The sequence below is a fragment of the Hazenella coriacea genome (assembly GCF_004341825.1).
GTDB lineage: Bacteria > Bacillota > Bacilli > Thermoactinomycetales > Thermoactinomycetaceae > Hazenella > Hazenella coriacea.
The window spans coordinates 115,343-576,715 of sequence record NZ_SMAG01000002.1; the positions used below are offsets into that span (position 1 = coordinate 115,343).

General features: G+C 39.7%; 445 protein-coding genes, 3 tRNA genes, 1 rRNA gene, 1 other RNA gene, 3 pseudogenes, 5 riboswitches and 1 other annotated feature (2 of these 459 only partly in view). Of the genes and pseudogenes, 345 read left to right on the top strand and 108 right to left on the bottom strand.

Annotation, left to right across the window (positions count from 1 at the left end):
- From kamB to kamE, 4 genes are all read left to right on the top strand, one after another.
- Nucleotides 1-953: the 3' portion of a lysine 5,6-aminomutase reactivase subunit KamB gene (gene kamB / locus EDD58_RS03875; RefSeq protein ID WP_131923536.1), read on the top strand. 88 nt of this gene lie to the left of the window's left edge; 953 of the gene's 1,041 nt are visible here — the last part of the coding sequence; its start codon lies beyond the left edge, outside the window; its stop codon occupies nucleotides 951-953.
- A 172-nt stretch (nucleotides 954-1,125) separates the two neighbouring features.
- Nucleotides 1,126-2,754, top strand: a complete 1,629-nt coding sequence (kamC, locus tag EDD58_RS03880; protein WP_131923537.1) for a lysine 5,6-aminomutase reactivase ATPase KamC — start codon at nucleotides 1,126-1,128, stop codon at nucleotides 2,752-2,754.
- 4 nt (nucleotides 2,755-2,758) lie between these two features.
- Nucleotides 2,759-4,360, top strand: a complete 1,602-nt coding sequence (kamD, locus tag EDD58_RS03885) for a lysine 5,6-aminomutase subunit alpha (protein WP_207903246.1) — start codon at nucleotides 2,759-2,761, stop codon at nucleotides 4,358-4,360.
- Complete coding sequence (gene kamE / locus EDD58_RS03890; RefSeq protein WP_131923539.1) at nucleotides 4,335-5,081, top strand: lysine 5,6-aminomutase subunit beta; 747 nt, start codon at nucleotides 4,335-4,337, stop codon at nucleotides 5,079-5,081. The genes kamD and kamE overlap by 26 nt, the downstream gene beginning before the upstream one ends.
- 162 nt (nucleotides 5,082-5,243) lie before the next feature.
- Here kamE and EDD58_RS03895 read toward each other — a convergent pair whose 3' ends face one another.
- From EDD58_RS03895 to EDD58_RS03905, 3 genes are all read right to left on the bottom strand, one after another.
- Nucleotides 5,244-5,600: a hypothetical protein gene (locus tag EDD58_RS03895; protein ID WP_131923540.1), complete on the bottom strand. Its 357-nt coding sequence runs from the start codon at nucleotides 5,598-5,600 to the stop codon at nucleotides 5,244-5,246.
- A gap of 140 nt (nucleotides 5,601-5,740) precedes the next feature.
- Complete coding sequence (locus EDD58_RS03900) at nucleotides 5,741-6,022, bottom strand: hypothetical protein (RefSeq protein ID WP_131923541.1); 282 nt, start codon at nucleotides 6,020-6,022, stop codon at nucleotides 5,741-5,743.
- Nucleotides 6,019-6,813: a ParM/StbA family protein gene (locus EDD58_RS03905; RefSeq protein WP_131923542.1), complete on the bottom strand. Its 795-nt coding sequence runs from the start codon at nucleotides 6,811-6,813 to the stop codon at nucleotides 6,019-6,021. The genes EDD58_RS03900 and EDD58_RS03905 overlap by 4 nt, the downstream gene beginning before the upstream one ends.
- 754 nt (nucleotides 6,814-7,567) lie before the next feature.
- On the opposite strand from EDD58_RS03905, the gene EDD58_RS03910 reads away from it, so the two are divergent.
- From EDD58_RS03910 to EDD58_RS03960, 11 genes are all read left to right on the top strand, one after another.
- A complete protein-coding gene (locus EDD58_RS03910; RefSeq protein ID WP_131923543.1) occupies nucleotides 7,568-9,661 on the top strand; it encodes a (Fe-S)-binding protein in 2,094 nt (697 codons plus the stop codon).
- A 430-nt stretch (nucleotides 9,662-10,091) separates the two neighbouring features.
- A complete protein-coding gene (gene bacA / locus EDD58_RS03915; protein ID WP_131923544.1) occupies nucleotides 10,092-10,919 on the top strand; it encodes an undecaprenyl-diphosphate phosphatase in 828 nt (275 codons plus the stop codon).
- 258 nt (nucleotides 10,920-11,177) lie between these two features.
- Nucleotides 11,178-12,356: an acetyl-CoA C-acetyltransferase gene (locus tag EDD58_RS03920; RefSeq protein WP_131923545.1), complete on the top strand. Its 1,179-nt coding sequence runs from the start codon at nucleotides 11,178-11,180 to the stop codon at nucleotides 12,354-12,356.
- A 29-nt stretch (nucleotides 12,357-12,385) separates the two neighbouring features.
- On the top strand, nucleotides 12,386-13,240 hold the full coding sequence (locus EDD58_RS03925) for a 3-hydroxybutyryl-CoA dehydrogenase (protein WP_131923546.1): 855 nt from the start codon (nucleotides 12,386-12,388) through the stop codon (nucleotides 13,238-13,240).
- Between the two features lie 18 nt (nucleotides 13,241-13,258).
- On the top strand, nucleotides 13,259-14,401 hold the full coding sequence (locus EDD58_RS03930; protein ID WP_131923547.1) for an acyl-CoA dehydrogenase: 1,143 nt from the start codon (nucleotides 13,259-13,261) through the stop codon (nucleotides 14,399-14,401).
- A 50-nt stretch (nucleotides 14,402-14,451) separates the two neighbouring features.
- Nucleotides 14,452-15,594: an acyl-CoA dehydrogenase gene (locus EDD58_RS03935; RefSeq protein WP_131923548.1), complete on the top strand. Its 1,143-nt coding sequence runs from the start codon at nucleotides 14,452-14,454 to the stop codon at nucleotides 15,592-15,594.
- A gap of 29 nt (nucleotides 15,595-15,623) precedes the next feature.
- On the top strand, nucleotides 15,624-16,583 hold the full coding sequence (gene meaB, locus EDD58_RS03940; protein WP_131923549.1) for a methylmalonyl Co-A mutase-associated GTPase MeaB: 960 nt from the start codon (nucleotides 15,624-15,626) through the stop codon (nucleotides 16,581-16,583).
- Nucleotides 16,580-17,242, top strand: coding sequence for a TetR/AcrR family transcriptional regulator (locus tag EDD58_RS03945; protein WP_131923550.1), 663 nt, complete (start codon nucleotides 16,580-16,582; stop codon nucleotides 17,240-17,242). Before meaB ends, EDD58_RS03945 begins: the two co-directional genes overlap by 4 nt.
- Nucleotides 17,217-20,474, top strand: coding sequence for a fused isobutyryl-CoA mutase/GTPase IcmF (icmF, locus tag EDD58_RS03950; protein ID WP_131923551.1), 3,258 nt, complete (start codon nucleotides 17,217-17,219; stop codon nucleotides 20,472-20,474). Before EDD58_RS03945 ends, icmF begins: the two co-directional genes overlap by 26 nt.
- 261 nt (nucleotides 20,475-20,735) lie before the next feature.
- Entirely contained in the window at nucleotides 20,736-21,212 is a 477-nt protein-coding gene (gene rpoE / locus EDD58_RS03955; RefSeq protein WP_131923552.1) for a DNA-directed RNA polymerase subunit delta, read from the top strand.
- Between the two features lie 209 nt (nucleotides 21,213-21,421).
- Nucleotides 21,422-23,044, top strand: coding sequence for a CTP synthase (locus EDD58_RS03960; protein ID WP_131923553.1), 1,623 nt, complete (start codon nucleotides 21,422-21,424; stop codon nucleotides 23,042-23,044).
- 117 nt (nucleotides 23,045-23,161) lie between these two features.
- Here the strand turns inward: EDD58_RS03960 and EDD58_RS03965 are convergent, their stop codons facing one another.
- The 3 genes from EDD58_RS03965 to EDD58_RS03975 all read right to left on the bottom strand — a co-directional run bounded on the left by EDD58_RS03965 (nucleotide 23,162) and on the right by EDD58_RS03975 (nucleotide 25,614).
- Nucleotides 23,162-23,638, bottom strand: a complete 477-nt coding sequence (locus tag EDD58_RS03965; protein ID WP_131923554.1) for a DinB family protein — start codon at nucleotides 23,636-23,638, stop codon at nucleotides 23,162-23,164.
- Between the two features lie 258 nt (nucleotides 23,639-23,896).
- Nucleotides 23,897-24,475, bottom strand: a complete 579-nt coding sequence (locus EDD58_RS03970; RefSeq protein WP_131923555.1) for an ECF transporter S component — start codon at nucleotides 24,473-24,475, stop codon at nucleotides 23,897-23,899.
- Between the two features lie 240 nt (nucleotides 24,476-24,715).
- A riboswitch (FMN riboswitch) is annotated at nucleotides 24,716-24,870 on the bottom strand.
- A gap of 474 nt (nucleotides 24,871-25,344) precedes the next feature.
- Nucleotides 25,345-25,614, bottom strand: coding sequence for a PQ-loop domain-containing transporter (locus EDD58_RS03975; RefSeq protein ID WP_243648647.1), 270 nt, complete (start codon nucleotides 25,612-25,614; stop codon nucleotides 25,345-25,347).
- A gap of 407 nt (nucleotides 25,615-26,021) precedes the next feature.
- Here EDD58_RS03975 and EDD58_RS03980 point away from each other — a divergent pair, with 407 nt between their 5' ends.
- The 14 genes from EDD58_RS03980 to EDD58_RS04045 all read left to right on the top strand — a co-directional run bounded on the left by EDD58_RS03980 (nucleotide 26,022) and on the right by EDD58_RS04045 (nucleotide 38,432).
- Nucleotides 26,022-26,336, top strand: a complete 315-nt coding sequence (locus EDD58_RS03980) for a cytochrome C oxidase subunit IV family protein (protein WP_131923557.1) — start codon at nucleotides 26,022-26,024, stop codon at nucleotides 26,334-26,336.
- A gap of 551 nt (nucleotides 26,337-26,887) precedes the next feature.
- The gene (locus EDD58_RS03985; RefSeq protein ID WP_165875784.1) at nucleotides 26,888-27,391 is read left to right on the top strand and encodes a GNAT family N-acetyltransferase; all 504 of its coding nucleotides are present in this window, start codon (nucleotides 26,888-26,890) and stop codon (nucleotides 27,389-27,391) included.
- Nucleotides 27,392-27,842: 451 nt separating this feature from the next.
- Nucleotides 27,843-28,460, top strand: a complete 618-nt coding sequence (kapD, locus tag EDD58_RS03990; protein WP_131923559.1) for a 3'-5' exonuclease KapD — start codon at nucleotides 27,843-27,845, stop codon at nucleotides 28,458-28,460.
- Between the two features lie 253 nt (nucleotides 28,461-28,713).
- Nucleotides 28,714-29,079 carry a response regulator gene (locus EDD58_RS03995; RefSeq protein WP_131923955.1) on the top strand — a complete coding sequence of 122 codons (366 nt, stop codon included), beginning with the start codon at nucleotides 28,714-28,716 and terminating at the stop codon, nucleotides 29,077-29,079.
- A gap of 336 nt (nucleotides 29,080-29,415) precedes the next feature.
- Entirely contained in the window at nucleotides 29,416-29,781 is a 366-nt protein-coding gene (gene kal / locus EDD58_RS04000) for a 3-aminobutyryl-CoA ammonia lyase (RefSeq protein ID WP_131923956.1), read from the top strand.
- Nucleotides 29,782-29,814: 33 nt separating this feature from the next.
- The gene (kce, locus tag EDD58_RS04005) at nucleotides 29,815-30,639 is read left to right on the top strand and encodes a 3-keto-5-aminohexanoate cleavage enzyme (RefSeq protein ID WP_131923560.1); all 825 of its coding nucleotides are present in this window, start codon (nucleotides 29,815-29,817) and stop codon (nucleotides 30,637-30,639) included.
- A gap of 250 nt (nucleotides 30,640-30,889) precedes the next feature.
- Nucleotides 30,890-31,744, top strand: a complete 855-nt coding sequence (gene fba / locus EDD58_RS04010) for a class II fructose-1,6-bisphosphate aldolase (RefSeq protein ID WP_131923561.1) — start codon at nucleotides 30,890-30,892, stop codon at nucleotides 31,742-31,744.
- Nucleotides 31,745-31,784: 40 nt separating this feature from the next.
- Entirely contained in the window at nucleotides 31,785-32,432 is a 648-nt protein-coding gene (gene fsa / locus EDD58_RS04015) for a fructose-6-phosphate aldolase (protein ID WP_131923562.1), read from the top strand.
- 213 nt (nucleotides 32,433-32,645) lie between these two features.
- Nucleotides 32,646-33,893, top strand: coding sequence for a UDP-N-acetylglucosamine 1-carboxyvinyltransferase (locus tag EDD58_RS04020; RefSeq protein ID WP_131923563.1), 1,248 nt, complete (start codon nucleotides 32,646-32,648; stop codon nucleotides 33,891-33,893).
- A gap of 125 nt (nucleotides 33,894-34,018) precedes the next feature.
- Nucleotides 34,019-34,981 carry a class II fructose-bisphosphatase gene (glpX, locus tag EDD58_RS04025; RefSeq protein ID WP_131923564.1) on the top strand — a complete coding sequence of 321 codons (963 nt, stop codon included), beginning with the start codon at nucleotides 34,019-34,021 and terminating at the stop codon, nucleotides 34,979-34,981.
- Between the two features lie 68 nt (nucleotides 34,982-35,049).
- Entirely contained in the window at nucleotides 35,050-36,315 is a 1,266-nt protein-coding gene (gene rho / locus EDD58_RS04030; protein WP_131923957.1) for a transcription termination factor Rho, read from the top strand.
- A 90-nt stretch (nucleotides 36,316-36,405) separates the two neighbouring features.
- Nucleotides 36,406-37,410 (top strand): LysM peptidoglycan-binding domain-containing M23 family metallopeptidase, encoded by a 1,005-nt coding sequence (locus EDD58_RS04035; RefSeq protein ID WP_131923565.1) that lies wholly within the window; start codon nucleotides 36,406-36,408, stop codon nucleotides 37,408-37,410.
- Nucleotides 37,411-37,555: 145 nt separating this feature from the next.
- Nucleotides 37,556-37,756, top strand: a complete 201-nt coding sequence (gene rpmE / locus EDD58_RS04040) for a 50S ribosomal protein L31 (RefSeq protein ID WP_131923566.1) — start codon at nucleotides 37,556-37,558, stop codon at nucleotides 37,754-37,756.
- A 79-nt stretch (nucleotides 37,757-37,835) separates the two neighbouring features.
- A complete protein-coding gene (locus EDD58_RS04045) occupies nucleotides 37,836-38,432 on the top strand; it encodes a thymidine kinase (protein WP_131923567.1) in 597 nt (198 codons plus the stop codon).
- Nucleotides 38,433-38,550: 118 nt separating this feature from the next.
- Here EDD58_RS04045 and EDD58_RS04050 read toward each other — a convergent pair whose 3' ends face one another.
- Complete coding sequence (locus EDD58_RS04050; protein WP_165875785.1) at nucleotides 38,551-39,594, bottom strand: CPBP family intramembrane glutamic endopeptidase; 1,044 nt, start codon at nucleotides 39,592-39,594, stop codon at nucleotides 38,551-38,553.
- A gap of 328 nt (nucleotides 39,595-39,922) precedes the next feature.
- Here EDD58_RS04050 and prfA point away from each other — a divergent pair, with 328 nt between their 5' ends.
- The 5 genes from prfA (at nucleotide 39,923) to EDD58_RS04075 (ending at nucleotide 44,617) form a co-directional block, all read left to right on the top strand.
- Nucleotides 39,923-40,990, top strand: coding sequence for a peptide chain release factor 1 (prfA, locus tag EDD58_RS04055; protein WP_131923569.1), 1,068 nt, complete (start codon nucleotides 39,923-39,925; stop codon nucleotides 40,988-40,990).
- 23 nt (nucleotides 40,991-41,013) lie between these two features.
- Nucleotides 41,014-41,901 carry a peptide chain release factor N(5)-glutamine methyltransferase gene (gene prmC, locus EDD58_RS04060; protein ID WP_165875786.1) on the top strand — a complete coding sequence of 296 codons (888 nt, stop codon included), beginning with the start codon at nucleotides 41,014-41,016 and terminating at the stop codon, nucleotides 41,899-41,901.
- A 252-nt stretch (nucleotides 41,902-42,153) separates the two neighbouring features.
- Complete coding sequence (gene spoIIR / locus EDD58_RS04065; protein ID WP_131923571.1) at nucleotides 42,154-42,840, top strand: stage II sporulation protein R; 687 nt, start codon at nucleotides 42,154-42,156, stop codon at nucleotides 42,838-42,840.
- Nucleotides 42,841-42,966: 126 nt separating this feature from the next.
- On the top strand, nucleotides 42,967-43,440 hold the full coding sequence (locus EDD58_RS04070) for a GNAT family N-acetyltransferase (protein WP_131923572.1): 474 nt from the start codon (nucleotides 42,967-42,969) through the stop codon (nucleotides 43,438-43,440).
- 109 nt (nucleotides 43,441-43,549) lie between these two features.
- The gene (locus tag EDD58_RS04075; protein ID WP_243648649.1) at nucleotides 43,550-44,617 is read left to right on the top strand and encodes an L-threonylcarbamoyladenylate synthase; all 1,068 of its coding nucleotides are present in this window, start codon (nucleotides 43,550-43,552) and stop codon (nucleotides 44,615-44,617) included.
- A gap of 93 nt (nucleotides 44,618-44,710) precedes the next feature.
- On the opposite strand, the gene EDD58_RS04080 is transcribed toward EDD58_RS04075, so the two are convergent.
- Nucleotides 44,711-45,532 carry a DUF2785 domain-containing protein gene (locus tag EDD58_RS04080; RefSeq protein ID WP_131923574.1) on the bottom strand — a complete coding sequence of 274 codons (822 nt, stop codon included), beginning with the start codon at nucleotides 45,530-45,532 and terminating at the stop codon, nucleotides 44,711-44,713.
- 144 nt (nucleotides 45,533-45,676) lie between these two features.
- On the opposite strand from EDD58_RS04080, the gene EDD58_RS04085 reads away from it, so the two are divergent.
- The 34 genes from EDD58_RS04085 to EDD58_RS04245 all read left to right on the top strand — a co-directional run bounded on the left by EDD58_RS04085 (nucleotide 45,677) and on the right by EDD58_RS04245 (nucleotide 74,400).
- Nucleotides 45,677-46,243, top strand: coding sequence for a manganese efflux pump MntP (locus EDD58_RS04085; RefSeq protein ID WP_131923575.1), 567 nt, complete (start codon nucleotides 45,677-45,679; stop codon nucleotides 46,241-46,243).
- The gene (locus tag EDD58_RS04090; protein ID WP_131923576.1) at nucleotides 46,237-46,962 is read left to right on the top strand and encodes a ZIP family metal transporter; all 726 of its coding nucleotides are present in this window, start codon (nucleotides 46,237-46,239) and stop codon (nucleotides 46,960-46,962) included. The genes EDD58_RS04085 and EDD58_RS04090 overlap by 7 nt, the downstream gene beginning before the upstream one ends.
- A gap of 30 nt (nucleotides 46,963-46,992) precedes the next feature.
- Entirely contained in the window at nucleotides 46,993-47,667 is a 675-nt protein-coding gene (locus EDD58_RS04095; protein WP_131923577.1) for a low molecular weight protein arginine phosphatase, read from the top strand.
- A gap of 146 nt (nucleotides 47,668-47,813) precedes the next feature.
- The gene (gene rpiB / locus EDD58_RS04100; RefSeq protein WP_131923578.1) at nucleotides 47,814-48,257 is read left to right on the top strand and encodes a ribose 5-phosphate isomerase B; all 444 of its coding nucleotides are present in this window, start codon (nucleotides 47,814-47,816) and stop codon (nucleotides 48,255-48,257) included.
- 2 nt (nucleotides 48,258-48,259) lie between these two features.
- Nucleotides 48,260-48,823: a TIGR01440 family protein gene (locus EDD58_RS04105; protein WP_131923579.1), complete on the top strand. Its 564-nt coding sequence runs from the start codon at nucleotides 48,260-48,262 to the stop codon at nucleotides 48,821-48,823.
- Between the two features lie 352 nt (nucleotides 48,824-49,175).
- The gene (locus tag EDD58_RS04110) at nucleotides 49,176-50,420 is read left to right on the top strand and encodes a serine hydroxymethyltransferase (RefSeq protein WP_131923580.1); all 1,245 of its coding nucleotides are present in this window, start codon (nucleotides 49,176-49,178) and stop codon (nucleotides 50,418-50,420) included.
- 163 nt (nucleotides 50,421-50,583) lie between these two features.
- Entirely contained in the window at nucleotides 50,584-51,213 is a 630-nt protein-coding gene (gene upp, locus EDD58_RS04115) for a uracil phosphoribosyltransferase (RefSeq protein WP_131923581.1), read from the top strand.
- A 344-nt stretch (nucleotides 51,214-51,557) separates the two neighbouring features.
- Nucleotides 51,558-51,773, top strand: coding sequence for an AtpZ/AtpI family protein (locus EDD58_RS04120; RefSeq protein ID WP_131923582.1), 216 nt, complete (start codon nucleotides 51,558-51,560; stop codon nucleotides 51,771-51,773).
- Nucleotides 51,774-51,780: 7 nt separating this feature from the next.
- A complete protein-coding gene (locus EDD58_RS04125; RefSeq protein WP_131923583.1) occupies nucleotides 51,781-52,164 on the top strand; it encodes an ATP synthase subunit I in 384 nt (127 codons plus the stop codon).
- 18 nt (nucleotides 52,165-52,182) lie between these two features.
- Nucleotides 52,183-52,905, top strand: a complete 723-nt coding sequence (gene atpB, locus EDD58_RS04130; protein ID WP_131923584.1) for a F0F1 ATP synthase subunit A — start codon at nucleotides 52,183-52,185, stop codon at nucleotides 52,903-52,905.
- Nucleotides 52,906-52,940: 35 nt separating this feature from the next.
- Nucleotides 52,941-53,189: a F0F1 ATP synthase subunit C gene (atpE, locus tag EDD58_RS04135; protein WP_243648650.1), complete on the top strand. Its 249-nt coding sequence runs from the start codon at nucleotides 52,941-52,943 to the stop codon at nucleotides 53,187-53,189.
- Between the two features lie 69 nt (nucleotides 53,190-53,258).
- A complete protein-coding gene (atpF, locus tag EDD58_RS04140) occupies nucleotides 53,259-53,747 on the top strand; it encodes a F0F1 ATP synthase subunit B (protein ID WP_243648651.1) in 489 nt (162 codons plus the stop codon).
- Complete coding sequence (locus tag EDD58_RS04145; protein WP_131923585.1) at nucleotides 53,744-54,289, top strand: F0F1 ATP synthase subunit delta; 546 nt, start codon at nucleotides 53,744-53,746, stop codon at nucleotides 54,287-54,289. Before atpF ends, EDD58_RS04145 begins: the two co-directional genes overlap by 4 nt.
- 34 nt (nucleotides 54,290-54,323) lie before the next feature.
- Complete coding sequence (gene atpA / locus EDD58_RS04150) at nucleotides 54,324-55,838, top strand: F0F1 ATP synthase subunit alpha (RefSeq protein WP_131923586.1); 1,515 nt, start codon at nucleotides 54,324-54,326, stop codon at nucleotides 55,836-55,838.
- A 96-nt stretch (nucleotides 55,839-55,934) separates the two neighbouring features.
- Nucleotides 55,935-56,804: an ATP synthase F1 subunit gamma gene (gene atpG, locus EDD58_RS04155; protein WP_131923587.1), complete on the top strand. Its 870-nt coding sequence runs from the start codon at nucleotides 55,935-55,937 to the stop codon at nucleotides 56,802-56,804.
- An 82-nt stretch (nucleotides 56,805-56,886) separates the two neighbouring features.
- Complete coding sequence (atpD, locus tag EDD58_RS04160; protein ID WP_131923588.1) at nucleotides 56,887-58,281, top strand: F0F1 ATP synthase subunit beta; 1,395 nt, start codon at nucleotides 56,887-56,889, stop codon at nucleotides 58,279-58,281.
- 133 nt (nucleotides 58,282-58,414) lie between these two features.
- Nucleotides 58,415-58,810, top strand: coding sequence for a F0F1 ATP synthase subunit epsilon (locus tag EDD58_RS04165; RefSeq protein WP_279389092.1), 396 nt, complete (start codon nucleotides 58,415-58,417; stop codon nucleotides 58,808-58,810).
- Between the two features lie 599 nt (nucleotides 58,811-59,409).
- Entirely contained in the window at nucleotides 59,410-59,781 is a 372-nt protein-coding gene (locus tag EDD58_RS04170) for an NADH-quinone oxidoreductase subunit A (RefSeq protein ID WP_131923590.1), read from the top strand.
- The gene (locus EDD58_RS04175) at nucleotides 59,772-60,290 is read left to right on the top strand and encodes a NuoB/complex I 20 kDa subunit family protein (RefSeq protein ID WP_131923591.1); all 519 of its coding nucleotides are present in this window, start codon (nucleotides 59,772-59,774) and stop codon (nucleotides 60,288-60,290) included. The genes EDD58_RS04170 and EDD58_RS04175 overlap by 10 nt, the downstream gene beginning before the upstream one ends.
- Nucleotides 60,287-61,081: an NADH-quinone oxidoreductase subunit C gene (locus tag EDD58_RS15225; RefSeq protein WP_131923592.1), complete on the top strand. Its 795-nt coding sequence runs from the start codon at nucleotides 60,287-60,289 to the stop codon at nucleotides 61,079-61,081. The genes EDD58_RS04175 and EDD58_RS15225 overlap by 4 nt, the downstream gene beginning before the upstream one ends.
- A 3-nt stretch (nucleotides 61,082-61,084) precedes the next feature.
- Nucleotides 61,085-62,185, top strand: coding sequence for an NADH-quinone oxidoreductase subunit D (locus EDD58_RS04185; protein ID WP_131923593.1), 1,101 nt, complete (start codon nucleotides 61,085-61,087; stop codon nucleotides 62,183-62,185).
- The gene (gene nuoH / locus EDD58_RS04190) at nucleotides 62,185-63,159 is read left to right on the top strand and encodes an NADH-quinone oxidoreductase subunit NuoH (RefSeq protein WP_131923594.1); all 975 of its coding nucleotides are present in this window, start codon (nucleotides 62,185-62,187) and stop codon (nucleotides 63,157-63,159) included. Before EDD58_RS04185 ends, nuoH begins: the two co-directional genes overlap by 1 nt.
- A 72-nt stretch (nucleotides 63,160-63,231) precedes the next feature.
- Complete coding sequence (nuoI, locus tag EDD58_RS04195; RefSeq protein WP_131923595.1) at nucleotides 63,232-63,684, top strand: NADH-quinone oxidoreductase subunit NuoI; 453 nt, start codon at nucleotides 63,232-63,234, stop codon at nucleotides 63,682-63,684.
- Entirely contained in the window at nucleotides 63,681-64,184 is a 504-nt protein-coding gene (locus EDD58_RS04200) for an NADH-quinone oxidoreductase subunit J (protein WP_131923596.1), read from the top strand. Before nuoI ends, EDD58_RS04200 begins: the two co-directional genes overlap by 4 nt.
- Before the next feature lie 3 nt (nucleotides 64,185-64,187).
- Nucleotides 64,188-64,493, top strand: coding sequence for an NADH-quinone oxidoreductase subunit NuoK (gene nuoK / locus EDD58_RS04205; RefSeq protein WP_131923597.1), 306 nt, complete (start codon nucleotides 64,188-64,190; stop codon nucleotides 64,491-64,493).
- A gap of 39 nt (nucleotides 64,494-64,532) precedes the next feature.
- The gene (gene nuoL / locus EDD58_RS04210) at nucleotides 64,533-66,392 is read left to right on the top strand and encodes an NADH-quinone oxidoreductase subunit L (RefSeq protein ID WP_131923598.1); all 1,860 of its coding nucleotides are present in this window, start codon (nucleotides 64,533-64,535) and stop codon (nucleotides 66,390-66,392) included.
- Nucleotides 66,389-67,912 carry a complex I subunit 4 family protein gene (locus tag EDD58_RS04215; protein WP_131923599.1) on the top strand — a complete coding sequence of 508 codons (1,524 nt, stop codon included), beginning with the start codon at nucleotides 66,389-66,391 and terminating at the stop codon, nucleotides 67,910-67,912. The genes nuoL and EDD58_RS04215 overlap by 4 nt, the downstream gene beginning before the upstream one ends.
- 3 nt (nucleotides 67,913-67,915) lie before the next feature.
- A complete protein-coding gene (locus EDD58_RS04220; RefSeq protein ID WP_131923600.1) occupies nucleotides 67,916-69,439 on the top strand; it encodes an NADH-quinone oxidoreductase subunit N in 1,524 nt (507 codons plus the stop codon).
- Between the two features lie 468 nt (nucleotides 69,440-69,907).
- The gene (locus tag EDD58_RS04225; protein ID WP_165875787.1) at nucleotides 69,908-70,150 is read left to right on the top strand and encodes a DUF1146 family protein; all 243 of its coding nucleotides are present in this window, start codon (nucleotides 69,908-69,910) and stop codon (nucleotides 70,148-70,150) included.
- A gap of 163 nt (nucleotides 70,151-70,313) precedes the next feature.
- Complete coding sequence (locus tag EDD58_RS04230) at nucleotides 70,314-71,042, top strand: YwmB family TATA-box binding protein (protein ID WP_165875788.1); 729 nt, start codon at nucleotides 70,314-70,316, stop codon at nucleotides 71,040-71,042.
- Nucleotides 71,043-71,062: 20 nt separating this feature from the next.
- Nucleotides 71,063-72,370, top strand: coding sequence for a UDP-N-acetylglucosamine 1-carboxyvinyltransferase (gene murA / locus EDD58_RS04235; RefSeq protein WP_131923603.1), 1,308 nt, complete (start codon nucleotides 71,063-71,065; stop codon nucleotides 72,368-72,370).
- 192 nt (nucleotides 72,371-72,562) lie between these two features.
- Nucleotides 72,563-73,624 carry a stage II sporulation protein D gene (gene spoIID, locus EDD58_RS04240; RefSeq protein ID WP_131923604.1) on the top strand — a complete coding sequence of 354 codons (1,062 nt, stop codon included), beginning with the start codon at nucleotides 72,563-72,565 and terminating at the stop codon, nucleotides 73,622-73,624.
- An 88-nt stretch (nucleotides 73,625-73,712) separates the two neighbouring features.
- On the top strand, nucleotides 73,713-73,868 hold the full coding sequence (locus EDD58_RS14750) for a hypothetical protein (protein WP_165875789.1): 156 nt from the start codon (nucleotides 73,713-73,715) through the stop codon (nucleotides 73,866-73,868).
- A 1-nt stretch (nucleotide 73,869) separates the two neighbouring features.
- Nucleotides 73,870-74,400 carry a hypothetical protein gene (locus tag EDD58_RS04245; RefSeq protein ID WP_131923605.1) on the top strand — a complete coding sequence of 177 codons (531 nt, stop codon included), beginning with the start codon at nucleotides 73,870-73,872 and terminating at the stop codon, nucleotides 74,398-74,400.
- Between the two features lie 76 nt (nucleotides 74,401-74,476).
- On the opposite strand, the gene splB is transcribed toward EDD58_RS04245, so the two are convergent.
- A complete protein-coding gene (gene splB / locus EDD58_RS04250; RefSeq protein WP_131923606.1) occupies nucleotides 74,477-75,499 on the bottom strand; it encodes a spore photoproduct lyase in 1,023 nt (340 codons plus the stop codon).
- A 303-nt stretch (nucleotides 75,500-75,802) separates the two neighbouring features.
- On the opposite strand from splB, the gene EDD58_RS04255 reads away from it, so the two are divergent.
- From EDD58_RS04255 to fabZ, 6 genes are all read left to right on the top strand, one after another.
- Entirely contained in the window at nucleotides 75,803-76,495 is a 693-nt protein-coding gene (locus EDD58_RS04255) for a M23 family metallopeptidase (RefSeq protein ID WP_131923607.1), read from the top strand.
- 173 nt (nucleotides 76,496-76,668) lie between these two features.
- Nucleotides 76,669-76,962, top strand: a complete 294-nt coding sequence (gene spoIIID, locus EDD58_RS04260) for a sporulation transcriptional regulator SpoIIID (RefSeq protein WP_131923608.1) — start codon at nucleotides 76,669-76,671, stop codon at nucleotides 76,960-76,962.
- A 294-nt stretch (nucleotides 76,963-77,256) separates the two neighbouring features.
- Nucleotides 77,257-77,979, top strand: coding sequence for a DNA-directed RNA polymerase subunit beta (locus EDD58_RS04265; RefSeq protein WP_131923609.1), 723 nt, complete (start codon nucleotides 77,257-77,259; stop codon nucleotides 77,977-77,979).
- Nucleotides 77,980-78,077: 98 nt separating this feature from the next.
- A complete protein-coding gene (locus EDD58_RS04270; protein WP_131923610.1) occupies nucleotides 78,078-78,599 on the top strand; it encodes a CDP-alcohol phosphatidyltransferase family protein in 522 nt (173 codons plus the stop codon).
- A gap of 83 nt (nucleotides 78,600-78,682) precedes the next feature.
- A complete protein-coding gene (locus EDD58_RS04275; RefSeq protein WP_131923611.1) occupies nucleotides 78,683-79,993 on the top strand; it encodes an NAD-dependent malic enzyme in 1,311 nt (436 codons plus the stop codon).
- A gap of 133 nt (nucleotides 79,994-80,126) precedes the next feature.
- A complete protein-coding gene (fabZ, locus tag EDD58_RS04280; RefSeq protein ID WP_131923612.1) occupies nucleotides 80,127-80,552 on the top strand; it encodes a 3-hydroxyacyl-ACP dehydratase FabZ in 426 nt (141 codons plus the stop codon).
- A 51-nt stretch (nucleotides 80,553-80,603) separates the two neighbouring features.
- On the opposite strand, the gene EDD58_RS15230 is transcribed toward fabZ, so the two are convergent.
- Nucleotides 80,604-80,729 carry a hypothetical protein gene (locus EDD58_RS15230; RefSeq protein ID WP_279389093.1) on the bottom strand — a complete coding sequence of 42 codons (126 nt, stop codon included), beginning with the start codon at nucleotides 80,727-80,729 and terminating at the stop codon, nucleotides 80,604-80,606.
- Between the two features lie 283 nt (nucleotides 80,730-81,012).
- Between EDD58_RS15230 and EDD58_RS04285 the strand changes: the two genes are divergently transcribed.
- The 8 genes from EDD58_RS04285 to EDD58_RS04320 all read left to right on the top strand — a co-directional run bounded on the left by EDD58_RS04285 (nucleotide 81,013) and on the right by EDD58_RS04320 (nucleotide 91,073).
- Nucleotides 81,013-82,200 (top strand): glycosyltransferase family 4 protein, encoded by a 1,188-nt coding sequence (locus EDD58_RS04285; RefSeq protein ID WP_131923613.1) that lies wholly within the window; start codon nucleotides 81,013-81,015, stop codon nucleotides 82,198-82,200.
- A 340-nt stretch (nucleotides 82,201-82,540) separates the two neighbouring features.
- A complete protein-coding gene (locus tag EDD58_RS04290; RefSeq protein WP_131923614.1) occupies nucleotides 82,541-83,566 on the top strand; it encodes a Gfo/Idh/MocA family protein in 1,026 nt (341 codons plus the stop codon).
- A 55-nt stretch (nucleotides 83,567-83,621) separates the two neighbouring features.
- Nucleotides 83,622-84,731 carry a DegT/DnrJ/EryC1/StrS family aminotransferase gene (locus tag EDD58_RS04295; RefSeq protein WP_131923615.1) on the top strand — a complete coding sequence of 370 codons (1,110 nt, stop codon included), beginning with the start codon at nucleotides 83,622-83,624 and terminating at the stop codon, nucleotides 84,729-84,731.
- Between the two features lie 15 nt (nucleotides 84,732-84,746).
- The gene (locus EDD58_RS04300) at nucleotides 84,747-86,060 is read left to right on the top strand and encodes a nucleotide sugar dehydrogenase (RefSeq protein ID WP_207903248.1); all 1,314 of its coding nucleotides are present in this window, start codon (nucleotides 84,747-84,749) and stop codon (nucleotides 86,058-86,060) included.
- Nucleotides 86,061-86,072: 12 nt separating this feature from the next.
- Nucleotides 86,073-86,819 carry an acyltransferase gene (locus EDD58_RS04305; protein WP_131923617.1) on the top strand — a complete coding sequence of 249 codons (747 nt, stop codon included), beginning with the start codon at nucleotides 86,073-86,075 and terminating at the stop codon, nucleotides 86,817-86,819.
- Between the two features lie 22 nt (nucleotides 86,820-86,841).
- A complete protein-coding gene (locus tag EDD58_RS04310) occupies nucleotides 86,842-88,302 on the top strand; it encodes a lipopolysaccharide biosynthesis protein (RefSeq protein ID WP_131923618.1) in 1,461 nt (486 codons plus the stop codon).
- Between the two features lie 187 nt (nucleotides 88,303-88,489).
- On the top strand, nucleotides 88,490-89,689 hold the full coding sequence (locus EDD58_RS04315; RefSeq protein WP_165875790.1) for an O-antigen ligase family protein: 1,200 nt from the start codon (nucleotides 88,490-88,492) through the stop codon (nucleotides 89,687-89,689).
- A gap of 256 nt (nucleotides 89,690-89,945) precedes the next feature.
- A complete protein-coding gene (locus tag EDD58_RS04320; protein ID WP_165875791.1) occupies nucleotides 89,946-91,073 on the top strand; it encodes a glycosyltransferase family 4 protein in 1,128 nt (375 codons plus the stop codon).
- Nucleotides 91,074-91,310: 237 nt separating this feature from the next.
- On the opposite strand, the gene EDD58_RS04325 is transcribed toward EDD58_RS04320, so the two are convergent.
- On the bottom strand, nucleotides 91,311-92,183 hold the full coding sequence (locus EDD58_RS04325; RefSeq protein WP_165875792.1) for an LCP family glycopolymer transferase: 873 nt from the start codon (nucleotides 92,181-92,183) through the stop codon (nucleotides 91,311-91,313).
- Nucleotides 92,184-92,447: 264 nt separating this feature from the next.
- Between EDD58_RS04325 and EDD58_RS04330 the strand changes: the two genes are divergently transcribed.
- From EDD58_RS04330 to EDD58_RS04350, 5 genes are all read left to right on the top strand, one after another.
- Nucleotides 92,448-93,380 (top strand): NAD-dependent epimerase/dehydratase family protein, encoded by a 933-nt coding sequence (locus EDD58_RS04330; protein ID WP_131923622.1) that lies wholly within the window; start codon nucleotides 92,448-92,450, stop codon nucleotides 93,378-93,380.
- 204 nt (nucleotides 93,381-93,584) lie between these two features.
- Nucleotides 93,585-94,229, top strand: coding sequence for a sugar transferase (locus tag EDD58_RS04335; RefSeq protein WP_131923623.1), 645 nt, complete (start codon nucleotides 93,585-93,587; stop codon nucleotides 94,227-94,229).
- A 426-nt stretch (nucleotides 94,230-94,655) separates the two neighbouring features.
- Nucleotides 94,656-94,766: riboswitch (SAM riboswitch) on the top strand.
- 92 nt (nucleotides 94,767-94,858) lie between these two features.
- Nucleotides 94,859-95,836, top strand: coding sequence for a methionine ABC transporter ATP-binding protein (locus EDD58_RS04340; RefSeq protein ID WP_131923624.1), 978 nt, complete (start codon nucleotides 94,859-94,861; stop codon nucleotides 95,834-95,836).
- Entirely contained in the window at nucleotides 95,830-96,486 is a 657-nt protein-coding gene (locus EDD58_RS04345; RefSeq protein ID WP_207903249.1) for a methionine ABC transporter permease, read from the top strand. The genes EDD58_RS04340 and EDD58_RS04345 overlap by 7 nt, the downstream gene beginning before the upstream one ends.
- A gap of 230 nt (nucleotides 96,487-96,716) precedes the next feature.
- Nucleotides 96,717-97,511, top strand: coding sequence for a MetQ/NlpA family ABC transporter substrate-binding protein (locus EDD58_RS04350; protein ID WP_131923625.1), 795 nt, complete (start codon nucleotides 96,717-96,719; stop codon nucleotides 97,509-97,511).
- A 23-nt stretch (nucleotides 97,512-97,534) separates the two neighbouring features.
- Here EDD58_RS04350 and EDD58_RS04355 read toward each other — a convergent pair whose 3' ends face one another.
- The 3 genes from EDD58_RS04355 to EDD58_RS04365 form a co-directional block, all read right to left on the bottom strand.
- Nucleotides 97,535-98,182, bottom strand: coding sequence for a YigZ family protein (locus EDD58_RS04355; RefSeq protein WP_131923626.1), 648 nt, complete (start codon nucleotides 98,180-98,182; stop codon nucleotides 97,535-97,537).
- A gap of 145 nt (nucleotides 98,183-98,327) precedes the next feature.
- On the bottom strand, nucleotides 98,328-99,341 hold the full coding sequence (locus EDD58_RS04360) for an LCP family protein (protein WP_131923627.1): 1,014 nt from the start codon (nucleotides 99,339-99,341) through the stop codon (nucleotides 98,328-98,330).
- 153 nt (nucleotides 99,342-99,494) lie between these two features.
- Nucleotides 99,495-100,511 carry an LCP family protein gene (locus EDD58_RS04365; protein WP_165875793.1) on the bottom strand — a complete coding sequence of 339 codons (1,017 nt, stop codon included), beginning with the start codon at nucleotides 100,509-100,511 and terminating at the stop codon, nucleotides 99,495-99,497.
- A 232-nt stretch (nucleotides 100,512-100,743) separates the two neighbouring features.
- On the opposite strand from EDD58_RS04365, the gene EDD58_RS04370 reads away from it, so the two are divergent.
- The 25 genes from EDD58_RS04370 (at nucleotide 100,744) to EDD58_RS04490 (ending at nucleotide 125,955) form a co-directional block, all read left to right on the top strand.
- Nucleotides 100,744-102,708, top strand: coding sequence for a S8 family peptidase (locus EDD58_RS04370; protein ID WP_131923629.1), 1,965 nt, complete (start codon nucleotides 100,744-100,746; stop codon nucleotides 102,706-102,708).
- Between the two features lie 339 nt (nucleotides 102,709-103,047).
- Entirely contained in the window at nucleotides 103,048-104,250 is a 1,203-nt protein-coding gene (gene metK / locus EDD58_RS04375; RefSeq protein WP_131923630.1) for a methionine adenosyltransferase, read from the top strand.
- Between the two features lie 318 nt (nucleotides 104,251-104,568).
- Nucleotides 104,569-105,315 carry a response regulator transcription factor gene (locus tag EDD58_RS04380; protein WP_243648652.1) on the top strand — a complete coding sequence of 249 codons (747 nt, stop codon included), beginning with the start codon at nucleotides 104,569-104,571 and terminating at the stop codon, nucleotides 105,313-105,315.
- A gap of 68 nt (nucleotides 105,316-105,383) precedes the next feature.
- Nucleotides 105,384-105,818 (top strand): glycosyltransferase family protein, encoded by a 435-nt coding sequence (locus tag EDD58_RS04385; RefSeq protein ID WP_131923632.1) that lies wholly within the window; start codon nucleotides 105,384-105,386, stop codon nucleotides 105,816-105,818.
- A gap of 60 nt (nucleotides 105,819-105,878) precedes the next feature.
- Entirely contained in the window at nucleotides 105,879-107,552 is a 1,674-nt protein-coding gene (locus EDD58_RS04390) for an ATP-dependent helicase ComFA (RefSeq protein WP_131923633.1), read from the top strand.
- Complete coding sequence (locus EDD58_RS04395; protein WP_131923634.1) at nucleotides 107,549-108,262, top strand: ComF family protein; 714 nt, start codon at nucleotides 107,549-107,551, stop codon at nucleotides 108,260-108,262. Before EDD58_RS04390 ends, EDD58_RS04395 begins: the two co-directional genes overlap by 4 nt.
- Nucleotides 108,263-108,354: 92 nt before the next feature.
- Nucleotides 108,355-108,630, top strand: coding sequence for an HU family DNA-binding protein (locus tag EDD58_RS04400; protein ID WP_131923635.1), 276 nt, complete (start codon nucleotides 108,355-108,357; stop codon nucleotides 108,628-108,630).
- 432 nt (nucleotides 108,631-109,062) lie between these two features.
- On the top strand, nucleotides 109,063-109,830 hold the full coding sequence (locus EDD58_RS04405; RefSeq protein ID WP_131923636.1) for a basic amino acid ABC transporter substrate-binding protein: 768 nt from the start codon (nucleotides 109,063-109,065) through the stop codon (nucleotides 109,828-109,830).
- Nucleotides 109,831-110,040: 210 nt separating this feature from the next.
- Nucleotides 110,041-110,775, top strand: coding sequence for an amino acid ABC transporter permease (locus tag EDD58_RS04410; protein WP_131923637.1), 735 nt, complete (start codon nucleotides 110,041-110,043; stop codon nucleotides 110,773-110,775).
- A 5-nt stretch (nucleotides 110,776-110,780) separates the two neighbouring features.
- Nucleotides 110,781-111,503, top strand: coding sequence for an amino acid ABC transporter ATP-binding protein (locus tag EDD58_RS04415; RefSeq protein WP_131923638.1), 723 nt, complete (start codon nucleotides 110,781-110,783; stop codon nucleotides 111,501-111,503).
- A 120-nt stretch (nucleotides 111,504-111,623) separates the two neighbouring features.
- Nucleotides 111,624-111,821 carry a cold shock domain-containing protein gene (locus tag EDD58_RS04420; RefSeq protein WP_131923639.1) on the top strand — a complete coding sequence of 66 codons (198 nt, stop codon included), beginning with the start codon at nucleotides 111,624-111,626 and terminating at the stop codon, nucleotides 111,819-111,821.
- A 363-nt stretch (nucleotides 111,822-112,184) separates the two neighbouring features.
- Nucleotides 112,185-112,748 (top strand): ribosome hibernation-promoting factor, HPF/YfiA family, encoded by a 564-nt coding sequence (gene hpf / locus EDD58_RS04425; RefSeq protein WP_131923640.1) that lies wholly within the window; start codon nucleotides 112,185-112,187, stop codon nucleotides 112,746-112,748.
- A 181-nt stretch (nucleotides 112,749-112,929) separates the two neighbouring features.
- Nucleotides 112,930-114,000: a non-hydrolyzing UDP-N-acetylglucosamine 2-epimerase gene (gene wecB, locus EDD58_RS04430; RefSeq protein WP_131923641.1), complete on the top strand. Its 1,071-nt coding sequence runs from the start codon at nucleotides 112,930-112,932 to the stop codon at nucleotides 113,998-114,000.
- 340 nt (nucleotides 114,001-114,340) lie between these two features.
- Nucleotides 114,341-115,558: a glycosyltransferase family 4 protein gene (locus tag EDD58_RS04435; RefSeq protein WP_165875794.1), complete on the top strand. Its 1,218-nt coding sequence runs from the start codon at nucleotides 114,341-114,343 to the stop codon at nucleotides 115,556-115,558.
- Nucleotides 115,559-115,946: 388 nt separating this feature from the next.
- Nucleotides 115,947-118,487 (top strand): preprotein translocase subunit SecA, encoded by a 2,541-nt coding sequence (gene secA / locus EDD58_RS04440; RefSeq protein WP_131923643.1) that lies wholly within the window; start codon nucleotides 115,947-115,949, stop codon nucleotides 118,485-118,487.
- 164 nt (nucleotides 118,488-118,651) lie between these two features.
- A protein-coding gene (gene prfB / locus EDD58_RS04445; RefSeq protein ID WP_131923961.1) for a peptide chain release factor 2 occupies nucleotides 118,652-119,765 on the top strand; the annotation gives its coding sequence in 2 pieces (ribosomal slippage) (nucleotides 118,652-118,723 and nucleotides 118,725-119,765; 1,113 coding nt in all).
- A gap of 195 nt (nucleotides 119,766-119,960) precedes the next feature.
- Nucleotides 119,961-120,749 carry an enoyl-CoA hydratase-related protein gene (locus EDD58_RS04450; RefSeq protein WP_243648653.1) on the top strand — a complete coding sequence of 263 codons (789 nt, stop codon included), beginning with the start codon at nucleotides 119,961-119,963 and terminating at the stop codon, nucleotides 120,747-120,749.
- A gap of 76 nt (nucleotides 120,750-120,825) precedes the next feature.
- Nucleotides 120,826-121,653, top strand: a complete 828-nt coding sequence (locus EDD58_RS04455; protein WP_131923644.1) for a hypothetical protein — start codon at nucleotides 120,826-120,828, stop codon at nucleotides 121,651-121,653.
- A gap of 35 nt (nucleotides 121,654-121,688) precedes the next feature.
- Entirely contained in the window at nucleotides 121,689-122,027 is a 339-nt protein-coding gene (locus EDD58_RS04460) for a c-type cytochrome (protein WP_131923645.1), read from the top strand.
- A 98-nt stretch (nucleotides 122,028-122,125) separates the two neighbouring features.
- A complete protein-coding gene (locus EDD58_RS04465) occupies nucleotides 122,126-122,407 on the top strand; it encodes a hypothetical protein (RefSeq protein ID WP_131923646.1) in 282 nt (93 codons plus the stop codon).
- Between the two features lie 328 nt (nucleotides 122,408-122,735).
- Nucleotides 122,736-123,416 (top strand): TerC family protein, encoded by a 681-nt coding sequence (locus tag EDD58_RS04470; RefSeq protein ID WP_131923647.1) that lies wholly within the window; start codon nucleotides 122,736-122,738, stop codon nucleotides 123,414-123,416.
- Nucleotides 123,417-123,470: 54 nt separating this feature from the next.
- Entirely contained in the window at nucleotides 123,471-123,950 is a 480-nt protein-coding gene (locus tag EDD58_RS04475; protein WP_131923648.1) for a hypothetical protein, read from the top strand.
- Nucleotides 123,943-124,254: a hypothetical protein gene (locus EDD58_RS04480; protein ID WP_131923649.1), complete on the top strand. Its 312-nt coding sequence runs from the start codon at nucleotides 123,943-123,945 to the stop codon at nucleotides 124,252-124,254. Before EDD58_RS04475 ends, EDD58_RS04480 begins: the two co-directional genes overlap by 8 nt.
- Nucleotides 124,255-124,259: 5 nt before the next feature.
- Nucleotides 124,260-125,504, top strand: a complete 1,245-nt coding sequence (locus EDD58_RS04485) for a glutathionylspermidine synthase family protein (protein WP_131923650.1) — start codon at nucleotides 124,260-124,262, stop codon at nucleotides 125,502-125,504.
- A gap of 16 nt (nucleotides 125,505-125,520) precedes the next feature.
- Nucleotides 125,521-125,955: a DUF350 domain-containing protein gene (locus EDD58_RS04490; protein ID WP_243648654.1), complete on the top strand. Its 435-nt coding sequence runs from the start codon at nucleotides 125,521-125,523 to the stop codon at nucleotides 125,953-125,955.
- A gap of 78 nt (nucleotides 125,956-126,033) precedes the next feature.
- Here the strand turns inward: EDD58_RS04490 and EDD58_RS04495 are convergent, their stop codons facing one another.
- A complete protein-coding gene (locus EDD58_RS04495) occupies nucleotides 126,034-126,870 on the bottom strand; it encodes a polysaccharide deacetylase family protein (RefSeq protein WP_207903251.1) in 837 nt (278 codons plus the stop codon).
- Between the two features lie 17 nt (nucleotides 126,871-126,887).
- Complete coding sequence (gene corA / locus EDD58_RS04500) at nucleotides 126,888-127,853, bottom strand: magnesium/cobalt transporter CorA (protein ID WP_131923651.1); 966 nt, start codon at nucleotides 127,851-127,853, stop codon at nucleotides 126,888-126,890.
- 858 nt (nucleotides 127,854-128,711) lie between these two features.
- On the opposite strand from corA, the gene ftsE reads away from it, so the two are divergent.
- The 8 genes from ftsE (at nucleotide 128,712) to EDD58_RS04540 (ending at nucleotide 138,373) form a co-directional block, all read left to right on the top strand.
- The gene (ftsE, locus tag EDD58_RS04505; RefSeq protein WP_131923652.1) at nucleotides 128,712-129,395 is read left to right on the top strand and encodes a cell division ATP-binding protein FtsE; all 684 of its coding nucleotides are present in this window, start codon (nucleotides 128,712-128,714) and stop codon (nucleotides 129,393-129,395) included.
- Entirely contained in the window at nucleotides 129,385-130,290 is a 906-nt protein-coding gene (gene ftsX / locus EDD58_RS04510) for a permease-like cell division protein FtsX (RefSeq protein WP_165875795.1), read from the top strand. The genes ftsE and ftsX overlap by 11 nt, the downstream gene beginning before the upstream one ends.
- 68 nt (nucleotides 130,291-130,358) lie before the next feature.
- Nucleotides 130,359-131,519 (top strand): murein hydrolase activator EnvC family protein, encoded by a 1,161-nt coding sequence (locus EDD58_RS04515; protein WP_131923654.1) that lies wholly within the window; start codon nucleotides 130,359-130,361, stop codon nucleotides 131,517-131,519.
- A 32-nt stretch (nucleotides 131,520-131,551) separates the two neighbouring features.
- A complete protein-coding gene (locus EDD58_RS04520) occupies nucleotides 131,552-132,616 on the top strand; it encodes a murein hydrolase activator EnvC family protein (protein WP_131923655.1) in 1,065 nt (354 codons plus the stop codon).
- A 313-nt stretch (nucleotides 132,617-132,929) separates the two neighbouring features.
- On the top strand, nucleotides 132,930-134,021 hold the full coding sequence (locus tag EDD58_RS04525) for a murein hydrolase activator EnvC family protein (protein WP_131923656.1): 1,092 nt from the start codon (nucleotides 132,930-132,932) through the stop codon (nucleotides 134,019-134,021).
- Nucleotides 134,022-134,188: 167 nt separating this feature from the next.
- Complete coding sequence (locus tag EDD58_RS04530) at nucleotides 134,189-135,274, top strand: peptidoglycan DD-metalloendopeptidase family protein (RefSeq protein WP_131923657.1); 1,086 nt, start codon at nucleotides 134,189-134,191, stop codon at nucleotides 135,272-135,274.
- A gap of 174 nt (nucleotides 135,275-135,448) precedes the next feature.
- Nucleotides 135,449-136,918 carry a S41 family peptidase gene (locus EDD58_RS04535; RefSeq protein WP_131923658.1) on the top strand — a complete coding sequence of 490 codons (1,470 nt, stop codon included), beginning with the start codon at nucleotides 135,449-135,451 and terminating at the stop codon, nucleotides 136,916-136,918.
- A 297-nt stretch (nucleotides 136,919-137,215) separates the two neighbouring features.
- Entirely contained in the window at nucleotides 137,216-138,373 is a 1,158-nt protein-coding gene (locus EDD58_RS04540; RefSeq protein ID WP_131923659.1) for a PDZ domain-containing protein, read from the top strand.
- Nucleotides 138,374-138,549: 176 nt separating this feature from the next.
- Here the strand turns inward: EDD58_RS04540 and EDD58_RS04545 are convergent, their stop codons facing one another.
- Nucleotides 138,550-139,380 carry a hypothetical protein gene (locus tag EDD58_RS04545; protein ID WP_131923660.1) on the bottom strand — a complete coding sequence of 277 codons (831 nt, stop codon included), beginning with the start codon at nucleotides 139,378-139,380 and terminating at the stop codon, nucleotides 138,550-138,552.
- Nucleotides 139,381-139,707: 327 nt separating this feature from the next.
- Here EDD58_RS04545 and uvrB point away from each other — a divergent pair, with 327 nt between their 5' ends.
- From uvrB to EDD58_RS04575, 6 genes are all read left to right on the top strand, one after another.
- The gene (gene uvrB / locus EDD58_RS04550; protein WP_131923661.1) at nucleotides 139,708-141,690 is read left to right on the top strand and encodes an excinuclease ABC subunit UvrB; all 1,983 of its coding nucleotides are present in this window, start codon (nucleotides 139,708-139,710) and stop codon (nucleotides 141,688-141,690) included.
- 7 nt (nucleotides 141,691-141,697) lie between these two features.
- Nucleotides 141,698-144,583 (top strand): excinuclease ABC subunit UvrA, encoded by a 2,886-nt coding sequence (gene uvrA, locus EDD58_RS04555; protein ID WP_131923662.1) that lies wholly within the window; start codon nucleotides 141,698-141,700, stop codon nucleotides 144,581-144,583.
- A 233-nt stretch (nucleotides 144,584-144,816) separates the two neighbouring features.
- Nucleotides 144,817-145,008, top strand: coding sequence for an alpha/beta-type small acid-soluble spore protein (locus EDD58_RS04560; RefSeq protein WP_131923663.1), 192 nt, complete (start codon nucleotides 144,817-144,819; stop codon nucleotides 145,006-145,008).
- Nucleotides 145,009-145,261: 253 nt separating this feature from the next.
- Nucleotides 145,262-146,353: a permease gene (locus tag EDD58_RS04565; protein WP_131923664.1), complete on the top strand. Its 1,092-nt coding sequence runs from the start codon at nucleotides 145,262-145,264 to the stop codon at nucleotides 146,351-146,353.
- 163 nt (nucleotides 146,354-146,516) lie between these two features.
- On the top strand, nucleotides 146,517-147,299 hold the full coding sequence (locus EDD58_RS04570; protein WP_131923665.1) for a TIGR03943 family putative permease subunit: 783 nt from the start codon (nucleotides 146,517-146,519) through the stop codon (nucleotides 147,297-147,299).
- Nucleotides 147,300-147,463: 164 nt separating this feature from the next.
- Nucleotides 147,464-147,799 carry a phage holin family protein gene (locus tag EDD58_RS04575; RefSeq protein ID WP_131923666.1) on the top strand — a complete coding sequence of 112 codons (336 nt, stop codon included), beginning with the start codon at nucleotides 147,464-147,466 and terminating at the stop codon, nucleotides 147,797-147,799.
- Between the two features lie 135 nt (nucleotides 147,800-147,934).
- Here the strand turns inward: EDD58_RS04575 and EDD58_RS04580 are convergent, their stop codons facing one another.
- Complete coding sequence (locus EDD58_RS04580) at nucleotides 147,935-148,543, bottom strand: class D sortase (protein ID WP_131923667.1); 609 nt, start codon at nucleotides 148,541-148,543, stop codon at nucleotides 147,935-147,937.
- A gap of 15 nt (nucleotides 148,544-148,558) precedes the next feature.
- Entirely contained in the window at nucleotides 148,559-149,149 is a 591-nt protein-coding gene (locus EDD58_RS04585; protein WP_131923668.1) for a hypothetical protein, read from the bottom strand.
- A 476-nt stretch (nucleotides 149,150-149,625) separates the two neighbouring features.
- Here EDD58_RS04585 and hprK point away from each other — a divergent pair, with 476 nt between their 5' ends.
- Entirely contained in the window at nucleotides 149,626-150,561 is a 936-nt protein-coding gene (hprK, locus tag EDD58_RS04590; RefSeq protein WP_131923669.1) for an HPr(Ser) kinase/phosphatase, read from the top strand.
- Nucleotides 150,562-150,682: 121 nt separating this feature from the next.
- Here the strand turns inward: hprK and EDD58_RS04595 are convergent, their stop codons facing one another.
- Entirely contained in the window at nucleotides 150,683-150,895 is a 213-nt protein-coding gene (locus tag EDD58_RS04595) for a hypothetical protein (protein ID WP_131923670.1), read from the bottom strand.
- A gap of 146 nt (nucleotides 150,896-151,041) precedes the next feature.
- Here EDD58_RS04595 and lgt point away from each other — a divergent pair, with 146 nt between their 5' ends.
- From lgt to EDD58_RS04615, 4 genes are all read left to right on the top strand, one after another.
- Nucleotides 151,042-151,956, top strand: coding sequence for a prolipoprotein diacylglyceryl transferase (gene lgt, locus EDD58_RS04600; RefSeq protein WP_243648655.1), 915 nt, complete (start codon nucleotides 151,042-151,044; stop codon nucleotides 151,954-151,956).
- A gap of 17 nt (nucleotides 151,957-151,973) precedes the next feature.
- Complete coding sequence (gene ppaX / locus EDD58_RS04605; RefSeq protein WP_131923672.1) at nucleotides 151,974-152,642, top strand: pyrophosphatase PpaX; 669 nt, start codon at nucleotides 151,974-151,976, stop codon at nucleotides 152,640-152,642.
- Nucleotides 152,639-153,136 carry an acyltransferase gene (locus EDD58_RS04610; protein ID WP_131923673.1) on the top strand — a complete coding sequence of 166 codons (498 nt, stop codon included), beginning with the start codon at nucleotides 152,639-152,641 and terminating at the stop codon, nucleotides 153,134-153,136. Before ppaX ends, EDD58_RS04610 begins: the two co-directional genes overlap by 4 nt.
- Nucleotides 153,137-153,644: 508 nt before the next feature.
- Nucleotides 153,645-157,154, top strand: a complete 3,510-nt coding sequence (locus tag EDD58_RS04615; RefSeq protein WP_131923674.1) for an efflux RND transporter permease subunit — start codon at nucleotides 153,645-153,647, stop codon at nucleotides 157,152-157,154.
- 135 nt (nucleotides 157,155-157,289) lie between these two features.
- Here EDD58_RS04615 and EDD58_RS04620 read toward each other — a convergent pair whose 3' ends face one another.
- Nucleotides 157,290-157,619, bottom strand: coding sequence for a YolD-like family protein (locus tag EDD58_RS04620; RefSeq protein ID WP_131923675.1), 330 nt, complete (start codon nucleotides 157,617-157,619; stop codon nucleotides 157,290-157,292).
- Nucleotides 157,620-158,099: 480 nt separating this feature from the next.
- On the opposite strand from EDD58_RS04620, the gene EDD58_RS04625 reads away from it, so the two are divergent.
- Complete coding sequence (locus EDD58_RS04625) at nucleotides 158,100-159,482, top strand: NlpC/P60 family protein (RefSeq protein ID WP_131923676.1); 1,383 nt, start codon at nucleotides 158,100-158,102, stop codon at nucleotides 159,480-159,482.
- Nucleotides 159,483-159,734: 252 nt separating this feature from the next.
- Here the strand turns inward: EDD58_RS04625 and EDD58_RS04630 are convergent, their stop codons facing one another.
- Nucleotides 159,735-160,817: a quinone-dependent dihydroorotate dehydrogenase gene (locus tag EDD58_RS04630; protein ID WP_131923965.1), complete on the bottom strand. Its 1,083-nt coding sequence runs from the start codon at nucleotides 160,815-160,817 to the stop codon at nucleotides 159,735-159,737.
- Nucleotides 160,818-161,131: 314 nt separating this feature from the next.
- On the opposite strand from EDD58_RS04630, the gene EDD58_RS04635 reads away from it, so the two are divergent.
- From EDD58_RS04635 to EDD58_RS04720, 17 genes and pseudogenes are all read left to right on the top strand, one after another.
- Nucleotides 161,132-161,704 (top strand): non-canonical purine NTP pyrophosphatase, encoded by a 573-nt coding sequence (locus EDD58_RS04635; protein WP_165875797.1) that lies wholly within the window; start codon nucleotides 161,132-161,134, stop codon nucleotides 161,702-161,704.
- Between the two features lie 88 nt (nucleotides 161,705-161,792).
- On the top strand, nucleotides 161,793-162,965 hold the full coding sequence (gene hisZ, locus EDD58_RS04640; RefSeq protein ID WP_131923678.1) for an ATP phosphoribosyltransferase regulatory subunit: 1,173 nt from the start codon (nucleotides 161,793-161,795) through the stop codon (nucleotides 162,963-162,965).
- Nucleotides 162,962-163,600, top strand: coding sequence for an ATP phosphoribosyltransferase (gene hisG, locus EDD58_RS04645; protein WP_131923966.1), 639 nt, complete (start codon nucleotides 162,962-162,964; stop codon nucleotides 163,598-163,600). The genes hisZ and hisG overlap by 4 nt, the downstream gene beginning before the upstream one ends.
- The gene (gene hisD, locus EDD58_RS04650; protein ID WP_424321653.1) at nucleotides 163,600-164,868 is read left to right on the top strand and encodes a histidinol dehydrogenase; all 1,269 of its coding nucleotides are present in this window, start codon (nucleotides 163,600-163,602) and stop codon (nucleotides 164,866-164,868) included. The genes hisG and hisD overlap by 1 nt, the downstream gene beginning before the upstream one ends.
- A gap of 11 nt (nucleotides 164,869-164,879) precedes the next feature.
- Complete coding sequence (gene hisB / locus EDD58_RS04655) at nucleotides 164,880-165,485, top strand: imidazoleglycerol-phosphate dehydratase HisB (protein WP_424321654.1); 606 nt, start codon at nucleotides 164,880-164,882, stop codon at nucleotides 165,483-165,485.
- Nucleotides 165,482-166,087 (top strand): imidazole glycerol phosphate synthase subunit HisH, encoded by a 606-nt coding sequence (hisH, locus tag EDD58_RS04660; protein ID WP_131923680.1) that lies wholly within the window; start codon nucleotides 165,482-165,484, stop codon nucleotides 166,085-166,087. The genes hisB and hisH overlap by 4 nt, the downstream gene beginning before the upstream one ends.
- Nucleotides 166,088-166,100: 13 nt before the next feature.
- Nucleotides 166,101-166,835 (top strand): 1-(5-phosphoribosyl)-5-[(5-phosphoribosylamino)methylideneamino]imidazole-4-carboxamide isomerase, encoded by a 735-nt coding sequence (hisA, locus tag EDD58_RS04665; protein ID WP_131923681.1) that lies wholly within the window; start codon nucleotides 166,101-166,103, stop codon nucleotides 166,833-166,835.
- Entirely contained in the window at nucleotides 166,832-167,590 is a 759-nt protein-coding gene (gene hisF, locus EDD58_RS04670; protein ID WP_131923682.1) for an imidazole glycerol phosphate synthase subunit HisF, read from the top strand. The genes hisA and hisF overlap by 4 nt, the downstream gene beginning before the upstream one ends.
- Complete coding sequence (hisIE, locus tag EDD58_RS04675) at nucleotides 167,587-168,201, top strand: bifunctional phosphoribosyl-AMP cyclohydrolase/phosphoribosyl-ATP diphosphatase HisIE (protein WP_131923683.1); 615 nt, start codon at nucleotides 167,587-167,589, stop codon at nucleotides 168,199-168,201. The genes hisF and hisIE overlap by 4 nt, the downstream gene beginning before the upstream one ends.
- Before the next feature lie 694 nt (nucleotides 168,202-168,895).
- Complete coding sequence (locus tag EDD58_RS04680) at nucleotides 168,896-170,608, top strand: tetratricopeptide repeat protein (protein WP_131923684.1); 1,713 nt, start codon at nucleotides 168,896-168,898, stop codon at nucleotides 170,606-170,608.
- Between the two features lie 2 nt (nucleotides 170,609-170,610).
- The gene (locus EDD58_RS04685) at nucleotides 170,611-170,925 is read left to right on the top strand and encodes a thioredoxin family protein (RefSeq protein WP_131923685.1); all 315 of its coding nucleotides are present in this window, start codon (nucleotides 170,611-170,613) and stop codon (nucleotides 170,923-170,925) included.
- 421 nt (nucleotides 170,926-171,346) lie between these two features.
- Nucleotides 171,347-172,242: pseudogene (locus EDD58_RS04695) on the top strand (ROK family protein).
- Nucleotides 172,243-172,275: 33 nt separating this feature from the next.
- Nucleotides 172,276-173,157: an RNase adapter RapZ gene (rapZ, locus tag EDD58_RS04700; protein ID WP_131923688.1), complete on the top strand. Its 882-nt coding sequence runs from the start codon at nucleotides 172,276-172,278 to the stop codon at nucleotides 173,155-173,157.
- Between the two features lie 14 nt (nucleotides 173,158-173,171).
- Nucleotides 173,172-174,167, top strand: coding sequence for a gluconeogenesis factor YvcK family protein (locus EDD58_RS04705; RefSeq protein ID WP_131923968.1), 996 nt, complete (start codon nucleotides 173,172-173,174; stop codon nucleotides 174,165-174,167).
- An 18-nt stretch (nucleotides 174,168-174,185) separates the two neighbouring features.
- Entirely contained in the window at nucleotides 174,186-175,127 is a 942-nt protein-coding gene (gene whiA, locus EDD58_RS04710) for a DNA-binding protein WhiA (protein ID WP_131923689.1), read from the top strand.
- A gap of 26 nt (nucleotides 175,128-175,153) precedes the next feature.
- Nucleotides 175,154-175,411: an HPr family phosphocarrier protein gene (locus EDD58_RS04715; RefSeq protein ID WP_131923690.1), complete on the top strand. Its 258-nt coding sequence runs from the start codon at nucleotides 175,154-175,156 to the stop codon at nucleotides 175,409-175,411.
- Nucleotides 175,412-175,687: 276 nt separating this feature from the next.
- Complete coding sequence (locus EDD58_RS04720; RefSeq protein WP_131923691.1) at nucleotides 175,688-176,359, top strand: hypothetical protein; 672 nt, start codon at nucleotides 175,688-175,690, stop codon at nucleotides 176,357-176,359.
- A 473-nt stretch (nucleotides 176,360-176,832) separates the two neighbouring features.
- Here the strand turns inward: EDD58_RS04720 and EDD58_RS04725 are convergent, their stop codons facing one another.
- Nucleotides 176,833-177,336 (bottom strand): hypothetical protein, encoded by a 504-nt coding sequence (locus tag EDD58_RS04725; protein ID WP_131923692.1) that lies wholly within the window; start codon nucleotides 177,334-177,336, stop codon nucleotides 176,833-176,835.
- Nucleotides 177,337-177,798: 462 nt separating this feature from the next.
- Between EDD58_RS04725 and EDD58_RS04730 the strand changes: the two genes are divergently transcribed.
- Complete coding sequence (locus EDD58_RS04730) at nucleotides 177,799-178,593, top strand: thermonuclease family protein (RefSeq protein WP_131923693.1); 795 nt, start codon at nucleotides 177,799-177,801, stop codon at nucleotides 178,591-178,593.
- Between the two features lie 292 nt (nucleotides 178,594-178,885).
- Here the strand turns inward: EDD58_RS04730 and EDD58_RS04735 are convergent, their stop codons facing one another.
- Complete coding sequence (locus EDD58_RS04735) at nucleotides 178,886-179,533, bottom strand: YqaA family protein (RefSeq protein WP_243648656.1); 648 nt, start codon at nucleotides 179,531-179,533, stop codon at nucleotides 178,886-178,888.
- A 165-nt stretch (nucleotides 179,534-179,698) separates the two neighbouring features.
- Nucleotides 179,699-180,286: an ATP-dependent Clp endopeptidase proteolytic subunit ClpP gene (clpP, locus tag EDD58_RS04740; RefSeq protein ID WP_131923970.1), complete on the bottom strand. Its 588-nt coding sequence runs from the start codon at nucleotides 180,284-180,286 to the stop codon at nucleotides 179,699-179,701.
- A gap of 600 nt (nucleotides 180,287-180,886) precedes the next feature.
- Between clpP and EDD58_RS04745 the strand changes: the two genes are divergently transcribed.
- A complete protein-coding gene (locus EDD58_RS04745) occupies nucleotides 180,887-181,414 on the top strand; it encodes a hypothetical protein (protein WP_207903252.1) in 528 nt (175 codons plus the stop codon).
- Between the two features lie 152 nt (nucleotides 181,415-181,566).
- Complete coding sequence (locus tag EDD58_RS04750) at nucleotides 181,567-182,172, top strand: class I SAM-dependent methyltransferase (RefSeq protein WP_131923695.1); 606 nt, start codon at nucleotides 181,567-181,569, stop codon at nucleotides 182,170-182,172.
- Nucleotides 182,173-182,247: 75 nt separating this feature from the next.
- Here the strand turns inward: EDD58_RS04750 and EDD58_RS04755 are convergent, their stop codons facing one another.
- Nucleotides 182,248-183,186: a hypothetical protein gene (locus EDD58_RS04755; RefSeq protein ID WP_131923696.1), complete on the bottom strand. Its 939-nt coding sequence runs from the start codon at nucleotides 183,184-183,186 to the stop codon at nucleotides 182,248-182,250.
- Between the two features lie 373 nt (nucleotides 183,187-183,559).
- Nucleotides 183,560-183,634 (bottom strand) — tRNA-Arg (locus tag EDD58_RS04760).
- A 322-nt stretch (nucleotides 183,635-183,956) separates the two neighbouring features.
- On the opposite strand from EDD58_RS04760, the gene rpoN reads away from it, so the two are divergent.
- The 9 genes from rpoN to secG all read left to right on the top strand — a co-directional run bounded on the left by rpoN (nucleotide 183,957) and on the right by secG (nucleotide 194,276).
- On the top strand, nucleotides 183,957-185,300 hold the full coding sequence (rpoN, locus tag EDD58_RS04765; RefSeq protein ID WP_131923697.1) for an RNA polymerase factor sigma-54: 1,344 nt from the start codon (nucleotides 183,957-183,959) through the stop codon (nucleotides 185,298-185,300).
- A gap of 163 nt (nucleotides 185,301-185,463) precedes the next feature.
- A complete protein-coding gene (locus EDD58_RS04770; RefSeq protein ID WP_131923698.1) occupies nucleotides 185,464-186,492 on the top strand; it encodes a sugar-binding transcriptional regulator in 1,029 nt (342 codons plus the stop codon).
- A gap of 64 nt (nucleotides 186,493-186,556) precedes the next feature.
- A complete protein-coding gene (gap, locus tag EDD58_RS04775) occupies nucleotides 186,557-187,564 on the top strand; it encodes a type I glyceraldehyde-3-phosphate dehydrogenase (protein WP_131923699.1) in 1,008 nt (335 codons plus the stop codon).
- A gap of 242 nt (nucleotides 187,565-187,806) precedes the next feature.
- Nucleotides 187,807-188,994, top strand: a complete 1,188-nt coding sequence (locus EDD58_RS04780; RefSeq protein WP_131923700.1) for a phosphoglycerate kinase — start codon at nucleotides 187,807-187,809, stop codon at nucleotides 188,992-188,994.
- A gap of 12 nt (nucleotides 188,995-189,006) precedes the next feature.
- Nucleotides 189,007-189,774, top strand: a complete 768-nt coding sequence (gene tpiA / locus EDD58_RS04785) for a triose-phosphate isomerase (RefSeq protein ID WP_131923701.1) — start codon at nucleotides 189,007-189,009, stop codon at nucleotides 189,772-189,774.
- Nucleotides 189,771-191,309 carry a 2,3-bisphosphoglycerate-independent phosphoglycerate mutase gene (gene gpmI / locus EDD58_RS04790; RefSeq protein ID WP_131923702.1) on the top strand — a complete coding sequence of 513 codons (1,539 nt, stop codon included), beginning with the start codon at nucleotides 189,771-189,773 and terminating at the stop codon, nucleotides 191,307-191,309. The genes tpiA and gpmI overlap by 4 nt, the downstream gene beginning before the upstream one ends.
- Before the next feature lie 15 nt (nucleotides 191,310-191,324).
- The gene (gene eno / locus EDD58_RS04795) at nucleotides 191,325-192,611 is read left to right on the top strand and encodes a phosphopyruvate hydratase (RefSeq protein ID WP_131923703.1); all 1,287 of its coding nucleotides are present in this window, start codon (nucleotides 191,325-191,327) and stop codon (nucleotides 192,609-192,611) included.
- A 223-nt stretch (nucleotides 192,612-192,834) separates the two neighbouring features.
- On the top strand, nucleotides 192,835-193,812 hold the full coding sequence (locus EDD58_RS04800) for a glycerophosphodiester phosphodiesterase family protein (protein WP_131923704.1): 978 nt from the start codon (nucleotides 192,835-192,837) through the stop codon (nucleotides 193,810-193,812).
- A gap of 230 nt (nucleotides 193,813-194,042) precedes the next feature.
- Complete coding sequence (gene secG, locus EDD58_RS04805; protein WP_131923705.1) at nucleotides 194,043-194,276, top strand: preprotein translocase subunit SecG; 234 nt, start codon at nucleotides 194,043-194,045, stop codon at nucleotides 194,274-194,276.
- Nucleotides 194,277-194,338: 62 nt separating this feature from the next.
- Here secG and EDD58_RS04810 read toward each other — a convergent pair whose 3' ends face one another.
- Entirely contained in the window at nucleotides 194,339-195,160 is an 822-nt protein-coding gene (locus EDD58_RS04810) for an ion transporter (RefSeq protein ID WP_165875798.1), read from the bottom strand.
- A 118-nt stretch (nucleotides 195,161-195,278) separates the two neighbouring features.
- On the opposite strand from EDD58_RS04810, the gene rrf reads away from it, so the two are divergent.
- From rrf to rnr, 3 genes are all read left to right on the top strand, one after another.
- A 5S ribosomal RNA gene (gene rrf, locus EDD58_RS04815) occupies nucleotides 195,279-195,395 on the top strand.
- A gap of 201 nt (nucleotides 195,396-195,596) precedes the next feature.
- Nucleotides 195,597-196,379 (top strand): alpha/beta hydrolase, encoded by a 783-nt coding sequence (locus EDD58_RS04820; protein ID WP_131923707.1) that lies wholly within the window; start codon nucleotides 195,597-195,599, stop codon nucleotides 196,377-196,379.
- A gap of 54 nt (nucleotides 196,380-196,433) precedes the next feature.
- Complete coding sequence (gene rnr / locus EDD58_RS04825) at nucleotides 196,434-198,761, top strand: ribonuclease R (RefSeq protein ID WP_131923708.1); 2,328 nt, start codon at nucleotides 196,434-196,436, stop codon at nucleotides 198,759-198,761.
- A 79-nt stretch (nucleotides 198,762-198,840) separates the two neighbouring features.
- On the opposite strand, the gene EDD58_RS04830 is transcribed toward rnr, so the two are convergent.
- Nucleotides 198,841-199,314, bottom strand: coding sequence for a hypothetical protein (locus tag EDD58_RS04830; RefSeq protein ID WP_131923709.1), 474 nt, complete (start codon nucleotides 199,312-199,314; stop codon nucleotides 198,841-198,843).
- Between the two features lie 182 nt (nucleotides 199,315-199,496).
- On the opposite strand from EDD58_RS04830, the gene smpB reads away from it, so the two are divergent.
- From smpB to EDD58_RS04865, 7 genes are all read left to right on the top strand, one after another.
- Complete coding sequence (gene smpB / locus EDD58_RS04835; protein ID WP_131923710.1) at nucleotides 199,497-199,961, top strand: SsrA-binding protein SmpB; 465 nt, start codon at nucleotides 199,497-199,499, stop codon at nucleotides 199,959-199,961.
- A gap of 87 nt (nucleotides 199,962-200,048) precedes the next feature.
- Nucleotides 200,049-200,415, top strand: a transfer-messenger RNA (tmRNA) gene (gene ssrA, locus EDD58_RS04840).
- A 126-nt stretch (nucleotides 200,416-200,541) separates the two neighbouring features.
- Nucleotides 200,542-200,617: transfer RNA gene (locus EDD58_RS04845), tRNA-Thr, on the top strand.
- An 811-nt stretch (nucleotides 200,618-201,428) separates the two neighbouring features.
- Nucleotides 201,429-202,838, top strand: coding sequence for a Wadjet anti-phage system protein JetA family protein (locus EDD58_RS04850; RefSeq protein ID WP_131923711.1), 1,410 nt, complete (start codon nucleotides 201,429-201,431; stop codon nucleotides 202,836-202,838).
- A gap of 17 nt (nucleotides 202,839-202,855) precedes the next feature.
- Nucleotides 202,856-203,458 (top strand): DUF4194 domain-containing protein, encoded by a 603-nt coding sequence (locus tag EDD58_RS04855; RefSeq protein ID WP_131923712.1) that lies wholly within the window; start codon nucleotides 202,856-202,858, stop codon nucleotides 203,456-203,458.
- Nucleotides 203,427-206,777, top strand: a complete 3,351-nt coding sequence (locus tag EDD58_RS04860; RefSeq protein ID WP_131923713.1) for an ATP-binding protein — start codon at nucleotides 203,427-203,429, stop codon at nucleotides 206,775-206,777. Before EDD58_RS04855 ends, EDD58_RS04860 begins: the two co-directional genes overlap by 32 nt.
- Nucleotides 206,728-208,047, top strand: coding sequence for a Wadjet anti-phage system protein JetD domain-containing protein (locus EDD58_RS04865; RefSeq protein ID WP_131923714.1), 1,320 nt, complete (start codon nucleotides 206,728-206,730; stop codon nucleotides 208,045-208,047). The genes EDD58_RS04860 and EDD58_RS04865 overlap by 50 nt, the downstream gene beginning before the upstream one ends.
- A gap of 321 nt (nucleotides 208,048-208,368) precedes the next feature.
- Here the strand turns inward: EDD58_RS04865 and EDD58_RS04870 are convergent, their stop codons facing one another.
- Nucleotides 208,369-208,635: a hypothetical protein gene (locus EDD58_RS04870; RefSeq protein ID WP_131923715.1), complete on the bottom strand. Its 267-nt coding sequence runs from the start codon at nucleotides 208,633-208,635 to the stop codon at nucleotides 208,369-208,371.
- A gap of 323 nt (nucleotides 208,636-208,958) precedes the next feature.
- Nucleotides 208,959-209,501 (bottom strand): HXXEE domain-containing protein, encoded by a 543-nt coding sequence (locus EDD58_RS04875; protein ID WP_207903253.1) that lies wholly within the window; start codon nucleotides 209,499-209,501, stop codon nucleotides 208,959-208,961.
- 782 nt (nucleotides 209,502-210,283) lie between these two features.
- Here EDD58_RS04875 and EDD58_RS04880 point away from each other — a divergent pair.
- The 5 genes from EDD58_RS04880 to EDD58_RS04900 all read left to right on the top strand — a co-directional run bounded on the left by EDD58_RS04880 (nucleotide 210,284) and on the right by EDD58_RS04900 (nucleotide 215,836).
- Nucleotides 210,284-211,276 carry a hypothetical protein gene (locus EDD58_RS04880; protein ID WP_131923717.1) on the top strand — a complete coding sequence of 331 codons (993 nt, stop codon included), beginning with the start codon at nucleotides 210,284-210,286 and terminating at the stop codon, nucleotides 211,274-211,276.
- A 361-nt stretch (nucleotides 211,277-211,637) separates the two neighbouring features.
- Entirely contained in the window at nucleotides 211,638-211,880 is a 243-nt protein-coding gene (locus tag EDD58_RS04885; protein WP_131923718.1) for a hypothetical protein, read from the top strand.
- Nucleotides 211,881-212,034: 154 nt separating this feature from the next.
- On the top strand, nucleotides 212,035-212,586 hold the full coding sequence (locus EDD58_RS04890; RefSeq protein WP_131923719.1) for a thermonuclease family protein: 552 nt from the start codon (nucleotides 212,035-212,037) through the stop codon (nucleotides 212,584-212,586).
- Between the two features lie 44 nt (nucleotides 212,587-212,630).
- A complete protein-coding gene (locus EDD58_RS04895; RefSeq protein ID WP_131923720.1) occupies nucleotides 212,631-213,020 on the top strand; it encodes a hypothetical protein in 390 nt (129 codons plus the stop codon).
- Between the two features lie 1,484 nt (nucleotides 213,021-214,504).
- Nucleotides 214,505-215,836 carry a type IV secretory system conjugative DNA transfer family protein gene (locus EDD58_RS04900; protein WP_165875799.1) on the top strand — a complete coding sequence of 444 codons (1,332 nt, stop codon included), beginning with the start codon at nucleotides 214,505-214,507 and terminating at the stop codon, nucleotides 215,834-215,836.
- A gap of 106 nt (nucleotides 215,837-215,942) precedes the next feature.
- Here the strand turns inward: EDD58_RS04900 and EDD58_RS04905 are convergent, their stop codons facing one another.
- The 4 genes from EDD58_RS04905 to EDD58_RS04920 all read right to left on the bottom strand — a co-directional run bounded on the left by EDD58_RS04905 (nucleotide 215,943) and on the right by EDD58_RS04920 (nucleotide 217,752).
- A complete protein-coding gene (locus tag EDD58_RS04905) occupies nucleotides 215,943-216,236 on the bottom strand; it encodes a hypothetical protein (RefSeq protein ID WP_131923722.1) in 294 nt (97 codons plus the stop codon).
- An 81-nt stretch (nucleotides 216,237-216,317) separates the two neighbouring features.
- Nucleotides 216,318-216,623 (bottom strand): hypothetical protein, encoded by a 306-nt coding sequence (locus EDD58_RS04910; RefSeq protein WP_131923723.1) that lies wholly within the window; start codon nucleotides 216,621-216,623, stop codon nucleotides 216,318-216,320.
- A 105-nt stretch (nucleotides 216,624-216,728) separates the two neighbouring features.
- Entirely contained in the window at nucleotides 216,729-217,022 is a 294-nt protein-coding gene (locus tag EDD58_RS04915) for a hypothetical protein (protein ID WP_131923724.1), read from the bottom strand.
- Nucleotides 217,023-217,389: 367 nt separating this feature from the next.
- Nucleotides 217,390-217,752 carry a hypothetical protein gene (locus tag EDD58_RS04920; protein WP_131923725.1) on the bottom strand — a complete coding sequence of 121 codons (363 nt, stop codon included), beginning with the start codon at nucleotides 217,750-217,752 and terminating at the stop codon, nucleotides 217,390-217,392.
- 458 nt (nucleotides 217,753-218,210) lie between these two features.
- On the opposite strand from EDD58_RS04920, the gene EDD58_RS04925 reads away from it, so the two are divergent.
- The 3 genes from EDD58_RS04925 (at nucleotide 218,211) to EDD58_RS04935 (ending at nucleotide 220,187) form a co-directional block, all read left to right on the top strand.
- A complete protein-coding gene (locus EDD58_RS04925; RefSeq protein WP_131923726.1) occupies nucleotides 218,211-218,717 on the top strand; it encodes a hypothetical protein in 507 nt (168 codons plus the stop codon).
- Nucleotides 218,714-219,301, top strand: coding sequence for a hypothetical protein (locus EDD58_RS04930; protein WP_131923727.1), 588 nt, complete (start codon nucleotides 218,714-218,716; stop codon nucleotides 219,299-219,301). The genes EDD58_RS04925 and EDD58_RS04930 overlap by 4 nt, the downstream gene beginning before the upstream one ends.
- A 133-nt stretch (nucleotides 219,302-219,434) precedes the next feature.
- Nucleotides 219,435-220,187: a DUF5412 family protein gene (locus tag EDD58_RS04935; protein WP_131923728.1), complete on the top strand. Its 753-nt coding sequence runs from the start codon at nucleotides 219,435-219,437 to the stop codon at nucleotides 220,185-220,187.
- A 177-nt stretch (nucleotides 220,188-220,364) separates the two neighbouring features.
- On the opposite strand, the gene EDD58_RS15235 is transcribed toward EDD58_RS04935, so the two are convergent.
- The gene (locus EDD58_RS15235; RefSeq protein ID WP_279389095.1) at nucleotides 220,365-220,496 is read right to left on the bottom strand and encodes a hypothetical protein; all 132 of its coding nucleotides are present in this window, start codon (nucleotides 220,494-220,496) and stop codon (nucleotides 220,365-220,367) included.
- A 128-nt stretch (nucleotides 220,497-220,624) separates the two neighbouring features.
- On the opposite strand from EDD58_RS15235, the gene EDD58_RS04940 reads away from it, so the two are divergent.
- The 6 genes from EDD58_RS04940 to EDD58_RS04965 all read left to right on the top strand — a co-directional run bounded on the left by EDD58_RS04940 (nucleotide 220,625) and on the right by EDD58_RS04965 (nucleotide 226,431).
- Entirely contained in the window at nucleotides 220,625-221,539 is a 915-nt protein-coding gene (locus EDD58_RS04940; protein ID WP_165875800.1) for an alpha/beta hydrolase, read from the top strand.
- Nucleotides 221,540-221,723: 184 nt separating this feature from the next.
- Nucleotides 221,724-222,458: a thioesterase II family protein gene (locus EDD58_RS04945; protein WP_165875801.1), complete on the top strand. Its 735-nt coding sequence runs from the start codon at nucleotides 221,724-221,726 to the stop codon at nucleotides 222,456-222,458.
- 399 nt (nucleotides 222,459-222,857) lie between these two features.
- The gene (gene lepB, locus EDD58_RS04950) at nucleotides 222,858-223,304 is read left to right on the top strand and encodes a signal peptidase I (protein ID WP_131923731.1); all 447 of its coding nucleotides are present in this window, start codon (nucleotides 222,858-222,860) and stop codon (nucleotides 223,302-223,304) included.
- 15 nt (nucleotides 223,305-223,319) lie between these two features.
- Entirely contained in the window at nucleotides 223,320-223,922 is a 603-nt protein-coding gene (locus EDD58_RS04955; RefSeq protein ID WP_131923732.1) for a YIP1 family protein, read from the top strand.
- 26 nt (nucleotides 223,923-223,948) lie between these two features.
- Nucleotides 223,949-225,376 carry a Tle-like phospholipase domain-containing protein gene (locus tag EDD58_RS04960; RefSeq protein WP_131923733.1) on the top strand — a complete coding sequence of 476 codons (1,428 nt, stop codon included), beginning with the start codon at nucleotides 223,949-223,951 and terminating at the stop codon, nucleotides 225,374-225,376.
- A 23-nt stretch (nucleotides 225,377-225,399) separates the two neighbouring features.
- On the top strand, nucleotides 225,400-226,431 hold the full coding sequence (locus tag EDD58_RS04965) for a hypothetical protein (RefSeq protein ID WP_131923734.1): 1,032 nt from the start codon (nucleotides 225,400-225,402) through the stop codon (nucleotides 226,429-226,431).
- 74 nt (nucleotides 226,432-226,505) lie between these two features.
- Here EDD58_RS04965 and EDD58_RS14995 read toward each other — a convergent pair whose 3' ends face one another.
- From EDD58_RS14995 to EDD58_RS05020, 12 genes are all read right to left on the bottom strand, one after another.
- Nucleotides 226,506-227,444, bottom strand: a complete 939-nt coding sequence (locus EDD58_RS14995; RefSeq protein ID WP_207903254.1) for a hypothetical protein — start codon at nucleotides 227,442-227,444, stop codon at nucleotides 226,506-226,508.
- 298 nt (nucleotides 227,445-227,742) lie between these two features.
- Nucleotides 227,743-228,102: a ribonuclease G gene (locus EDD58_RS04975; RefSeq protein WP_131923735.1), complete on the bottom strand. Its 360-nt coding sequence runs from the start codon at nucleotides 228,100-228,102 to the stop codon at nucleotides 227,743-227,745.
- A 222-nt stretch (nucleotides 228,103-228,324) separates the two neighbouring features.
- Nucleotides 228,325-229,359 (bottom strand): TolB family protein, encoded by a 1,035-nt coding sequence (locus EDD58_RS04980; protein ID WP_131923736.1) that lies wholly within the window; start codon nucleotides 229,357-229,359, stop codon nucleotides 228,325-228,327.
- Nucleotides 229,360-229,621: 262 nt separating this feature from the next.
- Entirely contained in the window at nucleotides 229,622-229,807 is a 186-nt protein-coding gene (locus EDD58_RS04985) for a FeoB-associated Cys-rich membrane protein (protein WP_131923737.1), read from the bottom strand.
- 23 nt (nucleotides 229,808-229,830) lie between these two features.
- The gene (gene feoB / locus EDD58_RS04990) at nucleotides 229,831-231,846 is read right to left on the bottom strand and encodes a ferrous iron transport protein B (RefSeq protein ID WP_131923738.1); all 2,016 of its coding nucleotides are present in this window, start codon (nucleotides 231,844-231,846) and stop codon (nucleotides 229,831-229,833) included.
- Nucleotides 231,843-232,070, bottom strand: coding sequence for a FeoA family protein (locus tag EDD58_RS04995; RefSeq protein WP_131923739.1), 228 nt, complete (start codon nucleotides 232,068-232,070; stop codon nucleotides 231,843-231,845). Before EDD58_RS04995 ends, feoB begins: the two co-directional genes overlap by 4 nt.
- A gap of 192 nt (nucleotides 232,071-232,262) precedes the next feature.
- Nucleotides 232,263-232,733: a ferritin family protein gene (locus EDD58_RS05000; RefSeq protein WP_131923740.1), complete on the bottom strand. Its 471-nt coding sequence runs from the start codon at nucleotides 232,731-232,733 to the stop codon at nucleotides 232,263-232,265.
- 125 nt (nucleotides 232,734-232,858) lie between these two features.
- Nucleotides 232,859-233,473 carry a LysE family translocator gene (locus EDD58_RS05005; protein WP_131923741.1) on the bottom strand — a complete coding sequence of 205 codons (615 nt, stop codon included), beginning with the start codon at nucleotides 233,471-233,473 and terminating at the stop codon, nucleotides 232,859-232,861.
- 146 nt (nucleotides 233,474-233,619) lie between these two features.
- Nucleotides 233,620-234,246: a YkyA family protein gene (locus tag EDD58_RS05010; protein ID WP_131923742.1), complete on the bottom strand. Its 627-nt coding sequence runs from the start codon at nucleotides 234,244-234,246 to the stop codon at nucleotides 233,620-233,622.
- 302 nt (nucleotides 234,247-234,548) lie between these two features.
- Nucleotides 234,549-235,172, bottom strand: a complete 624-nt coding sequence (locus tag EDD58_RS05015; RefSeq protein WP_131923743.1) for a peptide chain release factor 1 — start codon at nucleotides 235,170-235,172, stop codon at nucleotides 234,549-234,551.
- Nucleotides 235,173-235,245: 73 nt separating this feature from the next.
- Nucleotides 235,246-235,443: a hypothetical protein gene (locus EDD58_RS14755; RefSeq protein WP_165875802.1), complete on the bottom strand. Its 198-nt coding sequence runs from the start codon at nucleotides 235,441-235,443 to the stop codon at nucleotides 235,246-235,248.
- A gap of 43 nt (nucleotides 235,444-235,486) precedes the next feature.
- Nucleotides 235,487-236,764, bottom strand: a complete 1,278-nt coding sequence (locus EDD58_RS05020) for an MDR family MFS transporter (RefSeq protein WP_131923744.1) — start codon at nucleotides 236,762-236,764, stop codon at nucleotides 235,487-235,489.
- 218 nt (nucleotides 236,765-236,982) lie between these two features.
- On the opposite strand from EDD58_RS05020, the gene EDD58_RS05025 reads away from it, so the two are divergent.
- The 9 genes from EDD58_RS05025 to EDD58_RS05065 all read left to right on the top strand — a co-directional run bounded on the left by EDD58_RS05025 (nucleotide 236,983) and on the right by EDD58_RS05065 (nucleotide 251,166).
- Nucleotides 236,983-237,213 carry a hypothetical protein gene (locus tag EDD58_RS05025; protein ID WP_131923745.1) on the top strand — a complete coding sequence of 77 codons (231 nt, stop codon included), beginning with the start codon at nucleotides 236,983-236,985 and terminating at the stop codon, nucleotides 237,211-237,213.
- Between the two features lie 218 nt (nucleotides 237,214-237,431).
- Nucleotides 237,432-237,776, top strand: a complete 345-nt coding sequence (locus EDD58_RS05030; protein ID WP_131923746.1) for a DUF2085 domain-containing protein — start codon at nucleotides 237,432-237,434, stop codon at nucleotides 237,774-237,776.
- 76 nt (nucleotides 237,777-237,852) lie between these two features.
- Nucleotides 237,853-237,928 (top strand) — tRNA-Ala (locus EDD58_RS05035).
- 382 nt (nucleotides 237,929-238,310) lie between these two features.
- Nucleotides 238,311-239,048 (top strand): S8/S53 family peptidase, encoded by a 738-nt coding sequence (locus tag EDD58_RS05040; RefSeq protein WP_131923747.1) that lies wholly within the window; start codon nucleotides 238,311-238,313, stop codon nucleotides 239,046-239,048.
- Nucleotides 239,049-239,087: 39 nt separating this feature from the next.
- Nucleotides 239,088-239,729: a hypothetical protein gene (locus EDD58_RS05045; RefSeq protein ID WP_131923748.1), complete on the top strand. Its 642-nt coding sequence runs from the start codon at nucleotides 239,088-239,090 to the stop codon at nucleotides 239,727-239,729.
- Nucleotides 239,730-239,799: 70 nt separating this feature from the next.
- Nucleotides 239,800-240,036, top strand: a binding site (T-box leader).
- A gap of 205 nt (nucleotides 240,037-240,241) precedes the next feature.
- Entirely contained in the window at nucleotides 240,242-241,933 is a 1,692-nt protein-coding gene (gene metG / locus EDD58_RS05050) for a methionine--tRNA ligase (RefSeq protein ID WP_131923749.1), read from the top strand.
- 942 nt (nucleotides 241,934-242,875) lie between these two features.
- The gene (locus EDD58_RS14760; protein WP_165875803.1) at nucleotides 242,876-245,929 is read left to right on the top strand and encodes a hypothetical protein; all 3,054 of its coding nucleotides are present in this window, start codon (nucleotides 242,876-242,878) and stop codon (nucleotides 245,927-245,929) included.
- 14 nt (nucleotides 245,930-245,943) lie between these two features.
- Nucleotides 245,944-249,636: a helicase-related protein gene (locus EDD58_RS05060; RefSeq protein WP_131923750.1), complete on the top strand. Its 3,693-nt coding sequence runs from the start codon at nucleotides 245,944-245,946 to the stop codon at nucleotides 249,634-249,636.
- A gap of 693 nt (nucleotides 249,637-250,329) precedes the next feature.
- Nucleotides 250,330-251,166, top strand: coding sequence for a DUF2935 domain-containing protein (locus tag EDD58_RS05065; RefSeq protein WP_131923751.1), 837 nt, complete (start codon nucleotides 250,330-250,332; stop codon nucleotides 251,164-251,166).
- 452 nt (nucleotides 251,167-251,618) lie between these two features.
- On the opposite strand, the gene EDD58_RS05070 is transcribed toward EDD58_RS05065, so the two are convergent.
- Complete coding sequence (locus EDD58_RS05070) at nucleotides 251,619-252,167, bottom strand: NUDIX hydrolase (protein WP_131923752.1); 549 nt, start codon at nucleotides 252,165-252,167, stop codon at nucleotides 251,619-251,621.
- 272 nt (nucleotides 252,168-252,439) lie between these two features.
- On the opposite strand from EDD58_RS05070, the gene EDD58_RS05075 reads away from it, so the two are divergent.
- The 6 genes from EDD58_RS05075 to EDD58_RS05095 all read left to right on the top strand — a co-directional run bounded on the left by EDD58_RS05075 (nucleotide 252,440) and on the right by EDD58_RS05095 (nucleotide 257,631).
- Complete coding sequence (locus tag EDD58_RS05075) at nucleotides 252,440-253,120, top strand: hypothetical protein (protein WP_131923753.1); 681 nt, start codon at nucleotides 252,440-252,442, stop codon at nucleotides 253,118-253,120.
- A 978-nt stretch (nucleotides 253,121-254,098) separates the two neighbouring features.
- On the top strand, nucleotides 254,099-256,195 hold the full coding sequence (locus EDD58_RS05080) for a hypothetical protein (protein WP_131923754.1): 2,097 nt from the start codon (nucleotides 254,099-254,101) through the stop codon (nucleotides 256,193-256,195).
- A 122-nt stretch (nucleotides 256,196-256,317) separates the two neighbouring features.
- Nucleotides 256,318-256,458, top strand: a complete 141-nt coding sequence (locus tag EDD58_RS14765) for a hypothetical protein (RefSeq protein ID WP_165875804.1) — start codon at nucleotides 256,318-256,320, stop codon at nucleotides 256,456-256,458.
- Between the two features lie 11 nt (nucleotides 256,459-256,469).
- The gene (locus tag EDD58_RS05085) at nucleotides 256,470-256,673 is read left to right on the top strand and encodes a hypothetical protein (RefSeq protein WP_207903255.1); all 204 of its coding nucleotides are present in this window, start codon (nucleotides 256,470-256,472) and stop codon (nucleotides 256,671-256,673) included.
- 233 nt (nucleotides 256,674-256,906) lie between these two features.
- The gene (locus EDD58_RS05090; RefSeq protein WP_131923755.1) at nucleotides 256,907-257,089 is read left to right on the top strand and encodes a hypothetical protein; all 183 of its coding nucleotides are present in this window, start codon (nucleotides 256,907-256,909) and stop codon (nucleotides 257,087-257,089) included.
- 59 nt (nucleotides 257,090-257,148) lie between these two features.
- Nucleotides 257,149-257,631, top strand: a complete 483-nt coding sequence (locus EDD58_RS05095) for a DUF1572 family protein (RefSeq protein WP_131923756.1) — start codon at nucleotides 257,149-257,151, stop codon at nucleotides 257,629-257,631.
- A 112-nt stretch (nucleotides 257,632-257,743) separates the two neighbouring features.
- Here EDD58_RS05095 and EDD58_RS05100 read toward each other — a convergent pair whose 3' ends face one another.
- Together EDD58_RS05100 and EDD58_RS05105 are read right to left on the bottom strand one after the other, a co-directional pair.
- Nucleotides 257,744-258,232: a macro domain-containing protein gene (locus tag EDD58_RS05100; protein ID WP_131923757.1), complete on the bottom strand. Its 489-nt coding sequence runs from the start codon at nucleotides 258,230-258,232 to the stop codon at nucleotides 257,744-257,746.
- Between the two features lie 146 nt (nucleotides 258,233-258,378).
- Nucleotides 258,379-258,927, bottom strand: coding sequence for a class I SAM-dependent methyltransferase (locus EDD58_RS05105; RefSeq protein WP_131923758.1), 549 nt, complete (start codon nucleotides 258,925-258,927; stop codon nucleotides 258,379-258,381).
- 192 nt (nucleotides 258,928-259,119) lie between these two features.
- On the opposite strand from EDD58_RS05105, the gene EDD58_RS05110 reads away from it, so the two are divergent.
- From EDD58_RS05110 to EDD58_RS05125, 4 genes are all read left to right on the top strand, one after another.
- A complete protein-coding gene (locus EDD58_RS05110) occupies nucleotides 259,120-259,599 on the top strand; it encodes a hypothetical protein (RefSeq protein ID WP_131923759.1) in 480 nt (159 codons plus the stop codon).
- Between the two features lie 148 nt (nucleotides 259,600-259,747).
- Nucleotides 259,748-260,860 carry an ADP-ribosylglycohydrolase family protein gene (locus EDD58_RS05115; protein WP_131923760.1) on the top strand — a complete coding sequence of 371 codons (1,113 nt, stop codon included), beginning with the start codon at nucleotides 259,748-259,750 and terminating at the stop codon, nucleotides 260,858-260,860.
- A gap of 353 nt (nucleotides 260,861-261,213) precedes the next feature.
- Complete coding sequence (locus tag EDD58_RS05120) at nucleotides 261,214-262,026, top strand: HNH endonuclease domain-containing protein (RefSeq protein ID WP_207903256.1); 813 nt, start codon at nucleotides 261,214-261,216, stop codon at nucleotides 262,024-262,026.
- 174 nt (nucleotides 262,027-262,200) lie between these two features.
- Nucleotides 262,201-262,524 (top strand): nucleoside triphosphate pyrophosphohydrolase, encoded by a 324-nt coding sequence (locus EDD58_RS05125; RefSeq protein ID WP_131923761.1) that lies wholly within the window; start codon nucleotides 262,201-262,203, stop codon nucleotides 262,522-262,524.
- A 348-nt stretch (nucleotides 262,525-262,872) separates the two neighbouring features.
- On the opposite strand, the gene EDD58_RS05130 is transcribed toward EDD58_RS05125, so the two are convergent.
- Nucleotides 262,873-264,264: an L-cystine transporter gene (locus EDD58_RS05130; protein ID WP_131923762.1), complete on the bottom strand. Its 1,392-nt coding sequence runs from the start codon at nucleotides 264,262-264,264 to the stop codon at nucleotides 262,873-262,875.
- A gap of 404 nt (nucleotides 264,265-264,668) precedes the next feature.
- On the opposite strand from EDD58_RS05130, the gene EDD58_RS14770 reads away from it, so the two are divergent.
- Complete coding sequence (locus EDD58_RS14770; RefSeq protein WP_165875805.1) at nucleotides 264,669-264,806, top strand: hypothetical protein; 138 nt, start codon at nucleotides 264,669-264,671, stop codon at nucleotides 264,804-264,806.
- Nucleotides 264,796-265,764, top strand: coding sequence for a prohibitin family protein (locus EDD58_RS05135; protein ID WP_165875806.1), 969 nt, complete (start codon nucleotides 264,796-264,798; stop codon nucleotides 265,762-265,764). Before EDD58_RS14770 ends, EDD58_RS05135 begins: the two co-directional genes overlap by 11 nt.
- A 106-nt stretch (nucleotides 265,765-265,870) precedes the next feature.
- On the opposite strand, the gene EDD58_RS05140 is transcribed toward EDD58_RS05135, so the two are convergent.
- Nucleotides 265,871-266,551: a uracil-DNA glycosylase gene (locus tag EDD58_RS05140; protein WP_131923764.1), complete on the bottom strand. Its 681-nt coding sequence runs from the start codon at nucleotides 266,549-266,551 to the stop codon at nucleotides 265,871-265,873.
- Nucleotides 266,552-266,956: 405 nt separating this feature from the next.
- Here EDD58_RS05140 and EDD58_RS05145 point away from each other — a divergent pair, with 405 nt between their 5' ends.
- Nucleotides 266,957-267,550: a lysophospholipid acyltransferase family protein gene (locus EDD58_RS05145; protein ID WP_131923765.1), complete on the top strand. Its 594-nt coding sequence runs from the start codon at nucleotides 266,957-266,959 to the stop codon at nucleotides 267,548-267,550.
- Between the two features lie 97 nt (nucleotides 267,551-267,647).
- Here EDD58_RS05145 and EDD58_RS05150 read toward each other — a convergent pair whose 3' ends face one another.
- Nucleotides 267,648-268,634 (bottom strand): ketoacyl-ACP synthase III, encoded by a 987-nt coding sequence (locus EDD58_RS05150; RefSeq protein WP_131923766.1) that lies wholly within the window; start codon nucleotides 268,632-268,634, stop codon nucleotides 267,648-267,650.
- A gap of 315 nt (nucleotides 268,635-268,949) precedes the next feature.
- Here EDD58_RS05150 and EDD58_RS05155 point away from each other — a divergent pair, with 315 nt between their 5' ends.
- From EDD58_RS05155 to EDD58_RS05180, 6 genes are read left to right on the top strand one after another with little or no spacing between them, the layout of a single operon-like run.
- A complete protein-coding gene (locus EDD58_RS05155; protein WP_131923767.1) occupies nucleotides 268,950-269,210 on the top strand; it encodes an acyl carrier protein in 261 nt (86 codons plus the stop codon).
- The gene (locus EDD58_RS05160) at nucleotides 269,197-270,573 is read left to right on the top strand and encodes an NAD(P)/FAD-dependent oxidoreductase (RefSeq protein WP_165875807.1); all 1,377 of its coding nucleotides are present in this window, start codon (nucleotides 269,197-269,199) and stop codon (nucleotides 270,571-270,573) included. The genes EDD58_RS05155 and EDD58_RS05160 overlap by 14 nt, the downstream gene beginning before the upstream one ends.
- Nucleotides 270,574-270,592: 19 nt before the next feature.
- Nucleotides 270,593-271,327 (top strand): SDR family NAD(P)-dependent oxidoreductase, encoded by a 735-nt coding sequence (locus EDD58_RS05165; RefSeq protein WP_131923769.1) that lies wholly within the window; start codon nucleotides 270,593-270,595, stop codon nucleotides 271,325-271,327.
- A 22-nt stretch (nucleotides 271,328-271,349) separates the two neighbouring features.
- The gene (locus EDD58_RS05170; protein WP_131923770.1) at nucleotides 271,350-272,129 is read left to right on the top strand and encodes an alpha/beta fold hydrolase; all 780 of its coding nucleotides are present in this window, start codon (nucleotides 271,350-271,352) and stop codon (nucleotides 272,127-272,129) included.
- Nucleotides 272,129-273,880 carry an AMP-binding protein gene (locus EDD58_RS05175; RefSeq protein ID WP_131923771.1) on the top strand — a complete coding sequence of 584 codons (1,752 nt, stop codon included), beginning with the start codon at nucleotides 272,129-272,131 and terminating at the stop codon, nucleotides 273,878-273,880. The genes EDD58_RS05170 and EDD58_RS05175 overlap by 1 nt, the downstream gene beginning before the upstream one ends.
- Nucleotides 273,861-274,910 carry a fatty acid desaturase family protein gene (locus EDD58_RS05180; RefSeq protein WP_165875808.1) on the top strand — a complete coding sequence of 350 codons (1,050 nt, stop codon included), beginning with the start codon at nucleotides 273,861-273,863 and terminating at the stop codon, nucleotides 274,908-274,910. Before EDD58_RS05175 ends, EDD58_RS05180 begins: the two co-directional genes overlap by 20 nt.
- A 104-nt stretch (nucleotides 274,911-275,014) precedes the next feature.
- Here EDD58_RS05180 and EDD58_RS05185 read toward each other — a convergent pair whose 3' ends face one another.
- Together EDD58_RS05185 and EDD58_RS05190 are read right to left on the bottom strand one after the other, a co-directional pair.
- Nucleotides 275,015-275,221: a DUF1657 domain-containing protein gene (locus EDD58_RS05185; RefSeq protein ID WP_131923773.1), complete on the bottom strand. Its 207-nt coding sequence runs from the start codon at nucleotides 275,219-275,221 to the stop codon at nucleotides 275,015-275,017.
- Nucleotides 275,222-275,240: 19 nt separating this feature from the next.
- A complete protein-coding gene (locus EDD58_RS05190; RefSeq protein ID WP_165875809.1) occupies nucleotides 275,241-275,837 on the bottom strand; it encodes a class I SAM-dependent methyltransferase in 597 nt (198 codons plus the stop codon).
- A gap of 138 nt (nucleotides 275,838-275,975) precedes the next feature.
- On the opposite strand from EDD58_RS05190, the gene EDD58_RS05195 reads away from it, so the two are divergent.
- From EDD58_RS05195 to spoVAE, 4 genes are read left to right on the top strand one after another with little or no spacing between them, the layout of a single operon-like run.
- Nucleotides 275,976-276,836, top strand: coding sequence for a DUF421 domain-containing protein (locus EDD58_RS05195; RefSeq protein WP_131923775.1), 861 nt, complete (start codon nucleotides 275,976-275,978; stop codon nucleotides 276,834-276,836).
- Nucleotides 276,837-276,848: 12 nt separating this feature from the next.
- Entirely contained in the window at nucleotides 276,849-277,340 is a 492-nt protein-coding gene (gene spoVAC, locus EDD58_RS05200) for a stage V sporulation protein AC (protein WP_131923776.1), read from the top strand.
- Nucleotides 277,340-278,359 carry a stage V sporulation protein AD gene (spoVAD, locus tag EDD58_RS05205; protein ID WP_131923777.1) on the top strand — a complete coding sequence of 340 codons (1,020 nt, stop codon included), beginning with the start codon at nucleotides 277,340-277,342 and terminating at the stop codon, nucleotides 278,357-278,359. The genes spoVAC and spoVAD overlap by 1 nt, the downstream gene beginning before the upstream one ends.
- Entirely contained in the window at nucleotides 278,359-278,709 is a 351-nt protein-coding gene (gene spoVAE / locus EDD58_RS05210; protein WP_131923778.1) for a stage V sporulation protein AE, read from the top strand. The genes spoVAD and spoVAE overlap by 1 nt, the downstream gene beginning before the upstream one ends.
- A gap of 45 nt (nucleotides 278,710-278,754) precedes the next feature.
- On the opposite strand, the gene EDD58_RS05215 is transcribed toward spoVAE, so the two are convergent.
- Both EDD58_RS05215 and EDD58_RS05220 read right to left on the bottom strand, forming a co-directional pair.
- The gene (locus tag EDD58_RS05215; RefSeq protein WP_131923779.1) at nucleotides 278,755-279,564 is read right to left on the bottom strand and encodes a YitT family protein; all 810 of its coding nucleotides are present in this window, start codon (nucleotides 279,562-279,564) and stop codon (nucleotides 278,755-278,757) included.
- A gap of 88 nt (nucleotides 279,565-279,652) precedes the next feature.
- On the bottom strand, nucleotides 279,653-280,780 hold the full coding sequence (locus tag EDD58_RS05220) for an ATP-binding protein (protein ID WP_131923780.1): 1,128 nt from the start codon (nucleotides 280,778-280,780) through the stop codon (nucleotides 279,653-279,655).
- 730 nt (nucleotides 280,781-281,510) lie between these two features.
- Between EDD58_RS05220 and EDD58_RS05225 the strand changes: the two genes are divergently transcribed.
- A complete protein-coding gene (locus tag EDD58_RS05225) occupies nucleotides 281,511-282,716 on the top strand; it encodes an ATP-grasp domain-containing protein (protein ID WP_165875810.1) in 1,206 nt (401 codons plus the stop codon).
- A 10-nt stretch (nucleotides 282,717-282,726) separates the two neighbouring features.
- Here EDD58_RS05225 and EDD58_RS05230 read toward each other — a convergent pair whose 3' ends face one another.
- On the bottom strand, nucleotides 282,727-282,930 hold the full coding sequence (locus tag EDD58_RS05230; RefSeq protein ID WP_131923782.1) for a hypothetical protein: 204 nt from the start codon (nucleotides 282,928-282,930) through the stop codon (nucleotides 282,727-282,729).
- Nucleotides 282,931-283,041: 111 nt separating this feature from the next.
- On the opposite strand from EDD58_RS05230, the gene EDD58_RS05235 reads away from it, so the two are divergent.
- The 11 genes from EDD58_RS05235 (at nucleotide 283,042) to EDD58_RS05280 (ending at nucleotide 296,162) form a co-directional block, all read left to right on the top strand.
- Nucleotides 283,042-283,626 (top strand): hypothetical protein, encoded by a 585-nt coding sequence (locus EDD58_RS05235; RefSeq protein ID WP_131923783.1) that lies wholly within the window; start codon nucleotides 283,042-283,044, stop codon nucleotides 283,624-283,626.
- 2 nt (nucleotides 283,627-283,628) lie between these two features.
- Nucleotides 283,629-284,078 (top strand): protein-export chaperone SecB, encoded by a 450-nt coding sequence (locus EDD58_RS05240; RefSeq protein WP_165875811.1) that lies wholly within the window; start codon nucleotides 283,629-283,631, stop codon nucleotides 284,076-284,078.
- 13 nt (nucleotides 284,079-284,091) lie between these two features.
- On the top strand, nucleotides 284,092-284,793 hold the full coding sequence (locus EDD58_RS05245; RefSeq protein ID WP_131923785.1) for a hypothetical protein: 702 nt from the start codon (nucleotides 284,092-284,094) through the stop codon (nucleotides 284,791-284,793).
- A gap of 93 nt (nucleotides 284,794-284,886) precedes the next feature.
- Complete coding sequence (locus tag EDD58_RS14775) at nucleotides 284,887-285,033, top strand: hypothetical protein (RefSeq protein WP_165875812.1); 147 nt, start codon at nucleotides 284,887-284,889, stop codon at nucleotides 285,031-285,033.
- A gap of 119 nt (nucleotides 285,034-285,152) precedes the next feature.
- Entirely contained in the window at nucleotides 285,153-285,374 is a 222-nt protein-coding gene (locus tag EDD58_RS05250) for a hypothetical protein (protein ID WP_131923786.1), read from the top strand.
- Between the two features lie 331 nt (nucleotides 285,375-285,705).
- A complete protein-coding gene (locus tag EDD58_RS05255) occupies nucleotides 285,706-286,515 on the top strand; it encodes a DUF4397 domain-containing protein (protein WP_131923787.1) in 810 nt (269 codons plus the stop codon).
- A gap of 214 nt (nucleotides 286,516-286,729) precedes the next feature.
- Nucleotides 286,730-288,094 (top strand): helix-turn-helix domain-containing protein, encoded by a 1,365-nt coding sequence (locus EDD58_RS05260; RefSeq protein WP_165875813.1) that lies wholly within the window; start codon nucleotides 286,730-286,732, stop codon nucleotides 288,092-288,094.
- A gap of 210 nt (nucleotides 288,095-288,304) precedes the next feature.
- Nucleotides 288,305-288,417: riboswitch (SAM riboswitch) on the top strand.
- Nucleotides 288,418-288,494: 77 nt separating this feature from the next.
- Nucleotides 288,495-291,950 (top strand): methionine synthase, encoded by a 3,456-nt coding sequence (gene metH, locus EDD58_RS05265; RefSeq protein WP_131923972.1) that lies wholly within the window; start codon nucleotides 288,495-288,497, stop codon nucleotides 291,948-291,950.
- 1 nt (nucleotide 291,951) lies between these two features.
- Nucleotides 291,952-293,805 carry a bifunctional homocysteine S-methyltransferase/methylenetetrahydrofolate reductase gene (locus EDD58_RS05270; RefSeq protein ID WP_131923789.1) on the top strand — a complete coding sequence of 618 codons (1,854 nt, stop codon included), beginning with the start codon at nucleotides 291,952-291,954 and terminating at the stop codon, nucleotides 293,803-293,805.
- Nucleotides 293,806-294,559: 754 nt separating this feature from the next.
- Complete coding sequence (locus EDD58_RS14780) at nucleotides 294,560-294,883, top strand: hypothetical protein (RefSeq protein WP_165875814.1); 324 nt, start codon at nucleotides 294,560-294,562, stop codon at nucleotides 294,881-294,883.
- A gap of 328 nt (nucleotides 294,884-295,211) precedes the next feature.
- The gene (locus EDD58_RS05280; protein WP_131923791.1) at nucleotides 295,212-296,162 is read left to right on the top strand and encodes a 4-hydroxy-3-methylbut-2-enyl diphosphate reductase; all 951 of its coding nucleotides are present in this window, start codon (nucleotides 295,212-295,214) and stop codon (nucleotides 296,160-296,162) included.
- A gap of 280 nt (nucleotides 296,163-296,442) precedes the next feature.
- Here the strand turns inward: EDD58_RS05280 and EDD58_RS05285 are convergent, their stop codons facing one another.
- The gene (locus EDD58_RS05285; protein ID WP_131923792.1) at nucleotides 296,443-296,625 is read right to left on the bottom strand and encodes a hypothetical protein; all 183 of its coding nucleotides are present in this window, start codon (nucleotides 296,623-296,625) and stop codon (nucleotides 296,443-296,445) included.
- 145 nt (nucleotides 296,626-296,770) lie between these two features.
- Nucleotides 296,771-297,121 carry a DUF1811 family protein gene (locus tag EDD58_RS05290; RefSeq protein ID WP_131923793.1) on the bottom strand — a complete coding sequence of 117 codons (351 nt, stop codon included), beginning with the start codon at nucleotides 297,119-297,121 and terminating at the stop codon, nucleotides 296,771-296,773.
- Between the two features lie 349 nt (nucleotides 297,122-297,470).
- On the opposite strand from EDD58_RS05290, the gene EDD58_RS05295 reads away from it, so the two are divergent.
- Together EDD58_RS05295 and EDD58_RS05300 are read left to right on the top strand one after the other, a co-directional pair.
- A complete protein-coding gene (locus EDD58_RS05295) occupies nucleotides 297,471-298,406 on the top strand; it encodes a peptidase (RefSeq protein WP_165875815.1) in 936 nt (311 codons plus the stop codon).
- Between the two features lie 48 nt (nucleotides 298,407-298,454).
- A complete protein-coding gene (locus EDD58_RS05300; RefSeq protein ID WP_131923795.1) occupies nucleotides 298,455-298,841 on the top strand; it encodes a hypothetical protein in 387 nt (128 codons plus the stop codon).
- Between the two features lie 42 nt (nucleotides 298,842-298,883).
- On the opposite strand, the gene EDD58_RS05305 is transcribed toward EDD58_RS05300, so the two are convergent.
- Together EDD58_RS05305 and EDD58_RS05310 are read right to left on the bottom strand one after the other, a co-directional pair.
- Nucleotides 298,884-299,246, bottom strand: coding sequence for a L,D-transpeptidase (locus EDD58_RS05305; RefSeq protein WP_424321649.1), 363 nt, complete (start codon nucleotides 299,244-299,246; stop codon nucleotides 298,884-298,886).
- Between the two features lie 45 nt (nucleotides 299,247-299,291).
- Nucleotides 299,292-299,477, bottom strand: coding sequence for a hypothetical protein (locus EDD58_RS05310; protein ID WP_131923796.1), 186 nt, complete (start codon nucleotides 299,475-299,477; stop codon nucleotides 299,292-299,294).
- A 371-nt stretch (nucleotides 299,478-299,848) separates the two neighbouring features.
- Between EDD58_RS05310 and ablB the strand changes: the two genes are divergently transcribed.
- The 16 genes from ablB to EDD58_RS05390 all read left to right on the top strand — a co-directional run bounded on the left by ablB (nucleotide 299,849) and on the right by EDD58_RS05390 (nucleotide 319,449).
- Complete coding sequence (ablB, locus tag EDD58_RS05315; protein ID WP_165875816.1) at nucleotides 299,849-300,664, top strand: putative beta-lysine N-acetyltransferase; 816 nt, start codon at nucleotides 299,849-299,851, stop codon at nucleotides 300,662-300,664.
- 335 nt (nucleotides 300,665-300,999) lie between these two features.
- A complete protein-coding gene (gene speD / locus EDD58_RS05320; protein ID WP_131923974.1) occupies nucleotides 301,000-301,407 on the top strand; it encodes an adenosylmethionine decarboxylase in 408 nt (135 codons plus the stop codon).
- 106 nt (nucleotides 301,408-301,513) lie between these two features.
- A complete protein-coding gene (locus tag EDD58_RS05325) occupies nucleotides 301,514-303,016 on the top strand; it encodes a carboxypeptidase M32 (RefSeq protein WP_243648657.1) in 1,503 nt (500 codons plus the stop codon).
- A gap of 313 nt (nucleotides 303,017-303,329) precedes the next feature.
- Nucleotides 303,330-304,253 carry a ribbon-helix-helix domain-containing protein gene (locus EDD58_RS05330; RefSeq protein WP_131923799.1) on the top strand — a complete coding sequence of 308 codons (924 nt, stop codon included), beginning with the start codon at nucleotides 303,330-303,332 and terminating at the stop codon, nucleotides 304,251-304,253.
- Nucleotides 304,254-304,707: 454 nt separating this feature from the next.
- The gene (locus EDD58_RS05335) at nucleotides 304,708-305,550 is read left to right on the top strand and encodes a methyltransferase domain-containing protein (RefSeq protein WP_131923800.1); all 843 of its coding nucleotides are present in this window, start codon (nucleotides 304,708-304,710) and stop codon (nucleotides 305,548-305,550) included.
- A 45-nt stretch (nucleotides 305,551-305,595) separates the two neighbouring features.
- A complete protein-coding gene (locus EDD58_RS05340; protein ID WP_131923801.1) occupies nucleotides 305,596-306,372 on the top strand; it encodes a sporulation protein in 777 nt (258 codons plus the stop codon).
- Between the two features lie 703 nt (nucleotides 306,373-307,075).
- Nucleotides 307,076-307,792, top strand: a complete 717-nt coding sequence (locus EDD58_RS05345; protein WP_131923802.1) for a response regulator transcription factor — start codon at nucleotides 307,076-307,078, stop codon at nucleotides 307,790-307,792.
- A complete protein-coding gene (locus EDD58_RS05350; RefSeq protein WP_131923803.1) occupies nucleotides 307,789-309,561 on the top strand; it encodes an ATP-binding response regulator in 1,773 nt (590 codons plus the stop codon). Before EDD58_RS05345 ends, EDD58_RS05350 begins: the two co-directional genes overlap by 4 nt.
- A 244-nt stretch (nucleotides 309,562-309,805) precedes the next feature.
- The gene (locus tag EDD58_RS05355; RefSeq protein ID WP_131923804.1) at nucleotides 309,806-310,720 is read left to right on the top strand and encodes an ABC transporter ATP-binding protein; all 915 of its coding nucleotides are present in this window, start codon (nucleotides 309,806-309,808) and stop codon (nucleotides 310,718-310,720) included.
- Nucleotides 310,717-311,445 carry an ABC transporter permease gene (locus EDD58_RS05360; protein WP_131923805.1) on the top strand — a complete coding sequence of 243 codons (729 nt, stop codon included), beginning with the start codon at nucleotides 310,717-310,719 and terminating at the stop codon, nucleotides 311,443-311,445. The genes EDD58_RS05355 and EDD58_RS05360 overlap by 4 nt, the downstream gene beginning before the upstream one ends.
- A gap of 18 nt (nucleotides 311,446-311,463) precedes the next feature.
- Entirely contained in the window at nucleotides 311,464-312,186 is a 723-nt protein-coding gene (locus tag EDD58_RS05365; protein ID WP_131923806.1) for an ABC transporter permease, read from the top strand.
- Nucleotides 312,187-312,594: 408 nt separating this feature from the next.
- Nucleotides 312,595-312,981 carry a hypothetical protein gene (locus EDD58_RS05370; RefSeq protein ID WP_131923807.1) on the top strand — a complete coding sequence of 129 codons (387 nt, stop codon included), beginning with the start codon at nucleotides 312,595-312,597 and terminating at the stop codon, nucleotides 312,979-312,981.
- 272 nt (nucleotides 312,982-313,253) lie between these two features.
- Nucleotides 313,254-313,517: a hypothetical protein gene (locus EDD58_RS05375; protein ID WP_131923808.1), complete on the top strand. Its 264-nt coding sequence runs from the start codon at nucleotides 313,254-313,256 to the stop codon at nucleotides 313,515-313,517.
- Between the two features lie 475 nt (nucleotides 313,518-313,992).
- Entirely contained in the window at nucleotides 313,993-316,392 is a 2,400-nt protein-coding gene (locus tag EDD58_RS05380; protein WP_131923809.1) for a 3-hydroxyacyl-CoA dehydrogenase/enoyl-CoA hydratase family protein, read from the top strand.
- A gap of 17 nt (nucleotides 316,393-316,409) precedes the next feature.
- Nucleotides 316,410-317,591, top strand: a complete 1,182-nt coding sequence (locus EDD58_RS05385) for an acetyl-CoA C-acetyltransferase (protein WP_131923810.1) — start codon at nucleotides 316,410-316,412, stop codon at nucleotides 317,589-317,591.
- An 82-nt stretch (nucleotides 317,592-317,673) separates the two neighbouring features.
- Entirely contained in the window at nucleotides 317,674-319,449 is a 1,776-nt protein-coding gene (locus EDD58_RS05390; RefSeq protein ID WP_131923811.1) for an acyl-CoA dehydrogenase family protein, read from the top strand.
- A 55-nt stretch (nucleotides 319,450-319,504) separates the two neighbouring features.
- On the opposite strand, the gene EDD58_RS05395 is transcribed toward EDD58_RS05390, so the two are convergent.
- The 4 genes from EDD58_RS05395 to EDD58_RS05410 all read right to left on the bottom strand — a co-directional run bounded on the left by EDD58_RS05395 (nucleotide 319,505) and on the right by EDD58_RS05410 (nucleotide 323,024).
- On the bottom strand, nucleotides 319,505-320,044 hold the full coding sequence (locus EDD58_RS05395; RefSeq protein WP_207903257.1) for a GNAT family N-acetyltransferase: 540 nt from the start codon (nucleotides 320,042-320,044) through the stop codon (nucleotides 319,505-319,507).
- A 297-nt stretch (nucleotides 320,045-320,341) separates the two neighbouring features.
- Nucleotides 320,342-321,082 carry a YheC/YheD family protein gene (locus EDD58_RS05400; RefSeq protein WP_165875817.1) on the bottom strand — a complete coding sequence of 247 codons (741 nt, stop codon included), beginning with the start codon at nucleotides 321,080-321,082 and terminating at the stop codon, nucleotides 320,342-320,344.
- Between the two features lie 168 nt (nucleotides 321,083-321,250).
- Complete coding sequence (locus EDD58_RS05405) at nucleotides 321,251-322,000, bottom strand: SDR family NAD(P)-dependent oxidoreductase (RefSeq protein ID WP_131923814.1); 750 nt, start codon at nucleotides 321,998-322,000, stop codon at nucleotides 321,251-321,253.
- A 103-nt stretch (nucleotides 322,001-322,103) separates the two neighbouring features.
- Nucleotides 322,104-323,024 carry a proline dehydrogenase family protein gene (locus EDD58_RS05410; RefSeq protein WP_131923815.1) on the bottom strand — a complete coding sequence of 307 codons (921 nt, stop codon included), beginning with the start codon at nucleotides 323,022-323,024 and terminating at the stop codon, nucleotides 322,104-322,106.
- A gap of 176 nt (nucleotides 323,025-323,200) precedes the next feature.
- On the opposite strand from EDD58_RS05410, the gene pruA reads away from it, so the two are divergent.
- The 4 genes from pruA to EDD58_RS15240 all read left to right on the top strand — a co-directional run bounded on the left by pruA (nucleotide 323,201) and on the right by EDD58_RS15240 (nucleotide 326,701).
- Nucleotides 323,201-324,745: an L-glutamate gamma-semialdehyde dehydrogenase gene (pruA, locus tag EDD58_RS05415; protein WP_131923816.1), complete on the top strand. Its 1,545-nt coding sequence runs from the start codon at nucleotides 323,201-323,203 to the stop codon at nucleotides 324,743-324,745.
- 167 nt (nucleotides 324,746-324,912) lie between these two features.
- On the top strand, nucleotides 324,913-325,353 hold the full coding sequence (locus EDD58_RS05420; RefSeq protein ID WP_131923817.1) for a Fic family protein: 441 nt from the start codon (nucleotides 324,913-324,915) through the stop codon (nucleotides 325,351-325,353).
- A 165-nt stretch (nucleotides 325,354-325,518) separates the two neighbouring features.
- A complete protein-coding gene (gene uptA / locus EDD58_RS05425; RefSeq protein ID WP_131923975.1) occupies nucleotides 325,519-326,133 on the top strand; it encodes an undecaprenyl phosphate transporter UptA in 615 nt (204 codons plus the stop codon).
- A 133-nt stretch (nucleotides 326,134-326,266) separates the two neighbouring features.
- Nucleotides 326,267-326,701 carry a Sec-independent protein translocase subunit TatA/TatB gene (locus EDD58_RS15240; RefSeq protein ID WP_131923818.1) on the top strand — a complete coding sequence of 145 codons (435 nt, stop codon included), beginning with the start codon at nucleotides 326,267-326,269 and terminating at the stop codon, nucleotides 326,699-326,701.
- 130 nt (nucleotides 326,702-326,831) lie between these two features.
- Here the strand turns inward: EDD58_RS15240 and EDD58_RS05435 are convergent, their stop codons facing one another.
- Nucleotides 326,832-327,626, bottom strand: a complete 795-nt coding sequence (locus EDD58_RS05435) for an N-acetylmuramoyl-L-alanine amidase (RefSeq protein ID WP_131923819.1) — start codon at nucleotides 327,624-327,626, stop codon at nucleotides 326,832-326,834.
- A gap of 565 nt (nucleotides 327,627-328,191) precedes the next feature.
- Between EDD58_RS05435 and EDD58_RS05440 the strand changes: the two genes are divergently transcribed.
- Nucleotides 328,192-328,467, top strand: coding sequence for a hypothetical protein (locus tag EDD58_RS05440; protein WP_131923820.1), 276 nt, complete (start codon nucleotides 328,192-328,194; stop codon nucleotides 328,465-328,467).
- Nucleotides 328,468-328,743: 276 nt separating this feature from the next.
- Here the strand turns inward: EDD58_RS05440 and EDD58_RS05445 are convergent, their stop codons facing one another.
- Together EDD58_RS05445 and EDD58_RS05450 are read right to left on the bottom strand one after the other, a co-directional pair.
- A complete protein-coding gene (locus EDD58_RS05445) occupies nucleotides 328,744-329,118 on the bottom strand; it encodes a G1 family glutamic endopeptidase (RefSeq protein ID WP_131923821.1) in 375 nt (124 codons plus the stop codon).
- Nucleotides 329,119-329,195: 77 nt separating this feature from the next.
- Nucleotides 329,196-329,573, bottom strand: a complete 378-nt coding sequence (locus tag EDD58_RS05450) for a hypothetical protein (protein WP_131923822.1) — start codon at nucleotides 329,571-329,573, stop codon at nucleotides 329,196-329,198.
- A gap of 480 nt (nucleotides 329,574-330,053) precedes the next feature.
- Here EDD58_RS05450 and EDD58_RS05455 point away from each other — a divergent pair, with 480 nt between their 5' ends.
- The 4 genes from EDD58_RS05455 (at nucleotide 330,054) to EDD58_RS15000 (ending at nucleotide 332,201) form a co-directional block, all read left to right on the top strand.
- A complete protein-coding gene (locus tag EDD58_RS05455) occupies nucleotides 330,054-330,734 on the top strand; it encodes a futalosine hydrolase (RefSeq protein ID WP_131923823.1) in 681 nt (226 codons plus the stop codon).
- Complete coding sequence (locus tag EDD58_RS05460; protein WP_131923824.1) at nucleotides 330,731-331,567, top strand: menaquinone biosynthesis family protein; 837 nt, start codon at nucleotides 330,731-330,733, stop codon at nucleotides 331,565-331,567. The genes EDD58_RS05455 and EDD58_RS05460 overlap by 4 nt, the downstream gene beginning before the upstream one ends.
- A gap of 86 nt (nucleotides 331,568-331,653) precedes the next feature.
- Entirely contained in the window at nucleotides 331,654-332,031 is a 378-nt protein-coding gene (locus EDD58_RS14785) for a hypothetical protein (protein ID WP_165875818.1), read from the top strand.
- Between the two features lie 5 nt (nucleotides 332,032-332,036).
- On the top strand, nucleotides 332,037-332,201 hold the full coding sequence (locus EDD58_RS15000) for a hypothetical protein (RefSeq protein ID WP_207903258.1): 165 nt from the start codon (nucleotides 332,037-332,039) through the stop codon (nucleotides 332,199-332,201).
- 219 nt (nucleotides 332,202-332,420) lie between these two features.
- Here the strand turns inward: EDD58_RS15000 and EDD58_RS05470 are convergent, their stop codons facing one another.
- Nucleotides 332,421-333,050, bottom strand: coding sequence for a fumarylacetoacetate hydrolase family protein (locus EDD58_RS05470; protein WP_131923826.1), 630 nt, complete (start codon nucleotides 333,048-333,050; stop codon nucleotides 332,421-332,423).
- Nucleotides 333,051-333,411: 361 nt separating this feature from the next.
- Between EDD58_RS05470 and gatC the strand changes: the two genes are divergently transcribed.
- From gatC to EDD58_RS05545, 15 genes and pseudogenes are all read left to right on the top strand, one after another.
- Nucleotides 333,412-333,717: an Asp-tRNA(Asn)/Glu-tRNA(Gln) amidotransferase subunit GatC gene (gatC, locus tag EDD58_RS05475; RefSeq protein WP_131923976.1), complete on the top strand. Its 306-nt coding sequence runs from the start codon at nucleotides 333,412-333,414 to the stop codon at nucleotides 333,715-333,717.
- 18 nt (nucleotides 333,718-333,735) lie between these two features.
- Entirely contained in the window at nucleotides 333,736-335,199 is a 1,464-nt protein-coding gene (gene gatA, locus EDD58_RS05480; protein WP_131923827.1) for an Asp-tRNA(Asn)/Glu-tRNA(Gln) amidotransferase subunit GatA, read from the top strand.
- Nucleotides 335,196-336,629, top strand: a complete 1,434-nt coding sequence (gene gatB / locus EDD58_RS05485) for an Asp-tRNA(Asn)/Glu-tRNA(Gln) amidotransferase subunit GatB (protein WP_131923828.1) — start codon at nucleotides 335,196-335,198, stop codon at nucleotides 336,627-336,629. The genes gatA and gatB overlap by 4 nt, the downstream gene beginning before the upstream one ends.
- Nucleotides 336,630-336,720: 91 nt before the next feature.
- A complete protein-coding gene (locus EDD58_RS05490) occupies nucleotides 336,721-337,026 on the top strand; it encodes a hypothetical protein (protein ID WP_131923829.1) in 306 nt (101 codons plus the stop codon).
- A 31-nt stretch (nucleotides 337,027-337,057) separates the two neighbouring features.
- Nucleotides 337,058-337,828, top strand: a complete 771-nt coding sequence (locus tag EDD58_RS05495; RefSeq protein ID WP_131923830.1) for a sirohydrochlorin chelatase — start codon at nucleotides 337,058-337,060, stop codon at nucleotides 337,826-337,828.
- A 322-nt stretch (nucleotides 337,829-338,150) separates the two neighbouring features.
- Nucleotides 338,151-339,221, top strand: coding sequence for an RNA-guided endonuclease InsQ/TnpB family protein (locus EDD58_RS05500; RefSeq protein WP_207903259.1), 1,071 nt, complete (start codon nucleotides 338,151-338,153; stop codon nucleotides 339,219-339,221).
- Between the two features lie 372 nt (nucleotides 339,222-339,593).
- The gene (locus EDD58_RS05505; RefSeq protein ID WP_131923832.1) at nucleotides 339,594-340,547 is read left to right on the top strand and encodes a YegS/Rv2252/BmrU family lipid kinase; all 954 of its coding nucleotides are present in this window, start codon (nucleotides 339,594-339,596) and stop codon (nucleotides 340,545-340,547) included.
- 78 nt (nucleotides 340,548-340,625) lie between these two features.
- The gene (rlmD, locus tag EDD58_RS05510) at nucleotides 340,626-342,005 is read left to right on the top strand and encodes a 23S rRNA (uracil(1939)-C(5))-methyltransferase RlmD (RefSeq protein ID WP_131923833.1); all 1,380 of its coding nucleotides are present in this window, start codon (nucleotides 340,626-340,628) and stop codon (nucleotides 342,003-342,005) included.
- A 1,117-nt stretch (nucleotides 342,006-343,122) separates the two neighbouring features.
- The gene (locus EDD58_RS05515) at nucleotides 343,123-344,196 is read left to right on the top strand and encodes an ATP-binding cassette domain-containing protein (protein ID WP_131923834.1); all 1,074 of its coding nucleotides are present in this window, start codon (nucleotides 343,123-343,125) and stop codon (nucleotides 344,194-344,196) included.
- 47 nt (nucleotides 344,197-344,243) lie between these two features.
- Nucleotides 344,244-345,443: an MFS transporter gene (locus tag EDD58_RS05520; RefSeq protein ID WP_131923835.1), complete on the top strand. Its 1,200-nt coding sequence runs from the start codon at nucleotides 344,244-344,246 to the stop codon at nucleotides 345,441-345,443.
- 116 nt (nucleotides 345,444-345,559) lie between these two features.
- A pseudogene (locus tag EDD58_RS05525) lies at nucleotides 345,560-345,904 on the top strand (DinB family protein); the annotation flags it as partial.
- A 198-nt stretch (nucleotides 345,905-346,102) separates the two neighbouring features.
- A complete protein-coding gene (locus tag EDD58_RS05530; RefSeq protein ID WP_131923837.1) occupies nucleotides 346,103-346,900 on the top strand; it encodes an alpha/beta fold hydrolase in 798 nt (265 codons plus the stop codon).
- A gap of 24 nt (nucleotides 346,901-346,924) precedes the next feature.
- Nucleotides 346,925-347,398: a GbsR/MarR family transcriptional regulator gene (locus EDD58_RS05535; RefSeq protein WP_131923838.1), complete on the top strand. Its 474-nt coding sequence runs from the start codon at nucleotides 346,925-346,927 to the stop codon at nucleotides 347,396-347,398.
- 158 nt (nucleotides 347,399-347,556) lie between these two features.
- Nucleotides 347,557-347,727, top strand: a pseudogene (locus EDD58_RS15330) (putative immunity protein); the annotation flags it as partial.
- A gap of 52 nt (nucleotides 347,728-347,779) precedes the next feature.
- Nucleotides 347,780-348,229 (top strand): DUF5946 family protein, encoded by a 450-nt coding sequence (locus tag EDD58_RS05545; RefSeq protein WP_131923839.1) that lies wholly within the window; start codon nucleotides 347,780-347,782, stop codon nucleotides 348,227-348,229.
- A gap of 238 nt (nucleotides 348,230-348,467) precedes the next feature.
- Here EDD58_RS05545 and EDD58_RS05550 read toward each other — a convergent pair whose 3' ends face one another.
- Nucleotides 348,468-349,049, bottom strand: coding sequence for a TetR/AcrR family transcriptional regulator (locus EDD58_RS05550; protein ID WP_131923840.1), 582 nt, complete (start codon nucleotides 349,047-349,049; stop codon nucleotides 348,468-348,470).
- Nucleotides 349,050-349,204: 155 nt separating this feature from the next.
- On the opposite strand from EDD58_RS05550, the gene EDD58_RS05555 reads away from it, so the two are divergent.
- The 4 genes from EDD58_RS05555 to EDD58_RS05570 all read left to right on the top strand — a co-directional run bounded on the left by EDD58_RS05555 (nucleotide 349,205) and on the right by EDD58_RS05570 (nucleotide 352,964).
- Nucleotides 349,205-349,798 carry a carboxymuconolactone decarboxylase family protein gene (locus tag EDD58_RS05555; protein ID WP_131923841.1) on the top strand — a complete coding sequence of 198 codons (594 nt, stop codon included), beginning with the start codon at nucleotides 349,205-349,207 and terminating at the stop codon, nucleotides 349,796-349,798.
- A 301-nt stretch (nucleotides 349,799-350,099) separates the two neighbouring features.
- The gene (locus EDD58_RS05560; RefSeq protein WP_131923842.1) at nucleotides 350,100-350,549 is read left to right on the top strand and encodes a MarR family winged helix-turn-helix transcriptional regulator; all 450 of its coding nucleotides are present in this window, start codon (nucleotides 350,100-350,102) and stop codon (nucleotides 350,547-350,549) included.
- A complete protein-coding gene (locus tag EDD58_RS05565; protein WP_131923843.1) occupies nucleotides 350,546-352,180 on the top strand; it encodes an MDR family MFS transporter in 1,635 nt (544 codons plus the stop codon). The genes EDD58_RS05560 and EDD58_RS05565 overlap by 4 nt, the downstream gene beginning before the upstream one ends.
- Nucleotides 352,181-352,349: 169 nt before the next feature.
- The gene (locus EDD58_RS05570) at nucleotides 352,350-352,964 is read left to right on the top strand and encodes a class I SAM-dependent methyltransferase (RefSeq protein WP_131923844.1); all 615 of its coding nucleotides are present in this window, start codon (nucleotides 352,350-352,352) and stop codon (nucleotides 352,962-352,964) included.
- 83 nt (nucleotides 352,965-353,047) lie between these two features.
- Here the strand turns inward: EDD58_RS05570 and EDD58_RS05575 are convergent, their stop codons facing one another.
- The 3 genes from EDD58_RS05575 to EDD58_RS05585 are packed head-to-tail and all read right to left on the bottom strand — an operon-like array spanning nucleotide 353,048 to nucleotide 355,568.
- Complete coding sequence (locus tag EDD58_RS05575; RefSeq protein WP_131923845.1) at nucleotides 353,048-353,713, bottom strand: P-II family nitrogen regulator; 666 nt, start codon at nucleotides 353,711-353,713, stop codon at nucleotides 353,048-353,050.
- Entirely contained in the window at nucleotides 353,703-355,196 is a 1,494-nt protein-coding gene (locus EDD58_RS05580; protein WP_131923846.1) for a DUF1538 domain-containing protein, read from the bottom strand. The genes EDD58_RS05575 and EDD58_RS05580 overlap by 11 nt, the downstream gene beginning before the upstream one ends.
- Before the next feature lie 33 nt (nucleotides 355,197-355,229).
- Nucleotides 355,230-355,568, bottom strand: a complete 339-nt coding sequence (locus EDD58_RS05585; protein ID WP_131923847.1) for a helix-turn-helix domain-containing protein — start codon at nucleotides 355,566-355,568, stop codon at nucleotides 355,230-355,232.
- A gap of 240 nt (nucleotides 355,569-355,808) precedes the next feature.
- On the opposite strand from EDD58_RS05585, the gene lepB (EDD58_RS05590) reads away from it, so the two are divergent.
- From lepB (EDD58_RS05590) to EDD58_RS05615, 6 genes are all read left to right on the top strand, one after another.
- Entirely contained in the window at nucleotides 355,809-356,306 is a 498-nt protein-coding gene (gene lepB / locus EDD58_RS05590) for a signal peptidase I (protein WP_131923848.1), read from the top strand.
- Nucleotides 356,303-356,917: a YIP1 family protein gene (locus EDD58_RS05595; RefSeq protein ID WP_131923849.1), complete on the top strand. Its 615-nt coding sequence runs from the start codon at nucleotides 356,303-356,305 to the stop codon at nucleotides 356,915-356,917. The genes lepB (EDD58_RS05590) and EDD58_RS05595 overlap by 4 nt, the downstream gene beginning before the upstream one ends.
- Before the next feature lie 23 nt (nucleotides 356,918-356,940).
- Complete coding sequence (locus tag EDD58_RS05600; protein WP_131923850.1) at nucleotides 356,941-358,278, top strand: hypothetical protein; 1,338 nt, start codon at nucleotides 356,941-356,943, stop codon at nucleotides 358,276-358,278.
- A 15-nt stretch (nucleotides 358,279-358,293) separates the two neighbouring features.
- Nucleotides 358,294-358,734 carry a hypothetical protein gene (locus EDD58_RS05605; RefSeq protein ID WP_131923851.1) on the top strand — a complete coding sequence of 147 codons (441 nt, stop codon included), beginning with the start codon at nucleotides 358,294-358,296 and terminating at the stop codon, nucleotides 358,732-358,734.
- Nucleotides 358,735-359,144: 410 nt separating this feature from the next.
- Entirely contained in the window at nucleotides 359,145-359,738 is a 594-nt protein-coding gene (locus tag EDD58_RS05610; RefSeq protein WP_131923852.1) for a hypothetical protein, read from the top strand.
- A 113-nt stretch (nucleotides 359,739-359,851) separates the two neighbouring features.
- A complete protein-coding gene (locus tag EDD58_RS05615; protein WP_131923853.1) occupies nucleotides 359,852-360,511 on the top strand; it encodes a hypothetical protein in 660 nt (219 codons plus the stop codon).
- A gap of 441 nt (nucleotides 360,512-360,952) precedes the next feature.
- Here EDD58_RS05615 and EDD58_RS05620 read toward each other — a convergent pair whose 3' ends face one another.
- The gene (locus tag EDD58_RS05620; RefSeq protein ID WP_131923854.1) at nucleotides 360,953-361,297 is read right to left on the bottom strand and encodes a glycosyltransferase family 2 protein; all 345 of its coding nucleotides are present in this window, start codon (nucleotides 361,295-361,297) and stop codon (nucleotides 360,953-360,955) included.
- A 1,129-nt stretch (nucleotides 361,298-362,426) separates the two neighbouring features.
- Here EDD58_RS05620 and EDD58_RS05625 point away from each other — a divergent pair.
- From EDD58_RS05625 to EDD58_RS05635, 3 genes are all read left to right on the top strand, one after another.
- On the top strand, nucleotides 362,427-363,779 hold the full coding sequence (locus EDD58_RS05625) for a TrkH family potassium uptake protein (protein WP_243648658.1): 1,353 nt from the start codon (nucleotides 362,427-362,429) through the stop codon (nucleotides 363,777-363,779).
- 159 nt (nucleotides 363,780-363,938) lie between these two features.
- On the top strand, nucleotides 363,939-364,565 hold the full coding sequence (locus EDD58_RS05630; RefSeq protein WP_131923855.1) for a nitroreductase family protein: 627 nt from the start codon (nucleotides 363,939-363,941) through the stop codon (nucleotides 364,563-364,565).
- Between the two features lie 271 nt (nucleotides 364,566-364,836).
- Entirely contained in the window at nucleotides 364,837-365,445 is a 609-nt protein-coding gene (locus EDD58_RS05635) for an N-acetylmuramoyl-L-alanine amidase family protein (protein ID WP_131923856.1), read from the top strand.
- 59 nt (nucleotides 365,446-365,504) lie between these two features.
- On the opposite strand, the gene EDD58_RS05640 is transcribed toward EDD58_RS05635, so the two are convergent.
- Genes EDD58_RS05640 through galU form a run of 3 tightly spaced genes read right to left on the bottom strand, consistent with a single transcriptional unit; the run spans nucleotide 365,505 to nucleotide 368,192 of the window.
- Nucleotides 365,505-365,942: a peptidylprolyl isomerase gene (locus EDD58_RS05640; protein ID WP_131923857.1), complete on the bottom strand. Its 438-nt coding sequence runs from the start codon at nucleotides 365,940-365,942 to the stop codon at nucleotides 365,505-365,507.
- A gap of 28 nt (nucleotides 365,943-365,970) precedes the next feature.
- The gene (locus EDD58_RS05645) at nucleotides 365,971-367,299 is read right to left on the bottom strand and encodes a UDP-glucose dehydrogenase family protein (protein WP_131923858.1); all 1,329 of its coding nucleotides are present in this window, start codon (nucleotides 367,297-367,299) and stop codon (nucleotides 365,971-365,973) included.
- Nucleotides 367,296-368,192 (bottom strand): UTP--glucose-1-phosphate uridylyltransferase GalU, encoded by an 897-nt coding sequence (gene galU, locus EDD58_RS05650; RefSeq protein ID WP_131923859.1) that lies wholly within the window; start codon nucleotides 368,190-368,192, stop codon nucleotides 367,296-367,298. Before galU ends, EDD58_RS05645 begins: the two co-directional genes overlap by 4 nt.
- A 180-nt stretch (nucleotides 368,193-368,372) precedes the next feature.
- Between galU and EDD58_RS05655 the strand changes: the two genes are divergently transcribed.
- From EDD58_RS05655 to EDD58_RS05680, 6 genes are all read left to right on the top strand, one after another.
- Nucleotides 368,373-369,356, top strand: a complete 984-nt coding sequence (locus tag EDD58_RS05655) for a DUF3048 domain-containing protein (protein WP_131923860.1) — start codon at nucleotides 368,373-368,375, stop codon at nucleotides 369,354-369,356.
- 279 nt (nucleotides 369,357-369,635) lie between these two features.
- On the top strand, nucleotides 369,636-369,929 hold the full coding sequence (locus EDD58_RS05660) for a YerC/YecD family TrpR-related protein (RefSeq protein WP_131923861.1): 294 nt from the start codon (nucleotides 369,636-369,638) through the stop codon (nucleotides 369,927-369,929).
- A gap of 191 nt (nucleotides 369,930-370,120) precedes the next feature.
- Nucleotides 370,121-370,828, top strand: a complete 708-nt coding sequence (gene pcrB / locus EDD58_RS05665; RefSeq protein ID WP_131923862.1) for a heptaprenylglyceryl phosphate synthase — start codon at nucleotides 370,121-370,123, stop codon at nucleotides 370,826-370,828.
- Nucleotides 370,825-373,041 (top strand): DNA helicase PcrA, encoded by a 2,217-nt coding sequence (gene pcrA / locus EDD58_RS05670; RefSeq protein WP_131923863.1) that lies wholly within the window; start codon nucleotides 370,825-370,827, stop codon nucleotides 373,039-373,041. The genes pcrB and pcrA overlap by 4 nt, the downstream gene beginning before the upstream one ends.
- A gap of 39 nt (nucleotides 373,042-373,080) precedes the next feature.
- Nucleotides 373,081-375,117 carry an NAD-dependent DNA ligase LigA gene (gene ligA / locus EDD58_RS05675; RefSeq protein ID WP_131923864.1) on the top strand — a complete coding sequence of 679 codons (2,037 nt, stop codon included), beginning with the start codon at nucleotides 373,081-373,083 and terminating at the stop codon, nucleotides 375,115-375,117.
- Nucleotides 375,118-375,300: 183 nt separating this feature from the next.
- Nucleotides 375,301-376,986 (top strand): transglutaminase-like domain-containing protein, encoded by a 1,686-nt coding sequence (locus tag EDD58_RS05680; RefSeq protein ID WP_131923865.1) that lies wholly within the window; start codon nucleotides 375,301-375,303, stop codon nucleotides 376,984-376,986.
- A gap of 51 nt (nucleotides 376,987-377,037) precedes the next feature.
- Here the strand turns inward: EDD58_RS05680 and EDD58_RS05685 are convergent, their stop codons facing one another.
- Genes EDD58_RS05685 through EDD58_RS05705 form a run of 5 tightly spaced genes read right to left on the bottom strand, consistent with a single transcriptional unit; the run spans nucleotide 377,038 to nucleotide 380,546 of the window.
- Nucleotides 377,038-377,808 carry a TatD family hydrolase gene (locus EDD58_RS05685; protein ID WP_131923866.1) on the bottom strand — a complete coding sequence of 257 codons (771 nt, stop codon included), beginning with the start codon at nucleotides 377,806-377,808 and terminating at the stop codon, nucleotides 377,038-377,040.
- The gene (locus EDD58_RS05690; RefSeq protein WP_131923867.1) at nucleotides 377,795-378,550 is read right to left on the bottom strand and encodes an ABC transporter ATP-binding protein; all 756 of its coding nucleotides are present in this window, start codon (nucleotides 378,548-378,550) and stop codon (nucleotides 377,795-377,797) included. Before EDD58_RS05690 ends, EDD58_RS05685 begins: the two co-directional genes overlap by 14 nt.
- Nucleotides 378,531-379,313: an ABC transporter permease gene (locus EDD58_RS05695; RefSeq protein ID WP_131923868.1), complete on the bottom strand. Its 783-nt coding sequence runs from the start codon at nucleotides 379,311-379,313 to the stop codon at nucleotides 378,531-378,533. The genes EDD58_RS05690 and EDD58_RS05695 overlap by 20 nt, the downstream gene beginning before the upstream one ends.
- Complete coding sequence (locus EDD58_RS05700; protein WP_131923869.1) at nucleotides 379,306-379,596, bottom strand: thiamine-binding protein; 291 nt, start codon at nucleotides 379,594-379,596, stop codon at nucleotides 379,306-379,308. Before EDD58_RS05700 ends, EDD58_RS05695 begins: the two co-directional genes overlap by 8 nt.
- 5 nt (nucleotides 379,597-379,601) lie before the next feature.
- Nucleotides 379,602-380,546, bottom strand: coding sequence for an ABC transporter substrate-binding protein (locus tag EDD58_RS05705; RefSeq protein WP_131923978.1), 945 nt, complete (start codon nucleotides 380,544-380,546; stop codon nucleotides 379,602-379,604).
- Between the two features lie 147 nt (nucleotides 380,547-380,693).
- Nucleotides 380,694-380,804: riboswitch (TPP riboswitch) on the bottom strand.
- 141 nt (nucleotides 380,805-380,945) lie between these two features.
- Here EDD58_RS05705 and EDD58_RS05710 point away from each other — a divergent pair.
- The 3 genes from EDD58_RS05710 (at nucleotide 380,946) to EDD58_RS05720 (ending at nucleotide 384,699) form a co-directional block, all read left to right on the top strand.
- Nucleotides 380,946-381,860, top strand: coding sequence for an RluA family pseudouridine synthase (locus EDD58_RS05710; protein WP_165875820.1), 915 nt, complete (start codon nucleotides 380,946-380,948; stop codon nucleotides 381,858-381,860).
- A gap of 175 nt (nucleotides 381,861-382,035) precedes the next feature.
- Nucleotides 382,036-383,667, top strand: coding sequence for an esterase/lipase family protein (locus EDD58_RS05715; protein ID WP_131923871.1), 1,632 nt, complete (start codon nucleotides 382,036-382,038; stop codon nucleotides 383,665-383,667).
- A gap of 264 nt (nucleotides 383,668-383,931) precedes the next feature.
- The gene (locus EDD58_RS05720) at nucleotides 383,932-384,699 is read left to right on the top strand and encodes an SDR family oxidoreductase (RefSeq protein ID WP_165875821.1); all 768 of its coding nucleotides are present in this window, start codon (nucleotides 383,932-383,934) and stop codon (nucleotides 384,697-384,699) included.
- A gap of 91 nt (nucleotides 384,700-384,790) precedes the next feature.
- On the opposite strand, the gene EDD58_RS05725 is transcribed toward EDD58_RS05720, so the two are convergent.
- Nucleotides 384,791-384,973, bottom strand: coding sequence for a hypothetical protein (locus EDD58_RS05725; protein WP_131923873.1), 183 nt, complete (start codon nucleotides 384,971-384,973; stop codon nucleotides 384,791-384,793).
- 256 nt (nucleotides 384,974-385,229) lie between these two features.
- On the opposite strand from EDD58_RS05725, the gene EDD58_RS05730 reads away from it, so the two are divergent.
- The 6 genes from EDD58_RS05730 (at nucleotide 385,230) to EDD58_RS05755 (ending at nucleotide 392,733) form a co-directional block, all read left to right on the top strand.
- On the top strand, nucleotides 385,230-387,827 hold the full coding sequence (locus tag EDD58_RS05730) for a transglycosylase domain-containing protein (RefSeq protein ID WP_131923874.1): 2,598 nt from the start codon (nucleotides 385,230-385,232) through the stop codon (nucleotides 387,825-387,827).
- 170 nt (nucleotides 387,828-387,997) lie between these two features.
- Nucleotides 387,998-389,041 carry a YkvI family membrane protein gene (locus tag EDD58_RS05735; protein WP_131923875.1) on the top strand — a complete coding sequence of 348 codons (1,044 nt, stop codon included), beginning with the start codon at nucleotides 387,998-388,000 and terminating at the stop codon, nucleotides 389,039-389,041.
- A 36-nt stretch (nucleotides 389,042-389,077) separates the two neighbouring features.
- Entirely contained in the window at nucleotides 389,078-389,605 is a 528-nt protein-coding gene (locus EDD58_RS05740) for a glycerol-3-phosphate acyltransferase (RefSeq protein WP_165875822.1), read from the top strand.
- Between the two features lie 78 nt (nucleotides 389,606-389,683).
- Nucleotides 389,684-390,475 (top strand): DUF2797 domain-containing protein, encoded by a 792-nt coding sequence (locus tag EDD58_RS05745; RefSeq protein ID WP_131923877.1) that lies wholly within the window; start codon nucleotides 389,684-389,686, stop codon nucleotides 390,473-390,475.
- Nucleotides 390,476-390,973: 498 nt separating this feature from the next.
- Nucleotides 390,974-391,585, top strand: coding sequence for a YIP1 family protein (locus EDD58_RS05750; RefSeq protein WP_131923878.1), 612 nt, complete (start codon nucleotides 390,974-390,976; stop codon nucleotides 391,583-391,585).
- A 371-nt stretch (nucleotides 391,586-391,956) separates the two neighbouring features.
- A complete protein-coding gene (locus EDD58_RS05755; protein WP_131923879.1) occupies nucleotides 391,957-392,733 on the top strand; it encodes an MBL fold metallo-hydrolase in 777 nt (258 codons plus the stop codon).
- 115 nt (nucleotides 392,734-392,848) lie between these two features.
- Here EDD58_RS05755 and EDD58_RS05760 read toward each other — a convergent pair whose 3' ends face one another.
- Nucleotides 392,849-393,688: an alpha/beta hydrolase family protein gene (locus EDD58_RS05760; protein WP_131923880.1), complete on the bottom strand. Its 840-nt coding sequence runs from the start codon at nucleotides 393,686-393,688 to the stop codon at nucleotides 392,849-392,851.
- A gap of 93 nt (nucleotides 393,689-393,781) precedes the next feature.
- Nucleotides 393,782-393,969: riboswitch (cobalamin riboswitch) on the top strand.
- Between the two features lie 140 nt (nucleotides 393,970-394,109).
- Here EDD58_RS05760 and EDD58_RS05765 point away from each other — a divergent pair.
- The 6 genes from EDD58_RS05765 to EDD58_RS05790 all read left to right on the top strand — a co-directional run bounded on the left by EDD58_RS05765 (nucleotide 394,110) and on the right by EDD58_RS05790 (nucleotide 399,009).
- Nucleotides 394,110-395,054 (top strand): ABC transporter substrate-binding protein, encoded by a 945-nt coding sequence (locus EDD58_RS05765; RefSeq protein ID WP_131923881.1) that lies wholly within the window; start codon nucleotides 394,110-394,112, stop codon nucleotides 395,052-395,054.
- A 71-nt stretch (nucleotides 395,055-395,125) separates the two neighbouring features.
- Nucleotides 395,126-396,097 (top strand): FecCD family ABC transporter permease, encoded by a 972-nt coding sequence (locus tag EDD58_RS05770; protein WP_207903260.1) that lies wholly within the window; start codon nucleotides 395,126-395,128, stop codon nucleotides 396,095-396,097.
- An 83-nt stretch (nucleotides 396,098-396,180) separates the two neighbouring features.
- Nucleotides 396,181-396,984 (top strand): heme ABC transporter ATP-binding protein, encoded by an 804-nt coding sequence (locus tag EDD58_RS05775; protein WP_131923882.1) that lies wholly within the window; start codon nucleotides 396,181-396,183, stop codon nucleotides 396,982-396,984.
- A 24-nt stretch (nucleotides 396,985-397,008) separates the two neighbouring features.
- On the top strand, nucleotides 397,009-397,569 hold the full coding sequence (locus tag EDD58_RS05780; protein WP_131923883.1) for a cob(I)yrinic acid a,c-diamide adenosyltransferase: 561 nt from the start codon (nucleotides 397,009-397,011) through the stop codon (nucleotides 397,567-397,569).
- Between the two features lie 172 nt (nucleotides 397,570-397,741).
- Entirely contained in the window at nucleotides 397,742-398,107 is a 366-nt protein-coding gene (locus EDD58_RS05785) for an arsenate reductase family protein (protein ID WP_424321650.1), read from the top strand.
- 128 nt (nucleotides 398,108-398,235) lie between these two features.
- The gene (locus EDD58_RS05790; RefSeq protein ID WP_131923885.1) at nucleotides 398,236-399,009 is read left to right on the top strand and encodes a carboxypeptidase-like regulatory domain-containing protein; all 774 of its coding nucleotides are present in this window, start codon (nucleotides 398,236-398,238) and stop codon (nucleotides 399,007-399,009) included.
- A gap of 191 nt (nucleotides 399,010-399,200) precedes the next feature.
- Here the strand turns inward: EDD58_RS05790 and EDD58_RS05795 are convergent, their stop codons facing one another.
- Entirely contained in the window at nucleotides 399,201-400,256 is a 1,056-nt protein-coding gene (locus EDD58_RS05795) for a MerR family transcriptional regulator (RefSeq protein WP_243648660.1), read from the bottom strand.
- Between the two features lie 125 nt (nucleotides 400,257-400,381).
- On the opposite strand from EDD58_RS05795, the gene EDD58_RS05800 reads away from it, so the two are divergent.
- Nucleotides 400,382-401,995, top strand: a complete 1,614-nt coding sequence (locus EDD58_RS05800; protein WP_131923886.1) for a thiamine pyrophosphate-binding protein — start codon at nucleotides 400,382-400,384, stop codon at nucleotides 401,993-401,995.
- 96 nt (nucleotides 401,996-402,091) lie between these two features.
- Here the strand turns inward: EDD58_RS05800 and EDD58_RS05805 are convergent, their stop codons facing one another.
- On the bottom strand, nucleotides 402,092-402,943 hold the full coding sequence (locus EDD58_RS05805) for an AIM24 family protein (RefSeq protein WP_131923887.1): 852 nt from the start codon (nucleotides 402,941-402,943) through the stop codon (nucleotides 402,092-402,094).
- Between the two features lie 57 nt (nucleotides 402,944-403,000).
- Nucleotides 403,001-404,605: a bifunctional metallophosphatase/5'-nucleotidase gene (locus EDD58_RS05810; RefSeq protein WP_131923888.1), complete on the bottom strand. Its 1,605-nt coding sequence runs from the start codon at nucleotides 404,603-404,605 to the stop codon at nucleotides 403,001-403,003.
- A gap of 509 nt (nucleotides 404,606-405,114) precedes the next feature.
- On the opposite strand from EDD58_RS05810, the gene EDD58_RS05815 reads away from it, so the two are divergent.
- The 5 genes from EDD58_RS05815 to EDD58_RS05835 all read left to right on the top strand — a co-directional run bounded on the left by EDD58_RS05815 (nucleotide 405,115) and on the right by EDD58_RS05835 (nucleotide 407,778).
- Entirely contained in the window at nucleotides 405,115-405,654 is a 540-nt protein-coding gene (locus EDD58_RS05815) for a peroxiredoxin (RefSeq protein WP_131923889.1), read from the top strand.
- Between the two features lie 96 nt (nucleotides 405,655-405,750).
- Complete coding sequence (locus EDD58_RS05820) at nucleotides 405,751-406,197, top strand: TlpA family protein disulfide reductase (RefSeq protein ID WP_131923890.1); 447 nt, start codon at nucleotides 405,751-405,753, stop codon at nucleotides 406,195-406,197.
- Between the two features lie 17 nt (nucleotides 406,198-406,214).
- The gene (gene gcvH / locus EDD58_RS05825; protein WP_131923891.1) at nucleotides 406,215-406,598 is read left to right on the top strand and encodes a glycine cleavage system protein GcvH; all 384 of its coding nucleotides are present in this window, start codon (nucleotides 406,215-406,217) and stop codon (nucleotides 406,596-406,598) included.
- Between the two features lie 86 nt (nucleotides 406,599-406,684).
- The gene (locus EDD58_RS05830; RefSeq protein WP_131923892.1) at nucleotides 406,685-406,924 is read left to right on the top strand and encodes a DUF2553 family protein; all 240 of its coding nucleotides are present in this window, start codon (nucleotides 406,685-406,687) and stop codon (nucleotides 406,922-406,924) included.
- Nucleotides 406,925-407,352: 428 nt separating this feature from the next.
- Nucleotides 407,353-407,778, top strand: coding sequence for a hypothetical protein (locus EDD58_RS05835; protein ID WP_131923893.1), 426 nt, complete (start codon nucleotides 407,353-407,355; stop codon nucleotides 407,776-407,778).
- Between the two features lie 108 nt (nucleotides 407,779-407,886).
- Here EDD58_RS05835 and EDD58_RS05840 read toward each other — a convergent pair whose 3' ends face one another.
- From EDD58_RS05840 to pckA, 3 genes are all read right to left on the bottom strand, one after another.
- On the bottom strand, nucleotides 407,887-408,654 hold the full coding sequence (locus EDD58_RS05840) for a DUF3050 domain-containing protein (protein WP_131923894.1): 768 nt from the start codon (nucleotides 408,652-408,654) through the stop codon (nucleotides 407,887-407,889).
- Nucleotides 408,655-408,729: 75 nt separating this feature from the next.
- The gene (gene udk, locus EDD58_RS05845; RefSeq protein WP_424321651.1) at nucleotides 408,730-409,368 is read right to left on the bottom strand and encodes a uridine kinase; all 639 of its coding nucleotides are present in this window, start codon (nucleotides 409,366-409,368) and stop codon (nucleotides 408,730-408,732) included.
- Nucleotides 409,369-409,564: 196 nt separating this feature from the next.
- Nucleotides 409,565-411,145, bottom strand: a complete 1,581-nt coding sequence (pckA, locus tag EDD58_RS05850; protein ID WP_165875823.1) for a phosphoenolpyruvate carboxykinase (ATP) — start codon at nucleotides 411,143-411,145, stop codon at nucleotides 409,565-409,567.
- A gap of 426 nt (nucleotides 411,146-411,571) precedes the next feature.
- On the opposite strand from pckA, the gene EDD58_RS05855 reads away from it, so the two are divergent.
- A complete protein-coding gene (locus EDD58_RS05855; RefSeq protein WP_131923895.1) occupies nucleotides 411,572-411,961 on the top strand; it encodes a S1 RNA-binding domain-containing protein in 390 nt (129 codons plus the stop codon).
- Nucleotides 411,962-412,057: 96 nt separating this feature from the next.
- Here the strand turns inward: EDD58_RS05855 and EDD58_RS05860 are convergent, their stop codons facing one another.
- The 3 genes from EDD58_RS05860 to mnmL all read right to left on the bottom strand — a co-directional run bounded on the left by EDD58_RS05860 (nucleotide 412,058) and on the right by mnmL (nucleotide 415,024).
- Nucleotides 412,058-413,128 carry an undecaprenyldiphospho-muramoylpentapeptide beta-N-acetylglucosaminyltransferase gene (locus EDD58_RS05860; protein WP_279389096.1) on the bottom strand — a complete coding sequence of 357 codons (1,071 nt, stop codon included), beginning with the start codon at nucleotides 413,126-413,128 and terminating at the stop codon, nucleotides 412,058-412,060.
- Between the two features lie 213 nt (nucleotides 413,129-413,341).
- Nucleotides 413,342-413,911: a tRNA 5-(aminomethyl)-2-thiouridylate-methyltransferase MnmM gene (gene mnmM, locus EDD58_RS05865; RefSeq protein ID WP_131923897.1), complete on the bottom strand. Its 570-nt coding sequence runs from the start codon at nucleotides 413,909-413,911 to the stop codon at nucleotides 413,342-413,344.
- Nucleotides 413,912-414,070: 159 nt separating this feature from the next.
- Nucleotides 414,071-415,024, bottom strand: coding sequence for a tRNA modification radical SAM protein MnmL/YtqA (mnmL, locus tag EDD58_RS05870; protein ID WP_131923898.1), 954 nt, complete (start codon nucleotides 415,022-415,024; stop codon nucleotides 414,071-414,073).
- Between the two features lie 352 nt (nucleotides 415,025-415,376).
- Here mnmL and EDD58_RS05875 point away from each other — a divergent pair, with 352 nt between their 5' ends.
- The 3 genes from EDD58_RS05875 (at nucleotide 415,377) to EDD58_RS05885 (ending at nucleotide 417,908) form a co-directional block, all read left to right on the top strand.
- On the top strand, nucleotides 415,377-416,246 hold the full coding sequence (locus tag EDD58_RS05875) for a DUF6612 family protein (protein ID WP_131923899.1): 870 nt from the start codon (nucleotides 415,377-415,379) through the stop codon (nucleotides 416,244-416,246).
- A gap of 159 nt (nucleotides 416,247-416,405) precedes the next feature.
- Entirely contained in the window at nucleotides 416,406-417,032 is a 627-nt protein-coding gene (locus tag EDD58_RS05880) for a GNAT family N-acetyltransferase (protein ID WP_131923900.1), read from the top strand.
- Between the two features lie 3 nt (nucleotides 417,033-417,035).
- Entirely contained in the window at nucleotides 417,036-417,908 is an 873-nt protein-coding gene (locus tag EDD58_RS05885) for a carbon-nitrogen hydrolase family protein (RefSeq protein WP_131923901.1), read from the top strand.
- Nucleotides 417,909-417,992: 84 nt separating this feature from the next.
- On the opposite strand, the gene EDD58_RS05890 is transcribed toward EDD58_RS05885, so the two are convergent.
- Nucleotides 417,993-418,346, bottom strand: a complete 354-nt coding sequence (locus EDD58_RS05890; protein ID WP_165875824.1) for a hypothetical protein — start codon at nucleotides 418,344-418,346, stop codon at nucleotides 417,993-417,995.
- 711 nt (nucleotides 418,347-419,057) lie between these two features.
- On the opposite strand from EDD58_RS05890, the gene pdhA (EDD58_RS05895) reads away from it, so the two are divergent.
- The 6 genes from pdhA (EDD58_RS05895) (at nucleotide 419,058) to EDD58_RS05920 (ending at nucleotide 425,354) form a co-directional block, all read left to right on the top strand.
- Nucleotides 419,058-420,161 (top strand): pyruvate dehydrogenase (acetyl-transferring) E1 component subunit alpha, encoded by a 1,104-nt coding sequence (pdhA, locus tag EDD58_RS05895; protein ID WP_131923903.1) that lies wholly within the window; start codon nucleotides 419,058-419,060, stop codon nucleotides 420,159-420,161.
- Nucleotides 420,162-420,164: 3 nt separating this feature from the next.
- Complete coding sequence (locus EDD58_RS05900; protein WP_131923904.1) at nucleotides 420,165-421,145, top strand: alpha-ketoacid dehydrogenase subunit beta; 981 nt, start codon at nucleotides 420,165-420,167, stop codon at nucleotides 421,143-421,145.
- A 240-nt stretch (nucleotides 421,146-421,385) separates the two neighbouring features.
- On the top strand, nucleotides 421,386-422,669 hold the full coding sequence (locus EDD58_RS05905; protein ID WP_131923905.1) for a dihydrolipoamide acetyltransferase family protein: 1,284 nt from the start codon (nucleotides 421,386-421,388) through the stop codon (nucleotides 422,667-422,669).
- A gap of 1 nt (nucleotide 422,670) precedes the next feature.
- Nucleotides 422,671-424,089, top strand: coding sequence for a dihydrolipoyl dehydrogenase (gene lpdA / locus EDD58_RS05910; protein WP_131923906.1), 1,419 nt, complete (start codon nucleotides 422,671-422,673; stop codon nucleotides 424,087-424,089).
- Between the two features lie 188 nt (nucleotides 424,090-424,277).
- Nucleotides 424,278-424,775, top strand: coding sequence for a hypothetical protein (locus EDD58_RS05915; RefSeq protein ID WP_165875825.1), 498 nt, complete (start codon nucleotides 424,278-424,280; stop codon nucleotides 424,773-424,775).
- A gap of 189 nt (nucleotides 424,776-424,964) precedes the next feature.
- On the top strand, nucleotides 424,965-425,354 hold the full coding sequence (locus EDD58_RS05920; protein ID WP_131923908.1) for an acyl-CoA thioesterase: 390 nt from the start codon (nucleotides 424,965-424,967) through the stop codon (nucleotides 425,352-425,354).
- A gap of 81 nt (nucleotides 425,355-425,435) precedes the next feature.
- Here the strand turns inward: EDD58_RS05920 and EDD58_RS05925 are convergent, their stop codons facing one another.
- A complete protein-coding gene (locus EDD58_RS05925; RefSeq protein ID WP_165875826.1) occupies nucleotides 425,436-425,666 on the bottom strand; it encodes a DUF1128 domain-containing protein in 231 nt (76 codons plus the stop codon).
- Nucleotides 425,667-425,914: 248 nt separating this feature from the next.
- Here EDD58_RS05925 and EDD58_RS05930 point away from each other — a divergent pair, with 248 nt between their 5' ends.
- On the top strand, nucleotides 425,915-426,319 hold the full coding sequence (locus EDD58_RS05930) for a DUF309 domain-containing protein (RefSeq protein WP_243648661.1): 405 nt from the start codon (nucleotides 425,915-425,917) through the stop codon (nucleotides 426,317-426,319).
- Nucleotides 426,320-426,444: 125 nt separating this feature from the next.
- On the opposite strand, the gene EDD58_RS05935 is transcribed toward EDD58_RS05930, so the two are convergent.
- From EDD58_RS05935 to EDD58_RS05945, 3 genes are read right to left on the bottom strand one after another with little or no spacing between them, the layout of a single operon-like run.
- Nucleotides 426,445-427,017, bottom strand: a complete 573-nt coding sequence (locus EDD58_RS05935; RefSeq protein WP_165875827.1) for a YdcF family protein — start codon at nucleotides 427,015-427,017, stop codon at nucleotides 426,445-426,447.
- A 22-nt stretch (nucleotides 427,018-427,039) separates the two neighbouring features.
- Nucleotides 427,040-427,477, bottom strand: a complete 438-nt coding sequence (locus tag EDD58_RS05940; protein WP_131923911.1) for a helix-turn-helix domain-containing protein — start codon at nucleotides 427,475-427,477, stop codon at nucleotides 427,040-427,042.
- A gap of 7 nt (nucleotides 427,478-427,484) precedes the next feature.
- Nucleotides 427,485-428,021 carry a DUF6932 family protein gene (locus EDD58_RS05945; RefSeq protein WP_207903261.1) on the bottom strand — a complete coding sequence of 179 codons (537 nt, stop codon included), beginning with the start codon at nucleotides 428,019-428,021 and terminating at the stop codon, nucleotides 427,485-427,487.
- A gap of 345 nt (nucleotides 428,022-428,366) precedes the next feature.
- Here EDD58_RS05945 and tpx point away from each other — a divergent pair, with 345 nt between their 5' ends.
- Both tpx and thpR read left to right on the top strand, forming a co-directional pair.
- Complete coding sequence (gene tpx, locus EDD58_RS05950; RefSeq protein WP_131923912.1) at nucleotides 428,367-428,888, top strand: thiol peroxidase; 522 nt, start codon at nucleotides 428,367-428,369, stop codon at nucleotides 428,886-428,888.
- Nucleotides 428,889-428,989: 101 nt separating this feature from the next.
- A complete protein-coding gene (gene thpR, locus EDD58_RS05955; RefSeq protein WP_131923913.1) occupies nucleotides 428,990-429,559 on the top strand; it encodes an RNA 2',3'-cyclic phosphodiesterase in 570 nt (189 codons plus the stop codon).
- On the opposite strand, the gene EDD58_RS05960 is transcribed toward thpR, so the two are convergent.
- The gene (locus EDD58_RS05960; RefSeq protein WP_131923914.1) at nucleotides 429,544-430,794 is read right to left on the bottom strand and encodes a dicarboxylate/amino acid:cation symporter; all 1,251 of its coding nucleotides are present in this window, start codon (nucleotides 430,792-430,794) and stop codon (nucleotides 429,544-429,546) included. The genes thpR and EDD58_RS05960 overlap by 16 nt on opposite strands.
- A gap of 309 nt (nucleotides 430,795-431,103) precedes the next feature.
- Between EDD58_RS05960 and EDD58_RS05965 the strand changes: the two genes are divergently transcribed.
- Both EDD58_RS05965 and EDD58_RS05970 read left to right on the top strand, forming a co-directional pair.
- A complete protein-coding gene (locus EDD58_RS05965) occupies nucleotides 431,104-431,883 on the top strand; it encodes an ATP-binding cassette domain-containing protein (RefSeq protein WP_165875828.1) in 780 nt (259 codons plus the stop codon).
- Between the two features lie 259 nt (nucleotides 431,884-432,142).
- Nucleotides 432,143-433,915 carry an ABC transporter ATP-binding protein gene (locus tag EDD58_RS05970; protein ID WP_131923916.1) on the top strand — a complete coding sequence of 591 codons (1,773 nt, stop codon included), beginning with the start codon at nucleotides 432,143-432,145 and terminating at the stop codon, nucleotides 433,913-433,915.
- A gap of 150 nt (nucleotides 433,916-434,065) precedes the next feature.
- On the opposite strand, the gene EDD58_RS05975 is transcribed toward EDD58_RS05970, so the two are convergent.
- On the bottom strand, nucleotides 434,066-434,431 hold the full coding sequence (locus tag EDD58_RS05975; protein ID WP_131923917.1) for a VOC family protein: 366 nt from the start codon (nucleotides 434,429-434,431) through the stop codon (nucleotides 434,066-434,068).
- Nucleotides 434,432-434,433: 2 nt separating this feature from the next.
- A complete protein-coding gene (gene acnA, locus EDD58_RS05980) occupies nucleotides 434,434-437,136 on the bottom strand; it encodes an aconitate hydratase AcnA (protein ID WP_131923918.1) in 2,703 nt (900 codons plus the stop codon).
- A gap of 561 nt (nucleotides 437,137-437,697) precedes the next feature.
- Here acnA and EDD58_RS05985 point away from each other — a divergent pair.
- Nucleotides 437,698-438,450, top strand: coding sequence for an IclR family transcriptional regulator (locus tag EDD58_RS05985; protein WP_243648662.1), 753 nt, complete (start codon nucleotides 437,698-437,700; stop codon nucleotides 438,448-438,450).
- A gap of 310 nt (nucleotides 438,451-438,760) precedes the next feature.
- On the top strand, nucleotides 438,761-440,263 hold the full coding sequence (locus EDD58_RS05990) for a class I adenylate-forming enzyme family protein (protein ID WP_131923920.1): 1,503 nt from the start codon (nucleotides 438,761-438,763) through the stop codon (nucleotides 440,261-440,263).
- A gap of 65 nt (nucleotides 440,264-440,328) precedes the next feature.
- Here the strand turns inward: EDD58_RS05990 and EDD58_RS05995 are convergent, their stop codons facing one another.
- Nucleotides 440,329-440,517, bottom strand: coding sequence for a hypothetical protein (locus EDD58_RS05995; protein WP_131923921.1), 189 nt, complete (start codon nucleotides 440,515-440,517; stop codon nucleotides 440,329-440,331).
- A gap of 547 nt (nucleotides 440,518-441,064) precedes the next feature.
- On the opposite strand from EDD58_RS05995, the gene EDD58_RS06000 reads away from it, so the two are divergent.
- Entirely contained in the window at nucleotides 441,065-441,427 is a 363-nt protein-coding gene (locus tag EDD58_RS06000) for a VOC family protein (RefSeq protein ID WP_165875829.1), read from the top strand.
- Between the two features lie 125 nt (nucleotides 441,428-441,552).
- Here the strand turns inward: EDD58_RS06000 and EDD58_RS06005 are convergent, their stop codons facing one another.
- From EDD58_RS06005 to EDD58_RS06015, 3 genes are all read right to left on the bottom strand, one after another.
- Complete coding sequence (locus EDD58_RS06005) at nucleotides 441,553-442,188, bottom strand: GAP family protein (RefSeq protein WP_131923923.1); 636 nt, start codon at nucleotides 442,186-442,188, stop codon at nucleotides 441,553-441,555.
- 16 nt (nucleotides 442,189-442,204) lie between these two features.
- Nucleotides 442,205-442,942 carry a MerR family transcriptional regulator gene (locus tag EDD58_RS06010; protein WP_131923924.1) on the bottom strand — a complete coding sequence of 246 codons (738 nt, stop codon included), beginning with the start codon at nucleotides 442,940-442,942 and terminating at the stop codon, nucleotides 442,205-442,207.
- 218 nt (nucleotides 442,943-443,160) lie between these two features.
- Nucleotides 443,161-443,910, bottom strand: a complete 750-nt coding sequence (locus tag EDD58_RS06015; RefSeq protein WP_131923925.1) for a pseudouridine synthase — start codon at nucleotides 443,908-443,910, stop codon at nucleotides 443,161-443,163.
- Nucleotides 443,911-444,153: 243 nt separating this feature from the next.
- Between EDD58_RS06015 and EDD58_RS06020 the strand changes: the two genes are divergently transcribed.
- From EDD58_RS06020 to EDD58_RS06035, 4 genes are all read left to right on the top strand, one after another.
- Nucleotides 444,154-444,375, top strand: coding sequence for a hypothetical protein (locus EDD58_RS06020; protein WP_165875830.1), 222 nt, complete (start codon nucleotides 444,154-444,156; stop codon nucleotides 444,373-444,375).
- Between the two features lie 163 nt (nucleotides 444,376-444,538).
- A complete protein-coding gene (locus tag EDD58_RS06025) occupies nucleotides 444,539-445,966 on the top strand; it encodes an RtcB family protein (RefSeq protein ID WP_131923927.1) in 1,428 nt (475 codons plus the stop codon).
- A gap of 127 nt (nucleotides 445,967-446,093) precedes the next feature.
- Nucleotides 446,094-446,537: a BrxA/BrxB family bacilliredoxin gene (locus EDD58_RS06030; RefSeq protein WP_131923928.1), complete on the top strand. Its 444-nt coding sequence runs from the start codon at nucleotides 446,094-446,096 to the stop codon at nucleotides 446,535-446,537.
- A 174-nt stretch (nucleotides 446,538-446,711) separates the two neighbouring features.
- Nucleotides 446,712-447,749 (top strand): glycine-rich domain-containing protein, encoded by a 1,038-nt coding sequence (locus EDD58_RS06035; RefSeq protein WP_131923929.1) that lies wholly within the window; start codon nucleotides 446,712-446,714, stop codon nucleotides 447,747-447,749.
- 126 nt (nucleotides 447,750-447,875) lie between these two features.
- On the opposite strand, the gene EDD58_RS06040 is transcribed toward EDD58_RS06035, so the two are convergent.
- Nucleotides 447,876-448,589 (bottom strand): alpha/beta hydrolase, encoded by a 714-nt coding sequence (locus EDD58_RS06040; protein ID WP_243648663.1) that lies wholly within the window; start codon nucleotides 448,587-448,589, stop codon nucleotides 447,876-447,878.
- Nucleotides 448,590-448,883: 294 nt separating this feature from the next.
- Here EDD58_RS06040 and EDD58_RS06045 point away from each other — a divergent pair, with 294 nt between their 5' ends.
- The 12 genes from EDD58_RS06045 to EDD58_RS06100 form a co-directional block, all read left to right on the top strand.
- The gene (locus EDD58_RS06045) at nucleotides 448,884-450,833 is read left to right on the top strand and encodes an AMP-binding protein (RefSeq protein WP_131923930.1); all 1,950 of its coding nucleotides are present in this window, start codon (nucleotides 448,884-448,886) and stop codon (nucleotides 450,831-450,833) included.
- A 325-nt stretch (nucleotides 450,834-451,158) separates the two neighbouring features.
- A complete protein-coding gene (locus EDD58_RS06050; RefSeq protein WP_131923931.1) occupies nucleotides 451,159-451,866 on the top strand; it encodes a sigma-70 family RNA polymerase sigma factor in 708 nt (235 codons plus the stop codon).
- Nucleotides 451,867-451,891: 25 nt separating this feature from the next.
- Nucleotides 451,892-452,929, top strand: a complete 1,038-nt coding sequence (locus tag EDD58_RS06055) for an anti-sigma factor domain-containing protein (RefSeq protein ID WP_131923932.1) — start codon at nucleotides 451,892-451,894, stop codon at nucleotides 452,927-452,929.
- 130 nt (nucleotides 452,930-453,059) lie between these two features.
- Complete coding sequence (locus tag EDD58_RS06060; protein ID WP_131923933.1) at nucleotides 453,060-453,326, top strand: AbrB/MazE/SpoVT family DNA-binding domain-containing protein; 267 nt, start codon at nucleotides 453,060-453,062, stop codon at nucleotides 453,324-453,326.
- 181 nt (nucleotides 453,327-453,507) lie between these two features.
- Nucleotides 453,508-454,281, top strand: coding sequence for an enoyl-CoA hydratase-related protein (locus tag EDD58_RS06065; RefSeq protein ID WP_131923934.1), 774 nt, complete (start codon nucleotides 453,508-453,510; stop codon nucleotides 454,279-454,281).
- A 13-nt stretch (nucleotides 454,282-454,294) separates the two neighbouring features.
- A complete protein-coding gene (locus EDD58_RS06070; RefSeq protein WP_131923935.1) occupies nucleotides 454,295-455,092 on the top strand; it encodes an enoyl-CoA hydratase/isomerase family protein in 798 nt (265 codons plus the stop codon).
- Nucleotides 455,093-455,363: 271 nt separating this feature from the next.
- Nucleotides 455,364-456,530, top strand: coding sequence for a Leu/Phe/Val dehydrogenase (locus EDD58_RS06075; protein ID WP_131923936.1), 1,167 nt, complete (start codon nucleotides 455,364-455,366; stop codon nucleotides 456,528-456,530).
- A gap of 7 nt (nucleotides 456,531-456,537) precedes the next feature.
- Nucleotides 456,538-457,611, top strand: a complete 1,074-nt coding sequence (gene pdhA, locus EDD58_RS06080; RefSeq protein WP_131923937.1) for a pyruvate dehydrogenase (acetyl-transferring) E1 component subunit alpha — start codon at nucleotides 456,538-456,540, stop codon at nucleotides 457,609-457,611.
- Nucleotides 457,608-458,585, top strand: a complete 978-nt coding sequence (locus EDD58_RS06085; RefSeq protein ID WP_131923938.1) for an alpha-ketoacid dehydrogenase subunit beta — start codon at nucleotides 457,608-457,610, stop codon at nucleotides 458,583-458,585. The genes pdhA (EDD58_RS06080) and EDD58_RS06085 overlap by 4 nt, the downstream gene beginning before the upstream one ends.
- A gap of 12 nt (nucleotides 458,586-458,597) precedes the next feature.
- Entirely contained in the window at nucleotides 458,598-459,833 is a 1,236-nt protein-coding gene (locus tag EDD58_RS06090) for a dihydrolipoamide acetyltransferase family protein (protein ID WP_131923939.1), read from the top strand.
- Nucleotides 459,834-459,990: 157 nt separating this feature from the next.
- Nucleotides 459,991-460,809, top strand: coding sequence for an MBL fold metallo-hydrolase (locus EDD58_RS06095; RefSeq protein ID WP_165875831.1), 819 nt, complete (start codon nucleotides 459,991-459,993; stop codon nucleotides 460,807-460,809).
- Between the two features lie 380 nt (nucleotides 460,810-461,189).
- On the top strand, nucleotides 461,190-461,373 hold the beginning of the coding sequence (locus EDD58_RS06100) for an SDR family NAD(P)-dependent oxidoreductase (RefSeq protein WP_131923941.1). The gene runs 545 nt beyond the window's last position; only the first 184 of its 729 coding nucleotides appear in the window; its start codon is at nucleotides 461,190-461,192; the stop codon falls past the right edge of the window.

The window sequence follows — 461,373 nt, forward strand, 5'->3', positions numbered from 1 at the left end:
TTCTAAATGTCTTGGTACAAGAAATGTATCGGAAAAGATCAATTGGCTTACTTAGTATCGGTATTGATGGGGAGGAGCGGGACGTCTGGAGTGGGCGTCCCAAACCTCCAGTCTTTGTTCCCGAAGGATGTTGGGTTGCCACTGCTGACAATTTGCTTAATCTACAACCAGAAACTTGGCAAATTGTAGAGTCAACCAGTTTAACAACCGTGATGGGACGGGTGATGATTGCCCGAGCTAGAAGAGATACATCGGTTCAATTGGCAGGGATTCATACCAAAGAGGGGATTCAACAGGTCCTTCATGTACTTAAAAAGCTAGGGGTATCACTTCGTTTTATTGATGGAGCTTATAATCGGAAAACTTCAGCCAGTCCATTGCTTGCACAAGGAGTATTTCTGGTGGTGGGAGCCGCAGCAGCTATTTCTCTTCCACGATTAGAAACCCAAGCACGTGACTGGATGTATCCCTTCACATTAATGGAGTCACAGGTCCCGATCGAGCAGGAAGCATCTCGACGGTCACAGGAAACCAAACGAGTTGTGGGGATCCACCAAGAGGGTTTAGAAGTTTTTCCATTTTCATCTTTATTTCCGCTTCAGGCGATAAAAAAAGTATTTCAACAAAAACAAGAATGGTCTTCGTGGGTGATTCCAGGGGCTTGCTCTGAGCGCTTCGTTCAATACTTATTAGAGCAAAAAAAGTTTCTTACCTTGATTATCCCCGATGCGACTCATTTATTTGTTTCTTATCCTACCATGCGTCAGTATACCCAGCGAGGTGGGGCTTTTTTAGTGGGGAAAAGTGCTCGTCTACTTGGTGTTGCTATAAATCCTGTTTCGCCTGATGGATACTCATTAGATCCTGTACAGATGAAACAACAGATCACTCAGTTAGCGCATCCACTACCTGTGTTTGATGTAGTTAGAGACAACAGTGACGATTATCCATAAGTTGAGAAGCGATATTTCGATCGAAGGATCGAGTGGATTTCATTTCTTCTTCGAAAGTCACAAGCTTATGGAAGGTGAACCTGAACATCAAACTCTAGCACTCTAGGAGTTAGGTAATCATTGCCTCATCGACACGAATGATTAAGAGATCGATGTTAAAGGAGGGTTGTGGATGTGGATCGATGAACAGACTCGTTCTCAACTTCACTTGGAAGAGATTTTGGCAGATTTTGAGCCACTAACCCCTTATGGAAAAAAGGAAAGAAAGAATCTCAAGCCGTTTTTACCTGGTGAAGAAGAGCGTTGGCTATGGATGTTAAATGAACAAGAGAAGCTTCAGTCTGTAGGACGAACTTTCTCAGAGGAGTTTCATAAACTGGAGCGGATTTGTAAACAATTCCCTGATATTACTTCCATACTGGAGCTGTTATCACAATCGCGGACTCCAGCTTTAACGGATTGGTTTCACCTGAAGCGTTTTTTATGGTTGATCCAAGAGTGGATGGAGTTGTTAAGTAAGCATGAACGACTGACCTCCTTTTTATTGTCAAAAGAGGAAATCGAAATAGTGAATCGTCTTTTGTGGAGACTGAACCCTTCACCCTCTTTACAACCTTCTTTTGCTGTTGAAGATGCTTATGATGAAAGATTAAAAAATGCAAGAAAAAGATTACGACAGCTTGAAGTCCAGAAACAGAAAGAACGGGAAGAATCGATTCAACAACTTGAGTCTAAATACAATATTCGTCCGAATCGACTGGGTGAATGGGTGATAGATCGAAAAGCTCCGGTTCACCGTGAGCTTGAAGGCGAATCCCAGATCACACTCATTCGAGAAACGATGTATGAAAAGGTGTATGAACTCTCTCGACCCAATCTAGAGCAAGCCCAAGAGGACGAGTTAAAACAACAGATTGAAGAGCGGGTACAGTTGATTTTACAACAATTAGCTCATCAATTTATGCCGCACCTGTCCGAGATTCAGCAGATTGTGGAGAAATTGACTCACTTTGATCTCTTGTGGGCTCGAGTACGACTGGCTACAACTTGGAATGGTGTCAAACCAGAATGGGATGTAGATCATTTCGTCCTAGATCAAGGAGTTCATCCAGTGGTAGAAAGATATCTTCATCAAAAAGAGCTCTCTTTTACACCCATTGATCTTCATATTTATCAAGGGGTGAGTGTCATCATCGGACCCAATATGGGTGGGAAAACCGTTGCTATAAAAACTGTTGGGATGATTACGGCATTGGCTCAACTGGGGTTTTTTGTGCCTGCAACTCGTTGTCGGATGCCCTTATTTCCATGGATCGCCACAGTGATTGGAGATGATCAACAGGTAGAGAAAGGATTAAGCAGTTTTGGTGCAGAGGTGATCCGACTTGGCACTTGGTTGGAGAAGAAAAAACAGCAAGGATTGCTTTTATTAGATGAAATTGGACGAGGGACGAACCCCATTGAAGGTGCTTCCCTTTCATTTGCGATTACAGATTATTTAAGTCGGTCACAGATCTGGACACTTCATGTGACTCATTACCAAGAGCTGATGTCTTTGAAACATATTCAAGTTTTTCGTGTAGCAGGTCTTCCTGAAGAAGTGTATCTGTATCCCATCGAGAAAGATCCCAAAGCTTGGATTTCACTGTTGCATCAGCGAATGGATTATCGTTTGGTACCTGTCAAGGAGCAAGATCAATTTCCTGAACAAGCGATTTCTATTGCGAAAATGTTAGGATTACATGCTGACATTGTGAAGCAAGCACAGCAGTTAGTTAAAAGTAAGAGAGGGGAGGAATAGAATCATGGCAAAATTGCACTTAGATTCGCAGCAAATTGAACGAGCAAGGCAAGCGGCGCAGAAAATTGCAGGTCAGGTAGATTCTTTTATTTCTAGTAAAACCACAGTTGCTGTAGAGCGAACGGTACTTCGACTCATGGGGATTGATGGCGTAGATTCAGAGTATGTCCCTTTACCAAACGTAGTGGTTGATCATCTTCATCAACAAGGAAAGCTGTCGATGGGAGTATCAACTTGGATTCTCAATGCGATGATTCAATTAGACATCGATGCACAAACAGTTGCTGAACAAATCGCTAAGGGTTCCCTACAGCTTACGTCTTTACCCTTGGTAGACCGTGCTCAATTAATACAAAAAGGGAGAGAATTAGCGCAAGAACGATTGGATGGAATTTTTGCCAATCGGAAACAAAGGGATCACTTGATCGATCGGTTGGGTGAGGGACCGAAGCCTTATCTATATCTCATTGTAGCTACAGGAGATATTTATGAAGACGCTGTTCAAGGGCGTTCCGCAGCCAGACAAGGTGCTGATATCATTGCTGTGATTCGGAGTACAGGACAGAGCTTGATCGACTATGTCCCATACGGGGCTACACGCGAAGGATTTGGAGGAACTTATGCCACGCAAGAAAACTTTAAAATCATGCGTCAGGCTCTAGATGAAGTAGGAGAAGAAGAAGGACGATATATTCGTTTATGTAATTATTGCTCAGGGTTATGTATGCCGGAGATCGCGGCGATGGGTGCAATGGAAAGACTTGATGTGATGTTAAATGATGCATTGTATGGGATCTTGTTTCGGGATATCAATATGCAACGAACCTTGATAGACCAAGCTTTTTCTCGGATGATTAACGGTTTTGCTGGGATCATGATCAATACGGGGGAAGATAACTACTTAACGACTGCGGATGCGGTAGAAGCTGCACATACGGTCCTTGCATCGCAATTTATCAATGAGCAACTCGCTTTATTATCTGGATTACCCGCCGAACAGATGGGCTTAGGACATGCTTTTGAGATGAACCCTGATTTAGAAGATGGATTGTTGTTAGAGATTGCTCAAGCACAAATGTCTAGACAGATTTTCCCTGATGCCCCATTGAAATATATGCCTCCTACCAAGCATATGACTGGTAATATTTTCAAAGGTCATATTCAAGATGCGATGTTCAACCTGGTAAGCATTTTAACAGGTCAAGGGGTACAACTGCTTGGCATGATGACTGAAGCAATGCATACACCTCATATTCAGGATCGTCAGCTAGCTGTGGAAAATGCACAGTATATCTTTAATAATGCCCGACATCTAGGGGATGAAATTATTTTCCGATCAGGGGGAATTATTGAGCAACGAGCCCAGCATGTACTGGCTCAAGCTGTACAGATTTTAGAGGAGATGGAAGAGACAGGATTATTTGCGGCTTTGGAAAAAGGGATGTTTGGGGACGTAAAACGCTCGCTAACTGGAGGAAAAGGGTTACAAGGTGTTGTCGAGCGTGATTTGGAATACTATAACCCCTTTGAAGAAGAGTTGCGTTTTAGACTAGAGTTGCCACAAAGGGAGGGATCAACTTATGAGCGTGGACTTTACACGAATTAAGCCTTATGGAGATACATTCAATGATGGAGCCGTTCAATTAAGTTTTTCCCTTCCAGTTCCCCATGGGGAAGAGGCACGAGAAGCTGCACGACAATTGGCGATCCAGATGGGGTTGCTTGAACCGCAAGTTTATCACATGAAAGATCTTGGAGAGTCCTTTACTTATTTTATTGTTTACGGTAAATGTCAGCATTCGATTGACTTTACCAAGATCCAAGTTCCTAAAGTAGAATCAGAGGTCATGGATTTTTACCAAATTAATTCGTTTATTAAAGAAAAAATAGGTAGAAAGCTGGTTGTGCTTGGGGCATGTACGGGAACCGATGCTCATACGGTGGGTATTGATGCCATTATGAATATGAAAGGGTACAACGGTGAATACGGATTAGAACGATATCCAGAGATTGAAGCCTATAACTTGGGGAGTCAAGTAGCCAATGAAGAACTTGTCAGTAAAGCCATCGAGTTAGATGCAGACGTTCTGCTTGTTTCGCAAATTGTTACCCAGAAGGGTGTTCACATCACCAACTTAACGGAACTGATCGATCTCCTTGAAGCAGAAGGATTACGTGAGCGCTTTATCCTCATCTGTGGAGGACCTCGAATTTCACATGAACTAGCCTTGGAGTTAGGATTTGATGCAGGATTTGGACCTGGCTCCCTCGCACCGCATGTAGCTTCTTACTTTGTTCAGGAGATCAATCAGCGGCAGGGATCATAAAGCCCGAAGATAAAGAAAAACTGTCAAACTCCCATGAAATAACTGACGATTGTAATTGATTTTGGTTGTCAGTAAAGGGGAATTTGACAGTTTTTTTAGTCGTGTTGATTCACTATAAGTGAGGAATCGATATTTCTATCGAAAAGATTTTGTACCACTTCTTTAGAAGTCTAATAAGCTTTTTCTTTTCTTAGGAGATGGAGGCAGCTCTTTTTTTACCTGAATAAGGAAAAAAGTAGGAACTTGGCTACCTGTTTCCAATGGAATCATTTCAATTAGAGAACGATCGGCTAACACATCTAGGGTTACGCCAGTCTTGGAATAAGCCATATCCAAGATTTTGGATAGACGTAAGGTAGACGTAATTAAGGAGCCTTTAGGAATTCGAATCCGAAATTCCTCATTGAGGGTGTTTTGTCTTACTGCTAACCGACATAGTTCGTAATAGACAAACCTCTCTGTAGGAGATAAAGGATCGACAATCTCATAAGGGATGGTAAAACTATTAACTTGTTGCATAACTGTCTCTCCTTAGCAACATGAAGTATAAACAAATAAAGTCGTGTTGATAAGTTGTTTATGGCATCCTCCTAGTCTACCAGGTGAAACGATTTCATGTAGGATACTCCATTGACTTAAACTTTAAGTCTACAACTCTTTTACAAATCAAAAGGCATCCCACTCGCTTTAATCCTTTGTATATTGGCAGTCATGTCCGGTCTAGTAGATCCCAGTGAAGGAGTCATAAGCTGTGGATCAAAGGAATGGGTTGAAGGAGATGAGGGTTGGATTTGCCCCATCCGATACGCAAATAGCAAGTGTTTCACGAGTCCTGAAAAGTTAATATCTTCACGATCTGCAAACTGTAGTAACTCTAACTCAATAGCATCTTCAGTATTAAAAGAGACTTGTCGCCTTTCTCTTTTTTTGTAAGAACTCATAATCCGATCGTCTCCTTCCCTAAGGCATAATAACCTAGGGCATTGGAAAATTGTGGATCATCGGATGCGATTGCAAAACTAAAGCCTTCATGTTTAAAGGGCTCTAGAAGGTCATGTGCTTTTCCGCCAATTAGTTCAACTATATCCGTAGGTTCCCACATTCCTCCAAGATGACCTACAATCATTGCAGCCATTTCCTCAGGATCTGCTTCCCGAACATTTTCCCATCCTTTGGAAATGGTTCCGCTCTCTCGATCAATAAAAACTCCATCTTTAAACGTAGCATAATTCGTAGTACGTGCCCCAGGATCAACGATCCGAACTGTTCCCATACGTTTATGGATCCAATAAGCCGCTCCCCCTTCAATGGTGATGGCAGCTTTTCGAATATGTATCTTACGGAAGGTACCATTTAACAGAACCTCATGCTCTCCTTCCAGCTTTGCACGTAAACGTGTTCGCTCATCCTCTTTATACATATTAATTGGAACACCTGTAACTATATTTACGTCTCCTACTGCACCTGCTTTAAAAAGAGCTGTCAAAATCAACAATAAGGTCTCTGTATTCACCTTACTCTCTGTCATCATTTGTCGTGTAAATGACCCTTCTCGTTCAGCCAATTGTCCAATAAAATATTCCTTCCCCAAATAGCGAAGTTCCATATCCTCAGGTAATGTTTGCACAAATGCACGTTTTCTTGCTTTTGAAACTTTACTAGGAAATACAAATCTCTGGTTCCCTACAATTGTTTTTACATAAGATCTTCCTGCATCTACGGCGATTAACATCAAAAGCACCCTTTCTTGAAAAATGACAATAGTCATGACTATTGGACTTATAAAATATATTTTGTGACTATAGTACTTACAAGTGTCAGCATAACTATTTTGATTGTGTCTAATAGTACTGACTAATGTCAACAACATTAGAAATTATATGATTTTGTACGGACTACAGTCTATTATACATGAAATCACCTAAAAATAAATGAAAACATTATGTATTTATAGAAATATGTATATTAAATTGAATAGAAAGCATAAATAAACAGATTATGATGATAAATAGACATTGACAAAAACATCATTCATACTTCAAAAAACAGGTCTAAAATGTTTGTCAAGTAAGCATAAGTTTTTTTGAATATCAGTCTTCAAATCTTAATTGATGATAATATAAGAAGTAGTTAGATATTATCTTTTAATACCCCACTCATATAGTAAGGACGTTGATTCTCTGGTGGATGACATTTGCTACTCTTGATGGGAATGAGACAGAGAAACAATGATCCGACGGGATTTGGTTTAGATGATAGATGACGATTGAATAGCCTCACATTGGAATCATCATTTGTGTTGCATTTTTGCAATAGGATTTTTTAGATTTATAACGAATCTATGTTTGAAACGACTGATCTCAGAAAAAACAAATGAATGACCACTCAGTTTATGATAATATGAGATCAAACGTTTGAAAACGAATTCATATCTATTTAGTGTATGTTTTCCAAATACACGAAACAGAAGGAGAGGAGAGAAAAAGATGGAAGCCTTGCAGATCGTTAATTTGCTCGTGTTTCTAGGATTGGCGGCTTACGCATTTTATCTTTTTGGTAATGTGATTTATAAGCGTTATATGTTTGTGCGCCTAGGAAAGCCATCTGACTTTCATGTTGACTTTAAAAAAGCGATCAATGAAGTGATGGTTAATGTCTTTGGGCAAAAAAAGCTGCTTAAAGATAAGAAAAGTGGATTTATGCATGCAGTGATGTTTTATGGCTTTATCATCATTCAATTTGGAGCGATTGACTTATTTATCAAAGGATTAGCGCCTGGATCTCATCTACCACTTCCTGCGTATCCTGTCTTCTTGTTTTTACAAGAGATTACGACTTTCTTAGTACTACTAGCTACGATCTATGCCTTTTACCGCCGTTATGTTGAAAAGCTTGCTCGTCTTAAGCGCGGCTTCAAGTCTGGCCTAGTTATCATTTTTCTAACTTCCTTGATGGCTTCAATTCTTTTATCGGCAACTTTTGAAAAGATTTGGGCACAAGAACCATCTAGTTTGTATACCCCGATTTCATCCCTACTTGCTATGCCATTCAGTTGGATGAGTGCTGATGTTGGGGAAATCATGTTTTTTGTGTTCTGGTGGGTACATGCCATCGTTCTCTTTACTTTTATGGTCTATGTTCCTCAGTCCAAGCATTTTCATTTACTTGTAGCGCCACTCAATGTATTTTTAAAAAGACAACAACCCCCTGCCAAACTTTCTCTCATCGACTTTGAAGATGAGTCTGTAGAAGAATATGGGGTTAATAAAATTGAAGATTTTAACCAAAAGCAATTAATTGACTTATACGCTTGTGTAGAATGTGGACGTTGTACCAATATGTGTCCAGCAGCTGGTACAGGGAAACTCTTATCTCCGATGGACTTAATCGTTAAAATGAGAGATCATTTGACAGCCAAAGGGTCTGCGATTACTTCAAAGTCTCCATGGGTTCCCTCCTTTGCCTTTGCTGGAGCGAATCAAGCTGTACAGGAAGTGGCAGTGACTCGAGAAGAAGATGGGTCTGTTCATTACCCCATTCAACTGATTGGTGATGTGATCACAGAACAGGAGCTATGGGCTTGTACCACTTGTCGCAACTGTGAAGACCAATGTCCAGTGATGAACGAGCACGTAGATAAAATTATAGATATGAGACGTTATTTAGTGATGACAGAGGGAAAAATGCATCCCGAAACTTCACGTACCTTTTCTAATATTGAAAGACAAGGAAACCCTTGGGGAATCAGTAAAAAAGATCGGGCAAAGTGGAAAGAGGATGCACCTGTTCCAGTTCCTACAGTCAAAGAGGAAAAAGAATTTGAATATCTATTCTTTGTGGGTTCGATGGGCTCCTATGATCTTCGCAGTCAAAAAATTAGCCGTGCTTTGGTGCAATTGCTTAACGAAGCAGGAGTTAAATTTGCTATTCTCGGTAATAAGGAGAAAAACTCAGGGGATACACCTCGTCGAATGGGGAATGAGTTTTTATTCCAACAACTAGCAGTAGATAATATTTCACTCTTTGAAAAGAATAAAGTAAAGAAAATTATTACGATTGATCCACATGCTTACAATACTTTTAAAAATGAATATCCAGACCTGGGTCTGGAATCGGAAGTATACCATCATACAGAGGTTCTCGCAGATCTAATCCGCGAAGGTAGACTCAAGCCTACTAAAGAAGTGAAAGAGCGGATCACATACCATGACTCTTGCTATCTAGGACGGTATAACCAAGGATATGAAGCACCACGTTATATTTTGAAAAGTATACCAGGTGTTGAGCTTGTCGAGATGGAACGGAATCGAGAGAACGGAATGTGCTGTGGTGCAGGTGGAGGACTGATGTGGTTAGAGGAGACGGAAGGGGTGCGAGTGAATGTGTCTCGTACTGAACAGGCTCTTGAAGTAAATCCAAGTATGATTGGAAGCGCTTGTCCTTACTGCCTTACCATGTTATCTGATGGCACAAAAGCCAAAGAAGTAGAAGATAGTGTGAAAACGATGGATGTAGCTGAAATTCTTGCATTGTCCATTGAACTCTCCAGTGAAGAAGCGATCACAGAAGAAGTGGTATAGAAAAACTTCATCGAGTTGATTAATCATAAGTAAAGAAGGCGGTCTCTTGCGCCTGAAATGACTTTGTCCCACTACTTAGTGGAACCCTTCAATGGCGGAAAGTAGGCAACTTTAAAAACTAAATAAAATTACTCCCATAAAAAAAGGAAATAACTCTTGCGAACATGCATTATTCACAGTAAGATCATGGGTAGTGGTTAAAAAGAAATGGATAAAACCGCCTTTTCTATTCATATGAAGAGGCGGTATTTCCTTTTCATTAGGGATACATAACTAAATGATAGAAAAGCAGTAGTGTCAATAGAAAGATGGAGAGTCGATGTTTCGCATAGGGGATTCTTACCTCATAGACATTACTAAGCGAAGAGGTTTCATTTGAAAAATTGTGTTGGAAATTATTATAAATCTGTGAAAAATGGGGGTCGAGATCATGTCAGGTACACTTTGGGATATCATCGTTGGATTGATCATGGGGATCGTAGAAGGTTTAACTGAATTTGCCCCTGTTTCTTCAACAGGTCATATGATTTTAACTGGACACTTACTTGGATTTGAAGGAGCTCGAGCAGAGACCTTTGAAGTTGTGATTCAGCTGGGATCGATTATGGCTGTTTTATTTGTATTTTGGCAACGGATTTTGAACATTTTAGGGTTGGGTAATAAAGAAGCTGATGAAACTGATGAAGCTGATGAACAAGGACGTTTAAGCATCTGGCATCTAGCCATTGGGATGGCACCATTTGTTATCTTGGGTGCATTATTTCATAGTTATATTAAAGGGTTATTTTCAGCATCCTCCGTCGTCATTGGGTTGATTGCAGGTGGGGTCTTGATGATTATTGCTGAAGGATTTCGCAAACCGCGTCCTGTTGCCAAGACTTTAGATGATGTGACTTATAAACAAGCTCTTTTAGTAGGACTGTTCCAATGTTTTGCTCTCTGGCCTGGTTTTTCTCGCTCTGGATCAACCATTTCAGGTGGGCTCCTTGTCGGGTTGAGTCACCGAGCTGCTTCTGAATTCACTTTTATTATGGCGGTTCCCATTATGATGGCAGCTACTGCTAAAGACTTATATGAAAGCTGGGGATTCCTAACTTTAGCTGACTTACCTTTATTTATAACAGGGTTTATCACGGCTTTTGTAGTGGCAATGGTTGCAATTAAGTATTTCCTACAACTGATTTCAAAAGTTAAATTAGTTCCGTTTGCTATTTATCGCTTTGTTTTAGCGATTGTCTTCTGGTTTTTCATTCTGTAATAGTATAAATAGGGGAATGTGAGTTATGAACTCTGTGTATTTCTCTATCATGCCTTAAATATTGGATTGTCATGCCCACTTCATCAGAGGTGGGCTGTACTTTTTAAGAGGTTTTTCCAAGACTTATATAATATAAAATTTGTTTAGACTATTGCTAACATGAATCCTATTCGATACTCTAGAAGATGAAGACGTTTTCATTTTCTTCGAAACCGAACGAACGCTCGATAGAGTGAGATCTGTTGGAGGTGACCAGTAATGGCAGAAACAGTTATTTTAGGTGGTGCAAGAACTCCTTTTGGTAAGTTTGGTGGGGGATTAAAAGATGTTCCAGCTGCGAAACTGGGAGGCGTTGCGATCCGCGCGGCTTTAGAGCGAGCAGGTGTACCAGATGAATCTGTCGATGAAGTAATCATGGGGATGGTCTTACAAGGAGGCGCGGGTCAAATCCCTTCACGCCAAGCAGCACGGCATGCAGGGCTTCCTTGGGAGGTACAGACAGAAACCATTAACAAAGTGTGTGCTTCAGGAATGAGAAGTGTTACCCTTGGCGATCAAATCATACGTGCAGGGGATGCAGATGTCATTGTAGCTGGTGGGATGGAAAGCATGAGCAATGCTCCTTACTCACTTCCAACAGCTCGGTTTGGTCAACGGATGGGAGATGGACAACTTGTCGATCTGATGGTACATGATGGACTTTGGTGCGCTTTCCACGATGTGCACATGATCATCCATGGGAGCCATACAGCAGCCAAATATGGAGTGACTCGTGAAGAGCAAGATGCATGGTCACTACGTAGCCATGAACGAGCTTTAAAAGCGATTGAAGAAGGAAAGCTCGCAGAGGAGATTGTTCCTGTAACCATCCAGACTAAGAAGAAGGAAATCGTCGTTGATCGGGATGAATCCGTGCGTGCCGATACGAACTTAGATAAATTAGCTTCACTTAAGCCAGCTTATCTTAAAGAGGGTACGGTTACGGCAGGAAATGCTCCTGGGGTGAATGACGGAGCGGCGGCTCTAGTGATTTCTTCAACCAAAAAAGCAGAAGAACTAGGCATTCAACCAATGGCTCGGATTCTAGGGCATGCAGCTGTGGGAATGGAAGCGGAAGATTTCCCAGTGACACCTGCTTATGCTATCAAAAAATTATTGAAAAAACATAATCTTGAAGTAAAAGATATTGATCTGTTTGAAGTAAATGAAGCTTTTGCTGCGGTTGCGTTGGCTAATGGAAGAATTCTTGATTGGGACCCTGAGAAAGTCAATGTGAATGGTGGGGCTGTTGCTCTCGGTCATCCAATCGGCGCAAGTGGAGCAAGAATTATTTTAACATTGGTTCATGAATTAAAGCGGCGTGGTGGCGGCTTAGGCGTTGCGGCGATTTGTAGTGGAGCTGCTCAAGGGGATGCTGTACTCATTCGTGTTGATTAAGAAGTAGGAGCAAAGGAGGAAATACCACAGTGAATATACGTAAAGTAAGTGTGATTGGTGCTGGACAAATGGGGAGTGGGATCGCTCAAGTAGCTGCCCAAGCAGGCTGTGAAGTCACTTTGTTAGATACAAAAGTTGAGTTTGTCGAAAAAGGATTGGCTAATATCCAAAAAAACTTAACTCGTAGTGTAGAAAAAGGAAAATTATCCGAACAAGATAAGCAATCCATTCTTGACAGAATCACTACTACGACTGAAATGAAGCAAGCTTGTGAGGAAGTAGATCTCATGATCGAAGCGGTGATCGAGAACATGGAAGTGAAGACAGAAGTGTTTCGTCAGCTAGATCAGTATTGCCCTGCTCATACGATTCTAGCAAGCAATACCTCTTCACTGCCGATCACTGAGATTGCCGCTGTGACCAAGCGTCCTGAGCAAGTGATTGGGATGCATTTTATGAATCCGGTTCCAGTGATGAAGCTAGTGGAAGTGATTCGTGGCTTAGCTACGTCTGATAAAGTTTATCAAGCAGTGGAACAGTTGGCACGTGAGATGGGGAAAAATCCAGTTGAAGTTAACGATTACCCTGGCTTTGTTGCAAACCGTGTTCTCATGCCGATGATTAATGAAGCGATCTATGCTGTTTATGAAGGAGTCGCTACACCTCAAGCGGTGGATGATGTGATGAAAATGGGCATGAATCATCCGATGGGTCCGCTTACCTTAGCTGACTTTATCGGCTTAGATACTTGTTTGTACATTATGGAAACGCTTTATGAAGGATTTGGCGACAGCAAATACCGTCCTTGTCCATTATTACGTAAATATGTGAAAGCAGGATGGTTAGGCAGAAAGAGTGGTCGTGGATTTTACTCATACGAATAATCGGTGGTGCTGTAGGTTATGAAATTCCAGTTTACAGAAGAACAACTAATGATGCGGAAAATGGTACGAGATTTTGCTCAGGCGGAGATTACGCCCTACCTTGAAGCGATGGATGAAGAGGACCGTTTCCCCCGCGAAGTTGTAAAAAAAATGGCGGACTTAGGCCTCATGGGGATTCCTGTTGATGAGAAATGGGGCGGAGCCGGAGCCGATTTTATTTCATACATTTTAGCGTTGGAGGAAATTTCCCGTGTGAGTGCTACAGTCGGAGTGATCTTAGCTGTTCATACATCGGTGGGAACCATGCCAATTTTGAAGTTTGGTACAGATGAACAGAAGAAGAAATATGTCCCATTGCTTGCACAAGGGGAATACCTAGGCGCTTTTGCTTTAACAGAGCCTCAAGCAGGATCAGATGCTTCCAAGATTGCTACTAGAGCGAGACGTGTAGGAGATCATTATATTCTAACCGGTAGTAAAATCTTCATAACCAATGCTGGAGAAGCAGATACTTATATCACTTTTGCAGTGACGGATCCTGATCTGGGGGCAAAAGGAATCACGGCCTTCATCGTTGATAAGGATACAAAGGGATTCCAGGTAGGTAAGAAAGAGAAAAAGATGGGGCTTAATGGCTCCAACACCTGTGAGTTGATCTTTGAAGAAGCTGAAGTGCCTGTTCAAAATCGCTTGGGTGCAGAGGGACAGGGGTATGAAGTCGCACTTTCTAATTTAGCTGGTGGGCGGATTGGGATTGGCGCCCAAGGATTAGGTATTGCAACGGCTGCGTTTCAATATGCGCTCCAATATGCCAAAGAAAGAAAGCAATTTGGACAGCCGATTGCCAAGCAACAAGCCATTCAGTTCAAGTTGGCTGAAATGGCAACCCAGATTGAAGCTGCTCGACTGCTGATCTACCGAGCAGCAGAAGCTAGACAACTAGGAGCTCCTTGTAAAATAGAGTCCTCCATGGCTAAAATGTTTGCGACAGATGTGGCGATGAAAGTGACCACTGAAGCGATTCAAATCTATGGTGGTTATGGTTATTCCCGTGAATATCCAGTTGAACGGTTATTTCGTGATGCTAAAGTCACACAAATTTATGAGGGAACGAATGAAATTCAGCGTATTGTGATTGGAAACGAACTCATTCGACAATAACATTCAGAATCTAACAGCGATGATATATAGAATAAGAGGAGTGTACATCAATGCAATTTCAACTAAGTGAAGAACATGAAATGATGCGTAAGATGGTTCGTGAATTCGCACTACATGAGGTAGCACCAACAGCAGCTGAACGGGATGAGAAAGAAGTATTTGATCGATCTATTTTTGATAAAATGGGCGAACTAGGTCTCACTGGGATTCCTTGGGGAGAAGACGTTGGCGGTGCGGATGCTGACTTTCTGAGCTATGTGATCGCAGTTGAGGAGCTGTCTCGGGTTTGTGGTTCTACGGGTGTAACTTTGTCAGCTCATATCTCTCTAGCTGGTTGGCCCATCTTTAAATTTGGAACCGATGAACAGAAGCAAAAATTCTTACGCCCTATGGCTGAAGGAAAAAAACTAGGGGCTTATGGATTGACTGAACCTAGCTCAGGGACAGATGCAGCTAGTATGAAAACAACAGCAGTCCGTGATGGTGACGATTATATTCTGAATGGAAGTAAGATTTTCATCACCAATGGTGGAGATGCGGAGGTTTATGTTGTGTTTGCGGTGACAGATGCTTCTCTCAAACACAAAGGAATCACTGCTTTTATTGTTGAGAAAGGAACCCCTGGATTTACATTTGGTAAAAAGGAGAAAAAGCTAGGGATTCGTTCCTCGTCTACGTTGGAGATTATCTTTGAAAACTGTCGGATCCCTGTAAGCCAGCGTTTGGGTGAAGAAGGACAAGGATTTAAAATTGCGATGATGACTTTAGATGGGGGCAGAAATGGGATTGCGGCCCAAGCAGTAGGGATTGCCCAAGGTGCTCTAGATGAAGCCCTTGCTTATGCCAAAGAGCGCAAACAATTTGGGCAACCGATCGCCAAACTACAAGCCATTCAATTTAAACTGGCTGATATGGCCACACAAATCGAGGCAGCACGTCTCCTAACCTATCAAGCTGCTTGGTTAGAGAGTCAGGGGCTTCCTTATGGAAAAGCATCTGCGATGGCTAAGTTGCTTGCGGGGGATGTGGCGATGAAAGTGACCACTGAAGCGGTTCAAGTCTTGGGTGGATACGGTTATACACGTGAATATCCTGTCGAGCGCATGATGCGGGATGCGAAGATTACACAAATCTATGAAGGAACAAATGAAATTCAACGTGTGGTTATTGCGAACTACTTGATGAAAGAATAGGGGCAAGTGTGTAACAGGAGGAGAACACGATGGGGAACTGGCTCCAGTCAATTCAGAACAAGGAAAAACGGCCGATTGCCCGTCTCATTAGTCGCATCGAAAATAACGATCCTAAAAAGACTCAATTTCTTGAAGCTCTTTATCCTTTGACAGGGAAGGCTTACTTGATTGGAGTAACAGGTTCTCCAGGAGCCGGTAAAAGTTCACTCATCGACGGGTTGATCAGTTATCTACGCAGTCTACAACTGACGGTGGGGATCATTGCGGTAGACCCCACCAGCCCATTTACCGGTGGAGCGATCTTGGGTGATCGTGTACGGATGACCCAGCATGCATTAGATCCAGGGGTATTTATCCGAAGTATGGGAAGCCGTGGGAGTCTGGGGGGCTTATCAAGAGCGACCAAAGAGGCGGTTCGAGTTCTCGATGCAGCTGGTTTTGATGTGATTATCATTGAAACAGTGGGTGTTGGGCAAGCAGAGCTGGATATTATGCACATTGCGGACTCAGTGGCATTGGTACTAAATCCGGGTGCCGGAGATGTGGTTCAAGTATTTAAAGCGGGAATCATGGAAATTGCTGATCTGTTTGTTGTCAATAAAGCAGATTTGGCAGGAGCTCCTCGTTTAATCGCAGAGATTGAGGAACTTCTTGATCTAGTGAAGCATTCCAAAGAATGGCTTCCGCCGATTGTGCGGACGATTGGAACTAAGCAAGAAGGTATTCAACAATGGTGGGAGCAACTGCTCCAGCATCAGCAATTTTTAACAAGCACAGGCCAATGGGAACAGAAGAGACAGCAATATTTTCGACAAGAGGTTCGTGAGCTGATCGAGGATTATTTACGACAACAATTAGAAGAAGAATTAAACTCACCTGCATACCAAGAAGAATTAATCCAAGTAGCTGAGCGGAAGAAGCTTCCAACACAAGTAGCTAAAGAATGGATGAATAGAGTGTTAGGTAAAACAGGTGGTGGGTCTGAATGAAAAAAAATACGAAACTGATTCCATCGATGATTAAAGATCAAAAGCTGGTAGAACAGCGACGGGAGCAAATTATCGAGGGTGCGGTTCGACTGTTTATTGAAAAAGGGTTTCATAAAACAACAACTCGGGAGATTGCCCGAGAGTGTGGTTTGTCGATCGGAACGATGTATGAATATATTCAAAGCAAAGAAGATGTACTCTATCTAGTTTGTGAGCATATTCATTCCGAGCTAGAACAAAGGTTGAGAGAATCTCTTTCTCCTGAAGATTCAGGGATTGATTCTATTCGAAAATCGTTAAAACAATTGTTTCATGCGATGGGAGAGATGCATACCTCTGTTCTATTAATTTACCAAGAGACTAAATCTCTCCCCAAAGAACAAATGAGATATGTATTAAACAAAGAAGAAGAGATCACTTCGATATTTGAAGAAATATTACAAAAGGGGATGGAGGATGGTACCATTCAAATCCATCCCGCTTCGATCAAATTAATGGCACATAACATCATTGTGATGGGACAAATGTGGACATTTCGCAGTTGGGTATTAGGGCGGTTTTACAATCTTGAAGAGTATACCGAGAGACAGATGAATCTTTTGTTAGATGAATTGACGTCAGGAGGGCTAAAGAATGGAAACGGAAATCTATCGTCCTAAGCATGCCGTTCGTTTCCTAACGGCTGCCAGTTTATTTGATGGACATGATGCTTCAATCAATTTATTTCGCCGCTTACTACAAGGATCTGGAGTAGAAGTGATTCATCTAGGTCATAACCGATCTGTTGAAGAAATTGTAGAATCTGCGATCCAAGAAGATGTACAAGGGATTGCAGTCTCTTCTTATCAAGGTGGACACGTCGAATTTTTCAAATATATAATCGATTTGTTAAAAGAGAGAGGTGCTTCCCACATCCGTGTATTTGGTGGGGGAGGGGGAGTGATCGTTCCTCGAGAAATCCGTGAATTGGAGAGCTATGGTGTATGTAAGATTTTCTCTCCCCAAGATGGTCGCCAATTAGGGTTGCAAGGCATGGTAAATTATAAGATTCGTGAAGCTGATTTCCCAACGATTGAAAAGGTGACTTGGGAGTTAGAGGCGATCAAACGTAAAGACAAACGTGCGATTGCTCGTTTACTTACCTACGCGGAGCACATTGCGCAAGATGAGGCGATTCGTGAGTCTGCCCCTGCGATTTTAAACGAATGGGTGGAATCTGCTAAAAAACAGAAGGAGATCCCTGTCGTCGGAATTACGGGTACAGGGGGTGCTGGTAAAAGCTCATTGACTGATGAGTTAGTACGCCGTTACCTTCAAGACTTCCCTGATAAAACGATTGCGATCCTGTCGATTGATCCATCTAAACAAAAAACAGGTGGAGCTCTCTTAGGTGATCGGATTCGTATGAATGCAGTACATCATCCACGTGCTTTTATGCGGAGCTTAGCAACTCGTCGCACACGGTCTGAATTAAGTGCATCGATTCGAGAATCGATTGCCATTATGAAACAGGCTGGCTACGATCTAATCATCGTTGAAACCAGTGGGATTGGTCAGGGAGACGCAGACATCATCCAAGTGAGTGACTGCTCGATGTATGTGATGACTTCCGAATTTGGTGCTCCTTCACAATTAGAAAAAATCGAAATGCTAGATTACGCTGATTTAGTAGCTATCAATAAATTTGACCGTAAAGGTTCCGAAGATGCTTTACGTGATGTGAAAAAGCAATACCGTCGGAATCATAATCTTTTCCATGAGCCTGAAGAAACGATTCCTGTTTATGGAACGATGGCAAGTCGTTTTAATGACCCTGGAACTAATATTTTATATCGTGCCCTCATCGACCGTTTGAATGAAAAGTTAAACTTAAACTGGCAGTCTTCGATGGATGTGACGGACCAAAAGATGGAGCGAATCCATATCATTCCACCTGAGCGCACTCATTATCTACGTGATATTTCCAATACGGTGCGTCGATACCATGAGGAGACCAAACAGCAGGCCGCACTAGCCAGTCAATGGTACCAGTTAGAAGGAACCAAAGAGTTGCTCAATAAGGATGAGTCCAATGAGAAACTTGCTCAGCATATGGAGCCATTGATAGAAGAGGCAAAAGAAAAATTAACAGATGAAAATAAGAAAGCGCTAACAAAATGGTCGGATGTCGTCACCGCCTATCAACAAGATGAATTTGTCACCCAAATACGAAATAAAGAGATTCGAACCTCTTTATATACAGAAACTTTATCAGGCAGTCGTATTCCCAAAGTGGCTCTTCCAAAGTATAAAGATTGGGGAGAACTTTTAAGCTGGTTACGGAAAGAGAACGTACCTGGATCATTCCCTTATACAGCAGGTGTTTTTCCATTTAAACGGGGTGACGAAGATCCTAAACGTCAGTTTGCTGGAGAAGGAACACCTGAACGAACCAACAAGCGTTTTCACTATTTATCGAAAAATGATACAGCCAAGCGATTATCTACCGCTTTTGATAGTGTAACCTTGTACGGAGAAGATCCAGCGATTCGCCCAGATATTTATGGGAAAATAGGTGAATCTGGAGTCAGTATTTGTACTTTGGAAGATATGAAAAAGCTGTATGATGGATTTGACCTTTGTGCTCCTAATACAAGTGTTTCGATGACGATCAATGGTCCTGCCCCCATTATCTTAGCGATGTTCTTTAATGCTGCGGTTGAACAGCAATTTGAAAAGTTTCGCTCAGAAAAAGGTAGAGAGCCTTCTCCCGAAGAAACTGAAGAGATCCGTAAGCAGACACTACGGACAGTTCGTGGAACCGTTCAGGCTGATATTCTTAAAGAAGATCAGGGACAAAATACCTGTATTTTCTCCACTGAGTTTGCTTTAAAGATGATGGGAGATATCCAACAATACTTTATTGAAGAGGGTGTTCGTAACTATTACTCTGTCAGTATCAGTGGTTATCATATCGCAGAAGCTGGAGCAAACCCCATTTCTCAACTTGCTTTTACGCTAGCCAATGCGTTTACCTATGTGGAGTATTATCTAAGCCGTGGAATGAATGTGGATGATTTTGCTCATAATCTCTCCTTTTTCTTCAGTAATGGTTTGGATGCTGAGTACTCCGTGATTGGACGTGTAGCACGTCGCATCTGGGCGATTGTGATGAAAAAACTATATGGTTCTAATGAGCGAAGCCAGAAGTTGAAATATCATGTGCAAACATCGGGGCGCTCTTTGCACGCTCAAGAGATAGATTTTAACGATATCCGTACATCTCTACAAGCATTAATGGCGATTTATGATCAATGTAACTCTCTTCATACGAATGCGTATGATGAAGCGATCACCACACCTACGGAAGAGTCTGTCCGACGTGCAATGGCAATCCAATTAATCATTACTAAAGAGTTGGGGTTAGCCAAAAATGAGAATCCGCTTCAGGGTGCATTTATTATCGAAGAGTTAACCGATCTGGTAGAAGAAGCTGTGTTGAAAGAATTTGAACGGATTAGTGATCGTGGCGGCGTATTGGGAGCGATGGAGACCCAATACCAACGTGGAAAAATTCAAGAGGAATCCATGTTATATGAAATGAAAAAACACTCAGGTGAATTACCGATTATCGGAGTAAATACATTTGAAAATCCTAACCCACCTGAGGATTATGAAATTGAACTAACTCGAGCCACTCCCGAAGAGAAAGAGTTGCAGATTACCAATTTAGAAGAGTTTCAATCCAAACACCAGACCCAAGCAGAGATCGCCTTAGCACGACTAAAACAAGTCGCTCAAGCGGATGGAAATATTTTTAAAGAGTTGATGGAAACCGTTCGCTATGCAAGTTTAGGTCAGATTACACGTGCTTTATATGACGTAGGCGGACAATATCGACGAAATATGTAAAAAACAGATGTGATTCATCATAGCCAGCTCAGCCGATGAGTTGGCTTTTTTACTGGTATGGAGAAGGATATGGTGTTTCTCTTAAAATGGATGTATGCTACGAGTGAGTTGATTCGCTAAGTTTAATCAAGAACAGAAATAACTTGTAGATAATTGTTCTAACATAGAAAACTGTTTCTGTTGACTTCAACCGTTTTTTGGATAAAATAGTTGTACGAGAACGGGATAAGGGTCTAGCCCTTACGAGAGGATGTGTCCAATATGAGCGACTACCAAGCGGCTGAGAAAATGGCAGAAACAGCAATGGTTGACCTCACATACGATTTATTGAAAGACAAAGGTGAACCGATGCATTACCGTGATATCATGAATGAAATTGCTAAAATGAAAGGGTTTACTAAGGATGATGTTGAGCAGTACATTGCACAACTTTATACAGAAGTTAACATAGATGGTCGCTTTATCTGTGTAGGAAGAAGTCTGTGGGGGGTTAGAGATTGGTATCCAACTGAACAGGCGACAGATTCGGCAGTTGCTGCCAATGTGAAAGATGATTATCTAGATGAAGAGGTTGAAGATGCACTCTTCGACGAAGATGAAGAAAACTTTGCTGGGGATTTGGAAGAGATAGAGGAAGTAGATGAAGATTTCGAAGAAGACGAGGAACCTCCTTTTGATGGAGAAATGGAGGAAGATAGTGAATTAAGTGATGAGGATGAGGATGAAGAGGAGCTATGAATCAAATTCCCACATCCTGATTTGAATAATTAGAGTGGATCACAAATGCAAGTTGCTTCCGTTCGTTGCTTGACAAAGACAATCGCCTTAGTTAAACTATTTTCTGGGCTCATTAGAACGGATTATATGAAAGAGCGCCCCTATTTAGGGGCGCTCTTTCTATTTTGTTTTTAAGATTGGGGCATCCTGTAACTAGGAGGAAGATAGAGATGACTAAGTTTATATTTGTGACAGGAGGCGTGGTTTCCTCTCTTGGTAAAGGGATCACAGCCTCTGCATTAGGTCGGTTATTAAAAAATCGTGGAGTCAAAGTAACCATTCAAAAATTTGATCCATATATCAATGTGGACCCAGGTACGATGAGTCCATATCAGCATGGTGAAGTATTTGTAACTGATGATGGAGCAGAAACGGATCTGGACTTAGGGCATTATGAACGGTTTATTGATATTAATCTAAATAAGAATAGCAATGTAACTACAGGGAAAATTTACTCCTCAGTGATTAATAAAGAGCGTCGTGGTGACTATTTAGGAGGAACCGTTCAGGTCATTCCACATATCACCAATGAAATTAAAGATCGTGTATTCCGTGCGGCTCGTGAAACTCAAGCAGACGTAGTGATTACTGAAATTGGTGGAACGGTTGGCGATATTGAAAGCTTACCTTTTTTAGAAGCGATTCGACAAATAAAAAGTGATGTAGGTCGCGACCATGTGATGTATATCCACTGTACCTTGATCCCAATGCTACGTGCAAGTGGTGAATTAAAAACAAAACCAACTCAACATAGTGTAAAAGAATTACGAAGCATTGGAATTCAACCCAATGTTATTGTATGTCGTACCGAATACCCACTTTCTGAAGACATGAAGCAGAAGCTAGCGCTCTTCTGTGATATTGATCGAGAAGCTGTGATTGAGGCTCAGGATGCAGATACTCTCTATCAAGTTCCTTTGATGTTACAAGCACAAAACTTAGATGACATCGTTGTTAAACATCTGGGGCTTACCTCTGAACCAGCTGATATGACTGAGTGGATTCGTTTGGTTGACAAAGTGAAATCTTTGAGCCATACGACTCGGATTGCCATTGTAGGAAAATATGTAGCTCTCCATGATGCATATCTGAGTGTTGTGGAAGCGTTAAAACATGCGGGCTTTGAAAGTGATACAGACATTGAAATCAAATGGGTTCCAGCTGAAGATGTCACCGATTCCAATGTGTCTGAAATCTTGGGAGATGTAGATGGAATCTTAGTTCCTGGTGGATTTGGAGATCGTGGAATTGAAGGAAAAATAACAGCAACACGTTTTGCTCGCGAACAAAAAATTCCATTTTTTGGGATTTGTTTGGGTATGCAGATGGCCGTTGTAGAAGGAGCGCGTCATCTCCTGCAATTAGAGGGAGCGAATAGCTCTGAATTTGATCCAGAAACTCCCAATCCGATCATTGACCTATTGCCTGAGCAAAAAGATGTGGCGGATCTTGGTGGAACGATGCGTTTAGGACTCTATCCATGTAAAGTAGCACCAGATAGTTTAGCTCACGAAGCTTACCAAAATGATCTAATATACGAACGTCATCGCCACCGTTATGAATTTAACAACGCTTATCGTCCACAGATGGAGGAAATCGGTTATCGCTTCTCTGGAACCTCACCAGATGGCCGGTTAGTAGAAATTGTAGAGTACACCAATCACCCTTGGTTTGTCGCTTCACAATTCCACCCAGAGTTCATCTCACGACCCAATCGTCCACAACCCTTATTCCGAGACTTCGTAGCTGCTGCTCTCCAATTGAAATTAAAAGAGCGAGTAAAAACAAAATAAAATGAAAGAACCCCAGACTGGATCAAGGCTCTGGGGTTCTTTGTAGTACTAGGTGTCTCATTGTGTCTAAAATGAACTACACAACAGTTAGATGTTAAGAGTTATATAAAACGTTTTTTAGTCCCATATATTGGGGCGATTGATTCTCATGGTTCTCATGTAGTCTAACAATTGACCTGTATGGACGGATTCATGGTAAGCAATACGCAACAACATATCTCCAAGAGTTCTAACATAACCAACATCGGAGCGGTCTATTTTAACTTTCTCTAAATCACTGTTGTTGATCGTCTGAATGTACTTTATGAAATCTTCGCGATATGGTTGAGCAAATTTCAATTCATCTTCCACAGTTGTAAATTTTTTTGTATCAAAAGGATTAGATAAATGAGCTAATGCTTCACTACCTCCACCTTTAAGAACTTGATGATAAAGATACTCACCTTCTAATACATGTCTAATCATTTCAGCACAAGTAAATGCTTTTTCATCAGGCTTCCAATTCAACATCTCATTGGGAATTTCGTTCCAAACTTTTATACTTCTACGTCTTACTTCCTCGAAATTTAGAACGAATAACTCATTAGCATTCACTAAGATCCTCTCCTTTTTTATTTATAGGATGATCATCAGTCGTGTCCATTTACCGACGGTTTGCAAAAATGCTTAGAACAATGGATGTGGATGAACCATTAAGAAGATTGTAACATTGGTTGAACGAAGATCAAAGAGTGTATGGAGAAGAGAAAACGTTGTTTTACAGGTGCTTTATATAGCATGGATTATAGGAACATGCTATATAGTGTGAGAAGTAGAGGTTAGTCAACCTCTACTTCTCGATTATATAAAAAGTTATCGAACGATGACCTTTCTGTCTAAATAAGGTTTTAAACTTAGATAGAGAGGGATAAAGACCATTGATACGATGACGCCTTTGATTACATTAAAGGGAGTCACTCCATAAAAGACGAGTGCCATTTTTTGCGGGTCAGTCACTGTCCAGTTAATTAAGTAGCTATAAGCAGGGAAAATGACATACCAGTTAGCGACAGTCATAAATAAGGTCATAATCAGTGTCGCTGTGATGGCTCCTGCGACTAAACCTTTCAATTCTCCTACTTTGCGGCTGACCCAGACGGTAAGTGTGACAAAGATACTTCCAGCAATAAAGTTTGCGATTTGTCCAACTGGGATCAGACCTGTCTCGCTTCCTGCAAATATAAGGTGGAGGACATTTTTGAGAAACTGTACTCCGATTCCTGCAAGTGGACCATAGATAAAGGCACAGATTAAGGCAGGTATATCACTAAAGTCCAATTTTAAAAATGAAGGCATATAAGGCAATGGAAAGTTTAAGTACTCCATGATAAAAGCGCTTCCACCCAAGATGGAGATCAATACCAACTTTCTTAAACGATTGGCTTGTTGCATCAGAAACACTCTCCTATATGTGTGATCTGATGACAACCGTACGCTTATGAAATCCAAAATGCCCGAAGAATCCTCCATGGATGACATGGAAAGGATCTTCGGGCATCACAAATAAGAGTGAAGTACCACCATTTTTCAAAAGCCTAGTACCATGTTCCCTTAATCAATGACTGAAAAAAGGGTACACAAACTAGGCAACCCAAATTGGTCGCAGCTTCTCTGCTTTCATTCGTACGTGTTATCATCCTTCTCCCATCCAGACTATACTGTCGGCTTCGGAATTGCACCGAATCCACCGCCAAAGCGGGTCACGGACTGAGGAATCAGCATTATCCCATAGGTAGCTGATTCACATCACCGCCGGTCGGGAATTACACCCTGCCCCGAAGGATCCATGAAATCATATTCACTTTTCCACTTACTATTATAAAGTAGCATGATGAAATGTCAATGAATGATTTAAGCGAGAGGGATTAAGTCAAAATATATAGGTCAACATTATAAGGTATTTTAAAAAATTGTAAATAAAAACATAACATTGTTTTACAGGTTATAACACATTCTCGAGAATACATTAGGCTACCTAATCTATTTATTTTTAATAAAGGATCTTTCTATAAAAAATAGAGATGTAAGGAGAATTAATCCAATAATAATCCAAGATGCATTTACTGAAGTATCAATCAATAGGGAGTAAATGATGAAAATGCATAGCAATATTCCTAGAACTATGTTAACAACTTTAAAAACTTTCATCTCCCCCTTTTCCTTCTACTATTCATTGCTATTCTATTTTTTAAAAAAACACCTTTTCGTCATACAAAATTTAGACAGTTTGTTAGCATTGATAGTTAGAATAGTGGAAGGAATTATCGATATAGAAAGATGAGAATGACAAGCCAGAGGATAATCAGCAAGGATAAGGTATTAGTAATGAAGAATGCGATCCCTACTCCTGTTAATACTAAGTGGACCGCATATGTTTCCATCAGACTGATCCCTAAAAGAACAAGCAAATAAGACTTTACATTTAAGTCTTTCACAGACTTTGTACGAAGGATTTGGATGATCTGTGGAATCCACCCGAGGGACAGGATTAATCCACCTATTATTTGTAGCCAAGCATAAATCAAAGTCATTCCTCCTCGATCCAATATTAACTCATCCACCTTCATTTCTAATTTATTGATCTAACAGAGGAATTATTGCTCATGTGAAATGATAATCTGGAAAAATGTGTAGTTTAAGTTAACCAAAAAAGAACCTTGAAAGAGTAAAATCACTCAATCAAGGCATTTATTATTGGGGATTTATTTATTTCAACTGTATTCTTAAGAGGAAAAGAGGATACTTTATGGAGTATGTAATTATGTATAAAATTCAGCTTTTGAATTTCTGAATGTTCAATCGTAGTAACAGACCAAAGAAGTAATAACAAGAGTTGTCCCTTGAAGAAGATCAAGTTGTAAATTTATTGCAAAATAGTGACGGAATTGTGATACAATATGCATAATAGTAAAAATATTTGATCTAGGGAGGGTTGTGAATGGAACCTCATATGGAACAAACATCCGTCCAATCTTCCAAGCATTCAGGTCGCCAAGAGACTTTTAAGTATTTGTTCTCCTTCTTTTGGATGATGTTATTTACAGGCTGTGCTTTTTATGTTGTCGCTCAGCAAGTGTTTACTCCATCGCTCACTTTTTGGGCCTTGATCTCGTTAGCCATTGTACAGGTGTTTTTACAGCTGTCCATTTTTATGCATCTAGATCAAAAAGGGCATAAGATACAGATTATCTTTTTTTCGATCGGGGTTTTCATTGCTGGCGTTTCAGCTGTGGTTATGGTTGTTGTGAGATGATTAATGGTGGAAAACGAAAGCGGATTGGTTACAGGAAGAACAAAAATAAGGTATGGTTTTAGTAGATCCTGAGCTGATTTGATCAGCTTTTTTCTTTTTTCCATGTCTGATTGATAACTATATAGGACCAGCAGTTTCGACTTACCATAAGTTGGGAGTTGATCTTTCGCACGAAATGACTTTGTACCGCTACTAAGTGGAACCCTTGGATGAAGGAAAAGAGGAGGCAACTCTTCCTTGAGATGCTTCGTTGCCTTTTACCTCCTCCCGGAATCAAAGGGTGAAGCGGACTTCTCCACTTCTTTGAAAGGGACAAGCTCATGGAGGGTGAAAATCGAGTTCCGTTACTCTATCATATAGGTAAATATTGTCTAATCGACACTGCTGATAGAGGACATGTTGTATAAAAATCGTGCCATTGCTTTGTTTGAGTGATGTCTAGCCTGTTTTTACCTAGCCGAACGAAAATAAGGTGATGGTATATGGATGAAGAGGTCGCTTTTGAATGATGCAACACTCTCCATATATAAATCATGAAGGAGTTTAACAGGATGCAATTGATAGCCGCAGAGATGAATCAACTGGATGTAGTGATGGATGTATATCATCAGGTAGTTAAAGTGATGAATGAACTCGGAAATTTTCAATGGGGGAATGGGTATCCCAGCAGAAAACTGATTCAAGAAGATATTGAAAATGGGGAACTTTATTTACTTACTGATGGAGAAGAGATTACTGCTGCTGTCGTACTAAATCGCAAGTGGGCACCTGAGTATGAGCATATCGAATGGCAGGAGCGCGATGATTCATTTGTTGTTATTCATCGACTATGTGTAAATCCACTCTATCAAGGAAAAGGGATCGCGAAATCTTTGATGGATGCCATTGAACAGTGGGTGATGGATCAAGGTTATATGAGCATTCGATTGGATACATTCTCTGAAAATCATAAAGCACAGAACTTATTTACCCTACAGGGTTACAAACCTAGAGGTACGTTTTATTTCTCAGGGTATGATCTACCCTTTATAGCATTTGAAAAGAGATTGGGTTAGCTTTTAAATAGAGGGTACAAAAGTTGACGAGATCCATATATTGTGGGTCAAAAGGTACGAAAAACGGGTATAGAGGTTAATAATAAGGTTATGTCTATGGAAATCATACACGACTTGAGCAAAACGACTTAATATTATTGGGAATGTTTGATCCAATCCAGCTCGGAGAGGAGATGTTTCTCTAGCGAACGACTTTTGCGAGCACGATTCGAGAGTGAGATAGAGAAACAACGACCTGCAGTGTTTGAATCCATATGTTTCTAAAATGATTAATATAGGAATCATACAAAATCCTCCATTTAGGATATTTGTTAAATGTTGTTCAAATCTTCTAGTACAGATGTGAAAAAAAGAATTAGAATAGAAAGAAAGGATATATTTGGGATGGATTGAGTTTGAGAAGATCATTTTTCTAAAATGACTAAAAAAGGGGAAGGTAGGGTGACTGCCGATGGGTCAACAATCTCTTTTTATCGATTTTGAATTTTCGATGCCAGAAGCAGGCACGAAAAAGGGAAGACGTTTTTTTCCGGAGATTATTGAGGTTGGATTAGTCTGTGTGGTGGATGATCAGATTGAGCAAACGTATAGCTCATTTGTTACACCTAAATTAAATTCAAAATTGAGTGAGCGGTGTAAAAAGTTTTTAAATATCTCTCAAAAAGACGTGGACCGTGGGATCTCTTTTGAGGAATTGGTCAACTGTCTTTCTAGTATTTATGGTGGAAGTGATACTCGAATTATTACATGGGGCAATATGGATATGCATGTTTTGTATAAGTCGTGTGCCCGCTGGAATATCACTTATCCATTTCGCACGAGAGAGATTGACTTGTCTATGGAGTTTAAGAATTTTTATGGAGACCAGAATCAAACAGGTTTGATGAAAGCACTCCACCAATTTGGGCGAACTTCAAACCGTCAGCATCATCGTGCCTTAGATGATGCGATGACCACTTATGAAATTTTTCGATTGGTTGAAAAAGATAAGAGTTATCTACAAAAGAACTCGATGAATCGCATTGGCGATTGTGTTGATCTGGCAAGGTTGTTTGAGAACTTGGCTTAGTCATAGATTGCGATAGTATGGTTTCTGGGAGAAAATGGGCTTACTGCATAAAAAGGCTCACCATCCTTTATTCTTCATCTTTCCATACTTATTTGAAATGGATTTAATTTATTAATGAAAGTTAAGCATCGATAGCAGGAAAAAACAACGAATAAAACGAAATATAGTCATCAGGTCAATCTACATTTTAAAAAATGGATAATGGAAAATGAAGCAGCTTAGAAACAGCAGTTTGGGAGGAGGGCTTGGTGCAATGGTTCCTAAAAAGGTTTTAGTTGTGGATGATCAATATGGTATCCGACTATTACTCAAAGAGGTATTTTCTAAGGATAATTTACATATCTTTCAAGCAGCTAATGGCAAACAGGCCCTAGACATTATTCAAGCAGAGCAGCCTGATCTGATTTTACTTGATATGAAGATGCCTGGGATGGATGGCTTAGAGTTGTTGCGTAGGTTGAAGAAGCTGGAATCTCACGCAAAAGTCATTATGATGACAGCATATGGTGAGCTAGATCTCGTGGCAGAAGCAAGCCGATTAGGGGCGTGTACACATTTTACCAAGCCCTTTGATATTGAGGAATTGAGATCCGAAGTGATGAAGCAATTAGCTTCTTAAGAATCTCATTAGGATGAAGAGAACAGGTTTTGATATCACGATTCCTTTTTAAAACTTAGAGACCCCCTGTTTTGACTACTAGTGAAGTGGGTCTATTGGATAGTAGTTAAGCTTTTTGGACTGTCTTTAAGCAAATTGGTATAATCAATTTATGTTTGATTATAATGGTTCTATTACTCCTGCTTTTTTTGAGTGGGAGGCATTTATTTGCCATTAGAATCTTAGGATATCTGACTTCGTCTTCTAAAAACATGGAATTTTCAGGTATATCTTTTGTTTATCAATAGCAACAATTATATAAATCCAAAGCTGAGGTGCAATACATTGAAAGAAGTTATGATTCGTTTAAGAATGAGTCATTCAGATGCTCATTATGGTGGAAACTTAGTAGATGGAGCTCGAATCTTATCGTTATTTGGTGATGTCGCAACCGAACTGCTGATTCGAAATGATGGTGATGAAGGATTATTTGTCGCTTACGATCTTGTAGAGTTTTCAGCTCCGATTTATGCTGGAGATTATGTGGAGGCAATTGGCAAGATTACGAAAATAGGGAACACTTCTCGCAAGATGAGCTTTGAAGCTTACAAGGTCATTGAAGCAGGAAATGATCCAGCACGTCCATATGCAGCACAAGTTCTTGATCAGCCGCTTTTGGTAGCACGTGCAACTGGCACCTGTGTAGTTCCAAAAGGTCGTTAGGCTGTATTTTTTATGTTTTTAGGAGGTTATAGCATGGAGAAACTAATTATAACAGCTGCACTCGTTGGTGCTGAAGTAACCAAAAAGGATACTCCTCATTTGCCGACCACTCCCGAAGAGATTGGCGAAGCGGCTGAAGCCGTTTGGCGTGCTGGTGCATCCATTGCACACATTCATGTACGAGATGAAAATGGAGAACCATCACAAGATAAAGAGTTGTATCGTTTAGCGATTGAAGAAATTGAAAAACGATGTGATCTCATTGTTCAAGTTTCTACGGGTGGTGCCGTAGGAATGTCAGCAGAAGAAAGACTTCAGCCTCTAACTCTCCGCCCTGAAATGGCGACCTTTACGACAGGCACAGTCAATTTTGGAAAAGATGTTTTTATGAATACTCCTGAACAACTGTTTACTTTTGCCGAAGAGTTCGAACGTTTTGGGGTTCGACCTGAATTTGAAATCTTTGATGTGGGAATGATAGCTAACGCATTACATTTGGTTAAAAAAGGATATTTCACAGGGCACTTACACTTTGATTTTGTGATGGGGGTACCCGGTGCGATCCCAGCCACTGCAGAAAATTTACTACACCTGATTCGTCAGCTTCCTCCAGAGGCTACCTGGACGGTGGCAGGTGTAGGAAAGTCACAACTTCCCATGGCGACATTAGGAGTTTTGTTAGGTGGACATGTTCGAGTTGGATTAGAAGATAATATTTACTATCGTAAAGGTGAGCTTGCAACCAATCAACAATTGGTAGAAAGAGTAGTGAGGGTTGCCAAAGAGCTTGATCGTGATATCGCAACCCCTGATGAAGCGAGACAGATGCTCAACCTAACTAAGACAAGCTTTTATTAAAAGTTTCTATGAATGGTTACGGGTATGTCATTGATCTTTTTTTCTCTTCACTTATAAAATAGGAATTAGAATGTTATAATGTCACAATGTAAATCCTCACTCAACAATGATAAAGTCCCTCAAAGGAGCATAAAGTTCTTTGAGGGATGACTCTTGAATCTCCTTGATTCTAAGGTTAAATCTAGATGTTGCAGACAGTGTTCAAGTACAAATGAATGAATGGTCTTACATAGTAAAAGGAGGATCTAGTATGCCGCTCGTATCGATGAATGAATTTTTACCTCGCGCCAAAAAAGAAGGGTTTGCGGTAGGTCAGTTTAATATTAATAACTTAGAGTATGTCCAAGCGATTACCGCTGCAGGTAAAGAAGAAAATTCCCCTTTAATTTTTGGAGCCAGCGAAGGCGCCATTCGTTACATGGGGTTAGATAATATGGTCGCTTTGTCCAAAGTAGCGGCTAAAGAGTCGGGACTACCGATTGCTTTACATCTTGATCATGGAAGTAGCTTTGAAGTTGTTATGCAGTGTATTCGGGCTGGCTTCTCATCAGTGATGTTTGATGGGTCTCATTATCCATTGGAAGAGAATATTCGCCTAACTAAAAAAGTCGTTGAAGCGGCTCATGCTGTTGGTGTATCTGTCGAAGGGGAGCTAGGAACCATCGGTGGGGTTGAAGATGACTTGGATGTTGCTGAAGAGGATGCTTCCTTAGCAAATCCTAAAGATGCAATTCGTTTTTGGGAAGAAACCCAAGTAGATGCAATGGCAATCGCAGTAGGGACAGCCCATGGCATGTATAAAGGTGTTCCTAAAATCCGCTATGAAATTATTGAAGAAGTGAGCAAAAAAATCGATGCTCCGATTGTATTACATGGAGGTTCTGGGGTTCCAGATGAATCGATTCAAAAAGCAATCTCTTTAGGTGTAGGCAAAATCAATGTGAATACCGAAAATCAAGTAGAGAGCACCAAAGTAATTCGTGAGCTCTTGGATCAAAATCCAAATATCATTGATACACGTAAATTCATGGGGCCAGCACGTGATATCATCAAAGAAGTAGTCAAAGGTAAAATTCGTTTGTTTGGCAGTGCCAACAAAGCTTAAGTCGCAGCATTTTGGGCAAGGCCCAATGGAGGGATCGTTGATGAAGTTTTTCTTAGACACTGCGATTGTTGATGAAATTCGCGAAGTCAATGAGTGGGGTTTGTTATCAGGAGTGACGACAAACCCGAGCCTGATTGCTAAATCTGGACGTGTCTTTGATGAAGTCTTACAAGAGATTTTATCCATTGTAGATGTCCCCATTAGTGCAGAAGTGTTAAGTCGTGATGCCAGTGGGATGATTGAAGAAGGCGAAAAGCTGGCTAGTCTTTCTCCTCATATTACGATTAAAGTCCCCATGACGATCGAAGGATTAAAAGCAGTAAATCATTTCAGTAAAAAAGGGATTCCTACTAATGTCACTTTGATATTTTCTGCTAATCAAGCTTTATTGGCTGCCCGTGCGGGAGCTACATATGTAAGTCCATTTGTGGGTCGTTTAGATGATATTGGGCAAGATGGAATGGAATTGATTCAACAAGTGTCTGAGATTTTCTTCACTTCTGGGATCGAAACGGAGATCATCGTGGCAAGTGTACGCCATCCGATTCATGTGACGAAAGCAGCCTTGTCAGGAGCTCAAATCGCTACAATCCCTTATAAGGTATTGAAACAATTGGTTCATCACCCACTTACCGATCAGGGAATTGAAAAATTTGAGGCTGATTGGCGTAATGCGAAGCATGAATAAGAAACTCGACTTGAGCAAAACAACTTGAATGAGTTGGAAATCAAGTGACTTGATCCAATGAACCTAGGAGGGGAGAAACAGCGACCCCACGGGATTTGGATCCATATGTGACTAAAAATGCTCATATTAGAGTAAGAAATATCAATCTGGCGGTAGGATGTGAGGATGCTTCCGCCGGATTTTTCCAAGATCCCACAGAAAGAGGGTAAGAGCTTGGGGAAACTAATAATTAATGGTGGAAAACCTCTTTATGGTAAGGTACCAATTAGTGGAGCTAGAAATAGCGCTTTAGCTTTGATACCTGCCGCTCTCTTAGGCGAGACTCCTTCTGTGATCGAAAATGTTCCTCAGATTAAAGATGTAGAAACTTACATAGATTTATTGAGTCATTGTGGAGTGAATGGCTCTTTTTCTAAAAATGAATGTAGGATTGACCCCTCTTCTCTTCAATCAAAACCTATCAAAGCACCTCATTTTTCAAAACTAAGAGCCTCTATGTATCTGATGGGTGTGATGCTCAGTAAGTTTAAAGAAGTTCAAATTTCTCCTTCTCTAGGGGCATTAGGTTGGGAACCATTAGATCAGCATTTTAAAGGATTTCAATCTTTAGGGGTGACGATTGACCAGCAAGCCGATTCCATCCATCTATACGCCAAAAAGTTAATGGGTACTAGGATTTATCTGGATGTTGTTAGTGTGGGGGCTACCATTAACTTGATGTTGGCAGCTGTTCATGCAGATGGAAAAACGATTATTGAAAATGCTGCGAAGGAACCTGAAGTGATTGATGTTGCCACACTTTTAAGCAGTATGGGCGCAAATATTAAAGGTGCAGGTACAGATGTGATCCGAATTCAAGGAGTGAGAAAACTTTTAGGTTGCCGCCACTCCGTGATTCCTGATCGAATTGAAGCTGGTACATGGATGATTGCTGGTGCAGCCACCCGAGGAACTGTAACTATTGAGCAAATTATCCCTAAGCATTTGGAGGCTGTTTCTGCTAAATTAAGAGAGATGGGTGCAAAAGTAGTCGAAACTGATGAGACGATAACTGTTTATGGAAACGACCAATATGAAGCCGTTGACATTAAAACCTATCCTTATCCAGGCTTTCCGACAGATCTACAACAATCGTTCACCTCTCTTTTAACTCAAGCCGATGGTACAAGCCTCGTTACCGAAAATGTATACTCCTCTCGTTTAACTTATGTTCATGAGCTAGTAAAGATGGGCGCTCTGATTCGGGCTGAAGGACGAACTGCCATTATCACTGGTGTAACTCCTCTCCATGGAACAAATATACAAGCTACTGAAATAAGGGCTGGTGCTTCCCTCGTGATCGCTGGTTTAGTCGCTAACCACGTTACTACAATCTCTGGAATTGATTTTCTGTGTCGCGGATATGAAAATTTGGAAATGAAATTATCTTTATTGGGTGCAGAAATTCATAGAGAATGGTGATATCCTTTTCCTGCTTTTTATCCATTTTTCACACCCTAAGTGTCGCAGATCGATGATATATGTTACTCTATTTTTGTTGATGTGTCACACTCTTAGAAGTGTGTCAAAAAAAGGGGATGGATTTCATGGAAAGAAGTTTAACAATGGAATTAGTACGTGTGACCGAGGCAGCGGCTGTTCAATCTGCTAGATGGATGGGATTTGGCAAAAAAGATGAAGCAGATGATGCTGCTACAACAGCGATGCGCAAAGTATTTGACACAATTCCCATGACAGGCACAGTGGTTATTGGTGAAGGGGAGATGGATGAAGCCCCTATGCTTTATATTGGTGAGCGTCTAGGCTTGGGCTCTCTACCCAAGGTGGATGTAGCTGTAGATCCTTTAGAGGGAACCAATATTGTTGCCAAAGGATTATGGAATGCACTCTCTGTTGTTGCAATCTCAGATGAAGGTTGTTTACTTCATGCGCCAGATATGTATATGGACAAAATTGCTGTGGGTCCAAAGGCTGTAGGACTCGTAGATCTGGATGCACCTGTTGAAGATAACTTAAAAGCAGTAGCTAGAGCACAAGGGAAAGATATGGAAGATATTGTGGCTATAGTATTGGATCGACCTCGCCATGCACGATTAATCGAGCAAATTCGTAAGGCTGGAGCTCGGATTAAATTGATCTCTGATGGAGATGTAGCAGCGGCTATTCATACAGGTTTTCCTGATACAGGTGTAGATATTTTACTTGGCTCAGGTGGAGCGCCTGAGGGAGTTTTATCTGCGGTTGCTTTAAAATGTTTGGGCGGGGAAATCCAAGGTCGACTTCTTCCAGAAGATGAAGAACAGTATCAAAGATGTGTTCGTATGGGGCTAGAAAATCCCAAGCAGATCCTTCGGATGGAAGATCTCGTTAAAGGGGACGATGCTATTTTTGCTGCTACAGGTGTAACGGACGGCGAATTACTTAAAGGTGTTCGTTATCAAGGAAGTACGGCGACGACTCATTCGGTTGTGATGCGGGCCAAAACAGGGACGATTCGTTTTATTGATGGGACGCATCGTCTGGAAAAGAAACCAAACCTCGTTTTATAAGTTACCTCTCAACTTTCGGAAGAAGGGAGGGACTTTTAAAATAGAATAATTGTGTGGTGATTATGCCTATGGAGCTCACATTGAGCGATTTAGAGAATCGTCGGCTAACTGATTTGTACAAGCTGGCAAAAGAATACCAGATTTCCTACTATAGCCAAATGAAAAAGAAAGAGTTGATCTTTGCTATTTTAAAAGCAAAAGCTGAACGGGATGGATTGATGTTTATGGAGGGAGTATTGGATGTTCTTCCTGAAGGATATGGTTTTTTAAGACCGATTAACTTCCTACCTTCCTCCGAAGATATTTACATCTCGGCTTCACAAATTCGCCGCTTTGATTTACGATCAGGTGACTTAGTTTCTGGAAAAGTAAGACCTCCAAAAGAAAATGAGCGATATTTTGGTTTATTACATGTAGAAGCAGTAAATGGAGAAGACCCTAATCAAGCCGCGGAGAGATTACATTTTGCTGCCTTAACTCCTTTATATCCGGAAAGAAGACTCATTTTAGAAACAACTCCAGATAAAATTTCAACACGAATGATGGATTTAATCTCCCCTGTAGGTTTGGGACAACGTGGATTAATTGTCGCCCAACCCAAGGCGGGAAAAACGATGTTATTGAAGGAAATTGCCAATAGTATTACAGAAAATCATCCTCAAATCGAACTGTTCGTGTTGCTGATTGATGAGAGACCTGAGGAAGTTACTGATATGCAACGGTCAGTCAAAGGGGAGGTTGTTAGTTCCACCTTTGATGAGCTTCCTGAGAATCATATTAAAGTTGCTGAACTGGTACTTGAACGGGCACAACGCCTTGTTGAACATAAAAAAGATGTCGTTATTCTGCTAGATAGTATTACTCGCTTAGCTCGAGCCTATAACTTAGTCATTCCACCAAGTGGACGGACGCTCTCGGGTGGGATTGATCCAGCTGCGCTTCATCGACCCAAACGGTTCTTTGGAGCGGCACGTAATATTGAAGAGGGCGGAAGCCTAACGATTTTAGCGACGGCGTTAGTCGATACAGGTTCACGGATGGATGATGTGATCTATGAAGAGTTTAAAGGAACTGGAAATCTTGAGCTTCACCTAGATCGTAAATTGGCCGAGCGTCGGGTATTTCCATCGATTGATATTCGCCGCTCTGGAACGAGAAGAGAAGAGCTCCTCCTGAATAAAGAAGAGTTGGATAAATTGTGGATGCTACGTAAATCACTGACTGATAGTAATGAATATACTGAAGCCCTCGTAAAAAGATTGAAAAACACAAAATCCAATGAAGACTTTTTAGCCTCTATTGAGCCTAAACAACGGGCGACGACAGCTTCATAAAAATTTGTTTATCATACTCGATTCACCCCTCACATACATATGACATTGGGTGATAATCACCCTCCATATCTTCTGATGTGAGGTGCTGTGATGTCTCGCAAAAAAGCGTTGTTGGCTTCTTCCCTCACCGTCTGTACCGCTTCTGCTTCCTGGGCGATTGGAACAGATAAACATCCTGTATATGCTTTGGATATGAAAGATTCCACTAATCCCGACTTGGAACAGGATTTAATTGCCCAAGAGGCGATTGTGCATTATCTAAACCCCATCCAGGCTGTTGCAGAAGGGAATCTAGCCGCTACAGTGGAGACAAAACCACTCATGTACCGTGTACAAAAAGGAGATACACTCTACCAAATAGGAAAGTTTTTTGGTATTCCTTTTGATCAACTGTCATTATACAATCAAATCGTCGATCCTAATTATCTTAAAACGGGTCAAAACCTTAAGATTCCTCTGACACGCAAGTGGGTAAGGCTACAATTTGGCGACACGGTAGAAAGTTTAGCAAAAGAGCACCAGACTACTACGGATTTATTAGTTTATCTAAATCCAATACTCAAAGACCCTGAGATTACATATGTGGGTCAAATGATTTCCGTTCCGCAGAAATTGGAAGTAAAATCACCGGAGACAGTACCCAAACCTGCGCCAGCGAAAAAAGGAACGATTCGTTTAGCCGCCAAATCTATGTCTAAACCACAGAAGAGAGAAGCAGGCTCGTATCGGTTTCATTGGCCAGTATCTGGTCAAATCACTAGTAACTTTGGCTGGAGAAATGGTCGCCAGCATAAAGGGATTGATATATGGAGTGCGGCAAAGTCTGGGGCGGTGATTCGTTCATCTCTAGATGGGGTTGTTACACAAGCTGGCTATTCGGGAGGCTATGGGAATCTGGTCGTGGTGGATCATGGTGGGGGCTGGGTAACATATTATGCACATTTGAGTAAGATTAGTGTGAGCAAAGGTGAGTCCGTGCAAACGGGCCAATCATTGGGGAATATGGGACAGACGGGTAATGCAACAGGATATCATCTTCATTTTGAAGTGCGAAAAGATGGTCAGGCATTAAATCCTCTTTCTGTTTTAAAATAAGAAGAGTTCTGTAGAATTTCCTGATCAGAGAAAGAGATTCAACGTCCCTCTCACCTTGCAGCCTTAACTAGGTTCATGCTATAATACACCAGTGGTTTCTTTCGAACGAACCAAGTATGGTCGGCTAGGAAAAGAGGTGATAGATATGAAAGCTGCAATTCATCCGGGCTACAGAATGACGACTGTAACATGTGCGTGTGGAAATACATTTGAAACCGGATCGACTTCTGAAAACCTTAAAGTTGATGTTTGTTCTGCATGCCATCCCTTCTTTACAGGCAAACAAAAAATGATCAACGCTGGTGGACGTGTCGATCGCTTCAAAAAGAAATACAATATCAAGTAATATAGATTGGAAACAATTTATTGTAGGCAAGCGAGTCTTCATTCGCTTGCCTCTTCGTTTGAATAGGGGGAGGGGTATCATGAACCTAGTTCACCGAGAAGGCTGGATCGAAGTGATTTGTGGGGGCATGTTTTCCGGAAAGAGTGAAGAGCTCATCCGACGGATTCGCCGTGCTAAGATTGCGAAATTATCTGTACAAGCATTTAAACCAGTGATTGATGATCGCTATCATGCCGTGGCGATTGCTTCACACGATGGAATGATGGCCGATGCGCAGCCTGTCCATCATGCGGTGGAGATTCTACAACGGATCACTCCTGATACAGATGTGATCGCTATTGATGAAGTTCAATTTTTTGATCATGAGATTGTGGATATCTGTCAACAGTTAGCGGATCAAGGGAAAAGGGTTATTTGTGCTGGATTGGATCAAGATTTTCGGGGACAAGCGTTTGGCCCTACACCTTTGTTGCTAGCGATTGCAGAATATGTGACGAAGTTACAAGCAATCTGTGTCCAATGTGGGGGACCCGCCAATCGCACCCAACGATTAATTGACGGACGACCCGCAGCCGCAGATGATCCTGTCATTCAAGTGGGAGCATCAGAACAATATGAAGCTCGTTGTCGTCATTGCCATGAATTAGGGAAGAAATCAGCATTAGAAATCAAATAAACTCTATTCACTAAAAAACTCAATGAAAGATGAATCTTCCATTGAGTTTTTTAGTGAATAGAGAGTGCGATCAATTTAAAATAAAAAAGCAGGGGATCAAGTCCCCATGCTATATACTTTACATGATTTGAAAGTAACTCAAAAACCCAAGCCCCATATTATAAGTGGCATGAACGACCATACTGGTGGAAGTATTGGTGCGGTTCCGAATAATTCCAAGAGCCAAGCCGATCAATAGAACGATGAGTGTAGACAAACTGAATCCATAGTTAGCATGGGTGATCGCAAACAAGACTGAAGTAAGGATTAAACCGAATTTGGGTTGCATTGCACCACGAAAAATGGTTTCTTCGCCAATCGCTGCTGCGAGTCCTAAAGTTAAAACTCCCGGGATGGTTGTAACAAGTGGACCAATTAATTTATCAGTTAGTTCATTTACATCTTCATCAATTCCAAAGCCGAGTTGCATCGCCAGTTGTTCCATACCCATTACAATCCCAATAAATACGATGGCAATTCCGATCCCAAAGCCGACTTGTTTGAGAGTAGGACGAACAATTCCTAAGCGTTTGAAAGTTTCTTTAGCACTTCTACGGGTAAATAAACCGACACCCAACAGACCAATAAAAAAGAGAGACAGATCTTGGACCCAAATGGTAGTAATTGTGGAAGTGCTACTCATTTGTTGGGTTGTGGCACTCATATTTTCAAGCCCAATGGCCAACGTCATCCACAACTGGATAATGACTAAGACACTTAAGGATAATGAAATGGCATGGAGTCGATTATGTGGGTTGATCGGGATCAGACGGGATATTCCTCGACGGACTGCCGGAATGAGGAGGATCAGCCCTATGATGGCAGGAATCAAGAAAGCAAGTCCCATAGATAAAGTGTTAAAGTCCGAAAGTCCCATCGAAGTGAACATTTCTTGCCGTGTATCAGCAGGAACGGAATCCATCATGAGACTGAGCATTAAGTAGATAAAGCCGATTAACATAACAATTCCAAAACCAAATATTAATAAACCATAGCTGACCCATCCCAGCGCTTTTCCACCAGAAGGATTTTCAAGAGTACGATCTTTTTCAGATAGATTAATCAACAAAAACAATAACATGAGTGGAATAAACATCAAGAATGTAAAAATCGTTTCTATCATAACAGGTAAACTCCTTATCATAGAGAGATTATTGTTATAAACTCCAAAAAGTAGTCCTTTCTATCATAACATCTTTTTACATATGACTTTCTTTAACTTTACATTAACTCTGATTTATTGTTTCATAGGCCCAAGTTTATGAAGGGTAGATCAAACTACGACGCATAAGGATTGAGGCTTATCTCCTCATCGAACCAGACTGGTTTTTATTCTCCGTATGGAGGTTTTCTTCCAAAAAGGAGGAGGTTTATGATACAATCAAATGACGCATGATGCTTTTTGAAAATGGATGATCGGATTCATTTTCAACATATGGGAGTGAAGAACAGTGTTGGATCGTCTAGAATCGATTCACCAACGGTATGAAGAACTTAGCCGTTTGCTATGTGACCCAGAAGTGATTAACGATACAAATAAATTACGGACTTATTCCAAAGAGCAATCGAGCTTGGAAGAGCAGAATCAGGCTTATTTGGAATATAAAGAAGTTGTGGAGCAGTACCAAGACGCTAAACAAATGTTGGAAGAAAAGCTGGATGACGAGATGCGAGAGCTCGTTAAAGTGGAGATTGATGAACTAAGTGAACGAAAAGACGGATTGGAGGAAAAGATTAAAATCCTCCTTCTACCTAAAGATCCAAATGACGACAAAAACGTAATCGTTGAAATCCGTGGAGCGGCAGGTGGAGATGAAGCGGCTCTCTTTGCCTCTAATCTTTACCGGATGTATACACGTTATGCGGAGCGTCAACGATGGAAAGTGGAATTATTAGAGGCGAATAGTACAGGTTTGGGCGGATTTAAGGAAGTGATCTTTTCGATCCAAGGCCATGGGGCATACAGTCGCTTAAAATATGAGAGTGGAGCCCATCGCGTTCAGCGAGTTCCTTCTACTGAATCAGGGGGAAGAATCCATACCTCAACAGCAACAGTGGCTGTTTTACCTGAAGCTGAAGATGTAGAAATTGAAATTCATGATAAGGATCTTCGGATTGATACCTTTTGTTCAAGCGGACCAGGTGGGCAAAGTGTAAATACGACCAAATCAGCGGTTCGGATTACCCACTTACCTACTGGAATCGTTGTTTCCTGTCAGGATGAAAAATCACAAATTAAAAATAAAGATAAAGCGCTTCGGGTTTTGCGTGCTCGACTCTTTGACATTAAACAACAAGAAGAAATGGCAAAAATGGCAGATGCGAGAAAAACGCAGGTAGGCACAGGTGACCGAAGCGAACGGATCCGTACCTATAATTTTCCGCAAAGTCGTGTCACAGACCATCGGATTGGGCTTACATTACACAAATTAGATTTGATTTTAGATGGGGATCTCAATGAGATCATAGATTCGCTGATCTTGTATGAACAGACAGAGTTACTTCAGAATGCGAATTAATTGATGATAAGGAGTCTCTTAACGTGTTTGAGCCACAACCAATAAGGATTCGGGAAGCCTATCAACAGGCTTCCTCTTTTTTAGCACAAAAAGGGATCGATTCACCGACTTTTGAAGCTGAGTTATTGATGCGTCGTCTTTTGCAGATCGATCGAACTCACTTTTTTATGAAGTTGGATGAACCTTTTCCTGTAGAATTACAAAGTCGATGGGATGAATGGTTACAACGAAGAGGCGTGGGCGAACCGATTCAATATATATTAGGAGACCAAGAATTCTTTGGGCGATTATTTGAAGTGAATCCCTCTGTTTTAATTCCACGACCTGAGACAGAGATTCTGATTGAGACCGTATTAACTACAGCAGACCAACTCTGGTCCCAAGAGCCTTTACATGTCGTCGATGTAGGTACAGGAAGTGGTGCTATTGCTGTAACTTTGGCAGCTGAACGACCTCATTGGAAGGTAACGGCGATCGATATTTCTCTATCTGCTTTGGAAATAGCCCAAAAAAATGCCACTAAACATGGTGTTCGAGAGCAGATTACATGGATTCATGGAGAATATCTGCATCCATTATCCACGAATACTCCTGTGGATATTTGCGTGTCCAATCCTCCCTATATCCCCACAGATGTAGTGCCTACACTAGAAAAACAGGTCGCTCAGTATGAACCTCTCCTTGCTTTAGATGGTGGAGTAGATGGATTAGAGCCTTATCGAGTTCTTACAAAACAGTTAGCTCAGTGGAAAGCTAAAAAACAGTTAATTTGTTTCGAAATTGGCTCTGAACAAGGTCAGGCTGTATCTTCATGGGTATCTCAAATCTCGCTCGAGATGACGGTACAAGTGAAACAAGATCTGGCAGGTAGGGATCGTGTCGTAGTCGGCTATTGTAACAGTAATATCTAGATTACTTTATGGTAATGAGTCACCTCCGTAGTATTGATGAGGTTACCTATACGATCAAGTAATGGAGCTCAATACTCATCCTTCGGAGTTTGTATCTTGCAAAGAAGAGGGTAATTCCGGCTCATCCTTTGAATTTACCTATATTTGACCTTAGTATTTTTTTACTTTAGAGCCTAATTACAAAAAAGTGCGACTAAGTACCTTCAAACTTGTCCATAATTTAAGTAGAGGGACAAAGAGGAGGATGTAATGATGCAAGTTCGCACTTTTATCTTATCTTTTTTAGTCGGTTTATCTGTGTGGTTTGTCTATACTCAACAAGGATTTGGGGAAACTATTTCGCTTAACGCGATGAATCAGATAGATACAGAATCGGAAGAAATCCCAGACCAAGCGATTCGTCTCCGAATTTTAGCTCATAGTGATGATGTGAAAGACCAGTATTTAAAAAGAAAAGTTCGAGATGAGATGATCAAGGAAATTGAGACTTGGGCACATCGTCCTGCTAATATCCAAGAGGCCCGTAAGCTGATCAAACAACATTTACCTACTTTTCAACAGATTGCTGAGGAGACGATTAAGCAACAAGGCTTCTCATACCCTGTTCAGGTTGACTTTGGCAGTGTACCATTTCCAACTAAGCTATATGGGGATCAAGTATATCCAGCGGGAAATTATGAAGCCTTGCGAATTACGATTGGTGATGGAAAAGGGGACAACTGGTGGTGTGTCTTATTTCCACCGCTCTGTTTTGTAGATATGAGTAACGGGGATGCGATTCCTCGGCCCGATCCACTTCCAGCTTCGATGACAACGCAAAACAAAATTTATGCTTCAGCAAGTAAAGTGGTGGATACTGAAGTGTTTCCAACAGAAAAAGAGCAATCAGTCGAAGTGCGATTTCTCTTTCTTGATAAATGGTTGGATTGGTTTCGCTAGAGAATAAGGCTTATATAAATAGACATGAATACTTTTTGTAATCCGGAACTTAGATCCGGATTTTTTGTTCTAAAAGGAGAGTCCCCTGCATATGGGTGAAAAAGATGGACAAGGGGGGACTGATTGATGTTAGTCATTCGTAAAGCGAACCGTGAGGATCTAAAAGGTATTCAACAGCTATTAGTAGAATCTGGGCTATACCACCATGACCTCTCTGAACATCTTCAACATTTTCTTGTTGTGGAGTCAAGTGAAGGCTGTGAAATACTTGGAGTAGCCGGCATGGAAGTTTATCATCCTTATGGTTTGTTACGGTCATTTGTACTTAAACGAGAAATTTGGAAGCCTCAGATCGGACTACAGCTGATTCAGATGTTATTGATGCAAGCTGAAAAGCTAAAATGCGATTCAATTTTCTTAATCACTAATACCTTGGCGCCTTTATTTGAACCATTGGGTTTCTCAATGATCCAGAAAGAAGAACTACCTGAATCGATCCGAACATCTGCTCATCTAAATTCATCAATGAGTCATGGGATTCCGATGGTTTATCATTGTTTACAGAGAGAGGGGAAGGAAGCTGTCCAAGTAGATCCATAGGATGATTGGTTTACTGAAAATGAAGGGTTGATATTTCTCATGATGATAATCGTCTCAAATGGAGTTAAAATGGTTTTTAGTCAGATGTGAACTAAAAGGAGAATGTACGTTGCAACTGAGAACGACTCACTGGTGGAAGATTCCATGGACAGAAGAAATTAAGCAACTTAAACAAAATGAATTTCTAAACCAAGCTTCCTTACTACTTCGTGAAGGAGGATTGGTCGCTTTTCCTACTGAGACTGTATATGGACTGGGGGCAGACGCCACCAATGAACAAGCAGTTTCTACAATATTTACAGCAAAGGGAAGACCTTCAGATAACCCACTGATTGTACATTTGGGTGAAGTTGAACAATTGAGTGACTGGGTAGCAGAGATTCCTGATGTTGCTCATCAGTTAATTGAGCGTTTTTGGCCAGGTCCCCTTACCCTTGTTTTACCACATAATGGTCGTGTAGCTTCTCAAGTGACTGCGGGGTTATCTACTGTAGCAGTTCGAATTCCTGAGCATCCAGTTGCCCTTGCACTTTTGCAACTGGCTCAAGTTCCAGTCGCAGCACCCAGTGCCAATCGATCTGGAAGACCTAGCCCGACAGAAGCTGCTCATGTGTGGAAAGATCTATCTGGGAGGATTGATATTCTCTTAGATGGAGGGGCAACAGGAGTGGGGGTTGAGTCTACTGTTATTGATGTGACAGAAAAAACTCCTGTATTGCTTCGTCCAGGGGGAGTAACGATTGAGGAGATTCGTGATGTGATTGGGGACGTACGTGTAGACCAAGGGTTATTCTCCAAAATGGTAGCTCCACGATCCCCTGGAATGAAATATCAGCATTATGCTCCACGAGGGGAAATGTGGCTCGTCTCTGGAAGTGAACAGAAGATGCGTGCACGGATCACTCAGTTGGCACGAGAGGCGATGCGTGAAAAGAGAAAAGTTGGCATACTAACGACTGAAGAGTTTCAAGATCAGTATCAAGCTGACTTAGTGATCGCCTGTGGTCAGAGGAAAGAACCAGCAAGTGTAGCGAAGGATTTATACCATACTCTTCGCCGCTTTGATGATGAAGACATCGAGTTGATCCTTGCAGAAACTTTTCCGGAAAAAGGTCTCTATCATTCAGTCATGAATCGTTTGCAGAAAGCCGCAGGCGGAAAAATCATTCGCGTTTAAACTTTTTAGGTAAATCAGTAACTAAGAAAAGGCATGTTTAGGTAAGTGAAGCATGCCTTTTTTGCTTATCATTTGATATAAGGTTGAGTGATTTCAATATTTTAACGCTAGAATTTCTTTTAAATCGGATTGTAATACAGGAAATTTTTTTAAATGCATAAATCGAAAGTATAAACTCCGCAGAAATAATTTTAAGTTAATGTTCATATGCATCCAGAGCGGCAAAGGTAGGCTACCTTTACATTGATCTAATTGTTGTAACATTTGTTGGAGCCAAAGCTTCAGTTCTGTTTCAGGTAGTCCTCTTTTGAGCATTTCTATCATAGGGGTAATGAGTCGTTCATCTTCTTCGTATTGGTACACAGCGAGGGGTGTCATTGCCACCTTACACAAGATCGTGCCTACTTCTTTAAAGTCGCTTTCGGTTAATTGAGGACTTTTGATCCAAGCATCCCAAGCATCTGCCACATGAGCGATACTATGTGCCCATCCTTTTTCTTCTACATACCCTCTGACATCTTGCTCTTGAGGAGTATAGAGGGTTAACTTTTCTTTTACTTTGGTAATGATCTCATCTTCCAAGAAGTTCTTCTCTGCATTTACTTCTAAGATCAAGGCGATCACTAATGAAGAGAAAGAGCGCATAAAGACGGAATCATCTTCAGACGACCCAAGTTGGAACATAAGATGTTGTTCATCCAAACACACCTCTAATATATTTTTGCACTCAGTAGGAGAGATCCACTCGTTTAAGATGATCTGAGAATAGGTTGAATAAATAAGCTCACGAAGATCAGAATCTGTTGAGCCGATCCAAGGGAGCATCGATGTACATAGCGAACTCCAATCGAAAGATGTTTCAGATTTGGAGTTATCTAATTCCCTCAATAATTGTTTCAATTCATGCTCTTGCATATATGTATCATTCCTTTCTGGCCCAGATCAAATAATTATAACATCTCATTTTGAAGTTTGAATATAGCCTTTGCGGGACTGTTCTTTTTTTTCGGACTTAGGCATACCTTTTGACAAGCGGGTTTAGGACAAGGGAGGATAACGATGGAGCTATCCTTGCCACAGTGGGGTCAACTCCTCACATTACTGATGATTGCTATGGCTTTGGGAATGGATGCGTTTTCATTAGGGATTGGAATGGGAATGCACCAACCCTCGTCTCGAAAAATAGCTTGCTTAAGTGGATCCATTGGTATTTTTCATATTTTCATGCCTCTAATCGGAATTGTGATTGGTCAATATTTAAGTGTAATGATGAAAGATATTACAGCGATGGTTGGGGGAGGCATGTTATGTTTACTAGGATTTAATATGCTCTGGAACGTTTATAAGGCAAGAGGTGAAGAATCTGGGATTCAAGTCAACTTCTCCATTTGGGGATTGCTTATGTTTTCTCTAAGCGTAAGCATGGATTCCTTATCGGCCGGTTTAAGTTTGGGATTATTCTCAACAGATATCTGGATAGCTGTGGCGTTGTTTGGATTGATGGGAGCGTTGATGGCTGGGTCAGGACTCTATCTAGGACGATTTGTGGGTCATTGGTTAGGTAGGTATGGAGAGGTGGTTGGAGGAATTATTTTATTGACGTTGGGGAGTAAATTCTTATGGTAGGCGAGTGGGAAGCGATCTTCTATAGTTCGTTGACAGGGCTTTCGACAGTGATTGGCTCCTTACTCGTTCTCTTTTTTCGGCTCAACTCGAGACAAGTTGCTTTTTCATTGGGAATGTCAGCAGGAGTGATGGTGTTAGTCACTTATTTCACCTTATTACCATCTGCTTTCACGTATGGAGGTTGGCCTCACCTTTGGATTGGATTTGTGATTGCGATTGTAGCCATGCTATTGATCCATCATCTTCCTTTCAGTAAAGTAAAAGATGAGGGGGAATCCGATCATCAACTGGGTCGTTTAGGAATCTTTTTAGTGATTGCAATTGCCCTACACAATGCTCCAGAAGGGATAGCGATTGGAATGGGGTATCAGTTGGAAGCACAATTAGGACATACGTTGGTGATCGCTATGCTCGTTCATAATCTCCCTGAAGGAATTGGTTTAGCAGCTCCGCTGGTAGTAGCAGGAAAGCATCCGCTGTTTATTTTTCTGTTGAGCTTATTTAGTGGTGCTATTTTACCGATCGGAACATGGTTAGGGAAATATATGACCGACTCGCTAGATGTAGTAGCCATTGGTCTTGTTTTTGCTGCTGTGTCTATGATTTGGATCGTATGTAGGGAAATTGGTCCAAGAGCATTAGCACTCTCTCAAACTCATACTTGGATAGGGATCGGAAGTGGTTGTTTATTGATGTATATCATCCACCTCTTCCACTGATACTGATAGAGAGGAGATGAGGTGAGAGATATGTTACATATCTTATTTGTTTGTACAGGAAACACTTGCCGTAGTCCAATGGCTGAAGCGATCTTGAAGAAGATTGCTGAGGAGGGACAATTTCCAATCGAAGTGCGCTCCGCTGGTGTTGCGGCAATCGATGGAGGAATTGCATCTGATCATGCGCTCCAGGTACTGAAGGAAAAGGGGATTCACCATCCCCATCGTTCGCAAATGGTGAAAGACGAGTTAATGGATTGGGCAGATGTTATTTTAACGATGACCCAAAATCATAAGCATGTATTACTGAGTCGATTTCCAGAAAGTATGGATAAAATTTACACTTTAACAGAATATCTAAGTGAAGATCCAGAAAAGGAGAAGCTGTTAAAGGAATTTGAACAGAATCACGCTCTCATAGAGGAAAAACGGGAAGAACTGGTATCCCAATACTTGACAAAACCCAATCAATATAATGAATTAGTGATTCCTGAGAGTGCAGTGAAAGAGTGGCTTAAGGAATGTGAACACTTGTTGCAAAAAGATGAATTGCTTCTTCAGCAATTAAAGTCTCATCAGGGTCATGCAGATATTGTAGATCCATTCGGGGGCTCAGTTGATGTATATCGTCAATGTGCGGATGAGTTAGAGGATAAATTAATACAGCTTTTAAAAAAATGGAGTCACTCGGACAGTCTTAAATGATTTGCGAAAAGGTTGGCTCTCATTAGAGCGAACCGATATTTACCGATATTTAGGAGTTTTTCCTAGGTCGATTCATTAGAATGATGGACTTATGATTTCTACTTATTTTTCTAATACAGGAACAATATAATGGAGGCATTAAGATGATGAAGATTTTGTTAGGTTCTGACCATGGAGGGCTACGTTTAAAAGCGGAAATTAAAGAGTTATTGAAGGAAATGGGCATCTTATATGAGGATGTTGGGTGTGATTGTGACGATTCCGTCGATTATCCAGATTATGCTCAGCCAGTAGCTGAAAAAGTGGCTAACGGTGAGTTTGATCTAGGGATATTAATTTGTGGAACAGGGATTGGTATGTCAATCGCAGCTAATAAAGTAAAAGGAATCCGCTGTGCAGTGGTGAGTGATGAGTTTTCTGCCCGCATGAGCCGTGAACATAATAATGCAAATATCTTAGCTTTGGGTGAACGTGTCGTAGGTCCAGACTTAGCAAAGTCGATAGTACGTGCATGGCTGTCTGCGGAATTTCAAGGGAATCGACATGAGCGACGTGTGAAAAAGATTCATGCACTGGAAGGAAGCGAATAGGAATGGTGGATTCCTTGCAAATCAAGCAAGAAATCAAACAGGTTATCCAACAGCTATTAGATGAAATCCCACTTACCAATCAGAACCTACTTGTCATTGGAACCAGTACGAGCGAAGTAGCAGGGAAGTCGATTGGGACAAGCGGTAGTGATCAAATCGCTGCCACCCTGTTTCAAGGAATCATGGAGATGAAGAAGGAACATGGATTTCATATCGCTTTTCAATGTTGTGAACACTTAAATCGTGCTCTCGTTGTAGAAAGGATCACGGCAGAGAACTTTGGATGGATAGAAGTGATGGCTGTTCCGGTTTCACATGCAGGCGGGGCGATGGCTGCTTATGCTTTTCGTCATTTGGATAACAGTGTCTTAGTTGAACAGGTACAAGCAGACGCAGGAATTGATATTGGCGATACTTTGATCGGTATGCATTTAAAACCAGTCGCTGTTCCCATTCGAGCTAAACAGAAAACAATTGGATTCGCTCATGTAACTATGGCAAAAACGCGCCCAAAATTGATTGGTGGGGCGAGAGCCGTTTATGTACAAGAAACTACATGTGAGTAAATCCTGAAATGTAACGAGGATCACTAGTCCTATGGCAATAAATCAAGATTTGGAGAAAGGGCTACTCCATTTACTCACTCTATATGAGCAAAACCACTTAAATGGATTGGAGAGCAAGCAGGTTGATTGAATGAACCTAGATAGGAGGGGAGATGTTTCTCTGGCGAGCGACTTTTGTGAATCCGCTACGAGAGCGAGACAGAGAAACAACGACCCGACGGGATTTAGATCACGATGTTACTAAAAATGCTAATATTGGGTTACTCATTTAAAATTAGCAAGATAAATGATACGCTAAACAAGTCTGTTTGATAGAATAAAAATAGTGATTCAGTCAAAGGGGGAGAATCTTTTGGAACATTTGCGTAAGAGAGATCCACAGGTAGCTCAAGCGATTTCGGCTGAACTACATCGCCAAAGAGATAAAATTGAGTTAATTGCTTCTGAGAACTTTGTTAGTGAAGCCGTGATGGAAGCTTTGGGCACTGTACTTACCAATAAATATGCAGAAGGTTACCCAGGAAAGCGTTACTATGGTGGTTGTGAACATGTAGACGTTGTTGAGGATTTAGCCAGAGAGCGAGCCAAAGAACTTTTCGGTGCTGAACATGCCAATGTGCAACCTCACTCGGGTGCACAAGCCAACATGGCTGTATATTTTAGTGTTTTACAGCCTGGAGATACCGTTTTAGGCATGAATTTAGCTCATGGAGGGCATTTAACCCATGGAAGCCCTGTCAACTTTTCTGGGCAGTTGTATGAGTTTGTCGCTTACGGTGTAGATCCTGAAACCCATCGAATCAATTATGAAGAGGTTCGTCGCCTAGCATTGGAACATAAGCCTAAGTTACTGGTGGCAGGCGCTAGTGCTTATCCAAGAGAAATTGATTTTGCTCGTTTACGTGACATTGCGGATGAAGTCGGTTGTTATCTTATGGTGGATATGGCACATATTGCAGGATTAGTCGCTACAGGTCATCATCCAAATCCAGTTCCTTACGCTGACATTGTCACTACAACCACCCATAAAACATTGCGTGGACCACGGGGTGGGATGATTCTATGCAAGGAAAAGTTCGCAAAAATTATCGATAAGTCTATTTTCCCAGGAATTCAAGGGGGTCCACTCATGCATGTAATCGCAGCTAAAGCTGTGGCATTGGGTGAAGCTCTGTCTGATGATTTTAAAGCGTACTCTGAACAAGTGATTAAAAATGCGTCTCATCTTGCGAAATCTCTTTCTCAACACGGTTTGGACTTGATCTCTGGTGGAACTGACAACCATTTAATCTTAATCGATGTTCGTAATTTAAATTTAACAGGTAAAAAAGCAGAGCATTTATTGGATGAAATCGGCATTACTACCAATAAAAATACCATTCCATTTGATCCAGAAAGTCCATTTGTTACAAGTGGTGTTCGTATTGGAACTGCAGCTGTAACAAGTCGTGGAATGGATGAGTCAGCGATGGAAGAAATTGCTGCGATTATGGCTCTTACTTTGAAACAACCTGAAGATGCTCAAGCTCAGCAAGAGGCGAGTGAACGGGTGTCTCAATTAACAGCTAAATATCCACTTTATGAGCATCTTTCATAGTTTTATTAGAAAAGCCACTCGCTATTGAAGTGGCTTTTCTCACGCCTAACTTTCGATTGGAAATAAATTTAAATGCAAATAATATAGACAAGATACTTTGTTTCATTAAAAAATCCGTTATAATCAACAGTGGCACAAAAGACGATTGAGAGGAGTGGAGCAGGTGGGTAGTGTTTATGTATTTAATCATCCATTGATCCAGCACAAAATGACGTACATACGTGACAAGAATACGGGAACCAAAGAGTTTAGGGAATTGGTTAATGAGGTTTCTACCTTAATGGCTTATGAGATTACTAGGGATATGCCTGTCAAAGAGGTGACTGTCGAAACCCCTGTAGCAAAAGCACAATGTAAAGTTTTAGCAGGCAAAAAACTGGGCTTGGTTCCTATTTTGCGTGCAGGTTTGGGAATGGTCGAAGGTATTTTGAAGTTAATCCCAGCAGCTAAGGTAGGACATATTGGCTTATATCGGGACCCAGAAACATTGGAACCTGTACACTATTATGCTAAAATGCCCTCCGATATTGGCGAGCGTGAATTAATTGTGATCGATCCGATGTTAGCAACAGGAGGGTCTGCCTCAGAAGCGATTCGTGCACTTAAAAAGATGGGGGCTAAAAATATTAAGCTGATGTGTCTCATTGCAGCTGCCCCAGGAATTGATCGAATTAAAAAAGATCATGATGATGTAGATATTTATGTAGCAGCAGTAGATGAAACTTTAAATGAAAAAAGTTATATTGTACCTGGACTTGGTGATGCAGGAGATCGGCTTTTTGGAACAAAATAGAGTCATAATTTACTATTTCATTTCATCTAATGGAACTGATATATAAAGTTAGCTACAGGGAGTTCTATCAAAGATATTATTTTTTTACTTGCTTTCTTTAAGGAATTTTCTAAGAAAACAAGTGAAAATACTATGTAAATCAAGTAATAGAATTTCCTGTGTACGCTAACTTTGTATAAAATGTGACAAACTGTTCAAATCTCTTTTTTTAGAAAGCGTTGACAACACCCAGCTTGCTTCGTTACTATAAGCAGGGGAAAGACATATATCCATAGACCAATCCTTCGCTTGACTCCTCAAGATCATTTTTCTCCTCAAAAGGAGATTTCTAATGGGGGATTCATATGAGCAATAAAGGAAATCCTTTGTACATTGCGGCTACGATTGGATCAATGGGTATGGAAGTTCTGATCTCAACAGTTGGTGGGGCCTGGTTAGGTAAGTGGCTTGATCAAATGTGGGGGACAAAACCAATCCTTATTTTGGTGGGATTTTTACTTGGTTTAACCTTGGGTTTTGTCAGTGCATTTTATACCTTTAAGGCCTTAATAAAGGATTGAACTCCTCATGGATTCCTTGCATTTTATGCGAACCAGAATCATTTTGCTAACCGTCATTTTCCTTTCACTTTTATTAATTTCGTGGTTTATATTCCCTTTTCAGAAAGCTATTGCAGGCCTAATGATTGGTGTTATAGTTAGTTTGTATAATATTTTACATTTGGCTCGCAGGCTTCGGATTGCAGGTGAAGTTGCGATAGCCACTGGCTCCCTTCAAACTCCAGGGATCGGCATGATGAATCGTATTCTTATGATTTGTGCAGCATTTCTCATAGCTATCCAGTTTCCCGAACTGGTTGATTTCAGGATGATTTTTTTAGGGTTGCCGGTTTGCTATATTATTGCTGTTATTGTCCAACTTTGGTTTTTGCGTATTGAGAACAATACATAAAGGGGGTGAGGTTGGAGAATGGAGACAACACCAAAGGTAGATTTTTTAGGTATGACCTTTGATTTGACAGTGGTTGGAGCTTCATTGATAGCTGCTATCATTGTTTTCGTATTTGTCATGTGGGCAACTCGTCGGAGAGAGATGGTGCCACGTGGGGTTCAAACAGTCATGGAGATGGTAATCGACTTTGCCAATAGCATTACGAAGCTGGCCTATGACGACAAACGAGCTCCAAAATTTCTAGCATTTACATTAACCTTGTTTTTATTTATCTTGGTTGCTAACCAAATGGGTGTTATCGGAATGGTCACAGCTACTGTGACAGAGCCCATCCCAGCGTTGGGATTAGAAAAAGATGATCACATATCTTTGCTCAAATCACCAACAGCTGATATGAACTTTGCCTTTGCTTTTGCAATTGCAATTGCTCTTTTTGCGAACTTTATGGGGATTATTACTAGCTTCAAAAACTATGTCAAACACTTTATCAACCCATTAGGAATCATTCACGTCATCGAGGAGTTCTCTAAACCATTAACACATGCGTTGCGTATATGGGCCAACATTTTTGCTGGTGAAATCTTGATCACTGTCTTATTGACAAAGATGAACTTGGCTTTCTCTGGATTGCCACTCGTTGTGTGGATCGGCTTCTCTCTCTTTGTTGGGTTGATCCAAGCTTATATCTTTACCGTTCTAGCTAACGTGTATATTGCACAGAAAATTTCTACAGATCACTAAAATGGATGTTTCAAGTATAAAGGAGGAACATGTAAATGGAACAAGTACTTACTATGCCAGAAGCTTTAAAGATTATTGCAGGTGCACTTATGATCGCTTTTGCTGCTCTAGGAGCTGCGATCGGTAACAGTAACTTATTCGCTAAGTACATCGAAGGAATTACTCGTCAACCAGAAGCTCGTGGAACTCTATTTGGTCAATCTATGATCGTTTTCGGTTTGCTCGAGGCGTTGCCAATTATCGGTATCGCTTGTGGTATCTTAATTCTGTTTGAAATTATCTAATGAACGAGTTCAAGTGGGGGAAGAGATTCTCCCCCGCTTTTATTTTAAGCTTGAAGGGAGTGACTTGACTTGATAAGTTTTCACCTGGGTACAACTCTTGCTACGTTACTCATCTTTATAGGTCTAATGTTACTTATCGCTAAGTTTGCTCTTCGTCCGATGTTAGAGACGATGAAAAAACGTGAAGATCATATCGAAAATCAAATTAAAACGGCTGAAACGAATCGGGTCGAAGCGGAGAAGTTTTTAGCAGATCAGAGAGAAGCTTTAAACGAAGCTCGCTTGGAAGCGAAAGAAATTATCGAACGAGCGAAAGCGCAAAAAGAACGTGAAGCAGAAGAAATTCTGAATCAAGCTCAACAACGTGCTGAACGGATGATTAAAGAGGCGACAAGTGAAATTCAGCGTGAAAAAGAGAAAGCGATCGCAAGCTTACGGGATGAAGTGGGTGCTTTGACTGTCCAATTGGCTTCCAAAATGTTGGAAAAAGAATTGGATGCAAAAGGTCAATCCAAACTAGTGGATCGCTATCTTGAGCAAGTAGGAAGATTACAATGAACCAATCCATTGTAGCAAAGCGTTATGCGAAAGCGCTGTTTGAAGTCGCCTTGGAAAAGAAATTGCTGGATGTAGTTGAAAAAGATCTAGCAGTCGTGGTTGAAACCTTATCCGCTAATCCAGAGTTAGTTGACTGGTTAAACCATCCAATGACAGATGCCACAATGAAGAAAGCGTTATTTCAGTCGGCATTTGCTCAATTGAATGAGGTAACACGCAATTTTCTCTTCTTACTAGCGGATCGTCATCGTGAGACGATCCTTTCGGATGCTTATGTAACGTATAGAGGCTTAGTCAACCAAGAAAAGGGAGTTGCCGAAGCCGTTGTTACTACTGCTTTCCCGCTTTCTAATGAGGACAAACAACAGTTGGTTGAACGATTTCAACCAATCGTTGGTAAAGAACTTCATATTATGGAAAAGGTGGATTCCGATATCTTGGGTGGCGTGATCGTTCAAGTAGGGGATCGCTTATATGATGGTAGTTTAAGAACGAGTTTGAATCATTTTCGTGATCGTTTAAAAGAATCTAGAATCGGATAGATCAGATGAACATGAGATTGGGGTGACATACACGATGAGCATTAAACCGGAAGAGATCAGCTCGCTGATTAAGCAGCAGATCGCAAACTACAGTGCCGATGTTGAAGTTTCAGACGTCGGAACCGTAATCGCAGTTGGGGACGGAATTGCTCGTGTTCACGGCTTGCAAAATGCAATGGCTGGTGAACTGGTTGAATTTAAAGGTGGAATCATGGGAATGGTTCTTAACCTTGAAGAAAGTTCTGTAGGTATTGTTATCCTTGGTCCATATACCGACATTCGTGAAGGGGACCAAGTGAAGCGGACCAACCGCTTGATGGAAGTACCTGTAGGTGAAGCTTTATTAGGGCGTGTAGTAAACCCACTAGGACAACCACTTGATGGAAAAGGGCCGATTGAAACCACTCATTTCCGTCCAGTCGAAGCGAACGCTCCTGGTGTGATTGATCGGAAATCAGTACATGAACCAATGCAAACAGGGATTAAAGCGATTGACGCAATGATTCCAATTGGTCGTGGGCAACGTGAATTGATCATTGGTGACCGTCAAACAGGTAAAACATCGATTGCGATTGACACGATCATCAATCAAAAAGACCAAAACATGGTTTGTGTCTACGTAGCCATCGGTCAAAAACAATCAACCATCGCTCAAGTGGTTGAGAAATTACGTCGTCATGGCGCTTTGGACTACACAATCGTTGTAGCGGCAAGTGCTTCTGATCCAGCACCACTTCTCTTCTTAGCACCATATTCAGGTACAGCTATGGGTGAATACTTCATGTACAATGGTGGTCACGTGCTATGTGTTTACGATGACCTCTCAAAGCAAGCGGCAGCATATCGTGAGCTTTCCCTCTTGCTCCGTCGCCCACCAGGTCGTGAAGCTTACCCTGGGGATGTATTCTATCTCCACTCTCGCTTGTTAGAGCGTGCTGCGAAGTTGTCAGATGAGCGTGGTGGTGGTTCCTTAACCGCACTTCCATTTATCGAAACCCAAGCAGGGGATATCTCTGCTTATATTCCAACCAACGTGATCTCGATCACAGATGGTCAAATCTTCCTTGAGTCTGACTTATTCCACGCTGGAATTCGTCCAGCGGTTGACGTTGGTTTCTCCGTATCTCGTGTAGGGGGAGCTGCGCAAATTAAAGCAATGAGCAAAGTTGCAGGTACACTAAAACTTGAACTTTCTCAGTACAATGAGTTAGCCGCATTTGCCCAATTTGGTTCAGACTTAGATAAAGTTACCCGTGCTAAATTGGAACGTGGTAAACGTGCGATTGAAATCTTGAAACAGGATGAAAACGAACCATTACCTGTTGAAAAGCAAGTCGTTTCCTTATACCTCGTAACCAAAGGTCATTTGGACGATATTCCTGTTGAAGATGTACGTCGTTTTGAGAAGGAATTCCATGTTTACTTAGATATGAACAATGAAGATATCTATGCAAGCATTCGTGAATCTAAGAAGATGGAAGACGAAAACGATAAAAAATTGCAAAAAGCAATTGAAACGTTTAAAAAAGGTTTTGTCGTCTCGGAATAAAGGGTTGAACCAATCATTCCTCACTCTTACTGATCATCCTTTCCGGCAGTCTGCTGGAAGGGTGGTTCAGTAGATGAAAGGGCGGTGAACTTTCACATGGCAGAATCAATGAGAGATATTAAGCGGAGTATTCGTTCAAAAGAAAATACCCGTCAAATCACGAAAGCGATGCAAATGGTTGCAGCTGCAAAGCTACGACATGCACAGGAACTCGCAGAGGCTTCACGTCCTTATGCTGCTAAATTACGCGAAGTGATTATAAATCTAGCACAAGGAACAAAAGATGTTAGTCATCCTATGTTGACTTCTCGTCCTGTTAAGAAAACGGGATACCTAGTCATCACTTCTGATCGTGGTCTTGCTGGGGGCTATAATAGCAATCTTCTTCGTCTTCTGGTTCAAACAGTACAAAAGCGCCATCAAAGCAATGATGAGTATGTTATATTTGTTATCGGTCGAAAAGGTGCAGAGTATTTGAAGCGTCGGGGATTACCAGTGATCAGCGAAGTGACTGGATTGGGAGACTCTCCTTCTTTTGTAGATATCAAAGCGATTGCTAGTGAAGCAGTTCAGTTCTATGCTGAAGAAAAATTTGACGAATTGTACTTGCTGTACAATGAATTTATCAATGCGGTGTCACAACAACCGATTGAAAAGCGTTTACTTCCGCTGGCAAGTGATGAATTTGCTGAAGATCAATCATTTGTTAAAACAGAGTACGAATATGAACCTTCTCAAGAAGAGGTTTTGGCATCCATTTTACCTCGTTATGCTGAGACTCTGATCTATAGTGCACTTATGGATGGAAAAGCAAGTGAATTTGCGGCACGGATGACTGCGATGAACAACGCAACCGATAACGCAACTGAACTCATTGCACAATTAACCCTTCAATTTAACCGGGCACGTCAAGCTGCGATTACCCAAGAGATTGCGGAGATCGTGGGTGGAGCAGCAGCACTGTAAACAGAACGGATCCAAACATCTCCCCGAGTTAGGGGTTCACGATATAGCATTAAGAGTAGAAATGAGTTAAGGAGGGAACATGATGAGCGCTGGACGTATTATTTCGGTGACAGGACCGGTTGTCGACGTTGAATTTGACCGTGGTCACCTTCCAGAAATTAATAATGCGATCAAAGTAAAACACTCTGATGGCAGTGAACTTGTTTTAGAAACAGCTCTTCATCTTGGTGATAATCTTGTACGTACCGTTGCTATGTCATCCACAGATGGCTTAGTACGTGGAATGGAAGCGATTGATACAGGAGCACCTATTTCAGTACCTGTAGGACGGAAATCATTAGGACGGGTATTTAACGTTTTAGGTGAACCCATCGATGAAGCAGGACCTGTAGATGCAGAAGAAAGATTGCCTATTCACCGTTCTGCACCTTCTTTTGAACAACAATCCACCGAGCAAGAAATGTTAGAAACAGGAATTAAAGTTGTTGACTTGCTAGCTCCATATTCTAAAGGTGGTAAAATTGGTCTTTTCGGTGGTGCGGGTGTAGGTAAAACCGTATTGATTCAAGAATTGATTCATAACATTGCTCAAGAACACGGTGGACTTTCTGTGTTTGCGGGTGTAGGTGAGCGGACCCGTGAAGGTAATGACTTATACCATGAAATGAAAGACTCTGGTGTTATCAGTAAAACAGCGATGGTTTTCGGTCAGATGAACGAACCACCAGGTGCACGTATGCGTGTAGCTCTTACAGGTTTAACCATGGCTGAGCATTTCCGTGATAGCGAAGGTCAAGACGTTCTACTCTTTATTGATAATATTTTCCGTTTTACCCAAGCAGGTTCTGAGGTATCAGCTCTTCTCGGACGCTTACCTTCTGCGGTAGGTTACCAACCCACATTGGCGACAGAGATGGGACAATTACAAGAGCGGATTACTTCAACCAAAACAGGTTCTGTAACCTCGATCCAAGCGATTTATGTGCCTGCGGATGACTATACCGACCCAGCACCAGCAACCGCATTTGCTCACTTGGACGCGACTACGAACTTGGAACGTAAATTAACCCAAAAAGGGATTTACCCAGCGGTAGACCCATTGGCATCTTCTTCTCGAATTCTTACACCTGCTATTGTGGGTGAAGAACATTATCAAGTAGCACGTGGAGTGCAACAAATTCTTCAACGTTATCAAGAGTTACAAGATATCATTGCGATTCTTGGTATGGATGAGTTATCTGAAGAAGACAAACAATTGGTTGCTCGTGCACGTAAAATTGAGAAATTCCTTTCCCAAAACATGCACGTGGCTGAACAGTTCACCGGACAACCGGGGGTTTATGTACCTGTGAAAGAAACCGTTCGTGGCTTCAAAGAGATTTTAGAAGGTAAACATGATGACCTTCCTGAAGATGCCTTCTACATGGTTGGAACCATTGATGAAGCGATCGAAAAAGCGAAAACTCTAGGTGCATAATTAGTCCTCGAACCTTGTTCTATGGAACTATTTTCCCCCTGGTTGTGGGAGATAGCCATTACCAGGGGATTCATCAACAGATCGATGTTTTCTACTAATTGGAAGCATTACCGATCAGAAGGGGATGATGTCCGTGAGTAAGATGCAGCTGGACATCGTGACACCAGAACGAAAAGTCTATTCTGATGAAGTAGACATGGTGATCACCCGGGCTGCTGAAGGGGACATCGGTATTTTACCTAAACATGCTCCTCTTGTCAGCCCATTGAAAATTACGGCTGTTCGCATTAAAAAGGATGGCGATGAATCTGTCATCGCAGTGAGTGGTGGATTCTTGGAAGTACGTCCAGATAAAGTAACGATCCTTGCTGAGTCTGCTGAACTTCCAGAAGAAATTGATGTAGAGCGTGCTAAAGCTGCTAAAGAACGTGCTGAATCACGCTTGAAAAGTGAAGATGGGGATCAGAAGCGCGCAGAATTAGCTTTGGCTCGTGCTATGAACCGTCTTGATATCGCTAACAGAAAATAAGAATGTTAAAAAGTACTCACTACATGAAGTAGCGAGTACTTTTTCTTTTGAGGAGATAAGTTTTTTAAAAAAAGAAACTTTTTTCCTCTTGCTTTAGATGAAAGATCGCAACTCATATATTTGGACATTAATACTACTATATTAGAAGCAAATCTTACTTTTGAAGGATAGTTTCTAATTAATAATTCCAATATTCATAATCTAATTGTCAGTTTTAGCCCTATAATTTCCCTTTATTGATTTTTTTAACATTAAAAGGTTGATGATTGGTATGACCACTTAACCTTCTCACAGTTTAGAAAGTGGTGTATAATCAATCAATAGGAGAGTCCCCAAGGGTTAGTCATTCTTTTATGAAGTAAAACTACTTCAAACTTGTCAAAGTACGAAGAAGATCAATGGAAAATGAATAATTGATTTATGTACTTTGGGAACTTTTTTTGGTATTTTGTCAAAAATTTAAGGCTAAACTTTGAAGTAGTTCTCATAATAAATGATGTAGTTGGAGGCTTCCCTGATGAAATATTGGAATCATTATAAAAGTCGGCTTTATCAGGTCTGTTTAGATTAAGATTTATTTTTTATTGGAGGTTGATGGGATGAGTGCAGAACCTAATGCGATAATTGCTGTTTTCTTTATCGTTGGTATTGCTCTACCTATTGTTGCACTTTCATTTGGTCGGCTGCTTCGACCCCATAAACCGTCAAGGAATAAATCAATTACTTATGAAAGCGGTGTCGATCCAACAGGAGATAGTTGGGTGCAGTTTAATGTGCGCTACTATCTATTTGCACTGCTATTCGTTATTTTTGATGTGGAAGCAGTATTCCTTTATCCTTGGGCGGTTGCGTATGATACATTACGCGCTGATATTGGTATTTTTGTCTTAGTGGAGATGTTTATTTTTATTCTATTTTTGCTGATTGGATTAGTTTACGCCTGGAAAAAGAAGGTGTTGGAATGGAAGTAAATTTAGAAAAAATGACGCCGTTTGAAGAACAAGAGTTGAAGCGGAATGTATTGACCACCAACTTCGATATGATTAAAGCATGGGCGCGAAGCAACTCAATGTGGCCGCTTACATTTGGGCTTGCGTGTTGTGCGATTGAGATGATGGGTACAGGTGGAGCTCACTATGATTTTGACCGCTTTGGAGTGATTTTCCGTGCTTCTCCTCGACAATCGGATGTCATGATTGTTGCTGGAACCGTAACAAAAAAGATGGGACCACTTCTCCGACGTCTATATGAACAAATGCCAGAACCCAAGTGGGTGATTGCGATGGGTTCTTGTGCGACAGCTGGAGGCCCTTATGTAAAATCATATTCAGTGGTTAAAGGCGTGGATCAAATTGTTCCAGTCGATGTATATATCCCTGGTTGTCCTCCTAATCCTGCAGCGCTGATTTACGGTGTCAATAAATTGCAAGAGAAAATCCGTTATGAAGCGAAGCATGGAAAGAGGGTGACAAGCCAATGAGTGAGAAAGAGGATCGCCGACAAGCTGAAGATGAGCAGACACGAAAGTCACAATTGCCAACGGCTGGAGTAGATCCTACTTCGAAGGAAGGTATCAACAAAGAAGCGACATCGAAGGCTTCAACAGGATCTAACCTAGAGAAAGAAGGACAGAAGGAAGTAGCTCCCAAAAAGTCAGAAGATGTGAAAAGTAAACCGACAGATACTTCTGGTTCGACTGAGAAAAAGCCAGTTGCATCCAATCGTGCACGTCCAGTAGGAGCAGCCAGACCCAGACCGTCGGCTAAAAAAGAAGAAAAACCTCTTGAACCATCACCCAAACAACCCATCCTGGATCAATGGGTAGAGAAGGTAAAGCAACGTGTGGCTCCTGAGGCTGTAGCAGAAGCCTATATTAACCGTCCCACTGATCATTCACCCACGATGGTTATCAAAAAAGAGTATTGGCTCCCATTGGCAACTCTTTTAAAAGAAGAAGCTGACTGGAAGTTTGATTTTCTTAGAAATCTATCAGGTGTTGACTATGAAACCCATTTTGAAATCGTATACCATTTCATCTCATTGGTTCATGAACACGAGATTGGAATTCGTGTAAAAATAGACCGTGACGAAGCCAGTGTCCCAACCGTTTCAGAAATCTGGAAAGCCGCAAATTGGAATGAACGAGAAGTATATGACTTACTAGGTATACACTTTGAAGGTCATCCCAATTTAAAACGGATCTTGATGCCAGACGATTGGGTGGGCTACCCGCTCCGTAAAGATTATGAGCCACTGGACAAGGAGGTATAATCGTTGCTCCGAACAGAAGAAATGTTATTAAATATCGGACCTCAACATCCTAGTACCCATGGCGTATTACGATTAGTCGTCAAAATTGATGGAGAGACGATTGTAGAAACTGAGCCAGTCATTGGTTATTTACATCGGGGAACGGAAAAACTTGCGGAAAATCTTAACTACACACAGATTATTCCCTATACAGATCGCATGGATTATCTTTCAGCCATGACCAATAACTACGCCATTGTTCATGCTGCTGAGAAGCTAATGGGCTTGGAGATTCCTGAACGCGCTGACTTTTTACGTGTCATTGTGATGGAACTGAATCGGGTCGCTAGCCACTTGGTATGGATGGGGACTTATTTGTTGGATATTGGTGCATTGACCCCATTTTTATATTCCTTCCGAGATCGAGAGGAAATCTTAAATCTCTTTAATGAGCTTTGTGGAGCCCGCTTAACTTATAACTACATGCGAGTGGGAGGAGTCAAATGGGATGCACCTCCAGGCTGGATTGAAAAAGTGGGTCGTTTTGTTGAATATATGAAAAAACAAATGAATGAATATCATGGACTGATCTCCGGAAATGAGATTTTCATCCAACGAACCAAAGGTGTTGGCATCTGTGATCGAGATTTGGCCATGCAATATGCGATTTCAGGAGCCAATCTTCGAGTGACAGGCGTCGATTGGGATTTACGTAAAAATAAACCTTACTCGATTTATGACCGTTTTGAATTTGATGTTCCTGTTGGTAAGGTTGGGGACTTATATGAAAAGTATCATTTGCGGATGCAGGAGATTGTTGAATCTCTCAAAATCGTAGAACAAGCTGTCAATCAATTTCCCGAAGGTGGAGCGACGATGGGAAAAGTTCCTCGAGTGTTACGCGTTCCTGAAGGTGAAGTTTATGTAGGAATCGAGTCGCCACGTGGAGAATTAGGTTGTCACATTGTTAGTAAAGGAAAAGACAAACCATGGCGGTTGAAGTTCCGACGTCCCTCATTTTACAACTTACAGATTTTGCCCCACTTACTTAAAGGAGAAAATATTTCAAACTTAGTTGCCATTCTAGGAGGCATCGATATCGTGCTTGGGGAGGTAGATGGCTGATGAATCCCCTGTTGATTTTAGCACCTGTTCTTTTGTTAATGGTTGTGTTAGGTTTTGTTACTTATGCAATTTTATTTGAGAGAAAAGTGATTGGTTGGATTCAAAACCGACCAGGACCGAATCGTGTGGGACCTTGGGGAGTTTTCCAAACAGTTGCTGACGTTTTTAAGTTGTTGATCAAGGAAGATATCATCCCTACAAAAGCGGATGTCTCCTTGTTTAAGTTAGCTCCTATTATTGCGTTTGTTCCATCATTTGCAGTATTAGCGGTGATCCCGTTTACTGATCAGATTCAATTTGCTGACTTTGCGATCGGTGTCCTTTATTATATTGCAATTGCGAGTATGACGATCATCGGTGTTTTGGTCGGAGGATGGGCATCCAATAACAAATATGCATTGTTAGGAAGTATGCGGTCAGCCGCTCAGATGATCAGTTATGAGATTCCACTGGTGATGTCTGTAGTGGGCATCATTATGACCACCCAATCGATCAACCTCGTTGATATAGTGGAAGCACAAAAAGATGTTTGGTTCATTTTTCCACAGTTTATAGGGTTTGTGGTCTTTTTGATCTCTGCTTTATCTGAGTTGAATCGTACTCCTTTTGACCTACCAGAAGCAGAGTCTGAATTAGTCGCTGGATATCACGTAGAATATACAGGATTCCGGTTCGCCTTCTTTATGCTCGCTGAATATGTCTATATCTTTGCAATGTCATCACTCAGCACTGTTTTATTCTTTGGTGGATGGAATGCCCCATTTGGACTTACTTTTTTACCACCTCTTGTTTGGTTTATCTTAAAGTTCTCGTGTGTCGTTTTCTTCTTGTTTTGGCTTCGTGGAACAATGCCACGGATTCGGATGGATCAGCTCATGCAGTTTGCGTGGAAAGTATTACTGCCACTAGCTATACTCAATATCTTTGTGACAGCAGCATTAAAGGAAGTGCCTTGGTTTAGTCAGTTTTATTAGAGCTCAATCGCTTTTGGAAAGTGATGATCCAGATGCAACACCGTATTTTAGATATGAAGGAGGGAAGCGGGCATGTTTGGTTTAGTCAAAGGACTTGGCATCACTCTAAAAAATATGACAAAACCCAGAGTAACTGTCAGCTATCCAGATGAACCGCTGGTGATGCCAGATCGCTTTCGTGGCATCCAACATTTTGACCCGGAAAAGTGCATTGTTTGTAACCAATGTGCGCGGATCTGCCCGACAGACTGTATCACCCTTACCGGAAAGAAAAATCCAGATCCTGATAAAAAAGGAAAAGTGATTGACACTTATGATATAAACTTTGAAATTTGTATTTTATGTGATTTGTGTACAGAAGTATGTCCGACGGAAGCCATTGTTATGACCAATAATTTTGAGTTGGCGGTTTATAGTCGTGATGAATTATTTAAAGATATGGAATGGCTTCATAACAACAATCAAAATATCCGGGCGGAAAATATGTCCAGTAAGCCCAAAACACCAGGAGGGAAAAAATCATGAACCTAACTGGTGAGGCGATCGCCTTTTTTATTCTTTCGGTAATGGCAATTGGTGGTGCTGTATTTATGATTAACTTGACTAAAGTGATTCATATGGCTCTATCAATGGCTTTTACCTTTTTCAGCATCGCAGGGATTTATTTGTTACTCAATGCTGAGTTTATTGCTGTGATCCAAATCTTGATCTATACAGGAGCCATTTCGATTCTGATGTTATTCGGTATTATGTTAACCAAGCATCATGATGAGGATCGCCCTAGTATTCATCAATGGCACACGGTTTTCAGCTTTGTAGCAGTTGCTGGTTTTTTTGGATTGATGATGTGGATCATCTATCGTAATCCCATCGTAGGAGACACGGCAAATCTTCAAGAATTCAGTGTGAGTAAACTAGGGGAGATCGTGTTTAAACATTATGTGATTCCCTTTGAACTTGCTTCGGTTTTACTCCTCGTCGCTCTGGTAGGGGCGGTCATTCTTGCAAAAAAGGAGGAGAATTAGCTGATGCCTGTCACTTCTTATTTAGCGTTAGCGGCTATCCTGTTTTGTATTGGCTTATACGGGGTCTTAACAAAGCGGAATGCGGTCATCGTTCTATTCTGTATTGAGTTAATGTTAAATGCTGTAAACTTAAATCTTGTCGCATTCTCCAAGTTTGGCTTATACCCCAACCTCACCGGGCAAATATTTACCTTATTTACGATTACTGTAGCGGCAGCAGAAGCCGCTGTGGGAATTGCCATTCTAATTGCTCTGTATCGAAATAAAGGAACAGCAGAAGCAGATCAGTATAACTCTATGAAAGGTTAAACTTCAAACAAGAAAAATTAAGGAAAAGGATGGGTCTCAATGATTGCGTTATATATTCCCCTCTTCCCCTTGTTGGCCTTTCTTCTGCTGATCGTAGGGAGGAAGGTTTGGAAGAAAAGTATCGCTGCCTCGATCGGGATGGGTGCGACAGGGATTGCCTTCTTCTGTTCTCTTCCTGTGCTGTGGGAAAGTATTCAGCAGATCAAACCGATCACGTGGAAGATGCACTGGTTCCAAATGGGACTCTATGATATCCAGTTGAGTTTTGAGTTAGGGGCACTACAAGTTTTGATGCTCGTGATTGTAAGTGGAGTCAGTTTTCTAGTTCAGATTTACTCATGGGGATATATGAAGGAAGATGAACGACTTCCTGCATTTTATGCTTATCTCTCTCTATTCACTTTCTCTATGCTAGGATTAGTCATCTCTGCTAACCTTTTGCAAATCTATATTTTCTGGGAATTGGTAGGTGTCTGTTCCTTCTTACTCGTTGGGTTTTGGTACTTTAAGCCTGAAGCGAAAGCTGCGGCCAAAAAGGCGTTTATCGTGACCCGAATTGGAGATTTAGGCTTATTTATTGCGATTGGTCTTCTTTTTGCCCATGTCGGTAGTTTTGAGCTAAGTGATTTAAAAATGGCTGTATCCATGGGTGAGTTAGAAGCTGGGTTGATCACACTCACTGCTATTCTCATCTTCATCGGTGCGATGGGGAAATCAGGTCAATTTCCATTACATACATGGTTACCAGATGCGATGGAAGGTCCAACTCCTGTCAGTGCATTAATCCATGCGGCAACGATGGTCGCAGCGGGAGTTTATCTAGTGGCTAACCTATTTTTCCTTTTTCAAGCATCAGAGACGGCAATGACAGTTGTTGCTTATGTAGGTGGTTTTACTGCGATTTTTGCTGCAACGATTGGTGTTGCACAGAATGATATCAAACGTGTGCTTGCTTATTCAACAGTGAGTCAACTCGGCTACATGATGCTTGCTCTTGGCTCTGCGGGTTATGTGGCAGGAGTTTTCCATCTGATGACACATTCGTTTTTTAAAGCACTTCTTTTCTTAGGTGCAGGAGCTGTTATCATGAGTCTTCATCATGTACAAGATCTTCGTAAAATGGGCGGTTTATGGAAGACCCATCGTTGGTTAGGTATATGGTTTTTAGTAGGTTGTTTGTCCATAGCAGGAATCCCACCATTCTCTGGCTTTTTCTCCAAAGATGAAATCTTGCTAAGCACATATGCTGATGGTCGGATCGGATTATTTATTGTCGGACTGACAGCAGCCTTCTTTACTGCCTTTTATATGTTTAGACTCTTTTTTATGGTGTTTACAGGAGAGTCTCGTTCTGAACAGCAACCAACTAAGGCTTCTGGATGGATGATGGTGCCGATTGTCATCTTGGGGCTTTTCTCCATCGGTGCAGGGTTTGTTCAAACGCCGACTCCATGGTTGAGCGACTGGTTAACACAAAGTTCTGGAGTAACTAGTATTTCTCTGACAAGTGCACCTAGCTGGATTCCGGTTGTGGCTGTAGTCGTAGCTCTTTTGGGAATCAGTCTGGCATATTACATGTATGTGAAGAAACCTTCAGCACCTGCTACACTAGCTGGAAAGCTCCCTTGGGCGTATCAGTTGGTTCATCGGAAATATTATATTGATGAGTGTTACGAAGTGATGTTTGTATACTCACTCAAAGGCTTAGGTTGGTTTCTATACGGCTGGGATCGCTTTATCGTTGGTGGACTTGTCCATTTAAGTGCCAGCTTGGTTTCTTGGATTGGGCAACTGGGTTCCCGTCTACAAAATGGGCAAGTACAAACTTATGCGTTGATCAGCTTGATCGGTTTTGTTTTGTTACTTGTCGGTTTGACAGCGGGGAGGTTGTTTGAATGAATTGGATTTTAACTTGGCTACCCACATTAGTCACCTTTTCTCCATTAGTTGGTTTACTGGTACTTCTTTTGCTTTCACGTGATAAAAAAGGTTGGCACCGCTGGGTGACTGTTCTCGCTAGTTTGATACCTTTAGGTCTGGCGAGTTGGATGTATGTTCTTTTTGATATTGGGAGTAAAAGCATGCAGTTCACGCAAAAGTTGGATTGGTTTAAAATTTGGTTCACACCCGAAGAGAGTTGGACATTTACCTACAGCATGGGTGTCGATGGATTGTCAATGCCACTCGTTTTATTAACTGCACTAATCACTACTTTAGCGATCTATGCTTCTCGAACGATTAAAGAACACACAAAATCCTACTACTCGCTACTGCTCTTGTTGGAAGTGGGCATGTTGGGTGTCTTTTTAGCCAATACCCTTTTCCTATTTTTCATCTTCTTTGAAATCACTTTGGTTAGCACATTCTTCTTAATCGGTCGATGGGGATTCCTTTCAAAAGAAAAAGCTGCGAATCACTTTTTGCTTTACAACGGATTAGGATCAGGATTTTTACTATTTGCGATGATTGGGCTTTTTCTTCTCACCCAGTCACTCGACTATCAAACATTGGAAGAAGTGATCCCCGAGTACCTAACATCCATGGATCAACTGGAACCTGTGCTTCAAACGTTAGTTTGGGGAACTTTCATCAGTCTTTTGATTGCATTTGGAATAAAGCTTCCCATTTTTCCATTCCACTCTTGGATGTTGCGTGTACACGTCGAAGCACCACTTCCTGTGGTGATGATTCACTCGGGAATCTTGCTCAAAATGGGAGCTTACGGGCTTCTTCGCTTCAACTTGGGTCTTTTCCCAACGATGATGAAAGAAATCTCCACGATTATCTTGGTCATTGGGCTGATCGGAATTATTTATGGAGCGATTCTCGCTTTTGTGGAAACAGACTTAAAAAAGGTTTTGGCTTACTCTAGTGTGAGTCATATGGGGATTATTCTCCTAGGGATCTCCGCGTTTAACGAAATTGGAACTCAAGGGGCCCTATTTCAAGCTGTCTCACATGGTTTAATCTCAGCTTTACTCTTTTATTTAGTCTCTAGCTTATATGAGCGAACCAAAACCACTCAGTTGGATGAGTTAGGTGGATTAGCTAAAGCAATGCCACGTTTATCTGGTTACTTACTATTTGCAGGGATGGCGTTGTTGGGACTACCAGGCTTATCCGGATTTATTAGTGAATTAATGGCTTTTGTTGGACTCTTCCAAGTGAGACCGATTTTTGCAGCGGTTGGAACATTAGGTTTAATTCTCGCAGCTGTCTATGCGTTACGTGCAATCCTTAAAATAACATTTGGACCCATCCGTGAACGTCACGAACCCCTCAGTGACCTGAAATGGCAAGAAGTAGGTCCCATATGGGTTTTGGTTGGATTCATTGTACTGATCGGTGTTTACCCAGCTATTTTGGGTGATCCTATGCAACAAACTTTGCAACTACTTGTATCGAAGATGGGAGGGTAGGGCATGGAACAATATTTACTCGACTTTAATTGGAAGGTGATGGCTCCAGAGCTAATCATCGTCTCTGCCGCCGCCCTTCTGTCGTTGATTGATCTATTGTTTAAAGAGCATGCTTCCCGAAAGTGGATTGGCATCTTAGGTTTTTTGGCTGTCATTGCAGCTGAGAGTTGGGTTATTTACCACCTAGATGCGCCTGCTTATCAAATTTTAGGTGATACCTATCGGGTCGATGCGTTAAGTATGACGTTTAAAGCCATCATTTTGGCGGGAGCCGCTCTTGTCCTCTTATTATCTCTTTCGGTTCATAAGAGAAATTTAGAGACAAGTGAAGGAGAGTTTTATTATCTTTTTTTAACGGCTACTTTGGGTGCAATGATGATGGTATCTTCAGCCGATTTCATTACGCTATATGTAGGATTAGAGTTACTAAGTATCTCATCCTATATCTTGGTAGGAATTCGCAAAAAACATCTTCAATCGAATGAAGCAGCTTGGAAGTATCTCGTTCTAGGAGGTGTATCCTCCGCCTTCATTCTGTACGGGATGTCATTTGTCTATGGCTTGACGGGTAGTACCAATTTATTTATCGTTCAGCAACGGTTGATGGAAGTATACACTCAATATGACATGTTTGTTATTCTATCATTATTTTTAATGATGGTTGGCTTTGGTTTTAAGATCGCCACAGTTCCATTTCAAATGTGGGCACCCGATGTTTATCAAGGAGCCATGACCCCTGTTACTGCCTTTTTGGCTGTGGTCTCTAAAACAGCTGCATTTGCTTTTGTCATCCGGATCATTTTGATCGCTTATATGGTGTTGATTAACTATCAACAGTGGACAGAGATCGTGATGCCGATGCTGATGATTATTGCTGCTGCTTCCATGATTGTGGGGAATATCGTAGCCTTAAAGCAGACTGATATCAAGCGCCTCATGGCTTACTCAAGCATCGCACAAGCTGGGTATATTCTAGTTCCATTAATCACGTTGAGTAATTTGCTTTTTTCAGCAACCGTTTTTTATCTGATTGCCTATCTACTGATGACGTTAGGTGTGTTTGCCATCATCCAGACTGTAACCAGTAAGATGAAGACCAGTGAGTTAAAAGCTTTTGCAGGTCTCCATCAACGCTCCCCTTGGCTAGCTGCGGGGATGACTGTGTTATTAATCTCATTGGCAGGTTTACCTTTAACGGCTGGATTTATTGGTAAATTTTATCTGATCACCAATACGTTCCTCGTCGGTAAGTTTTGGCTGGCAGGTGTGATGATTTTAACTACAGTCATTTCGTATTACTACTATTTTGGTATCATTCGCCAGATGTACTTCCGTTCTCCAGTGGATGGAGAGAAAGTGGCTATTCCTTTTACAACTGCTTTTGTGATCCTAGTGGGAGTGGTTGGAACAATCGGCTTGGGTGTGGCTCCTGATTGGCTACTAACTGAACTGGGTTCGATCAATTGGGGTTCAGGGTTTAACTTAGCCGAAAATGTGAATCCAGCTACTTTATTGGAACAGAAATAAGGAGTAAACTTAGAACTGTAATCAAACATTTTGTTAAATATTTGAATACCCCGTTTCCAAACGACTTGGAGACGGGGTATTCTAAAGTTTGTAAAGAAAGATCAGATATCGGAGTGAGTCAATCTTTAGAAAACTAGTAATCACAGAATGATCAACATAGCTGTATTTCTCTCTACTCTGTTCACTTCTTTCAGAAAGCCTAGGTACTCGACTTGAGCAAAATAACTTGAATCAATTAGAAGTCGAGTAGTTTGATTCATTGAGCCTAGGAGGGGAGATAGTTCTCTGACGAACGACTTTTGCGGATCCGCTATGAGAGTGAGACAGAGAAACAGCGCCCCTGACAGGATCTAGATCCATATGCAATTAAAATGCTCAAGTCGAGCTAGCTAAAAAACTTTGCGAATGTATCGATTTTCTTGTACCATGGTTTCATATGGTGAACCTCTTTTTAAAGGAGTGCATATGATGGGGGGAGCGAATATCTTCGGGGTTTACGCCTTGATCAATACTTGCTTGTCATTACTATGTATGGTTGTTTGTTGGTGGGTGCTATCTGGTATTCGTATTGAAAAGATTTTTCGCACCCAACATACTGTGAGAGCCCGTGCACTATTAATTATTTTATCGATTGTTTTAGGCCATCTTCTCGCTTCCTTTTTTATCGATTATTTAGATTGGTCGAGATCGATTGGTAGGCTATTTGTATAAGGTCTATTCGATTCATAGCAGAATTAAACACTTCATAGTCAGCGTTTAACGAAGAATAGCCCAGATCAGTAATTTTTCAAGGAACAGCCTCTAGTCGAGAAAAGTATAAACTCTCCTGCAGTTGTGAAAAATGGGACTAATGAAAGAAGTAGGGGAGATTAAAATGAAATATTTTTCAATGATTCAGGCTGGACTTTGGTTATTATTCAGTTTTTGCCTCGTAGGCTCTCAAATGAAGTTGGAGCCTGAAGAAATTTTACTGAACACGATACGAGAAATGGGTGTACAACCGGAAATCGCAGTTTTACACCATGGATCACGAGTAGAACAGGGATTGTCATCGAAACAACTTGATTCATTTGTTGTTCAGCTGATGAATAGTCTACAATTAAAGAATAAGAAAAAAGAAACGAATCGAGATGGCATCAAATATATAGCAACAGGAAAAATCGGACGAAACATAAACATAGATTTACACGTTATCAACGATGAACCCACAAGTACATGGATGAAACCTTATATCTCGATTCAACTTAAAAGTCGTGGCCAGACAGATTCAGAATGGCTTCGGGCTCGTAACATAATCGTACATGCTCTTCAATCAAATGGACTGATACCTAAGCTTCATATCTCTTTTCAAGGATCGATGAAGAACATGTCTTCCCGCTTAGAACAACCCATTGTTCAAGCGTTAAAAAAGTTACATGCCACAGAGATTGAATCGATGCGAACAAGCCATACAGTAAGTATATCTGCATATTCCCCACAGTTACCTGATCGATTAAAGACAGGTGGTGGTTGGATGAATGTACAGGTTGCTTCTAGATGGAGCCACGATAATCAACGGCTGATCTTTACGATCGGAACGCCGATTATCACCATAGAATACTAGTTCATGCGGAGGGAAGACACTTGGAAAAAATCATTGTTCAGGGTGGGGCACGTTTAAGAGGAAGAGTAAAAGTACATGGGGCTAAAAACGCCGTACTCCCTCTCATTGCCGCTTCTATACTCGCTTCACGCGGAGATATTACTATTTTAGATGTTCCTATGCTCGAAGATGTAAAAACGATTACCCAGATGCTAGAACGTCTAGGAATCTCAGTCGAAATAGGAAACGATGAGTTGAAGATTAATGCTGAGAAGCTCAATACCTCCACCGCTTATGATCTTGACGATCTTGTACGTAAAATGCGTGCTTCTTTTATTGTGATGGGTCCTTTACTTGCACGGAAAAAGCATGCTCGTATTCCATTACCAGGTGGTTGTGCCATTGGGAGTCGTCCGATTGACCTTCATCTCAAAGGATTAGAAGCGATGGGGGTTACCTTTGATATTACCCAAGGACATATCGAAGGACATGTGGCTGATCGTCTCAAAGGGGCAACGATTTATCTGGACTTTCCAAGTGTAGGAGCAACGCAAAATATTATGATGGCTGCTACTCTTGCTGAAGGCAGAACCGTCATAGAAAATGCCGCTTGTGAACCAGAAATTATCGACTTGGCTAACTTCCTCAATGTGATGGGAGCTAAAGTACGTGGTGCTGGGACTGATGAGATTCGGATTGATGGAGTAGATATTCTCAGAGGGACTGAATACACAGTAATTCCAGATCGGATTGAGGCTGGAACTTATATGGTAGCTGCCGCTGCCACCCGTGGAGAAGTATTTATCGAAGGAGCTATTTCTGATCATCTGACCCCTCTCATTGCCAAAATGCGTGAAATGGGTGTTCATGTATTGGATGGAGAAAATGGGATTCATGTACGTGCAGATGGAGAGTTAAAGCCGATTGATGTAAAAACCCTTCCCCATCCTGGCTTCCCAACAGATATGCAATCACAAATGATGGCATTAATGCTGACGGCTAAGGGAACAAACATCTTGACTGAAACCGTATTTGAAAACCGGTTTATGCATGTAGAAGAGTTAAAACGGATGGGTGCAAAAATAAAAATTGATGGACGAAGCGCAATCATTGAAGGTGGACGTCCTCTTTCAGGTGCACAAGTAAAAGCGACTGACTTACGTGCAGGAGCCGCCTTGATCATCGCTGGATTAACAGCAAATGGAGTCACAGAACTAACAGAACTTCTTCATGTGGATCGAGGATACGTAGATATTGTAGGGAAGTTTAGTGGACTGGGTGCTCAGATTAAGCGCGTTCATGTAGAAGATGAGAAAGAGACTTCTGTTCACCAACATTTTTATGCCTAACTCGTTTGAACTCTCAACGAATAAGCAGAAATTACCTAGGACGTCGACAATCCAATCATAAGAAAAGAAAAAGCAGGTGAGTCTATGCTAGACTTTACCTGTTTTTTCTTTTTCTAGTTTATTGTTCTAAGTAAGTGATTTACTTTCATAGTTTAGTAGTAAAGATTAAGACAAGAAACGGAGGCGGAAAAATTGCAGAAGCGAATTATTTTTCTTTTTGTGATACTAACTCTTATGATTTTGCTTGTCCCTACCCTCTTGGTCACGACCTTTTCTGAATCGACTGATTCCGTAGCGCAAGTAGAGGCTAAAGAAGCGGTTCAAAAGAAAAAAACTACCATTATCCCTTCTGATGAAAAGATGCCACCGGTTCGTGTTTACTTAACTAAAGAAAAGAGAGTGCTAGAAGTACCATTAGAGGAGTATATCACAGGAGTTGTGGCCTCCGAGATGCCAGCAGACTTTCATGAAGAGGCATTAAAAGCGCAAGCTTTGGCAGCTAGAACTTACATTGTCAAACGCCTAACTAAGAAGGAATTTACTGATTTAGCACGTTGGGGAACGATTGCTAAGACTGCGCATGTTACAGATACTGTTCAACATCAAGTGTTCTCAACAGAACAACAATTACGTAGTCGTTGGGGGATTCAATACGACGAGAAACAAAAGAGGATCGAGTCTGCGGTCCAAGCAACTAAAGGAAATATCATTGTTTATCAAGGAGAACCCATCTATGCAGCCTTTTTTTCAACTAGTAATGGTCGAACTGAAAACTCTGAAGACTATTTTCTAACAAACTATCCATATCTGCGAAGTGTCGACTCATCTTGGGACCAACAATCACCGAAATATGATAAAGAACAAGTCCTCACGATGCATCAGTTTACTCAATTGTTAGCTAAAGAAACGGGTAAATCCATTGCCATTCCAACAGCTGCTAGCCCAGGTCAATGGATGCGTGTGATTGAAAAAACAGCAGGAAATCGAATTCTCAAAATTCGAATAGGTGATGAGATCTTTTCAGGGCGTGAAGTGAGAGAAGCACTGCACTTAGCATCTTCCGATTTTAGTTGGCAGGTAAAAGGAAACGAAATGATCTTTACCACTAGAGGCTATGGTCATGGTGTAGGGATGAGCCAATGGGGTGCCCATTTAATGGCTAAACAAGGGAAAGAAGTGCTAGATATTATTCAGCATTATTACCAAGGTGTGAAAGTTAAACCCATTTCAGCTGTTCAGGGGGACAAAAAATAGCACTGTTCTTTGATGGGCAGTGCTATTTATAATATAGCTGGTGACTGCATTTGGAAAGTATTGATGAATAAGCTGTATCGGAGCAATGATGAATCCAAGAGGATCATTAACAAAAGCTACTTTGTTAGCTGCTTTGATTCACATTGATGATGATTCTAATGAAGATGCCAATAGTGCAGTTGATGTCATAGCTTACTGGCATGTTGGATTAAATCGTGATGTAATTATGAAAGGGGTGGAATGATTTGATTAAATTAATTAAACAGGAAGAAAGTGAAACTATCTATTGGGAAGTTTGGCAAAACGGTAGAACCTTAATCATCCATTACGGCACAGTCGGGGATCTTGGAGAAACAGAAGAGATGAAATTGCCTGTGTTTCAAAGGGCAGAAAAATTAATGGATGAACTAGCTAAAGAAAAAGTTAATGACGGTTTTGAGTACCTAGAAGAGGATGAATTGTTTCAGCTAGTGGTTCAATATAGTTATAAAGAAAATGAAGGGCAAACAGCACTTAAGCTTAGATACACTGTTGAAGACTTAATGAACGAATGTTTAGGTTGGACAGGCAATGGTTCATGTGATGGTGGCGATATCGGAAGTGGAACAGCTAATATTTTCAACTACGTGGTTGATGTAGAAAAGGCTACACAAACCATTGTAGAGGAATTAATAAATAACAATTTAATAGAGGGTGCAAAAATTGCTTATTTAAATCCTGAAGATGAAGAATATATCGTTTTATACCCCGTAGGAGCAGAATTTGACCTGATGTAAAAGAGCGTTGCGATTTCTCATTATTCAGCACTATTGCAAACAAAAAATAGCAATGTCCTTTAAAGGACATTGCTGGTTAGGTAATATAACTGATGACTGCATTTGGAAAGTATTGATTGATAAGATGTTTCATATGCTCATGGATCGCTTTCATATGAACATCAGGATAGACATACTTGGTGCGTCCGTAACGACCCCATTTCTTCTTTCTTTCTTCCTCGTTCATTTCGAGCTTTGTTTGAGGATATCTCTTTTCAATGATATTTTTGGCTGTTTTAGTGAAGCGATGAGTGATTAATTCAAAGGTTAAGTCAGGTAGGTCACTAGGTAAGGTATTCGCTAATTTTCTCACTAAATCATGATATTGCTCTTCCCAACCCTCAAAGATCATAATCGGGGCAATGATGAATCCAAGAGGATAATTGGCAAGAGCTACTTTGTTAGCTGCTTTGATTCGTTCATCAATGGGTGAAGTGCCTGGCTCAAACTGGTTAACTACATAAGAGGCATTGATACTAAATCGAAACCGTGTATGTCCTTGATGATTTGCATCCAGTAAGGAATCTACATGAGCAAACTTGGTAACAAAACGGAGACGACCTAATTTTTGTTGACCGATAAACTCGATCGTTTTCTTTAATGAGCCTGTGATATGTTCGATCCCTACAGGGTCTGATGTACAAGCTGCTTCAAAACGGGTGATCTCTGGGGCTCTCTCATGAATATATTGAAGAGTTTGTTGAAAGATATCCTCCAGGTTCACATAGACCCGAATATAAGGTCTTTTTCCCATCGTCGTCTGTAGATAACAATAGTGACAATGTCCCATACATCCTGTAGCCAAAGGTAGCGCATATTCGGCAGAAGGCTTAGAGGTATCAAACTTAAGTGTCTTACGAACTCCTATGACTAATGTTCGTTTGGCAATTCGGTATTTTTCTAATTCGGTTTCACCAGGTAAATCAGTGATTCGATTATGAGAGGTAGTCATTTTGATTGGGATGTCTAATCCCCGATATTTTTCGTACAATTCTTGACCTAACGGATAGTTGAGTGCATTCGGTTCAAAGTAGATGAGATCTGGCTGGAATGGCTTCATCATCCACCTCCTATGGAGAATAGGGTTTTCCAACCGGCTAAAAGTTATACAAGTTTGTGGGAATGTAATCAGGTAGAATTCGAATAGTGGAGCAAACTTCTACTATTCTTCGTAAGGGATCAGCTCATGGAAGGCAAAATCGAGCTTCGATGATAACCGTTTGGTAATCATGGCTTCATCGACACTACAGTCATCAATGATCTTGAGTTGACATACTACTGGTTGTGAATTTACGAAAAATTGACAGCGTTGGGTATAAAATGAGTTTTCTCTGTCAAAGATGGTTGCTGAGGTGATTAATCGATGAAACCTGAGGAACCAAACAACAAAATTCCATCCTTTGAAAAAGCAAAACGCCGTTTAAAATGGAAACGACTTCTAGCTAAAAAGTGGTTTTTCCCAGCTGTTTATTTAGCAGCTGCAGCACTGATTCTCACACTCGCTTGGGTGTATCAAGGATACAAACTACAGGAAGTATCCAAACAAACTAAACTTCCAGTTAGTCAAGATACGATTCTACCTACAGAACCTCTACCCATGAATCCAACAGATGATCAGTTAGCCATGCCTGTATCTAAAGATTCACAAGCGGAAAAAACCATGGAGTATTATGATGAAGCGACTCCGGAAAATAAACGTGAAGCTTCTTTAGTGAGATACGCAAGTGCCTTATGGCCTCACAGTGGTATGGACTTTGCTAGAAAAGACGGAAAAACGTTTGATGTTGTTGCTACATTAGATGGTAAAGTTGTCCGTGTAGAAGATCATCCCATTGTTGGACAACAAATTGAGATTCAGCATGAGAGTGGGATCGTAAGTGTTTATCAAAGCCTCGATGATATCAAAGTTAAAAAAGGTCAAGCTGTAAAAGAAGGAGATGTCATCGCTAAAGCGGGTCGCAACACTTTTGAAAAAGATGCAGGGATTCATCTCCATTTTGAAATTCGAAATAAACAAAACCAAACGTTGAATCCTGAGCAATACTTAAAAAATTAATGTGGGACCGTCCTTAGTTAGGGCGGTTTTTTTATTTGTTTGAATTAGACCTCGAGGCGGTTCTAATTCAAACAAATATCACGTTTTAGCTTGTCAAGGCTTGTTTATAGAGAATAACCCTTCAAACCGCTCATATAATGTACCAAATATGACGAGAGGAGGAGAGCCATCAAGTGCATGATTATATAAAAGAAAGAACCATAAAAATAGGGCAATACTTTGTAGAGACTAGAAATACGGTACGGACTATTGCTAAAGAATTTGGGGTCTCCAAAAGTACGGTTCATAAAGATTTGACGGAGCGTTTACCTGAAATTAATCCAGATTTAGCAAGTCAAGTGAAAGAGATTCTTGAGTATCATAAATCGATTCGCCATATTCGAGGAGGGGAAGCAACAAAAATAAAATATAAGCGAAAATCTCCAGTTAAAGATCTGAGGTCAAGGGAGATCACAGTTAGGATTTAAATATCTAATCTCTACAGCACCGGAAAAATGGTTAATATATTTCGTTATGTTTTGAAGGTTTTATGGATTTTAAATAAATTCCGGTGCTTTTCGATATGAAAACCCACAAAACTCTCACATACTGGTTGAAACGTTAGTGTAGACTTATGTCAAGAGTTACGATATATTCTATTTATGAACAGTTGGAATGAGCCCATGAATTAGTTAATATGATCGATTTTTCCTTGAAAGTATGTTTCTTTTAATAGGACGAGCAGTTATTAAGTAGAAGTTAGCTTGGAGAGGAAATGCTAAATGAGTTATCCGGACAAAGAAAAACGAGTTGATAATCAGTCGGGAAAAGTGGAGAATCGTCCAACAGAGCCTAGTAGAAAGAAACCGAATCCCCCATTAAAAGAGCTAAGTAAAGAGCAAGAATCACGTTTGCCTGTGGGTAAGCTCAAATGGAGCAAAGAGGAAGAAGAGGTACAAGATACACAATTGAATTTGGGGAATAATAAGCAACAACCAAATTCTCCAGCTCCTAAGATGGATGAAGATCATATAGAGAAAGCATCAACAAAAGAAGTGCATGATCAGATTGCAGCTAGTCAAAGTAGTGAAAATCTGTCAGAGCCTTATCAATCGTCACCAGAAGGTAACGACAATTCGAAGCAACGTTCCTTATCTTTAGAGGATACGTTAACTCCGATCGATTTTAAAGAGTATCCAATTGAACCTGATCCAAAAGAAGAGACTTCTTCAGCAAAAAATCGATCGACTAGGTCTAAAGGGAATTCAAATATGTCAACATTAGATCTGGGTGAAGATGATGGTGATCATACCGATGAAGGTGAATCATCGCAAGGGAAAGTTATTGCCAAGAAAGCGTTGAAGATTTTATGGTTACCATTACTTCTGATCATTGTACTAATTGTTGGGCTAATGTTTGGGCACTCTTTTGGTGGAGAGTCTGCAACTGGTGTGTTTGATTTAAGTATGTGGGAACACATTTATGATCTCATCTACTCTGAATAAACCCGTCTATGTAAGGGAGCAACAGACGGGAGTCTTTTGTGTTTATCTACGATGTGATGTCCACTTTGTCGGCAAGGCTGTAAGGAGGGAGTCCTAAGATGAACTTGCCCAATTTGCTTACCTTGGTTCGTTTTGCTTTAATCCCTGTTTACTTTGTTGTATTCTTTTCAGAACTACCAGGGAACATGTTATGGGCGTTAGGGATTGTTCTCCTTGCAGGGATCACCGATGTCGTCGATGGTTACCTTGCTCGTAGGAATCATCAAATTACCCAATTGGGAATTATGTTAGATCCCCTCGCCGATAAATTGATGATGCTTTCCGTCTTTTTATCTCTGTTGATTTCTGGAAAAATTAGTATTTGGGCAGCAGCTGCTATTTTCTTCCGGGATGCAGCGATGATCGTCTGCTCTGCTATTTTCCATTTCAGTGGAAGAAAAACGGTACCAGCAAATATCCTCGGCAAACTAACAACATTCCTGTTCTACATTGCGCTATTTATGATTATGTTGAGCTATCCAATGGCTGAGACATTTTTATGGGTTGTGATTGTACTTTCCTATATCACTACACTCATCTACATGCTTCAGCTAAAAACGATCAACGAACAGACCTTGTAATAGAAGAATCGGGGTGAAATTTCTTCCCGATTCTTTTTTTGTTTTTAGATATCTTGTATGATAATTAGCTAGGAGGTGCCCGTATGATTGTACGCAATATCATTCGTTCTATTCGTGTAGAAACACCATCAAATCCAGGAAACTTAGGTAAAGTCACTACAGCTATTGGGCAAGAAGGCGGGGATATTGGTGATATTACAACGATCAAAATTGGACCTTTTTCTACGGTTCGAGATATCACCGTACATTGTGCAAGTGATGAGCAACTAGAAAAAGTAGTCAGTTCAATCAGCGATTTAGAAAATGGAATCACTGTGCATGCCGTGTCAGATGATGTTTTACGTGCACATGAAGGTGGAAAAATACAGATGAAAAGTCGGATTGACATTCGTTCATTAGCCGACTTACGCCGTGTGTATACACCTGGTGTAGCTGATGTTTGTCGTGTGATTGAAGAAGAGCCAGAGAAGGCAAGATTTTATACAAGTATTGGGAATACGGTCGCGATTGTCACTGACGGAACAGCTATTCTAGGTTTAGGTAATATTGGACCTGTAGCAGGAATGCCTGTAATGGAAGGGAAAGCGGCTTTATTAGATAGATTTGCGGGGATTAGTGGAGTTCCGATTCTTTTAGATACAAGTGATCCAGAGGAAGTCGTAAAAACGGTCAAACATATTTCTCAGGGATTTGGTGGTATTTTATTAGAGGATATAGGTTCACCGCACTGTTTTGAAATTGAAGAGAGACTAAAGGAAGAACTTAAGATTCCAGTGATGCATGATGATCAACATGGAACAGCAGTGGTAACTCTTGCAGCTGTGATTTCTTCCTGTCGTTCTGCAGGAATTAATCTCAAGGAAGCTGTTGTGGGTCAAATAGGCTTAGGTGCTGCTGGATTGGCGATTTGTCGTATGTTTATGGCTTATGGTGTCAAAGAAATGTATGGAGTCGATCGACAACCCGAAGCTTTAGAACGTCTTTCCAATTATGGTGGAACACCACTCGATTCCGTGGAGCAATTAATGAGTCAATGCGATATTGTGGTGGCAACTACAGGTGTTCCTGGGTTGATTCAACCCGAGATGGTTCGAGACGGTCAAGTCATTTTACCATTATCTAACCCCAAACCTGAGATTGAACCTGAGGAAGCTGTAAAGGCTGGGGCTGCTTTCTCTGCTGATGGTCGTTCTGTTAATAATGTTTTAGGGTTTCCGGGGATTTTTCGAGGTGTCCTCAATGCAGGAGCTACACAAATTACACACGATATGTTAGTCGCAGCCGCTACTGCGATTGCTGATTGTACAAGCCCTGGTGAACTAGCTCCTCACCCTCTAGACCCTAAAGTTCATATTGAAGTGGCCAAAGCAGTTGAGCAAGTAGCTCTCCAATAATCAGGTGAATATCTGGTCTTTTTTTTATAATGATATTCAAATTCGTTGGTTTGCAGAAAAGGTAGAATAGTAATCAGGTTTTGCTTTCGGTATAATGAGGGAAGGTTACGATGAAAGGGGAAACTACTTCATTATGGAGCTGGATATTAAGCAGATTCAAGAGATCATTCCACATCGCTACCCATTTCTGCTCATTGACCGAATTATAGAGTTAGAGCCCAAACAGAGAGCTGTAGGCATTAAAAACGTCACGATCAACGAGCCTTTTTTCCAAGGTCACTTCCCAGACTATCCAGTGATGCCTGGTGTATTGATCGTAGAAGCACTTGCTCAAGTGGGGGCAGTAATTGTTTTAAGTATGGAGGAAAACAAAGGGAAACTCGCTTTTTTCACAGGGATTGATAAAGTTCGTATTCGAGATCAAGTGAAACCAGGCGATGTACTAACCCTTGAAGTGGAAATGATTCGTTTACGCTCTAGTATGGGTAAAGGAAAAGCAACAGCTCGCGTTGGAGACAAAGTGGTTCTCGAAGGAGAACTCATGTTTGCGATATCATAATATATACGAGAAGGAAGGTTACCTCCAGTGGCCTTCCTTCTTCTTTCATTTTCAACTAAGTAAAAAGAAACGTAAAAAGAAATAGATTAATCCCCAGATGGGCAAACTCATGAGAAGACCGTTAATCAGACCAACAGCACAGTTCACTGAATCGTTGGCAACTCGGTTCTTTTTCATTTTTAAACTCGCTCCTGCTTCCTTGCTTGTAATGTAGTATTCGCTACTTTCAAGAGAGCTATCCCATTTCCTTTTTAGTGAACGAATCTTTTAGTGTGTCATAGATTCGATACAAAATCGTTATGTTGTGAATCGAGATCGGGGTAAAAATTAGCTATAAGGACAGGTGCATTGTAAAATAGGAAGAGAGCAGATGCGATGCCCTGAGGAAGTTGACACTTCGTGGGAAAAGACTTTGTTGTGAATCTTTTGGAAACTGAATGAAAAGAAGGAGTTAAAGAGTATGCATGTATGTGTAATTTCACACATGTATCCCAATCCAGTCAATCCGATGTCGGGGATTTTTGTGAATAGCGAAGTCAAAGCGTTGGCGGAAGCAGGGTGTCGGCTTAAAGTGTTTTCGCCTATTCCTTATTTTCCGTTATATCCCAAATGGAGAGGTTATCGTCAGATGGCCCTTCAAGCAATTCGAGATGGGATTTCTGTTCAGTATGTACCGACTTGGATGTTTCCCAAAGGACTCTTTTTCTCTACATATGGAAAGTTGTACATGCAAAGTCTTGCTCAACGGATTGAGGTTTCCCATCAACAAGATCCTTTTGATGTGATTCATTGTCATACCGTTTTCCCTGATGGCTGGGTGGGAGGAAAGTTGGCTGAGAAATTGGAGATTCCAGTCGTAAGTACAGTTCATGGCTCCGATCTACTGCTCTATCCCCTACGTAGTCAATTCATTTTTCAACAAACTAAAATAGCATTACTAAAAAATGATTTAATCCTTACAGTCAGCCATCGCCTAGAGCGAGAAGCTAAGAAAATAGCTCCACAGGTTTCAGTTCAGACCCTCTACAATGGATTTGATCCTTCACTCTTTTTTCCGCAATCACAAAATGAAGTGCGAAGAAAATTAGGCTTATCCACGAACTCAAAAGGAATCCTTTTTGTAGGTAATTTGCTACCTGTTAAAGGGATTGATTTGCTTTTAAAATCATTTCAAATTGTTCATCAGAAAGATTCGGATGTGCAACTCCATTTAGTTGGGGATGGTCCCCTTCGAAAAACATTGGAGAATCTATGCCAGCAGTTAGGGATCAAGGAAAGGGTATTTTTTCATGGTCGAAAGCCATACTCAGAAATTCCTTTATGGATTAACAGTGCAGATGTAGTCGTTCTTTCTAGCTATAGTGAAGGATTACCTTCTATTTTGTTAGAGTCAATGGGATGTGGTAAAGTAATGGTTGCTACGGATGTTGGAGGCATTGGTGAAATCTTGATCCATAAGAGGACAGGCTTACTTGTTCCCTCTGGTGATCATCAATCACTTGCCGATTCTTTAAAGCAAGTATTGTTTAATCACAAGGAATCTCAACAAATGGCTCATCAAGCGTGGATCGAATCCAAAGAGTTGACTTGGCAAAATCATGCAGAGTCTTTAAGAAGATATTATCAACAACTCCAAAAAAGTTCATGATTTTTTTTGTCAGGTATACCCAAAACATTTCAGTTATGTTACAGTTAGAGATAGATTTGTAATATTGCTGTAATATAACTTAACTAATGATTTTCTGATGACATCGTTATGTGCAAAGATGAACAGACTGTCACGCTCATCGTGACTACACAAGAAATTTTCTAAAAGCGATTGTAGTGAGATGATACAACTACCTTGGTATTGTATACTTAAATGTGATTTTTGAATTTTTCATGGATAAAGAGATTGAGTAGATCAATCATCGGAAAAGCTCCCTTTTAAATAGGGAGTTGATGAGTAGACTAACAATCAATTGAATAAAGAAAAGAGGGAGATCTCTGTGATACGCTATGGGATTGTTGGCTGCGGTCACATTGCCAAAAAACATGTAGCTGCGATTGGAGCTATAGAAGGTGCAAAATTGGTTGCTGTCTGTGATACCAATGAAGGGCGTCTAGCAGAATTTGCAACAGGTGATGTACAAGGGTTTACAGACCTTGCAGACATGTTGAAGACCGATGTGGATGTTGTTTGTGTTTGTACACCGAGTGGGTTACATCCACAACTTACGATTCAAGTGGCTGAGGCTAAAAAGCATGTAGTCGTGGAAAAGCCCATGGCTCTTACTTTGGAAGATGCAGATCGGATGATTGATGCTTGTGAGAAAAATGGTGTCAAAATGGCAGTCGTGCATCCTAACCGTTTTCGTCCAGCAGTCATAGAGCTACGTCGACAGTTAGAAAAAGAAGCTTTTGGGAAATTAGGTCATGCTAATGCAACTGTTCGTTGGAATCGTAACCAAGCTTATTATGATCAAGCTCCATGGAGAGGTACAAAAGCGATGGATGGCGGAGTCCTAATGAATCAAGCGATCCACAATATGGATCTCTTATTGTGGATGATGGGAGACGTTGAAGAAGTCTCTTCTTATCATGCCACTCGAATTCGCAACATTGAAGCGGAAGATACATCTGTCTCTGTGATGAAGTTTAAAAGTGGTGCCCTAGGTGTTTTGGAGGCAGCAGTTACGATTTATCCTAAAAACCTTGAGGAATCTCTCTCTTTGTTTGGTGAAAAGGGCACAGCGATCATCGGTGGACCTACAGCAAATCGGATTAAAGAATGGCAGTTTGAAGAGTTGAGTAAGGAAGAGGCTCAACAGACGATTCAGCGAGTGGATGAAGATCCTCTTGGAACTCCTGGCCATCAATGTATTATCCAAGATATGACAGATGCTATTATGGAAGATCGAACACCAATCGTTTCAGGGATTGAAGGCAGAAAGGCTCTATCTCTTGTCATTGCTTGTCAAAAGGCTGCTGAAACAGGTCAACCCGTAAAAATGTCTAAGCTAGAACGTAAATGATAAGTGCAATGTTGAGGGTAATTATCAAGCAATCATATAAAGGAGCAAAAAAACAATGAAAAAAATTCCTTTGCTAGACTTACAAGCACAACTACAAACCATTCATGGAGAGATTCGTGAGGCTGTAGATCACGTTTTAGACAGTGGGATTTACATAATGGGACCTGAAGTAAAGGCATTTGAAGAAGAAGTGGCTAAGTATGTGGGAGTCAAACATGCCATTGGGGTTGCGAATGGTACAGATGCCCTTTTACTTGCTCTTGATGCGGCTGGGATTGGACCTGGAGATGAAGTGATTACCACTACTTTCACATTTTTTGCTACCGCAGAAACGGTATCTCAATTAGGAGCTACCCCTGTTTTTGTAGATATTGATCCTAAGACTTACAATATTGATGTAGAACAAGTCAAACAAAAAATCAACGAAAAGACAAAAGCGATTATTCCTGTACACATCTTTGGACAGCCTGCCAATATGGACGAATTAATGGCTCTTGCTAAAGAACATGGATTGTTTGTGCTTGAAGATGCTGCACAAGCGATGGGTTCAGAATACAAAGGGAAAAAAATTGGCTCTCTCGGGCATGCCGCTACTTATTCCTTTTTCCCAACCAAAAACTTAGGTGGTTATGGGGACGGCGGGATGGTTGTTACCAATGATGACGAATTAGCACGGAAAATTCGTATTTTGCGTGTCCATGGCAGTAATCCAAAATACTATCATAGTATGATTGGCTATAATAGTCGTCTAGATGCTTTACAAGCGGCTATGCTTCGAGTTAAGCTCCGCTACTTGGATCAATGGAACCATGGACGTCGTCAAAAAGCGGCTCTCTATAACGAGTTATTAAAAGATACTCCTGTGGTTACACCTTATGCTGAAGAAGATCTTAAACATATCTACCATTTGTATATTATTCAAGCAGATGACCGTGAAGAGTTGATGGAATACCTCAAAGAGCATGGAATTTCTACAGGTGTTTATTATCCTGTACCACTTCATCAACAAAACGTTTATCAGCCTCTAGGTTATAAAGAGGGAAGTCTTCCAACTAGTGAATATATGGCGAAAAGAACTTTTGCATTACCATTGTATGCGGAGTTAGAAGATGAAACGATTCATTTCATCGTCGATACCATTAAAAGCTATTATGCTAATAAATAAAAAGGGGTGAATCAAGTGACGTCAAAATCTCTTCTACGAAAAATTGAGGATAAAACTGCAGTGATTGGTGTGGTGGGCTTAGGTTATGTAGGCTTACCATTAGCTGTAGAAAAGGCTAAAGCTGGTTATCAAGTGGTGGGTTTTGATATTTTACCTCATCGTGTAGACATGGTAAATCAAGGGATTAACTACATCGGTGATGTGGTAGATGAAGAGTTGAAAGAGATTGTAACGGAGGGCCAATTAAAGGCTACTTCGGATTACTCTTTAATTTCAGAAGTGGATGCTGTAGCGATTTGCGTACCTACACCTTTAGATAAATATCAACAACCTGACACTTCGTATGTGGAATCATCAGGAAAAGAAATCGCAAAATACTTGCATTCAGATATGTTGATTGTGTTAGAAAGCACTACATATCCTGGAACGACGGAAGAAATTCTCCAACCTATTTTTGAGGCAACGGAACTAAAAGTAGGAGAAGATTTTTACCTTGCTTATTCACCTGAACGTGTAGATCCAGGTAATAAAGTGTTTAATACCAAGAATACCCCTAAAGTGGTCGGTGGCGTAACTCCAGAGTGTACAAAAGTAGCTGCTGCTTTGTATCGTGCTGTTTTAGAAGGGGAGGTACATGAAGTATCTAGTCCCAAGGTAGCCGAAATGGAAAAAATCCTAGAAAATACATTCCGCAATATTAATATCGGTTTGGCTAATGAAATGGCTATCCTTTGTAATAAAATGGGAATCGATGTATGGGAAGTGATTGATGCAGCCAAAACCAAACCATATGGTTTCATGGCATTTTACCCAGGACCTGGTTTAGGAGGGCACTGTATCCCCATTGACCCATTCTACCTCACTTGGAAAGCCCGTGAGTTTAACTATCATACCCGCTTGATTGAAGTAGCTGGAGAAATTAACAATGAAATGCCTTCATTTGTCGTGGATCGTCTGATGAAGATTTTAAATCGCTATGGGAAAGCTTTAAGCAGTTCAAAAGTAGTTCTTCTTGGAGTTGCCTATAAAAAAGATATTGATGATATGCGTGAATCCCCCGTGTTACAGATCGTGGAGTTATTAGAAAAATACAAGTCAGACTTTGTGGCTGTTGACCCACATGTCTCTTCTTTCCGTGTTGGTCAAAAAGAATACGAAACCGTACCTTTTTCAGAAGAACTAATCGCTGATGCAGATGCGGTATTAATCACCACAGATCACTCTGCATTCGACTATCAGTTAATCGCTGATCAAGCAAAAGTCATCTTTGATACACGTAATGCAATGAAAGGTATTCAAAACATCCAGGCAGACTACGAAAAATTATAAGGCGGTATTTTGATGAAAAATTTTATTCATGATTCAGCTGTGTTGGGTAATAATGTGAATATCGGTTATTTTTCTGTTATTGAAGAGGGCGTAGTATTGGGCGACGATGTAACCATTGGCAATAATGTCACAATCCATGCGGGAACGGTGATCGGTTCAGGGGTTTACATCTCTGATAATTGTGTAGTGGGACGTTGGCCACGACCTGCCAAAGCATCTACAGTAAAGGTAGATTCAGACTTACCTGCTTTGGTCATCGGTGAGGGAACCACGCTGGGTGCTAACACCGTTTTATACCGGGGGAGCACATTGGGTAAAGAAGTGATGGTCGGAGATCAAGCTTCTGTACGTGAAAAGTGTACAATTGGTGACCGTGTAGTCATCGGACGTGGTGTTGCTGTGGAAAATCAAGTAGAGATCGGCTCCTTTACAAAGATCCAAACCAATGCGTATATTACTGCTTACACCACCTTGGAAGAGTGTGTATTTATTGCACCAACAGTGACAACAACCAATGATAACTTTATGGGGAGAACCAAAGAACGATTTAAATATGTACGGGGACCCCTTGTGAAAAAAGGCGCTCGTGTGGGAGGAGGCTCCATTCTCTTACCTGGTATTACAGTCGCAGAAGAGAGTTTTATCGCCGCAGGTGCGTTGGTTAATAAAGATACTGAACCAGCAAAACTATATGTAGGTGTTCCAGCTCGTACCTTACGTGATGTACCAGATCGTGAGAAGCTAGAAAACCAAGAGTAACACCTACAATGGTGGTGTCTTGATGAAGTCATATATGAAACGTTTATTTACAGATTCTGCCGCATTTGCAGTTTCTACTTTTGGGAACAAGCTAGCAGCATTACTGCTTGTTCCCGTTTATACACGGTATTTGACAGGGATCGGAGAACTCGCTGATTGGGGATTAACCAATACAGTGACTCTGATCCTCTCTTACATATGTATACTAGGAACGGATGCCGCCATGGCATTTTATTTTTATGATGCAAAAAATGAAGTGGAGAGAAGAACTTATTTCTCTCATGCTATTATTTTTAGTATAGGCATGTGTCTGTTATTTACCCTGATCGTATGGTTTACAGGAGAACCACTTGCTGAATTCGTTTATCAAGATGGAAAAGATTACAATCTTCTTTTACCGATTGCTTTTATGGCTACACTAGGAGCTATTATCATTCAGCATATTTTGGCGTATGCTCGTTATCAACGAAAAGTGTGGTTATTTAATTTTTTTAGTATGGCTTATGTGATTGGTTCATCCCTACTTAGTATTTATTTTCTGGTGTATCAAAAGCAAGGCGTAGTAGGGATTTTTATCGGTCAGTTGATTGGGCAATTAAGTATCGCTTTGATGCTGATTTGGTTGTTTCGCAAAGAGTTTATATTTCGTCCCTCGTTTTCACACCTTAGACAACTCATCCAGTATGGATTACCTCTTTTACCTACACTCATTTCATTTTGGGTGATGACATCAGTTAGCCGACCGATTCTTTATCATCTAGATTCTCCACACTATGCAGATATTTATGAAGCATGTATTCGGATTGCTAGCTTTATTGTTCTACTTACTTCCCCTTTTCAATTGGCTTGGCGCCCTTTCTCTATGTCAATCAAAGAAAAAGCAGATGCTCCCCAAATTTATGGGTTTGTGGGGAGAATATTTTTTGTGGTGGGTACATGGTTCATTCTTGTTCTTACCTTTTTCATTGATCCTTTGTATCAGTGGATTATTGGTAGACCTGATATCCAAGAAGGTTATCTGTATGTATGGGCTTTGTCGTTGGGTACATTATTAAATGTATTGCATCACGTATTTGGTGTGGGGCTCCTGATTGAGAAAAAAACAAAACTTATTTCATACGGATTTACCATAGCAGCTGTCATTTTCTTGCTCGGAAACTTACTCTTGGTTCCTCTCTTTCACATTTGGGGCTCTGTGATAATGACAATTGCTTCCTATCTATTTGTTATTATTTGGGTGTATATACAAAACCAAAAGGTTTATCCGATTGATTTTCGCTTCGGTTCGATTCTGACTTATCTACTCGTTTATGTAACAGTCATGGGGATTATTAGTTGGGCTCAAGCAACTCAATTTGAATTTTTATGGTTGGTCTACCTTCTAGGCTTAGTAATAACTATCATGACTGCTTTAGGGACTCGCTTGATTCATTTTCAAACCGTGTATCAGATGGGGGAGCGTTGGTTCAAACTAAAAAAGTAGTGAAAGGAAGGTGAATCAGATATTGCCACCCCGGAGAGAAAATGTTTTTATTATCCTTTTTCAGATCTCCCTTATCTTTGCTCTTTTGGGTCCTTCGTTTGGAATTGTTATCTCAGAGGACTTTCGCATCACTTTTTTTCGAATAGCATTAGCAATATTGACGATGGGTTTCTCGTTGCACTTATTATTGCAAAAACAGTGGGATGGGTCTTATCTAAAACCAGTTTATGGCTATTTAACCTTTTTTCTATGTTGGCTTTTATATGGAATTGGATCATTAACATGGTCGATCAGTCTTTTTCACGGTGTTCGCTATTTGTTTTTATTAGGAACGATGCTTCTTTTTACAAGTTTTTTTCCGCTTCTCATTCATCGCGAACGGGTGTTATGGAGAACTTTCAAAGTGTTGCTCTGGACTTTTTTTGTGGTTGTTTTATGGGGAGGGATTGAATCCATCACTTTGATTCACCTTCCTTCATCACGTGCTTTTGGAACGGATGCTGCCACGGTAACATCTGTATTTACCAACCAAAATGATTTAGCCACCTGTATTACCTTGGCTTTACCTTTTCTCATTACTTCACTGTGGATGGTTCAGATGAATCGTTTGACTAAGGGATTCGTCTATATGGTTGTGGTGATGGCTTTATACGTCTTAATAGCGACAGGGTCTAGGAGTAATACATTATTTGCCCTCCCACTCTCTCTCGCTGTTTTGATTGCTTGCCTACCGTTTGCGGTTCCGAAGGATCAGCTAACTCTAAAAAACATCTCTAAAGGGATGATCGCAGCGATTGTGGCAGGGTTAATCGTTTCGACGATGAGTGCTTTATTTTTAACTGAAGAAGCAAGGCAAACGGCTAAAACTAAATTGGGTAGCACGTTTAATCTATTTTCAGATATCCAAAAAGGAACCTGGGATGTGGAAGAAGGAGAAGAAGGAATTATAAGAGGGGAGACAGGTGAGAGTGGAACCGTAAGAAAGTATCTGATTTTGAATGGATTACAGTTTCTCCAGCAAAGCCATTATCTGGGAGTGGGACCGGGGAATATTGAACCTTTGATGAAGGATGCACCCAAGGTAAATAAGGTAAATATGCATAATTGGTGGATCGAGATATTGGTTAATTTTGGTGTTATCATTTTCTTTTTCTATATGGCTTTATATGTATTATTATTATGGAAATGTTGGAAAATAATGAGGTTGAGGGAACTTCAGCCAAGGAATCCTCGCATTCGCTGGAGTGCCTACTCGGTATTAGCTTCCATGATCGGCTATTTCTTTGGAGCTATTGCCCCGAGTACCGCGATTCATTTTACCCCCATGTGGGTGGTGTATGGATTAGGTTTGTCAGTCCTACTCTTAGGAAAAATAGATGAGATTTAATTACTCTATATGAACATATGTAGTCATATAAAGATCCAAGTCCCATTGAGTCGTTGTTTCTCTGCCTTACCCACTAGCATGTTTGCAAAAGTCGTTCGCCAAAGAAACATCTCTCTTCCAAAGTTTATTAGATCGAGTAAATTTATTTCGATCCATTCAAGTTATTTAGTTCAAGTGGAGTAATCACACTATGGTATAAGGATGAATCTGTCTGGCATGAGATCGTAAAATGAACCCACACATGGAGGAAAACAAGTTGCAACCTAGCGTGATGATATTTAGTTCTGTACATCCCTATGACGATTCCCGTATTTTTCATAAACAAGCGGTGTCATTAGCTAAAGCTGGATACAGGGTTGAACTTCATGCTGTGGCTCCTTTTGAGTATCAAAAGCTAGATGGTGTTGAAGTGAAAGGTGTACAAAAAGCTTCAAATCGTCGAAGTCGTTTAAGGTTAGGCTGGGTATTATTTCAGAGGGCGTTGAAAAGTAATGCTGATCTCTTCCACTTCCACGATCCTGAACTTCTCCCTTGGGGGGTTTTACTGGCTTGGCGTACTGGTCGTCCAGTCATTTATGATTCTCATGAAGATCTACCCAAACAAATTTTAACGAAGCCATGGATTCCACAAAAATGGAGAAAACCATTTTCGCGACTGGTTAATCAAATTGAAAAGAGAAGTGCCCAATATTGTTCTGCTGTTATCGCTGCTACAGAATCGATTTATCAACAGTTTGCAGAAGCTAAGCGACGAGAGATTATTAAAAATTACCCTTTATGGATGCCGATGAGTCACTCAAAAGAGGATGGGGTCAACAGAATTTTATATATCGGTGGGATTTCATACCTTCGTGGATATAAAGAAATGATTCAAATGATGGATTACATCCCCAAAGGCTTGGAAGCAGAGCTTCATTTAATCGGACCTCTCCAGCATATTAGTGATATAGATTTGGACCAGAATGAATTGGAAAAGAAACGGGTTTATTTACATGGTCGAATTCCGTTTGCAGAGGTAAAGGATTGGTTGATGAAGGGGAAAGTAGGGCTTGTTTGTTTGCATCCCATTGAAAACTATCGAGAATCTTTACCCATCAAGATGTTTGAGTATATGGCAGCTGGAATGCCATTTATTGCGACTGATTTTCCTTTGTGGCGTCAAATTGTAGAAAGAAGTAAAGCTGGCTTTGTCGTTGATTCATTAAATCCAGAGGAAATGGCGGAATATGTGACTTTGTTACTTTCAGACTCTTCTTTGCGGAAGGAGATGGGGAGTCAAGGTCGGTGGGCTCATGAACAAATCTATAATTGGTCGATGGAGGAAAAGAAGTTGCTTTCGTTGTATCGGCTATTGTTGAGTGAACATGAATGTTCTTTCCATTAGCGAGTCGACTTGAGTTTTTTTCCTCGTTCTGGTAACTTGATTGGCTAGACGCCACTCGTGAAAAAAAGCTCTTCGTCTTCTTTGACTGTTTGGAAGATAGTAGGGAAAAGTGACTTTGTTGAAAGCTCTTACTTGGTAGAGCCTATTGATTGAAGATGGGGGTGCTTGTCTACTAGCCAGTCTTTGGAAAAGAGGAGGCATCTGGTTTTAAAACCTCCTCTTTGGTCATAGTAATTTTCACTCTAATTCTAAGTGTTCGGCTAGTCTTTGGTGAACTCGTTGTATCTCTGATTGACTTACCTGAAAATAATAAACTCCATTGATTCGTCTGTCTGCTCCATGAAGGGTTATGGTTTGTATATCTTGGCTTTTCATACTGGGATAGGATTGCTGTAAACGAATGAATTGAAATGGTGGAATATCAGTTTTCAGATTGGTCCCTAGCTGTTCCGTGATTTCATCGAATCGCTGAAGTGAGCTAAATTGACTTCCTTTGTCTATAATTCCACGAATCACTTGTTGTTGTCGGTCAATTCTTCCGAAGTCCCCTCGTGGATCAACCTTTCTCATTCGAGCGAAAGCGAGTGATTCACGACCATTTAATGTCATCTTTCCTTGATGATATTTGATTCCGTTAAAGGTGAAATCAAAAGGAACTTGGACTTCAATTCCTCCTAAAGCGTCCACAATCCCCTCTAATCCCTGCATATTTACTTTGACATATCCATCGATGGGGATATCTAAAAAATTTTCCACTGTTTTTCGTGCCAATTCTACTCCGCCATATGCATAGCTATGGTTAATTTTATCTTTGTGTGTTCGACCAGGAATGGTTACAAGGGTATCTCTCGGGATGTTGGTAAGTAGCATTGTTTTTTGATGTGGGTTGAGGGTTAAGATCATCATTGTATCGGATCGACCTATATCGCCTGGTCGCTCATCAACACCTAGTAAAAGGATGGAAAAAGGATCCTCTTGGATTTGTACGATTTTGGATCGTTTCTCAGACTTTGTCTGTGTTGGAGGTTCATACATTTGATTGGCTGTTGTCCAGATATTGTAGGCGACATACCCTAAAAATAAAAGAACAATGATTATGACTACCTTCATTAAAAGCATCAATAGGCTCTTCATTAAGAAACCTCTCTCTCATGAGAAGTGATAACATTTGCCTGTCCTTCTATTGTATTTTTGACGATCCTTATTAGACTTATCCATAGATAAATGTTTACTATCGTTCGTTGATTTGGGAAATCATAAAAATACACCAATCTGGCAAAAAAGTTCCTTTAGTCGCCTTGGCTTCCGTGTGTGACAGTTGATAAGATGATGAGGAGTTCTTACATACTAACAGAGAAAGAGGGGCTCAGATCCATGAAAATATTAGTGACAGGTGGGGCTGGCTTTGTTGGCTCGCATATTGTGGATCAATGTCAATCCCGTGGAGATCAGGTGGCTATTATTGATAATATCTCCACAGGAAAAAAAAGTAATATTCATCCCGATACTGAACTATATACGATCGATTTAACGAATCCTGAACTTTTGGAGCTTATGACTCAAATCAAACCGGATGTAGTGATTCACCAAGCAGCACAGACTCGTGTTCAAACATCTGTAGAAGATCCTATTTTTGATGCGACAACTAATGTCTTGGGAACCATTCAGTTATTAGAGGCATGTCGGCTTGCCGATGTGAAAAAAGTGGTGTATGCTTCTTCGGCAGCTGTTTATGGGAACCCAGAATATCTTCCAATTGATGAGTTACATTCTGTCCGTCCTTTATCTGGTTATGGAGTTTCAAAGTATACGCCTGAGCAATATTTACACGTTTATCACGAGTTATATGGGCTTCGTTATACAATACTACGCTATGCGAATGTATATGGAATCCGACAAGACCCCCGAGGAGAAGGTGGAGTTCTTTCTATTTTTACCGACAGAGTGTTAAGAAACCAGTCTGTAATGATTTATGGAGATGGGGAACAGACTAGAGATTATATTTATGTAGAAGATGTTGCGAAAGCAAATGTAGCGGCGATTGATCAAGGAAATGGAGAAGTTCTTAATATTGGGACAGGCATCCAAACTTCACTCAATGAAGTGATTCAATTATTTGAGGAGGTGTCGGGGAAAAATATCCAGGTTGACTACGGTCTCGAACGAGCTGGTGATATCAAGCATAGCTACTTTACAAATGATAAAGCCATTCAAGTGTTGAACTGGAAACCGTCCATCCCCTTAGCTAAAGGCCTTAAGCGAACTTACGAATATTATCAGGATGAATATCGTAAAATGGACTCATAGGAGAGTAAAATAAAAGAAATCACTCAGTTGTTGAGGTAAAATTAAAAAATCAACCCAAATGTACTATTGTCATTTCCAGCAATCTAAAGTATACTTGGTAACAGTTACACTTTGAAATATTTCTGTAATGTTACTGTTATTTTTGTAATCTTAACCACTCGGTTTTCAATATACCAGATTAAACAACAGCAGGGGTGATATCGGATGCGTTCAAAGATGGCTTATGGAAGCGATTCACAAGCAATTGGAGGTTTTAGTGGTTCTACATCATGGGTCTATCCTATTCTTAAACGAGGATTTGAAGTGCTTTTTTCCATCACCTTACTGATCTTTACGATGCCAGTATTGATCTTGACGGCAATTGCCATTAAATTAGAATCACCAGGTCCTATTTTTTACAAACAGGAACGGGTAGGGCAAAAAGGAAAACTATTCTCTATTATCAAGCTTCGCTCTATGCGAACAGATGCAGAGAAGAATGGTCCTCAATGGGCAGCACAAAATGACCCACGAGTCACTCGAGTAGGTAAATTTATTCGTAAAACCCGGATTGATGAAATTCCACAGATCATTAATGTACTAAGTGGTGATATGAGCTTAATTGGTCCGCGTCCGGAACGCCCGATGTTCACAGAGCAATTCGATAAAGAAATCCCTGGATTTAAGAAAAGACTTCTAGTGAAGCCAGGCTTAACAGGTTGGGCACAAGTGAATGGTGGCTATGAAGCGACCCCTGCTGAAAAATTTGAATTGGACATGTACTATATTCAAAAACAATCCATTGCCTTAGATTTGCGAATTCTAATCCGGACGGTTTGGGTAGTTTTATCTGGAAGTGGAGCTCGCTGATCAGAAACGGGTGCCAAATTTCGGCTCACCCGTTTCTTCTATGTGTATAGGTGTCCAGATGGGTTCTTCCTCTATAGAATGGCTTTTAAACAGAGGAAGAACAGAAGCCACAACGGTACGCTTAAACAAGTAGCATTTAATACGCCAATCCAAAATGACTTTCCAACGACCGTGTAGTCCATATCGGACACCTCCATCAATCAATATTTGTATTGTTATTATACGTCAATGACTGAAAACATAGTGGGAAATAGCTGTTTTGTTAAGCAAATGTAATGTCGAGGTAACATTTGACAGCAAAGCCTAGAAATTTGTTACAGTGATGTTTTTTGTTACATATATTGGGAATTTATTATTTGTTGACCACATTTTATATCTGTGATAACTTTATAATTGTTAGATTAAAACCGAATACATTTTGATATTCTCTTATCCAGAGAGGTTGAGGGACAGGCCCGATGATACCTCGGCAACCATCTGTATTTATACAGAAAGGTGCCAATTCCTGCAGAAGTTTTTCATTCTGGCAGATGAGAGAAAGTGACGCATGTTTTTTGTGAACATAAATCCCTTTCTGCTTTTATCTGCAGACAAGGGATTTTTTATTTTAAAGGTGGTGAGACATAGGCATGATCCAAATCACAAATGTAACCAAAAGCTATTTCCAGAAGAAAGATGAACAGCCTGTACAAGCTTTAGATGGAGTTTCACTTCAGATTGATCGTAGTGACATCTTTGGCATGATCGGTCATAGTGGTGCAGGTAAAAGTACTTTATTGCGTTTATTAAACGGACTCGAATATCCTTCTTCGGGGTCTGTGAAGGTAGCTGACCGAGAATTGTCTCAGTGCAGTGCGAAAGAACTACGACTTGCTCGGCAAAAAATCGGTGTGATTTTTCAGCATTTTAATCTTTTATGGTCGAGAACAGTCAGAGAAAATATTGCTTTCCCACTTGAGATTGCTGGTAAATCCAAGGATGAAATTCGCAACAAGGTAGACAAATTATTAGATCGAGTAGGGTTAAAAGATCGTGCAGATGCTTATCCTTCTCAACTAAGCGGAGGTCAAAAACAAAGAGTGGGTATTGCACGAGCTTTAGCGAATGAACCTGATGTTCTCTTATGTGATGAAGCGACTTCCGCTTTGGACCCAGAGACAACAGCATCTATATTACGGTTGTTAAAAGAAATTCATCAGGATACAGGAATTACTCTTGTTTTAATCACCCATGAAATGAGTGTGGTTCGTGCGATTTGCAACAAAATGGCAGTGATGGAGAATGGGAAAATTGTTGAGCATGGAGAGGTTGAGCAGATTTTTCAAAATCCTAAGCATCCAGTGACACAACAGTTTATTAAAGATTTATCGATTACAGAAGCTCATGAAGAGGCTGAAACAAATAGAGATGTAATCTTTGTAAATCTGTCCCAATTGGCAAGATTGAAACAAATAGCTACTGAATATCCTGTTTCTTTTCACATTGAAAGTGGATCGATTACGTCTCAGTTGGAGTTGAATCAAGTTGGGATTCGAATTGAATCGACACAGGAAGTTGAAGTGATGATTCGAGAAGAGCTTTTACAGGGGGTGAAACGAAAATGTTGAATGAAGTGGACTGGTCCATGGTTTGGGAAGCATTTCTTCAAACTTTATATATGGTAAGTCTCTCTACCTTATTTACCGCTTTGATTGGGATCCCTCTAGGTGTTTTATTGGTAGCGACAGACCGAGGTCATATCATGGAAAAAACATGGGTAAATCGTGTTCTAAGTTTTGTAGTCAATCTTTTTAGAGCTGTTCCTTTTATTGTCCTTGTCCTTTTTCTTTTCCCTCTTTCGAAGTTGATTGTCGGAACTACGATTGGACCCACTGCGGCAACGATCCCATTGATTGCAGGGGCAGCTCCCTTTTATGCACGAATGGTGGAGACTGCCATCCGAGAAATTGATCGAGGTGTGATTGAGGCTTCAGAGGCGATGGGAGCTTCCAAGGCAACCATCATTCTAAAGGTATTATTACCTGAATCGATGCCAGCGATGATTTCTGGTTTAACTGTGACATGCGTTTCATTAATTAGCTTTTCTGCAATGGCGGGAATTGTTGGTGGTGGAGGGCTTGGTGATGTCGCATATCGGTTTGGATTTCAGTCTTTTAACGATCAAATGTTGTTTGTCTGTGGAATCATTTTAGTTATCTTCGTGCAAGTAGTTCAAGTGAGTGGAGATTATTTTGCCAGACGTTTGGATAAACGATGAGGTTGTTGCTTTTTAAGCGTTCATCACTCGAGCTCCTTATTTCGTTGAAATTTTAGATGGAAAAAAATCGATGATATGGGATTAGTAGTCTGGAGGATAGTGGCATCGATAAGGCAATAATCACGCATGTCATGGAGTCTTGGAGATCGATTTCGGTGAAAAGCCGACTTCTGATTGATGATAAATCGACTTCACTCATATGATGATTCAATTTAAAGGAGGATTTATAAATGAAAAAGTTATTTTTAACGCTTATGATTGGTTTACTTGCCATCTTCGGAGTTGCCTGTAGCTCAGAAAATGCTGATGCGAATAAAGTATCTGTAGCTGCATCAGCGGTTCCCCATGCTGAAATTTTGGAGTTTGTGAAGCCGCAATTAGAAAAGCAAGGGATTGAGTTAGAAGTAAAAGTGTTCCAAGATTATGTTTTACCGAACAAAGTGGTTGAAGAAGGAGAATTAGATGCGAATTTCTTCCAACATCAACCTTGGATGGAAACAACCAATAAAGAACAAAATTATCATATTAAAAAAGTAGTTGGGGTTCATATTGAACCGATGGGGGCCTATTCACAAAAGATTAAAAAGATCGAAGAACTGAAAAATGGTTCTAAAATTGCGATTCCCAATGGAACCAGTGAGATTAATCGTGTTCTCCTCTTGTTAGAAAGTCAAAAATTAATTGAGCTGGATCAAAAAGAAGGAGAAAAAACTTTAAAAAGCATTAAATCCAACCCTAAGAATTTAGAATTTGTCTTATTAGAACCTGCTACCTTGCCTCGTTTCTTAGGAGAAGTGGATCTCGCTATTATTAATACTAACTATGCGATCGAAGCGAAACTAAACCCACTCAAAGATGCTATTTTTATCGAGGGTAGCGAATCCCCTTATGTCAATGTTTTGGCGACCAAAGAAGGAATGGAAAACCAAGAAGCGATTCAGAAGTTGGCTAAAGCCCTTACTTCTCCAGAAACGAAAGAATTTATTCAAAAGAAATATGACGGTGCCGTTGTACCTGCATTTTAATGAATGAAAAGAACCCCACTTTTTTAGTTGTTGGGGTTCTTTTGTATTTCTTTATCCTTATATTCACTTTTTCCTAACTCTACTTTGGCTTGCCCATTGGTCCAATTGGTCACTTGATCAATCACATTTTGTTCTGTACCTACAGGCGTCCAAAGGGTCCATTGCACATGATCTGTAAATTGAGGAGTTTCTAAGATTAAACCAGAGCGGTGGAGTTCATATTCCATTTTACCCATGAATGAATAGTCAAAGGAGAAGGTCACTTCTTGATGTAAGACTTTTTGAACAATGCCAGCTGCTTCAATTGCTGCAGAAGCCCCTTGACTGTATGCGCGAACAAGTCCACCTGCCCCCAACTTGATTCCTCCAAAATAACGGGTAACCACAATCGCTGTGTAAAGGATCTCTTTAGCGTGGATCACTTCTAAGATGGGGCGTCCTGCGGTACCAGCCGGTTCCCCATCATCAGAGGATTTTTGTTTCATTTCTGTAATGTAATAAGCGCTACAATTATGAGTTGCATCCCAATGTTTCTTAGAAATTTCTTGGATAAATTGGGTTGCTTCTTCTTCAGTTTTTACATGTTTAGCACGACAAATAAAACGAGAACGCTGGATCACGATTTCCGCTTCTCCGTATGATCTGATGGTTAGATAAGTATTTGGGTTCATATTTTTTCACAACCTTTCATATCTATGATATAGGAAAGGCAAAGGCTTGTCGAAAACAGAACCAGATGGATTGGAACCCTTCAATCCATCTGGTTTTATATAAAAAATAAAAGTGGAGGGATTTGCTTCCTCTACTTCACATGATTTAAGGATGGGCATCTGATGATTTCATAGGTTCTTTAGGTACATACTCTAAATGTTGTTGTAATAGGTCACTCACTCGAATTCGCTCTTCTTTCGTGCATATTTCATAGAATGTTCCATTTCGTTTATCTGTATGGGTTTTTAGCTCAATGGACTCTGTATTTTGTTTAGGGATATTACTATAGGTTTTTTGCAAGCTAGGGATATCTGTAGGTTTAAAACTATAGCTTAAGTTTTCGCCTACTGCTGTGGCTACATCATTAAATTTGGTAAAACCTTCAAAGCTGATCATTTGGTCGATCAGTTTGTTAACCACATCTCGTTGTCTTTCGTTCCGCCCCATATCGCCATTAATATCCTTTTTTCTCATGCGGACATAAGCTAAAGCCTTTTCTCCATCTAAATGAAGGGGTCCGGGAGAGTAACGGAGTGGATCTCCTGTATGGCTTTGAGTAGAAAAGTAAAATTTATTGTTTACATCGACGCCACCTAAGGCATCCACGACATCAATAAAACCTTGGAAGTTAATCTTTGCATAATAATCAATCGGAATATTGAGGAACTCTTCAACTGTTTGACGTGTATTTTCCACACCATCTATATTTTTGTGTCGAACATTGTTTGCGGCATGGTTGATTTTATCTTTTCCTTTGGTGTTGGCAATATGAACAAGGGTATCTCGGGGAATACTCACAAGTTTCATCGAGTTGGTATTAGGATTGATTGCAGCAATCATGATGACATCGGGTCGCCAATCTTTCTCTTCTTCAGCAGTAGAAAGTTGGTCAACTCCTAGTAACATAATAGTAAAAGGTTCTTCTTTGATCTTCACTTCTTCATCACGAAGTCCTGACTTTTTAGAATTGCTATCATGACCTTGTGTAAATGCGCCCAAAATTTGGGAGGCGAAATATCCTCCAATAGCCATGAATCCTATACAAATGATAATGATAATGCGAAAGATCCACCTGCGATTCTGTTTTTTCTTAACCCGATGTACCCGAGAATGTTCCACGTGTTTGATCCCTCCTCGATTGGATTATAGGGAATATAACGTATAGAAGATAGATGCGTGGAAATTTAGATTGCAAGTGTTGATCATGAATGGATTGATCTTATTTATAGAAAAAAGCGGAGGGATTATCTCCGTTCCGCTGTTAGTTATGGTTTAATAGTCATTGAGCTTCATAGGTTCCTTTGGAGTATATTCAAGGTGTTTTTGGAGGAGATCACTGACTCGAATACGCTCTTCTTGGGAACAAATTTCATAAAAGATTCCATTTTGCTTATCTGAGTAAGTCTTTAGCTCAATGGACTCTGTATTTTGTTTAGGGATATTACTATAAGTTTTCTGCAAGCTAGGGATATCCGTAGGTTTAAAACTATAGCTTAAGTTTTCGCCTACTGCTGTGGCTACATCATTAAATTTGGTAAAACCTTCAAAGCTAATCATTTGGTCAATCAGTTTGTTAACCACATCTCGTTGTCTTTCGTTCCGCCCCATATCGCCATTAATATCCTTTTTTCTCATGCGGACATAAGCTAAAGCCTTTTCTCCATCTAAATGCAGGGGTCCAGGAGAGTAGCGGAGTGGATCTCCTGTATGGCTTTGAGTAGAAAAGTAAAATTTATTGTTTACATCGACGCCACCTAAGGCATCCACGACATCAATAAAACCTTGGAAATTAATCTTTGCATAATAATCAATCGGAATATTGAGGAACTCTTCAACTGTTTGGCGTGTATTTTCTACACCATCTACATTTTTTAGACGACCATAGGATGCTGCTGAGTTGATTTTATCTTTTCCTTTAGTGTTGGCAATATGAACGAGGGTATCTCGAGGAATACTCACAAGTTTCATCGAGTTGGTCTTGGGATTGATCGCAGCAATCATGATGACATCAGGTCGCCATGATTCTTTCTCTTCTTCAGTAGAAAGTTGGTCAACTCCTAGTAACATAATGGTAAAAGGTTCTTCTTTGATTTTAACTTCTTCATCACGAAGTCCCGATATTTTGGAGTTACTGTCATGACCCTGTGCGAAAGCCCCCCAGATTTGTGAAGCGAAATACCCGCCAACTCCCATAACACCTATACAAATAATGATAAGAACGCGAAAGATCCATTTACGACTCCGTTTTTTCTTTACACGGTCAATTCGACTCGCATCTACTCTTTCCATCCATAGAACTCCTCGCTTTTTCCGAAAAAATAATTCATTTAATAGTATCATTTAACTATATAAAGCATCAAGAGTAGTAAACAAAAGGACAAAAAATTGCTGAAAAATAGTTTACAAGGGGTACAATACTAATAGAGTAACAATTATATTTACACTTCTTATATATGTGTTCGAAAGTTAGCATGGTTTTATGTCACTTTTTTAAAAAAAGATTTCTGAAGTGGTGATTGTGATGAACCTAGTTCAGTTTTGGGGGAAATGGCTATTCATTTTTTGTATGTGTTTGGGTGTTCAGCAGTCTGTTCCTCTATCGATTAAAACTTGGACGAATTCAATGATGAATGAAGAGTGGATTATTAGAGCAAAAGGAGAATTACCTTCGGAATTTTGGAAATCTATTGATGTGCTTCACCGTTCAGTCTCAAAGGATCCCCATGATTACACAATACTGGCTCGATTGAAACCAGGTAATCAAGCGAATGAATGGCAATTAAAATGGTCTAGAGAAGATTTCATTCTATATATACTGCCGAATCAAAAGTATCAAGTGACTGGTAGCTATTCTATCTCTTGGGATTTGTATGACGAATACTATTATCTAGATCAGATTAAAGCACCAGAGGCTTGGCAAGTATTTTCCTACTTATCTCATACAAGAAATGTAAGTAAAGATGTAGTTGTGGCCATTGTAGATACAGGGGTGGATCTTCATCATCCCCATTTATCCTCATTACTTGTACCAGGTGTTAATATTAAAAATCGATCGCTACCTCCTCAAGATCATTTAGGGCATGGAACAAAGGTAGCAGGGGTTCTATCTGCTGTTTGGGGTGGAATGAAAGAGCCGGATCATCCTATTGGAAATGGAAAGATCATGCCAATCAAAGTGTTGGAAAACGGAAACGATGGAGATCTGTATTTTACAGTTGAAGGTATGAAAGAAGCGATTCGGCGTCAAGCGAATATTATCGTATTGGCACAAGGAAGTTGGACTTATTCTCCATTGTTAGCAGAGGTGATCGAACAGGCCGAGGAGAAAGGGATTTTGGTAATTGGTGCGGCAGGCAATGCCACTTATGATTTAAATGGTCAAGTTGTATATCAGAGACCTATATATTATCCAGCTGCTTTCCCAACAGTTGTAGGAGTAGGCTCCGTTCGCGCAGACGAGAGACATGAACCGAGTTCTAATGTTGGAGCGGGTCTAGATTTAGTGGCTCCTGGTGAACTGATTAAATCGATTAAAAGTGGTGGAGGAACGGAGCTGGACTCAGGAACTTCTTTTTCAGCTCCTCAAGTTGCTGGAGTCGCAGCATTCATTTGGCAACTCCATCCAGAATATACAGTCGCAGATGTACGAAACTTGTTACGTCAAACTGCTGACAAAGTCCCCTCTCTACCTAAATGGGATGAATCCTTAGGGTATGGTCGTCTGAATGCTTATCGGGCAGTCACCGAAAAACCACTTCCTGATCGTTTTGAGCCTAATAATTCCAAAGAAAAAGCCACACCAATCTCTTTGTATCAACAAGTAACAGGTGAGTTAACTTCAAAAGATGAGGATTGGTATCAATTATACTTAGAGTACCCTGGAACTCTATCCTTAGATTTTGGGAATAAGCGAAGTGACCGAAAGGGTCTAAAGTTGGAAATTTATTTGTCTAATGGTAAGTCTGCAATTTATTCATTGGATTCCATATCAGATTTGAAAGTAACAGCTCCTGCAGGTTATATTCAACTTCGTTTTTCTCAAAGTGATGATCGACAGAGGAAGATTCCCTACCAGTTTTCAGCTAGTTTTCTCATCGAGGCAGACCTCTTTGAAAATAACGACTTTCCATGGAATGCTTATCAACTTCCTCTTCAAGAGGGATGGCAAAGCTGGTCAGGAACCATTCATAAAAAAGGAGACGAAGATTGGTTTCGTTTTATGATTCCCAAAGCAGGGAAGTTGGAGTTGTTTATCACTCCAACGACACCTAGAATGGACCCAGTCCTGTCTGTTCTGTCCCAACCAGGAATAAAAGAAGAGAGATTGGATCTAAATGGAGAAGGAGAAAGGGAAGAAATTACTCTCCAAGTAAAGGCGGGCAGTCTTATTTTTCGAGTTTCGGACTATGGTTCAAACTCCATTGAGCAACCCTATCATATTAGAGCTTATTTTGAGATGGAGAAAGGGAGAAAAGTGGATGATTAGATCGTTCTAAGGATTTGCTTAGGGTCTAAGGTTATAGCATGTGGTTGAAGAGATGGGGCATGGATGATGCAACAATCGCTATGTAAAAAATTACATCTGATTTATTGATAATGTGGTGATTGTCTAACATGAAAGATGATTGTATTTGTGGTTTCTTTAGGGTATTCTATTCATGATAAAGAGCCTCTTTACAGTTGCTCACTAAAGTAAACGTGCGAGTCTTGACACTAGCGTTTAAGGTTCGAGGGTTTGTAAAGGGTGAAAAACAAAAAAAGCGCCTTTCCTCGGAGAGGGGCTTTTTTATTTGTAAACGGATGATATAAAGGAGGAGAAACAACGATGTCCAAAGAGAAAAAACGAAATTTATTTACCTCAGAATCGGTGACTGTCGGACATCCAGATAAAATCTGTGACCAAATTTCAGATGCTATTTTGGATGAGATTTTAGCGAAAGATCCAAATGCTCGCGTTGCGTGTGAAACATCAGTGACTACTGGGCTTGTACTTGTAGCTGGTGAAATCACTACCAATTGTTATGTGGATATCCCTAAGATTGTTCGCAAAACAGTGAGTGATATTGGGTATGACCGTGCTAAGTATGGTTTTGATGCGACTACTTGTGCCGTACTGACTTCGATTGATGAGCAGTCAAGTGATATTGCACAAGGTGTCGATGTGGCACTTGAAAAACGGGAAGGTTCCATGACTGAAGAGGAGATTGAAGCGATTGGTGCAGGTGACCAAGGGCTCATGTTTGGGTTTGCATGCAATGAGACTCCTGAATTGATGCCGCTTCCAATCTCGCTCGCACATAAACTTGCTCGTCGTTTACATGAGGTACGTGTTGATGGTACTTTGGATTACCTTCGTCCTGATGGGAAAATCCAGGTCACAGTTGAATATGAAGAGGATCAACCTGTACGGATTGATACCGTTGTCTGTTCGACCCAGCATGCAGAAGATGTAACATTGGATCAAATCAAAAAGGATATTCAAGAGCATGTGATTGTGCCTATTCTCCCGAAAGAGATGGTTGATGAACAGACTAAATACTTTATTAATCCAACGGGTCGTTTCGTCATCGGGGGTCCTCTGGGTGATGCAGGTCTTACAGGTAGAAAAATTATTGTAGACACCTATGGCGGATATGCACGACATGGTGGTGGTGCATTTTCGGGAAAAGATCCTACAAAAGTGGACCGTTCCGCGGCGTATGCAGCTCGTTATGTAGCCAAAAACATCGTAGCTGCTGGCTTAGCTGATAAATGCGAAGTTCAACTAGCTTATGCGATTGGTGTTGCACGTCCAGTATCTATTCGTATAGAGACTTTTGGTACTGGAAAAGTATCAGAAGAGCAGTTGGTTGAATGGGTAGAGAAATACTTTGATCTACGTCCAGCTGGTATTATTCGCCAACTAGATCTTCGTCGCCCGATCTATCGCCAAACAGCCGCTTATGGTCACTTTGGTCGTACAGATATTGATCTTCCTTGGGAGCGTACAGATCAAGCTGAGTTCTTGAAAAAAGAAGCAGGTCTATAAATTTCACTTTATAGAAAACAAAAAAGCTACTAGTCTTAAAAAGGACTAGTAGCTTTTTTGGATAGAAGTAGCCAAAGTTGAATCCTTTTATAATTAGCGAAAGTCTAGTGTTGACTTTAAGACTGAGTGAGGCAGTTTTAGTATTATTGTACAGTGATGAGCATAATAACCTCCATCAAATAGAACTAAGGGTTATTGTTATGAGTAAAAGCCTTATAATCTTAATTCTGTTATTTTAAGATTTTTACTCAACAATTATATAGAATAATGATAAAATTTGAATATAACCAAATATTCCGTAGAAGAGAGGTGAGTCCCTTGATTGAGAGGCGATCTCAAGCTAAAACTCAGAAAAGGAAATTTCGTCCTCCTACTGTATCATTCGCCCCCATCCGTATTTTGATTGCTGATCCAAACCGCCGATTTCGCTCAGATTTACAGTTAGCGTTAAGTAAAGAAGAGGATATGGTAATGGTAGGAGAATGTGATAATGGGATGGAGGTCATTTCTTTATGCGGAGTGACGAAACCACATGTGATCTTGATCGACTTACATTTGCCTCGGATGGATGGAGTGGAAATCACTTATCGTCTCAGTCAATTGGCTCCCCATACCAAGATTTTAATTTTATCTGAACAAGATGATCCCTATGTGTTAGAGACGATTCGTAAAGGGGCATCTGGATTTATGTTGAAAGATATTGGAATTTATCCGATGATCACAGCCATGAGAATCATAGCTAATGGTGGGGTTTATATTCACCCCATTTTGATGGGGCGACTTGTTGAAGAGCTCCGTCGTCTCAGTCACAAAGAACAAGTATTTCAATATTTATATTCAATTCACTCTCCTATTTCTTGGCAAGAAGTGTTAACATATAGAGAGATGGAAGTGCTACGCTTAATTTCCCAAGGTAAGAATAACCGCACAATTAGTGAAGATCTTTATATAAGTGAAAAAACTGTCAAAAATCATGTGAGTAATATTCTGTATAAAATGAACGTTCAGGATCGGACACAAGCGGTATTGCTTGCCATTAAGTATGGATGGATTCAACTAATCTAGTCCTTTCGGAGTACTGTTCACAACTTCCGCCTTCCTGCATACATTAAAAGTTAGGAGGGGAGATGTCGATGGAACAGTGGATCTTTTGGGGAGCAGCACTGTATGTAGCGATGTTTTTCCTGGTTAAATTTTTGTCTAAATATTTCGGTAACTACTATCACAACAAAGCTTATCATCTTGTGATGATTACACATAACAGCCAACAATCCATCGAGTGGATGATTCGATCTTATCATTTCTGGAATGTGACCAAAGGTAAATATCGAAAAAATTCTTTACTGACATGTATAGATCTAGGCTCTACAGATGATACCTTGGTCATATTACAACGTTTGCAACATAGATATCCACAACTACAAATCATCAAAATGAGTCCTTTTCCCAGTGAGGATGAAGCGATTCAACAGTGGTTGCTCTCACAAAAGCAGAACAAAGAAAAGCTGATTGTCCTTGATTTACGATTAGGTGACATAGAGAAAGAATCAGAGAGGTTCTTAGCATAGATGTGCCTGAAGGTCAGACACCCAAGAGTCTGACCTTTTTTGTGAGGAAGGTGGAACCATTTGGAGATTTTTATCTATCGATGTACTGATGATCCTAAGATGTATCTAAGTCTAGCTCCAACCGTAGATCAGATGAAATGGAAGAGCTGTGGGAAAAACATTCAATGGTTGGGGCAAACGACTTCTATGGGGGTGGCGTATCAATGGTTACAGGGGAGGACTCCTATAAAAAGTAAAGGGGTTGTTTATCCGACTGAAGAAGTGAAGGGGAACAGGGGCTGGCAAGAGAAAAAAGAGAGACTCGCTCCTGATCTATCAGGAAGAGCTCTTTTATGGCAAGAACTACTTTCCTTAGTACAAAAGTTGAAGTTCCCTATCTCAGAAGAGGAGCTTTGTCAAATCGTTCAATCCTTTTATTTAAGCGGAGAGGTATCTTTGTTACCTGGAGTGCAGGTCGAAGGGGCTGTTCATCGATGGCGATGTCATCGATGTTTAGGGGATCATATAAAGATTCAACTCACTACATGTGCTACTTGTGGTGAAAAATGTGCAGTTTGTGAAAATTGTATACTCTTAGGAAAGTCTCGAACTTGTATTCCTTTTCTACTTTTCTCTGATCGGTCTACTATTTCAAAACCAAGAGCAGTGAAGCAAGTTAGCTCTATCCAGTTAACTCCAGCTCAGAAACAAGTTAATCGATCTATTAGACAATTTATGTCATCCATGAGAAGTCAGTTACTCGTTTGGGCAGTGACAGGGGCAGGAAAAACGGAGTTAATGTTTGAAGTGATCACAGAGCTACTTCAGCAGGGAAAAAAGGTGTTGTGGGTAACTCCACGTAAAGATGTAGTGATGGAGATTGCTCCGCGTTTGCAACGTTCATTTTCTGGAGTGCCAATTAAGGCTTATTACGGTGGGAGTCCAGATTTATGGGTAAAAGGAGAAATCATTGTGGCTACAGCCCATCAAACATGGCGTTTTTACCGGCACTTTGATCTTGCCATTATAGACGAAGTCGATGCTTTCCCGTTATATCAAAACAAAGGATTAGAGCAAGGGGTTTTACGTGCATGTAAAAAGACAGCTAAACAAATATTGTTAACAGCTACTCCTCCGAGTGAATGGAAGAAACTTGTCCGACAAGGAACTTTGGATACCATCACCTTACCTGTGCGATATCACGGCTACCCGCTTCCTGTTCCTAAACTGCATATTGTTCGTAACTTATGGAAAAAGATTAAAAACCAAGATGAAATCCCTGTACTCTTTGAATTTCTGCATCAAGTTCAAGAGACCCATGGACAAGCGTTTCTCTTTGTTCCACGCCTTTGTGATGTGAAACAAGTGATTCTATGGATTGCGACACAAGCTCCTTCTTGGAAGATGGATGTAAAAGGGGTTTTTAGTCGTCATCCAGAGCGAGAACAGACTATACAGGCATTTAGAAATCAGCAGACGAGATTATTGGTAACAACAACGATCTTAGAGAGAGGTGTTACCATCCCACATGGACATGTAATGGTGATTGGAGCAGATCATACAGTTTTTGACCGGCGATCACTCATACAAATTGCTGGACGAGTCGGTCGCTCTCACACATATTTAGCTGGACAAGTGTGGTTTATAGCCAATGAAAAAACTGAAGCCCAACGGAATGCAATTAAAGAAACTAATTATTTGAATCAATTAGCTAAAAAAGAAGGATTTCTTAAAAAAGAGGCGTATTTCCAATGAGGGAATGGTGGTCGATGTTATTTCCACCTCCACCGACATGTTGGGGCTGTCAAAGTACTCGGTCGAAGTCGGCAAAAAGGAAACTTTGTGAACCATGCCAAGATCTGATCAGAGAGATTCAGAATCCTATTTGTCAGGTCTGTGGACGGGCTTTCAAAGATTCTGCTATGGAACTCTGTTTAGATTGTATGAGAGTTCTTGAGGAGGAGAGAATTGTAAATCGTAGTGCCGTTCAGTACACGGATGGGGTAAAGCAGTTGTTTCAGTTGTTTAAATACCGTGGATTGGAAAGCTTGTCTGTGCCTATTGGAGAATGGATGGCAGATGTGATGATTCGCCATTTTAGCAATTTACCCATCGCAATGATCACATATGTACCTTTACATAGAGATCGATTGCGAGAGCGCGGATTTAACCAAGCTGAATTACTCGCTCATGTTATTGCGAAGAAAACGGATATCTTTGCTTCCCATCTATTAGTGCGAACGTTGCCTACTGCTTCACAAAGCCGAAGAGGTAGAAGTGAACGCCTGCGGTCTTTAAAACAAGCCTTTGCTTTAAATGAATCCGTGGACCCGCTTTTATTTCAAAAAAAGTCATTGATTCTCGTAGATGATGTCTATACAACTGGTACTACAATTAGAGAATGTGCAAAAGTATTAAAGCAAGCAGGTGCTGAACAGGTCTACTCAATCACATTTGCTAGATAGTTATTAAAAAGTAGGTATATTAACTCGAAGACGTGGCAACAACAAATATTAGGAATCCTCTTATTCTATTACACAATAAGGAGAGTTGAAAAGTGAATAAAACGGAATTAGTTGAAAAGGTAGCAGAAAGTACAGGTAAAACCAAAAAAGAAGCGAGTGCTGTGGTGGAAACAGTTCTTCAAACCATCTCAGAAGCACTACAAAATGGAGAAAAAGTCTCCCTCATTGGATTTGGTAACTTTGAAGTTCGGGAGCGTGCAGCACGCACAGGGCGTAATCCACAGACAGGTGAAGAAATTAAGATTGAAGCAAGCAAAGTACCTTCTTTTAAACCAGGAAAACAACTAAAAGAATTAGTGAATCAGTAAGTGAAAAATGTCAGGGTCGAAATGATCCTGACATTTTTTATTCTGCAGTTACTATACAAATCACAATTGGTACCGGATTCCGAATTGCGTTATAATTATTGAAAGCTGGACACAAATCATCACCGAATGAGCGAAGGAGGTTGGTTTATGCCTATGACAAGTACTTGGGTCACTAGATGTGAAGTGAATGCATATTTATAACTTAATGTTGGTTTTTGTACCTGAAATTGGATATTTTCTATATCACCAAGGTAGACATTGTGAACCTTGATAAATTAGACGTATTATCTTTTTCTTTTCCCCTTTATCAAAGAATTAGACATCAAAACAACGTTGAATATCTATACATGATATTGTATAATGAACCAAGAAATGAAATGGACTTATTTTTTATATAGGAGTTAGCTTTCTAAGTAGAAAGGAAAAAGGGACATGAAAAAAATATGGTGGTTAAGTTTATCCGCAATTTTAATACTTTCATTAGCACTTTCTGGTTGTGCATCTTCTGATGATGGGAAGAAAAAAATTGTATTTGGGACAGATGCGGCATTTCCTCCTTTTGAAAAATTAGAAGGGGATGGAAAAATTACTGGTTTTGATGCAGATATTTTACAAGCTGTAGCCAAAGCTAGTGGCTTGCAAATTGAGTTACAACATTTAGGTTGGGAAGGAATGTTTGCTGGGATTGAACGTGGAAAAGTTGATGGTGCAATTGCTGCGATTACGATGGATGAGAATCGTAAGAAAAAATACAACTTTACGGATTCTTATTTCGAGGCAACGCAAGTCATTCTGGTTCCTTCTCAATCTTCGATTCAGTCATTAAAAGATCTGCAAGGGAAAAAAATAGGAGTATTATCTGCTTCTTCGGGTGAATTGGTTGTACACAAGCATTTTGGTAAAACATATGAAGGACTTAAAGGATACGAGGATTTTCCTTCAACTGTTGAAGATATGACATTTGGACGGACAGATGCTGTTGTAGCTGATAATGCAGTAGCGATGGAATATCTCAAAAAAATAGGGTCAGATAAATTTAAAATTATTGAAGATCCTCAGGTGGAGAAAGAACAATATGGAATCCTTGTGAAAAAAGGAAATGATGAGTTACTAAAGCAATTAAATGATGGATTGGCTAAGATCAAAGCTGACGGAACCTATGATCAAATCTATGAAAAGTATTTCGGGAAAAAGAAGTAATAGTGAAGTAGGGGGGTGCTGAGCAGCACTCCTCTTTTGTCCTTCACTCAGGAGTATTTAAATTTGTTGGATAATGGTAAATCAACAAGTTCTATGTGGGGTTATCTAGAAAATTATTGGGCATGTGGATACTGTGGATAACTTTGTGGATAACTCTGTGAATAACCTGTTTGTAAATGGGAAGGTACTTGATTTGAAAGGGGATTCGCTATGTTGGTAGCTGGAATAGACATCAATCAATTTTTTATTGACTTTTTAAATGTGGATTGGTCTGTGATTGGTGAGTATAAAGATCTATTTATTAGAGGTTTCTTCATGACGATTCTATTATCAGTTGTAGGCATTTGTGTAGGATTGATGATTGGGTTACTTCTTAGCTTGATGCGGATTTCGGGGAAAAAGTGGTTGGATTTCCCTGCGAAGGTGTATGTGGATTTATTTCGTGGTACTCCTTTGTTATTACAAATTTATGTAATTCATTTTGCATTCTTACCTACTTTGACGATGGACCTTTTAGGAGCTAATGAATCACCTTCAGGGATGGTTTCTGGATTTGTAGCGTTGTCTTTGAATGCAGGCGCATATATTGCTGAGATTTCTCGTGGTGGAATACAATCGATTGATAAAGGACAAATGGAGGCAGCTCGTTCACTGGGAATGACTTATGGACAGGCCATGAGACATGTGATTCTCCCACAAGCGTTTAAGCGTTCGCTTCCTCCTCTGGGAAATGAATTTATCTCTCTCACGAAAGACTCTTCATTGGTAGCTGTACTTGCAGTGAATGATATTACTTATGCCGCTTTTACGACTGCAAAGAATACACTTGAAAAATGGGCTCCCTATTTGACGGTGGGTCTGATGTATTTAGTACTAACCTTTATTTTATCAAGAATCATTTTTTATCTTGAGAAGCGATTTTCAGTTAATTTGAGTAAGAGGTGAGTTGAGTGATCCAAGTAAACAACTTAGTTAAGAATTATGCAGACTTACAGGTGTTAAAAGGTATTAATACAGAAGTTAAAGAGCGAGAAGTCGTTTGTGTTATTGGACCTAGTGGATCTGGTAAAAGTACCTTTTTACGCTGTTTAAACTTATTAGAGATGATCACGTCGGGCAAGGTGGTCATTAATGGTCATGATCTCACAAATCCGAAGACCAATATCAACCAAGTTCGGACTGAAGTAGGAATGGTTTTTCAGCAGTTTGAACTCTTTCCTCATAAATCGGTACTTGAGAATATTACGATGGCTCCTATTCATGTTCGTAAGGTCTCGAAAGATCAAGCGATTCAAGATGCTCTTCAATTGCTTGAAAAAGTGGGATTAGCCGAAAAGGCAAATGCTTATCCAGAAGAGTTGTCGGGAGGGCAAAAACAGAGGGTAGCGATTGCCCGTGCATTGGCAATGGAGCCAAAGGTGATGTTGTTTGATGAACCTACCTCTGCTTTAGATCCTGAGATGGTAGGTGAGGTTTTAGCTGTTATGAAACAACTAGCACAAGAAGGAATGACCATGGTGGTTGTCACTCACGAAATGGGATTTGCACGGGAAGTGGCTGACCGAGTGATCTTTATGGATGGAGGGGTCATTGTAGAAGAAGGCGTCCCTGAACAGGTGTTTAATCAACCAAATCATGAAAGAACGAAGATTTTTTTAAGTAAGATCTTGTAGGAGCGAGAGAATAGTTTTATGCCTATCTTGACATTGTTTTTGTTGGAATGGTATATTTAATTAGTGTACGATACGAATCGTGTGCAACATATTTGATTTAAGAAGGGAATGTTGTTTTTCATGCAAGGCAAAGTCAAGTGGTTCAACGCGGAAAAAGGTTACGGGTTCATTGAGCGCGAAGGCGGAGAAGACGTATTTGTTCATTTTTCTGCAATTCAAATGGATGGTTTCAAAGCATTAGAAGAAGGTCAATTGGTTGAGTTTGAAATTGTAGAAGGTTCCCGTGGACCACAGGCTGCAAATGTTGTTAAAGCTTAATCATTCCTGACTATGGTAAAACACTCCCCAAAGACTTAGTTCTTTTGGGGAGTTTTCTATGTATATAATAATTGGGATTGGGATCCATATATAGTACATAACATAAGATTGATCTAGCCATACACTATCTGATCAAGAGGTGTATGGCTTTTTTGAAAAAAGATTCAGATACATCGAATCAGTTGATGTGTATTTCTTGTCATCGCCTCTATATGAATTGTGGATTAATTTGGGAATGAACGAGTTTTGTATGATATATTGATATTTTCCTTAAGTTTCCTTAAAGATTTTGTAAAGATTAGGGGAGGAATTTTTCCCGAATAGGGGAATAGAACAAGTAGAAAGAGGAAGGAGGATTTCTCTATGAGATGTATCATCCGTGGCAACAACATAGAAATTACAGATGCACTGAAGGATTATGTTGAAAAAAAGGTGAGCCGTCTAGAAAAATATTTTGATAGCCCACCTTCAACAGAAGCTTATGTCTTACTGAACGTCCAAAAAGATGGTCATAAAGTCGAAGTGACGATTCCTTTCCCAGGTATTTTGGTTCGTGCTGAAGAGCTGAGCGAAGACATGTATGCATCTGTGGATCTTGTTGTAGAGAAACTGGAGAGGCAGATTCGCAAATATAAAACAAGAGTGAACCGCAAATCCAGGCAGGATGGAAGCCTCCGCTCTGTCTACAAAGAGGAATCTATAGAAGGAAAGAATGGAACCACAGCTGTAGTGGAACACGAAGAAAATGGATTTGAAATTGTTCGTGTGAAACGTTTCGATTTTAAGCCGATGTCTTCTGAGGAAGCTATTTTACAGATGGATTTGTTGGGGCATAGCTTCTTTGTTTTCTCCAATGCAGCTACAGACGATGTAAATATCATCTATAAGCGTAAAGATGGAAAATATGGGCTTATTGAACCAGAGTAAGAATATGGGGATTAGAATATAAAAGTTAGTTATTTAAAAAGAGATCAACTTTCATCTGTTGGGAGTTGATCTCTTTTTTATGTTAAAATTCTTTCATAATGGTCGAATCATGATCTTCCTGTGATATGATAAAATGCATAAAAAATCTGTTTAAACAATAACCTGATGGAGGTTCTGCTCAATGAAAGTATTAACCGTGGTTGGAGCTAGACCGCAATTTATTAAAGCTGCACCCGTATCACGTGCCATTCGTCAAGAGGCAGAAGAAATCTTGGTACATACAGGTCAACATTATGATAAATCAATGTCTGAAGTCTTCTTTGAAGAGTTGAACATACCTATTCCTAATTATAATTTGCATGTAGGTTCCAAATCACATGGAGCCCAAACTGGGGAAATGCTTTCTAAGGTGGAAGAAGTGATTCTTCAAGAAAAACCAGATTGTCTTCTTGTGTATGGAGACACCAACTCCACATTAGCAGGGGCACTGGCTGCAGCAAAATTACATATCCCAGTTGCACATGTGGAAGCGGGATTGCGTAGCTTTAATCGTCTAATGCCAGAAGAAGTGAATCGTGTTTTGACAGATCACATGTCAGAATGGCTCTTTTGCCCTACACAAACGGCAGTTGATCATTTAGCTAATGAAGGGGTTACTAAAGGGGTTCATCTCACAGGGGATGTGATGTTGGATGCGGTCAATTATAACCGCAAATTAGCCGAAGAGAAATCAACGATTCTTCATGATCTCGATCTTAAGCCAGAATCTTATATCTTAATCACCTTACATCGGGCTGAGAATACTGATGACCCAGCTCGATTACAGCAAATTATTGGCGCATTGAACCAATTGTCCATCCCATCTGTTTTACCATTGCATCCAAGAACGAAAGGAAAACTATCTGAAGCTGGGCTAGAAATTAAGAATCCGTTAGTGAAATTAATTGATCCAGTAGGATACTTAGATATGTTGCAATTAGAAGTTCATGCGCAAAAGATATTGACTGACTCAGGTGGAGTACAGAAAGAGGCGTTTTTCGCTGAAGTCCCATGTATTACGATGCGTGATGAAACGGAATGGACCGAAACGGTTACTCTGGGTTGCAATCGTTTAGTAGGGGCAGACCAAGAACAGATTCTTGAGGCTGTTAGTCAGTTTGAAGTTGATTTTTCAGCAGTTGAGCCTGTATTTGGGGATGGACAGGCTTCTAAACAGATTATCTCACTATTACGACAAGGTCTTGGTAAGTAGATGTTTTTGGAGTGGTAGAGCTTCCATCAGTGAAGCTCTTTTTTATTTTAAGGAGTTAAAGGGAATGGCTAAATTCTGATTTTTTTTAGAAGGGGATACCCAGAAGATTTCATTTATGTTACATTTGGTTTGTTATTTTCATCTCTCTGTAATATGTTATCTATTATATTACAAAGAGCTTTTTCATAAGCAATTTCATTGAATTTGAACTTTATTTATGCAATCAGAGAAACATAGATCAGTAATTTGTTATGCAAAAACTTGAAATAAGTTAGGAGTATTTTTCCATCTAACCAGTCAAGGAGTCTCTGACTCATATCAAGATAAGGAAGTGAATCTGTTGCGAATTTGGTTAGCGAACCATTATGCAGTTCCGCCTAACATTGCTGGGATTACTCGGCACTACGAATTGGCGAAGGAATGGGTGACAGAAGAGGATGCTGAGGTAACTCTATTTTTATCCAAGTTTGTTCATCCTCGTCGAACATTTATTACAGAAGAAGAGCTTAGAGAGTTAGAAGATGTAGAAGGCTTAGATCTCAATTGGCTTTGGTCTTTTCCTCACCAGAGTAATGACTTTAAACGGATTATCAATATGGGAAGCTTTGCGGTCACATTTTTTCTAGATGGTCTTTTTAAAAAGAAGCCTGATGTATTAATTGCCTCCTCTCCCCATTTATTTACTGCCTTTGCAGGTTGGATGTTGTCTAAACTAAAAGGTGTTCCTTTTGTGTTTGAAGTCCGAGATTTGTGGCCAGATTCACTGATTAAAATGGGTGGTTTAAATAACGGTGAGGTTGTTCGACTACTATTATGGATGGAGTCCTTTTTATATCAACAAGCTGACCAAATCATTGTTTTAACGGAGCATCAGCGTAAATTTATTGCTGATAAAGGAATTCCAATTTCTAAGATTGAATTAATCCCCAATGGGATTGTAATGGATTCTTGGAGGCCTGATCCAGCCAAACGAGCTGAGTATAGACGGAAAATGGGAGTTACAGAAGAACAATTTGTCGCTATTTACACAGGAGCCCATGGACCTGCCAATGCATTGGAATATGTAGTAAAAGCAGGTCGCCATTTAGATCCGAGAATGGCGATTGTCTTGATTGGAGACGGACCAGAAAAAGAAAAATTGTTAAAGATCAAGAGGGAAGAAGGATTAGATAATGTTCATCTACTAGATCCAGTTCCCAAAGCAGAGATTTTTGATTACACACAAGCAGCTGATTGTGGAATTATTTCCCTCGCTGATAATGAAGTATTTCGAGGGGCACGACCGAATAAATTGTTTGACTACACATTTATCGGTCTTCCTATTGTAACTACAGTGGATGGGGAAGTCCGGGAAATTGTAGAGAATAATAAAGTGGGTGTGTTTGCAGGAGCCGAAAATCCTGAAGGATTGGCCAAAGCACTTGCAGAGATACGCCAGTATTCACCAGAAAAGTTAGTTGAGATCCAAAAAAATGGGCTAGACTATATTGACCGTGAAGGGGATCGGAAAAAGTTAGCCCATCGCTTTTTTCAAATCCTTAGTAATCTAAAGAAGTAGTAGGATGATGTATGACTTAATGAAGAATGAGTGACTTCTGGGACGGACCAAAAAAGGGGTCCGTCTCGCCTCTCTTATCTGACTCTTCCCAACTATTTTAAAAATAGTCAGGACAACCCAACTTCTTCTTAAAGGAGTTATGAAGCACACACTGGTCATTCATGATTAGGATCAATGGCAAGCTTCTCTTTCGATAAGTAAATCAAGGAAAAAGTGAAAAAGCGGGTTTTTTTTGATAAACTATTAATTAGTTATTTATGAAATCTGAGCGTTTGCAACAATTCCAACGAACAGTGAAACATGGAATCAAGAAATAAATGATTGATGTGATTATTGCTAACTCATAAATGGGCAAGTTTAATTCCGTCCCTAGAGGAGGATGATGAAGGTGTTAAATACCCTTCGGAAATTATTTGATTCAAATGATCGTCAAGTGAAGAAGTTTTTTGCGATTGCAGATGAGATTGATGCTTTAGAACCTAAGCTAGTTGATCTTTCAGATGATGAACTACGTAGTAAAACGGAGGAATTCAAGCAACGCTTGGAGAAGGGTGAATCCCTGGATGACCTTCTACCTGAGGCTTTTGCTGTTGTAAGAGAAACAGCAAAAAGGGTTCGTAATGAGCGTCATTTCCGTGTTCAATTAGTTGGTGGGATGGTTTTGCATCATGGTGATATTGCCGAAATGAAGACGGGGGAAGGGAAAACACTGGTCTCTACCTTGCCAGCTTATTTGAACGCTTTAGAAGGTAAAGGTGTTCACATCATTACAGTGAACGATTATCTAGCTAAGCGGGACTGCGAACAGATGGGGAAAATATTCGAGTTTTTAGGACTTACTGTAGGTTTAAACCTTCCATTTATGTCTCCAGAGGAAAAACGAGCAGCTTATCAAGCGGATATCACTTATGGGACAAATAATGAGTTTGGATTTGACTATTTACGTGATAATATGGTTCTTTACCCAGAGCAGTTAACCCAGCGAGAATTAAACTTTGCGATCATCGACGAGGTAGATAGTATTTTAATCGATGAGGCACGGACACCATTAATTATTAGTGGACAAGCCAATAAGGCTACTGATTTATATTACACGGCGGATCAAGTAGTTCGGCGACTCAAAAATGAAGATGATTACACGGTAGATATAAAAACGCAACAGGTTGCTTTAACTGAAGATGGTGTGAAAAAAGTTGAATCATTTTTAGGTGTAGATAACTTATATGATGCTAAAAATATTAACTTAAATCATCATATTCAGCAGGCACTTAAAGCACATTCTTTAATGAAACGAGATCAAAACTATGTAGTCAACGAAGATGGTGTGGTCATTGTTGATGAATTTACGGGTCGTCTGATGTATGGACGTCGTTACAGTGATGGGTTGCATCAAGCGATTGAAGCTAAAGAAGGCTTGCAAGTTCAACATGAAAGTATGACTCTTGCAACGATTACTTTGCAAAATTATTTTCGTATGTACAGTAAGCTGTCTGGAATGACAGGTACGGCTAAAACGGAAGAAGAGGAATTCCGTAAAATTTATAACATGGATGTTATTCAAATTCCTACTAACAAACCGATGCAGCGTGTCGATTTATCTGATGTTTTGTATCAGAATGAAGAGGCAAAGTTTAGAGCTGCTGTCGAGGAGATTGTAGAACGCCATCAAAAAGGGCAACCTTGTCTTGTGGGAACTGTCTCCATTGAAAACTCCGAAAAGCTTTCTCGAATGTTAAAGAAACATGGAGTGCCACACCAAGTATTAAATGCGAAAAACCATGAAAAAGAGGCAGATATTATTTCGCAAGCGGGTCAATACGGAGCAGTGACCATTGCAACCAATATGGCGGGGCGTGGGACTGACATCGTGTTAGGAGAAGGTGTGGCAGAAATCGGTGGACTTCATGTCATCGGAACGGAAAGACATGAAAGTAGACGGATTGATAATCAGTTACGTGGACGGTCAGGGCGTCAAGGTGACCCAGGTTCATCTCAATTCTATCTCTCTTTTACGGATGAACTCATGCGCCGATTTGGCTCTGAGAATATGCAAAACATGATGGAACGACTAGGTCTTCCGGAAGACCAGCCGATTGAAGGAAAAATGTTTACTAAAGCGGTTGCCAATGCCCAGAAAAAGGTGGAAGGTAACAACTTTGATGCTCGTCGTTGGGTTTTACAATATGATGATGTGATGAATCAACAGAGAGAGATCATCTATAAGCAACGCAGGGAAGTATTAACAAGCACGGATCTGAAGGATGTAGTACTTGATATGGCTAAGAATACCATCACTCAGATTGTTGAAGCACATACTCCCAAAGATGAGTTGGAAGAAGAGTGGGATCTTGAAGCGATTGAAGATTATGTAGAGGCTAACTTATTGCCGGAGGATTATCTGGATGAAGATGATTTTGAAGGTCTTGAGCCTGAAGAAATGATCCAATTGATCTACAATGAAGTGGAAAAGCACTATGAAGAACGAGCTGAAGAGATTGGGAACGAACGGTTACAAGAATTCTCTAAAGTTGTTGTTTTACGGACCGTTGACCGCAAATGGATGGATCATATTGATGCTATGGAACAACTTCGTCAAGGTATTCATTTAAGAGCTTATGGTCAGGATAATCCACTTCGTGCCTATCAATTTGAAGGATTTGCAATGTTTGAAGAGATGGTTCAAGAAATTCAAGAAGAGGTTACCAAGTATGTGATGAAATCAGTAGTTACTGAGGAAGAAGAGCTTGAGCGTGAAGAAGTAGCGATTAATGCAACAGCCAATTCTGGTGATACTTCCAGCGAGCAAGAGAAGCCCAAAAAACAACCCATTCGTCGCACAGATAAAATAGGACGCAATGATGCTTGTCCTTGTGGAAGTGGAAAGAAATATAAAAACTGCTGTCAAAAATCAGGCAAAGCGGAATCATAAGGTGGGGGATGTGATTTTCCCCCTTTTTCCCTTTGCTTAGACTTGAAAAGTTGTAATATGATCGACCGTTGAGGGGATCTACTTCTCCAATGATTTCTTTTTTTAACAGTGATCCAATAGAGGTTGGATCGATTTGTATGACTAAAGATCGAGGTGACATGTACATGGAATTAAATGAAATCAAACAAGAACTGAAAAATACAGCCACCCATTTGGCTGATCTCAGGGGGTCTCTTTGACCTCGATAGCAAACAAGCTAGAATCCATACACTTGAAGAAAAAATGTCTGCACCTAACTTTTGGGATGATCAATCAGAAGCCCAAAAAGTGATTGAAGAAATGAAACATCTCAAGGAGCAAGTAGAGGGACTCATTTCTCTAGAAGAAACACAAGAAGAGCATCAATTAATGTTAGAGTTGATTGCTGAAGAGGGAGAAGATCCAACATTGCTTCAAGACCTAGTTAAAGGAATTCGTTCATTCAAAAAAGAAATAGATTCCTTTGAGTTAGGTTTGATCCTAAGTGAACCTTATGATCGAAATTCGGCGATTCTTGAGCTACATCCAGGAGCTGGTGGAACAGAGTCACAGGATTGGGCAGAAATGTTGCTTCGGATGTACACCCGGTGGGCTGAACGTTCAGGTTATAAAGTGGAAACTTTGGACTTTCTACCCGGTGATGAGGCTGGGGTTAAAAGTGTTACGCTACTGATTAAGGGCACAAATGCTTATGGATATTTGAAAGCGGAAAAAGGAATCCATCGTTTAGTGCGGATCTCCCCCTTTGATTCCTCAGGAAGAAGGCATACTTCATTTGTCTCAGCTAACGTTATGCCAGAAATCGATAATGATGTGGATGTAGAGATTCGTTCTGAAGAGATTAAAGTAGATACTTACCGTTCTAGTGGTGCAGGGGGACAGCATGTAAACACGACAGACTCTGCTGTTCGAATTACCCATTTGGCTACAAATATAGTGGTTACTTGTCAATCGGAACGTTCCCAAATTAAAAATAGGGAACGAGCTATGAAAATTTTGCGAGCTCGTCTGTATGAACGTATGTTGGAGGAGCAGCAAAAAGAGTTGAGTGCGATCAAAGGTGAACAAACAGAAATTGGTTGGGGTAATCAAATTCGTTCATATGTGTTTCACCCATATAGTATGGTGAAAGATCATCGCACACAAGTTGAGATTGGAAATGTTCAAGCAGTTATGGACGGAGAGATCAACCCATTTATTGAAGCTTATTTAAAGATGCAGATGAACAGAAAAGCATAACAGTTTGTGAACTTTTTAGCTTTTTGAAGGAAAAACACCTCTTGAAGCAGAAGGGGAAATGTTGGCATGAAAAACAAACCATGTGAATTGTAAAACCTATATAGAGAATGCTTACATAAAATGGGCAAAATCCATTGAATGAAGTCTCTCTATGGAGATCTGCTTACACAAAGGTACAAAGGTGGGTGACCGTTTGTGTCCAACTGGAAACATATCCAACTAGAGCAAGGGGACGACTGGTGTATGCTTACACTATCTCGTCCAAAAGTATTAAATGCTTTAAGTAAAGAATTATTAGAAGAACTAAGTGAAGCCATTGATTGGGTGGAGAATCAGGAAGCTGTACGTGCACTGATCATTACAGGAGCAGGAGAGAAAGCATTTGTTGCAGGTGCAGATATTTCTGAACTTCGCCAAGTTCCGTCTGCTGTAGAGGCGGAAAGGCTAGCAATCCTAGGACAAAGTATTTTTACACGGATCGAAGAGTTAGCTAAGCCTGTGATTATGGCAGTGAATGGGTATGCATTAGGTGGTGGTTGTGAGCTTGCCATGAGTGGTGATATTCTTCTTGCTGCAGATCATGCTCGTTTTGGACAACCTGAAGTGAATCTAGGTGTGATCCCGGGGTATGGGGGAACCCAACGTCTGTCACGTGCTATAGGAAAACATACAGCTAAATATTTATGTATGACTGGTGATATGATTTCAGCCGAAGAGGCTCTACGGATGGGCTTAGTTCAAAAAGTAGTTCCAGCGGCTGATCTTTTGGAAGAAGCTAAAAAACTTGCCAAGCGACTAGCACAAAAAGCACCAGTTGCTCTGCATCTAACAAAAAAAGCAATTAATTATGGGGCTGAAGCTGACTTAAAGACAGGTTTACAAATGGAAGCTTCGTACTTTGGTCTGTCTTTTAATACTGAGGATCGGATCGAGGGAATGGATGCTTTCTTAGCAAAAAAATCCCCACAGTTTAAAGGGAAATAACATTAGGCCGGCCAATCGCCGGCCTCCACATGTTTTGAGCTAAAAATAAAAAGTGAAAGTAAAGGAGGCTACCGAATTGGATTTATTACTGGAAAACCCTATCGTGTGGATCGGAATCGCTATACTTCTAGTTATTCTTATCATTGTGATTAGTGTACTTGTTGGTAAAAAAAGAGCCCGCGAAGTGGAAGAACTGGACCAAATGTTCACTGAAGGACATTTAGCTGGTGAAGATTTCGGGAAAATATCGGTAGAAAAAGTACGTAGAAATGCTCTGGAGAGGGAAAAACGAAAAAAAGAATTGCAACATTTACATCCTGTGAAAGAAAGACCGAAAAAAGGGGTAAAAGTAATACCAGATGAAGATAAGGAAATCATCCTAACTCCAATTTTGTCAGATTCTAGACCCAATCCAACCATCAAACGTGATACAGAATCTGCTATGGTAAAAGATGAGAAGAAAAAACAGGTATCCTCAGCTAGGTCTCATTTGAAAAAAGATATGGTCCAAGAGGAATCTGTCTCTTCGAAGAGTCGACTTTCTCCTACTTCATCTCAAGTCCAACCGGAGGAGTTGGATCCCAATCAAGATCCACCTACCAGTCGACATTTGTACAAAAAAAGTTTATTAAGTCCTGAGCGGGGGGAAGAGGAAGGGGAAGGTGAAATGCCTTCAAATCAGCCTCAGTTGACAGAAAGAGAGCTCAAGTCACCAAGTAAAGCTCAGGAAAGCGCAATGGGCAATAGCGCAACGGAATCTGGTATACCCAGTCGCATGGGTGGATTACCTAACCGAACAGGTCGAGGCTATGGTGGTCATTCATCATCAACGCAAACTCGACCCAGAGAATTGCCCAGTCGTTCCAAAAGACGTCCTCCTAGCAAAAATATGCATGATCGCTAGGATTCCCACATTTTTATCAAAGGAGTGTTGTATTTATGAAAAAACTAGCTTTGGGTATGGCAGCTGCGTTCACATTAACAGCATTAGTGGGTTGTAACCCACAACCAAACCAACAGTCTAATCAAGACAAACAAGATACTGGCAAGACTGTTGCGATGGAACCAAAAGAAATCTACGCAAATAACTGTTCCAGTTGTCATGGTGGCAATTTGCAAGGGAGCGTAGGACCTGCGCTTGATAAAATTGGAAGCAAAATGGATCAACAACAGATCTCTGACATCATCAAAAATGGGGTAAACAGTATGCCTGCTCAATCCCAATTATCAGATGAAGATCGGGATCAATTATCTGCATGGTTAGCCGAGAAAAAATAATGCTTTCTGTTGTGAAAACAAGGAGACCAGTGTTGGGGGTTTCCTTGTTTTATTTTTCTGGATCCTAGGATTCTGAGAAAACAAAGGAGGGTTATTGGGTGGTTTTCTATTTGAAACATGGTGAGATGACTCTGGGAAGATTAGAAGAGTGCGAACGTGATTTCCCATACATATACTGTCTTTTTATGCCAACAGATGATTTTGAGCAGTTTCGCCCTTTGTTTGATGAAGATTTTCGTCTGACAAATTTGGATCAGTACTCGGCTGATCTAGATGACCAGATTCGTTCCCTAGAACTCTATTTAATAAGTGAAGATGGAGAGGAATTAGGGGACTTTCAAGGACATATTTTTCAAAATGAAGCATGGGTTCGTGAGTAGTTCTGATATTAATGACTCTTTAAAAAAGGGTTGACGGTTAGCACTGTTCAACTTTATTATAGATTTATGTAATCAAGAGATGAATAGTTTCCTTATTAAAGGGGAGTAGCTGAGACAGCAAAGTCGTCATTACGGGTAACCACCCCGGCTTTGTTGGCAACATTTTTATGTTGTTAGCAAGACCTTTACTTTTTTTCTGTGAAAAAGTAAAGGTCTTTTTTGTTTCTTGGTTATATTAATTAAAGGGCTTGTTGCATTGAATTTCATTTTACTGAAACGTTACAACAAGTACTTAATCTTAAGGTGAAAAATGAAAGGTGTGTGAAGTGTGGAACTTTTTTCGGCGGATTATTTCACGGCTTTGATCACGATTATTGTCATTGACCTCGTATTAGGTGGTGACAATGCGATTGTCATTGGAATGGCTGCTCGTAATCTTCCCAAAGTTCAACAGAAGAAAGTTATTTTCTGGGGAACTGCTGGTGCTGTTATTGTAAGGATCTTAGCAACCTTAGTCGTTGTATGGTTGTTAAAAATCCCCGGACTCTTGTTAATTGGTGGGGTACTTTTAATTTGGATCGCTTACAAATTATTGACTGAAGAAAAAGGTCATGATGAGGTACAGGCAGGAAAAAGCACATGGGTAGCGATCAAAACGATTGTCATTGCAGACACTGTGATGGGGTTAGACAATGTCATTGCGGTTGGGGGAGCTGGTCACCAACATTGGAGCCTTGTCGTTATCGGTTTATTGGTAAGTGTTCCGATTGTTGTTTGGGGAAGTACATTATTTATTAAGTTAATTGAGAAATTCCCAGTTGTTTTATATATCGGCTCAGGTGTATTAGCTTTTACGGCTGCGAAAATGATTACTGACGAAAAAATACTAGCCACTTTTTTCGCCGAAAATGATTGGTTAAAATACGGATTTATGATCTGTGTGATTGCGGTTGTCTTACTTGTTGGAATATGGGCAAAAAATAAAAGAAAAACAGCTCCTACTAGTTAGAGAAAAAAGCAATTAGAAATAGTTATCATATGATTGCAGGAGGGGAATGATTGCTTGCCTAAATTAGAATATCGGCTTCTAGATGAGCTGAATCAATTCCCTTTAGTTAGCCAATATCGTGATATAAGCAAAGCTGAAATCTCTCTTCGCTTTTGTTGTGATTACTTTGTCAAAGGACGTAAAGTTTACCAGAAAACCTCTAGTGCATGCACGATGGATGATACTTATGTGATATACGTTGTTGAAGATCCAGAGGAACAGGTTGAGGATCAAGGTTTAGTATTTTTACCTGATTGGATTGGAATTCGAGTAGAAGTGCGGCAGTATCATGAAGAGCAAAGTAATTATCCCGTTGTATTAAAAAAACATTTTCATGATTTTCAAGATTCACTCCTATTTTTGATGAGTCATTTTGTCGAGATCAATGGTCTTGAATGGGAGAAAACATCGACAGAAGTTGATGAAAATAGAAAAGTATACGTTTATTATGCTCAACCTACAGGATCTTTCATTAAAGGGGGGCAACATGAATAAACAGTTAAATTCAGAGACAGAGGCGAGAGAAAAGAAAAAAAGTAAGCGTTTAGTGGGGTTGTTTGCTGCCTCGATGTTAGTGGTCCCTTTAACTGGTTGTGACGATGAAGTAGATCTGGAAGATCTATGCTTTGATGATGACTTTGACAAATATTGTGACGATGACGGAAGCACATATGATAGCAATAACTATGTGGTTTTAAATGGAAAGAGATTTGCTTATCTGAAAGATAATAGTAGTCTAGTTTCTGACTCAAGTAATTATAAAAAGGGTTTAGGTTCAGGATCAAGTAGTGGGGGTTGATTTATTTGCTCCGTTCATATTGCGAACGTAGGGAGGCGATTTATTCACCATTACGTGAGAAAGGAACTTTTACATGGGATACGATGTATCAGCAAGAGTATGCACTTGCTTCCATTCATCACGTATCATCGGCATTTCGTAAAGAAATAGCATTTGCTACAGAAAAGTTAGGACAGATTTTTGCTCGAACAACTCAAGTGGTTCAACATAGTTCAGATGAGTTGCTGAAAGAGCTAGGGATTCCACTTGAGGTTAGACAAGCTGTTCGCTTTACAATCTTACCGGAATTACCAACGATAATTGGAAGGTTTGATTTTGCGCACACCCCTGAAGGGTTAAAGATGTTAGAATTTAACAGCGATACACCAACAGGGATTGTGGAGTCTTTTTATGTAAATGGTAAGGCTTGTGAATTCTTTGGTTACCTGGATCCAAACCAGCATTTAAATCAGCATTTTGCAGTTGCTTTTCAACGGCTTATCTCTGAATATCAAAAGATGGGAATGCCAACCGACTCCATTTTCTTTAGCTCTTTGGATTGGCATGAAGAGGATGCGGGTACGACGAAATACTTAATGGAGCAGTCGGGGCTGTCAGCTTCATTCATTCCCCTCTCTTCCTTAGCGATCCATGGTGATCAACTTTTTGCATTAGATCCGCAAAGGGGAAATATACCGATCGACCTTTTGTATCGTCTCCATGCGTTAGAAATTCTAGCTGATGAATCTGATCTAGATGGATATCCTACAGGGGCTCATGTTTTACAGCTAGTGGCTAAGAAAAAGCTAGCTTTAATTAATCCACCTAGTGCTTTTCTTTCTCAAACAAAGGCGATGCAAGCTTTGATCTGGAGTTTACATGAGACAGGGATGTTTTTTACTGAGGAGGAACACTCTATTATTCGAACTTATATGCTACCTACTTATCTAGAAAATCCTTTTCATGGGAAAATATCTTATGTTCGTAAACCGATTTTTGGGAGAGAAGGAGGAGCTGTAACTTTATTTGAACGAGATGGAAGAGTTATTGAACAAGATATAGAGGATCAATATTGGGACCAAATGATGATCTATCAACAATTGGCTCCATTAGAAAATGTTGAAGTAGAAACCAAACGTGGGATCTACCAAGGGAAGCTTTTGTGGGGTTCATTTTTAATTGGTGGACAAGCCTCTGCGATTATAGCTCGTGTGGATCACAATATTACGGGGAATCTCTCATATTTTCTACCGATTGGTTTAAATCAGTAATAAAGGGGGGATCCATTTGACCCAAGTAGATGCGATGTTAAGTTTTGTCATGTATCTAGGAGTGTCTTTTCCTTTACTTCTTGTGGGCTTACTTGTTTTTATTTTTACTACTCCTTATAAGGAATATCAGATCATTCGTGAAGGAGCAGATACGAGTGATCCAGTAAAAATCAATGCAGCAAAGGCAGCTGCTCATGATTTAGGAGGAAAAATATTAGGACTGACCATCGTAGTCGCCTCAGCGATCTACAATTCAGTCAATCTACTTGATTTATTGATCTGGGGTGGGCTGGGTATTATTTTCCAGATCGTGGTTTTCTTCTTGTTTAATTTATTGGCTCCCTTTAGTGTTATTTCTGAAATTCCTAAGGGTAATATTGCAGTTGCCGTTTTTTCTTCCCGGCTTAGTATCGCTACGGGTTTACTAATGGCTGCTTTAATTAGTTATTAGAATGGTGAAACATAGCTGAATGATTGGTAGTGTTAAAGAATTAGACCTAGTGATCTTAGATCACTAGGTCTAATTTCCTTAAAGATGATCTTCTAATTTTACAAATTGAAATCCTTGTTTTTTGAGTTGAGGAATCGCTTTGATTAATCCTTCAGCCGTTCCTTGACTTGGTTGGTTAAAGTGGAGAAGCACAATAGAACCAGGCTTTGCCTCTAACATAGCTTTCTCTACTTGTGAAGCAGAAAATGTTGCGCCAGCATCTCCAATGATGTCGTAATTAACGATCTGTTCGCCTAATTTCTCAGTGATTTGTACAGAGACATCATCGACATAAGCGGTACCAGCCCGGAAAAACTTTGGCTTGCGACCTGTTAATTGAAATACTTTTTCTTCATTCTTGGTTACTTCGTCAATCACTTCATCGATGTTCTGGGTTCCTTGGATTCCATAGATCGATTTACCTGTCACAGATAAGGGACGATGTTGAGTACCATGATTTTCAATCTCAAATAAAGGATTTTTTGCTAACTCCATAAAAATCTCTTCATTCGCTTCGATCCAGCGATAGTTAACAAAAAGTGTAGCAGGTACTTTTTCTTCAACTAGATGATCAATAAGCTTTTGATCATACTTGCTTCCATGCTCTCCGCCACAAGCATCAAAGGTCAAGGCGATCACTTTTTCAGATGTAGGAAGCCGTTGAATGACTCCTGAAACATTGGGACCCCACTCCGTAGGTGTTTGGTTTTCAGCCATTGACTTCGCCTGTTCTTTTAATTGTTCAGCAGAAGCAGTGGCAGCCTCTGACAGTTGGGCAGGTGGATTGACGCTCTGAGAAGTAGCTGATTCTGTTTCTTGACAGCCACTGGCCCAGAGCATTGTTGAAAAAAGAAGGATCATGAGTGGTTTTTTCATAGTTCTTACCTCTTTACTTAGGGTTCATCTTGTTCAAACCAACCCTTTCTCTTAAACCAAAGATACATCACAAAAGCGATTGTGCCCATCAGTCCAAGGATGAAAAAATATCCATATGTCCATGTTAACTCAGGCATCCACTCGAAATTCATTCCATAGATTCCTGCAATAAAGGTAAGTGGCATGAAAATAGTGGTGATCACTGTTAAGGTCATCATGACTGAATTCATACGGTTGGAGTTGATCGATAAGTAGTGATCACGGATATCTGCTGTCACCTCACGGGTTGAATCGATCATTGAAGCTAGTTTTTCTATATGATCATGGATATCTTGATATAAGTGCTTCTCTTCAGTAGATAATTGGAGTCGATGTGAGTTCAGAATTCGGTACATCAGATCACGCATCGGCCATATGGTATGTCGTAACTTCAAGAGTTGCCGACGAATAGAAAAAATTTCGTTCATAAGTAGATGAACTTTCTGTTGAGTTCCCCCTGTTTTTACCTCCATATCGGCTACACGATCCTCGAGCTGTTGCGCAATAGGGAAATAATAATCAACTAACTTATCCAACAACTTGTATGTAATATAAGAGACGCCTGAAGAGTGTAAAGCAGACTCTGTTTTGATTCGGTCAAAGACTAGATCAACTTCAACAAGTTCTTCATGATGAAAAGTAACCACATAATTAGATCCCATAAATAAATCTAGCTCTTGAGCTTGACCAGTATGAGGGTTTAAGGCATGAAGCACAAAAAAAGCGTATGAATCATAGTAATCTAATTTGGGACGTTGTAAATAGTATAAACAGTCATCAATGGCTAAAGGGTGAAAGTTAAACTTCTCTAATTCTGAAGCCTCCTCAGAAGTGGGCATATTGAAATCTACCCAGTACCAAAGGATCTCTGGATTTTGAAGTGCTTCAACTTGAAGATTTTCCAATATTTGATGGTCTTTCGTAAAAGCAATACTTCGGATCACCCTCTGATGACCTCCCTTCCTTCAAAATGAACCTTTAATCGGAGTAATATATAATTTTATTACTCATACTAGAGGATAAATTTTATTATACATCGACCTGATCGATATTTCCTACTATTTTAAAATAACTTTTAACTCAATTTGAGCAAAACAACTTAAATAAATTAGAAATTAGATAGCTTGATTCAATGAACCTAGGAGGGAGATTATTCTGATGAGTAGCGACTTTTGCGGATCCGATCCGAGAGTGAGAGTGACCTAATGAGATTTAGATCTATATGTGACTAAAAAGGCTCATATGGGGTTTTAATAGAGTTGAATGAATATTTTTAGCGAAATTGTGCTATAAAATGACTCAAAATTTAAATGGCTTACGAATGTATAGATATAAAACGAGCTAAGTGACTTTGATTCAAAGAAAGTATCAACCACTATTTCAATTTCCTGTCAATTCACATAAAATATTCTTCTTAGTTATAAAATTATACATTAAAAATGTCAGATATTCCTATTGTGAATAAATTATGATTTGAAAAACATAAACCTAGGCAAATGAAGAGGTGATGATATAATAGAAAAGTGCTTGAGGGTGTAAAAAGAGCACTTGGTAAATAAATTTCTTTGCCTAATTGGGTGAAGTTTAATCCTATTTTTGTTACTATTATCTAATATAGAGATAGATTACCGATTTATTACTTAATAATGTTTTTTAAAAATGGCTAACTAAATGAAACAACTCTGATCGATGTTTTCGGAGAGAATATCTTAATCTAGTTGATCGAAACATCAATGAGGGTAAAGAAGAACTGGATAACAAACTCAACAGAATCTAGCAAAGCTGACCTGGAAGGTGATTTTGTGATTGAGATGCATGATGTGTGGAAGGTATATAAGAACGGTGTAGAAGCTCTTCGTGGAATCGATGTTCGAATCGATTTTGGTGAATTTGTGTATGTTGTGGGTCCAAGTGGAGCTGGAAAAAGCTCATTTATTAAGTTGATGTACAGAGAAGAAAAACCAACACATGGGGTTGTACTAATCAATGGTGTGAACGTGAAACGGGTTCGAGATTGGAAAATCCCACACGTTAGACGCAAAATCGGTGTTGTATTCCAGGATTTTAAACTACTTAATATGACCGCTTATGAAAATGTCGCTTTTGCGATGGAAGCTGTAGAAACTCCTAAACGGAAAATTAAACCACGTGTTCAAGAAGTACTAGAGTTAGTTGGTCTAGCAGATCGTATGAATGCTCTTCCTTCTCAATTATCTGGGGGAGAGCAACAACGGGTAGCTATTGCGCGAGCGATTGTCAATAACCCTAACTTTATTATTGCGGACGAGCCTACTGGAAACCTGGATCCCGAGAATTCGTGGGATATCATGTATTTATTAGAAGAGATCAATAAACGTGGCACTACGGTGGTCATGGCGACACACAATAAAGAAGTGGTTAACACCCTACGACAACGTGTGATTGCTATTGAGCAAGGACTAATCGTACGGGATGAGTTGGGAGGAGAATACGGTTATGAAGATTGATACCCTACTTCGTCACATTCGAGAAGCTTATCGTGGGGTTAAACGAAATGCTTGGATGAGCTTCTCAGCGATTAGTGCCGTAGCTGTAACTCTATTGATCTTTGGTATTTTCTTAGCGATGGCGTTTAACGTACGGTTTATGGCAGCACAATTGGATACACAGATGGCAATCCGTGCATCGATTAACCCAGGATTGAGTAATGCAGAAATGCAGGATCTAGTCAAGCAAGTCAAACAGGTTAGTGGTGTGAAAGATGCACAATTTGTATCAAAAAATGAAGGACTTCGCCAGATGAAACAGGGATGGGGCGAAGATGGAGAGAAATTCTTCTCAGGTATGGATGGCGCAAAAAATCCTCTACCTGATATGGTTTTGATCATTCCCGAAAAGCCAAAACAAATTGCTCAATTAGCTGGAGAGATTGAAAAGTTACAAAGTCAAGGAATTGATCAAGTTAACTTTGGTGAAGGAATTACGGATAAGCTCTTGGAATTTACAGATGTAGCTACGGTAGCTTTTCTGGTCTTTGCAGTGGGTCTAGCCGTTTTAGCTGCTTTCCTCATCTCAAATACGATTAAATTGACGATTATTGCACGTCAACGTGAGATTGAAATTCAACGTTTAGTAGGAGCGAGTAACTGGTTTATTCGTTGGCCGTTTCTAATCGAAGGAGCTTTTATCGGGGTTGTAGGGGCTATTTTACCAACAGTCTTCGTAAACGTTCTATACTTCTTTGCTTTTGACATTATTGGTGCGGGTGAACCGAATGCTATTTTGAAATTAATGCCTGTTACGACATTGGGAATATGGATCTCAGGTAGTATTTTCGTACTAGGTGTTATTATCGGAAGCAGTGGTAGTATCATCTCCGTTCGTCGTTTCTTAAAAATATAATCATGATCAAATCTTTAGTTTGGTTTTTAATAGATTTACACGACTGATTTACACAGAGGAGGTTTAGAGTGAAAAAGAAGATTCTAAGCATTGTACTAATCTTTGCTTGTCTATTTACATTATTTCCTTTAGAAATAGGCAGAGTACAGGCAAACTCCTCTAGTATTGATCAGAAAAGAGCAGACATCAAGGAACGAGATAAAGAAATCCAACAACTAGAAAAAAAGAAGAGCTTGGCTCAACGTGATCAGAAGGATTTGCTAGCTTATCTAAATGAAACCAAAAGTAAACTACAAGCTTATGACCAGAAGGTGTACGATCTCCAGCAAAAGGTGATTGCTGGAGAAAATCAATTAGAACAAATCGAAAAACAATTAAATCAACGTAGAGAGATTCTAAATGATCGCTTAAAAACGATCTACTTACAAGGAGATACCTTCTATCTAGAAACTCTCATTTCTTCTAATTCTTTTGGAGACTTTCTCCAACGTCTTCATGATATTCAAGCGATCAATCGAGCTGATCAACGTGTCTTAGATTCATATGAACAAGAGACAAAAAGATTGCAATCAGCACAGATGGATCATCAAAAAGATTTAGATGAATTGAAGCAACAAAAAGAGAAAGCTCAAGGGCTTTATGTAGAGCTCACGAAGAAACACCAACAACATCAAGAACAGATTCAATCCATTACTGAGAACCTCGAAGAGTTGGAAGAGGAAAATGAGAAAGCACGTCAAGAAGTGACTGCCTTAATTGCAAAAGCTGCTAAGCAAGCGGCTGAACGGGAACGAGAGAGAGAGCTTCTAGGAGAAAGAACTCCTACATATACAGGTGGGAAGTTCTATTGGCCTGTAGATGGTGGAACGTTAACTTCTAGCTTTGGTACAAGGTATCATCCAATTAAAAAGGTATACAAAAATCATGCAGGAATTGATATCGCTGCACCTATGGGGAGACCGATCAAAGCAGCTGCCCCTGGAGAAGTGATTGAAGCTCGTCCCTCCAATGGCTATGGTTACATCATTGTCATTTATCATGGTGATGGATTATCTACCTTATATGCTCACATGTATGCCCAAACAGTGAAAGTGAAAAAGGGAGACACGATTCAACGTGGACAAGTAATCGCTGAAGTAGGAAGTAATGGTTGGTCGACAGGACCACATTTGCATTTTGAAGTGCATACAGGTGGATCTCCCGTGGACCCCATGAGCTATTTTCGGTAAAGATCAGCGAGTAGTGACAGGAGGAGACTAAGATGAAAAAGAAGCTACTATCGGGGGCTTTGGCGGTCAGTCTAGCCTGTTCAACTTGGATCACAGATCATGTATTTGCGGCAGGTACTAACAACCCAGAGTCCCAGCTTAAAGAGATCCAAAACGATAAGTCAAAGGTTCAGGCTGATCTGAAGAAAGTAAAAGCAGACTATGATGAGAAGAAGAAAAAGTTAGAAGAACTTGAAAAGCAAGTGAGCGCTTTTGACCAACAAATCGCCCAGCATATGAAAGATTTAGAAGAGAATCAAGTTCACTTAGACCAACAACAAGAGAAGTTTAATAAAATGGTGGTTCGAATGTATGAGAATGGAGAGACTCACTATCTCTCTCAACTTGTAGGAGCGAGAACGTTTAGTGAGTTTTTACACCGCTTTGAATCAGTCCGTCTTTTTGCTCAACAAGAACAATCTGTCTTGAATGAATATGTCTCTTACAAGGAAAAAGTAGAGGCTAGTAAAAAGAAGATAGAAGATGAGAAAGAGAAGCAAGCTCCGATCTTAGCTGAAGCACAGGAAGAATATAAAGAAGTAGAGGCTATTGTAAACAAGCATAACAGCCAACTTGACCAGTTAGAAAAAAAAGAAGAAGTAGCTGAAGCAGCCATTGCCGAAAAGAATCGTTTGGCTCGTGAAGCTGCGATGAAAAAAGTAGCGAATTATGGTACAGGGGTATTTGCATGGCCTGCTCCAGGAACACGTCTTACTTCTCCATTTGGTTGGAGAAATGGTCGGTCGCATGATGGGGTTGACCTTGCTAATGGAAGCACAGGAAGCCCTATTATAGCAGCTGACTCTGGAACAGTTACTTTGATGAAAGATAATCCTGGTGGCTATGGCTACTATATAGTCATTAACCATGGGAATGGTCTTTCCACCCTGTATGCTCATATGTATCGCTCTACAGTGACAGTATCTCTGGGCCAAAAGGTGCAGAAGGGACAGAAAATCGCTGCGATTGGCAATAATGGAAGATCCACAGGTCCCCACCTTCACTTTGAAGTTCATAGAAATGGAAGACCTGAAGATCCTATGAAGTTTATTAAATAGTGATACATAGAGTTCAAGCTAGATCAACAATGATCGTTTGATTCTATAGTCCTATAAGAAGATGTGAATTGGTTAATATCCAATCATGTAAGAGATTTAGATTCTATCTATCATAGATGAAAGAGTCGTCTAGTAGGCTTAAATTAGTAATATTGACTCACTTGTTGATGCTTTCTCAATGGTTAGGAATATCGTACAAAACTTGCAGGAGGTCGATCTAGTTGTGCGAACTAGATCGACATTCCTAGTCTACTTGCCAAACTAGATGAGAAGAACTGATGGATCTGCAAATCTATTCAATGGGGGAGACTAAGTGAAGTTTGCATGGTTGAAAGTTAGTCTTGTGTTGATGTTCCTAGTAATCTTAGGTATGCCTCATACCGTATTTGCCGAGAAAGTATCAAAAGAAGAGTTAATGGCTGTACGTGACAAGAAGTATCATATGCTAGATGAGATCGCAGCACAGAACATCGAGCTGAAGAAATATGTGGATCAGATGAAACAAGCAGAGAATGAAATCAGTAAGATTCAAATAACTATGGCACCTGTTGAAGAGCGTTTGACCAAAGCTCAAGCAGATGCGAAGGTGTATGAAAAGTTGTTTCATGACCGTATTACTTTGGCTTATAAACAAGGGGAGATGAACTACTTATCCCATTTGTTATCTGCGGAAACATTTACCGATTTTATTCATCGCTATGATTCAGTTAGGATGGTAGTAAAGCAAGATCATCGGTTGTTACAAAAACGGATGGAGATTGTCCAGCAGATCGAAACGGAAAAAGCCAAGTATGACAAGCTCATCGATCAAATGGACGAGCAGGTTCAAAAATCGAAACAAGCTTATCAACAGCTACTTGAACAACAAAAAGGTAAGAAAGCGGAGCTTGCAAAGCTAGAAGATCTTTCCGAAATGTATCAAGATGAGCTGATTCGAATTAATCTTTACGAATGGAAACAGGGGAAACTAAAACGGACGTATCCAGGAAGTTTACAATGGCCTGTACCATCTCATGTAAAGGCTAATTCTGAATTTAATCTTAATCGAATACATCCGATTTATAAATATAAGCGTCCTCATAGGGGAATGGACTTCGCAGCACCTTACAATACACCCATTTATGCAGCTACTGATGGGGTTGTCGTAGCGAGTCAGCCAGCAAGTGGGTATGGTTGGTTGGTAGTCATTTATCATGGTGAGAAGAATGGAAAAAGTGTATTTACCTGCTATGGACATAGTGAGCGAAAACAGATAAAGGTTCGAGTCGGGGAAGATGTTATGGCAGGTCAAACCATTGCTGGGGTTGGAAGTAATGGTGACTCAACAGGTAATCATCTTCATTTTGAAGTTCGATATGGAAATGGGATTCATGCTCCGGCAGTAAACCCTAGAAACTGGTTTTGATAAATGGTTATCTTGAGAGAAAAGGAAAGCTATTTTAGGGGTTCGTCGAGCTATGTTCTCTATAAATATAATAGAGAACATAGCTCGATATATTTAAAACCAGATAAATCTACGATCGTAGATCAACAAGAATAGATTTTTCAGCAACATAGGGGGTACTACTAAAGATGGTAAAGAGAAATATATTGACATTTGCCCTTGCAACTTCCCTAGTAGTTACAATGTTACCAATCCAGGGCGCACATGCTGAAGATGCTAGAGATAAGATAAAAAAAGTTCGCGAAGAGAAAAAAAGTGTTTTAGATGAAATCAGCAAAACGAATAGCGAAATGAATGAACAACTGAAAGTGATGAAAGAAGCAGATCTGAAAATCAAAGAAATTGAAAAAGAAGTTGAACCCATCACTATTCAATTAAAACAAAAAGAAGATGAAGCAGCTGAGGTAGAAAAAGTTTTTAATGAACAAATGAAACGTCTCTATGAACAAGGTGAGACGAACTATATGGCTCAATTATTATCTGCTCCATCATTTAATGAATTTCTTAACCGTTTTGATTCGATTCGCCTGATGGCTAAACGCGATTATACAATCGTTGAACAACGGTTAGTTGCTGTGGAGGCTGTCAAAAAAGAGAAAGCCAAATACGATGTTTTAATTAAAAAACAGAGCGAACAGGTAGAGATTGCTCAAGAAGCTTATAAGAAACTACAAGCAAAACTGACAGAAAAAAATAAAGATCTGAATAAAATTGAGGAATTTGAAGAGCTTCATGAAGAAGAGATCATTCAGATTAACTTAAAAGAATGGCATAGTGGGAAGTTGCGCTTTCCATTCCCTGGAGTTTTACAACGTCCTAGCAAAGCAACGATGACCTCAGACTATGGTTATCGCTATCATCCGATTTTCAAAACGAAAAAAATGCATGCGGGAATTGACTATGCTGGACCCACTGGAACCCCGATCTATGCTTCTGCCAATGGGGTAGTGGTCTCTAGTAAAGCTTCGAGTGGTTATGGCTGGTTAATCACGATTTATCATGGGGATCGTAATGGAAAACGTGTTTTCACTCGATATGCACATAGCTTCCCTCATCAAGTGAAAGTACGTGTTGGGCAGGAAGTAAAAGCAGGGGAGCAGATTACCTCTATTGGAAATAATGGATATTCGACAGGACCTCACTTACACTTTGAATTACGTTATGGTCATGGGGATAACCCACCTTCTGCAGATCCAAAAATGTTTTTGCGTTAAGTAATCAATTAATGAGATTATATAAAGAGAAACTGTGAGTGAAATCTCGCCACTGGCTGATGGACTCTCTGACTTGGCTGATGACTAATTTTGCAACAAACTTCATACATTTAGGTATGTACAAGACTATTCTTGTCTCCTTTGGGTAAGGAATAGTCAAAAGGTGGTGGAAGCATGAATTTTCGCGGACGGACAGTCGCATTTATCGTTGCTATTACAATGATTTTTAGTAGCTTAGGTACGGCTGTCATTGTAGGAAGTGGGGGGATTTTAGATCAACTCTCCAATGGAAGCTTGTTATCTACATCTGCCCCAGGTCCAAGCTCCAATTACGATGATCACTCTAAGAAAATTGAAGAAGCGTATAACTTGATTCGTTCCCAATATGTACGTGATGTTAGTGATCAAAAGTTAATAGACGGAGCTATTCAAGGAATGGTAGGGGCCTTAGGTGATCCCCATTCGGCATATATGGACCCTAATCAAGCCAATCAGTTCAAGTCAGATCTTCAATCATCGTTTACGGGAATTGGTGCCGAGGTGACGATGAAAAACGGAAGGTTAACGATTGTCTCTCCTTTTAAGGAATCCCCAGCCGAAAAAGCGGGGATTCAGCCAGAAGATCAAGTGATTAAAGTAAACGGTGAGAGTCTTGAAGGAATGAATGTGAATGAAGCCGTCAGCAAAATTCGGGGTCCCAAAGGATCAAAGGCAAAGCTAGAAATTGTTCGCCCAGGTGTTCAGGATGTTCTAAATATCACTGTGATTCGTGATGTGATTCCTTTAGAAACTGTGGAAGCAGAAATGATTAACAATGAGATTGGACGAATCACGGTCAGCCAATTCTCAGAAGACACAGCCACTGACTTTGCTAAAGGACTGAAAAATTTAGAGCAAAAAGGGATGAAGGGGCTTGTGATTGATGTACGAGGGAATCCAGGCGGACTTCTACCCACTGTTTTAAAAATGTGTGATGAGCTAGTTCCTGATAATAAAGTAGTCTTAATGACCGAGGACAAAAGTGGGAAACGAACGGTATATCGTGCAGAAGGAAATAAAGATTCAAAGTCTTATCCCATTGCAGTACTCATTGACCGGGGAAGTGCTAGTGCATCAGAGATTTTAGCTGCTGCGTTGAAAGAGGCAGGCGGTCATACCCTCGTTGGGGAGACTACCTTTGGTAAGGGAACGGTTCAGTCAGCAAGAGATTTCTCAGATGGAAGTAATCTAAAGCTGACCATCGCTAAATGGCTTACTCCTAAAGGTACTTGGATTGACCAACATGGAGGGACCAAAGGGATTAAACCAGACGTTCCAGTGAAATATCCTGATTATGTGACTGCGGTTCCTCCACAGCCAAACCAACCTCTCAAGAGGGATCAAAACTCTGTAGAGGTTAAGCAATTACAGATTGTATTAGAAGCGTTGGGATATAAAACAGGTCGAACAGATGGATACTTTGATCAGCAAACAGAATTAGCTGTGAAGGCATTCCAAAAAACAAAAAATATCGCAGTTACGGGTCAATTAGATCCCAAAACGGCTGATCACTTAAGAGAATCCTTGAATGACTTAAAACGAGATCCTAAAAATGATGTTCAACTACAAGTAGCAATCCAAGTGTTAAAGAAAAAAATTCAATAAAAAAGCCTTTACCATCCAATCTTTGACTGATCTTTATAATAAGATCCAATCAAGATACAAACTCGACCAATCGGGTGGCTTGATCATGAACCTAGGAGGGGCGATGGTTCTCTGACGAACGACTTTTGCGGATTCGATCCGAGAGTGAGACAGAGAAATAGCGACTCGACGGGATCTAAATCCATATGTCATTAAAATTGCTCATATAGAGATACAAGGAATTAACAGCTAGATGTCGAAAATACCCCCAAAGCGATTTAAATATGGGGGTATTTTTTCTGTGGAGGCGATTGGAATTTGGGTTCGCTTTGGACGGATTCACTTCATTTAGCAAAAGCTTGGAGCTGGATGATTACTCAGCCCGGATTTGCTTTGATAATGGCTCTACCGATTATGCATGTTCTCAGTTTACTCCATAAGGAGGATAAGCTATATGGTGTGAGAATCGAGGCACCTACCCCGTTAGTTTTACGCATGTGGTTGTTAGGGATCATTACCGGGATTCTATGTACAGGAATATTTGCTACGTGGACTTGGAATGTTCATTTATCTGAAGTCTACCTGATTTGGGGGATGACGTTTCTCTTTAGTTTGTTTGGAATCCGATTTGCTTGTATCGCTTACTCAGTTGGAATCCTCTCTGTCTGTAGTTTGCTTGTCAATCAGATCGGGAGTGTGCCTCTGACAGCACCTTGGGGACAGTGGTGGGAGATTTTACATCGATTTTCAATGGAAGAATGGCTGATTTTAGTCGGTTTGCTTCATATCATGGAAGGGATCTTGATTCGCTTAGATGGAGCAAGTGGCATTCACCCTGTTCAAACGAAACATCGGGATGGAAAGCAGGTGAACGGTTTTTTACTTGCTAAAGGATGGCCGGTACCATTGATGCTTACTTCTCAAGTGGGTTGGCTACCCTTACCTGTTTTTTTGTCCTACTCGCTTGTGAATTTGTCTAAATCGAATGAACGACAACGGAGACTGGCATCTACATTAACAATCCTGTACGGTTTTTCAGTCCTGTTGGTTCTCTATTTTCTCTCAGAACAAGTGATTGGAAAATGGCTGAGTACTCTTTGGGTAATCGGAGGGCATGAAGGGATTTATCAATGGAGTCGTTGGAACGAGCATCGCAAGGAACCCATGTATGTGTCAGATACAAATGGGATTCGTGTCCTTGCTGTTCACCCAAATTCCCCCGCCCAAGTGATGGGGATCCGCACAGGGGATATTATTCAACGGATCAATGGGGTAGTGATCCAGTCCATGCAAGATATCGAGGAAGCAACCCAACGATCCGCCACTTGTAAGTGTGAAGTTTTAGATCGAAATATGAACCGCCATATGATGCAAAAAGCTTTATATGAAAATGATCCTCGTAATTTAGGTGTTGTAGGAGCTACAATGATCGATCCACCGGATTTTCAATCGAAAAGAGCAATGCAGACCAACTGAGATTATAGACACCAAAACTAAATAAAAAAAGAAAGTAAATCAATTAGGCTCTTCCTTCTTGGATCCATATAAGGAGGAGCCTTTTGTTTACATTCAATAAGGAAAACCTTCAACCAAGATAGCCATATATGAAACAGGTAAAGGAAAAGAAGTGACAATTTTAAATGGTGAAGTACCTAATCGAGCCAGTGCCTTCTTTCCAAACCGAATACAATTAAAACCAAACCGATTACTTCTGTGACACAGATGAGAAAAGGTAATACTCCATAACCATTGAGTAGCTGAGTATAGTGTCCAATTGGATAACCTATATTGTGAATAATAAAGGTTTGAAGATAAGTTCGTTTGCCTATTTGCCAGTAAAATTCTTCTTTGGTATAGGAACCATCCGATTGAACTTTCCATAATCGAAACTTTAGCATTTCTTCCAATCCATTTTTATAATGTTTTAAATGATTGTAATTCGAATCCTTATCATCGATTCTATTTCTTTCATCTCTCACTTCGTAGTCAGAAGTCTCTTCTAAGATCATTAGTTGTTCTTGATTGGTTTTATGATCTTTTAGTAAAAAAATGGAAATATCTTCTTCCAGTGAAAGTAGTTCCTCTCCTACAATGTCTATTGATGAACGTACTAATAAGCGATTGTTTAGTGTATCTAATTGTTTACCATTCAGATAAATTTCAATATCCCCAACCCAAATAGATTCCTTGGCTTCATTGCTAACAAAGATTGACTTCTTGACCTCTTTTTTAGGTTTTAAAGTTAATTCTACTTTATGGTTTTTATGTATAAAGGTAAGGTGATCGGGTGGGGCTGGCTGATCGGGATCTTTAAGAGGTTCTCGATGTTGTGATGTAATATAATCCATTTCGTAGCGATTATTGACGCTGTAGTCATAGATGACTTCCATAGACATTAATATAATCCCATATAAAGAAAGAAGAGAGAGGACGATTCCACAAATTCCGATCCAATTAAGGTGTACCTTTTTCCATAATTTCATATGCTCACTCCGTTGAGAGGAAGGTGTTTGCCTTCACAATAACATATATATTCAGTACGGACTTCTCTTCTTCTTAGTAAGGTACAAGCTCATAGAGGGAGAAAATCAAGCTCCGACGCTACATAGGAGAGGTAATACTCATCGATATTACTGAGAATATCTATTTTGTAGTCATACAGTAGCGGAGATTTACGATAAGTTGAGATTTATATGTTTAGAGGGTTCTTTTTTCTTGAAAGGGGAACCCTTGTATAGGAAAGAACTTACGTTCCCCTGGATAAGGGCATATGTTATAATAATCATTATGGAATGAGAGGTGAGTACCAAATGGAAGGTCAATTTCAATTGGTTTCGGAGTTTCGGCCTCAAGGAGACCAACCCCGAGCGATTCAGCAATTAGTGGAAGGGATCAAGCAAAGAAAGAAAGCCCAGATTCTATTAGGGGCAACCGGTACAGGGAAAACCTTTACAGTTGCAGAGACGATTGCTCGTGTGAATAAACCCACTTTGGTAATCGCTCATAATAAAACGTTAGCAGCTCAGCTTTGTGGAGAGTTGAAGGAATTTTTCCCACATAATGCAGTGGAGTATTTTGTTAGCTATTATGACTATTATCAGCCGGAAGCTTATATCCCTTCTAGCGATACTTATATAGAAAAAGATGCATCGATCAATGATGAGATTGATAAATTACGTCACTCTGCAACGAGTGCTTTGTTTGAGCGGAAAGATGTGATTATTGTTGCAAGTGTCTCATGTATATATGGTTTGGGTTCCCCTGAGGAATATGGGGACTTAGTTTTGTCCTTACGAGTTGGAATGGAACGAGAACGAAATGAAGTGTTACGTAAGTTGGTTGACATACAATACCAACGGAATGATATCAACTTTACACGGGGAACTTTTCGTGTTCGTGGTGATGTGATTGAAATTTTCCCTGTCTCTCGCAGTGAGCAAGCGGTGCGTGTAGAGTTTTTTGGCGATGAGATTGAGCGTATTCGTGAAATTGATGTGATTACAGGTGAAATCCTCGGTGACCGTGAACATGTAGCTATTTTCCCGGCTTCGCACTATGTAACCAAAGCAGAAGTGATGGAGAGAGCATTAAAGGACATTGAAGCAGAGTTGGAAAAACAGTTAGCCGAATTTAAAAATCAAGGTAAATTACTTGAGGCTCAACGCTTAGAACAGCGAACTCGATATGATATGGAAATGATGAGGGAAGTTGGCTTTTGTTCGGGAATTGAAAACTACTCACGCCATCTGGTAGGGAAAAAGGCAGGGGAATCCCCCTTCACCTTGATGGACTATTTTCCAGATGACTTCTTGATTATTGTGGATGAATCACATGTCACTCTTCCGCAGATTCGTGGCATGTATAATGGGGACCAAGCACGAAAGAATGTATTAGTGGAACATGGTTTTCGTTTACCTTCAGCCAAAGATAACCGTCCGCTTCAATTTGAAGAATTTGAAGAGAAGATTCATCAAATCCTGTTTGTTACTGCGACACCAGGACCTTATGAATTGGAGCACGCCCCTGATGTGGTGGAACAAATTATCCGCCCTACAGGTCTTCTCGATCCTGTGATTCATGTTCATCCGATCCAAGGACAGATTGATCATCTGATTGGTGAAATCAATCAACGAATTGCCTGTAACGAAAGGATTTTAGTGACTACCTTGACGAAAAAGATGGCAGAAGATTTGACGGACTATCTGAAAGAGATGGGAATCAAGGTCAGGTATTTGCATTCAGATATTAAAACAATTGAACGAATGGAGATTTTACGGGATTTACGATTGGGTGAATTTGATGTATTGATTGGGATTAACTTGCTCAGAGAAGGTTTAGATTTGCCTGAGGTGTCATTGGTCGCTATTTTGGATGCGGATAAGGAAGGCTTTCTACGTGCGGAGCGGTCGCTCATTCAGACGATCGGTCGAGCGGCTCGGAATGCCAATGGTCAAGTGATTATGTATGCAGACAAGATCACTGACTCTATGCGGAAAGCGATAGATGAGACCGAACGCAGACGCCAAATCCAGATTGCCTACAATGAAAAACATGGAATTACTCCGAAAACGATTCAGAAGAAAATCCGTGACGTGATTGAAGCGACGAAAGTTGCTGAAGAACCAGCATCATATCAAGTAGCATCGAAAACGAAGGCAATGACAAAGAAAGAAAGACAACGACTCATTGAGCAAATGGAAAAAGAGATGAAAACAGCAGCGAAGGAGTTGCACTTCGAACGTGCAGCTGAATTGAGAGACTTAATTATTGAGTTAAAAGCGGAGGGAGTATAATTCGTTCATGGCACAAGAGAATATTGTGATTCGTGGTGCACGTGTACACAACTTAAAAGAGATTGATGTAACGATCCCTCGAGATCAATTTGTCGTAATCACTGGGTTAAGTGGGTCAGGGAAATCTTCACTCGCTTTTGATACGATCTATGCAGAAGGACAGCGACGTTATGTAGAGTCGCTGTCCGCGTATGCCAGACAATTCCTTGGACAGATGGATAAGCCAGATGTAGATGTGATTGAAGGACTTTCTCCAGCGATCTCGATTGATCAAAAAACAACAAGCCGTAATCCGCGTTCAACAGTGGGGACAGTGACAGAAATTTATGACTATCTGAGATTATTATTTGCTCGAGTGGGTCACGCATTCTGTCCAAAACATGGTATTGAAATCACTTCACAAACGGTTCAACAAATGGTGGATCGAATTATGGATCTCCCAGAACGTACCCGGATTCAGATCATGTCTCCATTGGTGAAAGGACGTAAAGGAGAACATGTGAAGTTGCTTCAAGATGTGTCACGGCAAGGTTATGTAAGGGCACGGATCGATGGGGAAATTGTTGATTTAGCAGAGGATATCAAGTTAGAAAAGAATAAAAAACATACAATCGAAGTAGTTGTAGACCGGATTGTAGTAAAGCCAGGTGTAGAAACTCGATTGTCAGACTCCATCGAGATGGCACTTGGTTTATCAGAAGGTGAAGTATTAGTTGATGTAATCGATGGAGAAGAATTACTCTTTAGCCAAAACCTTGCCTGCCCAGAGTGTGGATTTAGTATCGATGAGTTGTCACCTCGGATGTTTTCGTTTAATAGTCCTTTTGGTGCTTGTTCAACTTGTGATGGCTTAGGCAGTCGTATGGAGATCGATCCTGATCTAGTTATCCCTAATCCGCAACTCTCATTAACTGAGGGCGCGATTGATCCGTGGGCTAGTTCAACAAGCAATTATTATTCACAGCTTTTACAAGCCGTTTGTATTCACTTTGATATTGATCAACAAAAGAGATTTGTGGAGTTAAGTGATAAAGAAAAAGAGCTGATCTTATATGGCTCTAAAGAACGTTTTCCTTTTCGCTATACCAATGATATGGGCTTTACCCGTGATAGTAACGCTGTCTTCGAAGGGGTTATTCCTCATCTGAAACGACGTTATCGTGAAACGGCTTCTGAAATGATTCGAGAACAGTTGGAAGTTTATATGACAACCAAAGCATGTCCAACTTGTAAAGGGGCTCGGCTAAAAAAAGAGATACTCCATGTCTTGGTTGGCGGTAAAAATATGGACTATGTGACACGTTTGTCGATTGCGGATGCATTAGATTTCTTTCAACAACTTTCTCTCTCTGAAAAAGAGATGCAGATCGCTCGACAAGTATTAAAAGAAATCAGAGAACGCCTTGGATTCTTAGTCAACGTTGGTCTGAACTACCTCACCTTAAATCGTTCCGCTGGCACTTTATCAGGTGGAGAAGCCCAACGAATTCGGCTAGCTACCCAGATTGGTTCTAGCTTGATGGGAGTCTTATATATTTTGGATGAGCCTAGTATTGGCTTACATCAAAGGGATAACAATCGTCTGATCACTACTTTGGAGAAAATGCGCGATTTAGGGAATACACTGATCGTCGTTGAACATGATGAAGATACGATGTTAGCGAGCGATTATATTATTGATATTGGACCTGGGGCTGGCGCTCATGGTGGACAAGTGATAGCAGTAGGGACTCCTCACGAAGTGATGCAACATGAAAGCTCTTTAACTGGACAGTATTTAAGCGGGAGGAAGTTTATCCCCTTACCTATTGAACGACGAACTCCTAATGGAAAATGGCTAAGTATTTTTGGAGCCAATGAACACAATCTTCGTAAGGTGAATGTCCAGTTTCCACTCGGGCTTTTCACATGTGTGACTGGGGTATCTGGCTCAGGAAAGAGTACTCTTGTCAACGAGATTTTATTGAAAGCCCTCGCTAGACAACTGAATCGTGCCAAATCATTACCAGGAAAACATGAGCGGATCGAAGGAATGAATCACCTAGATAAAATTATCAGTATTGATCAATCTCCTATCGGTCGTACTCCACGAAGTAATCCGGCTACTTATACAGGAGTATTTGATGATATTCGTGAAGTATTTGCCTCTACACAAGAAGCAAAAGTACGAGGCTATCAAAAGGGACGGTTTAGCTTTAATGTGAAAGGTGGGCGTTGCGAAGCCTGCCGAGGTGATGGAATTATTAAAATCGAGATGCACTTTTTGCCAGATGTATACGTTCCTTGTGAAGAATGTAAGGGAAAGCGATATAACCGGGATACCTTGGAAATTAAGTATAAAGGTAAAAATGTAGCTGATGTGTTGGAGATGACGATTGAGGAAGCCTTGGAGTTCTTTCAAAACATTCCTCGAATCAAACGAAAACTACAAACCTTATCTGATGTAGGTTTAGGATATATGAGGCTAGGACAACCAGCAACTACATTATCGGGTGGGGAAGCCCAACGGGTAAAATTGGCTTCTGAGCTGTACAAACGGAGTACAGGGCGAACCTTATATATTTTGGATGAACCTACAACTGGTTTGCATATCGATGATATTGCCCGTCTCCTAAAGGTTTTACAACGTCTCACAGAAAATGGAGACACCGTGTTAGTCATCGAACATAATCTAGATGTGATCAAAACTGCTGACTACATTGTGGACTTGGGTCCTGAAGGAGGGAGTGGAGGAGGTACCATCATCGCAACGGGGACTCCTGAAGAAGTCGCTGAAACCAAGGGTTCCTATACTGGACAATTCCTCGCTCCTATTCTAGACCGAGATCGTCAACGGATGGAAAAGTATATGGAGGAATTGGCTACAACTCAAGAAGTGAGTACAGGTCAGTAGTGTCCATTTACCCAAAGTTAAAAGTCGATTTTTGGTCTAAATGAATTTGTCCTACTACTTAGCTTTTTCGTAAGGCACAAATCTAACTTCTGATAAAATCGGCTTCAACGTTTTCGCTGATTCCACTACCACTATTAGATTCAGAAAATTAGAGTGATGGCTAAGGAATCACAAAGTGGGTACATTAAAAAAGCAAGGCGTTTTAACTCACCCGTAAAAGGAGTGGTTCAGGAATGCCAAATAATAACAAGCTCGTTGTTCCTAAAGCTGCTGATTCGTTGGATCAGATGAAAAACGAGATTGCTAATGAATTTGACGTTGACCTGGGAGCAGATACATCTGCCCGCGCCAATGGAGCTGTGGGTGGTGAAATGACCAAACGCCTTGTCGCAATGGCTTCACAAATGCTGAGCCAAAAGAAGTAGAAGAAGGGGGAGATTACTCTCCCTTCTTTTTTATTTCAAAAATAGATTTTCTAAAGTTTGATACTTGTACTAATTTAGTGAGAAGAACATAGAGTATAATTAAGAATGATTATTAATCAATCATGTTGTATGGCCCATCGATGATCTTGAAACTCTTTTTTCAGCAACGCTCTGAGTGATGGAGTAGTTTTGAAAAAAGAGTTTCCTTGTTTCATTACAGAAAATGAAGGATCGATCCGTTTAGGAGGAAACTATGATTCGTTTGATTCGAAATTACTATGTGGAATTCATCATGGTTCTCATTTTGATTTCCTTTTTTTATTTACTGATGAATGGGTTTAGTTTGTTTACTGAAATAGCTGATTGGACTCGGGGTTGGAGTGAGGGGGTTTCCCCGAAGCTTTTGAATCTATCTACGATTTTTCTCAGTATTTTTATCGAGGGTCTTCCTTTTATACTGATGGGTGTGTTTATTTCTAGTATCATTCATGTGTTTGTAAAGGAAGAAATGATCTGGCGATGGTTGCCTCAACACTCGTTAGTCTCTGTTCCACTCGCAGCGATTCTAGGATTGATCTTACCGATCTGCGAGTGTGGAATTGTTCCCGTTGCTCGGCGCTTAATCCAAAAGGGGTTGCCTTCGTATGTGGCATTTACTTTTTTATTGGCTGCCCCGATTATTAACCCAGTGACGATTGTATCTACATATGTAGCTTTTGGAGATAGTTGGGACATGGTGACGACCCGTTTATTACTGGCTGCGGGGATTGCAGTTGTGATGGGTTGGCTTTTTCAATTAGTGTTTAAAAGCAGAGATGTTCTGAAAAAGGAGAAGGAACACACTACTTGTGATTCTGGTTGTGAGGGACACACGGATGCGATTCATACAGATCACAGTCATCAGCATGATCATAGTCATGGAGATTCTTGCGATGGAGATCATCAGGGAAAAGGAAAATGGAACCATACCATTTACCATGCAGTCTTTGAGTTTTTCGATATGGGAAAATACTTTGTGATGGGAGCACTCATCGCAGCTTCTTTCCAAACATTGATTGGGCTCAATGTGATTAAAAGCTTTGGCGAACAAGAGTGGTTGGCAGTTCTGATTATGATGGCTCTAGCTTTTGGTTTATCCATTTGTTCATCGGCAGATGCTTTTGTCGCTGCTTCTTTCCGTTCTTCTTTGGGAACAGCTCCAATGGCTGCATTTCTCGTTTATGGACCGATGATGGATTTGAAGAATGTATTGATGATGCTTGGAAGTTTCAGAAAGTCAGTCGTACTCTTTTTCTTTTTGGGAACGACAGTATTAACCGTGCTCTCTGTCTTTTTGTTTATATAGACCAGCAATGATTCGTTTTGCTAGTCATTGATTTCAACTTGAAATTTTTTGAAGTCGATGTGTTTCGCATTTACCTCATCATAAGGTTGATCGAGGACGAACATTGACTTCAGTACACTAGATAAATAGTAATGATTTCGAAAAGATTGAAGGGGTTGAAACCATGGGAAGTTGGCTCCGGGCGGGACTCTGTTTTGGGATTGCCCTTATGTTAAGTAGTTTGTTGATTTCGGGTGAAATCTCTTTATATGTGAATCCACGCTTCAAATGGCTGATTGGGATTAGTGTCTTGTTGTTAATCATCTTAGGAACGGTTCAACTGTGGAATCTTCGTGGAGGAGAATTGCATCGTGTTCGTTTTTGGGGTTACTTTCTTGTTAGTTTACCTGTGTTGATTTATATTTTTCTACCTCCAAAGGTGTTAGATGCAAGTGTAGCACAACAGAAGGGGGTTACTTATGTATCTCCCAATGCGGTGGCTACTTCCTCTACCACAACTCAACCAAATGGGGGGAGCTCTGGTGAACCGGAGATTATGGATGTGGAAAATCCCTATAAGAAAATGATTCAAGAGATCAAACAGCAGCCTGTGATTACCCTTACAGAGAAAAATTATTCCGATTACATGAACGCAATCAGTTTATATCCTGAGGAGGTAAAGGGAAAAAAAATTAAATTGATCGGGTTTGTATATCGGGATGAAACTCTAAAAGAAGATGAATTTGTAACAGGAAGATTTACTGTGACTTGTTGTGCCGCTGACGCCACTGTTGTTGGTTTTTTAACCAAATGGAATCAAGCACAAACTTTGAAATTAAACCAATGGGTAGAAGTAAATGGTCAGTTGGACATGGTGCTTTCTGAAGGGTTTAATTTGCCGATCATCCAACTCGAATCGTATGAAATGATAGAGCCTTTAAAAGACCCCTATATTTATTTTCAATAGCTTATATATGGACTAGATGCACCCCACAACTGTTTTTGGATGGTTGTTGGGGGTGCTTTTTTAGGGGATCTACATATTAGTAATATTATGAGAAAATGATTTATTTGAAATGGAGAGTTAGTTTGCAAATGGAAGGGTAATATATGGATGAAGGAGGGATTTGTATGAGATGGGTTGCGAAACTACTTATTGACGGATTAGCGGTATTTTTATCGGCACAATTTATCCCTGGAATCGAAGTTTCGGGAATTGGTGTAGCGATCATAGCTGCTTTTGTACTCTCCATTATCAACATAGTGATTCGCCCGATCCTTGTGTTTTTAACATTGCCTATCAACTTTATTACCTTAGGCTTATTTACTTTTGTGATTAACGCTTTGATGTTCTGGTTAACGAGTGCATTCATACCAGGATTTGACGTGAGTGGATTTATAGCTGCATTTTTAGGAGCTTTAATCTTAACAGTTGTTTCTTGGATGACCAATGCCATTCTAGACTAAAACAGGTAGATTCCGAAGAATCTACCTGTCATAGGGAAGTCGAGTATGACTGTTCCCCATTGGTCGTTAACTTTCATCTGTGAAAGGGATGGTTATCTAAGTGATCATTCCTTTTCAAATGGAACTTAACTTGATTTATGAATCTTTAATCTCGACCAGCTCAGCTCGGATGATATACCGGTCAGGTGCTGCACCAACATAATTAAAGGGATAACAAGTGGTCAAAGATAGAACAGGGTCTTTGGATGGAACTATGACAGTTCGGTCTTCCGCATGTGTGACCCACGATTTTCGGATCTGATAGGTATAAGTTTTCTTGTTATACTTCACGTAGAGCTTATCTCCGTCCTGTAATTGACCAACTTTCCGAAAAACAGTGTCACGATGTCCTGAAAGAACAACATGTCCAGTTTGCCCTGGTTTTACCGTACCATGACCATCATACATCCCCACACCTTTTTCAAGTGAATCTTCATCGACACCTCCAACGATGGGTAAGATGGCACCTAACCGTGGAATGTACAATTCACCCACCTGACCCTCTTGAAGAGGGGTGTCAGGGATCGATTTATCCCCTTGTTTTAATGTTGGAGCTTTGGCCGTGTCATTCCAATCGTCCGAAATAGATGTGGCCAATTGGGGATCATTGACACCAATGTTCATCTGTTGCCACCACTGGTAGCCGTTATATGCTAAGATAGCTCCCCCGACGATCATGAACAGCCAAGCCAGTTTTCGGATCATACATGAGATCCCCCTTTACTTTGTGGAACGGCGGGATTGGAATAAGGTGATCAACCCTACTAGAAGTAATAATCCACCCATTAGTACATAGGTTGGATAAGTCGTTGCAGTATGCGGCAATACTCCACCTGTTCCATTTGGTTGTTTTGCAGTATCTACGGGTGACTTAGGTAGATGTAGTTGATCTGGTTTTGCTGGTTGTGTAGGGGGTTCAGGTGTTTGTCCCTGATCTCCGCCTGGTTTTTGTGGTTGATCAACTGGAGGTTTTTTGCCACCATCTACAGTAAATTCTACAAAATCCGTGAACTCAAAGAAACTACCATCTACATTTCCTTTGAAAACTGCCACTGCATAGTAATTACCCGGTTTGAGGTCAAATGATCTAGCAAAAGAGGCACCTTTGTGTTTTTTAGCATTTGCCTTTGCGACTACGTTTCCTTCTTCATCAAGAACTCGGATTCGCCATTTCCCTTTTACGTCTGAAGTTGATCCAATCTCTCCCGTGATGGTTGTTTTTCCATCAGCATTATTCACGCCAATTTGAAAGTCAGGAAAAGTTACTTCAATGGTTTCACTAAGTTTAAGTGCTTTTCCATTTCCTCTCACACCATAAAGGTGACTTGAACAGAATATTGCGATGGACCATTGACAGGAATGATATCTGCAATCTCTTTACCTTCGTTTTCGTAAGATTTAACTTCCTTCCCATTCACTTGAATGGTCCAAGTTCCTTGGGCTTTTTTGACCCCTTTAATCTTACTGTATACATAAAGACCTAATTGGTCATGATCTAAAGGAATTAGATTTAATTCAACATTAAGCCGTGCTTTCTACAGTATAGATTAGGAAAAACGGCGCTAATCAAGGCTGTTTCGCTTTCCTAACTATTTATTCGGAGGTGGGATATTTTTTAGTTACCAAAAAATATTTCTTTAGTTGTTAATAAATTTTTTTAATTGATATTTGGCGCCTTTTTGACAAAAAGACTCAACTACCTTTACTATATAAAAAAGCTGAGAATGGCGGCTGGAATCCCAGTCGCCATTATTACATCATGAGCCTGTTAAAAGGGGAAGATCGAGATGAGTCGAAAAGTAACCTTGAAAGAAATTGTTCAAGAGTTTGACTTAGAGGTGATCGTGGGGTGGGACCAGCTAGATCGTGAAGTAACCGTAGCTGATCTATATCGCCCAGGCATTGAATTAGCAGGTTTTTTCACCTATCATCCTGTAGAACGTTTACAGCTATTAGGGAAAACAGAGTTATCTTTCATTCAGGAGTTAAGTAAAAGGAAACGTGAACAACGTTTACAGAGATTGTGTGATCCTCAAGTCCCTTGTTTTTGTGTAACTCGTGATTATCCTGTACCTGAAGAACTACAAAGGGCAGCTTCACAAAAGGGCGTCCCGATTATCCGTACTGAACTGGCTACAACGAAATTTGGAAGTAAATTAACGAACTATCTAGAGAAACGACTTGCACCTGTCACAACGATTCATGGTGTCTTGGTTGATGTGTATGGTGTGGGTGTTTTACTGATGGGAAGTAGTGGAATCGGAAAAAGTGAAACAGCATTAGAATTAGTGAAGCGTGGACATCGACTGGTAGCGGATGATGCAGTAGAAATTCAGCAAACCGGTGAGGGAACATTGGTTGGACATGCTCCAGAGTTAATCCGTTACTTACTTGAGATCCGGGGTCTTGGCATTATTAATGTGATGACTTTATTTGGTGCAGGGGCTGTTCGTGACAAGAAAAAGATCTCGCTTGCGATTCGTTTAGAAGTATGGGAGCAGAGTCGTCAATATGATCGCTTGGGATTAGATGAAGAAAAGATGAGAATTATCGATACAGATCTTACTTTATTAACGATTCCCGTTCGTCCTGGTCGAAACTTAGCAGTTATTATAGAGGTTGCTGCGATGAATTTCCGGATGAAACGACTCGGATATAACGCAGCCCAACAATTTGTACAAAAGCTTGGACAGACGATCGAAGAGTCTGATGAAATCGATTGATCATCAGTGCTTCATAGTAACTAGGTGGTTCAGGAGGGTTGGAGAAAGAGAAATCGAGTCATTTCAAAAACGATTCAAGTTGTAGTGATACAATCATTTCCCAACCCTTTTTCTTTTAGAGTTATTTATTTAGCCAAAGCTCGCGACCTGCTCGACTTACTTTGGGTTTGGACCAGTGTGGAACATAGACAAACTGAATGGATTCATGATAAAGACAACCCGGAGTTAGACAGTATCCTAATGGTCCTGAGATGGATACACTATTTTTTTGTCCACATTCTAAACAGTCGAAGATTTTGGAAGTTTCTTGGTTGATCGATTCCAATGTATACATGGGGATCACTCCTATGAGTATGACTTGTTTTTTCGGATGATTCGTTACTTTTCTTTCAGAAAGGATTTGAGTTACAATAGGAACGATTAGCAAAAGAATCTGATGATATTTAGAGTGGGAAGGGAGTTTGTTTGATGACCCTTGCAATGGTTATAGATCCTGTCGCTCTTCAACTGGGTCCCATATCTGTCCACTGGTATGGAATTATTATGGGGACAGCGGCTATGCTCGGACTTTTTATTGCTATGAGAGAAGGTGAGCGACGTCACGGCTTGGATCAAGAACTTTTTTTGGATTTGATGTTATGGGTGATTCCAGCCGCAATTATCGGTGCTCGACTCTATTATGTGATATTTGAATGGGAGTATTATTTTCAGCATCCCGGTGACATCATTAAAATATGGCAAGGTGGCTTAGCCATTCATGGTGGACTGATTGGAGCTTTTACAGCTGGTTACTTCTTTGTGAAAAAGTATAAGGTCTCATTTTTCCTTCTTGCAGATATTATTGCACCTAGTATTATTCTCGGTCAAGCGATTGGGCGTTGGGGAAACTTCATGAATCAGGAGGCACATGGGGGAGAAGTAAGTCGCTCATTTTTAGAAGGTCTCCAGATTCCTGATTGGATCATTAATCAAATGTACATAGATGGTGTCTATTACCACCCCACCTTTTTATATGAATCGATCTGGAACATCGTCGGGTTTGCACTATTACTTTTATTACGGAACTTCAATCCGCGGCGGGGAGAGGTTTTATTTAGCTACTTGATTTGGTATTCGCTCGGACGTTTCTTCATTGAAGGATTACGGACTGATAGCTTAACCTTTACAGGTCCCGAGTGGCTAGCAAGTCTGTTGCAAGTCTTATGGGCACCGATGAATGCCTTATTTGAACCTGGTATGATGGCGAGTGGAAACATTCGTGTTGCTCAACTGATCAGTTTAGTTCTAGTTGTTTTTGGAATTGCAATGATTATCTACCGACGTGTGTCAGGAAAAGCTAGTCAATCATATCGAGACGTTGAATCTAGTGAACAAGTAGATCTACAAACGAACTGAGCAGTGAGGTGAACAAGATGAGCTATCGAGCCATTTTATTTGATCTAGATGGTACACTTTTGAATACAAATCAATTGATCCTTGCTTCGTTTATGCATACACTTGAACATCATTGTCCTGGAAAATACACTGAACAAGATGTGCTTGCGATCATGGGAGAGCCTTTGATTGACATGATGCGGCGATTTGATGATCGACAAGCCGAGCAAATGGTCGAAACTTATCAAAAGCATAACATCGAAAATCATGATCATTATGTGGAGCCATTTCCCCATGTGGTTGAGGTGATCAAGCAGATTAATCAAGCGGGGATTCCCATGGCTGTAGTGACTAATAAGCGGCGTCCAGTGGTGGAGATGGGCTTACGACTATTTGGCTTAGATGCATGGATGGACGAAGTGATTTGTGTAGGGGATGCCCCTCAAGCGAAGCCAGAGCCTGATCTACTCTTGCTAGCGATGGAACGAATTCAGATGAAGCCTGAAGAGTGTCTAATGGTAGGAGATAGTCGCTATGATCTCATGGCTGCTCAAAAGGCAGGAGTAGCTTGCGCAGGTGTGTCATGGAGTCTTCATCTAGATGATCTTCAAAAATATCGGCCTGACTATATGTTGGATGATCTAAGAGACCTGTTGGAGATTCTTAAACTTCCACACTCATCTACTGGTATAGGGAAGAAACCATGAGGAGAACAGAGCGGACCCCTGTTAAAGGGAGCAATTCATTGTGGCAAGTTTATCGAACGGTTTCATTTTGGAAAGTTTTTAGAAACACAGTGGTGATTTTGCTAGCCCGATATACACCTTGGATGGGTGTGAAAAACTGGTTGTATCGTACTTTTCTAGGGATGCAAGTGGGAGAGCAAACTGCAGTTGCCTTTCAAGTGATGATGGATATTTTATTTCCTGAGCGTATTCGAATTGGACATAATACGATTATTGGTTATAACACGACTATTCTTGCACATGAGTATTTAGTGGATGAGTATCGAGTGGGTGATGTAAACATTGGAGATCATGTGTTAATTGGAGCTAATTGTACGATTCTCCCAGGGGTGACTATTGGAGATCACGCTGTAGTTGGAGCGGGTTCAGTTGTGATTAAAGATGTGGCTCCATATACATTTGTTGCTGGGAATCCGATGAGAGTAATCAGAGAAAATCATCCTACTCATGAATAAATGTTATTTTTATTTGATTGTTTTGTTCCCATCGAGCTACTATAGATAGATTCCATACAGTCATTCTGCCACAAATTTCATAAGTGAATCGAATGTATATACAACTGCCCTTATAAAGCAGTTGTTTTTTTGCTTCCGGAGCTTTTATTCATCACAAAACCTTCACATAAATCAAATTGACTCCCTGATCGACCGTTCGGTAAACTAAATTTGTTTAATTGTACAGAATGTGTAAAAGATCATCTATATTTTCCTTAACGATCCCCGTTCTCGAGGATTTCTTACCGTTTTTAGGGAAGAGAGTTCCGTTAAACATGTAAATTCCCCTCGAAGATTCAATCATTTCTTTTGTTTTATTTCCTTTTTTTGCAAATACTATATGAAATATAAGAGATCTCACAGTACAGATGCAGTTAAGTATTTGAGTTGATGAAACTTATTAGTATTGGGGAGTGTTGTACCGAACCCTCCAACTCAATTGCCCATACCAACTTAAGGAGGAGAAAGATTGAACTGGTTGACACGATTTTCGTTGAAAAATATCGCAGCAATCGTCATTATCGTTTTGTTAGTCTTAGGGGGAGGACTCTATACAGCAACCCAATTAAAAATGGAAGCGATGCCAGATGTGAATGTTCCTGTAGTAGTAGCCCTCACGCCTTATCCTGGAGCATCTCCAGAAGATATTGATAAAAAAGTGACACAACCCATTGAGAAAGCGCTACAAGGTATTAAAGGCGCGCAGAAAGTCACTTCTGTCACCGCAGATAGTACTTCAGTGGTCGTGGTTGAATTCGATTTTGAAACGGATTTAGATAAAGCACAGCAAGAGATGCAGGAATCGATTCGACGACTCCAGTTGCCTGATCAAGCGATGGAGACTCTGTATAATCGCTTTGGATTTAATACTCTCCCAATGATGAGCTTAGCGGTTACTAGTGAAAAGAAGAATGCGGCTGAGATTGAGCGCTGGGTCAATGATGTAGCCAAAGGTTCCTTAGAATCCGTGGACGGTGTAGGGGAACTTCAAATTAAGGGAGAAGGCCCGAAAGCGGTCTATATACATCTCAAACCGGAACAATTAAAAAAGCACAACTTGTCGGCGCAACAAGTGCAACAAGTTTTAATGAGTGGAAATACGTCTCTACCTGTTGGAGATTTAGATATCAATTCCATCAACCTTCCTGTGCGAGTCGAACAAAAAATTACGAATCTCGATCAGTTGAAAAACCTTCAGTTAACCATTCCACCCAATCAAGCAGCTGGTTTTGAGGATGCTTTTAAGCAAATTGGTGAAGGATTCCAAGGTTTAGGTCAAGCTGTAGGTGGTTTGGGGGAGGCTGTAGGTGGTCTTGGACAGGGGATGGGAGAGTTAGGTCAAGGAGTAGGGATGCTCCAAGGACAAGTGCAAATCCTACAACAAGCCCAACAAGTACAAGCGGAGTTGGTTGGACTCCAGCTAGAGCACAATGACACCCTTCTTGCCTTACAACAAAATCCAGAGGATGCGGGATTACAGGCAAAACTGGGCAACTTAAAACGTGAAATCGCTATTCGCCAAGGGATATTACAACAATTAAACCAAGCGATTCAAAAGTTCCCTAAACCCCAGATGAAAGCTGGATCTAGCGTCAAGATGCCTGGCACAACTCCTAAGATTTCACCTGGGAAAACAACGAAACCGACTCTCAAAGAAGCAGAGATCAAAACCATTCGGCTTTCTGAGATTGCAACCATTACTGAGTCAGCTAAAAATAATACGATGATTACTCGTACAAATGGAAAGCCATCGGTAAATATTGATGTGATTAAAGACCAAGATGCCAATATTGTGGATGTCGCAGAAAGCATTTCACAAGAAATTGCAGACATGAAGAAGCTACATCCAGATGTTCAGATCACGACCTTGTTTGATCAATCAGAGACAGTAAAAGCTTCTGTTTATTCAATGGTTCGCGAAGGAATCTTGGGAGCAATTTTTGCTTCTGTGGTCATATTGCTTTTCTTACGTAATTTCCGAACGACCTTTATCTCGATCATTTCGATTCCGATCTCGATTCTAGCTACCATTATTCTACTGAAACAGGCAGATATCACACTAAATATTATGACGTTAGGTGGATTGGCAGTTGCCATTGGTCGGGTTGTCGATGATAGCATTGTGGTAATTGAGAATATCTACCGCCATTTGATGAAGAGTGAACAGCAAGATAGCTCTATTATTCGATTGGCGACTAAAGAAGTTGCCTCAGCGATCACTTCTTCCACCTTGACGACAGTTGCAGTATTTGTGCCATTGGGACTGGTTGGAGGAATTGTGGGCGAGATCTTTTTACCTTTTGCTTTGACAGTAGCCATTGCTTTACTATGTTCGCTACTCGTTGCTGTGACAATAGTTCCTGTATTAGCGAAAGTCATGTTGCTAAGAGATAAAGGGTTAAAAAACCCGAGACGGAAGAGTGGATTGGCAGATAGTTACAAAAAGGCTTTGTCGTGGTCATTGGATCATAAGGGGTCTGTGTTAGCGATTTCTATGATTTTTTTATTAGCTAGCTTTTTTATTATCCCTCTGGTGGGCACAAGTTTTCTTCCCGCAGATAAGGATAAAGCGATGCGAATTCAATTGAAAATGCCTTCTGGAACAGATTTAGCGAAGACACGAGAAACGACTGATCAGATTGAGCAGGAAATCAAGCAACTGAAAGAGGTTGAGATGATCTCCACGTCGATCGGAAACATGCGTGGGGGAATGTCGTCGGAGGTGAATACAGGTGGTACGCATAAAGCTGCACTATTTGTAAGACTTCGCCCGACTGCAGATATGGACCAACTATTAAATGATGTTCGTAAGAAGATGGAGCCATTACAAAAGCACGGAGAAATCCTTGTGAATGAAGTGAATTCGATGGGGCCTCCATCTGGAACGATCCAAGTAGGTGTCAGAGGAAATAATATTGATGACATTAAACTAGCTTCTGACCAGTTAACTGAGAAGTTAAAAGCGGTTCCTGAACTTACGAATGTAAGCAACAACTTAAGTGCACAAAAGGATCTGGTTACGATTCAGATTGATCAAGAAAAAGCTGCAAAACATGGGTTGGTTGCTCAACAAATATCATTATCCGTTCGAGGACTATTAGAAGCGGATAAAGTAATGGAACTGGAGCAAGGGTCACGTACCCAAGATGTTCGATTGGGAATGGAAGAAAAAGAGATGAAGTCTGTGGATGAGCTAAAAAATATACAGATCCTTTCACCCACAGGAAAATTGATCAAACTAGGAGAACTAGGAACGGTTCAAAAAACAAAGGGACCTGTAACCATTCAAAAAGAGAATGGACAACAGTATGCAACTGTTTCTGGGAACGTTACGATTAAAGATACAGGAGCTGTATCACAAGATGTAGAACAGATCATAAATGAAATGGCTTTCCCGAAAGGAGTAAAAGTTTCCCTTGGGGGAGATACAGAAGAGATGAATAAAAGCTTTGCTCAACTTGGTGTCGCCATGATTGTAGCTGTTGCAGCTGTCTACATCGTGATGATTATCGCTTTTGGTGAAGCAACAGCACCATTTACGATTCTCTTTTCCTTGCCCTTTGCCGTCATTGGTGGTTTGCTGGGTCTCTTAATTGTAGATCAGCCGATCAGTGTCTCCTCCATGATTGGTGGACTGATGTTGATTGGAATCGTGGTTACCAATGCCATTGTACTGATTGACCGTGTTCAACAACAACGTCGAAGAGGCTTGCCAGTACGTGAAGCTCTACTAGAAGCGGCGGGTACTCGACTACGTCCAATTCTAATGACAGCACTTGCCACGATCTGTGCACTGCTTCCACTAGGTTTGGGATATGGAGAAGGAACTCTTGTTTCACAAGGATTGGCAGTCGTTGTGATTGGCGGATTAACTTCTTCCACTCTTCTCACTTTGTTTATTGTACCGATCGTTTACTCGATGTTGACTCGATTGCAAGAAAAAATGAGCAGTAAGAAAAAAGAATCAATCGCAGGATAAATAAGAACACCCTTTGGAGAACCAAGGGGTGTTCTTATTTATTGGAACTTATTAGGTGATACGAGCGGAGTTTGCTCATGAAAGAAGATTTCACTTACTATCTCAAAGTAAGATGGATTTACATTTGGATAAGGATTACATCCAATCAACATCCATGAGCCGAGAATAACTGATTTTTTTGCGGAGTTCCCCATTAGCGAGAATGATCCAACCCTCATAAGGATGGACTTTGGCAACTCGTCCATAAAATTGCAGAGGGGAATAGCGACCGGCATAAGTAACTAAAACCGCTCTATTTAATTCGTGAGCTTCTTCTAAAAGAAAGCTCATATATTCCAATTGATCGTCGTCCACGACGGGAGGATGGTAACTTTTTATCTTCGAATTAGCTGGTGTTTCTTCCTGTTGTGGGAGGATTGAACGACACTGTTTATCAAACCATCTTTGAAAATCGATTGCGCTCATCTTGTCTACACCTGCTACTCTTCATCTAAATCTATGAAGCCACTTCTAAGGTTGAATGTAGTGAGATCCAGATCTTCTACTTGTGGACTCACCTGTAGCAGGTAAATCACCTCCTTGTCCCATATCATATACGAATACATGTTCGTATTCAAGTGTTTATTTTTAACAACTTGTCGACCTTCTCTGCCTGAGAGATTTGCGTTTGGATCATAGTCAGTAAAAAACTAGAGCGCAATATTAAATAGTATGGATCAAGAGTTAATGAAAACGAGGCAGAAAATGAAGGTTCAAAGGTGTAGGTGGTGGGAGTGTTCAAGTATATAATTTTGTTAATAACAAAAAAACTCCATTGGTTTTAAATATATAGACACCCATTTTTGCGGTATACTTATTGTATAGGTTGTTCCTATTTTCGAAATCAGTTTATTGAAAACTTTAAAAATCAACCATAATGATATGGGTTGATTAAGGAGGAGAAAATTGCGGATCAAGAAGGCTTTATCGTTAGTCCTTGCTCCCTCATTGTTTGTTGGAGTCCATGCAAGCACTGCCCATGCAACGGAAATAAATTACTTGGGACGAGAAGAGATGGTAACTTCACAAGCAACGCTACCATCCCTTTCGAAAGTGAATGATGTACTGAATGCGTCTGATCAATATATCGGTACGCCCTATAAATGGGGGACTGGCCCCTATAGTGAAACCAATCGTTACTTTGATTGCTCTTCATTTACTCAACGGGTTTTTGGAGAGAATGGGATTAATTTGAAACGCAACTCGAGGGAGCAGTCTACACAAGGGGTTACCATCGCGGCTGTGTCACATCCAGAAGAGTTCATCGGAGCTGGAACAGTGAAGCCCAAAGGAGAACGGCTGAACTTCGATAACATTAAATCATCGTTGAAAAAAGGAGACCTCATTTTCTTTGACAATGAGGTGGAAACGCCCAATGTGGAGAAAATACACCATGTGGCCATCTACATTAATGAACATACCTTACTTCATGCGACAGAAGCCTATGGAGTCAATTACACTTACTTCAACGATAAACGGAAAAGCAACATCGTAGTTGTAAAACGAATGATTAATGAGACGTTGCCGAATGTGACCCAAAAGCAAATTATCTCAAAGGGGGATGAATATCGCCTAAATAAAACTTCGTTTTCATCTGCTGCTCAATTTGTAGGTAAAGTGTTTGGGGATTATGGAATTTCCTTACCATCTACAGCAAATGGCATGTCTAAAGTCGGTGTGGACACACCAAGGGACCAATTGAAAACAGGAGACCTTGTCTTTTTCGATCATGATCACGATGGGAACATCACTCATGTAGCCATTTATATTAACGAAGACAAATTGCTCCACAACACGGTTTCGCAAGGAGTTACCTATACGCCATTCAAGTCTTCTTCGTATTGGAACCATGCATTCGTTAAAGGGAAGCGCATCCTGGATCTCAAGGGATCACTACCACTCAATGAAGAAGTAATAAAGACAGCTATAAGTTATTTGAACCAAACGGAGATTGAAGATATTCAACGTGATGAGAACGGTCAACCAAGAATGATAACTCCGAACTCGGCCAAGTTCGTGCAAAGAGTATTTTATGATCAATATGTTGGAATGTCCAAATATATGAATATACAACAGGCACAAGGACATCCGATCCCATTGTCCGATGCTAAGCCAGGGGACCTCCTTTTCTTTGACACGAATCAAGATGGCGATGTCAACTTTATTGCTTTTTATGTGGACGCTGATACGATGATTCAAGCCACCTCATCTGGGATCATATATAAACCCCTGACAGCGGAATTGAAAAAGAAAGCAAATCTTCAAACGGCTTATCGCATTGGAATGTAAATAGATTTGTTCTTGATCCCTGTCAAGAAGACAGATTTAAAAAACTCCTAATTTATTTGTTTAAATAACCTTAGCTCGGTATTGTACTGGGCTAAGGTTATTTAATCGTGTCTGAAATCTAAAAATAGATTACTGGTTAGTAGGGATCCTTAACCTGATCTTCGCTCTTTTAAGTAGCGAAGATCAAATGATGTTGTTTTTTGCCTATTTATTTTGGCTTGTGAAAAGGGATTTTTCCGCAACGAAACCCGTTTATGCATCGAGTCCGACTGCTTCGTCGATGGAAGAGAGTTGGTCTTTTTCTAAAAGGGCGAGCAGTTCTTGATTGATAAATTTAGCGATGGAAGGACCCCGATACATCATACCTGTGTAAACTTGTATTAAACTGGCGCCTGCCCGAATTTTTTCGTAAGCATCTGTTCCGGTGAAAATGCCTCCCACACCCATAATCGGAAGATTTCCTTGTGTTAACTGATAGATGTGACGGATAAAATCTGTAGATCGTTGAGAGAGCGGACGACCACTAAGACCACCCGTTTCTTGTTGATGTTGGGAGTGCAAATGATCTCGGGATAGGGTTGTGTTGGTGGCAATAATCCCATCTACTTTCATCTGATGAGCAACTTGGATGATATCTGTCAATGCTTCTTTGGACAAATCAGGAGCCACCTTGACTAAAATAGGCTTATGTTGTTGATATTTTTCAACTAGTTGACTTCGAGTTGACAGAATGTCTGTGATCAATTGCTGTAAGGATTCTACATGTTGCAAGTCCCGTAATCCTTGTGTATTTGGAGAGCTGATATTGATTACAAAATAATCCCCATAGGGATATAGGGTAGAGAGCCCCTTTTGATAGTCTGAGGCAGCGATCTGATTGGGAGTGTCCTTATTTTTGCCGAGATTAATCCCCAAAGGGATGGAGGGCTTTTTTAAACGTTCTAGTGACATTTTTGCTTGTTCCACTCCATGGTTATTAAAGCCCATCCGATTGATCAACGCTTGATCTTCGGGTAAGCGAAATAGACGAGGTAAGGGATTTCCGGGTTGAGGGCGTGGGGTTAAAGTTCCTACTTCAACAAATCCAAATCCAAGTGAAGCTAGTGCAGGATAAACTGTGGCATGTTTATCAAAGCCTGCTGCCAGTCCTACTGGATTAGGAAAGGTGATTCCCCATCGTTTTGAGATAAGGCGAGCATCACGCACACCCATCCAAGAATGATACAAAGAGGTCATGCCAGGGGTTGACTGCATCAATTTTAGACTACGGATTGTCCAATCATGAGCTATTTCTGGATTCATTTTAAAAAGCACCGAACGTAAAGAGGAGTAAATCATAGTTGTCTTCCTGCTTCCTGTATAAACTTATAAGTCTTTGATACTATTATATCTTTATGATCAGGAAAATCTAACTTTAACTAAAGGGATAAATCGAGTATCAGGCGAGGAAAGGGTTCTCCTTCTCACAAGTCGGATGAATTTAACTCTTTTTTTATGGTTCATTCAATCAAACCACTTCATTTCTAATTCACTTAAGTGGTTTTGCTCAATTGGAGTTAATGATATAAAGAAGTGTTAAGATGATTTTGAAACCATATCAGAAAAGTTTTATCAAGCTAATGTTGGTGAGGCAGTCGGAGGGGAATTCAATGAACATTTACTTTGCAACACAAAATCAAGGGAAGATTGAAGAAGCCAATCAGGTATTAGCACCTTTAGGATATGAAGTTGTGGGTGTACAAGTTCCGATGGTGGAACCTGATACAGGAACAGTTGAAGAGATTGCACGGACGAAACTTCAACAAGCAATGAAACATGGATATGAGCGGATTATGGTGGATGATGCAGGAATATACTTTACTGCATACCCCCAATTTCCTGGAGTCTTGTCCAAACGAATCTTTCACCGCTTAGGATATCGAGGATTAGAAAAACTACTCAAGGATGAATCTAGAGAGGCTTGGTTTGAAGGGGCGGTCTCTGTTTATTGGGATGGACATATACAAACATTTATGGGTAGAACATACGGACACTTGATTGAGCCGTTAACATCGATTCAGGATGAAAATCATTCATTTCCCTATGACCCTGCTTTCATTCCCCAAGGAGATACAAGAGTGTTACAACAGATGTCTTTGGAAGAAAAGCTAGTCTACTCTTATCGGCGAAGAGCGTTAGAGAAGATGGCGAAGTGGCTCAAAAAGGAAATGATTCAAAACTAGTAAAGTTATTGATCAGGTGGTATACTGGGAAAAAAAGAAATCCTTTAGTCTGCTAATATACTAAAGGGAAGGCGGAGAGTGAAAGTGAATGACTAAACCGCGTACTTTTGAAAAACCAACCGGATTCCGTGATTTCCCCCCTTTATTGGTTCGTAAAAAACGAATGATTCAAGAGCTGGTTCAAATTCAGTTTGAGCGTTGGGGATATCAAGAAGTATATACACCTAGTTTGGAGTTCTACGACACAGTAGGGTTTGCAAGTGCGATTGAGGAATCAAAGATGTTTAAGTTGATCGATCGAGAAGGTAGCACATTGGTATTACGTCCAGACCAAACTGCACCGATCGCACGCCTGGCTGCTTCTGTTTTAAAGGATGAACCCTTACCATTACGTCTGTTCTATCATGCAAATGTATTTCGTTCCCAGGAATTTGAAGCAGGTAGAAATGCGGAGTTTTTTCAATCAGGGGTCGAACTGATAGGGGATTCCCATGCTGAAGCGGATGCTGAAGTGATTGCTCTAGCAGTAGAAGCCCTTCGTGCCTGCCAAATTCCCCATTTTAAAATCGCTTTGGGTCATGTTTCACTATTAGATGCATTGCTTAGGGAACATTTGCCTGATGAAACATGGATCTCCTTGTTGAAAGAAGATCTCGGAAATCGTGATGTCGTTCAGTTTTGTCAACGGTTGGATCAGTTCCAGTTGGATGAAGGAAGTAAAAAGGTCCTACACTCTCTTTTGCGCCCTAAGCAAGACTGGAAATCTATGGAGGCGTTCAAACGTTCAAAGTCGCCTGAAGTTCAAGAGGCTCTTCAACAACTAGAAGAAATCTGGCACTGTTTGGACGATGGGGAGGTTACCCCCTTTTTATCGATTGATCTGTGCTTAGTTGGTCGGCTCCACTATTACACAGGGGTTTACTTTGAAGGGTTTGCAGATCAACAGGGCTTCCCCTTATTGAGTGGGGGTCGTTATGATCATCTCATGGACTTTTTTGGTCGTCCTCTTCCAGCGACTGGGTTTGCACTGAAGATGGACCCTCTATTGGAATCAAGTCCTTTAAATCCAAAAGATAAAGAGCGGACTCTACTGTTATATGATCTCCTGCAAAGAAAAGAAGCGATTCATATGGCTCAGCAACTACGGGAACAAGGGCAAATCGTTATGATGTGTTCAGTTCATGATACCTCGGTTGGATTCAGTCAACGGGATGGAGTTTGTGTGGTTGATTTAACCCAAGGAGGGCAAGAATGCAGATGACAGATTTAACGATAGCTATGCCAAAAGGACGAATCTTTACAGAAGCGATCGCTTTGTTTCAACAATCAGGTCTTCCAATTCCCGACGAATCGGACCTCCAATCGCGGAAGTTAATCGTACAACTCCCCGAAGTGAATCTATCCTTTTTTTTGGCTAAACCGATGGATGTAGCTACTTATGTGGAATATGGAGTGGCTGATCTAGGTGTGGTAGGCAAAGACGTTTTGTTAGAGGAATCTCGTGATGTGTACGAACTTCTTGATTTGAGGATTAGCCCTTGTCGGATTGCTGTAGCAGGGATGCCTAATTGGAAACCACGACTCTATCCTCGAATCGCAACTAAATATCCTCACATTGCTGAAAAATATTTTAAAGAACAGGGACAGCAGGTAGAAGTTATTCGGTTAAACGGTTCCATCGAGCTTGCTCCCTTAATCGGATTGGCTGATCGGATTGTCGATATTGTCTCTACGGGTCAAACGTTGCGAGAAAATGGTCTGATCGAGTTAGAGCATATTACCACTGTTACTTCAAGGCTAATCGCAAATCGTGCAAGTTTCCGTATGAAGCAGCCCAAAATTGACCCACTTGTAGAGTCCTTAACGTCAGCGATTCAAGGAGGAAGTCAGGGATGATTCCAATTGTTTACCCAGGGCACTTTCAAATCAAAAGGGAGATAGAGAATGGATCCGATTCGCAGCGAACCACAGTGAAAAACATTATCTCACAAGTAAAAGCTAAGGGAGACGAAGCGCTTTTTTTATTTACAGAACAGCTAGATGGTGCGAAACTAGATATTCTTCAGGTGAGTGAAGAGGAAATTGAAGCGGCCTTTGCAGAAGTAGATGAAGAATTTGTAGAAGCCCTTCGTGAAGCCGCACAACGAATTCGTCACTATCATGAGAAACAAAAACAAAATTCTTGGTTTGATCCAGAAGCAGATGGAACGATCTTAGGGCAACTGATACAACCACTCGAAAAAGTGGGGATTTATGTTCCTGGTGGAAGTGCCGCCTATCCCTCATCTGTATTGATGAATGCAATTCCCGCCCAGGTTGCTGGTGTGGGAGAGATTGTGATGACAACACCACCTCAGGCGAATGGTTCCATCTATGCTCCTACTTTAGTAGCAGCGAGGATTGCAGGTGTGGATACGATCTTTAAAGTGGGTGGAGCTCAGGCGATTGCAGCACTAGCCTTTGGTACCCCGTCCATCCCTGCTGTAGACAAAGTGGTAGGACCTGGAAATATTTATGTAGCTCTTGCTAAGCAAGAAGTATATGGACAAGTTGATATTGATAGTATTGCGGGTCCGAGTGAGATTGTGGTGATTGCCGATGAGACAGCCAATCCCATCTATGTAGCCGCGGACCTGCTTTCCCAAGCTGAGCATGATCCAATGTCGTCGGCGGTTCTACTAACTCCTTCTGTGACTTTGGCAGAACAGGTTGCCATTCATTTGGAAAAACAATGTGCCCAGTTACCTAGAAAAGTGATTGCCCAGTCAGCACTACAAGATTATGGGGCTATTTGTCTGACTAAGGATGTCGAAGAGGCGATTACGATTTCTAATCGTTTAGCCCCTGAACACCTCGAATTGATGGTTGCAGAACCTTGGAATTACTTGTCCAAAGTGAAGCATGCTGGAGCTGTTTTTCTGGGGGCCAATAGCCCTGAACCCATCGGGGATTATTTTGCAGGTCCCAATCATGTGTTACCGACCCATGGAACAGCTCGCTTTTTCTCTGCTCTAGATGTAAGTCATTTTATGAAGAAAACGAGTGTGATTTCATATAGTCGGGAAGCATTGATGCGTGATGGTCAAAAAGTAATCAAATTAGCACAAGCGGAAGGTCTTGATGCTCATGCAAATTCGATTCAAGTCCGTTTAGCTGAAGATTAAAGAAGGTGAATATCTTGGAACAAACCTTGCAAAGAATAGGTAGTATTTCGCGCAAAACTTTGGAAACTGAGATTGCAGTAACATGGAATTTAGATGGGACTGGAAAAATATCTTGTCATACAGGTGTTCCGTTTTTAGAGCATATGTTGGATCTCTTTGCCAAGCATGGACAGTTTGATCTTGAAGTTCAAGCTAAGGGAGATATTGAGGTGGATGATCATCATACCGTTGAGGATATTGCTATCTGTTTGGGGCAAGCCTTACGAGAAGCCCTAGGGAGTAAACAAGGAATCCGCCGTTATGGGAATAGTTTTGTCCCTATGGATGAAGCCCTAGGGCAAGTCATCATCGATGTATCCAATCGTCCACATCTGGAATTTAGAGCGGAGTTTCCCAGTCAGCAAGTGGGTACTTTTTCGGCAGAGTTGGTTCATGAATTTTTTTGGAAGCTAGCATTAGAAGCTAAAATCACGATTCATGTCATCTGTCATTATGGACGAAATACACACCATATGATCGAAGCATTATTTAAAGCGTTAGGTCGAGCCTTAGATGAAGCTACTCAGACGGATCCAAGGGTTCAAGGGATTCCTTCTTCTAAGGGGGTTCTCTCATGATTTCTATCATCGATTATGGAATGGGAAATATACCGAGCATCAGTAACGCTTTGCAACGCATGAATTATTCCTGTGAGATGACCTCAGACCCTGAGCGAATTCGCCAAGCTTCAGGGTTGATTCTTCCGGGGGTGGGGGCTTTTGGTGATGCCATGCGTGAGTTGGAGATGAGCGATCTTGCTTCTGTGATTAAAGAAGAGGCGATGAAAGGAAAACCGATATTAGGGATTTGTTTGGGAATGCACTTATTATTTACAAGTAGTGATGAGTTTGGATACCACCAAGGCTTAAATTTACTTTCTGGTCATGTGAAACGATTTGAAGGGGATTATAATATCCCGCATATGGGTTGGAACTGGTTAAGCTTTAAGCATCCTCATCCCCTTTACCGTGGCTTAAGTGAAGGTCATGTTTATTTTGTTCATTCGTTCCAAGTGCTAGCAGATAATGATGAAGATGTGATTGGAACAACAGACTATTATCAAACAGTGACGGCAGTGGTTGCACGTGGAAATATTTATGGTATGCAATTTCATCCTGAAAAAAGCGGGCAACTGGGTATGCAATTATTAGATCGTTTTGCCCGTTTGGCTCAAAATTAGGAGGTTGGTTGATATGGGATTTACGATTTATCCAGCGATTGATCTCCGTAATGGTAAATGCGTTCGCTTAACTCAAGGTGATTACCAACAAGAAACGATATATAGTGATGATCCTGTGAGGGTGGCTGAAGAATGGATTCAGGCAGGAGCAGAATGGATTCATGTAGTTGATTTAGATGCTGCTCGCAGTGGAGAACTTGTTAATTTGCCTGTGATTCAACAGATGGTTCAGGCTTGTGAGGCAAAGATTCAAGTAGGTGGTGGAGTGAGGGATTTCGAACGGTTAGAACTCCTCCTACAAAGTGGTGTTGAGCGTGTAATTATTGGATCAGCGGCTATAGATGATGTTGAATTTGTTCGAGAAGCATTGGGGAAATACAGGGGACAGATAGCAATTGGTCTAGATGCCCGAGAAGGGTTGGTTGCCACACATGGGTGGTTACATACTTCTCAAGTTCCTGTAGAAGAATTAGCCCTAAAAATGGTTGAGTTTGGAGCGGAAGTCTTTATCTTTACAGATATTTCTCGAGACGGGATGTTATCGGGAGTGAATATTCAAGCGGTTAAACAAGTAGCCCAAATATGTGGAAAAACTGTGATTGCTTCAGGTGGGGTTCGTTCACTAGATGACATACGACAATTGGCACGTGATGGGATATCAGGAGCAATTGTCGGAAAGGCCTTGTATACGCATACGATCCAGCTGAACGAAGCGTTATCTATGGTAAAGGAGGGCGATCACTATTGATTACAAAGAGAATCATCCCTTGTTTAGATGTTAAAGACGGACGTGTGGTCAAAGGCGTCTCTTTTGAACAATTGCGCGACGCGGGTGACCCGATTGAGTTGGCGGCTCTGTATGATCAAGAAGGGGCAGATGAACTTATTTTTCTAGATATTTCTGCTACATTAGAGGGACGCAAAACAATGTTGGAGATGGTACAACAAGCAGCAGCCCAATTAAGAATCCCATTTACGGTGGGTGGAGGGATTAGCTCCGTTGAAGACATGTACCAAATGATACGAGCAGGTGCAGATAAAGTGTCCATCAATACAGCTGCCATTTTACAACCTGAGTTGATTACAGATGGGGCACGACGGTTTGGAAGTCAATGTCTGGTGATTGCCATTGATGCGAAATATGATCATAAATCACGAGATTGGTGGGTTTATACCCATGGAGGCACCACGAAAACCGAGCGGAAAGTACGAGATTGGGCAAAAGAAGTAGTAGAACGTGGAGCGGGTGAAATTCTCCTCACAAGTATGGATCAAGATGGACATCAGGATGGATTTGATCTACCTCTAACACAACTTATTTCCTCGGAAATAAATATACCTGTGATTGCTTCAGGTGGTGCTGGAAATGGAAAACATTTTGTAGAGGTCTTTGCCCACACAGATGCATCAGCAGCATTAGCAGCTTCCATCTTTCATTTTCAAGAAGTAACGATTCAACAAGTGAAGTCGATGTTGAAAGAGAAAGGATTCGAGATGAGATGATCGACCCTTCATTGATTCATTTTAATGAACAAGGACTCATTCCTGTGATTATTCAAGATGCGGTTAGTAAAGATGTATTAACTTTGGCATACATGAATGAGGAAGCCCTACAAAAAACGTTGGAAGAGGGCGAGACTTGGTTATATAGTCGCTCTCGACAAAAGTTATGGCATAAAGGGGAATCCTCTGGGAATACCCAGCGAGTTACTCACCTGAGCTACGATTGTGATGCAGATGCGATTTTGGCTCAAGTCATTCCTCATGGACCTGCCTGTCATTTAGGAAATGCAAGTTGCTTTCAAGGCGTATCAAATTCATCAACAGATCGTTTCAGCGTCATCAACCAATTAGAATCAATCTTAGCTAAACGGGAAGTGGAGCGACCTGAAGGTGCTTATACCACCTATCTTTTTGATCAAGGCCTAGATAAGATATTGAAAAAAGTTGGGGAAGAGACTTCAGAAGTCATTATTGCTGCTAAAAACCGTTCGCCAGAGGAGTTGCGTTATGAGACTGCAGATCTCCTCTACCACTTGCTGGTTTTGCTCAGAGAGCAGAAGTTACCCATCGATGACGTGATGAATGAATTAAAAGGAAGACTAAAAGAATAGTGTACTTGATCTGAGCATGGATTCTAATTCCATTGGGTTGTTTATTTCTTTGCCTCTCTCTTAGATCGTGTTCGCAAAAGTTGTTCGTTAGAAGGATCATCTCCCCTCTTAGCTTCATTGGATCAAGCCAAACTATTTTCTATTTCATTCAAGTGATTTTCTCAAGTCGAGTAGTTGTATGCAACTAGCGATCCATGTTATCGCAACCACTGGATCACTATTGAATTGATTCAAAAACCTTGGTCAGAGTTCCTAGATCAAGGTTTTCTGCTATAACAAAGACATTTCGTGCACAGATCAACTCCTAACTGTGGATATTTCGACACGATTGACCATCTGCCTATCGGCACATTCATTATCTAACAGTCCAGGTTTGCCAGTCCCATGGCAGGTGATGTGTAGGAAAAAAATAAAGTATTTTTTACTATGTGTTTACAAATAAAGGATTGCGGAACATCCATGCCAAAGTATTTATAGGATCCCAATTGTATCTAATGGGAGTCAATTTTTCAGATGAAATGATTATAAGCTAAGGAGGGCATATTGTGAGTCAGACCTTGTTGTTTTGTTGTTTGTTCATAGTCATCAAATTAGGGTAGCTTCGAACAGGTATGTAATTTGTACAAAATATGATATACTTTCACAAGTACCAAACCACCAGCCCTTACTTTCACTCGCTGGGTGGAGGGAAAATATGAAAAAGACACCGATTCGATTGATTAGTAAAAATAAAAAAGTCGTTCATCTTCAATTAGATGCAAGCTTCTTTTTTGAGCGTGCCGTACGCTCATTAGATCGTCACCGATATGACAAAGCTGTCAAGTATTTCCGATTAGCGATGGAAAAGGAACCAGATAATCCGGTTAACCATTGCAACTTAGCTGGAATTTTATCCGAACTAGGTCGCTTTGAAGAGTCAAACGAAGTGTTGGAAATGGTGGTTAGCGAAGTCGAGCCTAAGCTTTATGAATGTTATTTTTATATGGCTAATAACTCGGCAAATATGGGTGACTTTGAACTAGCTGAAGAGTATTTACTTGACTACTTAAGTTTTGATCCTGAGGGCGAATATGCCGTTGAAGCTGAAGATATGTTATATATGGTCGCTTATGAACTGGGTCGTCCTCCACGTGAGCCGATTTCAGCAAGACTTCCATCTTATTTATTACAACATGATGAAGCACGACAGCATTTAGAAGAAGGACATTTCTTACAAGCGACTGAGATTTTAGAAACTCTCATTGAACAACATCCCGATTTCTTAGCCGCACGAAATAATTTAGCTCTTGCCTATTACTATACGGGCCGTTTGTCTGAGGCGATGAAGTGTATTCATGAAGTTTTAGAAGTGGAACCGTCTAATTTACATGCCTTGTGTAATTTGGCTGTACTGTCTAAACATATGAATGAAGTGAAGATCAGCTGTCAACTGATCGACACACTTAAAAAATTAGTTCCTTTTCACCAAGAGCATGCCTATAAGTTGGCAACAACCATGGGGATTTTGGGAGAACATGAAGTTGCATATGAATTATTTACTCGTCTAGCTAAATTGGAGGAACAAGCGGAGCCTAGTTTGTATCATTATGCAGCTGCCGCTTCTTTTAATACAGGTCGGTTACAACAAGCAAAGAAATATTGGAAAAAAGCAGCACTATTAGATCCTGATTCGGATATCCCACGCTTTTATCTAGGTCAATTACAAGAGTGGAGTCAACGTTTGGATGAGTCGTTACCTGTTGTGAGCTATCATTATCATCTTCCATTTGAGGAACAGATGCTTCAAATGGATCAAATGAAGCCAAACAAGGAGTGGTTGGAGAAAATTAAAAACAATCCTCTTCTCCGTTCCTCCTTTTTTTGGGCACTCCACCATGGTGATTATGCAACAAAGCTACAAGTTCTACATGTCTTGGGTTGGATTGGTGATGCAGAAGTCGAGCAATTGCTCCGGGACTTTTTGCTTCGTAGACAAGAGGATGAAGAATTAAAAAAGGTAGCGTTGTTGATTTTAAAACACCTAGAAGCGACTCCTCCCTACCAAGTTTGGCTTCATGATCAGGTGATAAAAGTGGGCGACGAAGAGATTGATGGCTTTGCTGATCTAGATGAAGATCCAGTCTGGCAGTGTTGCTTGGAAAACTTGGGAACCTACGACTCTGAATATCTAGATTTAGTCAAACATACTTGGCAACAGTGTAAGATTCAGGTTTCAGAGATTCATAAAGCGGAGGCTTGGTCGGCTGCACTCGAATATTTTGTTCTAAAACAATTAGGACAAGCAGTAACTCAACAACAAGTTGCAGATAAATATCATGTCTCCTTATCTACAGTTTCAAGGAAAGTACGGGAGATTCATCAATTGACTCGTAAATCCGAAGAGAAAGAAGAGAAAGAGGAGAAATAGCTATGAAGAAGTTAAACTTAGATACTTTTCAACCTTTTATTCAAGAGGGCAAAAAAGTTGTAGAGTTCAGTGCGGATTGGTGTATTGATTGCAAACGGATTGCTCCGGATTTACCTGCGATTGAGCAAAAATTTAGCTCTTCCTTTGAATTCGCTGAGTTGGATGTAGACGCTGTGCGTGCAGTAGCCGAAAAATATAATGTAAAAGGCATTCCTACTTTCATTGTCTTTTCAGATGGAACTGAAGTAGGAAGACTTCCCAGCCGCAATGCTAAAACCAAAGAGCAAGTTGAGGAATTTCTCTCAAGTATGAAATAATTAACATAGGCTTAACGAATTCGCAACGGGGTTCTTAAAAAAATGATTTATATTATTAAATGAATGGACCCCTTTGATGATAAGATCCTATTTGGACACGCGGACAATCCCTTGTACCGCGTTCTTTTTTTTGTCTTTATTCTTTCATTGTCCAACTGCTTGAAAGATGTTATTCTAGTCTTCAAATAGTGTTTTTCAACGCTTCATGTAAGGTAATAACCGTGAGTATGCTTAGAACCCTTTTTCCGATGAACCCGTTTTATCAATTGGAACAAAGGGTTTTTACCTTTATGGACTGTTAAAAACTTATAAAGAAACTAATAACTATATGAGTAGCGTGGACTATTGTTGTCGATAGAGGAGTTTAAAAACTATGAATCCACGATATATCGGAGTCGATCTTGGCAGTACAAGTATGAAAATGGGGATAGTGAATCAAGATGGAAAGATTCTAGAAGAAAGAGAAGAGCCTACACTTGGGAAAGAAGGTTCGACTGAGGGGATCCAGCGGTTGATTCGATCTGTTCGAGACATGGTTGAGCAAGTATCGATGTCTTGGGATGAAATTACAGGAATTGGAGTCGGTTTGCCAGGCTTTTTAGATATTCCAAATGGAAAGATCATACATCTGACTAATTTAGGATGGATATCCCCATTTGCGATGTATTACAAACTGCATGGAAGAAGCCAGTCACCATCGACAATGATGCGAATGTTGCCGCTTTAGGGGAGGCGTGGATGGGTGCTGGAGTTGGAGTTAATCATCTGGTTTGTGTCACTTTGGGAACGGGAGTAGGTGGAGGCCTGATCTCAGAAGGAAAGTTGATTCGGGGGATGAACGGCTTTGCGGGTGAGATTGGGCATATCCAGATTGATCCACAAGGTCGAGTTTGTAACTGTGGTCAGGTAGGTTGTTTGGAGACCTTCTCATCGGCTTCTGCGATCGTCCACAGGGCACAAGAGTGTATGACCATGGGGCGATCCATTTTACTCGATCGAGATAAACAATTAACTGCCCAGCAGATCTTTGAACTAGCTACGCAAAAGGATGAACTCGCTTTACATGTGATTCAACCTGCGATTGAAGCATTGGCACGAGTATTTGCTACTCTTTCTGTTGTGTTAAACCCAGCACTTTTTATTGTTGGCGGGGGTGTATCCAAAGCAGGTGACTCTTTGTTTTTGCCATTACGAGAGAAGTATGCAGAGTATACACAAAACAGTGTACAAAAAGATGTGCGAATCATTCCAGCAGAATTAGGAAGCCGTGCAGGGTTTGTAGGTGCAGCTCGTTTAATTGCGCAGCAGGAAAACTAATGTATAATAGAGGGAACCGAAAGGATAAGGGTGATGACTTTGGAAAAAAGTAATGAATTAAACCTAGTCGTCATCACCGGGATGTCCGGCGCAGGTAAAACAGTAGCAGTGCAAAGTTTAGAAGATCTAGGATTTTTTTGTGTGGATAACCTACCTCCGATCTTGTTACCCAAGTTTGCTGAGCTACTTGAACAATCGGAAGGTAAGCTCCGGAAAGTAGCACTGGTGATTGACTTAAGAGGTCGCGAATTTTTTAACTCTCTCTTTAAAGCATTGGATGATTTAGAACAGAGACATGGCATCGAGCATCAAATTATGTTTCTCGATGCGAATGACCAGACCTTGGTACGTCGATATAAAGAGACTAGACGCAGGCACCCTCTCTCTCCTTATGGAACTCCTCTGGATGGAATTATCCAAGAGCGGAAGCTGCTTGAGGAGATTAAAGGGCGAGCTCATCAGGTGATAGATACCAGCCAGTTGAAGCCTAATGAATTAAAGGAGAAAATTGGAACCCGATTTTCACAACTGGATCAGTTAGGATTGGCTGTTACATTTTTATCGTTTGGGTTTAAACATGGGGTTCCGATCGATGCGGATCTCGTGTTTGATGTTCGTTTTTTACCTAATCCCCATTATGTGGATTCATTACGACCACAAACAGGCAAAGATATAGATGTTTCCAATTATGTGATGAAATGGACGGAGACCCAAGAGCTTCTCGAAAAGCTGATCGATTTATTCACTTTCCTATTCCCGCAATACCGACGTGAAGGAAAAACACAACTGGTCGTAGGAATCGGTTGTACAGGTGGAAAACACCGGTCTGTTTCCATTGCTGAATACTTGTACAATCACTTTAAAGAACAAGAACGCTGCCGAGTGACACACCGAGACATCGAGAAAGGCGGATAAGCAAGGTGTCTATCATTCACGAATACGATAGAAAGGGGCATGTACGCCCCAAGATCGTCTGTATTGGGGGCGGAACTGGACTCTCTGTCATTCTTCGAGGTCTCAAAAAGTTACCTGTTGACATTACTGCAATCGTCACTGTTGCAGATGATGGGGGAAGCTCAGGGCGATTACGGAATGATTTACAAATGCCTCCACCGGGAGATATTCGTAATGTGCTGTTGGCATTAGCAGATACAGAACCATTATTAGAAAGTGTGTTCCAGTATCGATTTGAAAATGGGGAAGGTTTAGCTGGACATACTTTAGGTAATCTCATGCTTGCTGCTATGAAAGAAATTACAGGTGATTTTACTCAAGCTGTCAAAGAAATGAGCCGTGTTTTAGCTGTTCGGGGACGTGTGTTACCTGCTTGTGAACAAGATGTTGTATTATTAGCAGAGATGGCGGATGGTACGATTGTTCGAGGTGAATCACAAATTCCCAAGACGGGTAAACTCATTCGTCGTGTATTTCTTCACCCACCTGCACCTTCACCCCAAGAAGAAGCAATTCAAGCGATTCAGGAAGCGGATGGAATTGTTGTAGGACCGGGTAGTCTATATACAAGCATTCTTCCTAATTTATTAGTTAAAGATATGAGTGAAACGATCCAAGCTTCCCAAGCATGCAAAATCTATATATGTAATGTGATGACTCAATTGGGTGAAACGGATCATTTCACAGCTAGTGATCATATTCGTACGATTTATGAGCATGTAGGGGAGTGCCTATTTGATATTGCTATTATTAACAATGAAGTCCCACCCCAGTCGATTCAACTACAATATGCAGAACGCAATCAGCAGATGGTCATTCCAGATATTGATCAGATCCATCAGCTAGGTTGCCATGCACTTGCAGATAATTTATTACTTTACCAAAGTGTATTGCGGCATGATGCCGATCGAATTAGCCGTCATATTTTTAGATTGATACGTGAAAAGTTAAGAAAATCGCAGAGTGGGTAGGGAGAAGGGATGTATCAAATGTCCTTTACCTCTGTAACCAAGAAAGAGCTTACACAGTTTGAAGCTGAAGATTGTTGTCGAAAAGCAGAATTATCAGCTTTGGTTCGAATGAATGGAACGGTTCAATTGAAACCACAGCGAGTTATTTTAGATATCACTACGGAAAACCCATCTACAGCTCGACATGTGTTTTCTTTACTTAAGCATGTCTACAAAGTTCAACCTGAAGTGCTTGTACGTAGAAAAGTTCGTTTAAAAAAGAATCATGTCTATTTAATTCGAATCGCAACCCAAGCAAATGAGATCTTAACAGATCTGGGTATCTTTCAACCAAACACATGGAAACGTGTAGATGGCATTGATCCTCGATTGGTTGAAAAAGAGTGTTGTACACGTGCTTATTTGCGTGGTTCTTTTCTAGCAGGTGGATCTGTTAATAATCCCGATAGTGCCTCTTATCATCTTGAGATTGTAAGCACCTATCATGATCATAGTGAAGCTTTATGTGAATTAATGAACCAATATCGTTTACACGCTAAAATCATTGAGCGAAAAAAAGGGTATGTTGCCTATATTAAAGAAGGAGATAAAATCGGTGAATTTCTGAATATCATCGGTGCACACCCTTCTTTATTGCATTTTGAAAACGTTCGAATTATGAAGGATATGCGTAACTCTGTCAATCGATTAGTCAATTGTGAGACAGCGAATTTAAATAAAACGATTCAAGCAGCTATGCGCCAGATTGAAAATATTCAGCTCATCGACCAAGAGATCGGTTTGGATCAACTCCCAGACCGTTTAAGAGAGGTTGCAGAGACGAGATTACAAAATCCAGAACTTAACTTAGCAGAACTAGGAGAGTTAATACCTAGTGGAAAAGTAAGCAAATCAGCGATTAATCACCGCTTTCGTAAAATCGAAGAAATGGCAAAGAAACTTCGTCAATCCCGTTCATGATCAGATGGCGGACAAGGAGGATAACGATGGTAGAGAAACAAGTGATTGTACATTTACAGACAGGTCTACATGCTCGACCCGCCGCACTTTTTGTTCAGGAAGCAAATAAATTCTCCTCGGATATTTTTGTGATCAAAGAACATAAGAAAGTGAATGCAAAAAGCATTATGGGGATCATGAGCTTAGCTGTCTCTCGAGGAACAGAGATTACGATTACCGCAGAAGGATCAGATGAAGCAGAGGCTGTACATGCACTCGCTGAAATTGTAAATAAAACCGAATAAGGGTAACAGCTTTTCTTCCTGATCAACTGAAATCAACATCTACATGTGTAAGATCCGATAGATGAAAGATTACTTTTGATCAGGATTTTGTTTCATTCTGGGTTTGTCCATGTAATATCCTCGAAAACGTGCAAATCATGTAACAAATTGGGTAGTCAAAGACTATTTTTTTTATATAAAATATGTATAAGGTAAAATAAAACGGATTGAGCTTAGACTCAGCTATTTGATTTAAAAAATTCTAAAAACTTGTAGGATCCAAATTCGGAGGAAAACATGGACGCGTTCCTTTATCCATTGCTTACCCTGTTGTATATCGTTCTGTTTATTTGGAGTTTCCGTACCTTTTATGAGTCATCTTTTTGGGGTACGTCGTGGGTTCTTTTTATTTTAGTAGCACTCATATACGATAGTATCATTTTATCTATTGGAAATTGGATCGGTGTAGGGGAATGGTTAGAGGTTCTCAGTTTATTTCGGTATTTGTTACAGGTACTCCTTGTGCCAACACTCGTTTTTGTCTCCTTAGATATACTACGTCGGATTGATGTAGAGTGGTCTGAATACCTGAGTATACGCATCGCTTTTAATCTATATACTTTTGGTATAACGGTACTAGGGGTTTTTACTGAAGTGATCTGGATTCACCTAGAACCCATTTCCTCACATGGATTGCTACGCTATGCTTCTACAGACTCACACTTCCCTTTTTCTGCACTCTTTATGATCATTCCACTATTCATCGCAGCCATCATGGTATGGAAAAAGTTAAGATGGCCCATTCTCCTAATGGGGAGCATCGTTGCAATTATGGGTGGTCTAATCGCATTGTGGTGTGATAGCTTTCTACTCATCTCGGTCTCTCAACTCATCTTAATGTGGAGTATCGTATTGACAGAGCAAAAGCTAAAACAAGAAGACTTTGGAAGTACACAACTATATCAATGAAGAACTCTCGGCTGATTGATATACGCAAGGGGTGTATCAGTTCTTCAAGAAAGTAGCCACTCATCGCTATAAGCAAAATTAACGCCAAAACCACTTCTGATCATGGTGACAGAAGTGGTTTTTCTATAATAAGAAAGAAGGACTATTCCTCCTCAACTAAATATCCATGCGATTAACATCCATAAAGGCGATAAGAAAGAAAGAAGAAACGTAAGCACTAACAAAATAAGAAAAAAACATCCTATGCATCCTAACAAGTCGCTTTCCTGTTGACAACAGCATCTACTATACCTACTACAGCAACATTTTTTTCTAAACATACCAACCCCCACTTTATCTCTTTAAAAAGTTTAGCCGGATTTCAGATCCGTATGTTGAGGAACTTTCTTCTTATGTTTTTCTTCAAGTAGTATGTATAAGAGAAATAACCAATAACAAGAGTGACGACAGGATAGTTACTAACTTGTTATGCTTCAAGGCAACTGAAACTCCTTCCATTGTTCTTTTAAGCCGGGGTAGTGTCTATTTAACGACGCATAATCAAATTCTTCCAATCTACCTCCCACTTGTACCTGCCATTTGCCATCAAGCTTAATTAATAAAATCCCATAGATCTTGTCTTTTACAGGTTCATAGATATAGAATAATTTCTTATCCTCACTTTTGTATTCTGGACCTTCTGGTTCTTCAACCATTAGAACCGGAGAGCTAGGACTGGGATCTTTTTCTTCTTCTATGACCCATTTAACATATTTTTGATCCCAAAACCCTGGAGCAATATAACTCTCGGCTTTGGAACGATTACCTTCAACCCATAAGGCTTTATAAAATTGTAATGCGATCTCTTCTTCTTCTGACATGCCCCCGATCTGGCTGATAACCAGATAAGAAGCAGTCAATAGTACGACTATAAAACTACTGATTACAATCCATTTATGCTTTTTACTCTGATTCCACAGGGATCCAAAGAGATTCATATACTTACCTCCTCATTGATAGTTTGATCACGAAGATGACCACATTTTTTAATTTTGCTAGTACTGTTTCAATATGGAACAATGATTCATACTGACTCTCACTTTCCGAAACTTAGAGTGATGTTATAGAATTTAAGAAACTCCAAAAACTCCGGATTACTTGGTAGTAACCCAAGAATAAGATGCAACTATAATAATACATAAGAAAATTCCTTATAATCAATGGATTTTCACTTCTATTCAGATATAACTCTAAATATTTTTCAAAAAGTGTTGGATTCTGTAAATCGTATGATCTAACAGGATTGATAGTATCACACACTTAGATAATCTTTCTTTTTAAAAAACGATAAGAGTCGTTATTAGACTATTTATTTAATGAAACTAAGATTTCTTGTATGAGCGTATCAACTCGTTGGTATGTAGGGATTCAGTTACAATGAGAGTAGAGGAGGGATTGAAATGGTTCAATACATACAAAGAATCAGTGTAGTCGTTGTTTTGCTCGTGGGACTTTTACTTCTCGGAGGTTGTTCGGAAGAGGTAGATTCCAAGGAAACAGCTGCCAAAAAGATCACTGGTATTCAGCAAACGGCTACAGTGATTGAAGTGATTGATGGGGATACGATCAAAGTGGAGATCGAAGGGCGTAAAGAATCAGTCCGTTTCTTACTGATCGATACTCCTGAAACAAATCATCCAAAGTTAGGAGAACAACCTTTTGGTCAAGAGGCAAAAAGGTTTGTGAAGGAGATGTTACCGAAGGGGACTAAAATCACTTATGAAAAGGATGTTTCAGATCGGGATAAATATGGAAGACTGCTTGGCTATATTTATGTGGGAGATCAGTCGGTTCAAGAGGCCTTATTGGAAAGAGGATTAGCACGAGTCGCTTATATCTATGAGCCCAATGTGAAGTATGTGGATGAGTATCGTGCGATTCAAAAGCAAGCTCAGAAAAAGGGAGTTGGTATTTGGTCCATCGAAGATTATGCTCAAAAGGATGGTTTTCATCCTGAAGTCATGGCTGAACCACATGTGAAGCAAAATAAAGAAAAACAAAGTGGAATCGAATCGAATGACCCTGAATCCAAACATCTGGGTCCCTTTGTGGCATCTAAGAATAGTGAAGTTTATCACAAGATTGAGTGTAAAGAAGCAGAGCAGATTAAACCCGAAAACCGAATTTATTTTGAGACTGAGCAGGAAGTACAGGATACGGGACGTCGCCGAAGTAAAGCGAAAGGATGTTGGTAAAGCACAGGGGGGTTTATCTAAAGAGACGACTGATGAAGGATACAAGGAATATTCCTGCAATCACGACCATCACCCAAAATAAGAAGCGGTCTTGTTTATCAAAGGAATTCTTCTCCATTTTTAAATCTCCTTTCACACGTTAATTTTTAGTAAATCGTACAGCTGATTCCCTATAGCTTTAGTATAGACTTGTCTATAGATCCACATGTGTGAGATCGATGGCAAAGGTATGACCTTCTAATGTCAATAAAACAAACGAGCGACTCATGATTTGAGTCACTCGTTTGTTTCTCTATAAACTATTTGATTGTTTTTTTTTATTTTTTTTAATTAAAGCAAAGATAATATATCCAACTACCAAGATTCCACCAACAGTAAGGGTAATGATCCCAAAATATTCATTGATAAACTCTTGAGCTGCATTTCCAAGCCACATGATCAGGGCTGCTTCTAAAAAGAAACGACCTCCCCGACCCAGTAAAGACCACAGGATGACATCTCTTTTTTTAACATTACACATTCCAGATGCGATAGTAAAAACTTTGTAAGGGATGGGGGTAAAACCGGCAATGGCTAAAGCAGCTCCACCATAACGGTCAAAGTAACCTTCTACTTTTTCAATCAATTCAGGCTTGAAAAAGCGAAGCATGAGTTTTCTTCCAAATTTATTTCCCAACCACCATCCTAGTATAGCACCTGCTACAGAAGTGATAGTGGTGATGAATGCATACCATAGAGCAAGCTCAGGCTGTGCAATTCCCATTGGGATTAGAAGAACATCAGGCGGAATCGGAAAGAAAGACGATTCCATGAATGAAATGGCCCCTAAACCCCAAGCACCATACTCAAGGAAGTAGTCAGTCCATTCTTGTAGTAAGCTACTCAACGATGATAGGAAATCTTGGAGTGTTAATAGAGTCATAGCTAACAACAACGACACAGGGACATCTCCCACCTTTCATGAAATCCATTATACATGAGTGAGAGAAGATAAAAAAGAAACCGTATTTACATTTTTATTAACATTCCTTTAAGAAACAATAAAAAACCTTTGGTATGATATACCAAAGGTTGATAAAGCTCGATGGACTTGCATGTATGGAAACTATTTTTTTGAGGTAGTCATGATTTTGTCAATCAATCCGTATTGGAGTGCTTCATCAGCACTCATAAAGTTGTCCCGATCTGTATCTTGTTCTACTTTTTCGAGTGGTTGACCTGTAAAATCAGACAACATGTGATTGAGATGATCCCGCATTCGTAAGATCCGTTTGGCACCAATTTCGATATCTGTCGCTTGACCTTGTGCACCACCCAGTGGTTGATGAATCATGACTTCACTATTAGGTAGGGCAAACCGCTTTCCTTTTGCTCCAGCAGCTAGTAAGAAAGCACCCATGGATGCAGCCATACCAATACAGATTGTAGAAACATCAGGTTTAACAAATTGCATGGTATCGAAAATGGCCATACCCGAAGTGATGCTTCCACCTGGTGAATTAATATAAAGATGAATATCTTTATCAGGGTCTTCAGAAGCTAGAAATAACAGTTGGGCTACAATGACATTGGCCACATTGTCATCTATAGGACTTCCTAATAAAATAATTCGATCTTTAAGTAATCGGGAATAAATATCATAGGAGCGTTCGCCACGATTGGTCTGTTCGACAACCATCGGAACGAGGTTCATGTTAGTGGGTGTTCCAAACTCGGACATCACCCATCCCCCTTTCAGATAGAGATAACCCGTGTCAAACAGGTCTCTTATCATTTAATTTTACACTTAAGGTCAAGGAAGGTCAAACTATTTTTGCGTGTAGGTACAAAAATTCGCCGCCCCGCCTTCCTAATTTTACCACTTAAAAAGGAAATAAAACCGATTTAAATAAAGGTAACTTAGCAACAATTTCAAGAAAATATATTTACTTTATAAAAAAATATACATACACACAATTTGATTTTAAAAGTATATTAGATGATATTGAATCATCCGACTTTTTGAGATAAACTTAGCTAAAACCTATTGGTTAGCGTTGTTTTTAACTGATTGTAATAGAGATCTAAAAGCAAAAGTTGCTCTATATGATGTTGACATGCTCTTGCTCTTTGAAGAGTGAGAAAGATTTCATACACAATCAGTTAATGGTTTTTATCACAAAACAAAAAAAGAAATGAAATCAATCTACCGATATGCCACCTGTTGAGTGATGTAATAGGGAAAGTTTGGATCATACAAATATCTCAGCACTGCAATAGCTGAGAAAGGAGTTGATGATTAATGACAATGGGATTGGATGTCAAAGTAAGTAAATTAATGAATTTGGGAGAATTGATCATCAAGACTGAGATTGCCTGTAAAGAGCTACTAGGAATGAATTGTTGTCCACCTTTACAGGTGAAAGAAATGAAAAATAATAAAGTGTTTGAAGTGAATGATGACTTAACTTTGGAACCAAGTACCTTTTATGTTATGAGTCTAAGTACAGTCCCTGAAGATGATGTTAGCTTTATTGTTGTGAATTTACCTAACTCTATTCACAATCAGTTGGATCTAGGATCAGGGGCATGGGCATGTATTCATATACAAGAGAAGAAATCACCAGTCCAATTTGCAATCGCAGCAAGTCTAGCCCAAGTAATTGCAACAGAATGCCAGTCATCCATCTATGATGAACGAAAGGTATGGGTCAACCAAACGGTAACTTCACCAGAAGAGTTTAAAAACCTGTTATCGGTTAAAGAGAAATGTAACAATTCAAAAAAATCCCTCAAAATATTTTATGATCAATTAGCTGGTGTCCCGATTGATGTAGAGTAATCACCATAATATTGTGAACATACATATTAATTATCAAAAATGGATTGAAGTCCTCTTGCTGTAGGGGGCTTTTTATTATTCATTATTCAAACATGCAAATGAATGTTATAATGAAGTGGTTATTCAAATGACTATTAGATTGAGGAGATCACATGAAGAACAGACGAAATCAAAAAATATATCGTCTTTGGGCACACGTGTATGATCGATTCATGGATCAACCATGGTTTCGTTCGGCACGACAAAAGCAGGTTCAACTTGCAGAATTGGCACCTAAGGATCAAATCTTACTCGTTGGGATCGGAACCGGTCTCGATTTACCTCACATGCCTGAGGATATTGAGATAACTGGAATTGATTTAACACCAGAAATGCTTAATAAGGTGGAGTCGTACATAGACACCCACCAGCTCACGCTCAAAGTGATGAATGCTGAAAACTTGGAGTTTCCTACACAAACATTTGATAAAATTTTTTTGAACTTGATCCTAAGTGTAGTCGAAAACCCTCGACAAGCTCTGTCAGAAGCACAAAGGGTAGTAAAGTCAGAGGGGAGTATTTGGATTTTTGATAAATTTAGTAGAAGCCCTACCCATGTAGGGATGTTTCGTAAGAGCTTAAATGTACTCACACAAACTTTAGGTACAGATATCAATCGCTCGATCGAAGAGATATTGGAAGGAACGGATTTAGAAAAAGTGTATGATGAACCTGTACTAGGTGGAGCTTATCGGATTATTCAGTTGAAAAAGAGTTAGTGTAGATGAAGCAAGAGATAGACTTTTTAAAAATAAACACCTTTTGACTTGTTATATCAAAAGGTGTTATTGTTGCTACTTCATCTTTGTTACGATGGGTTCAGTGGTAATCTCATCTTCCATTGTTATTGGATAGTAATTGAGATGTTCAATAGTCCATTTTTTTGCTTCTTCATCATAATACATATAAAATTCTATGTATTGATAAGCATCGGAGTCAAATCCGTCTCTTGGATCATAGATTTCTTGATATTTCAATTTAACGGGGATCGTAATTTTTTTTGGATTTGTGTCATAAGACTCAATTCTTTCGTCATAAAAAACTTGAGTTTCTTTGAGTTTGATTTTTATTTTGGTCTCTTGGTAGTTTATTTTATTTTCGATTTGAGAAGCGAAATATCCTGTTCGGTTAATGGTAGTAAATACAGATATATCCCTTTGGATATGAGCTTTTTCTAATTCTTTTCCAAATGTATTGACTGTTTTTACTACCCCATCTGCCGTTTCTTTGGATGCAAACCAATCTTTCCCTACTTCCTCTTTTCGAGATTCTTCTCTAAGGTAATTTTCGAATATTGCACCTAATCCGAGGGAAAATGTGAAAACTTGGGCATACCCATAGATATTTTGAAATAACAGGAGAATCAATCCGAATTTAAACATTTTACTTTCTAAACCATAATTAAAACGTCTTCTCCCTAGTAAAACGCCTGCCGCTCCTCCTAAGAATGCGACGAGAAAAATGGCACCACCAGATTTCCGAAAATATGATAAAGATGTTAAACCTTCAGTAGTCTCCCGATAAGCTTGTACCTGTTCAGTTCCTATTGATCTATACCCAGCTATATTAATTAAGACCAAATAGAGGAGTGGAGGAATAGCTAGTATTATATAGTAACTGTTGAATACATATCCAATAACTAGAAAGACTGGGATTGCAAAAGAGGCGATTGATAGAATGATAAAAACTAGTAAGCATCCATTAAACCGAGATACTCCATTAGTATGATACATTGCTTGACCTCCGTGTTCATTTATTTATTTGCAAGGCTAAACGAAAAATCATATAAATTATAATTTAACCCCTATTGCCAAAAAAATAAATATATAATTTCCCGTTTTAGGACAGTGAGTAAATGGTATGTTGTTCTAAATGTATCCATTCATAAACTGTAACTCATAAAGAGAAATTTACTTTAAAAGGTTGGCATCGGTTCGATAAGCTCCAGTTGTCTGTAATGATTCTTGTGCCTTTTTTAGACATAATAAAAGACGCCTCCCATATGTAATCTGCTATTTAAGCACGAAAACACATTAGAAGACGTCTTGTATTTGCTTCGACCTTTGATTCGAGATCATGTGTGATTGAAATATTTTTTTCTGGATTTGGCGCGCCTACCAAGATTCGAACTTGGGCACCTGGTTCCGGAGACCAGTGCTCTATCCCCTGAGCTATAGGCGCAAAAAAGGAAGTTAACAAATAAGATTATAACATGAAAATAAAATAAATAGCAAGAGAAAAACGCTTCATTCTATCAATAGATTTTTATCATAAATATACAAGAAGAGGAGTTAGGGATTGGTTTGATTAGGGCTTCAAAATCACACTAAGTCTATGGTAGAATGGGGAAAAATTTGCAGGGGGAAATGTCACCTTATTTTGTGGTAAAATATAATTAATTGATAAGAGCAAACTTTGATGATTTTTTACCAACATATTTGATGAAGCTATAATTTTTCGTCATCCTTTTACTACTTAATATTAAGATTGCGGAGGTGGTCAGGTGGCTTTACAGATGGATTTTGGCTTGGTGCAAGAACAGCGTTTGAAACTGGTGATGACCCCTGAGTTAAGACAAGCGATTCAAATCTTACAATTCTCCGCTACAGACCTGCACCAATATATTCAGGAGCAGATGACGGAAAATCCTATGTTGGAATTGACGGAGCCGAACAGAGAGTTAAGTTTCTCGGTCCAGAGAAGGCACAAGAGTTCATCCCGCTCTTCGTCGACAGACTCCGACTGGATCGGTCAAGTGTCTGCTTCTTCCCCTTCTCTAGCGGAGGTGTTAGAGGAACAGCTTTTTGACTATTCATTACCTGAGCGAATGAGAAAGATTTGTCAATATCTCATTTATAGCTTGGATGAACGTGGTTATTTGGATATTGATTCTGCCGAATTTTGTAAGCGCTTTCAAATAGGGGTACCACTACTTTGTCGATGTATCCATGTCATTCAAGCCATGGAGCCAGCGGGTGTGGGGGCTCGTTCATTGGCAGAATGCATAGTTCTACAACTGCAGAGACAAGATCCCATTCATTCACTGGCGATTCAAATGGCAAGTGACCATTTACAAGATATCGCTGAAGGTAGATGGGGAAAAATAGCTCAAGCCCTACAGGTGGATGTGGAGGAAGCAAGAGCTGTCTTGGAAGTGATTCGAAAGTGTAACCCTTATCCGGGAACGCAATATTCTGTAGAGCGTCCTCATTACATTTTCCCAGATGTGATTGTGGAGAGTCGTAATGGGGAGTTTGTTGTTTCGATCAATGAGAGTACCTACCCAGATCTAACAGTGAGTTCCTACTATCAAGATTTGATTCGCTATAAAGATCGTTTGAAGGAAGAAGAAATGCAATATGCAAAGAACATGATGCAATCAGCTTTGTGGTTGGTTAAGGGAATTAAACAACGAAAAGATACCATGGTTCGAGTTTCAGAAGTGATTGTCTCTAAACAAAACGAGTTTTTTTGTTCAGGGATTGACTATGTTAAACCATTGAATCTGAAGCAGGTAGCGGAACAATTACAACTTCATGAATCGACGATTAGTCGGGCGACCCAAAACAAGTATATGGAGACTCCGCATGGGTTATTTCCGTTCCGTTTTTTCTTTCCTTCAGGACTCCCAACCTCTTTTGGAGAAGAACTATCTACTCAGTCTGTAAAAAGTAAAATTCAACAGATTATACAAGGAGAGGATCACAAGCGTCCTCTTTCAGATCAAAAAATATCTAATCTTCTTCGGCAAGAAGGGATTCAGATCTCACGAAGAACAGTAGCTAAATATAGAGAAGAGATGGGAATTGCAGCTTCAATCATCCGGAAGCGAACTTATTTTTTATGATACTATTTCGTGATGTTCTAACACTCTACGTCGATCAAAACTTGTCAAACCTTTTGGGGAGAGATAGACTATAGATATAGTCTTCTTCCCAAGAAGGGATTTTTTTACCTATAGTGGGACGTTTTTTATATATACGGGACTTAATTTGTCCAGGGGTGAAGCGATGGAGCAAATCTTAAATATCCAACAACAGTTGTTACCAGATCTTGTTGAAGTCATGCGTAAACGATATGAGATTTTACGTCATATACAATTAATGCAACCAGTAGGACGTCGAAGTCTTGCAACAACCCTCCATTTAACGGAGCGTGTGCTTCGAGGGGAAGTTGATTTTTTACGCATCCAAGGATTGATTCAAGTAGATTCGATCGGGATGCATTTAACCCCTAATGGAGCTCAATTAGTCAGTCAGATGGAACCTTTGATTAAAGAGCTATTTGGGTTGGCTGAGCTCGAGTTAGAACTTCAATCCTATTTAAAGGTAGGAAAAGTAGTAGTCGTTCCGGGAGATGCTGATCAGTCCGATTGGGTGAAGATGGAGATGGGGCGTACAGGCGCACAAGTTCTTAAACAGTTAGTTGATGGGGAACAAATAATTGCTGTAGCGGGTGGAAGTACGATGTTAGCTGTTGCAGAGATGATGATGCCAACCCCGGTGTTTAAAATGAGTACGTTTGTCCCTACTCGAGGAGGAGTGGGTGAAGCGGTGGAGTTGGAGGCGAATTATATTGCGTCTCTCATGGCTAAAAAAACGGGTGGAAAATATCGATTGATGCATGTTCCAGATCAATTAAGTGAAGAATCCTACCAAACTTTAATCCGCGAGCCACAGATTCAAGAAGTGCTTCAGTGTTTACGGTCAGCTCATATTGTGCTACATGGTTTAGGAGATGCCAAAAGAATGGCACTACGCCGTCAATCATCCCATGAAGTGATGGAGCAATTAAAGGCTGAAGGGGCTGTAGGAGAAGCATTTGGATATTATTTTGATTCACGAGGCGAGATCGTTCACCACATCCAAACAGTGGGGTTGAGGCTTCAAGATGTGAATCATGCCGTCAAACGAATCGCTGTGGCGGGGGGGATAAGTAAAGCGGCAGCTATCTCTGCAATTTGTCCAACATTAAAACAAGATGTATTGGTTACGGATGAAGGAGCTGCACGAGCTATTTTACAGAAAAGAAGTTTCTAATCGGATCGATAAGGCCATCTCTGGATGGTCATAATATCTATTGAGAAAATGGGAGGAATCCATCATGAAAAAAACAAGAGTGGGTATCAATGGTTTTGGTCGGATTGGTCGATTGGTGTTTCGGGCTATGCTAAACCATCCGAATTTGGAAGCGGTAGCAGTGAATGATTTGGCAGATGCGAAGACAATGGCACATCTTTTAAAATATGACTCTGTACATGGGCGACTTCAGGAAAAAGTAGAAGTGACGAACGATGGATTTAAGATTGAGAATCAAGAAATCAAGGTAACTGCAGAGCGTGACCCTGCCCAACTGGGCTGGAAAGAAGCTGGCGTGGAGTTGGTGATCGAATCGACAGGACGTTTTACTAAACGGGTTGATGCAGAGAAGCACCTAAAAGCTGGAGCTAAAAAAGTGATCATCTCAGCACCTGCTAAAGATGAGGATTTGACGATTGTGATGGGGGTCAATCATGAAAAATATAATCCATCCATTCACCATGTGATTTCGAATGCTTCTTGTACAACCAACTGTTTAGCTACATTTGCTAAAGTGCTCCACGAAAAATTCGGCATTCGACGTGGTTTAATGACGACCGTTCACTCTTATACCAATGATCAACAAATCTTGGATCTACCTCATAAAGATTTACGTCGTGCTCGTGCTGCGGCTGAATCGATTATTCCTACAACAACCGGTGCAGCCAAAGCAGTCTCTCTCGTACTCCCCGAACTAAAAGGAAAGCTGAATGGCTTTGCCATGCGAGTCCCAACCAAAAATGTATCAGTTGTTGATTTGGTAGCTGAATTGGAGGAAAAAGTGACCTTAGAAGAAGTTAACCAGGCATTCAAAAAAGCGGCTGAAGGAGAGTTAAAAGGTTTTCTCAATTATTCAGAAGAGCCATTAGTCTCTATTGATTATAATGGTGATCCTCACTCAGCAACAGTGGATGCTTTGTCTACGATGGTATTGGAAGAGGATCTCGTCAAAGTTGTCGCGTGGTATGACAATGAGTGGGGTTACTCGAATCGGGTCGTTGATCTGGCCGATTATATTGTGAGTCAAGGATGATTACTCCTTGATTCACCTTACATGGCTTTGTGCCACTTTTGACTCCACTTGAGCGAAGCAGAGAAACAGCAACCCGATGGGATCTGGATCATAATGTGACTAAAAATGGCTTATATAAAGTTATAAATGACTTTTCCCCCTTGCCACATAAGTCTCACAAAGGAATATAAGCTATACTGTTTAAAAATATGTTATACTCATTGAGGAATCTTACAGGAAATCATATGAAAGGCAGGAGTACCATGAACAAAAAATCAATCAAAGATGTAGACGTTCGTGGCAAACGGGTTTTTTGTCGTGTTGACTTTAATGTTCCGATGGAAAATGGTGCGATTACCGATGATACTCGGATTCGTGCTGCTTTGCCAACGATTCAATATTTAATAGAACAAGGGGCTAAAGTGATTCTAGCGAGTCATCTGGGTCGTCCCAAAGGAAAAGTTGTTGAAGAGATGCGCCTTACTCCTGTAGCTATTCGCCTTGCTGAGTATATTGGCAAACCAGTAACCAAAGTGGACCAAGTGGTAGGTGCAGAAGTAGAAGCAAAAGTATCAGAAATGAATGATGGCGATGTATTACTTCTAGAAAATGTGCGTTTTGAAGCCGGAGAAGAGAAAAATGACCCAGAGTTGGCAAGGGCATTTGCGAACTTAGCTGATGTCTATGTTAATGATGCCTTTGGAGCTGCGCATCGGGCACATGCAACTACGGCTGGGATCGCTCAATATTTGCCTGCCGTGTCTGGCTTTTTAATGAATAAAGAATTGGAGACGCTCAGTCGAGCTCTCAATCATCCGAAACGTCCTTTTACTGCTATTATTGGTGGTGCTAAGGTTAAAGATAAAATCGGTGTCATTGAAAATCTATTAAATAAAGTGGATAACCTAATCATTGGTGGGGGTCTTGCCTATACGTTTGTACGTGCACAAGGATATGGGATTGGAACCTCTTTGTTTGAGGCAGATAAAGAAGAGCTAGCCAAGAGATTTATCGAGGAAGCAGAAGAGAAAGGTGTTCGTCTCTATCTTCCCATCGATGCTGTGATTGCCAATGAATTTTCAGCTGAACCTTCTCGTGTCGAAACTGTAGATATTGATCAGATTCCTGAAGATATGAAAGCGCTCGATATCGGTCCAAAAACGAAAGAATTATTTGCTGATATCGTAAAGTCTTCTCAATTAGTGATTTGGAATGGTCCCATGGGTGTGTTTGAATTTGATCAGTTTGCAGAAGGTACCAATGAAGTTGCGAAAGCGCTTGCAGAATCCGAAGCCTTTTCCATTGTAGGTGGCGGAGATTCGGCCGCAGCGATTGAAAAAGCTGGACTCGCCGCAGAGGTTGATCATATTTCAACAGGTGGAGGAGCCTCTCTCGAACTATTAGAAGGGAAAGAGCTTCCAGGAGTCGCTGTACTAAATGACAAAGAATAGGTGGTGTGGAGTATGCGCACTCCAGTCATTGCAGGAAACTGGAAAATGCACAAATCGGTTGCAGCTTCCAAAGAGTTTGTATCTACATTAAAAGGGATGGAATGGCCTAAAACAGTAGAAACTGTGATTTGTGCACCTTTTTTGGCGCTTCCTGAACTTGTGAAAGATACAGAAGGTACACAAATTCGAATCGGAGCACAGAATGTCCATTGGGAATCACAAGGTGCTTTTACAGGTGAAGTGAGTGTAGGGATGTTAAAAGCATCAGGGATTCAATATGTGATTATTGGTCACTCTGAACGGCGTACATATTTTGCAGAGACAGACGAAATGGTGAATAAAAAAGTAAAAGCGACTCTTGCTGGTGGCTTGACTCCTATTGTCTGTGTGGGTGAAGGTTTGGAAGAAAGAGAAAGTGGACAGACCAAAGAAGTCGTTCAGCATCAAGTGAAGGCTGGACTTGACACATTGTCTTCTGAGGAAATGAAACAAGTGATCATCGCTTATGAACCGATCTGGGCGATTGGGACAGGTAAAGCATCCACGGCCGAAGATGCTGAAGAAGTGATTAGCTTTATCCGCAAAACAGTTGCTGATCTTTTTGATCAACAAGTGGCTAATGAAGTCCGCATTCAGTATGGGGGAAGTGTGAAGCCTGAAAATATTCGTACTTACTTAGCACAACCCAACATTGATGGGGCTCTTGTTGGTGGGGCTAGCTTAGACCCACAATCATTTTTTCAATTACTCCAAGGTGCTGGAGCAGGTGAACATTCATGAGTCGTCGAAAACCCGTTTTACTTTGTATTCTAGATGGATTTGCATTGCGTGAAGAGCATGAGGGGAATGCTGTAGCTCAAGCGAAAAAGCCGAATTTCGATCGCTTTTGGAACCAGTTTCCACATACCACTCTACAAGCAAGTGGACAGGCTGTGGGGTTACCTAAGGGACAGATGGGGAACTCTGAAGTGGGGCACTTAAATATAGGTTCAGGTCGGATCGTTTATCAAGATTTAACGCGAGTCACAAAAGCGATTGATGAAGGCTCCTTTTATGACAATGAAACGTTTCTCGGTGCGATTAAACATGTAAAAGAGAAGCAAAGTCGCTTACACCTGTACGGTTTGTTATCCGATGGTGGGGTACATAGTCATATTAAACACTTGTTTGCACTTCTCGAATTGGCGGCGAAAGAACAGGTACAAGAAGTGTATGTTCATGCCTTTTTAGATGGACGGGATGTCTCTCCAGATAGTTCGCTCCGTTATATTGAGCAACTGCAAGCGAAAATGAAAGAACTGGGAACAGGTAAAATCGCTACTGTTCAAGGTAGATATTATGCGATGGATCGAGATAAACGGTGGGAACGAACCGAAAAGTCGTATCAAGCCATGGTATATGGAGAGGGACCTACTTATACAGATCCACTCCAAGCAGTCAAGGAGTCTTATGAAAAATCGGTATTTGATGAATTTGTCATGCCAACAGTGATTGTAGATGATCAGGGACAACCGGTTGGGCGCATCCAAGATCACGATTCGGTGATTTTCTATAACTTCCGTCCGGATCGTGCGATTCAAATCTCATTAGCATTTACCAACGAAGACTTCCGTGGATTTGATCGTGGATCTCAGCAACCGAAAGATTTATATTATGTTTGCTTAACTCATTTTAGTGAGTTAGTAGACGGTTATGTCGCTTACAAACCCACCAACTTAGATAACACATTGGGTGAAGTTATCTCTCAAAATAACCTGAAACAGTTGCGGATTGCGGAAACAGAAAAATACCCACATGTCACCTTCTTTTTTAATGGAGGTCGTGAGGAAGAGTTTCCAGGTGAAGAGAGGATTCTGATCAATTCTCCAAAAGTAGCAACCTATGATTTAAAGCCTGAGATGAGTGCTTATGAAGTTACGGATGCTTTATTAAAAGAGATCAAGGCAGATAAATATGATGCGATTGTCCTTAATTTTGCCAACCCTGACATGGTTGGGCATTCAGGAAAATTAGAGCCGACGATCCGCGCAGTAGAAGCTGTAGATGAATGTCTTGGAAAGGTGATCGACCTAGTGTTAGAAAAAGGTGGAACTGCCATTATTACTGCGGACCATGGGAATGCAGATATGGTGTTAACGGAAGAAGGTCGTCCTTTTACGGCTCATACCACCTTCCCAGTTCCTTGTATCGTGACTGTCCCAGATATTCAATTGCGTTCAGATGGAATTTTAGCGGATTTATCCCCAACTCTCCTCCATCTCTTACAACTGGAACAACCGAAAGAAATGACAGGTACGTCTTTAATTCAATCATAAATTGGAGGAATGAACATGACCACTATTGTTGATGTTTATGCTCGTGAAGTTTTAGATTCTCGTGGAAATCCAACCGTTGAGGTAGAAGTTCTTCTCGAATCAGGTGCTGTAGGTCGTGCGATTGTTCCATCTGGTGCATCTACAGGAGCTTATGAGGCCGTTGAATTACGTGATGGGGATCAAGGTCGTTATTTAGGCAAAGGTGTGTTAAAAGCAGTTCAAAATGTCAATGATCTCATCGCACCACAAATCGAAGGCTTAGATGCAACCGACCAAGTAGCAGTTGATACAGCGCTTATTCAGTTGGATGGCACACCAAATAAAGGTAATCTCGGAGCCAATGCGATTCTGGGTGTATCGATGGCGACCGCACGTGCAGCTGCCGACGCTTTAGGTATTCCATTGTATACGTATCTGGGCGGATTTAATGCCAAAGTATTACCTGTTCCGATGATGAACATTTTAAATGGTGGTGCCCATGCGGATAACAACGTGGACATCCAAGAATTTATGGTGATGCCAGTCGGAGCTACCTCCATCACAGAAGCAGTTAGAGTGGGAGCAGAAATCTTCCACCACCTCAAAGCGGTTCTTAAAGAGAAAGGATATTCCACCAGTGTCGGGGATGAAGGTGGTTTTGCACCCAACCTTTCCTCCAACGAGGAAGCACTACAAACCATTGTCTCCGCTATTGAACGTGCTGGATACAAACCAGGTGAAGAAATAATGCTAGCACTTGACGTGGCTTCTACTGAAATCTACAAGGACGGAAAATATCACTTTGCTGGAGAAGGAATTGTTCGCACCTCAGAAGAATTAGTCTCCTTCTACGAAGAGTTGGCACAAAAATACCCAATTATCTCCATCGAAGATGGCTTGGCTGAAGACGACTGGGATGGTTGGAAGTTACTCACTGATCGTCTTGGTAAAAAAGTTCAATTGGTCGGTGACGACTTATTTGTAACCAACACGGAACGATTGGCAGAAGGAATCGAAAAAGGTGTGGGTAACTCCATCTTAGTCAAAGTAAACCAAATCGGAACCTTAACCGAAACCTTTGATGCGATTGAAATGGCTAAACGTGCGGGTTATACCGCGGTGATCTCCCATCGTTCTGGTGAGTCCGAAGATACTACCATCGCTGATATTGCAGTCGCTACAGGTGCAGGACAAATCAAAACCGGTGCACCTTCTCGTACCGACCGTGTAGCTAAATACAATCAATTGATCCGGATCGAAGATGAATTGGATCACACAGCCCAGTATCCACAAACATCTGCTTTCTATAACTTGAAAAAATAAGGTTTATAAAAAGATACAGACCTGAAATATGCATATAAGTCCATTTCAGATAGCTTAAATACAGTCCTATCAGTCGTACTTAACCTCCTATTGATCCGTGGTCATCCACAGATAGTAGGAGGTTTTTGTAGTAATTAAATGTAATCAAAGAACAAGCCAGAGATTAGTTTTTCTATGCTAAACTATTGAAAATAAGTAGACATACATATCAATTGGAGGAAATATGAAGAAGTTTAAACGATTTATAAAGAGGTTTTCTATCTTCTTATTGATCTTGATCGCTTTCATGTATCTAAATAATAGCTCTTTGTTTACTGCATCTAGAGATCAAGCTCCATGGTTGTTAGCACACAGAGGGTTGGCACAAACATTCCCGATGGAGGGAATCACGAACGACACCTGTACGGCTGAGAAGATTGATGAACCCGAACATCCTTTTATAGAGAATACAATTCCTTCAATGGAAACCGCATTTAAAGCAGGTGCAGACATTGTGGAGTTTGATATTCAACCAACGAAAGATGGCCACTTTGCTGTTTTTCATGATTGGACACTTGAATGTAGAACAAATGGTAAAGGTGTTACAAGGGAACATACCATGGAAGAGCTAAAACAACTAGATATCGGATATGGTTATACAGCTGACCATGGAAAAACATTTCCCTTTCGTGGCAAAGGTGTAGGACTCATGCCTACGCTAGATGAAGTGTTAACATATTTTCCTGAAGAGTCATTTCTCATTCATATAAAAAGTAATGATCCTAAAGAAGGGGAGCAACTAGCTAAATATCTCTCTGGACGATCCAAAGAACGTTTACGTCAACTCACTGTATATGGTGGAGACGAACCGATTCAAACACTAAAAGAAAAGCTTCCAGAACTTCGTGTCATGTCGAAGGCGACGATGAAAAGTTGTATGATACCTTATATTGCCATTGGTTGGACAGGGTTTGTTCCTTCTTCTTGCCAAAATACACAGATTCACATTCCAGAGACATATGCTTCGTGGATGTGGGGATGGTCAGATCAGTTCTTAAATCGGATGGAGGATGTTGATACACGAGTCATAATAGTAGCTGGTGATGGTGGTTGGTCAGAAGGATTTGATAAAGAACAAGATTTAGAACGCCTACCGAAAAATTATAGTGGTGGGATTTGGACGAATCGTATCGATGTCATCGCTCCAATGATTAAAAAGTAAAAGTAGTAAATGGAGCTTCTTGTTTCATGAACAAGTCTGATTTTTATTTTGGAAGAATGATTGCTTGTGTGAAGGAAGTCAGGATAAAGTTTATTGTCCTTTATGACCCCTTGTATAGAAAATTCTAAAGCTTTTCCATTCTATGATTGAATGAGTCGATCTTTTCTTGAAAAGGCTTGTGAGATATGGTACATTTACTGAAGTGAAATAGATGGCAAGGAGGTCAAGTCATGGTTATTGCATCTAAAATTATCCTTGCGATCATCAGTGTCGGACTGATCGCCGTTGTACTTCTTCAATCTGGTAAGAGTGCAGGTCTGTCAGGCGCGATTGGTGGGGGCGCCGAACACTTGATGGGAAAAGCAAAAGCACGTGGTTTTGATGCTTTCTTAAGCAAATCCACCACTGTATTAGCTATTCTCTTTATGGTTTGTGCATTGGTGGTTGCATTTTTTGTTAAATAACATTGAACTGATCTTGACATCGAAAAGGCCGTCTTAGTTGGGCGACCTTTTTTTGTTCTGTTTTACTCTTTTTTTTCATGTGGGAGATCATTAGATGGTTGTGTTCGTAATAGTTCTAGCGTCAAAAGAAGTTGTCGATATTCTTGTTCATTTAGCTGATGAATGGAGGACACTTTCTCTTTGACTAGTTGAACCAAGTCACCTCTCACTTTGTTATCATGATCATCTGCGTCAGTGCGATCTAAATACTGGATGAAATGAGTGGCGACACTGGCCGTGACAGAACCGATTAAGCCAATCCCTGTAAACATCAAAATGACTGCAATCACTCTTCCACCGATTGTCACAGGAGAGATATCCCCATAGCCCACGGTGGTAGTGGTTACAATCGCCCACCAAATGGCATCCACAAATGATTGCAAGCTCGAATTGACCCGTCCTTCAATCAAGTAAACACCTGAAGCTCCCCAAAATACAATCCCCGCCACAATGATCAAGGAGAACTTCACTTCTTTACTTCTGAAAAAAGCACTGAGTACGGAAGACATTTTGATCAGCCGAATCAAACGAATCAATCGCATCAACCGAGCGATCCGGAAAAAAGCATCAAAGGGGATCATGGAGATTAAGTCAAACCAGTGGCTTTTTACGAATTTCCATTTTTCTTTGGCAAACATGAATCGAATGCTATACTCTATCGCGAAAAACCATATCAGTGCATAGTCAATCCAGTTCATATTTTCTTGTGTGAGATAATCGGGAATGGCATCAAATGAATTTTGGATGAGTAATATGCCATAAGTAAGAACGAAAAAGGCGATAACGATTTCATAGATCGTTTTCCAATTCAATTTCCAACTTAGGTCGGCTTTCAACCAATTCATCATAAAGCTTCCCCCCAGACGGACCATTCGTATCTCTCTATTTTTTGCTACATTTCATTTATGATTCAAACCAATCACCTATTGCAGATCATTTTCTTTTCAGTTATAATATGTATCGTCTGGTGATGATGGCGGAGGGGACCCACTCGTTCCCATCCCGAACACGATCGTTAAGCCCTCCAGCGCCGATGGTACTTGGGGTGCAGACCCCCGGGAGAGTAGGACGTTGCCAGGCACCCAGTCACTCCAATATGGGAGTGGCTTTTTTTGTTTCTACCACTTTTTTGTTGTATGCTATGAAAAGAAAAGTCATTAGAAATAAAAAAATGCGGGTAAAGAATGACTAAACCTAGCAACAATCAACATACCAAATCATTTTCTAATATAAAATGACTCAATATTACGGCAAAGTAGAAATGTGTGGAGGTGCTTGATGATGGAAATCATTCAACGATCACCCGATCCTTTTTTTTATAAAGGTGGGAAAACGGGTATTTTACTGATACATGGGTTTTCAGGTTCGCCTTCTGAAATGAGGCCGATGGGGGAATACTTTAAGGAACAAGGATATACAGTTTGCGCTCCTTTACTTGCGGGTCATGGGACGACCCCTGAAGATATGGAGAAAACATATTGGCCTGACTGGTGGCAAAGTGTTTTAGATGCTTATGAGCGAACACTTCCAGAAGTGGAGGAGTTATTTGTAGCTGGCTTGTCAATGGGAGGAGCTTTATCTTTATACTTGGCCTCCCAAAAATCTGTCGCAGGTGTGATCCCTATGTGCGCTCCCGTTTGGGTTCAGGATCGACGTGCTGTTTTTGCCGGTGTTATTCATCATTTTATTCCATACAAAAAGAGGAAGATTCGAAGAGCTGAAGAAATCGAAAGGCATATGGTTACGTATGATCGCACTCCAGTCAAATGCGTTGGAAGTCTAAATCGTTTAATTCGTATGGTTCGCCAACAGTTACCCAAGGTTTCTGCACCTGCACTCGTCATTCAGTCCCAGATGGATGAAGTAGTTGTTCCTAAAAGTGCCGAATATATACATGAGCACATTTCATCGACAGAAAAAGAGCTGTCTTGGTATGAAAAATCTTCGCATATTATCACGTTGGATAAAGAACGAAAAAAATTATTTGCAGAAGTAGATGGTTTTATCCAACGACATTCTCAGTTTTCAAATCTGCATCAATACCGTGATGTTAAACCAGTATAAAGTGAGGTGACAGCCTGTAACCAGCACATCTCTGTATGGTTACAGCTTTCATACATGCCTACAGAATATGAGATCCAGCGGTTTATGCTAGAGCAAGCCTATAAGCCGCTGACATTAGAAGAGCTAATCTCAGCTTTTGAGATTAATGAAGAAGGGAAAGATGCCTTCATTCAACTGCTTAAGGGGTTGGAAACAGAAGGAAAGATTGTTCGCACTCGAACAAAAAGATATGGAGTACCTGAGCGTTTTAACTTAATCCGGGGGACATTACAAGGGAGTTCCAAGGGATTCGGCTTTGTGATTCCTGATCAACCCAATAGCCAAGACATCTTTATCCACCTCAATCATTTAAATGGAGCGATTGATGGGGATCTGGTATTGGCTCGGATTCATACGAAGAAAAAAGAAGACCGCCGTCCTGAAGGTGAAATTGTTCGTGTGCTCAAACGGGGACGACAGAAAATCGTTGGCGTTTTCTCAAGTTTATCCAGTCATTTTGGCTTCGTGATTCCTGATGATAAGCGGATTACAGCAGATATTTTTATTTCCCCTGAACATCAGATGAATGCACGTGATGGTCAGAAAGTGGTTGTCAAGTTACACCAACTGACGGGACGACATAGCGCAGAAGGTGAGATTGTTGAAGTCCTTGGTCATAAAGATGACCCAGGTGTTGATATTGTCTCTATTATTCGTAAACATGGACTACCAGAGTCATTTCCTGAAGCAGTCGAAGAAGAGGCTTCAGCGGTTCCAGATGAAATCCATGAAGATGAAATCAAGGATCGACGTGATTTACGTGAACGAACTATGGTGACCATCGATGGTGAGGATGCGAAGGATCTAGACGATGCGGTATCAGTGGAACAACTAGAGAATGGGAATATTCGTCTCGGTGTACATATCGCTGATGTCAGCTATTATGTCAAAGAAGGTTCAGCATTGGACCGTGAAGCATATGAACGGGGCTGTAGTGTTTATCTGGTCGATCGTGTAATCCCGATGCTACCTAAACGTTTATCTAACGGAATTTGTAGCTTAAATCCCCAGGTGGATCGGCTAACCATGACCTGCGATATGGTGATCGACCCACAAGGAAATGTTGTGGATCATGATATCTATCCCAGTGTCATTCGAACCAATGAGCGAATGACCTACTCGGATGTGAAAAAAATTGTTGTTGATGAAGATCCCGAGTTAATCGCTAAATATCAACCCTTGGTAGAAGACTTTCGTTTAATGGCAAAGTTAGCGCAAATTCTTCGCAAAAAACGAATTCATCGAGGAGCCGTTGATTTTAACTTTCCAGAAGCGAAGATTGTGGTAGACGAACGAGGAAGACCCGTTGATATCGTACAACGACCCCGGACGGTTGCCGAACAGCTGATCGAAGAATTCATGTTGGCGGCCAATGAGACGGTTGCGGAACACTTTTTCCGGCTCGAAGTCCCATTTGTTTACCGGATTCACGAAAATCCAGATGTGGAGAGATTACAATCCTTCTATGAGTTTGTGACCAGTTTCGGTTACTCCATCAAAGGACGTCCAGATCGGGTTAAACCACAAGCTCTGCAACGTTTATTAGAAAAAATCGATGGAACTCCTGAGGCTCATGTGATCAGCACTGTGATGCTCCGCTCGATGAAACAGGCCAAATATGCGGCTGAATGCGTGGGACACTTTGGGTTAGCAGCTACGTTTTACTCTCACTTTACGTCACCCATCCGCCGCTATCCAGATTTGTTGATTCACCGGATTATTCGAGAGGTGATCACGAAAGGGAGCTTGACCGTAGAACGAATTGATCAGTTAAATGCCTATCTCCCAGATGCGGCCCAACAATCTTCGATCCGAGAACGGGTTGCTGTCGATGCTGAACGTGAGACCAATGCCTTAAAACAAGCTGAATTTATGATGGATAAGATTGGTGAGGAGTACGAAGGGATCATCAGTAGTGTCACTTCTTTTGGTCTATTCGTGGAACTCCCCAATACCATTGAAGGTTTGATACATGTTAGCTTTATGACAGATGACTATTACCATTTCCATGAGCAATCCTATTCTTTGGTTGGTGAACGCACAGGACGTGTTTACCGGATCGGCGACCCTGTTCGCATCAAAGTGAGTGGTGTGAATATTGAAGAACGAAAGATCGACTTTGAACTACTTGAACACTTAGCTGAGCATAGTTTTGAACCCGTGAAAAAACGAAAAGGTAAAAATAAAACAGGGACCCGAAAAGGAAAAGCGCCTGAGAAAAAAGGAAAAGCTCCGGAAAGAAAAAGAACAAGTAAAAAGTCAGTAGTGGGTAAAGACCAACCCCCTAAAAACAGTGTGAGTCGCCCTAAAGGAAAGAAAAAGAAGAAGGTTAAAAAGAAATAGTTCCAGATGTAATTTCTGCTCTATGAGATCTAAAAGGTCATCCCTCATGAGATGACCTTTGTTTATTGAAACATCGTTTTTAACTTGCTTGGTTTTCTGTATGTACTTCTTGAGCCTTCTCTAGTTTGCTGTGGATCTTGTCAATCCGCCCATTAAAGAAAGTCTCTACTAAACAAAATAGAATCATGGAGCCTGTCAATGGAATAAACCAATCCACATCATTAGCGAAAACGTAAAGTCCCCCAGAAATCAGTAAACTTAACAACACATATAAAATGCACTTCACCCCTAATAGGTTCCATGATGGCTTTTTAGTCTGAACCCATCGCTCAATCAAGAAAGTAGATATGAATCCCCAAACAAAAAACAGGGGTACAGAAAGGACTAACATGACGATTGCAATAGGTGTTCCAATCGTCATATGTGTAGAGGGCGCTTCCCATAGATATTCCAACTTACTAAATTGAATCGTATAAAGAATGGCAAATGCGATTCCAGCTATTCCTGCTGTGATTGATTTCCCTATGAAATGTCCAAAAAACTTGAAAATCATGTTTTTTCTCCACTCCTTTTTCAAATCAGATAGAAAAAGTAATTATAAATTACATTATACTTGAAATTGGACAACGAACTCTATCAAGTTCGTCTATTGCTTTCAATGTCCATAAGTTGACAAATAGTCTAACAAATTGATATAATATATTCTGCAACTTTCTAGGGATCGTGGTGAAAACGATGAGTAACAAAGGTACAAAAGTGATTGCACGCAATAGAAAAGCAACCCATGATTACCATATTGAAGAGACTTTCGAAGCTGGGATCGTGCTCACAGGCACAGAGATTAAGTCGATCCGTCAGGGAAAAGTGAACCTTCAAGATAGCTACGCTCGAATTGATCGTGGTGAACTATTTATTGTAGGGATGCACATTAGTCCATTTGAGCAAGGGAATCGTTATAATGTAGACCCAACCCGAACCCGTAAACTACTCATGCGCAAAAAGGAAATCGATAAACTCTTGGGAGTTACTAAAGTGAAAGGACTTACCCTTATTCCCCTTGACCTCCATTTGAGAAATGGCTTTGCCAAAGTCCAACTCGCACTGGGTCGTGGGAAAAAAATGTATGACAAACGGGCCACATCAGCCAAAAGAGATGCTGACCGAATGATCCAACGCAAATTGAAGGAACAAAATGCATAACCCATGATTGTTATTGAAAAATGACATGTTTTGTGTTACACTTAATATCCAGCAGATGACTGCTGATCTTATTCACTTTTGAATCTCGGGGGCGTTTTTGGGATTCGACGGGGATAGATCGAGCGTCAGTAGCGAGCCGAGGGGTTGCGTTTCTCGTTAAACACGCAAAACGCCAAAAAAGTAACTGGCAAACAAGATAATTTTGCTCTAGCTGCCTAATAGTGTAGCTAGGATCCACTTCTCCATCGCCTATGTGGAGTCGCTGGGTCTCACTCATCAGTAGGCTAGCAACCTCGGGCGCCACCCTCGAGGAAGCGAAATTAAGCGTGGCTGGTCTTTAAAGTCGCCTGTCACTGGGCAATTTTGAAGACGAGATTCTAAACAGTGACTGCGCTCGGAGAATCTGTCGTGGCGATATCTTCGGACAGCGGTTCGACTCCGCTCGCCTCCACCAAACTCATAATTTCGTTCATCACCACCCTTTGTACTTAACAAAGGGTGGTTTTTTATTTTGAAATCAAACACTCGCTTGACTTTAAAAATGGCCCATTATATAATATTTCATGTCAATTAAAAATATGCTGGTGTAGCTCAGCTGGTAGAGCACTTCACTCGTAATGAAGGGGTCGCAGGTTCGAGTCCTGTCTCCAGCACCAGAGTAAGCCCTTGAGGAATCAAGGGCTTTTTTGTTTTTTGCAGGGGGGAGTGGGGATTTGCAAACATAACCTCGGAAAGTGGACAGGTTCTGACTGTGGTACAGAATATGACAGGGACATTAACGCTACTACTAACATCTTACAAGAAGGTATAAGACTTCTTACCGTTAGAATGACGAGATAATCTTGGTTAATTAGAAACTAGTAGGTTTTTTTACTCCAGGAATCCCCCACCTCTTAGCGTTAGTGGTGACGGGAGTGTTCAAGAAACAGTTAAAGATCAGAAAATATGTATTATCACTGAAGCGGACGATGAAAAAACGATATTATAGTATGTTTATACTAAGTATTGATAATAGTATGATGTGCCATTTTTGGTACACCGTATTTGTTATAATTATTAAAAAATTGAGAGTGAGAAAAAAATACATAATCTCTTGACATATCAACAATTACCCCAATATAGGTAATATTATATAAAAGGGGGGAGAAACTTAATATATAAAGGTGTTCTTTTTTATCATTTTGAAATCAAGATGACTTTTGGTTATTTGAAAAAGGTTTTAAGGTTAAATAAGCCTGGTTAATATAGACTGAATGATATCTATTTCGCTACTAATTCCGCATCATATTTAGATTATTTGATATTATTTTAACTCTATAATGAATATTTTATAGATCAGTTTCAGAAGTAGCAGGATAAAAAAGAAATGTATTGAAAATATAGAAAAGGTATCTATGTTTCCTTGAGAGATTTTAGCTATAAGGTAAATGATTTTAAATAAGCTGATCATGCAATTGGAGGATTGTAATGAAGCTGTTTGAGGTTATTCCAGATCGTTTTTTTTCCATATTAGCCAATCAAAATAGACAGCTCTATGCAGAAGCGTTGTTACTTCTCTATGATGAATACCAAAGATATAAATTTGGCATTCGCTATGATGTCATACGAGATTTATTTCAAGAACTCATTGAAACACATGAAGAACTAGGGATGATCTATGAAGAGGAGGCAAGTCAGGAATCATTGATGGAAGATAGTGAATTAGATGTAGATCGATATCGATCTAAGGCTGGTATATTACTACGTAGATTACGCAATCAAGGATGGATTGACATTGAACAACGTGAAAACTTCCTTCAATACATTGTATTACCTCACTATTCCAGTCGTATCCTAGCTGTTTTAAAAGATTTGTGTGAAGTGCGTACAGTAGAATATCAGCGGTTTGCCTTTTCTACATACCAATTGCTTACTGGTGATGAAGCAAAAAATCGACCTTGTTTTGCTCTCTTAGAAGCCGAAAAGATGAACCAGCAATTTTTAGAAGAGTTGCGTGTTCTCATCAATAATATGAAACATCACATGGGACAAGTCATAAGTAAAAATACTATTCAAGATGTACTGAGTCATCATTTTGATGAATATAAAGCTAAAATTGTGGATCGTAGTTATCATCGATTAAAAACATCTGATCATGTGGCTAGATATCGATCTAGAATCCAAGATAGAGTGCAAAAGTGGCTACTGGATAAAGACTTATTAGAAGAAACTATTATGGATGGTTTAAGAAATGAAATCTTTCCTTCCCGTGAGGAAGCAGAAAAGCAGATTCGAAAGGCCTTACACGGAATTGAGGAAGTATATCGCGATCTAGATGAAATGTTTTATCAAATTGATTTGCGCCATAATCAGTATTTACGAGCCTCCTTTGATCGAGCACGTTATTTGAGTCAACATAGTTATGGAATCAATCAGCAATTGGTACAAGCTTTAGAATGTGTGTCGAAAATAGATGATGAAAAATCTATTATATCATTATCAAGTGTGGTTCGAATGATCCATATCAATCAATTAAACGAACAATCATTGTTAACACCGCGAACTAAACGGCCTACCCATAGCCCCACTGAACATGTAGTCATTCCAATTTCTGAAGAGTTAAAACAGAAACTTCGTCAGCAAAATATATTAAAAATGGAGAAGAGTATTACTCGTGGAAAGATCCGAGAACATGTACTTTCCAAACTAGGAGACCGAAATGAAATGGGGATAGTTGAATTGGCTCCACAAACAGTAGAAGAATTTCTTTATCTGGCTTATACATACCTTTACGGATACGATGGTCTATGTGGATTTCGTCTAGTTCGTGGAAAAGAGAATCAAATTTTACAAATTAATCACTATCAATTCCATGATCGTCTTATCGTTCGAGTATAAGAAAGGGAGGATAATGTGTGTTTGGGGCGATTAGTGAGCAAGAACAAGAGCGGTTAAAAGACATTATTAATCAGCTACTATCTGTTAATTTCTTGTTAAAAGAGCTTGATCGAGAACATTTTTTTACGGTTCGCCGCTATCAAGAATTTCTAACAAACTACTTCCGTTTTTTAGGTTGGGATTTAGTGTTAGATGAAAGACATGAGTGTGTTTTTTTAAACTCTCCAAAAATAGAGCATCGTCGTCGACTATCACGTGAGGAAAGTATTTGGTTACTTGTCCTTCGCCTTATTTATCAGGAGAAAAGGCAAGGATTATCATTAAGTGAATTTCCAGTTACTAACTTGTATGAAATTCGGACGAAATACCAAACTTTCCAATTGGAATTTGTAAAAAGAACTCAGCTTAAACATCTAATTTCACTTTGCAGAAAGTATAACCTCATCGACATATTGGACAGTGATATGAAGTCAGATGATTGCAGGATAGTGTTATATCATACATTTCTACATGTTATTGAAACAGAACAACTTAAAGTATTAAGTGAAAAGATCAAGCGTTATAGTAGTGAAAAGGAGGACGTGGATCATGAAGTGGCTCAAGAAGTTGAAGTTGATTAATTGGCACTATTTTCAAGAGGAAACTCTTGAATTTGGTCGTCAGACATTAATATCAGGACGTAATGCTGCGGGAAAATCAACGATCATTGATGCTCTACAAGTATTACTCATTTCTGATCGAAGAAAAATTCGGTTCAATCCTGCAGCTCATGAGAATGCTAAGCGAACATTGTTGACTTATCTCCGTGGAAAAAAGGGTACAGATGAGCAAACATTTGTACGTGAAGGTGAATTTACGTCCTATATAGTAGCAGAATTTCGAGATGAGAGAAAAAGAGAGCCATTTGTTATAGGTCTTGTTATTGATGTTTATCATGATGACCAGTATGAGGAAGAATTTTTTATGATACCAAATGTAGATATCAAGAGTATAGAATTTACTAATTCTTCAATGAAGTTACGTAATCGGGAAGAATTCCGTCGCTATTGCACTAATATGAGTAGTAAGGTCAAGTTTGAACGCAATAAGGAAAGTTATCAAAAGATGTTACTTAACCGTATGGGACAGGTACATGACCGCTTTTCTTCTGTTCTAACAAAAGCCCTTTCTTTTAAGCCTATTCATAATATCAGAGAATTTGTTTATGACTATATTTTAGATAAACGTGAGCTACAATTGAATTTATTAAAACAAAATTTCGATATTTACCAACAATATCAGCGTGAATTAAATGATTTGCAAGAGAGACAACAATTACTTGGAGAAATTCAAGAGAAATACGAACAATATGCAAAGTTGAGAGAAACCGTAACTATACAAGATTATATCGTTCGCCGCTCAAAGCATAAGGAACAAGTTGAAACGAAGGAACAATTAGAAAGTGATATAGACTCTTTTCAAAAGAATTTAATTAGCACAGAAAGCGAGATTAGCTTAACGGAACAGCAACAGGTAGAGGTAGATAGTCAAGTCGTAAAAGCCTATCAAAAATGGCAGAGCCATGAGATCAAGGCAAGACAAGAGGAACTAAAAAAGCAGATTCATATATTAAAACAGGAGATTGAGCAAAAAAGGAAGACCTATGAGACGCTGCGAGAACAACTTTTAAATGAATGGAGATTAATAAATGAGCTAATTAAGTTGAAAGATGGGGATTATTGGAAGTGGGAAGGGGATGATCAGAGTCAACTGAGTCATGCTTCCAAGATTCTATGTAAATTATTAGAGGAAAGTTATAATATAGAAGTCAATTTGGATTTAGTCAAATCTGAATTTGTAGGGATCGGTGAATATCTATCAAGTTTAAATACTCGTATTACAAAAGCCATTGGACAAGTAGAAGATGAACTTGGCAAGCTAAGTGAGCGAAAAAACGGACTGAATGTTCAGATTTATGACCTTGAAAATAAAAAGAGACCTTATCCAGAATCTATTCAGAGATTGAAAACACTTTTAGAGAAACGATTAGCAGGAAAATCCCCTGTCTGGATTTTTTGTGAGGAAATGGAACTTATCGATGAACATTGGCGCAATGCTATAGAAGGTTATTTGAACAGACAACGCTTCGACCTATTAGTAAAGCCAGAAGTATTTACAGAAGCACTGTCTATTTACGAACAAGAGAAGTGGAAGCATCATCTAGAGGGGATCGGTCTAGTAGATACAGACAAAGAACAGAAGTACCAAAATACTGCAAAGCCTAGTTCACTTGCTGAAGAATTAGAAACAAATAATCCTATTATCCAAGCGAGGATTGAACATTTGCTTGGTCAAGTTATGAAAGTACAAAGTGAGAAGGAATTAAGACAACACCATACATCCATTACATCAACTTGTATGTCCTATAAAAATTTAGTTGCTAAACAAATTCGGAAAAAGGATTATGAAACTCCATTTATTGGATCACAGGCAATTGTAAGACAATTAGAGATGAAGCGAATAGAACTAGCTGAAATTGATAAGCGAATTAGCCAGTTGAAGAAAAAGTATCACCTATTGAGCAGATGGCAAGATCGATTAGAAGAGAAAAAATCATACTATCATAAAATAGTCGATTATTTGGCTTTGCCAGTTGAAATTCCTCGTATAGAAAAAGAGTTAGATCAGAAGACAGAAGAACTAGAAAGGTTAGATATGAGTGAAGTTGATCAATTTAAGGATGAATACTATAAGTGGAAGGAGCATCAGGATGAACTAAAGAAACACTGTGATGATCTCAAGAAAAATAGAACAGTATGTGAAGTCGAATTGAATGGGAAAAAGGAGGAATTGCATAAGAACCAACCTTATTTATTGCAAATGGAAGAATTTATAAATGATTGGAAGTATAAATATAGTCATTTGTTATCCAAAGCTGAAGAGAGATGGAAGCAAGTAGAGATGGAAGATACCTCCACTGCTACAAAGATTACAAATTGGACTGGTAGCCACTCCCGTTATAGTACACAACGTGAGGGAAGATTAAAAGAATTAACGCAGCTTAGACATGTGTATAATTTACGTTATACACATGATGGGGTAATTGAAGCAGAAGATAATAGTGGATATGAATCGTTATTAGAAAAAATTAAATTAGTGGATATTCCTAAGTATCAAAAATCTTTGTCCGAAGCTTTACGGCAAACAGAAGAGGAATTTCAATCCCATTTTATTTATAAACTAAGGGAAGCTATCGAGTTAGCAAAACGAGAGTTTACAGAGTTGAACTATGCTCTTAAGAATTTTCCATTTCATCAGGATCAATATCAATTTAAAGTTGGGGCAAGCGAGAAGTATAAAAAGTTCTATGATGTTATTATGGACCCACAAACAATTGAACGAGGCTCATTGTTTGATTTACCAGATGATGACAAAGTTGACACATTGAATGAGTTGTTTGAAAAACTGATTCATGGAGAAGTTGGGGATCAAGAAGAATTTACTGATTATAGAAGGTATTTAGACTTCGATATTATTGTTATTTCTCATGGTGAACGTACTTCATTTTCGAAGGTTTTACGTGAAAAATCAGGTGGAGAAACACAGACCCCATTTTATATAGCCATCTTAGCATCATTTAATCACTTGTATTCAGATAGAACTATGCGATTAGTTATTTTTGATGAAGCATTTAACAAAATGGATGAAGAGCGAATCCAACAAACGCTTCGCTTAATTAAACAAATGAATTTACAGTTAATCGCAGCTGTACCTGATGAAAAAATGGCTCATATGGCCCCAGAAGTTAGTACAACGATTGTAGTACATCGTCAAGAATTTACTTGTTTTGTAGATATACTCGGTTATCTCGAAAGTATAGATGGAATAGGGGATATAGGAGAAGGAGAACATGAAGAAGAATACATATCAGTACAAAATTCTCTCTTTGCTGCTGAGTAAGTATGAACGTAGTCAAACAACCCGTAAAGGTGTAGCTAGTAAACAAAGGCCACAATTTAATATTAAAAATAGTCTTATCACAGATGATTACTTCGATGAAATGGATTTTAGAAAACGTGAGTCGATTCATTTGGCTTTACAACAGTTAGTAATAGAAAATGTGGTGGAGGTAGTATGGGAGAAGTTTCAGGAAGGAAGGAAAGTTCATAAGGTTTATTTGAACCTGGACGGATTGGAAACAGCTTATCAGCTAGCAGGAATTACTCCAAAGAACGAAAAAATTTTACAGTTAAGAAAAATATTGCTACCTCTTAAGACTCACCCTTGGGAATGGGTGAGAAATTGGTTTATGGACACTATGGAAGTATTAGAACAATATAAGAATGTAGTAGGAGTTAATCTCGAAGACCAAGATACGAATCTAGATTTGATTCAGGTTTTATTGGGATTGCCTAATATTAAGGGAGTTATCCAGAAAAGGTTATTCAGTCAATTAGTTTTGCATGATTCTAAACGATTTGAGCAAGTGATTGAAAAACGATTGTTGTCTATTTATAAACGGTATGGAGAAGTAGAGTTTGAGAAGGATGAGGAATATTTAGATAGCCTTGGAATCGTGGAACATCCGAAACAAGCATTAGTTGCTGGACTGATCGAATTTGTAATAAATGATGTTGTGACTAATGTAGAAAGTCTACCTGGTGGAGTAGGGCTTTCGAGTAAAACCATAGAACAGCTAGTAATAAAAAATATTACTGCTGGCAGAATAATCTGTGTCGAAAATCTAACGAGTTACTATCAAATGATTCAATTCCTATATTCAAATCATATTAAGAACGAAGATAATCTTGAAACTACATTAGTCATATATACAGGTGGCTTTCCGCATCGTACTTTACAAACACTGTTGTCTAAAATTGTTACTTTCTTATCTGATTTATGTACTGATCAACTACCTAGAGTCTATCACTGGGGAGATATTGACTATGGTGGTATTCGAATTTTTGAGTATATAAAACAGAATTTTTTTGATCAGTTACTACCTTATAAAATGGATGTAACTACTTATGAAAGCTATGCAGAACGCGGTATTACATTTAATGATGCCTATGCAAGAAAGTTAGAAGGACTACTGCAAGATACTAAGTATATAATTTGGCATCCTGTTATAAAAAAGATGTTGTTATATAAAAAAAGAGTGGAGCAGGAGAGTATACACTTAGGATTAAATGAGATTAATAATTCTATTTCAACTTCATCAAAACAATAAACAAATTAGATATAAGAGGGTGATCACATGCTTGCATGGCAATACGATGAAATTATGGCTCATCCACAAATCCCTTAGTTCTTTCTGATAAAACAAAAAACCTAGGCAACATGCCTAGGTTTTTTGCGAACACTTGTCCTTGTAATGGTCTAAACAGCGTTAGTTCCCCTACCACACTGCTTAGAGCTGGTCACTTAATTAGTGACATAGTTAATTATACAATCAGAAAACTAACAGTTTCAACTATTGAAATCAGTGCCTTTGTAGATAAAGTAAATATTAAAGATGAAGGTAATTATGAAAGATCCCTGAATCTAAGTACTACTTACTCTTCTCGCTTTGAGTGGCTCTAAATTCTGCAATAAATTGATCAATATTTGCAATACCGTTGTCTGGAATCACTACTTTTTCTAGTTCCTCATCAGTCATTCCACCTTCTTTAAGCATTCGTTTTAACATCTCTTTATCTACTTTAACTTTACCTTCATCGATTTCTTTATTAATTTCTTCCAATTGTTCTTTTGCTCTTTTTTCTTCTTCTGATATACCTATTTCAGAACATCCTGAGAACAATACACTAGTTGTCAATATGAATAATTAAATTTTGTTATAGATAGGTTTTCTTAACAATTTGTTTCTGATTACTTGAGGAGACGAAAGTAGTAAAGTAACTTTAACGTTAAGGGGAATTGAACAGATTGAAAATCCTATTACTAAAATGGTATCTCTAGATATAGGGTGAAAACTGTTACTCTCTGGGAGTGTTTCTACTTTTTCGAGTGTATATAAACTGATGAATGGTCAATCAATTTATTTTCTTGATATTCGGATGAAGAGAATTGTTCTTCATCTGAATTCGTTTTAAGGTGAGAAGCTTACTTAGACCATTTATTTAGTTGATATCGGAAAACTCAATCTCTTACAACTTTATCTCTCTCTTTCACTAAGAAAAGAAATAGAACTGGTAAAACCACGATGGTTCCAATCCCACTCCATAAAAGATCTGCACCACTTACAACTTGCTCACTAAGTAATCGGTAAAATGTATATGTCGAATAGGGGAACACCAACAAGACTGAGGTAATTACACCAGGAGTATATTTTCTCAGATACAAGGCTTGCCCTAAGTGTGTAAATACATGTGCAAAAAAGATCATCAAGAACATCAAGAATAGATAATAAAAGGAGAAAACAACTGCTAACACAGTTGCAATCGTGATCGCAAGAAAAATCCAAAAGACATCATTGGCAAATTGAACGGTTGTCATCTTAAAACTACTATATAAATACTTGCGGGCTGATTCAGGTAAAAGAGTCAGCACTTTTTCTTTGTTGTGTTGAACCCATTTCTCCACCGTAAGGATTTCCTCGAAATCATGGAACATAAACACAATAGGAAACAGCCATAGAACACTTATGATGTGAAGATGAGCATTTAACCATTCCAAGACCATCTTAAACACCTTCTCCCGTATGATTGAGAAATCCATTTAATAAGACCTCAGCCACTTGCTTTCCTACACTCAAGAATGGGCGATTTACCAAGAAAATAAAGGCTATTCAGGATTAACAACTATCGAAAAATACATTATTGATATCAAATCCATACATAGTGCTGATACCTTTCTCGATTTATAAAATTTGTGTCGTTGGATCAGATGGTATTTGCCAGAGTGAAGTGCTCATTGATTGGATTAGTCGAAACATTAAAGATGAAGAATATAGAAGTCGGATGTTATCACAATTTTAATCTAAAATAGAAGGAATTAGAGATTAAAATCAAGCAAGAGTGGGCGGAGAGATATATAAGTGTTTTTTTAATTAAGAGAGATCAATAGATATAGAATTGTAATGATAAATACTCATATTCCCGCTAATTGAAATTATTAGTATTAAATTATATAATAAATATTGTCTTTTATTCAATGGTTTAGCTTAAAAACTGGGGAAACTTATGAATTTTAGTTAAGTATTAGAATGAAGATGTATATTCGTTCCTTATAATGACAAAAAACCCTTAAGACTTTTTTACAGAAAAGAGGAGCTGAAATAACTGCCTAAACAGTATAGTTAATCTTTGGGTTTAAGTATGACATGTGAACTCCATGACTGAAGATCTAGCTTTTGTCACTGGCTCTTCAGTTTTCTGCTTTTTATTGGAGAAGAAAGGGTTAGATAGATAAGATTGTCTATAAAAAACGAAGAGGTGAAGAGATTGCCAAAGTTTTTTCTGAATTTGAGTCTGATTTTTGCACTTTTACTTATATCTTTTGGACTTTCTGGATGTTCCTCTGTAGAAACCGAAACATCAGCTGAAGAAGTAAATGGGGAAACGCCAGATCAGATTGTTATTCGTTATGCAACAGCAGAGATTCAAAATAATACAGTTAGAAAGTTGAGCTTTCTCGTCCCGAAAGTTAAAGAGAAAAAAATAGAAAGCTTAAAAAAGGAGGGGGAATTTTTAGATCAATTTGGTCCAGAAAATAATAAACAACTCAATGAACAATATCGTCTATCTGAAGTGAGGTATAGTGAAACAGAATTTATATATGAATTGGTAAATGCAGAAGGTAAAAACGATAAGTCATATTACATGGTATCCAAAACAGCTGATGGTTGGAAGTTGGAAGGAATAGGGAGAGGTGATTATGAGTACTATGTATTATTTACGAAAAAAGATTTAGAACCTGTGATTCTTAAGGATTTTGAGGATGATCCTGTCTATCAAGACAGATTAGAAGAAGATTATGATACAGATAAGGAAACAGGAGATCAAGCTAGAGATAAACACAAAGCATACCATAGTCCTGTACAAGAAAAGATCAATGGTAAAATACCTTTGGATATAGCTGTAGAAGCTCTAGATGCAGAACTTAATGAAAACTATAAGGGATTATCTAGTTTGATTACAGACAACTATAAGAAATATATAACTGATCAAAATGCTGGTAACCTTTTTCGAGGTGATATCGATTGGAATAGTTCCGGAGGGGAATCTAAGTATTATGATATTTTGAAGTCAAGAGCAGAAAAAGAACTAGAAATTGAGGAAGCCCAAAAAAGTGAAGATAGCTATATCTATCAAATTTCACAGGGGCGTGTTAGTATAGTGACTGTTAGGAAAACCAAAGAAGGTTGGAAAGTAGATGTAACTACTGAGGAAGATAGAAAGAAGTTTGCCTATGTTCCAGGCGAAGAAAGTAAAATGAAAAAGATCCTTTACTACTAAATGAATCCAATTCTACAATAGAGAAATAAAAGTATGACAACATATAGATCGATGGCCTTCAAGATGAAGACGATTAGGTCCTATTCAAAAAAGAGATCACTCATGTGAGATAATCAAGAGTGATCTTTTTCATTTATATAAAGAAAGGTATGAAGAAAGATAGATGATTTTGAGTTGAAAAGATACCAACTTCTTGGGATTCAATCACGTTAGAGATATTTAGATTCTCTGATCAATACGATGAGACTTGTTATGATGGGTTTGATTTTACACTTACTTTTGATAAATTCAAAATATCGGAAGTAAAACACAATGAAGATGATTATTTAACCTTTCATCAACAGCCGGAGAGGCAAAGTTCATGTTCACTGATGTCAAAGAAATATTATATCGAGCATTTAACATTCAAAAGTTTCGGTATTGGAACCGCAAGCATTCATGTACATGGTATTGGTGTTACAGGCTTGATGAAGGGATTTGGATTGAACCCAGATTTTTTGATGAAAAAGTGAAGTTATTTGATAACTTTGATGTTTTGCGGTACGACGGAGAGTTATCAGAAGAATTTGGTGATCTCTTGAAGGTTCAAATCAAGCAAGAATGAGCAGAGAGGGATGTAGCTTTTTTAAAAAAAGCATAGCTAGTTAGTGGAAGTAAGGATTTACAGTAAACGAAATGATTAACTAGACCTGTTTGAATCATAGTATTCTTGAATCTATATAACCTTATATTAACTATTTAGAATAAAGGTGGTTAATTTGAAGACGAGGATCACTTGGATTGGGATTCTTATTCTCTTATGTACAGGCTGTAATATGGATACTTGGGATGTATATGATGAAGGCGATGTTATCAAAACCATTGATGGGGATACGGTAGAAGTGAAAACAAAGGGAGGGAGAAAATATACAGTCGATCTCGCACTGATTAGAACTCCTATTGTCGAAGATCCATTTGGAAAACAAGCCATCAAAGTTTTACAAGGATATGAAGATAAATGGTTTGATGTAGAGATCAGAGCAGAAAAGCAAGCAGATGGTACATATAAAGGGTTTGTAATAGACTTGATGGATAATCAAGCGAATCGCGATCTAGTGAAGGAAGGACTGGCCATTGTCAAAGTAGAAGGCAAAGGGCTTTGGTCTCAAATAGAGATTGATGAATATTTGGCTGCCCAAGAAGCTGCGAAAAAAAAGAAAAAGGGGATTTGGAGTATTGATGGTTATGTAAAGAATGATGAATTTGATACAGAATTGGCGAACAAGGTATTTGCCGAAAAGCTGGCAGAAGAGAAGAGAAAAAAGAGTTAGTAGCAACTCAAAAAGCACAAGCCCCACAAAAAGTAAAAGATTGGTTGGCAGGATTCCAAAAAGAGTTAAATGGCAAAGTTAGCTCAATCACATATGAAATCGGCAACAATAAAAAACTTGGAGATGATGATGGTTATATGGTGGTTGACGTATTCGTAGTTGAAGAATACTGGGCATCCATGACAGATAGTCAGAAGTTATCTTTTGTAACCGTTAATGGAACCAAAATACCAGAGGGAATCGAGAGTTTACAAGTTTTAGGGAAGTCAAGTTCAGTCATAGTATATTTCCGAAGTGATGAAATTCAAGATGTCTTAGCAAGAAAGAAAATATTGAATGACAAATGGTATTTAGAACGAGAAGACTATCCAAACAATAAGAAAAAGGATGATAACCGTAGAAAGAAAAAAGGATACGGGTATTGGCATCGATGATTAATTGTAATGAAGGGGGATTTGAAAATTTTAGAAAGTTGATTTATGTCCAATGTTAGTATGCTAAATCATTAACACCGTGCTAGAAGTATGGGGATAGATAAAGAAAGTATCTTATTGAGCATAAGTAATTCATTGAAAAAAATACACGAATATTATATAATATTCGTGGCGGAGGGGGACTGAGAATACTCAGAACTCCTCCACCGTTGGACGGAAGGTGCACCATGTAGGTGGCATCCCCGTCAGGTAGTCTAACCCTTCACCAGGCCTTTGTCAGAGAACTGTGTCGGGTTAGAAAAGTCTGTAGATCGCCCTCACGATTTGATCGAGGGTAATCTTTTTTGTTACATCAACAGTGAGGAATAAGAGTATCCCTTGAAAGAACCTTTTTAGGAATTTTTCAAGGGATACTCTTATTTACCGAATCTTTCTTGGCGGAAGAGGTTGTTGATGTGTTTCCCTCTTAAAAGGAAAACGAGATTTTTTCATAGCTTCACCCCCTTTCAACCAGGGGATGAGCCACCCGACACAGCATCTGCGATCCTGCCGTCCAATAGGGAGTATAGTATGAACAAAAAATTCTGTCTATATATATACTTGTTTTAATTTAAAATAAATATACAGTAATAAAATAGATCTAATTCAGTACGAAACAGATCATAATCTTTTGAAGAGATGTGATTTCATGTGTTTAGATGTAAATGAAGCTGTAAATCTGGAGTCGTGAGGACCGAGGAAGTAGATGAGAGCCAGAGAAAACTAACTTTAAAACTTGGATTGGATGAGTATAAGTAATTCATTGAAAAAATACAAGAATATTATATAATATTCTTGGCGAAGGGGGACTGAGAATACTCAGAACCCCTCCCCCGTTGGACGGAAGGTGCACCATGTAGGTGGCATCCCCGTCGGGTAGTCTAACCCTTCACCAGGACTTTGTGAGAGTGCAGTGTCGGGTTAGAAAAGGTTGTAGATCGCCCTCACGGTTTGGTTGAGGGTGATCTTTTTCGTTACAATCATGAGTATATAAAAATATATATACATAAATATTTTTATATTGAAAGAAAAGTGGTGATTTAAACAGTGTCGAGTTATGTAGAAAAAACAAATACTGGGCCTGACCGAAAGAATGAGATTGGGTTTATCATAAAAGTACTCTTCACTATGCTTTTTTTTATACCCGTCATTTTTGCAATAGTAATAATTGTTGCGGGAAATAGATTTAGATGGCATCCGTGGCGGCTTTTTACTGTTGGGACATTATTATTAATCTTGGCAGGTATATTTGGATATATTCAAATGTATATGTATGCTTTGTTCACAATTATAAAATTCCTACGGACCGATTTAAAAATGTTATCTGAAAAAAAATCGCCGAAGTAAGCTTCGATCCATTCATTCAATTTCTTCCAAATGCTATAGTAGATATGTTGCCTGCTTCCATTGGCTTTGGAATATTATTAGGAGGAATTGGTCTATGGTTGGTAATTCATAGACCTGAATTTTTGAGATTACCTCTTAAACAACCAGTCGAAAGAACCAAAGAGAAGGTACATATCAGTAGCAAAGTAAAGCTTCCAACTGTACATAATGGTGTAGCACTTGGAGTTAGTATAGATGGGTCTCCAGTTTTACTACATGATGAAGAACTTAATATGCATGCTTTTATTTGTGGATCAACAGGTACTGGCAAAACGAATACGTTACTCGTTATATTAGAAAGTGCCATTCGGCGAGGAAAGCCTGTGATTGTTGTGGATGGTAAAGGCGATCCCGGCTTGATAAAGGATTTAGAAGAGCTATCTCAAAGATATGATCGCCGTTTTCAGAAATTCTCATATAGAGATCATACACACTATAATCCGTTTCGTCATGGTGATGCTACTGAATTAAAAGATAAGCTAGTGGCAATTGAAGAATGGTCGGAACCCTACTATAAACGTGCAGCAGAAAGATACCTTCAATTAGTATTTCGTGTTCTAAAGCTATTAGATATGCAAATAGATTTAATAGAAGTTCAAAAAATGCTAGATAGTAAACGACTTATGCAAGCTGTTAAGAAGCTAAAGATTGATAAAGAAGAAGCAAATGATATGAAGAACTATATTAACGGGTTGGATGCAGGTCATAAAAATGCAATTGAGGGATTAAAAGACCGTCTTGCACTTATTACAGAAAGTGATATTGGACCCTTGTTTAAAGATGATGAAGATACCATTGACTTATTAGAAGCTGTTAAAGATAAACGAGTAGTCATCATGTCTCTTTCAGGACTCAGCCACTCGTCCTTTACTCCAGCGTTAGGAGCTATGATTGTAGAGGACTTAAAAACGGTGGCAGCATCAATGGGAGCAGTAGAAAAAGAAGATTATATTTATGTCGTTTTAGATGAATTTAATTTGTTTGCAGGTGAACAAGTAGTTAATATGATTAATAAAAGTCGATCAGCAGGATTTTGTTGCCTGATCGCTACTCAAGAACTAGCTGACTTAGCTACTGCTGGAGGACAAGAACTAGTGGCACAAGTCATAGGAAATACGAATGTAAAGATCGTCCACCGACAAGATGTACCAAGCTCTGCGGAATATATGGCAGAAGTAGTAGGAACTAAAAAAATCTATGAAAAGACTTTAATGACAGAGGAGTCTCTTTTGGGTAAAAGACCTACATTGAAAGGAGCAGTGAAAGAAGGAGAGGAATTTATTGTTCATCCTAACATATTGAAGAATTTAGGTAGGGGAGAAGCAGTGGTAATTAAAAAGATTCCAGAAACAACTGTCGATAAAACGAGTATTCGTTTAGCTGAATTGTAAATTCTTTAGATGAGTTATAGTAGTATTTATAGACTGTAGTTAGAATGACTGAAACTACAGTCTATAATATAAAATTAGGGAAAAGGGAGTTCTTTTTAGAGGATATTTAGATCAGCATTAGAATTACAATAAAGCTAATTACTCCCAGAGCGGTAAGAATTCCTTGATATATTAACTTTACCTTATCAAGTTGAAATTGTTTTACATTCATTAATTTAATGTGTGCTAATTTTTCTTTTTCTAGTTCAAACTGTTTGTCTAAATTAAGCTCTTCGAGATGAAGTTGTTCTATTTCTAATTTTATCTTCTCGAGATTAAGTTGCTCTATTTCAGATTTTATCTTTTCAAGACGAAATTGTCCCTCCTTTATATTAGGGCTGATTTTTTTTTGCTCATCCATAATAAACCACCTCCTATCAAATTATAGATTGATTTTGTTAGGTTATTCATTAAGTAGAAAGGGTTAAGGGAAGGTTCGTTTTTATATGATATCTAGAAATATCATTAAAATTACAAAGCAGTTAATCATTATCCAAGTAGTAAGTACAAATTGAGATGTCAATCTTTTCTTTTCTACTCGAAGTCGTTTTTCATCTAATTCTTTAGTATGTATTAACTTTTCTTGATCTAGTTCCATTTTTTTTTCTAAATGGAGATTGTGGTGACGAAGTTGTTCTATTTTTAATTTGAGTATTTCGATGCGAAGCTGTCCTATTTTTAATTTAAGTATTTCGTTGCTAAGTTGTTCTTCTTTTATACTATGGTCGATTTGCTTTTGCTCATCCAAAGTTGACACCCCCCATAATAATTAAAGCCAGCTCTAAGAAGTGGGGTTTGGGAGACTTACACTATTTAGGTCTACAGGGGAAAAGGGAGTTCTTTTAGAAGATATTTAGATTAGCATTAGAGTTACAATAAATCCAAACACTCCCAGAGCAGTAAGAATGCCTTGATAAGTTAACTTTGCTTGATCAAGTTGAAATTGTTTTTCATTCATTAATACAGTATGTGCAAATTCTTCTTTTTCAAGTTCAACCTGTTTTTGAAAATTAAGTTCCTTTAGATGAAGTTGTTTTCTTTCTAACTTTATTTTTTCGAGATCAAGTTGCTCTATTTCAGATTGTATCTTTTCACGACGAAGTTGTTCTTCTTTTATATTAAGGTCGATTTGTTTTTGTTCATCCAAAGTTGACCACCCCCATTATAATATAAGATTGACTTTAGGTAATTAAAGAAAACGAGAGTAAGAAGTTAAATTTAAAAAGGTATTCACCTAGAACCTATTTTATCAATTTTAACACTATTCAACCAGTGGACATTATTAATTAATTGTTGTATAATTAATGTTGTCACTAACTAAGTGACCAGCTCTAAATAGTGGGGTTTGGGAGACTTACACTATTTAGATCATAACCAGAGTACCAGTACTCAAAAATACCTAGGCTTTTGCCTAGGTATTTTTGTTTTATGTAAAGGTAATGAGTCTAATCTTCATTGGGGTTCTTGAAGACGCTAGGCATCTTCAAGAACATTAACATACCAGATTAGGGAGACTACATCATCAATCTAATCATAACCACAGTACCAGTACCAATAATGGTACTGATTATCCCAAGCAAACCCAACCAAAACTTTATCTTGAGTTTTTTACGATCTTGCTTTTTCCGATGTCGCAACTTACGGTACTCCAGAACCAGTTTTTCATGATCCTGCTTTTCCCGATGTCGCAACTCCATAAGCTTCAACTCTTTTTCATGTCGCAACTTATGGTACTCAAGAACCAGTTTTTCATGATCCTGCTTTTCTTGATGTCGCAACTCCAAAAGTTTCAACTCTTTTTCATGTTTTAGCTTATGGTACTCAAGAACCAGTTTCTCATGGTCGATGTTGTTGTGACTGTTGTTAGACTTAGACATTACCTCACCTCCTCCCCCCTATACCAAACTGTAAAATGACTATCTGGTATAGAGCGAAGGAGGTGAGTGATGATATATAGAGTCCCATCTGTATGTCAAAATGAGGTATAAACCTCATTACTAATATACCAAAAAAAATATATCTTTCAAGCATTAATATAATTTAATTTCATAGAATAAATGAATAAGATATAGAAATATAAATAGAATAATAATGGAATAAAACTGGGAATAGTAAAACAAGTAGACAAAATTAGTTTTTACTATTCTGAGATTGTCAGGTATAGATTTTAGAAGAAGTTAACAAAGACTAAGATCTGTAAGTATGTATTTATACTTTTTATGAGGGAGTTTTTTATCTTACAGTTACTGGTTAATAGATCATGAAATTAAAATAAGGAATGTTTGCAAATTAACTTAATTTAAATTTAGTAACCAAACAAAGGAAGAGAAATTCCATGGAAATCAAAGAGATTCAAGACCACTTAGATAACATCAGAACATCCAAAGATCTATGGAATGAATTTGCATATGTGAAAAATGAGGAAGCCTATTTTGAAGATGAAAACTACCTAAAAAGATATGCTCTGGCGATCGAACTTCAGTATCATTGGACTCCAGATGATCAAGAGCTTGTCAGATTTTTAATGAAAAACGAAGTGGAGAGCCAGTGGTATGATGGTTGGCAAGGGATTGGTCCATCACTGGTCTTGATCTCCTACTTACTTACGAAATCTAAAAATCCCGAAAATGTTTGGCTATTTGAAGAAGCCAAATGGGCTAATTTTGATACCTATTGTGGATATGATAGTGAATTTATATTTTCAGCGGGTGTAGCAGCTACATGTAAATATCTCGAAAATCATGAGATCTCTGAAGAGGATCATCCATATCTATTTAAAATGAAAGATGAACTTCAGACGATCTATACAGAAAAAGAGATTGATGAATTTTTAAAAGAATGAACAAAACATTTCCTTCTAAAATCGAAGGTCAAGATCTAATGACCTTATTTGAGAGAGCCGTTGATTTTGGAGAGCGAGAGGAAGGTGAAAAAATATTTGAGTTACTGGAGAAGAGTGGGAAATCAAATGCTCAATACCTTTCTTCTTGCGCCGGGGATCTTAAAAATTATGATAAGGCCATTCACTATCAGATTGAACATATTAAAAGTGTAGATGATCCATGGAGAAAGACCTTTTCGGTTCATCATCTTGCAGAGTTGTATGGTTTAAATGGTGATTATATCAAGGTATGGGAAACGGCGAATCAATGGTATATGTTACTTGATGAAGAAGACCAAACAAATCAATTAGAAACTTGGTTTGATATCAGTCTGGGACTTTTTGAGAAAAATAAAAGAAAACTTGCTCTGAGAAGCTTTCGAAAAGGGGAAAAGCTACTGAAAAGAGCCAATCCAAGTCTCAATCTTCTTGAAAAAGTGAATTTTTGTTGCGAGAAGCTTAATCTCCCCAACAAACAAAAGAACTATTACAGAAGATTGATGGAAGAGAAGCAAAAAAGAATACAAGAGGAGTTTGGGGACTAAAGGGTGATGGTTGAAGTTACTTTCATAATTATAAAGATTCTGAGTCTAAAGCATCTAATAAAGAAGAATAAAATGACCATACCTTACAGGATGGTCATTTCTCATATAAATAGACATCAAGGAGACCACCTCAATGAATCAAAATGTAGGAAAATTTATCCATCCCCTAGCTTTCGGGCTCATCGGGTTGATCTTTTATCAAGGTGAGAGAGCGATGTTCACGATGATTGCCGTGGGGGTTCTAATCGGTTGGTCTATAGATGAATGTCTCCATCATTTAGAGAGTAAGAATATCTTCCGGACTCCAACCCTTTTGAATTATAAATGGGTAAAAGCAATCATTTCTATACCCATCATGCTCTTTTCGATTCTAGCTAGTTTGGGTGTTATGTTTACCATGTTTCTACATCTAATTGCTGAAGATCGATTGATTAAGGAGATCTTTTCTCCTGATGGTGCTTATACGATTCAGATCTATGAGCCTGTTGGAATGATGCCTGATTACTCCAGCTATGTAGATGTCGTGTTTAACGATGAGTTACGTGATTCAAGAAGAATCTATTGGCAAGGGTATAGTCAGGATTTGAATGTAGTTTGGGTAAGTGAAGATATGGTAGATGTGAATGGAAGAAAGTTAAATGTATACAAGGATGCTTATAAAGAGAGCGGAGAGGATATTCCAGACTCTACACCTGAACCTCCCTTCTTTTCAGGATTTCATTATTCGGGTCAAAGCCCACATTGGAATGTTACTCTTTCTCCAGATGGGGAGGATGATTATAAAAATATAAAGCTTGAATATAGAGGAACAGATCCAGAAACTGTCCAAAATGTGCATCTTAACTTTAAACTAAGTGTTGTGCACCGATTTCTAGTGTTATTATAATCCCATCTTATGGTGTAACCCTTTATGAAAAAGGTCCTAGTAATCAGATCGACCAGACAGATGATAGGATAACCATTTCCATTTAACTTGAGGTAGGGGCTTGGATGTTTACCACTACTTAACTTACGCCAGTCCTTACAATAGCTTCACAAATTTCTAGGTGATGTGGAAAGGCTTCTAATGATTATCCGTCAGTATCAAAAATTGAATAAATAATCTTCCATTGATTGCGTGGTTTGCATAGTATTCTTTTTTTGTAGAGACTGTTCCCCTGGCATTGATCGGCTTCAATGATTGTACTTCGAACAAAGTTGCTTCCTCCTATAATAATGGACAATGATTATATGTGCTTGGTCCATCTGATCTCCTTCTATGTTGTCTCTTATTTGAATCATCATCTTCAGTACATACTAAAAATAAAAAGGTAGCGATGAATGATGGATATGCAAATGACGATGCAACAGTTGATGGATCAACAAAAGCCCTTCTCTTTCACGCCCAATGAAAATCCTCTCATGCAAGAGTATATAAGATTTTATGGACTTGATTTCCCACAAGTAGAACATCTCTATGGTTATATCCCTTGTTGTAATGAACAGATCTTTTTGCAATCGTTTCGACCTGTTGAATCGAGAGGAACCGTTTTATTACTCCATGGCTATTTGGAGCATGCGGGGGTATTGAAACATGTGATATTCTTTTTATTAGAACACTCTTATCAGGTGATTACATTTGATTGGCAGGGGCATGGTTTGTCTAGCGGAGAACGAGCTAGTGTGAGTCAATTTGCTGAGTATTTGTGTGTATTTGAACAGATCTATAAGGAGATCATTCCGTCATTGACAGATTCACGGATTCATGTGATCGCTCATAGTACAGGAGGTGCTGTTGCCCTCGATTATATGTTGAATCATTCATCTGATTTTGATCGGGTTGTTTTATTGGCCCCATTGGTTCGTTCATACATGTGGCATGCATCTAAAATTGGCTTTTACTTGGGGCATCGCTGGATCAAAGAAGTTCAAAGAGTCAATCGTCATACTCATGAAGAGTATGCAAATTTTATTCAAATGGATCCTTTGCAAAACGATAAAGTCCCTTTGACTTGGGTTCAAGCTTTATTTGATTGGTATAAAGAGGTTCAGTCGGCGACCCCATCCAATCGGGAATTGCTAATTATTCAGGGAAATCAAGATAAAACAGTTGATTGGAAGTATAATATTCGTTTTTTTCAAGAAAAATTTCCCGAGAGCCGTATTGAAATTGTTAAAGGTGGTGGACATCAGTTATTCAATGATACGCAATCTACCATTGAACAAACCTTGGATTTCATCCATGATTACTTAAAATAACATTTCTTTTTATCAGTAGTGTCGAAATACCCATAGTTAGGAGTCGATGTTTCGCTCGAAATGACTTTGGACTGATCTTTAGAGGAACCCTTTGATGAAGGAAAAAAGGAGGCAAATTTTCCTTGAGATGCTTCAATGCCTTTTGCCTCCTCCCTAACTAGTACTACATAAAATGAGGTGTGAGATGAAAAAGATAAAATTATATTGTTTTCCCTATGCGGGAAGTTCAGCATCTATGTATTTACAATGGAAAAAACATTTAAATTCAGTAGAAGTATGTCCTGTGGAGTTAGGGGGGAGAGGAAGAAGATTTTCGGAACCCCTCTTCAAAGACCTTGATTTGATCGTGGAAGATGTCTATATGCAGATGAGAGAAGAAATTGATCAAACGCCATATGCCTTATTTGGTCATAGTTTGGGAAGCTTAATCGTGGATCGGCTAGCAATCAAGATTTTGGAAAAGGGTCACACTCCTCCACAAATCCTGTTCTTTTCAGGGAGGAAGCCCCCTCATTTACCCGCAGATCAAATTCGCCATCATTTATCAGATGATGAATTAAAGAAAGAACTGATTCAAATGGGTGGAGTACAACCCGATTTATTTGAAAATGAGGAATTATACCATTTGTTTGCCCCTATTATTCGTGCTGATCTACAGGCGGCTGAGACATACGATCATACAGAGCCACGGATTCCATTTGATATCGATTTGGTAATTCTTAATGGCTTGAATGACCACTTGGTCAAAATCGAAACGGTTGAAGATTGGCGTGACTATACAACTACAACCTGTCATATTCATCATTTTAATGGTGGGCACTTTTTTATTCGTGAGTGTGAGCAGGAAGTGCTTCAAGTGGTCCAAGAAGCACTTCAAGCAAAAATGGAGAAGTTCCAGCATGATTTCAGATTGACTTGAACCAGCTAGAAGTTGTCCCCGTACTTGATTAAATCCAGTACGGGGATTTGTTTTTTTGAAGTAACAAGCAAGTTGATGAATTAATTACAACCAGATATTGATTTAATATGAAAAATCAGAATATAATAGTATTACCATCCTCATTTGCTACACTCCCCAATTGTTGCTTTTTAGTAAAGCGGAATGTCCACTATTCAGTAATAAAATGTAAATATATATAAGATTAAGAGAACATTATATAATGATTATTTACAATAAAATGTTATATCTGTATATTGGATAGTGGTGGCAATGGGTAGTGTCGAAGATTTAAGCTCTAGACTTAGTCTGTATTGATACTACTTAAATGGCAATCTACTTCAAAATGGTTTGTTCTTAGTAGGGGGTACAAATAGATTCATGAATCGTACTTTAGTTAAGTTTGTATGTGGAATCGGTGTACTTGTCATCAGCTACTTAATTTTCATACAATTCTTTGGATTTGTCAAAGTAGTAGGATCCAGTATGTCCCCAAACTTAGATGATGGCGAGATTGTGGTAATGAAAAAAGCTCAGGGAGTAGAGAGGGGAGAGATCATTTTCTTTAGAAGTGAAAATTATAACTATATTAAGCGAGTGATTGGTCTTCCAGGAGATCGATTGGATCTGAAAGGAGGGAGAGTCTATCTTAATGGTTCCCTACTTGAGGAGAGGTATCTGGGGCAGTTGGATCAAATAGAGATTGAATCCATTCATGTTCCCAAAGACCATCTATTTGTTTTAGGAGATGATCGTCTGAACAGTATTGATAGTCGTCATTTTGGATTTATTCCCATCAAAAATGTTGAAGGCATTATTTTGCAATAAGAAAAGGTGAACAACATGAGCTTGGAAACGATTGTGGCTGTGTTTAGACAGCCTCGAGAAGAAATGCATTCCTTGTTCTATTCGGATTCTCGTAAGCAAAGGTATCTAATTATTAGTTTATTTGGTCTAGCCTTATCTTTTGACATTGCAGTAGGTTTGCATCTAGGGGATCAGCTAGATCTTTGGACTATACTAGGAATTTGTTTGGTCATAGGTCCTTTATTGGGGATTCTTTACTCTTTTATATTATCTGGCTTCATCCATTTATGCTCTAAGATCTTCGGTGGACAGGCAGACTGGGATCAGTCACAAAAAATTATTGTGTACTCCAGTTTAATTTATTCACTTAAAAACCTGGTTGTATTGGTTAAGCTTCTATTTTTCAGAGAAGAAACTTTTGCATCAACTACATACATAGCTAATAGCGGCATTTTATTTACAACTATGTTCATATTTCTATTGCTGATGGAAGTTCTTCTTCTCATTTACTACTATGTGACGCTAGTGGTTTTTGTTTCAGAGAGTAATGACTTATCTATTGCTATTTCGTTATTAACGGTTGTGCTTGTGATGTTGCTGATTACTTTACCTTTCGTTTTGTTTAATTTACTAACTTAGCTCTTTGTTTACGAAAGGAGTAGCTAATGAAACTTTTAAAACAATTGTATAGTCCGAAGAGTCTGAGCCGACGCGGTTCTAGTACGATGGAGTACATTATCATTATTGCTGCGGCTGTGATCTTAGCAGGAATTATCTATGTGTATATTTCTAGTGATGGTGGAATAAACACAACAGTTCAGAATAAAGTAGAACAGGCTCTTGATGGAAAAGCAACGGTGAGTGAGGGGACTCAAGGTCCAGGTGGATCAAATGGTTCGCCTAATGGTTCATCTCCGAACTCGGGTACAGATGGAAAGTCTGGAGATGACTGGGGGAAATTACCTGGGTACCTAGATCCGAAACTGAAGGATCGTCTGCCAACCCTAATTCCAGGATTAGACTTATCCAAACAACTTGAAAAAATAGGAGAATTGGTAGGCGGTATTAAAGAAGGGTGTGCAGCTGCTGAAGGTGATTGTCCGAACGGAGCAGTGAAGACAATCAAGGATCAAAAAGATCCAGCTAACGAACGCACCTATACTCCAACTCCTGAACGTCCTTATGGTAAACTAGAAGATGTAAAGATCACGGATAAACAATATGCAATCTTCTCCCAATTTGCATATGATGACTTTGAGCCGGGTCCGAATACTCCGATCGATCCGAAATTTTTAGAAAAGCATCTAGGAAAAGGTTGGGAAGAGGACATCGAACATCGCTATACAGATAAAAATGGTTTCCAAGCCAAGGTGTTTATCAATAAGGAAACAAAAGAAGCAGTTGTTGCTTTCCGAGGAACGGATGATTGGAAAGATATCGCCATTGATGTAGCCCAAGTCTCACAAGGTTGGTTGACAAGCCAGCATAAAAGCGTAGATAAAATGATGGAAACCTTGATGAAAGATCCAAGGTATAAAGATTATCAATTTACCTCAACGGGTCACTCTTTAGGTGGTAATTTGTCTATGTATGCAGGCGTAAAATATAATATGCCAACAGTAACATTTAACGGACCTGGCTATGACACTCCAAAGATGAAAGACGCTGTTTATTCAGACAAATATCATGACTTGATTCGAAATTACAATTTTGGAAAAGACCCAATTGGAGCCAATAACAACAAGCCTGGGTTAACCTACAATGTTAAAATTGGTAAGGACTACTCTAGAACGGTTGAACAACAAGATCATGTCAAATGGATCAATTATCGTCCGTTGAAAGGACTCTTTTCTTGGGGAGATCATGGTATTGGTAACTTCACAGGAATCACAGGAAGTGATCCACAAACAGATGCGAAAAAAATCGCTGATGAAAATCAAAAACGGAGAAACAATTCAATCATTGGTGATTTACCTGGACAATATGACAGAGACTACGAAAAAGCTTTAAAGAAGAAACAGAAAGAGTATGAAGATAGTCAAAAACGAGTGGACTCTATTTTTGGTCCAGATGGGAATATCCAAGGACGGTAATGATTGAATAAGGAGGTGCTCTTGTGCTTCATATGTTAACCAGTGGATTGCTATCCATTCTTTATCCCGGATTGGGACAGTTTTATGGTAAAAAGTATGTAAAAGGGATTATTTTCTTGATTGCAGGGTTGACCGTTGATTTGCTAAACCTAATGTCAGGAAACTATATCTATGAGTGGAGAATTCTCCTGTCACTCATTGCCGTCGTTGACGCAGTGTTAACAGCTCGGAAGTTGACCCAAACGGGAGAATTGGATGCTTTTCAACTTGATCGGAATAAATTACTCGCCTTTGTAGGGGCGTTTGTTATCATTGGATTTGTGGTGGTGTTCCCTATGTTTAATTATATTTCAGAAGCAAAGAATCCGACTCCTGGACCTCAGATTTCAGCTCCGTTGGACACAGAGATTCAAGAAGCAGCACTTATTTACCTAAAAGAGAAATACAACAAAGACTTTGTAGTGAAAAAAGCATTACAAAACACTTTAACTAATAGTCAAAACATCATAGTTACTCCAAAGGATGAACCAGATTTTCTTGTTTATGTAATCAGAGAAGGAAACACCTTTACGGATACTTTAGTTTCGGGAAGCTATTCCAAAGAGGCTGAAGCGAAAGTAAATGTAGCAGCCGACAAATACTTTAAAAAAGCTTGGAAGCCTGACATTCGGGTGGTAGTAGATTCAGAAGTGGAAGATCAATTGGTCAAAGATGGCAAGTTTCCTTCTTTTGAAGAACAAATGAAGTCTACCCCTGACAATGTGTCAGTAACTGTACAGATGGCAACATTGAGAGAGGATACAAATAACTTAAAATCAGATTTGAAACTCATGGAGCAGTTTATTCAAGAGTTGAAAGAGCAAGGATTCACGCAAGTTTCCTTAACGATTAGCAGTTATGATGCAAAGCCAATTAAAAAAATGACGAATCCACAACCTGGTCAAACAACATCGCCATATCGGTTGTATATGTTTGATACCTCATACAGTGACTTTAAAGCGATTGTTGAAGGAAAAGAGACAAATATTGAGAAGTATTTCTTTGTTCAAGAATAAAAGGAAAGCGCCGATGATCCCCATCGGCGCTTTTTTAATCAAAAACACCCTCATTGTTTCAGAGCGTGCCCATTTTATTCATATTCAACGCTAAATGACCAGTTTCCATCAGCCTTAATACTAAATGCATGGATTCCGTTGTTTTCTATTTCTTTGACTACAGAATCATCGTATTCGCCAATCTCATTCACAAGTAAGTTTTGCTGTCCATCCATATTCACGATGAAATTTTCTTTGCCATCATGTGTGAAATGTAGACGGACCTTTTTATTTTCCAGCTTCACAAATACTACATCGTCTTTACGACCTGTAAATTCATGGGGAGCTGTTTTTAGATCTTCGGGGGTGTTCTGGTCGATCTCAATACTCCATGATCCATCTGCTTCAATCTTAAAAGAGTAGATACCATCTTGATCAATCGTTATGAACCGTTTACCATCATAGCTACCATATTCATTAAATACATAATCCAAAGTTTCTCCCTTTTTATCTAATAATTTGACAACAAAAGGGCCATCTCCATAGTGATCAGCTTCTAAAATGGCAAAGCCTTTAGATAAGGTAACTGACTCAGTCATAGACTCTTTGCCGCTTAGTTCGATGACTTTCAACTTAGTTTCACTTTCAGCAATAGCGATCTCCCCGGCACTATTCGGTCCACCTAGAGTAAAGCTCTCTATCAAAAAAAAGGAAATAATTGATGCCACTAGACCAATGAGAAAGAGAAAAGAAAAAACACCTAACCCAACCCAAGCCCAAGTACGTTGCACTTTCGCAAAATGTTCTTCGCTTTGCCATTCTTTATTTTTCCACGCCCACTCTCCGCCTTTCGCTCCTAAAACAAAAGGCATCGCAAACCACCCAACAATAGGGACGAAAGTAAGGAAAGCAATCCATACATTGTTACCTATGCCCCAGATCCAGTTTAAAAAGAAAGCCCCCCAGTTCCACTTTTTAGCCACTGGAGGAATATCTTGAGTCGGTTCAGAAAAAGAGTAGTGATCTGTCTGCATCTCAATTCTCCTCACTAAAATTCATAATAAGTATATTATAAATAAATTTGGCATTATAAATCAAAAGATTAGTCAAATGATATAGAACTATTTTTAACCTAGATTTATTTTAATGAGCAGAATGAAAAAAGACTACATTATGCGTAGTCTCTTTTTACACCTCATCGTTATTTAATGGCAAGCTTCTTCTTATGGAATCAACTTGGCACTTTTGATATTTTTTATGACGAAAGGCGTTAATCTAAAGATTATAAAGAATAAGTACTGTATTCCCAATACTACTAATGCTGGTGTGGACTTATAATGTAGAGTTTTCAATTGCTGCACCGATGGCGAGTGCAAAAATGACTCCCGCAATAATCCCAATTAGCACACATAAAACGAAAATCCATAAACCTACTTTAGCCCAAGTACGTTGTACTTTTTCAAAATGCTCTACACTTTGCCATTCTTTACTTTTCCAAGCCCATTCTCCGCCTTTCGCACCTAATACAAAGACCATAACGAAATTTACGAAGGGGATTAATGCAAGAAGAGCAATCCATACATTATTACCGATACCCCAAATCCAGTTTAAAAAGAAAGCCCCCCAATTCCATTTTTTAGCTATTTCTGGAATATCATGTTGACTTGAGAAAGCGTGATGTTCTGTTTGCATCTTAACACTCCTTAATAAAAAATGGTTATGAATCTATTATAATTGCATCAGATATTAGAATCAAAAGGTAAATCCAAATTAAATTACCTTTTTTGAATAGAAGGGGTAAACATAGGTTAATTTCTCCATTTAGTAAGAAAAAAAGAGACCACATCATGTGTAGTCTCTATCCTATTCAAAAGGGTTTATAGGAAATAACCAATCATTAGTAGTCTCTTAATTTTAATTTACAAATCCCCAGTCAGAAGCGTATTTGTGTCCTTCATTAGCAATTGAATAGAAATCATTTTCATTTCCGCCCACAGGAACAACATTAAGGGATTGAGGAGATTCTAGACTAATACCATCATGATATGTTAGAACAAATTTTGTGGCATCTGGAGACCAGACTGCAGAGTAGACACGAGCAAGTTCTACTTCCTCTTTAAAGTGAGTAACTTGTTTGCGTTCACTACCATCAGGTTTAATTACATAGACGTTTTGATTAACTGAAAAAGAGATTAGGCTACCATCAGGGGACCATCTTGGTCTTTCTTCATTATGGTTTGGGGTATTGGTAATATTAATTTGGTTTTGACCGTTGTAGTCCATGATATATGTGTCATTGTCTAAAGTAACCCGGTCTGTGACATCAAAGAGAATTTTCAGTCCATCTGGTGAGAAGACTGGGTGGAACTTAAGTTGATTCGGATTATTCGTTAGTTTCTCTACTCCAGAACCATCTATATTCATCATAAAGATTTCAGCACTAAAACTATCGTTGTAATATACACTATAAACAATTTTCTGTCCATCTGGAGAAAGGTTTGGAGCATCCTCCGATTCTGGAGTGTTTGTAATTTGAGTTAGTCCTGTTCCATCTACATTGACAGAAAAGATATCACCATCACTTCCTTGACTATAACCCACAAAGAATATTTTAGAACCGTCAGGAGAGATGTTACCATCAACAGCCCAACCATCCACAATTTTTACTGCATTGGACCCATCTGGATTGACTAAAAATAGTCCTTGGTCTTCTTCATCATAACTGCTATAAACAATTTTTTCCTGAGCAGAGGAGACTGATTTTGTCTTTACTTGTGGAATGGCTTTGGTCACTTTCTTATTTACTTTCGCTTTCATCTGGTGTTGTTCCCATTGGGACTGAGCTGAAGTAGTTGGCTTTAAAGTTTGAGGGGTAGCTGTTACGGATGTGGGTAATACGACTGAGAGAGTTAAAGCTACTGCTGTACCGATCGAGTAAATCGCTTTCATTTGAACATCTCCCTTTTAAAAAATTTAATACTAATTCAAGGGTTTAAAAGTTCGAGGTTTTGATCTATAAAGAGAGGGTGTAAGTATTTATTGTGATTTATTTAAGTAGAGAGAAGTAACCCTTATTTATATTATATAAAAATTAAAATGAATTGCAAATATTTTTTAATAAATAGTTTCATTTGTTTTGTACATGTTTTACAGATTCTATAGAAAAAAATAAGGAATCAACCAATAGTTAAGGTTGTTCCTTAGAGATCTTTCAATGGTAAATCGATTTTTGTTTGAACCTAGCTCGATTCTGTGTTGAAACATCATCACAAGAAGTGGTACATGTTTTGTTTAATGTACAAGCAGCGCATTTTCCTTGTTTTGACTTTTGATAGTAACGGATCAGTGTCCAAGCGGCATAACCAAAGATAGCGATTCCTATCAATATGCTCACCATGTTAATCCCTCCTCTTCTTCACATTAATGGAATCCTAATAGTTGTCCCCCTTGATAAATAACGAATGTGACGATATAGGCAACGATCAACGAATAGATGACTGAGAACCAAGTCCATTTTGTTGAGCCGGTTTCTTTACGAATGACTGCAACAGTCGCTAGACAGGGAACATACAATAAGATAAAGGCCATGAAGCTATATGCTTGCAAGGGAGTGAAAAATTGACTCAGTACTCCCTGTAAGGCGATGTCCCCTGGTGTGACATAGATGATATTCATCGAGGAAACAACGACCTCCTTGGCTAAGAAGCCAGTGAGAAGAGCAGCGCCTGCTTGCCAATTACCAAAGCCGATCGGATCGAAGAGTGGAGCGATTGCGCCTCCGATCATAGCTAAAAAGCTTTCATTCATCTCTACATCGATGCCAGCAGGTCCCATATAGCCGAGTAACCAAATGACGACAGACCCTCCAAAGATAAAAGTACCTGCCTTTCGGATAAATCCTTTTCCCTTCTCCCAAGTACTTCGAAATAGGCTACGCCATTGTGGGATCCGGTAAGGAGGTAATTCAATCACAAAGGGGGAAGGTGCTTCGCTTTTTAAAAAGGTCATTGAGAATACCTTCGCTAAGATAAAAGCTAAAATGATTCCCATAACATATAAAGATAACACGATCAAAGCTTGATATTCTGTAAAAAAGGCTGCAACAAAGAGAGAGTAAACGGAGAGTCGGGCAGAGCAAGACATTAAAGGTGATAATAAAATGGTAAGCAACCGTTCTTTGGGTTGTTCAATGGTTCTTGCAGCCATGATGCCAGGAACATTGCATCCAAAACCAATAATCATCGGAATAAAGGCTTTTCCGTTTAGACCGATTGCTTCCATCATGCGATCCATCACTAGAGCGACCCTTGCCATATATCCTGAATCCTCAATCCACGAGATAAATAAAAATAAGATAAAAATCTGTGGAACGAAGACGAGTACCCCACCAACACCAGCAACAATTCCTTCCAAAACGACTGCTTGTATGAAAGGAGAAGCTTCAGCGGCTTGTAGGACCTGAGCGAGCCCATCTTTCAAAGGACCTGACATCCAAGCATCTAATTGGTCGGACAAAGGGCTACCTAGCCAATCAAAAGTGAATTGGAAGATCAGAAACATGGTGAGTAAAAAGATTGGAACACCTAGGAATTTATTCAACACCAACGAGTCGATCCGTGTGGTCCAAGTGGTTTGCTGATGGAGGTCTTGCTTGAACGTAAGAACATTTTTAATGGTGTCTTGAATCCATCGGGTGCGTATTTGGCGAATATACTCTGGGAGTGACATTTTCTTTTCGCTAATATGGATCGATGCTTCTACTTCATCATATAAGTGTTGTAATTTTTCTAGTGGGATCGATTGACTTAAGTGATAGAGAACAAGTTGATTTCTCTCATAAAATTGGATAGCTAGCCAACGTGAAGGAATCGATTCCTGGGCAGCAGAAAGCAAAGAAGTAAGTTGCTCAATTCCCTTTTCTAACTCCGGCCCATAATCGATTTGAAATGAAGTGGTTGGTTGGAGTTGAGAGCATTCTTCTAGTAGCTTGTCACAACCGACCCCTTTTCGAGCGGTGATCGGAATGATTGGGACACCCAGAAGGTTGGATAACTGGGTGGAGTCAATCTCCATTCCTCTTGCATTAGCTACATCAATCATATTTAAACCAATCAACATCGGTTTTCCATACTCCAATAATTGAATGGACAGGTTTAAGTTACGCTCTAATTGGGAGGCATCCACAATATTTAGAATGGAGTCAAACTCTCCTTCTAATAAATATTGGGTGGCGACTCCTTCATCTTTAGATAAGGGATTCAACGAATAAATACCAGGTAGGTCAACCAAGTGCCCCTGTTTATTTTTCAATTCCCCTACCTTTTTCTCTACGGTTACCCCTGTCCAGTTCCCCACATACTGATAGGATTGGGTTAGCATATTAAATAAGGAGGTTTTTCCTGTATTGGGGTTACCGAATAAGGCGAATGTATTCATATGATTTGTACCTCAATCTGTTTTGCTTCATGACGTCGAATACCAATTCCTTGTCCATTTACTTCAAAAGTAAAGGCACCTCCAAAGGGTAAGATTTGTGTGATTCGAATGAGAGTTCCTGAAGTGACTCCTAGATCTAGAAGTCTGCGTCGAATAAAAGGATTGAGTTGAGAGGTATCAACAATTTGAGCTTGATGACCCTTTTTCAATTCAAATAGTTTCAATGGATTGTCCCCCAGCTGATTCTATTGATAATTGTTATCAATTAAATTATCATATGAAATGAAGAAAAAGAAAAGTCTTTTTTTATGACTTCTTTTGGACAAGTTCGTTGATCTTCATTTTAGTAGTGGTTAATAAACATTTAGACATAAAAAACCACCCTTTTTCAGGTGGTTTCATAAAATAAAGAATCATTAATCATCTTCTTTTACACCGTGTTGTTTGTCATGGCGACAATGCTTATTCATATAGTAGAGAAACCAGACTGCGTGGTTCTGCTCATCAAAAGCGGCACGTCTAAATTGTTGTTTGACATGGAGATCTTTGGCGCGATCTGCAATGTTTTGATAAAAGTCTACAGTGTTCTGCTCATCTTTAAAGGCAAAATCAAGCCCCTCTTTATAACAATCTGGGCATTCTTCTTCAGTCACAGTTGGTTTTTTACCTGTAAGTCTAGTATATATTTGGGAAAATATTTGATAGTGCCTCACTTCGTCTTGGCGAATCTCTAAAATTCGCTCCTGTTCTTCCTCGTTAGGGGCCATTTCAGCTAATTTGGCATAACAAAGAATGGCATTATATTCACCACTAACCGCTTTTTCGATATCACGAATGATACTCGTGTCTTCAGCAGAAGTAAATACATAATAGTAAGGATCGTACATCCGTTGTTTCCCTCCTATTCCATTTGACCTTTGGATAGTTTATGGTTATTGCGCCCAAATGGTGAATAAACCCTTTCCATAAAAATGAAAAACCTACTGACTTACACAGTAGGTGGTTTGAGGCATTATATTCTGCTCCATAGGTCAAGGACGATAAGGATGCCGAATCCAATCAACATAAAGCCGGAAATTCGATTCACCCAGACTAGAGATTGTAGATGAAAGCGATGTCGGAACAAACTGATGCCCATACTTATAAAGAGCCACCAGCCTACTGAACCTAAAAATACACCAGCAACTAAGATTAATGCAGAAATTAAGTTATAAGTTTGATCTACTCCTACCACAGCGAAAATCCCCATAAAGGAAAAAATAGTTAAAGGATTTGTGAGTGTTAAGAAAAAAGTTGAAGTAAATGCTGATAACATGCTCCCGTTGTTATTCCCATTGGTTGATTGAGGAGGCTTAGAGCGAAAGGCCTGATAACCAAGAAAAAATAGAAAGAGGCTACCAAGGAGCTGAATCCAAAAGCGGTAATCTAAAAGAAACTGAGTAACAGCAGTCAAACCCAATCCTGCAATGACTCCAAATATTACATCTGCACTCGCCGCACCGATCCCAGAAATTACTCCAGTCATCCGTCCATGGGTTAAAGTTCGTCTCACACATAAAACACCTACAGGACCAACTGGGGCAGCAACAACGACACCGATGATGAGACCCTTGAGGAAAAATAACATCTTGGATGGCTCTCCTTTTGTAGAATGGAATAACTAAAAGAATGATAAAATTTTGATTTCTATAATAAATGGACCTTTTTTCTTTATACCATATGTAAAAAAAAGAGACCACTATTTTTAGTGGTCTCGGTAACTGGATTTGAGTATTATTTAGCTTCTACTTTATTCCCTGTTGCCGCTTTATTAAATGCTTCCCAAGACACATTAAATTTATCGATTCCTTGGTTAAACTCGTTGTGTACCTCTTCAAGTTTTTTAGTGATTTCTTCCACTTTATCAAGAGCGGGTTCTTTTTTATCAGCAATATCTTTAAACAGTTGTTCTTCGATCGCTAGGTATTCAGCCGTAGTATCAGATAATTTGATTTGTGCTTCATTAGCTTTGGAAAAATCAGCAATAAAGGAGTCCGCGAGTTCTTTGATTTTTGGATCTTCCAATTTAGCTGCTTTAGCTTTTAAATCAGGAAATTGTTTTTGGATCTTTTGTACTTCTGCTTTGTATCGATCATTAATACCTTTTGATTCAGTAATTTTCGCTTGAACCTCATCCAGTTTCTTTTGGTCTAGATTTTCTGGATCCAAAGATTCAGCAATAGCAGCGATTTCATCATCTTTATCGCCTAGTTCTTTTAGTTCTTTATCAATTAAGCCATTGGATGTATCCACTAATTTATTCATTTCATTAGCTAATTGGTCAGCATTGTAATAATCGGCAAATAATGAACAACCAGAAAGAAGAAAGATACAAGTAACGAATAATGCCAATTTTTTCATTTTATAATCACCTTTTTATATAGTTTTAAAAAAAATGCACCTAGAAATATATGTTACCTTATTTCAAGGCTTTTTCAAGCCATTTATATTGCTTTTTAGAATTAATTATTCTAGGTGCAGTTCAAAGAAAAAAATATGAGGGTACTGGGGGAAAATCAAATACTATCAGGGATTCTTACAGTACTCTTCTACTATACATAAGGTGGTGTGCCAAAAATGGCAAAGCTAAAATATTAAGATGAAAATAATCAAAAACAGAGACCACTTTCTAGAAAGGGTCTCTGTTTGGATGGAGTTGTATTTTATTTAGGTTGTTGGATTTCAGTTCCAATCGCAGCTTTGTGAAAAGCATTCCAAGATTTATTGAAATTTTCGATTTCTGGGTTAAGTTGGCCAGCTAATTGATCTATATTGTCGAGAATTGCATCATATTCATCAAGATTAGGTTCTTTATTATCCACAATGTCTTGTGCTAACTTTGCAGTAGCAACTAATAGCTTGTCAAATTCTTCAGCTTGTTTGATTTCAGTCTCAGTTGTTTTAGTAAAATCACCGATAAAGGTATCAGCCAATTTTTTGATTTCTGGATCTTCTAACTTAGCTGCTTTTGCTTTTAAGTCAGGAAATTGCTTTTGAATTTTTTGTACTTCCTGTTTGTATTTCGTGGAGATGGCTTTTGCTTCTTCTATTTTCTTGTTAATCTCTTCTAATTTAGCTTTATCTCCCACCTGTACAGATTGAATAAGTACAGAAGCTTCTTCATACTTCTTTTCTAAGTCTTGGTTGATTTTATCATTGGTATCATTTTCAGTTCGTACTAATTGATCCATTTCATTAGCCAATTGATCTGCGTTGTAATAATCAGCAAAGAGGGAACAACCAGATAAAAGAAAAATACAACTAGCTAGTAATAGTATTTTTTTCATATAATCTCACCTTTTGGTATGTAATAGAAAAAATTGCTCCTAGAACTATATTCTACATTGTTTTCTGGTTTTTTCAAGCAATTTTTATTATATTTTTCAAGAAAAAAACCCCTATAAATAGAGGTCCTTTTGGCTCATTATTTACTCTTTGGCCTAATGCCGCATTGTGTAACACATCCCAAGAGTATTTGAATGGTTCATAGTGGTTTTCAATTTGTTTCCGTAAGTCTGATATCTCTGAATCTAATTGATCAAACTCAGTTAAATCCACTTTAAGAGATCCCAAACGAATCCAATAGGGATCTCTTTAGGGTCTAAGCGACCTGCTTTTGTTTGATGCTTTGTTTTTTTATCCAAGTATCAAGGGCTAGATAGACAAATCCAGCTACAAGACAACCTAATCCGAGTAGGGTGAAGTTAAAGTTTCCTTGCGAATGTTCAAAGAAATATCCACCGAAAATAGGTCCAATTGCACCACCAACAATCCACTGCAACCCGGCTGCTCCCATATAAGTACCGCGAAGGTGTTCTGGAGCGATGTTGGCTACAAATGTCATTTGAACGGGGGACATAACCATCTCACCCAAAGTGTAAATCGCATAAATAAAGAGAAGTACTCCTAGAGCCATTGCTTTGTCTGTATTCCATTGTCCAAAATAGAAAGGAAGCCAACCGATCGCAAGCAGTCCTATGCCAAACAGAGAAGCTCCAAGAAGCATCACTTTGCCATTGGAGTGACGATTGGCCCAACGAGATATTTGAAATTGAAATAAGACGACCATTGCTCCATTTAATGCCATGAGATAAGGGAAGGGGTTATTTAAACCGAAGATATTGGACATCTCGTTGTCAAAATGGAGTGGAAGCATTCCCTCAGTTTGAGAGAAGCCCATGGAGATCACGACCCCTGTAATAATAAATACGAGTAACACTTTATCTTGTAAAAGTACTTTCCAAGTGGATGGAGTTGGCTGTTCATCCTCAGAGGAGGTGTGTTGTTTCCCTCGAGCCTCTTTGGGAAGTGTCTCTTCAATAAAAAGAAGGACAATGAGGGAGTAAAGAATAAGGGTTGAAGATGTTGCGATAAAAATAATAGATTTGGAAATAACCATCACAGATGCACCGATGAGTGGACCGATCGCCGCTCCAATATTATGTCCCATTCGTAATAAACCAAAAGCTTGGGTTCGGTTTTCGGGTTCAGTGACATCAGTCACCATCGCAGAAGCTGCGGGGTGGAATAAGGAGTTGAAGATTCCTAAAAATGCGGAAAGAGCCATAAAAGCATAGAAGCTATCAAAAAATAGAAATCCTAACATCAAAATCCCGTTTCCAAACATAGATATAATCATAATGGGCTTGCGACCATAGAGATCAGCAATCCGCCCACCTAAGATGGAACCAAATGATGCTGCAATTGGGGAAATCGCCATGACAATCCCCACATGAACTAAAGAGTCCACTTTATCTTTTAGATATAATGCGAAAAATGGCATTAGCATCATAAATGCAATCCCATTCACAGTCTCACCAATAAAACGGATCCAAATGTTGCGATCCATTGCTTTTAAATCTTGAATCATACCTTTCATCCGAACTTCCCCTTTTTTCTGAGCAGCGAGAATTTCGGGTTGCATAATAAATCATATAATGATTTTCCATTTATAGCAATAAATATTTTCCGGATTAATAATAAAAAATGCAAATAAAGTAAAATGGGGCTTGTTTTTCGAATTGAAAAAATAGATGATAAATATATAGATGTTTGGATGAAATTTAGATTCCCCATCACATCAGAGAGGAAGACATCATGTTCTATTTTATCGTTTCTATTAACCTTATCTTATATGTGGCAACTGTGATCTTACTGGTCGATGAAAAGTGGGGCTTAGGGATCGGTGTGGGCAGTATCGCTTTATTGATGAGTTTAATGATTGTTATTTATTACTCAAGGAGAAGAAATCGTGATAAAGTGCCGGATTGTAACGCCTTGGAATGTGAGATTTGTAGTTGTGGTGACTCCTGTGATTGTAGCCATTAGTTCATAAAATGAAATAGTGATGTCCCTTTTTAGTTTGGGTTGGTTTTCAATTATGTTACTATCTCTCATATCACTAGTTTTATTGATACGAGTATTATGGTTAGCGATTCCGATTCTTAAAAAATTTAACAACGATAAAAACTAGACTTTTTATGATGAATTAATTCTGGACAGAACTTCCGAATGTTATTGGTTCAAGCAATAAGGAGAAATAGACCATGCCACTATTGAAAAATCTAATCCTAATGATTCCCTGTCATCGAAAACCTAATCGCTGTCTACATATGAAAGGAAAGCCACTTCCCATCTGCGCCCGCTGTATGAGTATGTTGCTCGGATACTTGTGGATTCCTATCTTATTTCTAGTACCCATTGAACTTCCGTGGTGGGTTGGTGTTCCTTTACAACTCCCTATGCTGATCGATGGCTTTACACAACTGTTTAAATGGCGGGAGAGTACTAATCTTCTTCGTGTCATCACGGGCTCTTTGAGCGGTTTAGGATTATCGATCATCATTGTTGATCTATCGATCAAACTAGCTAGTTGGCTATCCAGTTGGTGAAGAATATCTTCTGCTATCCCCTTGACTTTCTTATAAGATTTGAGTAAAATTGATTTTGTCATTGAAAATAGTATATGGGGCATTAGCTCAGCTGGGAGAGCGCTACACTGGCAGTGTAGAGGTCAGCGGTTCGATCCCGCTATGCTCCACCAAAGTATTTAAACCCTCGATGTTTCGGGGGTTTTTTAGTGTTTATAGGGAAATGGATATGGGATGAAAAGCCTGTTTAAACACACACTTAAGGTAAGTAGATGGCACTGAAAAACATTAGTGTACCAAGAGAAAAGGCTTTAGGTTGGTGTATTTAGCCATGATGATTATGTGATCAAAAATGAGGTTAGAGTCATAGGCGCTTAAAGTGTTTTTTTATGTATAAGAGGCTATAGGGAACAGTTAAGAAGGAATTGAAGCAAATTTATAAAAATTTTTTTACTATTGTGTATTGAAAATCAGTTAATCTCAAGAACATTAGGGTTAGAACTTTGGCTTAGACATCATGGATATTAAACGATCTGGATCGGAGTTGGAAGAACTATGATTGTAGAACCGTCTTGGAAAAGAATAGGACTATCCCAACCGCTTGATAAAAGATCAGGTCAAGGAATAGGAATCATTATTTTGGATGAAATCACTCCACATGTCTCCCTGAGGCATTTAAAAGGCAAGATAAAGAGAGTAAAAGTGCATAAAGATTTTAGCATTACTTGTTCTGATGTATTAAAGGAGCCTTTAACAAAAGAAGTAGATAAATATACAGAGCATGGTTTGAAGTTACTTAGCCTTTTAGCTCATCAACCAATGAAATTCAAAGAGAATATGTATTCTGGTTTAGTACAGTCAGCTCATTTCATTTTCTTTTATGCGAGTCAGCCAGAACGAAGAAAGAAAGGATTAGAATGGATTTTACAACAGGATTGGAATGTAAAGATTTGTTTAAATTTAAGTGTTCCTCAAGAAAGAGGTTGGATGTCTCCAACAAAAGAAGATTTAAATGTACAGGCTTTACAACCTGTATTAGATGCTGGGTTAATGGTTATTGCAGCTGGGGGTAATTCCAAGGTACATAACAATTTACATCCTAAATCATTTTTTGTTATTGGTGGATTTGATGATAGTGGGTCAAGTGATCAGAGGAGCTACAAACAGCATCCGTCAGTATCCTTTGGTTTGAATGGTGATGGTCATTGGAGACCTGATTTACTTGCTCCTTATACTTATCTACCTTTACCTAGTTTAACGAGTGGTGGATTGGATTACTTTGGAGGCACTTGAGGTAGTTCTACTCTAGTAGCTGGCTTAAGTGCATACTTCATGTCAACCATTCCAGATGTTACACCCAATGACATTCGAAATGTGTTAATAGATACAGCAGATATTATAGAAGGTTTTCCTGCTCATATTGTAAATGCAGAGAAGGCACTAAAAGCTTTACAAGATGGTTATCGGAACAGCAATCAACCATCTTTAGAACCGCTAGTAAGGGTCACAGATGAAAACCAGTCGATTCTATCCGACAATCCACTGGAGAGAGCATTAGCATTAACGATCTTGATCAAAGACAACAAGCTAACTAGAGAAGAAATATGGAAATATACTAATGATGAGTCTCCGATGGTGAAAAAAGTAGCTCTACAAGGTTTAGGAGATCCAATTGATCAAATCGAGAGAAGGGAATATTGGATTAGAGCACACAAAGAATCAAGTGATTTTGGTGTAAGAGAATCTTGGGCTTATACACTGCTTAATACAACTGCAAAGGAAGAGTTAGATAAATGGATGTCTCTGGTAGAATATAAATCGATCGATATTTGGATCTGTATCAATCTGTTTTTGCAAAAATATTTTCCAGATGCCCCTGAGATGGACATTTTGCCTGATCCTGATCCAACAATCATGGATTCTTTCATTGCACCAGTGTTAGATTGGTATAAGAATAATAATGGGAAATTTTAAAAAAAGGTGTTCTTAGAATATTGCAGTTAGTTATTAGATAAGATAAAATGAATCAACTATTTGTATATCAACACATTCAGTGATAAGGATGAGTAACGAACGGAACTATCACCAGAGAGTCGGGAAAGGTGAAAGCCGACATAGGGAACTTCGTGAACATGGCCTTTGAGAAGGATTTCTGAACGGGACACTCAATAGGAAATCTACGCACACCAGCGTTATCGGGTTGCCCTGAAGGGTGGATGATGGCTTTCTAATTATCGTTCACTAAAGTTGGGTGGTACCGCGAATTTTTCTCGCCCCAATACAGTTGGAGGCGAGTTTTTTATTTGGAAGGAGAGTGTCCATATCAGGGAGCTGACTACTTAGACATAATTGCTGATGGTCATTATCCAATTGTACAAAACTTAGTTATTCCGACAGTGTAAGAAAATCAAGACATTATAAGCGGAAATAATGTTGTCCTTTCATACGCTTATAATGAAAAGAATGATTGCTTGGGAGGTAAGCAAATGCCTAAATATTTAATTACAAGTGCATTGCCATATATAAACGGTATTAAACATCTAGGAAATCTTGCAGGGTCGCTACTTCCTGCAGATGTATACGCACGCTTTTTAAGACAAGATGGAGAAGAAGTATTATTTATCTGTGCAACAGATGAGCATGGGACTCCTGCAGAGCTTTCAGCTTTAAAGGAGAATCTAGAAATAAAGGATTATTGTTTCCAAATGCATCATAAGCAAGCAAATATCTATGAACAATTTAATCTTTCATTTGATTACTTTGGAAGAAGCTCATCCCAACAAAATCACGGATTAACAAAAGAGATTTTTTTAGATCTTGATAAAAACGGTTTTATTGAAGAAAAAGAAATTAAACAGGTTTACTCTCTTACAGATCAACGTTTCTTACCTGACCGTTATGTAGAAGGAATCTGTCCAAAATGCGGTTATGAGGCAGCTCGGGGAGATCAGTGTGAATATTGTACTTCTGTGTTAGATCCAACAGAGCTTATTAATCCTAGATCTGCTGTTTCTAAAAGTACAGATTTAGAGATTAAATCTACAAAGCACTTGTTTTTAAGGCTGGATAAGTTGAGCGATGATATCAAAGATTGGGTACTCTCACATGGTCATTGGCCACGATTAACTACATCTATCGCAATGAAATGGATAAATGAAGGTTTACAGTCCCGTTGTATCACTCGAGATTTAAAATGGGGAATTTCTATTCCAAAAGAAGGATTCGAAGAGAAAGTCTTTTATGTTTGGTTTGATGCACCAATCGAGTACATAGGTGCTACAAAAGAATGGGCAGATGCAAATCCTAGCGAAAGAAATTGGGAGTCTTGGTGGGTTGATGCAAACGATGTAGTGTATACCCAATTTATGGCGAAAGACAATGTTCCTTTCCACGCTGTATTCTTTCCTGGAATGCTGTTAGGTACCAAAAGGCCTTGGACTCAAGCTACTAACATAAAGAGTTTCAACTGGCTAACATACTATGGAGGAAAGTTCTCGACTAGTCAAAAACGTGGAGTTTTCATGGATCAAGCTTTGGAAATTTTACCAGCGGATTATTGGCGGTACTTCTTAATTGCGCATTCTCCTGAGTCTGATGATTCCAGTTTTACATGGGAAACATTTGCGAGTGTAGTGAATAAAGATTTAGTTGGTACTTTCGGAAACATTGTAAATCGTACTTTGAAGCTAACAGCCTCTAAATTTGGTAAAGCATTACCTGAAGGTGGAGGGTTAGGCTTTAGAGAAAAAGAATTACACGAAACCTGTAAACAGATTATGATACAGTATCGAGATGCACTGCGGAATCAAGAGTTTAGAAAAGCAATTTCTTACCTGAGAGAGCTTTGGTCACAGGGTAACTTGTATCTAGATGAAAGAGTGCCTTGGAGTCTGCTTCATCAAGATAGAGAAGAGGCAGCGATGGTATTGCGAACAACCATTAATCTAATTCGGATCTTTGCCATCGCTGCTAGTCCCATCATTCCACAGACAACAGAAAAAGTATTCCAATCTTTGAACTTGGAACGAAAAGATTACAATATGGCTTTTGTGGATGCTGTAGATCTAGAATACATGAAGGAAAACCATCCATTTGAGGTTCCAGATTTATTGTTCAAACGCATTGAAGAAGAAGATTTAAATGCTTATAAAGCTAAGTTTGCTGGAGACGAAGCGTAGATTTTATTATTTTTGACCTGTGATCTGTTGTCATAAATGCAGATCACAGGTCATTTTCGATTAGAAAAAACTATTTGCCCCGAGATAGAATTTTTTCTTAATCATGATCCTAAAACTATGAAATCTATCATTATGCCAGTGCTAGGTTGGTATAAGAGTAATAAGGGAAAATTGGAGTATATCAACATCTTTTTACGTAATCTGAGAAAGAATCTTTTTTGGTATGGTTAATCGAAAGGGAAAGCGTCTTTTCTACTCTATTATCGTTAAAAGGGGCAGCTAATATTTAAGATTCTTAAAAGATGTACAAAATTACAAGTTGATGAGGCAAGTAACGACCAACTGGTGAATTGGGGGTCTGTGTTATGATTTAATGGTTCTTAGACCACATCTCCTCACTGTTTATCTGTCATTTTTATTGCTAAGTAACTTCATTAAAAGAAGCATATAAAAATTTGACATCGTTCCACTTTCAAAATAAATATTGGACATTTCACTACTCAGAGGCAACGTATATTTCACAGAAAGAGGTTTCAGCTCACCACTGGTTCCTGAAGGGTTTATTTAACCTGGTTAGTATAAGTATAGGTTGATTTAGCTTTAACCCCGCTGAATTTATGAATTGTTTATTCAATATCTGGTAGGTTTTTATGTTTGTCATATCGAATATTAGTAAAATAACAAATAATAAATTAATAGAGGGGGAATTGATAAATTTGTTTTGGTTTAGATAAATTTAAGGAAGAAAGACCTAGAAGCTATCGGTTTTAGGATGGGTGACTCGTTATCATAGTAGTTAGGGAAATAGTTATATGACAAAGAGTTTGGTGAAGATAGAAATGATAGAGTATTTTATAAAACAGTCCATATATTTTGTGGAATTATGTTAATTTATTTACCGAATGATGGAAGTTTACTAACGCAATGATGGAGGGGTTATACATGAGCAATGAGCTAAATGATAAGAAAAATCCACTTAGTCCTATTAGTTATGAGATTTTGTACAGTGCAATGAAGAAAAGGCTTCCTAAACTTCTCATACATGAGAAGGGTGGAAATGTGTTCTTTGCTAAGAATTTATACCCTATATGTCATGAAGTAGTTGAAGATTTACGCACTAAGGTATCAAAACAGTTCTTTGCAGAAATGAGTATGGATGAAACAGTCCTTACTGGAAGTAAAAATAACTTTGTAACTCTCAATTTCCAGAACAAGGAACGAGAGCACGAAGACTTGCAAGAATTAATGGATTTGATGAAAAAGGTATTAGATAGTCAGGGTGTTTCGCCTAAGCCAAATCGTTTAAGCGATATTCTTACAAAAACAAAGCCAGCGCAAGCCTTAGGTTCTTTTTCGATAAAAATGCAAAATGAAGAAAGAAAAACTAGCTTTGGGAAGTTGGAATATAATGTATTTGACTCTATCAGTGAAAAAAATATTCTTCGTCACGACAATGTGAAAATCAGCTATAAGACAGATCATCTAATGGAATCTATTAAACAATCGTTGATTCGTTATTTTGAAGTAGAATATGAAGATGATTTCTTTAAAGACACAGTTATAGAACAAATTCGTTCTCAAGGTATACTTGCAGATACTCTCTATAACTTTATCGAAGAGAATCATTTTGCTGCGGTCAAGCGCTCGTCTGGTTTTTTATATTTAGATTACCTACTTAGCAACATGGATACTAAGTTTATAGTAAAGCATAAAGAAACAGTATCCTTGTTGAAACGGTATACGGAGCGATTTGAAAAACTTGAAGAGCTATTGACAGAGTTTCTGAAAGAAGCAAGGTATTTACCAGTAGAGTTCATGGGAGAAAATCGCGATATCTTAAATACATTTCGTCATAAAAATGATGTATATGGCTTTTTACCTTTTATGGGTGTTTTATCTCAAATCATGGCTTCTACAAATAATAATGAGAAAAACATTGAGCAATATGGAGTTTCATTGAAACTTAATGGAGAGGTACAGAATGCTGAAATTGCAGAAGGAAAAGGAAAAAGGTCGTATGTCTATCATACTCAAAAACTAATTTCACTAGCAAAGTATGGGGATCAAGAAGATTACTTTGAAACTACAAAAGAGATGGCAAATGAGTATTGGTTCGGGGCCATTCGGGTAGTCTTGCTTAAATATTTTTTACTCAATCTAGAAGATGGAACATATGACCCATCAGATACATTGAAACAGGATCTTGACCATATAGCTAGCTATGATGGTAGTCCAAAACGAGAAGATCTCCATTCTTGGTATCGTGATTTAGCAAAAACTTTCTTTTATAAAAATGAATATAGATCAGGTCATATTACGGAGCAATTAAACGAAATAAGGGAAATGCTCTGTGATCATTTTAAAAAAGTTCGAGATCAAGGATCAACCAAAACCTATAAACGACGCATGACTTTCCTTAAAAGCATTTTAGAACCGAATCTTTTTTCAGCTGACCGAGTTAACGTATTACGAAATGAACTAAATACTCACAACTACAAATATACGATTCTGACAAAAGAAATATTAGAAGATAGTCTGTTTAGTTTCGAGTATGAGATTGAGTTTAGCAATACTTTCTTGTGTTCAAAAGAACACCATGAGGAAATTTCTTATCAGAATGAAGTATGTGAACAGGATGAAATTTTGCCAATTATGTTTTTGCCATACGATATAAGAAATAGAGTTTTAGGGCGAGAATCTACACAATATATTCAACAAGATACAACAATAAAGAAAGTATGTATTCCCTATCCAGAATTTCTTACATATGAAACCCCTGTTGAAGAGTTTGTCTTTTTATTTGTATTCAAGCTTTTTGTTTATCTGTTTTTAGTGGCATATACAGAACAGATACGTGAAAAACAGCAGAATTTGTTTCTTTCTTTTTGGCATTTTCATCAGCACAATGATAATCGCGAAGACGAGTACACTAAAATGGGAGGATTAATCCGTCAGTATACTAAGGAGTTAGAGTTTTTATTTGGTATGAATTCTAACACTGGTTCTCAAGGATTTGTCTTTGGTACTTTTAACCAAAAGTATAAGATTGGCAATGCAATTCATTCTGTGTATGCCAATGTTCCAAAGAAGTTTAAATTAGATGTTCCAATTAAGATTCCAAAAATAGCAATTGTCATTATTACTTCTATGAAATCAGATTTCCAGGTAAAAGGTGATTACTATCGAACGGGAGTATTTGGTGAGGTATACACCATAGATAGTACAGGATCAACGAGTACGTTCAGGCGTTATGGTACATATTTCGATCATTATAACGAAACGGTTTATGAACAATCAAAAGTACTAGTCGATATTGTTCAAAAATTGTATGAAGAGGGATATAGACATGTTCTATATGTAGCAAAAACCCCCTTTACAACTAAATTTTTGAACAAGAAAAACAACCAAAAAGAGTTGTATTTCATGAATCAAAAACTAATGGATTCATTATATGTCGCAGGGGATATAGCCATATACCCTTTACATGTTACCTTAACACGAGCATATGAAGCACATGAAGGAAAACAAAGAAGAAAGGTTGGACTTTTTGTCGATGATACCAGTCATATACAAAAAAGCCTTTATGAAGATCATGTAGGGATTATACCAGTGTTCCAGCTGTATAGTGGGAACGGTTTGCCTGTAAAGGAACAACGTCATGTGTATAATAGCTTGATTACCTATCAAACTTGGAGTCGAATCTACAGTGATGAAGTAATGAACAATAAGATCCAGTCTGCTCTCATCGACCCAAATGGAATTAAACCAAATCTTATTCGTGCTTTGGTGCTTTTGCATACTAGTCGTTTTGAGTCGAAAAATAAGCCTACTATAAAAGTTGATCCATATAGCCGACTATTTGGCGACGAAGGCGTGGCAAAGAAATCAGGTCTAGATGTAAAGTGGGGGAAAAAGGCGTTTCAAATGAATATGCTTGCTTATTTTTCTTATCTTCATACAAAGGTTTTTGCAATTAAGGAGGTGGAGGGGCGTTAATACGTCCCTGAGTTATGATATCAACCTTTAGTTATGATTATGGTTTTGTTTACGAGTACGGATATAATATCGGTCTCTTTTCATCTTTAGTTCAATTAAAAAGCGAGAATATAGAGTTAAATCCAAGCATAAAGGACCGCTTAACGAAGTGGATGGAACTCCCAGATCAATGTTTTTCTAACTTTGTTATTTCTTTTCGGAACAAGAATAACATCACTGATGAGTCAGCCTTTGAAGAAATCAGAAGAAATATTGAACATATTTTCTTTTTCGGATATTTTTCAGGACAACATGCAATGAGGCACTACATTCAATCTATCCCTTTAATTAGGAATCTTAAAACGGAAGTGGTTTATTTTCAATCAAATTTTATCGACCCATTAAATCAAGATATACTTCAGGACAAGTTAAGAGAAGCAGTGGTGCATGATATAAACAAAGCTTTTAATTATGATATGGAAGAATCCATGATAAACTATTACCAAAAAAAGGGGAAATTTCTTAAAGCAGACAGCATTGTTTTATTGAAACAAGGAACACGGTTCTTTTTGCTTATAACTGACAATAGTGTATTTCTTCATCGCTTAGTAGGAATTGATAATCCTGAACGTCTTCTAAAAAGCCTACAAAAAATCCGAAGTGAAATGGGAAGGAAAACGAAATTTAGTCATCTGACCATGGATACATCGGGAATTGAAAATATTCAACTTCATCGTTTGTTGTTACAGTATGCCCATGTCGTTAAAGATAAGACGTTGTTGAAAATAGTTCAAGCTGGATCATATGCGTATTCATTTTTAGATTTTATGACGAAAAAAGCTAAGATACAGACAGGCAATTGTGAAGTATCTATTATGGGGAAAGTTGATTATGATTACTCAATTGTGAACTTTAAGATCCCGCTTAAAGGATGGACGCACACAGAGGAAGGCGTTTTATTAAAGAGATGTCATCAAGAATATAAAAATTTACCTCTTGTAACACCTAATCCAGAACCCAATGGGATTCCACAGATTAAGAAAGATGAGATTCCACCAGTCGCAAAAGAGATTTTATTAAGAAATATGATCCGTAATACGAACATAGATCATGAGTCATTAAAGGACTTTGTAAAAGAAGTTCAAGGAACGTTTTCAATATCTGACCATATTGAAGGATTTCAAAATACGGCAGGTAAATATGGAGAGGGTAAAACATTTCGGGATGATCATGCAAGATCTGTAACAGATGGATTGAAGGAAATCGAACGAAGAATTCTCTATTTAACTGGAAATCCTGGTATTGGAAAAACAACTGTTATAGTGGATGAATTGAAAAAACATGAACGATTTTTGTTTTTATACACAAGTTGCCGAAGAACGGTAAATGATGATATCTTGCTAAAGTTTAAAGAAGGAGATCGTCTATTTGTAGATGATTTAATTGCTCTTAGTACAAGTTTCACAGATGAGCAAGTAATAAATGCGGTTCCTGTCAATGTTGTTAATTATGTAATGAATGATGACAAGCGCCTACAACCAAGTCGTAAATTGACATATCTCCCCAAAAATAGAGATCGCCATGAAGAGAAAGGATCACATATCTTCCGGGATGTTGGGGATAACGAATTTATAGAAGATTTTCAAAGTAAAACAGGTGGTGTTTTAAAAAGACTCTGTGAGGGTATTCAAGAACAAATTGAAAACCCGAATATAAGAAAAGTTATTGGAACCTTTTCGATTCAAGCGTTAAAGCGAACAAAAGAAAAAACAACAATCCAACATTTACAAAAGTTGTTTCCATTTGTTCGTTATTTGGAAGAAGTAGATGTTGTTATTGATTATAACGCTTTTGACCAGTTCGTAGAGAGATATCCAATTTGTTGGATAATGATTGATGAAATTACTGGAACAGATGAAGGTGTTCACCTCTATCAATCTTTGAAAAAGTGGCTTTTTGATAATATTTACTCTAAGTTAGATGAGAAAAGAAGGGAGAAATGGAATGTAAAGCTGATTGTGGCAGATGCATCAATGACCAATGAGACAATTGTCCATCGATGTCTTAATAAAGAATCTCGCTTTGATCATTCAAAGATATATATTACTAGTGAAAATGAAGGGACTATGCCTATCCAAACAAAAGAAATTCCAATCCCTATAAAAAAAGGAAAGGTTAATGGTTGGCTTGTAAATACCAATTCATATCCTGCAAAGAAATTAAGTCTCCTCTATCATATTCATGTTCAGGGAATACCTTTAGATGAGTACCTTGCAGGAAAGCAACCAGGAGTGGAACGTCTTAACAAGGAACGAAGTCTATCAGAGAAACAAGATAATATTATCTTAGACCGGGTGTTTGAGCATTTAACAGCAAATAAAGAGAAACCAGAGCAAGAACAAGTGATTGTGTATGTGCAAAACATTAAACGTATTGAGGAGTTGAAAAACAAGTTTATTGAACGTTACAGTCTCTTATTTGGAGAAGAAGCAGTAGAGTATCAACATTATATGGTTATCACTTCTCAATTAACTGCAAAAGCAAGAGAGCGAGCGATCCAGGCAACAGATCAAGTCCGATGTGTGTTTATGACAAGTTCAGCATCTCGTGGGATTTCATTTAAAAAATCAACAAAAATACTTGCTGTATTACAAGCCTTTAATATTGAGAGAGAAATGATGGAACAAATCCAACTCTATTATCGGATGAGAGGAGATAGCGATTGGGATATTAAAAAAGACAAGAGTATTGAGTTTTTTGTTATAGACTCATATGTCTATCAGGATTCTGATGAAGAGTATCAAAAAAGTAAGATCGTGATTCATCTGTTGTCATTTCTTACATTAGCAAGAGCAAGCTTGGTGAGTCGTATTTTCGGGAAGGTTGAAATAGGAAATCGATCACTTAGTTTGGTTCCACTCGGAGGTAGTGGAATATCCCCAGTTAAATATAGTTTGATTCAAGATGTGTCAGACTGTATGAAGCTTATTGCCAAAGAACTTGCTAGTAAAGAACGATTTGAATTACTTCGAGAACTTCGAGAAGAATTTAACTCGACATTTGGCAACATGATAGTTCAAACAAATGAACAGATTTTTCAAAAGGGATATACTGCAGAAAAGATCTATCCTAAATTTTTGCAGCATGCTCGCCTAAATTTATCTCAGCTTATTAATTTCCAACCATTTTGTCCGTTTCTATTTGCAAATGGTTTGTTGATATTCCACATACAGGATTTGATTAGTGAAAAAATCGCATTTCTTGTACATAACAGGAAAAATAGTGAGAGCCTTATGATCAAAATTAAGCAGGCATTGAAAGAGGATCTTACAGAGGATCTTCGGAAAAAGCTGAATCATATTATTGAGTTACTTGAATACGAAAGAGAAAATCACCGAAGACTTTCAAATACTTTTGTAGAAAACTCTCGGGATGATAAAAGATACGTAGCTATCCCAGTTCTTGCTTTTTCAATGTTTGAGGCATTTAAAGAGTATAAGGGTCAGGATACTGATGAAACATTTTTAGATGCACTTTATGGTTTAACAAGGGCTTTTACAGATGTTACATCAGTGACACCAATTACAAGTGATTATAAGGATATTCCTTTTATTACTTTTAAAAGTGATGCTTTGGAAGAATCATTTGATAGCAGATTTCAGCAAAATTACTTATTAACATCTACAGAGATAAATATATTAAATCTACTCCTTCTGGAGAAAATATAAAATATCATTCAAGATGTGAGTTTCGGAGATTTTTACGTTGACCATATCATGACATTTTGACTACACACTACAGAGAATTAGAATAACCAATTTCATGCGGATTCTCTAACTGATATTACACTAGAAATCACTAGAGTTATTGAGTGAAGCCACACTGGCAGTGTAGAGGTCAGGCGGTTCGATCCCGCTATGCTCCACCAAAGTATTTAAACCCTCGATGTTTCGGGGGTTTTTTGTGTGTTAGAAATATTAAGCAGAAAAAGGGAAAATGATCACATTTCCCCTGATTTACCCTTTACTTGAAATTTAAAATCCTACACTCAATCGATGGGCGCTTTACGGATACTGGTATCCGACGAATCGGTACAGGACCTAAGCGCTTCAGTTCCTTTCGTAACTGTTCTCCAAGTTTATTCTCAAGTTCTGTGACATCTGAAGGACTGCCGATAAACTCTTCAAGACTAATACTTGTATCAGGTTCTGGACAAGTACGAGCGAAGGTCCAGCAGAATATAGGGAATTTCGAATTCATGATCAGTGACTCCTTTCGGAATAATAAGTGTTTATATTTCATAATATGTTTATGCCTATATATCGATTCAAGATTCCGTTTCATTTCAATTAAAGCACCCAAAAATCTAACAATATTGATGTTTACATAATTTCCGAGTAGGACAAGAGGAGGAAACATGAATGAAAGTAATAACGGAGACAGAATTTATTACAGAGTCAATTAACGAGAATCTTTTCTGGTTGCGTATTATGAAAGAACATGCATTGTTCATGTCCCAAGGGTTTGATCGAAGGGATAAAAAGCTCATCCGAGAAGCGGATCAGTTTTTTGTTATGTTTGATCGAAGATTAACTGAAGTAAGAACGTTACGCCGGGACTCAAGTGTGATACGAAAATTTAATGAAGGGTCGATTCTACTGACAAGGAAATTTCGGGAGTTTAAGTCAACCGTTCTGTTGTTAATCATTCAGTGCAAAATCGATGGCTTTAATTTTCCGCTATTGATTGACCACACTGCCCGTGAAGCGGGTTATTTCGTTGAAACATTAAAGGCTTTAAATAAAGGGAAATCGGAACCTCTCGCAGACCGGATTGTTGACGAAAACGTTTTCTGGCTTCGTATTATGGCTGATCACAGCAAGTTTATTGCTCATTTGCTTGATCCATCAGAACGGAAGCTGGTTTCGGTTGCAAATACTTTTTCAGATGAATTCGATCAATTATTAGCCCAGGCTAGGGATTTGGAATCGATGGTAAAACAGACGGAACCCTCGTTTTTCAATACCCTAACACGCTTTACTGAAGATGCACAAAGATCAACGACAGATCTTCGGAACTTCAAAAAGGATGCACGCGATCTGATTCGACAATGTAAGTTAATGAGTTTGATTAACCCCATCCTTGCAGATCACGTTACCCGTGAAGCAAATAAATTTCTTTCCATTCTGAATGGTCTGTCCCAACGTGCACGAGACAATTCTGATCCTCATGATCAGCTAGATTTTGTTGAAGAGTGAGCAAATTCTATAATAGTTTGATGGGGGAGATCACGGAAATTGGTTTAAGTTAGAAGTTAAATAATCGTAAAGCTGGCATGTTGATGGGAAATTTTCCAACTTAAAAGATTAAATGAAAAGGGCAACCGGATTTAGAACGAGTGTCCTTTTTTAATTACTTGTTTTGATGAATTAAACTTGCACCTTACATCATGACAAAATTAACAATCTATTAGTACAATGGGAAATATTTATTAAGGAAATTTTACATTTTACGTGCCATTGAAAACTATAGGGATGAAAGAAGGTTTGATAGTTTCGGATGGATGAAAAATAGTTTACTCATTACTCCTAATACACATTCAAATCCTCCAGCTAAGCCGGAGGATTTTTTATCTCAATTGGGATGATGAATTTAAAAATATATTGAGCGGAAAAAGGGCAATAGCCTTAACAGATGCCTCTATTGTTAACTACTTGTTTTGATCTGTATACAAGCGTAATAGCTTTTCAGTTGAGGGAAATGCAAGCTGACCCCAAGGAATTTCATTAAAATAGAAAAAACAACCTTTTTTACTTTCAATGTTAACGATCACTTCTTCATGATCAGCAATCGCTTCGTAGGTTAATTGGATTAGTCCATCTTTCGGAGAAGAGAGTGTATGAATAATTTCATTTACCTCTACAGAAAGACCTGTTTCCTCTTTTATCTCATTTTTGATAGTTTCAAAAAGATCATGTCCACGTTCCACATGTCCTCCAGGAAAAGCCCATAAGCCTTTCCCGGGCTCTTCGTTTCTTTGAAGAAGTAATACTTTGTTTTTTTCTTTATTCAGCACCACTGCCACTACTGCCAGCTTTGGGTCTAAGTAGAAGACGAATTTACAATTGTGACAAAGTAGTTGAGGTTGGTTGGGAATATGTAAGTCCTCTAACGAAAAATGATGTCCGCATCGAGGGCAAAATTTTAGATCCTCTTTTTTATATCTCCATTGATATTGAAAGTAGAGATCTTTGTTCATATTAAATCTCCTTCGAAGTGGATTTATATGTTTATTAAATTAGGGAAATTCGATAGTGAGGGAAGCAAGTAATTGCCCTGAAAATGATATTGGTTGTATGATGACAAATCAGCATATTATATTCATATTTTATTTCATTTTGGCGATATTTCAGGAAAAGGTATTGCAAAAGTTGTTTTATTTAATATAATAAGGATTTATATTAATTATAATTTTAACAAGAAACTAGAAATTAATTTTTAATGTCTTGTTAATTAAAGGAGGAACATTGCATGAAAAAGAAGTATTTTTCATCTTTAATAGCTACTACTGTAGTTAGTGTTTTAACTCTCTCTCCGTTTTCCTATGCAGAAGAACTTCCTTTGAAAACAGTGGAAAACATCGTAGTTATAAGTAATAAAGCAGAGGTAACTGGGAGCCTTGAGATCATTGATGGAGAAGAACTTACACCACAACAAATTGAAGAGCAATTTAAAGAGATTGATGCTAAATATAAAATAGGAGAAGAGTTTAGTATGGAAGATGCAGAGTTTGTTAAAAAGTACGCCAAAAAACCTGGTTATAGTCCTGAGGGCGTTGGAAACGTAACTAGATCAGTTTTTGGTGTTGGAAAAGGTGGAGGTATTAGAGCTGAATCAAAGGGAACTGCTCGAAATAATATTGGAGTTATAAACAACAGCTTTGGAGCTACCTTTACAACAGCTACCACAAGTGGTGGTGCTAAAGTAATCTCTATTAGAAATGAAGTTAGTATTACAGCTTATGGAGCAGTAGGATCAGGCGGAATAGGTAAAGTATATCAGAAAACGCTCTCTAATACTTGTAAAAAATCATCTTGCACTTTTAATGAATATGAAGGTTATTCTGGATCAGTTGCATATGCGACAGTATATGTGAAAGCTGTTGTATCTTATTCGGGTGGTTCCTTTACAATTAATCCACGGTACCAGTAATTAACGTATAGAAACCCGAAGGAAGATAATGGATAATGATAAAGACCTTCTTTCGGGCTTTTTAGTCTGTTATATGAAATAGTAAGGGAGAGGATTATTATAGAAAATTTTAGTTTAGTAGGCTTTTTAGTCCTAATCGGGGCTATTGCCGCTGTAGTCTTGATGATTCGAAGTTTGATATGGAAAAATTAAAAGATGTTATTGCTAGGTGACTGGATACAATCGATCCTAAGTCAGTATGCCAACCAGATATTTCTGACTAGATAGACGTTTATGAACGGAAAAAACATTCACTAGATTAGCGATTGATACTAATATTAAACAACGAGACTCTATTATCATTTAATGTGTATTAATATGAAAAGATATAAAAGTTGATCCCGATGATTTTGACTGAGGTTGGATCAGATTTCAACATGGTGATAAATCAAATAAATTAAAAGATTAATAAATATAACGAATTCGATAGAAGTCAGTGACTCTTGATGTTGTCTATAGACATGTATTATTTGGAATATCTGCTGGAGAGCGGTAAGTTCTGAATCTATTCAAGTTGAGTTATTCATAATGGCGGAAATTGAAAAAAAGGAATTACATCTAGCACAATGTGCTCGTATTCAAGATTTTTTCGCTAATCAGGAAGGGCGCTTCATGATGAGTGTTGTTCGATGCATGAACGAACTTCTTCACTAACTAAATGTTCCAGATGACTGGAACATTTCCCTTTTACAAGCATGTTTCTCACATGATATTGGCTACAATTCTCAGTTGAACCAATATGATTTTCATCCACGGTTTTAAGTTAGCTGCAGATCTTACCCCCTTTTATCCCATTAGTACAATAAAACTCAGCAAGTCCAGTTACAACTTGACAATGTTCCATCCCCAAATCCAATTACGATATAGGATTCATTGTTGTTTATAACCGGAAATTATATAATGATTTTATTAGAAATATCTGATAATGGAGGGGTTGTATTGCTCAAACCGGGGATCAGTGACAACTTTTCTTTAATGGTCAACTCGCTAAAGTTAGCTCAAAGAGCTGAATTATGGGATGATGAGCAGAATGAAAATTTAGTAGAGAAGCTATATGTGGACCCCCTTCCGTGCAATGGGTTACTTAAACAGGTGGTTAAAGATAATACTGTTTTTTTGGTAGGCAGAAAAGGGACAGGGAAGTCTACAATTTTTGCTAGGATGCAAGAGTACTTTCGTAAAAGTAAAAATGAGATTTCTGCGTATGTGGATGTAAAAACATTGTACGGTAAGTCTCTAGCAAAGGAGCTCAATCATCCGGAGCAGTATGAAAAAATTCTGCTTTATGAGGGCTTTATTAATGAAGTGATCAATGACTTAATGGAAGAAGTGAAAAAAAACCTCGAGCAAAAAAATGCTCTTTTTAGACTGTGGAAGAGAAATGAATTAACCGCTCTTCTTTCAAGACTAGAGGAAATAAAGGCTGAAACATCTAAACCAACATTCAAAGAGACAGATATCTTAAAAGTCGTAAACACCACTGAAACGGTGTCAACAGCCGATGAAAATGAAGGAAATCTTAGTATAGGTGCTAGAGTCAATGAAACCAACTTGGGCGTAAGTGGAATGACCAGTGTTCGTCAAAAGAGTTCTGGAGCCAATGAAGTTCAGGAAGAATATTCACATACTCTATTAAGACATTTTAATCTGAATGATTTTTTATCCAATATTACAAGTGCGTTAAAGGAATATGGGATCAATAAACTACATATACTGCTTGATGATTTTTCGGAGATCGATTACCATGCTCAACAAGTATTTGTGAATACGATTCTTGCCCCATTGAATAACTGGTCAGATCAATTTATTCGTTTTAAAGTAGCGGCTTACCCGAATCGAATCTTCTATGGAGATATCGATAAAGGAAAAATAGATGAAATCCACTTGGATTATTATGAGCTTTATAAAGTTAAAGATTTACCTGAACTTGAAAGAAAAGCTACGGAGTTTCTTGATCGATTATTAAACACCCGATTTCAATACTATCTTGATGCTGATCTAGAAGAGATCTTCCAAATTGATCGAGATCATACGCGTGAGAGTTATCTTGAGTTATTATTCCAAGCTACTATGAATATACCCCGCATCCTCGGACATATATTACATTATTGTTATCAGAGTGCCATCATTTATGATAAAAAGATCACAAAGCCTTTGATTAAACAGGCTGCCCAAAAATACTATGAGAACCAAATCAGGTACTATTTTGATAAGACCAATTATCTAAAGGAAGCATTCGACGAAAAGCTAGACAGATATTCTCAACAAATATTGATTAATTTGTTGGTGGAAAAGGCGAAAGACTTGAAATATCACTTAAGGAATGAAGATACGGAGCTATTTAAAGGAATTCCAGCTAACAAGATCCCCACCAGTCACTTTTTTGTGAACAAGGAGTATGAGAAATTCCTTCATTCTTTGGAGCTAAACTATTTTGTTAGTAAATATTATGAGCAAGCCGATCGAGATGGGATTGTCATAAGCATTTATGCCATTAATTATGGTTTATGTAGGGAACAGAATATCCATTTTGGTCGACCCAATGGACATACAAAGTACAGAAAATATTATATTTCACGTCATTTCAATTATGATAAGGTATTACAGCAATATTTAATTGAACAAAAGCATTTTGTTTGTAAGGAATGCGACTACGAATACCAGTATTCAGAAGGCGATGTCCTGCAAAAGATCGGGATGATGTGCTATCAAGGATGTAAAGAAACCGGGACGGTCGAAGAAAGCTTTAAGTTTAAAGATGAAAATTTATTTGAAGGCATTAAGAGGGAAAATCTATTGCCTGAAATTGAGTTAGGTATCCTCCATGTCCTTACCCAGAATAAAAAGGCCAGTCTTTATGCATCTTTGATCGCGAAAGAACTAGATTGTTCCCATCAACTCGTTTCAAGGAGAAGCGAAAAGCTACAACAGGCTGAATTGATCCAGAAAGAAAATGAAGTGATCGATGGGGTTCAGCGAACGGTTTATCAGCTAACGGAGCGAGCCAAGGTTGTTTATTTTCCTAGAAGGGAATGAAAAGTGAATATAGGTAAAGAAACTTTCTTCTCATATAAATAATCACCAAAGTTTAGGGAATAGGAGCTGGATTGATTTAAAAGGGGTTTCATTCGTTTGATCTAAACAAAGGAGATTACATCATGAAACTAAGAGAGACTTTACATTCCACACCTTATCAATTATTGCAAGGGAACCTTGACCATGAAGTGAGTGATATTACCTTTGACTCTCGAAAAGTAATTCCAAATGCCATGTTTGTTAAGACCCTGCAAAAATTCTAGATGATATTGAGATGGGGATCAAAGAAACCTCAAGTTCTTATCAAAAGCTCGTAGATCGCAAAGAAGCGATTCATCAAGCGATGCAACTGGCCCAACCCAAGGATGTCATTGTGATCGCCGGAAAAGGTCATGAAAACTATCAAGAGATTAACGGAACGAAAATTCACTTTGATGATATGGAGGTTGTCAAAGAGTTTTTTGGGATCATAGAGTGAAGTGTGTGGGCGGTGTATTAGTCAGTGGTATTTGAAGTTGGATAAGCACTAATTAAAGCTACATTAAGAGAAACTATAGGTATTTTTAAGTTGTAGTTAGATACCATCCTCATATAAAATCTGATTTTATATACATTTATCCTTTTTAAAAAATAAGCTCAGCAACCTTTTTGATGGCTGAGCTTACTTTTCGCTAATTTTTGAAATCAAGTTTCAAGCGGTTCAGAAACATCGTGTTTCGTGGACATTATTTGAGAGTAGAGGATCAGGGCTCCTCCAATGTCGAAAAAATTGATCCCGAAGGAAAAGGAATCCATCTCAATACAATACGGAAAAATGAAAAGTTGTATGAGTATTACAAGCAACATAGTTTACCATTTGAACAGAAAGTGAATGGCAAAAATGTGAAGCTATAAATAGGTAGGATAATCAAATTTATATTAATTTAGAGATCTTAGAGTTGAGGAGTGATAGTATGACTCACGTAAAAGATATTCTATCTGACCAGTTCTTAGCAAATGCAAATGACCCGAGTTGGTACAGACCATTTTCAGAATCCGTGGAGGATTTAACAGAAGAACAAGCATTGTGGAGACCCAATGAAAATTGTCTCAGTATAGCTGAGATCGTACAGCATTTAATATATTGGAATCAATGCTGGCAGACTAGGTACATTGAATCCAGCATAGATGTTGCTCCTAAAATTGCAGATAATAATTTGAGCTTTAAAATACCTGAAAATATCACCTTTCATGACTTAAAGGAAACGTTACTTGATGTACTTTTAAAGTGGGATGATTTGTTATCCATTGAGAAAATAGAAAGTGATGTTATCGGTTTTCCGGAAAAGGCTAAATGGTGGCAGATTCTCAGTAATTCAACTACCCATAATGCATATCATATTGGTCAAATTATTTTTATTAGGAAACTACAAAACAGTTGGGAAACAGAAAAGTAGGAACTTCACTAACGGGTGAGCAATCCTGTAATAAGTTTGTGAACAAATGTACTTAAACTAACGGGTGCTTTAGTGGACGTTCGCCGCCTTGATGATTAAGGCCTATTAGCGGTTATAACTCTAGCTGATACAAATAGATATCACGATGGAACTGATGGGATACTTTTTCGATCATAGGAAAGATCTCATTCCAATCTCCGCCAGCCAGCCCAGCGCCGATTTTGAAGGGAAGACCGATTTTGATCCACTCTTCTCCATGTGAATTTGCCACGGATTCGATTTCTCGCATCATTTTGGCAAATGCTTGTTCTAGTTGATGAACAACTGTATTATTTCCTTTTCTTCCATAGCGGTGTTGACCATATAGGTTAAATACTAGACGTTTTCCTACATGTTGATTTTCTACCCATGCCCAAGAGCAAGATCCTAATCGCTTTTCTCCAAATGGAATTGAATAGTTTTGATCTGCTTTATACACTTCAGGGTAAAGAGTACGAATCTGTTTCGCTATTCCTGCACCCATGACACCTAAACAATTACATTGATGTCCAATGATTGTACAATCTGATTTTAATAAATCTCCAGAGTGGATTCGAACCATGATGTGTCCTCCAAAATATTTTTAAGTGTTCCAATAAGTAATGGGAAGAATCTCTAGGGATCTTTTTCAAGCACACTCCTTAACCAAGGTTAAACTATTATACTAAAGATTGAAGTATATTTTTTTAAGAGGGAAATTGCTGCTGATCATTTTTGTCTACATATATAAACAAAGGCAGGCGGGATATTACATAATACAAACTTAATATCAACCTGTTTAAAACGCTCTTTGATATATTTCTTCATGTGTAGGGAGTATTGATAGGTGATAAATAGTCCGTCAGGCTTCAAAATGGTTTGAATTTCATCTAATAGATGTTCTCTAAGATGACCAGGAAAGTTAGCGAAAGGCAAACTACTAACAATACAGTCCACAGATTGGAGACCTGAATCACTTATAAAATGAGTGAGGTCTTGCGCATTTGAGTAATGATTCATATCTGGAAATCGGACTGTTAATTTCTTTTGGAGATCAGGGTCATTTTCAAATATAAACGTCTTACAACTAGGTTTTTTCAATTTTTGAATATACCCTGTAAAAATGCCTGTCCCTGCTCCCAGTTCAACAATCGAATGAATACTTTGCCACTCGATCGGTTTTAGGATTGCTTTGGCTAAAAATGATGAGCTAGGAGTAATACTACCCACCGTTTGAGGAGATTGAACAAATTTGATTAAAAATTCTACTCGTTTCAATTGCTATTTTCCTCCCACTCACAAATATTCTAAGTTTTTATCAGTTTATTCTCGTATACTCTTTGATGAATAGATGGTTACTAGAGATCCATGTGTGATTAAGATCCAGTTGTGCGTTTGTTTAAACATGTGCCCATATACTAAACGAAACTGCAAAGGTATCGCTAAACTCAATTAGAAAGGGGATCGATCATGAAGCAGAGAACACTCGGATTTGGATTGTTGTCATTATCGATCTATTTACTCGGAATTTATGCTTTATCATTAGCTTTCCTGTACCTGAAATCGAAGCCTCCATTGGGGTTCAGTATACGACTAGCGTTTCTAAATACTGAATTTGATGTCTTACTAGGGGTTCAATTGCTCATATCCTTATATTTTATATGCTCATTGGCATGTTTTTTTAAGCCAACTAGAAAGATAGAATCATTGATAACAAAAATTGGATTTTGGGCTTTATCTGCAAGTACGTTCTTATTTGGTATCAAATATTTGATCCTTGTCTTAGCTTTTTCCATGGCTTCTCAGTCCAATATGCTTGGTTTTTTATATCAGGAGGATTGGATGTATTATGTGTTTGAATGGATGATGGATCTTCTGTTTTACATCGCGATGATTCTATTTTTGATAAGGTTGATTATAAAAGTGAAGAAAAAATATAGTTCAGGCTAGTAGGATCATCTAGAGCGTCAGAGCTTGATGTTCATCTCCATGAGCAATTTCAAATGCATATTGATCCAGATCCCTTATTTCTAATTGAATTAAGTTGTTTTCCCTAAACCGAGTTGGTTTATCATCTATATACAACAGGAGGTTTCATATGAACAAGAACAAAATAAAAGGATCTTTGCTCGGACTTGCTTGGGGAGATATTCTAGGTAGTCCAGTAGAAGGATGGAAGAAACCCGAAATACAATCTACATATGGTATGTACTCAAGTTTACCGAGTGAATATCAAGGAAACAAAATTCCTGTCCAGAGATTAAAACGATTACGACCTTTAGGTTTACATACAGACGATACTCAACAAGCGATGGCTTTGATTCATAGTTGTCTCCAACAGGGTACATGGAGCAAAGGGGCATGGAAACAGATGCTTGTCCAAGGACTGCAACAACAAGCTTGGCGAGGAGTTGGACGCAACTTTGTCGATGCAGTTCGGCGAATGAGTCGAGGCATTCCTTGTGAACAAGCAGGTAGCCCATCATCCGGGATCGGATCAGCGATGCGGATTGGACCACTGGGTGCACTTTACTCAGACCCAAAAGATGTCGATCTTCTATTCAAAGCTACTTTAGAGTCATCACTCATCACCCATGCAGACCAACGTGCAGCTGTATTTTCATCTGTGATTGCCTATACAGTTTCTCTATTTATACAGGAAAATCCTCGTGAATCGGTGCTCGAACCACTTCAATATTTTGCAAAAGAGGCAGAAGCCTATGTTTCTTCTTTAGAAGCAGAGGGATGGAAGGTGGGGAATTCTGACTCCACACTAATTTCCGATGCTATCAAAGAAGCCATGTACTGGGTCGATGAACCAGTGAGAAAGATGCGGACGAAGATTTCTGAGCTGGCACGTCCTCATCTTCAAGCGGGCTTCACACGCGCCCATGTCAATCAAGGCTTTGTACTTTTAGGGGGATTACACGCCTTACTCATGGCTTGTCGCGATGACATGGAACCACAAGAAATTTTATTATCGATGATCAATGAAGGATATGACACGGACACCGTCGCTGCGATTGCAGGAACCATCTTAGGTGCTCGATTTGGTACAGACTGGATTCCTACAGAGCACTTCTATGATCGAGAGAGGATTCTTGATTATACTGATGCCATAGTGGATAAGAAATTGCCTGAAACGATGGGAGAGTTTATTGAAAAAGAAGCGGATTTAACAAGGATGGAGAAAGAGTTTAGGGTGGGGTAGTGGATACTCATTGATTGGAATTTATAGTTTATAGTTTATAAACAGTATTAAGTCTCAATTCATATAAATTTTAGGGAGGCTTTTTTCTTTGGGGGATATTAAGTTATTTCGTTTAAATGGATGTAATGTAGTTGAGTTAGAAGGGCGCACTACATCTTAATGTGTAGATCTAAATAGAGGTGGTTTTCTTATTACGATTAAAGTGGGCTTCGGCTCACTTATTTTTTATTATGAAGGGGATTTTACGTATAATAAAAAATTAAGCTTACTCAAAGTTTTTGTGAATAAGGCTTTTACTACCTTTTGAAATAGTTTGATATAATTGAAGTATTCACCAAGGGAGTTGAACTAGCATGAATGCTTATATCAAACAATGGCATGATTTAATACTGAATTGTAGCTTTGATAATACATATAAAATGGTATGGAGTAAGGCTTTAATAGAATTAGCCGTTGGTGTAAATGATGAAACTAATGAAGAGACGATTGTGTTTGACTTTGAAAGTATTGCGAGACTTTGCCTGAAGTATTATTGGAATCAAACGATATATTTTAGCTTGATACAGAGCCCGAATCTTAAGAAGCCACCTGAAATGATTACTTCCACGAAAGAACTGATTAAGGCATACTTTGAAAGAAAACAATCCATGCAACCTATCCGGTTTGAAAAGATAGATTTCCAATCACTTCAATTAGAAAATGAGTATGAAATGACGGTTAAAAAGATTTCAAAAACATTAAAGCAGGACGTTTGTTGGCGATTTAAAAAACTGAATGGTGAAACATATGAAATATATGACTTGGACCGTAATCAAGGTAAAGTATTTTTTACCAAGCAAAATGTGTTAGCTTTGAAAGATCATAGCGATTTTTTATTTACTGTTATCAATTACCGGTGGACTCAAATGCTAGAAGGCTTTAACTATAGCCCACGAATTTCAAGGAAAGTTCGTGCCATAGATGAAAATAATATTAAGCGGGGTTCCTTAAAAAAGTTTCATAAGTATTTAGACTTAATGTTTGAAGATGGTAAACGGACATGTTTTTATTGTGATGAGGAAATCAATGATAAGGAGCTTTCTGTTGACCATGTGATACCGTGGTCATATATGTTTTCGGATGATCTTTGGAATCTAGTTTACTGTCATAAGGATGAAAACTCATGAAAGTCTAATCGTTTACCATTAGAAGAAGAGATATTACGGTTAGAACATAGAAATAAAGTGTTGCTTGAACGTATGCAGAATACAACCAAGGATTATGACCAGCTCCAAATAGCCATCGAAAAGGATTACGTTAAAAAGTTTTGGATATCGTTTAAGGGATAAAGGGGGTTCTTCATGGCTGAAAAAATTTATAACAAATTAGTCAGGGATAAGATACCGCAAATCATTAAGCAGTCTAATCAAGAGCCATTTACTTATACTGCAACAAAAGAAGAAATCAAGCCAATGCTATATCTGAAATTAACCGAAGAATTGGAAGAGTTTAAGGATACCCCTAACGAAGAAGAGTTAGCAGATATGTTAGAAGTTATTGATGGTCTAGTGCATGCATTTCACTTGGATATGAATAAAGTGTTAGCAATCAAAGCACAGAAAAAAGAAGAACGTGGTGGATTTAAAGAAGGTATTGTTTTAGAAAAGGTTCGAAGTGATGATTAGGTCAAAACAACCAACTCTCTAAGCTCAGTTATAAGAAGAGATATAAACTGAAGAAAGCTCTTAAAGAAGACCAAATAACTTTTTACAACAACAATGGGAGTTTTCCTCGTAGGGATGACATTTATTTGCAATTAAGGGTTATCAAAATAAAAGAATGGATTTATGGCGATGATATTACGATGAAAAATCTGTGTCTATTTTTTAGATGCAGATTTTTTTATTTTAGTAGTGCTGATCGACTAAGCTCTTGGAGTCGATTTTTGTATGTATTAACTTTGATTTGATTCCTAATGTCCTCTCGTGAGAGAAGCAAAAAAGCCACCCTCCCAAAAAGGATGACTTTTTCTTTTAAGCATGAAGCGTTTCTACCGATTGAACCCCTTGATAAGCTTCATGATCTAATTCTTTAGTGACTCTACTTGTTAACACGCCTGCGGTCATACTTCCACTCACATTCAATGCAGTACGTCCCATGTCGATTAGGGGTTCAACAGAGATCAGTAGCCCTGCGAGTCCTACAGGTAAATCCATCGTAGAGAGAACAAGGAGTGCGGCGAAGGTAGCTCCCCCTCCGACACCAGCTACACCGAATGAACTGACGGTAACGACGATGATCAAGGTCAAGATAAATGTGGGACTTAGTGGATTGATCCCGACAGTGGGTGCGATCATGGTAGCTAGCATTGCTGGGTAAATCCCTGCACAACCATTTTGTCCAATAGATAATCCGAATGAGCCAGCAAAGTTGGCTATGCCTTCAGGAACTCCTAGTTTTTTTGTTTGTGTGTCGATATTAAAAGGTAGCGTACCTGCACTAGATCGTGATGTAAAGGCAAAGCTAAGTACGGGCATCGATTTTTTTAGATAGGTAATTGGGCTTAATCCTGCAAGCATCAATAACAGGAGATGAACAAAAAACATAATTATGAGTGCTACATAGGAGGCAATGACAAACTCTCCAAGCTTGCTGATTGAGGCTAGGTCAGTGGTGGCAACGGTTTTTGCCATAATCGCTAAGATACCGTAAGGAGTTAATCGCAAAATCATTTTCACCACTTGCATAATGACTGCATGGAGTGAAGCCACCCATTTGGCAAATAGCTCTGCATGTTCTGGTGTTTTCCGTCTTACTGTTAAATAAGCGATACCGATCAGTGCCGCGAAGATGACGACTGCAATGGTTGAAGTAGGACGAGCCCCTGTTAAATCTGAAAATGGGTTATCTGGTAATAACTCGAGAATTTTTTGTGGATAGGTCTGATCTTGAATTTCACCATAAGTTTGCTCCATCTGTTCACCACGGGCTAGTTCAGAATCTCCTTGCTCAATCTGGATAGCCTCTAGGTTAAATCCTAATGTGGTGGCAATTCCGATCGATGCAGCAATAGCTGTTGTTCCCACAAGGATTCCAATGACGAGCAGGCTGATTTTTGCCATATTGTTTACCAATTTTAATTTGGTAAAAGCGGTCAGGATAGAGATAAAGACCAATGGCATAACAATCATTTTTAATAGCTTGATATAACCAGTTCCTACAATACTCAGCCAATCAATGGAGGAAAGTAAAATATCTGAGCTTGCACCATAGATGAATTGTAGGATGAAACCAAGGATCACACCTACACCCAATGCCGTAAAGACACGTTTGGAAAAAGAGATATGCTTTTTTTGCATGTAAAATAATCCAAATAAAAGTACCGAAAATATAATGATGTTAACAATGATCCATAAGGTCGGCAAGCTAAACCCCTCACTTTCTAAAAGCTAATCAAACTATAATCCTATAATTCATATCAGTCAAGTCGGAATTAAAAAGAATTTCCCCACTCATCGACATTACTGATATTCCTTGATTTAAATGCGATGGACAAAGGGAGTTATCTTTTTGTAAATAGGGGGAATGAGTTTAATGATTCATTGTACAAATTTAGAAGGTTGAACATCATCGTTTTATTTACCGATTGTTGTTAAAGGAGAGTTGTTTTCTATTGGACTAAAAAGATTTTATTAACTACGAATAAATAAGTGATAAGTGACCTCTCCTTTTTACTCCATTTGGTTAAGTGTATTCAATACCTGTAGTTGAATGAACCAGGATTGGAAAATGAAAGTTCACCTGGATCTTATTGTAAAGGGGGAACCCTATGCAACGACTTCTAGTTATTCTCCTCATTGTATTAATTCTGATCCTTCTTATTCCCAGATATGAGCGAATCGGAGAAGCAATCTTACGTTTATTAAAACTAGACGATTCCAAAAGGGGGAAAGATGATGAACAATAACTTTAACGTGTTGAACTCCTTGAACAAAAATGAGGGAGGTGGCGGTTCAAAGAGGGGCTTCAATAAGAAGAAGATCGTGGGTCTGACTGGTGTCGTTGCGGGTGTGATCGCACTAGCTGTATTGATCGGCAGTTGTACCACAAAGATTGAGCCTGGTTATAATGGTGTGGTTTACAGTTTAAATGGTGGGTTAAAAAAGGACGTTTTGAACCAAGGGCTTCGGCTTCATGCCCCATGGGAGAGTGTAACCCAATATCCGACATCAACTGAAACCGTTTACTTAACGAAGAGTAATGACAATGAATCTTTTGATATTAATACCAGTGATGGAAAATCAGTCAATGTGGACGTAGTTTATGCCTATCATATGGAAGCAGATAAACTTCCCCATATCTTTACCAAGTTCCGTCGTAAAACCCATGAAGAAATTCAAGCGGGTTATATCAAAACACAAATTAAAACAGTGATGCAAGAGGTTTCTACGACCTACTCTGTATTAGGGATCTATGCAGAGCATCGGAATGAAGTGACTAAGCAAATTCATGAAAAGTTGTCTACTATTTTAGCCAAAGATGGAATTGTGTTGGAGAACTTCTCTTTGTCTGATGTTCGACCTGATGAAAAAACGTTGAAATCGATTCAGGCGATTGCAGATGCACAGAATAAGCAAGAATTTCTGAAACGGGAACAGAAAAATAAAGAGCAAGAAGCGATTAACGCTAAGATTGAAGCGCAAGGGAAGAAGCAGGTTGCAATTGTAAATGCAGAGGCAGAAGCTGAGAAAACTCGAATTGAAGCAGAGGCGAAAGCAGAAGCGAACCGTAAGTTACAACAATCTTTGTCTGACCAACTGGTTCAATATGAGTGGATTAAAAAATGGAATGGGCAAATGCCTACCGTTCAAGGGTCGGGTTCCATTATTCAGATGCCAGCAGATATGTTGAAACAAAATAAATAATTGGATGGTACGAACTTCTCCTCTTCTTTGCAAGGGTGTTTTTGAAACCCTCCCTGATCTCGATCAAGGGAGGGTTGACTGTCTTAAATTCAATTAACTGATTTTATTATTCAATATTTGGGATTTGCCAATCGATTTCTTCAATCCCATGTTTATGTAGAAAAGCATTAATTTTTGAGAATGGCTGACTTCCGAAAAAGCCGCGATTGGCCGAAAATGGACTTGGATGAGGTGATTCGATAATCAAGTGATGTGGTTGGGTAATATATGCTTTTTTCTCTTGGGCATGTCTTCCCCATAGTAGAAATACAATCGGCTGTTCTCGTTCGTTGAGCGTTTGAATCACTTGACGGGTAAAGTTCTCCCAACCTCTTCCTTTGTGAGAGTTGGGTTGTCCTTGTTGAACGGTTAAAACATTATTCAACATTAAGACCCCTTGTTCCGCCCACTTTTTTAAATAACCATTGTTGGGGATATAGCATCCTAAGTCATCTTGTAATTCTTTATAAATATTTTTTAGAGAGGGAGGTGTTTTAATCCCAGGTTTCACAGAAAAGCTTAATCCATGGGCCTGTCCAGGACCATGATAAGGATCTTGACCAATAATCACTACTTTTGTATCACGATAAGAAGTTAAGTGTAAAGCAGAGAAAATATCCCATTGGTCTGGATAAATGGTTTTGGTTTGATATTCGAGCTTCAAAAAATCCCTTAGTTCAAGATAATAGGGCTTTTCAAATTCTTCTGCTAAGTGTTCTGCCCAGTCATTTTTTAATATTACTGCCATATTGATGCTCCTCTCCCGAAGCTTTATATCTGTATCGATAAATGAACAGCCAGATCAAGTGATCAAGACAAATATCGAATAACATTATTTTTACATAGTTTAAATGTTTATGCAAAGAAAAGAAATTGATTACATAGTCTCTTTGATTAGGGAATCAGTAGTGTGATCAGGGAATATATTGATTTCTATAATTTACAAATAATTGGACTATGGTCATTCAGGACAAGTGAACTTCACCATGGTAAAATGTTTTTAAAGAAAATATGCATGATTAGTGATCGAAGGTGTAGGAGATAACAGGTAAAGAATCATTTGCACTCATAATGTTTGGTTATGCGTGATTTTCAATGAACACTTTTAGATCCTAGAGAATGCAGATCAACAAATGATAAGTGAGGATGTCATATGTATCGTTTTGTTTGTTTTGTAGCTAAAGTCATTCTTCATAGCTTCTATCGCTTTACCATTGTTGGCAAAGAAAAAGTGCCTGCACAAGGTGGGTTTGTGTTGGCCTGTACACACATGGGCTGGTTAGATGTGATTGCATTAGGGGCGGCTTCCCCACGCCAAATTCATTATATGGCGAAGAAAGAACTATTTTCAAAGCCATTAATCGGATGGTTTTTAAAAAGGCTGAATAGTTTCCCGGTTAATCGTGAAAATCCGGGTCCAAGTTCACTCAAAACACCTATTCGTTTGACTAGACAGGGAAATGTGGTAGGAATTTTCCCGAGTGGAACGAGAACCCATGAGGATGTACCACAAAAAAGAGGCGCTGTGTATATTGCTGATAAAGGAAAAGTGTCAGTTGTTCCAGCTGCTTATTGGGGACCTGAATCGATTCGCTTCAAAGATTTATTTCGGCGTAAAAAAATGGTTATTGTGTTTGGAGAACCACTTATGCTTTCAGAATTTAACTCCAAAGAGGCTCAGACCGAATTGTTAGATGAGTTAAATGACAAGATGAAAGAGCTAACAGAAACAGCTGAACAATTATAATTAAGAGTAGCTAAAACAAAAATCAACTCAGATCATCTGAGTTGATTTTTGCTTTACAAACCTGATGTTGTTGGTTAATGATTGATTTTGTTGCGACTTAGATATTCCAGCGAATCAATGTACTTGAGTGAACGAAGCCACCACCAAAGCCTGATAAGAGAAGAGTATCACCTGTTTTAATTTTCCCTTGCTCAATACCCAATTGAAGAGCTAATGGGATGGTAGCAGAAGAAGTGTTTCCAAAGTATTCGGCACTAAATAACACTTTTTCCATAGGGAATTTTAATCGGTCACAAGCCGCTTCGATAATACGGATATTGGCACTATGAGGAACAAACCAATCCAAATCCGCTTGTGAGAAACCGGCTTGTTCTAATAGCTTTGGAATTTCACGCACCATTGTACTCACTGCTAACTTAAAAACTTCTCGTCCGTTTTGAATAATGTTGCCAGCTCCAGCTAATTCTGTTTGTTCAAGAGTATTGGCAAGCCCTGATCGATATAAATGAACGCCAGCCCGCCCTTCTGTCGTAGAAACAGAGTGAATAAAGCTTGCATGGTTGTCATCTCTTTCGACGAGAGCTGCTCCTGCTCCATCACCAAAGAGAATGCACGTGGTGCGATCTTTAAAATCTGTCACTTTGGATAAAGTTTCTGAACCAACGACGAGTATTTTTCGATGCAAACCAGATGTTACTAATCCATTAGCCAAGTTTAATCCCATGACAAAACCTGCACATGCAGCACTAATATCTAGAGAACCACAAGATTGGATTCCCAAGCGATGTTGGAGTTGGCTTGCCACACTAGGCAGAGGTGTATCTGGAGTTGTTGTTGATACCAAAATAAAGTCAACATCTTCTACAGAAACGGAGTAATTTTTAATTAGGTTTTTGACAGCTAAGACAGCTAGATCACTGGTAAATTGGTCATCAGCTGCAATTCTTCGTTCTTTAATCCCTGTTCGTTGGATAATCCACTCATCTGAAGTATCCACCATTTTTTCTAGATCATGATTGCTTAAAATACGGTCGGGTACATAGGTTCCCAAAGCAGTGATCCGTGCTTTTGATCTGGTTTCCAATAGAACAAACCCCTTTGGATTCAATGTATAGTACCAAGTACTAATAGTTAGTGTTAATTTTAGCTAACTAAAATCAAAGTGTCAATAAAATAAAGGTTAGATAATTTTTAAAATAGATATCTACTCGAACACATTTTTTGTACGAGTAATGATCGAAATGACTACTCATATCAAGTGATAAATGAAAAATATGTAAACTAGATACATTTATAATAATTTAATAATAAAATATATAAATCCTAATTGATGTAATTTTTAGCATATAATATAATGGTTATGTAATTAAAATATTCGGAAAAGGAAGGTGCCTTTTCTATGACATTTGAACATGAGTTTACGAGTTTTCTTAAAAACGTGATTAAGAATGAACTAAAAAAAGAAGTACCTGAGATCACTCCTTCAATGAGCTTTCAGGATTTAGGTATTGATTCGATGGATCGTATTCGAATTGTGATTCATGTGGAAAGAGCCTACGGGGTTGAGTTCTCTGAAAACGAAGCTGGATCGATTCAAACGGTGGGTGAATTGATTCAATTCATTGAGGATAAAGGTGGGGTTCAAGTTGACAAATATTGAAACTAGACCTGTTGTGATTATTGGTGCAGGTGTTTCAGGCAGTTCAACAGCAATCCGTTTATTAAAAGAGGGAATCACTCCTTTGGTTGTAGATCAAGCTAAGTTTCCAAGAGAGATTGTCGGCGAGGGTTTATCTCCCTATACCTGTGACTACCTTGAGGAATTGGGTGTATTGGAGGAGATCAATCAAGCTCCATTTATGAAAAAAAGCTCATTGCAATTGGTTTCTCCAGATGGTTCGAAAGCCTATGCCAAAGTAGATTTAACGAAAGAGCCCTATGCAGATGGCATTCATGCACAGCCATGGGGATTTAATGTGAAGCGAAAAGACTTTGATTATGTTCTATTTAGAAAAGCACAGAGAGACGGGGCAGAGATTAGAGAGAGTACTAAGGTGAAAGAGATTCTTTTGAATGATGAAGGTGCTGTCACAGGAGTGGTACTAGAAGATGAGCATAACCAGAAAACGATTGTGCATACTTCGTTAGTGATCGACTGTTCAGGGAGAACCTCCAAGTTAGCCCAACAGTTAAAGCTACGAGCCCCATTAGAGAAAGTATTCGATGGGCAGTGGGCCAATTATGCGATTCGTTGTTATTTTAAAGATGTAAACTTAGGACCATTGAGATCCGAAGGACAAGATGATTACGATATAGCAACAGTGAATATTTTACCCGATCGTAATTGTTGGTATTGGATCATCCCTTTGGAAGAAAATTTGTTTAGCATCGGGTTTGTAGCTCGTAGTAAAACCAAGCAAATGTTAGATAGTCAAGTGGATAAGATGAGAGCTTATCGTGATTTAATTGAGAAACATCATGTGTTAAGAGAAGTTGTCAAAGAGGCAGAGATGTTAGAAAATGTGGTGGTCACAGCTCGATTGGGGCACATGAACACGAGAATGGCTGGAGATGGCTTTATCTGTGTCGGAGATGCGGGTTTTTTTGCTGACCCTGCATGGGCGACAGGAGTCACTGTTGCGTTGATTACCTCTAAACTAGCCACTGAGGTGGTGATGGAAGCCATTCAAAAGAAAAACTTCTCACACCAACTCTTGAAAAAATACGAAGACTTGTATCATGGATATATTAAAAATCGATTTAATAGCATTCGAGCTTACAATACGTATTATAACGATACGGATTATGTAAACTTTTTGGTCAAGCGATTATCCCATCGACCCGAAGAGATGCATTTAATCACAGCCGTCTTGTTTGACTATATGAGTCATCATCACTTTAATTCTTGGACATTTAAAGTATTTAAAGATTATGTCGCCAAAACTGGAAAGCTTCCTGTAGTCAATAAAGTTGCTCAGCTTAATTTTGATTCCGAAGAGAGTTTGATTCAGCCACTTACTTAAAAATGATAGGGTTGATACGGTGGAACCATCACAAAAGAGAGTTTTCTTGGTTGCAGGAGGGTCTTCAGGGATTGGTAGCGAACTGATCCAATTATTAGTTGATGCTGGTGAATTTGTCTATAATCTAGATTTAAAACCGAGAGAAGGTCATTCCAATCAGTGTAAAACGAAAATAGTGGATCTGCAAGATGTTCAATGCTGTCAAGAAGCGATCACAGAAATCATCAAAGAGGGAAACTTGTTCAAAGGTGTTGCTGTGATTGCTGGTGTAGGATTTACAACACCATTGGAACAATTAGACCCGATCGAGTTTAATAAGCAAGTAAATCTTAACTTAAATATTGTCTATAACCTTTGCTACTTTTCACTTCCTCACTTAGACTCACCATCCTCCATAGTTACAGTTTCTTCAACCAGCGTTTATGGATTTTCTGGCTCAAGTGTTGCTTATGCAGCTGCTAAAGCAGGTGTCATCGGTTTGACTAAATGTTTAGCCCATGAAGTAGGGCGAAAAGGGATACGAGTAAACTGCGTCATCCCAGGGGCTGTTGATACTGATTTGCTCCACAGTCTGTCTACATCCATGGAACGTTCTCTATTAAGTAAATTCACCCCATTGGGTCAATTAGCTCATCCTAGGCAAATCGCCCAGACTATTCAATTTTTATTGGGAGATCAATCCAGTCATATAACTGGACAAACACTTGTGATTGATGGAGGTCTATCCTTAGCTTATCGTCCCGGTCATATGTAGATAACATTTGAGGAGGAATGTCATGAGCGTTCGTTTAAGTGTCAAACAAATCAACCAAACAGCTCCACAACGTGTTTTATGTTTGAATCCGATGGGATGTGGTTCAGAGATCTGGATTTCGAGTATGGAACAAATGAGTGAACAATATGAGATTTTATTAATGGATTATCCTGGATTTTCCTCGTCAGAATTTTTAGAGACCCAAACGGTTGAAGAATTAACTCAGTTAGTGTCCCACACTCTTATGCAACTACCAACGAAGCCATTACATATGATCGGTTATTCATTTGGTAGTTGGATTGCACAAAATTTGGTGTTTGATGAGCGATTAGATCTGCGCAGCCTTACAGTGATGGGTTCATCAGACCGGATTTATAATCAAGGTATTCTCATGGCTGATGAGTGGGAGAACATCATTAGAAATATGGGGATTGATTCCTTTTTGGCGCAATTGGCATTTTGGAGTTTCTGTACTCAAACCTTTGAAGCAGGCTCTTTTATTCTACGGTCATTTGTTCGTGGTTGTAAAAAGAGTTGCAAAGATCCAGAGGTATTTCTCAATCAACTTCAAATGGTTAAAAGTTATCAGCAAGGTGTCCCTTTGAGTGAAATCAAGGTACCCACATTGATTATCCGTGGTGAGTTTGACTGTTTGTATCCAGCTTTTTGTTCAGAGCTTTTGCATAAGGAGATCCCTAACAGCCAGTTGTGTACGGTTCCTCGTGCAGGGCATGCGGCTTTGTGGGAGAATCCATCTTTTGTGAGTAAAGAGATCGAACAATTTGTTCAGGTGAATGGTTGATGATCCAGTTTAAGTCTCGTACCCTCATCGACGTCATGCTTCAATATATGGAACATGGAGACACACCATGGGGACATGGATTTTTTAATCCCCGTACTCAAACGTTCGATCCATTGTCCAATCAACAACTCACAGGGTTATCTTTTGCTTTCGGGCATCTTTTGGTTGAAAATGGAGTAAAACCGAAAGAGCTTTGCCTAATCGTCTGTGCAACACCGTTGACACAACTCTTAGCTTTCTATGCCAGCCTTTCGATTGGAGCTATTCCGTTATTGATGCCTAACCCAAAGGCGTTAAGTGGTGATGATGATTTACAACAACGGATTCAGCGCTGGAAAAACAACCTTTTTTCCGAAAAAACAAGCATCATAGTTGACTCACAATCTAGGCTTTGGCTATCCGATCTAGAAACAGAGCTACCAGTCATCCAGCTTCCCGAACAACCCTTAGAGATGGATGTCATGCGTCAGCCAGCACTTGAAATGTATCCCCATGTGGATGAGATCGCTTATCTGCAAATGACAAGTGCATCGACAGGTACAGGAAAAGCGGTGGCGATTACTCATCGTAATATCATCTCTAATGTGACAAGTATACATGTCAATTCAAATGCGGGAGAGGAGGAACGGATTTGTAGTTGGTTACCTTTGAATCATGATATGGGGCTTGTCGGAGCTGAGCTTTTCAGCTATTACCATCACTATCCCGTACTTCTGATGTCCCCTTACGATTTCTTACGCCGTCCACATCGTTGGCTAGAAGCGATTAGCCAATACCGTTGCACTTTATCTCCTTCACCTAACTTTGGCTATGACTATTGCTATCGCATGATTCCAGACGAACGAGTTAAAGATCTGGACCTCAGCAGTTGGAACATTGCCTATAATGGAGCCGAACCGATTCGAGCAGAAACCATTCACAACTTTTATCAAAAATTCCATCCAATTGGGTTGGAAAAGGAGACAATCATTCCAGTCTATGGCTTAGCTGAGGCTACCTTAGCAGTTACCTTTTCAGAGCCTTATACTTTACCTCGTTTTGTGATTGTGAATAAGTCTTCCTTGGATTTTGGTAGAAAAGCTGAACTGGTTGCAGAAGGAATTTATGATTTAGAGAAAGAGCCTCCTTGGATCGATTTGAAGTTGCAAACTCTTGCTTTTTCGGTTGGAAAGCCTCTTCCTGGTGTGACGGTCTTCATTCAACACGAAGAGGGAGAAAGGGAGCAACAGGATTTGATTTGTGGTGAGATTGTGGTGCAAGGAGATTCTATAGCATATGGAACCTTAACTCCAGAAACCAAAGAAGCCAAAGTATTTGATCAAGAGGTTCAGACAGGTGACTTTGGATTTATGTATCAGGGAAACTTGTATGTGGTGGAAAGAATTAAAAATATGATCATCCGTCATGGTGAGAATTACTTTGCTAACTTATTAGAAAAGGAGATTGCCGAAGAGTTGGGGATTACGGAGGAGCGAATAGCTGTATTTGAATCGGATCTATATAATTCTGAAAGCGATCTCATTGCCTTAATCGAAAAAGATCCTGTTGAAATTGGGCATGAGTTACTCCATTTAAAAGAGAAGGAGTTACCCATTACCCGTTATGTATTTACGAAGAAAAGAGCGATTCCACGTACTAGCAGTGGGAAAAAGCGACATTTTTTATGTAGACGATTATGGCAATTGAATCAACTGCCAGTCATTCAGATCTATGATGTTAGTAGGTGGAAATATGACAGAAAAAAAGTTTGAACTCCACCCCATGGCTTATTACCAGTCGATCCTGCGACGAACTCTCCCTAGGGAAATATTCCGCCGTCAACCTCATCGAATTGTTTGGTTATTTGTTCATGTTTTTGTGATCCTTGCTAGTGTCATAGCGATTCTTTTTTTACAAACGCCCATGTGGTTGAAATTAATTTTGGCGGTGCTTATAGGGAATAGCTTGGGTACACTGGGCTTTTTGGGACATGAGATTTTACATGGCTCTGTTGTAAAAGGGCGTAGATGGATGCTTCTTTTTGGGGGGATTTGTCTGTTACATTGGGGATTACCTCCACAGGTGTGGATCAATTGGCACAACCGAACCCATCATCACCATACCAATCAATGGTTTCAAGATCCTGATTGTTTTGGTCCGATTCATCTTTACAAAAAAAGTCGTTGGGTTCGATTTATGGAAAAATTAACTCCTGGTTCAGGAACGAAAAGAAGTTACTTGTTTCTCTTTTATTGGTTTACTCTCCATACTGCCTATAATATTTTCAAACATCCCAAAGCATTTCATAAACAAAGGAACCGTAAGTATGGTCGGGCATATTTTATAGGTGTACATTTGTTATGGTTACTTGCCTCCATTTTCCTATCCAACTCGTTTTATGATCCACTCTTTTTATTTGTTATTCCTATACTCATCAGTAACTTCATTATGATGAGCTATGTGGCTACCAATCATTTTATTAGTCCCACTTCCCAAAGTGTCTCAGATCCATTGGTTACGACTTTAACTGTTCGGTCACCTAAGATGATAGAGTATTTCCACCTTTACAATAACTATCATGTGGAACATCATTTATTTCCTGAATTAAATCCTTCCCAAGCGCGTTTGATAGCCAAGGAGCTTCGAACAAGATGGCCAGAGCGGTATCAAGAGATGTCTCATGTCCAGGCGATAAAAAAAGTGTATCAAACTCCTCGTTTATATGAGGACGAGCATACTCTAAAAAACCCACGCACAGGAGAAAAAGCAGAGACATTGCTTTCTCATTACTTTAACTTATGAATAAAATTAAAAAGCCCTCTCTACAAACGTCTTGGGTAGAGAAGGCTTTTTTTATGGGAAAAACTAAGTACATCTGATGAGACTTTGCTAAGTATCTAAATTACTTAGAAACCTTTGTATTGAGGTTCTTCACTTTCTAATTGCTGAACGCGACTCTCTACTTGTGTAATGACTTGCTGAGTGGTTTGGGCTGCATCTGTAAAGATTTGTTTGGCACTTTTGTTATTTGTACTTAAAGCAAATTGTTCAAGACTAGCTTGGGCGCTTTTCAGAGAAGCGACACAAGTTTTTACATCAGAAGAAACAGTCATGAAATGATCAACCTTTCCTTTAATGTTTGGGGTGTGTAGTGAAGAATAACTCGTTATATAAAAAACACTTTTTGAACCTGTTAATCACCTTACATTCAAATTTGTCTTTAAATAATGCAAAGTATTCCAGTTCATTACGGATATATTTTCCACGGTCTGCCCATCTCATAAAACGATTACTAATCGGGGAATTTTGGGAAAAACAAGGCTCCATAATAAACATGGATCCGGTTGGCTTCAACATTCGCTTGAATTCCTCTATATAAATATGAAGGTCTTCATTGGAAATATGATGAAGGACAGCCACGATGACAATATAGTCCATCGATTGATCTGCATATGGAATTTTTGTGTCATTAAGGACATGGAATGAATGTTCAGGGTGTTTTTTTTGGGCATATTCGACTCTTTGATGATCAGAATCAATCCCAAAGTACTGTTGGGGTGAAAACATCGAACAAAGTGTTCCTGTTCCAGAGCCAAAGTCCAGTACAGTTCGGCCTTCTAATTGAAGTTGCTTTTTTAGATGGCGATGGATATATCTATTGGTGATCATGGGTGGTCGAACAAACCAATCATAAAGGTATGGTGCGTGGGTTTGAATAATAAAGTTCACCATCTTTCCTCGACAGGTTCTAAAGTTAATGTGCCCATAGAACTAATTAAAATACGTATCATTTTTAAGTGTAAAAAGAGCGTTCTAGTTAAATAATAAGGGTGCTGATTTCATAACTAATTCAAAGTGGGGAGAGCTATGCCAGAATGGTTAGAAGTTACGATTCGAACTTTAGCAGCTGTATTAATTTTATTTTTGCTAACCAAGTTATTAGGGAAAAGACAGGTCTCACAACTGTCTTTATTTGAGTACATCACAGGGATTACGATCGGTAGTATTGCTGCAACTATGTCCTTGGATTTAAAAGCTACTTGGTATATAGGAATTATTGCATTGGTGGTTTGGACAGCTGTTTCATTACTTTTTGAATATCTTCCGATGAAAAGTAAGATCGTTCGTGATCTTGTTGATGGAAAAGCTACGATCTTAATACAAGAAGGTAAAGTTCTTGAAGATAATCTAGCTAAAGAAAAACTAACAGCAGATGAATTATTGGAGCGACTTCGTTCCAAAAATGCATTTGCAGTTTCGGATGTTGAATTTGCAGTAATGGAACCTAGTGGTGAGATCAATGTATTACTTGCCAAAGATAATCAACCGCTTACTGCAAAACACTTAGGCTTAAAAGTAGCTCCTGAACGAGAACCTCAAACAGTGATTATAGACGGAACGATTATGGATGAGCCATTAGCTAATGCAGGATTTAACCGAGGTTGGTTGGATGCTGAACTAGAAAAATTAGGTGTTGCCATAGAAAATGTTTTTTTAGGACAGGTTGATTCGTACGGACAGTTATATGTGGATCTATTCGATGATAAAATTCAGGTTCCTCAGCCTCAACAAAAAGCGTTATTGTTGGCTACCTTAAAAAAATGTGAAGCAGATATTGAAATGTTTAGTCTATCTACTCACAATCCCGAAAGTAAAAGTTTGTATGAAGATTGTTCCAAACAATTGCAAGAGATCATTCAAAATGTAAGACCGTTATTAAGTCGTTAGGAGACGATCACAATGGCGAATAATAAAAAGAAAAAACTGACTCCTGTTCAACAGGAGTATCAACAATTGGCTAAACGAAGGGAGCCTTCAAGACCTTTTTTAAAAAATTGTCTACGCGCTTTTTTAGTTGGAGGAGCGATTTGTTTAATTGGTCAACTAATCCAAGATGGATATATGAAATGGTTGAATGTGGAAAAAGGTCAGGCAGGAACTGCTACAGTAGCTACATTGATTTTAATCTCAGTCATTTTAACCAGTATAGGGATTTATGACAAATTAGGACAATGGGCAGGAGCAGGGTCTGCAGTACCCGTAACTGGCTTTGCCAATTCAATGGCTTCAGCAGCCTTAGAACATAGAAGTGAAGGTATGGTTCTAGGTGTTGGTGGAAAGATGTTCAAGTTAGCTGGTTCCGTCATTGTATTTGGGACGGTAGCGGCATTTGTGATTGCCTTACTTCATTTTATCTTTAATCCAGCTTTCACGGCGGGAGGAGGTTCCTAATGTTAAAAGGTCATCAAAGTTGGATATTTGAAAATAAGCCCACACTCCTTTCTAGTGCATCGGTTGTGGGTCCTTTTGAGGGGAGAGGACCACTTGGCAAAGATTTTGATATCATCCATGGTGATTCACTTTTAGGTCAAGATAGTTGGGAAAAAGCCGAAAAAACAATGATGGAAGATGCAGCTAAAAAGGCAATGGAAAAAGCAGGACTTACCAAAGATCAGATCCACTTTTATGTGGGTGGAGATATGATGAACCAGATTACTAGCTCTAGCTTTGCAGCACGAACTTTATCCATGCCTTACATTGGTGTTTTTGGTGCTTGTTCTACTTCGATGGAAAGTTTGGCCTTAGCTTCGTTAATCGTTGATTCCCATAGTGCCAAATATGTGCTTTGTGGAACTTGTAGCCATAATTCTAGTGCTGAAAAGCAGTTTCGCTATCCTACTGAATATGGTTCGCAAAAGCCACCCACCGCTCAATATACGGTAACTGGTGCAGGCGCTGCAGTTGTTTCATCAGAAGGAGAAGGCCCTAAGATCTTATCAGCCACGATGGGACGAATCGTTGATATGGGCATTAAAGATCCATTTAATATGGGGGCAGCTATGGCTCCAGCTGCTGTAGATACGATTCAAGCCCATTGTCGTGATTTGGGAATTACTCCAGATTATTATGATTTAATCGCTACAGGTGATTTATCTAAAGTAGGCTATGCGCTTGTTAAAGATTTATTCAAAAAACATGAGTTTCCGATTGAAAATACAAAGTATGTGGACTGTGGGATGATGATTTATGACTACGACAAGCAAATGGTTCAATCAGGAGGAAGTGGTTGTGCCTGTTGTGCTGTAGTAACCTATGGTCATCTTTTAAACCGATTAAAAAAAGGTGAATGGAAACGTATATTGATTGTAGCCACTGGGGCTTTACTTTCTCCAATCACTTTTCAACAAGGAGAAAGTATTCCATGTATTGCACACGCTGTGGCGATTGAGAATGGAGTGAGTTCATCATGATGCAGTTATTTTGGGCTTTTACTATTGGAGGAGCCATTTGTGTTGTGGGACAGATTTTTTATGATATTTTTAAGCTTACTCCCGCACACACCATGGCAACTTTAGTCGTTATTGGTGCGATGGTTGAAGGAGTAGGTTTATATGATCCATTTATAGAGTTTGCTGGCGCAGGTGCAACTGTCCCCATTACTAGCTTTGGAAATTCATTGGTGCATGGTACTTTGCATGAATTGAAAGCAAATGGTTGGACTGGTTTAATCACAGGGATCTTTGAAGTGACAAGTGCGGGAATCTCTTCCGCCATCATCTTTTCATTTTTTGCTGCACTGTTTATAAAACCAAAAGGTTAAATAAATCCCCGGTCCATGAAGTAGACTGGGGAGATTTTCTTTTTTTTAATTTTTTCGGAAGTGACCTAGGACTTCAACAGTTTCCGTAATATTAACAAATGCTTTGGAATCTGCTTCCTTGATCAAGCTTTTCACTTCTGTTAGTTCATATCGAGAAATAATCATAAATAATAGCTTTCTCTTTTCTTGCGTATACGCACCTTCTGCATCTACGATGGTAATTCCACGCACTAACTTGGAGATTAGCTTTTCTCTTACTTCTTCCCCTTTACTTGTAATAATCATGAGCGTTAATTTTAAGTGTTGGGTATGAATGGCATCGATAATTTTTCCTGTTGCAAAGATTGCAATCATCGTATACAATGCCGTATCCCAATTGAAAATAAAACCAGAAAAGAAAACAACAACCGCATTCATAAAGAAAATAAGGTTACCCAATGGAATTTCTTTTTTTCGGGTGAGCAAAAAACCAATAATATCAAATCCACCTGTAGAGGCTCCAGATCTAAACACTAAGCCCACACCGATTCCGCCAATTACACCACCAAAGATGGTTGATAAGATGGGGTCTGAAGAAACCTGTTGGATGGGAATATAGACCATGGCTAAAGAGGTAACGGTTACTGACATGATGGTATAGATCATAAATCTTTTGCCCAGTTTCATAAAACCAATGATGAGTAAGGGGAGATTCAGCGCAAAGTTGACTACCCCCGTATTTAATGGAGTTAACAAACCAATCATCATTGAGATTCCAGTAATTCCACTGCTTAAGATTTCATGTGGCAATAAAAACATATTATAAGCGACGGCTACTAGAACGGAAGAGAGTAGAATAGTTATAACTCGAAACATATGACTCACACACCCAGCTATCCATAAATGTTTTGACAACTATAACATATAAGAGCTTGTTGCAGAAATCAATGAAAAATGGTGTAGATCAGTTGTTGATGAAGCCATGTGCTAAAGGTAATGATATTTTAAAAATAGTTCCAACTCCAAGGGTACTGGTTACACGGATTTTCCCATGATGATTTTCAATTATTTTTTTGCAGACGGCCAGTCCAATCCCTGTTCCAGTCGTTTTAGTTGTAAAAAAAGGACTAAATAAATTTGTTTGTGTATAGGAGTCCATCCCATGCCCATTATCCTCAATCCAGATTTCGATATTGTGTTCGAAAGCATGAGTGGAGATCTCGATCCATCCATTTCCTTTGCTAGCGCTTTCTTCAATCGCATCTAAGGCGTTTTTAATCAAGTTTAGTATCACCTGTTTGATTTGTTTTACATCAATCCATAAAGAAGTGTTAATAGGTTGACCAGTCAGTCTGATCTGGCAATTTCTCATCGTGGCTTCACTCTGACAAAAGAGAATCATTTCTTCTAAAAGCTGTGAGATTGCAACCCTCTCCTTACTAGAAGTGGGGGGTTTGGTGGCATTTAGAAATTCATATATAATGTCATTGGCTCGGTCGATTTCACTTAGTGCAATCTCGGCATAATGCCCTTTTTCCATTTCGATAAGTTGGGGTTGTAAGAGTTGGACAAATCCTTTTACAGTGGACAATGGGTTTCTAATTTCGTGAGCAACACTGGCGGCTAACTTACCAATCGTTGAGAGATTTTCATAATGGAAAGTTAATTTCTCGATTTCTCTTATGGAAGATTCGAGTTTTTCCTTCTTTTTAACTAAACTTAAATACATTTTATTCAGTTGTACTTCAAGACTTTGAATCGATTGACTTAATTCTTTTAATTGGTGAGCCTTATGTATACAAAAAAGGAAGAGAGCATCCTTCGATTCACGATGAACGTGGACTTCAAACAAAGATAAAGAAGTTTTTCTTGTTTGTAAGCGAAGTTCTGTAGTGACAACTGAATAAACCTCAGACAAAAAGATGACGGCTCGATGACGGCTTCTTCCATCTACTAAATCGAGGAAATTAGGAACTTTAGGGAATGTATCCAAAGATTTTTGTGACTGAAAGACAATTTGTAAATTGGAATCAACTACAAAAACAGGAATGGGAACATGAAGAACATTCAGATGATATTGAGTTACATTCATCTTGCTTCAAACCTCTCTCTTCTGAAGAAGTGATCGTTCTTCAAACCATTCCAAAACTTCGGAAAGGCCTTAACCAGAAGAACATAAGTGAATTCTGACAAAAAGATAAAGACCAATGTAAAGAAAATAAGAGTGTCTTGATCATCTCTACTTGGTTTTAATCCCATTTATAAGATCTTGTATCATATGAATGTTTGTGAAAAATAGTCAATAATTTTGGGTTGCAGGGCTCATGGGGCATATTTGTCACGAATAATGACCATGAATCTAGTGTAAAGATTGATCATTAAGCAGTTCACATTATACTATGTTTACTTTTTATGAACAATAAGACACTCCTCTATATTTTAATATTAAAGTGAAGCGGATGCATCTTTACTAAAATCTTGTTTCATATTTCATTTAAATCTTGATTCTAGTAGCTGTTACACAAAGCTATTTCAAGCCAATGAACCATTTTTTACTAGGTGAATGGGGATCTCTGAGCGATCCATTAATTATGTTAAAAAAGTATAAATTAGTTTCTATTTACATTGACTGAATTATACCATTTTTCTATAATATAAATTAAGTTAACTGAATGTGTATCCACTTGGATCCAAGTGACACTGAGGGTCCTCAATCAACTAGAAGCTATTTGAGAGCATTTGAAATAGCTTCTAAATTTATGAGTGTTCACTTCCCGAGTCTGTAAATGTTTAATGAACTGATCAAAAGGGGGAAGTTGGTTATGGGGATTTTAATCTTTAACAAGTTGTCTCACAAGGATGCCCCATATGAACAATGGGTGGAGGACCTAGATGAAGAGCTGTACTTACTCACTTCAGAATCATGGAGCAAAGATTTGAATGGATACCAACACATCTACTCTTTTTCTAATTATGATTTTAATAACAATATCGAATGGACAGCTATTGAGTTGTACGAAGGCAACCCATACCATACGATTATTGCTACCGCAGAACGAGATATTTTAAGGGTAGCTCGCTTAAGACAGCATCTAGGTTTAGAGGGGCAATCACTTGAAAGTGCTTATGCCTTTTGTCATAAAGGAAAGATGAAGACAATCCTCCAAAAAGCGGGAGTACGTGTTCCCATTTTTCAAATCCTACATTCTACTTATGATTTATATGAATTTATTCAGCAACATGGATATCCAGTCGTGATTAAACCTGTTGACGGTATGGGTTCAAGAGATACCACTGTGATCAACCATCGACATGATTTAAGAAGTTATTTAAAAGAGGGTCTCTCTTCTAATCTTGAGGTTGAAGAATACATCGAAGGAGAGATATATCATGTAGATGGGGTGATTATAGATGGGAAATTAATTCATCTTTGGCCCTCGAAGTATTTAAATGATTGTCTTTTGTTTCATGAAGAAAAATACCTCGGAAGCTATTTATTAGAGCCTGCCAATCCTCTTACAAGGCGTCTTCAGTCTTATATCTCCTATATTTTAGACATTCTTCCTACACCTCTCCATACATCATTTCATGCGGAAGTTTTCCATACACCTCAAGATGAACTGATCCTTTGTGAAATTGCTTGTTGTACAGGAGGTTCTCGAATTGCTGAAGAGTTTAGACAAGCCTTCCATTTAGACTTAACGAAGTGTTCAGTACAAGCTCAATGTGGGCTCTCAGTCAAGATCCCAATCGGGGTCAAGGAGCGTTCGGGTCCTACTTCACAGTATGGTTTTCTTGGAATTCCTGCGAGAGAAGGGACATTTATTAGTGGTCCTGACACAGATCAATTCCCTGATTGGGTCACCGAGTATATACTAATCGCTAAGCCAGGTGCTTATTATACCCACGCTTATACGAGTGTCGATTATGTATGTACCATATTGGTTAAGGGGGATTCAGAAAAACAGGTGTTACAACGTTTGTATGAAGCAGCCAAGCAGTTTGAACAACAAGCAGTTTGGAAATAGATAAGGATGATCATTCAATAGATCGGCTGTTTGCATAATCATTCAAGTATAGCGTAGCATAGAATAGATTAGAGAATGGAATTTGATATTCTAACGCCCAAGATGATCCATGCATTTCCCGTTCATGACTTGCTTTCGAAATGATTCCCATGCCTTTGGCTCGTCCGATTGAAAGAATATCGATCCCAATCAGAGAAAAACTATTGGAAGTCATCATGTCTATTTCATCTTAGTAATCAAATTTTACAATATTTACCTAGTGGGTTTAGGTGTGATAAAGTGAGAGTGAGTAGTAGGTATGGGAATCAAAAAGGGGAGGATTCAGATGGAAAAGGTGATGATGAAACAAGGCTCCTTTTCTTATCAATCGGTTGACTTTTCTACATCCAACCCATTAAGCCTCAATAAAATCACAGAACTAGAAAATCGTTTACGGGGATTGATCCGGATCATCCGTAAAGGATTAGAAAAGATTTATACAGTCTTGATTCATTTCCAGACTTCCAATGACTCAGCCATGGTTTCATTTTGGAAAAGTGTGGCTCATTGGTATCAGAAAAAAGGTTGGTCTATGCTGAGTGATCTGATCTATGAGTTAAAAAGGCGAGAAATTCAATACCAAGATTACTTCATGATCAAGGACGTTCTTGATATCCAAGAAAATATTGCAGTGCCTATGGTACAAGGTCTTAGTAACCGTCATTTGGATGAAGGACAACTTGAATCCGTACTTCATTATTTAAAAGAGCTTCCTTTTTATCTACAATATGATCTTCAATTAGAAAGCATGGATTTTAAAAAAGTCCAACCAATTCAATATCAAGATTATCAAACTTCGATGAGCTTCTTGGCTGCTAATCGTTTTGAGGATCTTCATTATCAAATTGATTTTAAACCAAAATGGGGATGAATATGAAACAAACCTTTGATTGGCTCGTTTCACATGCGGAGTTTAAAGAAGTTGAGTTAGTTTCACTCATGTGTAGTCAAAATAAGCAACTCGTTGATTCATTAGGTAATGTTCATATTTCCATCGATTATACTTCTTTAGAAATGGTTCAAGATGGTTACGAATGGATGTTTCCAGTTCGCTTTTGTATTCGCGCTTATCATGGAGAGCAAGGAGACCCTCCACCAGAAGAAAACCATCTATTTTGTATTGAATTTGTTTTAGATTGTATCTATTCATTAGATATTGAAGAAGAATGTTCTACATCACATCCTAAAAAGATTGATCAGTCACTGCCAGAGCAACAAGTGTTATCCAATGTTTGGCCATATGCAAGAGAATTAGTGAGTAATTTAACCATCCGTATGGGTTTTCCCCCTCTCATGATTCCGCCATTGAAACAAGCAACTTGATAAGAGGTGGATGATGGGACTACAATTTGTATCCAAAAAAGGACCTTCTCAACAAGTTTATGTGTTAAAGCTAGCTGAGCTTGTGAAAAAGAACCATGAACTCTTTATTTATCTTGCCCGTATATTTACTACCTATAGAAAAAAAGAGATTCATGACTTCAAACAGTTTCACTCATTTGTAAAAATGATTGTCCAACATCCACGACTATCATTGTCAAAACAAGAAAGACATCAGCTGATGGAATTGATCCATCTCATCTACCAACACTCCAACTTCCAAATGATTCGTGCCGAATTTCTAGAAGAGATGACGGCTTATTTTGGACCTTTTCAAACCGCTGATCCATCCCCACAAGTATACCGTGAGCCTAGTATTTACGAAAATCATGTTTTAATCGGTGAAACAGGGCATAAATGCGATGTCGTTTTTTTTGAGAAAGTAGATAGACCCATGGAGTTAATCGAATGCAAATCAACATTGGCCACATTTATGACACTCACGAAAGATTTCGAAACCACAAGAAAAAGTACAAAAGGAAAGATTACCTATTTGAATAAAGTTCGCGAATATTTAATGGTTCATTATGTAGAGCCTGTTCTATTTTTTTCTTGCTATGACACCAATATTGATGTCATTAAGGAAAATATCTATTCCAATTGGGGGTTTACTCATTATCTTTTTCTTAACCCGATTCAGTTATGTAAAAAGAAATAAGAACACTACAAATTGCCGCTAAATTGCCAAGACAAGTGAGCTTCAAAATATGCTAAAATAGATGACAAATCCAATCAACTAAGGAGTGCTCACATGAATCTCAAATTTGGAGACGATGAAATAGAGTTTGAAATCGGCGGAGTTGAAATTGAGATTGAAGAAGATGAAATCGAGATCGAAATTGGTGGGCTAGAAATCGAAATTAGTGAAGATGGTATTGAAATAGAGTTTGAAGATTAATCTTATGGCAGAAGCTAGTCGTGTGATGGAGTATTTCATGCACATAAATCAATGACTTAGACAGGGATTCCTACCAGTTAGGTGGATCTCTGTTTTTTTTATTCCTTTTTTAGATAACAATGGAGTGGGAGAAGGTGATCGGTTTGAAAATTCAAGTCAACTTAGATCCAAAGTGTGAAGAGTTAGAGGTGACCATTCGTACCCATGAGCTAACAAAAGAAGTGAATCAATTAGTTGATACACTGCGAGGAGGAAGTTTAAAGCGGATTATTGGGATTCGTGCTCAACCAATCGGAAAGTTTATGCCCAGACTCCTAAGGGGGCATTTGAACTTGACTTGAGTAAAAGCTCCTGAATGAATTGGAAATCACTTTACTCAATCTAATCTAAGTAAAGTAGCGATTCGTAAAAGTTGAATCGCTACTTTTTTCAATATTTGATTCATATACAAAAAATAGGTCAGTTCATAGGTTCTTCAGCATAATCTTAATAGCAACTCGACTTGAGCTATTAAATGAACTGAAGAGGGGAGATGTTGCTCTGACGAGCGACTTTTGCGTATTCGCTGCGCAAGCGAGACAGAGAAACAGCGACCCGACGGGATCTAGATGATTATGCTACTAAAAATACTCATATAGAGTAGCAAATCGTTTGATTAAAGGAGGACTATGAGTGACCTGGAAGAAATACTTAGAAAAGGCACATGTATATGAACGATTGGCAGATTATTATAAGAATAAAAACCCTCAGTTGTATAATGAATATTATCGTAAATATAACTCAAATATGAAGATATTTGTTGAAGCATATCATCAAGAGAAAGAACAACAGATGCAGTCTGATTTAAGGGAAACTTATATCCCTTCTTTGATGCCAATTATTTCTGAACCCATTCATCCACCTGCAAGCGTTCGAATTCTTCATGCTTCAAAAAAAGCAGAAAAGACTCCAGTTGATCTCTACGTGAACGGGCAAAAAATCTTATCTAACTTAAAATATGGTTCAGTTACTAACTATTTAGATTTACGTCCAGGTGAATACTTGATCGAAGCATTTCCAGTTGGTAAAAAAGATAAACCATTGATTCGACAAAGGTTGCAAGTGAAAGAAGGGCGCTCTTATCTACTTGTGGTGATTGACCATGACTCTGGGAAAATGGATCTAGCTATTTATCCTATAACTCGTAAACCAAGTAAACGAAAAGCAAAAGTTCGAGTCATTCACTTAGCGAAGGGGATTCCTACAGTGAATGTCACTTTGCCAACAGGAGTTCACTTATTTAAGGAAGTTTCTTATTTAGAAGGAACTCCCTATCAATCAATCGAACCTATATCAACTAAATTAATAATTAAAGAGAGTCAAACAGATCAATTGTTATATACTATTCCCAAAGTAAAGTTGGGGGCTGGTGATGTGATTACGGCAATAGCTCTAGATCCTCATAATCAATTACAAATATTATTGTTAAATGATCGACGCTAAATTTATAAGCGCTAAAAAAATATGTTTATTTACCTTTAAACGGGTAAAAAAATTAATAGAACATAAATAGTCAAGCGGTTTTGCTTGGCTTTTTATTTCAATGAACAGTCAATTGGAAATATTTTCAGTCCTATATATTCCAAATTATATAAGCCAATTTATGCTTGATTTAGTAAGATAGATATTAAGACGTTTCCGGGAAAGGAAGATGATTATGAACGTATTAGAAATGAATGAAATTGGTAAGTTTATCCGTAAAACTAGGAAAGAAAGAGGCTTACGTTTAGAAGATCTCTCTGATGATCACATTTCAACAGCTACCATTAGTAATATCGAGAGAGGGATTCCACACGTCAATAAAGATAAAATTTTATATTTGATGAGTAAATTAGGATTGGAACTAGATGAAATTCCACAAATGCTTGAAAAAGAAAGTGAAAGCTTAGAGAGTGTTCACCTCAAATTTACGGCGATTGAAACGATGATTGAAGTGGGCAGTTACCAAGAAGCTATCCGTTCGTTGTCTAATATTTCTGAAGAATCACTCTCCCTCCATCAAGCAACTGTTCATTTAATCAAAGGAAGATGCTTTTTGGAAGGAAGAGAGTGGCGTAAAGGAGAGCGAGAACTGAGTGAAGCGATTCGTCTTTCCTTTCAAGACCCTTACTCTAACCAAATGAACTTGGAAGCTGTTAGTTATCTTTATCTTTCTAAGAGTCGTGCACAACAAAGAGATTGGGCTCAAGCTTTACAATATGTCGAACGAGGTATTGAGCTCTATCAACAGTCACAAGATACGAAACAGATAATTTACCACCTACTCGTTAATCAAGTGATCTATCTTGATCAACTTGGACGGACTGATGAGGCTTTAAGAAAGTTAGAAGAATTATGGACAGAAATTTCATTGATTCAAAATAAAGATCTTGTCATTCAAATGTATCGTTTACGAGTAGACCTTTATCAGCGGATTCACTTGCATCATGATGCCGTTCGCTATGCCAAAGAAGGGATTCAGTTGGCAATTAAAAGTCACTACCATGACGAGTTGTTCCGTTTGTGGCTATCCTTAGGGAAAACCTATCTTGATTTGACTGAATATGATGATGCAGAAACATGCCTTCATTTTGTGATGAGCATGTCTGGATTGATCTCAGATTCTAAAGAATGGTTGAAAGCTAAAAGTTTGCTTGGTCAGCTCTATTTCCATCAGGAAAAATGGGACAAGGCTCGAGAGACCTTACAAGCTGTCATTGATCAAGCAGATAAAAGTCAGGATGCCGAAATTGCTGGGCAAGCTCTTCTGCTGATGGGAAAATTGTTAAAGCAAAGAGAGCATTGGGTAGATGCTATTCAGGTATTTATTCGACTCACTGAAGTAGCTAGCAAAAGTCGCGCTTATGCACTTGCTTATAAGGGTTTCGATGAATTAGCTAGTTGTTATGAACAGATCGGACAGATGGATTCTTTTCGCTCTGCTGTAGAACAAATGTATCAAACTCAACAAAAAATAAAAATGCGCCAACAAAGACAAAGTTTACGCTTGTTGAATCGGGGGATGGGGTCTCCATTTAAGTAAATGTCTAAGGAATGATTAATTATCCATAAGGTTTGTGGAGTATAGATTTGTCATGTAATAAATGATCAGTAACTATCGTCCTATCGACAACATGAATCTGATATAATAAGTTAAAGTGTAAAAACTTCTTAAAAAAGTATGAGAGTGATGACGAGTTTGGGGAGCTTCTTATGGAAGTGAACCCCATCATCATTCTGATCACATATGCTTCTCTTATCAAGAGTGGTGGAGGGACTGGCCCGATGAAACCCAGCAACCAGTTGGTTCAGACGAATCAACAAGGTGCTAATTCCTGCAGAGATTTTATCTCTGAAAGATGAGAGCGTTGAAAACACCTTTCATCTTTTTAAAGTGAAGGGTGTTTTCTTTTATTATGAAGAGTAGAAATGGGGATGTAGCGATGACAACCACATCGATCGTAAGTCGGTTGCAGGAAAAGATTGTAATTTTAGATGGTGCAATGGGAACCATGTTACAACAAGCAGATCTAGTAGCAGAAGACTTTGGTGGAGAGCCTTATGAAGGTTGTAATGAAATATTAAACCTGACCCGACCAGAGCTGATTCAAGAGATTCATGAACAATACTTTTCGGTAGGTGCCGATGTTGTGGAGACCAATACTTTTGGAGCGACTCCTGTCGTCTTAGCAGAATATGGTTTACAAGATCAGACCGAAGCAATCAATTTGGCAGCAGTTCGACATGCGTTAGTAGCTAAAGAAAAATGGTCTACCACAGAGTGTCCACGTTATGTAGCTGGTTCCATGGGACCTACGACAAAGACGTTATCAGTAACTGGAGGAGTCACATTTGAGGATCTTGTGGCATCTTATTATCGTCAAGCGAAAGCTTTAATCGAAGGGGGAGTGGATGTCCTCCTTTTAGAAACTGCTCAAGATACGTTAAATGTAAAAGCGGCAAGTATAGGGATTCAACAAGCTTTTGCCAGACTGGGTCAAAAAATTCCGATCATGATTTCTGGAACGATTGAGCCAATGGGAACGATGCTGGCAGGACAAAATATAGAAGCTTTTTATTTATCCATTCAACACTTGCAACCGATTGCGATTGGATTGAATTGTGCAACAGGGCCTGAATTTATGAAAGATCATCTTCGTTCGTTAGCCCAATTGTCGCAATGTGCAGTTAGTTGTTATCCCAATGCAGGTTTACCTGACGAAAATGGACATTATCTTGAAACACCCCAAGCTCTTGCTAAAAAGATGGGGGAGTTTGCGGATGAGGGTTGGATTAACTTAGCTGGTGGATGTTGCGGTACGACTCCAGCACATATTAGAGCACTGGTTGAGATCATGGAAAAGAAGAAACCCCGTGGACTGACGGGTCCTCATTTACCTGCGATTGCCGGAATGGAACCATTATTTTTTGAGGAGGAAAACAGGCCCATTTTGGTAGGAGAACGGACAAATGCGATCGGTTCTCGTAAGTTTAAACGATTGATTATTGAAGGAAAAGTTGAAGAGGCAGCAGAGATTGCGCGTAAGCAAGTGAAGGGTGGAGCACAGGTGATCGATATTTGTTTAGCCAATCCAGAGCGAGATGAGCTTGAAGATATGGAACAATTTATACAGCTTGTCACCAAGAAAGTGAAAGTACCTCTCATGATTGACTCTATGGATGCTCAAGTGATGGAACGTGCATTAACTTATGTGCAGGGAAAAGCAGTGATTAATTCAATCAATTTTGAAGATGGAGAACGGCGTTTTTCTGAAGCAGTTCCTTTGTTACAACGATTTGGAGCCGCTGTTGTCGTTGGAACCATAGATGAGAAAGGAATGGCTGTTACTCGGGAACGGAAGTTGGAGGTCGCTCAAAGATCCTATCAATTGTTGGTGGAGCGATATGGACTTTCTGGGAAAGATATTATTTTTGATCCGCTTGTATTTCCAGTGGGTACAGGGGATGCGAATTATATTGGCTCAGCATTAGAGACAGTGGAAAGCATTCGTTTGCTTAAGGAATCATTACCTGAATGTTCAACGATTTTAGGAATTTCAAATGTCTCCTTTGGTCTTCCTCCAGCAGGGCGTGAAGTGTTAAATGCTGTTTTTTTGTATGAATGTACAAAAGCTGGACTTGATCTAGCTATTGTTAATACAGAAAAGTTGGAACGTTATGCTTCTATTTCTGAGTCGGAACGCCGTTTGGCTCGAGCACTTCTTTTCCAAACTACTTCTCAAAACTACGAGCAAGTATTGGCTGAGTTCACAGATTTTTACCGAGATCAACGAGTGAAAAAACAAGAGTCTGCTCCACTCTTATCTTTGGAGGAACGTCTTTCCAATTACATTATCGAAGGAAGTAAAGATGGCCTGGTTGAGGACTTAGCTAAGGCTCTTGAGAAATATACACCTCTTGAGATTATCAATGGTCCTCTGATGTCAGGGATGGATGAAGTCGGACGACTGTTCAATGAAAATCAATTGATCGTGGCCGAAGTTCTTCAGAGTGCTGAAGCGATGAAAGCTTCCGTTTCATTTTTGGAGCCATATATGGACCAGGAAGATGTGCAGACAAAGGGAAAGGTGATTTTGGCTACGGTTAAAGGTGATGTGCATGATATTGGTAAAAATTTGGTCGATATTATTCTTAGTAACAATGGATATGAAGTGATCAATTTAGGAATTAAAGTACCGCCTGAACAACTGATTGACGCTATCCGAAAGGAGAAACCAGATCTAATCGGTTTATCTGGTTTATTAGTGAAATCAGCACAACAAATGGTTGTCACGGCACAAGACTTACAAGCAGCAGATATTCAAGTTCCGATGTTGGTCGGGGGAGCTGCGCTAACCCGTAAATTTACAGAGACCCGAATTGCTCCCAAGTATACAGGTCCTATTTTTTATGCCAAAGATGCGATGAATGGTTTGGAATTGTCCAATCGTTGGATGAATCCTAAAGAACGAGAACAGTTATTGGTAGAGCAGAAGAGAAGTCGTTCTTCGACTCCATCTTTGGCTCACAACAAGAGTGAAGTTAACAAGAAGTCTATTTTACAAAGCTCAGTAAATCGCCAAGTTCAGAGGTTTCATCCTCCACACTTTGAACCACATGTCTATCGAGATGTTCCTATCTCCCATTTGATTCCATATATCAATGAACAGATGTTGTTAGGAAGGCACTTGGGGATCCGTGGAAATGTCGAAAAGTTGTTAGCGAGTGGAGATCAAAAAGCGATGGAGTTGAAAGAGAAAGTAGATTTCTTACTCCAAAGGTTAGATCAAGAGCAAATTCTTCACCCAAAAGCTGTATTTCAATTTTTCCCTGCCCAAGCAGAGGGGGACACCATTTTGATCTATGATCCACAGCATCAACAAAGTGTCCTAGAGCGTTTTTATTTTCCTAGACAAAGTCAGCCTCCTTATCTGTGTTTAGCTGATTATTTACGTCCTCGAAAGTCAGGAGAAATGGATGTAGTTGGCTTTTTATCAGTTACGGCAGGGCATGGGGTTCAAGAGGTGGCCGAACGATGGAAGCAAGAGGGAAACTATCTTGATTCACATATGATTCAAGCGATTGCACTAGAGTTAGCGGAAGCATTTGCAGAGCGATTACACCAAGTGATGAGAGATGTCTGGGGATTTCCTGATCCCATAGGAATGACGATGAAAGAGAGATTTGCTGCCAAATATCAAGGCATGCGGGTTTCTTTTGGTTATCCGGCATGTCCGCATCTGGAAGACCAAGAGAAACTATTCCGTCTCATTCACCCTGAAAGGATTGGAGTTCACCTCACTGAAGGATACATGATGGAACCAGAAGCATCTGTAACTGCCATGGTTTTTGCTCATCCAGAAGCCCGTTATTTTCGTGTTGATGAGGAGGGTCAGTAAGATGGAAAAATCACTCAAAAAACATTTACAAAACTCTCTACTTGTTGGAGATGGAGCGATGGCAACTTATTTATATCAACAAGGGGCTCCAGTGGGTCATTGTACAGAAGAAATAGTACTAAGTAATCCCAAATTGATCGCTCAAGTTCATCTCGAATATTACCAGGCTGGGGCTCGCTTGATTGAAACTCATACCTATGGAGCCAACCGTGAGCGCTTGACCCGGTATGGACTTGAAAATAAGGTGACGCGATTAAATCGGGAAGCGGTTCATGTGGCGCGGCAGTCCGTACCTAATGATGCATTTGTGGTAGGGACGATCGGATCCATCTGTGCAGGACGTGTTTCGCACTATGACGAGGATCTCTATGGCGATTTATATGAAGAACAAGCCATAGCCTTACTACATGCTGGTGTGGATGGGCTCTTATTGGAAACGTTTCTAGACTTGAAAGAAGCATTGATTGCTGTGGATGTGATCCGTCCCTTAACCGATTTACCGATTATTCTCCAGTTGTCAATGATCGGAGTGGGGCGTACCAGAGATGCGTATACGTTGAGTGAAGCTTTTCAGCTATTGGCAGAGCATGGTGTGGATGGGATTGGGTTGAATTGTCGTCAAGGTCCTGTTGAGATGCTTCGAAATTTGGAAAAAGTGATTGTTCCAGAGAATCTGTTGTTATCAGCTTTCCCTAATGCAGGGAGGCTGGGGATGAATGAGGGGAAGCTTAATTACCCCTCAAGTCCACTCCATTTTAAAGAAACTGCTCAATTATTGGTTGATCAAGGGATACGCTTGATTGGAGGTTGTTGTGGAACCACTCCTGCCCACATTGCCAACCTCTCTGAGGCAATTCAATCATTAACCCCTGTGAACCGTGTCAATCCAGCTGAAGATGTGTGGAAGACCACTCATCATCCACCCATTCAAGTAAAGCGTTCAAGACCGACCATTGTGGAAAAGGTGAAAAAGGAGCGTACGATTATTTGTGAGTGGGACCCTCCTCGTGACTTAGACATCTCCCAATTTTTACTAGGAGCAGAGCGTCTCCATCAAGTGGGAGTGGATTCAATTACGATGGCAGACAATTCTCTGGCAACAGCGAGAATGAGTAACTTAGCATTGGGGGCAATCGTAAAGTCACAGTTGGGGGTAGATCCTCTGCTTCATGTGGCTTGCCGCGACCGTAATCTACTGGGGCAACAATCCCATCTAATGGGGCTTCATGCTTTAGGAATTGATCAAATTCTTGTGATTACTGGGGATCCTACAAGGATGGGAGACTTACCAGGAGCAAACTCGATTTATGATGTGACTTCGATTGAGTTCATCCATATGGTGAAGGAATTAAACAAAGGAATCTCATTTTCAGGGAAGAATCTCAACCAATCAGCCCAATTTGTCGTTGGAGCTGCATTTAACCCACATGTGAGACAGATGGAAGCAGCTGTACAAAGATTATCTAAAAAAGTTGAAGCAGGGGCTGATTTTGTGATGACTCAACCTGTTTACGACTCAAAGAAACTAATAGAAGTTTATGAAGCAACGAAAGAGATTGAGATTCCTACTTTTATTGGAGTTATGCCCTTAACGGGAGAGCGTAATGCATTGTACTTGCATAATGAAGTGCCTGGCATTAAGATTCCCCAAGAAGTTCTACAAAGAATGGAGCACAAACATGGAGAGGAAGGGAGAAAGGAAGGGATTATAATCGCCAAAGAATTACTTGATCTTGCAATGGAAAAGTTTCATGGAATTTATTTGATTACCCCGTTTTCTTTTTATGAAATGACGGAGGAGTTAACACAATATATCAGGCAAAAAGATCAAAAGAGAATGAAGGAAGTAATTTGAGAAAAAAAATCTCCCTGAAGGTTCAGGGAGCAAAAGTATAACCATTAACCAAGACCAAACAACCACACCGAGTAGAGCTTCATATTCTTACAATGATCGAATAAAAAATATTGGAACGAGTCGGAGTGATTAGTTTTCATTTATTTATTCGAGTGGGTTGTCGATTTTGTGTCACAATTTACGATATTTTTATGAAAAGAGAAAAAAGAGTATATAATTATAGTTAATAATCAAGTTTTTTGTGCAAATATCATAAAATATTTATAATGGTTATTTTTGGTTTAATGATGAGTATATATAAAAAATGATAATGCGGTGAATGATGGAGATGAATTTGCTAGTAATTCTGCGTTTAGAAGAGTAAATTTGTACAATTGGTTAATAAGGATGATTATACGAATTTGATCAAACAATTTAGACGAATGTTCACTTGTACAAGCCTATGGTTATGTAGTATAAATGAAATGCAAACAGGAAAATTGGGGAGGGGTTTACTAAAAATGAATGAAAACTTTTTAGACTCATCCGTTTTATTGATATTTTCGATGATAATTTCTTTTGTTTTAGCAACTCTCTATATTCGTGAGCGAATTAAAAACAAAGCGAACTAATCCTTCCTTTAATTCAGTCCTCGCAGTTCAGCGGGGTTTTTTATTTTGGAAAACAAACCAACCCTTCCAATATGGATCAAAGGGTTGGTTTGTTTAGTTTTGTAAGTTTGCTCAGTAGCCATAAGGTGGACGATAAGGGGCGTATGGGCGGTATCGGTATCTTCTGCTTGAGGATGAGGAGGATGAGGAGGACGATTCATGACCTGAGGAAGATGAGTCACAATATCGTCTTGAAGAGGAGGAGCCATAATGATGGTGGTGACGGCGATGATGTCTATGAGACGAAGAAGAGGATGAGGAGGAAGAAGACTCCCGTCCCGAAGAGGAGGATTCACAGCGCTTGTGATGTTTACAATGCTTCATGTATCTTTTTAACATTTTCATTTCGTAATGGTGACACATTTTCATATGATGATACATATGTTTCAGCATTTTCATGTCGCATGGCATATGAACAGGACGCATGACTGGTTGTTGAGGTTTAGGCATGACGGGGTAACATCCGTGTGGCCGTTTAGGGGGAATTATAGGTCGATGAACAGGTGGAGCGGGTTTTTTAACAGGCGGCATTGGTGGTGGTGCAGGCTGTTTTTTTTCTACCACGAACATTCACTTCCTTTTGGGTGTTTTGACAATGTATCTTATGATTGAACTTATACACATGTACCAGTTCCATAAGCCCAACTTTTTATGTCCAAATGAGAATTGTTCTCTTGGTAGGAGTGGGATAATAAGCTATAATAGGGTGGACTACACCTCGGACCAGAATTATTCGGGGTCGGGAGGGAAGAAATCATGGAAGTTTTAAAAATAACTCCACGTGGATATTGTTATGGTGTGGTGGACGCAATGGTGTTGGCTAGACAAACAGCACGTAATCTCGACCTGCCACGCCCGATTTATATTTTAGGTATGATCGTGCACAACAAGCACGTGGTTGATGCTTTTACAGATGAGGATATTATCACCTTGGATGGTGAAAACCGTCTTGAGTTGTTAAGTAAAGTGGATAAAGGAACTGTGATCTTTACAGCACATGGTGTTTCACCAGAAGTAAGGAAGATTGCTAGAGAAAAAGGATTAACGATGGTCGATGCCACATGCCCAGATGTGACACGAACCCATGATCTCATTCGAGAAAAAGTAGCAGAAGGATATGAAATTATCTACATCGGTAAATATGGTCATCCTGAACCTGAAGGAGCTTTGGGAGTTGCACCTAACCATGTTCATCTAGTAGAAAACGAATCAGACATTGAAAAACTCAACTTTGAAACAGAGCGGCTCTTAGTAACAAACCAGACAACGATGAGTCAATGGGATATTGCTAATCTGATCAACAGGGTTCGTGAGCGGTTCCCACAAGTGGAGATTCATAATGAAATTTGTCTAGCCACACAAGAGCGCCAAGAAGCTGTTGCAGAACAAGCGAAAAATGCTGATCTGGTCATTGTAGTGGGAGACCCAAGAAGTAATAACTCCAATCGTTTGGCTCAAGTGGCTGAAGAGATTGCTGGAGTAGAAGCTTATCGAGTTGCCGATGTGACAGAAATTGATATCGAATGGTTAAAAGGGAGGAAAAATGTAGGAGTCACCGCTGGAGCTTCTACACCAACCCCAATTACGAGAGAAGTCATACGCTTCTTGGAACAATTCGATGAAAATGATCCTTCAACTTGGATGATTGAGCGTACCGTTGACCCGAAAAAAATTCTTCCACCTGTGAAGAAAAAAATAAACACCTAATCAAAGAGCAACCGGGAGTAGTAAACTCCCGGTTTTCATATATCAGCCCTAGTAAACTGCATCTAGATAGAAACAGCATGCTTCTCGCTTCATGAAGCAGACTTAACGTTCTCTCCATGAAGGTATTTTGATATCTGATGTACACTCTGATTGAACGATAACCATAGATTCTCGAAGGATCCACATAAGAAGGATCTCGAGTCATGCTCAGTTTCATCCACCCGATTGAATGGGATAGAATTTTCATTCATAACTCTTGGAATTATTCAGTCAATTGTAGTTACATCAGTGTATTTGGCTTTGTCTTCTGGTATCGTACAGACATAAAGTCATAGCACTGATTCATCGTACCACGAAATTCAACACGGTGGTCTTTCTTCATTGGGTTATACCAAGCAAAATAATTATCCTCATGAATAATAGAGGGGGGTAATTTTTCAGAGTCTTTAATTACATAATACATAGGAAAATACACCTCCTATTTGTATTATGTTCAAAAAAATAAAAGTTAAATCATCTTTTCATAAAAAATATTTATAAAAAAACAGAGTGTTGATCAATTAACAATTAGAAGTCACTATGAGAAACTCGAAGCCATTATACAGTGATTAGTTCGATGAAGATTTGGTATGTGAAGACTGACAACATTTTTGGGATCTGGGATGAAGCACAGCCAGAGGGAGTGCGATTTCTTCTGCGGAATTCTCCAAATGTCCCCAAGCCATTACACCATTGAGATAAGCGACACGAAATAGACTATCCTGTTCTTCCACCTGATAAAGCTGGTTGGGTTTGATTGCAGTTGGCTCAACGAGATAGGAACGAGCTAAGTTTCTTTTTTGTTTGAACATTTCAGCTTGACTTTCCCATCCCTCGCGAAGGGCATTCATTTGTTCATTTTCGAGTCGTTGTATTTCATCCAACAATTCACCTTTAGTCATTTGGCTATATCTTACCATCTATAATCCTCCTACTTGTAAGGGCGTCCTACTTTAAAATATCAGCAATGTCCATGGTACAATCATTATCAGATGTGTTTTAGAACTCGATCTGAGTAATTATTATAGTAACATATTGATCCAAATACCATTGGGTTGTTGTGTCTCTGCCACTCTCATAGCGGATCCACGAAAGTCGTTTGTCAGAGAAACATCTCCCCTCTTAGGTTATTGGATCAAGAACATATTTCTGATTTTTACTCAAGTCGAATTAGATATTGCGATGTTTCAGTGTCTAATGTTCATTATACTAAATTTAGCTGAGATCCACTTTTTTGATAATCTTGTGGTTGAGGGCTTGTCTTTTTTCATGGATTTGGAGGTGTTCGCCATTGCTGTGATCCTTTTATTTATTGATGGTGTAGGATTAGGTGAAGAAGCGGAGTACAACCCTTGGTTTTCTTATGATCCACCTTTTTTCAAAGAGATATTAAATGGAAATTATTTGACTCATCACTCTGTGGGTAAATATGGGAGTGAAATTCTTCTTCTAGCCACTGATTCCAAACTTGGGGTCGAAGGTATTCCCCAAAGTGCAACAGGCCAAGCCGCGATTTTCACAGGGAACAACGCTCCAAAAATGCTGGGCAGGCACATGAGTGGCTTACCCTTCCGCCGTTTGCGAAACTGGGTAAAAGAAGATAATATCTATCTTCAATTGCAAGCCAAAGATTGGTCAGCTACATTTGCTAACAGTTACACCCAAGAATATTTTGCACGGCCAGCAACTCAAAGAGGTTGGGTCTCTGTTACAACAGCAGCTCTTCAATCGAGTGGGCAACCGATTCGCTATTTTTCAGAATTACTAGCTGGGGAGGCTGTTTATCATGATATCACACGGCAAACTTTGAAAAAAGTTCTCCCTGATGTTAATGAGATTACACCCGAACAAGCTGCGAGAGATTGTTTAGGAATCGCTCGACAGGCTGAAGTGGTCATCCATGAATTTTTCTTAAGTGACCGTGCTGGGCATAAGCGAGATCCACAATTAATATCTTGGGTCATTGAAACGTATGATCGTTTTTTGGGAGAACTAACTAAACGAAAGGCTACGAATGATACCATTGTTTTAGTTAGTGATCACGGAAACAGTGAAGACCTACGAGTACCTACGCATACAGAAAATCCTGTACCTACACTCATTATAGGAGATACAGGTGCGATTGAGGAGTTAGGCTTATCTCACTGGGATTTGACTTGTATTGCTCCTTTAGTGCGTTGCTTAGTTCAAAGACAACATCAATAAAATTGAGCTGTATTTGTAAATCTAGGAATGAAGAGATGGAGGGGGCTTATGTCAAAATCATTTGTGCCAAAAGTAAAAGAAGCTTCTGTACCTGAAGATGGGGTTTGGGGGGAAATAAACGAAGAGCCTGTTCTTATTTTATCCATACCCGAATGGGAAGAGATTGTCTCAGCATCTGCAGAGGGGTTTCGTTATACTTGGTTATATGATCGCATCGAAGATGGCTATCTATTCTGCTTTCGACTCAATAATGAATGGGAGAAAGCAATCGCTTTCCCTAAGGAACATGCTGGTTTGTTACTGAAGGATGCACAAGCGAATCGTTTGTTCTCCATTTTAATCACTGCTCAATCTTTGGAGAAGGCAGATAGTGACTCTCCTTATCTGTGGTTAAAAGAGATCCAATTTAAGCGTCATCCCCAAGCGGGTTGGTAATGATCTAGATAGGTACACCTGAAATCAGGTGCTACCTATTTTTTAATTTTTAATGACAACAGTTGTACCGATTCCTACATAACGATCTAAATCTTCGACATCTTGGTTATACATTCGAATACATCCCCTAGAAACCCTTTTGCCAATGGATGAAGGACGGTTAGTTCCGTGAATTCCGTAATGAGGTCTAGATAAGCCGAACCATAATGTTCCGAATGGACTCAGTTTTCCTCCCGGTCTTGAGTATGGGTAAGGAACACGATTGACAATTCGGTAAGTTCCTTCTGGAGTCTTGGTTGCGACTTTCCCCACTCCTACAGGGTAAGATTTGTACACCTTCCCATTCTTCAAAAGATATAAGCGACGCTTAGATAAACGAATCTTAATGCTATACAAGAAAATCACTCCTTTTCTTTTACCATACGAAGAAAAGGAGTGATTGGTTATCGTTTAAACATCATCCAGATCGTAGCGAAAACCACCGGAGTAGATAGGACCGTCCAAAACTTGTTGCTCATCTTTGAGTCTCTCTAATAATTTTTTGTACTCATCGGCTCTTGCATAGGGTGGCTCTGACTCTAATACTTTAGTCAATGCTCGAATCACAAGACCACGATCTCTTGGAGACAAATACATATGAACGCTCCCCCCTGATGGAAGAAATGATGATTAATAATCAATAGCTTAAATCTAATCAATAATATATTGACCATATCAAAAGAAAGTTACACGTTGATAAAGCATTTGTCATGGAAATGATGAATGTATTTATTAGAATATCTGTTTTTTTGTTATAACTTTCCTCCGAGATTGTGTGAAGAAAAAATAAAAAAGAGAAAAGATAAGAAGAAAGACGTTTACATCGAAATCTCAAGGGTACTATTTTATAGAAAAGAGAAAATTTACAATAAAAACTTGTAAAGATCGTACATGTGTGGTGAGATGTAAAAGTAAAAACGATTGATTCTTAGGGAGGTTTTTGTGGAAGAATGACTTTATTAGAGAAGATGTCTAAGCATGTTTCGATGGAGATTGATGAACATAATAGCCGAATTAAACTGATGAAATATCCGAAAACATCATTGGAAGCATTAGTCAAACATTTAGAGGAGCTAGCAGACCAGAAAGAGCTTGGTAAAGTGATGATTTATGCAGATCCTGATGATTTAGACACATTCCAGGAGTTAGGCTTTGAACATGAAGGGGAAATCAGTGGCTTTTTTGATGGAGAGCCAGCGATGATCTTATCTCGATTCATTGATGAAAATAGAGCAGTGAGTAAGGACGAAGAGAAAAAAGATCGAATTGTAGAATTAGCAGAGCGTAAGCTAGAAATTGAAGAACCTCCCCAGTTAGACCCCGCATTCACTTTACGGCAAGCGACACTTTCCGATGTGGAAGAGTTGGCTGATCTCTATAACCAGGTTTTTGAAACCTACCCCACTCCAATGCATGATCCTTCCTTTGTACGTGAGTATATGGAAAATGATGTCTATTTCAGCGTGATTACCTATCAAGGAAAAATCATTAGTGCAGCTTCGGCTGATGTTTTTACTAAATATAATTGTGCGGAAATCACAGATTGTGCCACGAAGCCTGAGTTCCGAGGGAAAGGTTTACTTAGTGTCATTATTTATGATTTAGAAAAGAAAATGAAAGAGCAAGAAATTTATAATCTTTTCTCCCTCACCCGTGCTGTTTCAACAGGGATGAATATCGTGATTTCCAAGCTTGGGTTTGAATATCAGGGACGTCTCATCCAGAATAGTCACATTGCTGGACAATTTGAAGATATGAATATCTGGGTGAAGCAGATTGGTTAGATTTCTCACAAAAACAGATTAAAAAGATGGGTTTTATCTACATTACTCTTTGCTGATTAGCCATCAGTCTATTCAAGTAGTTCTAGCTCAAAACTTATGTTTAACACTGGATCGAATCTCCATGAAATAGCTGGTTTAAATGTACCAAATAGTATTGCAGTAAGCTTAAGAATGTGTTAAGTTAATCATTGTGAAATTGAGCTAGTAGGATCCAGGATTCACTTAAAGGGTTGGGACCTCACTGGACTAACCTTCCCCCGTGGTGAACAAGAAGATCCTAGCGGAATTTGGCTCACACCAACTTTTTGCTAGGAAGGGGGCCGAAAGAGATGGAGATGGAATTTTCTACTTTCGGAAGGCATGTAGCCATGGACGCATGGGGTGTTGATTTTGATCTACTAAATGATCTTTCGCTACTTGAGGCGAACTTAAAGGAAGCAGCTATTGCTTGTGGGGCAACTATTTTATCTGTTCAATCTCAACAGTTCGAACCTCAAGGAGTTACAGTTCTCGTTATGCTCTCAGAAAGTCATTTATCTATTCACACATACCCAGAAAAAGGTTTTGCCGCATTAGACTGTTATACTTGTGGTCATACCGTTGACCCCATGATCGCCATCGAGTACATGCTCAATGTGTTAAAGCCGACCCAAGCATTTCCTAAAGTGCTTCGGAGAGGTGTTGGGCCCATTGAGGTTGTCCAACCGACAGCTCTTGAGCTGAAAAAAGAAGTGACTGTTTAACTGATACAACCCCTTCACGTTAGAAATGAAGGGGTTTTTTAAATTAGAATGGGGTCGTGGAAATAGATGATTGTGGTAAAATAAGGGGAAGATAAGGAGGGTAAAAATGGAACAAAAACTGCGTGAGTTAAAAGCGAAACTGCGTGAGATCTATGATATTCAATCAGCCATGGCGATTCTGAGTTGGGATCAGAGTACATATATGCCTCCAGCTGCCGCAGAATCGAGAGGAAGTCAACTATCTACACTAGCTAAGTTAGTACATGGGAAGAAAACGGATCCTGCTTTAGGTGAACTATTAGATGATTTGCTGGTTTATGAAAATACACAACCTTATGAATCTGATGAAGCGAGCTTAATTCGTGTGGCTCGTCACCAATATGATAAATCGATGCTGGTTCCTGCTGATTTCGTAGCTAAATTTTATCAACATACAGCTCAGACATATCAAGCTTGGGTAGAAGCTAGAGAAGAAGATCACTTTAAAAAAGTTGAACCTTTTTTGGAAAAAACAGTGGAACTCAGCCGAGAATATGCAAGTTATTTCCCAGGATTTGAGCACATTGCTGATCCCCTCATAGATAATGCTGATCATGGAATGAAGGTATCAATGATTCGTCCCCTTTTTGCACAGTTGAGAGAGCAACTGGTTCCATTAGTAGAAGCGGTGACTAAACAAGAACCAGCTGATCATTCTTGTTTATTGCAGCATTACCCCAAAGATCAACAAATTCAGTTTGGTCTTGATGTGATTAAACAACTAGGGTTTGACTTTACAAGAGGAAGACAAGATTATGCTCCTCATCCATTTATGACTAAGTTTTCGCATGGAGATATTCGGATCACAACCCGAGTGAAAGAAAATGATTTATCAGAGGCTTTATTTAGTACAATCCATGAGACGGGTCACGCTTTGTATGAATTAGGAATTGAATCCCATTTTGAAGGTACCCCACTTCACGATGGTACATCCTCAGGTGTTCATGAAAGCCAGTCTCGTTTATGGGAGAATATTGTTGGGAGAAGTCGGCATTTTTGGACCTATTTTTATCCGAATTTACAACAGATGTTTCCGGCTCAACTTCGAGGAGTGTCTATGGAGGATTTTTATCGGGCTATCAATCGGGTTAAACCTTCTCTAATTCGAACTGATGCGGATGAGCTTACTTACAATCTCCATGTCATTATCAGATTTGACTTGGAACTGGCTCTGTTGGAAGGAAACCTACGTGTGAAGGATTTACCAGAAGCGTGGCGGGAGCGTTATCAGTCTGACTTAGGAATCTCTTCACCTGATGATCGAAATGGTGTGTTACAAGATATCCATTGGTATATGGATTATGTGGGTGGGATGTTCCAAGGATATACACTTGGAAATATCTTAAGTAGTCAATTTTATGATGCGGCTCTTCAAGCTCATCCAGAAATCCCAAAACAAATGGAGCAGGGTGATTTTACAGTCCTCCATGGTTGGTTACAAGAGAATATCTATCGTCATGGTAGCAAATTTACAGCAGAAGAGATTATCCAAAGAGCAACAGGATCCGACTTGACGATTCAACCGTATATGAATTACTTACAAGCTAAATATGGTGAGCTTTATCTATAACTTGACTGAAGGTTATTAGCGTTTACCTTATTTTAATATCTTCATTTCCTCTAAAAAGATTGGAAGAATAGATTCGATCAAGTATGATTACCTTAGAAGTTCGATTTGAGCAAAATCGATGTAAAGTAATTGGGAATGTATTGTTGTATCCAATCAACTTTGGAAGGGCACTGGTTCTCTAGTGAATGACTTTAGCAAACATGCTACGAGAATGAAGCAGAGAACCAGTGACTCGATAGGATTTATTGGATTCATTTGTGATTGAATTTGCTCATGGAGTTAGAAGATGACATGAAGAAAGGGTGTTTCATAGGTGAGTGTTAAAAAAAATAATTATAATGGTCCTGTGGAAGAGAGAGAATTCCTCCGGAACACTTCTACCAACTTGGATATAACCTATCCAACAGAAGAGGACCTCCAGAGAGAAAGTGAACAATGGGCTGAGTTGGAAGGACAAAATCCTGCTGAATACTATCCAGAACCAGCTCCAAGTACATTAAATAGTAATGTACTTGATAAGTTTGCTGAATCAAGTAACTTTGTGGACGATCCTTTTTCTACCCCAGAACCGTCACGGATTGATCTTGATGATGATTGGGAAGAAGATGCTTGGTTAGAGCGTTGGCGGATGAACCCAGAGAAATATTTGGTGACAGCTTTACCACCAGAACTATCCTCTCGTTTGGAAGAAGCAGTACGCGAGCGAAAAATGAAGCGAAGTGAATTTGTGCTCAAAGCATTAGAAGTGGCATGCAAAAGTGTTGAGCTGGACAAGCTTCGCCGTAAAGGATTGGCAGAAGGAGATCCTGCTAAGTTAATTAAGGACCCTCAAACTGGAAAATATCGTTGTTTCCCTGCTGAATATTTTACAGAAGAAGAGTTATATGGGTTTGAAGTGGTTGATGGGAAGTACTATCAAAAACGTTGGGAAAAAACGAATCAGGGCTGGGTACAAGTCAACAAAGGTTATTTTGAAGCATTGAATGACCAAGAATCTCCTTATATTAAAATGGTTAACAATAAGCCAACAGGTTCCTGGGAAGTGTATCCGTTTGAGTTCTTTGAACACGATTGGAAGTGGGGAATCTACGATCATGATAGTGCTGTGATTGAAGTGAAGGGTCGTAAAGAGAATGATGGTGTCCTTTGGTTAGATATCTATATTGACGATGAGCTAGTAAACTCTGTAACTACATCAAGAGAAGTACATCGAATCATAATGGAATATATTGGTTGAACTAACTTTAAATAGTCTTTGAGTTTGTCGCATTCATTCATGAAAATCATTGGTTTAAAGAGCCAACGGAATTCACCGATGGCTCTTTTTTTTGTAAAAATAAATGAAACCTTAAATGAAAGAAGGAAATTTCTTTATATACCGAGAAACTTGTAACACTGAGGAGTAAAAGACTAAATATATTAAAATAGTAGGACGTTAGACATGATTTTAGACGAAACACGGACTCTAACATGATGGGAAATCAACATATGGATGTAAAGATTAGTTGTTGGGCAATTTCATGTTCATTTATATGTTTAAAGAGGTTTATGACTCTGAATAATAAACCGAATCTTCTGTATTTTATGCAGAGAATTCTTCATTTTATGCTTAGTTTTCTTAAATGGTATAAGGGGAGATCAAAATATAGATACATACAAACCTATTCCTCAAGGAGGCGGCTACGGGGGTCATGAATAAAAAAGAACGGTTGATCAGACACATGAATCGTTCGGTAAGAACTTATGATGAATATGCCGATGTACATAGAAAGCTGGCTCACCGGTTGTTGCTCTCTGTTAAAGAAAAAGTGGCTTGTGCTGGGCGGATTTTAGAAATAGGATGTGGAACCGGATACTTAACCCAACTACTCGTTGATCATTTTCCTCAAGCGACCATTATAGCGATTGACTTTGCAGAACAGATGATTCAGATGGCGAAAGAAAAGATTCAACCTCCTTCTCGTGTTCGGCTACTCGTTGAAAATGCAGAGAAATTGGATATTCAACAGTTTGGTACCTTTGACCTTGTTATAACCAACTCCACTTTACAGTGGTTAGACTACCCACAAAAAGCGATTGCGGATTGGTATGATCTATTAAAGCCAGGAGGATGGTTATTTGCAACTGCTTATGGGCCCGATATGCTCTATGAATTGCGTACTATTTTATCAGAGGTGGAACTTGACCTTGGTTTAGAGCCAACTCACCCTTTTTATCTTTTGTATTCTGCGGATCACTGGAAAGAAATACTGCGACAAAAGGATATGGTGCAAATTTTAACGAGTGAGTCTTGGGAGCGAAAATTATTTGCGAATGGTGATCAGTTATTAAGGACCTTAAAAGCTGTGGGGGATAATGCCAATGGAATCAATCAAAATATCGGGATAACCAGACAGTTGTGCTTTGAAGTGATCTCTCGATATAATCAGCTGTATTGGTATCGGACGAGAGACTGTGTCTATGCTACCTACCACTCGATTCAAATTCAAGGACAAAAATGTGATCGATCTCTCTATATTCAATCATCCATCTAAACTTTTGTGTTACGATCAAAGAAAATCATTGAAAGGATCGATCATATGTTCAAATCTTTTCTTGCATCTTTGGGTGTGGGAGCGGCAACTATCGATCTAATTTTAGATCGGGATGTATTGACGATGGGTGAAGCTGTAACTGGAAGAGTGGTTCTTAAAGGTGGCGATGTAGAACAGTTGATTGAAGGGCTTTCTGTAGAGTTTCGTCTTGCTTCTTCCTATAAAAAGGATGATTCATATATCAATGTGAATGAAACGATCCAAACCGTACAAATTACAAACCAAGACTTTATGGTTTACCCTGGAGAAGAGAAGGAGTTTCCTTTTTATATGGTATGTCCTGCGCTACTTCCGGTTAGTTCAGTTAATACACGCTATTACTTTCAAACTGATCTAGAAATTAAAAGAGGGTTAGATGCTGAAGATCGAGACTTTGTTGAAGTGCGCCCAGTTGGAATCCAAAAGAATTTTTTAGAAGGATTTAGAGCGCTAGGATTGGTTCATCAGGAGGAAGGATATACAGGAAGACAGAATCGAGGTTATCAAATCATTCAATTCCGCCCTACAGAATGGTTAGCTGGAGAATTTGATGAGCTAGTCTTTATGTATCAACCAGAGGATAGCTCTAATCATGTTAGTGGTTACTATGAGTTAGATCTTAAAACTAGAGGGTTGATTGGCTTCCTTGCAGATGAGTTAGATTTAAATGAGAAAAAAGGGAGATTTATGTTTGCTGCTCAACAGCTGATGACCATTGAAGATGCTACTTTTCATATACAAGAATTTATAAACAAAAATATGAAAGGATTAATTACAGGTTAGGTAAATCTAATCCTTACTTAGCTTAAGCAAAGTTTTATCGAATTATCCTAGGGGGATCTCTGTTTCTCAAGCGAACGGCTTTGCGAACACGATTCGAGATTGATGCAGAGAAACAGAGACTTGAGGCGGGATTCGGACTATTTGTTCCTAAACTTACTCATAATCACTAATGAAAGAAACGCTAGAATTTACCTCTAGCGTTTTTTTGTTGAATAATGGCTTAATTTTTATAGACAACTCATTAGGATAAAAAAGAGTTTGTTAAGATAGAGAGTGTCAACAGTGTCAATGAGGTAATATTCACCTACTCTATAGAGTGTTGGAGTCCGATTTTCACCCTCCATGAGCTTGTACCTTGCAAAGAAGAGGAAAAGTTCGCTTCACTCTTCGATTCCGGGAGAAGGCAAAAGGCATCGAGGTCTTTCAAAGGAGAGTTGCCTCCTCTTTTCCTTTATCGAAGGGTTCCGCTAAGTAGTGGTACAAAGTCATTTCGTGCGAAATATCGACTCCTAACTAAAACCTAGGAGGGGGAGATGTCTTTATGGGGGACGGCTTTTGCGAATATGCTTGGAGATTGATGCAGAGAAACATCTCCTCGACGGGCTCTGGATCATGCTGTGAATGAATGACTGAAGTCTTTTTTATAATTTTGTTAAGAACATCAGGTTTCAGTTCAAGTAGTCGAGAAAGGAGAGCTGGAGATATGGATGCACGAATCCTTTTAGTAGATGATGAAGTAGAGATTTTAAACCTAATTCAGATTGTCTTGAAAAAAGAAGGCATTCAACAGATCGCTACAGCTACAAATGCAGCAGAGGCTGTGGAGCTTTGTCGGAAGTTCCAACCACATATCATTATTTTAGATGTGATGTTGCCTGACGGTGATGGATTTGATGTATGTAAACAGTTACGCCAGTTTACTTATGCACCTGTATTATTTTTAACGGCTCGTACCACTGATTTAGATAAATTAACAGGTTTTAGTATGGGGGGAGATGATTATATTACCAAGCCGTTTAATCCTTTGGAGATTGCGGCCAGAGTGAAGGCGCAGTTAAGACGATTACAATTGTTCCAATCTACCCCTGGAAAAGAAACGGCTAAGATTTATGATTTTGGTCGTTTCTTAGTGAATGAATCAGCGGGATTACTCATGGTAGAGGGACACGAAGTTCCTTGTCCAGCAATGGAATTTAAACTATTACTCTACCTATGCTCACATCCCAATCGTATTTTTAGCAAACAGCAGATTTATGAACAAGTATGGGAAGAAGAGAGTTTAGGTGATGAGAATACGGTGATGGTGCATATTCGCCGTTTGCGAGAAAAAATAGAGTTAGTTCCGAGTCGCCCCGAGTGGATCGTTACAGTTCGGGGATTAGGATATAAATTAGTGACCCCACAAGGAAGATCTCTATGAAGGTATTTGGTCGGTTTACGTGGCACTTTTTATCTCGCTTACTCATCATGCCATTTATTTATTTTGTTATTTACGTGATCATCGGAATCGTTTTTATGATGACGGAGTTCCCGATCACAAATGAAAATCGTACTGAGCCTATGTTATTTTCTGAGCATGAAAAGTATATTAGCGAAGTGGCATGGTTTACAGATATTGACTCTAATCACAAGGTGAAGATTGATCCTAGGATTTTAAAAGATTTACAGAAAAAAAAGTCGTGGGTTCAAGTGTTAAATCGATCGGGAAACGAAATTTATCAATCAGGGCGCCCTTCTTACTTTCCTACTCATTATTTCCAAGGTCAACTAGCTGATTATAAATATCACCGAGTCTCAACACCCTATGATATTTACGTCTGGTCATCAGTAAAGGATGGGAAAGAGTATACTTGGGTAATAGGTAGACCCAATGCAGAGCTATGGATGAAAACGATTCAATCCAATACTAAACTTGAAAATAACAAGGTGGAAGTTTCAAAAGAGGTCTTAAATACACTTGCGGACAATCATGTGTGGGTTCAGATCATCAATGATCAAGGAAAGGAGATTTTTCAATCTCAGCGCCCTTCATCTCTTCCTACTTCTTATACGCATGGAGACTTAATTCATGAGATCAACCAGTCTCAACAAGTCAAGTATGCCACAGGAAACTTAGATGGGCATGAAATTATTTGGATCATTGGAAATGTAAATCCAAAAGAAAAAGCTACTAAGGCGACAGAAGTAGCCGTTGAGTTCGGAAAAGATGAGTTGCGGGGGATGATTTACTTATACTCTCTCATTGGTAGTACGATCTTAGTCACAATCATTGTCGCCTACTTTTTCGGTCAACGCATGGGAGTCCCATTAATCCATATGATGAAATGGATTCAAGCACTTGCACAGGGACAGTATGATGAACCTAAAGATAAGAAAGGGAGACCAGCTAGCCGATCTCCATCGTCCAGTGAATTCCGTCGTCCCTTTCGGACATATCGAGAAGTTTTTGATTCTCTCCAACAATTAGCAGATATTTTAAAGAAAAATGAGGAGAACCGAATCCGCTTGGAAAAAACCAGAGAAGAGTGGATTGCAGGAGTTTCCCATGATTTAAAAACACCTCTCTCCTCCGTGAAAGGTTATGCCAAGTTGCTAGCAGAAGAGGGATTTGATTGGGAGAAACATGAGATCAAAACGTATGCAAGTGTCATTGAGGATAAAGCTGGACATATGGAAAATCTGATTGAAGACCTCAATCTTACTTTCCGTTTGAAAAACGAAGCTCTCCCTTTACAAAAGAATAAGGAGAATCTAGTTGAAGTCGTCCGCCGCTCGGTGATTGATTTGGCGAATGGTCATCTGGGTGAGCAACATCAGGTTGAATTTGAGTGTGAGATGAATGAATACTGGATTCCTATGGACCGAAAATGGTTCCAGCGTGCTTTAAATAATTTACTCGGCAATGCTGCTGTCCATAATCCTCCAGGAACCTTGATTCGTGTAACTGTGGGAAAAAATGAAGGACAGCTATGGATTCAAATTAGTGATGATGGGATTGGCATGGATGAAGAAATGCAATCTCATCTGTTTGAGCGTTATTATCGAGGGACGAATACCACACAACGCAACGGAGGAACGGGATTAGGCATGGCGATTGCTCAACAGCTTCTCATTGCGCATGGGGCTCGAATTGAGTTAGAGAGTCAGTTGGGAGAAGGGACTGTGATTACAATCTGGTTTGATCAGTAGTTAAAAATGAGAACAAATAAGGATCTAACGAAATCAAAACAGACCTTACTGGAATGAAGGTCTGTTTTTTATGTAGTTTGTAGTAGGTTTCAATAGGAAGGATTAGACGAGAGATAGTTTAGAATTTTGCCGAATTTAACCGCAATTATAACATATTAGACTTCCAAGTGAATTAAGGTGTTGTTTATGTTCTGTTTCAGTTTGGTTCAACTTCGGGTTTTATGATGAATCTGAGGTGAGACAAATGAGTGTAAATGTGATTGAAACGAATCAGTTAACCCGTAACTTTGGTAAGCGCATCTCAGTGAATGCGATTGATCTGAAAGTACCCCAAGGTGAAATTTATGGTTTTCTAGGTCCAAACGGAGCCGGTAAAACAACGACGATTCGGATGTTGTTGGGTTTGATTAAGCCGAGCTCAGGCTCTGTTCGTATATTTGGAAAAGATCTTTCCAAGCATCGCCAGTCGATTTTAAAGCGAGTGGGATCTCTGGTTGAGTCTCCATCTTTTTATGGTCATTTAAGTGGTTTCGAAAACTTAAAAGTAGTGGCTACCATATTGGGAGTTTCCCAGAAACGAATCACCGAAGTGTTAAAGATGGTTCGTTTAGAAAAAGATGCCCATCGGAAAGCTAAGCAATATTCATTGGGAATGAAGCAACGTTTAGGAATTGCGATTGCCATGTTAGCAAATCCAGAGTTGCTGATCTTAGATGAACCCACCAATGGATTGGACCCTGCTGGAATTCAAGAGATCCGTGAGTTGATTAAGGAATTACCTAGACAAACAGGAGTCACTGTTCTCGTATCGAGTCATCTACTTAGTGAAGTTGAACAAATGGTTAGCTATATAGGGGTGATTGCAGAGGGGAAATTGCTCTTTCAAGATCGGATTGATGCCTTACAGAAGAAAAGTCAGTCTAAGTTAATCATCGATGTCAATCAACCACAAGAAGCTTGTCGTTGGCTACAAAAGCAAGGTTGGTCTTCTTATGTGGAAGATCAAATGCTTTGCCTAGATCAGCTAGATCGTCTTCAAACACCAGCGATTGTAGAGTCATTAGTGTTAAATCGCTACTCCGTGTATGAAGTGAAACAAAGTCAGAAGTCATTGGAGGATATCTTCCTAGAGATGACTGGAAAGGGGCAGAGTTTATGATTTTTCGTATTCTCTCTGCCGATTGGATCAAAATGAAGCGAACATGGTTAGTTTGGCTCACTTTATTGGGCCCAGTCTTCATGTTATTTGCTCAATCGGTCAATTATGGAGTCCGTGCAGACTATCTATTAAAGTTTGGCTGGGAAGGGAAAAACTCTTTATTTTTTTGGATCTTTGCTTTGCTAGGTCTTACCTTGATGTTAGGAAGTTGTATTTTAGCTGCGATGATGGCAGGACATGAGCATGATGCAAATGCTTGGAAACAAATTTTTGCTTTACCAGTATCACGTTGGCAATTATTTATTAGTAAAGCAATCTGGTTGTGCATTTTTATAGGAATTAGTGCATTATTGACCGTTGTGAGTATGGGGATTTTTGGGGTGGTAGTTGGATTACCACAACCGATTCCTTGGGTCAATTTAACTAAGTTAATCATGTATCCCTATCTAGCGACGATTCCTATTCTAGCGATTCAACTTGCGTTATCTCTAAATATGAAGAATCAAGCGATTCCCATTACTGTAGGGGTGATTGGTTCTATCTTAGGTCCTATATTTGCAATGGATTCTAATCCATATCTTCATTGGGTTCCATTGGCGTATCCTTCGCTTGCGGACATTGGACAAAATCCAGAAGCGGGAATGATGGCTCTTTATGGTGGATTAGTAGGAGTTGCTCTTATTCTAATCGGCGCTATTCAGTTTTCTCGTAAAGAAGTGAGATAGAGAGGAGGTTGAAAGAATATGTTTTTACGAGTATTTAAAGCTGAGTGGATGAAGGTGAGATGGTCAATAATATTGGGGATCATCTGGATTGCACCCGCATTGGCGATCTTTGCAGGATTATCCGGGTTAGATATGTTTCCGGGGTCTTCTAAATGGTTGACAGTCTATCTAATGGGAGTGATCCAATATACGACCTTATTTTTACCTATATTAGTGGGTATATTTGCAGCATTTGTCTGTCGATATGAGCATGTCGGGGGTGGGTGGAAATTAACCCTTGCTTTACCTGCTTCTCGAACACAGGTGTTTCTCGCCAAATACTTGCTCGTAATATTGTTAGCAGCAGGAGTTCAACTTCTATTATTATTGGGAATCTGGTTAACTGGAACTTTACTTGATTTTGGGGGTTCTTTTCCTTGGAAAGAGATTGGAGCAAAGATCTTTTTCGGTTGGGTCATGTTGCTCCCACTAGCAGCATTGCAGCTATGGGTTTCGTATCTTTGGAAAAATTTTGCGGCACCATTAGCGTTAAATGTCATTTTTACCATCCCAACCATATTGGTTGCTCAGTCTTCATTGGGATCTTACTATCCTTGGGCACAACCCTTTCTGGCGATGATTCCAAGTGGACAAGAATTGGCACAAAATGTACCTGATTTGATGTATAGCATGATTATCGGAAGCTGGATTCTTTTCTTCTGTGGTGGACTTATCATGTTTAATCGTAGAGATTGGACCTAATTGAGAAGTGTGGGGATTAATTCCCTACACTTTTTATTTTTGGAGAAAAGCAGATGTCATAAAAGTACATTTCTCTCAAGCTGTTTGTAAATAAAAATAGCACAATATAAACATTCACCCTTTTCTTCACGAAAAATTCACATATAATATATATATCTGGAGTGAGTCATTGGTCATTCGACTTCAGATTCTGTTCATTACTCTACTGAGTCAAACAACTTGAATGAATTAAGTTGTTTGATCCCATGAATGGAGGGAGAGATGTTTCTCTGACGAACGACTTTTGTGGGTTCGCTACGAGAGTGAGACAGAGAAACAGCGATCCGGCGGGATTTGGGTTTATATGTGACTAACAATGCTCATATAGAGTTCATTATGAGAATCACAGAGAGATGGGGATGTGTTCGGGTGACGTATATACTGATTCTGATCGCCACGTTTTTGTTAATGGGATTGAATTGGAAGTTGTTGGACATCCCGGGTTTTTTCTATTATTCGAGTGTGCGTCCCTGTTTGTTGCTTATATTTAAAGAGAGACTTTCAAAGGTAGAGGATGTTTACTATTGGGAAATCGTTGGTGCAGTAGGTACGATGGCCCATTTAAGTCTTTTACCTGCATATATAATTTCTTTTGATTTATTAAGTATTTCCCCAATTGGTTTACGCTGGGTTAGTTTCTTCTTAATTAACTATATTTGGTGGCTATTCTATTCCTACCGTAAAGTGAAAGAACATACAGCTGAAACACCTGCGCTATGTCCGCGCAATCGATTGGGAATCAGTAGTGAAACATGAAGTTTTGGGGACTTTAGGAACTCTCTGCCTAGAAGCAGAGGGTTTTCTTGTATGCTAATGGAAAATTTGTACATTGGCCCGTTCCCGGCTTTCTCAAAAAGATCCTGTGGTAAAATGTGAATATCCCTGAGCGATCCTATTATTTGAAAGTTAAAAAAGTGCTTTACGATTGAGTTAGAATGAGTTCATAATGATAGTTATCCATCATCAGTAGCATACATTGAAACGTTTTAGTTTGTGACTGATTGAATGGGGAGGAAGGAGGAAGGCTGGTGCATATCAAATCTCAGTGGTTTTTGATTATTTTCATCATCATTATTTCTTTTCACTTGAGCGAAGGAAGAACTTATGCAGCCACTCTTATGGGAGTAGATGAGAAGCCAAAGATTATTTCAATGGCGTACTCTTCTGATATTAAACTTGTACCTGAACATACCGTTCCTGATGAAGAAGTGCCAGTTCCCACTTTTATCATTCCAATAGCGGTTGCTTTGGTTGCTTCGATTGGCTTGTGGATCTGGTTTTATCGGTCATGAAAGGGATTATAAATAATAAAGACGTTCCTAACCGCATGGATTACCATTTAAAGACCTCTATACAAAATGGTCTTTTTTATTTAAAACACAGCATGTAATTGCCCCAGAAGTCATCATTTTTTGTCTCCATTGTACTTTTGTGCAAAAAGTTACTTAGAAAAATAGGCTTCTGGTTTCTTTTTTATCTGTTTCAAAAAAATGATTTCGACACAAATTTGCAAAAAAATGATTTCCCCCCTTGACGTAATGAGTAAACAGAGAAATAATATTATTGAAATCAATTTTAAAGGAATCAAAATATTTTTGTATTGTCCCAATGATTCCCACCCTATGTTTTCAAAATAATTGAACCAAATATGTATGTAGATCACGCCTATCCTGCTGGAGGTATTTTTTTCTCGCAAAAAATGAATGATTGTTCATTCACGGGTGAATTTGACTTCGATAGGATTGATCTAAAGAGAGGGGGATATACTTGGCACGCATAAAAAAAGCGGCAGTACTGGGAGCCGGTGTGATGGGAGCTGCGATTGCAGGTCACTTAGCTAACGTAGGAATTCCCACTTATTTGTTGGATATTGTGCCACGGGATTTGAATGATCAAGAAAAAGCAAAAGGACTTTCTCTTGAGGACAAAGTGGTTCGTAACCGTTTTGCACAAGCGGGGAAAGATCGTTTATTTAAAGAGAAACCATCTCCCCTTTATACCAAAGAGGTGGCAGAGCGTATTACGGTTGGCAACTTGGAAGATGATTTTCATCACTTAGGAGAGGTCGACTGGGTGATTGAGGTAGTTGTTGAAAACCTCAAAATTAAACAAGACTTATTTGCACGATTGGAACAAGTGTGGAAGCCAGGGATTGTTGTCAGTTCTAATACTTCAGGGATTTCAATCAACGAAATGGTGGATGGTTGTTCCTCAGAGTTTAAAAAGCATTTCCTCGGAACACACTTTTTTAACCCACCTCGTTATATGAAGCTATTAGAAATCATTCCTACAGCAGAGACTGATCCTTCTATATTGGCTGAGATGAAAGCGTTTGCCGAAGATGTGCTTGGTAAAGGGGTCGTTTTATGTAAGGATACCCCTAACTTCATCGCCAATCGGATTGGAACCTATGGTTTACAAATCACCCTACAAGCGATGGAAGAAATGGGTTTAGGTCCTGATGAAGTGGATGCTGTAACAGGTCGTGCCATGGGTCGACCCAAGAGTGCAACTTTCCGCACCTTAGATTTAGTAGGTCTTGACACATTTGTTCATGTCGCTCATAACGTACATGATCATGTAGAGGATGAAGAAGAAAAAGCAGCATTTGTCATTTCTCCATTGCTACAACAAATGGTTGATCACAAATGGTTGGGGGAGAAATCAGGACAAGGTTTTTATAAAAAAGTGAAAACAGAGCAAGGAAAAGAGATCTTAGCTCTAGACCCAAGCACCATGGAGTATCGTCCACGTAAAAAGCTAAAAGCACGTTCCTTGGATGCCTCCAAACGGGCGAAAAGCTTACCTGAGCAGTTACAAGCTCTCGTGTATGCGGATGATGTGGCCGGGAAGTTAGCATGGTCTATCACGAAAAAAGTACTACTCTATTCTGCTAACCGTCTAGAAGAGATTGCCGACGAGATCGTAAGTGTGGACCAAGCGATGAAATGGGGCTTCAACTGGGATTTAGGTCCATTTGAGATGTGGGACGCGATCGGTGTTGAAAAGTCAGTGACTCGCATGAGAGAAGAAGGCGAGACCATTCCACAGCTGGTTGAGGATCTCCTTGCTTCGGGGGCAACTTCCTTCTATCAAACAGAAGCAGGTCAGGTTCATGTTTTCCAGATTGGTGGTCAATTTGGAGAAGTGAATGAAAGTGAAAAAGTAATTTCGCTCGCCCGTCTTAAAGAACAAGGGAAGTTAATCAAAGGAAATAAAGGGGCTAGCCTGATCGATTTAGGCGATGATATCGCTTGTCTAGAGTTTCATAGTCCCAAACAGGCCATTGGAGCCGACATTATCAACATGATTAACTACGCAGTCAAAGAGGTGCAGGCCAATTATAAAGGATTGGTCATCGGTAACCAAGCCAACAACTTCTGTGTGGGTGCGAACTTGATGTTGATGCTGATGGAAGCTCAAGATTACAACTGGCCAGAGTTGGATCTGATGGTGCGTCAATTCCAAAATGCGATGGGCTCCCTACGCTATATGGATCGTCCAGTCGTCGCAGCTCCATTTGGAATGGCATTAGGTGGCGGAGTGGAGGTTTGCTTACCAGCTGACCGTATTCAAGCTTCTGCTGAAACCTATATGGGTCTAGTAGAAGTAGGTGTGGGTCTGATCCCTGGCGGTGGTGGAAATAAGGAAATGCTCATCCGCTGGACAGAAGGAGCTGATCCCAAAGATCGTGTCTCCTTACAGCCTTTAGTTAATCAGGTGTTCATGGCTGTAGGGCAAGCCAAAGTATCTACCAGTGGAGAAGAAGCTAGAAAATATAAATTTATCCGTTCGTATGATGGAATTACGGCTAACCAAGATCATCTCATTCATGACGCGAAGCAAGTAGCTTTAGGTCTCGCTCGTTCAGGTTATAAAGCTCCACAACCAATCAAGATCCCAGTGGTGGGTGAGTCGGGGTATAACGTACTCAAATTTGGTGCCTACGATCTGTTGAAATCAGGTTATATTTCTGAACATGATTACAAAATTGCTTCCAAGTTGGCTTTTGTTCTTGCAGGTGGAAATCTCCCTGAAGGAACCTTGGTCAGTGAGCAATATCTCTTAGATCTAGAGCGTGAAGCATTCCTAAGCTTAATTGGCGAACCAAAAACTCAACAACGGATGCAATATATGTTGGCAAAAGGAAAACCACTCCGCAACTAATGGAAGGAGGAAAAAAGATGCGTGAAGCAGTCATCGTTGCGGGTGCACGTACTGCTGTAGGTAAAGCAGGCAAAGGCACCTTGAAAAATACGCGTCCCGATGATCTGGGAGCGGCAGTCATTCAAGATGTATTGAAACGCGTTCCCCAGCTAGATCCAAAAGAAGTCGAAGATGTCATCATTGGCTGTGCCTTCCCAGAAGGTGAACAGGGCATGAATATGGCACGGGTCATTTCAATGCGGGCAGGTCTTCCTACTGAAGTTCCAGGTATGACTGTGAACCGTTTCTGCTCTTCTGGCTTACAAACGATTGCCATGGCAGCTGAACGGATCATGACAGGCTTTGCCGATGTCATGATTGCAGGTGGCGTGGAAAGTATGAGTATGGTTCCCATGGGTGGCTATAAACCAGCTTTCAATCCCTATTTGATGGACCATATGCCAGAACTTTATATGTCAATGGGTCATACCGCAGAAGAAGTAGCGAAACGGTTTAACGTTACTCGTGAAGATCAAGATGCGTTTGCAGTTGAAAGTCACCGCAAAGCTTTTGAGGCGATTCAAGCGGGCAAATTTAAAGACGAAATTGTGCCGATCACGGTTAAACATCGTTTCTTTGATGAAAAAGGGAAATTGCAAGAAAAAGAAGAGATTTTTGACACGGATGAAGGTGTACGTCCAGGAACGAACCTTGAGGTCCTCAGCAAATTACGCCCTGCTTTTCATGTGAAAGGTACTGTGACGGCTGGGAATGCATCCCAGACCAGTGATGGAGCAGCAGCTGTAATCATCATGTCACGTGAAAAGGCGGAAGAACTAGGAATCAAGCCTTTAGCGGTTTTCCGTGGCTTTGCTCTGGGTGGCGTTGATCCTGATGTGATGGGAATTGGACCTGTTGCCGCTGTTCCAAAAGTGTTGGAACGGACAGGAATTCAATTAGACGAAATCGACTTGATTGAACTTAACGAAGCTTTTGCTTCCCAAGCTGTCGCAGTGATTCGTGAGCTAGGACTCAACCCAGACATTGTTAATGTGAATGGTGGTGCCATTGCTTTAGGACATCCATTGGGATGCTCAGGTGCTAAATTGACTGTTCAGATGCTGAATGAATTAGAGCGACGCCAACAACGTTATGGATTAATCACCATGTGTATCGGTGGCGGTATGGGAGCGGCCGGGATTATTGAGCGTGTGTCCTAATAAAAAGATTGAATTAACTTAACCTCAGTCACCATGGTTTTTATGAAGAGCCATGGTGACTAGATGAATAGGAGGCAGTGAAATGTCCAAGATTAAAAAAGTAAAAGGTGGAGCGTTCCTAATCGAACAAGAGGAAGCTGTTAATATTTTTACACCTGAAGATTTGACCGAAGAGCATAAAATGATTGCTAAGACCTCTGAAGACTTCGTCAAAGATCAAGTTTGGCCAGTGCTTGAGGAGATTGAGCAACACAATTTTGAGCACTCTGTAAAGCTATTAAAAGAAGCAGGTGACTTAGGACTTTTAGGTGCTGAGGTACCTGAGAAATATGAAGGACTTGGACTTGACAAGATCAGCTCTAGCTTAATTACGGAAAAAATGGCTCTTGGACGCTCTTTTGCTCTTTCTCATGGAGCACATGTGGGCATTGGAACCTTACCCATTGTCTTCTTTGGTAACGATGAGCAAAAGAAAAAATATCTACCTGATCTAGCAACAGGTCGTCGCTTTGCTGCATACGCATTAACTGAGCCAAGCTCTGGTTCTGATGCGTTAGGTGCTAAAACAACTGCTAAGCTGTCTGAAGATGGTACACACTATATCTTAAACGGTGAAAAGCAATGGATCACTAACTCCGGCTTTGCAGACGTATTTGTGGTTTATGCTAAAATCGATGGCGACAAATTCACTGCATTTATTGTAGAACGTGGTTTTCCAGGAGTCTCTGTAGGACCAGAAGAAAAGAAAATGGGAATCAAAGGCTCTTCGACCCGTACCTTAATTCTCGAAGATGCTCAAGTTCCAGTTGAAAACTTATTAGGTGAAGCTGGAAAAGGTCATCATATTGCTTTCAATATCTTAAATATTGGTCGTTATAAACTAGCTGTGGGAACAGTCGGTTCTTCCAAACGTGGCATTGAATTATCAGCTAAATATGCGAAAGAGCGTAAACAGTTTAATATTCCAATCGCAAAATTTGGCTTAATTCGTGAAAAAATTGCTAACATGGCGATTAAAACGTATGCATTGGAAAGCATGGTTTATCGGATTGGTGGTATGTTTGACGCTGGTTTAACGGGTGTCGAGGAGGCAGAAGGAGCAGCAGTGGCTAAGGCGATTGGTGACTATGCGATTGAGTGCTCCATTTCCAAAGTATTTGGGTCTGAAGTTCTCGACTATGTAGTGGACGAAGGGGTTCAAATTCACGGTGGTTACGGCTTTATGAATGAATATGAGATTGAAAATATGTACCGTGACTCTCGGATCAACCGGATCTTTGAAGGAACTAACGAAATTAACCGTCTCTTAATTCCTGCTACTTTGATGCGTAAAGCATTAAAAGGAGAACTAGCTCTCTTACAAGCAGCTCAAGAACTACAAGAAGAGTTACTCACCATGATGCCTTCTTTCCCTGACGAAGATGCTCCTGTATTGGAAGAAGAGTACAAGCTAGTCGAAAACGCAAAGAAAATCTTACTCATGATTGCTGGTCTTGCTGTACAAAAACATGAAGAGAAGTTAAATAAAGAGCAAGAGATCTTACGTGACCTTGCAGATATTATCATCGAAACCTATGCGATGGAAAGTGCTATTCTTCGTACGAAGAAAGCAATTGAGAAAAATGGGGAAGAGAAAGAACAAGCCAAGATCGACCTCACTCGCGCATTTATCTACGAATCCTTCCAAAAAGTAGATGCCTTTGCTCGGCATACCTTGGCTACTCTGGATGAAGGTGACGTACTTCGCACTCAATTATCTGTCTTGAAAAAATTAACTCGTATTCAACCAATGAATGAAGTTGAGTTGAAACGGACGATTGCTGCAAGAATCTTGGATGCAGAAAAATACTCTGTATAAATAAAAACACAGCCTCGATCTGGGGCTGTGTTTTTCGTTCATCCATCTACTATAATTAAGGTAGAGAGATTTCATGAGGATTGACAAGGGATAAGTGAACGGAGTCTATCCATTGACCATCTTTATAATAGTGTTGTGGAGTTCGTCCAACAAATTGAAAGCCATTTTTAATGAGTACAATCTGTGAACCGATATTATGGGGATCGGTGTCAGCTTCTAAGCGGTGGAAATGAAGGGTATGAAAAGCTTCATGGATGACTTGAGAAACAGCGGCAGTAGCGTAGCCTTTTCCATTATGTTTTTCTCCTATTCGATATCCGATTTCAGCTTTATGTAAAGGAGCTCGGATGATTGAAAAGAGGTTGATTCGTCCGATGATTTCTCTCTGTTCATTACGTATGATGTACATATAACAGAGGTCTTGTTTTTGTTCTTCCTCATACGAGTGGATTAAAGATTTCAAATGATCTAGCTGATAATATTCATCAGGTCGGGGCATAATCACTTTTTCAAAAAAAGCTCGGTTTTCCAGTTCAAAAGCTAATAACTCTTCTGCTACTTCAGTTTGAATGGGTTCAATCATAATATTTGTCATATATAAAATCCTCTTTTTATATATTTGAATAATTAATCAAAAAATTGCGGATAGATAGTTGTCATATTATTTCATTAATTTGCTTCCCTTGATAATCATTCAATGTCTATGTATGTCACTAATTATAGCTCTAAATGTATTTAATAACAAACCTTGCTAATTGATTACCATTTTTGAGCTATAGATGATTGGTGGGAACGGTGCTAGACCTTAGACCATTCCCACTCCTCTTCTGTTCCTGATCACAAGTTCAATCCCTCAAGTGTAGAAGCAATTTGTGAATAAATCCCTACTGTGTTAAGAAGACCTATGCCTTAAATGGATGATTTTCCGATAAAGTGATTGGTCTGCTAATCTAAATACATTTAAACCTGGAGTCACATTGATCTCATAGAGCCAGGGATGATTATGATCATCGATTCCATAGTCGAGACCAAATTGACGCCATTTTGGATACTTGGCACTAAATTGTTGAGCAATCTTAATCGAGAGACTTTCCAGCTTCTTTAGCATAGATTTGGATTGCTTTTCATTCCATCCGAGCTCTTTTTGAAAGAGAACATCAACCTTAGTGGGCTTACCACCGCTCTTTGCATTGGTTACAATACTTTTAGAAGGAGCTAACCTTCCGACAATACCGACTACCTTCCACTCACCCTTGATCCGTAACATATGAACTCGTAGATCAAAGAGTCGACCTTTTTTGGTTTCACTCTGAATTCCCTGTTGAACCAGATAGAGTCTCTTTCGTTTCAACTTTTGGATATCTTCCATAAGTGTAGAGATTTTTTCATGCTTGTGATTGACTTGATAATCCCGACAGCGTAATCGATAGAGCCCTTTTTCTACATCGATGCGCATTAAGCCCTTGCCTTGACCGGAATCATTGGGCTTCAGATAGACGAAAGAATTTTGCTTAAGCATAGAAGTAAGACTTTTGTTAGTTAAAGAGTAGGTTTTAGGGATATGTTTAGCAACTTTTCGATCTTTGGCGAGAATCTTAACATTGTCCAATTTACTAAGTTCAATTCTTACCATATACATGCCCCTTTCAATGTTATCCTTATAAACTATGAAAGGAACTTGTAATGTGCTTGTATGAGTAACCTCATAGAAGTTATGTCAATGACTCAGATCCCTGAGTATCGGAGCTCGACTTTCATTTTTCAGTAAGGCTTGTCTATGGGGTTGATAGTTTTAAATAAATTATCGGTTACGGAAAAGTCGAGCGACGATGTGGGCAAGCTGAAGGGGCGAGAAGAATCGGGGGAGATAGGAGGTTATTTGATTCTGTAGACCAGGGATGATGATTGTTTTCCCTTTTTTAAATTGCTGGAGTGCAATTCGGGCTACTTTTTCAGCAGACATGGTTCGTTGTTGATTAAAACCTGCTCGAGTGGCAAATTCACTTTGTGTGCTACCTGGACATAGTACAGAAATGGTGATGTTAGTATTTCGCAGTTCTGTGGCGAGAGAGGTTCCGTAGGATAGAACAAAAGATTTACTCGCTCCATAAGCGGTCATATAGGGAGTGGGCATGAAGGATAGGATGGAGCTTACGAAGAGGATCCCGCCACCATCTCGCTGTTGTAATTGAGGTAATATCGCCCGAGTTAAACGGACAAGTGCCTCGATATTCAGCTGGAGCAACTTTTGTTCCATATGGGAATCTGTCTGAGTTACGGTACCATAGAGACCCAATCCTGCATTATTAATTAATAGATCGATGGGGTGTGACTGAATATATTTTTCCAAGCGGAGAAGATCCGTTTCTTGGGTTAAATCAGCAACGAAGATCTCGGCTGATCCACCCATCTGTCTAACTTGATTGGCAACTCGTTGCAACTCAGTTTCTCTACGGGCAACGAGGATCAATCGATGACCCTCTTTTCCTAAATTCTCAGCTAATGCTTCACCAATTCCTGAAGAAGCTCCTGTAATCAAAATACTAGTCATACAATGACCCCTTTTTAAAAAGTCTAAAACTTAGGATTGAGCGAATTGATAGTCAAATGAGTACACAGAAGAAGGAGCAGGGCTCCACCTTCCTCTGACAAAATTATTTTTTGAAGAAATTTTTGAGTATGAATAAAGCGTTTGCAGGACTTTCGGCGATTCGTCTGCTGTAATAAGCATACCAATCCTTCCCATAAGGTGTGTATACACGTACTTTATACCCTTCACTAACCAATTGTCTCTGAAGTCCATTACGAACCCCATAAAGCATTTGAAATTCAAATAAGTCATTTGGAATTTGATTGGCTTTCAACCAAATTTTTAGTTCATCAATAATTTTCTCATCATGTGTAGCAATTGCCGTATAACAACCATTTCTCAAGTGTGTTTGCACTAACTTAATATAGTTATCATCGGTATCCTTTTTATTAGGGAATGCTACATTGGAAGGCTCTTTATAAGCGCCTTTCACGATTCGCAGATTCACATTTTTCTTCCCTAAGTCAAGTACATCCTGCTCTGACCGGTATAGATAGGTTTGGATCACAAGTCCAATATGATCTTTCCCATATTTGTCCACAAGTTGATTGAAAATATCAAGGGTGATGGGAAGTCGTGGTGTATCCTCCATATCGATCCGGACAAAATTATTTGTTTCTTTTGCTTTTGCAGCAATTCGATCCATATTTTCTAAACAAAATTGATGATCGATGTCGAGCCCTAATTGGGTTAATTTAACAGAAACGTTAGAATCAACCCCTGATTCCTCAATCGCATCAAAAATATAGATGGCTGCTTGTGTTGCTTCCAAAGCTTCTTCACGACTTGCCACACTTTCACCTAGATGATCCAAGGTTACTACGAGACCATCTTGATTAATTTCTTTCACGGCTTCCACACACTGAGCTAATGTTTCCCCAGCAACAAAACGGGTAGCTCCCATGCGCATTCCATATTTTTGGACAAAAGAAGAAACCACACGATTATTAGCAACCGTTAAAACAGTACTACGAAATAAGGACATGGCTCGTCCCTCTCTTTCTAAAAATGTACATCTAAAACAGATAGAAAAAACCGCTTTCATTATACGAATAAGAAAGAAAATAAACAATAGGGAGTCTTGGATTGAAGTTCCCCCACTACTTAGGATACAATGACAACGGGGCAAGCCGCTACACTAATTAAGGGGGAACATTGAACATGATCGAATTTAGAAATGAGCCTTTTACAGACTTCTCTAAAGAAGAAAATCGCTCTGCTTTTGAAGCAGCACTAAAAAAAGTGAGAGCAGAGCTTGGCAAAGAATATGACATCATTATTGGTGGCAAGCATATAAAAACGGATCAAAAGATTAAATCAATCAACCCATCTGATCTCGATGAAGTGATTGGTGTTGTCTCTGAGGCCGATACTGAATTAGCTGAGAAAGCTATGCAAACAGCTGTTAAAGCTTTCGAAAGTTGGAAAGCGGTTTCACCAGCAGCTCGGGCACGCGTTCTATTTAAAGCATCTGCAATTATGCGTCGCCGTAAGCATGAATTCTCTTCATGGTTAGTATTGGAAGCAGGTAAAAGCTGGCCTGAAGCGGATGCAGATACAGCAGAAGCGATTGACTTCATGGAGTTTTATGGACGTGAAATGATTCGTTTAAGTGAAAGACAACCATTGACACGCATTCCAGGTGAGGATAATGAGCTTACATATATTCCGCTTGGTGTCGGTGTTGTGATTCCACCATGGAACTTCCCATTAGCGATTATGGTAGGAATGACAACAGCTGCACTCGTATCTGGAAATACAGTGGTCTTAAAACCAGCAAGCCCAACCAATGTGATTGCTGCGAAATTTATGGAGATTTTGTATGATGCAGGACTTCCAGATGGAGTTGTGAACTATGTTCCAGGTCCAGGTGCAGAAGTTGGCGAATATCTAGTCAAACATCCATTGACCCGCTTTATCTCCTTTACTGGATCTCGTGCGGTAGGTCTTCGGATCAATGAGCAAGCTGCTAAAACCGCTCCAGGACAAAAATGGATCAAACGAGTGATTGCTGAAATGGGTGGAAAAGACTCCATCGTCGTAGATGCGGATGCAGATCTCGAGTTAGCAGCGGATTCCATCGTTAAATCCGCTTTTGGATTCTCTGGACAAAAATGTTCTGCATGCTCCCGTGCAATCATTCATCAAGATGTCTATGATGAAGTTTTAAATAAAGTTGTTGAAAAAACGAAACAGCTAAAAGTAGGCGAAGCCAAATCATTAGGCATTGATTTGGGCCCTGTGATCGATGATAAAGCCTATAACAAAATTTTAGAGTACATCGAGATTGGTAAAAAAGAAGGCCGTCTCATGACTGGTGGCGACAAAGCTAAAGGAAATGGCTACTTCATCCAACCAACCATCTTTGCCGATGTGGCTCCAGATGCTCGAATCTCACAAGAAGAAATCTTTGGACCAGTCGTAGCGTTCATCAAAGCGAATGACTTTGACCATGCGTTGGAAATTGCCAACAATACCGAATACGGATTGACAGGTGCAGTCATCGCTCGTGACCGTGCAAAATTAGAAAAAGCACGTCAAGAGTTCCATGTGGGTAACCTCTACTTCAACCGTAAATGTACAGGTGCATTAGTAGGTGTACATCCATTTGGTGGCTTTAACATGTCCGGTACTGATTCCAAAGCAGGTGGACGTGACTATCTACTTCTCTTCACCCAAGCAAAGCTAGTTTCCGAACAATTGTAAGGTTCATGTGAAAAGGAAAACCTTCGTAGATTTTGAATCTACGAAGGTTTTTTTGGTAAGGAGGGAGATTTATTAAATAAGCAGAAATGTTTCTCAATCAAACTTTTAAAAGCTTTGCTTGAGGGAGTTTGGAACAACTAGCCTAATTAGAAGAAAAGCTTAGTGAAATGCATATCAAACAGATTCATGCGATCTTACTTCAGCGTATTCGTCCAAAAGATGCAGGACGTGATCGAAGTGTACCTGTTACAGTTGGTGATCATTTACCACCACAGCCATGGGAAGTTGCTATTCAGATGGAACAACTGATACAGAAATATCACGAAGAGTGGAATAAGCTTCATCCACTTCTACAAGTAGCTTATCTTCATTGTGATTTTGTTCGAATCCATCCATTCATCGATGGAAATGGACGAACAGCAAGACTCATTACAAACCTCGAGTTGATGAAATATGATTATCCACCTGTTATCTTACCAGTTGAAGAGCGAGTCTCTTACCATGAAGCACTCCAAAAATATGATGATACTAGAAATCCAGATGATTTCTTAGCTCAGCTAATTGCACTAACCGAAAAATCCCTAGCCTTTTATTTATCTGTCCTTTGATGTGGTTGAAATTCGGGTTTTTAGTTGATCAATCATTTTGGGAATAGTTATAGAATAGAGAGGAAGGGGGTTGAAGAAAGTAGAGTATTAATTGTGCTTTGGCGTTCATACCTTAGATGAGAGAAGATGGTCAGATTCGAACCAAATTCCTAAAAAAGGATGGGTATGAACCACATGATTGACATGATTCATTATCTTTTGGAAAAACTTGCTGATCTAGGATACTTGGGAATCGTTCTTGGACTGGCTGTAGAAGTGATTCCAAGTGAGATTGTCCTTTCTTATGGTGGGTTTCTTGTCAATAATGGAAAAATCACTTTTATTGGGGCGGTCATTGCCGGTACCATTGGCGGGGTTTTAGCTCAGTTGATTCTTTACTGGATGGGTTCGTATGGAGGGAGACCTTTTTTAGAACGGTATGGGAAATATGTATTGATTCATAAAAAACAACTAGACCTCTCAGAAAAGTGGTTTCATCGTTATGGATCAGGAGTGATCTTTGGCGCACGTTTTATTCCAGTAGTCCGTCATGCCATTTCGATCCCCGCGGGGATTGCGAAAATGTCATGGATTCGCTTTACAATATTAACCACCTTAGCGGTGATTCCATGGTCGATCTTTTTTATCTGGATCGGGATGCAATTAGGTGGAAGTTGGAAGCAATTTGAAGAAGTCGCTTCTCCTTATGTCAAACCAGTGGCAATGATTGCTGGCTGTTTACTTATGGTCTATATTTTGGTTCAATGGAGGAAGAATAAGAAAGAGAAAAAAATGGATTGAATGCATGTTAAGATTTAGACTAAACACATAGAGTGCTTCTTATAGATTTAACATTTCGTTGATCCGGGCTTCAATGATACGATTTATAATAAAAATATATTTGTAGGGATCTCCTGATCTAAGGAGGGATAAGGTGAGTATCTCAGGTATTGAATGGATTATCATTCTTGGAGTTGCGTTATTATTATTTGGTCCTAAAAAATTACCTGAACTCGGACGAGCTGTAGGTAAATCGTTTAGGGAGTTCAAGCAAGCGACGAGTGGAATCGTCAGTGATTTAGATGAGAAGAAGGAGGATGAGGATTCGAACAAGTCGACTTCTTTATCACAACCAACATCTTCTACACCTGCACAAGTAGAAGAAGCCAAACCAACGGCTTCTGTTGCAACGTCACCTACAGCAACAGCTACTGTAGATCCGAAAGCAACCACAACCACACAGTCGACAATGCCTTCTACCACTTCAACTACGGAAGCTTCTAAGACCCCAATGGCAACTCCATCTCCTGTAGCTGAACAACCGACAGGAGAAGCTAAAAGCACCATAACGACACAAAAAGATGCCTAGCGAAAAGGCATCTTTTTGTCTGATTGAACTTTTCCCCTTCATGACAAGGAATAAGCTTATGAAGAGTGAAAATCAGGCTCCAACGCTTTAATAGGGTGACCATCTCTTATATGATTAGGTGGGTATTGACTTAAAGTTTCTCTTGAATGATAAATGCATCCGTAATCCCAACTTGTTTGAGTCGATTTAACTGTTTTTCTGCATTCTTTTTTTGCGAAAAGGCTCCTGCCTGAACACGATAATAGGTCGTGCCTGAAATCATTGTTTCTACAATCATTGAATCGATTTTTTTGGAGGATAAATATTCCTTCCTTTCCTCAGCATTCTCTTTACTTTGAAATGAACCGGCGATCACTTTGTATAGAGCTTTTTGTTTGGGTGATAAAGAGAAGGCTTGGGCTATTCCTTCGCCAATGGCATGAGAAAGATCTGTAATAAATGTCGAGTTTCGTAAAAGATTGAGATCGTTGGTGGTATCAATGAATAAGTTTTCAAGTAAGACAGCAGGCATAGCAGTTTCTCTGAGTACATAGAAGTTAGCGCTTTTTTTCCCACGGTCCCTTACTCCATATTTGGAACCGATCACCCCCATTACAGACTGATGAATTTTATTTCTTGCTTCAATCGTAAAGTTGCTAACCCCTCCATTATAAATAAAGCTTTCCCAACCCGTCCCTCCACCTGCATTGATATGGATGGAACAAAAATAATTAGCACCTCGGCTTTTAGCGATCTGAACCCGCTGGGCTAAAGAAAGTGTCGTGTCTGTGCTACGAGTCATAATCACTTCCACGTTATAGTTGGAGAGAAGATAATCTCGGACTTTTAAGCCAATGGAGAGATTGAATGTTTTCTCCCTAGAACTTCCATTTGTGGCTCCAGGATCATTTCCTCCGTGACCAGGGTCAATAACGATACGTGTCAAACAAACCCACCCCTTGGTATATTTTCGGGGTTGAGTATCGATTTTATAATAAAATTTTTAAGGTGTATGGATTCAAATAGATTTGAAAGCTAAAGCTTCTGAGATTCATTCTGTGATGCTTCATGACTAAAGGCGATCAAAAGTGAGTTTTACAAGATCGCTTGCAAAACGGGTATAACAACCACAGTTCATCAATTGCTTAATGATCAACCCCCACTACTACTCTATGTGAGATAAATAGAAAGGGAGTAGATGGTAGCATAGGATCTATTAAAATATGTATTCGTTGATTAAGATTGTCGGACAGCATCGTTAAATTTGTTTTTGGGAGTAAAAAGGTCTACTTCTTTTCTTTAATATTTTTAGTAGGAAGTTCTACCCTTTTAGGCTTTTGGCCATTTAGGAACTTGCACATCAATACCTTTATTCCTGATTATGTACTTCTGATCTTGTTCGGATGGCCGTTTGTTACTGAGATTAATGTTCTAGAAACGGTATTAACTCTTTATAAATTTCGCTTTATCATTTTAAGGCAAATGAAGAAGTATTTAGAAGCGAGTTACACTTGTTTAGAAGGGATTGTCTTTCTTTACGAAATAGTGATCAGAATCGTTATCTTGAACTAATGAATGTACTCGGAAGTATCTATCTACTGGAAAAGAAGTATAATCAAGCACGACAATGCTTTCAAACCGTCCTTGACTATGATCATGAGTTTGAATATCCACGACGACAAATAGATGCTCTTACTTATTTAGTGATATTACAAGCGCATGATAGAAAATGGAGTGAAGACCATAAAAATATTGAAAGGGCAATCGAAATGGGGAGAACCATATGATTTCATAATTGTAAAAAATAATTAATGGAAGATTTCCTACATATACTCAATTTAAAAAGAAAACACCAACAAGCAAAGGTTCTATTTTATAGAATAACCATTTGCTTATTGGTGTTTTTGAAGGTAACGTTTATAGGGATCAGATGAAGAGATATAGTATAGATGGGGGAACAGGGTCTAGAGGAAAGGATTAGGGGGACCCTATTCCTCCTCTTATGATCTCCTTTGATAATATTATCAAAGGAGATCATGTAATTAAAAGCTAGATAAGGCCTTTTAATATGTTTGTAGTCTACCTTGACCACTACACGAACTAGTGCATTGTAAATGTAATACTGCTGTTCCAACTGGTACTCCAGTAGAGTAACTTTTTGATGCTCCAGCAGAAACCATTCCACTAGTAATGGTTTTTCCACCTGATGTTACCCGAAAATTGAAAGAGCTATTTCCAGTGTTATGGACAGTTACATTAACACTTTGACCAGCTTGGACATAAATGCTAGTGGAGTCGTATGTTTTATTTGGTCCTACTGTAGCCCATGAGGAATATGCGGCAGACGCCTGAGATACTGGAATTAATAATGCAAAAAACAATGCTAAGAACGGTAACAATAGTTTTTTGTTCGATTTTAATTTCTTTTGATTATACACTTTCATATCTCCTTTTAAATAATTAATTTAATTGAGCCAAGGAAATGGGTGTTTTCATTCGTATGCCTAAAAAGCTTTTAATATGTTTGTAGTCTACCTTGACCATCACACCAGGAAGTAGGGCATTGTATATGCAAAACTGCTGTTCCAACAGGTGCTCCGACTGAGTAACTTTTCTTTTTACCTGCATCTACAGTTCCTTCAGTAACCGTTTTTCCACCTGATGTTACCCAATAATCGAAATAGCCATTCCCATTGTTATGGACAGTAACATTAATTTTTTGACCAGCTTGTACATAAATACTAGTGGTGTTATAAACCTTATCTGGTGTTACTATAGCCCATGGGGAATATGCAGCAGACACCTGAGATACTGGGATTAATAATGCAAAAGCCAATGCCAAGAACGGTAATAATAGTTTTTTGCTTGATCTCAACTTCCTTAGATTATGCATTTTTACTCTCCCTTTAAAAAATTAATATGTTTAGATCTATGGTTCATTTTTATTATATCAAATAGGGTGAATATTTCAATCCTATAATTATTAATAAAAAATTATTTATTAAATAAATATGAGGCGTTGATTATTAAATATCTCTTTTTATTTCTTGTTTATTTTAAAATGAATAATACTATATTTATATTGTTCTTTGTATAATTATCTTTATTTTATTAATGGATTTACTCTTGGATAATGAGATACTGAATATAGAAATGAGTTTTTTAAAAAAATAATAGTAGGTGAAGAAGTTTTATCTCTTATCTTATAAAAGTTATCTTTGGTAATGGAAAAAGGTTAGATCCAGCTTATTCATATCAGTATAATAAAACTAGTTTTTTTTGTTATCAACAACTCTCTTTGGTGGTTTTCTCTTTGCTGTATGATTCTCTCTATTTATAATAGAAGTGTATAGAAATAAAGGAGACCTTAACCATGAGTGAAGAACTTCATACACAATCACCCAGTTCTCACCGACGTGTGCTGATTGTTACAGCTGTAGAGGCTGAGCGGGAAGCGGTGTTGCGTGGGCTTGGTGATATAGATCAAGTTGATGTATTGGCGGCCGGCGTAGGACCTGTGATGGTTGCGGTTAGGACAGCGATGGTTTTGGCGAAGACTTCGTATGATTTGGTCATCATTGCAGGCATTGGTGGCGGTTTTGTCGGACAAGCTGAGATCGGGGAGCTCGTCATCGCAGATCAGATTATCGCTGCTGACTTGGGAGCGGAAACGCCAGAGGGATATATGAGCTTAGATGAGTTGGGTTTTGGATCTGTTCAGATTCCTGTACATACAAGTTTGGCAAACGAATGGGCAGATGTCATTCGTGAAAAGGGATTGTCTGTCACTCTAGGGCCTGTCCTTACTGTTTCCACGGTTACAGGAACGGCTGAAACGACTGAAGAGTTAGCCCAGCGTGTACCTAGTGCGGCAGCCGAAGCGATGGAAGGGTTTGGTGTGGCTACGGCGGCACATGTTCTAGGGATTCCTGTGTTAGAGATTCGGGCGATTTCTAATCGGGTAGGACCCCGAGATCGTTCCGCTTGGCGGATCGGTGATGCATTAAAAGCATTAGAAGTGGCAAGTGCTAGTTTAAAAGAGGTGTTAACATGAAAATTGCATTTTCTCCTTGTCCCAATGACACTTTTATTTTTCACGGTTGGGTCCATGGACTGATTCCAGATGCTCCACCGCTGGAAGTCACCTATGCGGATATTGATCGAACCAATGATTGGGCGGCTCATTCAACTGATTATGATATCCTGAAGATTTCTTGTGCCGCTTTGCCATGGGTATTGTCTGAATATGCGCTTTTACCTTGTGGAGGAGCTTTAGGTCGTGGCTGTGGTCCATTAGTATTGACCGCCAATGATACAGACCCAGCGGCGTTGTCGGGGAAGCGAGTCGCTGTTCCAAGCAAACGTTCAACTGCTTACCTATTATTCCGCTTATGGATCGCCCGATTTGTTCCAGGCGGTGTGGGTGAAATCGTGGTGATGCCTTTTCAGGAGATTATGCCTGCAGTCAGAGATGGGAAGATCGACGCTGGACTGGTGATTCATGAAGCTCGCTTTACCTATCCTTCTTATGGGCTTCAGCTAGTGACTGACTTGGGACAATGGTGGGAAGAGGATACAGGGCTACCCATCCCGCTAGGGGCAATTATAGCCAAGCGAAATCTAGATCTTAAAGCGATTGCCGGATGGACTCGGTCATCAGTAGAACTCGCATGGAAAGATCGAAAAATGTCGCAGTCATATGTCATGTGTCATGCTCAAGAGATGGACCCTGAAGTGGCACAAGCACACATCAATCTTTATGTAAATGAATTTAGCGCTAACTTGGGTGAAGAAGGAATTGGAGCGATTCGGGCATTACTGGGACGAGCGGCTGAAGAAGGTTTGGTTCCCAAGTTGGATGACTCCGCGTTTCAACCGTTTTTTTGAGATATAGAGGCTTCTATTACAGGTGATTGGCTGTAGTAGGAGTCTTTTTATATGATTAAAGAGGTTTCAATTAAATATGGTTGATCTTGTTAAACAGGTCGCTTATTCTGAAATCAGATGGACTATTCTGTATTAAAAGTAAGGGAATTGATTGTACTGATGGTTTTGTTTTTTGTTCCATTGGTCATATAGGATTGCCATGCAAAGGTTGGACCATGTGGGTTGACTCCACCAGTTTGGAGGTTAAAGCGGGTATGGGACGAGTAAAGTTGGTAATTCTGTTCGTTTCAGTCTGTACGATTACACTTTTTGCTTGTGCGAATGAGGATACAAAACCCCATAGTGATTCAAGTACAGATGATCCTCAAAAAACTCAAAACCACCAGAATCAATCAAATGGTGATTCTTATTGGACTGAAGAAAGAATGAAAAATGCGAAACCTGTTGATATGGTTGATCCTTAAGTGAAATGATTTTCCAACAACAGTTAGGTGGTGATGGGAAAATAATCAATGAACCCTTACCTGATGAAGAATCATTGGTTGAAGAAAATGCAATCTCTTTCGCTGCTGGTGTGTTGGATGGGCATTATGGGCACCACAAATGTGGTTGTAGCTTTACAAAATGGTACTGATGGAGAGGGGAAATTTAACATTTCTCCGTTTGTCAGAGATTTTCAAGGAGAAGGGTATCGAGAAGTCGGGTTTAATCAAAACCGTTTTCGATCGTAGGCATGAGATGAATCGTTGGATGATAGAACCACATCAAAACCTCCCTGCAAAAAAAGGGAGGTTTTGATGTGGTTCTCTGTGTATGTAGTTTTAAGATTTACTATTTTCTCAAGAAAGTTCCCTTACCCCAAACGAACTACACAATCTCCCCAGATCTTTTCACCCCACAACAATTGGAGGTGATCACCATCGTTCACTTTTCCTACACCAGCCGGTGTTCCCGTAAAGATTAAATCCCCTTCACCTAATCCCAGATGTACACCACAAAAATCAATAATCGTCTGTAAATCAAACAGCATGTCACTCATATTTCCTAGCTGTACTTGTTGTCCATTTATTTGCAGAGAAAAATGCGTGTTGTGACAAGTGTCGATCCCCGGAAATGGATGAAGATCTGTAATAACCGCTGAGCTGGGAAAGCCTTTGGCTAACAACCAAGGGTGTCCTTTTGCTTTTAATTGGCTTTGAATATCACGTAAGGTAAAATCGATCCCCAGTGCCATTTGATCTACGATCTCTGCCACTTGAATCCCTTTTTTATAAGATCGGGAGAGATGAATGACCACTTCAGCTTCGTAGTGAATCTCTCCTTGGTCATTAGGGAGAAAAATCTCCTTTCCGTTTGCTTGAACAAGGGCGTGCGTCGGCTTGGAAAAGATCATCGGAGAACTAGGGACAGCATTCCCTAACTCCTCTGCATGAAGACGATAGTTTCTACCCACACAGTATACATTGCGAAAATGATGGTTCATATAATCGTTTCCCCTTTTTGCTTGTTTTGAAGGAGGCGACGATATTTTTCCATGAGCGACGTCTAGACAACTGGCCACCAGAACGAGTGAAAAAAATATCTTCGCCGACTGGCATGAGGAAAAAAGACTCACCCACAACCATGTTAAGCTCATACATACTCAATATCCATCTAATATTCACAATCCAGAAACCTACCCAACCAAACACCAATTATATCATTTATCTGAACAACCCAACCCCAAGCTGTTTTCATCGTACGAACCGATGACAGAGCGATGATTTATGCTATACTGTGAGAAGATTCAATTGGGCACACTCAAGATAGAGAGCCCAGATTCGGTAGCACGTTTCTCAGTTTTTATGGAGGTGACATTCTTGACCATTTCAAAGGAACAAGTAGAAAAAGTAGCTTCTCTTGCCAGATTAACATTAACAGAAGAAGAAGCCGACCAATATACGGTTCAATTAAACAACATTTTACAGTTTGCTGAAAAGCTGAATGAGTTGGATACTGACCAAGTAGAGCCAACTAGCCATGCCTATCCGATGGTAAATGTCATGCGAGAAGATGAAGTAAGACCTTCTATCTCACGTGAAAAAGCATTATTAAACGCCCCAGAACAGCAAGATGGCTTGTTCAAAGTACCAGCTGTTTTTGAAGAATAAGCATTAAGGAGGAAGAGTATGTCGTTACTTCGGGAATCATTATCAGAAATACATAAACGAGTGAAGCAACGGGAAATTTCGGCACGGGACTTGGTAGAAGAGTCCTTAAAACAGATTGAACAGGTGGATGGACAAGTTCAGGCCTTTTTAAAAGTAGATGCAGAAGGAGCCCGAAAGCAAGCGGATGAGCTAGATCAACAATTCGCAAACTCCGAGCACAAGGGATTGCTCGCGGCGCTCCCGATCGGTCTCAAAGATAACTTATGTACAGAAGGACTGACGACAACTTGTGCGAGTAAGCTTCTAGAAAACTATACACCAATTTATAATGCGACAGTTGTTGATAAGTTAAGAGAGGCTCAAGCGATTTCCATGGGTAAACTCAATATGGATGAGTTTGCGATGGGTTCCTCCACAGAGAATTCGGGCTATTTCCCCACTTATAATCCTTGGGATCTGGAGCGTGTTCCTGGCGGCTCCAGTGGTGGTTCGGCAGCAGCTGTAGCAGCAGGGGAAGTTTATCTTGCTTTAGGTTCTGATACGGGTGGTTCCATCCGTCAACCAGCTGCTTTTTGTGGTGTTGTGGGATTAAAACCTACCTATGGTCGTATTTCCCGCTTTGGATTGGTTGCGTTTGCATCTTCTCTGGATCAGATCGGACCGTTAACTAAAAATGTGGAAGATGCAGCCTATGCGTTACAAGCTCTTGCTGGTCATGACTCGATGGACTCCACTTCTGCAGATGTGGAAGTACCCAATTATCTCTCTGCATTGACTGGGGATATTCGAGGTTTGCGCGTCGCCGTTCCTAAAGAAATGATGGGCGAAGGGATCGAGCCAGGAGTTCGAGAGCAAGTGAGAAAAGCTCTTGCAACCTTAGAGAAATTGGGAGCGATCGTCGAAGAGGTTTCCTTACCTCATGCCGATTATGCAGTGGCTACCTATTACTTAATTGCACCTGCTGAAGCTTCATCCAATCTCGCACGGTATGATGGGGTTCGGTATGGTGTACGTAAAACAGGAAAGAACTTAATTGATCTATATCATGAAACAAGAAGTCAAGGATTCGGACCCGAAGTGAAGCGTCGGATCATGTTGGGAACTTATGCACTTAGCTCTGGATACTACGATGCTTACTATCTCAAGGCACAAAAAGTGCGTACATTGATCCGCCAAGACTTTGACTCGATTTTTGCCAATTATGATGTGGTGATTGGACCGACTACCCCTACAACTGCTTTTAAAATTGGTGAAAAAGTAAACGATCCACTAACCATGTATGCGAACGATCTTTGTACGATTCCTGTCAACTTAGCTGGATTACCTGCGTTAAGTGTTCCTTGTGGATTGTCAGAAGGTCTTCCTGTCGGATTACAGATCATCGGAAAAGCCTTTGATGAAGCAACCATACTACGAGTAGCTCATGCGTTTGAGCAAGAGACTGAGCGTTTGGTTGCCCCAGTAGGAGGGTTGGATGCATGAGTAAATATGAAACAGTGATGGGCTTAGAGGTTCATGTGGAGTTACAGACCAAAACCAAAATCTTTTGCGGATGCTCAACTGAATTTGGGGCTCCTCCGAATACACAAACTTGTCCAATCTGTCTTGGACATCCGGGCGTTTTGCCTGTTCTCAATCGACAAGCGGTTAATTTTGCGATGCGTGCAGCGATGGCACTTAACTGTGAAATCGCTGAATATAGTAAGTTTGATCGGAAAAACTATTTTTATCCTGACTCACCGAAAGCTTACCAAATCTCTCAATTTGATCAACCGATTGGTGAACATGGTTGGATTGAGATTGAAGTTGAAGGCAAGAAGAAGCGGATCGGAATTACACGTGTTCACTTAGAAGAGGATGCGGGTAAATTAAACCATATGGAAAATGGCGAAGGTTCCCTCGTTGACTTTAACCGGGTCGGAGTTCCTTTAATCGAGATTGTCTCCGAGCCAGACCTTCGTTCTCCAGCCGAAGCACGTGCCTATCTGGAAAAATTAAAAACCATTATTCAATATACAGGCGTTTCTGATGTGAAGATGGAAGAAGGATCTCTTCGCTGTGATGCCAATATCAGTCTGAGACCGATTGGACAAAAAGAGTTTGGAACCAAGACTGAGATGAAAAACCTGAACTCCTTCCGTAATGTAGAGCGGGCTCTCCTCTATGAAGAGCAACGCCAAGCAGAGCTCTTGGATCGCGGAGAAAAAGTCATTCAACAAACATTACGTTGGCTCGAAGATCAAAACAAAACCAAGTTGATGCGTACCAAAGAAGAGGCTCATGACTATCGTTATTTCCCAGAACCAGATTTAGTTCGTTTACACATCGATGAGAAGTGGAAAGAAGAAGTACGTAGGTCAATTCCTGAACTCCCAGATGCTAGACAGCAACGTTACACTCAAGAATATGGTTTATCTGATTATGATGCCAATATTCTAGTTGCAACACAGGAGATTGCGGACTTCTTTGATCAAACAGTTCAAGTGGGGGCAGATGCTAAGTTAGCTTCTAACTGGATTTCGAGTGGACTTCTTGGTTATCTCAATGCAGAGGGCAAAGAGTTGTCAGATATTGAGATGACCCCTGCAAACTTGGCAGAGATGATTGAACTGATCCAAAAGGGAACAATTAGTAGTAAAATCGCTAAAAAAGTGTTCCAAGAGATGTTGACTAGTGGCAAAGATCCAGCCACCATCGTGAAGGAGAAAGGCTTAGTACAAATTAGTGACCAAGGTCAACTGAAAGAAGAAGTGGCTAAGGTACTAGAAGCGAATCCGCAGTCCATTGAAGATCTGAAAAACGGGAAAGATCGTGCTCTTGGGTTTTTAGTCGGACAAGTGATGAAAGCAACCAAAGGAAAAGCAAATCCACAGATGGTTAACCAATTGATCCGTGAGCAAGTAGGATTATAAAAAATAAAATATAATCAAAGAGAATCGGGTGCTCGTCTTTCGTGGACGGGCTCCTTTTAAGCCCAAATATGGGACTATAGGGGGAAGATCCTTGATACCATTTCATCTGTTAATCCTTCTCCTATTTCTAGGTTTAGGATTGTTTTTCTTGTTTTTTACTACTTCTTATATGGAGGCAGTACATTATTTACTGATTGCCCTTTATCTCTATATTTCTCTATTTGAATTATTGGGGAAACCCTTTGCACGCTGGATCTATTTGTTGACAATGGTTTTATTAGTTGGCGATGGAATGTTAAACATGTTTGTTTTCTCTACAGGCTTGCTTAGTGGGATCTTCAGTTTTTTCTTAGCTTTTTTGGCTTGGAAAAGTGCACAACGTTTGAAAAATGTGTAGCAAGAATCCCCACTAAAAAAGAGGTGAGTGTATGAAAAAGCGTGGAGTATTGGTGATTGCCCATGGTTCAAGTAAAAAGGATTGGGTAAAGTTAGTGGATCAAGCGATGGGACAAGTGCAATTCGATGGTCCTCTTGTCACTAGTTTCTTAGAGATGGTTGAAGGACGTACCATTCTTGATGGGATTCAAGCGCTGGAGAGCCAAGGGGTTCAAGAGATGTTTGTTGTTCCCTTATTTGTTTCGTCAGGGAGTACTCATATTGAAGAGATTAGTTATCTCTTAGGGTTGGAAGAGAATCCAACGATTGAGATCGACGAACAACCTTTTCCCATCCAAGCGAAACTTCATCTTTGCTCAGCCATGGATGACCATCCATTGATTAATCAGATTGTGATTGAGCGGACGAGAGAACTAAGTACACATCCAGAAACAGAAATTCTGTTGTTGGTTGGGCATGGTAGTGATCTCCCAGGATTTCAAGAAAAATGGGAACAAGGCATGGCAAACTTAGCTTTGCGAACGCAACAAGAATTGGGACTGTCAGCAGCTTCATTTGCCACCATGCATCCCGATAACCTGAATCGCCGGGTTAAAGATTTAAGTCTAAAACATCGCGTTTTGGTGCTTCCTTTGTTTTTAAGTGAAGGCTATTTTACTCGAAAAGTAATTCCTTCTCGTTTGGAGGGTCTTGAATACGTATACACAGGTAAAACCTTTCTCCCGCATACGCTGATTCCTCGTTGGGTCGAATCGGTATTACAGGAGAAGGTGGATCAGCTGTTGAAAGCTCCTCTCGTCTAAATGGATGGGAGGAGTTTTTTAAGATTTGCGAACGGGAATTCTCCCCATTTCAATGGGGTAGATGAAAGTGAGCGTTGCTCGGTATCCCCCTTGGGGGGATGCTTAGAGCAACAATTTTTATGTCTTTTATAAATTATATGTATATTAATATCATCTTTTATATTACGGAGATTATATGGTTTTTGTTATACTATATGTATGAAGAAACCGAATGTAAAACATGCTAGGACGTGTGTATACAACGTCAATTATCATATTGTGTGGTCAGTCAAATCGTAAGTACATTGAAAATCAGAAAAAGAAAGGGTGAAAAAATCAAATGATGAAGTCGTACAAATTCAAGTTAGAACCTAATAAGGTACAAATTGAACAAATCGAAACTACCTTGAATTTGTGTCGCTGGCTATACAATATAGCGTTGGAACAACGAAAGTTTTCTTATGAAAAGCGTGATATTTCTGTTAACTACAACATGCAACAAAATGAACTGCCACAGCTAAAGAAAGAGTTTCTAGAATTCAAACAGGTACAATCGCAAGTGTTGCAGGACGTTCTACGCCGTTTAGATAAAGCATTTAAAGCATTTTTCCGCAGAATCAAAACGGGCGAAAAAGCAGGATATCCGCGATTTCAAGGCAAGAATCGTTATGATAGCTTTACATACCCACAAAGTGGATTTTCTCTTGATGGAAAATATCTGAAACTATCCAAGATCGGGAATGTTCGTATCAAATGTCACAGACAAGTAGAAGGAAAGATCAAGACCTGTACCATCATCCACAAAAACGGAAAGTACTATGCTTGTTTTTCCTGTGAAATCGAAACCATAGAACATTCAACAGAAAAACAAGTCGGTATTGATCTTGGTGTTAGACATTTGGCTATTACATCTGATGGTAAATTCTTCGAACATCCTAAGTATCTTAGAAAGTCAGAACAAAAGCTAAAACGACTTCAGCGAATCGTATCCAGACGTAAGAAAGGCTCTAATCGTCGTAGAAAAGCTGTATCTTTGCTAGCAAAGATGCATGAGTACATAGCAAATCAGAGAAAGGATACCGCCCATAAGATCAGTAGATACCTAGTAGATCAATACGACCTGATTGCCTTTGAAGATTTGAACATCAAAGGGATGGTCAAAAACCATAACCTAGCGAAAAGTATTGTTGATGCTGGATGGAATCAACTTATTCAATTCACTACTTACAAAGCAGAGTACGCTGGTAAGAAAGTGGTACAAGTTGATCCATACCATACGTCTCAAGCTTGTTCTGAATGTGGTCAGATCGTAAAGAAAGAACTAAAAGATAGAGTTCATAGCTGTTCTTGTGGCTATACAGAAGATAGAGACGTGAATGCCGCAAGAAATATTCTCAAAAAGGCAGTAGCCTAAAACAGTTACAGGCATGGAACGTGCCTTCGTGGAGAATACGACGTTGGTCGGTTCGATGAAACGAGAAGCTCGCCATTTCAATGGCGATATAGTTCACGCCTTTTGCAGTTATCGGTACGGCACTTCTGCAGGCTCCAATTTTTATGGTAGTAGTGGCTACTTTTGCCCATTTAGGAATAAAAAATAAAACCCACTCTACACTAAAGAGAGCCAGCCTGATGAAGGGCTGGTTTCCCTTTTTATATTTCTGATTTGTATCCTAACTTTTGTCATGTTATGGTCAGATAGGTTAAACTGATAGTATCCTAACTGAAAAATGAAATCATAGCCTCGTCAAACCATACAGATCTGTGCGAGAAAAGGGGTGGGCAAGTGCCTAGAGCTCGCCTAATCTATAATCCATTTGCGGGAAAAGAGCTTGTAGAGAAACAGTTATCCAAGATTTTAGACTGTCTAGAGCACGCCGGATATGAAACGTCTTGCTGTGCAACCCAAGGAATGGGGCATGCTACGAAAGAAGCTGCAGAAGCCGCAAAACGGGGATTTGAAGTTGTGATTGCAGCTGGAGGAGATGGGACGATCCATGAGGTTATTAATGGATTAGCACCTTTTTCCCAACCTCCAAAGCTAGGTATTTTACCAGCTGGAACCACCAATGACTTTGCTCGAGCCTTGCGACTACCAAGCAGTTTACGTCGTGCCTGTGAAGTGATTGCGACTGGACAAACGAAACGAATTGACCTAGGTCAAAGAGATGATCGCTATTTTATTAATGTAGCCGCTGCTGGACGGATCACTGAAGTCACTTACGAAGCCCCTCATCATTTGAAAGCCCTCATGGGTCCACTTGCCTATTATGCAAAAGCGGCAGAAAAGCTAGGAAGGTTGAATCAGCCTTTTTCTGTACAATTAAAAACTCCTCGTACAACATGGACAGAGGAGATTATGTTACTTATCATTGCTAACAGTGCATCCGTAGGAGGCTTTGTCAACTTTGCTCCTGATGCTGACTTAAGTGATGGCAAATTGGATGTGATTATTGTACCGAAAACAACGATTCCAGAGCTGCTACAATTAGTTGCCCTCGCTTATAAAGGAGAACACCTCAGTCATTCACGTTTAATCTACTTTCAGACCGAAGAGCTAGAGATTGCCACGACTGAACCCTTAAAACTTAACTTGGATGGAGAATGGCGTGGGAACTTATCAGGTCGTTATACGGTTTTGCCTAAACACTTGGAAGTTTTTGTTCCTTATGTTCCTCATATGAAAAATATCAAAGAAGTCGGACAGAGAAGGAAGCTTCGAAGGTCATTATTAAAATGATAAGTGAATGAATCAGAGATAGCTTAGGATCGAAGCGTTCATCACTGGGTGAGCGCTTTTTGTAAAGGAGAAAAACAGATGAAACGAACACCACCTGTCCAAGTGGGGCAGACCATCGAGTATACAATTACAGGGCAAGGACACAACGGCTCAGGAGTGGGAAAGGTGGATGGTTTTACGGTCTTTGTACCACTTGCCGTGACGGGTGAGCAAGTGAAAGCGAAAATCACACTGGTAAAGAAAAACTATGCCCAAGCTGAACTAGTAGAAGTGATCAAACCCCATCCGGATCGAACAGAACCGCTTTGCCCTGTGTTTGAGCAATGCGGTGGTTGTCAAACTCAGCACATCACATATAAAGCCCAACTCGAGATGAAACGACAGCAAGTGCAGGATAGCTTTGCACGTATCGGTGGACTGCCTGAGATAGTGGTTCATCCTGTGATCGGGATGACAGAACCTTGGCGGTATCGGAATAAAGCACAAGTTCCCGTTGGTCAACGTGAGGGTGGTGGGATCATTGCGGGTTTTTATGCCGCAGGTTCGCATGAGATTATCGATATGGATGCCTGCCAGATCCAGCATCCTGACAATGATCGAATCATCACTGCTGTGAAAAAAATAGCCAATGAGCTAAAGATTCCAGCTTATCATGAACAAACCCACCAAGGAATCCTAAGACATATCATGGTACGGATTGGCTTTCATACTGGTGAAATGATGATTGTTCTTGTTACCAATGGCAAACACTTACCACAAAAGCAAGAACTAATCACACGTCTCCGTCAGCAGTTCCCAGACATCACATCAATCATACAAAATATCAACACTCGACGAACCAACGTCATTCTAGGACCGACTCACCGTTTACTCTGGGGCAAGGAATATATCGTAGATACCATCGGCGAGATCCAATTTAAAATCTCTCCACATTCATTCTATCAAGTAAATCCAACCCAGACGAAAGTCTTATACGATCAAGTGAAAAAAATGGCTCGCTTAACGGGAAAAGAAACTGTCATCGATGCTTACTGCGGGATTGGGACGATCGCTCTCTATATTGCTTCATCAGCCAAGCAAGTGTATGGAGTTGAAATTGTTCCCGAAGCGATCGAAGATGCGAAGCAGAATGCTACCTTAAATGGGATCAACCATGCTCATTTCGAAGTGGGAGCTGCCGAAACCGTCATGCCTCGTTGGCTCCAACAAGGAATTCAGCCTGACGTAGTCATCGTCGATCCTCCTCGAAAAGGGTGCGACTCGACGTTACTAGATGCCATTGTCGGGATGAAACCGGAACGACTGATCTATGTCTCATGCAATCCAGCCACGTTAGCCCGGGATGCTAAGATTTTGCATGAGAAAGGGTATGAAGTGAAAGAAGTTCAGCCTGTAGATCTGTTTCCGCAGACGGGGCATGTGGAGGCTATAGCGTTGATACAACGGAAAATTATGTAGAAATCCTTAGTTTTACAAGCATGCACACTTTGTACCAAATGGTGAAAATGGGTGGAAAAAAGTGTTGAAAAACCATATTGAGGTTTCGGTAGGAATTGAACTGGTGTGTGGGAACACAACAGAATAAGATAAGAAGATGTACGACGACTACAGTTTAAAAATGATTGTGGTCGACGTTTTGTATTTTTAAATGTATTTATCGTTCCAATCAGATTTGCAGATGATATGTTTGGTAATTGTAATAATTGTTTTATAGTAATATTGTCCGTTTTACAATTGTTTATTTTGAATACTTAACCTTACGCGAAATATTTGTCATATAAAATAGAGTTATGTCAAACTTCCAGCATAAATATGGTAAGGTCAACCTAGAAGCAACTGTTCCTTGAACGTGAGACCTGGCAAAGTTCTTTCACGAAGTTCCCCCTCATCCGAGCGGGCTGCCCCCAATGCAGTGGCGCTGGCCAGGTAGAAGTATCATTCTCCCTCTAGCCGGTTATGGCGACTCAACCCACCACAGGTTGATTTCAGCCGGTAGTTGGTCGCTCGTGTCAGAACAGTCATGGCGCTACCGCTTCGTCGCTTCCGATGGTTACGGAGGTAGAGGAATGTACTTGACCCTCGAATGATGAAGCAGGAACTCCAAGGGGAGAAATTATAGATAGGTCTAACGAGCTCGAACGTTTTTCCTCTTTTTTTCATGATGAACTGACGCCAAAGTAGAGCGTATGTTATGGTTAACTGTGATAAGGAAGGGTGTTGAACGTGTTATATATCCAATACGTTAAACTTGTGCGAAAAGTTCGCTCCGTGCAATTGAACGCGATGAAGCGTTGTACGGAGCCTAATCGGGGGGCATAAAGCTTCCTATATTCATCGGCTGAATAGTCCTTAAAAAGTATAGAATCCTATGCTTATTTAAGTGTAACTATTTTGCCGATGAAAGATGATGAAGGGCCATCGACAACGTTTTGTCGGTGGCCCTTTTTGCGTGCTTCGATTTCGACGCTTTCATGCCAAACGAAATCGGTTGAAACACGTCAAGCAGAGGGCCGGCGTCGTCAGTGGCGCTAAACCCTCTGCTTTTTTATATTTTTTAAGAGAGAGAGGAATTGTTATGAGCTTACTTAAGGTCGAAAGCTTGTCACACAACTTTGCGTACAAAAAACTGTATGAAGATGCCTCCTTCGAGTTGTATAAGGGCGAACACATGGGGATGGTTGGTCAAAACGGTTCAGGAAAGAGCACGCTGATCAAAATAGTGATAGGAGAAATTGTGCCGGATCAAGGCATGGTCAAATGGCAGTCTAATATGAAAATCGGTCATCTGGACCAATACGCCGAAATAAACGGTACGTTGACCATTTCGGTTTATCTGAAGTCAGCGTTTGCGGATTTGTATGAAACGGAAAAGAAACTGAACCATCTTTATGAGAAAAGCGCCGTTACCGGTGATGAGGCTCTATTGTTGCAGGCAGCGGCGTATCAAGAACAGCTCGAAGCCCAAGATTTCTACTCGATCGAAAGCCAGATCGGCAAAATTGCTAGCGGTTTGGGTATCGATGCGATGGGAATGGATCGCTCCATTCATGAATGGAGCGGAGGGCAGCGGGCAAAAGTAATTCTTGCCAAGTTGCTCGCCGAAAAACCGAACGTTTTGTTGTTGGATGAGCCAACCAACTTTCTGGATCAAGATCATGTTGAATGGCTGGCCAGTTTCCTGGCCCATTTCGACGGCGCCTTTATTGTCGTTTCTCATGATTATGACTTTCTGGAAAAGATCTCTACTTGCATATGCGACATCGAGTTCGGAACGATCCGCAAATATTATGGCAAATATTCGGACTTCCTCCGACAAACGATCCAAGTGATTTCGGAGCGGTTTCCCGGTTTGAATACGAAAGAAATACGGAGTCATTTAGGGAGATGTGGGGTAAGGGGAAACCATGCTATGCAGGCCGTTGGTACACTCAGCGGAGGCGAGCAATCGAAAGTGAAATTATGCGGGCTTCTGCTTGCTTCTTGCAATTTTTTGATCATGGATGAACCGACGAATCACTTGGATGCGGAAACGAAAAAGGCGCTGCAGAACGCTTTGGCATCCTTTTCAGGGAGCGTACTGCTTGTGTCCCATGAGGAGAGCTTTTATAAGGCTTGGGCCGACCGCATAGTAAAACTGGAACATGTCTAACGAATGCCTATACTCATTTTTTGAAGTCTATTTAGGAGGTTTCTTTCATGGATCGTATCAGTGATAATTGGAAAAAGAAAATCACTCTGTTTTTGGTTGCCCAAACCGTCTCCTTGTTCGGTTCCTCTTTGGTTCAGTACGCCATTATATGGTATATTACGCTTTCGACTTCATCCGGTGCGATGATGACGATTTCCACCCTTTGTGGCTTTCTTCCGCAAATCGCCATATCATTGTTTGCGGGCGTATGGATTGACCGCTTTGATCGAAAAAAAATGATGATGCTAGCGGATGGAACGATTGCTTTCGTAACCTTGATTTTGGCGATTCTGTTTTTGTCGGGTTATACAAGCATCTGGTTGCTTTTTACTGCGTTGCTCATTCGTTCGGTAGGGACTGGAGTACAGACCCCCGCGGTTAACGCGCTGATTCCCCAGCTCGTTCCGAAGGATAAGCTGATGCGGATCAACGGAATAAATAGCAGCATCACATCGTTAACGATGTTTCTATCTCCCGCGGCGAGCGCAGCCATTCTTTCGGTGGTTAGCATCGAAATGACGTTATTTATTGATGTGTTCACGGCCGTCATCGGGATCAGCCTGATGTTCGTGATTCAAGTGCCGGCTTACCTCAAGAGCAAACCGCAATCTCAACTGCAAGGCATTCGAGAAGGATTCGGTTATCTGAAAGAAAATGCATATATCCAGCGGTTGCTCGTGTTCTTGGTGATCGTCATGATTTTAATCAGTCCAGCCGCTTTTCTAACCCCTTTAATGGTCAGCCGATCTTTCGGCCCGGAAGTGTGGCGACTCTCGGTAAACGAAATGTCATACAGCGCCGGACTCGCTATAGGCGGGATGTTGGTAGCATTATGGGGTGGTTTTCGCAATCGTATGAGCACCACTACTCTTGCATGTGCGTTATACGGTCTGCTGATGATCGGTTTAGGTGCTGCCCCCTTATTTTCGCTATACTTGCTGTTAAATTTTTTGATCGGAATCACAGGCCCTTATTTTAATGCACCTATTACGGTTTCCTTGCAGGAAAAAGTTGAGCCTTCCATGCATGGTCGGGTGTTCAGTCTGATTCAAATTGCGAATTCATGCTCATTGCCGTTAGGTATGGTTATCTTCGGGCCGTTGGCTGATCGGGTAGCGATCGAAAGCTTGCTCATGTATTCGGGGGTACTCGTGCTGGCTTGTGCTTCTTATCGTTTTTTTCACAAAAAGTTTAAGAGCATGAGCTAAGAAGCTGACCGACTTCTTTAATGGTGAGTCGGTGAAAAGGAGCTATTACAGCTTCCGCTATTGAACAATCTATCAGCTTTTTAATATTAATCATGTTTTAACCCCCTCATTGGTTAGAGAGGATGAAAGGGAGGAGTAATGAAGATACAAGCATAGAGATTCAGAAGCGAAAGGAGCAAGTTTCAGGCACATCTTTGAATACACTTGAACTGCTATATGATGAACTTTCAAGGGAGTATTACAGTTTTCTTAAACAACAAGACTTCGAACAAACCATCGATTTAGAACTTCCTCAATATGGTCGTAATGAGGTAGCACTTTCTGATATTATTTACCAAGTAGTTAATCATGGAACTTACCATCGAGGTAATGTCACAGCGATGTTAAGGCAACAAGGTGAAAAGGGTGCTCCAACAGATTACGTTATTTTTCTTTCTAGATTAGAAAACAACTTACAATAGATTGTTTTGATAGAGTGGGCTGGATAATGAGGGATCTGGCTTTTTTTATTTTTTAGAGTATTCATTACAGGTACAGAGTATATTTATGAAAGAGATCTTGCGATTTCATTAATTTTAGTGTTTACTAAAATTAATGAAATAAGTTTTTTGAATAATGTTTCTAAGCATATTACTTCATTATGTAAGAGGGTGTTTTAAATGGAAGGAAAATTACTCCAAAGAGTAGTTAGTAGGAGAGGATGTGATATCCATTATTGGATTTCACATTGGAGAAACCGTTCATGGTTGATTTTCTTACATGGAGCTGGTTGCGACCATGAAATGTTTAATGAACAATTGCAGTTAGTTAATAACTTTAATATATTGCTTTGGGATGCGAGAGGCCATGGATTATCAAGACCAATGGGGGAATCCTTTAGCATACCATTAGTATTGGAAGATTTAGTTGAAATTATGAATAAAGAGGGGATTGAACAAGCTACATTTATTGGCCAATCCATGGGAGGAAATATAGCGCAGGAAATGGCTTTTTATTATCCTAACAAAGTTGAAAAGTTGGTATTGATTGATTGCACCTGCAATACGATGCAATTGTCCAGTTTAGAAAAGTTTTATTTGAACATAACTCCTTTATTAATTCGTCTATATCCATGGAGTTATTTGGTGAATGCGAGTGTGAAAGCAAGTGCATTAAACACAGACGTCCAACATTATTTGAGAAAAGTTTTCAACCTTGTTGGGAAAAAAGACTTTGTAAAGATATTTTTAGCCACTGCCGCTTGTTTGCATGATGAAGAAGATTATAAAATAAATAAACCCATGTTGCTGGTTTATGGAGAAAAGGATCGCACAGGTAATATTAAAAAAATTGCTCCTACATGGGCAGCTAGTGAACCTCAGTGTCAATTGGTAAAAATCCCAAATGCAAGCCATTGTTCTAACCAAGATAACCCTACAGCCTTTAATAAGGCTATTATTGAGTTTTTGAATAAGTAAAAATGAAAGAAAGGAGTTTTTAATATGGAAAATACTGAGTGGGAACTTAATGAAGAAAAACAATCGTTTATCGAAAAGCTAGGGATCTATTATGAGAGCTATGGAATTCCACGAATTGGCGGAAGAATTTTAGGACTAATGCTTGTTTCCTATCAACCTGTTTCAGCCGAACAAATATCTAAATTTTTGCAGGTGAGTAGAGGAAGTATCTCGACAAATGTGAGATTGTTAGTATCCAATGGATTATTAGAGAAAACTTCAAAGGCAGGAGACCGAACAGATTATTATACGATTAGTGAATCCATATGGGATCATGCGATAAAAGTTCGGATAGACGGTTTTAAACATTTAAAACAAATCGTTGCACATGGAGTTAAAACAGTTGAAGAGGATGCCGTAACAAACAAACATTTACCTGACATGCATAGATGGATAAATAAAATGATTGATAGTCATGAAAAAGCACTTGTAGAATGGCGAAAGGAAATGGAAGATTAAGAAGGACTCACTTTGCTGAACGTGATTATTCCGAGTGGGGTTACTGCCGCTGTGGCGCAAGTACTATCTGGATGACCTTCGTCCGCAAAACGCATTAAACGCCACCCGCGAGTAGGTGGCAGGTACAATCAAACTGCCGCAGGCGAAACTGTCATGCGGCCGCACGTGAAGCGGACGGAAATCCTGTTGCCCAGGCGGCGTCGAGGGCAATCGGCCAATGCATATCGACCGCCCATTCAGCACAACATTGTATCGGACTTGCCTTTTATGGAGCGCTGGCGATCGCTAATGACCAGTTTAAATGTATAAAGACTTTTTTTCTTTGGTAAACATTACATTAATGTATACTAAAGTAATTTAAATAAATGAGGTTGGTTATAAATGGTTGATAATAACACAGTTATGAAATCTGGGAGATGTATAGAATGTGGAGCTAAGGAGACCGATGGTTTTTCATGCCATGAGCTATTCGGGTTCCCTCTTGTATGGGAGCATAATGATCCAAAGCTATATGAGTTACATTTTTGGCTTGTTTCGTGCTATATGATCCAGCATCCTTCGAATTTTACAGAAGAAGGATATACGCATTTAGTTAATCTTTTTATTAACGCTTATGATAATGATTGGGATACACAATATATTCTTAAGAAAAATCGAGAAATAGTAAAATCATTAAGCAAAATAACAAACCCTGTTCATAGCAATGAAAGAAGGCGTGAACTAAGACTTTGGCCTATGACAATTGAAGATATATATTTAGCGGGGGAGCAAAATGCAATCGTGAATATTAGTAAATGGAAAGAGCTTATTAGAAGTGAATTAAGGCGTTGAAAACATGAAGGTGGTATGTGAAACTCATTGATATGTTCCCGTCTACCGATAGTGCCAAAAACACTGTGGATCTGTTTCCGAGAACGGACACACTCAAATGACATTCATTCTGTCCTCTCGAGCCATGTGGAGTGTTGTACACTGCTTAAATTAAAAAATTCTTAATGGGTAGATCAGTAAGCCCAAGGTCTTATCAAAAATAGATAAGACCTTTTTGTTTTTTTGATAACCCCATTTCTTAGACAACACTTTTCTTCAAAATGGTCAGCTGACTGATGGAACCCATAAGGAAAGGTAGAATCGATTGAAAAAAAGCCTCACGTGAAACTTTCTTATTTCCATTTATCCATGAACATGAAGCGCTATAAATGGATGAGACAAGCATCGTAGCTACTAATATATTTTGATCAGAATCATCAGACTTAAAGAAAGTGCTAATCACTTCAATCAGTTTATCTTTGAGTTCTGTCTCCATTATCATCACTACTGTACTGTAGTTGCGTCCAAAGGTTTGCTTTAATTCCTCGACCAAGTCGCAAAAGGAGTAAACAAGAAGCCGAAAAGTATCTTTATCTAGTTTTGATACATGTGTAATCTTTTCAAATCCTCGATTCAACATCATTTGATTTACTATTTTTTCTAGTAATTTATATTTGTCGGGGAAATGATTGTAAAAGGTGGATCGATTAATCATGGCATGTTCTGTGATATCTCTCACGGAGATAGAATGAAAATCTTTTTCTTTGATTAATGCAAGGAAAGCATCAATAACCAGATTCCTTGTCCGAATAACACGGGGGTCTTCCTTTACATTTTGCATGTGATGAACACTCCATTTTAAACAGTTATTTCAAAGTGTTGCTTAGACAACATCTCAACTATTTTAACGATTGTAAGCAATAGGGTTATTACTTACACTTATTATAAACGACATGTGTTGTTAATAATAAGGTGATTTTTATAGGAGAAAGAAAAATGGCACAGGAGTTTTATAAAAAGATTTACACGGTTAAAGAAGGTTATGTGGCCCTATACAAAGGTTTACGAACATATAAATATTTGAAAAGGAATAAGAAAAACAAACAGATGTCTTCTCATTTTATTGAGAGAATCATGCTAGCTGTTACAGAAGTAAATGGTTGTGAAGTATGTGCTTATGGACATACAAAGATCGCCTTGGAGCAAGGAATGAGTGATCAAGAAATACAAATGCTCTTATCCGGAGCGATTGAAGGAGCTCCAGATCATGAAGTCAAAGCGATCATCTTTGCCCAGCATTATGCTGATACCAAAGGGAATCCAACGAAGGAGTCGTGGGATCGGATCGTTGAAGCATATGGTACAGAAAAAGCACTAGGGATTTTAGGTGCGATTCGGATGATTATGATAGGTAATAGCTACGGCATCGCGATCAGTGCTCTCAAAAGTCGTATGAAAGGCAAGCCTATTGAAAAAACAGGCTTCCTGTATGAAATTAGGATGATACTCAGTTTGATCGTAAGTTTACCTGTTGCAATGATCCATAGTTTCATTTTAAATATCTTTAAAGTTCCAGTGATCGATTTTTAATCAATGAACGACTTTCTCCACTTCTTCATCATGGCTAAGAGATATTTTTCTGGAACAACTATTGTGACTATGCTCTAAGAGTGAGGTAGAGAAACAACGACCCGACAGGATTTGGGTTCATATGTGACTAAATAGGCTAGTTTTCAATGATGAGTCTTATCGATCAAATCGGTCGATAAGACTTTTTTGTTAGAAAAAAATATTTGACCTTATGAATAAATCCATTATATACTTACTAATATTTTAGTGGGTAAAACATTCAGGTAGCATATTATTAATGAGGTGAAATAGGAGTGTAATGATGACCCGTCGAGATCGATTAACTGATTTTGAAGAGCTTTATATGGAGGTTCAAAGAAAAGTATCAGCTGAGTGGCATAAGCGCTTAGATCCACTTATTTCTGCATCTCAAGCACTGATATTGCGAAAACTTGACAAGTCTGGACCACAAAAAATTACCATATTGGCGGATGGTTTATGCATCACACCAGGAGCTGTGACGAGCCTGTCTGACAAGTTAATTTCTAGTGGTTATGCAATTAGAAAACGAGATACCAAAGATCGAAGAGTGGTTTATTTGGAGATCACAGACCCAGGACGAGAATTGTTGAACCAGTATAGGGCTGAGGTGAAGAGTACTGTGAAGGATTTTTTTGTAGGCTTGCCTGATGAAGATATCGATCATTTGATACGTATTTATCAAATGGTTTTAAGGAATATCGATAAGCCGAAAGAGGAGTCATGTGAATGAAAGACTTAACAGAAAAACAAAAAATAACGATTATGATTGGTATTATTACATCTATGTTTTTTGCTTCGATCAATCAGACGATTATTGGGATTGCGATGCCACGCATTATCGCTAATCTAGGTGGGATGGAGTATTATTCATGGGCAATCACCATTTATCTCCTTACTTCTACTGTCGCTGCGGTTTTAGTCGGAAAGATCTCTGATATCTATGGAAGAAAGCCATTTATTTTATTGGGTATTGGACTTTTTATGCTTGGAGCACTTCTATCTGGCTTTTCAACCGATATCTTTCAATTAATTGCTTATCGAGGTATTCAGGGGGCTGGTGCAGGGATCATCATGTCTACTGTATCCACGGCAATCGGAGACCTCTATGAACCACGCGAGCGTGCTAAGTGGACTGGGGTTATGAGTGCAGTTTTTGGAATCTCTAGTGTTGTGGGTCCATTAATGGGAGGGTATATTGTTGATCATCTTGCATGGCATTGGGTGTTCTGGATTTTCCTTCCCCTTGGAGTGATCGCCTTTATCTTGATCTTCATCAACTTCCCCAAAGTTGGAAAGCGAGAAGGGGAATCGGTTGATTATTTAGGCTCACTGTTCATGACGTTAACCATTGTTCCGATGCTTCTAGCCTTTTCATGGGCGGGAGATGGTCCAAACCAATATGCGTGGGGCTCATTGCAAATCCTGGGGTTATTCGCTGTGACCCTTGTTGCATTGATCCTCTTCATCTGGATTGAAACCAAAGTAAAGAGTCCGATTCTACCCCTTGGGTTATTTAAAAATAGTGTCTTTACTGTTTCGAATTTAGTGGGCTTCTTTTTAAACGCTGGGATGATGGGAGCGATCATCTATGTACCCTTCTTTGTACAAGGGGTTAAAGGAATCTCCCCTACTTATGCAGGGTATATAACAATGCCAATGTCGATCGCTATGTTGATTACAGCAGCTCTTGCAGGACAATTCATGACGAAGACAGGCAAGTATAAAAAGATGGCGATTATTGGCTTGATCGTAATGACTCTTGGTATGGTCTTCATGTATTTGATGGCGCCAGATACGCCTATCTATCAACTTATTATATATATGGTTATCCTAGGGTTGGGAATTGGAGTCGCCATGCCTGTATTCTCATTAACCGTACAGAATGCAGTTTCGCCACAGCAATTGGGAGTGGCAACAGCTACATCGCAACTCTTCCGTAATCTTGGGGCAACGATCGGCATTTCTGTGATGGGAAGTTTGATGAGTAGTAGTCTAGCAAAGAAAATGGCTGAGTTGTCAACGACAATGGGGCAAAATACAAAGGCATTAGCAACAAACCCCGCCTTGGCAGAAAAAATGGCACTGTTTCACAATCCCCAGAACTTATTGGATCAACCTAAGATTGAGGCAGCGTTAAAAAGTTTGCCCCCAGAATCACAAGCTTTGTTTTTGAAAATGCTTGATATGATTCGCGAGGCATTAAGTTATGCCATAACAACCACCTTTTTGGCAGGTGCGGTTGTTGCTGGAATCTCTGTTCTGATTGCTTTATTCTTAAAAGAGATTCCACTTCGCTCTAGTAAAGATAAGAAAGAGTCAATAGTAAAGATGAATCCAGAGGTAACCTCTGAAGCAAATTAGAGAGCCACACCACAAAGAAAAGAGCCATTCTCAGTCGAAGGCTCTTTTCTTTATTTTGAGATGACTTTATCGGATGTCTCATGGATTCTGTTTAGAGAAATCTTTATGATGATCATAAGAGAGGAATCATCTAGTCCCGAACAAAACAAATGTAGAAAATGGTGGTCAAGTGAAAGAACACTTTTATGATAAATGTTTAAACATAAAAACAGTCGGTGATCAAAAGGGATTTAATAAGTCCACGCATTATCATCGGTATGAGCCAACTCCATATGAGGCACTAGAAAAGTTATTTCATCAATATGAATTGAGGAGTAGTGATCAAATCGTTGACTTTGGTTGTGGAAAAGGACGCCTAAACTTTTATGTCAATGATTTATTTAATGCATCTGCTGTAGGAGTAGAAATGAACGACACCTTCTATCAAGTAGCACTTCAAAATAAAAATAGTTATTTGAAGAAAAATAGACATAGACAAGATAAAATTCATTTTCACTGTTGCTATGCAGAAGAATATCCGATTGATCCATTAGACAATCGCTTTTATTTTTTTAATCCGTTTTCTATACAAATTTTCATGAATGTCATTAACAATATTTTGCTCTCTGTAGAAAAATCAAAGAGGGAAATAGAACTGATTTTATACTATGGATCAGAAGATTATATATATTTTCTAGAAAACGCTACCCCTTTTCAGTTCAAAGATGAAGTAAGACTCGCTGGTTTATACGAGCGTAATCCTTATGAGCGATTTTCAATCTATCGATTCGTTTCACACGATTGAATCAATACGAGATTTTCAGCAATATACCACCTACATCAGAAAAAAATAGGTGGTATATTTATGAATATGAAAAACAAGCAAGTCTAAGATAAGCCATAAGCTTGATTGACATCTAAGATAAATAGGATCCCATTGCCAGGCTGATCGATGTTGAGACGATCTCTAATCGAAGAAACAATAGGGGTTGTAAGATGACTCTCAGACAGGATCATGATGATTTCTTTTTCTGGCTCGATCGGCATAGCAAACAGCATATTCGTTTCATGAATCCCTGAGCCTCGTGCATTAATAATTGTGCCCCCTTTGGAGCCTGCTTGGGTGGCTACTTCGATTACTTCTTCTGCTTTGCCTTTATCGACAATAGTAAAAATGGCTTGATACATGGCGTTGTCTACACCTCTACTTTTTTCGATATGGTTGGAGTTACAGTTTCTAGCCCCGATCACGTTCATTACAGAAGTGGTAAAAGCGATCCCGCGATTTGGTTTATGCAAAGAGAGTTGCTTTTTTAGTTCTTCAAGAGCTTTGTAGGCGAATGTTTTCTCGGAGATCATTAACACAATCTCTTTTCGCACATCAGATAAATCGAGAAACTCTAATAGACGGTTTTTGATCGTTCCTTTCCCTAAAAAGATGGTTCCACCTGATACTCCATGTTTCTTAGCGGTTTTTATCACTTTACTTCCTAGTCCAAAGTTGACAACGAGACACATCATCTCAAACCGTGTTATGTCTGGATTACTTTCCATTCGTTTCCAATCCTCCTTTTTTAGATTTAATTTTGAAAACTAAACCTAAGATTTGTAAAGCGATTAATGGTGTTAAAGCTACCATCGCAATCATCCCAAATCCATCTATTAAAACATTGGCTCCTTCGATCGCTTCAGCGGAACCATGTGCAAAAGCTAATATAAAAGTTGCCGTCATGGGACCCGAAGCAACTCCACCCGCATCAAATGCAATTCCAACAAATAGTTTGGGTACAAAATAAGTCATCCCGATCGCAATTAAATATCCAGGTAGTAGATAATGCCATAATTGAATTTCGGGGATGATAATTCTTAACATCGATAGAGCTACCGCAAACCCGACTCCGATGGAAAGTGCAAAAATGACCATTTTCCTTTTCACATACCCACTGGTAACATTTTCGATTTGCTGTGTCAATACATAGACGGCTGGCTCGGCTAATATAGTGACTAACCCTAAGATAAAGCCAACGATGATCACAAAAGAACTGTTATCCAAAGATGCAATATTATACCCGACCTTAGTCCCCACATCCATAAAGCCTACATTGACACCAATCAGAAATAATACTAATCCAATAAATGTATAAGCCAGTCCTTTTAAGATCTTTCGAAAAGGTTTTTTAGGTAATTGAAAAGAAATTTTTTGAAAGACTAAAAATAAAATGAATAGGGGAAGTAGTGCAAAGGAAACTTCGCTTAAGATCGTGGGTACCTTTTGAATAAAGGGGTCTATGATTGAGGTGGAGGTAGTGAGATCATTTTCAAGACTACCTGTTAGTTGATCTGTCTTTGAAAAGATACTCATAATAATCACTGATAATATGGCACCCGAAGATGCGATGGCAACCAGGCCGAAACTGTCTTCTTCTGAAGCGATTCCATTCTTTTTTAATGAGGAGACACCGATGGCTAGAGCAAGAATAAATGGAACCGTCATGGCACCCGTCGTTGCACCGGAAGCGTCAAAGGATATGGCTAAAAATTCCGATGAGGTGAACAGGGCAAAAATAAAGATCATAAAATATATTACAGTTAGCATTTTATATAAAGGTATATTATAAACGATTCTGAGTAAGCCCAGGGTAAGCAAGACTGCAATACCAATAGACACAATGACAACAATACTTAGCTTGGATACCATTCCTGAAGTAATCGAATCAACTTGACCCGCAAGGATATGTAGATCAGGTTCAGCAATGGAAATGAAGAAGCCAAGAATTAATCCAGCGATCCCAATGATCCATACTTTATTACTTTTAGCTAGAGAGCCTCCCATTAAACTTCCAAGGGGACTAATACCTAGATCAACACCAAATAAAAAGATAGATAACCCCAATATGATGAGTAAAGCACCTAGTAGAAACTTAACGATTAAATGAGATTCAAGTGGTGAAATGGTAAAGTTTAATATTAATACAATTAATGTAATGGGTAATACCGCTAGTAAGACTTCTTTCAGTTTTTCAATGAGTACATTCAAACACCTTCCACTTCCTTTCCAGATATTTTACTCTTATTGCTTCTTTTTTCGTTTGTTACGCAAAAAATCGATAAAATCTCTCACCTCGTCTAGCTCCTCTTCACTTAGATCATCGATTTCAGATAACCATATTGGCGAAGTAGAAGTAGAAACATCGTCGTCGAGATATCCTGCAACTTTCATGATGTCATTGAAGTTTAAGTTTAGGGCAAGGGCAATAGACTTCAACACAAAAGGTGATGGATGTTTTCGTTCTCCATTTTCGAGTCGGTGTATTTCTGTGTGACTAATCTTTGCAAGTTCAGCTAGCTTACGTTTCGAAAGATTTTTAGCCATTCGTTGGTCAGCAATATACTTTCCCAAGACGCTCATGATTTTAATTCCTCCTATATAATAATAAGTATAATATAAATGGAACCTAAAGGCAACAAAGAGGGGAGAAACTGTTGACAATAGGTTAAATTTTCGGAAGCGATTGGAGGCTGTTTTTTTATGTTATTTATTTTCTAATTAAATAAATTTTAGAAATTGATCTATTTGCTAATCCAATTTTGTTATAATAAACAAAGGTATGAATATATCGAATAGTGTCGTGGATCAAGGAGGTTTTGTATGGAATGGATCACTTCTAAAAGGCGATTATGGATTTTGATTGGGATCGCTGGTTCGTTAGTGATTTTGCTATTTTGGATCTACTCATTCTTCTACACATTTTATCAGGTTGAAGGAAATAGTATGGAGCCTGCTTTAAAAAATGGAGAAGTTTATACTGTTCATAAAAATTATTCTACGATTCATCGGGGAGATATTGTTGTATTTCATTCCTCACAAGAAAAGATGGATTTCATCAAGCGAGTGATTGCTCTTCCAGGAGAGACGATCGAGATTCGAGATCATCGTGTCTATATCAATGGAACGGTTCTCCCTGAGCCGTATATTGCTAAATATCCAGAGATTAAAGATATTGAACCTACTAAAATTCCTGAAAATAGCTACTATGTGTTGGGGGATGAACGACTTCATAGTTTTGATAGCCGACAGCTAGGTCCCATATCTCAAGCCGATCTGATTGGCATGATCAAACCCGAAGAGAGAGGTGTCACCAGATGATTCATGTATTGAAAAGCTATTGGATGCGTATTTGGAAAGAACCTCGTGTTGCCATCCATGATGCCATGAAGGAAACTACACCAGCTCTTTCTATTCTTTTAATTTCTCTATTTGGGATCACTCTATTTGTAGAGCAAGCATCGATGCGTGATATGGGGGATACCACTTCAGGTGGGGCGTTATTTATACTAGCTTTCATCATCGGACCGATCTTAGGAGCCCTTGCCTGGTTGATCCTAACTCTTGTTATTCACGGTTCGTCACGTTTATTTGGTGGTGTCGCTACATTTACGGAAACAAGGCAAGCTGTTACGTGGGCAACGATTCCTTATACCTCCAAATGGGTGCTTCTGCTACCAATGTTATTGATCTTTCGTGGTGAACTCTTTCTGTCGAAAACACCCATCATGGATGATTCTATGTTTTTACTCATCCTCTTCCTGATCTTTAGTGTTTTAGATCTAGCCATGACGGTGATTTACTATGTGATTTTTTCGAGGATTATGGGAGAAGTCAATGACTTTTCAGCTTGGAAAGGTTTTGCCTCCATCTTTTTCATTCCCTTCACTTTATTTTTCTTACTCATTATCGCTTCACTTACATTTGCATAGAGAGAAGAAAGGAGAATCGAGCCATGAATTTTTTGGAGCTTCTTAGACGTTGGCAACGGCCCCTTTCTTCTCAAAAAGGATCGTCAACGTTACAGTACGTGATTATTATTGCCGTGGGTGTCCTTCTAGCAGCGATTCTATTTATGTTTATGAAAGACTCCCTGATGCAAACGAAAGTGGAAGACAAAGTAACCCAAGCACTGGATGGCAAAACAACGCCTCCAGTCTCGCAACCCAATTCGGAACATTCCAATGAACAAACAAATGGGAATGATCCTATAAATGATCCAAAGCCTTCTCCCCCTCCTCCTAATTCCTCCTCAGATTCAGATCAAAAAGACGAAAAGAAGGAAGGAGTCTTTGATTGGATTTCAGACAAATGGGATAAAGGAACGGATTGGGTTTCAGATAAATGGGATAAAGGAACCAAATGGGCCTCAGATACCTGGAATGATAGTATGGATTGGCTCGGAGATCAGTGGAATCAAATCAAGGAAGGTGATCTGAAACGCATTTGGAATGATCCCTTGGGCTATCTAGGTGATATGGTTGGCTGGGAGGATATCAAGGAGACATGGAATAAAATCACCAGTGATCCCCTTGGTTACCTCAAAGATTCGTGGAATGTCATCAAAGATGGATGGAATGCGGCTTGGGAAGACCCTTGGGGAACTTTGGGAAGATTGATTTTCGACAAAGATCAGTTTATGGAAGGTTGGCATGGGAAGGATGAGAACGGAAACCATATTCCGATTCTGAATCGGGTCTGGAAGGTGGCCGAAAGCCTCCCATTACCCACTAAGATTTTAAAAGTAGGTAGTGCAGGGAAGAAGATTCTTGTTCATGATGGTTGTGGGTGTCCGACTGGAAATAATAAGCCTAAAGAGAATACTAAGCCCAAAGAGAAGGATAAATCATTAAAACCTGGAACTCCAGAACATAAACAAAATCGATGGGAAGTTTATCAAGCCAATGGTGGGAAATGGGATTATGAACGATGGAGTAAAGTATATGAATCAAATATGACAAAACCGGGAAGATCACATGAAGCTGTAGATAACTATCGTAAGTCCATCGGTTGGGGCACAACTCAAGTTTCTGTTGATACTCCTAATGGTCTTCGTATTTTAGATATCGCAGATCCAACAACTAAAAAAGGAATTGAACACAAAACTACAACGAAAGATGATGGGAGTAGGGGATACTTCTCTAGGGATGAAAGAATTCGTGACGAAATTACTAAAGACAAAGATTTAGTGGCTGATGGCTGGGAGATTACTTGGGTTTTTGAAAAAGCAGATGCTAGTAAACCTCTACTTGATGAACTGAAAGAAGCAGGAATTAAAGTAGTATTTAAATAAATGAGGGTGAGAATATTGAAAAAAAGCAATTTAAATGATGATTGGTTTCAAGAATGGCTTTCATTGATGCCCGATGTCATGGAGGAATTAACGGAAAAACTAGAAAGTCTAGAATTGGATTATAGTCCAGAATCATTACTACGTTTAGAAGAGTGGATTTTGGAGAAGTATCAAACCGTTGATAGCATCAAGGCTGAAAGTGAAAAAATGACTCTAGATGCTTTACTAAGATATGTAGGAGAGGTGTACAAACAAGAGTTAAAAGGTAGATGGGGTGTTTTGTTAGATGATCCCCAATATATCTTTTACGGTCTCCCATTAGTTTTGTTTGAAAAGGAAGCAAATATCTCTCCCTTATCTGAAGTAGTAGCTAGTGTAGATCGCAGACGTGGTGATTACATCTATAAAGTCTTTATGAATAAGAAGAAGCGAATGCAAGAAAATGGGCTTTTATAGTTAGAATATCATCTAGGCAGCTAATGGGCTGCCTTATTTTTATGAAACAACTTCTGATTCCAAGCCAACACTATAAATATTGCTACAAAAATCAGCAAGATCTTGAATGATGACCCCCCTTCCTAACCTAAACTGAACAGGAGGTGAGGGTGTATGTATAAACAAGTATTATAAAATTGATGGGAAACCCAATTGGATTCGAGTCCCAAGAGATATTATTTCGTGTTTTAACCAAACGGGTTGAGGAGGAGTTTCATTACCCGAGATGAGTATTAAGAAGATTGAAAAGATCGAGAAACAGAAACAATAACATGACCATTTTCCTGATTTCAGGAAAATGGTCAAAGTAGGCTAAGGTGAAGACCAATTAATTACTAACTCCTAAGAAACCTTACATAAGAGGTGAAGCAATGGATGCTCACGTTTCTTTGGAAGCATTGAAGAGGTTTAAGCAATTACTCACCCGATTCAGTACAGATATGAGAGTAGAAGCTCAAAAGATGCAATTACACCTCACGAAAACACATCAACAATTGGAACAAAAGCATTTTGAACTCAAAAGAAAACTCCAAATGTGCCCAGATCAAATTTCATATGAACGGGCGAGACAAGAACTGATTGAATTTGAACGTCTATTTGCGGCATTTTGCCAAGCTGCTCAAGAATGTATCAAAGGTTTTCAGCAACAAGAGCTGATGGCAGCGAATAGGCAAAAGGCAGTCACAACCATTGACCGTAAAGTGGGTGTGTTAAAAGAGTATTTGGGGGCGAGTGGAGCGAAAAATCAGAGCGAAACTACGACTGTAAATAAGGAGGAAATTAAATACGATGAGAGAGTATTAAGGAGGATGAAAGAAGATGTGGGTACACATCATAACTTCCCTGCATCTTTCGATAAACCTATTTTATCTAATCAGCCAGCAGTTACAAGATCTGATGGGCGTACAGAATACTTGCACACTGGGAAATTAATGGACAACAAGGAGTTTATCATATTACAGTAAAAGATGACTTAATAACTCATCGTTCATTTATTCCACAAAGCGATTGGAAAAGATATTCGAAACGTTGGGAATTACCATCATTCGATAAATTATCTCCGTAGGAGGAAGAGTAATTGAAGCCACTTGGATATAAAACTCAAGGGGAAATTACAGATGAGAAATTAATCCTTGAGTATGATTCACAGATCATTTTTGAAGGGTATACAGACGATTTAGTGACTTCTATAACAGGTGATTTAGAACTTAATTTAAATTTTGGAAAGCAGTCTACTTTTCCTGTAATCGCAAGAAGGTATGGTGAATTTATTTTGTGGATTCCCAAATTACCTTTAGATAGGGATTATATATATACAACTTTGATTTTTACTTTAGAACAATTTATTGATTTGTGGACGTTTTTAAAGTATGACCCGAAAGACGACTTAGACATAGTAAAAAATATAAGTCTAGAGGAATTGAAAATAATGTGGCTAGTTTTGGCTAGAGGTAATGATTATATTGAGGACACTTTTATGTTAAAAAACTCTGTTAAAAGTAATGCCATTGCTTTTTCTGCAGAATTAGAACCTTATAAAAAAACTTTCTATGAGCTAATAGAACAAGAATGGTCAAATGATCTATACAATAAAAAAACAGTAAAGAGTGACGATACTTTGGAGGCTTTGACTGTTTATCTTGATCAGGGTCGGATTACAGATTGGGAAGCATTAAAAAAAGATGTGAATAAGAATCTATACATCCATTTAGGAAAAGGTTTTAGTATCTCTGTTTAATACTTTAAACTCTAGGGATCGATTAATAATCAGTAGTGTCGATTAGGTAATAAGTACCTGTTCAATCAAGCATCGGAGCTCGATTTTCACCCTCCATGAGCTTGTCCCTTGCAAAGAAGAGGAAAAGCTCATGGAGGGAGGAGGCAAAAGACATAGAAGCATCTCAAGAAAGGGGTGCCTCCTCTTTTCCTACATCAAAGGGTTCTGCTAAGGTGCGGTATAAAGTCATTTCGTGCGAAATATGACACTGATGGTAAATCGACACTACTGAAAAATCATGTGTGGAGTTTTTTAATTATGATCTAGTTTATATTTATAAAGATTAACTGCTCTGAATCAAAGAGAGGATCTACCTTAGGATTGGTTATAGAAAGGCTTTGGACAAGTAACGGTTGAAATAATTAGTAACTTTGAGCAAAGCTGGGCTTTTTAGAAGTCATTTCATAAATCGTAAATACAAAAAAGTATGTAGCCATCCATAATATCCTTATTTAAACAGTCATCTGCGTCGATGGAAAGGATGTAATCATATTTTGCAACCCGCAAGCCTTCATTTCGAGCAAATTGAGCACCTTGATTGTTTGCTAGACGAATGACTTTACCATCTTTGCTAGACTCTATCTCTCGAAGTGCTTCATTTGTTTCTTCATCATTCGATCCATCATCAACCACAATATACTCGTACTCACATCGAAATGGTTGTTTTCTTATAGAATTCACAGCATCTAGAATATAACGTCCAGCTTGGAAACACGGGATAATTATACTGATTCCTCTATTGTTCATATCTTACCCCTTTCACAACAATTATGAGTAACAATTGTTACCTGATTAGCCCGAAAATAAAAACTATCCTCATTTCCCGATCGATCTTTTTCTCGATATTCTTCCACTTTCACTTCAACTTTCCAATTGCAGTAGGAGTCGTGAATCAATTGGATTAATTCGTCTTTTTTGAGTTCGGCTTCATTTTCTAATATAATCTGATTGCCATCTTCGGATGTTCTCAGATGATATACTTATGAAGCTCGCTAAAAATTATGAAGATACGAGTCCCGACGAGTATAAAAAATGTGTAGAAAAGCACTTTAAAGTTGCTGTACAATTACGGGAGAGGAGGAGATCAAAAATGAAGGTATATGAACAAGTGTTTTCATCTAAACTGGATTCTGCTATTGACCCACCAGATGATTAATTTCACTGAATTATTGGCATACACCCTATTCACAAAGTAATTATTCTTTTGAAGGACTCATTTATATATTGGGAACATTGTAAATAATCTAAGGGCATTCGGCTCATACCGATAGCCCCTTTTTGCTTTTTCTATCTTTTATAATTCATTTTAGCCTAGCTTACATCTTAAAACCAACTATTCCAACTACAACTAACCTAGTTTGCTTTTGAATTCTTCTATGTCTAATCGTTTCTCAGAGAATTATAGGTGATGATCTTGGATCAGAAAAGATTGTTTTAGTCATTGATCCACAGTACAAGGGAGTTTATTACTAGGATCATACATATTATTTTGAGCAGTCAAGTGATGAAGAAAATACTTATGAAATTGCTGATAGCTTTCAGGGTTTTTTTGATGGATTGAAGAATCCCTAATTAAAAAATTGTTGCTCTAAGTATCCCAAACCCTTCAAAGGCTTCTAGATAACGAATCGCTTCAATCTTACTATTAGCTGCTAACATCAATTAAATTAAAAGAACGAAAACGAAAGATTGCACGGCAAAAAGCGAGAGCGAAGCACCGTGGAAAATAAGAGTTCAGTCACAGAGATCTATTTTATGATAGATCTCTTTTTTTCTTTGGATAAACTATGGAAATATCCCCTCTTTTTGTGGTTGAATAGGAATATTAATATTAATAACCATTTTCCCTGTAAGGATGTTTGAAAGGCGGGTCATGATGGCCAAGCAAAGTATTCTCAAACAATGGCAGTTGACCACAGTACAGTGGATTGTTGTATTGTATATTCTAGCTATTGTGGGTGCTACGTTTTTGTTGCAAATTCCAGGGGCAGTCAAACCGGGGGTTACATTTACATGGTTAGATTCTTTGTTTACAGCAGTCAGTTCGATTAGTGTCACGGGGCTGACAGTTGTCAACTTAAAGGAGACCTTTACTCCACTTGGTATCTTTTTTATTATCATTTTACTTCAAATCGGGGGACTAGGGATTATGGCCCTCGGAACAATGGTTTGGTTGATTTTAGGGAAAAAGATTGGCTTTCGACAGAGACAAATGATTATGACTGACCAGAATAGGTCTAGTTTACAAGGGCTTGTCAGCTTGATTCGCGAACTGTTTGGTGTGATTGTAGCGATTGAATTGGTTGGCACTGTCGTGTTAACCTGCTATTTTCTGCGATACTTTCCTACATTAGATCAGGCATTTTATCAGGGGTTGTTTGCTTCAGTGGCGGCAACGACCAACGCTGGATTCGATATCACAGGTGAGTCGCTCGCCCCATTCAAACATGATTATTTTGTACAAACGGTCACGATGATCCTTATTATCTTGGGTTCGATTGGTTTTCCGGTCTTACTTGAACTAAAGGATTGGTGGCGGGAACGGAATAATCGTGTGGTTCGTTTTTCATTATTTACAAAGCTGACGACAACAACCTTTTTCCTGCTTACTTTGCTTGGAGTGATCGCCTTCTATGTGTTTGAATGGAGGCATTTTCTAAAAGATAAATCTTGGCATGAAGGATTTTTTTATGCTCTTTTCCAATCGGTAACCACGAAAAGTGCAGGGCTTGCCACCCTTGATCCGAATGATTTAACTGAAGGAACACAGCTTCTATTAAGTGGAATGATGTTTATTGGGGCTTCACCAAGTAGTGTCGGAGGTGGGATTCGGACAACCACACTAGCGATTATTATCTTGTCTGTCTACTCATTTGCTCGAGGACGAAACAGTGTAAAAGTATTTCAGCGCGAGTTGACTCAAGAAGATATTTCAAAAGCGTTTGCGGTGGCAAGCGTGGCAGTGGTTTTATGTTCAATTTCAGTTCTTTTACTGACGATTACAGAGCCTTTTCCACTCTCAGAGATTATCTTTGAAGTGAGTTCAGCGTTTGGAACGACAGGACTGTCAACGGGAATTACCCCTGATTTAAGTGCGTTTGGTAAATTTGTCGATATGATTTTGATGTTTATCGGACGGGTGGGGTTATTGTCGTTTTTATATATTTTGCGTGGTAAAGCTCCCGATGAATTTTATCGTTATCCGAAAGAACGGGTGATCATTGGTTAACTTTCTCGGGAGGTGAGTCCCCTTGTTAAATCAAGGGGATTTTTTTGATTACTATCACATTTGCGTAGGTAAAACTATTTATATATACTAAGTGGGAGTGATTTTCAATTATTATTAATTAATACCTATAGAAAAATAAGTAGGAGTGAAATCATAGATATGAGTACATTCGAAGTTTTAACTGAAGTAATGAAAGAAAGAAAAAGTGTGCGTAAGTACCAGTCAGATGTAGTAATGCCGCAGGAGGATTTACAAGAAATTTTGGCACTGGCTGCGTCTGCACCATCCTCATGGAACTTACAGCATTGGCGTTATTTGGTGATTACTTCAGTTGAAAAGAAAGAAAAGCTGTTACCGATTGCTAACTATCAAAAGCAAGTGGTGGATGCTTCAGTAACAGTTGTAATCTTGGGTGATCTAGAGGCGAATAAAATGGTGGAAGCCGTCAATGGACCAGCGCTTGAAAAAGGCTTCTTGACTCAAGAAGTGTATGATATTTTAAATGGACAAATTCAAGGTGCATATGATAACAATCCACGGGTGGCACGGGATGAAGCGATTCTAAATGCAGGCTTTTCAGCGATGCAATTGATGTTAGCTGCGAAGGCAAAGGGATACGATACATGTCCGATGGGTGGATTTAAACAGGATCAGCTTATTGAGGAGTTTAAAATTCCGGAACGTTACCTTCCTGTGATGATGATTACGATTGGTAAGCCAGCTAGCCCTGCATATCCAACGGGACGTCTGCCTTTGGATCAACTGGTGATTCAAGAAAGTTTTTGAAGAATAGAGAAAAAAGTCTCTTCCATGGGGAGAGACTTTTTTTGATTTATTGTTCCGAATCTGACTCATGTTTGCAGAATGGAGTAGATTTGGTTATGATTATTTCATTCGTGCATGAAGTGGAAGCAAAGTACGATTAAAAATGGATATTATTAGTAGGTCTCTTTTTTGTTTAGATAGAGGAAATGATGGGAAAATGGGGAATAAAAGAGATGTCAAAGGGTAGGAAAAAGCTCAAAAGATAGTTAGTTGGAGTGTGAGGTGAGATCATATGCTTATTTGTCTGGACCCCGGTCACGGTGGCACAGATTTTGGTGCGGTTGGCTATTCTTTGACGGAAAAGGAGATATGCTTGGAGTTAGCCTTTCGTATTCGAGAAAAATTAGCAAAATATGATGGCATATCTGTAACGATGACTCGCTCGATCGATTTGGATACAACACCTGAGGAACGGAGTCGTTGGGCCAACGAACAAAAAGCGGATTTATTTATAAGTATTCATACCAATGCGTCCATGGATCCGATGGCTTCAGGGTTTACTTCCTATGTGAGTGTCATTGCGGGTTCCGAGGTTAGGCGAATTCAATGTTGGTTGCATAATCGAGTCGTGTGCTTTTTAAGACAATATGGTGTAAGAGATCTCGGTAAGAAGAATGATACAGAATCTTTGACGGGTAAGTTGTGTGAGTTACGTGGTGTTCAAATGCCAGCCATCGCTTTAGCATCTTTATATATTACTCATTCGAAAGATCAGTTACTTCTATCTGATGCAGTTTTTAAGGAGCGTTATGCTGAGTGCATTGCAGATGGGTTAGCTATGGTTTATCAATGTCAACAAAAGCAATTTCGTGCCAATTTTACAGCACGATCAAACATATAAAAAGACTGCTGATCTCTTATAAAGATCAGCAGTCTTTTTTGAACCATATATAGAGGGGATTACTCTTCCCAGACTTTTACTTCTTTCATGACATCGCCGTTTCTCATGTTTAATGCATGTTCAAGTCCTTGAGTCACTTGACCAAAGACGGTATGAACTCCATCTAGATGAGGTTGGGGTTCATGAACGATGAAAAATTGGCAAGATCCTGTATCTTTCCCACGATGTGCCATCGAGAGTGAACCTGCCACATGCTTGTGAGGGTTGTTGCTTGTTTCACAAGGGATATTGTAACCTGCATCTCCGCTTCCTAGTCCATGGGGGCATCCACCTTGACTCACAAAGCCAGGGATGACGCGGTGAAAAGTGAGCCCATTATAAAAACCTTCATTGGCTAGCTTTTTAAAGTTTTCCACTGTGATTGGAGCTTCCTCGGGAAAGAAGTCAATGAAAATTTCCCCGCCGTTTTCTAGAAGAATGTGACCTTTTACTGCCATCATATAAAACCTCCTTTTTCATACGTTCCTATTCTATCCTATCTTGTGTAGGGGTGCTAGAAAAAAGGGTAGGTCGACCCACTGAAATATATTCAAAGCCATATGTATCAACGGTTTTTCTCATATGATCCAACGAAAAAAGATTTCGTCCATCGACTAAAATAGGTTGTTTGAGAGCCTGAGCTAGCTTTTTCCATGGTAGATGACGAAATTCATCCCAATCAGTTAGAAAGAGGACAGCATCTGCGTCTTGAACTGCTATGAGTGGATCTTCATGGCAAAAGACTTCTTTGACAGGAAAAGATCGAACTACGGGGTCGTATGCATGAATGTTCGCTCCTTGACTGATTAGCTTTTGACTTATTTTTATTGAGGGAGCTTCACGAAGATCATCCGTTCCTGCTTTAAAAGAAAGCCCCATGAGTGTAATCTTCTTATTTTCAAATGAAGATAGGCGTTTCTCAAGTCGTTCTAGAAGACGAAAAGGCTGCTCTTGATTAATTTGGATCGTTGCTTGTACTAAAGGGAGTGCTTGTTGGTAGGCTTTACCCATAGCAAGTAGAGCTTGTGTATCTTTAGGAAAACAGGAACCTCCATATCCCACCCCTGCGTGAAGAAAAGAATGTCCAATTCGTTGATCTGCCCCCACTCCTTCAGCAACTGCATCTACATTTCCGCCGAGTTGTTCACAGAGGCTTGCCATCATATTGATATATGAGATTTTCATCGCGAGAAAAGAGTTGGAAGCATACTTGATCATTTCCGCACTTTTCCGATCACAAGCGATGATGGGGGTTGAAAAGGATTTGTACAGATGTTTCATTTTTTCAAGTGCTAGAGCTTGATGGTATCCAATGACAATGCGATCTGGATGGAGAAAATCGTTCATTGCTTGTCCTTGACGCAGAAATTCGGGATTGTGGATGATATCTAGTAAGGGTGAACCGATTTTATCGAGCTGTTGGGCGATTTGGTCTGTGGTGCCAATAGGTACAGTACTTTTAATGACAAGGACTTGTTCAGATTGACTATATTTCTTAATCTGCGAAATAACGTTCCAAATCTGAGATAGATCTGCCTGTCCATCTGCTTGAGAGGGAGTACCAACAGCAACGAAAAGAATTTCACTCTGATGAATGACAGCGCTTATATCATCAGTGAAGTGGATGGTTTTCTGCTGGAGGGCTTGTTGGAGTTGTTCTTCTAGAAGTGGCTCCCAGATCGGTGATTTCCCCTTTTTTAGCTGGCTTAACTTTTCGCTAGAAAGATCATGTCCGATCACTTCATGACCTCGGTTGGCAAAACAAACGGCTGAGGTCAAACCGACATAGCCAAGTCCAATCATGCCTATTTTCATAATGGTTCATCCTCTCGAACTTGCTCCAACAGTTGAAGGGTAGCTGAACGATAGGTTGGATGCCGTAATGCAAACACCAGATTAGCTTTCAAAAAACCAAGTGGAGTTCCCACATCATAACGAGTTCCTGCAAAGCGATAAGCCATCATTTGATTTTTTTGTTGGATGTAGGTGCGTAAAGCATCTGTGAGCTGGATCTCTCCGCCCCATCCCGGTGGTGTTTGTTCCAGAATTGGGAAAATAGTAGGATCCAAGATATAGCGCCCCATGATCGCAAGCTGAGAGGGGGCTTCTGTGGGGAGTGGTTTCTCAACAAGATCGATGATCGAAACCATATCACCAGTTTTTACATCCAAACATTCAGGTTGAATGACTCCATACTGTGAAACTTCATCTTCTTTAACGGGTTGTACTCCAATGACAGGAGAACCTGTTTTTTGGTATTGTTCGATGAGTTGTTGGGTGCAGGGAGGCATCGGATCAGTTACTTCTACAATATCGTCACCTAATAACAGCGCAAAGGGCTCTTCTCCGATAAATGAGCGTGCCTGTAAGACCGCATCGCCTAACCCTCGAGGTTCCTTCTGCCGAATATAGTGAATCCGTACCTGAGAAATTCGTTCCATTTTCTCCAATAGATCAAACTTTTGTCTCTGTTCTAATGCAACTTCCAACTCCAGTGATTTATCGAAATGATCTTCAATAGGTCGCTTATTTCGCCCTGTGATAATTAAAATATCTTCAATCCCAGATTGAATCGCCTCTTCCACAATAAATTGGATTACAGGTCGATCCATAATGGGAAGCATTTCTTTAGGCAAAGCCTTCGTCGCAGGTAAAAAACGTGTCCCTAATCCTGCAGCTGGAATCACTGCTTTGCGAACGTTCATCATCAACCTCTCCTTCTTTCAAACTCAACCTCTATTTTATCCTGAAAAAAAGGATTTTCACTTTCTTTTATCTAAAGGAGTTTGACAAGAGATTCGGAGATCGATGTTCTTGAACTATTTGAATACATCTGTGTAGTGAATCCGCCTATTTTGACCCTACTAAGTCAAAGAGAGGTCATCCTTATGAAACCATGGATAAAAAGTCTGTTATTTACGTTTTTGCTCATCTTTCCAACAGCCTGTTCGATTCCTTCCCTGCTTACTAAAGAAAACGATCCCACCATTGAACAGACCGAGCCTTTAACGGGTTTAACCACTTCCCAAAAAAACATGAATCACCCTGCTTTCATGATCATGATTAATAATCATCGTCAAGCACGCCCCCAAACGGGTTTATATCTCGCTGACATTGTGGTAGAAATGTTGGCAGAAGGGGAAATCACTCGGTTTGCTGCTTTTTATCATAGTGCTTCAGAAGGAACAATCGGTCCAGTTCGTAGCGTACGCAACTACTATCTAGACTTAGCAGAAGGAACTCAGTCTATCACTGTTCATGCTGGTGGGGCTCGGGATGCATTAAAGCGGATCCAACGTGAGAGTTTACCCAGTTTAGATGGGATTCATAAGGAGAGTCAGTACTTTACAAGGGTTGATTTTCGTAAAGCTCCTCATAACTTATATACTCAATTAGAACGATTGAATCAAGTAATTGAAAAGCATGGATACTCTCATCTCACTCCATCCAAGTCATATTCATTTCATCCTACAGGCTCTGGACAAACGGGAGTGCCTGCACATAGAATTGATTTGGTTTATCACCCACTGTATAAGGTAGGCTATCAATATGATAATGCTAGTCAGTCTTATATCCGTTATACTGAAGGAGAACGCCAAAAAGATCGGGAGACAGAACAGCCCTTAATGATGCAAAATGTACTTGTGGTGTTCGCCGAACATCAAATCGTTGATGGTGCAGGACATCGTTCCATTGACGTACGAAGTGGTGGAGAAGGATTTCTGTTTCAAAAAGGAGAGTCCATCCCCATCGAATGGAAATATCGTGACGGTTGGATGATTCCTTATGTGGAAGGGAAAGAGATTTCCCTGATATCAGGAAAAACATGGATCAATGTTTTACCGGAAACAGGTAAGGTTTCTTTTCATTAACTCAACTTGTGTAAAACAACTTGAATATCAAGTGGCTTGATCCAATGAATCGAGGAGGGGAGATGCTTCTCTGACGAACGACTTTTGCGGATCCGCTACAAGAGTGAGACAGAGAAACAGTGACCTGACGGGATTTGGATCAAATAGAGTAATGAAGCAAGTGGTATTGTGATGATAGAAACCTTCTCCATTTCAGAGGGCATGATCAACCCGATGGACCCAGTGATATTTTTGCATGATGTAAGGGCTTTCCTTCCGTCACGAGGAGGAATATGATATATGCAACTCAACAAACTCAAACAGAAAGAAGTCGATCAGCTTTTTCATGCGATCCTAAAGTTGAAGAATATTGAGGAATGTTATCAGTTCTTTGATGATTTGTGCACGGTTGGTGAAATGAAGTCTCTAGCCCAACGTCTTGAGGTTGCACGAATGTTACAAGCTGGGTATACCTATAATCAGATTGAGTCTGAGACAGGGGCAAGTACGGCGACGATTTCAAGAGTAAAACGGTGTCTTCATTATGGGACAGATGGATATAAATTAGCGCTTGAACGTATGAGTGAAGAATAAGGAAACCCCGCGATCAGTCAAGCGGGGCTTTCTTTTGGGAAAAGCCTGGCTCATGTATAATATATTTAATTTCAACAGTGTCGATTTACTATAAGTTAGGAGTCGATATTCCGCGCGAAATGACTTTGTGCCATCACCTCGGAATCATAGCTTCATCGATACGACTGATTTGTAGAGTCGGAGGGACGAATATGTTGACGGAGAAAGTGAAACAATGGCGGCATGCATTTAAATTAGATCCAAACAAGGTTCTCTCCGATTTGGCTCTCCAGATGATCGGTCATTCTGGGACGGATGTCTTGATCGTGGGTGGAACGGATGGAATTACCTTTGAAAATACTTGGTCATTACTAAAGAGAATTCGAAAGTATTCGATTCCCTGTGTGCAGGAGATCTCCACAGATTCTGCTGTAGTTCCTGGATTTGATGGTTACTTAATCCCTTCTGTATGTAATACCGAGCAAGCTCAGTGGATTCATGGAGCTCATCTAAAAGCGATCAAGAAGTATGGAGATTTTATTCCTTGGCAACAAGTTTGTATGGAAGGATATGTGGTTTTAAATTCAGATGCTAAAGTGGCAAGACTCACAGGGGCACAAACGACATTGCAACGGGCTGACTTAGTTGCTTATGCTCGTTTAATCGAACACTTGTACCGGTTTCCGTTGATGTACATCGAATATAGTGGTACATTTGGCAATATCCAAATGGTACAAGCCGCAAAAAAGGAATTGAAGAATACAAGGTTAATTTATGGAGGAGGGATCACCACTGAAGATCAAGCTCGAACGATGGCTGAATGGGCAGATACGATTGTCGTAGGTAACTTAATTTATACAAATGTACAAAAAGCACTCCAAACCGTAGGTTGGGTAAAAGAAACAACTGTTCAGAGATGATAAGAGGAGATGATGTTGTGATAAACAAGACTGCCTTGTCAAAAGAAAAACTTTTACAAGGACTCAACCCTGCCCAACAATCAGCAGTAGAAACAACGGATGGACCTGTACAAATCGTGGCAGGTGCAGGAAGTGGAAAGACAAGGGTGCTCACACATCGAGTCGCTTATTTATTAGGGGAGAAACAGATTCATCCTTGGAATATTCTAGCGATCACTTTTACCAATAAAGCAGCTCGTGAGATGAAAGAACGGATTGTTAAGTTAGTCGGTCCGTCTGCGGAGGACATTTTAATCTCCACATTTCACTCGATGTGCGTTCGTTTTTTAAGGCGTGATATTGATCGAATGGGCTATTCTCGCAACTTTACAATTCTGGACACCTCTGATCAGCTTTCAGTGATTAAACAAGTACTGAAAGAAGAGAATCTCGACCCTAAAAAATTTGAACCCCGAATGATTCTAAATAAGATCAGCACAGCTAAAAACCATTTACAAGGACCTCAACAAATGAAGGCGAGAGCTTCGCAGTTTATGGAAGAAGTAGCTGCTGAAGTTTATGAAAAGTACCAAAGTAAGTTACGTAAGAATGAATCTCTCGACTTTGATGATTTACTCATGTTAACGGTACGTCTGTTTGAAGAAGTCCCTGAAGTTAAAGACTACTACCAAAAGAAATATCAATATATTCATGTTGATGAGTATCAAGATACCAACCATGTCCAATATGTGCTTGTTAAAATGTTGGCAGAACGACATCAAAATATCTGTGTCGTGGGTGACTCTGATCAATCCATCTATCGGTTCCGAGGTGCAGACATCAGCAATATCTTAAATTTTGAGCGAGATTACCCTTCTGCCAAGCTGATTAAGCTAGAGCAAAACTACCGTTCAACGAAAAAAATTCTTCAAGCGGCCAACCATCTGATTGCCCATAATACAGAGCGTAAACCGAAGGATTTATGGACACAAAATGATGAAGGAGCACCCATTGAAATTTTCGAAGCAGGCAATGAACATGAAGAAGCTTATTATGTCGCAGAAAATATAATACGAGGACATAAAGAACAGATTCCATATAATGACTATGCTGTTTTATATCGAACCAATGCTCAATCTCGTGTGATTGAGGAAGTAATGATGAAGTCCAATATTCCATACACGATCGTAGGTGGCATCAAATTCTACGAGCGAAAAGAGATTAAAGATGTACTGGCTTATCTGCGATTGGTTGTCAATCCACACGATGATCTCAGTTTGCAACGGATTATCAATGTTCCTCGTCGTGGAGTAGGAGCGGCTACTATGGAAAAAATAAGTAACTATGCTGCTTCTCAAGGCCTTTCGTTGTTTGATGCATTATTGGAAATGGATCAGATCGGCTTAACGAAAAGAGTCATGACACCGCTAGAGGAGTTTACCCTTTTGATTCGTCAGATGCATGCGATGGCTGATTATTTGTCAGCAGTAGAATTAACGGAAGAGATTTTAACGCGTTGTAGATATCGGGAGGAGCTTAAAAAAGAGAAAACGATTGAAGCACAAGGTCGATTGGAAAATATTGATGAATTCATCTCTGTTGCCCAAGAGTTTGAACAGAGAAATGAGGATAAATCACTGATTGCATTTCTAACAGATTTAGCCTTGATCTCAGATGTGGATCAACTGGATGAATCAGATGAGAAGAGTGATGAAAAGGTTGCTTTAATGACCTTGCATAGTGCAAAAGGGCTGGAATTTCCGCATGTATTCTTAGTAGGGTTGGAAGAAGGGATTTTCCCCCATAATCGTTCTTTAGATGATGAATCGGAAATGGAAGAAGAACGGCGTCTAGCTTATGTAGGAATTACACGTGCCGAAGAAACACTTCATATTTCGCGGGCCCGGTCTCGAACGATTTATGGACAGACCAACGCCAACTTGCCCTCTCGCTTTCTAAAAGAAATTCCTGTGGAATTGGTGGAACATGTAGGACAAAGTCGACCTACGGTTGTAAAAACACCTGTTTTCCAAAGGCAGTCAGTCAGTCGTCCTGAACCGAATCGTGAGCTGAACTGGAATGTAGGCGATAAAGCTGAGCATAGCAAGTGGGGAATCGGAACTGTGGTAAAAGTGCAAGGAGAGGGTGGTGATTTGGAATTAAATATCGCCTTTCCATCACCCATCGGTATTAAAAAACTATTAGCGAGATATGCACCGATTCAAAAGGTTTGAGTTGTGACTATTCCTAAAGTCTAGGAAGTGCCAAGGAGGATGAACCGTTTGAATGTGTCAGATGCAAAACGGCGAATCGAAGAGTTACGAGAACTCTTACAAGAACATAATTATCGTTACTATGTGCTGGATGACCCCATCATTTCAGATTCTCAGTATGATCAGTGGCTGAAAGAATTAAATGCTCTTGAAGCGGAACATCCTGAGTGGATCACACCCGATTCTCCGACACAACGCGTGGGTGCTGAACCATTGCCTTTTTTTGAGAAGGTGGAGCACCTCTCTCCGATGTTAAGCTTGGGCAATGCCTTTAATGAGCAGGATTTGCGTGAATTTGACGAGAGGGTACGTAAAGCGACAGACCATCCAAGGATCTCTTATGTATGTGAATTGAAAATCGATGGTTTGGCAGTTTCTCTTCGTTATGAAGAAGGGAAGTTTGTACAAGGTTCTACACGTGGGGATGGTGTCATTGGGGAAGATATTACCCAAAACTTAAAGACGATTCGCTCCCTGCCTTTACGTTTGAATGAGCCAGTCACTTTGGAAGTACGTGGAGAAGCTTATATGCCTCGCAAAGCTTTTGAACGGCTAAATACAGAACGAGAGCGAAAAGGAGAACCTCTATTTGCTAATCCACGTAACGCAGGAGCTGGTTCTCTTCGTCAATTGGACCCTCGATTGGCAGCAGAACGTTCATTAGATATTTTCCTATATGGAATCGGTGAATTGAAAGGGAAAACCTTTGCAACCCATACCGAATCGTTAGATTATCTTGCCCAGTGTGGATTAAAGGTGAATCCAGAGCGAAGAACCGTTAACCAGTTCGAAGAAGTATTGGACTATATTGCTTATTGGAGTGAACATCGTGCGGAGTTAGGCTATGAGATTGATGGGATTGTGATCAAGGTGGATGATCTTAAACTGCGCGAGCAAATGGGGAATACAGCGAAAAGTCCACGTTGGGCGATTGCCTATAAGTTCCCTGCTGAAGAAGTGTCAACAGTTCTCAAAGCGATTGATCTTAATATAGGACGTACAGGAGTAGTTACTCCGACGGCGATCCTTGAACCAGTCTCCCTAGCTGGAACGACCGTTCAGCGTGCCACTCTGCATAATGAAGACTTTATTCGTGATAAAGAGATTATGATCGGCGACCATGTCATCATCAAAAAAGCTGGAGATATTATTCCTGAAGTGGTCTCAGTGTTAAAAGAGCGACGGACAGGTGCTGAACAAATATTTGATATGCCAACAGAATGTCCCGAATGCCACAGCCAGCTTGTTCGTCTGGAAGAGGAAGTCGCTCTTCGTTGTATTAACCCACAATGTCCTGCACAAACCCGAGAGGGAATTATTCACTTTGTTTCCCGAGGTGCCATGAATATTGAGGGTGTAGGCGAAAAAGTGGTCACCCAACTTTTCCAGCATGGTTTGGTTCGAGGGGTTGCTGATCTCTATTTCCTAAAGAAAGAAGACCTTCTTTCTTTAGAGCGGATGGGAGAAAGATCCGTACAAAATTTACTGACAGCGATTGAAGCCAGTAAAGAAAACTCTCTTGAACGCCTTTTATTTGGACTTGGTATTCGTTTTGTAGGGTCTAAGGGAGCTAGAATCTTAGCCGAACATTTTAAAACGATGGATGCGATGCTGGAAGCTACAGAAGAAGAACTGATCCAGATCGAGGAGATCGGTCCCAAAGTAGCAGATAGTGTAGTCACTTATCTAGAGAAACCAGAAGTAAGGAAGATGATTCATCGTCTTCAAGAAGCTGGGGTCAATATGGAATTTCAAGGAGCTACACCACTTGCGCCTGAAATCTTGGCTGAAGAACATCTATTTACAGGAAAAACGATTGTCATTACGGGAACCTTGGAGCGTATGTCACGAAACGAAGCCAAAGAATTGTTGGAATCATTGGGAGCAAATGTGACAGGAAGCGTAAGTAAAAAGACAGACTATGTCATCGCTGGCGAAAAAGCAGGCTCCAAGTTGGATAAAGCAAACAAACTGGGAGTGACAGTACTCAATGAAGAAGAGTTTGTCGCCCAGCTACCTGAGTTAGTCAAAGGGTAAAGTTCATATGCTAAGTCAGTGAGTGATTTTTTCATGGAAATCATTTCAAATAACTGATATTATTAAATTTGACCAATCTGTTTACAGGTTGGTTTTTTTATAGTTGTCCCCCCTTGCGATTTCATTCATGATCTAGTTCAATGTTATTAGAAAAGTAACCGATTATTGAAAGGCAGAGGGCTCATGAGATGGAGATGGAAGTGGATCGGACTGGTTATAGGTTTGATCTTGGTCTGTTTGATTAGCGTTTCCGCATGTGAAGGAATCCAGTATTGGGTTCATGGACCTTCCTCAAATCAAACAGTCGGAACATACGGAATAGACGAAAATGAACAAGAAAACAAACTCGTACTAGAACCATATGCGAAAGAAGTAAAAGGAAAATTAACTTCTCCGTTATACCAAACATCTACTGTTGATACCATTGTAGAAATTGCAGGTTATATTGAAAAATATAAGGAACTTCGTACGTCTTTTATGTGGGTGGAAATGAATTATCAGGGGGAACAGGAAGAAGACCTTCCTTCTGCTTTTCACTATTATATTCCGATCTATGAAGGAGATTTTCGAGAAAAGGTTCGTTTATTTTCAGGCAAAGGGGCTTATCAAATAACGATTCATGTTCCTTCTATGGAAGAAGATGAATATTATTATCCTTTTGCTAAAATCAATATCACTAATACCAATCCAAAGATCGAACGAGATCTTAGTTATAGTTTAAAAGCAAGACAAGAGGGCTTGCAAATCTCTTCACCACTTGAAGGATATCAGATGATTCATGATTCCCTTGAGCTGACTGGCAAAGTTACCAATGATAAGATTAAAAAGCTGTTAGTCCAACAGAAAAAAGGGTCTGAACAATGGCAACAAGTCATTTCTGTGAAAAACGGAAAATTTGAAGAAAAGATTCCGCTCTTGTTTGGTGAAGGAATTCATGAAGTTCAAGTGATGCTTCCTGATCTTACCAGAGAAGGGTATTATTTAGAGGGCTCTACCTTTTTTGCCTCCAATACATCGTTAAAGAAACGCACGCCAATCACGTATTCTCGTCTGTATCAAGAACGAGGAATTGAATTAACTCATCCGATTGCAGGTGGAGATGAAGCTGATCTCACTTATCGAATTGCGGGAAAGATTGATGCTTCAGCCCCATATGCAAAAGAGACGAATCATTTGATTGTGCAAACCAAGAAAGGAAAAGAGAAGGCTACTTATTTTATCCCTGTGGAAAAATACCGATTTGATTCAGATATTTGGTTGCGATTCGGTTCAGGAGAATATGAAGTTACTATTTTTGTACCTGAGGTGACGAAAGAAAAAAGGGACTTTTTCCGCTTTTATACAGTTGCTACTTTTCAAGTAAAGAGTCAAGCACAAAAGGACTTAAGAAATTTCCTTCCGTCTAGGGGGATTCAATCCGATCATGCAACGATTAAGAACATAGCGCAGGAAGTAACGGCAGGAAAGAAGACAGACCGGGATCGTGCTTATGCGATTTACCGTTATGTGGCTACCACACTTCGATATGATATGGACAAGTATCGAAGAAATAGTTTTGAATGGGATGATAGTGCACTTAAATCAATTCGAACTCAATCAGGAGTCTGCCAAGACTTTTCTTTTCTTGCGATCGCAATGTTTCGCTCTTTGGATATGCCTGCACGTTTCGTAGAAGGTCATGCAGGTGGACAACGACATGCTTGGGTAGAGGTCTGGATGGATGGACGATGGGTGACAATGGATCCTACATGGGGGGCTGGTTACATCACTCCGGATGGCAGGTTTATACAAAAATATGATAAACAATACTTCGATCCATCCCCAGCGAGTTTCGCAAAAACGCATCGACGAACAGGTGTGGTTTATTAATTGTAAAGGGGAACCAAAAAGCACAGGCAAAACGGAGCCTGTGCTTTTTTGCTAAGAGCGTCGATAAAAGCGAAGTGCATTTTCAACCACTTGGCTAGAGAGTTTTTCTAAGGGATCACCACGTAATTGGGCAAGATGAATCAGTAGCTTTTCGATCATGAGAGGTTGGGTGAATTGACCTGCAAAAGGACCTTCAAAAGGCCAGGGACCATCTGTTTCAACCATTAATTGTTCAATGGGATACCATGTTGCGATTTTGGCTGTGATCGGATGATAATAAATATCTGGAGTGACAGAAATCATATATCCCGCATCAGCCATCCGGCGACAAGTAGCGTGATCTGATTTAAACCAATGGAAATGGGCTTGTTGTATATCGATTTCTTCAAGCAGATCACAGACCACTGTTGCTTCCTCGTGTACAGCATGAAGAATGACCGGCTTGTGAAGCTCTTTAGCTAGCTCTAAAAAGGAAACTAGAATTTGAAAGTGTTCTTTATCTGAGAAATCATTTCCTTGTTGACGGGAGATCCGCTTGAGATAAGTGGGGAGTCCAATCTCTCCAATCGCATCGATCTCGTTTTCATGATTGCGAATCCATTGGATCAGAGCTGACACATCTGTAGGTGACTGTTCTGGATGGAAACCACAAGCGGCGATCACTTTGCTAGGATAAGCTCGTTTCCATTGAAGTGTACGTTGTGAAGAAGATAAATCCATGGAAACAGCGGTCATTCCGACAATCTGAGGGTGTTCGCAAAATTGCTGGATCTCCTCATCAGTATACTTTTCTAAATGGATATGGGAATCAAAGATGAGCATGTTCAGACTCCTTGGTGATGAGTAAGTCTTCTAACTTTCGTGCTAACTGAAGCCATTCTTTACTCCCACGCATCGTGATTCGTTCCTCGCGAGGAAAAGGAACGATTTGTTCTTCTTTGATACTCATCGGATTGGCATCAAGCACATAGATGCGATCTGATAAAAGAATCGCTTCGTCGATACTATGTGTGATGAAGAGAATCGTTAATTGTTCTTTTATAAATAAAGAGAACAACCATTGCTGCATGTTCGCTCTTGTCAATGCATCTAAAGCAGCAAAGGGTTCATCCAAACAAAGTAACTGACTGCGACTTGCCAATGCACGGGTAAAAGCGACCCGTTGTTGCATTCCACCTGATAACTCATGTGGGTAGTGATGGGCGACATCCGAGAGTCCTGCACGATCTAATAAATCAGAGATTTCTGCATCATTAAGCTTGTTTTTTAACTCTTGCGCAAGACGGACGTTTTCAGTGATCGTTCGCCAAGGTAAGAGAGAAGGTTGCTGTGGCATATAGCCGATTTGTCCTCGTTGACCCTGTACACGTTTTCCATGAAGCCAGATTTCACCATCCTGTGGCACATGTAGACCACCAATACAATAAAAAAGTGTGCTTTTACCACTTCCTGAAGGGCCGATCAATGAGACAAACTCCCCTTGATTCACTTGCAGAGAAAGTTGGTCAATAATTTGCTTATTGTCATAGGAAAATGATAAATCCTTAATCTCTAGTAGAGGCATGGGAACGACCTCCTCCCTGTTTCCAACGTGAACTTAACCATTCCAAGAAGGTAATAAGTCCAAATAAGCAAAGGCTTAGGCACATAATGAGTAAAATAGCAAGCATGACCCGATCTGTGCGGAAGGAAGAGGAGGCAAGAGTCATGATCACACCTAATCCATGTTCAGCTCCCAACCACTCGGCGATGACAGCCCCCATCACACTGTAAGTAGCTGATACTTTTAATCCTGAGAATAATGAAGGTAAGGCAGAAGGCCACTCTAGCTTTCGAAACAATTCCCACCGACTTGCACCAGCCATTTTTAAATAGATGAGTAATGTGCGATCCGTTTGTAAAAAGCCATCCATCATGGATACGGTTACTGGGAAAAAGCAGACCAGAGCCACTACGATTAACTTAGGTAACATTCCTAAACCTAGCCACATCACTAGTAATGGAGCGAGTGCGATCAATGGGATGTTTTGTGAAAGGACAATCAACGGATACACCATCTTTTTTAAAAAGGAGGAAAGATGGAGGAAGGTCGCTGTACTCATCCCAACGACCACTCCGATGGCAAGTCCTGCTAAGGCGATCTGAATCGTCGCCATGACTTCAGTTCCTAACCGTGGTGCATACTCAAAAAATTCCTTTACAATCGCACTGGGTGCTGGTAGCATCCAAGCATCAATGTGCCAATAGGTAACCGAACTTTCCCAGATCACTAAAAGAAAAAGAATGAAAACGGCAGAAGGCCAGATTTTTTTCCATGTATTAATCATATTTCTTCGTCAACTCACTCATAGAGGCTCCAGTGGGGTTGTGATAGATTTTTACTTGGCTGATGATACTTTGACACCCCAGACGAACCATCTCTTCATTCATCTCCTGGATGATTTTTAATAGCTCAGGTAGTTCTCCTTCCATGGTTGTTTCTAAAGGTCCTACCCGATAACGAACTCCTGCGGCTTGAATAATCTCAATTGCCCGATCCACAAAGGGAATGACATTTTCCCCTTGTGGAGGTCGTGGAATGATTTGAATACTAACCAAGGTATGAGCCATGATCATTATTCTCCTTTAGGTAAGAAGTCATTGGTGAAGGCAGTAGCAGGATCGAACTCCCCTTCAAGTAACTGATACTTCTTAAGCCAATTCGCATAGTTGGTCCATACTTCTACTTTTTGTTCACCCCAGCGAGGTGCATCATCTTGGTAACGTTTACTTAACCAAGCTTGACTCTTTTTCACGAGATCAGGATCTAGATCTGGTTCAGCTTTGATCAAAATATCTGCGGCTTGCTCAGGATTTTGAATCGAAAATTCATATCCTTGACTAACTGCTTTCATAAAGGAACGCACGGTTTCGGGATCTTGCTTTATTGTTTTCTCACCAGCAATGAGAACAGGGGTATAATAATCCAAGTCCTTGGAGTAGTCAGTGAGATAAACAGTGTTTAATTTTTCACCGCGAAGCTCAGCTTCAATCCCTGTCCAGGCATAGTAAATCCACATGAAATCTACATCTTTTTTCACAGCTGTAAAAAAGTCTATATTTCCGCTGTTGATGATTTTTACTTTGTTGGGATCAGCTTGATCGATTGTCATCAGTGAACTGATCATCTGCTTTTCAATGGGTGAGCCAAAGCCACCATATTTTTTTCCTTCAAAGTCTTTAGGACGTTGGATGTTTTTAGCTACAGGAGAAGCAAACCCAGACGTGTTGTGTTGAATAATTGCACCAATGGAAACAATCGGTACTCCTTGAGCACGGGCTTGAGTGACACTTTCTTGGTTACTGACAGCAAACTCAGCTTGACCTGTTGCGATCATTTTTTCTGAGCCTGCTTCACCCGGTTGAATAATTTTCACATCTAATCCAGCATCTTTAAAAAATCCTTGATCGCGAGCTACATATAGACCTGTATGGTTCGTGTTGGGAGTCCAGTCGAGGACAACCGTAATGGGTTTTAATTGACCTGTGGTTGAGTCAGACTGGGAAGAAGGGTCTCCCATTCCACAAGCAGAGGTAAATAAAAGAAGAAAGGTTAATAGAATGATGGAAACAGAATGACGTTTCACCCTAAACAACTCCTTGTTGTTAATCAGATGACAAAAAAACGCCATCCTGATCTGGAAGGCGCAGTTATCTAAAAATAGCTATGTTTAATAGCTTGCAAGTTCCTACGCCGGCATTACCCGGATCAGGTTCATGGGTCAGTGTATGGGTACACTTTCTCAGCCAGCCATATTCTAGCTCCCCGTGGTGTTCAGTTGTCTCGAGCCCATTATATGAAAGAGAATAATATTTGTCTATCATGTGAAAATTACACGGAATGATTCCACTTTTCTATCATCCATTAATTTGTAGAGTAAATGATATACTACGTGTGAATGTCAAAGTTGAGGTGCAAGATGGAAAAGCAAATGAAACTGATGTTTGAACACATTGTCAACTCACAAGAAGATGGAAAAATGCTTCATCAAGTACTAAAGAACCGTTTCAAGTTTTCGCGACGAATGATGAGCCGTTTAAAAATGAATCGTTTGGTCACAGTGAATGGGGAAGTGATCTATTATACCGCTCGGGTTCAGCAAGGGGATCAGATTGAGATTCAGTTTTTAGTCGAAGATGCTGAATATATCCCACCTCAACCGACGGAGTTTACAGTGGTTTACGAAGATGAAGACCTCATTGTCGTTGATAAGCCACCTGGACTCGTTGTACATCCAACCAAAGGTTATCCCGATCAGACTTTGGCTAATGGATTGATGCATTATTGGTTAGAGCGTGGAGAAACTCATAAAGTTCGACCTGTTACTCGTTTGGATAAAAATACATCTGGATTGATGGTAGTTGGAAAACACGCTTATACTCATGCCTATTTGGCTGAACAGATGGCGGAGAAAAGATACCAGCGCGAATATCTGGCCTGGGTTCATCACCAGATCATTGAAGATCAAGGAACCATTGATGATCCCATTGGGATGGACATGTCTCAAACTATTTTTCGTTCCGTTAGGGAAGATGGAGCCCAAGCTATCACCCACTTTCGAGTGATTCAACGTTGGGAAGATGCGACCTTAGTTCGTCTACAGTTGGAAACAGGGCGTACGCACCAAATTCGGATTCACCTATCTGCACGAGGTTACCCGATTATCGGTGATGACATGTATGGAACGAAAGAGGATCAGCATTTGATCACTCGTCAAGCCCTTCATGCCACTTATCTTCGTTTATATCACCCTCGTCATCGTAAATGGATGGAGTGGGAATCACCGATTCCGGAAGATATACAAGAATTGATGAAACGATTAAATAAGAAATGAAATCATTGAAGTTATCAGTAAGATCGCATTCGCATGCGGTCTTTTTTAATTAAAAAATTTATATAACAAATATTTTTAATAATGTGGAGGATTCAATCAATGAATGTAGAATTTTATTCATAGAAAGGTCAAATATAATGACTCTTCAGAAACTATGAAGTGAGGGGGAAATGGAATGAAGTCAGTTTTTCGTCTTTTTTCAATTTTATTACTTTGTGCTTGTTTAGTCATTCCAATGGGAGTTTCTTCAGCACAATCCTTATCCAGTGTTCCTGCACCCAAAGTGATGGGACAGGTAGGAGGAGAAGTTGGTGTACAATCCATGCCTACTACCAAGACGCCTGGAACTTGGTTTGTAGGAGCCACTCCGCCCAATTATGATCCAAGTAAGCCACCCATTGTTTTTGTTCAGGGGATGAATGGGAAGGCACAGGACTGGTGGGAAGAAACCGTTTATGCGGGTGTGAATGACATGTATGAAACCGCTTACAGAAATGGGTATCGTACGGCATTTGTACAGTTATATGATGCCAAAGGAGACGGTGCAGCTTCGCAATGGGATAATGGTCGCCTGCTCGCTTCGATGTTAGAGCAGATCCATCGTCACTTTGGACAAAAAGTTAACATTGTGGCTCATAGTAAAGGAGGGCCTGATACACAGGCAGCACTGATCCATTATGGTGCACATCCTTATGTCGGGCGTGTAGTAACATTAGGATCACCTCACCATGGTTCTCATTTGGCGAATCTTGCACATAGTTGGTATGCAGGATGGTTGGCGGAGCTACTTGGAAAAACGAGTGATGGCACGTATGCACTTCAAACCGGACAGATGGAACAATATCGTAAAAGTACGGATCAACATCCAAATGTAAGTAAAAACACCTACTATACTTTAGCTGGAACCAGTTGGGGACCACGCTTCACCGCATTGTGGACAGGTGGCTCTTATTTGTCGGTACAAGGTTCAAATGATGGATTGGTCAATGTTTGGAGTACCCAACTTCCTTACGGTAAACATTTGTTAACAGGAGATGCTGATCACGATAACATTCGGACAGGATTTAAGTCTTTCGCAAAGATTGAATCTGTATTACGCTCGTCAAGCTTAGTGCAATCACAAACATCAGTGAAACCATCAATGGAAACAAGTCCAGAGTCTGTTGATCAAGAACAATGGGTGGATGGTGCTCCTTTAAGCCCGAATCAGATTGTGGAAAAAACTCTTTATATAGAAGAAAATTCTTCAGAAGCTAATATTCAAGTTCTAACAAAATCCAAAGCGGTTCAAGTTCAATTGGTATCTCCTTCAGGAAAAGTTTACAAACAACAAAATGCCAATCGGAACACCACTGATCAAGCATTTTTTGCTGGTGCTCATGTAAAATCATTCCATGTTTCCCGTCCTGAAGCAGGTACATGGAAAATAAGCATGACCAGTCCCGTGTCAGATGCATATCTACTTATTGCAAACCTAGGAACCCCAGCTACTTTCTCAGCAGACGTTCCATTAACAAGTAAAGAAAAAGCGATTCCACTTCAAGTGAAATTAAATAAAACTAAAAATCTTCAAGTAAACTCCTTGCAAATTGAAACACAAGTAGTTACACCAGACGGCACGATGTTGCCTGCAAAGGAAACCAAACAACTATTCAAACAAAACCGTCTGCAAGCTAACCAATTCCGTGGACAATTAAAAGGAATCAAACCAGGAGTGTATAACATCACGATCGAAATAAAAGGAAAAACCAAACAAGGCGAACCATTTGAACGAACCATGATTCGTTCCGTCTATATAGGAGAATAAATCCATTTAAAAAAGTCCCACTGCCCAAAACAGTGGGGCTTTTTTGAATTAATACCGATCTCCCAACAGTAACTTTTCTCTAGCCTCTCCAACACCGTCCAAGGAGGCGAAAAAAATAACAAGCCGACTGGCTCAAGGAACATCCTCTTATTCCCCGAAAAGATCAACGATCGAACAACTCTTTTCTCATACACCATCTACTTCATTGATGTCACAAGCTTATTACAATAAGATGAAAGAAAACAGAACGAAAGGATGACCCTTATGTCACACCCCGTCGCATGGATCGTAGGAGGCGTGAAAGGCTTAGGCGTTCCCCTCATCAAAGGACTAGCCCAAGATGGCTACCGAATCGCCATGAACTATCGGAAGAGTCGGCAAGCTGGAGAACAAATCCAACAACAATTACAGCAATCAGGAACAGAAACTTTACTCATGCAAGGCGATATCAGTCAAGTGGAAGATGTCAAACGAATGGGCGATGAGATCAAACAAAAGTGGGGGCGAGTCGACGTACTTGTGTGTACAGCAGGTCCCTTTATTTTTAAGCGCACACCGATCCGAGAACTTACTCATCAACAGTGGAAAGATATGGTCGATGGAAATTTGAATAGTATTTTCTATATTGTGCACGAAATTTTACCCTTGATGCGAATACAAAGATATGGACGAATTATTACGTTCGGATTTCCAGAAGTGGAGCAAGCCCCGGCATGGGAAGGATATGGAGCCTACGCAGCAGCAAAAGCTGGACTCGTCTCACTGACACGAACCCTTTCCAGAGAAGAAGCTCCACATGGGATTACAGTCAACATGGTTTATCCTGGAGACATTCGTGATCCTTACAAAGAGGCATCGATTCAGATGGCCAAAGGACAAATAGATCCCCAGAGTCCAGTTGGACGACCTGGTACGGGAGAAGATATTTCGCGGGTAGTTCGTTTTCTAGCTCATCCTGACTCTGACTTCATCACCGGGGCAATGATACCAATTACGGGGGGGTTTACTAATCTTCAATTTCATGTAAAATGAGCATAAGATTCATGTAATCTTTCTGTAATATTTTTTAAAAAAGAAAAAGCCATGAGAAACAGTTTGCGTTATAATGATGAAGTATTATTCATCAACGCTTGTTTGCGGTATCGGTTTGGCGCTTGAAATAGTAACCAAGTCCAAACCACACACCAGAGCCAATTAAGCCGGCGAAAAAGGCAGGTGTACCTGAGACTTTCCAAAGAAAAAGGCTTGCTAGTAATCCTAAAATACCAGTCAGATTACAAGCAAATGATGCTGCTTTTATGTTCAACGTCTATCACCTCGTTATTTACTATATCATAGGATAAGGGCTAGACGAATTCCTATATGAGTTAGGTGTAACTAGAAGCCATTTCAAAATGTCCAGAAACCTATTTTTTCGGAGTGACTTTCCGCCATGATGTGAAATAAGGCTTCTGGGGGAATCCTCAACAGGGTAGTTTGTACAGACAAAAGTTTTGAAATAGCTTCTATTGTATTTCGATCGTAAGAATCTTCAATGAATAACGTTTTCAGGAGGGGCACGTATGGATGATTTGCGTAGGGGTCGAGGATCTCGTTCAAGTGGCGAATTTAATCCACAAGAAGTCAGAAGTCGTAGTGAACGTGTAGGACCCCGTTCTCGTACCTCCCGCTCCACTCGTTCTGGTGGACCGGGTGGCGGAAAACGGAAGAAAAAAGGATTTGCTTCACTCTTTACTTGGAAATGGTTTGTTTTAGTGATCCTGACCTCTGTCCTATTGGTCGTAGGAGGATGTACAGCAATCAAGCTACAAGGTGAAAATGTGGATCTTAAAAAGATGAAAGAATTTAAGGTTACCTCCACGATCTATGATAAAGAAGGGAATGAGGTTACCCAACTGGGGGACTATAAGCGTGAATTTGCTAAGATTGAAGATATTAAAAAAGTGAATCCGATGTTGATTGAAGGATTCAAAAAAATCGAAGATGAGCGCTTTGATGACCATAGCGGTGTCGACTATTGGGGCTTGGGCCGTGCTGTGGTTAAAAATATTTTAGAAGGCGGTAAGGCAGAAGGTGCTAGTACCATCACCATGCAGGTAGCGGGGAACGTGGTTCTAGAAAACCGGACCAAAACTTTCTCCCGGAAGATCTCAGAGGTGGCGACGGCTTGGAACCTTGAAAGTAAATATTCCAAAGATGAGATTATGGAAACTTATGTGAACTACATTTATTTAGGAAACGGTGTCGCTGGAGTTCAGATGGCTTCCAAAATCTACTTTGGCAAAGATGTAACCAAAGATAAGTTAGAACCGCATGAAGTTGCCTTTATCATTGGTTTACCTAAAGCGCCCAGTACGTATGATCCATTTGGTTCCGAAAAGAAACAAAAGGCAGCAGAGAAACGTAGAAATGTTGCATTATTTAAAATGGCCGAAGATAACAATATGCCACCACTGATCACACAGCAACAAAAAGAAGAAGGGCAGAAAAAGCCGGTTGTTCCTAATGGCGATACGTACTTAAAAGAGTATGGTCCTACGGGGGATTATGCTGCATATAAAGAGCTAGTATTAAATGAACTTAAAAAATATGGTATTACTGAATCCGACATGGGTAAAGGTTATAAAATTTATACCGGACTTGATCCTCAATTACAAAAAGCTACTGAAGCAGCCTTAGCCAATAAAGAAAACTTTATCGGTAAAAAAGGTAACTTTGAAGAACTGATGGAAGCAGGGACAGCTACGATTGATGTAGAGTCAGGTCTCATCGCTGCGATTGGTGGAGGACGTGACTATCGTCCAGGACAAATGATTAAAGGTGGTTATGAATTCCGTGCTCCGGGTTCAACGATTAAGCCGCTAACCGTCTATACACCCGCCATGGAAAAAGGAAAAGGTGAGATTAATCGCTATTCCATCGTTAAAGATGAACCTGTTAACTTTAACGGTTGGAGACCCAAAAACTATGATCTTTCCACCCATGGTGCAGTACCCATGGAGCAAATGGTTAAAAACTCTTACAACTTAAGTACAGCCCATATGTTAAAAGAGAAAGTGGGTCTCGGTGTTGCTTATAACTATGCTAAAAAACTAGGGATTCATGTAGTAAAAGAAGATGAGAACTATCCGGCCATGGCCTTAGGAGGATTACACGAAGGAACCACTCCCTTACAAATGGCCAGAGCTTATACTGCTCTTGCAAGCAATGGAGACATGATCAATGCTAGAGCGATTAAGGAAGTGCAAGACTCAAAAGGCGAGAAGGTTGATGAGGTCGGAGAGATTGAAAGAACACCGGTTTTTGGAAAAGAAGCCGCCTATTGGATGACGGAGATGTTAAAAGAAGTCATTAACGATGGAACCGGTAAAGCAGCAAAAATCGAGACCAGTGAAGTAGCTGGTAAAACGGGAACGATTCAGGATTACAAAGCGGGTTGGTTTGCAGGCTACACCCCTAAATATGTGACAACCGTAATGGTTTATAACACGGACCCAGGCAAAGGGTCAGACAAGGGACTCGTAGGGGGTAGCTATCCGGCAAAAATCTTCAAACAGATTATGGATGAAGGTTTAAAAGGAAGAGAATATGCGAAGTTTAGCAAACCACCTGGTGTTAAAGATCCAAAACCACCATTTATGTTAGAGTCACCTCGAGTTAAAGGGGACTTTGATGCAAGTCAAAATGCGATTCTCTTAAGCTGGCAAAACCAAGATCCTCGTGTCAAATATAAAATCTATCGCGCCGAACAGGGTGGAGATTTTAAAGAGATTGCTGAAACATCATCTGCGGGCTATAAAGATACCGATATCGAAGTACCTAACCTGATTGACGATATCACAGGGTTCTTCACTGGGGACGATAAGAAGAAAACCTACATTTACAAAGTAGAGGCGATCGATACCCAAGAAGAAGATGAAGACCTTGGTCGGAAGATGTCTGACGCAGTGAAAGTAAGTATCAAGGGTGAAAAGCCTAAAAAAGATGATGAAGATCCTATAGATCCCACTGATCCAGGGGAACAGCCACCGGGTCCTGGTTCTGGTCCTGATCCCGAGTGTGACCAGCAGATGGTAAAAGATTGGGAGAGATATAAAAAAGGGAAATGGCATAGTCCCTTCCCACCACCAGAACCACCAGCTGAATGTCTAACCAGATGAAATTAACTTGCTACATGAGACTGCTGACGATTGTCAGCAGTCTTTTTTTGTTACGGATAGGTTCCCTAATAAATACAATCACTCAGCTCTAGCATCCCCATCGTTCTAATTGAGGACAGCTCTCCATAGACTAGTCCTAACAAGTAAGTCGTAGGAGGAGGGAACGAGTAGTGAGAGAACAGTGGGTGCTGGCGAGCCGTATTGGCTTTACCTATATAGGTACAGTTGTCGGTGCGGGCTTTGCCTCAGGACAAGAGATCTTGCAATTTTTCTCACTGTTTGGTAAATACAGTTTCTTGGGAATCCTTGTGACAACAGCGATGTTTGTCTGGCTAGGGACTCGAATGATGCTGATGGGAGCACGCCTGCAAGCAACCTCCTATGAAGAGTTTAATCTATATTTATTTGGCTCCAGATTGGGTCGTTGGATGACAGTGTTTGTGGGTGTGATTTTATTTGGAGTAACAACAGCGATGATGTCAGGAACAGGAGCGCTATTTGAAGAGCAGTTAAATCTTTCTTTTCATCTAGGTGTAATTCTTACTGCAGTTCTCTCATTGCTTGTTATTATGCGTGGGATGAAAGGGATTTTATCTGTCAATACTCTTGTCGTTCCTTTGATGTTTATCTTTACGATCCTCATCGCAGTGCAAAGTTGGCAAAGTGGCGAATGGGGGCAAATTCTGGATCATCCTTCGAGACAGGTTCATCAACATTGGCTTTTATCGGCGATCGCATATGTCGCTTTCAACTTGGCAATGGCTCAGGCTGTATTAGTTCCTCTTGGAGCGGAAGTGAAAGACGAACGGACGATTCGTTTAGGTGGATGGATCGGTGGCATGGGCTTAGGCATGATGCTACTGGCAAGTAATATAGCGATGGTGCTCGATTTAGATGATATTTCAAGATTAAATATTCCGCTTGCTCATGTGATTCATACTCTAGGAATAGGAATGAAGTATTTCTTTCTAATCGTCATGTGGGGAGAGATTTTTACCACTTTGATTGGGAATGTGTATGGTTTAGCGATGAATATCAAACAAGTGGTTCCTTTTCATCTACATACGATTATGGTTTCCATCTTTTTGGTGGGGTATCTATTCTCCTTAGTTGGTTTCCCGACATTAGTTAGCTATTTATATCCCTTTTTTGGATACTGTGGGTTAGTTCTTCTCTTACTGTTAGTTTGGAGGAAGTTACCATCAGCACATTGATGGATATTCGAGTCCACGATTGAGGAGATGCTAAGTATGAGCTTTATCATTATCATATCAGTGGCTTATGTGATCGGGGCGATGCCATTGGATCGTTGGTTCATTGCTTCATCGACTTCCATTTACGTAGTGAATCCTAGAGGATTCATTTTTGTGATTATCATTGATATTTTTAAAGGGATGATTGCGACACTTATCGCCTTATTTGTTGTTGGTTGGTGGGGAGCTTATATCGCAGCGATCATTGTTGTGTTGGGAAGCATGTACTCTATTTTTCTGGGGTTTCAAGGTGGAAAAGGAATTGCTGTAGCAGCGGGAGCGTTATTTATCATTAGTCCCTTTTTGATTCTCATCGGTATTTTTATTTATATTTTTAGCTTGTTGCTCACTCGTTATCTATTTTTCTCTACACTATTTACCGTAATATCTTTATTAGGACTAGGCATTATCATGGCTGTTCATTTTTCCGTCTGGATCGTTATTTTCTGTTTGGGTTGCCTCGTGTTGTTTCACCTTAAGCCTAGTTGGAAAATCCACCCTAGATGGAAAAATCCTTTTCGTTAACATCTAAAGGTGATGAGAGCTCCAATGATCTAACAGAAAGAGCTATGGTACAATGGCAGAGGAAGGGAGGCCACCCACTTGAAGAAAACCGGCTTTTTACATTCATTACATCATCAATTCTCAGATCCTATCGATTATCACGCCCAGATTGGCGATGAGCAATTTCTAATCAACCCGTTCATTGGGGAAAGGATTCAGCTTTCTTTTCTTGGAGAAATTTCTTGTATACATTGTGGTCGAAGAATTAAAAAGACATATAATAGTGGTTATTGCTATCCATGCTTCAAATCGTTAGCTGAAAATGACTTATGTATTGTGAAACCCCACCTTTGTCATTTTCATCAGGGAACCTGTCGAGACCCTGAATTTGGTGAGCGATTTTGTATGCAACCACATATCGTGTATTTGGCATTAAGCAGTGATGTCAAAGTGGGAATCACCAGAAAAACGAACCTACCTAAGCGATGGATCGACCAAGGAGCGACAGCTGCTGTACCGATTTTAGAGGTTCCTACCCGAAAGTTAGCTGGTGAAGTGGAAGTCTACTTAGCTCAATATATGAAAGATAAAACCAATTGGCGTAAAATGTTAAGAAATGAAGTTGCTGATCAAGATCTAACCCAAGTTAGAGATGAAGTACTTGCTCGATTACCAGATCATTATCAGCCTTTTGTTCTTGAGCCTCGCCCCATTAGTTATTTTCAATATCCTCATATCGAAGTTCCTGAAAAAATCTCTTCTCTTAAGTTAGACAAGCATCCAGAGGTTCATGGACGCTTAATTGGTGTGAAAGCCCAATACCTGATTTTAGATTCAGGAGTGTTTCATGTACGCAATCATTCCGGTTATAAAATCGCCTTCTCTGTCTAAAAGAAAACTGCTTCCTCGTCCCCGTGGATGGGGATTTTTTAATAGGAACTGAGACAGAGAAACAGCAACCCGACTGGATCTGATCCCATTGTGATTAAAAATGTTCATGTGAAATTGGGAAAAGGTTGGATTAAATGTTGAGAATAATTAGTAAAAATATAGACAATAAATTTTAAAATAAATAAAGAAAAAGTGAAACTATTTGACCCTTACTTACGTTAGTATATGTTGAGTAAGATTAATCAAGGATTTTTAAGTGTTGTTTAGAAATTGCAGAAAGAATTTGTGTCTAATTATAGAAATAGATTTACTAAGTTGTATTTAATTTTGCTAACCCTCATAATTGATATAAACATTTGACCCCCTTGAGCAAAAGGGCCGACATGACGTCGGCCCTTTTGTGATGGACTGAATGATATTTCTTCATCTATTTGATATAATAGAAAATAATTGTAATTAAAATTAATAGAGATTGTAGCTTTTGGAAGGAAGAAAAGTATGTCTTCTCCATTTTTTAGCATATGGCTTCGACCGCGTAAAACTATTCGGTTGATTGAAAACTCTAGATATTCAAATATGGTTTTGGTTCTTGTCCTAGCAAGTTTGTATGGTATTTATGATGTTGCGCAAAGTTACAACCCTATTTTGGGAGACATGCCCTTATCTATAAAGTTTCTCCCGACTGATCAAGTGTATCTGATGATTCTTAATGCACTTACTTGGGGAATCGTTGCTACATTCCTTGAAAGTGGGATCATCTTTTTACTCAGTCGTTTGCTCTATGGTGAGGCTAAATTTCGTTCTGTTTTTAATGCAGTTACTTGGTCCAAAATTCCTATTCTTGTGGACACCTTTTTCATTTGGCTCCCCATTCTTTTAATTTTTGGACGGGAGTACTTTGCCTTAGCCCTACCATTTGATTGGATCGATCTATTAAAGATCATCCCACTTCTCCTATCAGTGATCTTAAATTGTTGGTATCTCTATGTTGTTTCCCAATGTATTACTGAAGTCAACAAATACGAATCTGGTTGGCAAGGATTTTTTGTTATTTTTTCAAGTGGATTTTTCTATATTGTCATTTATGCCCTACTCCTACTACTCTTTTAAAATAGAATCTACTCTTAGGCGTAACAGCAACCCCACAACCTTAAATCTATAGGGATCAGGGTTGCTTTCTTACTCTCTATGAGCATTTTGAGTGATATATTGATCCAGACACCGTCGGGTCTAGCTACCTGGTTCCTAATTTATTCAAGTTGTTGTTTTGTACAAGTTGAGTTTTTATAGTCTCCAAGGTCACTTAAATCGTAAAGCGTTTTTCAATTCTTTTATGCTATTTTCTAGCTTTGAGTGTGAATTGAATTGTTCATCAGATGGTTACAGAAAGAATAAAGGAGATGGATGAAGTCTAGGAAAAACATTTAAAATATTAGTAATATAACTTTTACTTTTTGTGGGAATGGGGGAGTGTGATTGGGATGAAAGAGATTAGGTCAGGTGTTTATTGGATTTCTTTGGGGGTTGTCAATGCTTATGTACTCAGCCAGAGTAAGGAACAGTGGTATTTGGTCGATTCTGGGTTTTCTTCGCACGCTAAGAAAATCATTCACAAAGTGAGTCGGATCTTTTCGAACCAGCCTTTAGGAATTTTATTGACACACGGCCATCTTGATCACTCAGGTGCAGCTTCGGACCTGGCGGATTATTGGGAAGTTCCTGTTTATGCCCATTCGAGCGAGGTTCCTTTTTTAAATGGAGAGCTACGCTATCCTGATCCTGATCCGACAGTAGGGGGATTTTTAGCTTTTATGATGCGTTTTATGGAGAATCGGACGGTTCAGATGGGATCTAGGTTGAAGGCTCTTCCCCCTTCAGGAGAGATCCCACATATGACTGAATGGCAATGGATTTCAACACCTGGGCATACACACGGTCATATCAGTTTTTTTCGCAAAAAGGACGCCACTCTTATTGGTGGAGATGCACTCGCTACGATGAACACAGACTCCTTTCGAGACACTCTCATCAAACGACGGGGAATCTATCGTCCCGGTACACCAATCACCATTAATTGGGATGCTGCTCAATACTCTGTTCGTCAATTGGCTCGCTTACGTCCAACAGCTCTGGCATGTGGACATGGCGTTCCCTTAATTGACACTCATTTACCTTACCACTTGTGCTATTTTGCTCGATCTTTTCCAATTCCAAAGCGAGGACGCTATGTGATTCGACCGATTCGAATGAAATATTGAAAAGATGACCATGATTAAGGCATCACTCTCAATCTAATTGAATCCTTATTACTCATCGAATGACCCCCATGAGTAATAAGGATTCGAGGGGAAACAGTTGGATGATGGTCTACAATTACCAAATATTTTTGAAAAAGTGAATGGTTTCTTGAATCGCTTCCTCCAGTTGTGGTGTGGTACCAGCGAAGGGGTGCACAGCGCCCATCGTGTGTGTCGCTCCTTTGACAACATGCAGGCTAGCATGCGGAGCTGCTTGGGCCATCGTTTTTGCACCTTCGAAGAATCCTGGATGATCTTGATCTCCTTGAACAAGAAGGAGTGGGATCTGCAATTGAGGAAGACGCTTAAGAAAATCATACCTCTCTCTATGTTGCTCTATATCATCTAAAACTTCCCGATCAATAGGGAGCTCTTGATGGGTACGTGCGTTAACAATGGTAGCTCCTCCTTGATCGTAGATGGTTTGGATCGTTTCTTTAGCAAAAAAATCAGGGCGATGAATACTATTCCAAACAGCTACCGCTTCAATATCAGGTGAGTCTAAGGCGAAGATTAAGCTGTCCCCTCCTCCACGACTATGTCCCAAGAGACCGATTCGTGTAGAATCTAATGCTTCAGGGTAAGGCAACTTTTTATTTTTCAACTGGGTGAGTAGGAACGAGAGATCCTCTTGTTGACGAGTAAAAGTTTGGTGAGCAAATAATTCCAGTTCACTAAACTCTTCAGGTTGATCACCAATTCCATTCATGGAAAAGTTAAACGTAATGACTGAAAAACCAGCTTCTGCGATTCGTTGTGCTACAGTGGGAAAAAAGCCCCAATCTTTGAAAGCTTTAAATCCATGACAGATGATAATCGTGGGGGAGACCTTAAGTGATTGAGGAACTCGGACTTCTCCACGAATGACTCGATTTTCTTTATGTAGATCCAAGAGAAATGATTGCTGGATGACCATGTGAAATGCCTCCTTTTATATAAATCTTTCCATGATCGTCTTAGTTTTCTAAAATTGAATCGCTTTCTTCTTTAATATATAATAAAAACGAACGAAGTGAATAGAAGGAAAGGTCTTTCTATAAAGGAAAGTGAAAAGGGAAACCGGTGCAAACCCGGTGCGGTCCCGCCACTGTGATTGGAGAGGATGACTGCTTAAAGGGCCACTGTCCAATGTGATGGGAAGGCGCAGTCAGACAATGATCCAAAAGCCAGGAGACCTGCCTTTCCCAAGCGGCACTTACGTTCTCCTTCGAGGTAAAGGAGAAACGTGCGCTCAGACTTGATTTTGATCATGGCTGAATTTTTCCGCATGCACTTCTCCATCCTGTGCCTCGTATGCACAGGCTTTTTAGTTTGTATGATTAGAGAGGAGAAGGTAGATGAACAGATTTTTGCGTCATAAGAAATGGTTAGCTCTATTTACATTTATATTGTTATTAAGTTCGGTGATTACTGCTTGTTCTGCGTTACCTGACTCTAAAACACCCAAGAAGCCTAATTCAATTAAGTATCCGATTCATCTGACAGATCAGGTAGGGAATAAAGTTAGTGTTGTCAAAGAACCAGAGCGGATTGTTTCATTGATTCCAAGTACAACTGAAATTGCTTTTGCATTGGGTTTAAAGGAACAGATTGTTGGTGTGACGGAGAATGACGATTATCCAGCAGAAGCGAAAAATCTGCCTAAAGTAGGCGACTATAAAATTGATGTTGAGAAAGTAGTAGCTTTAAAGCCGGATTTGGTCTTGGCACAAAAAGCCAATGAACCAGAAACCATTAAAAAATTACAACAACTTGGGATTCCTGTATTGGTGACAGATGCCAATGAAGTGAAAGATGTATTTGCCTCGATTGACTTAATTGCTCAAGCCACTGATCGGACATATGAAGGAGATACTTTAGTTGGTGAGATGAGTAAGCACCGACTGCAAATTTTCCATCAAGTTGCCAAAATCCCTGAGGACAAACGAGTAAAAGTATGGATTGAAATTGACCCAACCTTATTTACAGCTGGTGGAGATACCTTTTTAAATGAGTTAGTCACCTTGGCAGGCGGGAAAAACGTAGCCATTCAGTTACAAGGGTGGCCACAAGTTTCATCTGAACAAGTCGTCAAATGGAATCCAGATGTGATCCTTACGACGTATGGTGGCGAGCAAGAGATTCTTAAGCGCCAAGGTTGGGATGCAGTCAATGCGATTAAAAATAATCGTGTCGTTTCGGTAGATCCTAACTTAGTCAACCGTCCTGGTCCTCGGATTATTGATGGTGTTGAGCAGATGGCTAAAGGTTTCTATCCTGATGTCATTGGTGTGAAAAAATAATGAGTATGGCACAAAAGAGGACTAAACTCCTCTTGTGGGGCGGAGGATGGTTCCTCTGCTTTCTTTTTACTTTGTCGCTTGCAGTTACGATCGGAAGTGTAAGTATTGATTTTCTAACTGTTTGGAAGAGCCTTGCACATCATCTGCTTCCATTTGTTTCATTCCATATTGATGAAGCGACGGATGCAATCATCTGGCAACTTCGATTACCAAGGGTGCTGTTGGCAGCTGTGGTAGGGGCTTCTTTAGCTGTGGCAGGAGTGGTGTTTCAAGCCTTACTGAGAAATCCACTAGCTGACCCTTATATTTTAGGAGTCTCAGCGGGATCCGCTACAGGAGCAGCTTTGGCTATGATTACGGGCTGGGGGGCTCTTTGGTTAGGGCGTGGGTCGATTTCTATATTTGCTTTTTTAGGGGCATGTCTTGCTTTATTCTTTGTGTTGCGGCTTGCCCAGATTGGAGACCAGATGCGGACAGGAACTTTAATCTTGTCCGGAGTGGTTGTCAATGCTCTATTTGGAGCGATTCTTACTTGTATCATTGCTCTTTCTCCTGAGGAGATGCAACAGATTCAATACTGGTTGATGGGCGGCTTGGGACTCAGAGAGTGGAAACATCTAGCCGTAGTCACTCCAGTTTTGTTCATTGGTTTCACCATTTCTTGGTTGTATAGTCGAGAGCTTAATTTGCTGGGGCTTGGTGACCGACCAGCCACCCATTTAGGTGTCAGTGTAGTCAAAGTCCGTATTTTTTTACTGGTGATTGCTTCATTAATTACAGGAGTAGCTGTCTCTGTGTCAGGAACCATTGGTTTTGTAGGCTTGGTGATTCCCCATCTTTTACGATTGCTGACAGGTGCCGACCATCGTACATTGTTACCGCTTTCAATGATAGCAGGTGCGACTTTTCTAGTAGGAGCAGATTGTATTGCACGAGTGTTGTTAAGTCCCATTGAAATTCCCATTGGTGTTGTAACAGCATTTATAGGAGCCCCGTTTTTTGCAATGATTTTACGAAAACATCAACATAAATTAAGCCAGTAGCTTCTAGGTGAAAACAGAACTCTGACGTTTCTAGCATACACTGTTTGATTGGACTGAAATGAAGTGCCTGAGGAGGGAATAGGATGCTCATAGCTGAAGGATTAAGTAAACGATATGGAAGTCGTCCTGTGTTGAAAGATATTCATCTTCAGGTATTCAAAGGAGAATGTGTAGGCATATTAGGACCCAATGGTAGTGGGAAAAGTACCCTCATCCGTATGTTAGCAGGAGAAGATCAGCCTGACCAAGGACAGATTTGGTTGCAAGATCAAGACCTTTTTGCTTATTCCCCCAGACAGCGAGCACAAATGATGGCCATTCTAATTCAAGAGAGCTTAGGCGAGTTACCCTTTAACGTTCGTGAAGTGGTAATGATGGGCAGGCATCCCTATCAAGGAAAATGGCCCTGGTCAAATGAGACAGACGATCAAATCGTAGAGGATATATTACAAAAGTTAAATCTTCAATCCATGAGGAACCGTCTTCTCAGCGAATTGAGTGGGGGAGAAAGACAACGAGTAGCTTTAGCTAAAGCGATGGCTCAACAGCCTAAGCTATTACTTCTTGATGAACCCACTACTTATTTGGATATTCAATATCAATTACGTATGTTGACCCTCTTGAAAGAGTGGCAAGTTGACCAGTCTTTGACCATTGTGACTGTTCTTCATGATCTAAACCTGGCTGCCCAATTTTGTGATCGACTTATTTTATTAAAAGATGGAGTGATCCAACATATGGGAACCCCTCGTGAAGTGATTCAGTCAAAGTGGATTGAACAGATTTTTGGTGTAAGTTGTTCAGTTATTGATCATCCAACTCGAAAAGTCCCCCAGATCTTTGTAGAGGTACATGCTTCACCAACAGCTTCAGTTTCAAGTGCATGACTCAAATTAGAAAGGGGAATTTCTATGAAAATATATACACGTACTGGTGATGAAGGAAAAACAGGAGTCATCGGAGGAAGAGTACACAAAGACGATATTCGGGTAGAGGCTTATGGAACCGTTGATGAATTAAATGCTTGGGTCGGCGAAGCCCTCTTACGAATGGACCCAACTTCTCATTCAGATTTAATGCAAGATCTTACAGAGATTCAACATCAACTATTCGATGCCGGGGGAGATCTTGCTCAAGCTGGTAAGCAACGTCATTACAAAGTAACGGCTGAGATGGTTACACAGCTTGAAAACTTAATTGACCAATATGATCAAGAGTGTCCCCCTCTCGAAAGATTTATTTTACCTGGAGGATCACCAAGTTCAGTCGCTTTACACTTGTGTCGTGTGGTTGCTCGTAGAGCCGAGCGTTGTGTGGTAACCTTAAGTCGAGAGCAAGAAACCAACGATGAAGTGAGACGATATTTGAATCGTTTATCAGACTACTTTTTCACTGTTGCCCGTACAGTCAATGCGCGGGCTCAAGTTCCAGATGTTGAATACAAACGGGGCGGTCAGGTTTTTAAAGATTGAACCATTCTCCGCAGGATACTTAGGAGGGGAGATGTTTCACTGACGAACGACTTTTGCGGATCTGTTACGAGAGTGAGACAGGGAAACATCGACCCGACGGGATTTGGATCAATATATGTTACTAAAAAATACTCATATAGAGTAATTAACAATAAAACTGAGGTGTATGTGGGTGTCAGAAAAAAATCTACTTTATTATGGTTATCCCAAGTGTGGCACATGTCGAAAAGCAAAAAAGTTTTTAGAGGATCATAAGATCTCTTTCATCGATAAACATATTGTGGAAGAGCCTCCGTCTAAAGAAGAGTTAGCTCAATTCGTGCAAAAAAGTGGATTGCCTATTCAAAAGTTTTTTAATACGAGTGGAAAAAAATATCGCGAACTGGGATTGTCACAAAAGTTAAAAGAGATGAGTGACGAAGAAAAATTGACTGTACTTGCTTCTGATGGGATGTTGATCAAGCGACCGATTGTTACGGATGGGGAAAAAGTAACAGTTGGATTTAAAGAAGATGTGTTTAAGGAGCAATGGGCATGATTGAATCAGGGACTAAGGGACTAACCTTAGTCCTTTTTTAGTGTAAAAAAATATTTTAAATCATAGAAGGAGAATTGAAAACCAAATCGTATTTATAAGAAGATTATACATTTTGGGAGGATTCTAATATGAAAAAGGCTATGCTTCTGATTCTGTCATTCGTTTTAACCATAGGAATTGGATTGACTGAAGTTTCAGCGAAAGAAAAGAAAAATACAGGATTTTTATGTAAGACTGAATCTCGTAACTCTAAGAAATTAACTGCTTCCTCAACATCTACAGAATATATCGAAGATCATTTATGTGGTGGATTAAGAGCAGGTGCTGGTGGGGATAGTGCCGATTATATTTTTGATGTACCTAACAATGGTGTAATTAACCTTGATTTTTATGAAGTAAGTACTTCTCCTTTTGACTTTGATGTAACTGTTTCCCGAGTTGGTGGCGGATCAGTGACAAAGAGAGCAAATAATACAGATATTAAATTTACAAATATGATTGGTGGAACATATGTTTTAAGCATGAAGAATCGCTTATCTGTCCCCATTACCTTTGAAATGATTCTATCTACAGATCCTGCTTATACTCCAGTCGCTTATACTCCAGAGATCTTAACTCAAATTACTGAGTGGATGTATTTAGAGCAAATTCAAGAATTGACTTGTGATACCTTACTTAAAGTAAATGCAGGACAAAGCATTGAAGTAGTCGTTAACGACTCAGATATCCCTACTTATGATATCAATGTAACAGTGATGCGTGTTGGTGGCGGATCTGTGTCCAAAAAATTAACCAATACGACTGGAAAAGTTACATTTACCAATATGTTAGCAGGAAACTATAAGATCCAAATAGATTCAAAACAAGAGATGTTTGTAGAAATGACGGCAACTGCCAAATAAGGATATGACTCAACTTGAAAAAGAATATGATTATAGATATTAAAATAGCTTAAACTTAATCCAATCCACCAAGGGAGAAGATGTTTCTTTGACGAAAAGAGAGTGAGGCAGAGAAACAATGACCCGACAGGATTGAATTCATATGACTTAGATAGATGATTAAGATATGATTTAAGCCCTAGATTCATACCCTAGGGCTTTTTAGATTGAGCAAGTAAGATATGTAAAATATCGTTGATTTGTCGTGTTTTGACTTGAAAACCTTCTTGTTCTAACTGATGGACCAATTGACTCCGGTCAGCATAAAATTCATCTTCAATGACAGCTACTATCTCATCACGCTGTTTTCTTTCCCACCGTTGAAGATAAGCGGTGCGGCTTTTTGCGTCTGCAAACATTAAATCGAGGATACAAATTCGCCCACCTGGTTTGCAGACTCGTTTCATCTCAATCAGTGCTAAGGATTTTTGCTCATCAGTTAAATGATGAAGGGCATAGCTGGTGACTACAAAGTCAAACTGTTGATCGTCATAAGGAATGGCAAGAAAATTACCCATTCGAGTCTCGATGTTAGGGTGTTTCTGGTGACAGACTTTTAACATTTCTTTGGATTGATCCATCCCTTTGATCATCATTCCTCTCTGCAAAAAAAGGCCTGCTAGATTTCCTGTGCCTGTTCCTAAGTCTAATCCTATTTCTCCCACTTGAGGTTGAACCCACTGAACGACGAGATTAAGTCCTCGTTCATAGTCTTGATGAACATCAAACTCTTTATTTCCTTTTAGCACTTGTTGATCATAAGATGGAGCTTGTTGATCGAAATTCCACCGATCTTCCCAATGGCGTTTTGCGTGAGTTCGACGAGATTCTTCAGCTAATTGCCAACTCACTTGCCATGTATTTTCATTCTTTGTATCATACTGATCAATAATCTGATCAAGCGTGTGAATCATGCCTTTCAATTTTAACGACTCTGTAAAAAGAATAGAACGCTGTAATTGCAGATAATAGTGGACCTCTTCTTCAGCCCCTTTTTCGATCTCTGCTAATACATTTTTGATTTGGGAGAGACTCATACCTACCTCTCGTAATACTAGAATCGTTTGCAATCTCCAAGCATCTACGTCTCGATAGATTCGATATTGATTGTTTTGATCTTTATGTGGAGTTAAGAGACCTTTTTCTTCATAAAAGCGAATCGTCCGTGGGGTGACTTGTAGCCGTTGTGCCATTTCTTTAATAAGCAACGTTTTCTCTCCTTCTCCTATTGATTCTTTCCTTCAGTGTATAGCATCACGTAACGGAAACGTAAAGGGGAGGTATGTTTGGATTGAGTAAAGCCAAACTAGGAGAAAAGTAAGGAGGACTCTATATGTCAAATGAAATACGAACAGTTGCCAAGCATCTGGTTGATCAACTGATTGCTTGGGAGTGCAAGAGAATCTATGGAGTCATTGGTGACGCAAACCTTTATCTATTAGACGAATTAGCCAAACAAGACCAAATCCAATATATGGGTTGTCGTCACGAAACGACTGCTGGTTTAATGGCTTCAGCTGAAGCAAAGTTAACAGGAAAGTTATCTGTCTGTACAGCCACAAGTGGACCGGGAATTATGCTCTTGCTCAATGGACTGGCAGATGCAGCAAGTGATCATGCCCCTGTCCTTGCGATTACAGGGCAAGTCGAACGGAGGAAGCTAGGAACTGGAACCAAACAAGAAATAGATCAACAACGTTTGCTTGATCCATTGGCTCTCTATACGTCAATGGTAAGCGATCCAGAAGCATTTCCGATCCAATTAAATCAAGCGATGCGGATTGCCAAGGCACAGGGAGGGGTCACTCATTTATCTGTCCCTAAGGATCTGTGGGAGGAAAAAGTAGAGTCCTCGCTTTTTCCTCCTCCTCCAGTCTCTCCAAGATTATTGCCAAATGAACAAGAGTTTACTTCGATTCTTGAACGAATCAATCAAGCACAACGCCCCATTCTCTTATTGGGACGTGGGAGCCAACAGACAAAGGAAGATGTCCTTCATCTGGCTGACAAAATCAAAGCTCCGATGATTGCAACGATGCCAGCCAAATCATATTTACCCCACGATCATCCATTGTTTGTAGGTGGATTAGGACAAGCAGGAAGTGAAGTTGCAACTGAACTTCTTCAGATGTCAGATTTGTGTATGATTTTGGGAGCTACTTGGTGGCCAGAAGATTATGTACCTGCTCAAATCCCAACGATTCAAATCGATGTAACTGAAATAAATATTGGAAAATCTCATCCACATGTAGCTTCTTTGATTGGTGATTTAAACGATGTCGTTCCAAAGATGGTTCAGAGACTCCAGACAAAGGAGAATCATAATTGGTATCATTTGATTCAACAAAAAAAGGCAGCATGGGATCAGCGAGTCCAAGAGGAAGTAAAGCAGACAACAACACCATTGGCACCGCAACGGGTGATGGAGGCACTTTCCCAAGCGATTGACTCAGAAGCAGTGATTTGTTTAGATGTTGGGGATCATACGGTTTGGTTTGAGCGGATTTTTCAGTTCAAAAGTCAAGATGTGTTGATTTCGGGACGATGGCGGACGCTTGGATTTGGATTACCAGCTGCGATGGCAGCCAAGTGTACAGCTACAGACCGTCAAGTTGTAGCGATTGTGGGTGATGGTGGTTTTGCTACGACCATGGTTGATCTGATCACAGCAGTCAAGTATCAGATTCCTATTACGGTCTTTATTATGAACAATGGCTCTTATTCTATGGAAAAAAATCGAATGAAAGTAGCGGGATTGCATGAATTAGGTTCAGATCTATTAAATCCTGATTGGGTGGCTTTAGCCCATTCATTTGGTGCAGATGGTTTTCGTGTAGAGAATGAAGAACAGTTAGTGGAGACGATCCAGAAAGCACTCCGTTCTCCTAAAGTAGCAATTGTAGATATCATCTGTGATGATCCGATCATTCCTCATACACATATTTAGCGAAAGCACTTTTTTAAAGCTTAAAAGCCGTCCGCACTCCTTCCCCAATCATCTCAAGGAACATGGACGGCTGAAGGCTATATCAGTTTAGAATAATTAATAAGAACGATATAAGTATTCGGTAGGTGCCAGCCATACTTGACCTGTTCCAGTAAATGTTTGTAACCAACCCTCACCTGTTGTCGCAGAACCAAGAAGGGTTTTCGCCGACTTTTCTACTGTAAACTCAATATTTCCTGTTCGCAGAATGGCAAAGTTTCCATCCACTTGTAAACGTTCATTGTTCAGATTCATTTTTACGATTTCTCTTAGAGGTACTGGAGACTCCAGAATAGCAATACCATTGCCTCTTAATTTGGTTTGGAAAAAGCCTTCGCCACCTTTTGCAGCCGCAGAAAAGTTTTTGACGGCAGCTACACCTACATCGACTGAGGTTTCACAGGCATGAAACATTCCTTTGTCCACAATGATCTCTTCATTTTGAAGTTGATAAATGACAAAATGTTTGGTGCTAGGCTCTAGATAGATCTCACCTTGTCCTTTATAAGTTGGTTTAAAGGTAGATTCGTTCGTTAACATAGAGCTAGCCAATTTTTTAAACATGCCGCCAGCTCCACCGATCGAATTGTCCACGCTGATATGACCTTTCATAAAATGAAGGGCTCCTTGTTCCAACATGACAGCACCATTGTTCAATGTGATGCGTACTTGTCTAGGAGTATTGTGTGAAGTGTAGAAGTTTTGTTGCATTTGTGAACTCTCAAGCTGGTATTGGAGAACCTCAAAGGTTGCTTGAGGACCTTCTACAGAGTCCAAAACTTTAAATAATGAATGTTCCACTAGCCTTTCACCTCTTTTTAGATTTCGACTGATGTTTGGATTCACCTTACATTCATTGCAAATCAATTGAGTAGAATCTAATACTAGCATAATATAATTCTTCTTCAAATAGTTACTAAAATATGAAAAAACCCTCTCTAAATAATTAGAGAAGGGTTTAATGACTTAGTTATTTGAAAGTTGAATCCGTCCCTCTATACGAGCAGAGAAGGGTTGTGGAAGTTGTTTTACATAATTAACAAGGGCATCTAAGTCAGATGGACCTGCAACACGGTTTGTTCCTTCTGTAAATACAGTAAAGTTATCTCCACCATCTGCAAGGAAGATATTAGCGGTTACTGTATATGTTTGTTTTGGGTCGATCGGTGTTCCATCCGCTTGGGTGATGTCAACGACACGATCATGGGCAGATCGATTTGGATTCCAAGTAAAGTGTAATCCAGATACTTTTAGGATTCGAATCCGATTAGGATCTTGGAATTGTTGATTTAATACCCGACGGATTTGCTCTCCTGTTAGTTCCATTTTAACTAGGTCGTTCGAAAAAGGTTGAACAGTGTATAGATCTCCCCAAGTAACTTTACCCGCAGGGAGATCAGAGCGAATCCCACCCGGATTCATAAAAGAAATATCTGTTTTCATTTCCAAACGTTGGGCATCAGCAATCAAGTTACCTAGAGGAGATTCACCTGCTTCATTTTCTTTGCGTGAAATCTCATCTGTGGTTTGCCCCACTTCAGCTTCAATAATGGGAGCTACTTTCTTTTTCGCTTTTTCCATAAAGGCTTGAATCTTAGGATCTGGGGTCATCCCTTCATGGAAAGTAGTAACAATTTCCCCTTTTTTCTGAACGATATCTTTAGTTTTACGATCTAACACAATATCCACATCAGCAAAAGCGGTTCCATAACTGTAAGCTTGTACGACTAGCTTGTCATCGATCATTCCATTTAAGTAAGAGTGGGAGTGACCAGCAAAAACAACGTCTACTTCGGGGTCTAGATTTTTGGTTATATCTGCGATCGGTCCAGTGATTTCTCCTGTCGTTTGATTCTGGAATCCACCTTCATGAGCAAGGACGATGATCGCTTTGACACCTTTCTTTTTTAACTTGGCAACTTCACGATTCACTGCTTCAGCTTCGTCGATAAATTCAACATTTTTAACCCCATCAGGAACCACAATGGAGGGAGTGGTTTTGGTTACTACGCCGATAAAGCCAACAGGAACTCCTTGAAAACGTTTGATCATATGAGTTGGTAGGATTGGTTTCTTAGTTTTCTTATCAACGACGTTAGCGGCAATGTAGGGGAACTTTGCACCCTTAAATTTGCCTGTATTGGGATGAGTTCCACCATTGATCAGACGTAACATCTCATCCACGCCTTCATCAAACTCATGATTACCAATCGTTCCTAGATCAAAGCCAAGTTTATTGAAAAATTTAATGGTTGGTTCATCTTGCATGAGAGCTGATACAGGAGCACTAGCACCTACCGCATCCCCTACATGCAAAAGCATAGTATTACGGTTTTCAGCTTCACGTTGTCGTAAATAAGATGCTAAATATTCAGCAGTTCCAACTGGCTTATTGTTCACCTTGCCTACTGTATCTAATTGTCCATGGAAATCGTTGATACTGAGTAGTTGAACAGAGACGGTTTGATTTTTCTTGGCAATCTCTAGTTCAGAGGAGTTGGAAAACCCAGTTAATATAGGAAAGCTAACCAACATAGTCAAACTAAGTAAGCCAACAAGTATTCGCTTCATTTAAAATGTTCACCTCTCCCAAAACTATCTTTTATATCTATCGAAATTAGAATAACTGCTTTATGTAAACTTGTCACTATATTTTCGTTAAAATTAGTATTGTTTGACATAAGGAACTCGATATGAGCAAAGCTACTTGAATGAATTTGAAATCAAGTGGCTTGATTAATTGAATCTAGAAGGGAAGATGATTCTCTGATGAGAGACTTTTGCGGATCAGGTACGAAAGCGAGACAGAGAACCAGCGACCCATGATGGGATTTGAATCAATATGTGACTGAAAATACTTATGAGAGTAACGATTTAAATTCCAAAGCAAAGCATTTATAAGTGAAAATAGTTCTCAATTTATATTTAATCTAATTTAGTATTGACTTTAATCTGTGTGGGTGATATTTTAGACTTGTATCAGCGAACTGTCTTGTTTGAAATAGATAGTTACGGGGAAAAATAAAGGTTGGCTGAGAACATTGCCAACTACATATTACATCTAGGGAGGAATTTTTATCATGGCAACTCGTTTAGTAGGACTACCAGCACCAGATTTTGAGCTAGCTAGCACAAAAAATCTGGAAAACCTTGATGAAAATGTTAAGCTTTCCGATTACAAAGGCAAATGGTTAGTTATGTTTTTCTACCCATTAGATTTTACCTTTGTTTGTCCAACTGAAATTACAGCTCTGTCTGACCGTTATGAAGAATTTGCCGATCAAGATGCTGACATCCTAGGTATTAGCACGGACAGTAAATTCTCCCACCGTGCATGGATCAACACCCCACGTAGCGAGAATGGTCTTGGAGAAATTAAATATCCTTTAGGTGCTGATACCACTCACAAAGTTAGCCGTGACTATGGTGTATTAATCGAAGATGAAGGTGTTGCTCTACGTGGCCTATTCATCATCGACCCAGAAGGTGTTGTTCGCTACCAAGTAGTGACAGATAACAACATTGGTCGTTCCGTGGATGAAACATTACGTGTTCTTTCAGCTCTACAAACAGGTGGTTTGTGCCCAGCTAACTGGAAACCAGGTCAAAAAACACTTTAATCAATTTACTACAATTGTAAAAAATAAACCACAAAGGACCTAACGAGTTAGTTAGGTCCTTTGTTACAATAAATCCTTTTTAAGGAGGGGTTCTAAATGGCTTTACGTCTACGTACGGAAATGCCAGAGATTAAAGGAATTACCGAATGGGTGAATGGCGAGTCTAATAAAAGTGATTTGCTAGGAAAGCCTGTACTGGTTCACTTTTGGTCTATTAGTTGTGGAATGTGTAAAGAGAGTTTACCAGCTATTAATGAAATGAGAGAAGAGTTTCCGCAACTTCAGTTCGTTGGGATTCACATGCCTCGCTCTGAAAAAGATACAGATGTGGACGCAGTGAAAGAAACCGTAGTAAAATATGAACTGAAGCATCCACAAGGAATCGATAATGAACATAATGTGGTTGATGCTTTTGAAAACGAATTTGTACCAGCATTTTATCTGTTTGATGCCAATGGATTGTTACGGCATCGTTCCGCAGGTGAAAAAGCATTGACGATGTTAAAGAAACCTTTAGAACGTGTACTAGGAGAATCTGAATAAGCGGAGGGACAACCAAGATGAACTTACCAAAAGAGCTGCGTTACACTGAAGAACATGAGTGGATCGAAAAACTTGACGGGAATAAAGTGAGAATCGGGATCACTGACCATGCTCAATCGGAGCTTGGTGATATTGTTTTTGTTGAGCTTCCAGAGGCGGATGCAGAAGTGACTGCCAATGAACCATTTGGAAGTGTAGAGTCAGTGAAAACAGTATCTGAATTATACTCACCTGTTTCCGGAAAGGTCCTTGAAGTCAATGCGGAACTCGAAGAATCACCTGAAAATGTGAACGATTCTCCTTATGGAGAAGGATGGATGATTGTTGTTGAAATGTCTGATCCTGCACAGTATGATCAATTACTATCAGCAGAAGAATATGAGAAATCGGTGAACAGTTAAGTTTTACCCCCTTTTCAGATGTTAAAGTTCCTTTCTTTGTACAAACTAACAGATAAGGAACATACATCTGAAAAGGGGGTTTTTGTATGGAAAACGAACAACAACCATATCGAGTCAATATTACTCGCAAAGTAACAGGAAAAATGGAACAAGGGAATATGATTTTTTATCACAATAAATCTCCCATTGGTCATATGGACCTAAATACCATGCAAGTAGAAATGTACGATGGATTTGCGATGGAGGAAGAATCCATTTATGCGGTGGGAGATCAACCGATTTACCAAGAGCAATATGCGGAAAACTGCGATCTAGGTTGGTGTTAGACACTGTAATAAACTCAAGCCTATTTTTCTAATTAACTTCCTCTATTCAAGGGGAATGAAGAGAAATAGGCTTGTTTTCATGGAAAAGGAGAGTTTCTCAAATTGAATCTCTTGATAAAGGAAAGTGCTAAAGTCAAGTCTATCATTTAATAAGTGGTTTGGAATATCGAAGCGAGAGTGTTATGCATTTTCCAGCTTTCCCATACGTTTGAATTTGTCCGACATGTGGTAAAATACATATATACGTCATAACATGATGATGAGATTGCTAGCACATAACTAGAACTTGTTGCATCAATCCCGAAAAGTTGCAACAATCTAAAATTAAATAAGGCAAATCGTTTCTATACCATTTGTCTTCAGCTGCAAGGTCCTTGTATGTATGACGGTATGAGATAAAGATCATGAGGAGAAAGGGAGGGGAAACAATGAGCTTTTGTTGTGGGGCATCGATGATTGGATTGATCGGATCTATTCGGAACAGTTCAGTCATGGTGCATCAAGTTCCATTGCTTTGTTGTCCCGTATGTCAACGTATAGAGATTCATCCCGAAATCAAAGAGGAATTTGAATTAGTGGTTGAATATGCATTGGAAGACCATGTGAAAGAAATTACCCTCCGTGAAACGATCACTCCTGAAATGATCGAAGAGTGGAGAGAAAATTGCGTTAGTTTTGCTGGGGATGAAGATTTTGAGCTTATTTTACGAGAGCAAATTGACCATTCCCTTGATCTTCTCAGTGTAGCCAAAAGTCTTTCTGAAGATGATTGGAAGGAAGAGCTGATGAAACGGTTATCCACTTTAACGTATAGACTTCAGCATCTAGAACAACAAAAAGAGAAAAAATGGTGATTAATATAAATAGCGGATGTAAAACCGAATAACAGATCAAGATTAGATTGGAGAAGCATTCGCAAGTAAAAAAGCTGGATTGATATCAAATCCAGCTTTTTTGTTTTTTTAAAGCCCTTTTTCATTGATTTCAGCAATGACACCATCCCATAAGCGGATTCGAGCTTGTAATGCTTTTTTCGCTATTTGATCAGCTTCAATCAGCTTTTGCTCTTCTTCCTTACATAGATATAATAATAATTGTTTAGCAAGTGGACCGTGCTCATCACCATCTAATTCAATATGTCGCTGTAAGTAATAATGGAGTCTGTTTGTATCTGTTTTGTTTTGCTTCATTTCTTTGATGAGGACAGTGAACATATCTGGAATCAGGTCTTCACGACCATAGAAAAAAGCGGAAGCGATTTCATGTGGTTGCCCTGATGTAGCTAACTCTATATGAAAGGAGACGAACTCTTTGACGGTGTCAGTCATATCGATTTGATTTAAAGCTGAAATGGGATCTTCCCCTTCTTGAATAAGTGTAATCAATGATTCAATCGGTTTCGTGTCAGCATCTACTTCATTCATCGCTTGTAAATAAAGCTCAAAATGACTGATATACCCACCTTCGCCATCCTCATCGGTTTCTTCCCCGATCACGATTTCATTGATAAAGCGGGCATAGTTGGGTTCAGCTTGGGGAATCCACGGAACAGTTACACAAGTAAGCGTTTGCTGTAACTTTTTGAGTAAACTCATAAAGTCCCAGACTGCAAACGAATGATGTTTCATAAAGATACGGACTCGGTCCGGTGTATTCATTAAAGAATAAACAGGATGGTCAAGCAATTGGTCACGAATGCTCTCCATCTGTTTAAAAGTTAGATCCGACATGTAGGTTCCTCCCTCAGGTGAAATCAATCTATACCAATCTTATCCTCTCTCAAACAAAGATATAATGTTGTTTATTTAATTTTTGGTGACGGTTTGAACTGCATTGAGATGTGTTTGAATTTGATTGATAAGAATATTGATGGCTACTTGATTATGGCCACCTTCGGGAACGATCAAATCAGCATAACGTTTACTGGGTTCAATAAATTGGAGATGCATCGGACGGACTATATTTAAATATTGAAGAATTACAGATTCGAAGGTACGTCCTCTTTCCTGAATATCGCGTTCCATTCGACGCAGGATTCTTACATCGGCATCTGTATCCACAAAGATTTTAATATCCATCCGGTCACGTAAACGCTCATCATCCAAGATCAGAATGCCTTCAAGGATGATCACATCCCTTGGAGCGAGAAAAATGGTTTCTTTTGAGCGAGTGTGAAGAGCATAATCATACACGGGTCTCTCTACAGATTGATAATTTAACAATTGATCCATGTGTTTAATTAACAAATCATTATCAAAGGCAAGCGGGTGGTCATAGTTGGTCTGAATTCGTTCTGCCATTGTTAGATGGGACTGATCTCTGTAATATGCATCTTGCTCTAAAAACACGACAGAATCAGCGAATTGGTCTACTAACTTACGGGCTACGGTTGTCTTTCCAGATCCTGTACCTCCAGCTACACCGATTACTACTGGTTTTTTCATGATACAATCCCTTCCTGTCACTCGAAGCCAATTGATATACTTTGCGTATCATAGCAATTATGTCCTTTTTTTTCAAGGTAATTATATTAGTTTAATTAAATCATGTTTCATCTATTTAATAATCTGGCGTAATTCTGTGATTGAATTTCAAACAAATAAAAATCCCCAGTGTATTTAAACACTAGGGATCACTTTATTAACCAAGCTTAGGACCTGCAGCTTTGATTTCGTCAGATACATGTGAAAACTTGGCAAAGTGTTGTTGGAAGCGTTGCGCAAGTTCTTTGGCTTTCGCATCATAAGCATCTTTGTTTTCCCAAGTGTGACGAGGGTTTAATAATTCTGCCGGTACCTCAGGGCATGAAGTTGGAATGGATAGACCGAAGATCGGATCTTTTTCATAATTCACTTCATTTAACTTTCCTTTTATAGCAGCTGTTACCATCGCACGGGTATAGGAAAGGTTCATTCGTTTGCCTACACCATAAGGTCCACCTGTCCATCCGGTATTCACAAGATAAACTTGAACCTCATGCTTTGCGATTTTTTCTCCAAGCATCTCCGCATATACATGTGCAGGACGTGGTAAGAAAGGAGCACCAAAACAAGTGGAGAAAGTTGCTTCAGGTTCGGTGACACCACGCTCGGTACCAGCTAATTTACTGGTGTATCCAGCAAGGAAATGATACATCGCTTGCTCCGGCGTAAGCTTTGAAATAGGAGGGAGTACTCCAAAAGCATCAGCAGTCAAGAACAAAATGACGTTTGGATGCCCAGCTACACCTGGGATTACAGCATTAGGGATGTAGTCGATTGGATATGCTGCACGGGTATTCTCGGTCAATGAATTATCATTAAATAAAGGAGTTCTTGTGTCATCTAAAGCTACATTTTCTAAAACTGTTCCGAAACGAATGGCTTGCCAAATTTGAGGTTCTTTTTCTTCACTGAGTCCAATACATTTGGCGTAACAACCACCTTCAAAGTTAAACACACCCTTGTCGGACCAACCGTGTTCATCATCCCCGATCAGATTACGCTCGGGATCTGCGGATAAGGTTGTTTTACCTGTTCCAGAAAGACCAAAGAATAGTGCAACATCCCCATCGGCTCCCACATTGGCGGAACAGTGCATGGGCATAACACCTTTTTCTGGAAGTAAATAGTTCATAACACCAAAGATGGATTTTTTCATTTCCCCTGCATAATGGGTGCCTGCAATGATAACCATTTTATGTTTAAAGCTTACCGCAATCATGGTTTCAGAGTTCGTTCCATCAAGTTCTGGGTCGATTTTGAAGTTAGGAACAGCAACAACCGTAAATTGGGGTTGATGTTTGGCTAACTCCTCTTGTGTTGGACGAATAAATAGCTGGCGTACGAATAAGTTGTGCCAAGCATATTCGTTGATGACTCGAATCGGCAAACGATAGGTTTCATCAGCTCCTGCAAAACCGTCAAATACATATAAGTCTTTTTTGCTCAAATAAACTTGTAATCGCTTTAGAACTTGTTCAAACTTTTCTGGCTCCATGGGTTGGTTCACTGAACCCCAGTCAATGTTATCTTTCACCATCAAGTCAGCGACTGTGTACTTATCTTTTGGAGAGCGTCCTGTAAAGGCGCCAGTTGTTGCTCGTAAAGCCCCTTCTTTACTTAGTACGGCTTCCTTATTTCTGATTGCTTCTTCAACGAGTTCAGCAGCACTTAAATTCATATGCGTATGGTCTCCAAATTGAAATGAAGCTTCATTTTCTGTTTGTATAACCATGCTCATCCTAACATCCACCCTTATTTTTTCCTTGTGTGAAGGTAAGTTAAAATATGTTATAACAAATTCTCGATTAGTATAACATAATTCACTTCTCTTGGTGAACGTGTCTATTTTCTTGTCTCATAATCGTTACAATTTCTTAGCCCTTGATCTTCGACTACTAAATGATCACTGCATATTAAAATTAAGTAAAGAAGTTGATTTACATCATGAGTTGTACGTAAGTTTGTCGTAAATGGATCTTAACAGTCATAATTATAAAAGGTAGTCATAAAAAGTAATCAAGTTGGTTTGAATGATTGCTTTACAAAAACGGAGATTCTTGTAAATCCCAGTGCTCTTCTATCTCCAAGGTATAATTAGCCATTGACTTTTTAACAAATAAATGGTACTTTTGAACTGAATGAATTCCATTTCGGGAGTGTTATAATGAGCGAGTTAAAGGAAGGGGCCGTCGTACAGGGAGAAGTCATTTCGACCAAACCTTTCGGGGCCTTTGTTAAGTTAGAATCGGGAGAGACAGGTCTGGTTCACATCTCTCAAATTTCTACTAAATATGTAGAAAAAGTTGAAGACGAACTCCAAGTTGGTAGCAATGTTAAAGCAAAAGTGCTTTCAATCGATCCTTCAGGAAAAATTTCCTTATCGATAAAAGCTCTAAGCGAAGAGAGTCGTCCGCCACGAGAAAGAAGAGGTGGCGATCGTCGCGGTGGCCGTAATAAAGGGCCTGGAGATTTTGAAGACATGATGAAAAAATTTATGAAGAGCAGTGAAGAGCGTCTAAGTGCCCTTGCTGCCAAACAGAAAAAGAATCGTTAAGCAACGATTATATTCTAACATTTCATCAATCATAAAAACAACATCTTCCATTACTTATAATGGAAGATGTTTTTTATTTCCTTGATATCACAACGATTATTTCTTTGCTTCCTGATCAATCAGTTGAAGTAAGTTTTGTAGGGAATCTCCTAACGGGCTGTTTTTCATTGTTTCAATATATTGATCTCGATGTTCAAAAGTATCCATGATTTTTGTCAATAAGAGTTCATCAGTAAGGTCTTCCTCAAATAAGACATCACAAAAACCTGATTTTTTAAATGACTTGGCATTCAAAATCTGATCTCCACGACTGGCTGCTTTAGACAAAGGAATCAGCAACATAGGCTTTTGTAGTGTTAAAAACTCAAAAATGGAATTGGAGCCAGCTCGTGAGATGACAAGATCAGCCGCTGCCATCAAGTCGGGTAACTCTTCTTTCACATATTCAAACTGTTGATAACCAGGTTGATCGAGAGATTCATCCACTTGACCTTTCCCGCAGATATGTATGATTTGAAATTGTTGAAGTAAGGATTCAAGATTCGCCCGAATGCTTTCGTTAATCCGTTTGGCTCCTAAACTCCCTCCCATGACAAGTAAGACAGGTTTAGTAGAAGAGAATCCACAGTAGAACAAACCACGCTCTGCATCTCCACTTTTTAACTCATCCCGCACAACTGCACCAATATACTTTGTTTTACCAGGCTTTAAATGCTGTTCAGTTTCAGGAAAAGTGACGCAAATTTTTGATGCAAATGGAATGGATAATTTGTTAGCCAATCCAGGGGTGAGATCTGACTCATGAATAATCACAGGAACACGGTTTAACCAAGCTCCCAATACAACAGGTACAGATACAAAACCCCCTTTAGAAAAGATGATATGGGGCTTTTTCTTTTTAATCAAAGAATAAGCTTGAAATACACCTTTCAAGACACGAAAGGGATCTTTGAAGTTGTTCCAATCAAAATAGCGACGTAATTTTCCAGTAGAAATGCTATGATAACCGACTTGACCCACTGGCTCAATCAGTTGCTTTTCAATTCCATTCTCAGAGCCGATGTATGAAATCTCCCATCCATTTTGTAATAAATGAGGAATCAGTGCCAAGTTGACCGTGACGTGTCCTGCAGAACCCCCACCCGTAAGGATGATTTGTTTTTTCACCATAAAACCCCCACTATTTACACAAATCAAAGAAGTGTATGTTTTTATTGGAATGATTATTCTTTGATTATAGCTATTTCATTTTTTTGCTCAAGGGTAAAATCGCACATTTATAAGACTCTTTTAGTTTTTTTACAAAAAACAAGCAGTGTCGATGGGGAAATCATTGTGAATCACCTAGCTTTTAGTGGATCGACACTGCTTGTTCTTTATTTATCTTTTTTCAATCACCAGTAAAGAAGGCGCATGGGTTCGATTGACAATCTGTTGCCACAACACCTGATATTTTTTGGGTGGAAGTTGTTTTGCCCAATGAATCACTGCATCACTTTCTTGTTGACCACCTGGATGCCCTGTGTATAAGGCTATGGTAATCAGTCCACCAGGAGCTAACCATTCGCAAGCGATTTGAAGTGCTGGAAGGGTCGTATCAGAGAAAGTGATAATCTCAGGATTTCCATGAGGTAGATAGCCTAGATTAAACATGAAAACATGAATCTGTTCTTTCCATTCAGAAGGTAGCACTTGATCCATCAAGTGATGCCCGAGAGTGACTAACTGAACTTGTTCATCTTGACCAGCTAGATGCAAGCGTTGATGAGCCGATGCAATCGCCTCTTTTTGAATGTCGAAGCCCATCACATGCCCATGGTGTCCCACTTGCTCGGCTAGAAATAGTGTATCATGTCCATTGCCTACTGTTGCATCAATAGCTGTCCCGCCAGAAGGTAAGGCTTTTTGGATCCAGTCTTTGGCACTTTGTAAGGTGGAAGGGAGTAGCATAAGAAACCCCTCCTTTTGTATGAAGTCAATAAATAGTGAGGATATCAAATAGGAACGATTTTGGTATCTAAACGGATCTAGTGCCACTACTTAGTGAACCCTTCGATTTCGGGAGGAAGCAACTCTTCTCTGCCATCTCCTAAGTTCGAAGAGAGGAGATCATGAACGTGGAGTGGCTTTTTTCCCTTGCCAAGAATTCCGTTTCACTAACTCTGCATCAATCGCATTTAAAACTTCCCATTTTTTTAAGCTCCAGCTGGGTCCGATTAATAGATCAGGTGGACCGTCTCCAGTAATTCGATGAATGATGACATCAGGCGGAAGCAATTCTAAAGAGTCAGTGATGAGTTGCACATATTGATCTCGATCCAAGAATTTAAGTAGTCCTTGCTCATATTGCTTCACCATGGGTGTATTTCGTAACAAATGAAGCAGATGAATCTTAATTCCTTGAATATCCATATGGGCACATGCTTCAACGGTTTGTAGCATTTCGTCTTCCGTTTCACCCGGAAGTCCATGAATGATATGGGCACAGGTACGAATCCCATGTTTACGAAGTTTTTTAACTCCATCCAGAAAACACTGATAATCATGACCCCGATTAATTAAAGTCGATGTGTGTTCATGGATGGTTTGTAAGCCAAGCTCTACCCAGAGATAAGTACGCTGGTTGAGCTCTGCTAGGTACTCAACCACATCATCAGGTAAGCAGTCAGGGCGAGTGGCGATCGATAGACCCACAACCCCGTCTTGTTGAAGAATCAGCTCGTACATCTCCCTAAGCTCTTCCACAGGTGCATAGGTGTTGCTAAACGCTTGAAAATAACCCAGATATTTAGCATCTGGCCATTTGGTATGCATGCGATCCTTGATCTCATGAAATTGCTTTAGTAAATCATCGCGTCGATTTCCCGCAAAATCTCCAGATCCCCTCGCACTACAAAAGGTGCAACCACCAACAGTTACATTTCCATCCCGATTGGGACAGGTAAAGCCGCCATCTAAAGAGACTTTAAACACTTTTTGCCCAAATACTTGGCGTAAATGTTGGTTCCATGTATGGTAACGTTTATCTCCCCAAAGAAGGGGAGTCTCTTTGATTGTTTGCATTGGTTATCATCCTTTTAAGTCGCAAAAGATATCTTCTATTATACATGATTGAGGTTTTTGATGTAGGTGGTAGTTCAGGTTGTAGATGATCACCTCTATTATCTTATCCAGAGTGTTTGAATCAACTGTTGCAAAAATCCATTTATGAAAATGTAATAAATTAGCCACCAGCACCAACTTAAGGAGATTCAAATTTATTTAAACTTATTTAGCTATGTTTATTTTAACGGTAGTATAGTTTATTTTTAGAAAATCATGTTGAAAACTAGACAAATTTTTTCATTTTGGATAATATATACATGTGTTAGAATCAATAATGTATATTTTAAATTATGAAAAAGGGGAAACCTATATGAAAAAAAGACTATTTCCAGTCCTCGCAATGTTCATGGTATTATCGATGATATTCGTGGGATGTTCTCAACCAGCAGAAAATAAAACAGCTGATGCTGATCAAGCCAATAATAAAGAGCTCACCTTGACTGAAGTGATGAACAAAGCAGACGAAGCAATGACGAAGCAAAAAGGCGCAAGCTATAAAATGGACGGCAAGCAAAAAATGGGCGCGATGGGAATGACCATCGATACCGACTTTTCTTTTGATATAAATGTAACGAATGAACCACAAGCCATGTACATGAAAGGTAAAATGGAATTAATGGGACAAAGCATGCCTATGGAAATGTACTTTGTGGATAATATGATGTATCAAAATATGGAAGGTAATTGGGTGAAAATGAATGCACCTGCTGAAATGATGGATCAAATGGCAAAAGAAAAACCATCTGATACTTTCAAAAAGCTAGATGCATTATTGAAGAAAATAGGTGTCGAAAAGGAACCTAAAGGTGTCACCATGAAAAAAGAGAATGGTACTTATGTAGTAACCATTGATTCAACACAACTTGAAGGTGATCAAAATATCTTTGACGAAATGTTAAAAGAGATGCAAGGTCAATTAGGTGCTAGCACCAAAGAGCTCAAAGATGCTGGTATGAATATAGATTATAGTAAAATGAAGATCGACAAGATTAAGCAAGCGATGCACATTGATGAAAAGACATTTGAATTAAAATTTGTTGATCAAGAGATTAAAATGACTGTTCCTATGGATCAAGAAAACTTTGTGATTGAACAGACAATGAAAGCGACTGTCAATGGAGCATTTGATGGAAAAATCGAAGTTCCTGAAGATGTCAAGAAAAAAGCGACTAGTTTATAAATGAGAAACTCCCTTTTTGGGAGTTTTTTTGTTTTCTATTAGTAGTGTTGATTTTCCAATGAGTTATGAATGTATTATTTGCCTAAAATGACTTGTTCCTATCGAAGAAAAGCAATAAAATTGATCCATCATTGACCGAATAAAAGGGAGTGTCACAAGATGAGTATTCGTGTTCGTCCTTATACCGTGCATGATTATGATGCTCTATTACTGATTCAGCGTGAAGCATTTCCGCCCCCTTTTCCAGAGGAGTTATTGTGGAGTCGTGAGCAGATTGAAGCACATGTAGATACGTTTCCAGCTGGGGCGATGATCGCAGAAGTGGATGGGATCGTCGCAGGTTCAGCTACTTCCTTAATCGTTCAATATACTGGTGAACCACACACATGGTCTGAAGTAGCAGATGAAGGTTTTATTCGTAGGAGTCACCAGACGGATGGTGATAGCTTATACGGGATTGACCTTTGTGTACGCCCTGTATTTCGGGGAAAAGGTGTTGCTCAAGCACTCTATCAAGCAAGAAAAGACTTAGTGAAACAATTGGGTTTACAACGGTTTATGGCTGGGTGTCGGATTCCTGGCTATCATCATGTTGCCATGGAAAGATCTGTGGAAGAGTATATTCAAGAAGTGACGAATGGTCAACGAAAAGATCAAGTATTAAGTTTTATGATCAGACAAGGATTACAACCTTTACAAGTTTTAGCTCAATATCTAGATGATGAAGAGTCATGTAATTATGCAGTGTTAGTTGAATGGAATAATCCAAATCTCAAGGGTGGATAGAAGATGCAGAAAGCAAATGTAGGGATGGTTCAATATCGGCTGAAACCATTACATTCCGAAGAGGACTTTTGGAATGGTATTGAAAGTCATGTACGTAGGGCTCAGGATAGAGGAATCGAATTACTAGTTTTTCCCGAATATCTAACAGCGCATCTTCTTGCGTTACGGCCAGCTATGGATGATCAAGATGTCTGTGTTTATTTGGATGATTTCACCCCATCTTATATCGAACGGATGGAACATTTAAGTCAACAGTACGAGATGATTATTTTGGGTGGGACTCATATTCATCAAGAACAATCCTCTTTTGTGAATGAAGCTTTTTTATTCTTTCCAGATGGTCGTGTAGAGCGGCAGAAAAAGTTACATTTAACTCCAGAAGAACGAAACGTGTGGAGACTAAGCCCTGGGGAAGAGCTCAATATCATAGATACTTCACTAGGGAGAATAGCGATCTTAATCTGTTATGATATTGAATTTCCAGAACTCGGGCGAGTCGTAGCGCAGGAAGATGTTGAGATTATTTTAAATCCGACGTATACCGATACATGGGCAGGTTATTATCGTGTTCGGCATTGTGCACAGGCTCGTGCCATTGAGAACCAACGATATATCGCATTATGTGGGATGGTGGGAGAATTACCTGGTATCCCTCAAGTTGATGTAGCTCACTCACAAAGTGGCTTTTTCTCCCCTTGTGATTATCCTTTTTCCCCAGATGGAGTTATAGCTATGTGTGAAAAAGATGAAGAGTGGATCGTCCAGACGGAGTTAGATCTGAAATTGTTGCGTCAGAACTGGAAACAAGGTCAGGTTTCCCCTTATAAAGATCGTAAGCCAGCATTGTATCAGCGTTTAACACGAGATCATTCTTAACATGAAAGAATAAGAGGTGACGAAGTGATCGAGCCTCTTGTTCTTTCATTGTTAGAGAACTGAATTTTTCATTTAATCATTATTTCATTTCTCGATGACCATGACTAAATAACGCTCTGTCCATAGTCTCTCTTTGATATGCAATTGTTCATTTCCTCGAGTGAAAAAATGGCCGTTCCCCATCTGTTCGTGATACTCCCAACCGTCTTGACCCAGCTTAGCGAAGATTGGCTTGCCCTTGGTCTCTGAATATAAAAGATACTTTTTAGGCTCTTCTGAGATTTGAATATAATCAGAGTCGGTCAACTCTAGTTCGATCACGGAAAAAGCCATTGTAAACGGACTTCCCTCTTGAAATAAAAAATCCCAAAAAGCGATCATAAAAACCATCCATACTCCCAAGAAAACTAGGATCAATTTCCAACTTATTCTCCCCATATATTCGCATCCTTTTGAAGTTTAAGTTTATATTGTGCACCCGGGTTTAGTAAGCTCTTAGATCAAAGTTATTGACAAAGAGTAAACGACAACAAGTCATTCCAGATCCATGTGTGTTCACTGAACTACACAGTCATTGATGTTGCTGGATCGATCATGACAGTTGTTATGCAACAAGTTCTAGTAATTGGTAAACCTTCACAAACAAAAACAATATTTAATATTGTAATAACATTTTACTACAATTGTAGTTGATCCAATAGTATGAACTAGTGAAATGATCCCAACTCTAAGGTGGAAATTAATAGATAATCATTTAGAAATAGAGTGTGTAAAAATAAATATCTGTGAAAAACAAAGATGAGAGTTTTTATCTCATTACGAGATCGAGAAACAGCGACTCAACTGGATCTGGATCATTATGGTTAATAAAATCTCATATCGAGTTTTTATTTCTGCTTTTGATCTATCACATCAAAATTATTCATGTGTAATGATCTAGAGGATTTAGGAGAAAGATAAGGGGAGAAAAGTGATTTGACAATTTAATTTGAAGTTGTATTATTAAATTGAAGGTAGTTGTTTTATTGTATAATAACTTACCATAGGCGATCTTGAGGCTGTTTTATTATCTGTTATAAGACAGTTTCGGATTTTATATATAACAACTAAAACGCTTTCATCTTACAATAACTTTCGAGGTGATTCCTAATGTCCAACGCGAATCAGTTGACGGGAACAGTGGGGAGTTCTGAAATTAAATTGCAACCCATTGAACCACTACAAATTCTTTCGCCCCAAGGTGAAGTCTTAAATCAAGAAGATATGCCTTCTTTAACAGATGAGCAATTAAAAGAACTGATGAGACGCATGGTGTTTACCCGTACTTGGGACCAACGTGCAGTTAACTTTGCTCGTCAAGGTCGTCTAGGTTTCTATGCACCTGTTTCTGGACAAGAAGCTTCTATGCTAGGTTCTCATTTTGCTTTAGATCAGCAAGACTTTATTTTACCTGGATATCGTGATATTCCTCAATTATATTTCCATGGATATCCTTTATACCAAGCATTTCTCTGGTCTCGTGGACATCAACATGGTGGAGAAATTCCTGAAAATGTCCAAGCGCTCATTCCACAAATTATTATCGGAGCTCAATACGTACAAGCTTCAGGTGTGGGGATGGGTATTAAACAAAAGGGAGAGAAACGAGTAGCTGTTACATATACAGGTGATGGTGGAAGCTCACAGGGTGATTTTTATGAAGCACTTAACTTCGCAGGTGTGTTCCAGTTACCAGTAATCTTTATTGTACAAAATAACCGTTATGCCATCTCTACGCCTGTTGAAATTCAAACTAAAGCGCAAACAATTGCTCAAAAAGGCTTGGCAGCAGGTATTCGTAGTGTACAAGTAGATGGAATGGATGCATTAGCTGTTTACCGAGCAGTGAGTGATGCAAGAGAGCGTGCCTTGAATGGTGAAGGTCCAACACTCATCGAAACGTTATGTTATCGGATGGGTGCACACTCCATGTCGGGAGACGACCCGACTCGTTATCGTGGTGAAGAGCAAGCGGCCTGGGAAGCGAAAGAACCTCTCGTTCGTTTCCGTAAATTCTTAGAAAATAAAGGCTTATGGTCTGAACAAGATGAGAAGAAAACGGTTGAGGAAGCACAACAAGTCGTAGCAGAAGCCCTTAAAAAAGCAGAAACTTATAAGAAAATGACCATCGAAGGTTTAATCGATTCGATGTTTGAAGTTACTCCTCCGCATTTGGAAGAGCAGAAGAAAGAGTACGTCAAGGAGGGTAAATAAACCATGGCACAAATGACAATGGTAAAAGCAATCAATGATGCCTTACGTTGTGAATTGAAAAGAGATCCCAATGTGTTGATTTTTGGGGAAGATGTGGGGAAAAATGGTGGGGTTTTCCGTGTTACGGATGGACTTCAAGCTGAATTTGGGAAAGATCGTGTAATGGATACCCCTTTGGCTGAATCAGGAATTGGAGGGCTTGCCGTCGGTTTGGGAACTCAAGGTTTTCGTCCTGTAGCTGAAATTCAGTTTGTTGGGTTTATTTTTGAAGCGATGGATTCGATTGCAGTTCAAGCACCTCGGATGCGCTATCGTTCTAATGGACGTTTCCATAGTCCAATCACGTTCCGTGCCCCTTATGGTGGCGGAGTCAAGCCACCAGAATTACATGGAGATAGTTTTGAAGGATATCTAACACAAACTCCTGGGCTTAAAGTTGTTGTTCCTTCCAATCCCTATGATGCTAAAGGACTTATGATTTCAGCGATTCGTGATAATGATCCTGTTTTCTTTTTAGAGCATTTAAAACTATACTTCTCTCTTAAAGGTGAAGTTCCAGAAGGAGAATACACCGTACCGATCGGAAAAGCGAATGTAGTGCGTGAAGGTTCCGATGTAACCATTCTCACTTATGGAGCTATGGTTCATACTTCTATCAAAGCAGCTGAAATGGCTGAAAAAGCACGTGGTGCTAAGGTAGAAGTGATCGATTTACGTACTATTAGTCCACTAGATATTGAAACGATTATTACTTCTGTCGAAAAAACCGGACGGGCGATTGTGGTACAAGAAGCACCTAAATCATCTGGTGTTGCCGCAGAAGTGATTGCACAGATCAATGAAAAAGCGATCTTAAAATTAGAAGCTCCAGTATTACGTGTAACAGGACCAGATACTCATCTTGGTTTCCCATTGATCGAAGAAGAATGGTTACCAACACCCGAACGTGTACAAAAAGCAATTAACGAAGTCTTAGATTTCTAACTTAAGAACCTAGGAGGGGGAGATGTTTCTCTGATGAGCGACTTTTGCGTACAGGCTACGAGAGCGAGACAGAGAAACAGCGACCCGACGGGATCTGGATAAATTTCTAATATAAAAAACTCGATCATCTTGGTTTGTTTTATTGCGGTGGCTTGAAGAAACAGTCTGTTCTAGTCACCGCTTCTGATCATTCTTGATCTGATATGGAACCTGTGATCGCTAGATAGGAGGAAAATTCTTGTGGCTTATGAATTTAAGTTGCCAGATGTAGGTGAAGGAATTCACGAAGGTGAAATTGTTAAGCTCCTTGTTAAAGAAGGAGATTCGATCCAAGAATTTGATACTTTTGCTGAAGTACAAACAGATAAAGCAGTAGTAGAAATTCCCTCTCCAGTCACTGGTCGTGTTAAAGAAATCCGGGTAAAAGAAGGCGAAATTGCATTGGTTGGTTCTGTCATTGCGACTTTTGAAGCGGACGGAGAGGAAGAAGCTACTCCAACTGCCGAGGCTACCCCAACAGTCGAAGAGACTCAACCTGAACCAGCTGCTGAACCAGTGAAAACGCCAGCTGTGATCGCTACTGGAAAAAAAGGTAATGTGAGTGCAATGCCTTCCGTACGGAAATTAGCAAGAGAATTAGGTGTTGATTTATCACTCGTAACGGGTACAGGTAAGCATGGGCGCATTTTGGCTGAAGATGTGAAGATGTTTAAAGAAGGAAAAGGTGTAGCACCACAAGCGGTTGAAGGGGCTCCAGCAGTTAAAGAAGCTCCAGCAGTTTCTGTACCTGCTTTCACGAAAACACCTGTTGAAACCATTGGCACTGAAGAACGTATTCCATTACGGGGGATTCGTCGCACCATTGCTAAACGGATGGTAGAAAGTAAACATACCGCTCCTCATGTAACAATCATGGATGAAGTTGATGCGACTGAATTGGTAGAACTACGTAAATGGGGAAAAACCATTGCACAAGAGCGAAATATCAAACTTACTTACTTACCATTTATCATGAAGGCTGTCATTGCAGCTTTACGAGAATTCCCAGTGTTAAACGCATCCATTGATGATGAAAAAGAAGAGATTGTCTTAAAAAATTATTACCATATTGGAATGGCAGCTGCGACAGATCAAGGTCTGCTTGTACCAGTTCTCAAAGATGCAGATCGCAAGTCCATATTTGAGATAGCTGAAGAGATCACTGACAAAGCGATTCGCTCACGGGAGATGAAACTAGATGTCAGTGAGATGAAAGGAAGTACTTTCACGATCTCCAACATTGGTGGTTATGGAAGTCAGTACTTTACACCAGTGATTAACTATCCAGAAGTAGCGATTTTGGGTGTAGGAACTTTGAAAGAGAAACCTGTGGTTTATGAAGGTGAAATTGCAATCCGTCCCCAACTGTTCCTTTCACTCAGCTTTGATCACCGTTTAATTGATGGTGATGTAGCTGCTCGTTTCATGGCTCGTGTGAAACAGCTCATCGAAAGCCCCAACTTATTGATGATGGAGATGAGATAATATGGTAGTTGGAGATTTAGCACAAGAGATAGATGTACTCGTCATCGGTGCTGGACCGGGCGGGTATGTAGCCGCAATCCGTGCTGCTCAATTAGGTCGTCATGTGACCATTGTAGATAAAGACACTGTAGGTGGAGTTTGCCTAAACCGAGGATGTATTCCTTCTAAAGCGATCATTAGTGCATCTGAGCGGTTGATGCAAATCAAAGAGGCCAATGAGATGGGGATCTCAACAGGTGATGTCTCTGTTGATATGCCTCAATTGATCAATTGGAAAAATGGTGTAGTCAAGAAATTAACGAATGGCGTAAAAACGCTACTTAAAGGAAATAAGATCGACATTTTATCGGGAGAAGCGTTTTTCAGCGGAACGAATAGTGTACGTATTTCTAACGATGAAACGAGCCAAACTTATAAATTTAAAGATGTAATCATTGCTTCGGGTTCTAGACCAGCTCAATTAAAAGTTCTTCCTTTTGATGGAGAGCGGATTCTTTCTTCTACAGAAGCTCTTAACCTCCAAGAAGTTCCTAAGAAATTAGTTGTGGTAGGTGGAGGATATATTGGTTTGGAACTAGGTACGGCTTACGCTAAACTTGGAGCCGAAGTAACCATTTTAGAAGGAACCAAAACGCTCCTCCCAGGAACAGACCCGATGCTAACCAAAATGGTCACTCGGAAGTTGAAAAAATTAGGAGTCACAGTTGTTACTGAAGCTATGGTTCAAGGTGGAGAAAACAAAGGTGATGGAGTGACCATCCAAGCAACTATTGAAGGTGAAGCCAAAGAGTTTGATGCGGATTATTGCTTAGTTTCTGTTGGACGAACACCTAATACAGATGAGATGGGTCTTGACTTGATTGATCTGGAGCTGGATGAGCGTGGATTTATCAAAGTAGATCACCAATGCCGAACCAATATCGATCATGTTTTTGCAATTGGAGATTGCGCAGGTGGAGCATTACTCGCTCATAAAGCGAGCTATGAAGCAAAAGTAGCAGCTGAAGTTGTATGTGGGCAAAATAGTGTGATTGATTATCAGGCAATGCCATTTGTTATTTTTAGTGACCCTGAAATTGCTTATACAGGATTGACGGAGGAGCAAGCGAAAGCTGAAGGATATCAACCGATTACCAGCCGTTTTGCCTTCCAAGCGAATGGTCGTGCACTTTCGATGAATCAGACAGATGGATTTGTGCAAGTTGTGGCTGATGAGGAAACTAAACAACTGTTAGGTGTACAAATCGTAGGACCTGAAGCATCCACTCTGATTGCTGAAGCTGTTTTTGCAATCGAAATGGGTGCCAATGCAGAAGATTTATCCTTAACTATTCATGCACATCCAACACTTCCTGAAACATTGATGGAAGCTGCTGAAGGTGTTTATGGTCAGGCCATTCATATGGTAAATAGAAAATAATGATTGTAATATACAAAAACTTCGAGGTTCCATACCTCGAAGTTTTTTGTTCAGGAAAAAACAGTAAAAAGTACGACTGAAAAGGAGGATTATAGAAGCTACATATGGAAGAATTAAGTCCCAGTTTCAATTGATGGGGACAACTCATTTAGAGCAAAGACAGATCATTTGAGGGGGATTTTTAATCAATGAAAATGGGTGAATTAATCCCATCTCTTAAATGTTCCAATGTGAACATCGAACATGCTCAACCAGAAAAGATGACTCAACCACAGCTACAACTCCTTTTTAAAATTTTTCATAGTATTTTAGTTTATGGGAACCAAGAAAGCCCCGAAGAAAAGGAACAGATTCAGCGATACAAAAATAGTTACCTTCGCAAACGAGTTCTATGCACTTGGCGTAGAATTCGACCTCATAGGTATCCCATTGCACATGGCAAACCTCAGGAAAAAGTTCTTGCTTATCAACGGATTTTTAAAGATATGAAAGATTTAATCATGCGTTATTTCCAAGAGGAATTTGGAGATAAGCAAATACATATGAATGCGTTTACAATTCGAGTCTTTATTTGGAACCAAGTATTGATCACAGAGAGGATGAAGAAAGGTAAAGAAACAGGGGATTGGTCAGAACTTCTGGAGATGGTGGATCTATTAATTGAATATGAGCAGCTAGATATTTAACAAGAGCAAAGCTGGAGCTTAACACAACTTGACCCTGAAGCATTTTGGGTATGGCGAGTTGGGTAAGGTATAACACGATGAAACAAAAGTCTTTGAAGGTAGGTACATAGGTGGTAGTTCACAAGTAGCGAAATCGGTAAATCCATGTAATAATATAGTTGAATATCAAACGGTTAGGGGAACAGTCAGATGAAAACATCTATCACCATTGAAGTGCGCCCGACCGAGATCGATGTGATGGGGCATGTCAATAATGCTAAGTATTTGGAGTATATGGAGTGGAGTCGCGAAGACTGGTATAACCGATCGGAGTTACCTTTTGACACATTTACAGAAATGGGGGTTGGGACTGTTACAGTCAATATTAATATTAATTATCGCAAAGAGGCAACATTGGGGCAAAAATTGACTGTTTCGACGGAACCGATTCGTAAAGGAAGAAGTAGCTTTGTCCTCAAGCATGAAATCTATAATGAACAAAGTGAACGAGTCGCAGATGCTGAAGTGACTAGCGTAACGATTGATTTACATAAACGGAAGTCTGTACCCCTTCCTGAACAGTTAGCGCAACAATTTTAGGATATGTGATTAAGAATCCTCTTATTGTAAATAGGAGAGGAAATGTCACTTACCAATCTAGCAGGGACAAACTCTCCCTGCTTATTTTTGTTTACGTAAACTACCCAACTCCTCAAGAACTCCTTCTACTTCATACATGGAGAGTTGGCCTTTCTTCTTTTTAACTAAGAAATAGATTTCCAGTAACTCTTCGTATTGACTTAAATGAAAATCTTCATGATTAAAAATCGCTGCATTCACAACTTTAAGATTGGACTTTATTTCATTCACAATAAAGATCAAATTTTCTTGGCTTACATTTTCAAGATTCATGATGCTCATCCTCTCTGGAAAGTACAAGTCTATATGACCGTTGTATTTTTTAAAACATCATCTAAAGGTGAATCGCAGGTTTTTGCTATGGAAATAAAGAATCATCTCTACTTAGTTTAATCGAAGAGAGACTAAAAACCCAGAGAATGTTTAATTTAACGTCTCGACTTGAGTAAAACACCTTGAATTAGCCTGTTATTAAGAATGCTCATATAATAAAGTTAACTTTAAGAAAGGTGTGAAGGTCATTGTCTCAGTCCATATATCCGCAATTGTATGTTGATTTTTTGTATTACTTTAATCATGAAAATGATTATTATGAATGCCATGAAGTGTTGGAGGAATGGTGGTTAGAAGAAGGTCGAGATCGAGTGATTCAAGGCTTACTACAAGTGGCTGTTGGAATCTATCATTTTCAAAATGGGAATCAGGGTGGTGCGAAAAAGATGTGGGTCGCCGCTCTAGAAAAAATGAGCGAATGGGAGCAGCCGCTCTGGTTTGGAATAGATCTGGAACAAGTAAAAATGGATACAGAAAGAGTCCTCCAACGATTGACTTTAGGGCAAGAAATCAACCCCTTTCAAGTTCGAATTGAAGATCCAGAATTACACCAACTCGTGACAAAGAGGAAGGAGCAAAAAGATCAGGGATGAATGTTAATCTTAGAAGTGATCATACACATGCCTGACCTTCTAGACATCTGCTCCATTGTGAAAACGAATATAAACTTACTTCTAATATTATGTATAAAAGTCACTTGTTTCAGAAGTGTTCCATTTTACTCATGCCAGATTTTCAACTTTAAAATCGCCAAGCATTCGCGCGCTTTATGATAGGGCATAAAGAGTACTGTCGAATGTGTTGGAGCAGGAGTAGCTGATATTCCCGCTCGATGTGCATATTCAAGTGCGCGATACATATGGTAATCATGCGTGACTAGAACCACATCATGAATTTGTTGTGCTTCAAGAAGTTTAGCTGAATGTGCGAGGTTTTCTTGTGTATTATGGGAACCTGTTTCTAAAATCAGATCTTCTTCAGATACTCCCTTTGAAACTAAGTAATTTTTCATTCCCTCTGCCTCAGTGATTCCATCGTTTCCGAGCCCTCCAGATAGGATGAGTATATCAACTGTTTGGTTTTGATAGAGTACAAGAGCCGTATTGAGTCGTTCTTTTAAGGCTGGGCTTGGCTCATCATCCCATAAGGCTGCGCCAAGTACAATGGCTGCTTGGTGATGTTTGGAATCAGGCATCAGATCATCATAACGTGAGGTAAGACTCCAAAAGGTAATCAAGATAATTAGCAGACCAATCACAGGGATTGAACCGATGATTAACCATTGTTTCATAGGCATCAACTCCAAATATATTTTAACCCGAAATCTTTTGTACTTCGGCAGGGATGATTTGTAGCTGAATCTCTAAAGCTTCCAATACTTGACGAATTTTTTCCATACTCGCTCCACTATACTCATGGCGTTCATCTCGGGAAATTTGTGGTTGTGTAACCCCTAACCTTTTGGCGAGCTCTGCTTGAGAGAAGCCACGGAAGATTCTAAAAGCGATGAGCTGTTTACCAATCTTGTCAAACGTACAGGTCATATCAAACTCTCCAGATTTATAACGCTCATACTCTGTAACTTCTGAGACCATACGCTGTTGAAAGTGACGAGCGGGTGCCAGTCCTAGTTCGATTTGATCAGCGGTTAATCCCATTTGTTTCAATACTTCTCTTTGTTCATTTAAAATTTTCTCGTGATTTTCAATTTCTTTTTTGCACTTTTTATATTCTTGTTCAGTTTTAATCAAAATAAGATCACCCTTTCTTCAATTGGACAATCCCTTTTTGAATTTCGGTATCTCGATCATAGCGGAAAAACTCGTCAAATTTCATATTTTTCCCTTGGGTGTTACAGACTCCTGAGTAGGTTCCTTGACAATGGGGATAAAGTTCGATGCGATAGCGATGCCACATCTCAAGCTCATAATTTCCCCACTCATCGATCCGTTGACGATTCCATCCCCAACAATGATATGGGTCTAACTCATTTAACTTTTGCACTAGGGTGCCATCAAAAACATCTTTCGCATCAGCGATAAAATATCCATCAATATCATTCGGTTGGTATTTGTCGGAACAGAAGGAGCCATCGATGAATACTTCTGTACACCCGACTGCCCATAGTTGATTGACTAAAATTTTTAAGTGTTCCACAAGTCGTCGCCGCCATCGCTCGTCCCATGGGAGTAGAGAATAGGGTTCTCCCTTGACTAAAATAGAATCGCAAAGCTCAGTAAACGTCATGGGATAAGTCCCAGGATCTAAAAAGCCAAAATCATTAAATCTATCCAATTATTATTGCCTCCTACATTATATCATATGCAAAAATTCGGGAGTGATGAATTGCTATATATAACAAAAATGTTAAATGTACTACGTTTGTTTAGTTGTTTCTCTGCGGTGCAATTCACACTACAAATAATATTATAACTTTGGGATGAAATCTGTGGAGATCAGAACAAAATCGGAATGAAGAGGATTTTTCCTACTGCCTTGTTCGAGCATGAGAAATGGTATAAACTAAATCTGGTTGAGCGAAAAACTCACCATTTAAATGGTGATGTAGTTCACTTGTAAATAAGCTAATAAGCTTGGTTCAGGTATGCGGCATATTTTTTCTAATAGGGGGACAATTACATGGCACAAGAACGTCAAGGAGCCATTACTTTTAAAGGAAATCCTGTCACTTTAATCGGTCCAGAGATTAAAGTGGGGGATCAAGCACCCGACTTTAGTGTACTAGCTAATAATCTCTCTCCAGTCACCTTAGCGGATAGCCAAGGATCAGTACGAATCATTAGCGTGGTTCCTTCAGTAGATACTGGAGTCTGTGATATGCAAACACGTCGTTTTAACGAAGAAGCAGCTAAACTAGCAGGTGTAAAAGTTTATACTGTAAGTGTGGATCTACCTTTTGCACAGAAACGTTGGTGTGGAGCAGCAGGGGTAGAGAATTTAGAGACCCTTTCTGACCATCGGGATCTTTCCTTTGGCACAGCTTATGGTGTAGCAATAAAAGAAATGAGACTCTTAGCTCGTGCTGTTTTTGTGATCGATAAAAATGATAAAGTGGTTTATGTAGAATACGTTTCCGAAGCGACTAATCATCCAAATTATGAAGCTCCTGTATTAGCAGCACAAAAAGCTCTAGGAGCATAATTTTTACATAAAGAAGCCCAGTTTTTATGACTGGGCTCTTTCTTGTACATTGAAATATTATCCTTTAAATGAATAGTAGACTTATAAAGGAGTAGAACTTTATGCAATCGCGATGTTTTGTGGCGATTCCCATCCCTTTATCAATCCAAGAGTTACTAAAGGATTGGATGGATCACCACCGTTCAGTATATTCTTTTCACAAGTGGGTTCATCCTCAAGATTTACATATTACTCTCCAGTTCTTAGGAGCGTGTACCATCCAACAAATTGAACAAGTCAAGTTAGCATTAGATCAAGTGGTCAGAGAAGAATCCTCTTTTATCATGGGCTTAGATCACTTAGGTACTTTTGGTTCACCTAAGCAGCCACGAATTTTATGGATGGGAGTAGAAGGTAATCTAGATCGATTGCATCAGATACAACAAAAAGTAATGACTACTTTAGCCCCACTCGGTTTTCCGGCTGAAGATCGCCCTTATCGACCCCATATCACTCTAGCTAAAAAGTATCAAGGGAAATCATTTTCATTGTCCCCAAACGCTGTTCCATGGACGAAACCCGCAGCGACATGTTCTTGGAAAGTTGATCACTTGGTGCTTTTTAAATCTCATCTTGGACAACTTCCCATGTATGAGCCTGTTCATTCTTTTACTTTTTATGAAGTGGATTGAGCCTTTCTTTGGATCCACTCTTTTCCTTTTAGAATCCGGGTAATTAGCATACTTGATACAGTATCTCCAGTAGAGTTAACCATCGTTGCAGGTGGATCAACCAATGTTCCTAATATGGCTAGGATCGGTAATGCTTCTGGTGGGAAACCATACATGGTCACGATTAATAGTTCCCCGATAAAGCCACCTCCAGGGACACCTGACATCACAGTTCCGCTCAATAGGGCAATGAGAATGGCGGTTAAAAAGGTGTCGATTCCTGTGAAAGGCATTCCAAAAATCCCAAATAGGAATGATATTTTTAGGATTGCACTTAGACAAGATCCATCCATATGGATCGTTGCTCCAATAGGAATAACAATTTCACTCACTTCACGATGCACTCCAATTTTTTCTGCTGCTGCTAGATTGGGAGGAATCGTGGCCACGCTACTCCCTGTTCCTAAGGCAGTGAGAGCAGGAGCGGGAATGGCTTTCCAATAGGAGCGAAAACCTCTTTTACCTCCTGCAATCCATGCGTAAAGACTGAAAAATACAACGAAGTAGATCAGAGCGACTGGATAGTAAACAGCAACAGCTCGGGCATATGATCCAAGTAGTTCAGGGCCAAATACACCAACTAAGTTAGCAAAATAAGCCCCTAAACCGATGGGAGCAAACCACATCAGAATTTGGATGAATTTCATCATGACTTCAGATAATGCATGTAAGCCACGGGAGACTACTTTTCCTTTTTCTCCAGCCAGACTAACCGCCATCCCGAATAAAATCGCAAAAATGATTAATGCCAACATGTTTTTTCGAGAGAGCAGTTCTGTAAAGTCGGATACCGTAACGGTTTTAACTATTTGCTCTGTCAGTTCGAGTTGTTCGACCTGTTCAGGTTTGGTCAGCTCAATCTGAACACCTTCAGACGGAGGAAATAATTTTACAGCTGTTAGCATCACGCTTGACGAGAGGAAACCTGTAATAATGAAAACCATCAACATGATTGCTAAGATTTTACCAAGTGTTTTTAAGTTGGCAATATTAGCGACGGAGCTACTAATTGTGATAAAGACAAGCGGAACAACTACAGTAAAAATGAGATTTAGAAAAATATCACCTATCGGTTTTAAGAACTCAGCATGGGGTCCAAGGATGACTCCTAACCCAGATCCGAGAAGGATTGCGCACAATAATAATAGTGGAAACCGATAGTTTTTCCATATATTTGATTTAGTTAACGAAGACAATCGTCACCCTCCTTAGATTCACTTATTATATTACTATAAAAATTTTACTGTTTCATATAGGGAGAGCCAAATCAGAAAAAATTTTGACAGGTGTAACACATGTTTGGTTTTCTGGACTATACTAGAAGTATCTAATTCTTAGAAGTATTTCAGAATGATTACCCCACCACTTCTTAACTCCCAAATCCTTTCCCAACTTTGATCTTATTGTTTGAAAGGGATATTCAATCGACTCGATTACTTCTTTCTGCATATAGATGGAACAACATAGAAAGAGGGGCGTTACCTTTGAAAATTGAATGGGCTCATTTGAGCAAAAGACTTCAATCGCCTTCCGAGAAAGGCAATTATCATACATATAAAGGTTTATTGGACTTTTCTGCTACCATTCCCCATGGAATTACTGTAGTATTAGGAGCCACTGGCTCAGGAAAATCAACATTGCTAAAATTAACAGCCACTTTATTGGTTCCAGATGATGGTCGCATTACCTACATAGATGAAGAGAAAGATGATGAGGTCACGTGGTCAAAAGCGAGTATGATGCAAGCAGGGGTCTCTTGTTTGGGTGATTTAAAGGAACAAATTAGCTATGTTCCTGCGATTACAAAGATTGATCACGATCTTACTGTAGAATCATCGTTGATCTATCTTGCTCAACTTAGAAGAATACGTAATCCCAAGCGAACCAGTGCTGAATTGATTGCCAAATGGGGATTAGCAGGTGTGCGGAAACTCCCACTTTTCGAAATTGAAGGTACTGCTACACTAAAAAGATATCTATTAGCACAAAGCTTATTAGGGGATCCAAAAATTTGGATTTTGGATGAACCTACGACAGGTTTAGATGAATTAGGAAGACGATTGTTGTGGGAGGAGCTGGCTAATCAACCGAGTTCTCGTCTCACTTTAATTGCGACAACCGATGATATGAAGTTGGCCGAATTTGCCGATTATCTCATGTTGTTAGAATCTGGGTATTGCCGGCGACTTGGGCAGAGAAAGTATTTAACAGCCAGTGTGGCAGATGGAACCGTTGCAACATGGTATCAGGCGATGCAAACATTCTCTTTTATCAAAAGCTATTGAAATCTGGGAAGTATTAATTTTTTTCATTACCATAGGTTCCAACATCCAACTCAATATAAGCCATATTAGTCACATATGGATCCAAATCCTGTCGGGTCGATGTTTCTCTGCCTCACTTTCGTAGCATGTTCGTAAAAGTTGCTCGTCAGAGAAACATCTCCTCTCCAATTACTTCAAGTGATTTCGTTCAAGTTAAGGATCTGCATCAAATGATAGCATAGAATTTATAACTAATAGATAGTCTGCCATGGAGGTATATATGGGAGAGAAACAAGAATCTGTAAATCAAAAGATGAATTGGAAAGAGTTTATTCACCTTATTAAAGAAACCAATATTCCTAAATGGGTCATTCTCATAGCCATCGGGCTTAGTTTCATTGAGACAGTTGTGAGTCTAGCTGTTCCGTGGTTAACCAAGGATTTAATCGATATTTTAACAGCAGCTACTTGGAACTTATCCACGATCCTCTTACTTGTAGGGGCGTTTCTGGTTCAAGCGATTACTGGGGGAGTTTCAACTTATCTACTCTCTTATTTGGGAGAAACAGTGGTGGCTAATTTACGCCGAAAACTATGGAATAAAACGTTACAATTGCCTATTCACTACTTTGATCAACACCGCTCTGGAGAATTTATCAGTCGAATCAATAATGATACGATGATTTTAAAAGAGATGATCACGAATTATCTGATTCAGTTATTTTCTAGTGTAGTCTCAGTATTAGGAGCGTTAGTGTTACTCCTGTATCTAGATTGGGAAATGACATTAGTCATGCTAATTACTTTACCAATCCTATTTCTTGTCATACGTCCTATGGGGAGAAAAATGTATGAAATCTCACGAAGTTTACAAAAAGAAACAGCTAATTTTACCAGTTTGCTCACACAGGTAGTTTCAGAAATTCGTTTAGTGAAGTCGTATACAGCAGAGCCGTATGAACGTAAAAATGGGGAGTCAGGCATTCAGCATTTATTTCAATATGGATTGAAAGAAGCACGAATAGTTGCCTTTTTACAGCCGTTGATGAGTTTAGCCATGATGGTGATGCTAGTTCTGACCATTGGATACGGTGGGCTTCGGATCGCTTCGGGAGCTTTAACAGCAGGTGAATTGGTCGCTTATATCTTGTATTTATTTAAAATTATTGTTCCTCTTAGCATGATGGCTCGTTTTTATACGAGTTTACAAAAAGCAATGGGAGCTTCTGAACGTCTAAACGATATTTTAATTCATGAAGAAGAAACATACGAAGAAAGTGGCTCGAATATTGACTCTAATCAACAAATCGTAGTGGAACGAGTCTCTTTTTCATATCCAACGAGTGACCTTGTATTGCAGGAGCTTACTTTTACGATTCAACCAGGTCAAGTCACTGCCATCGTAGGACCGAGTGGGAGTGGAAAAACCACTTTATTTTCCTTGTTGGAGCGATTTTATCAACCCACTTCCGGGGAGATCCGTATGGGAGAAACTCCGATTGGGCAGTTCAATTTGTGTGATTGGCGTAGTCAATTTGGCTATGTGGCACAGGAAAGCCCTCTTCTAGCAGGTACAGTTCGTGACAATATTTGTTATGGGATGGAACAGGAAGTGACTGATGAAGAAGTGGAGCGAGCGGCACGATTGGCTTATGCAGACGAATTTATTCAAGAGCTCCCTCAAGGTTACCTGACAGAAGTAGGGGAACGTGGAATTAAATTATCTGGTGGACAACGGCAACGCATTGCGATTGCACGTGCACTGTTACAAGATCCAAAAATCTTGATGTTGGACGAAGCGACCTCTAATCTGGACTCCACATCAGAACAAATGGTACAAGAAGCTTTGGCAAATCTGATGAAGGGCAGAACCACGATCGTCATTGCTCATCGGTTATCAACAGTTGCAGATGCTGATCAAATCGTAGTGATGGAGAAAGGAACGGTGACAGGGAACGGAACTCATCAAGAATTACTTCAAAGTCATGAACTGTATCGGAAGTTAGTGGAACATCAGTTTAAGATGGAAGTGAAGGTAGTAAGGGAAAGTTGATGAAGTCAACGATTCATATCTGCTGTATGGGTTAGTGATTATGGAATTCCGCTACATGATGAGATTTGGTCAAAAGTCTTGGATGTATAATTTAACAGATTGAAAATGAAAAAACCTCTTTGCATAGAGACATGCAAAGAGGTTTTTTGGCTAGATGGCTTGGATGAGCTCAATTCGATTACCAAAAGGATCACGGAGTTCGAGTCGTTCATATCCCGGGATCGGGATGGAGTCCAGTGTAGGGATTTGATGTCGATTTAATTGATTACGACACTCACTAAGATCATCTACTAAATAAGCCAAGTGAGCTTTGGTAGACGATCGATTCACACCGTCTTCGACTCCAATATGAACTTGTTTGTCTCCAACGAGAAGCCAAAATCCACCGCGTTTTTTTAAAGAATGAGGCTTCGGGATTTCTGTGAGCCCCAAGATGGTGCAATAGAAATGGCGTGCTACTGTTTCCATGCCCAGTGGAATGGTGATCTGGGCATGGTGTAAATCTAAGATTTTCATACTTATGCTTGGTTGTTTAGAATTTGGCGCAATACAGTTTGTAGAATTCCGCCGTTCCGGTAGTATTCAACATCAACCACGCTGTCGAGGCGAACGGTGACATCAAATTCAAAAGAAGTTTGGTCTGAACGAGTAGCACGAACGGTTAAGTTTTGACCGGGTTGGATCTCATCAGTGAGATTTAGGATATCTAAAGATTCTTTTCCGGTAAAGCCGAGAGATTTCCAGCTGTCGCCATCTTTAAATTGTAGTGGGAGAACACCCATACCAACTAAGTTACTGCGGTGAATCCGTTCAAAGCTTTCGGCGATTACTGCTTTGATGCCTAGTAAGTTGGTTCCTTTCGCAGCCCAGTCACGGGAGCTTCCGGTTCCATATTCTTTACCAGCTAAAACGACGAGAGGCGTTTCCTCTTTTTTATAAGCCATAGCTGCATCATAAATGGACATCACTTCGCCAGATGGTACGTATTCAGTTACGCCACCTTCAGAGCCAGGAACCATCTGGTTACGAATGCGGATATTCGCAAAGGTACCACGTGTCATGATACGGTCGTTACCACGACGAGAACCATAGGAGTTAAAGTCTTTGACTGCGACTCCATTTTCTTGGAGATAGAGACCAGCAGGACTGGTTGTTGCGATGCTACCAGCTGGTGAGATATGGTCAGTGGTGACCGAATCCCCAAGTAATGCCAAGATGTTTGCATTTTCGATTGGTTTCACGTCTTCGGCTTGAGCAGATAGGTTAACAAAGAATGGAGGTTCTTGAATATAGGTTGATTTTTCATCCCATTCGTATAAGGTGCCTTTGGGTGTTGGTAGTTGGTTCCAACGCTCGTTAGCATCAAAGACTTTACCATATTGATTACGGAATTGTTCTGCACTGATGGCATCTTTCATTACATCGCTAACTTCTTGTGAGGATGGCCAAATATCTTTGAGATAAATGGGTTGACCATCATGACCATAGCCAACTGGGTCTTTAGCAAAGTCAATATTTACTGTACCAGCTAATGCATAAGCAACCACCAATGGAGGTGAAGCAAGATAGTTGGCTTTGACTAATTGGTGAATCCGACCTTCAAAGTTACGGTTACCACTGAGTACGGAAGCAACAGTGAGATCATTTTCTTCGATCGCTTTGCTTACTTCGTCGGATAAAGGACCTGAGTTACCAATACAGGTAGCACAACCGTAACCAGCTACATTAAAGCCTAATTGAGCAAGTGGTTCAACAAGGTTGGCTTTATTTAGATAGTCGGTCACGACTTTAGAGCCAGGGGTTAAACTGCTTTTAACATAGCCAGGAACTTTGAGACCTTTTTCTACTGCTTTTTTAGCAACGAGACCAGCTCCGAGCATAACGCTTGGGTTCGAGGTGTTGGTACAGCTTGTAATCGCAGCGATGACTACAGCACCTGTTTTTAGTTCTTCATCGGAACCTTCAATTTTGGAAACCTTATTGATCTCTTCTTCTGTAAGACCGAAGCCACGCTCTTCGATCGGTTTACGTAGAGTTTCGTTCCATGCTTCTTGCATTTGAGTAAGTTCAATCCGGTCTTGTGGACGCTTTGGACCTGATAAGCTTGGAACGACATCAGCAAGATCAAGCTCAACTACGTCAGTAAAGACTGGATCTGGTGTTTCATCTGTACGGAATAGACCTTGTGCTTGATAATACTCCTTAACCAATTGAACCAGACTTTCATCACGACCTGTATTACGTAGGTAGTTGAGAGCTTCTTCATCGACAGGGAAGAACCCAACGGTAGCACCGTACTCAGGAGCCATGTTAGCTACAGTAGCCCGGTCAGCTAGGCTGATATTACTTAATCCAGGGCCAAAGAACTCAACAAATTTACCAACAACGCCTTTTTTACGTAACATTTCGGTGACGGTGAGGGCAAGGTCAGTGGCTGTAGCTCCTTCAGGTAATTGACCAGTTAATTTGAAGCCGATTACTTCAGGGGTGATAAAATAAAGCGGTTGTCCTAACATACAAGCTTCTGCTTCGATTCCACCAACACCCCAACCAACAACACCCAAACCGTTGATCATGGTGGTATGAGAGTCAGTTCCAACGAGTGAGTCTGGGAAGACTACATTTTCACCATTTACTTCACGAGTGACAGCCACGTTGGCAAGATACTCTAAGTTTACTTGGTGAACGATTCCAGTTGCTGGAGGAACAGCACGGAAGTTGTCTAAGGACTCAGAAGCCCAACGTAGAAGACGATAGCGTTCTTCATTTCGTTCAAATTCAAGGTTCATATTATATTCTAAAGCATCTTCTGTTCCAGCACGGTCAACCATGACGGAGTGGTCAATGACTAGGTCCACAGGGATGAGTGGGTTGATCCGTTCTGGATTTCCACCTACACGAGCCATTGCAGACCGAAGTGCTGCTAAGTCAACCACTGCAGGTACACCTGTGAAGTCTTGTAGAACAATCCGTGCAGGTTTAAAAGCGATTTCTTTATCTGAACGATTGTCCGCCCATGAAGCTAATTGTTCAATATGTTCTTTTGTGACGGATTTGCCATCATATTGGCGTACAGCTGCTTCAAGTAATACTTTGATGGAAAAAGGTAGCTTAGAAATTTTACCGACGCCTTGTTCTTCCAAATCAGAGAGACGATAGTAAACATACTCTTGATCGCCTACGGAGAGTTGGGCTTTGGCGTTGTATAGATCTTTAGCCATAAAAAAACCTCCTTAAAATCGAGTCATAATCATGAGTCAAGGAAAATGCGTGTTTGTTTCGTCTGGTGAAACTCGGTTTCTTTTTTCGTAATCATTATACAATGGTTTGAAATGAATGTATAGCCCTGTTATAGAAGAAAAATCGAGTGAGTTTATTTGAGAAAATTTATATTGGGGTAAAATTTGGAAGGTCTATTGACCTTGATCCCACCGGGTTGATGTTTCACTGATTCACTCCCGTAGTGGAACTATTCGATGAAGGAAGTGAGGAGGAAACTCTTCTTTGAAAGACTTCTATGTCTTTTGAGTCGAAGGGTGGAGCGGACTTTTCTTCTTCTTTGCAATGTACAAGCTCATAGAGGGGGGAAATCGAATTCTTATGTTCTATGGTAAAAGAAATATTACCAAATATACTACTACATCTCTCCTTCATGGTGTCCTGTTTGTTCTCTGTTTCTTAGCTTTCAAAAATATATAGACATTTTCTTTTATATTTTGTTAACGAGGAGTATAATAGTTGAAAATATGTTTCGCACAGCGAAACCCGGAGGGACAAAACTTTTGAGTGGAGATAGGAAATCGACTGTAAGGGCCGTTGAGCGAGCATTAGATATCCTGATGTGTTTTGTTCAGAAGCCACAGCTCGGTATGATGGAGATTGCAGAAAATACAGGACTCAACAAAAGTACTGTTTTCCGTCTATTGGGTACATTAGAAGAAAAGGGATTTGTCCAACGAGATCCATATACCGAGAAATATCAACTTGGTTTTCGGATTTGGGAGCTCTCTACAAATATCGATCATTCTAGTGATCCAGCTGTTTTATTTTTACCTGAGATGGAACGTTTACGAGATGAATTAGATGAAACGATTAGCCTGTATATTCGTGATGGGTTTGAACGAATTCGTATTCAAGCTGTCGAGAGTCGTCAAGCGATTCGTCGAGTTGCACCGATTGGTGTGAGGTTGCCACTTTCAGTTGGCGCTTCTAGCAAAGTCTTAATGGCTTATGCAGATGAACTGACGTTAAAGGAAGTACTTCATGATCCGATGTGGCCTGAGGGTATTGATCAAAAGGTGTATATTTCTCAGTTGGCTCAAATCAAAAAGGATGGTTATGCGATTAGTGTAGAGGAACGAGAAGCGGGTACAGCTGCCATTTCCGTACCAGTATTTTCTTCAACATCACGACGATTGGTTGTTGCTCTTGCGGTCTCGGGACCTGTATCCAGAATGAATGTCAAACAAATGACCCAATTTGTCCCTTGCTTAATTCAATCGGCGGAGCGAATGGGTAAAATGATCAGAGACTAATATTTTAGATATGGGGAGAGAGGAGAAAATTCAAAACCTCTCTTTTTTATGTGTAAATTTCCCGATCGAATATAGAATTGTATTTCGAATTAAAATAGATATATATTTTATTTAAATAAAAAAGTAAATTCGTTATTGAATGAGACTAGGGAAGCTTTTTATATTTGTTTATTCATGTTTTATAAGGTTTTAAAGCTATATTGCGAGAGTCCCTAATTTTAAAATATAGTTTATATGTTAAAATAATTGATAGGTATTTTCATTTAGAAGCAAATTTTGCAAAGCATATGAGGCGAAAGGGTGAGTCATATTGTATACGCTGGGGCAAATTTTAAAGCACAGGACTTATTTAACTCCTGAGCTTGAGGGGCTAGTAGGTCCTACACAACGCTTTACATATAAAGAATATAATAATCGTGTCAATCATCTGGCGCATTATTTACTAAGTCTACAAGTAAAGCGGGGAGATCGTGTTGTTATTTTATGCACCACGAATTTTTGGAATCCTATGATTTTATTTGCTGCAGCGAAGATTGGGGCCATTGCAGTTCCATTAAATTGGAGACTGAACTCCCGAGAGCTGGTTCCTTTTATTGAAGATGCTAAACCCAAGGTGCTTTTTTATGATGAAGAATTTGGAGATGTTTTATCTCATCTAAAACAAGCTTCTTATTTGGAGAGATCTGTCCGAGTGGGTCAAGGCGAAGAAATAGATCCTGTATTTGAACAATTTATTGTTACAGGACCTGATACAGAGCCTGAAGTAGAGATTCATGCAGATGATCCAGTTGTACTCGCATATACCTCAGGCACAACGGATACCCCTAAAGGTGTATTATTGAGTCATAGTAACTTTTACAGTGCTTCAGCTTATATCTCAGTATCTTTAGGAACAAGCCAAGGCGGCAAGTATTTATTTTGTTCTCCGTTATTCCATAGTAGTGGTCTAAATAGTTTGGTGTCAGCTGTTGTACAGGGAAAAACAGTCGTGTGTATGCCGAGATTTCATCCGGAAAAAGTGTGGGATATCATTGAGCGAGAGCGGATCACGATTGTTTATGGAGCACCGATTATATTAAAAATGATGCTCTCTACTTTTAAAAATAGAGAACGGGATCTCAGTCAATTGCAGATGGTTTTTAGTGGTGGAACTTTTTTGCCTCAAGAATTAATAGATGAATATTTCAATATAGGAATTCCGCTCTCCAATGTATATGGTGCAACTGAATTTACAGGAGCTATATCAGTTTGGTCTCCAGTCATGGGAATGGAGAAGAGTGGTTCTGTAGGAAAAGTTGTGAATGGTGAGTTTAAAATTGTTGATCCAGAGACTAAGAAAGAGCTAGCTATAGGCGAAACTGGTGAAATTGCTTTAAAGAGCCCCTCTGTTTTTTTAGGGTATTGGGAGAATAGTGAAGCCACTCATCGGGTTAAACAAGATGGATGGTTATACACAGGTGATGCTGGTTATGTGGATTCAGATGGCTTTCTTTATATTGTAGATCGATATAAGGAAGCGATCCGGTTCGCTCTTGAAACCGTTTACCCTTCAGAAGTAGAAAAGGTAATAAAACGTATAGAAGCAGTACAAGATGTAGCATTGGTTGGGATTTCAGATCCAAACTTGGGTGAAATTCCTCGTGCTTATGTTGAGTTGAAAGAAGGAGCATCACTCTCAGAGCAAGATGTACTCTCTTATTGTCATGAGCGTATGGCTAGATTTAAGGTTCAAGAAGTTACGTTCATCGATGAGCTTCCTCGCAATGGTGCGGGAAAGATCCTGAAAAGATTTCTTCGTGATCTCGATAGCTAGATCACCCATAGGCCAGTCATAGAAGATCAGACACCATCAGGATGAGGTGGTGTCCGATTTTTGCACTACTTTACATCGTGACCAAATTGTCCTTCAAGAAGTTGTTTGATTTTAGAGCTTTGTGTTCGATGCCATTCATCATGATGATCCTTAAAAGAACGATAACATTCTTGTAAAGCTAATTGGATGGTTGCACAATCTTCAGCAGAAAAAACCTTGACATACTCATCATCTGTCAAATGATGATCGCTCATTTCGTTCACCCCTTTGTAGTATTGTAGACAAAAAATAATAGAAGTATTTAATCAAAAACCTTCTTGAAAATCGGGAATGACTTTCGCTGAGAGATGTTCATTAAACTTTTATTATTTACCCAATTATAAAAGATTTACTAAATGAATCTTGATAGATAAAGTGATTAGTCTCTTCTAAGGAGATGACTAGATTGGGATTGCTTTATTATTTTCTACTGTTCCATTTTTGTTCTTGAAAGAAAAAAGGAAGAGTAGTAAAATATATAATTCAAAGGTTGATTTTATTTTTTCATATAAACCTTAGTTAGCTTTTTTAAATCCGATGATTTTTTGACGATGATCTTATGTATTTCAGGCTTTTTTATGGAAAATATACAGAAAATTTATATGAACCTTACGAATCATCTGCGATAATAAAGCTATAGTTTTTGAAGGTGATCATAGACGTGGATGTTGAGTGGAATCGCTTTCAGTAAATGAGGAATGTATGAATTTTTATAGGATAATACTACATAACATAAACGGATGTACAAAGGAGATGGTTAAGATGAACAAAGTTGTTCATTTTGAACTTCACGCTCCTCATCCAGAGCGAGCCGTCCGGTTTTATGAGAGCGTATTTGGATGGAGAGTAGAGCAAACACCAGATAATCAAGATGTGTGGACTGTGCAGTCGGGATCAAGTTCTTCAAGATGTAGAGGAAATATTTATCGATCTCATGAACAACCTTCCTCAGATGTAAATTCGATTGAGGTCGCTTCGATCGAGGAGTATGCAAAAAAGATCTCTCAACATGGGGGCGAAATGGTGGTTTCTAAAGTAGAGCTTCCAGGAACAGGCTACTTAGCCTATTGTTTAGATGTAGAGAAAAATTTATTTGGGATGTTGGAAAGAACCATCTCTTTATAATGAAGCCTATCTCCGAAATCGAGATAGGTTTTTATTTTAGGATAATTGATTGAACCTCTCTGAAACCATTTCTTTTTGACTTCCAAAGAGCAGATAAGACTTTCTCAAAGATCATAACTTCCTATTCATGCATTGATTAGTAAAAGGATTCCTGCAATGCTCATTAGCCAAGAAAGAGTGGAGCCTGAGTTTTCTACTATTTTTTTACGTAATTTCTCCAATGGAGCTTGCATCCTTTTTTGAAAAGTATGGTGTAATATGATCAAAATAATGGAGGGTAATACCATGATAAAGTTATAGCCAGCTAGAATTGTAACCGACTCCATCATAGGTAATTGGTTGGAAGTCATGATTCCAATCGCAGCAAAATAAGGCAATGCGGTTCCAACCTCTATGATCCCAGTTGTCAAACCAAGTATTATCATGGCAAGTATACTTTTGTTTTTGGGTTTACGGGGTTCTGATGTACTTTTTGTAGGTACAAAAAAGCTGCCAATTAACAAGCCAAGTCCGGCAAAAGTCATCAGTTGATTATTGTTACCAAAGTGGGTGATTGCCTGAAACACTTTGTCCATACCAAGCATCAATAAGATACCAACTATAAAATAAAACACTGAAACGGTCAGCAGATAAATGAGTAATCGGCGGGTTGATCTTTCACTTGCTGAAAGTAACATATAAACCGTTACACCAATGGTTGTTGGACTGAGAGTATCCAAGATTGATAAAGCTCCTATTGAAATCAGTAATTCTGTAGTCATCAGTCCTCTTTCCCCCTCATCTGTTTTTTAAATAGATTTCGAATGCTTTCTCAATGAATTGTAAAAATTCTGTATCCAACGGGTAAAATCCAACTTTTTTTGAGTGCTCTGATGACTTTCTTACTTCCCAAAATTTCTCCAGAAACTCTTCATTATCTCCATAAGTTTCTCTTGCTTTTTCATCCATTCTTTGGATGATCTGTTGTACTTCAGGTGAATCAACCCCTTTTGACATATTTCTTTTTAATTGAGCGATTAATGATACCCATTCAAGCGTATCTGGATCTCCGCGGTTTATATTGGGGAGAAGGTCAAGTAACTTTTGATCTTCTTGAAATAATTGACTACGATATATTTCCCGTTTATCAAGATTACTTTGATATAAATGGATCATTTTAGAAATGTTGTTCAGGTCAATTTTTCCTTCAATTTTATATTCATTCAATAATCCATGTAACGACCTTTCTATTTCTTCAAGTTTGTTCTTTTCTTGTAGGACGTAGTTTAGTTGATTTTGTAACACAATAGGCCAATCATTACTTTGATCTGACAACATAACCTTTATTTCTTGCAGGCTAAATCCTAACGTTTTTAAAAATTGGATTTCCTGCAATTTCTTTAATTCCTTTTTTCCATATAATCTGTGTCCTCCTTCTGTTTTGCCTGCTGGGGTGAGCAACCCAATATGATCATAATGACGCATCGTTCTTACAGTAATCCCAGTTTGTTTTGACACTTCTTTAATAGAAATCATGTGAAACACCACCATTCTCCTTTATGGTAACTAAAAATTATTATACAAAATGACGTAACGTCACTTTCAAGGGTCAACTTAAAAATTTTCTATTCAGTACTTTTTATCAACTGGATTTTGTGACCAAGTGGAAGGATCTTAGATGAGTTAAGACTATACTTGGGATTTTAAAGTGGGGGGTGCTCCATATAGAGAAAATCTCAAATGGAGCAAGCTTGTTATTTTGAGTGTGGGCTATCAATCGATTCGATTAATGTATGTAATTCGACTTCTGACAATTCACGATAACTGCCTAAGGGTAACGAAGGGTCTAATTGGAGAGACCCCATTTGGATTCGTTGAAGGTAGATCACTTCTTTTTCTACGGCTTGGAACATTCGCTTGACTTGGTGGAATTTCCCTTCATAAATGGTCAACTCAATTTCAGAGATCGGTGCAGAGTGGAGAATGGTTAATTCACCAGGTAAAGTATGATAACCATCTTCTAAAATAACGCCTTTCCGAAAGATATGTATATCCTCTTCGGTCACTTCCCCTTTCACTTTGGCAAAGTAGCGCTTAGGAACCTGCTTTTTGGGTGAAAGTAAACGATGAGATAATTTACCGTCATTAGTGAGTAGTAAGAGACCTTCCGTATCTTTATCTAATCGCCCCACAGGAAAAGGATCAAACAAACGGTACTCTTCATCAAGTAAATCGACAACTACATGTTCACGTAGATCTTCAGTGGCAGAAATGACCCCTTGTGGTTTATTCATCATCAAGTAAACAAACTCACGATAAAAAATCTGTTCCCCATTGACAATGATTGGGTCTTGGTTAGGATCGACTTGTGTACCAGGATCCGTAATATGAACCCCATTCACAGTGACGACCCATGATCGCATTGATTTTTTGATCTCTTTGCGTGAGCCAAAGCCTAAGTGGGCTAGGATTTTGTCTAGTCGTAATCTCTTTTTTTCTCCCAAGTGATTCGCCTCCTTCAGGGATCTTAATGAGCCTATTGTGACATGAGCGACTTAACTATTCAAGCAAGGGCGACATGAATCCATGATCGATCCTATTTATTGATGAGTAGAAACTTGATCACCTGAAATGACCTTGTACATGATTTTCATCCATGATCCATTCCTTTCTGAAATCCCATGTTGCAATATTTCCAATCATATGAGGGTATTGTGAAGTATACAAGTTTAGGAGGGAGCTTTTACATGGAAATACCTAAGTACCCAAGAATGAATCAGGAATTAACTCCAGGACAAATCAATCAACTAACCCATATTGTGTTTGGAGGAAAAAACGAAACAATACATGACCAGAAATTTGATTGCATTTTTGTTTTTGGTGGTACTCATCCAGGATGTTGGCAATTGTCTATGGAGAATATCTTCGTATTTATTACTATGGTCAAAAAGGGGATATCGAACCGCTAGAATCTCCAATTGAAGGGATCCATTTGCGTTATAAATAATTTAAGGATAGGACAGAAAATACTTAATCATTCGACTAAATTATAGTATTATATAGAGAATATCCCTTCTCCTGCCGAGTTTCCTTTTTATGTTACGGAACAACATTCAAGAAGGAGACCTTTATATGATTACTGATCACGGAAGAAATCATAAAGAAGTCAAGTTAGAGCATGGAAATTTGCATGTTTTTGCTAATGATGAAGTATTTGCTAGCTTAGAAAATAAAGTGTATGAAATGGCAGATAATAATTTGCGAATTCCCCGTCATGTGTATATGAGCTATACTCCCGATGCACATGTTGGGATTGGAACTTGTATTGGTACAACAGCTGTTTGGAATATGTCTGATGGCTTTGTCTCTCCGTCCATTGTGGGCTCCGACATTGGATGTGGAATGCGGGTTCATATGACTTCCCTGCACAAAGAGGATCTTCAAGAGAAGTCATTGCGTCGTAAGTTGATCCAAGCGATTGAAAAGTATGTACCCACCCATGAACGAGCCTCATCCCACTATAAAAATGTGCGTGCGGATAAAGTGGTGATGGAAGGGCTGTATGGTTTGCCTTCTGAATATATCCCTGATCGATATTCACCTGAGGAACGCCGTTCTTTGACACATGTGGAGCATGCCAAGTTTGAGTTTGATCATGATCATTTAGATGAGATCCCTGAAAAGAATTGGAAACGAGCTTGGCAACAGATTGGAACTTTAGGTGGCGGAAATCATTTTGTCGAAATTCAATATATTAAATTAAATGAAGAAAAGCGTTCCATTGCGGAACAGTGGGGTTTATTTGATGGGCAAATCGTGGTCATGATTCACTCCGGCTCAAGAGCATGGGGAGGAATGTTAGGACCTCGATATACGAAGGATTTTAAGCAAGTGATGGGATTGTGGGGAGTAGAATCTCCAGACCGAAATCTTGTCTACGCTCCGATTAATACCGAGCAAGGACAACGTTATATTCACCTCATGTATTCGGCTTTGAATTATGCTGTAGTGAACCGTCATATGATCGCTTATGGTGTACGAGAAGGATTCAAAGATGTGTTTGGCTCTGACTTTGAAATGCCTGTTTTATATGACTTGATGCATAACTACGCATTGAAAGAATTTCATCGGAATCAACCCATGCTTGTTCACCGTAAGGGAGCCACTCGTGCGTTACCAGCGGGTCATTTCTTAAATAGAGAATCTTATAAGGAAACGGGACATCCTGCTTTGATTCCTGGATCGATGGGAACCTCTTCATATATTATGGTTGGTGAGCAAGGTGGAGAGAAAAACTTCTATTCCATCTGTCACGGGGCAGGACGCATTCGCTCACGTCGGGCCACTAAAGAATTGATCACTGTGGACGAGTTTGCACAGTCGATGAAAGTAGGCACTGATGATGAAGTGTTGGTCAATCATCGTACATTGAAAAGCATCTTAGACGAATGTCCACAAGCATATAAAGATGTGGATCAGATTATTGATTCTGTCGTTGGTGCGGACTTGGCTTCTGTCGTTGCTGAATGTAAGCCAATGGCTGTGATTAAAGGTGTCTAAAATTAAACCTCCTTACTGGAACACCCTGATGGAGGGTGAAGATCAGGCCCCTGAAAAATGGGCTCTGATCAAGTAGACGCATTCTCTGGATTTGGATACAATAAAAGAGTAAAGGAGGGATCTATACATGTCTCAAAATTTCTATCTCCAACAAATGCAAATGATGGTTCAGCCAATGCGTGATGAGCTGACCCAATTGGGAATAAAAGAATTACGTACACCAGAGGAAGTAGATGGTGCTCTACAAGGTGAAGGAGCTAAAGGAACCACGCTAGTAGTGGTCAACTCTGTCTGTGGATGTGCGGCTGGGTTGGCTCGTCCCGCTGTCGGTCTTTCACTTAAACACGATAAAGTTCCTAATCACTTATATACTGTATTTGCGGGACAAGATCGTGAAGCCACAGCACAAGCTCGCGAATATTTTGAAGGGCAACCACCTTCTTCTCCATCAATGGTTCTTTTAAAAGATGGCAAACTGGTACATATGGTTCATCGTCATGAGATCGAAAATGTACCGATGGAAGAGATCGCCGCCAATTTGACAGCAGCTTTTGATAAGTATTGTGATTAATCCAGTGAACTCCTCGCCATAACGGGGAGTTTTTTTGTAATTATAGGAGGATGAAAATGTTATCGTTTCATGATGTCATTGAAACGAAATATTAACTTTTATTTGTTAGGGTGGAACTCGCTCTTTCATTCAGTTTAGAATAGAAATATAAGTTTGTCATAAGGAGGGAGTTGCATGGAAGTCATCGCTTTTTTATTGCTAGCTTTATTTATCGCGATTGTTATCATAGTAAATGCTTTTTATCGTTCTGCCCGGAAAAAAGACCAAAATCGTTTATATGTGATAGAAAATCTAGGAATACAGGAACATTCTGATGACTTTAAAGAAAATCTGGGTCAACTGATTCAACGCCTAGAAGCTTCAATTCCACTTAGTTATATGGAACAAGTGAAGGAAAGAGTGATTCGTGAACATAAAATTAGCTTAATCGATTGGGAAAATCGTTGGTTCGAGTGGAAACGATTTCTCATTATGACTGCAATTCTAAAAAATGTACCCATGTATAGTCGTGAAGTAGATGAAGTATGGCATGAAAAGTTGATGTTTACTCGTGAATATGAATTGTTCTCAGATCTATTTTTAGAGCGGACATTACACCATGCTCCCCATCCTCCTGGGCATTCTTTTGATCGTTCAGAGCGAGCTTGGTTTGATACCATTTACATCATTTTATTTAAACCAACGAAGTTTAGTATCTCTACATGGGGACCCTTTTTGAAACATCCTCTCTCCGAAAAAATATTATTAGACTTCCAAATGATGCCCATGGATGTCTTAAAAGAAAAATATTTTAACATCCATTGTCAAGAGCATGTTCCTGCTGTGGCTTCGCTAGTAGAATTTATCATTCGTTATTTTCAAGGCCAAGTCGATTATTTGAGTAAACATTACGATTTATATGGGAAAAGTGTAAAAACCTTTGGTAAACATAGTAGCTCATCTTACTCAGACCCTGCATTATGGATGTTAGGTGGGATGCTATTTTTGACTTGCTTTCATCATGATGAGTTTGACGAAAAGAACGAGTTTTTTGAAAAGACGACTGGAAGCGGGGATAGTGGTGGAAGTTTCATCTTCTCTGGTTGCTCCAGTGGTGGTGATAGTATCAGTGGCGACCCCGGTGGAGATAGTGGAAGTGGTAGCAGTTGCAGTAGTAGCAGTTGCAGCAGTAGTAGCTGCAGTAGTTGTGGTGGGGGATGTGGAAGTTCATAAGGGACCCACATCGCTTAGATTCATTATAAAGAGTGTGTAATGAGAAAAACCTTGATCATGGAGATCTCCTAGATCAAGGTTTTTTACAAAGTCATGGAGGAAGTTTTTGATCATGAGATTACAATTCTATTTTCCAAAAAAGAATTGTAGGGCGGAGGGAAGATCTTTTTGCCAGAAGCCCCAAGTATGATCGCCTTCCTCTTCAACATAGTGAACATGTGCCTCTTTTTCATTTAAATATTGGTGAACCACCCGATTACGGGCGACTAGATCTAAATTACCCATATGGGTAGGAACAGCTGTTTCTGATTTGCCAATGGATTGGTAGATGGTTAAATGCTTCAGGCTCTGGGTTTGTAAGATTTCTTCCTTGGTTTGTTTTAGAAATGCTCCAGATTGAGATAACACCCGTTTAAAAAGATGTGGATACTGGAGGGCCAGATGTAAGGAGACAGTTCCTCCTAGTGAAGAGCCTCCAACCACTAACTGATCAGGGTGGACTGAATATCGGTCTTGAATCATTGGAATTAACTCTTCAACGATCATCCGTTGATGCAACTGATTACGTGAACCAACAGGTGAATACTCTGAAGTTCGTACAGATTTGTCTACAGGTACTGCTACTAGGATCAAGGGATGTATGAGATTATCAGCAATCATTTGCGTTGCTTGTGTGACAATCCGTCCCAAGTTGAAATAATCATTCCCATCATGCAAAATCATCCATGGGTATGGATGCGTTTCATCATAGTTAGGTGGTAAAAAGATGAGTATTTCTTTGGTGTCCTGTAAAAATTGACTGGTTAAGTTTTCTCTTTTAATGATTCTTTTTTGTCCCATAGTCATCCACTCTTTTTGTCTTGGTATCTCAGAAACCATGTATCTTTTGTTTCTGGTCGTTTTATTGTACTAAATACTATACCCTAATTTTCACTGTTTTTGATCATAAAGACAAGAAAAGGGAAAATGTTTTGACCTGTGCACTAGTTCTTTATGGATGGGGTAAACATTTTCTGTCTACGTTATGGATCATTTCTTACGTTTTGTGATGAAGAACTGAGTTCTCTTTGACCGATTCATAAGAATAGATTTACAATAATGATAAATATATTTTTTTAATGGAGTGATAAAGGTATGGGTCAACCCGCTTGGTTTCCTAATCCTGAACAAATGGAAAAAACTCGATTATTTCGTTTTATGAAAAAGTTGGGTTATCCAGACTACGATTCTTTTTATGAGCAATCGATTCGCAATGTAGCTTGGTTATGGGATGAAGCTGTGAAAGATCTAGATGTAGAATGGATTCAACCTTATCGGCAAGTGATGGATTCCAGTGATGGAATGGCTTGGACTCGCTGGTTTATCGATGGAAAACTAAATGTATCAGCCAACTGTTTAGATCGTTTTGTTCAAGATCCAAGCTCTCGCCACCGTCTTGCATTGATCTGGGAGGGAGATAATGGAGAGACTCGTAAATATACGTATCGAGATCTATGGTTAGAAGTAAATCGCTTTGCTCAAGGGTTGGTTCAGTTGGGTGTTAAACCTGGGGATCGGATCGCTATTTATCTACCGATGATTGCAGAAAATGTGATTGCTATGCTAGCGATCGCTCGAGTCGGTGCGATATTTACCCCTTGTTTCTCAGGATATGGGGCTGAAGCTGTCGCAACCCGAATCCAAGGTTGTGAAGCTAAGCTTTTAATTACGGCGGATGGCTTTTATCGTCGTGGAAAAGTGGTTCCCATGAAAGAAGAAGCGGATCGTGCTGCTGATTTATCTCCATCGATTGAAAAAGTAATCGTGGTGAAAAGAGTGGGTCGGGATTGTCCATGGAATGAAGAGCGAGATATAGAATGGAATCATTTAAGGTCTAACATGAAAACGCTTACTCCTTATGTGGCTGATGCTAGTGATCCATTTATGATTATCTATACTTCAGGGACAACAGGTAAACCTAAGGGGACTATGCATGTCCATAGTGGTTTTCCCATCAAAGCAGCTTTTGACTCTGCCTATGGCTTTGATCTCGGACCTGGAGATATTATGTTTTGGGTGACTGATATGGGATGGATGATGGGCCCTTGGATGGTCTTTGGCACCTTGATGTTAGGGAGTACGATGCTCGTTTATGAGGGAACTCCTGATTATCCAGAGCCAGACCGTTTATGGGAACTCGTGGCGACTCATGGCGTCAGTCATCTAGGAATCTCTCCAACATTAGTTCGTTCTTTAATGAAACATGGTGAACATTGGTTGACACGGCATGACCTTTCTAGTTTACGAGTTTTCGGATCGACAGGCGAACCTTGGAACCCAGATCCTTGGTATTGGCTATTTGAAAAGGTAGGTCATCAACAAGTTCCTATTATCAACTATTCAGGTGGAACAGAAATTTCCGGGGGAATTCTAGGAAATAACTTGTTGAAACCAGTAGTTCCTTGTGGGTTTAATGGTCCTTTACCAGGTATGGATGCTGATGTAGTTGATGAATCAGGACAAACTGTCCGAGGTGAGGTAGGAGAGTTGGTTTTAAAACAACCTTGGGTAGGAATGGCCAGTGGTTTTTGGAAAGATTCGAAGCGTTTTGAATCCACGTACTGGGGACGTTGGCCGAAAATATGGGTACATGGAGATTGGGTGGAGATCGATGAAGCTGGTTTTTGGTACATCACGGGTCGATCTGATGATACCTTAAACATTGCAGGCAAGCGCTTGGGACCTGCAGAGATGGAATCGGTTCTTGTGGATCATCCCCATGTCTCGGAAGCAGCAACGATTGGTGTCCCTGATCAGGTGAAAGGAGAGAATGCAGTCTGCTTTGTTGTATGTAAATCTAAGCCTGATTCAACAGAAAATCTAGAACAGGAATTGATTACATTTGTAGCGGAGCGGATGGGAAAAGCACTAAAACCCAAATACGTCTTTCTAGTGAATGAATTGCCTAAAACCAGAAATGGAAAAATTCTTCGTCGAGTGATTAAAGCGGCCTACTTGGGAGATGAAGTAGGAGATCTATCCTCGATTGAGAACAAACAAACCATAGAGGAAATTCGTTCATGTGCCACATCTAAAAATACTTAAGTCGATCCTATTTATTTAAAGAGTTACTCATCATGAGTAACTTTCTTTCTTTGATAAATCCTAGTAGGATAATTTGTTCTAAAATGGCGTAACCCAAAATCAAATCTAGGATGAATCTCTGTGTTCTTTTTAAATATATATACAAAATTGGAAAATAAAATACATTCACCCAAAAGTAATTTATATATATTTAGTTACTTTTTCGAAGAAGAGGACATTTTCCAAGACAAGAATTAAGAGAATTTGGTACAATGGACTTTGTTCTTTGGGACAGAAAACGAGTAGACGGTGCGAATAAATACATAGGGTGAGGTGTCGGTATTGCATGTTCCGGGTTACAGATTTAGAACGGCGTGTACTACAGGTGCAAGGTACCGACTCTCTACAACAGAGAGATGAGTTGTTACGAGAGTTAGAACCTCATGTGCGACGAATAGCATCCCGAGTTTGTAAACGGGTGATTACTCAACAAGACGATGAGTACATCATTGCTTACAAGGCAATCGATGAAGCAATCAAGGATTACGATCCTAAGCATAAGGCGTCTTTTTTATCGTTTGCCTATCGGGTCATTCAACGAAGACTAGTCGATTATTTTCGTCAAGAGCAGAAGCATCAGCGAGTGGTACCTCTGCATTCGTCTAGTACACAGGTTGAAGAGGTCCATCATCCAGAGGTTGTAGCACGTTCTTTTGAGAATCATCAAAAAATGGAACTCGCCCAACTGAGGCGTTTGGAGATTGAAGTATTTACACAAGCTTTGGAACGACATGGGATTACGATGCAGCTGCTTTTAAAAAAGGCTCCTAAACATCGTGATACACGAGAGAATTTGTTTAACATAGCGAGGATCATCGTTTCAGATGAGCAGTTACTCAGTCAATTTTACCGCCAGAAAAAGCCAGACAAAGAACTGGCCAAACGTTTAGACATGCATCGAAGAACCTTGTCGAGGCACTGGATTTATCTAACTGCCTTAACTATTTTGGTCGTCGAGGATCTCTCTTTGTTGCGTGACTATATCGGTTTGTAAGCGGGGGAGAAAGGAGGGGGATAAGATGCAAAAAGGAATTATCATGGAAATCCATGATCGGCATTGGATTGTACTCACTTCGGGAGGTGAATTTCTACAGGTTCCTAAGACCAATCAGAGCAGTCAAATTGGTGAGGAAGTAAGCTTCCAGGTAGTGAGACAGTCCAGCCGTCGAACATGGATATCAATTGCATCAACGGCAGTGGCTGCGATGCTTGGATTTTTCTTCTTCTTTCCTCAGCTATTCGTCGGCCAACCTCATGCGGAAACGTATGTGTATGTCGATGTAAACCCCAGCTTGGCGATTGGCTTGGATCATGAGGGTGAAGTAGTTGAAGTTCGCCCTTTAAACAAATCCGCTGGCAAACTTGTCAATCAGATCAAAGACTTGAATGGTCAAAGTGCTGACCAGGCTGTCGTTAATATCCTCGACGAAGCCAAAAAACAAGGAATGTTAAAACAAAAAGATCGAGTTGTTTTGACAGGAATTAAAGAAGAAAAAACAAGTGCAACGACCATTAATAAACTACAAAATGTTATTGTGGAAAGCTCAAAGAAACAAAATCTTGATCTTTCTGTTAACAAGTTAGAAATGCCTGAAAAAGTCCAATCGAAAGCTGAAGAAACAGGGCTATCCCCAGCCAAATATGCAGCGTGGTTAGTAGCTAAAAAAGAAGGGCAAGACATTTCTGTTAAGGAAATTGAAGAGAAATCATTGACTGAGTTAGCTAAAGACATTAAGCCAGTTTCGGATCTTCTAGAAAAGCCTTTAACAGAAAAGGAATGGGATCAAATCATTCAAGTAGAAGAACCAGAGAATAAGGATCAACCATCAGAGCCAACTCAGAATGAGCTTGAAGATCCAGAGCAAACTGATGACACTTCTGAAGATCCAACCACAACTGAACCGGAAGATCCAGATGAGGATCAAACAACAACACCTGATGGTCAACTACCGTCACCTAATCCTGATGGAAACTCCAACAACGACTCAAAGTCTGAGGGAGGAACGGGAACAACATTAGGACAGTCGGGAAGCGAGACGAAAAACCCGACCCCATAACCTAAGATCGCTATTTCAATAGTGATCGCGTTCACTGAACCTAAGAAGCTTAACAACATTGACTCATTTGTTGCAAGCTGACACCTCTAGACCCAGCTTTCAACAGATATATAGAGAGAGGAGTCATGAAATGGAAGGCATTGGGATCGTGAGAAAGGTAGACCATTTAGGGCGGATTGTGTTACCAAAAGAGGTTCGGGATTTACTAAATATCCATTCCCATGATGGAGTAGAGATTTTTGTAGATAATCAAAGTATCATTCTACAAAAGTACAATCCTAGTTGTGTGTTGTGTGGAAATATGCAAGATCTTTTCTATTTTCGAGAGAAAATTATATGTGCGAGTTGTGTAGATGAGAGTAACAGATATATCTCATCATTAACAGATAAAGAGTGAGAGATTAGAGAGAAGAAGCTCTTCATTGTGCGAAGAGCTTCTTTTCTTTGAGCAAAGCGTTAATTCTTTACAGTGAATCACTGACAACAAAGATACTCTTTGATAGAATAAAATTGCATCATCAGAATATAATATCTATTTTGCAATTGCATTTGAAAGCGCTTTCTCTGGAGGTGTTCAATTGTCTGAGCAAGAGGTGCTGGTCGAAATCCGAGGGCATGTAGGGTGGATTCAGCTCCATCGTCCCAAGGCCTTAAATGCTCTTCACATGGGATTAATCAAGCAATTGGCTAATCATTTAGAAGAGCTAGATGGAAATGATGACATTCGTTGTATTGTTCTCAAAGGAGACTCAAAGGCATTTGCCGCAGGGGCGGATATTGATGAGATGGCCGAATCTTCCCCGATTGACTTGATCAGAAAAGAATTTTTTGGAGATTGGCAAAGGATTCGCAACATCAAAAAGCCAGTCATCGCAGCAGTATCAGGCTATGCTCTGGGTGGTGGTTGCGAATTGGCTATGTGTTGTGACATGATTATTGCTTCTGAAAATGCGCGTTTTGGTCAACCTGAAATTAAGCTGGGTGTGATTCCCGGTGCTGGGGGGACTCAACGCTTAACACGGGCAGTTGGAAAAGTGAAAGCCATGGAAATGGTGCTTACAGGTTCTACGATTTCAGCAGATGAAGCTTTAAAGGCTGGACTCATCAACCGTGTAGTACCTGTAGATCAGCTAGAAGAAGAAACGAGTAAGCTCGCCGATAAAATTGCTAGTCATCCTCCGATCGCAGTTCATCTAGCTAAACAAGCTATTCTTAAAGCATTAGATGTACCCCTTGAATATGGGTTACAATTTGAACAGCATCTTTTTTATTTGCTATTTGCTTCAGAGGATCAACGTGAAGGTATGAAAGCTTTTATAGAAAAAAGGAAACCAGATTTTTCTGGTAGATAAGGAGAGGAAAACGATGAGTGAAGAGGCAACAGTGATTTTGACTCGCGAGGACCATGTAGGAATCATAACATTAAATCGTCCTCAACTCTTTAACGCCATTAATGATCAATTAAGTGCAGAATTACTAGAAAAGTTAAACGAAGCTAGTCAAGATGAAGATATTCGTGCGGTTGTATTAACTGGAAATGGAAAAGCATTTTGCTCGGGACAGGATCTTAATGATCGAACAGCTATACAGTTTAAGGGGGAAAAGATCTCTTTAGGTGATAGTGTTCGAAATAGATATAACCCAATTATTATGGCGCTAGCTCAAATGAAAAAGCCAGTGATCGCAGCTGTCAATGGGGTGGCTGCCGGAGCTGGATGTAGTCTTGCTCTTGCATGTGATCTACGTTTTATCACTCCAGAGACTCGTTTTGTTGAAGCTTTTGTAAAAATTGGACTAGCCCCTGATAGTGGTTCTAGCTATTTCTTACCACGGATCGTGGGATTGGGAAGAGCATTAGAGATTGCTATGACGGGTCGTGATATCAAAGCAGATGAAGCTTTGCAGATCGGTTTAGCCCAGCGGATGGTTGAGGCAGATCAGTTATTTGCAGATACACTCACTTTCGCTAAACAGTTGGCTGAAGGTCCTACAGTTGCCATTGGTCTGACCAAACATGCGATCTATAAGGGAATGGAAGTATCTTTAGAAGAAGCATTGGAATTTGAAGCGGTTGTTCAAGAAGAAGCAGGGAAGTCAGAGGATTTCCTTGAAGGAATACAAGCTTTTGCAGGAAAGCGAAAACCAAAATATCGTGGACGCTAAATGCGAGGAAGATGAACCCAACATTAAAAATGACATAGGATGGATTGAGGCTCCACATGCTTGAAAGTGTTGGAATCTTAGGGAGTTAGCGATCATGATTGGCTCATCAACCTGTCCCATAGTGGGAGATGCACCTAACTTGTGAGGGACACCTATTAGGGTGCGTGAGATTTCTCTTTGATCCTATCACTCAAAACTGTGGAGTTTCAATCGCCACTTCCGTAAATCAACTTTCAGTCTTGTCTCCAGTCAACGAGAAAGGGTGGGAACCATGAGCATGGAAAGCATTGAACTAGAAAAAAAGTGGACCGGGCATCATGAGCATAGAGAAAATCGGATGAGAGATATTTTCGAGATGATGGATCAGTACGGTCATGAACAGATCGTTTTTTGCCGTCACCCCGAGTCTGGATTAAAATCAATTATTGCAATTCATGATACGACACTAGGACCTGCCATTGGTGGGTGTCGGATGATTCCCTATGCAACTACAGATGAAGCTTTGGAAGATGTACTTCGTCTATCTAAAGGAATGACCTACAAATGTGGGCTAGCTGATGTTGATTTTGGCGGTGGAAAAATGGTGATTATTGGGGATCCTGAACAAGAGAAGTCCCCAATTATGTTTCGTGCATTAGGTCGATTTTTATCAGGGTTAAATGGTCGGTTTTATACAGGTACAGATATGGGAACGAATCCGGATGATTTTGTGCAGGCTGCACGAGAAACAGAATCAGTGGTTGGACTACCTACAACACATGGAGGTAGTGGAGATACATCGATTCCAACTGCCTTCGGTATTTTGCAAGGAATTCGCGCTACCGCCAAGCATCTATGGGGTTCCACCAATTTGAAAGATCGCCGCATTGCAGTACAAGGTGTCGGAAAAGTGGGACAAAAATTGGTGGAATTGCTTTTAAATGAAGGAGCATACTGCGTGATTGCGGATTTAAATATGGAGAAGTGCAACCAATTAAAAGAGGAATTTTCTCCATATGTGGAAACAGCCGATGTGAATACGATTCATCGAGTGGAATGTGATATTTTTTCACCTTGTGCTCGTGGAGGAATTGTTAATGATCATACATGGTCAGAGCTTCAGTGCCGAGCGATTGTAGGGTCTGCAAATAATCAGTTAGTTGCTGATCAACATGGAGATCGATTGCATGAACGAGGGATTTTATACGCACCTGACTATTTAGTTAATGCAGGGGGATTGATTCAGGTTGCTGATGAATTAATCGGCTATCAACAGGAACGAGTGTTGGCCAAAACAGAAAACATTTACCATACATTATTGGAAATTTACGAACGTTCGAGAAACGATGACATTCCTACCTATCGAGCTGCGGACCAAATCGTTTTAGAAAGATTGGAGCAGGTCGTTGATCTTCGTCGGATTTTGCTAGGCTCTCCAGATGGAAGTAGAAGGGGGTAACTTACTGATGTCAACCCAGGTGGATCAGAAGTATATACAATATTTGACTCCGGACGGATTTCTAAGTCCAGAGGGACAGGCAATCTGGAATTCACTCAAAGCAGATGAAAAGAAAAATTTTTACCGTTGGATGACGAAGATTCGCCTGTTTGACCGTCGAGCTGTTTTATTACAACGACAAGGGAGGATTGGAACCTATGCTCCATTGGAAGGGCAGGAAGCATCCCAAGTAGGGAGTGCACTCGCTCTTTCCCAAGAGGATTGGATTTTTCCTAGCTACCGTGAACATGGAGTAGGTATGATTGCAGGGATGCCCATTTCGCAAATCTTCTTATATTGGATGGGGCGTGTAGAGGGATGTCAACCTCCAGAGGGTGTTAATCTTCTTCCTCCCTATGTACCAATCGCCACTCAACTTCCTCATGCAGTTGGTGCCGCATGGGCGAGCCAATTACGGGATGAAACAAGTGTAGCTGTTGCCTACTTTGGAGATGGAGCCACTTCGGAAGGTGATTTTCATGAAGCTTGTAACTTTGCGGGTGTATTTAAAGCACCTGTAATTTTCTTCTGTCAAAATAATGGATATGCCATTAGTGTTCCCTTTTCTAGACAGTCTGCCTCGAAGACAATTGCCGAAAGAGCCCAAGCATATGGATTTCCAGGGATCCGAGTAGACGGTAACGATGTACTGGCTGTTTATGATGTGATGAAACAAGCCGTGGAGCGTGCACGATCAGGTCAAGGTCCTACTTTGATTGAAGCAATCACTTACCGCAAAGGATCTCATACAACAGCGGATGATGCCACTCGCTATCGTCCATCCGAAGAGGTAGAGCATTGGGTTACCCAGCGGGACCCTATTGAAAGGCTTACTCAACTACTAAAAAAAGAAAAATTATTAAGCCCATCGGAAGAGAAGCAATGGGAAGAAGAGTGTAAGCAACAGATTGATGAAGAATTTAAACAAGCTGAGTCGAAACCTCCAGCCTCCGCTGGCCATTTGTTTGCACACGTTTATGAAACATTATCACCTTCCGAACAGAGACAGCTATCAGACCTACAACGAGGTGAGCAACCATGAGCCAATTAACCTTAGTTCAAGCCGTCTGTGAGGGACTTCGTGTTGCGTTGGAGAAGGATCCGAATGTTCTTCTCTTAGGTGAAGATATTGGGAAAAATGGCGGGGTTTTTCGTGCGACGGAAGGGTTATGGGAACAGTTTGGTGATCATCGGGTGATTGATACCCCTTTAGCTGAGGCAGGAATCGTGGGAACCTCGATTGGCTTGGCGATTCGGGGATTTCGTCCTGTTGCTGAAATCCAATTTTTAAGTTTCATTTACCCAGCATTCGAGCAAATTGTCACTCATGCGGCGAGACTGCGGACTCGAACCCAAGGAACATTTCCAGCGTCACTGGTGATTCGTGCTCCTTATGGAGGTGGGATTCGTGCTCCTGAGCTACATTGTGATTCTACCGAAAATTTATTTGTCCATATACCAGGATTAAAGGTGGTTGTTCCTTCAACACCTTCAGATGCAAAAGGGTTGTTGCTATCAGCGATCAATGATCCAGACCCTGTTCTCTTTTTGGAGCCTATGAAGCTATACCGATCCGTAAAGGAAGAAGTTCCCGACGGATGGTATGAAGTTCCACTAGGAAAAGCTCGCCAAGTTCGTGAAGGAGATGACTTAACTCTCATCGCTTGGGGAGCCATGGTACCCGAAGCGGAAGAAGCTGCTAAAAAGTTGGAACAACAGGGGATCACTTGTGATCTTTTAGATTTACGAAGTTTATACCCATTGGATGAAGAAGCAATCATCCAATCTGTGAAGAAAACAGGACGGGTTGTGATTGTTCACGAAGCTCCGAAAACAGCTGGATTAGCAGCAGAATTGACCGCTTTGATTAATGAACGTGCTTTTCTATACTTAGAAGCCCCGATTACCCGAGTTACAGGCTACGATGCACCTGTACCCATGTATGCTTTGGAGGATCATTTCCGCCCAGATGTAGATCGAATTTCAGAAGCCATTCAACAAGTAGTCACCTTTTAGGGAGGGAAAAAGATGACATTAGCTTTTCAGTTACCTGACATTGGTGAAGGAGTAGCAGAAGCGGAAGTGGTTCGTTGGTTGGTACAGGAGGGTGAGTGGATTGAGCGAGATCAGCCGATTGTGGAAGTGCAGACAGATAAAGCAGTCGTAGAGCTTCCTGCGCCTGAATCGGGTCAGATTCAGAAATTAATGTGGGATCAGGGGGCAACTGTTCCTGTAGGTGAAGTGTTGTATGTAATTGCATCGACTGTTGCTGAACCTATCCAGTCAACTGGGCAAAATTCCGCTACAAAGGCTGATAAACCTTCACAGCCAACGGTAAAGAAGGAAAAGCAGAAGCAACGTGTTTTAGCAGCGCCTTCTACTCGCCGTTTAGCTAGAGAGCTTGGAGTTGACTTAACTCAAGTGTCAGGGACAGGACCGAATGGACGAGTTGTGGATGGAGATATCCGACGTTTCCTTGCTTCGAAACAGACTAATAGTGAAGCATCAGTTACACAAGAACCTTCGGTTGAACCTATTGGACAAAATGTATGCGCTTCCAAAGTGGTTCAAACACCATTATCTCCAATCAGAAAAGTGATTGCAGAGCGTTTAACTTTTTCCTTGACTCATAAACCACATGCCACTCATTTTGATGAATTAGATTGTGCGGGACTGGTAGAGTGGAAAAAAAGAAGAGATGTTGAAAACCAACTACAAAACTTACCGAAGCTGACTTATATGGCTATTTTGATGAAAATGATTGCACAAACGTTGAAAATTCATCCCCATTTCAATGCCCATTTTGATGAAGATTCTCAGTTGATCCATACACATTCATCCATCTCAATCGGAATGGCGACTGATACTCCTCAAGGACTGTTAGTTCCAGTCGTTCACCAAGTGGAACAGAAAAATATGATTCAGTTGGCACAAGAAATCAAGCAACTCACGGATCAAGCAAGAGCAGGAAAATTGATGCCTGCACAAATGAAGGGGAGCACATTTACCATTAGTAACGCTGGAGCTTTAGGTGGAAAATGGGCTACTCCCATTATTCATCCACCTGAAGTCGCAATTCTAGCTCTTCATCCAATTGAACAAAAACCAGTTGTTGTAAATGGGGAGTTAACTGTAGGTTGGCGCATGAATGTATCTTTAAGCTTTGATCATCGGGTCATGGATGGGGCTGATGCGATTCGCTTTACACAAACTTTAGGGGCATATACATCTGATCCAGGAAAGTTAATTCAAGAATGGAAATGAACGTATCATAGATATGGAGTTGGTTAAAACAAGGGTGCTCCCCTTGTTTTTTTATTTGGAAGGGCTATTTCATTTGTAAATAGAAGATAAATCATTATAATATGAATGAATAGAGATTCATAATCTAGATATATCAAGCAGTTGAAAGGCTATGATGATGAGAAAAATTAAAATCCAACAAAGTGAATTTGATGGAGTACAGGCACTACGTGGAAAATTTACTTTACTAGGAAATCCATTTACATTTTGTAGCTATGTGGTGGATCATTGTATGATTGACACAGGCCCAGCTTGTGCCAGAAAAGAGATTTTCCAGTTCGCCACTGATTTTCATGTGGAGCAAATGGTTCTGACCCATCATCATGAAGATCATTCGGGAAATGCATTTGCTCTTTCTAGACATGGATTTGGACCCGTCTTCATGAGTCAACAAACCCAAGCGCAGATTCAACAGTTACATGTTCCTCTGTATCGACAACTAGCTTGGGGAAACAAGGGGAATATGAAAGCATCGGTAAGAGAAGAGTTGCTTACAGATCGTCTTTGTACAAAGAATTACAATTTTGAAGTTGTCCATACTCCTGGTCATACAGCAGACCACATTTGTTTAGTTGAAGTTGAACGGGGTTGGGCTTTTACAGGGGATCTTTATCTAGGTAATAAGCTTCATTATGGAATGAAAGGTGAATCAGTCGCTCAACAGATTACTTCACTAAAAGCGGTGTTATCTTTCCCTATTCAAATTGTTTTTTGTGGTCATGCTGGTGTAGTTGTAAATGGGAGAGAAGCATTGGAAAAGAAACTAGATTTCTTAGAATGGCTGACTGAAGAGACGAAAGAGCGATGGGAACAGGGGCTAGATGAAAAAGAAATCGCAAAAGAATTATTACCACGCTATCCATTGATTCCTTTTTTGTCACAAGGAGAAATGTCTCCTGTACATCTGATTCATTCAGTTATTCATGAGTGCAAGTAATTTTACACACACTGTTCATTGGTGAGCAGCGTGTGTTTTTTATCATGGAGCGCCGAGAATCCCCCACCTCTTAGCGTAGGTGGCGGGAGTGTTCAAAGGCTTTGGAAGGAGCCTTTTTATTTTTTGATACTTTTTATACATTTATGTTTATTAAGTATTTTAAGCGGGTAAAAAATAGTAGCTTCGATCACAAGATTCTAGCGATGTTCACTTTTTAAGAATTATGCATTGCGAAGAAACCAGAAGCTTGCTACCCTTCGACTTCTTATTCTTCATAGAAGGGTCCTACTTAGAAGCACTTCGGGTGAAACATTAACTTTTCACTTTAGGTTTGCTGATCGTATTGAGTTAAAGAATCCATTTTTGTAGGAGGTTTTCAAATGTTAAATCATCATGTGGTTATGATTACTGGTGCATCAAAAGGTTTGGGAAAGGCATTAACGATGGCTTTTGCCAAAGCAGGTGCAAAGTTAGCGATTGTGGCTAGAAAAGAACATGAATTACACCAAGTTGAGCAAGAACTGAAACGTTTGAGTGTAGAAGTATTGGCAATGACCGGTGACA

Bases quoted from the DNA above. Each gene is read 5' to 3' on its own strand.
- kamC (WP_131923537.1), top strand. From the start codon at position 1,126: ATGTGGATCGATGAACAGACTCGTTCTCAACTTCACTTGGAAGAGATT.
- kamD (WP_207903246.1), top strand. From the start codon at position 2,759: ATGGCAAAATTGCACTTAGATTCGCAGCAAATTGAACGAGCAAGGCAA.
- kamE (WP_131923539.1), top strand. From the start codon at position 4,335: ATGAGCGTGGACTTTACACGAATTAAGCCTTATGGAGATACATTCAAT.
- EDD58_RS03895 (WP_131923540.1), bottom strand. From the start codon at position 5,600: ATGCAACAAGTTAATAGTTTTACCATCCCTTATGAGATTGTCGATCCT.
- EDD58_RS03900 (WP_131923541.1), bottom strand. From the start codon at position 6,022: ATGAGTTCTTACAAAAAAAGAGAAAGGCGACAAGTCTCTTTTAATACT.
- EDD58_RS03905 (WP_131923542.1), bottom strand. From the start codon at position 6,813: ATGTTAATCGCCGTAGATGCAGGAAGATCTTATGTAAAAACAATTGTA.
- EDD58_RS03910 (WP_131923543.1), top strand. From the start codon at position 7,568: ATGGAAGCCTTGCAGATCGTTAATTTGCTCGTGTTTCTAGGATTGGCG.
- bacA (WP_131923544.1), top strand. From the start codon at position 10,092: ATGTCAGGTACACTTTGGGATATCATCGTTGGATTGATCATGGGGATC.
- EDD58_RS03920 (WP_131923545.1), top strand. From the start codon at position 11,178: ATGGCAGAAACAGTTATTTTAGGTGGTGCAAGAACTCCTTTTGGTAAG.
- EDD58_RS03930 (WP_131923547.1), top strand. From the start codon at position 13,259: ATGAAATTCCAGTTTACAGAAGAACAACTAATGATGCGGAAAATGGTA.
- EDD58_RS03935 (WP_131923548.1), top strand. From the start codon at position 14,452: ATGCAATTTCAACTAAGTGAAGAACATGAAATGATGCGTAAGATGGTT.
- meaB (WP_131923549.1), top strand. From the start codon at position 15,624: ATGGGGAACTGGCTCCAGTCAATTCAGAACAAGGAAAAACGGCCGATT.
- EDD58_RS03945 (WP_131923550.1), top strand. From the start codon at position 16,580: ATGAAAAAAAATACGAAACTGATTCCATCGATGATTAAAGATCAAAAG.
- icmF (WP_131923551.1), top strand. From the start codon at position 17,217: ATGGAAACGGAAATCTATCGTCCTAAGCATGCCGTTCGTTTCCTAACG.
- rpoE (WP_131923552.1), top strand. From the start codon at position 20,736: ATGAGCGACTACCAAGCGGCTGAGAAAATGGCAGAAACAGCAATGGTT.
- EDD58_RS03960 (WP_131923553.1), top strand. From the start codon at position 21,422: ATGACTAAGTTTATATTTGTGACAGGAGGCGTGGTTTCCTCTCTTGGT.
- EDD58_RS03970 (WP_131923555.1), bottom strand. From the start codon at position 24,475: ATGCAACAAGCCAATCGTTTAAGAAAGTTGGTATTGATCTCCATCTTG.
- EDD58_RS03975 (WP_243648647.1), bottom strand. From the start codon at position 25,614: ATGACTTTGATTTATGCTTGGCTACAAATAATAGGTGGATTAATCCTG.
- EDD58_RS03980 (WP_131923557.1), top strand. From the start codon at position 26,022: ATGGAACCTCATATGGAACAAACATCCGTCCAATCTTCCAAGCATTCA.
- EDD58_RS03985 (WP_165875784.1), top strand. From the start codon at position 26,888: ATGCAATTGATAGCCGCAGAGATGAATCAACTGGATGTAGTGATGGAT.
- kapD (WP_131923559.1), top strand. From the start codon at position 27,843: ATGGGTCAACAATCTCTTTTTATCGATTTTGAATTTTCGATGCCAGAA.
- EDD58_RS03995 (WP_131923955.1), top strand. From the start codon at position 28,714: ATGGTTCCTAAAAAGGTTTTAGTTGTGGATGATCAATATGGTATCCGA.
- kal (WP_131923956.1), top strand. From the start codon at position 29,416: ATGATTCGTTTAAGAATGAGTCATTCAGATGCTCATTATGGTGGAAAC.
- kce (WP_131923560.1), top strand. From the start codon at position 29,815: ATGGAGAAACTAATTATAACAGCTGCACTCGTTGGTGCTGAAGTAACC.
- fba (WP_131923561.1), top strand. From the start codon at position 30,890: ATGCCGCTCGTATCGATGAATGAATTTTTACCTCGCGCCAAAAAAGAA.
- fsa (WP_131923562.1), top strand. From the start codon at position 31,785: ATGAAGTTTTTCTTAGACACTGCGATTGTTGATGAAATTCGCGAAGTC.
- glpX (WP_131923564.1), top strand. From the start codon at position 34,019: ATGGAAAGAAGTTTAACAATGGAATTAGTACGTGTGACCGAGGCAGCG.
- rho (WP_131923957.1), top strand. From the start codon at position 35,050: ATGGAGCTCACATTGAGCGATTTAGAGAATCGTCGGCTAACTGATTTG.
- EDD58_RS04035 (WP_131923565.1), top strand. From the start codon at position 36,406: ATGTCTCGCAAAAAAGCGTTGTTGGCTTCTTCCCTCACCGTCTGTACC.
- rpmE (WP_131923566.1), top strand. From the start codon at position 37,556: ATGAAAGCTGCAATTCATCCGGGCTACAGAATGACGACTGTAACATGT.
- EDD58_RS04045 (WP_131923567.1), top strand. From the start codon at position 37,836: ATGAACCTAGTTCACCGAGAAGGCTGGATCGAAGTGATTTGTGGGGGC.
- EDD58_RS04050 (WP_165875785.1), bottom strand. From the start codon at position 39,594: ATGATAGAAACGATTTTTACATTCTTGATGTTTATTCCACTCATGTTA.
- spoIIR (WP_131923571.1), top strand. From the start codon at position 42,154: ATGCAAGTTCGCACTTTTATCTTATCTTTTTTAGTCGGTTTATCTGTG.
- EDD58_RS04070 (WP_131923572.1), top strand. From the start codon at position 42,967: ATGTTAGTCATTCGTAAAGCGAACCGTGAGGATCTAAAAGGTATTCAA.
- EDD58_RS04080 (WP_131923574.1), bottom strand. From the start codon at position 45,532: ATGCAAGAGCATGAATTGAAACAATTATTGAGGGAATTAGATAACTCC.
- EDD58_RS04085 (WP_131923575.1), top strand. From the start codon at position 45,677: ATGGAGCTATCCTTGCCACAGTGGGGTCAACTCCTCACATTACTGATG.
- EDD58_RS04090 (WP_131923576.1), top strand. From the start codon at position 46,237: ATGGTAGGCGAGTGGGAAGCGATCTTCTATAGTTCGTTGACAGGGCTT.
- EDD58_RS04095 (WP_131923577.1), top strand. From the start codon at position 46,993: ATGTTACATATCTTATTTGTTTGTACAGGAAACACTTGCCGTAGTCCA.
- rpiB (WP_131923578.1), top strand. From the start codon at position 47,814: ATGAAGATTTTGTTAGGTTCTGACCATGGAGGGCTACGTTTAAAAGCG.
- EDD58_RS04105 (WP_131923579.1), top strand. From the start codon at position 48,260: ATGGTGGATTCCTTGCAAATCAAGCAAGAAATCAAACAGGTTATCCAA.
- EDD58_RS04120 (WP_131923582.1), top strand. From the start codon at position 51,558: ATGAGCAATAAAGGAAATCCTTTGTACATTGCGGCTACGATTGGATCA.
- EDD58_RS04125 (WP_131923583.1), top strand. From the start codon at position 51,781: ATGGATTCCTTGCATTTTATGCGAACCAGAATCATTTTGCTAACCGTC.
- atpB (WP_131923584.1), top strand. From the start codon at position 52,183: ATGGAGACAACACCAAAGGTAGATTTTTTAGGTATGACCTTTGATTTG.
- atpE (WP_243648650.1), top strand. From the start codon at position 52,941: ATGGAACAAGTACTTACTATGCCAGAAGCTTTAAAGATTATTGCAGGT.
- EDD58_RS04145 (WP_131923585.1), top strand. From the start codon at position 53,744: ATGAACCAATCCATTGTAGCAAAGCGTTATGCGAAAGCGCTGTTTGAA.
- atpA (WP_131923586.1), top strand. From the start codon at position 54,324: ATGAGCATTAAACCGGAAGAGATCAGCTCGCTGATTAAGCAGCAGATC.
- atpG (WP_131923587.1), top strand. From the start codon at position 55,935: ATGGCAGAATCAATGAGAGATATTAAGCGGAGTATTCGTTCAAAAGAA.
- atpD (WP_131923588.1), top strand. From the start codon at position 56,887: ATGAGCGCTGGACGTATTATTTCGGTGACAGGACCGGTTGTCGACGTT.
- EDD58_RS04170 (WP_131923590.1), top strand. From the start codon at position 59,410: ATGAGTGCAGAACCTAATGCGATAATTGCTGTTTTCTTTATCGTTGGT.
- EDD58_RS04175 (WP_131923591.1), top strand. From the start codon at position 59,772: ATGGAAGTAAATTTAGAAAAAATGACGCCGTTTGAAGAACAAGAGTTG.
- EDD58_RS15225 (WP_131923592.1), top strand. From the start codon at position 60,287: ATGAGTGAGAAAGAGGATCGCCGACAAGCTGAAGATGAGCAGACACGA.
- nuoH (WP_131923594.1), top strand. From the start codon at position 62,185: ATGAATCCCCTGTTGATTTTAGCACCTGTTCTTTTGTTAATGGTTGTG.
- nuoI (WP_131923595.1), top strand. From the start codon at position 63,232: ATGTTTGGTTTAGTCAAAGGACTTGGCATCACTCTAAAAAATATGACA.
- EDD58_RS04200 (WP_131923596.1), top strand. From the start codon at position 63,681: ATGAACCTAACTGGTGAGGCGATCGCCTTTTTTATTCTTTCGGTAATG.
- nuoK (WP_131923597.1), top strand. From the start codon at position 64,188: ATGCCTGTCACTTCTTATTTAGCGTTAGCGGCTATCCTGTTTTGTATT.
- nuoL (WP_131923598.1), top strand. From the start codon at position 64,533: ATGATTGCGTTATATATTCCCCTCTTCCCCTTGTTGGCCTTTCTTCTG.
- EDD58_RS04215 (WP_131923599.1), top strand. From the start codon at position 66,389: ATGAATTGGATTTTAACTTGGCTACCCACATTAGTCACCTTTTCTCCA.
- EDD58_RS04220 (WP_131923600.1), top strand. From the start codon at position 67,916: ATGGAACAATATTTACTCGACTTTAATTGGAAGGTGATGGCTCCAGAG.
- EDD58_RS04225 (WP_165875787.1), top strand. From the start codon at position 69,908: ATGGGGGGAGCGAATATCTTCGGGGTTTACGCCTTGATCAATACTTGC.
- EDD58_RS04230 (WP_165875788.1), top strand. From the start codon at position 70,314: ATGAAATATTTTTCAATGATTCAGGCTGGACTTTGGTTATTATTCAGT.
- EDD58_RS14750 (WP_165875789.1), top strand. From the start codon at position 73,713: ATGAATCCAAGAGGATCATTAACAAAAGCTACTTTGTTAGCTGCTTTG.
- splB (WP_131923606.1), bottom strand. From the start codon at position 75,499: ATGAAGCCATTCCAGCCAGATCTCATCTACTTTGAACCGAATGCACTC.
- EDD58_RS04255 (WP_131923607.1), top strand. From the start codon at position 75,803: ATGAAACCTGAGGAACCAAACAACAAAATTCCATCCTTTGAAAAAGCA.
- EDD58_RS04265 (WP_131923609.1), top strand. From the start codon at position 77,257: ATGAGTTATCCGGACAAAGAAAAACGAGTTGATAATCAGTCGGGAAAA.
- EDD58_RS04270 (WP_131923610.1), top strand. From the start codon at position 78,078: ATGAACTTGCCCAATTTGCTTACCTTGGTTCGTTTTGCTTTAATCCCT.
- EDD58_RS04275 (WP_131923611.1), top strand. From the start codon at position 78,683: ATGATTGTACGCAATATCATTCGTTCTATTCGTGTAGAAACACCATCA.
- fabZ (WP_131923612.1), top strand. From the start codon at position 80,127: ATGGAGCTGGATATTAAGCAGATTCAAGAGATCATTCCACATCGCTAC.
- EDD58_RS15230 (WP_279389093.1), bottom strand. From the start codon at position 80,729: ATGAAAAAGAACCGAGTTGCCAACGATTCAGTGAACTGTGCTGTTGGT.
- EDD58_RS04285 (WP_131923613.1), top strand. From the start codon at position 81,013: ATGCATGTATGTGTAATTTCACACATGTATCCCAATCCAGTCAATCCG.
- EDD58_RS04295 (WP_131923615.1), top strand. From the start codon at position 83,622: ATGAAAAAAATTCCTTTGCTAGACTTACAAGCACAACTACAAACCATT.
- EDD58_RS04305 (WP_131923617.1), top strand. From the start codon at position 86,073: ATGAAAAATTTTATTCATGATTCAGCTGTGTTGGGTAATAATGTGAAT.
- EDD58_RS04310 (WP_131923618.1), top strand. From the start codon at position 86,842: ATGAAGTCATATATGAAACGTTTATTTACAGATTCTGCCGCATTTGCA.
- EDD58_RS04325 (WP_165875792.1), bottom strand. From the start codon at position 92,183: ATGAAGGTAGTCATAATCATTGTTCTTTTATTTTTAGGGTATGTCGCC.
- EDD58_RS04330 (WP_131923622.1), top strand. From the start codon at position 92,448: ATGAAAATATTAGTGACAGGTGGGGCTGGCTTTGTTGGCTCGCATATT.
- EDD58_RS04335 (WP_131923623.1), top strand. From the start codon at position 93,585: ATGCGTTCAAAGATGGCTTATGGAAGCGATTCACAAGCAATTGGAGGT.
- EDD58_RS04340 (WP_131923624.1), top strand. From the start codon at position 94,859: ATGATCCAAATCACAAATGTAACCAAAAGCTATTTCCAGAAGAAAGAT.
- EDD58_RS04345 (WP_207903249.1), top strand. From the start codon at position 95,830: ATGTTGAATGAAGTGGACTGGTCCATGGTTTGGGAAGCATTTCTTCAA.
- EDD58_RS04350 (WP_131923625.1), top strand. From the start codon at position 96,717: ATGAAAAAGTTATTTTTAACGCTTATGATTGGTTTACTTGCCATCTTC.
- EDD58_RS04355 (WP_131923626.1), bottom strand. From the start codon at position 98,182: ATGAACCCAAATACTTATCTAACCATCAGATCATACGGAGAAGCGGAA.
- EDD58_RS04365 (WP_165875793.1), bottom strand. From the start codon at position 100,511: ATGGAAAGAGTAGATGCGAGTCGAATTGACCGTGTAAAGAAAAAACGG.
- EDD58_RS04370 (WP_131923629.1), top strand. From the start codon at position 100,744: ATGAACCTAGTTCAGTTTTGGGGGAAATGGCTATTCATTTTTTGTATG.
- metK (WP_131923630.1), top strand. From the start codon at position 103,048: ATGTCCAAAGAGAAAAAACGAAATTTATTTACCTCAGAATCGGTGACT.
- EDD58_RS04385 (WP_131923632.1), top strand. From the start codon at position 105,384: ATGGAACAGTGGATCTTTTGGGGAGCAGCACTGTATGTAGCGATGTTT.
- EDD58_RS04395 (WP_131923634.1), top strand. From the start codon at position 107,549: ATGAGGGAATGGTGGTCGATGTTATTTCCACCTCCACCGACATGTTGG.
- EDD58_RS04405 (WP_131923636.1), top strand. From the start codon at position 109,063: ATGAAAAAAATATGGTGGTTAAGTTTATCCGCAATTTTAATACTTTCA.
- EDD58_RS04410 (WP_131923637.1), top strand. From the start codon at position 110,041: ATGTTGGTAGCTGGAATAGACATCAATCAATTTTTTATTGACTTTTTA.
- EDD58_RS04420 (WP_131923639.1), top strand. From the start codon at position 111,624: ATGCAAGGCAAAGTCAAGTGGTTCAACGCGGAAAAAGGTTACGGGTTC.
- hpf (WP_131923640.1), top strand. From the start codon at position 112,185: ATGAGATGTATCATCCGTGGCAACAACATAGAAATTACAGATGCACTG.
- wecB (WP_131923641.1), top strand. From the start codon at position 112,930: ATGAAAGTATTAACCGTGGTTGGAGCTAGACCGCAATTTATTAAAGCT.
- EDD58_RS04460 (WP_131923645.1), top strand. From the start codon at position 121,689: ATGAAAAAACTAGCTTTGGGTATGGCAGCTGCGTTCACATTAACAGCA.
- EDD58_RS04480 (WP_131923649.1), top strand. From the start codon at position 123,943: ATGAATAAACAGTTAAATTCAGAGACAGAGGCGAGAGAAAAGAAAAAA.
- EDD58_RS04495 (WP_207903251.1), bottom strand. From the start codon at position 126,870: ATGAAAAAACCACTCATGATCCTTCTTTTTTCAACAATGCTCTGGGCC.
- ftsX (WP_165875795.1), top strand. From the start codon at position 129,385: ATGAAGATTGATACCCTACTTCGTCACATTCGAGAAGCTTATCGTGGG.
- EDD58_RS04520 (WP_131923655.1), top strand. From the start codon at position 131,552: ATGAAAAAGAAGCTACTATCGGGGGCTTTGGCGGTCAGTCTAGCCTGT.
- EDD58_RS04530 (WP_131923657.1), top strand. From the start codon at position 134,189: ATGGTAAAGAGAAATATATTGACATTTGCCCTTGCAACTTCCCTAGTA.
- EDD58_RS04535 (WP_131923658.1), top strand. From the start codon at position 135,449: ATGAATTTTCGCGGACGGACAGTCGCATTTATCGTTGCTATTACAATG.
- EDD58_RS04545 (WP_131923660.1), bottom strand. From the start codon at position 139,380: ATGAAATTATGGAAAAAGGTACACCTTAATTGGATCGGAATTTGTGGA.
- uvrB (WP_131923661.1), top strand. From the start codon at position 139,708: ATGGAAGGTCAATTTCAATTGGTTTCGGAGTTTCGGCCTCAAGGAGAC.
- uvrA (WP_131923662.1), top strand. From the start codon at position 141,698: ATGGCACAAGAGAATATTGTGATTCGTGGTGCACGTGTACACAACTTA.
- EDD58_RS04560 (WP_131923663.1), top strand. From the start codon at position 144,817: ATGCCAAATAATAACAAGCTCGTTGTTCCTAAAGCTGCTGATTCGTTG.
- EDD58_RS04565 (WP_131923664.1), top strand. From the start codon at position 145,262: ATGATTCGTTTGATTCGAAATTACTATGTGGAATTCATCATGGTTCTC.
- EDD58_RS04570 (WP_131923665.1), top strand. From the start codon at position 146,517: ATGGGAAGTTGGCTCCGGGCGGGACTCTGTTTTGGGATTGCCCTTATG.
- EDD58_RS04575 (WP_131923666.1), top strand. From the start codon at position 147,464: ATGAGATGGGTTGCGAAACTACTTATTGACGGATTAGCGGTATTTTTA.
- EDD58_RS04580 (WP_131923667.1), bottom strand. From the start codon at position 148,543: ATGATCCGAAAACTGGCTTGGCTGTTCATGATCGTCGGGGGAGCTATC.
- hprK (WP_131923669.1), top strand. From the start codon at position 149,626: ATGAGTCGAAAAGTAACCTTGAAAGAAATTGTTCAAGAGTTTGACTTA.
- EDD58_RS04595 (WP_131923670.1), bottom strand. From the start codon at position 150,895: ATGTATACATTGGAATCGATCAACCAAGAAACTTCCAAAATCTTCGAC.
- lgt (WP_243648655.1), top strand. From the start codon at position 151,042: ATGGTTATAGATCCTGTCGCTCTTCAACTGGGTCCCATATCTGTCCAC.
- ppaX (WP_131923672.1), top strand. From the start codon at position 151,974: ATGAGCTATCGAGCCATTTTATTTGATCTAGATGGTACACTTTTGAAT.
- EDD58_RS04610 (WP_131923673.1), top strand. From the start codon at position 152,639: ATGAGGAGAACAGAGCGGACCCCTGTTAAAGGGAGCAATTCATTGTGG.
- EDD58_RS04620 (WP_131923675.1), bottom strand. From the start codon at position 157,619: ATGAGCGCAATCGATTTTCAAAGATGGTTTGATAAACAGTGTCGTTCA.
- EDD58_RS04635 (WP_165875797.1), top strand. From the start codon at position 161,132: ATGAACATTTACTTTGCAACACAAAATCAAGGGAAGATTGAAGAAGCC.
- hisZ (WP_131923678.1), top strand. From the start codon at position 161,793: ATGACTAAACCGCGTACTTTTGAAAAACCAACCGGATTCCGTGATTTC.
- hisG (WP_131923966.1), top strand. From the start codon at position 162,962: ATGACAGATTTAACGATAGCTATGCCAAAAGGACGAATCTTTACAGAA.
- hisH (WP_131923680.1), top strand. From the start codon at position 165,482: ATGATTTCTATCATCGATTATGGAATGGGAAATATACCGAGCATCAGT.
- hisA (WP_131923681.1), top strand. From the start codon at position 166,101: ATGGGATTTACGATTTATCCAGCGATTGATCTCCGTAATGGTAAATGC.
- hisIE (WP_131923683.1), top strand. From the start codon at position 167,587: ATGATCGACCCTTCATTGATTCATTTTAATGAACAAGGACTCATTCCT.
- EDD58_RS04680 (WP_131923684.1), top strand. From the start codon at position 168,896: ATGAAAAAGACACCGATTCGATTGATTAGTAAAAATAAAAAAGTCGTT.
- EDD58_RS04685 (WP_131923685.1), top strand. From the start codon at position 170,611: ATGAAGAAGTTAAACTTAGATACTTTTCAACCTTTTATTCAAGAGGGC.
- rapZ (WP_131923688.1), top strand. From the start codon at position 172,276: ATGACTTTGGAAAAAAGTAATGAATTAAACCTAGTCGTCATCACCGGG.
- whiA (WP_131923689.1), top strand. From the start codon at position 174,186: ATGTCCTTTACCTCTGTAACCAAGAAAGAGCTTACACAGTTTGAAGCT.
- EDD58_RS04715 (WP_131923690.1), top strand. From the start codon at position 175,154: ATGGTAGAGAAACAAGTGATTGTACATTTACAGACAGGTCTACATGCT.
- EDD58_RS04720 (WP_131923691.1), top strand. From the start codon at position 175,688: ATGGACGCGTTCCTTTATCCATTGCTTACCCTGTTGTATATCGTTCTG.
- EDD58_RS04725 (WP_131923692.1), bottom strand. From the start codon at position 177,336: ATGAATCTCTTTGGATCCCTGTGGAATCAGAGTAAAAAGCATAAATGG.
- EDD58_RS04730 (WP_131923693.1), top strand. From the start codon at position 177,799: ATGGTTCAATACATACAAAGAATCAGTGTAGTCGTTGTTTTGCTCGTG.
- clpP (WP_131923970.1), bottom strand. From the start codon at position 180,286: ATGAACCTCGTTCCGATGGTTGTCGAACAGACCAATCGTGGCGAACGC.
- EDD58_RS04750 (WP_131923695.1), top strand. From the start codon at position 181,567: ATGAAGAACAGACGAAATCAAAAAATATATCGTCTTTGGGCACACGTG.
- EDD58_RS04755 (WP_131923696.1), bottom strand. From the start codon at position 183,186: ATGTATCATACTAATGGAGTATCTCGGTTTAATGGATGCTTACTAGTT.
- EDD58_RS04770 (WP_131923698.1), top strand. From the start codon at position 185,464: ATGGAGCAAATCTTAAATATCCAACAACAGTTGTTACCAGATCTTGTT.
- gap (WP_131923699.1), top strand. From the start codon at position 186,557: ATGAAAAAAACAAGAGTGGGTATCAATGGTTTTGGTCGGATTGGTCGA.
- EDD58_RS04780 (WP_131923700.1), top strand. From the start codon at position 187,807: ATGAACAAAAAATCAATCAAAGATGTAGACGTTCGTGGCAAACGGGTT.
- tpiA (WP_131923701.1), top strand. From the start codon at position 189,007: ATGCGCACTCCAGTCATTGCAGGAAACTGGAAAATGCACAAATCGGTT.
- gpmI (WP_131923702.1), top strand. From the start codon at position 189,771: ATGAGTCGTCGAAAACCCGTTTTACTTTGTATTCTAGATGGATTTGCA.
- eno (WP_131923703.1), top strand. From the start codon at position 191,325: ATGACCACTATTGTTGATGTTTATGCTCGTGAAGTTTTAGATTCTCGT.
- EDD58_RS04800 (WP_131923704.1), top strand. From the start codon at position 192,835: ATGAAGAAGTTTAAACGATTTATAAAGAGGTTTTCTATCTTCTTATTG.
- secG (WP_131923705.1), top strand. From the start codon at position 194,043: ATGGTTATTGCATCTAAAATTATCCTTGCGATCATCAGTGTCGGACTG.
- EDD58_RS04810 (WP_165875798.1), bottom strand. From the start codon at position 195,160: ATGAATTGGTTGAAAGCCGACCTAAGTTGGAAATTGAATTGGAAAACG.
- EDD58_RS04820 (WP_131923707.1), top strand. From the start codon at position 195,597: ATGGAAATCATTCAACGATCACCCGATCCTTTTTTTTATAAAGGTGGG.
- rnr (WP_131923708.1), top strand. From the start codon at position 196,434: ATGCCTACAGAATATGAGATCCAGCGGTTTATGCTAGAGCAAGCCTAT.
- EDD58_RS04830 (WP_131923709.1), bottom strand. From the start codon at position 199,314: ATGATTTTCAAGTTTTTTGGACATTTCATAGGGAAATCAATCACAGCA.
- smpB (WP_131923710.1), top strand. From the start codon at position 199,497: ATGAGTAACAAAGGTACAAAAGTGATTGCACGCAATAGAAAAGCAACC.
- EDD58_RS04850 (WP_131923711.1), top strand. From the start codon at position 201,429: ATGAAGCTGTTTGAGGTTATTCCAGATCGTTTTTTTTCCATATTAGCC.
- EDD58_RS04860 (WP_131923713.1), top strand. From the start codon at position 203,427: ATGAAGTGGCTCAAGAAGTTGAAGTTGATTAATTGGCACTATTTTCAA.
- EDD58_RS04865 (WP_131923714.1), top strand. From the start codon at position 206,728: ATGAAGAAGAATACATATCAGTACAAAATTCTCTCTTTGCTGCTGAGT.
- EDD58_RS04875 (WP_207903253.1), bottom strand. From the start codon at position 209,501: ATGGTCTTGGAATGGTTAAATGCTCATCTTCACATCATAAGTGTTCTA.
- EDD58_RS04885 (WP_131923718.1), top strand. From the start codon at position 211,638: ATGTTCACTGATGTCAAAGAAATATTATATCGAGCATTTAACATTCAA.
- EDD58_RS04905 (WP_131923722.1), bottom strand. From the start codon at position 216,236: ATGGATGAGCAAAAAAAAATCAGCCCTAATATAAAGGAGGGACAATTT.
- EDD58_RS04920 (WP_131923725.1), bottom strand. From the start codon at position 217,752: ATGTCTAAGTCTAACAACAGTCACAACAACATCGACCATGAGAAACTG.
- EDD58_RS04925 (WP_131923726.1), top strand. From the start codon at position 218,211: ATGGAAATCAAAGAGATTCAAGACCACTTAGATAACATCAGAACATCC.
- EDD58_RS04930 (WP_131923727.1), top strand. From the start codon at position 218,714: ATGAACAAAACATTTCCTTCTAAAATCGAAGGTCAAGATCTAATGACC.
- EDD58_RS04935 (WP_131923728.1), top strand. From the start codon at position 219,435: ATGAATCAAAATGTAGGAAAATTTATCCATCCCCTAGCTTTCGGGCTC.
- EDD58_RS04940 (WP_165875800.1), top strand. From the start codon at position 220,625: ATGGATATGCAAATGACGATGCAACAGTTGATGGATCAACAAAAGCCC.
- EDD58_RS04945 (WP_165875801.1), top strand. From the start codon at position 221,724: ATGAAAAAGATAAAATTATATTGTTTTCCCTATGCGGGAAGTTCAGCA.
- lepB (WP_131923731.1), top strand. From the start codon at position 222,858: ATGAATCGTACTTTAGTTAAGTTTGTATGTGGAATCGGTGTACTTGTC.
- EDD58_RS04955 (WP_131923732.1), top strand. From the start codon at position 223,320: ATGAGCTTGGAAACGATTGTGGCTGTGTTTAGACAGCCTCGAGAAGAA.
- EDD58_RS04960 (WP_131923733.1), top strand. From the start codon at position 223,949: ATGAAACTTTTAAAACAATTGTATAGTCCGAAGAGTCTGAGCCGACGC.
- EDD58_RS14995 (WP_207903254.1), bottom strand. From the start codon at position 227,444: ATGCAGACAGATCACTACTCTTTTTCTGAACCGACTCAAGATATTCCT.
- EDD58_RS04975 (WP_131923735.1), bottom strand. From the start codon at position 228,102: ATGCAAACAGAACATCACGCTTTCTCAAGTCAACATGATATTCCAGAA.
- EDD58_RS04980 (WP_131923736.1), bottom strand. From the start codon at position 229,359: ATGAAAGCGATTTACTCGATCGGTACAGCAGTAGCTTTAACTCTCTCA.
- EDD58_RS04985 (WP_131923737.1), bottom strand. From the start codon at position 229,807: ATGGTGAGCATATTGATAGGAATCGCTATCTTTGGTTATGCCGCTTGG.
- feoB (WP_131923738.1), bottom strand. From the start codon at position 231,846: ATGAATACATTCGCCTTATTCGGTAACCCCAATACAGGAAAAACCTCC.
- EDD58_RS05000 (WP_131923740.1), bottom strand. From the start codon at position 232,733: ATGTACGATCCTTACTATTATGTATTTACTTCTGCTGAAGACACGAGT.
- EDD58_RS05005 (WP_131923741.1), bottom strand. From the start codon at position 233,473: ATGTTATTTTTCCTCAAGGGTCTCATCATCGGTGTCGTTGTTGCTGCC.
- EDD58_RS05010 (WP_131923742.1), bottom strand. From the start codon at position 234,246: ATGAAAAAATTGGCATTATTCGTTACTTGTATCTTTCTTCTTTCTGGT.
- EDD58_RS05015 (WP_131923743.1), bottom strand. From the start codon at position 235,172: ATGAAAAAAATACTATTACTAGCTAGTTGTATTTTTCTTTTATCTGGT.
- EDD58_RS05020 (WP_131923744.1), bottom strand. From the start codon at position 236,764: ATGAAAGGTATGATTCAAGATTTAAAAGCAATGGATCGCAACATTTGG.
- EDD58_RS05025 (WP_131923745.1), top strand. From the start codon at position 236,983: ATGTTCTATTTTATCGTTTCTATTAACCTTATCTTATATGTGGCAACT.
- EDD58_RS05030 (WP_131923746.1), top strand. From the start codon at position 237,432: ATGCCACTATTGAAAAATCTAATCCTAATGATTCCCTGTCATCGAAAA.
- EDD58_RS05040 (WP_131923747.1), top strand. From the start codon at position 238,311: ATGATTGTAGAACCGTCTTGGAAAAGAATAGGACTATCCCAACCGCTT.
- EDD58_RS05045 (WP_131923748.1), top strand. From the start codon at position 239,088: ATGTCAACCATTCCAGATGTTACACCCAATGACATTCGAAATGTGTTA.
- metG (WP_131923749.1), top strand. From the start codon at position 240,242: ATGCCTAAATATTTAATTACAAGTGCATTGCCATATATAAACGGTATT.
- EDD58_RS14760 (WP_165875803.1), top strand. From the start codon at position 242,876: ATGAGCAATGAGCTAAATGATAAGAAAAATCCACTTAGTCCTATTAGT.
- EDD58_RS05060 (WP_131923750.1), top strand. From the start codon at position 245,944: ATGATATCAACCTTTAGTTATGATTATGGTTTTGTTTACGAGTACGGA.
- EDD58_RS05065 (WP_131923751.1), top strand. From the start codon at position 250,330: ATGAAAGTAATAACGGAGACAGAATTTATTACAGAGTCAATTAACGAG.
- EDD58_RS05070 (WP_131923752.1), bottom strand. From the start codon at position 252,167: ATGAACAAAGATCTCTACTTTCAATATCAATGGAGATATAAAAAAGAG.
- EDD58_RS05075 (WP_131923753.1), top strand. From the start codon at position 252,440: ATGAAAAAGAAGTATTTTTCATCTTTAATAGCTACTACTGTAGTTAGT.
- EDD58_RS14765 (WP_165875804.1), top strand. From the start codon at position 256,318: ATGAAACTAAGAGAGACTTTACATTCCACACCTTATCAATTATTGCAA.
- EDD58_RS05085 (WP_207903255.1), top strand. From the start codon at position 256,470: ATGGGGATCAAAGAAACCTCAAGTTCTTATCAAAAGCTCGTAGATCGC.
- EDD58_RS05095 (WP_131923756.1), top strand. From the start codon at position 257,149: ATGACTCACGTAAAAGATATTCTATCTGACCAGTTCTTAGCAAATGCA.
- EDD58_RS05100 (WP_131923757.1), bottom strand. From the start codon at position 258,232: ATGGTTCGAATCCACTCTGGAGATTTATTAAAATCAGATTGTACAATC.
- EDD58_RS05110 (WP_131923759.1), top strand. From the start codon at position 259,120: ATGAAGCAGAGAACACTCGGATTTGGATTGTTGTCATTATCGATCTAT.
- EDD58_RS05115 (WP_131923760.1), top strand. From the start codon at position 259,748: ATGAACAAGAACAAAATAAAAGGATCTTTGCTCGGACTTGCTTGGGGA.
- EDD58_RS05120 (WP_207903256.1), top strand. From the start codon at position 261,214: ATGAATGCTTATATCAAACAATGGCATGATTTAATACTGAATTGTAGC.
- EDD58_RS05125 (WP_131923761.1), top strand. From the start codon at position 262,201: ATGGCTGAAAAAATTTATAACAAATTAGTCAGGGATAAGATACCGCAA.
- EDD58_RS14770 (WP_165875805.1), top strand. From the start codon at position 264,669: ATGCAACGACTTCTAGTTATTCTCCTCATTGTATTAATTCTGATCCTT.
- EDD58_RS05135 (WP_165875806.1), top strand. From the start codon at position 264,796: ATGAACAATAACTTTAACGTGTTGAACTCCTTGAACAAAAATGAGGGA.
- EDD58_RS05140 (WP_131923764.1), bottom strand. From the start codon at position 266,551: ATGGCAGTAATATTAAAAAATGACTGGGCAGAACACTTAGCAGAAGAA.
- EDD58_RS05145 (WP_131923765.1), top strand. From the start codon at position 266,957: ATGTATCGTTTTGTTTGTTTTGTAGCTAAAGTCATTCTTCATAGCTTC.
- EDD58_RS05155 (WP_131923767.1), top strand. From the start codon at position 268,950: ATGACATTTGAACATGAGTTTACGAGTTTTCTTAAAAACGTGATTAAG.
- EDD58_RS05170 (WP_131923770.1), top strand. From the start codon at position 271,350: ATGAGCGTTCGTTTAAGTGTCAAACAAATCAACCAAACAGCTCCACAA.
- EDD58_RS05175 (WP_131923771.1), top strand. From the start codon at position 272,129: ATGATCCAGTTTAAGTCTCGTACCCTCATCGACGTCATGCTTCAATAT.
- EDD58_RS05180 (WP_165875808.1), top strand. From the start codon at position 273,861: ATGACAGAAAAAAAGTTTGAACTCCACCCCATGGCTTATTACCAGTCG.
- EDD58_RS05185 (WP_131923773.1), bottom strand. From the start codon at position 275,221: ATGACTGTTTCTTCTGATGTAAAAACTTGTGTCGCTTCTCTGAAAAGC.
- EDD58_RS05195 (WP_131923775.1), top strand. From the start codon at position 275,976: ATGCCAGAATGGTTAGAAGTTACGATTCGAACTTTAGCAGCTGTATTA.
- spoVAC (WP_131923776.1), top strand. From the start codon at position 276,849: ATGGCGAATAATAAAAAGAAAAAACTGACTCCTGTTCAACAGGAGTAT.
- spoVAD (WP_131923777.1), top strand. From the start codon at position 277,340: ATGTTAAAAGGTCATCAAAGTTGGATATTTGAAAATAAGCCCACACTC.
- spoVAE (WP_131923778.1), top strand. From the start codon at position 278,359: ATGCAGTTATTTTGGGCTTTTACTATTGGAGGAGCCATTTGTGTTGTG.
- EDD58_RS05215 (WP_131923779.1), bottom strand. From the start codon at position 279,564: ATGTTTCGAGTTATAACTATTCTACTCTCTTCCGTTCTAGTAGCCGTC.
- EDD58_RS05220 (WP_131923780.1), bottom strand. From the start codon at position 280,780: ATGAATGTAACTCAATATCATCTGAATGTTCTTCATGTTCCCATTCCT.
- EDD58_RS05225 (WP_165875810.1), top strand. From the start codon at position 281,511: ATGGGGATTTTAATCTTTAACAAGTTGTCTCACAAGGATGCCCCATAT.
- EDD58_RS05230 (WP_131923782.1), bottom strand. From the start codon at position 282,930: ATGACTTCCAATAGTTTTTCTCTGATTGGGATCGATATTCTTTCAATC.
- EDD58_RS05235 (WP_131923783.1), top strand. From the start codon at position 283,042: ATGGAAAAGGTGATGATGAAACAAGGCTCCTTTTCTTATCAATCGGTT.
- EDD58_RS05240 (WP_165875811.1), top strand. From the start codon at position 283,629: ATGAAACAAACCTTTGATTGGCTCGTTTCACATGCGGAGTTTAAAGAA.
- EDD58_RS05245 (WP_131923785.1), top strand. From the start codon at position 284,092: ATGGGACTACAATTTGTATCCAAAAAAGGACCTTCTCAACAAGTTTAT.
- EDD58_RS14775 (WP_165875812.1), top strand. From the start codon at position 284,887: ATGAATCTCAAATTTGGAGACGATGAAATAGAGTTTGAAATCGGCGGA.
- EDD58_RS05250 (WP_131923786.1), top strand. From the start codon at position 285,153: ATGGAGTGGGAGAAGGTGATCGGTTTGAAAATTCAAGTCAACTTAGAT.
- EDD58_RS05260 (WP_165875813.1), top strand. From the start codon at position 286,730: ATGAACGTATTAGAAATGAATGAAATTGGTAAGTTTATCCGTAAAACT.
- metH (WP_131923972.1), top strand. From the start codon at position 288,495: ATGACAACCACATCGATCGTAAGTCGGTTGCAGGAAAAGATTGTAATT.
- EDD58_RS05270 (WP_131923789.1), top strand. From the start codon at position 291,952: ATGGAAAAATCACTCAAAAAACATTTACAAAACTCTCTACTTGTTGGA.
- EDD58_RS14780 (WP_165875814.1), top strand. From the start codon at position 294,560: ATGGGCGGTATCGGTATCTTCTGCTTGAGGATGAGGAGGATGAGGAGG.
- EDD58_RS05280 (WP_131923791.1), top strand. From the start codon at position 295,212: ATGGAAGTTTTAAAAATAACTCCACGTGGATATTGTTATGGTGTGGTG.
- EDD58_RS05285 (WP_131923792.1), bottom strand. From the start codon at position 296,625: ATGTATTATGTAATTAAAGACTCTGAAAAATTACCCCCCTCTATTATT.
- EDD58_RS05290 (WP_131923793.1), bottom strand. From the start codon at position 297,121: ATGGTAAGATATAGCCAAATGACTAAAGGTGAATTGTTGGATGAAATA.
- EDD58_RS05295 (WP_165875815.1), top strand. From the start codon at position 297,471: ATGGATTTGGAGGTGTTCGCCATTGCTGTGATCCTTTTATTTATTGAT.
- EDD58_RS05300 (WP_131923795.1), top strand. From the start codon at position 298,455: ATGTCAAAATCATTTGTGCCAAAAGTAAAAGAAGCTTCTGTACCTGAA.
- EDD58_RS05310 (WP_131923796.1), bottom strand. From the start codon at position 299,477: ATGTATTTGTCTCCAAGAGATCGTGGTCTTGTGATTCGAGCATTGACT.
- ablB (WP_165875816.1), top strand. From the start codon at position 299,849: ATGTCTAAGCATGTTTCGATGGAGATTGATGAACATAATAGCCGAATT.
- speD (WP_131923974.1), top strand. From the start codon at position 301,000: ATGGAATTTTCTACTTTCGGAAGGCATGTAGCCATGGACGCATGGGGT.
- EDD58_RS05325 (WP_243648657.1), top strand. From the start codon at position 301,514: ATGGAACAAAAACTGCGTGAGTTAAAAGCGAAACTGCGTGAGATCTAT.
- EDD58_RS05335 (WP_131923800.1), top strand. From the start codon at position 304,708: ATGAATAAAAAAGAACGGTTGATCAGACACATGAATCGTTCGGTAAGA.
- EDD58_RS05340 (WP_131923801.1), top strand. From the start codon at position 305,596: ATGTTCAAATCTTTTCTTGCATCTTTGGGTGTGGGAGCGGCAACTATC.
- EDD58_RS05345 (WP_131923802.1), top strand. From the start codon at position 307,076: ATGGATGCACGAATCCTTTTAGTAGATGATGAAGTAGAGATTTTAAAC.
- EDD58_RS05350 (WP_131923803.1), top strand. From the start codon at position 307,789: ATGAAGGTATTTGGTCGGTTTACGTGGCACTTTTTATCTCGCTTACTC.
- EDD58_RS05355 (WP_131923804.1), top strand. From the start codon at position 309,806: ATGAGTGTAAATGTGATTGAAACGAATCAGTTAACCCGTAACTTTGGT.
- EDD58_RS05360 (WP_131923805.1), top strand. From the start codon at position 310,717: ATGATTTTTCGTATTCTCTCTGCCGATTGGATCAAAATGAAGCGAACA.
- EDD58_RS05365 (WP_131923806.1), top strand. From the start codon at position 311,464: ATGTTTTTACGAGTATTTAAAGCTGAGTGGATGAAGGTGAGATGGTCA.
- EDD58_RS05385 (WP_131923810.1), top strand. From the start codon at position 316,410: ATGCGTGAAGCAGTCATCGTTGCGGGTGCACGTACTGCTGTAGGTAAA.
- EDD58_RS05390 (WP_131923811.1), top strand. From the start codon at position 317,674: ATGTCCAAGATTAAAAAAGTAAAAGGTGGAGCGTTCCTAATCGAACAA.
- EDD58_RS05395 (WP_207903257.1), bottom strand. From the start codon at position 320,044: ATGACAAATATTATGATTGAACCCATTCAAACTGAAGTAGCAGAAGAG.
- EDD58_RS05400 (WP_165875817.1), bottom strand. From the start codon at position 321,082: ATGGTAAGAATTGAACTTAGTAAATTGGACAATGTTAAGATTCTCGCC.
- EDD58_RS05405 (WP_131923814.1), bottom strand. From the start codon at position 322,000: ATGACTAGTATTTTGATTACAGGAGCTTCTTCAGGAATTGGTGAAGCA.
- EDD58_RS05410 (WP_131923815.1), bottom strand. From the start codon at position 323,024: ATGTCCTTATTTCGTAGTACTGTTTTAACGGTTGCTAATAATCGTGTG.
- pruA (WP_131923816.1), top strand. From the start codon at position 323,201: ATGATCGAATTTAGAAATGAGCCTTTTACAGACTTCTCTAAAGAAGAA.
- EDD58_RS05420 (WP_131923817.1), top strand. From the start codon at position 324,913: ATGCATATCAAACAGATTCATGCGATCTTACTTCAGCGTATTCGTCCA.
- uptA (WP_131923975.1), top strand. From the start codon at position 325,519: ATGAACCACATGATTGACATGATTCATTATCTTTTGGAAAAACTTGCT.
- EDD58_RS05450 (WP_131923822.1), bottom strand. From the start codon at position 329,573: ATGCATAATCTAAGGAAGTTGAGATCAAGCAAAAAACTATTATTACCG.
- EDD58_RS05455 (WP_131923823.1), top strand. From the start codon at position 330,054: ATGAGTGAAGAACTTCATACACAATCACCCAGTTCTCACCGACGTGTG.
- EDD58_RS05460 (WP_131923824.1), top strand. From the start codon at position 330,731: ATGAAAATTGCATTTTCTCCTTGTCCCAATGACACTTTTATTTTTCAC.
- EDD58_RS15000 (WP_207903258.1), top strand. From the start codon at position 332,037: ATGATTTTCCAACAACAGTTAGGTGGTGATGGGAAAATAATCAATGAA.
- EDD58_RS05470 (WP_131923826.1), bottom strand. From the start codon at position 333,050: ATGAACCATCATTTTCGCAATGTATACTGTGTGGGTAGAAACTATCGT.
- gatC (WP_131923976.1), top strand. From the start codon at position 333,412: ATGGAGGTGACATTCTTGACCATTTCAAAGGAACAAGTAGAAAAAGTA.
- gatA (WP_131923827.1), top strand. From the start codon at position 333,736: ATGTCGTTACTTCGGGAATCATTATCAGAAATACATAAACGAGTGAAG.
- gatB (WP_131923828.1), top strand. From the start codon at position 335,196: ATGAGTAAATATGAAACAGTGATGGGCTTAGAGGTTCATGTGGAGTTA.
- EDD58_RS05495 (WP_131923830.1), top strand. From the start codon at position 337,058: ATGAAAAAGCGTGGAGTATTGGTGATTGCCCATGGTTCAAGTAAAAAG.
- EDD58_RS05500 (WP_207903259.1), top strand. From the start codon at position 338,151: ATGAAGTCGTACAAATTCAAGTTAGAACCTAATAAGGTACAAATTGAA.
- rlmD (WP_131923833.1), top strand. From the start codon at position 340,626: ATGAAACGAACACCACCTGTCCAAGTGGGGCAGACCATCGAGTATACA.
- EDD58_RS05515 (WP_131923834.1), top strand. From the start codon at position 343,123: ATGAGCTTACTTAAGGTCGAAAGCTTGTCACACAACTTTGCGTACAAA.
- EDD58_RS05520 (WP_131923835.1), top strand. From the start codon at position 344,244: ATGGATCGTATCAGTGATAATTGGAAAAAGAAAATCACTCTGTTTTTG.
- EDD58_RS05530 (WP_131923837.1), top strand. From the start codon at position 346,103: ATGGAAGGAAAATTACTCCAAAGAGTAGTTAGTAGGAGAGGATGTGAT.
- EDD58_RS05535 (WP_131923838.1), top strand. From the start codon at position 346,925: ATGGAAAATACTGAGTGGGAACTTAATGAAGAAAAACAATCGTTTATC.
- EDD58_RS05545 (WP_131923839.1), top strand. From the start codon at position 347,780: ATGGTTGATAATAACACAGTTATGAAATCTGGGAGATGTATAGAATGT.
- EDD58_RS05550 (WP_131923840.1), bottom strand. From the start codon at position 349,049: ATGCAAAATGTAAAGGAAGACCCCCGTGTTATTCGGACAAGGAATCTG.
- EDD58_RS05555 (WP_131923841.1), top strand. From the start codon at position 349,205: ATGGCACAGGAGTTTTATAAAAAGATTTACACGGTTAAAGAAGGTTAT.
- EDD58_RS05560 (WP_131923842.1), top strand. From the start codon at position 350,100: ATGACCCGTCGAGATCGATTAACTGATTTTGAAGAGCTTTATATGGAG.
- EDD58_RS05565 (WP_131923843.1), top strand. From the start codon at position 350,546: ATGAAAGACTTAACAGAAAAACAAAAAATAACGATTATGATTGGTATT.
- EDD58_RS05575 (WP_131923845.1), bottom strand. From the start codon at position 353,713: ATGGAAAGTAATCCAGACATAACACGGTTTGAGATGATGTGTCTCGTT.
- EDD58_RS05585 (WP_131923847.1), bottom strand. From the start codon at position 355,568: ATGAGCGTCTTGGGAAAGTATATTGCTGACCAACGAATGGCTAAAAAT.
- lepB (WP_131923848.1), top strand. From the start codon at position 355,809: ATGGAATGGATCACTTCTAAAAGGCGATTATGGATTTTGATTGGGATC.
- EDD58_RS05595 (WP_131923849.1), top strand. From the start codon at position 356,303: ATGATTCATGTATTGAAAAGCTATTGGATGCGTATTTGGAAAGAACCT.
- EDD58_RS05600 (WP_131923850.1), top strand. From the start codon at position 356,941: ATGAATTTTTTGGAGCTTCTTAGACGTTGGCAACGGCCCCTTTCTTCT.
- EDD58_RS05610 (WP_131923852.1), top strand. From the start codon at position 359,145: ATGGATGCTCACGTTTCTTTGGAAGCATTGAAGAGGTTTAAGCAATTA.
- EDD58_RS05620 (WP_131923854.1), bottom strand. From the start codon at position 361,297: ATGAACAATAGAGGAATCAGTATAATTATCCCGTGTTTCCAAGCTGGA.
- EDD58_RS05625 (WP_243648658.1), top strand. From the start codon at position 362,427: ATGGCCAAGCAAAGTATTCTCAAACAATGGCAGTTGACCACAGTACAG.
- EDD58_RS05630 (WP_131923855.1), top strand. From the start codon at position 363,939: ATGAGTACATTCGAAGTTTTAACTGAAGTAATGAAAGAAAGAAAAAGT.
- EDD58_RS05635 (WP_131923856.1), top strand. From the start codon at position 364,837: ATGCTTATTTGTCTGGACCCCGGTCACGGTGGCACAGATTTTGGTGCG.
- EDD58_RS05640 (WP_131923857.1), bottom strand. From the start codon at position 365,942: ATGGCAGTAAAAGGTCACATTCTTCTAGAAAACGGCGGGGAAATTTTC.
- EDD58_RS05645 (WP_131923858.1), bottom strand. From the start codon at position 367,299: ATGAAAATAGGCATGATTGGACTTGGCTATGTCGGTTTGACCTCAGCC.
- galU (WP_131923859.1), bottom strand. From the start codon at position 368,192: ATGATGAACGTTCGCAAAGCAGTGATTCCAGCTGCAGGATTAGGGACA.
- EDD58_RS05655 (WP_131923860.1), top strand. From the start codon at position 368,373: ATGAAACCATGGATAAAAAGTCTGTTATTTACGTTTTTGCTCATCTTT.
- EDD58_RS05660 (WP_131923861.1), top strand. From the start codon at position 369,636: ATGCAACTCAACAAACTCAAACAGAAAGAAGTCGATCAGCTTTTTCAT.
- pcrB (WP_131923862.1), top strand. From the start codon at position 370,121: ATGTTGACGGAGAAAGTGAAACAATGGCGGCATGCATTTAAATTAGAT.
- pcrA (WP_131923863.1), top strand. From the start codon at position 370,825: ATGATAAGAGGAGATGATGTTGTGATAAACAAGACTGCCTTGTCAAAA.
- ligA (WP_131923864.1), top strand. From the start codon at position 373,081: ATGAACCGTTTGAATGTGTCAGATGCAAAACGGCGAATCGAAGAGTTA.
- EDD58_RS05680 (WP_131923865.1), top strand. From the start codon at position 375,301: ATGAGATGGAGATGGAAGTGGATCGGACTGGTTATAGGTTTGATCTTG.
- EDD58_RS05685 (WP_131923866.1), bottom strand. From the start codon at position 377,808: ATGCTCATCTTTGATTCCCATATCCATTTAGAAAAGTATACTGATGAG.
- EDD58_RS05690 (WP_131923867.1), bottom strand. From the start codon at position 378,550: ATGCCTCTACTAGAGATTAAGGATTTATCATTTTCCTATGACAATAAG.
- EDD58_RS05695 (WP_131923868.1), bottom strand. From the start codon at position 379,313: ATGATTAATACATGGAAAAAAATCTGGCCTTCTGCCGTTTTCATTCTT.
- EDD58_RS05700 (WP_131923869.1), bottom strand. From the start codon at position 379,596: ATGGCTCATACCTTGGTTAGTATTCAAATCATTCCACGACCTCCACAA.
- EDD58_RS05705 (WP_131923978.1), bottom strand. From the start codon at position 380,546: ATGGGAGACCCTTCTTCCCAGTCTGACTCAACCACAGGTCAATTAAAA.
- EDD58_RS05710 (WP_165875820.1), top strand. From the start codon at position 380,946: ATGGAAAAGCAAATGAAACTGATGTTTGAACACATTGTCAACTCACAA.
- EDD58_RS05715 (WP_131923871.1), top strand. From the start codon at position 382,036: ATGAAGTCAGTTTTTCGTCTTTTTTCAATTTTATTACTTTGTGCTTGT.
- EDD58_RS05720 (WP_165875821.1), top strand. From the start codon at position 383,932: ATGTCACACCCCGTCGCATGGATCGTAGGAGGCGTGAAAGGCTTAGGC.
- EDD58_RS05730 (WP_131923874.1), top strand. From the start codon at position 385,230: ATGGATGATTTGCGTAGGGGTCGAGGATCTCGTTCAAGTGGCGAATTT.
- EDD58_RS05740 (WP_165875822.1), top strand. From the start codon at position 389,078: ATGAGCTTTATCATTATCATATCAGTGGCTTATGTGATCGGGGCGATG.
- EDD58_RS05750 (WP_131923878.1), top strand. From the start codon at position 390,974: ATGTCTTCTCCATTTTTTAGCATATGGCTTCGACCGCGTAAAACTATT.
- EDD58_RS05755 (WP_131923879.1), top strand. From the start codon at position 391,957: ATGAAAGAGATTAGGTCAGGTGTTTATTGGATTTCTTTGGGGGTTGTC.
- EDD58_RS05760 (WP_131923880.1), bottom strand. From the start codon at position 393,688: ATGGTCATCCAGCAATCATTTCTCTTGGATCTACATAAAGAAAATCGA.
- EDD58_RS05765 (WP_131923881.1), top strand. From the start codon at position 394,110: ATGAACAGATTTTTGCGTCATAAGAAATGGTTAGCTCTATTTACATTT.
- EDD58_RS05775 (WP_131923882.1), top strand. From the start codon at position 396,181: ATGCTCATAGCTGAAGGATTAAGTAAACGATATGGAAGTCGTCCTGTG.
- EDD58_RS05780 (WP_131923883.1), top strand. From the start codon at position 397,009: ATGAAAATATATACACGTACTGGTGATGAAGGAAAAACAGGAGTCATC.
- EDD58_RS05790 (WP_131923885.1), top strand. From the start codon at position 398,236: ATGAAAAAGGCTATGCTTCTGATTCTGTCATTCGTTTTAACCATAGGA.
- EDD58_RS05800 (WP_131923886.1), top strand. From the start codon at position 400,382: ATGTCAAATGAAATACGAACAGTTGCCAAGCATCTGGTTGATCAACTG.
- EDD58_RS05810 (WP_131923888.1), bottom strand. From the start codon at position 404,605: ATGAAGCGAATACTTGTTGGCTTACTTAGTTTGACTATGTTGGTTAGC.
- EDD58_RS05815 (WP_131923889.1), top strand. From the start codon at position 405,115: ATGGCAACTCGTTTAGTAGGACTACCAGCACCAGATTTTGAGCTAGCT.
- EDD58_RS05820 (WP_131923890.1), top strand. From the start codon at position 405,751: ATGGCTTTACGTCTACGTACGGAAATGCCAGAGATTAAAGGAATTACC.
- gcvH (WP_131923891.1), top strand. From the start codon at position 406,215: ATGAACTTACCAAAAGAGCTGCGTTACACTGAAGAACATGAGTGGATC.
- EDD58_RS05830 (WP_131923892.1), top strand. From the start codon at position 406,685: ATGGAAAACGAACAACAACCATATCGAGTCAATATTACTCGCAAAGTA.
- EDD58_RS05835 (WP_131923893.1), top strand. From the start codon at position 407,353: ATGAGCTTTTGTTGTGGGGCATCGATGATTGGATTGATCGGATCTATT.
- EDD58_RS05840 (WP_131923894.1), bottom strand. From the start codon at position 408,654: ATGTCGGATCTAACTTTTAAACAGATGGAGAGCATTCGTGACCAATTG.
- udk (WP_424321651.1), bottom strand. From the start codon at position 409,368: ATGAAAAAACCAGTAGTAATCGGTGTAGCTGGAGGTACAGGATCTGGA.
- pckA (WP_165875823.1), bottom strand. From the start codon at position 411,145: ATGAGCATGGTTATACAAACAGAAAATGAAGCTTCATTTCAATTTGGA.
- EDD58_RS05855 (WP_131923895.1), top strand. From the start codon at position 411,572: ATGAGCGAGTTAAAGGAAGGGGCCGTCGTACAGGGAGAAGTCATTTCG.
- mnmM (WP_131923897.1), bottom strand. From the start codon at position 413,911: ATGCTACTCCCTTCCACCTTACAAAGTGCCAAAGACTGGATCCAAAAA.
- mnmL (WP_131923898.1), bottom strand. From the start codon at position 415,024: ATGCAAACAATCAAAGAGACTCCCCTTCTTTGGGGAGATAAACGTTAC.
- EDD58_RS05875 (WP_131923899.1), top strand. From the start codon at position 415,377: ATGAAAAAAAGACTATTTCCAGTCCTCGCAATGTTCATGGTATTATCG.
- EDD58_RS05880 (WP_131923900.1), top strand. From the start codon at position 416,406: ATGAGTATTCGTGTTCGTCCTTATACCGTGCATGATTATGATGCTCTA.
- EDD58_RS05885 (WP_131923901.1), top strand. From the start codon at position 417,036: ATGCAGAAAGCAAATGTAGGGATGGTTCAATATCGGCTGAAACCATTA.
- EDD58_RS05890 (WP_165875824.1), bottom strand. From the start codon at position 418,346: ATGGGGAGAATAAGTTGGAAATTGATCCTAGTTTTCTTGGGAGTATGG.
- pdhA (WP_131923903.1), top strand. From the start codon at position 419,058: ATGTCCAACGCGAATCAGTTGACGGGAACAGTGGGGAGTTCTGAAATT.
- EDD58_RS05900 (WP_131923904.1), top strand. From the start codon at position 420,165: ATGGCACAAATGACAATGGTAAAAGCAATCAATGATGCCTTACGTTGT.
- lpdA (WP_131923906.1), top strand. From the start codon at position 422,671: ATGGTAGTTGGAGATTTAGCACAAGAGATAGATGTACTCGTCATCGGT.
- EDD58_RS05915 (WP_165875825.1), top strand. From the start codon at position 424,278: ATGAAAATGGGTGAATTAATCCCATCTCTTAAATGTTCCAATGTGAAC.
- EDD58_RS05920 (WP_131923908.1), top strand. From the start codon at position 424,965: ATGAAAACATCTATCACCATTGAAGTGCGCCCGACCGAGATCGATGTG.
- EDD58_RS05925 (WP_165875826.1), bottom strand. From the start codon at position 425,666: ATGAATCTTGAAAATGTAAGCCAAGAAAATTTGATCTTTATTGTGAAT.
- EDD58_RS05935 (WP_165875827.1), bottom strand. From the start codon at position 427,017: ATGAAACAATGGTTAATCATCGGTTCAATCCCTGTGATTGGTCTGCTA.
- tpx (WP_131923912.1), top strand. From the start codon at position 428,367: ATGGCACAAGAACGTCAAGGAGCCATTACTTTTAAAGGAAATCCTGTC.
- thpR (WP_131923913.1), top strand. From the start codon at position 428,990: ATGCAATCGCGATGTTTTGTGGCGATTCCCATCCCTTTATCAATCCAA.
- EDD58_RS05970 (WP_131923916.1), top strand. From the start codon at position 432,143: ATGGGAGAGAAACAAGAATCTGTAAATCAAAAGATGAATTGGAAAGAG.
- EDD58_RS05975 (WP_131923917.1), bottom strand. From the start codon at position 434,431: ATGAAAATCTTAGATTTACACCATGCCCAGATCACCATTCCACTGGGC.
- acnA (WP_131923918.1), bottom strand. From the start codon at position 437,136: ATGGCTAAAGATCTATACAACGCCAAAGCCCAACTCTCCGTAGGCGAT.
- EDD58_RS05995 (WP_131923921.1), bottom strand. From the start codon at position 440,517: ATGAGCGATCATCATTTGACAGATGATGAGTATGTCAAGGTTTTTTCT.
- EDD58_RS06000 (WP_165875829.1), top strand. From the start codon at position 441,065: ATGAACAAAGTTGTTCATTTTGAACTTCACGCTCCTCATCCAGAGCGA.
- EDD58_RS06005 (WP_131923923.1), bottom strand. From the start codon at position 442,188: ATGACTACAGAATTACTGATTTCAATAGGAGCTTTATCAATCTTGGAT.
- EDD58_RS06010 (WP_131923924.1), bottom strand. From the start codon at position 442,942: ATGATTTCTATTAAAGAAGTGTCAAAACAAACTGGGATTACTGTAAGA.
- EDD58_RS06020 (WP_165875830.1), top strand. From the start codon at position 444,154: ATGGAAATACCTAAGTACCCAAGAATGAATCAGGAATTAACTCCAGGA.
- EDD58_RS06025 (WP_131923927.1), top strand. From the start codon at position 444,539: ATGATTACTGATCACGGAAGAAATCATAAAGAAGTCAAGTTAGAGCAT.
- EDD58_RS06030 (WP_131923928.1), top strand. From the start codon at position 446,094: ATGTCTCAAAATTTCTATCTCCAACAAATGCAAATGATGGTTCAGCCA.
- EDD58_RS06035 (WP_131923929.1), top strand. From the start codon at position 446,712: ATGGAAGTCATCGCTTTTTTATTGCTAGCTTTATTTATCGCGATTGTT.
- EDD58_RS06040 (WP_243648663.1), bottom strand. From the start codon at position 448,589: ATGGGACAAAAAAGAATCATTAAAAGAGAAAACTTAACCAGTCAATTT.
- EDD58_RS06045 (WP_131923930.1), top strand. From the start codon at position 448,884: ATGGGTCAACCCGCTTGGTTTCCTAATCCTGAACAAATGGAAAAAACT.
- EDD58_RS06050 (WP_131923931.1), top strand. From the start codon at position 451,159: ATGTTCCGGGTTACAGATTTAGAACGGCGTGTACTACAGGTGCAAGGT.
- EDD58_RS06055 (WP_131923932.1), top strand. From the start codon at position 451,892: ATGCAAAAAGGAATTATCATGGAAATCCATGATCGGCATTGGATTGTA.
- EDD58_RS06060 (WP_131923933.1), top strand. From the start codon at position 453,060: ATGGAAGGCATTGGGATCGTGAGAAAGGTAGACCATTTAGGGCGGATT.
- EDD58_RS06070 (WP_131923935.1), top strand. From the start codon at position 454,295: ATGAGTGAAGAGGCAACAGTGATTTTGACTCGCGAGGACCATGTAGGA.
- EDD58_RS06075 (WP_131923936.1), top strand. From the start codon at position 455,364: ATGAGCATGGAAAGCATTGAACTAGAAAAAAAGTGGACCGGGCATCAT.
- pdhA (WP_131923937.1), top strand. From the start codon at position 456,538: ATGTCAACCCAGGTGGATCAGAAGTATATACAATATTTGACTCCGGAC.
- EDD58_RS06085 (WP_131923938.1), top strand. From the start codon at position 457,608: ATGAGCCAATTAACCTTAGTTCAAGCCGTCTGTGAGGGACTTCGTGTT.
- EDD58_RS06090 (WP_131923939.1), top strand. From the start codon at position 458,598: ATGACATTAGCTTTTCAGTTACCTGACATTGGTGAAGGAGTAGCAGAA.
- EDD58_RS06095 (WP_165875831.1), top strand. From the start codon at position 459,991: ATGAGAAAAATTAAAATCCAACAAAGTGAATTTGATGGAGTACAGGCA.